A 461,373-nucleotide genomic window follows, 5' to 3' on the forward strand; every position below is an offset into this window, starting at 1 on the left:
AATCTAGTCCAAATCGACCAGATCCAAAGTATAGATTGTAAATAGCTACCCATAAAAAGCTAATAGCTGGTAACATATTCCAAAGTCCTTGATCAAATTTTTGAAGAAAAGCGGCTACAAGCATTGTACAGATTATTAAAAAGGAAGTTAGTCTAGTTTTTAAACCAAACGCAAATAAAATTCCGCCTACTGCTTCGCTAAACGCTCCCATCCAAGCAAAAAATATTGGAGCCATAGCAAAAATTCCACCATATTCTGTAACGTCATCAGGAAACCAAGCAGCTACTTCAAATAGGTTTAGATGTTGCTCTTTTGGTGTCCAAGGCATTCCGAATTTTCCAGCTCCAAAATATAAAGCTAAAGCCATACCAGAGAAAAAACGAATACACGCAAAAATTAAATCTGCAAACCAATGCTTTTGCAAAATAGGTGTGATTGTCTTTTTTAAAATTATTGTCATAATGCTGTTTATTTATTTCGGTTTGATGAAACAAATGTCTAGCATTATGTTTATATGGACGACTTATAACGTATTTCTGGGTCTTAAATACGATTTGAGACGTCTTAATCTATCTGAGATTGTAAGTATTGGGTAGGCGAGTGGTTAGTTAATTTTTTAAATACACGATTAAAAGTGGCTTTGCTATTAAAGCCACATTCTTGTGCTATACCAAGCAGTGAGAGTTGTTTTTGTTTACCTGCTTTTAGCATATCTTTAAATGCTTCGACACGATAATTATTAACAAAGTCATTAAAATTTTTATTAAAAGCAGAATTGATAATTTCTGATAACTGAGCTCGAGTTAAATCAACTTGTTTAGCCAAATCAGATAGATTTAAATCAGGATTCAGGTAAGGTTTTTCGGTCTCCATAAATTGTTTGATAGCAATTACTTGATCTTCAGAAAAACTCTTAATCGGGTTATTAGAGGTTTCTTCTGGTATACCTACAATTTTTGGCGAAAAGCTAAAGTCTAGTTTATTTAGCTTTGTAGTATCTGTAAAATAACCTTTAATACCAACATATAATGTTATAACCGCTACAAACAAGTTAAGCCACCAGCGTTGATTATAGTCAAGATCTATTACAAAAGACCCTATAGCATCTTGAATTGTTCCATATAAAAATGATAAGCTAAACAAGACTAAAAACGATAAAATCCAACTTAACTCTAACTTATAGGTATTAGAAAAATATTGGATAATGCGCTTACGATAGTTATAAAATAACTGAAAAGTAAATGCTAAATACAAGAGGATAAATGGAGCAGTAATAAAACTCATGGTTGGTAATACAATAGCTTCATCAAGATTAATTTTTAGGTAGCCATTTTGTGTCTCGTTAAATCCAGGTTGTAATGCGTCGTAAGTAAAAATTACAAAGCGATACATGACAAAAGCTAATGCAAATGCAAAATGCCACCAATACACTTTTTTAAATTTAAAATTTGAAGTAGTTATAGATTTTACATATAAGTAAATTAAAGGCGCTAAAGCAATACCAATATTAATTAAAAAGTAGTTGATTTTTGTCGTTCTAAAACTATCATACCAACCCATAAAACCTATAGTGTAGCACGTCTGACTGTAACTAGTTAGACATAAAATTAGTGCCAAAAACAAATCGGATAGATTACGCTTTTTTAAATACCTAGAAAATAAAAGTACTGCGAAAATTAATCCTTGGATAACCAAAATTAGTAATGGTAAACTGTATCTGTTAAAATCTGGAAACACTGGATATTTTTATATTATTACATCTAAGTTATGATAATTAAAGAAAACTACAATTTTTTAACAATTTAACTTTGTCTTAGTATTACTTTAAGTGTGATTTAACAGAGGGTTTACCTTTGAAATTGTAATTTACAGCATAACCAAAAACTAAATTTATGCCTTTTATTACAAACAAAAACAAAAAAGTATCTGTAGACATTTTTTATGAAGATTATGGACAAGGACAACCAGTAATTTTAATACACGGTTGGCCTTTAAGTAGAAAATCTTGGGAACACCAAGTTTGGAAAATAGTAGAATCTGGTTACAGATGTATCTCTTATGACAGACGCGGATTTGGAATTAGCTCATCACCATGGGATGGCTATGATTATTCCTCATTAGCAAGTGATTTAAATGAAATCATTAATCAATTACAACTCGAAAATGTAATTATTGTAGGCTTTTCTATGGGAGGAGGAGAAGTGGTACGATATTGTACCGATTACGGAACAGAAAACATTGCTAAAGCTGCATTAATAAGTAGTATTATTCCTTTAGTAAAACAAAAAGACGATAATCCCTCAGGCGTGCCAGAAAGTGCTTTAATGGATATTAAGAATGCACTAGAAAATGATCGTGTTGGTTTTTTAAAAGAATTTTCTAAAGGGTTTTATAATTTTGAAGACAATAAAGATAAAGTTAGTCAAGCACAATTAGATTACGATTTTATAGTAGCATCTCACGCGTCACCTAGAGGTACTATTGAAGCTGCTAAAGCTTGGATGCATACAGATTTTAGAGACGAATTAAAAAATGTTAATGTACCAACTTTAATTGTTCATGGTGATGCAGATGGAACAGTACCAATAGAAACTTCTGCTAATCAAGCAGCAAAAGGTATAGAAAATAATACTTTTAAGGTAATCAAAGATGGACCTCATGGATTAAACATCACACACAAAGACGAGTTTAATAAAATTTTGATAGATTTTTTAAATGAATAGTCTATTGCTCTAAATAACAAAGCGCATTTAAATTTGAGTTTGGATGCGCTTTTTTATTATATATAATATCTATCTAACGTAATTTTGGAAAATGAGTTGGGTTAGCCTCATGCATAACTGCATAAACAGCTTCAAAAACATCCTCTATAGATGGTTTTGAAAAATAATCACCATCTGTACCATAAGCTGGTCTATGTGGTTGCGCAGCTAACGTTTTAGGTTGACTATCTAAATATTGAAACGCGTTTTGCGTGTTTAAAATTTCATCTAAAATATAGGCTGAAGCACCTCCTGGTACATCTTCATCAATTACCATTAGACGATTTGTTTTGGTTACACTTTTTACGATGTCGTGGTTTAAATCAAAAGGTAGCAAGGATTGGACATCAATTACTTCAGCGTCAATACCAACTTCAGCTAATTCTTTAACAGCTTGTTGTACAATTCTTAATGTAGAACCATAAGACACTAACGTGATATCTGTACCTTCTTTAACGGTTTCTACCACACCAATAGGTGTTTTAAATTCTCCGATATTGGATGGTAAAGTTTCTTTTAGACGGTAACCGTTTAAACACTCGACAATTAGTGCAGGCTCATCACTTTCTAATAAAGTATTGTAAAATCCAGCAGCCTTAGTCATATTTCTTGGAACTAAGACATGAATACCTCTTACTAAATTTAACACACCACCCATTTGCGATCCAGAATGCCAAATGCCTTCTAATCTATGTCCTCGTGTACGTACTATTAAAGGTGCTTTTTGACGACCTTTAGTTCTGTAACGTAAAGTTGCCAAGTCATCGCTTATAATTTGAAGCGCGTACATAATGTAATCTAAGTATTGTATTTCAGCTATAGGACGTAAGCCTCTCATAGCCATGCCTATACCTTGACCTAAAATGGTAGCTTCCCTTATGCCTGCATCTGCCACTCGTAACTCGCCATACTTTTCTTGTAAGCCTTCTAACCCTTGGTTGACATCACCAATATTACCTGCATCTTCACCAAATACTAAAGCTTCAGGATACTTATTAAAAATATAATCGAAATTATCTCTTAATACCACGCGTCCATCAACCTGTTCTGCATTTGCATTATAAGTTGGTTTGACCTCTTTTATGTGTATGGCTGCATTGTCATTATCACTATATAAATCAGAACTATATAATGGTTGAACTTTTGCAAAAAAGGATTCAATCCAATTAAGAAGCTGTTGTTTAGCTGGCGACTGATCTGTAATAACATAACGCAGTACTTTTCTAGCATAAGAAATAGCATCTTTACGATTAGGTTCTTTAATTTCAGATAAGTCGTTAATAATTTTTTCAATAAAGACTTTATTTGGGCTTGATTGCGCAACACTTTTAAGAATAGAAATCAATTCTTCTTTTTCTAACAAAGACGGTTTTAAAAAGTTGTTCCAGGCTGTTTTTTTAGCTTCTCTAACTTGTTTTTTTATATCTTTCTCGATAGTTTGTAACTCTTCATCTGTAGCAATACCATTGTCTATTAACCAATGACGCATTTTTAAGTTACAATCATTTTCTGCTTCCCAATTTAAACGATCTTTGTCTTTGTAACGTTCATGCGATCCGGAAGTCGAGTGTCCTTGAGGTTGAGTTAATTCGTTAACATGAATCAAAACTGGTACATGCTCTTCTCTTGCTATTTTTGAAGCTTCTTCATAAGTCGCTATTAAGTTGGCATAATCCCAACCTTTTACGCGAAGAATCTCATAACCTTTGTTGTTTTTATCACGTTGAAATCCTTTAAGAATTTCAGAAATATTTTCTTTTGTGGTTTGGTGTCTTGCATGTACAGAAATACCATACTCGTCATCCCAAACACTTATTACCATAGGAACTTGTAATACTCCTGCAGCATTAATGGTTTCAAAAAATAATCCTTCGCTTGTACTAGCATTACCTATTGTTCCCCAAGCCACTTCATTTCCGTTTACGGAAAAATTTGTAGTGTCAATCCCTTTAACGTGTCTGTATATTTTAGAAGCTTGTGCTAAACCCAATAGTCTTGGCATTTGTCCAGCTGTAGGAGAGATGTCTGAGCTTGAGTTTTTCTGTTTAGTTAAATTTTTCCATTGACCATGTTCATCTAAACTATGTGTGGCAAAGTGACCACCCATTTGTCGACCAGCAGACATAGGCTCTTGTACTAAGTCTGTATTGGCATATAAACCAGCAAAAAACTGTTCAATGGTCAATTCGCCAATAGCCATCATAAAGGTTTGGTCTCTGTAATAACCAGATCTAAAATCACCATCTCTAAAAGCCTTAGCCATAGCTAATTGAGGGACTTCTTTACCGTCTCCAAAAATTCCAAATTTTGCTTTACCAGTTAACACCTCTCGACGACCTAGCAAGCTACATTCACGACTAGTTACTGCAGTTTTATAGTCGTTAAGTACCTCAGATTTAAAATCTTCAAAAGATAAGTCTTTTTTGGTGTTAGCTTTTGTTTGCATATTTAAGGAATTTATTGATGCAAATTTACACATAAATTGTCGATTCTACAAGATGAAAAAACCTTAAAAAATTAATAAAATCGTATTAAAACCTTGATTTAATTGTAAAAAAATCAAATAATAGTGTTTAAATTGATTTTTGTTAAGAATTTATTAATACCAACGTCTTGTAAACAAGCCTAATAATGTTTTAGGAGAAAGGGTTACAATAAACCTTATTTTTTCATCATAATTAGGTTGTCCAATTTCCCAACCTAAATTAGAATATAATGGGAAGTATAATTCAAAATAATCTTCTACTAAATTAAGTCGTATTCCAGTGTCGTAAACAAACTCTGGACTAAAGTTTTGATTTTTTATAATTCCAGCATCACCATAAAGCATGATATATCTCCATAAAGTTGCGCTGGTATTAACGGTTGTCATCCACTGATTAGCAAAGGGTTGCGTTAATTTTGATTTAAAACCTCCTTCTGCAATGATTATTTGTTGACTTAACAGTCCAGTTTGCTCACTACGTCCTAAGTAGTTGTAGTCAAACAAATAATCTGTTGGTCTATCTAGTGCAAAACTAAAAAAGTCAGAATCTTGATAAGTATCATTATAAAGAAATAACCCTGAAAATACTCTTAAATTGAATTGTTTATTTCGTTCGTTTAAATTCCTAAATTCAAGCGTAGCAGATACTTTTCCGAAATTTTGTGCTAGTTGTAAATCTGTAAATAAAGATGAAAACTCTTTTAAATTATTGTCTACAATACCAAACTTTGCATTAAATACCGAATATTTAGGTTCACCTTCAGTTTCAAACTCTCCTGTAGGATCAACCTCTCTGTTGATATTAACGTATCTAAATGATAGGTATTTACGTTTGTTGTCTCTTAAATCTTTATGATTTCTGAAATTAAAATCAATAAATGGTGTGAAAGACGAATACGTTAAATTTGGCGCATAGTTATAGTAGTTACCAGACAAACCGTATCGTGTTCTAAAATTATCAGAATTTTCGGGTCTTGCGTTGTAAACCAATGAAGCACTACCAACTATTTGCTTACTTTTAAATCCAAATTTTGGACTTACTTTATATAAAAAGCGTTTGCTTAATAAGGTTTTGTTATACAACTTTAATCCTGGTGATAGTCCATCGTAAAAGTTATACTCAAATTCTGGCATAAAAAAGACCTGATTATAATTTGGATCTTCTATATCTTTAAACAACCTAAATTGTAATGGTTTGTTGGTTAAGAAAAATCCATTTAATTTTTTGTAATTGTTTCTTTGGTTGAATTCTGGAACCACATAGTCATAATTCAATGCTAATTGGTCCACTTCCTTGTTTGCAATAGTGACTGTTTTAGTACCATCAAACCCTTCTATCCATTGTTTGGAGGTTATGCTATCATTCTCTAAAGTAAATAAAGAAATAGGCATTTTAGTATGTCTTAAGTTTTTTAGGGTTACAGTTATAGAATCTTCAGTTTTTTTGATATTTTTAATTTTAAAATCAATTTTTTTACTGGTATTCACATAATCATTAAAAAACCAAGACAAATCTTTATCGGTTTTTGATTGTACCAAATACTTAAAATCCTCTGGTGTGCTTCTTTTTAATTTGGATTGTTTAACATAATCGCCAATTGAATTGTATACAATAGAATCGCCTACATAATCATTCAAATAATTTAGGCCAACTGCAGCTTTATATTTGCTAGAGATATTTTTATTGAATTTTAATAGCGAATCTTTAGGCATTGCTAGTGGTTGATCAATATTAGTACGTGCCATATGCATGTATAAAAAAGGATACTGATCGTTAAAATTTAAATCTGCTGCATGAAACGCTCTAACTCCCCAAACATTGGCTAATTTTCCTAATATTTTTTGGTTAGGATAAAATTCGTCAACGTATTTCATTAGATAATAAATCTGGATACCATCCAATAACCATTGCTCTTCTCTAGGGTGTATTAAAAGGGTATTTTCTAAATAGACTTTTAATGTGGTTTTAAGTAGTTTTAATTCATATTGAAACGTGTCCTCGAATGGTCTGATAAAATCAGGTAATAGGTTTAAACCATAAATAGGATCTTTTCTGTAATCTATCCAGGTTAACAGCACTTTTTTATGAGGATAATCTCCTAAATTATTAGTTATAAATTGAGCGACTCTATCTGTAGAAATAGCAATTTCTGTAGGAGGTAAATCCTCTGTATCGATATTAGATTGTATGTTGAAAAAATCAGTTTCAACAGTATTATAATCATTGTTTTTAACTAATGAGAATTTAGTGTTTATTCTGTCTTTCCCACTAAATGTGGTAGTTGTATTGCTTTCTATGGTGTTATTTGAAACGACATCTAATTCAGAAATAGGTGTAAACCCATTAGGATATGTGACTTTTAAATTGATATCTGCTGGTTCTACAAATAAATCCTCCAAGTCTTTATTGCTATAATAATGCCAAGTTCCGTCAAACACAGCAGGAGTAATATACCAGAAACGTAAATTATAGTCTCCATCATCCGTAACACCATATCTAGTAAACTTATTATTTGGGATTTGAACTATATAATTTAATGTAATGTTGTAAAAACTATTAGGTGTTAAAGGTGTATTAAGTGCTATTTTAATTACGTCTGGATGGTATTCTAAACGTTCAAAAAACACCTTTTGATTGGATTGTGTTATACTAGTAATTGCTGTAAATCCTCTGTCTTCATTTTTAGCAAAATGAAATGTGGTTTTAAATTCGTCCGCAAAACGTTCTGCTAAGGGTGTTGTCTTAGAAGAATAGCTATGACTCCAATCATTTAAATAAATAGTATCTAACGTTTTGTTAGTCTTGTTTTGATACTGGATAGTTTGCGTAATATCTATAGTGTGTTTTTCAGTATTAAAAATAGCAGTAATATCTAAATCATTTTGGCTTAAAGCCGAAATACTAGAAAGCAAAACACATAATAAAATAGAATAATTTAATTTCAATTGACTTTTACAAACTTTAAAGGTTGAACGTTAACATTAGGAAGCGAAATGTAATATATTCCCTCAGATAAATACGAAATATCTACGGTTATAGTTTTATCGCTTACAGAAATAGAAGTCACCATTTGACCTAATGTGTTGTAAATGTTAATGTTGGTTGTAAAAGTTGGTTGTTTATTTAATGTTATGTCTAAGGTTGTACTTACCATATTTGTACCGACAATTTCAAAAGTAGGCTGAACGTATGACACTTCAGGTACGCTTAAAAAATTTTGGTTAGTCTCTATAGTTAATGTAACGGGAAGATGATCGCTAAAATTGTGTAGCGATTCTCTTATGGCTTGAGAAAATAAAGTTCCAGAGCAATCTATACTATTAATCGCGCTATTCCAACAATTAGGATTACTGTTATTTCCAAATACTTGGTAGCTATTTGGTACAAATTGAAGCTCTGCATTATTTTCAAGAGATGTGCTAGTCATTATAAAATCAAAACGGTCGTCAAAACCACCTGTTGTACCTCCTAAACCTGTCGATGTTCTGGTTGATTGAGTAAATACATCCACATAATTAGAATTATTATGCCAGCTTCCCATCCTGTTAGCAGGATCAATAAAAGTAATGTTGTTATTAGTGTCAATAAATTCCTGAAATGCAGGTTCTGAATTTGTATACACGTTAAAGTCACCAGCTAATAAAAAATATTCAGAATTAGAAAACCCATTTAAATAACTAGTTAAATCTTGAGCCATTTGTAACCGCAATTGTTGGTTATTTGTACCACTTGATGCTTTCAAGTGACATACTATGACGTTTAATAGTATTGGATTTGTTATTTGATTAACGGTATTTAATTTTAACACATAATGATTAAAATCTCTAAAAAGGGTACTAACTTCAGTTTGACTTTCTAGAGTAAATTTTGAGCTATCATAGTAAATAAGATTTTGTAAATCGTTTTGATTACCAATACTATCATCACTAGTATTTAAAACAAAATTTGCCATTTGATAGTTAGTGTTGATTGCTTGTTGCATCATACTTAAAATACCATTAGCACCAGAGCTATTATTAAGTTCGCAGACCATAAATAGATCTGGTTTAAAGTCTGTTAATATAGTTTCTAACTCGTTTAAACGAGCGCTAGCTGGTTCTTGAAGCGGAAAATTTAACAAATTGTAAAACATAGTTTTAAAGGTGTCTTGAGCTAAGACACCTGAAAAATTAAGTAATAGTACTATAAATAAAATTTTCTTTTTCATTTCTAATTTTTAGAAGTTTGGACTTAATCCATAGTCTTTGTAGAAACTGTCTAAAATATCTACGACTTCATCTGCTGTATCTACTAAATGAATAAGGTCTAAATCACCTGCACTAATATTTGCAAAACTATCTAAAAGTGTTGTTTTAACCCATTCCATTAAGCCTTCCCAGAAGTCCGTACCGACTAAAATAATTGGAAATTTTTCTATTTTATTAGTTTGAATTAATGTGATGGCTTCAAATAATTCATCTAGTGTTCCAAAACCTCCAGGCATTACAACAAATCCTTGTGAATATTTAACGAACATCACTTTTCTAACAAAAAAGTAGTCAAAATCTAAACTTTTATCAGAGTCTATATATGGATTGTCGTGTTGTTCAAAAGGTAAATCTATGTTTAATCCAACAGATGTTCCACCTGCTAAATGTGCACCTTTATTACCAGCTTCCATAATTCCTGGTCCACCACCTGTAATAACTCCGTAACCAGATTCTACAATTTTTTCTGCAACATCAACTGCAAGCTTATAGTATTTATGGTCAGGTTTTGTACGCGCAGATCCAAATATGGAAACTGAAGGTCCAATTGCACTCATTTTTTCAAAGCCATTCACAAACTCTCCCATGATTTTAAAAATCGCCCAAGAATCGTTTGTTTTTTTCTCATTCCAACCTTTTGGATGTTGTTCTTTTCTCATATAGTGTTTTTAATAATTTTTAAACGAACAAATTTAATGGTTTAAATAAGATTTTTTTGGTTTATTAATAAAATTTAAACAAAAAAAGACCAACATTTTGTTGGTCTTTTAATTTTTTTGGTAAGTTTTTAATGCTACGCTACACCTAGAGTGGTTTTCTACCAGATATAATATTGTATAAAATTACAATAACTGCAATTACCAATAGTACGTGAATAAGTTTACTAGTTCCGATACCTTCGATAATATTGAAGAACCCAAGAACCCATAAAACGATACAAATTACAGCGACTAGCCAAAGAATACCTTTCATAATATTTGTTTTAGTGGTTAGACACTAAAGTTAAACAATATATTTTAAATAGTAAGATATAGTCAATATTAATTACTTAACACTTACACTAAGTTCTTTGTTTAAAAACTTTGCAGTGTAACTTTTATTGTGTTTTGCGACCACTTCTGGAGTGCCTTCAACAACGACTTGTCCACCACCTTTACCGCCTTCATACCCAATGTCAATAATGTGGTCTACGGTTTTAATAACATCCAAATTGTGTTCTATAATCAACACTGTATTTCCTTTATCTGCTAGTTTGTTTAAGACTATCATTAACACTCTAATATCTTCAAAATGAAGTCCTGTTGTGGGTTCATCCAAAATATAAAACGTATTTCCAGTATCGCGTTTACTTAACTCGGTTGCTAATTTTATACGTTGAGCTTCTCCACCAGAAAGTGTAGTACTTTGTTGCCCCAAAGTAATATAACCTAAACCTACATCTTTAATAGTTTTAAGTTTTTTATGAATCTTTGGAATGTTTTCAAAAAATTCTACAGCATCATTAATAGTCATGTTTAACACGTCACTAATACTTTTTCCTTTGTAACGAATCTCTAAAGTTTCACGATTAAATCGTTTACCTTGACAGGTTTCACATTCAACGTAAACATCTGGTAAAAAATTCATTTCAATAACGCGTAATCCACCACCTTTACAGGTTTCGCATCGTCCTCCTGCTACATTAAAGCTGAATCGTCCTGGTTTATAACCACGTATCATGGCTTCTGGTATTTTTGCAAACAGGCTTCTAATTTCGTCAAATGTTTTAGTGTAAGTCGCAGGATTACTACGTGGTGTGCGACCTATTGGTGATTGGTTTATATCGATGACTTTATCAATATGTTCTAACCCTTTAATACTTTTATATGGCATTGGTCTTTTAACGCCATTAAAATAATGTGCGTTTAGAATAGGATAGAGGGTTTCGTTAATTAATGTTGATTTACCACTACCAGAAACGCCTGTAACACCAATCATTTTTCCTAAAGGAAATTTTACGGACACATTTTTTAAATTGTTTCCTGTGCAACCTTTTAGCTCTAAAAAATGCCCATTACCCTTACGACGTTGTTTTGGGATTTCAATTTCTTTCGTTCCGTTTAGGTATGCTGCAGTTAAAGTGTTTTCTTTTAATAATTGCTTTGGTGTACCTTGGCTTATTATTTCTCCACCATGTTTACCAGCGAAAGGACCAATATCAATAACATGGTCTGCACGCTCTATCATATCCTTATCATGCTCAACAACTATTACAGAGTTGCCAATGTCACGAAGTGAGATTAAACTATTAATTAGTTTTTCGTTATCACGTTGGTGTAAACCAATACTAGGCTCGTCTAAGATATACAGTACACCTACCAGTTGAGACCCAATTTGAGTGGCTAGTCTAATACGCTGTGCTTCACCACCAGACAACGATTTAGAACTACGATTAATAGATAAATAATCTAAACCAACATCTAATAAAAACTGAAGTCTAGCGTTGATTTCTTTAATAATTTCTTCAGCAATTTTTAACTGTGTATTGGATAATTGTTTTTGGGCTTTTTTAAACCAATCTGCTAAATCACTAATATCCATATTAGCTAATTCTGCAATATTTTTTTCGTTAACTTTAAAGTATAACGACTCTTTTCTTAATCTAGACCCTTCACAAACAGGACATTTAATTTTGTCCATATAGTCTTTTGCCCAACGCTTTAGTGAGGTCGAATCAGCAGCTTTGTATTGGTTATCTATAAAATTGGCAACACCTTCAAAGTCTATTTTGTAATCTCTGGTTATGCCTAAGGTTTTACTTTCAACTGAAAACTTCTCGTTTCCGCCATACAAAATAACTTGTTTTGCTTCTGCAGGAATAGATTTAAAAGGATCGCTAAGTTTAAATTTATAACGTTCTGCAATAGTTTCAAACTGTTTAAATATCCAACTCTTTTTTTCTGGACCATGAGGTGCCAATGCACCAGCTTTAATAGATAAAGAATCATCAGGTATAATTTTTTTCTCGTTAACCTGATATAAAGTACCAATCCCATTACAATTTGGACAAGCCCCTTTTGGCGAATTAAATGAAAAGTTATTAGGTTCTGGATTCGGGTAGGAAATTCCAGAACTTGGACACATTAAACTTCGACTAAAATAACGTGCCTCTTGTGTGTCTTGGTCTATAACCATTAACACATCATCACCATGATACATAGCTGTATTGATGGTTTCTGTAAGTCGCTTGTCATTATCTACACCATCATCTATTTTTAATCTGTCAATTACAATTTCTATATCGTGTGTTTTGTATCGATCTAGTTTCATGCCTTTCACTAAATCTTTGATTTCACCATCTGTGCGGACTTTAACAAAGCCTTGTTTAGCAATTTGCTCAAACAATTCTCTGTAATGACCTTTTCTAGAACGCACAACAGGTGCCAACACATTAATGCGTTTTCCTTTATAACTTTCTGTGATTAGCTGCTTGATTTGTTCGTCACTATAACTTACCATTTTCTCGCCAGTATTATAACTGTATGCATCACTAGCTCTAGCATATAATAGTCGCAAAAAGTCATAAATCTCGGTAATAGTCCCTACAGTAGATCGTGGTGATTTACTGGTTGTTTTTTGTTCGATAGCGATGACAGGAGATAATCCATCAATTTTATCCACATCAGGACGTTCTAAACCGCCTAAAAATTGCCTAGCATAAGCAGAAAACGTTTCTATGTAACGTCGTTGTCCCTCAGCATAAATGGTATCAAATGCTAAAGACGATTTTCCACTACCTGATAAACCAGTAATAACTACTAGTTTTTCACGTGGAATAGTGACATCAATATTTTTAAGGTTATGTGCTCTGGCACCTTTAACCTCTATGTTTTCTTCAAAATTAGTCATAGCATTTTTTCACTTTTATGTCCTAAAATAGGCAAAGTTGCAAAGATACGCATTTTGCTTTTTAAAATGGAAAAAGTATAGTTTAGAGTTTTGTTAATTCTTTGATTATATTTAAGTTTTAAAATATGATTTATGAATGAAAAAATTGACTTCGAAAAGGATATAAATAAAATAAAAATTAGAATTAAAATTTTTAATCTTTTTGCTTGGATTTTTGTTTTATTAGGATTTGTTGTTCTTTATTTAGGCTATAATTTTTGGGAAAGCGAAAGTGGTAAATTAAATGAAGTTGGAGATTTCGTTGGAGGGGTAGCAGGTTCATTTTGGGCTTTGTCAGGATTATTCTTTATTTATATTGCTTTTTTAGGTCAAAAAATTGAAATTAAATATCAACAAGAGGATTTAGCTCTAACAAGAGATGAATTAATGGAGTCAAGAAAAGTGTTTAAAACTCAAGCTGAGATTATGAGAAATCAGCAACTAGATGATACTTTTTTTAATTTATTAGATAATCATCGGAGAATTGTTGAAAGTTTAAGGACAAAAAAGACTAAACCTTTTAATTTAAATTTCAGGTATACTAGAAATAGTAGAGAAATAGTTTCTGGATATGAATTACTTGAACAAATATATTATGATTGGGATGAATTGTTTTTGATGCATTCTAAATATCATAAATCAAAAAAAATTTATGACCTTAGGGTTTCTGACATTGACCCAATTGAATTAGTCGCTCTTAATGACGATGTAAAATTAGTATTTAATGAATTAAACAATATAATTGATTTTATTAATATTCAAATCCCAGAGAATAAGAAGGAATTTTATTTTAATGTATTGTCTGGAAGTTTAAGTCATTATGAAAAATTTTTATTTGATGCAAGAGGTTTCATTAGTTCGAAAAACCATAATCTTATTTTTAAGAATTTTGACCCAAATTTATATTTTAACTTAAAAGTTAAAATACCTAAATTAAAATTTAATAAAGTTAATAAAGAAGTTAATGATGATTTATTTAGAGCTATCGGATGGGAAAGAATAAGTTATAGTAGTATTAAGTTAGAAATTAGGTTAGAATCAAAAGTTTTTTTGATTAAGAATAATAGTATATATAAAGAAAAAGTAAGCTTAGAAGGTTATAAATCAATAGATGTTGATATTGTTAAGGATTTTAATATACATAAATTCCCAAAGTTTTTCACTTCAAATACTGGAAGTCCAGACATCGGATTTATCGTATTAGTAATAACTTATCAAGAATTTAAATATAATTTTATTTATAAAGTCACAAAAAATGCAAGACCAAGTAACTATTTGCATTTTAGTATCCAAGATCTAAGATCGGATAATGGAAGGATAGATTTTATAGAAAACTTATTAGCAAATCACTAATTTAATTTCTTCCTTTAACATCACCCATATGTAACCCAAAAAACAGAAGTTTATGCTGGGTTGGGAGTTGTGCGCCACTTTTGGTAGTTTTCCAACTGTTCCAAGACGCTTCCAAGCCTCCTATAGGTAAAATATCTACCCACATTTTGAATTTTGTAGGTTTGTAATTCTCATCTAAAATCCAAAGATATGAGTCGCCTGGAGTAGTACCTCCTTTTGTATATGTGACTAATAAAGCATCTTTATTATCTTGTTTAACAATACGTCTTTTGGTGCCTTTATCAAACACTTTATAAGGGGCAACTAGCCAAAACGAGTCGTTATTAAAATATTTAGTTGCAGTATCAATCAACTCTATACTTTTTTCGTTATCAATTCTAAAATTATGGATGTAAGCTACACTTTTTGAAGGATTATTTAAGTCTAAATCAACTTTGTATTCTCTCCAATTAACTTCGCAAATGCTGTCTTTTTTATTCCATTTAAAATGGTGCTTTCGTCTAAACGTCCATTCTAAATAATTGGTAGCATCGTAGGCATCAGCATTCAAAGCTATAAGCATTTTATGGGCTAACATATCTGCTTTTTCAGGTTGACTGCCAACAGGTAAGTCTTCATTGTACTTTAAATACACAAAACCAAAAAACAATAGACTGGGTAGAGTCAAAAAAATAATGACACCAGCTATAATTTTTATGATTTTTTTAGATTTCATTGTATAAAGTTATAACATTTAAACGGATTTGTCACACCTAAATTGTTTGGTCTAAAAACCTATAGCAGTATCATCTCCTCTTGGATCTGCTCCACCTTCCAATTGTCCGTTTTCTAAAATTAAAATTCCGTCCACTTTACCTAAAACTGGAGCATTTTCTTGATTAATCTTGTAGCCTTTAGCTTCGAGCTTTTGTATTAAATCTGACGAGAACGAATTTGGTTCCATTCTAATTTCATCTGGTAACCACTGATGATGAAACCTAGGTGCGTTTACCGCTTCTTGTATACTCATATCATATTCATGTACATTGAGTATAGTTTGTAAAACAGAAGTGATAATGGTAGAACCACCTGGTGTTCCTAAAGTCATATATAATTCACCTTTTTTCTCTACAATAGTTGGTGTCATAGAGCTTAACATACGTTTTTCAGATAGAATCGCATTAGCTTCTGCTCCGATGAGTCCATACACATTAGGGACGCCAGGTTTACTTGAAAAATCGTCCATTTCGTTATTAAGGAAGAAACCTAATTCTTGACTATATAATTTTGAACCAAAACCTGAATTTAGTGTTGTAGTTACTGCAATAGCATTACCAAATTGGTCGACAATAGAGTAGTGTGTGGTCTCGTTACTTTCTAAAATTTCCACTTTTCCGTGTGATACTTCCGTAGATGGAGTAGCTTGATAAAAAGAAAAATTAGACATTCTATTACTTAAATAATCAATACTTATTAATTCTTCTTGCGGAATACTAACAAAATCAGGATCACCCAAATAGAAACTTCTATCTGCATAAGCACGACGTTCTGCTTCGGTTATAACTTGAACAGATTTTAACGAGTTGTGTCCAAATTCATCCAATTGAAACGGTTCTATTTGTTTCATAATTTGAGCTAAGCAAATGCCACCACTGGAAGGTGGAGACATGGATATAATATTTAAATCGTCATATTTAAATGTAATGGGTGTGCGCCAAACAGCTTTATAATTGGCTAAATCTTCAACCGTTATAATACCACCATTTGCTTGAATACATGTTACTAAAGTTTCAGCCATATTCCCTTTGTAAAAAGCATCACGACCACCTTTCATTATCGCTTTTAATGTATTGGCTAGGTTGGGTTGTTTAATGGTATCTTTTGCTTTCCACTCTTTGCTAAATAAAATTGGGCTTGTATTCACCTCTAAAAAATCTTGACGTTTTTCGTCTAATACGTCTTGGTCTTTTTTTGTGATCACATAACCACGATTGGCTAGGTCTATCACAGGTTCCATAATCATTTCTATGGGTAAGCTTCCAAATGTTTTGTGTACTTCAAACAAACCAGCAATAGTTCCAGGTACACCAACTGCTAATCCACCTTTAGTGCTTAAATCCGGAATAACATTACCTAAACTGTCTAAATACATGTCTTTGGTTGCTAGTTTTGGTGCTTTTTCGCGATAATCTAATGCGCCAATGCTTCCATCTTTTAAGCGGTATACCATAAAGCCACCACCACCAATATTACCTGCATAAGGGTAGCAGACTGCTAATGCTAAATCTGTTGCGATCATCGCATCAAAAACATTACCGCCTTGTTTTAAAATGTCTGTACCAATTTTGGAGGCTTCCTCACGTGCAGATACAACCATTGCATTGTCTGTGACTAAACCTACTACTTTTTCATTTTTACAGCTGTAAAAAAGCATACAGATTAAAAAAAAGAATATTATCTGTCTCATTGTTTTAATTGTATTTCGGCTAGTTTAGTTTTAGAAAACTCAATTAACTCTTTAAAAAAACTGGTGAATTCTGCTTCAAATTCTTTATAAAATGTTTCCAATTCGTTGACAGCTAAATTCATTTGAGAACGGTTTTTAGTGCGTCTATTCATGCCTTCCAACACTTTTGTTATGCCTTCTATTGTAGCATAACTTAACAACCAATTATCTGCTAACATATGTGGTAGCATTTTTTGAATGCGTGGTGGCAAAATTTCAAAATTATCTTGTAGAGTATCATAGAAGTCATCAACATATTCTGCAAAAGGAATATCTGAATATTGCTCCCAGTTTTTAGCTAAAAAATGGTCGTATAAAATATCTACAATCACTCCAGCGTAGTGTCCATAATTTTTGTGTAATCGTTTAGTGCTTTTTCTAACGGTTGGATGCGCATCTGTAAACGTATCTATCTGACGATGAAGTAAAATACCAGTCTGAATGTCTTTAGGGTATTCTTTATATTTTTTACCTCTAATACCATCTGCAATAAAGTTGCCTATAGTTACCATTTTATTATTGTTGGAAAGATAAATGTGCGCTAGAAAATTCATCTCATAAATATATGTATTTTTAACCTGTAAATTTTATAATTTGAACAGATTACCCAACTTAGATGTTTTACGTTTTATACTAGCCAGTTTAGTGGTGTTTTTTCACTTACCGCAATTGTGTCGCAATCAAGGACTTCCGTATTTTTTGGAGGCGCCAATTTTTAATCGTGGGATTGAAGCAGTGTATATGTTTTTTGTGTTAAGCGGATTTTTAATCATAAAAATCATTTATAATGCCAAGCAAAGGGATGCTTTTTCTATTAAAAAGTTTTATATCAGACGTGTGTTACGAATTTTCCCTTTGTATTATTTAATTGTCATTTTTGGTTTTCTGTTTTATTGGGTATTTCTTCCAGAACTGGAAATTCCTTTTGAAAACAACTATGCTTTAAGCGAAGGTATTTTGCTTTCAATATTTTTTTTACCTAATATTTTTGCACAACTCTACATGCCAGGAGGAATCCTAGAAGTACTATGGTCTATTGGTATTGAAGAACAATTTTATATTGTGGTTGCTCCTTTACTTTTTATACTACCTAAGTATCGCTTATTACAGTATTTAATGCTTTTAACTACAGCTTATTTTATAATTTATCACCTAGAACCCTTTGACAATTTAAGGCGATTTATTATGGTGTTTTTCTTTTTGTTTTTTGGCGGAATTATAGCTGTGTTAGAAGAAAAAAAGCAATTAGAATTTTTAAAACGGTCAAAACTAGTACCATTAGTAATAGTCCTGTCAACAGTGCTATACTTTACAACCTCGATTTTTGAGTTTGAAACTTTAGCCTTTTTTAATTTGTTTACCATGGTTTTGTTTGGGTTGTTTATTCATACCATAGCACACAATAATTTTGGGGTAGAAATTAGAAGCAAAGCATTAAATTATTTAGGACAAATTTCCTATGGCATTTATATGTTTCATGTAATCGCATTAAACGCTGTAGTTTTCTTATTTTTGAAACTTCAAAAGCACGAGTTATTTAGCGATACTATAACTATTATTTTAATTTACTTATTAACTTTTGCAATTACCATTATACTGGCACATGTGTCTTATAAATATTACGAAACCTATTTTTTAAAATTAAAAAACAAATTTAGAGAATGACATTAATAAAATCTATATCAGGAATTAGAGGAACTATTGGCGGAACAGTTGGCGATAATCTAACACCAATTGACGCAGTTAAATTTGCATCTGCTTATGGTACCTGGCTAAAGCAACAACGTGACAAAACAGATTATAAAGTTGTTGTTGGTCGTGATGCACGTTTGTCTGGAGATATGATACAAAACTTAGTAATGAATACGTTGGTAGGCTTAGGTATTCATGTTGTAGATTTAGGATTGTCAACAACGCCAACAGTAGAAATTGCTGTGCCAATGGAGCACGCAGATGGAGGTATTATACTTACTGCTAGTCATAATCCAAAACAATGGAACGCTTTAAAGTTACTTAACGCGAAAGGTGAGTTTTTAGATGGAGCAGAAGGACAAAAAATTTTAGAAATAGCAGAATCTGATGCAATGACTTTTGCTGAAGTCGATAATTTAGGAAAAATCACTAAAAACGAAGCCTATATCGATTTACATATCGATGAAGTTTTAGAATTAGAATATGTTAATCAAAAAGCAATTGAAGCTGCAAATTTTAAAGTGGTGGTTGATGGTGTTAATAGTACTGGTGGAATAGCAATTCCGTTATTACTTGAACGCTTAGGTGTTGAAGCTGTAAAATTGTATTGTGACCCAACAGGTCATTTTCCGCATAATCCCGAGCCTTTAAAAGAGCATTTAGGAGATTTATCTAACGAAGTAAAAAAACACAATGCAGACTTTGGAATTGTTGTCGATCCAGACGTAGATAGACTTGCATTTATGGACGAAAATGGAGAGATGTTTGGAGAAGAATACACATTAGTTGCTTGTGCAGATTGGGTATTGAGTCAAAACCCAGGAAACACAGTTAGTAACATGAGCTCGACAAGAGCATTAAGAGATGTCACTGAAAAACATGGTGGAACTTATCAAGCATCAGCTGTAGGTGAAGTTAATGTGGTGACTTTAATGAAAAAAAATAATGCAGTGATTGGTGGTGAAGGTAATGGTGGAATTATTTATCCAGCTTCTCATTACGGTCGTGATGCTTTAGTTGGTGTGGCTTTATTTTTAAGCTTATTAGCAGATAAAAAAATGAGTGTAAGTGAGCTACGTAAAACCTACACAAGCTATTTTATGAGCAAAAAGAAAATCCAATTAACTCCAACTTTAGATGTAGATGCTATTTTAAAAGCAATGGAAGCAAAATATAGTAATGAAAATTTAACAACCATCGATGGTGTAAAAATAGATTTTGCAGAAAGTTGGGTGCACTTACGTAAAAGTAATACAGAACCAATTATTAGAATTTATACCGAAGCTAAAAGCCAAAACGAAGCAGATGCTTTAGCAGATAAAATTATTTCAGAAATCAAATACATTGCGAAAATTTAGTATTTTTAATCTGTAAATCAATGAGTTATGTACGTCACTAAAGCACAACGAACCAATAAATCTGAATTAGAAACTTATTTTTCTAAGTTTAGACAGCATATTGTGGGTATAGACCAAGAATTTGAATCACCTTACGGTATCAAGAAAATGGTATATACAGATTGGACAGCTTCTGGACGATTGTATAGACCTATAGAGGATAAATTGTTGAATCAATTTGGACCTTTTGTAGCTAATACACATACCGAAACTACTGTGTCTGGTACAGCAATGACAAATGCCTATCATAATGCAAGGCGTATTATTAAAGGACATGTTAATAGTAATGCAGATGATGTATTAATTGTTGCAGGAAACGGAATGACAAGTGTGGTCAATAAGTTTCAGCGAATTTTAGGATTAAAAGTACCTGAAAACTTACGAAAATTCACGAAAATCCCAGACGAAGTCCGTCCAGTGGTTTTTGTCACACATATGGAGCACCATTCTAATCACACCTCTTGGTTAGAAACTATGGCAAAAGTAGAAGTGATACCAGCTGGAGAGGATGGTTTGTTTAGTCTTGAAAATTTAAAAATTCTTTTAGAAAAACATAAAGATTGCCCTTTAAAAATTGCTTCTGTTATTGGTGGTAGTAATGTTACTGGTATCCAAACACCTTATCATCAAATTGCTAAAATAATGCATCAACATGGAGGAGTTTGCTTTGTAGATTTTGCTTGTTCTGCACCTTATGTAGACATTAATATGCATCCAGAAAATGAAGACGAAGCTTTAGATGCTATATTCTTTTCACCACACAAATTTTTAGGTGGACCAGGAACTTCTGGTGTTTTGGTGTTTAATAAAAAATTATATAAAAACATGATTCCAGATTGTCCAGGTGGTGGTACTGTAAGTTGGACAAATCCTTGGGGAGAACATAAGTACATCGATAATATTGAAGATAGAGAAGATGGTGGTACGCCTGGTTTTTTGCAAACCATTAAAACTGCTTTGGCTATTAAGCTGAAAGACCAAATGGGAGTAAAAAACATTTTAGATAGAGAACATGAATTAATCCACCAGATATTTGCAAATCTTGAAGATGTAGAAGGGATAAATATTTTAGCACCTACGCATAAAGACCGATTAGGAGTCGTATCTTTTTATATAGATGACTTACACTTTAATTTAGGTGTTAAGTTATTGAATGATAAATTTGGTGTCCAAACACGTGGTGGTTGTAGCTGTGCTGGTACTTATGGGCATTATTTGTTGCATGTAGATTATGAAAAATCACACTCGTTAACTTGCGAGATTTCAGCAGGAGATTTATCGCATAAACCAGGTTGGATTCGCATGTCCATTCATCCTACAACGACTTGTAACGAGATTGATTATGTCTGTGAGAGTATTCAGGCTTTAGCAAAACATCATAAAGAATGGGCTAAAGATTATGAATATAATAAAGCTAATAACGAGTTTATCCACAAAACCTTTGTACCTACTCAAGACGTAAGGGTTACTGATTGGTTTGAGTTATAAACGCAGCATTTATTTAAAATCCTCTGCAGTTTTACCACGATGCTTCCAACGTTTATGTGTCCATAAGTAATATTCTGGCGCTTCATAGATTTGTTGTTCAACTAACTTAAAAAAGGCATCAGTAATCTCGTAGTCTTTAAAATCATTTGGATTTTTAGCTAGAGTTGTAAAAGTCGTCTGGTAGTAGCCTCTTTTAATGCGTTTAACAGCAAAAAACACAACAGCCATATCTAATTGTTTCGCTAACAATTCGGCTCCTGTATGCACAGGTACATGTATTCCCATAAAATCTAACCAATGGTGTGCTTTCCAAGGTTTTGGGCTTTGATCTGATACAAATCCATTGATAGTTATATCACCTTTATCTTTTGCGTTTTTTAATGTTTCAAACGTATCTTTAGTAGTAATGAGAAAGGAGTTGTATTTGGCTCTAATCCGTTTTACTAATTTGTCAAAATATTTATTTCCAAGTTGCTTATACACAGCATACCCTTTGCTTTTTACGTGGTTTTGAAGAATAAAAATCCATTCCCAACTTCCATAATGTGCGCACATTAAAACAATACTTTTGTTATTATTTTCATGTTGGTGTATTTCATCAATATTAGAAAACGTCATTCGTTTCATCATTTGCGATTCAGATATGGTTAAAGATTTTATAGCTTCAACAACCATATCACATAAATGATGATAAAAACGTTTGGTTATGTGCTTGATTTCAGCTTCAGATTTTTCTGGAAACACTAAGTATAGATTCTCAACAACGGTTTTCTTTCTATAACCAATAACATAATAGATTAATACATATAATCCGTCCGAGAATGCATATAAAAGCCTAAATGGAAGGATAGAGACCAACCATAAAAAAGGATAAATTAAAATATAGGCTAAAAATTGCATGAATACTTATTAATTTTGCGAGAACAAATATATGTTATATTTGATTGAAACTTAAACTTGAAAATGGGTAATTTAGATATCATCACCATAATAATTATAGCAGCCAATGTTATTATTTCCTACAAAGGATTTGAAGATTTTGAATTTTTTGATAAATACAAATTTAATGTTGGTGCTATTAAAAGAGGAGAGCAAATTAGGATTTTTAGTTCTGGATTTTTGCATGTAAATCCGCAACATTTGTTATTTAACATGATTACACTATACTTTTTTGCGTGGATGGTTATTAGACAAGTGGGTGAAACTAAATTTGTAATTATTTATGTAGTTAGCTTATTATCAGGTAGTTTGCTATCCTTGGTATTTAATAAAGACAATTACCATTATAGTGCAGTAGGAGCAAGTGGAGCAGTAATGGGTATTATTTATTCTGCAATTTTATTTGATCCATGGATGGAAATAAATTTTATTATTCCTGGTTGGTTATTTGGTATAGGTTATTTATTGTATTCTATTTACGGAATGAAAAAACAAATAGGCAATATTGGTCACGATGCCCATTTTGGAGGTGCTGTAGGTGGTTATGCGACCACTTTAATACTCGCACCAATATTATTAGAACGCGATTTAAAAATGGTATTAATATTAGCTATACCAATAGTGGTACTATTTGTAATGCAAAAATTAGGTAAAATCTAATTCTCTAAGATTTCAGCCACTTTATTTTCTAGTGCTTGACCACGTAGGTTTTTAGCTATAATTTTTCCGTCTCCATCTAAAATATATGTAGCAGGAATGGAGCGTACACCATAAGTTTGTGCAATAGGTTCTTGCCATCCTTGAAGATTAGAGAGGTGTTTCCATGTTAACTTATCTTGTTTGATAGCATTTAACCAACGATTTTTTTGACCTGCTTTGTCTAGTGATATTCCAACAATTTCTAAACCTTTATCATGGTACTTATCATACATCTTAACCACATTAGGGTTTTCTCTTCGACAAGGTCCACACCAACTAGCCCAAAAGTCTAGAATAATAATTTTAGCGTTTATATCTCCTAAGGATAAGTCTGTGCCTTCTGGTGTTTTAGCTGTAAAGGTGGGCGCATAGTCGCCAATATTTGTTCCAAAAACTAATGGTTTTTGAGGTTCTTGTTTACAAGAACTACTAAAAATAGCTATACATAAAAGTAAGATAAATGGTCTCATGGTTGTAATTATTTATCACAAATATAAAATATAAAAAATGAATAATTTATGACTATTTTTGCATCATGATTTATAACGATACTATTGTAGCATTAGCAACCGCTTCCGGAGCAGGTGCTGTAGCCATTATTAGATTATCTGGTAAAGATGCTATAGCAATTGCTGATGGATGTTTTGAATCTGTTAAAAATAATAAATCGCTTGTAAAACAAAACACGCATACCATTCATTTGGGTCATATTGTTGAAGATAAAAGGACTTTAGATCAAGTATTGGTGTCTGTATTTAAAAACCCCAATTCTTATACTGGTGAAGATGTTGTTGAAGTATCTTGTCATGGGTCAATTTATATACAGCAAGAAATTATACAGTTATTTCTTCGTAAAGGTTGCCGAATGGCTAATCCAGGTGAATTTACCCTTCGTGCGTTTTTAAATGGAAAGCTAGACTTAAGTCAAGCTGAAGCTGTAGCAGATGTCATAGCTAGTGATAATGAAGCGTCACATCAAATTGCCATGCAGCAAATGCGTGGTGGTTTTTCTAGTGAAATCGCAAAACTACGTGAGGAATTGATGAATTTTGCCTCATTAATCGAGCTAGAATTGGATTTTGCAGAAGAAGATGTCGAGTTTGCGGATAGAAGTCAGTTTAAAGCATTGGTTACACGTATTTCATTTGTATTAAAACGTTTAATAGACAGTTTTGCAGTAGGTAATGTTATTAAAAACGGAATTCCAGTAGCGATAGTTGGAGAGCCTAATGTTGGAAAATCTACGTTACTGAATGCCCTGTTAAATGAAGAACGCGCTATTGTTAGTGATATTGCAGGAACCACTAGAGATACCATAGAAGACGAATTAGTCATTGAAGGTATTGGTTTTAGATTTATTGATACAGCAGGAATTAGAGATACCAAAGATGTTGTTGAAAGTATCGGGATAAAAAAGACATTTGAAAAAATTGAACAAGCACAAGTCGTCGTTTTACTTTTCTCTGCAGAAGAATTTAAAGAAGAAAGTCAGCGATTAAAAGTAGAAATAGAGAAAATAAAAAATCGTTTTCCGCTCAAGCCAATGCTTATCATTGCTAATAAAATTGATAAGTTAAATGATGCTGAAAAGCTAGTGCTTACCTCTCAATTTGAAAGTATTCACATGTTATCTGCTAAGACAGGAATAGGCGTTGACACCTTAAAAGAAAAATTAATTGGTTTTGTTAACACAGGTGCATTGCGTAATAATGAAACTATTGTTACTAATACGCGTCATTACGATTCGCTTCTAAAAGCTTCAGAAGAGATTGAAAAAGTCAAACATGGTTTAGAAACCGGTTTGTCGGGAGATTTATTAGCAATAGACATCAGACAAGCCTTGTATCATTTTGGAGAAATAACTGGAGAGATTACTAGTGATGACTTATTAGGTAATATTTTTGCTAATTTTTGTATCGGGAAGTAATTTTACTTCTGTATAGTTTAAAATCTTAATTTAAATAAACCATACAAAGTTGTATATTGCTACATGCTTAATACTAAACTTACTTATTGGTTAAAACTAAGTAAAACCTTATTTATTATAGGGTTTTGTATGAATATCCAAGCTCTATTAGCACAAGATTTACCACCAATACAATACTATTCCCCCAAACAATATAATGCAGAGAACCAAAATTGGGCAATTTCTCAGAGTAATAATAAGTATATTTATGTAGCCAACTCTAAAGGACTTTTAGAGTTTAATGGTGCAGGTTGGACGTTGTATCCTTCTCCCAATCAAACTATAGTAAGATCAGTTAAAGTTGTAGATGATAAAATTTACACAGGTAGCTATATGGAATTTGGATACTGGTCAAAAACTAATATAGGAGATCTTAAATACACGTCGCTCTCAGAAAAAATTAGAGAGTCATTATTAGAAGATGAACAATTTTGGAACATCACTAGCTTGGATGATTGGTTACTATTTCAGTCCTTAAACCGTATTTACATCTACAATTTTAAAACCGATTCCTTCAAGATTATTGATTCTGAAAGAGGTATTACTAAAATGTTTAAAGTTGATAATACAATTTATTATCAGGACATTAATAAGGGATTATTAAAACTAGAAAATGGTGAATCTAAAACCATAATTGATGCATCCGTTGTATCTGACAAAATTATTGTAGGTGTATATCTATTAAATTATAAGCTTCAAATTGTTACCCAAGAGCATGGTATATTTAGTTTAGATAATAATGGATTGCAAGAATGGTCAAAAAAAATAAATACCAAGCTTGTTAATTATTCTGTTTATAGTAGTCGTCAGTTAAAAGATGGAAGCTTACTCTTAGGGACTATTTCTAATGGCATGCTTCAAATATCCACTAATGCTGAAATTATTCAAAAAATTAGCCAAGCTGATGGTCTAGGAAATAACACTGTACTCTCCGTATTTGAGGACATTGAGAATAATATATGGCTAGCTTTAGACAATGGTATTAATTGTATTAATATAAACTCGCCTTTTAAAATATTTAATGACGATAATGGAATGTTAGGTACGGTTTATACCTCTGTTATTTTTGATAATATACTGTATTTAGGGACAAATCAAGGATTATTTTATAAGCACGAAAACGAATCTACTTTTAAAGCTGTTAATGGCATTAAAGGTCAAGTTTGGAAATTAAAAATTATTAATGATATATTATTTTGTGGTCATAACTCAGGAACTTTTACAATAAAAGACAACATTGCTACTCAAATAGCTAATATTGACGGAACTTGGGATTTACTTCCCATTAAAAATAATCCAAACTTATTGTTACAAGGGAATTATAACGGATTAAATGTTTTAGAAAACAGTAATGGCTCATGGAAATTTAGAAATAAAATTGAAGGATTTGATAACTCGTCTAGGTTTTTTGTATTCTCGTCAGACAATGAGATTTTAGTCAATCACGAGTATAAAGGCGTGTTTAAAATACAGGTGGATACAGATTTAAGACGTGCTTTGAAAGTGTCTAAAATTGAAGGTTTAGAAAAAGGGCTTTTTTCATCTTTGACAGAGTATAATGATGAGATTTATTATGCTACAGAACAGGGTATATTTAAAAAACTTAAGCAAGAACAAACATTTGTTAAAGATTCAATTTTAAGTGAGTTGTTTGTGTCACAAGGCTATTCCTCTGGCAAACTAATAACAAATAAAAGTACCAATACATTATGGATTGTTACCCAAAAGGGAATTAACTACATTAGTCCTGGAAAGCTAAGTAAAATACCAAATATCACGTTTATAGCTTTACCAAATTCTTTAAGAGAGGGATTGTCAGGATATGAAAGTGTTTTTAACCTTAAGCCTAATGTCTATTTATTCGGTACATCAAAAGGGTACATCGTATTAGATGTTTCAAAGATTATACCCAAATCGTATGACGTTTACATAAATTCATTGAATAAATCTCCATTACAGACTAAAACTTCATTGGTAAACTTACAAGAGGTACAAACTTTAACTAATAAAGAAAATAATTTGGCGTTTACTTATAGTGTTGCGGAATATGATAAATATTTAGAAGCAGAATATTCTCATAAATTAGAGGGGTTATATAATAATTGGAGTTCGTGGAGTACAGAAGCAAATGTGCTTTACAAAAATCTTCCTCATGGTGATTATACCTTTAGAGTTAAAGCTAGAGTGGGAGGTGAAAATCTTAAAGATGAGGCAATTTATTCATTTTCAATTGCCAAACCATGGTATCTGTCCAATATAATGGTTGCTATCTACTTCTTAGCAGCATGTATCGCATTGTTACTCATCAATTATTTTTACAAGCTATATTATAGAAAGCAAAAAGAAAAGCTAGTGCAAAAATCCAATCGAGAATTAGAAATGAAGGATTTAGAAACTAAACAGCAGTTAATGGCTTTAAACAACGATAAATTAAGGCAAGAAATAGAAAGTAAAAACAGAGAGTTAGCTATTTCTACCATGAGTTTAATAAAAAAGAACGAGTTTTTAAATACCATTAAAAGCGAGTTAAATGATAAAGTAAAAGACACAAATTTGAAGTCAGTTATTAAAATTATAGATAAGAATATTAACAACAAAGACGATTGGAATCTATTTGAAGAAGCCTTCAATAATGCAGATAAAGATTTTCTAAAGAAGGTAAAATCTAAACACCCTTCTCTGACATCTAACGATTTAAGATTATGTGCTTATCTAAGGCTTAACTTGTCTTCCAAAGAAATTGCTCCATTACTAAATATATCTCCAAGAAGTGTAGAAGTTAAACGATATCGATTGCGTAAAAAGATGGAGTTAGCACATGATGTAAATTTAACTGATTATATATTAAGTATTTAAAAACAATACAATTGTTAATTTAACCCATACATTACCACAACAATTTAAAACATTCATTTTTTCTTAGTGTTTTTAAATAGTGTCTTATGCTAGTTAAATATGGATTTCATCACTATTTCACTCTTTTTTTTGTAATGTATATTATTTGTAGCGGTTGTTTTTATCAAATTAACAGAATAACTTAATAAATTTGACAAAAGCATAAAAACAGCCAAACATGAAAAAAACTTTTTTCTCTTTTTTGTTATTAATTTTTACTCTATCTGCTTTTGCACAAGAGTATACAATAACAGGAAATGTAACTAGTGAACAAGACGGTTTACCTATACCTACGGTTAACATTATAGTCAAAAACACATCCAATGGAGTTACTACAGATTTTGATGGAAATTACTCTATTAATAATGTACCTCAAAACGCAACTTTAGTTTTTTCTTACGTAGGTTATACTACAAAAGAGGTTGTCGTAACTAACGGTAACCCAATTAACGTTGCATTATCTGAAGATGTAGAAGCTCTAGAGGAGGTTATTGTAATAGGATATGGATCCCAGAAAAGAAAAGAGGTTACAGGTGCAGTATCTGTTGTAAGTTCTCAAACTTTAGACGAAATTAAACCAATTAAAGTAGAGCAGGCTCTTCAAGGAACTGTGTCTGGAGTTAATGTAACAACCCAAGGTGGTGCGCCAGGAGCTGGATTAGATATTCGTATTAGAGGTATTTCTACTAATGGAGCAAATGGACCATTAGTGATTATAGATGGATACCAAGGTAGTTTAGATATATTAAACCCAAACGACATTGATACTATTACAGTATTAAAAGATGCGCAAGCTGCAATTTATGGTACTGTTGGTGCCAATGGTGTAGTTTTAATTACTACTAAAAGTGGTAGAAAAAATCAAGCACCAAAAGTGTCATTTAACTCGTATACTGGATTTCAAGAAACCACAAGAGAATTACCATTACTTAATGCAACAGAATATGCTTTATTATTAAATGAAGCTTATGCAGCTGGTGGACAAAACTTACCTTATCCTAATGTTTCAGGATTAGGTGAAGGAACAGACTGGCAAGGTGAAGTATTCAATAACAATGTACCAATTATTAATCATGATTTTAGCGTTTCTGGAGGATCAGAAAAAATTACATATGCTATAAGTGGATCACATTTATACCAACAAGGTATTATTGCACCAAAAAAGACAGATTTTAGACGTAATACCGCACGTTTAGCATTAGGAGCTGACATCAGCGATAAAATTAATGTTAAAGCTAATGTGATATATACATATTTAGATAGAGATGCTATTAATGATAGTGGTTTAGGATCAGTTTTATTTAACGCCATTAATACACCTGCTACATTGTCTGCGTTTGATGATAACGGTAATTTTACTTTAGTACCAAGTACACCAGGATTAGGTATCGAAATTATAAATCCATTAGCGCAAATTGATAATACATTTAATGATTACGATTTAAGAAAATTAAATGGTACAGTTGCATTAGAGTATGATGTACTTAAAAATGTAAAATTGACTAGTAGAATAGGTTTTAACACAAGTAATAGCGAAGGTAAAAGCTTTGCAAAACAAGTAGATTACGGTGGAAAAGTGTTTGATGTACCAAGAAGTAGTGTATCACAAAATGCTATCAATGATAATAATTACTCATTAGATATATTCGGAACTTATAATAACACATTTGCTGATGCACATAAAATTGATTTTACGGTTGGTACAACTGTATTTAAAGAATTTGGTAACGGGTTATTTGCAACAGGTTATGATGTTCCAAACAACTCATGGGAGTTTGCAGATATTGCTTTAGCTGAAGGGATTAGTGAAGCAAGAGATGTTGGATCCTATGCTTATGACGAAAGACGATTATCGTTTTTCTCTCGTTTACAATATGATTATAAAGGTAAATATTTATTTTCTGCAATGTTAAGACGCGATTTATCTACTAAATTTGGACCAAACAATCGTGTGGCTTATTTCCCATCGGTTACAGCTGGTTGGGTTGTGTCAGACGAAACTTTCCTAGAAAACTCAAATACTTTAAGCTTTTTAAAATTAAGAGCTAGTTATGGTATTTTAGGTAATGACCAAATACCAAGTAACGGTTTTGCAAGTTTATTAAGTGGTGAAGCAACTTATGTGTTTGATGGTGCTTTAGTCAATGGACAAGCATTAGGTGTTTTAGCAAATCCAGATTTACAATGGGAGGAAGCTAAAAAGTTTGACGTTGGTTTAGACTTAAGACTGTTAAACGATAAATTAGATATTACCGCAGATTATTTTGTTAATACGCGTGACAATTTATTAATTTCAAATATTTCTACTTCAGGTATTACTGGTACATCTGCTCCAGGTAGTGGATCACCAACGGTAAATGCTGGTAAAGTAGAAAATAAAGGGATTGAATTAGCAATAAACTATAAAGATCAATTATCAGACAATTTAAACTTTAGCATTAATTATAATGTAACTTCACTACAAAACGAAGTTTTAGAAGTTAATAACAGTACTGGATTTTTAGAAGGTGGCGGATTTGGTGTCGGTCAACCTGCTCCATCAAGAATGGAAGTAGGACAGCCAATTGGTTATTTTTACGGATTACAAACAGATGGAATTTTCCAAAACCAAGCAGAGGTAGACGCTCATCCATCTCAATCCGCTTTGGGTGCAACTGCTGCTCCTGGAGACATCAGATATGTAGATGCTAATGGTGATGGAGTTATTAATTTTGACGACAGAACTAATATTGGAGATCCTATTCCAGATGTAACAATGGGACTTAACTTAAGTTTAAACTATAAAAACTTTGATTTTGTGTTATACACGTTTGCTTCTTTAGGAAACGATATGGTGCGTAATTACGAACGTACGTTATCCGATGCTAACAAATTAAATTATGTATTGGATAGATGGACAGGAGAAGGAACTAGTAATACTGTACCAAGAGTAACTACTGGTGCAACTAGTAATAACGTATTCTCTGAGTTTTTTGTTGAGGATGCATCATTTGTTAGAATTCAAAATCTACAATTAGGATATAGCTTACCTGACGAATTTATTAATAAATTAGGGATATCTAAACTAAGAATTTACACTGCAGTTAATAACTTATATACATTTACTAAATATAAAGGTTATGATCCTGGCGCTTCAAGTGGAGCACCAATTGGTGGTGGTATAGACGCTGGTTTTTATCCAATACCTAGAACATATATCTTAGGACTTAATCTTAACTTTTAATTATAAAGACTATGAAAAATATAAAATACATAATAGCGTCATTAGCTCTTTTAATTACTATTGCTTGTACAGATGATTTTATTGATCGTGATACTGTATATTCAATTGATTCTGAAAATTATTTCAATTCAGAAAGTGATTATTATAATGCATTAATTGGTGCTTACGATTTATTGCAATCAAGTTACGTTAATGTACTTCTTGGAGAAATTGCGTCAAACAACACATTATGTGGAGGTGAAAGTGCAACAGATGTTATTGGTTTTCAACAAATCGATGATATGATTCACACACCAGTAAACAGTAATTTAAAAGACGTTTGGAATTGGATGTTTGCTGGTGTAAACAGAGCAAACTATATCATGGAGTTTCAGGACAAAACAAACTTTCCTGGAAAAGAAATCATAATTGCAGAAACACGCTTTTTAAGAGCTTACTATTATTTTGAACTTGTTAAATGGTTTGGACCAGTGCCACTTAAAGAGACACGTTTTGAATTAGGAGATGAAACCTCTATCCCAAGAGCTCCTGTGTCACAAGTTTATGCATTAATTGAAGCAGATTTACAATATGCAGTAGATAATTTAGATTATACAGCTCCTCAAGTTGGTCGTGTAACAAAAGGAGCAGCTCAAGCTTTGCTTGGTAAAGCTTATTTATATCAAGATAAATTTTCTCCAGCAGCTTCAATTTTAGAAACTTTAATATTAGAAGGACCTTACGATTTAGTAACAGATTACGATACCATTTTTGAAAATGAAGGAGAAAACGGAATTGAATCTGTTTTTGAAGTTCAATACACAGATGTAGAAGGTGCTGGATTTGGATGTTTACAATGTAGCGAAGGTAATGTCGCAGTTGGGTTTAGTGGTGTTAGAAATTACAATGGACCATTATTCACCTCTGGATTCAGTTTTAATGTGCCTACACAAGACGTAGTGGACGAATTTGAGCCAGGAGATAACAGAAAAGACGTTGCAATTTTAGATATCGAAGCATGGGCAACATCAACAGGTGCTAGTTTTGGAACAGGATATGAACATACAGGATATTTTAACAGAAAATATCTTCCACGTGTAAGAAGTTCACAAGCACAAGGTGATTTGAATCTTACAAATCCTAACAATTATAGAGCTATTCGTTTTGCAGATGTTTTATTAATGGCAGCAGAAGCCTTTAATAGAGGAGATATAGACGACACTAAAGCACAAAACTTTTTAAACAGAGTTAGAGAGCGTGCTTTTGGAAACACATCAAATAATATATCCTTAACAGGAACAGCACTTACTAACGCCATCTATCATGAGCGTCGTGTAGAGCTAGTTGGAGAAGGACATCACTTTTTTGATTTAGTTAGAACAGGTAGAGGTACTCAAATACCAGGATTTACGCCTAATAAAAATGAATTATTCCCAATTCCAATTGAAGAAATTCAATTCTCTAACGGAAATTGGCAACAAAACCCAGGATATTAATTAAAAAAAAGAAAAATGAAAAATTTAAAGTACATTGTATCTACTCTTTTTGCTGCACTAGTGATTTTTGCTTGTGTGCAAGATGATGACAATACACCAGACACAAATGCTATCACTTCACCAGTGAATGTATCTGCTTTAGTAACTGTAACTCAAGACAACACAGGATTGGTTACAATTACTCCTTTAGGAGAAGGTGTGGTAAGCTTTCAAGTTAATTATGGAGATGGTTCAGATTTATCTGAAGTGTTAAACCCAGGAGAAAGTACCCAGCACATTTATGAAGAAGGAACTTACAATGCTATTATTGTTGCTACTGGACTAAACGGTAAAACAACAACAGCTACACAAGAAGTGGTTGTATCTTTTCAAGCACCACAAAATCTAGTGGTAACTATTGAAAACGATGATACGATTTCTAAACAAGTCAATATTGATGCAGATGCAGAGTTTGCTTTGTATTACGAAATCAATTTTGGAGATGGAAGCGAAGTAGTGATGACAAATTTTGACGAGCCTTACAGCTATCAATATACAGATGCTGGTATTTATACAATTACAGTAACTGCTTTTAGTGCAGGAACAGAAACGACAGTTTATACAGAAGATTTTGAAGTTACAGCAATTTTACAACCTATAGCTGCAGCAACAGTACCTCCAGCAAGAGCTCCTAGTGATGTAGTTTCAATTTATTCTAATGCATACACTAATATTGCAAACTCAGATTTTTATCCAAATTGGGGACAAACTACAACATTTGTAGAGTTTGATTTAGCAGGAGACACTTCATTACAATACAGTAATTTAAATTATCAAGGTATTCAGTATGGAGAAGCAGTAGATGTTTCAGCTATGGAATTTTTACACATTGATGTTTGGACAGCAGAAGATGCAGACTTACAAGTATTTCCTATTAGTTTATCTTCAGGAGAGCAACAAGTAACAGTATCTTTAATTGCTAATCAATGGAATAGTTTTGATATTCCAATTTCAGATTATACAGACCAAGGATTATCAATGAATGATATTCACCAATTCAAATTTGTTGGTTCAGGAACTGTTTTTATTGATAATTTATATTATTATAAAGAAGCAACAGCACCATCTAATTTAACTGGAACATGGAGATTGGCTTCAGAAGCAGGAGCTCTAGGTGTAGGTCCTGCAGTAGGAGATACGTCTTGGTGGAACTGTGATGATGTTTGTGTAGCTGACAGAGCATGTTACTATGATGATACTTATGTTTTTAATGCAGACGGAACATTTAGTAATGTTTTAGGAGCAGATAGCTGGATTGAAGGTTGGCAAGGTGGAAGTGATTCATGTGGTGCACCAGTTGCTCCTCATGATGGATCTAACCCAGCAACTTATACTTTTAATCAAACAGCAGGAACAGTTACACTAAACGGAACTGGTGCTTATTTAGGTTTAGCTAAAGCTAATAACCAAGGTGAATTACCAAATGTATCAGTACCAAGTTCAATTACTTACAATGTATCATTCGTTGATGCTAATACTATGAATGTTAACATTGAATCTGGAGCAGGAGTATTTTGGCAATATAAATTAGTTAGAGATGGAGCAGCTCCTTCACCATTAGCTGGTACTTGGCAAATGGCTAACGAAGCTGGTGCTTTAGGCGTTGGTCCTGCAGCAGGAGACACATCATGGTGGAATTGTGATGATGTTTGTGTAGCAGATAGAGCATGTTATTATGACGATACTTTTGTTTTCGGAACAGATGGTTCTTTTACTAATGTTTTAGGAGCTGATTCTTGGATCGAAGGATGGCAAGGTGGTTCTGACGCATGTGGTACTCCAGTTGCACCTTACGATGGTTCAGCATCTGCAACATATACTTATGATTCAGGCGCAAATACAGTTACCATCAATGGTACAGGAGCTTACATAGGAATACCTAAGGCTAACAATCAAGGTGAGTTACCTAACGTATCAGTACCTTCTTCAATAACTTACAATGTAACCTTTATAGATAGTAATACTATAAACGTAAGTATTGAAGCTGGCGCAGGAGTATTCTGGCAATATAAGCTTGTTAAGCTTTAATCTATAAAATGAAAAAGATGAAAAATATATTAAAAATAGTTAGCATATTGGTTTTGACAGTTCTATTTGTAAACTGTCAAGATGACGAAGCTAATTTTGGAGACATTGTAGCTCCAAATGATTTAACCATCACTGCAGAAATAGTTGGTGTAGATGCTACTAATCCTAATGGAGATGGTAGCGGATTAGTAGTTTTAAAAGCTACAGCTAATAACGCTATTTCTTATGATTTTGATTTTGGAGATGGTTTAAGTGAAGTAGTTCCTTCTGGTGAAGTAACACACAGATTTAGTTTAGTTGGTCTTAATACCTACAATGTTGTTGTTAATGCAATAGGCTCTGGTGGTAATAAAACTAGCGGATCAATTACAATAGACGTCTTTAGTTCTTTTGATGATTTGGATGCTAAACAATTACTAACAGGAGGAGCAGGAAGCTCTAAAACATGGTATTGGGCAGCAGAAGAAATAGGACACCTAGGTGTTGGACCTGCAAATGGTAGTATTGGAGACGGGTTTTGGTATCCACAATGGTATGCAGCACAACCTTTTGAAAAAGCAGGTTCTGCAGAAAGTGAATGTATATATACTGATCAATTGATTTTTTCTTTGGATGCTAATAACCAATTAAGCTATCAATTAGATAACAATGGGCAAACCTATTTTAATGGTGCTTACGAGTCTGTTGTAGGCGGTTCAGCAGGATATGACTTCTGTTATGATTACGATACATCTGGTACAAGTTTAGTGTCTTTAGCACCTACATCTGTAGATTGGAGCGTTGTTCCTGATCCTGCATTTATGTCTAGAGGTACGGTTATGAACTTTTCTGATGGTAACTTTATGGGTTACTATGTAGGAACTTCTAGTTATGAAATAATAGAGCTCACAGAGTCTATTATGAGAGTTAGGTGTATTGATTTAAATAATACTGATTTAGCTTGGTACCACACATTTACAACTCAAGAGCCATCACAAGGACTTGAAACAATCTATACTAATTTAGTTTGGTCTGACGAGTTTGATACAGACGGAGCACCTAATCCAGCAAATTGGACCTATGATTTAGGTGCCAGTGGATGGGGAAATCAAGAAGTACAAAACTATACAAACAATTTAGAAAATGCAGAAGTAGCTAATGGTATGCTAAAAATTACAGCTAAAGCAGCTGGTAGCGGTTATACATCAGCACGTCTTAAATCTGAGGGATTATATGAATTTACGTATGGTCGTGTAGAAGTAAGAGCAAAACTTCCAACAGGAGGTGGAACTTGGCCTGCAATTTGGATGTTAGGAGCAGATTACCAAACTAACACTTGGCCAGCTTGTGGTGAAATCGATATTATGGAACATGTTGGTAACAATCAAAATACCATTTACGGTACCTTACATTATCCTGAAGCTTTTGGAGGTAATGCAGATGGAAGTGAAACAACAGTAGATACTGCTTCAACGGAGTTTCATAATTACACGGTTGAGTGGACACCTGATGTTATCAAGATAGTTGTTGATGATATGGTTTATCACACATTTGCCAACACTGCAGCAACTCCATTTAATAGTGACTTTTTCTTAATCCTTAACATAGCAATGGGTGGAACATTTGGAGGTAATATAGATCCTGCATTCACTGAGTCATCTATGGAAATTGACTATGTTAGAGTATACCAATAAATGAAATTAAATAAGTATTGTATATTAGTCTTAGCAGGTCTTCTCATTATTTCATGCAAAACAAATAATGAGAACGACTTAGCTTTAAACGACATTAAAACGTCTAAAACCTTATCTATAGAAGATAAAGTCGATGCTTTATTAGCAAAAATGACCTTAGAAGAAAAAATAGGTCAGATGAATCAATATAATGGTTTCTGGGATGTTACAGGACCAGTGCCAAAAGATGGTGATCAAGCTAAAAAGTATGATCATCTACGTAAAGGTTATGTTGGCTCAATGCTAAATGTTAGAGGTGTAAAAGATGTTAGAGCTGTCCAGAAAATAGCTGTAGAAGAAACACGTCTTGGTATTCCTTTAATTATTGGTTTTGATGTCATTCATGGTTATGAAACTTTAAGCCCTATTCCACTTGCCGAATCTGCAAGTTGGGATTTGGAAGCTATTAAAACTTCTGCTCAAATTGCTGCAAAAGAGTCTTCTGCTGCAGGAATTAACTGGACTTTTGCACCAATGGTTGATATCTCAAGGGACGCACGTTGGGGACGCGTAATGGAAGGTGCAGGAGAAGATACTTACTTAGGTTCAAAAATAGCAGTTGCAAGAGTTAATGGATTTCAAAGTGACGATTTATCCTCTCATAATTCAATTGCTGCTTGTGCAAAGCATTTTGCAGCTTACGGATTTGCAGAGTCAGGTCGCGATTATAATACTGCAGATGTTGGTACTTCAACATTAAATAATATTATTTTACCTCCTTTTAAAGCAGCAAAAGACGCTGGTGTTAGAACATTCATGAACTCTTTCAACGAATTAAACGGAATTCCTGCAACAGGAGATAAATATTTACAACGTGACATCTTAAAAGAACAATGGGGTTTTGACGGATTTGTGGTGTCAGATTGGGGATCTATAACAGAAATGATTGTTCATGGTCATGCAAAAAACGGTAAACACGCAGCAGAAATAGCAGCAAACGCTGGTTCTGACATGGACATGGAGTCTTATTTATATGTCGAAGAATTAGCAGGTTTAGTTAAAGAAGGCAAAGTAGATGAAAAACTTATTGATGATGCTGCTAGACGTATATTAAGAGTCAAGTTTGAATTGGGATTATTTGATGATCCTTACAAATACTTAGATGAAGCTCGTGAAAAAGAAGTCATTGGAAGTCAAGAAATTCACGACGCTGCATTAGATATGGCTAAAAAATCTATTGTACTTCTTAAAAATGAAAACAATTTATTACCTCTAAAAAAAGAAGGACAAAAAATTGCTTTAATCGGTGCTTTAGCTGCAGATAAAACAAGTCCTTTAGGAAGTTGGCGTATTGCTGCAAAAGATAATACAGCAGTTTCTGTTTTAGAAGGTTTAAACCAATATACTGGTAATACAGTGACTTACGCAAAAGGTGCTGATGTATCTATAGGTAAAGAAGAATTTGCTTTCGAAATAAAGGTAAACACGTCAGATAGAAGTGGATTTAATAAGGCTATACAAACAGCTAAACAAGCGGATGTTGTTGTTATGGTTTTAGGCGAACATGGTTTTATGAGTGGAGAAGGAAGAAGTAGAACAGAGTTAGGTTTACCAGGAGTACAGCAAGAGTTATTAGAAGCAGTGTATAAAGTTAATAAAAACATAGTTTTAGTATTAAATAATGGACGACCACTAACTATTACTTGGGCTGATGAAAATATACCTGCAATTGTAGAAGCTTGGCAATTAGGTACCCAAAGTGGTAACGCAATTGCTCAAGTTTTGTACGGAGATTATAATCCAAGTGGAAAACTTCCAATGACGTTTCCTAGACGCGTTGGTCAAGTTCCTATTTACTACAATTACAAAAACACTGGAAGACCTGTTTTACCTGGTAAAGATGTCGTATTCTGGTCGCATTTTCAAGATGAAAAAAATGATCCTCTTTACGTATTTGGTCATGGACTAAGCTATACAAGTTTCAATTATTCAAATTTAAAAGTTGATAATACTTACTCTAATAACGGAAAAGTCATAGTTTCAGTAGACCTTACCAATTCTGGTAAAGTAAAAGGTAAAGAAGTGGTTCAATTGTATATCAGAGATTTATATGCTAGTATCACTAGACCTATAAAAGAATTAAAAGGTTTTGAATTAGTAGAATTGGAGCCAGGAGAAACTAAAACTATCCAGTTAACTCTGTCTAAAGAAGAACTAGGTTTTTTCAATAATCAAGGCGAATTTATTGTTGAAAACGGAAGTTTTGAAGTCTATGTAGGTGGAAGTTCTAAAACATCATTAAAAGCTGAATTTACCCTATAATGAAACAACTAATCTACATTTTTTTAGTTTTTACTCTTATATCATGTGATACAAAAACTGATAAAAAAGAGATTTATTTTGAAGATAACTTTGAAGGTGTAGAATTAAATCAAGAGAATTGGAATTACGAACTAGGTGATGGTTGTCCAAACTTATGTGGTTGGGGAAATAACGAAAGACAAATTTATACTAAAGAAAATGTTAGCTTAATGCATGGAAATTTAGTAATCAAAGCCACCAAAGACAGCACTAATTATTATTCAGGTAGAATTACTACTAAAGATAAAATAGAGTTTCAATACGGAACTGTAGAAGTTAAAGCAAAATTACCACAAGGAGCAGGTTTATGGCCAGCAATATGGATGTTGGGTAATGATATTGACACCAATACTTGGCCTGCATGTGGAGAAATTGATATAATGGAATACGTTGGTAAAGCACCACATCAAATTCACACAACATTACACACTCCTGATAGCTATGGACAATCAAAAAACACAAAAATATCTATAATAGATACCATTGAAGATGGGTTTCATGTATATAAAACTAAATGGACTAAAGACACCATTACATTTTATATCGATGATAATTTAGTTTACACATTTTCACCAGAAATAAAAAATGATAAAACTTGGCCTTTTGATAAGCCTTTTTATATCATTTTAAACCTAGCAATAGGTGGGAACTTTGGAGGTCCAGAAGTGGATGATTCCATATTTCCTCAAGAGTTTATCATTGATTACGTAAAAGTATCAAGCTCTGATTAATTAATTCATTTAAAACAATTATTATGAAAAAAATTACTTTTTTATTATTCATGTTAACAGCAAGCTTTGGGTTTTCTCAAGCTCCAACTGTTGATCCAACTACACCTCCTGCAAGAGATGCTGCAGATGTAGTATCCATATTTAGTGGAGAATACTCTAATATTGCAGGTGCTGATTATAATCCTAATTGGGGACAATCTGGATTTGGTTCTGCAGACACTGCTTACCAACCTACAGGAGCAGGTGGATCCGGAAATGTTGTGTTAGCTTATCCAAATTTAAATTATCAAGGAATTGATTATAATGGAGCGCAAAATGTTTCAGCAATGGAATTTTTACATGTCGATATTTGGACAGATGGTGTTGCTCCAAATATTTATATTATTAGTCCTGGTCCTGTTGAAACAGCTTATGCAATTCCAAATGTTTCTGGTTCTTGGCAAAGCATAGATATACCATTATCTAGTTTTAGTCCTGTAGATTTAACCAACGTTATACAATTTAAGTTTGATGGTGGTACTGGTACAGAAGCTATTTATGTAGATAATTTATATTTCTGGAAAAACCCTACTGCAGCAGGAACAGACGCAACGTTAAGCGATTTACAAGTAGATAATGCTACTGTTTCAGGATTTATTCCAAGTGTAACCGATTATACAGTAGGATTGCCAGGAGGAACTACAGTAATTCCTCAAATAACTATGGCTACTACTAACGACACTAACGCAACAGTAACAAGTATTACTCAAGCAACTTCTATTCCAGGAGATGCGACAGTATTAGTAACTGCTCAAGATGGAACAACAACTAACACTTATACAGTGTCTTTTGCTTTAACTTCACCAGGTGCACCAGCACCAACTCCACCAGCAAGAGATCCATTAGATGTTATATCTATTTTTGCTGATCCAGCTTATGCTAATGTACCGAATGTAAATTATAATCCTAATTGGGGTCAGTCAGGATTTGGGACTGCTAATCCATCTTACGATGTAGCAAACTCTGGAGATTTAGCAATCCATTATCCAAATTTTAACTATCAAGGAATTGATTTTAATGGCGCTCAAGATATTTCTGCAATGGAATTTTTACACTTAGATATCTGGATTGCTGGAAGTTTTTCTCCAAATGTTTATGTAATTAGTTCTGGTGCTGAGATTGCTCATCCAATTACAAATTCTGGGTCAGGAGACTGGCACAGTGTTGATATTCCTGTAGCTGGAATAACAGGTGATTTAACTAATGCTATACAATTTAAGTTTGATGGCGGAAGTGGAACAGACGAAATATTTGTTGATAATTTATATTTCTGGAAAAATCCAACTGTATCTGGTTCTGATGCTACTTTATCCGATTTACAAGTAGATGGAGCAACCGTTACTGGTTTTAATCCAAATACTGTTAGTTATACTTTAGGTTACCCAGAAGGAACAACTACAGTACCGCAAATTACTATGGCTACTACAACAGATACTAATGCTACCATTACAAGCATTACGCAAGCAACTGCTATACCAGGTAGTGCAACTGTTTTAGTAACTGCTCAAGATGGTACAACAACTAGTACATATACAGTTAATTACGCAATTACTTCACCTTCAAGTGCAGCACCAACACCTCCATCTAGAAATGCTTCGGATGTTGTGTCAATATTTAGTGATGCTTATGCCAATGTTGGTTTAGATGAGTTACCAACAACATGGTCTCAAACAGGATTTGAAGCCATTACTTTAGAAGGTACTAATAATGCTTGGAAATTAACAGGATGTGAGTTTTTAGGTATAGTAACTAATTATGCAAATGGTGTAGATTTATCTCAAATGGAAATGATGCATATAGACTATTGGACACCAGATTCAAACGAAATATTTGTTAAATTAGTAAATACTATAGCTAACCCAGTAGAAGAGGATATTGAATCTCTTGGTGCTACTATAACAGGTTCATGGCAAAGTGTAGAAGTTGATATGACAGGATTTGCTGCAAGATCATCTCAAGCTGTAACTTTAGATCAAATTACACAAATTTTGATTGATCCTACAGCACCTTCACTAGTATATATAGATAACTTTTATTTTTATAAAGGAACTGCTTTAAGTACTGATGAATTTAATACAACTGACTTTAAAGTTTATCCAAACCCTACTTCTAGTGAATGGAATATTAGCAGTGATCAAAACATTAATTCTATTGTATTATTTGATGTATTAGGAAAACAAGTCTTAACATTAACTCCAAATGCTAGCAAAGTAACAATAAATAGTTCTGCATTGAATACAGGATTATATTTTGCTAAGCTTAGTTCTGATAACGGATCAAAAACCGTTAAGTTAATTAAAGAATAAATCTTAATAATTACTAACTAAATTGTAAAAGCCACATATGCCTATGCAATGTGGCTTTTTTTAATTTTTTAAAATTTAGAAATTATGAAAAATAAATTACTACTAATTGTTATGTTGTTTTCGAGTTTGACTTATGCACAAACGTTTCCAATAGATTTTTCAGACCCATTAGATGATATGTTCCCAGATGATTGCACATTTACTTTAACAACAGATGCTGGAGATGATGTAGGATCTGTAACTGGTAGTGGTGCTTTATTTGACAATGTACAATTAACGTTAGCAGAAAATGTAGATTTGTCAGACGATTTTAATAACACTATTACATTTAGAATAAAACCTGATGCAGATTACGGAACACGTACACACTTATTAAAGTTTGAAAATGGAACAGGACCAGATACGGAATTAGGATTTACAACTTCAGGTACTGCGTGGATAGATGTTAGTTTAGATTTTCCTTCAGGTTTAGGTGACTATGGACTATTAGTATTATTTACAGATTTTAATAATACAGATGTTGGAACATACTTAATCGACGATTTTGCTGGAGGAACAAATGTGGCGCCTCCACCACCACCTACTGCAATTTTTCCAATAGATTTTGAAACAGCAGATGACACATTTAATTGTTTTGATTGCGGTTTTACATTTACTACAGATGCTGGTGATAATGTAGGTCAAATAGCAGGAGGAGGACTACCTTTTGACACTGCTCAATTAACTTTAGCTCAAAACCTCGATCTTTCCGACGATACTAATAATACTATAACTTTTAGAATTAAACCAGTTGCAGATTATGGTACACGTACCCATTTATTAAAATTTGAAGGAGGATCTGGTGCTAATCCAACTACAGAATTATCATTTACAACAACAGGAACTGCTTGGCAAGATATTAGTTTAGATTATCCAGCTGGCTTAAGTAACTATGATTTAATGGTGTTTTTTCCAGATTTTAATAATGCAGATGTCGGTACGTATTTAGTCGATGATTTTGCTGGAGGAACCAATATTGTTCCAGTTGCAGATCCAGAGCCTGCTCCTATACCAGATTCTCCTGACAATGAAACTTATAGTATATATAACGATACTAATAATTATACGACCAATTTTCCGTTTGTATATGATTTTGGAACCATAGGAGGTGAGCCAGACTTAGATACAAGTACTAACACTAATTTAGCATTAAAATTTGACTTTTCTTTTGCAGGTTATGGTCAAGGAGAAGGTGGTCCTGATGATGTCTCAATTTATGATTACGTTCATTTTATGTATTGGGCAGCTCCTGGTGTTCCTGGTTTTCAATTTAGAATGATAAGTAACGATGGTGCTGTTTTAGAATATACTTATGAGATTGGTACAGATGAGCCAATTGTAACAGGAGCTTGGACTTTAGTAACCATACCAATGTCGTACTTTACTAATTTAGGATTTTCAAGTACACATTTTTTTCAATGGAAATTTGAAACTTTTATGCAAGTTGTTACTCCTCAAGGGACTGTCTATGTAGATAATATTTTACTAACTCAAAATCCTTTATCTGTAGCAGAATATGAGGTTAATTCAATTAAAGTGTATCCTAACCCAACAACTAGTCATTGGACTGTTAAAGCTAAACAGCTTATAAAAATAGTAGAAGTGTTTGATATATTAGGAAAGTCTGTGTTTGTTAAAGATGTTAATAGTAAAGAATTTATTATAGAAACTATAAACTTAAATTCTGGATTGTATTTTGCTAAACTTAGTGCTAATAACTCTACAAGTACTATTAAGCTTATAAAAGATTAGATTTATATTTATAAACTAAAAAAGGATGCAAATTTTGCATCCTTTTTTTTATTTTAAAAGCTTATTCTATTTTTAGCAAACTAGCTTCATCTTCAATTTTAATTTTTTTTCCAGAAGTACTAATTAAGCCTTCTTTTTTAAACAAAGATAATATTCTAATAGCACTTTCTGTAGCAGTACCTACAATACTAGCATAATCTTCCCTTGATAAGGTTAAATTTAAAAAACCGTTAGCATCTTGACCAAACTTTTTGGAGATATAAATTAAGGTTTCAGCCATACGTTGTTTTACAGTTTTTTGTGCCATATCAACAACCGTATCATCTGCATCTCTTAAATCTTGAGCCATTTTTTTTAATACGTCCATAGAAAAATTAGAATTTTTCTGTAAATCGTTTAAAATTTCTTGTTTGGGTATAAAGCATATCTGCATATCATTTATGGCAACAGCACTAAGATTTGCTGTTTCTCCACTAACTAGTGAGCGTTGTCCCATCATACCACCTTTTACAACTAATTTTACGACTTGATCTTTACCATTTTCACTAAGTTTACTCATTTTACAAACTCCGTCTCTAACACAGTAAATACCATTAAGTGTATCACCTTCCTCAAAAATAATGTCACCTTTTTTGACAACTTTTCCTGTTTTGCAGGCAGAGACACGCATTAATTCTTCTCTTGTTAAAGTTTTCAAACTATTGAATTGCCTGACAATACATTGTTCACATTTACTCATACCTAAATTTATAAAATGGTGTTACATCAAATGTATACATTATATGACAAATATCATAAAATAGAATTAGCTTAATTGTAACCTTTGTTACAGGTAAATGAGCAAATTTTATATGGACATAAATGTATGTTATCATTGTGGCGATACTTGCACAGATGCAACACTAGTTTTAGAAGATAAATCCTTTTGTTGTAATGGATGCAAAACAGTTTTTGAGATATTGTCTGAAAACGATTTAACGTGTTATTATGATTTACAAGCTTCCCCTGGTGCAATCCCAAAAGAGATAGAAGGTAAGTACGATTTTTTATCACAACAAAAAATAATTGATAAGTTAGTCGAGTTTGATGATGGCGACACTCAAATAGTGACACTTTATATTCCTCATATTCATTGTAGTTCTTGTATTTGGATACTAGAAAACCTTAATAAACTACATCCAGCAATTTCTCTATCTCAAGTCAATTTTGGAAAAAAAACTATTCGTGTTTCATATAATTTAGAGTCTTATTCACTTAAAGCTTTGGTTTTGCTTTTAAGCTCTGTTGGATATGAGCCTTACATCAGTTTGGAAGATTACAAAACTGGTCAAAAAAATGTCAACCGAAGCTTAATATACAAGCTTGGTGTCGCAGGTTTTGCATTTGGTAATGTCATGTTTTTATCGTTTCCGGAGTATTTTGAGGTAAACGAATTTTGGTTAGATCAGTACAAACATACATTTAGATGGATTATGTTTACGTTCTCTTTGCCAGTAGTGTTTTATGCAGCTCAAGATTATTTTATTTCGGCTTATAAAGCTATAAATACAAAGGTTTTAAATATAGATATTCCTATAGCTTTAGGAGTTGTTGTTTTGTTTTTAAGAAGTACAGCCGAAATTATCTTTGATATTGGTTCAGGTTTTTTTGACAGTTTAACTGGCTTAGTATTCTTTTTATTATTAGGTAAGTTTTTTCAGCAAAAAACCTATTCATTCTTATCTTTTGAGCGTGATTACAAATCGTATTTTCCTATTGCAGTCACTAAGATTTTTAATAACCAAGAAGTACCAGTCCAGGTATATGATATTAAAAAAGGAGACAGACTTTTAATTAGAAATCAAGAGTTAATTCCTGTTGACGGAATCTTGATTAATGGAAGAGCAAAAATTGATTATAGCTTTGTAACTGGCGAGTCTGAAACTGTTACGAAACAATCGGGAGACAAATTATTTGCAGGAGGTAAACAAACTTCTGGTGTGATAGAGATGGAAGCTATTAAATCTGTAGAGCAAAGCTATTTAACCCAATTATGGAGCAATGATGTGTTTAGTAAAAATAAGGAGGATGGTTTTACAACACTAACTAATGCTATCAGTAAACGGTTTACCATTGCAGTATTAACTATAGCGTTAGTGGCTACTGTATATTGGTTATTTGTTGATTCCAGTAAAGCTTTAAACGTGTTTACAGCTGTACTCATTATTGCTTGTCCATGTGCAATTGCATTAGCAGCGCCTTTTACCTTCGGAAACTTGTTACGCATCTTTGGAAAGCATAAATTCTATCTAAAAAACGCTTCAGTATTAGAACAATTAGCACACATCAATACCATTATTTTTGACAAAACCGGAACTATAACATCAAATAAAAAAAACGATGTAAAATATGATGGTTTACCGTTAAGTACAAGTGAAGAAATGTTGCTTAAAAATACGCTTAGAGGCTCTAATCACCCATTAAGTAGGAGTTTGTACGATATTCTAGAAGCGAATAATATTATTCCATTAGATCATTTTGAAGAATATTTAGGACAAGGAATTGAAGCTTCTCACAACACCCAAAACATCAAAATTGGTTCAGCACAATTTGTAGGACATCAAACTGATACAGAAGTGTTAAATACGTCTGTTTTTATTAGTTCCAATAATATGTATAAAGGAAAATATACTTTTTATAATAGTTACAGAAAAGGATTGTCTAAACTATTTAATAGTCTAAAAAAGAAGTATGATTTAGTCATCCTATCTGGAGATAATGAAGGCGAATTGGAAAATCTTAAAAAATTACTACCTGCAAAAACAAAACTACTGTTTAATCAAAAACCAGACGATAAGTTAGAGTATATTAAATATCATCAATCTGAAGGTGCAAAAGTACTTATGGTTGGTGATGGACTAAATGATGCAGGCGCTTTGGCACAAAGTCAAGTTGGTATAGCAATTTCAGAAAATGTTAATGTGTTTTCTCCTGCTTGTGATGCTATTTTGGATGCTACAAAATTCAATCAATTATATCATTATATAAAAGTATCTAAAAGCGGAATTAAGATTGTGAAATGGAGTTTTTTACTCTCATTATTTTATAACATTATCGGGCTGTATTTTGCTGTTACTGGTCAGTTGGCACCAGTTATTGCAGCTATTTTGATGCCTTTAAGTTCTATTAGTATTGTAGTATTTACTACAGTTGCTACAAATATTGTAGGTAGAAAATTAAAATAATGACTTAAACATGATAATTATCATCTTTTAAAAGATGCATCTAAACTAATTTTGAAACATAACTTCTAATAGGTATGAGTGTTATATATATTTTACTAACAGTAAGCATTATTGTTGCAATAGTCTTTTTTGTAGCCTTTATTTTGGCACTTAAAAGCGGACAATTTGATGATGGTTATACACCTTCAGTAAGAATGCTTTTTGAAGACGAGTTGGTGAAAACTACAAAAACGATAACTAAAACAAACAATAAGACTAATCACAATTAATTATGGAAATGCAGCAATTTTATTACGATAACAAGATTGTTAAAAAGTTTCTTTACGCAACTATGCTCTGGGGAGTTGTTGGTATGCTTGTAGGACTCATTTTAGCTTTCATGTTTTTATTCCCAAACATGACCGATGGGATTTCATGGCTTAGTTTTGGTCGTTTAAGACCCTTACATACCAATGCAGTCATTTTTGCATTTGTAGGTAATGCTATTTTTGCTGGAGTTTATTATTCTACTCAACGTCTGTTAAAAGCTAGAATGTTTAGTGATTTTTTAAGTAAGATAAACTTTTGGGGTTGGCAGTTAATAATTGTTGGTGCAGCCATCACATTACCATTAGGTTACACAACATCTAAAGAATATGCGGAGTTAGAATGGCCTTTTGATATTGCAATAGCTTTAATTTGGGTTGCTTTTGGTACAAACTTAATTGGTACGATGTTAAAACGTCGTCAGCGTCACTTATATGTTGCCATATGGTTTTATATTGCAACTTTTGTAACAGTAGCTGTGTTGCATATATTTAATAGTTTAGAGTTACCTGTAAGTGCATTAAAAAGTTATTCGGTTTATGCAGGAGTACAAGATGCTTTAGTACAATGGTGGTATGGACACAACGCAGTAGCTTTTTTCTTAACCACACCTTTCTTAGGATTAATGTATTATTTTGTTCCTAAAGCGGCTAACAGACCAGTCTATTCTTATAGACTTTCAATAGTACACTTTTGGTCTTTAATCTTTATCTATATTTGGGCTGGACCACACCATTTGTTATATACTGCATTACCAGAATGGGCTCAGAATTTAGGAGTCGCTTTTTCAGTTATGTTGCTAATGCCTTCTTGGGGAGGAATGATAAATGGATTATTAACACTTCGTGGTGCTTGGGATAAGGTACGTGTTGATCCAGTCTTAAAATTTATGGTAGTTGCTATTACTGGATATGGTATGGCAACGTTTGAAGGTCCAATGTTATCCCTTAAAAACGTAAATGCAATTGCACACTTTACAGATTGGATTATAGCACACGTACATGTTGGCGCATTAGCTTGGAACGGGTTTTTAACTTTTGGTATGATTTACTATTTAGTGCCAAAATTATTTAATACCAAATTACACTCTTTAAAACTAGCCAATTTTCACTTTTGGATTGGGACTTTAGGGATAATTCTATATGCTTTACCAATGTATGTTGCTGGTTTTACACAAGCAAGTATGTGGAAACAATTTAATCCTGAAGGCAGTATTAAATATGGAAACTTTCTTGAAACAGTTACCGAAATTATGCCAATGTATTGGATGCGTGCAATAGGTGGAACTTTATACTTGGTGGGTATGTTGGTATTAGTTTACAACATTATAGTAACTATCAGGCAAGGAAGTGTAGTTAAAGATGAGCTTGCTGAAGCTGCAGCACTACAACGTGTGTCTAAAAGACGTGTTGCAGGAGAAGGATGGCATACTTGGTTGGAGCGTAAGCCTATTAAATTAACCATTTTTGCAACTGTAGCTATTTTAATTGGTGGTATTATACAGATAGTTCCTACTATAATGGTTAAATCCAATATACCGACTATAAGTAGCGTAGAGCCATATTCACCTTTAGAGTTAGAAGGTCGTGATATCTATATTCGTGAAGGTTGCGTTGGATGTCACTCACAAATGGTAAGACCGTTTAGAAGTGAAGTAGAACGTTACGGAGAGTATAGTAAAGCAGGAGAATACGTATATGATCATCCATTTCTTTGGGGAAGTAAACGTACAGGACCAGATTTACATAGAATTGGACAAAGGTATAACGATAATTGGCACTTTAACCATATGTATGATCCACAAGCCATGAATAAAAAGTCGATTATGCCAAGATATCAATGGTTAATTGAAGATGAACTTGATAAATCTCAAACTGAAGCTAAAATGCGTGCAATGGTAACTTTAGGAGTCCCTTATACAGAGGAAGATATTACTAATGCTCAAGCTGCAATGTTAGCACAAGGTACGCAAATAGAAAAAAACTTGTACTCTGATCCTGATTTTGTAGAAGCTTACGAAGCAAGTAAGAAAAAAGGAGATGCTGATTTTGTAGAAATGAAAAACAGAGAAATCGTCGCTTTGATTGCTTATCTGCAACGTTTAGGAACAGATATTAAAGTAGATGATATTCAACAAACAACCGCTAAAACTAATTAGTCATGTTAAAATTTGTAAAAAAACATTTAGAAAGTATAACAGATATAGAAATATATCCAATACTATCATTACTTATATTCTTTGGCTTTTTTGTGATTCTTTTTTGGTGGGTATTTACCGCTAAAAAAGAATACATCACCAAAGTGAGTAATTTACCATTAGAATTAGACAACCAAAACGAAACAACATTATGAGACATTTAATTCCATCATACGTTAGAGTTCCAGCTATATTTTTCATCATATTTGGGTTAGTAGAATTTTTTGTGGACTCTGGAGATAAGCCAGCATTTATAGAATACCCAATTATCATGTTATTTTTAGCATTAGTATTGTTTATTCTAATAGCTATAGAAGGTATTGTAGGTTCTATAGAAAATGTGTTGTTTCAAAGTTTAGACAAAGAAGCAAAAGAACGTTATCTAGCTAGTCAAAAATCAAAAGCACCAGAATTCACAAAACTTAAATCGTTATATGCTAAACTTAAAGGAGATGATAAACCTATTGAGGAAGAGCACGAAATTATTCTAGACCATAATTACGATGGTATAAAAGAGTTAGATAATAATTTACCACCATGGTGGGTGTATTCATTTTATATTTCAATAGTATTTGCATTTGTGTATTTAGCAAAGTATCACATTTTTGATGGTGCGACTCAGCAAGACGAAATTGAACAAGAGTATGCACAAGCAGAAATAGAAATTGAAGAATATAAAAAAACAGCAAAGAACTTAGTTGACTATAATACAGTAACATTATTGACAGATGCTGCAGATTTAAAAGCTGGTGAAGCTATATATAATAAGCATTGTGTAGCTTGTCATGTTGCAGATGGAGGAGGAGGTATTGGACCTAACCTTACCGATAAATATTGGATTTTAGGAGGAGATATAAAGAGTGTTTTTAAAACGATTTCTCAAGGAGGACGTTCTGGAAAAGGGATGGTGTCTTGGAAAAAAGAAGGTTTAAAACCTGTTGAAATAGCTCAAGCAGCAAGTTATGTCTTGTCACTACAAGGTACAACTCCAGCAAAACCTAAAGATCCAGAAGGCGAAATATGGCAACCTGAAAGTGAAGAAGATTTAGAAATCCCTGAAGAAGCAAAAGATACAGATGTATTAGAAGTAGAGAAATCTGTTTCTATGAATGACTAACGCTACATAGAAAAATGGAAGCTCCAAAAAACGAATCTTTTAGAGACTCGATAGCAACAATAAATGAAGAAGGTAAACGTGCTTGGGTTTTTCCAAAAAAACCGAGTGGTAAGTTTTACGATTACAGAAAGTACGTAAGCTACTTTTTACTTGTCTTTTTATTTGCTGCTCCTTTTGTTAAAATAAATGGCAATCAGTTTTTATTATTCAACATTTTGGAGCGTCGTTTTAATATTTTTGGTTTTCCCTTCTGGCCTCAAGATTTTCACTTATTTGTCATTTCAATGATTATTGGTGTTATCTTCATCACTTTATTTACAGTTGCTTTTGGACGTATATTTTGTGGTTGGATTTGTCCGCAAACCATTTTTATGGAAATGGTTTTTAGACGTATCGAATTTTGGATTGATGGTGATAGAGGGAAACAATTGCGTTTAAAAAAATCGAAATGGACCTCAGAAAAAATAAAAAAACGTGTATTAAAGCATATCCTATTTTTTGTCATTTCATTTTTAATCGCTAACATTTTTTTAGCCTACTTAATAGGTAGTGACAAACTATTAGAATATGTAAAGGAAGGACCCTTTAAACATGTAGGAACGTTAATCCCGTTATTAATATTTACTGGTTTATTCTACTTTGTGTTTTCATGGTTTAGAGAGCAGGTATGTATCATTGCGTGTCCTTATGGTCGATTACAAGGGGTTCTTTTAGATAATAAATCTATAGTTGTTGCCTATGACCATAAGCGTGGAGAAGGAGAAAACGGACGTAAAAAATGGCGTAAGGATGAAGATAGAACAGCTTTAGGTCATGGTGATTGTATTGATTGTTTTCAATGTGTACATGTGTGCCCAACAGGTATTGATATTAGAAATGGTACACAATTAGAATGTGTTAATTGTACAGCTTGTATTGACGAGTGTGATACCATTATGGACAAAGTAGGTTTGCCTACTGGATTAATACGTTATGCTAGTGAAGTTAATATTGAAGATAAAGAACCTTTTAAATGGACAGCACGTCTTAAAGGTTACATAATAGTATTAATTGTGCTTATTGGCGCTTTATTTACCATGTTACAATTGCGTAACGACATAGAAGCTAATATTTTAAGATTACCAGGACAGCGTTATGAGCATAAAGGCGAAACCATTATTAGTAATGTGTTTACCTATAAATTAGTTAATAAAACTATAGAAGATATTACTAATGTCAGTTTTAAATTAAAAGAAGTTGAAGGTACTATTAAATTGGTATCCGCAGATAAAAGTTTTATTGTACCTGCTCAAGGATTGGCAGAGGGGACTATGTTTATTGAACTTGACGAAAGTCTTCTTAGTGGAGACCGAACCAAAGTAACAGTTGAGGTGTACAGTAGTGATAAGTTAATTGAAACAACAACTATAAACTTCTTAGGACCAAGAAGTTTTTAATACAATACATTATGAAATTAAATTGGGGAACGTCTATAGTCATAGCATTTATAGCATTTATAAGCTTTATTATGTACTTCGTAATTAATATGAACATTAATAAAGACCTTGATCATGACTTGGTTAGTGAAGACTATTATAAACAAGAATTAGAGTACCAAAATGATATCAATAAAGAAGAAAATTCAAAAGAATTGGCTTCCAAATTAATGTGGAAAAAAATACCTGAAGGTTTGCAGATAATTTTCCCTAAGGAACTAGATTATAATGCCATTTCAGGAAAAGTGTTCCTATATAGACCATCTAACAAACAACTAGACTTCGAAACCACAATTTTGTTGTCTAATCACAATTTGCTCATACCTGACAAGCGTTTGTTGGATGGTCGTTGGAACATTAAAATAGATTGGAAGCATAAAGATAATAACTATATGTTTAAAGAAGATATTACTTATTAAATGCTACTATCCGCTATTATATTTGGTCTTTTAGGAAGCTTCCACTGTGTTGGGATGTGTGGTCCTATTGCTTTTATGCTACCTGTGGATAGAACTAATTCTTTTAAAAAAATTAGTCAGATTACCGCTTACCACATTGGTCGTTTATTGGCTTACAGTATTATTGGGTTAGTATTTGGTGTAATAGGTAAAAGCCTCTATATTTTTGGACTGCAACAAAAGCTATCTATTATAATTGGAGTATTAATGATAGTTGTTATTCTATTTCCTTATAAAAAAATAGGTCAAAACTTAATAGTTAAACCAATTTATAAAGCGGTAGGATTTGTTAAAAAACAAATGGGTCAAGCTTTAAAAAAGAAAACTGCAGACACTTTTTTAACCATAGGATTTTTAAATGGTTTTTTACCTTGTGGATTGGTATATATGGCAGTTTTTGGCGCAATTGCAACAGGAACAGCTTTACAAGGAAGTTTGTACATGGCATTTTTTGGTTTAGGGACTATTCCGTTAATGACTACTGCTATTTACTTAGGTAAATTTCTAAATACAACCGTTAAACAACGTATCCAAAAAGCTATACCTGTTTTAGTCGTAGCTATTGGTGTACTTTTTATATTAAGAGGTTTGGGTCTAGGTATTCCTTTTATTTCTCCAAGTCCTGTGGTAGAGATGGTACAAAGCAGTATTGATTGTCATTAATAGTTTTTTTAATTGTTCGCCATCTAATTTCGACTTAAAGTCGTAAATTAGAGAAAGCTATTGATATAAAATTTTATTCTTATTTAAATGAAAAACATATTATTACTTACCGATTTTTCAGATAGCTCTAAAAACGCAATACACTATGTTTTACAGCTTTTAGAGGCTCAAACGTTAAATTGTCATTTGGTGTATGTACACAAAGCTTCAACATTTACTTCTGCAGATTTAATGACTACTGGTAATGATAATTTGTATGCGTCTATTGTAAAATCGCCTAAAGAAGATTTAGAAGATTTAATGGCAACGCTTCAAAACATTTATAAAAATAGCAGTCACACATTTTCCATTCACATAGATTACGATGTGTTTACAGACGCTATTAATCAGCTAGTAGAGCTTCAAACAATAGATTTAATAGTTATGGGTACCAATGGTGTCACAGGAGCAGATGAAGTTGTTTTTGGTAGCAATACTTTAAATGTGATTAGAAAAGTAGATTGTCCAACGCTAATAATCCCAAAAGATTTTGAGTTTAAAAAACCTAAAGAAGTTCTAATTCCTTTAGACGAAAAAGACGAATTAAATAGTAATAGATTACAGACCATTTTAGAATTAATTGATAAAAAAGACTCCAAATATCATATTTTGAGAATCACAGAGTCTGCTGAAAATGATTCGTTTGCAATAAATGATACTAAAACTTTAAAGCAATTATTTGATACTTCGCATTATGATTATCATAACATTTCAAACGTGCCTATGCATCATGTTGTTGATACCTATGTACAAACCCATACAATAGATTTTGAAGTATTTATCATCCAAAAAACAAGTTTTTTTGAGCGATTGTTTTCTGGGTCACCAATTACAAAGCATAGTAAAATTGCAACTATACCTTTATTTATTTTACATGATTAGTCTAATAACGGAATTACTCCATCTTCTTCTAATACTAGAATAAGTAATTTTAAATAATCATTAACCGTTTCGTTTACATTATCTGGATCAATAATATCTATATAACCTTTCCAGATTAAAGTACGATCTTTGGTTGGACAAATACAATATATAGAGGTTTCTGCATTGTAAACCTGATATTCTTCGTAAGCATCAGGATTAAAAAATTGATCTTGATACATTAAATAATCATCATTAAACCGTTTGTGATTGTTATTAAAATCTGAATAATCTTCTTTATATTTAATTTTATTTTTTATTCCTACGACTTTGCTAAATACAATAGCATCATAGCCTTCTTTAAGAAGTCGTTCTTCTAATGTATTTAAATCTTCTTCTGTTCTTTTTTTTGACAAAAAATCTTCATTCATTGTATTCAAGCTAATCGAAGCTTCAATACCTCTAGAAGCAAGTTGGCTTTGTAGTTTTTTTTCAAATTTTTCTCTTGCTTCTAAATGGTCTGTTAAACCAATAACATATACCTTTTCAAGCGTGTAATTATCGGCTTCTGGACTTATCCAACGGTCTTTTAATTGTGTGCTATCGCAACTAAAGAATAGTAGGATTAAGAAAGGATAGATTATTTTTTTCATATTATTTATTTTAATAAATGTTCTTGTTTATCTGTTTTCATTAATTGTTTAACTAACTCGAAAATCTCAAATTTTACCGCTTTATAATCAAAATAAAATGAGCTTATGGTTTTAGTAAATTCTTGATGGTCTGATTTGTATTTGTTTTCTTTTTCAAGCTCATCTTTACCATCTACCATAATCTGTAATTCGTTTTCATGTTTTTTTAAAGCAGTCAATAGTTTTTGATTGCCTCGCTTTGTTCTTTGTAAGGCAGTAGCCACATTTTGGGCTCTGTCTAAAGCATCACTATCAATAATTTTTTGTGTATAATTGGTTATTAAATCTTCTAAAAAAAGTTGTTCATCTTTAATAAAACTTAAGTCAGATAGCCAATTTTTTGACATGTCATGCATACGATCTGCACTGTACCACTCTGTTATTTTTTCTTGTTTATAAGTTTTCATATTGTTGTGTTTTTATCATTATCAGGAATTACTAAAAATGGTACGTGTGGTTCAAATCCTATTTTTTTAATAATAGGTTCGTTAAAATAGCGTTCAAAAATGCTATGCTTATAATTAACCATAACTAATAAATCAATTTCTAAATCGTCAATAAATGTATTAATGATTTCAGCTTTTTTTGCATAGTTTGGTACCGAGTGATAATGTGTTTCAAAGCCTTCAAAACTCTTTTTTAAAACCGTTAAATTATATTGTTGAAGGTCTGTTAATGGTTTGTCTGTTTGAATATTTATAACTCTTAAAACTGCATTATTATCAAACGCAAAATCGTTTATAGTTTTAAGTTCTTTATCATTATAAAATCTGTTTAAATCTGTTGAAAACACAATTTGTTTTATGGGTTTATAATCATACTCATCTGGAACAATTAATACTGGACAGTTTTTAATCTTGTCAATCAAACTAATGGTATTACTACCAAAAAAGAATGACTTGTTTTTAGAAGCACCTTTGGTACCCATGATGATTACATCTATTGGGTAGTCATCAATACAATTTATAACCGCTTGATTAAGAGTTAAAAATTTAATATCTGTCTGAAACGTGTGATTAGCATTAGCATCACTATCTATAATTTGCTGTTTTAACTCTTCTAACTGCGCATTACTTTGTTGCATGATGCTTTTTATGTAGACATCTGATAAAGCGGACAAAGAGGAAGGTGCTAGAGGCTCGGCATGAAGTAAATAAAATTTACAAACATCATCTTTGTAAAGCTTTACAGCATACACTAATGCACTCCATGCATTATCTGAAAAATCTGTTGGGATTAAAATATGTTTCATAGCTATTAAGTTTAAGGTCTACTTAAAGTTAATAGTAAACTAGTAGAAAAAATATGATAATTATTAGCTTTTATAAGAAAAGCCTACCACAATGATTGCTCATTATGATAGGCTTTATCAACTAACTAAAATTTAAGATTTATTTTATTCTAAATGTTACAACTGGTAAGGACGCGTGATTGGCTATGTCTTCTGATATACTTCCGGATAAAAAGTGTGCAAATCCTGTACGTCCATGAGTAGCAACTGCTATTGCGTCTGCACCTGATACATTTGCATAGTTTAATACCCCTTTTTCTACAGTATAGTCAGAGATAAACTTAACTTCTGATAACTTATCTAAGTTTCCATCTGCTTTTTGTAAAAAGTTAACAACTGTTTTTTCCATTTCAGAAGTACTACTAAAATTATCACCAGGTGTATTTATGTAAATTAAGTGCAAGTTAGAACCTAATTTTTCAAATAATTTACTAGCGTTTAAATAGGGTGTAACTGCGTTTTCTGAAAAATCTGAAGCAAATACTACATTATCAAAACTTAATTTTGAAGGTTTATTTTTAACGACTAATACTGGTATTTCTGCATGTCTCACTACTTTTTCTGTATTAGAGCCCACAAAAATTTCTTTTAAACCACTACTACCATGTGATCCCATGATTATTAAGTCTGCATTATGCTCTTTTGCCACATCATTAACTTCGCTAAACACTTTAAAATGTTTTACAATGGGTGTTACATTAACACCTTCTAAATAGTCTTGTTGTAAGAACTCACTAAAACGCTTTTCTGCTAATTTCATAAAGAAAATAGTTTCGGCTTGTAAATCTGTTTCACCTTTTGTTAATATAGTTTCAGAGATTTCTAACATGTGTAATGCTAATATGTCTGCGTTATATTTTTTTGCTAGAATAGCTGCAGATTCTAGCGCATAATTTGAATGTTCTGAGAAATCTACTGGTACGATTATTTTTTTCATCTTTAGTGTTTTAAGGGTTATGTTTTAGTATAAAAATAACAATCATTTAGTAGAATGATTTGTCATTTATAGATTAATTAACAATTTAAATAGTCATAGAAAATAGTTGTATTTCTGGCTTGTTACGTTGTAATAATAAGTCAAAAGCCATACATATATTTCTAACAAATGGTTTGCCTTTTTCTGTGATAAATATTTGATTTAATTCTATTTTTAGTAATCCGTCTTCTTGCATTTCTTTAAGTTTCATGACTACTTCTGGTACGTCTTCAAAATACAACCCATTAGCCATCCAGCTGGTTTTAAAATGGCACATAAGGTTTAGAATATGTTGTCTAATAATTAAATCTTCTTTTGACAATATATGTCCTCTAAAAACAGGAATAGTATTATTGTCTAATAGTAGATAGTAATCTTCCAATGTTTTAACATTTTGTGCAAACGCATACCAACTATCACTAATTGAAGACACGCCTAAGCCAATCATTGCTTTAGTTTTAGAGGCTGTGTAACCCATAAAGTTGCGATGCATAGTTTCAGTTTTACTTGCTATATAAAGTGCATCTGTTTTTAATGCAAAATGGTCCATACCAATATCATAATAACCTGCTTCTGCTAATAATCTTTTACCTAATTGATATTGGTTTTGTTTCATACTTGGTGTAGGTAGATCACTATCTTCAAATCCGCGTTGTCCATTACCTTTTATCCATGGGACATGTGCATAACTATAAAATGCAATACGATCTGGTAAAAGCTGTTTAGTTTTTTTTATAGTCTCTATTACATGCACTTCAGTCTGAAATGGTAAACCAAAAATAATATCATGACCAATTGATGTGTAACCAATAGTTCTGGCTTGTTCTGTAACACGCTTGACGTTTTCAAAAGGTTGTAATCTATGGATGGCTTTCTGCACAATAGGATTGTAATCTTGCACTCCAAAACTGACACGTTTAAAGCCTAGATCAAAAAGAGTTTGTAGATGTATTTTAGTAGTGTTGTTTGGGTGCCCTTCAAAACTAAACTCGTAATGTTTTGCTAAAGTGGCTTTGTGTTTGATTCCATTAATTAAAAGAGTCAAATTTTCAGGAGAAAAAAACGTGGGTGTTCCACCTCCTAAATGCAGCTCTTTAATCATTGGTTTTTGGTCAAACAATTTACAATACAAAGACCATTCTTTTAAAACCGCTTGTATATATGGGATTTCTACCTCATGACGTTTAGTGATACGCTTGTTACACCCACAAAAAGTGCATAGACTTTCGCAAAATGGTAGATGAATGTAAAGGCTAATACCTTCGGTATTATTACTTTCATTAAATGCTTGGATTAACGTTTGTTTCCATTGTTTTACAGAAAACAGAGCTTTATTCCAATACGGAACAGTTGGATAACTGGTGTATCTTGGTCCAGCAACGTTATATTTATTAACTAATGAAAAGCACATACTTCAACTTTTTGATAAGTCAAAGTTAGCTGAGTAATTAGATATAAAATATGATAGATGTCATAAAAGCAGCAATAATAGTGCTTTAGCCCAAAATTGTTTTGATGTTTTCAAAATTAATAGCCTTGAAATCTGAGATAACTAAATCTGCTTTAGAATAATCTTGATTTTTAGAATGTAAGCTGTCATAACCAATGCAAAAACTTCCTGCTGCTTTAGCAGCTTGTATTCCGTTTGTAGAATCTTCAATAACAATACAATGGTGTTGAGGGAAACCTGCCAATTGAGCTGCTTTCTCAAAGATTTCGGGATGTGGTTTTGAGGCTTTTAAATCTGCACCACTAATTTTTGCTTTAAAATATTGGTTTAAATCAAAACGTGTAAAGACCTTGTTTATGGTTCCCATAGATGCAGAAGAGGCTAGCACTAAAGTCAGTCCATTGTTATAATAGTCTTGTATAATATCTAATACACCATCTATTAATGTTAGGCTTTCATCATAATCAAATAATCCATTAAAATGGTTACGTTTACATAGTTCTAACTCTAAAGCGGTATTGTCAAGTTTAAAGTGGTGGACTAGCTTTTTACAAATGTTTTTAGTGGATTGACCAGTAAAACTCTGGTATAAATCTTCATTAACAACGATATTAAAATCACTAAACATATTATAGTATGCTTTATGATGTAATGGTTCTGTATCCACTATCACACCATCCATATCAAATAATATTGCTTTAACCATATATTTAATTAATAATTATGCTGGAATTGTAAAGTAAAACGTACTTCCTTTATTAACAACAGATTCTAACCAAATTCTTCCACCATGTGCTTCGACAATTTTTTTACAATGTGCTAAGCCAATACCTGTCCCTTCGTATTCTTCTCTGGAGTGTAATCTTTGAAAAATAGAGAAGATTCGTTCTTTATGTTTTTCTGGAATACCAATACCGTTATCTTTTATAGAAAACTCCCAAAAATCGTTTAGTGCATTATCAGTTTTTCTTATACAGTCTATTGTTATTATTGGTGTTGTCTCTTTTTTTGTAAATTTTATCCCATTACTAATTAGATTTTGAAAAAGTAATCTTAGCTCTAATTCTGCACCTTTAACAGTTGGTAAATTTGATGTAATAATTTTAGTGTTAGTTCGATCAATTACATTTTTTAAATCGTCTTTTAAAATGGTTACAATAGTGTTACAGTCAACATCTGTTATAGTTTTACTTTTACCTAGTCTAGAATATTGTAAGATAGCATCGATTAGTTTTTGCATCCTATTACTGGATTCTGTGATGTAGTCAAGAGTCATTTTACCTTCATCATCAAATTTATCATGATTTTCTTCAACTAGCATATTAATTAAACTAGAAATGGTAATTAAAGGTTCTTTTAAATCATGACTAGCTATGTATGCAAATTGTTCTAGTTCATCGTTTTTTGACTCTAATTCTAATGATTGCTTTTGTATTGCTGCATTTTTAACCTCTAAAGCTTTACTTAATTTTTTCTTTGAGAGATAACTACGATAAATTAATAAAGCAGCAAACAAGGCTAAGCCTACAAGTGCTATTAATAGGGTGTTTGTCGTTTTTTGATTAACGATTGTAGAGTCTTTTTGTTTAAGTATTAGTTCTCTTTTTTCAATCTCGGCATTTTGATTTTTTATTAAAGCATCTTGTTTTTGTATCTCAAGGTTGCTAGAGGTTATTTTTTCTTCTTGGGATTTTATAAATTCAACTTGTTGCCTAATGTTATCTTCAAGAAGTTGTTCTATTTTAACTTTATCTTCAAATTTTTGTTTTTGTAATTCGGATTGATTAGACAACGTTTTAATCCATTGGTCTTTGGTTAAAACAGAATTCAATATTGTATCAATAACGATGTCTTGTGTACTAATTTGCTGTTTTTGAGATTGAATTTGCGCCTCCTTGTTTTTAATAATGCTTTCTTGTTGTGCTTCTTTTTGTTTTGCGTCTTTTAAGGACGCTTCAGTGTTTTGATAAAGGTCTTTCCATTTTTGGGATGAGCTAACAGCATACTGTTTTAAAGAACTAGCAGTAGCAAAACCTTCTTTGTTAATTAATTGAGAGTTAATTTCATATTCAAAAGAGTCTCCAACATTTACAATATTAATCATTGAAGTGTTGTAATTGTAATCCTCGGTTACTAAAAGAATATTTTTTCCTGATATTTTATTTAATATGTAGTTAATATCAAAGTTATAAGCTTTGTTAACATATAATAACTGTATGTCTTTGACATCTTTAACAGCGTTAAAGCTAACCACAGTTACTGGTTTATTATTTATTTTACGCTTTTGTGCTAAGGATTTAAAGTCAATTATAGCACGATCTGGACCTAAAACTCCAATTTTAAAGCTTGTACTATCTTGTTGATTTTGCCAACCGACTTGTTGTGCAAAATTATATACAAAAATGGCACGTTGTAATCGCTTTACTTGCTCATTGTTATAATCTTGTGCATGTGTAGAAACACCTAAAAAAAATGATAGAGTACATAAAACTAAAGCTTTATAATAGTTTTTTAGTACAGATGATCTATTGTTAAACGTCATTATAGTTTTAAAAAGGCTCTGATGTAAAAATTTGATCCGTTAACGCCAAATTGTTGGACACGTCTACTGTAAACGAAATTTCCATTATTAATATTGGCAGAATGTGTATGTTTATCTGGATAAACATTAAAAATATTGTTTCCGCCTAGAACGAATTCTAAACTTTTATTTAGCTTGTAAGATACAGATAAATCTGTAAGTAATTTAGGCGTAAATTTTTGGTCTCTAGTTTCTATTTCTCCAGATAATTCATTTAAAACCCAATTATTTGGGTTTCCATCTTCAGGATGAATAAAACTAACATCACCAAAATATGTGTTTCCTAAATTTATTTTAAAACCTCTAATCTCGTAAGATAACAGATTGTTTATTTTGTAATTGGGTTGAGCCGATTCTACTCTCGCAATTTCCTCTCTGTTAAATAAAAGATCTTCTTGACCAATCAAAGACTCGGATACTTTAATGTCTCCAACAACCCTAGTTTTATTAAAATTGGCAGCAATGGAAGCATTTAATATTCCGTTTCCTAATTCTGTTTTGTATTGTAAAGCTGCGTCAATACCAGAGGTTTCAGAATCTATTGCGTTGGTAAAAAATTGTGCAGCACCAGCGTTAAAAGGTTCTAAGATACTTTCATAACCTTCTGCAAAACGACCAGATAATACAATTCTATCTTTTATTTTTATATAGTAATAATCTACTGTAAATGATAAATTATCTTGTAGTTTTCCATTTACTCCTAAACTAAAATGTCTTGATAATTCTGGTTTTAAAGACTTAATTTTAAAGGCTTCTTGTGCTATTGCACTTTCGTTATTGAATGTTCCGACTTGAATAATTTCACCATTAATAAATTGAGAACTTATATTTTGAAAATAGACTTGGTGTAGTGAAGGTGCCCTAAATCCGCTCGAAAATCCACTTCTAACACTAATATCATTGTTGACTCTGTAACGACCTGAAAATTTCCAAATAAGTTGTCCGCCAAAATCGTTATAATACTCATACCTAGCTGCAGTTTTTAGTAATAATTTTTCTGAAATGTTAGTTTCAATATCTAAATAACCTGCACTATTTGTTCTAAATCGACTCAATTCATTTTCTGGCTGAAAACCAGGAAATACTTGTGCACCAGGAATACGTGGTTGTTCATCTCCAAATTCATCTGTGTAAGTACTTCCTCCATTGATGTAAGATGCTTCTTCTCCTGCAATAATTTGATAGTTTTCAACTCTTAGTTCTGCTCCAAACGCAATGTTTACTCCACTTAACCAATCATATGTTCTTGAAATGTCTAAATTAGAAGTATTTTGTTGATATCTAAATCCACCCGAATAAAATGTTTTAGGAGATGCAATACCTAATGATGCATTGTTGGAATTATTAACCGTATAATCTAAAGCGTTTTTACCAATAGAATAGCTAAAATCTATGTTCCAATTATTTTTTACACCTCTAATACCTGCAGTAATGGCATCATCTTGAATGTCTGTTAATATTTGTGGAGAAAACCCATTAGGGAATAACTCTAAGACAACACGATCTTCGTCCTTAGGTAATCTAAAAAATCCTTTTGCTTTTCCTTCTCTATAATTTCTACCACCATTGAAATAGAATGATGAGTTATTTGAAAATGGTAACTCTCCATTAAACGACACTGCTAAATTCTGAGTTTGCGCGCTTCCTATTTCCATAATTCTTTGATCAGAATAACCAGTAGTATTAAAAAAGTAATTTTCGTTGATTAAATCAGCATCTTCAGTTGCATTATTAGAATAGACAGGTCCTGTATAGTTTCCAGCTCTATTTGTGGCGTCTCTGCTTCTGTATTCTCCCGTAAGATTTATAAATCCTTCTTTACCTAGATTAAATCCAAAATTAGAACTGAAATAGTTAGTTTGTCCATCTCCTTCTTTATTAATTCCAATACGTCCATCAATGTCGATAACTTCTACTTGTCTTTTAAGTATAATGTTAACAACTCCAGCAATAGCATCCGATCCATATTGAGAGGTTGCACCATCACGAAGAATTTCAATACGCTCAATAGAAGCAATAGGTATAGCATTAAAATCTGTACCAACAGTACCTCGTCCTACAGTACCATTTACATTAAGTAAAGAGCTGTTGTGTCTTCGTTTTCCATTAACCAACACTAACACTTGATCTGGACCCAATCCTCTTAAAGTTGCTGGGTCTATATGGTCTGTTCCGTCTGAAATAGTTTGATTAGTGGAATGAAAAGATGGTACTAAGTAATGTAATATGTGACTCAATTCTATTTGCGTTGAGTTGGTTAATTCTTGAGGAGAAATAATATCTACAGGAGCAGTAGTTTTTAATGAAGACTTTGGTTCTGCTCGAGAACCTAACGAGACAGGTTGGTCTATTGTAAATCCAGTTTTAAGTATAAAATCTAAAGTAGCAGTTTCACCAACTTTTACCGTCACACTTTTAGATTCTGAATTATACATTACAAATCCTGCAGTTACAATGTATTCTCCTTCTTCTAATTTAAAGGTATAACTACCATTAATATCTGTTAAAGTATTAAAATTTGTTCCTTCAATAGTTACTTTTGCTCCAGGTAAAGCACCAAATTGATCAGAAACAACACCAGTAATAGTTGCTCTTTCTTGAGCGATAGTGTTAAAGTAAAATAAGAATATAAATAGAAAATAAGTATAGTGTTTCATTGGTGTTACCATAGTGTATATAACTTTTTACAGATACATGTTACCTGTTTAAAAATTAAAAAAATGAAAGCTTAGAGTAGCAAAAGTAAGTTAAATTAAGTTTAATAAGTTTTTACTTTGTAGTAATTTTCTAACAAATTAGTAAGTAGGTTTACAGATAGCGGTTTATTAATAAAGTCATCAATAGATACAATCTGCTTAGAGCGTTCAAAATCATCAGGATTATTAGATGTTGTAAGCATAACTAGCTTTATATCTTTGGTAAAGTTTTGATCTAATTTATTATATTCTACTACAAACTCCCAACCATTCATTGCAGGCATGTTTATATCTAGAAAAATAAGATTTGGTTTAAGACACAATCCAGATATTGCTTCTTTAAGATACTCTAAAGCCTTTTCACCACTGGTAACAGCAACGACTTCTTTAATTTTTTCGTGCTTATTGACTATTTTGGTATTATAAAAATTGGTGACTTTATCATCATCAATTAATAGTACACATTTAATTTCTTGTTTCATAGTTGTGCAAAATATGTTTTTAATAACATAACCAAATGTAGCGACTCAATAGATTATTAAAAATCGATTAAATGCAAATTTCATAGATTAAGTGTTTATTTGTATTGATTGCCTGTATTAAAAAAACACTTATTAAATCTGGAGATAAATTACTATTAGATAATATTTTTTAAGGCTAATACTAAATGATAATTTTTCTGTAACACAAGTTACATTTAAGTTAAATACATAACTTTACCTTAGCAAAAAATGAAAAATGTATCAAGAATTACAACAACATTATGGTTATTTATTTGAAGATGAGTTACTTCAAGAAATTAATAATGTAGGAACTTATAGAGATATTCCTGAAGGATTTAAATTGATAGAAATAGGTGATTATATCAAATCTATGCCACTTTTGGTTAGTGGTGCTATTAAAATATTAAGAGAAGATGATGAAGGTGATGAGTTAATCTTATACTTTATCGAACAAGGCGACACTTGTGCTATGACTTTATCTTGTTGTTTAGGTAATTCTAAAAGTGAAATTAGAGCAATAGCCGAAACAGATACTAAATTAATAATGATACCAGTGTCTAAAATGGAAGAGTGGTTAGGAAAATATAAATCTTGGCAACAATTTGTATTACAAAGTTATCACAACCGTATGACAGAACTTTTGGAAGCTGTAGACACTATTGCATTTTTAAAAATGGACGAGCGATTGTTTAAATACCTTAAAGACAAAGCAATGGTTAATCATAACGACATCATATACGTCACCCATCAAGAAATTGCAAGAGATTTACATACTTCAAGAGTGGTGATATCTAGACTATTAAAGACCTTGGAGATTAATGGTAAGATAAAATTACACCGTAACAATATCAAGGTAGTAGATTTGTAACAATGTAACTTTTGTTACTAATTGAAATCCTAGTATATACTAGTTTTGTAACTGAATTTATTTTTATGGATATACAACAAGTATTTGGATATTTTGGAGCACTTTTTATAGGTGTAGTTTTAGGACTTATTGGAGGTGGTGGTTCTATTTTAACAGTACCAATTTTAGTGTATCTATTATTTATTAATCCAGTTACTGCAACTGCCTATTCTTTATTTGTTGTTGGTGTGTCTGCGTTAGTTGGAGCTATTCGTAATATCCAAAAAGGATTAGTCGATTTCAAAACCGCTATTGTGTTTGCTATTCCAGCATTTATTGCGGTGTATTCAACTAGAAAATATATAGTGCCTGCAATACCAGAAAAGCTATTTAATTTGGGTGATTTTTTAGTAACAAAAAATATAGCAATTATGCTGTTTTTTGCTCTAGTTATGTTGGTTGCTTCTATTTTTATGATTAGAAACACCACCAATAATAGTAATGCAGAATCTGAAGTCAAATACAACTATCCATTAATAATTATTGAAGGTATAGTTGTTGGTGTATTAACAGGAATAGTTGGAGCAGGTGGTGGTTTTTTAATCATTCCAGCATTGGTTTTGTTGGCAAAATTACCAATGAAAAAAGCAGTTGCTACCTCATTATTAATAATAGCTATTAAGTCGTTAATAGGATTTATAGGTGATGTCGAAAATTTAGAAATAGATTGGTTATTTTTGTCAAGTTTTACAGCAATATCTGTATTAGGTATATTTTTAGGGATTTATCTATCCAATTTTATTGAAGGTAAAAAGCTAAAAAAAGGATTTGGTTGGTTTGTATTAATTATGGGTGTTTACATTGTAATTAAAGAGCTAACTAATACTGTAATGTAACTTTTGTTACTGCATAAAAACAATTTTCGTTCTATTTTTGAATAGAAAATAACACAAGTATTTGTCTAGCCTAAAGACGAATACATTTTAAAACAATTAAAATTTGTTAACAATGAATATACAACAAATATACACAGGATGCTTAGCTCAAGCTGCTTACTATATAGAAAGTAATGGTGAAGCTGTCATTATAGATCCATTAAGAGAAGTACTACCATATATTGATAAAGCAACGTCTGATAACGCAAAAATTAAATACATTTTTGAAACACATTTTCATGCCGATTTTGTGTCTGGACATTTAGATTTAAAAGCAAAAACTGGTGCACAAATTGTTTTTGGACCTACTGCAAAACCAAATTACGATGCAATTATAGCAGAAGACAATCAAATCTTTGAAGTTGGAGATTATAAAATAAAAGTTATCCATACACCAGGACACACCATGGAAAGCACCACCTATCTTTTAATAGACGAACATGGTAAGCAACATGGTATTGTAACTGGTGATACGTTATTTATTGGTGATGTTGGTCGTCCAGACTTGGCTCAAAAAGTATCTTCAGATTTAACACAAGAAAAATTAGCAGGTTATTTATATGATTCACTACGCAATAAAATAATGACGCTTCCGGATGATATCATTGTGTATCCTGCACATGGAGCAGGATCTGCTTGTGGAAAAAACATGAGTAAGGAAACCACTGACACATTAGGTAACCAGAAAAAAACCAACTATGCATTACGTGCTGATATGACTAAAGAAGAATTTACAGCAGAATTATTGGATGGTTTATCAGAACCACCAGCTTATTTTCCTCAAAATGTTATGATGAATATCGAAGGTTATGAAAGCTTAGATAAGGTTATGAAAGTATCACAAAACCCATTATCACCAAAAGCTTTTGAAGCTGCAGCAAATGAGACTGAAGCAATTATATTAGATGTACGTCATCAAACAGAATTTATTAAAGGTCATATTCCTCGTTCTATATTTATAGGTATTGATGGTGGATTTGCACCTTGGGTTGGCTCATTAATTGCAGATGTTAGTCAGCCAATACTTTTAGTCGCTCCAGAAGGTAGAGAAGAAGAAGTCATCACACGTTTGTCTCGTGTTGGTTTTGATAATGTTATTGGATATTTAGAAGGTAGTTTCGAGGCTTGGAAACATGCAGGAATGGAATACGATACTTTAACTTCAATTTCTGCTGAAGAATTTGCAAATCGCTATCCAGAAAATAAAGATGTTGTTTTTGATGTTAGAAAAGATGGCGAGTTTACCGCAGAGCACGTCGATGGAGCTAAACACACTGCTTTAGACAACATTAACAGTCATTTAAGCGAATTTCCAGAAGATAAACCATTCTATATACATTGTGCTGGTGGTTATAGATCTGTAATTGCAGCCTCCATTTTAAAAAGTAGAGGGATTCATAATTTAATAGATGTAGCAGGTGGATATGGAGCTATTAAAAAAACAGACATACCAAGAACAGACTATGTCTGTCCTTCGACCTTAAAATAATTTTTAGTTTTAATTTGTTAAAGCACTTATTGTTATCATATAATAAGTGCTTTTTTTGTTATTGATTTCGACCAATTCTTTTAATAATTAACTAATTATAAAATTTGTAAATTTAACTATGAGTAAATTTTCAGACATAATACATCAAGATAAACCCGTTTTAGTCGATTTTTTTGCGACTTGGTGTGGACCATGCCAAACGCTAGGACCAATATTAAAAGACGTAAAAGATACATTAGGTGATGGAGTATCTATCATAAAAATTGATGTTGATAAAAATCAAGCCTTAGCTGCAAAATATCAAGTTAGAGGTGTGCCCACAATGATTTTGTTTAAAAACGGGAAACAAGTGTGGAGACAATCTGGTGTGCTTCAAAAAAACGATATTATTAACCTTATCAATACATCAAATTGATGGATTTTAACGAAAAGTATTGGGATAATAGATACAAAACCAGTGATATTGGATGGGATTTAGGCGAAATTTCTCCACCATTAAAAGCATATTTTGACCAATTGTCTAACCAGAATCTTAAAATTTTAATTCCAGGTGGTGGCAATAGTTATGAAGCCGAATATTTACACAGTAATGGTTTTAAAAACATATATGTTGTAGATGTATCAAAAACAGCATTAAAAAATCTAAAGGCTAGAGTACCATCCTTTCCATCGTCTCATCTTATTCAGGATAATTTTTTTGATTTAGACATGAGTTTCGATTTAATCATTGAACAAACTTTTTTCTGTGCAATAAATCCTAATTTACGTTCTGCTTACGCTGCAAAAACTTTTGAAATATTAAATACCAATGGAAAAGTTGCTGGCTTATTGTTTGATGCACCTTTAAACGATACGCATCCACCTTTTGGTGGTAGTAAGGCAGAATATATTGAATATTTTAAACCTTATTTTGAAATTAACATCATGGAAGAAGCTTATAATTCTATTAAGCCAAGACTAGGTAAAGAGTTGTTTTTTATCGTTCAGAAAATAAAAAATATCTAAACTATTATTTAAATTAATGTGTTTTTAGGTGACAAATGTCATATTTATTAGGGTGATACTACTTTAATTTTGATGCATATAATTACTGATAAATTCTAAAATTATGATATCTCAAAACATCGCATTATATAATTGGAATAACGGAGTAGTAATGATTGCTATTTTTGGACTAGTTTGTTTAACACTTGTAGCAATTTTGATTAATTTTATGTCAAGCAGTGATAAAAAGAAATCGAAAAAATAATTAATCCTCTGGCTTCCAGTACTTAATTTCTAATAGTACCATTATGTAACAAAAGTTACTGTCTAATAGGGTTTTTAGTCATTTATTTGTCAAAAAAATAAAATGATTAATCCCTTACCTTGGTTTATAGCTGGACCATTAATAGCAGTAATAATGTTTGTGCTTTTGCGATTAGGCAAAACATTTGGTATGTCCTCAAATCTTAGAACAATATGTTCTATATCTGGCGCTGGAAGATTCTCCTCTTTTTTTAGTATTAATTGGAGAGATAACATTTGGAGTTTAGTAGTACTTATAGGTGTGATATTTGGAGGTGTGTTTGCCTTTCAAGTGTTAGAAGTAGCACCACCACAAATTCACGAAAATGTTGTTGACCAATTAAATGCTTATGGGTTTGATAGCGTAAATTCATCTTATTTGCCAACAGAACTTTTTGGTATCAATCAATTATTATCCGTAAAAGGTTTTGCCATTATTTTAATTGCAGGATTTTTAGTGGGTTTTGGAGCACGTTATGCTGGTGGTTGTACCTCTGGGCATGCTATAATGGGACTAAGTAATCTACAAAGACCATCACTAATAGCAGTAATTGGATTTTTTATAGGCGGATTAGTTATGGTTCATTTAATATTTCCTTTAATTTTTTAAGATGAAAAAATATATTGCTTTTTTTAGTGTAGGTTTTGTTTTTGGGATTATTCTAATTCTCTCAGAGGTTGCCTCTTGGTTCCGTATTTTTGAAATGTTTCAGTTTAAAAGCTTTCATATGTATGGTGTAATAGGTTCTGCTGTTATTGTTGGAATTGCTTTAGTGCAATTGATAAAACAGAAAGACGTTAAGACTTTTGAAGGTAAATCAATACAAGTAAAAGATAAAGATAAAGGCTTTACTAATTACTTGTTTGGAGGTGTTATTTTTGGATTTGGATGGGCTTTAGCTGGTGCATGTCCTGGACCAATGTATGCGTTGTTAGGATCTGGATTTATGAGTATTCTTGTATTATTATTTGGTGCTATTTTGGGTACATTTGTCTATGGTGTTTTAAAAAGCAAACTACCTCATTAAAAGTTTGTTACTGGTTTTTTTGTAACATTTTTATATCTATTGCGTCTTATGTATAGAAGCCAATTAGTTGGTTTTTATCAATCATCAACTCAAATCAAATCGTTATGAAAGAAGACAGGCAATTATTAGTATTAACACATTTAAGTCAATTAGTGACTTTAATATTAGGATTTGGAAGCTTAATTCTTCCTTTAATATTGTGGATAACCCAAAAAGACAAAGTGTACCAAATGGATGCACATGGAAAAACCATTGTTAATTTTCAACTCAGTTTAGTTGTATTATACATTATATGTGTACCATTAATTTTATTATTTGGGTTAGGACTTTTAGGATGGTTAGTCTTAGGTCTAGTTTCAATAATATATCCTATTATTAACGCTATTAAAGTTAGTAATGGCGAAAACCCAGAATACCCTTTATCTTTTAATTTTATTAGTTAGTTATATTAAGTTGATAAAGACAAAAACGCAACCCAATGGGTTGCGTTTTTATTTGGTATAAACACGTAAAATTTAATTCAGGTAGTTTTACTATGATTTATGATACATTATGTGATTAGTTTTAACAACTAAAATGCAAATTATGGCAGACTCTAAACCATCCAGTAGCAACGGAATATCTAGTGAAGTTGTAGATAAACTATCAAAAGAGATTAATAATATGTTATCTTTTGCAGTGTATAATGGTATTATTATCAATACCGAAATTAATAAACTTATACAAAATAGTACTGTTGATGATTTAATAAATGCACATAATCTATTGTGTAAAAATGTAGCTCCTGCAACACCAAAATCTATTGAGTTTACTAAAAAACTACATCAAGAAGGTGCAAATAAATCATTATTAAATAAATTACCATTAGTAAGAAACTTAATTATATTAGGTCTACTTTTTTTATCAATTTTTATACTAACTGGCTTGTCTACGCAAGTCAATAATGACTCTTTAGATAAGGGAATTATGGATAATAATGGTTTATCATTATTATATAATCTTGGGTATTTAGCATCAATATCTGGGTTAGGCGTGTTATTTTTTTTACTTAAAAATGTCAGTCAATCTGTTAAAAAAGGGAATTTACTACCAGAGGAATCTATTGAATATGCAGCTCAAATTATTTTAGGAATCATATCTGGTTTAATATTATCAGAAATATTATCTGTTTATATTACGAATCCAGATCAAGTAAATTTATTTAATAAAAGTGTATTAGCATTAATCGGTGGATTTTCTTCAGATGCTATATTTAGTGTATTACAAGGAGTAATAGATCGTATTAAATCTATTTTTATTCCATCTTCTAATTAAAAAATTATTGTCTAATAAATTCTAGGTCAGAATAATCAGGAAGTAATAAATTACCGGAAGCTGTAAATTCAAATGACGTTACAATAGTTTCATTTTCAATGTCAGAAATTGTTAGGATGTCATTGCTTATACTCCAGTTAAAATCTGTTGTAGTGCCTATATCACCATTTAAAGTTGTTGTCAAAAAAATTCGGAAACCTTCATTGTTATCTTGAAAAATAAGTCTAAACTCGTTAAGTGGCTCTTCAGTAAAGTCACTTCGTAACCAGTCTCCAACTATTGGGTGTGTATCCATTGATACATTAGAATCATCATCATTATCACAAGACAATAGAGTAAAACAGAATAGACAAACTAAAAATAGTCTGATGCTATTAATCATATTTTTGGATTAATTTTTAAGACTCTTAATAATTAGAATTTTAGGGAATTACTAAGAGTAATTATTTGTGCAAATGTAGTAAAAGTCTGTAAGATATTTTCAGAAACAAAAAAAGCAATTCTTTAAAATTGCTTTTTGTAAAAAATATATTTAATATTAGCTGTTTAGCATGACTGGCATCACTAACATGGTTACAGTTTCGCCTTCATCTAAATCGTCTATTGGTGTTAAAATACCTGCTCTGTTGGGCATACTTAACTCTAATTGTACATCGTTAGAATTTAAATTGTTTAACATCTCTATTAAGAAACGCGAGTTGAAGCCTATTTGCATGTCGTCTCCTTGATAATCACAAGTTAAACGCTCTTCTGCTTTGTTAGAGTAGTCGATATCTTCAGCAGAAATATTTAATTCTGCACCAGCTATTTTTAATCTAATTTGATGGGTTGTTTTATTAGAGAAAATACTAACACGACGTACAGAGTTTAAAAACTGAGTTCTATCTATAGTCAATTTATTAGGATTTTCTTTTGGTATTACTGCTTCGTAATTTGGATATTTTCCATCAATTAAACGACAGATTAACACCGTATTTTCAAAAGTAAATTTTGCGTTGGAGTCGTTATATTCAATAGTCACTTCTTCTTCGCTTGCTGCTAAAATTCCTTTTAAAAGATTTAAAGGTTTTTTAGGCATAATAAACTCAGCTACCTGAGACGCTTTCACATCTTCACGACCGTATTTTACTAGCTTATGGGCATCTGTAGCTACAAAAGTTAACCCTTCTGTAGAAAACTGAAAAAATACACCACTCATAACAGGTCTTAAATCATCATTACCTGCAGCAAAGATGGTTTTGTTTATTGCAGTTGCTAAGATATGTCCAGGCATTTTTGTACTGCTAGGATCTTCTAAGCTTACTGCTTTAGGAAACTCGTTTCCGTCTGCATACGCTAAAGCGTATTTACCATGGTTAGAGCTTATTTCTACTGTATTATTGTCTTCAATAACAAACGTTAAGGGTTGCTCTGGAAAGGTTTTTAAAGTATCTAACAATAAACGTGCAGGAATAGCAACACTACCTTCGTTATCACTTTCTACATCTAAAACTGCAGACATCGTTGTTTCTAAATCGCTTGCAGAAACGGTTAATTTATTTTGATTGATGTCGAATAAAAAATTATCTAAAATGGGTAGTGTATTCGAGCTGTTTATAACACCTCCTAAAACTTGTAATTGTTTTAGTAAATAGGTACTTGATACAATAAATTTCATTATTTATTTGCGTTATGTTCTGTTAATATTCGTATTACAAATATATTGTTAATGTCTCTAAATTGGAAACAAACTTATTAACACTTACTTGGCGTATTTTTTCTTTCTAAAGTAGTTAAAAGAAAAACCAAAAACACCCAGTAAAAGCAATGGTAGTAAGATATTTATGAGTTGCCACTTTGTTTTTTCCTCAGTTATTTTTTCTGGATTTAAAAAGGCAACTGCTATTTCTTTAGATCTAATGTTTATAAGTCCAGTATCATCTAAAAGGTAATTGGCTACGTTTACTAAAAATTCTTTGTTACCAAATGTTTGTCCTGTGTATTTATCAAACCCTAACTCTTCTACACCTTGTCTTCCCACTTCATTTTTAATAACGTCTCCATCAGATATAACGACCATTTTAGTAGGCACACTTTCATCTTTATTGTCTGAGAGGGTAACAGGTTTAACCCTATTTTTATAGACAGAAGTAAATGTATTTTCTAATAATACAGCAAGTATTTGCGGACCTTTATTAAATGTTTTTGGGTCTAGTTGGTCATTAACCATATCCAAGCTAATCTCTCTTGGTGTGCCTTCTAATTTGGTTAAAGGCGCACTTTGTAGTAAGATGGTTTTAGTCGTTCTATTTTTTAGTGTATCCATTGGATTAGCAAAGTCAAACTTTAAAAAGTCTAAATTATTAACTATGGGATGATTAGAGTTTCCTTTTGCTAATGGCGAATACGTCCAAGGATAACTTTGGAATTGGCTATTACTACCTTCTCCAGACGCTAAGGTAATAGGTGCAGAGTACATAGAACTAACTATTAACGGATTAATACGTACACCATATTTAAAGAAAAAATCGGTTAAATTTAAATCCATTGGTACAGCTACGTTTTTACCTAGATCGTTATACAAACTATCTTTGCTCATAGCAACCTTTTCAAGTAACCATAAGCTTTTTCCACCATTCATGGTGTATTGGTCTAAAATGTATTTTTCTTCTTCTGTAAAGGCTTCTGTTGGTTTTGCGTTGATAATTAAATCGTAGCCTTTAAGTTTTTGCAAGGTGTTTTCGGCATCTTTAGACACACTATCTAAAGTAAAAGGTGCAATAAAATAGTAATCTCTAAGGGTTTTTATGTAATCTGCTATATATCTATTGTCTAGTTGTCCATTGCCTTTTAATACTGCTATTTTACGTCGTTTGGGGTTGACTAATTTGCTCAATCCATCTGCAAATGCATATTCTAGATGTTGTACAGAATTAGTAACTAATTGTTGTTGTGTAGCTCCAATTGTATTTTTTACTAAAGGAATTTTAACAGTTGCATTATTATAACTTGCTAAAGCCCAAGGAAAAATAACTGCTTGACTAGATTTACCATTTTCTTTAACAGTTAGTTGCATAGGTGTTAATCCACGCGCATTTAATTGCTGAATATTTTGATCTCGTGTCGCATCATCTTCAATAGGATTTATAAAGTTGAAACTTATGTTGCTATTGTAAGCCGAAAATTCTTCAAGTAATTGTTTCGTTTCGGTTTTTAATTTTCTGAATTCAGACGGAAAATCTTCACCTTCTAAAAACACATCTATGACTACTGGAGAATCGGCTTTTTTAATAATATCTAAAGCAGATGGATTAAGTGTAAAGCGTTGGTCTGAGGTCAAATCAAAACGCTTATATACCTTGTTTGCAAGTATATTTATTAGGAGTAACCCAATAAGTAATAAGCCTATATGTTTGATGGTTTTATTCAAATTCTTTTTCAAGTTGATAGGTTTTTAATGCTGCTACTGTATCGTTTTTAAATTGTAATTCTAAACACTCTTGTTGGTTATTAAATGCACCAGGTTTAAAGCCTAAATTATAGTTCCATAGGTCATTAGAATTGGCTTTAATTGTTTCATCCCAACCAAACCATTCTGGTTCTCCAAGCTCTGCTTCAACCTCTTGTTTGGTTTTACCAATAAGTTGATTTTGTTGTTTTATTTGGTCTACCATTTCATAACGTAACTCCGGAAACTCCTGCCAATCTTCTGCATTAAAATACTTTTGATGATGGTAGCTTGTAAAAATATTTAGCAATGGATAAAACATCCAAAAATAGAGTAGAGGCGTAGCAATAATACTAATCAGTAAGCTTATCCATTTGTTATTACCTATGGTTTTTATAAACAACCAAGCTAATATAAAAACAACAATAAACGATATAACTAAACCAGCTGTAATTATCATGTTACTGTGTTTTAATATTGAATTTAGTTAACGCTATAAACAGAATAGTCACACTTAAAAAATAGATAATATCTCTGGTGTCTAACACACCACGACTCATGCTTTTGTAATGAGCATTCATTCCTAAATTATCGATAAAATTACTAGATGTTACGTCTGCAATGCCTTCAAAACCAATGAAAAAGAATAGACATAAAAATACAGCTATTATAAAAGCCACTATTTGGTTATCTGAAATTGTTGACGCAAATACACCAATTGCAGTGTAAGCTGCTACTAAAAATAACAGACCAAAATACGATCCTAAAGTACTTCCAAAATCTAAATTACCTACAGGATCACCTAATTGATAAACGGTATAAACATAGAGTAGTGTTGGTATTAAAGCTATAATGATTAATACCAATGCTCCAAAATATTTACCTAAAACTAGCTGTAAGGTGCTAATGGGTTTGGTAAGTAACAGTTCTAAGGTACCTTGTTTTTTCTCGTCACTAAAACTTCGCATAGTTACCGCAGGAATCAAGAATATTAATATCCAAGGTGCTAATAAAAAAAACGTCGATACATCTGCAAAACCATTATCTAAAATATTGAATTCGCCTTTAAACACCCACAAAAACAGTCCATTTAATAGCAAGAATATGGCAATCACTAAATAACCTATTGGCGAAGCGAAGAAGGAGTTGATTTCTTTTTTAAGTATGGCGAGCATGTACTTTATTTATTATATGATTTTTTAAACTTATATAATTTGATGGCATAAAAAAACGCAAAAACAAGACCATAGATAGAAGCAAAAAAGCTAACAGTTTGTGGTGTAGGTTTTTTGCTACCAAATCTATTGAAACATACTCCAACTATAAAAATAATAACATAAATTATAAAAGGTGTTTTCAGTTTATTTAAATTATAATTTTGCTCTTTGAGTTCTAAAATTGATGAAATATCATTTAATTTTTTTAATTCATCCTCTTTAAGTTTTATTTCTGTTTCAGAAATCATATACTCAACGTGTTCAAAAGCTAAATATATCTCGTTCTGCTCAACAAATTCATTTACTATTTCTTTACCATTTTCAATTCCTGTTGAATCAATTTTTAAATGCAATTTTTCTTTAATTATAGTAGTATATATTGCTTCACTTAGTTCTACTATTAAATCTTTTATTTTATTACTATTCAATTTTCAAATGTTATTTCTAATTTATTGCCAACTGCTACTGGTTTACTGCAAACTAACCATCTTATCCACACTCCAAGCTTCAGGTTTAGCATTAAACAAAGGTTTGGTTTTAGCCCAAATACTTTTAAATAAGTCAGAGTTTCTGTAATTTTCTAAATCGCTTTCATCGTTCCAATAGCTATACGTAAAAAACACATTGCTATTGTGTTTGTCTCTGTACAATTCTAGTAATTGATTGCCTTCAAACCCTCTAATTTTATGTTTTACCGTTTCAAAATTAGCCAAAAAGGTGTCAATATGTGCGTCTTCAAAACTTAATTTTACAATTCTTACCAACATAAATACTCCCTTTTGTAATTTCCGCTAAAGCGCAAATCTTATTACTTTAAAAAATTAATTGTCACTGTATCACGTAACGCTAATCCCATCAAGCTACTTGCGCTTCCTACAGTTTGATTATTACTTTTATAAATGGCAATCTCTAAACAGTTAGAGCTATTAAACACCACTAATCCTCGTCCTTCATCATTACGCTTGTCTTCTGGGATGTCAAAATTTATAATATCACTGTACTTACTGTGTATTTTTTTAAACTTGTAATTTCGTGCAGACACCTCGTAATTGCGACCTTTTTGCAACTTTTCAAAAAAGTTTTTTCTAATGTTGGTTACGACATTTCCGTAATTATCAATATAAATGATACTGCCTATAATTTGGGTTTGTTCTTCATTGACGTAAGGCACTAAATTTTTTATGGGTTTAATCTTATCAATAGCTTTACCAATAACTTCTAAGGTACCACCACGTGCAATGTGACAAGCTACTTTTACAAACACATCCAACACAGGGAAGCTCGTTTCTATTTTATCATGGATGTTAATCTCAACTAGTTTAGAAGGTGCAATTTCATTAGCAATCATGCTTATAATTCCATTATTGGCACACACAAAATAGTGATCGTCCAACTGTACAGCAATATGTTTGTTTTCTGGGTTAATTTCAGAGTCTATGCCAATAACATGAATAGTTCCTTTTGGAAAACTACTGTAAGCATTTTGAATAATATAAGCAGCCTCAGCAATATTAAAAGGCGAAATAGAATGTGAGATATCAACAATTTTAACATCAGGCAATTCACTATAAATAGCACCTTTTATTGCGCCAGCAAAGTGATCTTTCTCTCCAAAGTCTGTCGTTAATGTTATTATTGGCATCTATTATTGTTGATATTTTTTTAACCGCAAACACATAAAAATTGTGTAAGTTTGTTAGGTTAGCATCACGAAAACAAAACTAATAAAATTGTACAGATTAATTTAATAAATGCAACGCTTTTGAACGAAATAATTATTGAACTTGAAGAGATTTCTCCAAAAGAATTTTTTGGAACTGGAAACGAAAACATTACACTACTAAAAAAATACTTCCCTAAACTTAAAATAGTTGCCAGAGGAAACAAAGTTAAAGCCTATGGTGACGAAGAGCTTCTTGAAGAGTTTGATAGACGAATGACCATGTTGCTTAAGCATTTTTCTAAGTACAATACATTAGACGAAAACGTCATAGAGCGTGTGTTGACCAGTCAAAGTAGTGACGATTATTCAACTTCTGAAAAAAGTGGAGAAGTTTTAGTCCATGGTGCAAATGGTAAACCAATTAAAGCCATAACAGCCAACCAACGCAAGATGGTCGAGCTGATGCGTAAAAACGATATGGTGTTTGCTATTGGTCCTGCAGGAACAGGTAAAACCTATACAGGAGTCGCATTAGCGGTTCAAGCTTTAAAAAATAAAGAAGTAAAACGAATTATTTTAACACGTCCAGCTGTAGAAGCAGGCGAAAATTTAGGATTTCTTCCTGGCGATTTAAAAGAAAAACTAGACCCTTACATGCAACCGTTATATGATGCCTTGCGCGATATGATTCCTGCGGAAAAATTAGCACAATACATCGAAAATGGAACCATACAAATTGCACCTTTAGCCTTTATGCGTGGACGTACGTTGGATCATGCGTTTGTGATTTTGGACGAAGGTCAAAATACGACACATGCGCAAATGAAGATGTTTTTAACCAGAATGGGTAAAAGCGCTAAATTTTTGCTTACTGGTGATCCTGGTCAAATCGATCTGCCACGTCGTACTATTTCTGGACTTAAAGAAGCCTTACTTATTTTAAAAGGTGTTGAAGGAGTAGGTATGATTTTCTTAGATGACAAAGATGTAATCCGTCATAAACTAGTTAAAAAGATTATTGCTGCTTATAAGAATATTGAGAACAGAGAGTAGTCTAGTAATCAGTAAGCAGTCACAGTAGACAGTATAAATAACAACTAAATGTCACACTGAGTTTGTCGAAGTGTAAACAAAACAACAAAACAGCTCATCAACAAATCAACTAATGAGTAACACAATAATAGCATCCAATTTCAACTTCCCAAACCAAAAAAGTGTTTACAAAGGAAAAGTTAGAGAGGTTTATAATATAAATGATGAAGAACTAGTCATGATTGCAACAGATCGACTTAGTGCGTTTGATGTGGTAATGCCAAAAGGAATCCCTTACAAAGGACAAATCCTTAATCAAATTGCCACCAGCATGATGAAAGCTACCGAAGATTTGGTACCAAATTGGTTAACAGCCACTCCAGATCCAAATGTTGCAGTTGGACATTTGTGTACACCTTTTAAAGTTGAAATGGTGATTCGTGGGTATTTGTCAGGTCATGCTGCACGCGAGTATAAAGCAGGTAAACGCACACTTTGTGGAGTTGAGATGCCAAACGGTATGAAGGAAAATGATAAGTTTCCTGAGCCCATTATCACACCAGCTACAAAAGCTGAAATGGGAGATCATGACGAGGATATTTCACGAGAAGACATCCTGAAAAAAAGAATAGTTAGTGAAGAAGACTACTTGGTTTTAGAGGATTATACTCGTAAATTGTTTCAACGCGGAACAGAAATCGCAGCTTCAAGAGGATTAATTTTAGTAGACACTAAATATGAATTTGGAAAAACTAAAGACGGAAACATCGTATTGATTGACGAAATTCATACGCCAGATTCTTCACGTTATTTTTATGCAGACGGTTACCAAGAGCGTCAAGATAATAACGAAGCTCAAAAACAATTGTCTAAAGAGTTTGTACGTCAATGGTTAATTGCTAATAATTTTCAAGGGTTAGAAGGGCAAACCGTACCAGAAATGAGTGATGATTATATCGAAACCGTATCTGAGCGCTACATTGAACTCTATGAAAATATTATGGGAGAACCATTTGTAAAAGCTGATGTTAGTAACATCCAAAGTAGGATAGAGGCTAATGTGTTGAAGTATTTAAAAAGATAATTTGATGAAGTTTACAGTCATGTTAGTTATATGAATAAAAGTTTGAGTCTCATAATTATTTCAATTCTGATCCTAGGTTGTAAAGACAATTCTTTTGATGGTTGGGAAAAAACTGATGATGGATATTATCAAAAAACTATTGAACCATATAAAAACTATGGAAAAAGAATTAATAAAACTTTATATGATACTTTAAATGGAACTTTTGAAGTTTTCAATAAAAATGGTACTATTAACCATAGAGGGGAATTTAAAGATGGAAAGATTTATGGTAATTTATACGAATACGATTCTAATCAAAAATTGAAAGAATATAGTTTTATCTGGGAAGATTGTGGGACCTGTAAGGATCTTCCAGCTGCACATTACATAATGAAATATGATTCTTTAGGTATGCAAGTTGATTATTCTGGTAAAGCTTTAATTTATTGGAATTTTGATAACTATAAACTTAATAAAAACGATTCATTAGAAATAAATGTCGTTCTTGCTAAGCCTCCTTTTTTTGAAACTGAATTAAGCGTATTTGAGAAAAATTCAAATAAAGAACTTTTTGTTCTTCCTAATCCAAAAAATCATAATAAAATAAAAATTGGGTTTAACTCTCTAGGGAATAAAAATTTAAGAATTCAATACAGATTAGCACAAGAAAGTAGCCCTTATGGAATGATTTCTACTGCTGACATCGATAATATTTTAGTATATGAATAACTTATACTAGTATTTTATTTATTACTTCGCAATCGCTCATATAACTGTCTAATCTTATTGTAAATAAAGGTGTTAGTTTTCACATAATAAAACGAAATCAAGCAGACAACTACCATAAAAATGATAGCACCAATAATAGCTTGAGCTGGCTCTAAAGATTTTGAAAAAAAACGGTTGAGACCAATGCTAGTAAAACTACCGTAGATTATAATAAAATGTATGACATATATAGATAGTGTTTTTTGCCCTATTTTAGTTATAACAGCTTGTTTCAAATAACGTTCAAAAGTATAGAATAGTCCAAAAATAATAAGGACGTTCCCTAATCTACTAAATAGGTAATTATAATACGCACTATCTTTAAACAAAGGGATGTCAAACCAATTGTCAAGGCGTATTAAAATACTTGATGAAAATTTTAGCATAATAACACCAACAACAAAAAAACCAATAATTTTAATACGTTTATAGTAGTTTTTCATTCCGAACTTAGAAAATAGTACTGCAATAAAACCACCAAAACACACATAACCAAACCAAGGGATAATAGTAAATACAGAACCATTCTGTTTGCTTAAATAATTAGCAAATAGTATAGGTGTATGTTCTAGTTTCAAATCTCGATATAAAGGTTCTGATACAAAAATGGTAAAACCAAGTACTAAAAATAATAGGGCTAATAGCCATTCATTTTTAAAGGAAATGGTGTAAATAGTAATTAATAGCAACAGTGACAAACCTATGCATTGCAACACATCAACTTCTAAAAAGTAAAGGTTTAACTCACCAAACATCAAGCTAATAAAAGAAAACCTTAGTGCGTATCCTATTAGTATTAAGGACAATCCACGTTCTACGCCTTTTTTTATTCTTGTGCTATCCGTTCCTTTTTCTTTAGCTTTTAATAACAAGTACATAAACACTAAACCTGTAATAGTAAAAAATACTGGAGCAGTAATGCCTCTCATGTAGGACCAAACCATATACGCTGTATTTGATTTGTCCCTAAACATAGGATGTAACAGTGTATCAATAAAATGACCTTGCAACATCATTAATATTGCAAAAGCACGTACAGCATCTAGAAAATAAAGACGGGTTGGTTTCAAATAATTAATTAGTTAAGGGTTACAAATATAGTCTTATATTTAACAGCATATATTATTAACAATGTACAAAGAAATTAACGAATTTGTTGAAGCCTTCTCTTCATTAGTTTGGGGATTACCGCTTTTAATTTTATTAATTGGAGGTGGTACCTACTTGTTAATACGCTCTAAATTTTTACCTTTTAGATATTTAGGACATGCCATACAAGTATTAAGAGGCAAATATGATAATGCGTCAGACTTAGGCGAAATCAGTCATTTTAAAGCCTTAACTACAGCATTATCCTCTACCATTGGTATGGGTAATATTGCTGGTGTCGCGTTAGCAATTTCGGTTGGTGGTCCTGGAGCCATGTTTTGGATGTGGATAAGCGCAATTGTTGGTATGGCTACTAAATTTTTTACTTCAACTTTAGCTATCATGTATCGTGGTAAAGATTCCGCAGGACAAGTCCAAGGTGGACCTATGTATTTTATTACTGAAGGTTTAGGAAAACAGTGGAAATTTTTAGCAGTTATGTTTAGCTTTTTTGGGATGTTAGGCGCACTTCCAGTGGTTAACGTCAACCAATTAAAACAAGCTATAAATGATATTATTTTAATTCCGAATGGAGTGGAAGTGAGTTTTACCTCAAATCTTATTATAGCAGTTATTTTAGTTGTATTTACGTCCATAGTCATTTTAGGTGGTTTAAAGCGAATAAGCAATATTGCATCCAAAATGGTACCTTCAATGGTGATACTATACTTTGTTTTGGTATTGATTATTTTAGGAATTAATTATACCGAAATCCCAAAATACTTCACCTTAATTTTTACAGATGCGTTTGAAGCTAATTATATAAAAGGCGATGCTGTTTTTGGAGGCATGCTTGGCACATTAATTATCTTGGGAATTAGGCGTGGTGCCTTTTCTAACGAAGCAGGTATTGGTACAGCACCTTTAGCGCATGGTGCAGCAAAAACTAACGAGCCTGTTAGAGAAGGTTTAGTCGCCATGTTAGGACCAGTAATCGACACATTAATTGTGTGTACCTTAACTGCATTGGCTATTTTGGTTACTGGTGTTTGGGAAACCACATTTGACAATGGTGTTACGCTAACTGCTTCAGCTTTTCAGCAAGCTATTCCTGGTTATGGTCAGTATGTATTAATGCTTTGCGTTTTTATTTTTAGTGTGTCTTCACTATTTTCTTATGCGTATTATGGTACTAAATGCATGTCGTTTTTGGTAGGTGTTAACAATCAACATTATTACAAATACATTTACATTACAAGTATTGTTTTAGCAGCAACCACACCTTTTGAAATGATGATTAATCTTATTGATGGTGTTTTCGCATTAATGGCTATACCAACAATGACTGCAACCATAATTTTAGCACCAAAAGTGGTTAAAGAAGCTAAAGCCTATTTTAATAGAATGAAACAAAAACAACAGCTAAAATAACAATTAATGTATGTTTTTAAATGATGAATACTAATGCGACTTGAAATTCCGACACCGTCGGAAAACATCAAGGCGCAGAATAAATGAAGAAAAGTTCCGAGTACAGGAGAACTGCGTTCGACGGGGAATTTTCGAATTGGTTTTCAGTTTTAAAAACTGAAAAATTCCTTGGCTTGATTATGATTTTTTGGTTCGTTTTTCATCAAGGAAAAATGAACAGAAGCTAAATAAGATGGATTGCTAACTTTAGGATTGTTTAATATTCGATTCATATTTTATTTAACTCATCATTGCTGAGCAGTTATCATGAAAACAAATACCAAGTATTCATGTATAGAAAAACCAATTAGTGACAGTAAGTAAAATAAACAGAAATATTAATAATATTTATTACTTTTAATTGATTATTAATATATAAACTCATGCAAAGATTTCAAATTAATTCTTATAAAGAATATGAAAAAGCCTATCAAGCTAGTATAGACAACCCAGAAGCCTTTTGGGAAGAAATCGCAGAATCCTTTGTATGGAAAAAAAAGTGGTCTAAAGTCTTAGAGTGGGATTTTACTAAGCCTGAAGTCACTTGGTTTAAAAACGGAAAGCTTAATATTACAGAAAACTGTTTAGACCGTCATTTAAAAGATAGAGGTCATGAAACTGCACTTATTTTTGAACCTAACGATCCCAATGAAGGTGCGCAATACTTCACTTATAAAGCATTACACAGCAAAGTCTGTAAGTTTGCAAATGTTTTAAAAGCCAATAACGTAAAAAAAGGCGATCGTGTGTGTATTTACATGCCAATGGTACCAGAATTAACCGTTGCAGTTTTGGCGTGTGCCAGAATTGGAGCAGTACACTCGGTTGTATTTGCTGGGTTTTCTGCATCTGCATTATCTGCAAGAATAAATGATGCAGCATGTAAAGTATTATTAACAGCAGATGGTGGTTTTAGAGGTACTAAAATTACACCTTTAAAAGATATAGCAGACCAAGCGTTAGAATCCTGTCCAACCATAAAAACAACCATTGTTTTAAAACGTGTTAATAATGAGGTGACTTTATTAAAAAATCAAGTATGGTGGCATGATCAACTCAAATTAGTAGATGATAACTGTCCAGCAGAAATTATGGATGCAGAAGATATGTTATTCATTTTGTACACTTCTGGCTCCACAGGACAACCTAAAGGTATGGTGCATACGTGTGGTGGTTATATGGTATATACAGCGTATACGTTTAGAAATGTATTTCAATATAGATGCAGTAAAACCACTGATTTTGGTAGAGATTACACACGATCTAGCCCTCAAGATGTCTATTGGTGTACAGCAGATATTGGATGGATTACAGGTCACAGTTATATTGTGTATGGTCCATTAACCAATGGAGCAACAACTTTAATATTTGAAGGTGTGCCTAGTTATCCAGATTATGGACGTTTTTGGGACATATGCGAAAAACATAAAGTCAATCAGTTTTACACTGCTCCAACAGCTATTAGAGCTTTAGCAAAACACGATACTAATTTTGCAGATGACTATAAGCTCAAACATTTAAAAACATTAGGTACCGTTGGAGAACCTATTAATCTTGAAGCTTGGAATTGGTATAACGACTACGTCGGAAAAGGAAAATGTCCTATAGTGGACACGTGGTGGCAAACCGAAACTGGAGGTATCATGATTTCGTCTTTAGCTGGTGTTACTAAAGATAAGCCTACTTTTGCAACCTTACCGTTACCAGGTGTTCAGCCAGTATTGTTAGATACTGATGGAAACGAAATTGAAGGCAATCCTGCTGAGGGTATATTAGCAATTAAATTCCCTTGGCCATCTATAGCAAGAACCATTTATGGCAATCATCAACGGTATAAAAATGTTTATTTTTCAGCCTATAAAAACAAATATTTTCCTGGTGATGGTGCATTGCGTGATGCGTCTGGTAACTACCGTATTACTGGTCGCGTAGATGATGTTATCATCGTATCTGGTCATAACTTGGGGACTGCACCAATTGAAAATGCTATTAATGAGCATCCAATCGTTGCCGAAAGTGCTATAGTTGGCTTTCCGCATGACATTAAAGGGAATGCATTGTATGGATTTGTCACACTAAAAGATTCAGGACAAACTAGTAATCACGATGACTTACGTCTGCAGATTAATCAAATTATTACAGAGCACATTGGTCCTATTGCTAAGTTGGATAAGATTCAGTTTACTAACGGATTACCAAAAACAAGAAGCGGAAAAATTATGCGTCGTATTTTACGTAAAATTGCAGCACAGGACACAGATAATCTTGGTGATACAAGTACATTGTTAAATCCAGACTGTGTGCAAGAGATTATGGATAATGCAATATCATAATTCTTTTATTTCAGTAAAGTCTTAATCTTAACATCCTATTAATAATTACTAGCTGTTATAGTTTGTATCTTTAGTACATTCAACCAAAAAAAAATAAAAACTATGACAGTAAACGCATACGCAGCTAAAGAGGCTGGAGGACAATTAGAATCATTTAATTATGATTTAGGTGAGATTGGTAATGAGCAAGTCGATATTAAAGTCCATTATTGTGGCTTATGTCACAGCGATTTAAGCATGATTAATAACGATTGGGGACAATCACAATATCCATTAGTACCAGGACATGAAATTGTGGGCGAAGTCTTAAAAGTAGGTAGCGAAGTCAAAGGACTTAAAACAGGCGATAAAGTAGGTATGGGTTGGTATAGTGCCTCTTGTATGCATTGTAACCAATGTATGGATGGTAAGCAACATTTGTGTAGCACAGCAGAAGCGACCATAGTAGGGCGTCATGGTGGCTTTGCAGATACAGTACGTGGACATTGGTCTTGGGCAACACTATTACCAAAAGGTATTGACATGGCAAAAGCAGGACCATTATTTTGTGGCGGAATTACTGTATTTAATCCAATAGTATTATCTGGCGTGCAACCAACAGATAAAGTTGGTGTTATTGGTATTGGCGGACTAGGTCATATGGCACTTAAGTTTTTAAAAGCTTGGGGTTGCGAGGTGACAGCGTTTACCTCTAATAAAGATAAAGCAGATGCCCTAAAAAAAATGGGAGCACACCACGTAGTAGATTCTACAGATAGTGACGAGTTAGAAAATATTGCAGGCACTTTAGACTTTATATTAAATACCACTAACGTCAAGTTAAATTGGGATGCCTTTTTAAACACCTTAGCACCACAAGGTAAGTTACATACTGTTGGTGCAGTATTAGAACCAATGGAAATCCCAGCATTTAGCATGATTGCAGGCGAAAAATCTGTAGGAGGTAGTCCATTAGGTAGTATCGCACTAACCAGAAAAATGTTAGAGTTTTGTGTACGTCATGATATTTATCCAACAGTGGAAGAATTTAAGATGGAGGACGTCAACAAAGCTATAACGCATTTGCATGATGGAAACGCTAGATTTAGAGTGGTGTTGAAAGCTTAATAATTATAACGCTTAAAATTGTAATACATAATTATATTAATAAAAAACTTTAGTAATCAATCTTACTCCTCACTAAAACTAATCCGATCACGAATCGTTCCATCTTGTCTGTGGATTATAACATCGGCTTTACGTTGTTTAGCAATCCTTTTGGCTTTGTTAATAGCTGTACTCTGTTTTCTGTGTTTAGAGGTAATGCGTTTGTTGCCTTCTCTGCGTACTGCCCAATTACCTTTATAAGGCACAACGTGTTGATGCCAAGTCCGTTTGGTTGATTTCGAGCTTTTAAAAAACGCTTCAAGCAAATCAATAATGACTTGCAACCACGATTTTAGTTTAGAAGTATTGGACATAGTATATTAAGTTATACTGTGGTAAGATACTATTTTTTGCTCGTTCTAGATTGTGTCTAAAACTAGATAGCGTGACACATTTTATAGGATGATACTTTTAAACTATTGACAGTGATGTTGTTAAATATAAAAACACGTATAAATACGCATAGCTAGCCTATTATTTTTGACGATCTTGTGACTATTAAAACAGCTATTATGACCACCTATGATTTTTCAGAACAAGATTTGAAACAATTAGATCAAATCAATACACTTTATACTAGTCAAACCGCTAAACCAGATATTGTAGCATCAAAATTAAATATGCAACCCTTTTGGGAATATTTAAAGACTTGCGAAGATTATCACACTAGCAAAACATTTTTAACCACAGGTTACACCCATGATATGGAAAACATGTTAGCCTTATATGTTATTAATGACCTTATCGATAAAAAATATCTAACTACAGTCATACGCGATTATGGTTTGCCACCAACTTCGATTACAGAAAACCCATTTGCAGAAGATGGTATACTTAACCATTTTGTTGCAGAAGATGGAACGCTTTATTTTATCTCTAAATATTGCCAATTAGATGTTATGTGGACAGCGGTTTTGGTTTATTATGCTTGGTACAAACACATCCATCCACGTGGTGTACATCCTTTTATTGCACAAACTAAAATGCCACCACAGTTGGATTATCCTAAACAGGCTAGAGTCGCTATTTTAGGAGATTGGGGAACTGGAGATTGGGATGATAAAGGTCAAGACTGTTGTCCAGCTCAATTGGTTATTGATGGTATAAATAGTTTAAAACCAGATTATATTGTTCATCTTGGAGACGTATATTATGCTGGAACCAGTAATGAAGAACGTGAGCATTTATTAGGCTTATTAAAAAACACCAAAAAAGCTAAACTGTACACCATGAATAGTAATCATGAAATGTACGATGGTGCTAATGGCTTATTTAAAGTAGCATTGAATAATCCTAAATTTGTAGAACAAAAAGGAAGTAGTTATTTTGCTTTTGAGATTGGTAATTGGGTGTTAGTAGGTTTAGATAGTGCATATTATGACGATAGTGAATTGTATATGTCAGGCTCGTTATATAACGATAGAGGTGGACAGCAACAAATTACATTTTTAAAAACAATAAAAGCATTAAACAAACCCATACTGTTAATGACGCATCATAATGGTATTGGGATTAAAGACCATAAATTTAATATCAATACAAAGCTATTTAACCAAGTGGTTAAAGCTTTAGATGGTCAACTTCCAGATATGTGGTATTGGGGACATGTACACAATGGTTTGGTTTATAATACCGATGCTTTAAAAGACGTATCTAAATTAGAAATTCCACAATCTACAACTCAGCAAACACCACGTTTACGTTGTTGTGGTCACGCCTCTATGCCTTTTGGTAATGGTTCTGGTTTTTATACAGAAGAAGGCGATAAACAAGTGATGCGAGAAGAATTATTATATTATTCTCACACACCTTTAGAGGCTAAGCATCCTACATTGTCTCAAAAAGAACGCGTGCTAAATGGATTTGCTATACTAGACATTAATGGGTCAGAGGTTGTTGAAACATTTTATGAAGTGTCCAATACTTATAACGGACAGCCTAAAGCAGTTTGGACCAGTAGTAGCAGCCAATAAACAAAGGTTGCAATTAGATTGATTGCTAGGATTTAGTGTTTAAAGCGATTTAAATGATTCGGTTTTAAGAACGTGACAAGCGTTTTAAAAATACAAAGACTAATAAGGCTAAACAACCAAAGACACTAAAACCAATAAATAGCGGTAATACAGAATCAGTTACAAAACTACCAATATAATTAGCTATTGGTACAGCCATAACTGTAGAGACAAATCCATTAATAGCAGCACCAATGCCTGCAATATGTCCTAAAGGCTGCATAGCTAAACTACGATAGTTTCCAAATAAAAACCCTACAGCAAAAAATTGTGTTAAAAAGAATAACATCAGTACAATTAAACTTGGATTAGTACCAGAATTAAACAATAAGACATATAATAATGACACTGCAAAGTAGGCTATAGTGGCATAATACGCCATATTGTAAGCTCCAAAACGCATGACAAACCGACTATTAGTAAATGTTGAAAAACCAACAGCTACAGCAGTACTAGCAAAAATATACGGAAACAAATCGCCTAACTGATATTGCTCTTGAAAAATCTGTTGCGATGTACTTAAATACACCATAAACGATCCTGTAATAAATCCTGAAGCTAACGTAAAAGCAACTGCATCTTTATAGCGAATAAATTCTTTTGCGCCAGTAATAAAAATACTAGGCGAAAACGCTAGACGCTTAGATTTTGGTAAGGTTTCTGGTTGTCGTCTCCAAAACCAAATAATAATACCTAAACCAATAATAACATTAAAGGTAAAAATAGCTTGCCAATTAAACAGTTGTAATAATGTCTGACCAACGGTAGGAGCAACAATAGGAACCAAAATAAAAAACATGACTACAATGCTAATCACTTTTGCCATAAAGTCACCACTATAGCTGTCTCTAATCATAGCAAGCGATATAGTACGTGGAGAGGATAAACCTACACCTTGAAGAATACGTCCAATAACCATAACCTCAAAGCTTTTGGTAGTAATGCAAATGTAACTAGCAATAATAAATATTGAAAACCCAATGTATACCATAGATTTTCGTCCAAAACTATCCGATAAGGGTCCAAAAATAAGTTGTCCAAACCCTAAGCCTAGAAAAATCATGGTGATTAGCTTTTGATTTTCGGCTGGATCACTAACGTTTAACGCAGTCCCAATATCTGGAAGAGCAGGTAATAAAGCATCAATGGATAGTGCCACTATCGACATTAGTGATGCCATTAAAGCAACAAATTCTTTTTTAAACGTGGGTTGGTTTTGCATGGTGCAAAAATAGGTTAAAATTAAGTGCGCCTTTAGCTTATAGTTATGGTTTATTGTTAAGCTTTTGTTATATAATTAAACCTAAAAGAGCACATATTAATAACGGGTGAGATACAAGCAAGCATATTATTTTTGGTATCTTTACCATAATACTAAACTATCCCTTATACATGAATAAATTTTATTTTGTAATTACGTTAATAAGTTGCTGCTTTTTAACACCAATACATGCTCAGGAAAAATCTACAGCAGGCATCCAATCGTTAATTGAAACCTATAAAAATGATATTAGAGGTCCTTACCATCGTATAAAATGGTTTTGTGAAGATGGAACAATCAGAGATCCAAAAGACCCTTGTCCAGATAATGTAGAAGGAATCCAGCACGCAACTTTTAAAGAGTCCGCTTTAAATTTAAGGCAAACTAATCATTTGTTTTTTGGTGAAATTTTAGCAAGTAACACTATTCCAGATTTTTTGGATAGAGTCAATGACTACAGCAGATTAAAGCAATATCAAGTTAATAAATATCTAGCTAGTATTGATGATGGTTGGGTATTACAAAAAGGACAATACTATAGAGGTGCTTTACAAAGTGAAGATGAAGAAGCTTGGGGAAAGACATTTTTTGAAACTATATTAAGAGACGACCAATTAGTACAATCTAAATACTATTTAATACGTCAAGCGCTAAAAGATCTTCCGCATAATGGAGATGATAATTTAGCGCAAACTATACGTAGTCAGTCCAAACTATTATCGGAAGCCATTCCAAAGTTTATGGATGCCAGAATAAAAATACATGGTCAACCAGAAGCGTCAGATATTATAATGATTAAAGACTTTTTAAAAACAACTAATTCCAAAATTTCTGAATCTCAACAAAAAGATTTTAATGAGTTGTTAAAAAATATGGAGCAATTTTATGCACCATTAGATATTGTGTCTTTAGAAAAAGAGATACAATCATTAAAACTAACATCAGATATTAATGCGAGTTTTAAGGTTTTGATTGAAACAGCAAAACAGGAGCCTAACTCAGAACAAATAATAACGGATATTGCTAATGTTTTATATAATATAAGACAGGATATTTTGATGGTAAAAGGTGGAAGCACACGCTTAAAGTTACTGGATGTGTCTAACAAATTAGAAAATAAATTATTGATAGAAACACAGAATTGGAAAACCAATACGTTATCAGAAAACCTATATAAAATTAATGCATTAGCATGTGTGTCTTTAGGTACTGGTCTGATTGAAACTTGGGAATATACTGCAATAGAAAAACAACTCAACCAACACTTGCTAGCTGACCAATTAACTATAAATCAGTTAAATGATATTTTAGTAAACGCTAGAAGTATTGTAGAATGGAGTGCATCAACCACAAAAGCAAATTATCAAGATGTAGTAGATACTTATACAGCTTTTGAACCTCTTGCGTATGGATTTATTGATGATAGAGTACGTAGCAGTATAGCTTTGTCAATGGGTAATACGGTTAGTGATTTAGGTGTTTTAGTGGCTAAATTGTCCAACATAGAAAACAAAGTTATGTCTATTGATAATCAGTCATCAATTAGAGGGCTTAATCCAGGCTACGCTTTTGGTAAATTGGTGATCATAGACGGTAATCCAGACCAAGTCGAAGTTAATACTAATAACATCTATATTTTTGAAAAGCCACCATCAGACTTAAAACCTGTAGCAGGAATTATGACTGTTTCGGAAGGTAATTTGGTATCACACGTCCAGTTATTGGCTAGAAATCTAGGGATTCCTAATGCTGCATTATCATATGATAATTTAAAAGATTTAAAATCTTTTGATGGGCAAGAGGTATTTTATGCAGTTTCTAACAAAGGTAACGTCATTCTAAAAGCAAAAAATGATATGTCAGCTTCAGAGCAAGCATTGTTTAGCAAAAAAGAGCGTACCAAAAATGTTATTGAAGTCCCAACCAAAGGTATTAGGTTAGACGTTAATACTGTAGTAAATATGCGCGATGTTGATGCTTCAGATTCTGGTAAATTATGTGGTCCTAAAGCTGCCAATTTAGGCGAGTTAAAAAAACAATTTCCAGAGCAGGTTGTAGAAGGATTAATTATTCCGTTTGGGATTTTTAGATCACACATGAATCAAACTATGCCTAATCAAAATAAAAGCTATTGGACATATTTAAACGACACCTTTAAAGAGGCAAATGCCATGACATCTCAAGGTCAGTCTGAAGCAGACATTGAAGCGTTTCAACTTAAAGCTTTAGAGAAATTGCACAAAGCCATCTTAGAGATTCCGTTAGACGATAGTTTTTTAACAGATTTAAGACAACAATTTAAATTGGTATTTAAAAACTCCATTGGTAATGTTCCGGTATTTTTAAGAAGTGATACCAATATGGAAGATTTAAAAGAATTTACAGGAGCAGGTCTAAACTTAACGCTATTTAATATTAAAGATGAAGATAAAATTATTGAAGGCGTTAAGCGCGTTTGGGCATCTGCATATACTGAACGTAGTTTTAAATGGAGACAAAAATACCTGTCCAATCCAGAGAATGTGTTTCCTTCTATTTTGATTATTCCAAGTGTAGATGTTGATTATTCTGGTGTGATGATTACAAAAGGTATCAATTCTGGTAACGATAATGACTTAACAGTCGCTTTTAGCCGAGGTGCTGGAGGTGCAGTAGATGGTCAAATGGCAGAAACTAGGTTAATAACTAGTAATGATAACCAATTATTAGCTCCAGCTAGACAGTCTGACTATATACGTCTGCCTGTTTCAGGAGGTACTAAACAATACCATACCTCTTTTGAAAGTCCAATTTTAAACCATAATAATATACAGGACATTAGGCAGTTAGCAACTACAATAAGGCAACTAATGTCTGGACATTCAGATAACAACAATCAAGCGTATGATGTAGAGTTTGGTTTTAAAGATGATAAATTGTGGTTGTTTCAAATACGACCGTTTGTAGAAAATAAGCAAGCTAAAAGCTCGGAGTATTTAGCATCTATTTCTACTAAAACCGATACCAACCAATTAATAAGTTTAAATACCAAATTATAATACGATGAAGCAGTTATTTTACATAGGAATTCTAGTAGTTATTACTCTATCATTTAGTTTTACAACTAAACCATATCCTATAGACGGTTATGAGTCAACTGGAATTAAGCGTTTATATCAAATACGAAAAATGCAATTAGATAGTGTAAAGTATAACCGTATACCTTATGGTGCGTATTTGGGACTTAAAGACATAAAATTAAATCTTACTAGTGTTAATGATAGTATTAATCAATTATTAGTTGAGGATAAGGATTTTGCAAAAGACATGAATAGATTATTTCCAGGATCTGGATATTCTGCTAGTATTATGGATATGTCCAATCCAGATAAATTACGGTATGCAGCTTATAATGAAAATGCAGGTTACCAACCAGGTAGTGTAGGTAAATTAGCAGTATTATTAGCAGTTATGGATCAAATGGCAAAAATATGTCCAGACTCTTGGGAAGATCGTACGATGTATCTAAGAGACATCCGTGTATCTGCTAGATATTGGGGAACTGGAGATCATCACACTATACCAATTTATGATATTGAAAAAGATAAACTTACCAAACGTCAAGTTGTAGCTAGTGACGAGTTTTCGTTGTACGAATGGTTAGATCATATGGTTTCAGTAAGTAACAATGGTGCAGCAAGTGTTATGTACAGAGAAGCAATGCTAATGGCTGCATTTGGTCAAGATTACATTAATTTAACCGAAACAGCAGCAGAACAATATTTTAAAGACACACCAAGAGACTCGTTAACCAATTTAGCCCACAGTGTTGTTAATGATCCCTTACGTCAATTAGGGATTTCTGAAGACGACTGGAGGTTAGGAGGTATGTTTACTAGAGAACCTGGTAAATATGTAGGCAGAAAAGGAGGAAGTATAGGTACACCTAAAGGCCTAATGAAGTTTTTAGTACAATTAGAACAAGGTAAAGTTGTTGACGAAAAATCAAGTTTGGAAATGAAACGTTTAATGTATTCTACAGACCGTAGAATCCGTTATGCAAGATCGTCTAGATTAGATAGTGCTGCTGTATATTTTAAATCGGGTAGTTTTTATAAATGTGATAGAAATAAAGATCCTAATTGTAGAGCGTACGCTGGTAATGTATTTAATTATATGAATTCTGTTATTATTGTAGAACATCCTAATAACGTTAAATATATTGTGTGTTTGATGACAAATGTGTTAAATAAAAATTCTGCAGGAGCACATATGTATTTAGCTAGTAAAATAGATGATATTATTAATAAAGATAACAATAGATTTAAAGAAGAAGTCAAAGAGACGGAATATAAAAGCGACTCCGATGAAACAGACGACTAGCTTATAGTTTAAGTTTATCTAATGCTTCTAAAGCAAAGAATTTAATATCTGGATTTTTATGTTTTTTCAGTCTATTAAGTAGTGGTTTGTACTTAGTATCATTTAATAAAATAATTAAGTGAAGGACTTCTAATTTGATTTTCTTGGCTCTATTTTTTGCTAACATTGTTAGACATGCACGCTCTTTCATGAGTTTTAATTTTAGTAACTGAGAAACATCAGCATCGTTATTACTAAGCACATAATATTCAATTAACGGTAAAATGGTTTGTTTTAGTTGGCTTTGTAATAAGTTATCTAAAAATTCTAATGCATTTACTCTTGCTTCTTTAACATCACTTAATAGTGCTGCATACGAGATTTCAATATCAGAGTCTTCATACACTATACTTAGCAAATTAAATAAACATGCCATACTAGTTTCAGCCTGCTGTTCTAGTATTTCTATAATGCCTTGCCTTGCAATTAGTAATTCAATATCGTTATCATCGTGCACAGTATCTAACATTGTATTATTAATAATATGCTGTATGGATGCTATTGCACCAACGCTACGTTTATAATAGTTGCTTTCTTTTATAATTCTATTTTTTATATAACGCTTATTAAAATTAAGTCTAGCACCACTTTTTTCTAATTTAGCTAAAGATTTTGAAGCAGCTAAACGTATTATAATATCTTTACTATTTAATAATCGCATTAAAATAGTAACGGCTTTTTGTGTCTTAAAAGCTTCAATAATTTTAGGTAGATGTTTCGCCATCTTGTTATTTATAGCTTCATCTTTTTCTAATGAAATAATATGATCAATAATTTTTACCCCATAATTTTTAAGGGCTTTTACTACAGGTTTTCTATAAGATTTATCAGAGAGCAATTCTAATAATGTTGGAATAAACATTTGGTTAGAGGTTATCCCAGCAGCTTTTATAGCTTGTTTAACAATCTTAGGGTCTTTTGTATTTAAATGTACATTAATAAACGAAAAATATTTAGTCATATTAGCTTCAGCAATGGTAATTAACAAGGTTCTAATGGCAGCTATTTGATTTTGATTTTCCGACAGAGAGAATGTCTTTACGCGTGCTTCAATTCTATTATATAACCCAAATTGTAATGCTATTTTTTGATTGGCTGATGCTTCTTTAGATAAGCATAATAAAGCTGCATTAGAGATGCTTTCATTATCATGATCTAGATATTGATTAAAAAATTGATGGTTTTGAATAGACGAATGGTTTAATATATATTCTAAAGCTGTAAATACTAAAGTGTCATCGTCAGAATGCACTAATGGCTCTACTTTTTGCAATGCTGTACCTTTATCATAAAGATAAAATTGTTTGATAGCAGCTGTCTTTACTTCATTAGACGGATGATTAATCAAACCAATAATACTAGATTTTAAAATGTGTAAATTACTATTACCCAAATGGTCTAAAAGGGATAATATGTCATTAGCATTACCTTCGTTTAAAATTCTTAAAGCAGATTTGACTGTGGTTTCGCGTTTATTTCTGGTATTGGTATCTTTATCCTTGTTATTAATTAATGTACGTTGAATATTCGTTCTAAAAGATTCAAAATAAGCTTCTCTTAATCTAAAAATTAAAATAATCCAAATTAAGACAAACAGCAATATAATAATGGTTATATAAGATGTGCTTAAGTCTAATTTTCGTATTAAAAAAATCAGCATAAAACCAGCTATACCAGTTGCTATACTATCGACTGCAACATCAATGTATGACTTGGCTTGGTTTTTAATTAGCAATGGAATGGGCATAATAGATAACTCTGTTGCCGATTTATTTAAAGATTGTTTAAAGCTTCCATCAACACCTTTAATAATAATTAAAACCCAAAGCTCTGGAAAGGTTAAAAATAGCAAGCAACCTAATGCTATAACTAACGGTAAGATTAATAGGGTAGACGCTACACCAATCTGACTTAGCACACGATTAGTAATAAATAGTTGGATAGTTAGCGCTAGTACATTAAATGTAGAAAACCAAAAGCCAAAAAATGAAGCAAGCTCATCCGGATCTGAAATGGCTCTGTTTGCAAAATCACTAAATTGAAAATCTACTAACTTAGCTACAATAACGCTTATGCCAGTAATTAATGCCAAATAGGTAAGGTGTTTTGATTTAGTAATTAAACTAAACGAACTCTCTTGAAACGTACTGTCATCGTGCTTACGTTGCATTCTTATGTACACGTTAAGCTTATGGATTCTAAGTGTCCAAATTTTTCTAATTATAGGAATACAGGTTATGGTTAAGATTGCTGCAATTATAATGACAATTTTGTTGTTAAAACTAGATACGACAATGCTGGTTAAGTATCCGCCAAAAATTCCTCCAGCAATTGCACCTGCACCTATAAATCCAAATAACCGTTTGGCTTCTCTTGCATTAAAAACCATGTTGGCTAAGACCCAAAATTGAGACGTAGCCATAACCGCAAATAACGATACACCTAGATAGTATAAAAAAAGTACCCAATCGCTTAATAAACTATATTCTAAAATAGCACTTAGTGCTAAAAAGCATAGACTAAAAAAAATCAGAGAAATGGTGGTTACCTTTAAAATAGAATACCGTCTGATGGCTTTGTTGTAAAAGTAGGAAGTGATTACTGCAACTACAGCAACCAATAAGTAACCATAAGGGAGGTTATCTGCACCTAATTGGGATAAAAAAATTGCATTAATTGTTGGTTTAACAATTAACAGCACAGTTATGATAATAAATATGTATAACTGCATTAAAAAAGAGATGTATATTTCGCCATCTCTTAGTCCAAATGTTTTATTTAATAATTTGCTTAACACAAAAGCAAGTTACTCTTCTTTTGATAATTTTTTTGATTTTTTTAAAACTTTTTCAATAGGTTTTATCAAATTTCTAATGATTTGCTCTCCAAACGCATCATCGATTAAAGCAACAATAATATATTTTCTATTTGGACCCCAAACTAATGCAGAATCTGAGTGATAATTTTTCCAAGATCCAGATTTTCTATAAATCTCTGCTTTTGGAGCAATTCTAATAAGTGTATTTACAAACTTATGATGTAGACCAGGCTTTCTCATTATTTTAAGCATTTCTCTAGACGCATCTGTACTTATTAAATTACCTAAAGCAAGTTGATAATAGAAACTACACACTTGCATAGTTGTAGCAGCATGACTTAACCCTTTTAAAGGTTCTGGGTGTCTCTTACCACCTGCTGCATAACGTTTTCCAACCCATAATCCTCCACCAACTTCTTCGTCATAAAATTTATGTTGTGGAGCACGTAAAACAGCTTCAATTTTATCATAACCTAAACGGTCAATCATTCTGGTAGACGCTTGATTATTAGATTTACTAATCATTAAACGTAAGTCTTTTTTAACTTCTTTTGTATATTCCAATTCCTTATTTTCTATTGCATCCATAGCTGCTAACAAAATGGCAATTTTAGGCAGACTGGCAGCATACATCATATGTGTATCATTAATACCAGCATATTTAAAATTACTGACATCACTTAAATCGACAATAGCAACAGACATTAGTTTTTTAGCTACCAGTCCCTTCCAAACTGGATTAGCATTAATTTCAGCATGTAAAAGTGAATCTAATTGCTTATTTTGAATATCTGAAATAGGTTTTATTTCATCGGTAATTAACAGTGGTAATTTTTTTATGGAATCATTAGCTTTGGTAGGAATAGTTTTGAGTAAAACATCTGCAAGGTTTTCGGATTTCACAGAAGTTTGCATGTTGGACGTACCAGATGTGTTAAGTCCAAAAAATACTAATCCTACTATTACGGTAATAAGAATTAAACTGAATTTTAAAAGTTTCAATAGTTTTGATTTAAAGTTGCATATATAAAGTACAAAAAGTATACCAATAATAAAAATTATAGAGGGATATTTCCATGTTTTCTATTTGGTAATATATCTTCTTTGTATTCTAGCATTGTAAATGCTTTAATTAGTTTACGTCTTGTGGTTTCGGGTAATATAACTTCATCAATAAATCCTCGTTCTGCAGCTTTGTATGGATTAGCAAATAGGTCTGCATATTCAGCTTCTTTTTCTAGTAATTTTTCTTCAGGATTATCTGCTGCTTTAATTTCTTTTCTAAAAATAATTTCGCTTGCACCTTTGGCACCCATTACTGCGATTTCTGCACTAGGCCAAGCATAATTTAAGTCGGCTCCAATGTGCTTGGAGTTCATCACATCATACGCTCCACCATAGGCTTTACGAGTAATAACGGTTACTTTAGGGACTGTCGCTTCACTTAAGGCGTATAATAATTTGGCACCATGTACAATAATTCCGTTCCATTCTTGATCAGTTCCTGGTAAAAATCCTGGAACATCCACCAATACTAATAACGGAATATTAAACGCATCACAAAAACGAGTAAATCGTGCAGCTTTACGCGAACTATTTACATCCAAAACTCCAGCTAGGAATAAGGGTTGATTAGCAACTATACCAATACTTTTCCCTCCAATTCTGGCAAAACCTACAATAATGTTTTCTGCATAGTTTTTATGAATTTCAAAAAAGCTGTCCTTATCAATTACGCCTTTAATAACGTTATGCATATCATAAGGCTTGTTGGCATTATCTGGAATTATGGACGTTAACTCGTCTCTTATCTCTGTGTCAAGCTTATATGGTAAATCGGCAGGTTTTTCTAAGTTACTTTGCGGTAAATAACCTAATAAACGTTTAACGTCTTCCAAACACTCTATATCATTAGATGAGGTGACATGTGCTACACCAGATTTAGTTGAATGTGTACTTGCTCCACCTAATTCCTCGCTAGTTACTTCCTCATTAGTCACAGTTTTTACAACGTTTGGCCCAGTGACAAACATGTAACTGGTGTCTTCTACCATCATGGTAAAATCAGTCATTGCTGGACTATACACAGCTCCTCCAGCACATGGTCCCATAATAGCAGATAATTGCGGTATCACACCTGATGCTTTGACATTTCTATGAAAAATATCTGCATAACCACCCAACGATCTGACTCCTTCTTGAATACGAGCTCCTCCAGAGTCGTTAAGACCAATTAATGGTGCGCCAACTTTAAGTGCTAAATCCATGATTTTACAAATTTTTTCGGCATGTGTTTCTGACAATGCACCACCAAAAACAGTAAAATCTTGTGCAAAAACATATACTAATCTACCATTGATAGTACCATAACCAGTAATAACACCATCACCATAAAACTTTTGGTCTTGCATCCCAAAATCTACAGTTCTGTGGGTGACTAAAGCACCAATTTCTTCAAAAGAGCCTTCATCCATCAAATAATTAACACGCTCTCTAGCAGTTAATTTCTTTTTAGCGTGTTGTTTATCTATCCTAGCTTGTCCACCACCTAATTTGGCTTGTTCTAGTTTATCGTTTAGTGTTTGTATTTTGGATTCCATTACTGGTTTTTTTATTTTTTTGTTTTGCAAAATCACAATTAACTGCGATGCCTACTATATACTAATTTGGTATTCTAAGTAGTTTTTGGTCTTTAAGGTACTGTTTTACAGCAACTAAAGCAGCAATTTTTGCTTCGTGATCTGAAGCGTCTTTTAAAGCTTCTGGTGAATAATGTTTTTTGACAAAGTGTGTGTCAAAATCTCCTGAGGTAAAAGCTTCGTGTTGACAGACAAAAGTCCCAAATGGCAAAGTGGTTTGTATGCCTTCCACTTGATAGTCACTTATTGCTTTAATCATTAGTTGAATGGCTTCTTCACGTGTTTTACCATAGGTAATTAATTTAGCCAGCATAGGATCATAGTATATTGGAACGTCCATACCTTGTTCAAAACCATTATCTACTCTAATTCCTTTGCCTTCAGGTATTTTATAGACTTCTAAATGACCTACGCTTGGTAAAAAATCGTTTAAAGGGTCTTCTGCATACACACGTAATTCTAATGCGTGACCATTAATTTTTAAATCAGACTGTGTAATATCCAAAGCTTCACCACGAGCGACTTGAATTTGTAATTCTACTAAGTCAACTCCCGCAATAATTTCTGATACAGGATGCTCAACTTGTAGTCTGGTATTCATTTCTAAGAAATAGAAATTTTTATTTTCATCTAATAAAAACTCCACGGTTCCAGCACCAACATAATCACAAGCTTTAGCAACTTTAATGGCAGCTTCTCCCATTTGGTCTCTTAATTTTGGAGTTAAAACTACACTTGGTGCTTCTTCAACCACCTTTTGATGTCGACGTTGTATGCTACATTCACGTTCAAATAAATGAATGATATTACCATGTGTATCTGCCATAACCTGTATTTCGATATGTCTAGGAGAGCCGACGTATTTTTCTATAAAGACAGAGCCATCACCAAACGCATTCACAGCTTCACTAATGGCACGATTCATTTGCGACTCGAATTCAGCTTCGGTCTCTACAATACGCATTCCTTTTCCGCCACCACCTGCTGAGGCTTTTATTAAAATAGGGAACCCAATATCTTTGGCTATCATTTTGGCTTCAGAAATATCTGTAATGGCTTCATCTGTACCAGGAACCATAGGTATATCGTAATCCTTAACTGCATCTTTTGCTGCTAATTTGCTTCCCATGACTCTAATAGCATGTGATTTTGGGCCAATAAAAATGATATTATTTTTTTCGCAAAGCTCTGCAAAGTCTGCATTTTCGCTTAAGAATCCATAACCAGGATGTATACCATCTACATTTAGACTTTTAGCAACATTAATAATTTTATCACCTAATAAATACGATTGATTGGATGGTGCTTCGCCTATTAATACAGCCTCATCTGCAAACTTTACATGAGGCGCGTTTCTATCTACAGTCGAGTATACTGCTACGGTTTTGATACCCATTTTTTGAGCTGTACGCATCACCCGTATTGCTATTTCACCACGATTGGCAACTAATATCTTTTTCATCTTATTCAAATTCTATTAATAATTCGCCTTTATCGACTGTATGTCCTTTTATACCAGTCACAGATTTGATAACGCCATCTCTAGGTGATACAATACTATTTTCCATTTTCATGGCTTCTAAGATTAATAATGGTGTATCTGTTTGCACCTCGTCACCAGATTTCACCATAATATCTAAGATTAATCCAGGCATTGGTGCTTTAATACTGTCCACTTTCTTAGAAGCGCCAACTTCAAATCCCATAGATTTGATTAACGCATCAAGCGCATCTTCAATTTTAATAGCATAAATGTTGTTATTGACTGTAACGCTGTAGTTTTTAGAATTAAAATCACGTTTTGTAATTTCTATAGTATATGGTTTATTGTCTTTTAAAAGATGAAAGGAATTATTTTTTGTTTCAACTATATCAAGACTTTTAATAGCATCTGAGTCAATTTCAAAACTATTAGAATCGTTGACTATTATGTTAAATTTTTGGCTCATAAGGTTATTATCTTTTGAAGTATAAAGATAAACAACTATAACGTTGTAGAAAATATTTAGATTTTTTTTAAGAAGAATTTAATCAGCTTTAAAAACGGAAGCTTGTTGATGGTATTTAATTGCTTTTTTAGATAGAAATATTCCAATACCTAAAGAAATAAAAGCACCAACCCAAATACCAGGTACAAAGTCTATAAACAAGAAAAAGTCATAAGCACCATGGAACAGTATAGCAAAGAATAATCCTAACAAATTAAGATATAGTTTATTAGGTGCAAATTTGGCTTTTCCCATATAATAACCCATTAAAATACCAAAGGTAGCATGAGCAGGAATGGCTGTAAAAGCCCTAACTAAAGCAGTAGCTGGACCGCTTTGCAGAACATACATGATATTTTCTGTAGCTGCAAAACCCATAGACACCATAACTGCGTAGACAATACCATCAAAGGGTTCGTTAAATTCTTTGTGTTGTTGTGCAAAGAGTAAGACGATGAGGTATTTACTTAATTCTTCAGAAAAACCAACCACAAAAAAGGCTTGCTTAAACTGTTCCCAGACACTTAGTTTATCCACTAAAGGGACATATACATTGAAAACAGAGTAGAGTAGTGTGGTTATAATAATACTAACTATAGCACCTAGTAGAAAAGAAATCACCAATAACCGTTTGGGTTCTTTTTCGTATTTATCTTTCATGTAAATATAAAAGATGATAATAAAAACTGGCGCCAAAGCCATTAGTATTAATTGCATACTACTAAGTTATAGTTTTTTAGTGATAGATTGTAAAACAGCTTGATAATAGTTATAATTACTGGCTACAAAATGTCCATTAGTTTTGCTGTTCTCTAACAATTTTTTAAATATAGAAATAGAAACTAGTTTCAAGTCTTCAACTTCATCTTTTTGAGGAGTTAATTTAGACAGTGGAACAGGTAATAGAGCGATGAACGTATGATGAAACTCGTTATCAATAATCCCATTAGGATAGCTTTGAAAGCAGTCAAAAACACCAATGTTTTCTAAGTCAGATTCTTGAATAGTTAATCCAATTTCTTCTTCAATTTCTCTAACAGCACCAGATGTTATGGTTTCTCCAGCATCAATATGACCTGCAACACTAACGTCCCAAAGCAATGGACAAATAATTTTTGACGCTGCACGTTGTTGTAATAAAATCTCACCTTTATCAGTATAAAACCAGATATGAGCAGTATTGTGGTAATACCCTTTTTTATGGATTACAGATTTTAAAGCAGATTGTCCAGTTGGCTTGCCAGTTTTGGTGACTATGTCAATATATTCCTCTTTCACTACATCTAAATTACTGCTTTTTTAAATAATTTAAAGATAAACTGTTAACCTTTTTTGAAACCAAACATTAAAAGGAAATAACTATTAATCTATAAATTAATTAATCATGAAAAAACAACTATTTTTTACAACAGTCGCACTACTATTTAGTGTATTTAGTTTTGGTCAAACCAATAATGAAACTTTAGGTACTGGAGCTGGATCTAGTATTACTTCTGGCGATAATAATGTCATTTTAGGCGATAATGCTGGTACAACTTTAACTTCGGGCTCTAACAATGTCTTTGTAGGGAGAGAAGCAGGTTTTAGTCAAACTAGTGCATTTGATAATATTTTTATAGGAAAAGATGCTGGTCGTAGTAATGTAACAGGCACTGATAATATTTTTATTGGTGTTGAGGCAGGTTTAAATAACACTGCAACCGATAATATTTTTATTGGTACAGAAGCAGGTGAACTAAACACTTCTGGAGCTGATAATGTATTTATTGGTGAAGAATCTGGAACTAATAATACCACTGGAAATGATAATGTATTTATTGGTGAAGATGCTGGTTTTAATAATACGACTGCAAATGATAACACCTTTGTAGGTAACACAGCAGGACGACTTAACACAGAAGGTTTTAGAAACACATATGTTGGTAACGAAGCTGGATACGACTCAAGTACTGGTTATAGAAACACATATGTTGGTGACTCTACAGGAATTGATAATAGTATTGGAAGACTAAATACATTTATTGGTCAAGCAGCTGGATCTGCAAACGAATATTCTAATTACAATACATTTGTTGGTGCACAGTCTGGAGGTGATAATAACAGAACAAACTCGACAACTAATGCTAATAGAAATACTTATGTTGGTGTTTTTTCTGGATTTTCAAATCGAGAGGGAGAGGATAATGTAGGTATGGGTGCTTTTGCTAACTATAATCAAGGTTTTGATATTTTAAATATTACCGGTAAAGATGGAGCTACAACTTCTAGTACTCCCAGATTTAGAAACACATTTATTGGTGCACAATCACATCCTAATAATAATGATGTCATTGCAATAGGATATAGAAGTAGAGTGGACGGTCAGTTTGGTATTACAATTGGAAACGAATCTACTGCACAAGGAAATTATTCAGTTGCTATTGGACAAAACGTTACAGTTGCTCAACCTAATAGTATGGCTCTTGGTGGTGATACAGTATCCAATAGATTAAGTGTTGGTATAGGAACGGTTTCGGCTAACGGTAACGCTTCACTAACTTTGGCAGATACAGATAAAGGGTTTTTAGTTAATAGATTGACTACTGCACAAAGAACTGCTATGGTAACTGCTGGTGCAGATGGTACACCTTTAGATGTAGATGAAGCAGGATTGTTAGTTTACGATACTGATGTAGAAAGTCTGTTTATTTGGAATGGTACAGCTTGGACAGCTTTTGGAAGTAATACAGATGCACAAGAACTAAGTTTAGCCTCAAACACTTTGAGTATTACAGGAAGTGCAGCTACTGTAGACTTATCACCTTACGTAAATACAGATAATCAAGAGCTATCGTTATCTTCTAATACATTATCTATAACAGGAAGTGCATCAACAATAGATTTATCTGGATACGTTAGTTCGGACGATCAAAACTTAACTGCTGCAACCTTATCTGGTGGTAATGTGTTAACTATTGAAATAGAAGGCGGAAGCTCAGTATTTGTAGATTTAAATCCTATTATTGAAGACTTAGAAATGGAGAATGATAACCAACAACTCCAGATTAACGATTTACTGACACGTGTAACAACATTAGAGGGTTGTGCTTGTACTACATTATCTGTTGATGATTATACAGATGATTTAGATGAACAAAATAATAGAGCTAGTGGTCCTATTTTGTATCAAAATATTCCTAATCCGTTTAACGGAACAACATCTATAAAATATTTTGTACCTAATAGTTATAATAAAGCAGCAATAGTCTTTAGTAATACGTCTGGACAAGTTATAGACAATGTGCCTTTAGAAAATTTGGGTGATCAAGAAATTTTCTTTAATAGTGATTCATTAGCATCAGGTATGTATTATTATACATTGTTTGTAGATGGTAGAAAAATAGATACAAAAAAAATGGTTATAGAATAATTATCTCTTAACTCCATTTTAAAAAAAAGCCTGAAACTATATAGTTTCAGGCTTTTTAAATACATCGTGTTTACTAAGATGTTTTTAGTGATTTATTTAAAGTAGCTAAATGTATCACCATCTTTAATTTTTAATAAGGTTTCGTAAATTAATTTAATCACATTTTCTACATCGTCTCTATGTACAGTTTCTACAGTGGTATGCATGTAACGTAATGGTAACGATATTAATGCTGACGCCACACCACCATTGCTATACGCAAATGCATCTGTGTCTGTTCCAGTTGCTCTAGAACAAGCTGCACGTTGGAACGGGATTTTATTTTCGTCTGCTGTGTCTGTAATTAAATCGCGTAATTTTTGTTGTACTGCTGGTGCATAAGCTATTACAGGACCTTTACCGTTTTCTACTTGACCTTGTACTTTCTGGTCAATCATTGGTGTGGTAGTGTCATGTGTGACATCTGTAACAATTGCAACGTTGGGTTTAATGGTATCGGTAATCATTTGTGCGCCACGTAAACCAATTTCTTCTTGTACAGCATTAACTATGTACAATCCAAAAGGCAATTTTTTCTTGTTATCTTTAAGTAAACGTGCCACTTCAGCAATCATAAATCCACCCATTCGGTTATCTAAAGCACGACACACAAAGTTATCTTTGTTAAGGATGTGGAATTCGTCTGGATACGTAATCACACAACCAATATGCACACCTAATTTTTCGACTTCTGCTTTGGTTTTGCAACCACAGTCTATAAAAATGTTGTTTGGTTTCGGTGGTTCTTCTTTAGATTTATTTCTGGTATGTATAGCTGGCCAACCAAAAACACCTTTAACAATGCCTTTTTTGGTGTGGATATTTACAATTTTACTAGGTGCAATTTGGTGGTCACTTCCTCCATTACGGATCACGTAAATTAATCCGTTGTCCGAAATATAGTTGACGTACCAAGAGATTTCGTCAGCATGACCTTCAATAACCACTTTGTATTTTGCTTTTGGGTTAATTACACCAACTGCTGTTCCATAGGTATCTGTAAAAAATTCATCCACATACGGTTTAAGATAATCCATCCATAGTTTTTGACCATCCCATTCGTAACCTGTTGGCGCTGCATTATTTAAATATTTTTCTAAAAAGTCCATCGACTTTTTGTTAAGTATACGTTTTGTTGCCATTTAAAATAATTTTTGTCTAAAATAAGAATATTCACACTTATTTAATAGTAAGCTACGCGTTAATTATTAATTTTGCGTTATTAAAGTCTGCTTTGGAATAGTTTTAGCAGATATGTAGCTATGAAGTATATTATTTTTTTGTTTTTATGTGTACCAGTGTTGTTGTTTTCGCAAGAAGATAACGAGGTTATGCAAGACTCGACTGAAGTCGAATACATTATTATTGAAGGCGACTCCATACCACACAAGTCTATTTATTTGGATGAGGTCATGCTATTAGATAAACTGACGTTTAAAAGTAAAGAAGACCGTAGACGCTATTATATTTTAAGACGAAAAACCATAAAGGTGTATCCTTATGCTAAGTTAGCTGCAGACCGTTTGAATGCCTTAAACACACGTCTAGCCACTTTAAAAAATAGACGTCAAAAGAAAAAATACGCTAAGAAAGTCCAAAAGTATATAGAAGAACAGTTTTCTGAAGAGTTAAAAAAACTCACAAAGACGGAAGGTCAGATTTTAGTGAAACTCATTCACAGACAAACCGGAACCACTGCGTTTGATTTGATTAAAGAATTGCGTAATGGTTGGCGAGCCTTTTGGTATAATAGTACTGCCAAACTGTTTAATATCTCTTTAAAGCGTGAGTATGATCCAGAACAGGTTGAAGAGGACTACTTAATTGAAGATATTCTAATTAGAGCGTGGCAAAACGGACAACTAAAATTAGTCAAATCGCCTTTAAATTTTGAATATTTTAAGTTAACCAATAAGTGGGACACTTCTGAAACTACTACTAACAACTAATGCGCAAACAAACCCCTTTTGAAGAACAACTAAACGCATTAAGTCATGGTTTAGGAGCCTTGTTTGGAATAGTCGCTTTGGTATTGCTTATTGTTTTTGAAACCAAAAAAACAGATTTTAGCCTATTTAGTGTCATTGTTTATGGAATCTCTATTATTATCTTATTTACAGCATCAACGCTATACCATATCATCTCTGACGAAAAAAAGAAGCACTATTTTAGAATCGTCGACCACGTTAGTATTTACTTACTTATTGCAGGAACGTACACACCAGTATTACTCATTACCTTAGAGCAAAGCTTGGGTTGGACCTTATTTTATGTGGTTTGGGCAATTGCTTCGTTTGGTGTGGTGTTAAAACTGTTTTTTACTGGACGTTTTAATATCTTTTCTACGTTGTTGTATTTGGTCATGGGTTGGTTAATTGTATTTGATTTTACCACCTTATCTAACCTTATGGCACCCAACGGAATCCTACTACTCGTGGCTGGTGGTTTAGCCTATACGGTTGGTATTGTGTTTTATGCCATAGAGAAAATACCTTACAACCACGTCATTTGGCACTTGTTTGTCTTAGCTGGTGCGATTTGCCACTTTTTTATGGTGTTGTTTTTTGTGGTTTAGAATTAATTTTCTGTAAACTTATCAGTTTCACTAATACCGTAAGCTTTATTATACGCTTTACTATCTATGGTATTATTTTCAGTTGAGTCATAATCCATAACAATTTTCCACTCGCCATTTTCTTTTTTTAGTATGACATGAAATTGTCCATAGTATATTTGAGGATCTGCAGAATTAGGATTAATCATGAGTTTGTAAATTCCACGTTCTGAAGCTACAGAGTCATTGTTAATACGCTCAAAAAAGCGTAGAGAGATATTGTAAGAAATATTATTTTCTTTATCTGAATTAAATCTAGCTTTATAATTATTGATGTACGACTCGAAATCACTTATATTTTTTCCTCCAGAAATCCTTACTAAGTCTTTAGAATGAATTTGTTCCATGAGTGTATAATCTAAAGTTTTAAACGCTTTATAAAATTTAAGCCAAACCGTATAATTTATAGCTTTTAAATTATCTAAAGATTGCGCGTGACTTTGACAAGTAAATGCAATAAATAATACTACAGTAAATATTAATTTTTTAAACATAACAGGAATGTATTAAAAGTTAGTAAGCCCAAATGGTTATTAGGCTTACTAATTTAGTGAATAAAAAATAGATAAAAGATTAGTGAGGTTTATTTGTAATTAGAAGAGAACAAGCAATTACTTTTAGCCATTGTTGGCAACAGTTTTATTTTAATATTAATTCTTCTTTCAGTGTAAAATGTTGAGCAGTTTCATCATATCTTGATAATACAAGTTTTGCATTTTCTGGTATGTATGCTTGCTCATAGTTTTCGCCAGCAAACATTTTTACAGAATTCAATGAGTCAAATTGAAGCACCAGAAAAAACTCCATTTCATCATTCCTTTCCATTGTTGAAATACTGACTTTTTCCAAGCCTTCAACACCTTTCCTTTTTACTTCAGGAAACACCTCATTGATAAGCATAGCCTCATAAATTGGGGCATTATCTATGGTTGTCCATCCTTTCCAAGTTCGGATAATTTTATGATTCACTAGAGGTCGTTTTTTATTTTAACATTAAAGGATTTTCCAAAGAAAATATTCTTTATAATGGAATGCTGTTCCAAATTTCTAAATAAACTTTCCACTCACCGTTCTCTTTTCTCCATACATTAACGTATTTACCCTTCCAAGATATTTTTTCGCCTTCAGGTGTGAGTGTTGTTCCTTCGTAAGTTCCATAGGCATATGCATTTTCATTAACTACTTTTATTTCACTAGGAAATATTTTGTGACTAACAATCTTGACATTTTCAGGCATCGTAAAATGCTTTGAGATGTCATAGAACCCTTCAATAATTTCGCTGTCATTTGGAAACAGTTTTGCATCTGTAGTATAGCGCTCTACAATTCTGGTGATATTTCCATTGATAAAGTTCATTGAGAACTCTTCTTTGCTTTTGAGAATGACGTTAATGTCTTCTTCACTACCGATAAAGGTTTGAGCAAAAGCTGTACTTGAAAAAGTCAGTAAAATAGCTATCAATATATTTTTCATAAGGTTAGTTTTTAATTGTTGCCAACGTCTCCGTATATGAAACGTAGCGTGTTAAAAGACGCTATAGTTTCGGGTTAAACACGAGCCGAATTTTTAAATTTTACTATTTATTTTATTTTTGGGAAATTGTCAAATTTAAAAATTTGATGACCTTATGTATGTCTTAATTTTGTTAAATCAACTAGTAGGCTATGAGATAAATAAGTTTTTAGTATTTAGTTTTTTCTAATTCAAATTCACAAATTGAATACTCTTATTTTTATTTCGATCTCTTTTTGTCATTATATTATTTCTAATCTTGATAAATTATTTTAATTTTTACATCCGCTATTCCAGATTCTATATTAACTTTCGATCTTCTGTAGCCAATATATACGTCTTCATTGATGGATAAAGAAGTCTTTCCTTCATATTTAGAATGTGTGCTGCTGTTTAAATTGATATCATCTAAAATGTTAGTATCGATAGAAATTTTATTATCATTCTCATCATAAAAAGAGTATTCAAGTGATTTAACTTGAAGAACTCTACCTAAAACTAAATTTTCATCACCTTCAATTGCATCTAAACAATTGCCTGTTAGCTCTTCCAATTTATTTTCTATTGAAATTTCCGATATAGCCCATTCTTTAGCCTGATTAAATGAAATTTTTACTTTTTGAACCCTATTATTATTTAAAGCACCTACAATATTTACATTTCCACCAAAAATTTTTGCAAGGTTTACTTCTAAAGCATTTTTTTTGTTAATCGAATAAGATGTGTTTTGTAAAAAAGAATTAGTTTCTCTAGCTGATATATTTAAGCATTCGTCTTGGAAAGCCTTTATCAATTCTTGGTCATCATTATAAGTAATTATAGTCCCAGCTCCCCAATCAGTTCTTGGAATGATAAAAGGTGTGTATTTATATTCTTTTATAATTTTAACCAAAGGAGATTTATTTCCCAATAATGCTTTAGTGGGAGAACAACCTGTAAAAAAGAATATTAATAAAGAAATAGTAAATCCGATAAATTTAATTTTTTTCATGATTTTTATTTTAAAAAGTTATTTAATTATAACACTACTCGCTAAGCATTTCTTTAAATTTTTTGAATTCTTGAAAAGTATTTTCGTTTTCAATGCTTTCATTAATCCTTTTATTCATTTCAGCTACTCTGATGGGAACATCAGGATAACATCTTCTATTTTCGTAATATGTTGATTCAAAAAAATAATTATCAAAAATTTGGTTAATGGGCTTGCCAATAAAATCATTGATTGCAGTAGACAAGCCATAATCAATTTTTCCGGCAATTCTAGAGGTATACTCTCCTTGTAAAAACTTAAGATATACTTCAAGAGCAAATATATCTGCAAGATACTCTTCTTCCTCACATTTAGGATTTGAATTAGGTGTGATTTTTTTTCTTTCAGCATGATATATTTCATGGGAAATTAAAAAAACCATCATTTTAGTTAACTCACTTTCCATGTAACTTTGCAACATTAGATTATATAAAAAAAGTGAACTTGAAGCTTGTATACATGAAACTTGTATTTCTTCATTATCTAAACTATCAACTAAAATTTGAAAGTCAGGTGGTAATTTTGTCTTATTTACAGCATATAATAGTAGATCAACAATTGGATCTTCCATTCCTAACTCGTTGGATAAATAAAACCCATTTGAAAAGGGTATATTGTAATCTTGGTATTTATTAATTACATTGAGATTATTGTCAATTTTATTTTTTAATAAATTCACAATTTGTGAATCATAATCATCAAAATCTTCAGACCAAATATCAGTTTTATCTAATAATTTTTTTGTCTCCAAGTTATTTAAATAATAAAACTTTGGCAGACTTTCTTTTTCAATCAAGTACAAATAATCAGTTATAGTATTTCTTAGTCCAGTTTCATAATAAGTATCATTCAGATCATCAAAAAGATTGTAGGCTATGATGGGAGTTAAAAAGTCGTCATAATCATTAACTATATATTTAATTTCTTGCTCTTTTAAAAAACTGACTAATGATTTTTTTATAATATTTCTGAGAATTCCAGTATAGATTGTTAATTTACCATCTTTAGGTTCGTGCAAATCAACTCTTTCACTTTCAATTAGATTAATTTTCAGATTTAATTCTGTATTATATTTTTTATTGATAAAATATTGTACTGAATCCAAAATCTTATCAAGTTTTATTGAAATATATTTTAATGATTTTTTTTTTGCTTTTTTCGCTTTAAGAACTGAAATATATTTAGTAAAATCATAGAGAACTCCTTGCGAGTTTCTTAATGAATCTATTACTAGATTTATATTTGAGGAATCAAATTCTGTAGTTTCAAACATAAATTTTGAAAAATAATTTTGATAATCTAAATCAAAATTCCTTATAGAAGATTTTTTATCATATTCTAAAGCCTCTAATTTTCTTTTTTTTTCTAAGTTTTTAAAACTAAAAAGGTTTTTTATTAGATAATAGGAAAAAAAATTTGAATTCATATCCTTTATATCTTTACTATAAGATCTTGTGTAAGAGCCTTTATAAGAAATTGGATAGCATTCTGGCTGGAACGATTGTGCAAATAGTACACCAGTATTTAAAATAAGTATTATTAAGATTTTAGTTGACTTCATATAAATTATGCTTCCTAAATTTAGTTGTTTTTTAGAGTATATAAAAATCACTTTTAAATATCATTTTTTACGTTCTGTCACAATGAATACAACTCCATAAATCACAACAAAAGTTATCCATGTCCCATCGTAATAACCAGTGATAACAACACGAAGTTTTTTGTTATACATTAAACCTACAAAATAAAAACACCAAATAAAATACGTAGAACTACGTATTTTTTAAACGGTTTTACTGGTCTTAACGATTAAAAACCAATAATATATGAGTTGTAAAACGCTATATAAGGAAGTAGATGTATAAATAAGTTATCCCTCAATCACCTCCTTATATTCCTCAAAAAAAGCCTCAAACAAACTCATGTGTGTGTTAAAAAACACCATAACCTCTTGCCAGGTATTTTTGTTGTGTATGGAGACTTTTTGTGGTAAGGTGACGTAAATTCTAGAAATTTCTTTTCCGTTATCTAAAAGGTAGTCTTCGTCATAAATAGCTTCAGGAAGGTAATCGTCCAACAAAATAGATTTTAAAGCAGTTAACTTCTCCCAGTACTTGATGCGATATTCTAAGTCGTCTTCTACATCTAAAGTCACCATTGCTTTTTTGTTATCGAAGTAAAACTTAAAACTCACGCCTTTTAGTTTTGTGTTGTACAAGATCCACTTTCTAGGAAAAGATTTCCCAAAACTGGTCCAAAATAGTTGCTTGAGTTGTTTAGATTCTTCCTTAGAAAACATGGTTGTTAGTAGTTAGTGTTTAGTAGGTAGTAATTAGTTTCAAAGATTTATTTTTATTTATTCATAACGTCACTTCGAGTGAAATTTTGCAAAAATTTTGTATCGAGAAGCTTTACAACATTCGCTTGTTCTCGATACTTCGCTTCGTTGTCGCTCAACTCGAACTGACGCTTAAATTAAATACGCAATTACAATTCCTAAAACGATAGTGGTTAGTTTGGCTAGGTTAAACTTATGACCTTCGCTACTTTCAAACAAAATAGTGGTACTAATATGTAAAAAGATACCAATTACCAACGCAGAGACCTCGTAATAATAGTATTCAAAAAACTGAAATTGAGTCGATAAAAAGACACCTAAAGGCGTCATTAACGCAAACAACAGTAAAAATAATATGCTTTTGGTTTTACTTAATTTTGAGGCTAAGAAAAACGTAGATAATATAATCGCAACAGGTAGTTTGTGGATGATAATTCCATAAATTAAATGCTCATGTGCTTCCATTGGGATACCTTCCAAAATACTATGGATACTCAAACTAATAAATAGTAACCACGGAAAATCTACACTACTCTTATCCAAATGTACATGACCATGTTCTGCTCCTTTAGAGAAAAACTCTAAAATAATTTGTAGTAAAATACCCATCATGATAAACAAACCAATAGGTTTGTCTTGACTGTTATACACTTCAGGTAAAAAGTCGAAAACCGTTATAGACAGTAAAAACGCACCACTAAAAGCGAGTAATAATTTAAGATTGCGGTTGTGTTTAGGCTTAAACACTAAGACTAACAAAAATCCTAAAACAACAGCTATAATGGGTAAAATAAAGTTTTGCATGTGTTGTATTACTTAAAAATCATGATTAATCGTTCTGAGGTTTTATTATGGAATTTGCTTAATTTATAATCACCAAAAACATCCAACAAATACACATCAGCTTGCTTAAATAAACCTTCAAAGTCTTTTAAACTAAAGGCTCTAACACGCTCTTGAAACTGGTAGTTTTCGCCTTCAAAAGTAAAACTAATATCTTTAATAATATAACCGTTTTCCACACGTCGTTGTTGCAAAAAGTCGATACCATTTACGCTTTTAATGTCTTCTGGTACTAGGTTTTCAATGACGTATTCGGTATTCATAAAATCAATCACACCAAACCCAGTGTTGTTTAAATTAGCTTTTATGGCTTTAATGGTGGCTAAATTATTGGCTTCATCATCAAAGTACCCAAAACTAGTAAATAAATTAAACACCGCATCAAAGGTTTCACCAAATGGCTTGCACATATTATGCACTTTAAAATGCAAGGTGTCGTTTTCAAATTGCTTAGCGTGTTGGATACTATTTTCAGACAAATCTGCACCAATCACATCGTAACCTATAGAGTTTAAATAGATCGCATGACGACCTTTACCACAAGCCAAATCCAATATTTTTCCCTGTTCTGGAATATTTAAATACTCGGTCAAACTGAACATAAACCGTTCCGCCTCAGCATGATCTCTGTCTTTATAAAGTATGTGGTAAAATGGCGTGTCAAACCAAGACGCGTACCATTGTTTAGTCTGTTTAGTCATAGTCTAATTTTGGGGTTTGCTACTTCGCTTAAGCTACGTAGCACCAGGCTTTACGCTATATCTTTTTTTGCCATATATGGCAGCAAAAAAAGGATGTCGCTGCAATCCTTAACCCAATTATTTGCAAAGGTTATGTTTCCGACAAAAATAGAGTATTTTTGCAAGGTATTAGACGAAAATAATGGAAGAAAATTTCAAAATGGTAGCCAAAACTTTATTTGGTTTTGAAGAATTATTAGCAAAAGAGCTCACACAATTAGGTGCACAAGAGGTTAAAATTGGTGTGCGTAACGTGACTTTTGTTGGTGACAAAGGGTTTATGTACAAAGCTAATTTGGGTTTGCGTACAGCAATAAAAATATTAAAACCTATTAAAACCTTTAGAGTGTCTACCGAAGACGATTTGTATAAGCAAGTCTACCAAATGAAATGGGACAAATACCTCAAGTCCGATGGGTCTTTAGCAGTAGATGCGACCTTACATTCTAACCACTTTACACACTCTAAATACATTGCCTTAAAAACTAAAGATGCTATTGTCGACAAGTTTAGAGACACCACTGGAGAGCGTCCAAATGTAGATTTGCGTTTTCCGGATTTAAAAATTAATGTGCACATCGATCGCTCTGTGTGTACTATATCATTGGATGCTTCAGGAGAATCTTTACACAGACGTGGTTATAAAATTGCTACTAATATTGCACCCATTAACGAGGTGTTAGCAGCAGGATTAATCATGCTATCAGGTTGGGATGGACAGTCCGATTTTATGGATCCAATGTGCGGTAGTGGAACCATGTTAGCAGAAGCAGCAATGATAGCTTGTAACATTCCACCAAACCTTATGCGTAAAGAGTTTGGTTTTGAACGTTGGAACGATTGGGATGTGGATTTATTTGAAAAAATTGAAGAATCCTTATTAAAAAAGACACGCGATTTTCATCATAAAATTTATGGTTTTGATAAGTCGCCAAGTGCAGTAGCTAAAGCTAAAGAGAATATTAAAAATGCGCATTTAGACGAGTTTATCTCAGTTAAACACGAAGACTTTTTTAAAACGCAACGTCAGGACAATGACCATAAATTGCACATGGTGTTTAATCCACCTTATGGCGAGCGTCTAGATATAGAGATGGAAACTTTTTACAAGCAAATAGGAGATACACTTAAGCAGAATTACCCAAATACAGATGCTTGGTTTATTACGTCTAATTTAGAAGCTTTAAAACACGTTGGGTTACGTCCTTCAAGAAAAATTAAATTATTTAATGCTAAATTAGAATCGCGTTTAGTTAAATACGAGATTTACGCTGGAAGCAAAAAAGGAAAGTACATGGACAACTAATGAAACAAGGACTAGCCAAAAATATAATTTCGCTTGTAAAATTAGCAGGTATTGTTGGTATTCCGTTGTTATTATTGGTGTGTATTGGTTTTTTTAAAATCCCTGACACTTTAGATTATATAAAAGAAGTTCTAGGTTTTGGATTTTTTACGGTGTTCTTTTTTTGCATGGTAGTACTGTTTACCAAAACAAAACACAAACAAATTTCAGCATTTACTTCTGTTATATTGCTTTCTGTTTTAGTGTTTATAAAACTCAGTTTTTACCATAATTATCAGGTTAAACTTAGTGCTTCCGCCTTGTTTGTTATTTTTGAAACCGATACAACAGAAAGCGCTGACTTTTTATCTAATTATTTTGATGGATTTGTTATTACATCAGCTTTTTTATTTATAATTATTGTTCCTGTTGTTGCCTTTTATTTACTTAAAAAAGTGGATGTGCCTGGTCATTTTAAGTGGTTTAAAGGGATTGCTATTTTATCTATAATTACTTCATTATTTATTATTCATAAGCGTTTTGAGCCTGAAAATATAATACTAACTAGTGTTAAAAGTTATTCAGATTATAGTAGACTTATCAAAGACTTAAAAACCGATTTAGCCAAAACCTTATCAAATTATGTAACTGTAGAAAAAAAGGATGATACACCAGAAACTCATGTGGTTATTATTGGTGAATCTACGTCTAATTGGCATATGCAATTGTATGGTTATAACAGACCAACAAACCCAAGACTTTCAGAAATTAAGGATGAACTAATGATTTTTGATAGTGTGATTGCTCCGCATGTGCATACCATTGTGTCTTTGGATAAAATATTAACGTTTTCTGATATTAATTCACCTAACAAAAAAAATAATACATCAATAGTTCAATTGGCTAATGCAGCAGGTTTTGATACCTATTGGATATCTAATCAACGTCCAGTTGGTATGCACGAGCGTATTTCGTCTATAATTGCCAACGCTGCAACCGAAAAACATTTTGTATCTACAGATAATTCTGACGACATTATTTATGACGAAGCCCTGTTGCCTGTATTAGATACTGTACTTAAAAAGCCAACTAAAAAGAAAATGATTTTTCTGCATTTAATTGGTACACATGGTCGATTTGCAAATCGTTTTCCAGAACAATTCAACTATTTTAAAGACCATAAAGTTGATGCAAAATTTAAGCATGACAAAGCGTTTACTTTGATTAACGATTATGATAACGCCATACGCTATAACGACTCAATTATAAGAGAAGTGATAGAACGTATAAGACATGAGCAAACTAATAGTTTTGTAGTATATTTTTCAGATCATGGAGACGAGTTATTTGACACTTTAGATATGGTTGGACATAACGAGTATTGGGCAACTCGACCAATGTACGAGGTTCCTTTTATAGCTTGGTTTTCAGAAGACTATAAAGCAAAAAACAACACAGTGTTATTTGAAAACTACACTAGCAGAGCCTATATTTTAGAGGATTTTATTTATTCTTTTTCGGATCTAGCCAACATCAGATTTAAACAAATGGATAGTACTAAAAGTATTTTTAGTTCACAATTTATCAGAAAACCTAGATTGATTAAAAACAGAGAGGATTATGACAAAAGGTAAACAACGGTTACTATATCTTTTTCTCTTTTTAGGAGTGTTATCTATTATTTACAGATACTTACCATTTAATATTGAATATATTGGTTTTGAGGATAAAATTTATGCCCATAGAGTAAATTCTATTGAAAAACTAGAATCTGCATTGCACTATTTTAAAGGTATTGAATTGGATTTGGTATATGATGAAGTTAATAATGTCTTGGATGTTAATCATCCACCAGCGCAATCCATAGGGCTTGATTTTGAAACGTATTTATCAAAAATTAAAAACGATAACCAACCAAAATTATGGTTAGATATAAAAAATTTGGATACGACTAATAACCAAAAGATTCATTTAAAACTAATGACGTTATTACAACCCAAAGATTATAATTTAAGTGATGTGTTAGTAGAATCAGTACATCCTGAAGCATTAACAGTATTTTCAAAAGATTTCAAAATAAGCTATTATTTACCTATAAAACTACATGCTAAATCACCTGACAAACAAGACTCTATTATAAAGTTAATTAAGTCTAAACTTAATAAACTACCCAATTTAGGTTTGTCGTTGCAGTATGATGATTATACATTTATAACCCAACATTTTCCGTTAGCCACTAAAAATATATATGCTGTACCAAGTAGCCTTAAATTTAAACAAATTGAGATTAGAGAGCGACTAAAAGATACAACGGTTGCTATCTTAATTACTAGGTTTAGAGCCTTAAAGGGTAATCGATAGTATTACTCGTCTTCCTCTTCTTCAGTGTTGGAATTAGTTTTTTTAAAAATGGGAATTAGATACGAGATATTATAACCATATCCAACACCAATACGACCAGAATCAAATGTTTTGTAAAAACCAGGTACATATAGATTTTCGTAATTTACAGGTTGATCTTGAGTAATCATTCCTTTTAATTGCGCATTGACACCTATATATACATTGTGTATAACTTCTGCTTTAATCCCTAACATAAGTTCAAACCAAATAGCTGATAACCCGCTAGTTTTTGTACTTTCTGTTGAAGTAAATTGTGGTTGCCAATATTGATTAGTATTGTACACCGTATAATTATTTCTGGTTTGACTAAATGTGCTAGCACCTAATCTAAACCCAGCAAAAATCATATTATCCATGCCATTCCAATTGTCGTACATGTTGTAATCAAAACCTGCTTTAAAATAACTTCCACTAGCAGTCACACTTAAAAACTCGTTAGTTGTAGTTTTTTCTTCGGTACCAATTTCTCCTGCAATAAACCAGTTTCTGGTTAATCTGTAATCTGCATTTAATTCAAATCCAGAATACTCATCATCAAAAGCAGTTCTAATCAATTTACTAGCGTCTGCACCTAAACGTAATCCGTAACGAAGCTTAATGGTGTCGTTAGTAATCTCAGTATCTTGTGCTTGTAAGTTATAACTACAGCACCAAAAAAGACTAATGATAAAAGAAATAGTGCGTAATTGTTTCATCTTCAATTGTTAAATTATCGAATGCAGCTTCTGTAAATATAATCCAGTTTCCGTCTGTTCCTCCATCTACAGAAACAACAACGTTATTAAAAATAGTTTTATATCCACAAGCTCTAGACACATAGACATCTTCACGTTGATAGCTTATGGTTACAATATCTTCATTACCATCATCAGTAAGATTTCCATCACTATCTAAAACCGCATTACTAATTATTTTAAAAGTGGTACTATCTTGATCGGTTCTCAGTGGTAAAATTAACTCGTTAGTATCTACAAGACTGTAACCAGGTAATACGATGTTATTATCTTCACCTATGACATATAAGTCAAAAACATTTTTTGGGCTGTCTTGTGTGGCGTTATCAAAAAACTCAATGATTAAACTAGGTGTCGTTGGTGTGGTTTCTGGACATAAATCGTCACGTTCACAAGTAAAAACACTTGCCAACATCACGAATAATAAAACTAATTTTATGTGTTTCATGTAAAGTGACTATCGTTTTTCTAAAAGTACAATATTTTCAACATGATGGGTTTGCGGAAACATATCTACTGGTTGTACTTTAGTAATTTTGTATTGCTCTTTCATTAACGCTAAATCTCTAGCTTGTGTTGCACTATTGCAACTTACATAAACTACTTTTTCTGGCGCAATGTTTAATATTTGTTTAACAACGTCTTTATGCATGCCATCTCTTGGAGGATCGGTAATAATAACATCTGGTTGACCATGAGTGTTGATAAACTCTTGGTTAAATACGTTTTTCATGTCACCAACAAAAAATTCGCAATTTGTTATGTTATTACGCTCTGCATTTTCTTTAGCAGCACTAATAGCATCAGGAACTGCTTCCACACCAACAACTTTTTTTGCTTTTTTAGAGACAAATTGTGCAATGGTTCCGGTTCCAGTATACAAATCGTAAACCAATTCGTTACCTTTTAAATCGGCGAATTCACGTGTTAGTTTATACAACTCGTAGGCTTGAGCAGAATTAGTTTGATAGAAAGACTTAGCGTTAATTTTAAATTTTAAGCCTTCCATCTCTTCAAAAATATGATCTTGACCTTTATAGCAAATGACGTCTTGATCGTAAATAGTATCATTAGCTTTTTGGTTGATAATGTATTGTAACGAGGTTATTTCTGGAAAGGTTTCTGCAAGATAGTCAAGTAGTAATTCGCGTTGCTCTTTATTCTCTTTAAAAAACTGAATGACTACCATAATATCTCCAGTTGAGGAAGTACGAATCATCATAGTGCGCAATAAACCAGTTTGATGTCTTGTATTAAAAAATTCTAAGTTATGTTTTACAGCAAAATCTTTTACTGCATTTCTAATGGCATTAGATGGATCTTCTTGTAAATGACATTTTTTGATATCTAGAATTTTATCCCACATACCAGGAATATGAAATCCTAACGCATTTTTATCGCCTAAATCTTTATCGGATTGGATTTCTTCTAATGTTAACCAACGTGCATCGCTAAACGAAAATTCCATTTTATTTCTGTAAAAATACTGTTCTGCAGAGCCTAAAATGGGTGTTATTTCAGGTAATTCTAAGTGTCCAATTCTAGATAAGTTATTAACCACCTCTTTTTGTTTGTAATACAATTGGTGCTCGTAACCCATATCTTGCCATTTACAACCACCACAAACACCAAAATGCTGACAAGCAGGTTGTGTACGTTTATCTGACAGTTTATGAAACACAGTTGCTTTACCTTCAAAATATGCTTTACGCTTTTTAAAAGTTTGTACATCTACTACATCACCAGGCACTGCGTTTGGTAAAAATATGACGCGTCCATCAGGTGCTTTAGCAACCGTTTTACCCTTAGCTGCAGCATCTATAACCTCAACATTTGTAAACACTTGTTTTCTTGTATTCTTTCTTGCCATGTGGCAAAAGTAAGGAAAGGATTTACGATTTGCGAGTTCTTAATTATGATTTTTAGTTTTTTTGAAACTATTTTTTTATTTCAACATTAATATTTAGTAATTTGCAAGTTCTTAGGGATGATTTCTTTCCCACGCTGAATTTTCGATTCTCGCCTTCACTAAAGTTTAGCGAGATTAGACTTCGAAAGGATAAAGGTAGATAAGGAATGGCTTTTTTATTCACATTTAAAATTATTTAAAATGGCTGTTTTAGACCAATTAACATCGCAACAAGCGATGGATTTAGAAAACAAGTATGGTGCACATAATTACCATCCACTACCAGTAGTATTGAGTAGAGGAGAAGGTGTGCATGTTTGGGATGTAGAGGGAAAACAATACTACGATTTCCTATCTGCTTACTCTGCAGTAAACCAAGGACATTGTCACCCAAAAATTGTGGGAGCAATGGTTAATCAAGCGCAAACATTAACTTTAACATCTCGAGCATTTTACAACGATATGTTAGGGAAGTTTGAAAAGTATGCGACAGAAACGTTTAATTTTGATAAACTGTTACCAATGAATACTGGTGCAGAAGCTGTAGAAACTGCCTTAAAACTATGTAGAAAATGGGCTTATGAAGTTAAAGGTATCGACGAAAATGAAGCAGAGATCATTGTTTGTGAAAACAACTTTCATGGACGTACAACAACGATAATTTCATTTTCAAACGATCCAGTAGCACGTAAAAACTTTGGTCCTTATACTAAAGGATTTATTAAAATTGAATATGATAACTTAAGCGCATTAGAAGATGCTTTAAATAGTAATAAAAATGTTGCAGGTTTCTTGGTAGAACCTATTCAGGGTGAAGCAGGTGTTTATGTTCCAAGTGATGATTATTTGTCTAAAGCAAAAGCACTTTGTGAGAAGCACAATGTTTTATTTATTGCAGACGAAGTGCAAACTGGAATTGCTAGAACAGGACGTTTATTAGCGACTTGTGGTAATTGTAGCTGTGCTGACAAACATTGTTCTGGTACGCCAGAAGTTAAACCTGATATTTTAATTTTGGGTAAAGCGTTATCTGGTGGTGCTTATCCTGTTAGTGCTGTGTTGGCAAATGATAATATTATGAATGTGATTAAACCAGGAAATCACGGAAGTACCTTTGGAGGTAATCCTGTTGCTGCAGCAATTGGAATAGCTGCTTTAGAAGTAATTAAAGATGAAAATTTAGCACAAAACGCATCGGATTTGGGTGAATTATTTAGAGATGAATTATCTAAATACATAGAACACTCAACTATAGTAAATGCGGTTAGAGGAAAAGGGTTGCTAAACGCTATTTTGATTAACGATACTGAAGATAGTGATACTGCTTGGAACATTTGTTTAGCATTACGCGATAATGGATTATTAGCTAAGCCTACACATGGTAACATCATTCGTTTTGCACCACCTTTAGTAATGACTAAAGATCAATTATTAGATTGTATTTCAATAATTACGAAAACGTTACAACAATTTGAAAAATAAAAGACAATTGTCTTAAAAAATTAAAAGGATGAAACTTAATGTTTCATCCTTTTTTATTAGAATAGTATTAAAGAAGTTAATTTTTAACTACTATTTTTTTGCTTAAAATTTGACCATCTTCAGTTTTTATTTTTGCAATATAAACGCCATCACTAAAAGATGTGGTAGAAACAGTTATTCGTGTATCATTTTTATCAAGCCCTATATTTAGTACTTGTTTGCCTATTACATCGTAAAGTTTAATTGTTTGTATTGTTATAGCATTTGGGTTTTTAATAACTAATTCTTGATTTAAATTGTCTTGTGAAACAGTTACAAATTCTTCTATAAAATCTTGATTACTTAATGTATTAGACTCTTGGAAAGTAATTTCAAAACGATTAGTGTATTGTCCATTAGGTAAGTTAATTTCAAAATGTTGTTGTCTTAAATCAACGTATGTTTCATTATCCAAATCATGAATATAAATAGGCTGATTGCTATCAAAATTTTGAATATCAAAAATTCTGAATCTTACCAATTGCTGTTCGTCTAATTTTAAAACTAAAGGAATGGTTAAATTAATATCAAACGCATTGGCTTGAGTCACTAATGCTTCATTATTTTGTATCCAATTAGCATCAGAAAATAATGGTCCAAACACCTTGCTTTCTAAACCATAATCTTCACCAGAAGAAGCTGTATTGTGAAAATTGTGTAATAACTGACGTGTATACAGATTATTAAAATCTACATTTAATCTAAAGCGTTTAAAATCTGATGGTACAATTACTAACCCATCAGAGTTATATTGTGTTGTGTTGGTTATATTTTCTTGGTTTTGTGAAGATCTAAAAAACTCACTATCCGTACCAGATTCTCTGTAAAATGCTCGATGACTGTCTGATGTCAATACTGTACCAGACGCTGCGCCAGTAACCATAAACCCTTGACCAATTGGAATATATCGTCTAACTTGTTTACCTGAAGTAGAGCTAGAACCAGTAGTGTTTAGAGTTCCATCCGTATTATAGGAGTCAAAAGTAGCAGGTACAAAAGAGGGTACAGTACCTGCAGCATTTATTGTAAAAGCAGCATAACCACCTCTGTAATCGACTAACAAATGAGAACTTATAGATTGGTCTTGTTCCCAAAAATATAAACTAGCAGTATCTAATAACGGAATATTATTAGCATCATGAATAAATAATGCTGAATCCAATGCAGATGGATAAGGGTTACCAATTAATGTGTCTTCACCCAAGACAATAGATGTATTAATGTTGCCCTCATTAGGCTTTCCTCTAAAATCATATTGTTGTCCAGAAGCAGGTGTAGAGCCAACAGTCCCTTTCATGGTAAAGCCATAACCAGCATCTACTGTTCCAGATTCTCCTACATAATCCCATTCGCTGTAAGCAATGCCTGGATCATATTTCCAGATCCAATAGCTTTCAATATTTAGTGGACTACTTGTTCCGTTATATGCTGTTGTACTATATCCTGCTAAATTACTGTTAGTTAAATCTACCACATCATATAGGTTTAGATTGGGTGTAAACGTCCGATTCCCAACAGAATTAGCGGTAACATTTCCAATAGGAGAACACCAATAATTATAAGCATAATTATGTACTGTTCCTTCTTGATATACACTTAAAAGACCTTGTCCTGAATTACCAGTATTTCCAATACCTTGAACAAGCTGAGCTTCATCTCTTAAATAAAAACGAGTGGTGGCTTCAGTTAGATTGACATCATCTTCAACAAAAACAACTTCATCAGTTACAAATACGTAAGCACTATTTCTCACGGTGAGTTGAGCAAAACTAAAGTAGAATGCTAATAAGAAAAACCAAAAGGTAATTTTTGTTTTCATTGTATTAAACAAATTATTTAATCTTGATTAGTTTCAATAAGGGTATTGACTTTATGTTCTAACGACTCTAATTTTGTTTCAAGAGTTTCAATTTTGGAGTTTTGAGTTTCAATTATGGTTTGTTGCTCTTGAATGGCTCTAGTCAAAATAGGTATTAGTCTAGTATAGTCCATAACCAAAAATTCCTGAATATTTGATCTATTTACTTCATTAGGAATAATTTCTTTTGACGCATTTAAGTTCAATTTTTTATTTCTAACAATTTCTGGTAAAATATCTTTTATTTCTTGGGCTATAAAACCATACTCCATTTCTGTATTCAATCCCATATTTGGGTACTTATCTAAGTTAAAGTTATACGTTACAGGATTTAACTGATTAATTATACTTAAACTATTCTGAAGTGTATTAATATTTGTTTTTAGTTTTCTATCAGACGCTGCTCCAAAAAAACCAGTGTAGCCTAAATCATTAATAAATAATCCTCCCCAACCAGTAACACCAGTTCCATTAAGTCTGCCACCAAATACTCCAATACCATCTCTACCATTAGAAAACCCATACACTCCATTTGCTAAAGAAGTTAATGATGCATTTATTGCCAAACCAAAAACACCTGCTGGTATAAAAGCGGTTCCACTATAATTTGTAATACCTTCTATTGAGTTATAGCCATTAGTAGTACTAGAATTGAAACCAGATAATGCTACACCATCTATACCAGAATTGGAGCTATCTGCAAGTGCATTGGCACCAATATTACCGTTGTTGACAATTTGAAATTGAGACGCTGGTGTGTTGGTGTTTACACCAATACTATTGGTACTTGCATCTACAAAAAACATATTAGCTTGTGTGTCGCTTTCAATTCTGAAGTCATTATCTCCTCCAGATTCATTAAAAATAGCGTCTTCATTAACCGTTAATTGTGCAGTAGGATTAGTTAAACCTATACCAACTTGAGATTTTGAGATTTGAGGGATATTTAAAATGATAATTAATATCAACCCTCTTGTAAAAAGATTAAATTTGTACATAGCAATACATTTTAGGTTATTATTAAATTACATATTATTTGATGACTTTTAAATTTAATTGGACAAAATGCTGAAAAATCCTACTAAGTACTATTTTTTAATCCTAATTGGCGCAGTAATAGCTATTTACGCCAATGCTAACGAAGAGCAGAACCTTTTGGTTCTAATTTTGGGTATCATAACATTAATGTTTGGTGTTTTTAAATTACAAGCTACCATACCAAGTAAAAAAGAAAAAGATAGCTTTGTAGAATCTGAACCTTTAGACGAAGAAGAATGACGTTAAAAATTGGAGATACCGTAGATGTTTTGGATGATGTTTTGTCAGGTACAATCATTTCAATAATTGGTAATACTATTACTATTGAAACCGATGAGGGGTTTGAATTAGAGTTTAAGGCATCAGAACTTATAAAAACAAAATCTGCAACTCTAATCGATAAGACTTTTGATTCTGCATCCATTCAACAGGTATTATCCGAGAAAACAGAAAAAAAGCGACACTCGACTACCAAAGTCAAGCCTAAAGAACGTTATCTGCCAACTATGGAAGTAGATTTACACTTGCACCATTTGGTAGATAATGAAAGAGGTATGACTAATTACGATAAATTAACCATTCAATTAGACACTGCACGACAACAGTTAGAATTTGCCATACGCAAGCGTATCCAGAAAATAGTTTTTATTCACGGAGTAGGAGAAGGTGTTTTAAAAATGGAATTAGAAACACTTTTTAGCAGATATGACAATGTCAAATTTTATGAAGCCGATTATAAAAAATATGGATTTGGAGCAACAGAAGTCTATATTATGCAAAACCCAAAAACTAATTAAATAAAAGGAGGTGTTACTGTCCTTTCATCATTTAAAATATCAACACCATCTACTGTGGTTAATGTTCCAAAATCTGTTTCGTCGTATATAATCTCAGGAAACTGGATGTTTTCTAATAATAAATTTACAGTAAATTTTTGCTGGATGGTATGTTCTCTAAACGACGTTGGTGCAAAATCAAAAGTAAAAACAGGATTTAGATAATCGGGACCAAAATCGTTATCTGAAATATCATTAGTTGGATTGTTATCTTGAGAATTACCTTCTTCATTTCTAGTTGGTACGCTATCATTATCATCGTCATCATCTAGATAGTTTGGTATTCCGTCACCATCAGTGTCTTCAGGATTAGTTAATGGATTATCGTCATCATCGTTACCATCAAAATCGGTTAATTCGGTTACGGTTAATACATTATCACCATCATCATCCACATCCAAAAAATTAGGTATTAAGTCTCCATCTGTATCATCATCATACAAATCCCCATTTCCGTTTATGTCTTCCATTTCAGCAGGAACTCCGTCATTATCATCTTCAACTAATTCCATAGTAAATTTTCCTGTTCCGCTAGTAGAGGTAAACTCTTGGGTTATTTGTATTCCGTTTGGTGGTACATCATTACAAAAAAAGTTTGAAGGATCACTAGTATAACTTCTATATTTCAATGCGCCAGCAACAGAAAACTCTGTAGTCTCATTAGCTTGTAATTGTTCGACTAAACTTCCATTAGAGATTGGTTCAGTTAAAATTAGATCAGCCATAGTAAAATTAGCGTTACTTAATTGCAACGATAAAGTTTCATTAGGATCTGTTTTCACTTTATATAAAACTAAATCACCACAAGCCTGAAAGGTGTCGTCAAACGTCAATTCAGTAGTAATAATATCACCATCATCACAAGATGTTAAGCTAAACACAAAGAGAAATAAAACAGAAAGTTTACGCATTATTTTAAAGTTTAAAAGACAAAAATAATAGAATTGTCAAACTTATAACGCTGCTTATGGCAATTAATTTTATTTAAACTATTTTTGTGCCCATTAATAGCAAAACACAATGAAATCTGTTTATTTTGATAGTGCTGCAACCACGCAGTTAAGACCAGAAGTTATAGAAAAAATGACACGAGTGATGCACGACTGTTACGGTAACGCATCATCTACCCATAGTTTTGGTCGTAATGCCAAAGCAATGGTTGAACAAGCTAGAAAAACGGTTGCAAGTTATTTAAATGTCTCCGCATCAGAAATTATTTTTACCTCAGGTGGGACGGAAGCCGATAATTTAGCGCTATTAAGTGCTGTAAGAGACTTGGGTGTCAAAAAAATTATCACTTCTAGAATAGAGCATCATGCAGTATTATATACTGTGCAGCAATTAGAGCGAGAGTACGGAATAGTTGTAAAGTATGTTGATTTAGATGACAATGGTCATGTCGATTATAACCATTTGGAGGAACTACTACAATCTTCTAAAAAAACTTTAGTTAGTTTAATGCATGTTAATAACGAAATTGGAAACGTATTGGACATTAAACGTGTTGGCGAGTTATGTAAAGCAAATGATGCTATGTTCCATAGCGATACTGTACAATCTGTTGGTCATTATAAATTAGACTTACAAGAAATATCAATAGATTTTATGGCAGTAAGTGCACATAAATTTCATGGACCAAAAGGGGTTGGTTTTGCTTTTGTTAGAAAAAATTCCGGATTAAAACCTTTAATTTTTGGAGGAGAGCAGGAACGTGGTTACAGAGCTGGTACAGAAGCAGTACATAATATAGTAGGATTAGAAGAAGCTTTAAAATTAGCTTATGATAATTTAGAAGAAGAAAAGGCATATATCATTGACCTAAAAAAATATTTTATACAACAATTACAAGCTAACTTCCCAGAAGTAACATTTAATGGTAGTTGTGCTAATTTTGAAAAAAGTAGTTATACCGTTTTAAATGTGTGTTTACCCATTGCACCAGAGAAAGCACCAATATTATTGTTTCAATTAGATTTAAAGGGTATAGCATGTTCTAAGGGTAGTGCTTGCCAGAGTGGTAGTGCTAAAGGTAGTCATGTGTTATCTCAGATTTTATGTTATGAGGATATGCAAAAACCATCTTTGCGTTTTTCATTTAGCAAATTCAACACTAAAGATGAAGTTGATTATGTTATCGAGGTGTTAAAAGAATTTGTTTAGGGTTTTTATGTCGTATTTTTATACTTCATAAAAAAACTATTGCTCAACTATTCTACATACTTGCATCCTAAGTCCATCGAATGGGTCACTTTTGTTCATGGAGCAGGAGGAAGCAGCTCTATTTGGTATAAACAGATTAGAGATTTTAAATCTCAATTTAACGTGCTTATATTGGATTTGCGTGGTCACGGAAACAGTAAGCCTAAACTAAAAGACACCTTTAATTCCAAATACACTTTTGATTCGATAACTAATGATATTTTAGAAGTCATTGATTATTTAAAAATTGAAACCTCTCACTTTGTAGGTATTTCGTTAGGTACTATTTTAATACGAAACTTAGCCGAAAAGCATCCCAAACGTGTAAAAAGCATGATACTTGGTGGTGCTATTATGAAATTAGATATGCGCTCTCAAATACTCATGAAGCTTGGTGTTGTTTTTAAAAGTGTTGTGCCTTATATGTATCTATATAAGTTTTTTGCATTTATTATTATGCCAAGAAAAAACCATAAATCGTCTAGATTACTTTTTGTAAACGAAGCTAAAAAACTGTATCAAAAGGAGTTTATAAGATGGTTTAAGTTGACTTCAGAAATTAATCCCTTACTTCGTTTTTTTAGAGCAAAGGACATTAAAATTCCAACCTTATACGTCATGGGAGCAGAAGATCATTTGTTTTTACCATCTATCAAAGCTATAGTTAAATCGCACACGACAGCTATTTTGTATGTTGTAGAACAATGTGGTCATGTGGTTAATGTAGAGCAACCTAAATTATTTAATACCACTACCATACAATTTATAAATACAAAACGATAATTATTGTTTTAAGATTTCTATTTGTTGAAGTATTGACTGTGCTTCAGCTTGTTTTTTATCACTTTCACTTCTGTTAGTAGTTGATAATTTATAAGATTCTTCTAATAGTTTTCTATATTGCTCTTGAAGCTTATCTAGCTGACTTTTCTTTTTAAATATTCCAAACATAATCTTTTTTATTTTCAAAGATAACGCTTGTTATAACTAAGTTTTATAAGGATTTGTTAATTAACTAGACATTAACCAAATTTTGTGTTTATTATAAAAATTTAAGATTCTTTTAAATTAAAAACGCATTGTAGTCCTTACATTAAATACACGAGGTGTTAAGTAATTTGGTATAGCATATTGACGTTTACTATACACGTCTCTAACCCAAGTATTTGTTATAGAGTTTTGTACATTAAACACATTAAAAATCTCGAAACCAAAGGATAAATCTTTAAATGGTTTTTTCCATCCACTATCAAATTGCTTGTCTTTGTCTACTAACACAAACTGAAAACCAATATCTGCACGTTTATAATCCGGAAGCCTACTTTGAAACACATAAGGGTCTGCATAACTTGGTGATCCACCAGGTAACCCTGTATTATACACTAAGTTTAAATACATTTTCATGCTTGGTATGTTTGGTACATAATCCTGAAACAACGCAGCAAATTTTAAACGTTGGTCTGTTGGACGTGCGATGTAACCTCTGTTATTAATATTTTCTTCAGTTTTTAAATACCCAAAACTAAACCAACTTTCTGTTCCAGGAACAAACTCTCCGTTTAACCTTAAATCCAATCCATAAGCAAATGCTTCTGCATTGTTATTGGCACGATATCTAATTCGTACGTTTTCTAGGGTGTAAGGATTTACGTCTGTTAATTTTTTATAATACGCTTCACTAGTTAATTTAAAAGGTCTGTCCCACATTTTAAAACTATAATCGTTACCTAATACTAGATGCACAGATTTTTGTGCTTTTACACTAGGTTGCACGACTCCATTTTGGTCACGCAATTCTCTGTAAAAAGGTGGTTGATAGTATAATCCACCACTAATTCTAAATAGCATGTCTAAATCCCAATTGGGTTTGATGGCAAATTGTGCACGTGGACTAAATACAGATTGTGTCACTTCTTGATTAGTAGCTTCATCGTTAACCGTCCAACTATGGTTTCTTACACCTGCATTATACCAAACATCATGATCACCAATAGTACTTCGTTTACTCCATTGCAGATAGGCTTGTAATCTTGTAATGGTAGTATTATTTCTAGCTCTTACATTTTGGAAGGCTTCTAATGGTCCTTCATATGGTGTGTAAGGTTGATCATTAAACGCATCCGAACTAGGTGGATTTATTGAAAATCCAGCAGAGTCAATAACTTCCCATTCTACTAATCGGTCACGAATATCCTCGTTAGTATATTTTACAGAAAACTTAAATTCGTTTTCATTTTTTGTATATGTTCCTTTGGCTTCAATATTGGTTATTAAGGCATCTAAGTCGTTACGACCATGATTTAATTGGCTACCAATACCTTCTGCAAATTCTACTTCTCCTAAATTTTCATCTCCAATATTACTATTAACTTCTCCTAAAGCATATTGAGCTAAAATATCGAAATACTCTTCTTCAGTAGTGTGATAGGTCGATGTGACTAATGCAACAGATAAATCATCATTAACATCATAATTTGCACTTAAAGCTCCAAATAAGGTCTGGTAACGGTCTTTTTCTTGACCTTGGTATTGAACAACCAAAGCTAGTGGATTGTCTAAAGTTCCAAAGTTGGTTTGACGCGTTAGTGGTATATAATTGTATTTATTTAGAGACGCATTTCCTAAAAAGCTTATCTCTAACTTATCTGTAAACTGATAGGTTAAATAACTTTGTGCATCTACAAAAGTAGGGTTGAAGTTAGTTTCTGTTTCTTTAGCATTAACTAATAAACTATTATCTCTGTAACGTAAGCCAACAATACCAGTAAATTTAGAATCTTGGCTTGCAGTTTCTATCGCTACACTTGCGCCTAACAGACTAGCATCTACAGCAACTCCATTTTCAAAAGGTTTACGATAAGTAATATCTAAAACAGAAGATAATTTATCACCATATTTAGCTTGAAATCCTCCAGCAGAAAAATCGACATTTTGTACTAAATCTGAATTAACAAAGCTTAAGCCTTCTTGTTGTCCAGATCGGATTAGAAAAGGTCTGTAGACTTCAATACCATTGACATAAATTAAATTTTCGTCATAATTTCCTCCCCTTACAGAATATTGTGTACTTAGTTCATTATTACTACTAACACCAGGCAATGTTTTTAATAAATTTTCAACACCAGCTTGCGCTCCAGGAATTTTAATTAATGTAGCAGGATCAATATTAACAATCCCTTCTACATCTTTTCTTTTTTTACCGTTAATAATGATGGTTTCAATTTGTTCCACATTTTCTTTCATTATTGGATTAAACGTTAAGCTTTCACCATTTTTCAAGTTGAACGTTGCAATAATATTTTTATGCGAAACATGAGAAAACACGACTTTTATATCTGTGTTTGCTGGTATTTTTAATTCGTAGTAACCGTTTTGGTTGGTTTGTGTTCCAAGGTCATCACTTTTAATATTGACAGCGTCTAAAGGTTGGTTAAATTCATTTAATATAACTCCTTTTAAAGTTCCTGTTTGGGCTAAACAAAATAAAGGGAATAAAAAAGCGAGTAGTTTAAAGGTATAGTTAGATTGTTTCAAAGTGATAATTTATTTTCTAAAAAAGCTTGCTTCAAATGTACTGCTATTTCCTACATTATCTGTCACAATGACTTTTAAATTATTCTTAGTATCAGTAACGACTTTATCATTAAAATCGTATGTTAAGGTCATTGTTTTATAATCGTATTCCATTAATATCCACTGGTCATTTATTGTGGCTCTATAATTAGAAATACCAGACTCTTTATCTTCTATTTTAATTTTTAAAAAGCGGTATTTACTTAACCATTGTCCATCTTTAAAACTAACAGGTGTAATCGTTGGTTTTGCGGTATCTCTTGCTAGACAATACGTTCCAAGATTTTTAGTTCTTGTGTATAATGTGTTTTTTTCGTGTTTAGTGGAAGAGTAACTTAAAAAATTATTCCAACCGACTAAACGAGCAATGTATAGTTGTTTTAAATCTTCAGTTGAATAGCTGCTTACATCATAAGATATTTTAAAGTACTTTTTGACCGCTTTATTATTTTCGTCTAATTTTAAGGTATCACCATTAACTTTAAAATCTATAAAAAAATCGTCATAAAACGTTTGCTTAGGAAACTCTACTTTTATATTTTGATCCTCTAGCACATTTACTTCACTAGTTTTGACGTAATATGGTGATGTAAATGTTTCGGCAATATCATTGGGTTGTTTGTCAACACCTTTGATATTAATGTCAATATTGGTCTGATTGCCTTCAAAATCTGTTATTTTAACTTTATAGACATTAGATAAAGTGTCATAAATAATTAAATAGCCATCATCAATGATATTATCATAAATACTTAATGGATTATTACTATCTAAAAATAGTTTTTGCAAACGTTCTTTTTCGTCTTTAAAATGTTTATAATCAATTAATCGGTTGAGATGCTTAGTTTCGTTAAACGAAAACTTTCTAAAATCTATAGTAAAGTTTTGCATCCCATTGTAAAAGGTTTCAATTTTAAAAACGCCATTTTTATTGGCAGCCAAATCTTGTCTATCTATTGTATTAATTGCAAATCCTATTTTACCGTAAGCTGTTAAATCTTCAGTTTTATAATTCCCATTTTTAAGAGGAATGAGACGTAGTTTTTGCTTAAGATTAGATCCATTGACGTGCGATAAATCATTAATTGGATACGCGTAAACGCTACTAACTAAAGGTTTTTTAGAGTCCTTAACTTTTAAACCAAATAACAAGGGATTAATGGGTCTTTCTTGATTGTCTCTGATTTCAAAATGGAGGTGAGGACCACCAGAACCACCAGTATTTCCAGAATAAGCAATGACTTCGCCTTTTGTAACAATTAGATCATTTAAATCAGGAAATAATTCAATTTCAAAACTTTCTTTTTCATATTGATGCTTTTTAACATAGGCTTCAATCTTATCAGAAAATTTTTGTAGATGACCATGAACAGTTACATAACCATTTGGATGCGTTATATAAACCGCTTTTCCGTAACCGTAATGTGACACCTTGATTCTACTAACATAACCACTAGCAGTCGCATAGACATTTAATCCTACGCGTTGTTTTGTTTTAATATCTAATCCAGAGTGGAAGTGATTACTTCTAAGCTCAGCAAAAGTACCAGATAATACTAGCTCTATATCTAAAGGAGATCTAAAATAATCTTGAGGATAAATGTCTTGGGCTTGACTAAAAAAAGTAAATAAAAAGAAAAAAATAAGTGTATATCGCATAAATCAATGGTTACTGCTAAAATAGAAATAAGCTTTTAAATACCAAAGTAAAATCAAAGACTAAGCCATACTGTTGAAAATGAGATATATTAAAATGTATTTAAAATTTTATGAAAAATTAATTGTAAAGTATTATGGTTTGATTAACTTTGTAAGATAAGTATTAGTATTAGTTCATGAGTAAGATTGAAACCATTGTTGATGCTCTAGAAAATAAAATTAGTAAAGTCTTACATAGACAACAAGTTTTAAAACTAGAAAACGCAAAGCTTAAAGAAGCTCTAGAACAATCTCAATCTAAAATCGTTGCAAAGGATTTAGAATTAGAGACTTGGCACGAAAAGTATAACACTTTAAAAATGGCTAATACCATACTAGGCAGTGACAACGATAAACGAGAAACAAAGCTCAAAATAAATACATTAATTAGAGACATAGACCATTGCATAAGTCAGTTGTCAAGTTAATGTTACATAGTTTTTATGGCAGACACGCTTAAAATAAAATTATCTATAGCAAATAGAGTCTACCCATTAACTATTGCACCTAGTCAAGAAGAAGGATTGCGTTTAGCAGCTAAGAAGATTGAGGCTATGATTACACAATTTGAGCAAAGCTATTCTGTTAGAGATAAGCAAGATGTATTAGCTATGTGTGCTTTACAATTTGCAAGTCAAGTAGAGCAGAAAGCGATAGATAATAACCAAGTGACAGAGCATGTTCAGGATAAGCTAGAAGCTTTGAATGATATGTTACAATCACATCTTAGTTTATAATACGTTCTTATAACATAACAATATTAGGTTACTGCCTACATTAATTATTTTTTTGATAAACTCAACGTTAATTCTTTAAAAAGGGTGAGTTTTAAGCTGTAAAAGCGTGCTGCTAATAGTAATTTATTGCTATTTAGGCAGATTATTGATCAGCTTGTTAGCCCTAAACTTGTTTTTAAGGAGTTTATACAAAACCAAAATTAGTGTAGGCTTTTTTTATATATATAAACAATCAAAAATGGATAATACAATTTTAATAATTGCAGGTATTGCAATAGGAGCCATAATTGGATTTATAATAGCTAAAGTGTTAGAGCGCAATAACGCATCAAAGCTTATTAAAAGTGCAAAAAAATCTGCAGCTGGTATCATCAAAGAGGCTAATGTAGAAGGAGAGGGTATCAAAAAAGACAAAATACTTCAAGCAAAAGAAAAGTTTTTAGAGCTTAAAGCAGAGCATGAAAAGGTCATTTTATCTCGTGATAAAAAAATGGCAGATGCCGAAAAAAGAATAAGAGATAAAGAATCTCAAATATCTAGTGAGTTATCTAAAAACAAAAAGCTAAACGTCGATATTGAAGACAAAGTAAAAGACTACAATCATAGATTAGATGTTTTAGAAAAAAAGCAAGAAGAGCTAGATAGATTACATAAAAGTCAAGTAGAACAATTAGAAGTTATTTCTAGTTTATCTGCTGAAGAAGCAAAAACACAATTAGTTGAATCTTTAAAAGGAGAAGCTAAAAGTGATGCTATGGCTTACATCCAAGACAAAATGGAAGAAGCTAAATTAACTGCTCAACAAGATGCTAAAAAGATTATTATAAATACCATCCAACGTATTGGTACTGAAGAAGCAGTAGATAACTGTGTGTCTGTATTTAATATTGAAAGCGATGATGTAAAAGGACGTATAATTGGTCGTGAAGGACGTAATATTAGAGCAATTGAAGCAGCAACAGGAGTAGAGATTATCGTAGACGATACACCTGAAGCTATTATATTATCTTGTTTTGATTCGGTTAGAAGAGAGGTTGCACGTTTATCGCTTCATAAATTAGTCACAGATGGTCGTATCCATCCAGCACGTATTGAAGAAGTAGTTAAAAAGACGCAAAAACAAATAGAACAAGAAATAATCGAAGTTGGTAAACGTACAGTTATCGATTTAGGAATTCATGGATTACATCCAGAATTGATAAAAATGGTAGGTCGTATGAAATATCGCTCTTCTTATGGACAAAATTTATTGCAGCACTCACGTGAAGTAGCAAAACTTTGTGGCGTTATGGCTGCAGAGTTAGGCTTAAATCCTAAATTAGCTAAGCGTGCAGGACTATTGCATGATATAGGAAAAGTACCAGATGCTGAAGCTGATATGGAAACACCTCACGCTATTTTAGGTATGCAATGGGCAGAAAAATTTGGCGAAAAGCCAGATGTTTGTAACGCGATTGGAGCACACCACGATGAGATTGAAATGAAATCTTTATTATCACCAATTATACAAGTATGTGATGCGATTTCTGGAGCACGTCCTGGAGCTAGACGACAAGTTTTAGATAGTTACATACAACGTTTAAAAGATCTAGAAGACATTGCATTTGGGTTTAATGGAGTTAAAAAAGCGTATGCTATACAAGCAGGTAGAGAATTACGTGTGATTGTAGAAAGTGAAAAAGTTAGTGACCAAAATGCTGCGGATTTATCATTTAGTATTTCACAAAAAATCCAGACAGATATGACGTATCCTGGACAAGTTAAAGTAACAGTAATTAGAGAAACTAGAGCAGTTAATATTGCAAAATAATTTCTAAAAAGTATATATTAAAAAATCCAGCTTACTGCTGGATTTTTTTGTTAGGTATCGTGATAATAAATGTCGTGCCTTTATTGACTTTACTGTCAATATCAATGTGACCATTAAAGGCTTCAATTTGACTTTTGACTAAATATAATCCCACACCTTCCGCTTCTGGATTATTATGAAAGGTTTTATAAAGCTCAAAAATAGAATTACCATATTTTTCTAAATCAATACCAATACCATTATCTTCTACTGTAATAATTAGCTCATTATTAGCTTGTTCTAAATTAACATTGATAATGGGATCACGATTTGGATGCTTGTACTTTATGGCATTAGACAGTAAGTTTTGAAAAATACTCTCAAAATAAGAATGGTTATAATAAATATAATACTTTGGGTCTATATTGTTATTTATTGTTGCGTTGTTTTTAGTAATAACAAAGTTTAAGCTTTGTATAATACTATTTAATTCTTTGGCGAGATAAAGTTTAGAAATTTCGGTGTTTTTGTTATATTGAACTGAAACAATTTCTTTTAAGCTATTAATCGTTTTTGTTAAAGAATCTGATAACGTATTTAGATAATCTATAACTTCTTCTTTATCATTTATTGATTCAGCATCTTTATAAAAGCCTAACAAACTTTCAAAATTACCTGCATGTTGTTTTAGATTATGGGTAACTATATGTGCAAAATTTTGTAGCTTATTATTTTGTCTAACCACTAAATCTAGTGTTTGTTGGACTTTTTGTTCATTCTCTGCATATTCAGTAATGTCTACATGCGTTCCAATAATTCTAGTTGCTTCACCAGATGTGTCCTTTTCTATAATTTGACCTCTATCTAGAATCCATCGGTAAGATCCATTTTTATGTTGCACTCTATGCTTATTTTCATAAATAGGATTTAAACCATTTAAATGATCTTTAAAGTCTTGAAAATATTTATCTCTGTCTTCAGGATGTACACGATCATTCCAATCGTTTGGGTTTTTTCCAAAATCAGCATCATCTTCAAAGCCAATAATAGCTTTGGAGGGTTTAGAAAAGAAAACTTGATTATTAGTAGCACTATAGTCCCAAATACCAACTTTAGATATTTCTAAAGCCAATTGCCATTTTACATTTTCAAAATGTGGTGCATTTGGGTTGAAGTGAAAACCATCAAATAACTCTGACATAAGTAAGTTTTTAATCAAGTTAGTTTAGGGATTCAGTCTAATAGACAAAGCAAATATAGTTAAATATGCCGATTAAAAACAAATAAATCCGATAAAAAGAGCTACTTTCTAGGATGAAAATGGTTAATAACTGTTGTTAAATGACTTCTATCTAGATGCGTATATATTTCTGTAGTTGTTATACTTTCATGACCTAACATAAGCTGTATGGCTCTTAAATCGGCACCATTTTCTAGCAAATGTGTAGCAAATGAATGTCTAAACGTATGAGGAGAAATAGTCTTATTTAAATTAATTTTTATTGCTAAATTCTTAATTATTGTAAAGATCATCGCTCTTGTTAATTGTTTTCCTCTTCTGTTTAAAAACAAAATATCTTGATGATCTGGATAAATATTTAGATGTACTCTAACTTGATTTTTATAAATACTTATATATTTTTGAGTGTCATCTATAATGGGTACAAAGCGCTGTTTATGTCCTTTTCCAGTTACTTTTATAAACCCTTCATCAAAATATAAATCTGAAATTTTGAGATTAATTAGTTCGCTAACACGTAATCCGCAACTATATAATACTTCCAATATAGCTCTATTACGTTCGCCTTGCGGATGGCTTAAATCTATAGCGTTTATAAGTTGGTTTATTTCTACTTCACTTAAAGTATCAGGTAATTTTCTACCAATTTTTGGCGAATCTATTGTGTCCAAAGGGTTGTCATTTCTGTAATCCTCAAAAACTAAATAACTAAAAAATCCTTTAAGTCCAGATATTAAACGCGATTGCGACCTAGCACTTAAAGTTTTTGCAACATGATAAACAAATTGTTTAATATTGTTGCTGTTTACCGTAATTGGTGTAGCAATTATGTTGTTAGCATCTATATATTCAATAAGCTTATTAACATCTAACACATAGCTTTTAATAGTATTGTCCGATAAACCTCTTTCAATTTTAAGATATAAAGTGTAATCTGTTATTGCCTGTTTCCACGTCATATAAGTATAAAGATAATATTTTAAGAGCAGAAAAAATAAATGATTTTATAATATATTGAAAACCAAACATTAAGAAAATTTATGTTGATAAAATTGTTAATAACTTGTTAACAACCTTAAATTAATATTAAATTATTGCTTAGCTTCGTTCTATTAATCAAATAAACTTAATTTAATTATGAAAAAATTATTAATGATTGCTGCAGTAGCAGTATTTGGATTGACTTCTGTCAATGCTCAAGATTCAGACTCAGGACAAACTGCTGAAGGTAAGTGGTTAATTGAAGCTAACACTGGTAATGCAATGTTAGGTAACACGGGGTTTTATTTATCTACTTCAGACGGAGTTACCTCTTACAACATCGGTTTAGATGGAGGTTATTTTGTTATTGATGATTTAGCTATTAAAGCTGGTTTAGGTTATGGTGGTGTGTCTACAGATTTAGGTGATACTTCTACTTTTTCTTACAGAATTGGAGGTAAGTATTATGTAAATAGCATGATTCCTGTAACACTAGATTTAACTGGTGCTTCAATAAAAGATGCTACAGAAAACCCAATGTGGTTAGGAATCGGAGCAGGTTATGCTTGGTTTATTGGAAATAATGTTTCTATAGAGCCTGGATTACGTTATAACCACTCTTTAAATGAAGATTTTACAGATGAAGGTATTTTTCAATTTAATGTAGGATTTGCACTATATTTCTAGTATTTAAATATTTTATTAAAAAAACCGAAGCTTAATAGCTTCGGTTTTTTTTATGACATAACTTTAAAATGGATGTTTTAAACAGGTTAAGTATTTGATTTTTAGATTATTACTAGTGTTTGGTTTTGTTTTATTAAATTTTACTTGTTTAAACTCTTTATTGGTGCTAATTTTACTATCATATATAAACTTAACTTATTTAAATTATGAAAAAATTATTAATGATTGCTGCAGTTGCAGTATTTGGATTAACTAGTGCTAATGCACAAGATGTAAATTTTGGTGCTAAAGCTGGTGTCAATTTTGCAACTATTACTGGAGATGATACTGATGGTATAGAATCGAAAATTGGTATTCATATTGGACTTGTTGCCGAAATAGAAATTTCAGAGAATTTTTCATTTCAACCTGAATTATTATATTCTGCACAAGGAGCTCAGGATGACTATTCTGAATCAGAAAACATTAACGGTTTCACATATTCTTACACGGAAGAAGCAAAAGCAAAATTAGACTACATTATCTTACCTCTAATGGCTAAATATTATGTTGCAGACGGTTTTAGTATAGAAGCTGGTCCACAAATAGGTTTCTTAGTTAAATCTGAAGAAGAGGTTAGTTTTAGTGAAACTATAAATGGTCAAACGGAATCTGGAACAGAATCAGCAGATACTGATGATTTTACAAGTGGTGTTGATTTTGGTTTAAATTTTGGACTAGGATACAAATTAGATAGTGGACTTAACTTTAGCGCTAGATACAACTTAGGATTATCTAACATTAATGATGGAGAAGGTTCAGATGAATTTGAAAATCAAAATGCAGTATTTCAGGTTTCTGTAGGCTTTTTCTTTTAATATATAATATTCTTAAAGAATCTAACCGAAGCTTTTTGCTTCGGTTTTTTTATACCATAACTTTTGTATTTTTACACTATGAAAAAATTAATCATCATAAACGGACCTAATCTCAATTTATTAGGAAAACGAGAACCTAATATTTATGGAAGTTTAAGTTTTACTGAATTTTTAGATACAATAAAAGAAAAATATAAGACAGTTAGTATCGAGCATTTTCAATCTAATATTGAAGGCGAATTGATAGATAAAATACAAGAAGTTGGATTTTGCTATGATGGTATTATTTTAAACGCTGCTGCATATACACATACTTCAGTTGGTATAGGAGATACAGTTAAAGCTATTGAAACTCCTGTAGTAGAAGTACATATATCTAATACCTTTGGTAGAGAAGAGTATAGACATCATTCTTTTATTGCGCCTAATGCCAAAGGGATTATTCTTGGTTTCGGTTTGCAAAGTTATGAATTGGCAATTCAAAGCTTTTTGTAATAACTTTTAATTTTTTATGAAATATTACTTATTTATTATAACTGTATTTGTTTCTTCAATATCAATAGCTCAAAATCAAGTTGATTTTGGAGTTAAAGGAGGAGTAAATGCTACTTTTTTTAAAGTAACAGAAGCTAATTTTGGTGAGGACCCAGAAACAGATTTTGGATTTTTTGGAGGTGTTTTTGTTGATTTTAAAATAGATAAAGGTTTTCACTTTCAACCAGAAATATTATATAAAGGAATTAATGACTTTAAGTTTTTGAATGCACCTATGTATTTAAAGTATGATGTAGACAATAACTTTCATCTTCTTTTGGGACCAAGTTTAAATTATTTTTTTGATTTTTTCACTAATAAATTTAAGGTCAGAGCAGATGTAAGTTTAGAGTATGATTTATTTTCTCGATTAAATATAAATATTAAATATGCCTTAGGTTTTGAAGAACTCTCTCCAAACATATTATTTTTTGGTGTTGGTTATAAACTATAAAAAAAAGACGACTCAGTTAAGAATCGTCTTTTTTAATGTTCTTTATATTATTTCCTATAAATGTATCACTTCATCGTAAGCAGCTGCTACCGCTTCCATAACTGCTTCACTCATTGTAGGATGAGGATGTACTGCTTTTAATACTTCATGTCCAGTAGTTTCTAGTTTACGACCTAAAACCGCTTCGGCAATCATGTCTGTTACTCCTGCACCAATCATATGGCACCCTAACCATTCGCCATATTTAGCATCAAAAATAACTTTTACAAATCCATCTTTAGTTCCAGAAGCACTTGCTTTTCCTGAAGCCGAGAACGGAAATTTTCCGACTTTAATCTCATAACCTTGATCTTTTGCTTGTTGTTCAGTTAAACCAACAGATGCAATTTCTGGTGCACAATAGGTACAACCAGGAATGTTTCCATAATCTAAAGCTTCAACATGGTGTCCTGCAATTTTCTCGACACATAATATACCTTCTGCAGAAGCAACGTGTGCTAATGCTTGACCAGGTGTTACATCTCCAATTGCATAGTAACCAGGTATATTAGTTTGGTAATAGTCATTGACCAAGATTTTGTCTCTATCTACAGCAATACCAACGTCTTCCAAGCCTATGTTTTCGATATTAGTTTTAATACCAACAGCGCTTAAAATAATATCAGCTTCTAAAACTTCTTCACCATTACTGGTTTTTACAGTTGCTTTTACACCTTTTCCAGAAGTATCTACTTTAGTAACCTCAGATGATGTCATGATTTTGATACCAGATTTTTTAAACGATTTTTCTAATTGCTTAGACACGTCAATATCTTCAACAGGTACTATATTTGGTAAATACTCTACAACAGTAACTTCCGTTCCCATAGAGTTATAAACATAAGCAAACTCAACACCAATAGCTCCAGAACCTACAACAATCATCTTTTTTGGCTGATCTTTTAAAGTCATAGCTTCACGATAGCCAATTACTTTTTTACCATCCTGTGGTAAACTTGGTAACTCTCTAGATCTTGCGCCAGTTGCAACTATTATATGGTCAGCACTGTATTCTTTTCCTTCAACCTCTACCTTTTTACCAGGTTTAAGTTTTCCAAAACCTTCGATAATGTCAATTTTGTTCTTTTTCATTAAAAACTGAACCCCTTTACTCATCCCATCAGCTACATTTCTGCTTCGTTGGATAACAGCATCAAAATCATGAGTGGCTTCTTTGACCTTTAACCCGTAGTCTTCAGCATGTTTTAAATAATCAAAAACCTGAGCACTTTTAATTAAGGCTTTAGTTGGGATGCAACCCCAATTTAAACAAACACCACCTAGGCTTTCTTTTTCTACTACAGCTGTTTTAAATCCTAATTGCGAAGCTCTAATAGCAGTAACATAACCACCAGGTCCACTTCCAAGAACAATAATATCGTATTTACTCATCGTTAAATGTTTAGTCGTTTTTAAGAGGTTACGAATTTACAAAACAAAGCCGAAATAATAAATCGAAGTTTCATTTTTATTTAGCATACCTTAAAGATCAAGATATCAATACTTACTCTGTTTGAGGAACTCTAACAGACAGTTCAAATATGTGGTAACGATTAATTGACTATAAACAAATGTTTAATCCTTTTTGTGTAAATAGTACGGAAATAGATGATAAGAAATTATTTATCGTCTTTAGACGAAAAATCTACACTTGCAGAGTTTACACAATAGCGCGTACCTGTTTCAGTTGGTCCATCATTAAAAACATGACCTAAATGACCACCACAGTTGGAACAAACAATTTCTGTTCTAATCATACCGTGTGACTTATCTAGTACATTGTTTACTGTACCTTTAATAGCATCATCAAAACTTGGCCAACCGCAACCGGATTCAAATTTGCTGTTACTTTCAAAAAGTTGTTGATTACAACCAGCACAATGGTAAGTTCCATCTTCAAAATGAAGATTGTACTTTCCTGTGTGTGGCATTTCTGTGCCTTTTTTTCGAAGAATTCTATATTGCTCGTCAGTTAACTCTTGACGCCACTCATCTTCAGTTTTGTAGATTTTATAATTACTCATTTCTAGGTTTAAAATTTAAAGCAACTCCGTTAATACAATGTCTTTTTCCAGTAGTAGCACTTGGACCATCGTTAAAGACATGTCCTAAATGTCCACCACAAGTAGCGCAATGTTCTTCGGTTCTGGTATATCCTAAATCGTTATCAGTAGAATAAGCAACATTGTTATCAATACATCTATCAAAACTTGGCCATCCAGTACCAGAATCAAATTTATTTTCACTTTTAAATAATGGTGTATCACATCCAGCGCAATGGTAAGTTCCAGGTCTGTATTCTTTATTTAAAGGACTTGAAAACGCACGCTCTGTGCCTGCTTCACGCAAAACATAATACTCCTTTTTACTTAATATTTTTTTCCACTCTGCTTCTGTTTTTGAAACTTCGTAGGTTGTATTTTCTGTTTTTTCTGGAGTGTCTTGAGCATTAGATTTACAATTAAAAAATGCTAAAACCAGTAATAATAATGCTAAGTTTTTCATAATTTTCTTTTTCTTAAAGATAATTTAAAATGTTTACACTGTTAATTTTTAGTCGTATTTTTAAGTTAATAATAACATTTTAGTATTCGGTAATTATAATGTAACTTTTCAACTTGAAAGAATTATTCGTTTTATGAGAATTATACATATTAGTGCAGAATGTTATCCTATTGCTAAAGTTGGAGGATTAGCAGATGTTGTTGGAGCTTTACCCAAATACCAAAATAAATTAGGGCATCCAACGTCTGTGGTAATGCCTTTTTATAATAACGAATTTACACAATCATATGCATTTTATAAGATTTACGAAGCACCTTTGCTTTTAGGTGATTCTGAAATAACTTTTAAAGTTTTAAAAACAAAAGATCCAGTTTTAGATGTTGACGTCTATTTTATTGACATTCCGGAGCTTTTACACAAAGATTATGTTTACTCTTCAGACGATACAGTAAGGTTTTTAGCATTCCAAATTGCAGTTTTAGATTGGGTTTTAGAGCTTAAAGATAAACCAGATATTATCCATTGTCATGATCATCACACAGGATTGATACCCTTTATGCTTCAAGAAAGCTATAAGTATGAATCATTAAACAAGATTCCAGTAATTACCACTATACATAATGCGCAATACCAAGGTTGGTTTGGGTATGATAAATTACATTTAATACCAGAATTTGATAGCTCAAATACAGGACTGTTAGACTGGAACAATACTATCAATCCTCTAGCTGCTGCAATTAAGTGTGCTTGGCGAGTAACGACAGTATCACCAAGTTATATGGAAGAACTTAAAGAACACGCAAACGGATTAGAAGCTTTATTAGGACATGAAAGCAACAAATGTATTGGTATTTTAAACGGAATTGATACTAATGTATGGAATCCAGAAACGGATAGCTATATAATAAAAAATTATAGCAGTAAAACTGTTCAATCTGGACGGAAAGCTAATAAAAAATGGTTATGCGACCAATTTAATCTGGATGTAACCAAGCCATTATTTGCATTTATTGGTAGATTAGTAGGTGAGAAAGGTGTAGATGTATTTCCTGAAGTGTTTAAAAATAGCCTACAAAATAAGGCTATATCAATTTTAGTTTTAGGATCTGGACAATCCGATACCGAAGACGCTTTAAATAATTTAAAACCGCTTTTTCAAGGACAATATAATGCGTATATTGGTTATGACGAAAAACTCTCGCACATCATTTACGCTGGAGCGGATTTTTTATTAATGCCATCAAGAGTAGAGCCTTGTGGATTAAACCAGATGTACGCCTTACGATACGGAACCATACCAATAGTAAGACGAATAGGAGGATTAAAAGATACTGTTATCGATATAACTAATAATGGTTTTGGACTATGTCACGATAATGTTAGTGCAGCAGAAGTAGAACATGCTATAGACAGAGCAACTTTACTTTATAACAATCAAGCAAAATTTAAAACTATTAGACAACATATAATGACTATTGACCATTCTTGGGATATGTCAGCTCAAGCATATATAAATTTATACCAATCCATAAACTAAAAAAATATGATTAATAACGATGTATTATCCATTATACTAGGCGGAGGACAAGGTTCTAGACTATACCCTTTAACAGCAGATAGATCTAAACCTGCAGTACCAATAGCAGGTAAATACAGGCTAGTTGATATACCAATTTCTAATTGTATAAATTCGGATATCAAACGCATGTATGTTTTAACCCAGTTTAATTCTGCATCATTAAATAAACATATTAAAAATACTTATCATTTCAGTTTTTTTAGTTCTGCTTTTGTAGACGTTCTAGCAGCAGAACAAACAATGCAAAGTGACAAATGGTTTCAAGGAACAGCAGACGCAGTTAGACAGAGCATGCATCATTTTTTGAGTCATGATTTTAAATATGCGTTAATACTTTCTGGAGATCAGCTTTATAACATGGATTTCCAAGACATGATTAATAACCATGTAAAAAGTAATGCAGAAATATCTATAGCAACGTATCCAGTTACTGCTAAAGAAGCAACTGGTTTTGGATTATTAAAAACTGATAACAACAATACTATAACTTCGTTTATAGAAAAACCAGCAGCTGATTTGTTACCAGACTGGACATCGGATGTTAGTGACGATATGAAAAAACAAGGTAGGCACTATCTAGCATCTATGGGTATATATATATTTAATAGAGAACTTTTAATGCAATTAATGGATAATCCAGATACAATAGATTTTGGAAAAGAAATCATACCTCAATCCATTCATAAACACAAAACTACTAGCTATCAATATGAAGGGTATTGGACAGATATTGGTACCATAGATTCTTTTTTTGAAGCTAATTTAGGTCTAACTGATGATATACCTAAATTTAATTTATATGATGAAGACAGAGTATTTACAAGAGCTAGAATATTACCAACATCAAAAATTTCTGGTACTTTATTAAATAAAACAGTCATTGCTGATGGTTGCATAATTCACGCTGCTAAAATTGAAAGAAGTGTCATTGGTATTAGATCTAGAATAGGTAAGGAGTCTGTGATATTAAATACATATATGATGGGAAGTGATTCTTACGAGTCTTTAAAGTTTATTGAAGAAAACAAGATAATTAATCTTTTGGGTATTGGTGATCGATGTTACATAAATAATTGTATTGTAGATAAAAATTGTAGAATTGGAGATGATGTTAAAATAGAAGGCGGTAAGCATCTTAAAGATACAGAAACTGAAACCTATCTTATAAAAGATGGTATAGTAGTTATTAAAAAAGGTGCTACAATACCAAAAGGAACTATAATTAAATAACCCAATTTATTTTATCCAAAAAAGCAATATATGTCCAAAGTAATAGCGCATAGCTTATTCACAGATTTTGATATCAATCTTTTTAAGGCAGGAAAACACTATAAGTTGTACGAGAAGTTTGGCTCGCATATCACTTCTGTAAATGGAGTAGAGGGTACTTATTTTGCAGTTTGGGCACCAAGTGCAAAACAAGTATCAGTAATTGGTGACTTTAATTTTTGGAACGAGGATGAGCACCTATTAAATGTACGTTGGGACGAAAGCGGTATTTGGGAAGGATTTATACCTCATGTTGGTAAAGGCACCATTTATAAATATAAAATTCAAAGTCATAATAATGGTATTGTTACAGAAAAAGCAGATCCTTACGCTAGACGTTATGAACATAATCCCAAAACAGCATCAATTGTATGGGAAGACGATTATAAGTGGAAAGATTCCAAATGGATGAAATCCAGAAAAAAGTACAATGCGTTAGATGCTCCATTTTCTGTATACGAAGTCCATTTAGGTTCTTGGAAAAAACAAATAGAAGAAAATCGTTTTTTGTCTTATGTCGAGTTAGCTGATGATTTAGCTAATTACGTCAAAGAGATGAATTTTACACATGTAGAGTTGATGCCAATAATGGAGTTTCCGTACGACCCAAGTTGGGGTTATCAGGTAACTGGTTATTTTGCGCCAACATCGCGATTTGGATATCCAGAAGAATTTAAACTTTTAGTCGACAAACTACATGAAAATAATATTGGAATTATCTTAGATTGGGTTCCATCACATTTCCCTGAAGATGCACATGGTTTAGGCTTTTTTGATGGTTCATGTTTGTATGAACATCCTGATAAACGTAAAGGATATCATCAAGATTGGAAAAGTTTAATTTTTAACTACGGTCGTAATGAAGTTAAATCTTTTTTAATTAGTAACGCTTTATTCTGGTTAGATCAATTTCATGCAGATGGATTACGTGTTGATGCTGTAGCCTCTATGTTGTTTTTAGACTATTCTAGAGAGGAAGGCGAGTGGGAACCTAATATTTATGGCGGAAGAGAAAATTTAGAAGCAATTGCTTTTATGAAAGAATTAAACGAAGCTATTTATGGAAGTTTTCCAGATGTGCAATCTATTGCTGAAGAATCTACAGCATTTCCAGGTGTATCAAAACCTGTGTTTTTAGGAGGATTAGGCTTTGGTATGAAATGGATGATGGGTTGGATGCATGATACATTACAATATTTTGGTAAAGAACCTATTTATAGAAAACACCATCAAAACGATATTACCTTTTCCTTGACGTATGCTTTTACTGAAAATTTTATGTTGCCTTTAAGTCACGACGAAGTTGTTTATGGTAAAAAATCTATTTTAAACAGGATGCCTGGAGACGAGTGGCAAAAATTTGCAAATTTACGCGTTTTATATGGTTATATGTTTACACATCCAGGCACAAAACTCTTATTTCAAGGTGCAGAATTTGGACAAAGTGAAGAGTGGGATTTTCAAACTAGTTTAGACTGGCATTTATTGCAATACAAGCCACATAAAGGTATCCAAGAGTATATTAAAGCTATCAATGCATTATACAAATCTGAGCCTGCATTACACGAAAAACAATTCTCTCATGACGGTTTTGAGTGGATAGATTATGGAGATGCTGAGCATTCAGTTTTAGTGTATATTAGAAAAGGAAACAAGCCAAAAGATAATGTTATTGTAGCTTGTAATATGACACCTGTTCCGTTAGTAAATTATAGAATAGGTTTGCCAAAAAAAGGAACACTTACCGAGATTTTTAATAGCGATAACGCTTCATTTTATGGTAGTAGTAATTTTGAAAACAAACCATTAACAAGTCAAACCAAATTGTGGCACGCTAGAAAAAATTCAACAGAAATTACTATTCCACCTCTTGGGATGGTAGTACTTAAATATGGTACTAAATAATACATATTAATCTTTAATTATTTGATTTTTTAAGGTCTAAAAATCAAGGATCTAATAATTTACAATCCCGAAAACGTTATAGTTAATAATTCGTGATAATATATAGTACCAATGCTTTCGTAACAGTTTTATTTTCCGTTTTTTTACTTTAAATTATTTATATACAATTATGATTGTAAATACAGAACTAGAACAAAAGGGAAACCTATTTCCTTCGCAAATAATACAATTTAAAAAGGACGTTGACACCTTATATTTCTATACAGAAAACAATGTTGTTCTTCAACTTACAGTGCTAAGAGATAGTGTGTTAAGGTTTAGATACACAACTACTGGCACATTTGATAACGATTTTTCTTATGCAATAACCAAATATGCAAGTACTGGTTATAACAAGCTAGAGATAAGTGAAAACAATGAAAATTTTATCATAACAACTTCAAAATTGAGATGTGAGGTGTCTAAGAAAGATGCAAGAGTTTCTCTTTATGATGTTAAAACAGACGAGCTAATCAATGAAGACGAAATTGGTTTTCATTGGGAAGAAAGCTACGAGTATGGTGGTAACATTGTAAAAATGAGTAAGGTTGTAAACGAGCGCGAAAGCTACTTTGGTTTAGGTGATAAACCAGAACATTTAAATTTAAAAGGAAAACGATTTCAAAATTGGGTAACAGATTCTTACGCCTACGGAAAAGAAACAGATCCAATCTATAAAGCTATACCATTTTTTACTGGATTACATCATGGTAAAGCTTATGGTATTTTCTTTGATAATACATTTCGATCGTATTTTGATTTTGGTCAAGAACGACGTAATGTCACAAGCTTTTGGGCTCAAGGAGGAGAAATGAATTACTATTTTATTTATGGGCCTCAAATGCAAGATGTCGTAGAAAGTTATACAGATTTAACAGGTAAACCACATCAACTTCCACCATTATGGGCTTTAGGATTTCATCAATGCAAATGGAGTTATTATCCAGAAGCAGAAGTTAAAGCTGTGACCTCTAAGTTTAGAGAATTACAAATACCATGTGATGCTATTTATTTAGACATTGATTATATGGATGGATTTAGATGTTTTACGTGGAATAAAGAGCATTTTCCAGACCCAAAACGCATGGTGCAAGAGTTATATGACGATGGGTTTAAAACCGTAGCTATTATAGATCCAGGGATTAAAATAGATAACGAATACGATGTTTTTAAAGAAGCTTTAGATAAAGATTATTTCTGTAAGCGTGCAGATGGACCTTACATGAAAGGTAAGGTATGGCCAGGAGAGTGTTATTTTCCAGATTTTACAAAACCAGAAGTTAGAGATTGGTGGTCTGGGTTATTTAAAGAATTAGTAGAAGAAATAGGTGTGCGAGGCGTTTGGAATGATATGAACGAGCCAGCAGTTATGGAAGTACCAAATAAAACGTTTCCAGACGATGTACGTCATGATTATGATGGTAATCCATGTAGCCACAGAAAAGCACACAATGTGTATGGTATGCAAATGGCTAGAGCGACCTACCATGGTATGAAAAAATTTAACTACCCTAAACGTCCATTTGTAATTACTCGTGCAGCTTATTCTGGTACGCAACGATACACATCTACTTGGACAGGAGACAATGTTGCTACTTGGGAGCATTTATGGATTGCTAATGTACAAGCGCAACGTATGGCAATGTCGGGATTTAGTTTTGCAGGAAGCGATATTGGTGGATTTGCTGAGCAACCACAAGGCGAATTGTTTACTCGATGGATTCAATTAGGAATTTTCCATCCATTTTGTCGTGTACATTCATCTGGTGACCATGGAGATCAAGAACCTTGGGCATTTGATGAAGATGTTACAGATGTAGTACGTAAGTTTATTGAAATTAGATATCAATTATTACCCTATTTATACACAGCATTTTGGAATTTGGTAGAGCATGGGACGCCAATTTTAAAATCGTTAGTGATGTTTGATCAAGAAGATAATCAAACGCACTACAGAACAGACGAGTTTGTTTTTGGTAACCAAATACTTGTGTGCCCAATCCAAGAACCCAATGCAAAAGGTCGAAGAATGTACATTCCTAGAGGAACCTGGTATAATTACTGGACAGATGAAGTAGTTGAAGGTGGAAAAGAAAAGTGGGTGGATGCAGAAATAGATAGTATGCCAATATTTATTAAAGAAGGAGCTGTAATCCCTAAATTTCCTATTCAACAATATGTAGGCGAAAAAAATATTGACGAGCTAGTTTTAGACGTGTATTTTAAACACGGTAAAGAATCGTCTCAACTTTTTGATGATGCTCATGATGGTTATGATTATACTAAGGGACGCTATAGCTTTAGAACTTTTAAATTAACAGGAAAGTCTAACGAGTTAATACTACAACAACATAAAGAAGGAAAGTACGAAGCCTCTTATCAAACCTTCAAATTAAATATTCATGGATTACCTTTTGAAATTAATGAAATTCAATTGGATAACGAAACCATCTCTATTGAGCAATTAAAAGTTAATGGCACAGTCGCTATGGTAGTAAATAAAAACTTTAGTGAAATTCATTTAATCGGAAAATAATGCTATTAGAAATACAGTTTAAAGACTTTTTTTGAATATTGTCGATAAATTACTACAAGGTAAATGATGTCAATTGTTAATTTTTGGCTAAGTTTTTGTAGATTTATAGATGAAAAAATTATAATAATTATGAAATTTAAAAACACAGTGGTTGTAACATTAACATTAATCATGTTTTTGTCTTGTGCAACCAATCCATTTACAGGAAAGAAAACCTTAGCGTTTATTCCAAACGCACAGCTGTTTCCTACTGCATTTGCACAATATAATCAAGTTCTTACAGAAAGTAATGTAGAAACGGGAACAACTAGAGCTAACATGATTCAACGTGTAGGGCAACGTATAGCTGTAGCTGCAGAACGTTGGTTAAATGCTAACGGACAACAGGGTTATTTAAGCGATTATAAATGGGAGTACAATTTAATTGCAGAGGATATCGTCAATGCTTGGTGTATGCCTGGAGGTAAAATTGTATTCTACACAGGTATTTTACCAGTTGCAGAAAATGAAACTGCTATTGCAGCCATTATGGGTCATGAAGTCGCACATGCTTTGGCTAACCATGGTCAACAACGTATGAGTGCTGGAATGTTACAGCAAGGATTAGCAATTGCTGGTAATATTGCCATTAAAGATGAACAAAGTAGAAATGCATTTAATCAATATTATGGTGTTGGTTCTAACGTTTTAGGAATGTTACCATTTAGTAGAAGTCATGAGAACGAAGCTGACCGTATTGGATTATATTTAACAGCAATAGCTGGTTACAATCCGGATGAAGCTGCAGAATTATGGAAGCGTATGGCAAAAGCAAGTGGAGGTCAAGCACCACCAGAATTTTTGAGTACACATCCTGCAAATCAGACAAGAATAGATAATTTAACAGCCTTAGCACCAGCTGCTAAAGCAGAAGCTAGAAAATTTGGAGTGTCTAGTTTTAGACCTTTAGGTAAATACTAAGTCTGTTTTAAAATTATTTAGTTATTTTCGAAGCTGCTCTTTATAAAGAGCAGCTTTTGTATTTTATACTCTAACTAACTATTAATACATGTCAAAACTAGAAAAAGGAAGTAAAAAGCTTCTTAACGCTTGGGCGTTTTACGATTGGGCTAATTCTGTATATACCTTAACTATAGCATCATCTATATTTCCAATATTTTACTCGGCACTTTTTATATCACAAGTAGAAAAAACAGTACCAGCTTTTGGGTTTGTTTTTAAAAGTACAGCATTAATTACTTATGTTACAGCTTTTACATTTTTAGTGGTTGCTTTTACATCGCCAATATTATCTGGTATTGCAGATTATGTTGGCAACAAGAAAAACTTTATGAAATTTTTCTGTTATGTTGGTGGACTTGGTTGTATTGGCTTGTATTGGTTTAGTTTAGAGAGTATTCATTTAAGCTTGCTATTTTACTTTATGGGATTAATAGGGTATTGGGGAAGTCTAGTATTTTACAACTCATATTTACCAGACATAGCGTATCCAGAGCAACAAGATAGTGTTAGTGCCAAAGGGTTTAGCTTAGGTTATGTTGGAAGTGTATTATTATTAGTAATTAATCTTTTTATGGTGTTGTATCCTGAACTATTATCCATTAAAGATAACATAGCAGAAAATGGAGAAGTTATAGAAACTGCAGCTCAAGTAGCTATGCGTTATTCTTTTGTAATGGTTGGTTTATGGTGGATTGGGTTTAGCCAATATTCATTTTATATATTACCAAAAGGAGTGTCTTCTGGTCATAAAGTCACTAAAGCAATTGTGTTTAATGGTTTAAAAGAACTAAAGTTAGTATGGATTCAATTAAAACAAAACTTAAGATTAAAACGCTATTTGGTTGCATTTTTTGTATTTAGTATGGCTGTACAAACCATAATGTTGGTTGCAGTGTATTTTGGGGAAGAAGAAATTGCTTGGGGAGGAGAAGATGCCAAAACAATGGGCTTAATAGGTAGTATTTTAATCATACAGTTAATAGCTATTTTAGGAGCTGTTTTGACCTCTAAAGCTTCAGCTAAATATGGAAATATTAAAACGCTTATCATTGTTAATATTATATGGATGCTGCTTTGTTTTTACGCCTATTTTATGGTAACACCAATACAATTTTATTTGGCAGCAGGATTTGTTGGATTTGTAATGGGAGGTGTACAGTCTTTAGCTAGATCGACGTATTCTAAGTTTTTGCCAGAAACAGAAGACACAACATCTTACTTCAGTTTTTATGATGTAGCAGAAAAAATAGGTATCGTCATAGGTATGGTGATTTTTGCCACTATAGACCAAATAACTGGTAGTATGCGCAATGCAATTTTGTTTTTATTCATCTTCTTTTTAATAGGAATAGTATTACTATTTAGAGTACCAAAACAAGATGAGTTAAATTAATTTGCTATGTTTGTTACTATCTAACTTGTTAAAAATGAAAAAATTGCACTTACCTTTTTTGTCATTATTTATTTTACTGACAGCTTTTACTTGCGAAAATGAGCCACTTGATGGTGAATTTGTTCCTGAAGATTCTGCTACTGATTGTTTGACTGCAACTCAAGCATATTTAGAAGCTGCAGAAAACTTTGTAGATGCAACAGATGCAAATTACACGGTTCTTTGTAACGCATATAAAACTGCATTGGAGAATCAAATTATTGCTTGTGGTGACCCAACAGGAGGCTTTCAGACTTTAATTTATAGTTTAGGAGATTGTACTTCAAATAATCCTGATACTTGCGCATCTGCTACTGCTGCAGCAAATGTGGCATTGTTTAATTTAAATAATGCGCCTGCAGATCAATATACTACTTTTTGTAATGTATATGTAATGGCTCTGGAAAATAAAATTGACTTATGTGGTGACGCTGATGGAAGCATTCAACAAGAGATTAATGATTTAGGAGATTGTAGCAATCAAAATTTAATTTTACTAAAAAAGACTATTTGGACCTACAGTGATGGATCTACTGTTACAACAGATTACGCTTACAACGGAAATCGATTGATAAGTATAGCTGATTCTGAAGGAGAAACTGAAACTTACACCTACGAAAATAATTTACTAACTAGAATAGACACGGTTATCAATGATCCAACAGGTAATCCAGATGCTGAATATACCTTACTTGAATATGATAGTCAAAATAGATTAATAAATGAAATATTATTTATAGACGACGGAGTACAAAGTCAAAGATGGGCATATACATATAATACAGATGGAACTATTACTGAAACAGCTTACTTTACTGATACAGTAACTGGAGTAGAATCCTTAGATTACACTGGTACTGTAGTAATTAGTAATGGCAATTATATAAGTTGGACAGATGGGAATTATTCTGATCAATATACTTACGATAACAGCAATGGAGCTTTAAAAAATGTTTATGCTTTTGATACTTTGTTACTTTTAAATGGCTTGTATATTTCTAATAATAATGAAATAGCTAATAACTCAACTATTGGAGGAGTTTCTAATCCTGATGATAGTTATTCTGTAACATATACTTATAATAATGATGATTATCCATTAACATCTAATTATGATTACGAAAGTGGTACAGTTGATGATTACTCTGTTGAATACTTTTATGACTAATTAATAATCTAGACTAAATTAAAAAATCCCTATTCAAAATAGGGACTTTTTAATTTATATAATTTTATTTTAATTACTTATATCTCCGGATCCTGTGACTTTAGTATCTACTTTCTCAGGATTTCCTTTATATTCAATATCTCCAGAACCTGTGACTCTTGCTTTCAAATTCTTTTTAGCATAAACCACAATATCTCCAGAACCTGTGACTTTTGCTTCTGTATTATCTGCTTGCAGACGCTCGCCATGAAAATCTCCAGAACCTGTTACATTAACTTGTAAATTAGTTGTATTACCAGTCAAGGTTAAATCTCCAGAACCTGTTACTTTAGCTTCTGTGTTTTTTGAATTTATATCTAATTCAATATCTCCTGATCCAGATATGCTTGCCCTAAAATTGTTAGAATTTATAGTTGTATTAGAAGTAACATCACCAGATCCAGCTAAAGACACTTTTTCAATATCTTCAAATGGAATGGTAATTTTGATTGTTTTATTACCACTTGGTTTAAGGTTGACGTTTTTTTCTGTTTTAATTACTAATCCTCCATATTCTATTTCTGTTATTATGTATTCTAAAAGATTTTCTTCACCTTCAATAGTTATTGTACCTTCTGTACCTTTTACCAATTCAAAGTCCATCCAACCAGAAAGTCTTAAAGCGTCATAATCTGCAGTAGTTCTGGTTATGGTAGTTACGTTTCCGTTTCCTTTTATGGTTTTTCCATTTCCCCATTGTGCATTACATGAAGTAAATGTTGTAAGTGCTAATACAAGTAAAAAGGTGCTTTTTACAATAGTAGTTACACTATTTTTAGCACTTAGTAATCTTTGATTTTTTGTTGAATGATTCATGATGATTGTTTTATTATTAATAGCTTATTTTTTGTCAAAAGTAACGCTTCCGTACTCCGAGTTTATTTTAATTAAATTTCCTGAATTGTTTTTATAATGGTAACCAGAATAGTACTTGTCTGAATGTTGCACTTTACGCGTTTCTATTTCAAAATCGTCTTCTCCATTAAGTCCACCATATTCTAAATCTATTTCAAAATCAAATGCATATTCTGGGTCTATTCCAATTTTTATGCCAACATAATCAGACTCAATGGTTACATCACCAGCATTTTTAGTCATTTTACCAATTTTAATAGATCCATAATCAGCATTAAGACTTACATTTTTGTAAACATCTCCAAGAACCACTGTTAGATAATCGCCATTACCATTAATATTATTTAATTGGTTAACTCGTAAACTACCATAGTCACAATTATATTCTATGTTTTCTGCAACTTCAATAAGTGATTTTGTATAGTCAGCAACAATACCTAGTGTTTTGGTCTTAGCAACTGTAAAACCACTGTAATCAGCGTTAATTTTTCCATTTTTAATGTATTCAAAATAACAGTTATTAGAGTAATCAAAATTAAGACTGTTATTATCACCTAATAATTCTTTAGTGGTAATTTTACCGTAGTCACAATAAATTTCGGCACGTCCTTCTAAAGTACCAAGTGTAATGTTACCATAGTCGTTATTCAATTTAACGTTATTAGTAATTGGCATCTTAACAATGTAATTTATTTTCATATTTACATTATCGTTATTAGACCAATTCCACCAAGAGTTCTTTTTCTTTTTACCAATTATGGTCTCTGCAGAAACAAAACTGCTGGTAGCAGAAAATTCTACGTCTATCTCATTCAATTTTTTTTCAACTTCATCTTCATCGTTTCCATTAGTCGTTATGGTAACTTCAATATTAATTGTGTTTCCTGTCCAAGTGACCACATCTAAGTTACCATATTTATTAGAAATTTTAAGCGTTGCATCTTTGTTAACTGTAAACTCTTTTTTAATCGTTTTCTTTTTGGTGTGTTTGCCATCCCAATTACCATTATTAGAAAAAGCAAATAGTGGGAGTAATATGCAAAGTGTTAGTTTATAAAGTAGTTTCATAATTGTTTTGTTTTAAGGTTTTTAACTCTTCTATTTGTAAAAGTGTACTTTGTAGTAGATCTATTCTGTTTTGAAAATTGGTAATCATTGCATAAATAACACGTTGATCTTCACCACTTTCTTTTAAATTGAGCTTAAGAGTTTGGTATTCATGTTCTAATTGTTCTAACCGTAATAAAGCATCATTAACTAATTTTTCGGTTTCTGGACTTTTTACGGTATTCAATTTTTTTAATTCATAATTAATAGTGTTTGAGAAAAAGTGTTGTGTTTCTGCCATTTCTGGTGATACACTTGCTAAATCTTTTTCAATAGTATCTGGCTTTAAATTAAAAGTGAGGGTTACTATTAAAGCTATAGATGCTGCTACTGCCAATAGTGGTTTCCAATAACTAGTGTTTATACTAGCTACATTGTTTTGGGTTTTGGAACTGTTTAGTTTATCCAAAAAACGTTGTTGATGTCCAATATTTGGCTCATTCACATCGAATTGATCTTGTAAATCACTAAATTTTTTTTCTATATTATCATTCATAACAATTAGTTTAATTGTTTTAATTTTTGTCTTAAACTGTCTTTTGCTCTAGAGATAGTTGTCCTACAATTAGCATGGCTAATCTTCATGATTTGACTAATTTCTTCATTATCATACCCTTCAATTAAATTTAGGGTTAATGCAATTCTGTAATTAGATTTTAAAGTATTTAAACCCTCTAAAATTTGTTTTGCTTTAACCGAAGTTAATTCGGTACATGTATCAATACCTTGTTGGTCTTCAATTTTATATAGTACATCGTCTAAAGCTACTTCGCCATTTTTTTTGTTTTTATTAAAAGCATGGATGCTATTATTAACTACAATACGCTTTAACCATGCACTAAAAGTACTTTTCTCTTTAAGCTTGTCTAGCTTAGTAAAAGCAGTCAAGAACGATTCTTGCATAATATCTTCTGCTTCAAAACTATTATTTACAATTCTAAACGAGGTATTGTACATAGCTTTGTAGTATCTATTATAGATTTCCAATTGCGCCAATTGGTTACCAGATAGACAAAGCGCAACAAGTTGCTCGATATTGTGATGGGTTAGTGTCAAAAAAATGGTTTGTTATTATAAAGAGGAAAGTTAAAACAGTTTGTTACACTTTAATGAAAAAAAATACCGATTTTTTAATGTATAAGAATAATTCATAATCAAAAAGTGGCACATTAATTGAATTTTTAATATTTAATTACAATAGCTATGTAGCGTTATTTGCAAGTATATCAGTGTAATAGCTAAGATTGAATATAAATATTAAAAAATAAAAGTCTTTAATGTCTCATTTAAAGTGACATTTTGGCTCATATAAACATATGAAAAAATCAAACTTTATATCATTTGACAGTTTGTCATTACAGGATTTTGATGAAAATTCTGAATTAATCCCATTAATGACACCTGAAGATGAAGAAAAAATAGAAAACGAAGCACTTCCTGAAACATTACCGATTTTATCTTTGAGAAATACCGTATTGTTTCCAGGAGTAGTTATTCCAATTACTGCAGGACGCGATAAGTCTATTAAATTAATAAATGACGCCAATAATGGTGTAAAGGTTATTGGTGTAGTCTCTCAAATAGATGAAGCTGTTGAAGATCCAAAAGCTGAAGATTTGCATCAAATAGGTACAGTTGCTAGAATACTAAAAGTATTAAAAATGCCAGATGGCAATACGACTGTGATTATACAAGGTAAAAAGCGTTTTGAAATAGACCAAGTCATCACAGAGGAACCATATATCAAAGCAACCGTTAAAGAAGTACCTCAAGCTAAGCCTGCAGCTAAAAACAAAGAATTTGGAGCTATAATTGAGTCTATTAAAGATTTAGCAGTACAAATTATAAAGGATAGTCCAAACATCCCAACAGAGGCTACATTTGCAATTAAAAATATTGAAAGCGATTCATTTTTAATCAACTTTGTATCGTCCAACATGAACTTAAATGTGGACGAAAAACAATCGCTTCTAGAAATGAATCATCTTAAGGATCGTGCTCTAGAGACATTACGTTACATGAATATCGAGTTTCAAAAATTAGAACTTAAAAACGATATTCAGTCTAAAGTTCAAAGTGATTTAAACCAGCAGCAACGTGAATATTTCTTAAACCAGCAATTAAAAACTATTCAAGAAGAACTTGGAGGTGGTAATGCTGAAGAAATTGACGAAATGAAACAACGTGCTAAGTCTAAACAATGGGATAAAAAAGTCGCTAAGCATTTTGAAAAAGAATTATCTAAAATGCAACGTATGAATCCTCAAGTTGCTGAATATTCTATACAACGTAACTACTTAGATTTATTTTTAGATTTACCTTGGAATAAGTTTAGCAAAGATAAATTTGATTTAAAACGTGCAGAAAAAATATTAGATCGTGACCATTACGGTTTAGATGATGTTAAAAAACGTATTATCGAGCATCTTGCAGTATTAAAACTACGTAACGATATGAAATCTCCAATTATATGTCTGTATGGTCCTCCAGGAGTTGGAAAAACCTCTTTGGGTAAATCCATAGCAGAAGCTTTAGGACGTGAATATGTGCGAATGAGTTTAGGTGGATTACGTGACGAAGCAGAGATACGTGGACATCGTAAAACCTATATAGGTGCAATGCCAGGACGTATTATTCAAAGCCTTAAAAAAGCAGGTACTTCAAATCCAGTATTTGTATTAGATGAGATTGATAAGTTGTCTAATTCGCATCAAGGTGACCCTTCGTCTGCGTTGTTAGAAGTCTTAGATCCAGAGCAGAATAGCGAGTTTCACGATAACTTCTTAGAAATGGGCTATGACTTATCAAAAGTCATGTTTATTGCTACTTCTAATAGTTTAAATACCATTCAGCCAGCTTTACGTGACCGAATGGAAATTATCAACGTAACTGGTTATACTATTGAGGAAAAAGTAGAGATTGCAAAGCGTCACTTATTGCCAAAGCAATTAAAAGAACATGGTTTAGAAGACAAGCACTTAAAAATTGGCAAACCGCAATTAGAAAAAATTGTCGAAGGTTATACACGCGAATCTGGTGTACGAGGTCTAGAAAAACAATTAGCAAAGATGGTGCGTTATGCTGCTAAAAACATAGCAATGGACGAGGCATATGATGTAAAAGTGACTAATGATATTATAGTTGAAGTGCTTGGCGGACCAAAACTAGAACGTGATAAATATGAAAACAATAATGTCGCAGGAGTGGTTACTGGATTGGCATGGACTAGAGTGGGTGGTGATATATTGTTTATAGAATCTATTTTATCTAAAGGTAAAGGCGCTTTAAATATTACAGGTAACTTAGGTAAAGTTATGAAAGAGTCGTCTACCATCGCAATGGAGTTTATTAAAGCTCATGCAGATCAACTTAATATTAATCCAGAAGTCTTTGAGAAATATAACGTCCATATTCATGTTCCTGAAGGTGCAACACCAAAGGATGGACCAAGTGCTGGTGTGACTATGTTAACTTCTTTAGTCTCTTTATTTACACAACGTAAAGTTAAGAAAAGCTTAGCAATGACAGGAGAGATTACCTTACGTGGTAAAGTATTACCAGTTGGTGGAATTAAAGAAAAAATTCTAGCTGCAAAACGTGCTAGAATAAAAGAAATCTTGCTATGTGAGGATAATAGACGCGATATAGAAGAGATTAAACCAGAGTATTTAAAAGGATTAACGTTTCATTACGTGTCAGATATGATGGATGTTGTTAACATTGCCATCACTAATCAAAAAGTTAAAAACCCCAAAAAATTATAATATTAAAATGAAAAAACTAATTGTCCTAATTATGGTGTTCAATTCTTTTGTAGCACTAGCTCAAGATCATATAGTAGAGATAATGTTAGACGGTAAACCAGCATTTTTAAACACTAAAACAGGTGAAACTAAATATACTAACGGAAAATCTACAGTTAGCTATTCGACTACGGTAAACAGTGGTGATATCATTGATAAACACACAGTAGAAAAAGGAGATACTTTATATTCCATATCTAAAAAGTATGGAATAAGTATGGCTCATATCAAGTCTATTAATAATCTAAAATCAAATGTGTTAAAAGTTAATCAAGTACTTAACATTGGCTATGCAGCTTCTGCTCAAACAAGAAACACTTCAACATGGACAGTGGTTAAAGGTGATACCTTGTATTCAATATCAAAAAAGACGGGAGTTTCAGTTTCAGAAATTAAAAAATTGAATAGTTTGGATAATAATATCATAGTTATTGGACAACAACTTACATTAAAATAGTTAAAATCAATAGTTTATATTTGTTAAAATTAATCCATTATTAAAATGAAAAATCTACTATTAATTTTGATGATTTTTTGTGCTAATCTTAGTTTCGCACAAGAGTTAGAAGAAGAGTTTTTACCAATAGTTGTAGAAGATAAAGAAGCTTTTATGTCTACTAAAACTGGAGAATATGTTTATCGCTCACATGCAGATACTAATCCGGAAGAACTACACACCACAGCAAGTGGAGTAGTGTATAATGACATTTCAATTCATAAAGTTGTTAAAGGGGAAACCTTATCTTCAATAGCTAAAAAACATAAATTGGATATTGGCCAGCTTAAAAAAGATAATACATTAAAATCTAATAATTTAAGTTTAGGGCAAGAATTAAAAATTATTAATCGTGTTTTGGTACCATCTAGTAGTCCAGTAATTAGTTATGCAGGAGAAGAACGAATTATAGCCAAATTACGACCAGGACAATCACCATCTACATTAGCTCCACCACCACCTGATGTTATGCCAACACCTATTGAAGCGCCTCAAAAAACGACAAGTCCTGATGCTAAAAAGCCAGTGTCTAGAAACAGTACCTACTATAAACCAATGATAGTTCCAAGCTCTAATGATGTTACTGAAGAGAAAGAAAAAGTTACGGAACTTGAAGAATCTGAAGAAGTACTAGCAGCAAGAAAACAACTAGAAGAAGCACAGCGACAACTTGAATTAGCAAAACTAAAAGCGACTAAAAAAGAAGAAGCTAAACAAGCTGAAGAAGAATACCCAGACGAAATAGAAGTTATTGAATCAGAGGAGCAAGTTCTTAAGGTTGAAGAAAAAAATGATGATGCTAAAGCAAAATATGATGCTATTCAGGAAAAACTTAAAAAAGTACAAGCATCTAATAATGAGGTTGTAAAAGAAGTGTCTAAAAGGGAAGCACAAGTTGAAATTTCTGAAGAAGTTATAGAAGAAACTGAAGTAAAAACAGAAACTAAAACAAAAAAGCCAGTCGAAGGAGTTGACTACCACGTCATTGTTAAAGGTGATAACCTATATAATTTATCAAAAAAGTATAATACTACAGTAGAAAAATTAACGAAGTTAAACGATGTTAAATTCAATAATTTAAAAATTGGACAAAAGCTTAAATTAAAGTAAAAAATAAATTTGCTTTATCTACGTTTTAAAGTAGATTTATTTACTTTGCAAACTATGTTTAAAAATAAAATTGTCCCATTTATTATGCTACTAGTTGGCACTACTTGCTTTGCGCAATTAGGTGGACAATCGACTTATCAATTTTTAAACTTAGTATCCTCTCCACGTCAAGCTGCTTTAGGTGGTAAAGTATTAACTAATATAGATTACGACGTAACTCAAGCAATATATAATCCATCTGCAATTAATCCAGAAATGGATAATCAATTTGCTCTAAATTTTAGTAACTACTTAGGTGGTATTACCTATGGTACAGCAGCATACGCCTATACATGGGATAGACGTACACAAACTATTCATGCAGGTATGACTTATATAAATTATGGCGATTTTGATGGTTATGACGAAAATGGAATCTCAACTGGTACATTTACTGGTACAGAAGCAGCATTATCGATTGGTTACGCATTGCAAATTGGGTATTCAGATTTTTATTTTGGATCTAATGTTAAGTTTATTACATCAAGTTTAGAGCAATACAGTTCTTTAGGGATTGCAACAGACTTAGGTTTAATGTACATAGATGAAAAATTAGAATTTCAAGCAGCATTAGTTGTTCGTAACTTGGGTACTCAAATAACAACTTACGCTGGACAGCGAGAAAGTTTACCTTTAGATATAACTTTAGGTTTATCACAGACTCTAGAGCATATACCATTACGTTGGCACCTAACCTTCGAAAATTTGCAACAGTGGCCAATAGGCGTGTCCAATCCAGCAAGAGCAACTACAGATTTAGAAGGTAACCAAACTCAAGAAAAAGTTGGTTTTTTAAGTAACGTCATACGTCATACAATTATAGGTGCAGAGTTATTTCCAGACAAAGGATTTAATATTAGATTAGGTTATAACTTTAGACGTGCAGAAGAACTGCGTATAGTAGACCAACGTAACTTTTCTGGGCTATCTGCAGGATTTGCTATCAAAATAAATAATCTTCGCTTTAGTTATACCCATGCTAAATATACTGCAGCTAGTAATGCTAACTTTTTTGGATTGCACATAAATTTGCAATAATTTTTTAATTGGTACAGCTTGTTTTAAAAGTGTTTTAAGATTAACAAGATAAAACTTTTGTAACTTGCAAGTAACTATCCAAAGCCACTTACATTGATTAAAAAACTAGTTTACTTTATCGTATTAGTACTCATTATTTTTACAGTGTTAATGTATTGGTCTGTATCTTCCACTAAAAAAACGTTTATAAAATCAGATTTAGTTAATTATGATAATGTTAATGCTGTAAATTTTAAGTCTTTAGATTCCGTAATGGTTACTGCTAGCTCTTTGTATAAGGCAGATGAGATTAAAACTTTAATACAAGGGGAACAATATAGACAAGCATGGTCAACACCTATTAAAGTTCCTGTTATGTTTTTAGATACATTGTTTGGAGGTGTAGTTATTTTAAAAGAAGGAGGTGGTAAACAAACTCATTCTTTAAAATTAATGACTAAAGATAGTATAGAGTTAACACTTAGAGGTGTTAATAAAGATCCTAAAAAACTTATTCCAGAAGTAGTTAAAACTTTAGGATTAGAAAATTTAATCGTTGATGGAATTTCTGCACAACATCCTTATGGTGCTATTTTAGCAGCAGAATTAGCTGATAAAGCAAACCTTTTAAATACGAAACCAAAAGTAGTGTTTGTTCCAAAGCAGGAATCCTTAGGACGGTATGCTGATAAATATAGTAATAGGTTGTATTTACTTGAATATGAAACAGAAAGTAAAACCAATTGGACCAATTTAGAAAATGTTGTTAACACAATTGATACAGAAGACTTACAAGAATTAAAATTAAAATATCCAGATAAAGTTTTTATCAATAAATCAGAATTAATTAGAGCAAGACTATTTGATTTATTGATAGGTGACTGGGATAGGCACACAAAACAATGGGGTTGGGCAGTTCAAAAAGTTAATGGTAAGTATATTGCTAATCCAATTGCTGGAGACAGAGATAATGCTTTTTTTAATCTTGAAGGACTTATTCCAACTTTACTATCTAATAAATATGTTGTTGAAGAATTGCGACCTTTTGAGAATGACATCGACTTTATGCCAGGTTTAGTTTATCCATTTGATAGATATTTTTTAATAAACACACCAAAAGCTTTATTTATAGAACAAGCAAAACAACTTCAAATTATGCTTAATGATTCTGTATTAGAAGATGCATTAAACGTTTGGCCTGATAGTATTTCAGAATTGGATGGTAAGGAGATTATTAATAAAATAAAATCCAGAAGAGATGATTTAGTGGACTATGCTATAGCATTTAAAATTTCAATTGATGAGAAAGGAAAACTAAAAGAACGCTTGAAAGGATCTGAAGATTTGGATATTGATTCAAAATTATTGGAGTGTTTTGAGTGTTTGGATAGTAATTAAAAGTTTTTAAATACACTGTCTTTAATATTATTCCATTCACGTTTCAATATTCCATAACAACACGTACTACGTCTAAAACCATCAAGCATTACAGTGTCTTCACGCAGAATACCTTCTAGGGTTGCACCTAATTTTTCTACCGCTTTTCTAGATTTTTGATTGCGCTTGTCAATCCTAAATTCAACTTTTTCAAAATTTAAGGTTTCAAATGCATATTGTAGCATTAAAAACTTCACATTTTTATTTAAACCAGTCCCTTGAAAATGGTGTCCTATCCATGTCCAACCAATATGTAATACTTTATTTTTAGGATTGATTAATCCAAAACGTGTACTTCCAGCATAAGCTTGTTTTAATTTATCGTAAATAATAAATGGTAGTGTAGTGTTGTGGTATAGACCATCTACAGCAATTTGTACATAGTCTTTTAATGCTTCTGGAGTAGAAATGTTACTTGGCGAATAATAAATTAAATCCTTTTCTTGAGCAATGTCTATTAAATGCTTGTAATTACTTAAATCTAAAGGTATTAGTTTTGCATGTTGGTTTTCAAGTGTAGGAGCAGTCATTGTAAGCAGTATGTTTTGTATTTTTGTAATCAAAATTAAAGATACATGAACTATTCTAAAGCTCAACTATTAGAAACAGCAAATAAAGCCAGTAAAAATACTTTAATGGAAACCTTAGAGATTGAAATGATTGATTACGGTCAAGATTTTTTAGTCGCTAAAATGCCTGTTACTCCTAGAGTGCATCAACCAGATGGTGTATTGCATGGTGGTGCGACTGCTGCTTTAGCAGAAAGTGTGGGTAGTTTTGCATCTCATATTTTTTTAGATGCCGATAAGCTAATGATAAGAGGTTTAGAAATAACTGCTAACCACTTAAAAAGTGTGTCTTCAGGGTTTATTTATGCTAAAGCAACCTTTATTCATAAAGGTCGTACAACACAATTATTGGATATTCGTGTTACAGATGAACAGGATAATCTAATTTCTGTGTGTAAGTTATCAACCATTTCTTTACCCAAAAAGAAATAAAACATGACAGCTTCAGATTTCTTTAATCAGCTTTCCACTCAACTATCAACTAAATTACCATTTGTAGCTTATAGAAAACCAAATAGTTTAGAGATTAAGGCATTGCTTCAGAAGGATGCAAATCTACATTATGCAAAGGATTTTGAAGAAAGTGGTTTTGTGTTTTCACCATTTGATAGTATTTCAAAAACAATTTTATTTCCTTTAAATCAATGTCATAGTATTTCTTTAGTCGAAAACATTGAAAACATAGATAATGGTAATATTACTGTCGATAATATTGAAATAAACGCAAAACAAAATCACATAGCATTAGTCCAAAACGCTATATATGAGATTGAAAGTGGTAGCTTCAAAAAAGTAGTATTGTCTAGAGTGCAAATTCAAAATTTTGATAATGAGATTATTGTTCTATTTAAAAAATTATTAGCTAACTATAAAACTGCAATGGTATATTGTTGGTATCATCCAAAAGTCGGATTATGGTTGGGTGCCACTCCAGAAACATTACTGCAAGTAGAAGGAAATAGGTTTAAAACAATGTCTTTAGCAGGTACGCAATCTTACACTAACACAACTGAGGTTGTTTGGAAACCTAAAGAATTAGAAGAACAACAATTAGTGACCGACTTTATAGTTAATAGTTTAAATTCTTCTGTTAGTAGCCTAAAAGTTGGTCAAACAGAAACGGTTAAAGCTGGTAAGTTACTACATCTAAAAACAAAAATATCTGCTGTTTTAAAACCTGAAAACGGTTTACTTTCAGTAATTAATATACTGCATCCAACACCTGCAGTTTGTGGATTACCAAAAGAAGCTGCAAAAGATTTTATACTAAAAAACGAAGGTTATAATCGTGAGTTTTACACTGGTTTTTTTGGTGAAATTAATGTTAAACAAACCAAATCCAGAAACACCAACCGAAGAAATGTAGAAAATAATGCTTATGCTTCTGTAAAATCAGTTTCACATCTGTTTGTAAACTTAAGATGCTTACAAATTAAAGATAATCAAGCGTATATTTATGTCGGTGGTGGCATAACTAAAGATTCTGTCCCAGAACAAGAATGGGAAGAAACTGTAGCAAAAACTAAAACTGTTAAAAACCTCTTATAATGGTTTAAAATAGGCTATAGGTTTTGTATTTTTACACTAATGATTAAGTACCCAAAAATTCCGTTAGCGCAAACCGTTATTCAGCTTTGTAAAGCTAAGAATGTTCAGCATATTATAATCTCTCCAGGAAGCAGAAATGCACCTTTAACCATTGGGTTTACTCATGATCCGTTTTTTAAATGCTATAGTATTGTGGACGAGCGTTGCGCTGCTTTTTTCGCTTTAGGAATTGCCCAACAAATCAAACATCCAGTAGCTGTAGTATGTACATCTGGTAGTGCGTTACTTAATTATTACCCAGCAGTTTCAGAAGCTTTTTATAGTCATATTCCACTAGTAGTTTTAAGTGCAGATAGACCTAAATATTTAGTCGGAATTGGTGATGGACAAACTATAAATCAAGACAATGTTTACCAGAATCACATTCATTATTCAGCAAATTTAAAGCAAGACTTGCATCCAGATAAGGATAACGCTTTCGCGGAAGACTTGCCGATTATGAAGAGTATTGAGAATAAAATTGAAAAATATTTAGGTTTACAAGAAAGTATCCAACAACAAAACGAAACAGAAATTAACAAAGCACTAAATATAGCTATTACAGTAGAAGGTCCTGTACATATCAATATACCGTTTGACGAACCGTTATATGACATGGTTGAAGAACTATCAGTCAATCCAAAGATAATTCCTATAACAACTAATGAAGTTAATGAAGAGTATAAAGAATATGTTGACATTTGGAACAACTCATCTAAAAAGCTAGTATTGGTTGGTGTTTTACCACCAAATAGTGTGGAGCAAAACTATTTAAACAGTCTTGCAAACGATGAAAGTGTACTAGTATTAACAGAAACCACATCCAATTTGCACCATGATAAATTTTGTTCAAGTATTGATAAATTAATTGGTGCTTTAACTGAGGAAGAATTTAAAACATTACAACCCGAAATACTTTTAACTTTTGGAGGTTTGGTTGTATCAAAAAAAATCAAAAAATTTTTAAGAACATACAAGCCTAAACACCATTGGCATATTGCGGAGCAAGGTGCTAATGATACGTTTTTTGTGTTAAATAAAGTCTTTAAACAGTCTGTAAATTCGTTTTTTAAGCAATTTTTACCACTAACACAACACGTAAAAAGTAATTATAATCCGTTTTGGAGTCATCAAATGGATACGCGAAATAAAAAGCATGATCAATACATGCAACGTATATCGTTTTCAGATTTTAAAGCTTTTGATATTATTTTAAATAGTATACCTAATTATAGTCAACTTCAGGTTGGTAATAGTTCTGCAATACGTTACACACAACTGTTTAATATTAATAAAACAGTTGAGGTTTTTTGTAATAGAGGAACAAGCGGAATTGATGGTAGTACAAGCACAGCAATTGGAGCTGCTTTGGCTAATCCTAAACCGACAGTTTTTATTACTGGAGATTTAAGTTTTTTCTATGATAGTAATGCATTATGGAATAATTATATACCTAAAACCTTCAGAATAATTCTTATTAACAATCAAGGTGGAGGTATTTTTAGAATTCTTCCAGGACATAAAAACACAGAAAATTTTGATCAATATTTTGAAACTAAACATCAACTTACAGCCCAACATTTATGTAGTATGTTTAATTTTGATTATGTAGTTGCTAGTAATGAAAATGAGTTAACAACTGCATTATCAACTTTTTATAATGACAATGATTCGCCCAAATTATTAGAAATTATGACACCATCAACTGATAATGATTCTATATTATTAGATTATTTTCAATTTGTGAAATAATTTTGTCGATAAAATCTGGCGTTAATCGGAAACTTAATATAATTAGATTAAGCCTAAACAAGCAATACAAAAAATTTGTACCTTTAAAAAGCTAAAAATTATTAATTTAAAATATTTAAAATTATGAGTAAACGTGATGAGTTAATCGCAAAGTACGCTTCAGATTTAAAAGACAAATGTGGCGTTAATGCAGACATGGATTTATTAACTAAAGTTACCATTGGGTGTGGTCCTTCAATATATAATAAAGATGCTGCAACAGTTTCTGGAAGTGACCAGTCGGAATTAGATACAGTGAAAAATAATTTTTTAATCAAAAAATTAGGATTAAAAAATAGTGCTGATTTAGATAAAGCAATTGATTCTGTTATGGATACTTATGGAAGATCTAACAAAAATAAATATAGAGCAGTAGTCTATTATTTGTTAACTAAGCACTTTAAAAAAGAGTCAGTTTACAAATAGAATAAAAAAAATATAAAAAAAGCGTTACACTTAAGTAACGCTTTTTTTATATGCTTACATTTGCAAAATGATACAAATAGGAGACTACAATACACTTGAAATATTAAGAGATACAGAGCCTGGTTTATTTTTAGGTGATGAAGATAATAACGAAGTATTATTGCCCAACAGATATGTTCCAGAACATTTTGAAATTGGCAATAAACTTAAAGTTTTTGTCTATTTAGATAATGAAGAGCGCATCATAGCAACAACTGACGAGCCTTATATTAAACGTGGAGAATTTGCTATGTTGCGATGTAATGAAGTTACTAAATTTGGTGCTTTTTTAGATTTTGGATTAGTTAAAGAATTATTCTGCCCATTTAAAGAGCAGGCTTTTCCAATGAAAAAAGGAGGTTGGTATTTAGTGCATTGTTATTTAGACGAAATAACTGAACGTCTCGTGGCTTCAAGTAAGACTAATAGGTTTTTAGACAATAAAGACTTAACAGTATCTCAATTTGATCAAGTAGAAATTATAGTATCGCACCCAAGTGATTTAGGAATGAATGTTATTGTTAATAATAAACATTCTGGATTAATCTATAAGGATAATATTTTTCAAGACATTAGTGTAGGTGATAAACTTAAAGGGATAGTTAAAAAAATAAGACCAGGAAATAAACTAGATATTAGCTTAGGTCAAATAGGTTACAGAAATATAGAGCCTAATGCTGATAAAATTTTGCAAGAGCTAGAAGATAATAATGGGTATTTATCTTTAACAGACAAGTCTAATCCAGATTTGATTAAAGACCAGTTGCAAATGAGTAAAAAAACGTTTAAAAAAGCAATTGGAACGCTCTATAAAAAGAAATTAATAGAAATTAAGGACGACGGAATATATCTTAAGAAGCAAGATTAGACGACCCTTTTTTAGAATTTGTATGTCTAGCCCATTTTATAGCTTCATATAAATCTTCAAAACGTTCAATCTCTACTTTAGAGAATAATTTTTCCATTAAAGCATTAAACCAACTATTTTCACTTTTAGTCACAACAGCATATCCATTAAGATTATTCTCATTTCTATAAAATTTTAACCAATCTGAAGGCTTAACAGAGTATTTATTAACTCGGTTTGAAATATAACAAACACTTATATTAGGACCATAAAACTCTTTAGCAGCTTCAATTGCTTTTTCTGCTTCTTCCCAAGTATATGTGACGCCTTCATTGATTTCTGAAATAACAATACCATCCATAAAGTAAAAATTACCAAAATCAGAAACATACACATCTTTGATTTCGTTTGCGAGAGTTGAATCAATTATTTTCATAGAATTAATAGCTTTACATCTAAAGTATACTAGAAACTATATTTAAAGTAAATTTAGTTAAACTTTAATTGCATTTTCGATAAAAATGAGTTTTTATCGTTAAAAAACAAAAAAAGCTACCTAAAAAAGAGGTTAGGGCTCTTTTAAGGTAGCTGTTTGCTAACTATTAACTAGTAGCTTAGGGAATATTAAATAATCATCACGCTATCGTTTGTGATTTACTTAATATGTATTTGTTGGTATAAGTATAAGCCTCATTAATATTTTCAAATTCTATAAATGGCATTTTACAAAATTGTCTTTCTATATCAATACTCATTTCTGTAAAGTGAGAGTATCCGATAACACCATACATTTTTAAATTAGGAAATAAGGTACTATGTTTTGGGTAATCTAACACCTCTATCGAGTACTTATTTATCCTATTAGAGATGTATCCAAAGGATTTGTCGTTACCAAAAAAATCATATATAGCTTTAAAACAATCTTGAGCAGTGTCAATTCCTACGTGCATTCCTTCATTAACTTGAGCAACAACTAAGTTTTCAAAAAAATATAATTCACCTAAAGAAAATGTTTGTCTTTTGATTACATAATTGAAAATGTCTGAATCTATAATATTCATTATCAAGGGATTAATTAAATTCTTTACAAAAGTATTATGCATGCATAGTTTATAGGTAATCTATTAATTATTAGATTTTAATATTCGTTTAAAAGCATATTTAATCGATTAAGTAAATTTTTTTAAAGTTTTTTCTTACATAAAAAATGCTGATTTTCAATGCGTTACTGTATATAATCTTTTGAATGCTCGTAGTTTGAATTAAAGAAGACTAAAATAGTAGTATAAATGAAAAGTGATTAGTAACCGCAAAATATAATTATTGTGTATTTTTATGAACTGAATTAATTAATAATATTATATGGATGTAATTAATTGGCAAAAAGCTAAAGATTATGAAGACATTACTTATAGCAAATGTAATGGTGTAGCAAGAATAGCGTTTAATAGGCCAAATGTTAGAAATGCTTTTAGACCAAAAACTACAAAAGAATTATATGATGCATTTTATGATGCTGGTGAAGATACTAGTATAGGTGTGGTATTACTTTCTGCAGAAGGTCCTTCAACCAAAGATGGTGTCTATAGTTTTTGTTCTGGAGGCGACCAAAAGGCTAGAGGACATCAAGGATATGTTGGAGAAGACGGTTACCATAGGCTAAATATATTAGAAGTACAACGCTTAATTCGTTTTATGCCAAAAGCTGTTATAGCAGTCGTACCTGGTTGGGCAGTAGGAGGAGGACACAGTTTACATGTGGTTTGCGATTTAACTTTAGCAAGTAAAGAACATGCTGTTTTTAAACAAACAGATGCAGATGTCACTAGTTTTGATGGTGGTTATGGATCTGCATACTTAGCCAAAATGGTAGGTCAAAAAAAAGCAAGAGAGATTTTTTTCTTAGGAAGAAATTATACAGCACAAGAAGCTTATGAGATGGGAATGGTAAATGCAGTAATCCCACACGCAGAGCTTGAATCAACCGCTTACCAATGGGCTCAAGAGATATTAGAAAAATCGCCAACCTCAATAAAGATGCTTAAATTTGCCATGAATCTAACAGATGATGGTATGGTTGGTCAACAAGTATTTGCTGGAGAAGCTACCAGATTAGCATATATGACAGATGAAGCTAAAGAAGGTCGTGATGCGTTTTTAGAAAAACGTAAGCCTAACTTTCCTAAAAAATGGATACCATAATTGTATGACAAATATAACCACTTGGGTGTCAGCAATGCGTTTAAGGACCTTGCCATTATCAATTTCAGGAATAATAATAGGTTCCTGCTTGGCAGAGTATAATGGTGTTTTTGATATCAGAATTTTTATTTTCGCCATATTAACAACGTTGAGTTATCAAATACTATCTAATCTAGCTAACGATTTTGGAGATGGTGTAAAAGGTACAGATAACGACCAACGCATTGGTCCAACCAGAGCCTTACAATCTGGTGCAATAACTAAAGAGGAATTATTTAAAGCTATTAGAATAAACATTTTAATTTGCATTGCATTAACCGTAGGACTAATTTATTTTTCATTTAAAGCCAAGCACTTTTTATTAGCCTTATTGTTTTTTATTCTTGCTGGAATTGCCATAAAATCTGCAATAAAGTATACTATTGGCGAATCTGCTTATGGTTATAAAGGTAAAGGAGATATTTATGTCTTTTTATTTTTTGGACTTGTTAGTGTTATAGGTAGTTATGTATTATATGCTAAACAATTGGATCATGTTACCATTTTGCCAGCAATCACGATTGGACTACTAAGTACTGCTGTGTTAAATTTAAACAATATGCGAGATATCCAATCGGATGTAAATGCAAACAAAATAACTTTAGCAGTAAAATTAGGTGCAGAAAAAGCTAAGAAGTATCACTTTATGCTTATAATTTCTGCTATAGTTTTATCTTTTTTATTTGGTATATTATACTATACCTCACCTTATAATTTTATCTTTTTTATAGCATATATACCTTTGTTATTGCATCTTAAAAAGGTCAAATCTATAACTAATCCCAAAGACTTTGATCCAGAATTGAAAAAGTTGGCTTTAACTACGGTCTTATTAAGTGTTTTATTAGGAATTGGACATTTGATTTAATTGAAATAGTATTTAATGTTAAAAATTGGTTAATTAAAAGTATTTTGTTTTTTATTAATAGTAATACTATTATTTTTGCGATATAAATTTTTATACTCATGAAAAAAACATTAATTATTTTAACATTATTTGTATCAACTCTATCTTTTAGTCAAGTAAATGAGTCACAAACTGGAGCTTGGTATATGTATTTTTTTAACCACCAGTTTAAAGATAGTCAATTTGGTGTTCAGGGAGATATTCAATATCGTAACTGGAATATCGCAGGAGATTTAGAGCAACTGTTGTTAAGATCTGGATTAACATATTCTCCAAAAGATAGTAATATTATGTTTACTTTAGGATATGCCAACATTACTACAGGAGCATTTGGAGACAATGATGACACAAGTGGAGAAAATAGAATTTATCAAGAAGCCTTGATTCCTCAAAAAATATTAAATCGTGTGTTTTTAACACATCGTTTTAGATATGAGCAACGATTTGTTGAAAATCAAGATTTTAGAACTAGATATCGTTACAATCTATTCATTAATATTCCTTTAAATAAGCCAACCTTAGAAAAAAATGCCATTTATACTGCCTTTTATAATGAGTTGTTTATAAACGGTCAGCAAGATATTGGTAATAATAATACTGTAGAGCTTTTTGACAGAAACAGAACCTATTTAGGTCTTGGTTATGTTTTAAAACCATCTATGCGATTTCAGTTTGGATGGATGAATCAAAAAACTAATACTTGGGGTAAAGGGCAATTACAATTTAGTTTCCACCACAACTTTTAAAATAAATATTAAACACAAACTATTAAATTTAACCAAAATGAAAAAGAATTTTAAAATTTTTGCAATTACAATTTTACTAATGGGATCTTTCTCTTGTAAAGAAGCTACTAAGGAAGCACCTCAGGAAAGCACTAATCAGACAGCAGATACTACATCTGTAGCTATTAAAAGTGTCTTAACAGCTGCTGAACAAGAAGATATGACACCAGACGAAATTATAGGTCGTTTAAAAAAAGGTAATGAAAACTTTGTAAATAATAATTTAACGCAACGTGATCATTCTGCACAACGTAGAAAAGCGACAATGGGACAATATCCAAAAGCAATTGTGTTATCATGTGTAGATAGTCGTGTACCAGTAGAAGATGTTTTTGATCTAGGAATTGGTGATATATTTGTAGCTCGAGTTGCTGGAAACATAGAAAATAAAGATATCGTTGGCTCTATGGAATTTGCTACAGCAGTAGCTGGATCTAAACTAGTTATAGTTATGGGTCATACTTCATGTGGAGCTGTTAAGCATGCTATAGATAATACAGATGCTGCTTCTATGAATATGAATGCTTTGTCTGACTTACTAGCAGAGATTAAGCCATCAGTAGAGATGACAGAAAAAAATGGAGAAGTATCGTCTAAAAATATTGAATTTACTAATAGCGTTATTAACAAAAATGCATTAGTAACTGTAGAAGACATCAAAAAACAATCACCAAAAATGGCTGAATTAGAAAAGGAAGGAAAAATAAAAATTGTGGCAGCTGTTTATGACATGGAGACTGGTAAAGTGAAGTTTTTAGATTAATAAACAAAAAGTTTTTAAATTTTAAGTAGGTGCTTGTTTCTAAAGCACCTACTTTTTTATTTAAATCATAATTACCTCACTTGACTTCTTAATACATATTTATGTAATAGTTTTGGAAAGAAACGCTTTAAATACACACCAAAAACTTCTTTTTTACCAATATAGGCTTCAAACTTTTCTTTTTTTATCGCTTTAATCATTTTCTCAGTAAAATCAGAAATTGATAACCCATTTTCAGTAGCAGCGTCCTGACTATTCTGTTTTGAGCCATCACCAACTAAAGCATTTTTAGCAACATTTGTATTAACAAAGCCAGGACAAATCATAGTTACTTTTATATTGTCTTTGTCGTGTTCCATACGTAACGCATCAAAAAATCCATGTAAGGCGTGTTTTGCGCCACAATATCCAGAGCGATAAGGCGAACTAAACTTACCCATCAAACTACTAACCACAACATAATGTCCAGTTTTATTTTTAATAAAATGTGGTAATAAGGCTTTACTTAAAGCAACTGTGCCTAAATAATCAATATCCATTAATTTTTTATCAACACTAATAGCTGTATCAACAATTAAAGCGCGTTGACTAACACCTCCATTATTAATTAATACATCTACCTTTCCAAAACAATTAATAGCTTGTTCTGCAATAGGTGACATAGCATCATAATTTACTAAATCAAAGGGTAAAACTGCAATGACTTCTGGATTGGGTAAACTGTATTTAATGTCATCTAAATCTGATTGATTTCTAGATGAAATTATTAACTGGCAATCCATTTTGGACAACGCTAGTACTAAACCTTTACCAATACCACTTGATGCTCCAGTAATCCATATTACTTTATTTTTGAAGGTCATGTAATCGTATATTTTAAAGTGAAATTACAAAATTAATTGAGTATTTTTGAAATCGTTAAAAATGAAAGCAACTTACCACAAACATATTTTAGAATTTAAAAGACCTAGCGGAACCTCTAGAGGTGTTTTAAAAACAAAAGAAACTTGGTTTATTACTATTGAGAATAATGGAAAACGTGGCATAGGCGAATGTGGTATCCTGAGAGGGTTGAGCATCGATGATAGGCCAGATTACGAGAATCAGCTAAAAAAAACTTGCGATAGTATAAATATGGGATTTGATTGGCTTTATATATTCAATATAAAGTTTCCGAGTATACAAATAGGACTAGAAATGGCTTTTAAAAGTTTTGAAAGCGATAACCAATTCATTTTATTCCCATCAAAATTTACAAAAGGAAAAGCTGCAATACCAATTAATGGATTAATCTGGATGGGAGATAAGGCTTTTATGAAACAACAAATTAAAGACAAGATATCATCTGGGTTTAATTGTATAAAATTGAAAATTGGAGCTTTAGATTTTCAAACTGAATTAGATATTTTAAAGGGAATCAGGCAAAATTTCAGCGAAAGCGATATAGAATTACGCGTCGATGCCAATGGTGCTTTTAAGCCAGAAGACGCTTTAGAAAAATTAAAACGATTGTCAGATTATCAACTGCACTCCATAGAACAGCCAATTAAAGCAGGACAATTTCAAGAAATGGCTAAACTTTGTGAGCTAACACCTTTACCAATTGCTTTGGATGAAGAGCTAATAGGTGTTTTTACTCAGCAGAAAAAAGAAGCTTTATTAAAAGGGATTAAACCACAATACATTATATTAAAACCTAGTTTTATAGGTGGATTTAAAGGAAGTAATGCATGGATTAATTTAGCTAAAAAACAGAATATTGGTTGGTGGATTACTAGTGCTTTAGAAAGTAATATTGGGCTTAATGCAATTGCACAATACACTTACTTAAAACAAAGTAAATTGCCTCAAGGACTAGGTACTGGTAGCTTGTTTACAAATAATATTAAGTCACCATTACAAGTAAAAAATGGTACATTGCAATACAATACTAATACTAATTGGGAATTTAATTTTTAGATTATGAATTTTATAAAACAAGCGTTTTATGTTAAACACGAATTTTGGCGCTATCTAGTAGGCTCACTAATAATTGCGGTTTTTGCCATTATTGGTCAATTTCCGTTTGCTATTGCTGCAATGGTAAAATATGTTCGTGAAGGCGGATCTATAGCTACTATGGAAGAACAAGATTTGATGACCGTTTTAGAACCAAATTTAAACTTGTTTTTAATGTTGCTGTCTTTTGCTATTGGCTTTATAGGGTTGATTATAGTAGTTAAATACTTGCATAACCAAACTATGAGGTCTGTAACTACTGCTAGACCAAAAATAGATTGGAACCGTATTTTATTTGCATTTGTATTTTGGGGAATTGTATCCTCTAGTATGATATTGATAGATTATTTTGCTAATCCAGAAGACTATGTTTTAAATTTTAAGCTCAATCGCTTTTTAATTTTAGCCTTAATTGCAGTGTTACTAATCCCAATACAAACCAGTTTAGAAGAATATATTTTTAGAGGCTATTTGATGCAAGGGTTTGGTGTGCTTGCTAAAAACAGATGGTTTCCACTAATCATGACGTCTGTAATCTTTGGTGGATTACACGTATTTAATCCAGAAGTTGGTAAACTAGGTTATGGTGTAATGGTGTATTACATTGGTACAGGATTGTTTTTAGGTATTATTACGCTTATGGACGAAGGTACAGAACTAGCGTTAGGGTTTCATGCTGCTAACAATTTATTTGGAGCCTTATTAGTATCTGCAGATTGGACGGTATTGCAAACACACTCTGTTTTAAAAGATATCTCTGAGCCAGGACAAGGATTTGGAGATATCGTAATTCCAGTGTTCATTGTATTTCCAATCTTATTATTCATTTTTGCAAAAAAATATAATTGGTCCAATTGGAAAGATAAATTGTTTGGTGATATAGAAGAACCCATAGTAGAAGATTTAGAAGCAATAGATTAACAATGACGCCAACTTTTGATAAAGTCCACAACAGATTTAAGTTAAATGGAAACTATTTTTCTTTTGAAGATTTAAAAGAAGTAGCTTATAGTTTAGTTAAAGAAGGAGAACCTTTTGAGAAAGACTTAGGTAACTTTTTACTAGATTGGTTGGATGACAAAGACTCTATTTTAGTCAAAACCTCAGGATCTACAGGTCAGCCTAAAACCATAGCTTTAAGTAAACAAGCAATGGTAAATTCTGCAATTGCTACTGGCGATTTTTTTAAATTACAACCAGGTGATTCTGCGTTGTTATGTTTGCCCGCAACCTACATAGCTGGAAAAATGATGCTAGTTCGTGCAATAGTACTAGGTTTAGAAATTGATAATGTAAAGCCTACAACCAATCCGATTTTTGATCCTGAAAAGCAGTATGATTTTTGTGCAATGATTCCTGCACAAGTTGAAAAAACATTACACAGAATTAATAATATAAAAATCCTTATTGTAGGAGGTGCTCCAGTATCTTATCAATTAAAAGTCAAGCTTCAAGATTTAAAAACTAAAGTTTTTGAAACCTATGGTATGACAGAAACCATTACACATATTGCTGTCAAACCATTAAATGCTTCTACTGTCTCCTCGAGCGCAGTCGAGAGGTCACACTTCCAAACCCTACCAAATATTACTATCTCACAAAATAAAAATGACTGTTTGGTTATTGAAGCACCACAATTAACAGCCTTTAAAATCGAAACTAATGATATTGTCAAGCTTCATTCCAAAACCAGTTTCCAGTGGTTGGGACGACTAGATAACGTTATCAATTCTGGAGGAGTCAAGTTGTTTCCGGAGCAAATAGAGGCAAAGCTTCAATCAACAATTAATTCGCGATTTTTTATTTCTTCAGAAAAAGATAACACCTTCGGGGAAGTTGCTATTTTAGTTATTGAAGCAGAAGGTAATACACTAAAACCAAACGTGTTTTCTAAGCTAACAGCTATAGAAACCCCTAAAAACGTGTATGCTATATCTCCATTTTCAGAAACATCTTCAGGAAAAATAGACAGAAATAAAACATTAGCACGACTTAAAAAGTAGAGTTTACTCATTCAAAAGTCTACTTCACTCAATATCAGTTTTATAATCTTTTATTTGGTTATAGGTTTGTTTTAAACTTTAAAACTAGCCATTATGAAACTTTTTAGATTATTCTTTTTCTTGATTTCAATTAACCTTATTGCACAAGAAGTACCAAGAATTAAATTGCAAGATTCCACATTTTTAGCATTAAAAGAATTAGACGTTAAAACAGAGGTTGTTGGTAATATTGCAACAACCACATATACTATGAAGTTTTTTAATGGAACAGATCGCGTATTGGAAGGCGAACTTGCTTTTCCGTTAGGACAAGGTCAATCTGTTACTAATTTTGCAATGGATGTTAATGGTAAAATGCGAGATGCTGTTATCGTAGAAAAAGAGCTAGGTCGAGTGGCTTACGAGTCTACAATACGTCAAACCATAGATCCAGGATTATTAGAAATTACAAAAGGTAATAATTATAAGGCTAGAGTATATCCAATTCCTGCTAATGATTATAAATTATTAAGCATAACTTTTGAGCAAGAAATGAATGCTAGCGATGGGAAACACGTCTATGAAATTCCGTTTAACTTTTCAGACCCACTAGATTTCAACTTAGATATTTTAGTATATAATACTAATCAGCAACCGGAAATTAAAAATAAGAATCCGTACAAATTAAAGTTTAAAAATAGTGACGGTGTTTTAAAGGCATCAGTAAATAAAAAAAATACTAAAGTCGACACATCGGTAGTTTTAGAGTTTCTAGTTGGTAATTCTGAAAGTGTAACCACCTACAACAACTATTTTAATGTGTATAAGTTATTTACTCCAAAAACAAGAATTAAGGAAAAGCCTAGTGACATCACTATATATTGGGATGCATCATACTCTATGAAGTTCAGAAATTTGGATGCAGAATTAAAACTTTTAGAATTGTATTTTGAATATTTAGATAATGTTAATGTCAATTTTGTAACCTTTAGTAACAAAATGTCTAAGTCTAAACAATTCAATATTAAAAATGGACATTGGAAAGCGCTTAAAAAGGATATTGAGTCAATAGTTTATGATGGAGGAACGTCTTATTTAGAATTAAAAAACGACACAAATAACGAAATCCTATTTTTTAGTGATGGTATGTTTAATTTAGGACAATTACAAGATACATTTAGAGGGCGATTATATGCTATTAACTCAGTTAAATCAGCTAATCATCAGTTTTTAGAATACACATCAAATCAAAATAATGGAAAATACATCAATTTAAATTTTACTAATCATGATCAGGCTTTACATGCATTAAAAACTGAAGCGTTTAAATTTTTAGGTATTAAAGATAACGACCTAATATCTGAGGTTTTCCCTTTGCCAAATACAACTATTACTAGTGATTTTTCAGTTTCAGGACAGTTTGAAAAAAACACAGATATACAATTAAATTTTGGATATGGAAATCAAGTCACAGAAAGTATTAAGATTACTTTAGAACAATCAAGTTTTAATAGCTTGGTTAAACGTTTGTGGGCAAAGAAAAAGCTTCAAGTATTAAATAATGATAAGGAGGTCAATAAAGATGAAATCATTAAACTTGCCAAAAAAAATCATCTTATTTCAGAGTTTACCTCACTAATCATTTTAGATAGGATTGAAGATTACGTGCGTTATAAAATAGAACCACCTGCAGAATTAAAAGCAGAATACAAACAACGTTTAGCAAATAGGGCATATGAAGACGAAGAGAGGTTTGAAAACATTCAAGATAGAAAAAATCAGCTTGTAGAAGATTATCAAGAATTAATAAAGTGGTATAACACTGTTTACCCAATAGTAACAGTTATTAGCGAACCAAAAAAAATAAACGATACTACAGTAACTGTAACAGAAACTAAAACTTGGGTTGTAGATACTTTACCAGAAATAACACCAACAGTTGCTCCAAATCTACCAACAGTTGCTCCAAGTCCACCAATAGTGAATACTCCAAAATCACAAACAAATTTAGATACTAACAAACGAATTGTATCTGGAGTCATTTCTGATGAAAACGGATTGCCACTTCCTGGTGCATATGTATTAATCAAAGGTACATCAAATGGTACTTCTACAGATTTTGACGGAAACTTTAGTATTAATGCTGAAGTAGGAGATGTTATTGAAGTAGGTTATATTGGGTATGGAACCAAAATAATAACTATTGGTGGCTCAAATAATATTAATTTTTCTCTAGAACCAGACAACAGTTTAGACGAAGTGGTAATTGTTGGTTACGGTACAACAACTACAAAAGCCTTTACAGGTGTAGCATCTACTGTTATTGCAGAAAATATTGAAGTAAAATCATTTACTAACGTAACTCAAGCATTAGCGGGTGAGGTTGCAGGTGTATCAGTTATTAATACTTCTGGACAACCAGGTTCTGTTAATACTGTACGTGTAAGAGGATATGGTTCCCCAATTGGTAATACCTCTCCTTTATATATTGTTGATGGAGTTCCAGTTAATGAATCAGAATTTAAAACTATAGCAACCGATGATATAAACAATATGACTATATTAAAAGATGCTTCCGCCACTTCTCTCTTTGGTAGTAGAGCTGCAAACGGAGTAATTGTTATCACTACTAAAGAAGGTTTAAATACTAATGCTGAGCAAATTCAAGAATTAGATAAAAAAATTAGAGAAGATATAAACTTTAAACCATGGTCGCCAGACAGCGATTACATTAAAATACTATTGGCACAGTCGACTATAAAAGATGCTTATAATAAATATTTAGAACTTAGAATTAAATATAGAAATACGCCATCTTTTTTTATAGATGTCGCAGAGTTTTTCGATTCTAAAAAGGATAAATCACTAGCTATTAAAGTGTTATCTAATTTAGCTGAAATAGATTTAGATAATCACGAAGTAATGCGAGCATTAGCTTATAAATTAGAATATTTTAAGCAATATGATTTAGCATTACACGTGTACAAAGAAGTATTAAAACTAAGACCAGAAGAACCACAATCTACTAGAGATTTAGCTTTGGCTTATGAAAACTTAGGTGACTACCAAAAGGCTTTTGATTTGCTTTATTCGATAGTTGAAGGACAATTAGTTGAAAAAGATTTAGATAAGCGTTTTTATGGCATCGAGCATCTAGCTTTTGTAGAAGCTGGACATCTATTGAATAAATATAGTAAAAGTTTAAATCTTACAGATGCCCAAAGACAACTCATTAAACCAATAGAAGTCGATTTACGTGTCGTTGCAGACTGGAATCATAATGATACAGATTTAGATTTGTGGGTAGACACTCCAGAAGAATATGCTATTAGCTATAAAAACAAAAGATCAGATTATGGAGATAGATTATCTGAAGACATGACTGAAGGGTATGGTCCAGAAGAGTTTATGATTAAAAAAGGACTAAAAGGTGACTACAATATTGAAGTCGATTATTTTGCTGACGAAGTCCAAAAAATATCAGGACCTACAACTTTAAAAATCACCATTTTTAAAAATTATGGTAGTAAAAACGAAACTAAAGAGGTGAGGATTTACAGATTAGACATTGAGAAAGATTTATTAGAAATAGGATCAATAAATTTTAAATAACAAGTTTTTGGTTGTTTACTAGTTATTTAAAATTAAAAAGGAACGTTTTATAACGTTCCTTTTTTTCCCTTTTAAATGTAATTTAGATTTTTAAAAATTCTACTCGTCTGTTATTAGCTTTCTCTTCTGGATTACTATTGGTGTTTAGTGGTTCACTTTCTCCTTTACCTAACGTGGATAACCGTGTTTCATTTATTCCTAGATTAATTAGTGCTTGTTTTACTGCTTCTGCACGTTGTTGCGAAAGACTTAAATTACTTTCTGTGGTCCCATCACTATCTGTATGACCAATAATTTGAAAACTCCAATCTGGATTCTCAGTCATTACTTCTGCTATTTTATTGATAACACCCATTGATTGTGGTTGCATGTCTGCTTTACCAGAATCAAATAATATACCATTGGTAACATATTTTCCTTCAGAAGAAATGCGTTTGTACATTTGTCCTCCTCCATGTGCAATACGTATATTTTTTATTGGAGCATTAAGTTTTTGTTTATTATTAGAGTACCCTCTAAACTGAATAGCTACAACATCAGGCACTACATAAAATTTTGGTAAATTGGATATACGCTTTTCATCATAATACAATTTAAATTTTCCTTTATTGTAAGACATTGCTATATGATGCCAAGCATTCATTTTTCCTAGAGACACCTTTTCTAATGCAAAGCTACTATTAGAGGCATGTCCAGTAGTATTTTTACCATTGCTAAGCATTAATCTAACATCATTGCTAGAAGAATATTTTAACTTTTTTGAGTCAAATATGATTTCTATTTCTGTCCAAAAGTTACTGGCATCAGCACTTTCGACATAAACATCAAATTCAATAGTAAATTCATCTCCTAAATAGTTTGGATTATTAAATAAAGGTGTAATCCTGTTATTATATTCTGCTGTACCTATTATTACTTTTTCACCATTAAATCGTGCAATTTCTGCACCACCTTTAACCAAATCCCATCGTGAAGGAAACTCGCCAACTTCTTCATATCTTAAATCATCATAAAAAATAACTTTTTCGCCAGGAATAAATTTGTAATTACGCCAAATCTCAGGAGTTTTTTGCTCTGAGGAATTATGATTTGGCGATTCTTTTTTATTTTCAGGTTCAGGAGCGTCTTCTTTTCTTTGTTGTTCCTCTTCTTGTTCTTCAGGTATTTTTTCGTCTTTTTTTTCTTCTAATATATCATCGATTTTTTCATCAGCTTTTTGCTCAATCTTTCTTTCAGCTTTTTTTTGAATTTTTTTCCAAATTTGAGCTTCGACAGATTGAAATGAAAAAACTAAAAAGCAAATCGATAAAATTGTAGTTAAGTATTTCATTTTTAACGGATTAATTGTATCTCTAAAATACAAAAAAACGTTTTAAAATTGTTTCAATACCTAAATAAAAGTTTAAACCTGTAAAACTCCCATGTTAAAAGATTTTTCAATAGGAGCGTGGTTTGCAGCTTCAATACCCATACTAATCCATGTTCTGGTGTCTAATGGGTCAATAACAGCATCTGTCCAAATACGGGAAGCCGCATAATAAGGTGATACTTGATTGTCATATCTAGCTTTAATTTTATTGAATAATTCGTCTTCCTTGTCCTTGGTAATGGTTTCGCCTTTCTTTTTTAAAGAAGCAGTTTCAATTTGTAATAGTACTTTTGCAGCACTATTACCACTCATTACAGCTAATTCTGCACTTGGCCAAGCAGCAATTAGTCTAGGATCATAAGCTTTCCCACACATTGCGTAATTACCAGCTCCATAACTATTACCTAAGATAATGGTGAATTTTGGTACCACACTATTACTCACAGCATTCACCATTTTTGCACCATCTTTAATAATTCCAGAATGTTCACTTTTACTACCTACCATAAAACCGGTAACGTCTTGTAAAAACACTAACGGAATCTTTTTCTGGTTACAATTAGCAATAAAGCGTGTGGCTTTATCTGCACTATCATTATAGATAACACCTCCAAATTGCATTTCACCTTTTTTGGTTTTCACTAATGTACGTTGGTTGGCAACAATACCTACAGCCCAACCATCTATTCTGGCATAAGCGGTAATAATGGTTTTTCCGTAACCTTCTTTATATTCATCAAATTCAGATCCATCAACTAAACGTTTGATAATCTCTTTCATGTCATACTGATCTGCTCTAGATTTAGGTAGTATTCCGTAGATATCTTCTGGATTATCTTTTGGTTTTTTACTGTCAGCTCGATTAAAACCGGCTTTGTCATAATCGCCAATTTTATCCACGATGCGCTTAATTTTATTTAGTGCATCTTTATCGTCTTTGGCTTTATAATCGGTTACTCCACTAATTTCGCAATGTGTTGTAGCACCACCCAAAGTTTCGTTATCTATCGTTTCTCCAATAGCAGCTTTAACTAAATAACTTCCAGCAAGGAAGATACTTCCGGTTTTATCAACTATTAATGCTTCGTCACTCATAATTGGTAAATAGGCTCCACCTGCAACACAACTACCCATAACTGCAGCAATTTGGGTAATTCCCATACTACTCATTACCGCATTGTTTCTAAAAATGCGACCAAAATGTTCTTTATCAGGAAATATTTCATCCTGCATTGGTAAATAGACTCCTGCAGAATCCACAAGATATATAATTGGTAATCTGTTCTCTATTGCAATTTCTTGAGCACGTAAATTCTTTTTTCCTGTAATTGGGAACCATGCTCCAGCTTTTACTGTTGCATCATTAGCTACGACAATACATTGTTTTCCTTTGATGTAACCCATTTTAACAACAACACCTCCAGAAGGACAACCACCATGCTCTTCATACATACCATCGCCTGCAAAAGCACCAATTTCTATACTTTTCTTTTTTGAATCTAGAAGATAGTTTATACGTTCTCTAGCAGTCATTTTTCCTTGTCCGTGTAACTTTTCAATACGTTTTTCTCCGCCACCAAGTTTTACTTTGGCTAATCTAGATTTAAGTTCAGAAAGGAGTAGTTTATTATGATCTTCGTTTTTATTGAAGTTAATATCCATTGTTAGAATTTTGTTTGACGTAAAAATACAAAAGATAATAGTCTAATGAAACATCTATTTAATTACTATTTTTTATTTTGAAAAAAAGACTTGTAAGTATCGATTTAATTGAAAATTATTATATTTAGATACATTAAATTTAAATTAACCTACTATGTATTCACTTAAACAGAAATTTACCCTATTGTTATTTCTGCTCTTTTCTGTTCAATTAACTATTGCACAAGAAGATCAATTACTACCCAAAGGATTATCAGCTAAAGAAAGATCCTTAGTTTCTCATTTTCAATTTAAAAGTTCAAGCTCTACTGCTGCACCTTCAGGACCTGTAAGGGCTGCTGCCGAATGGGAAGAAGTAGAATATTTAGTTATTAGATGGACTTCTAATTACCAAAACATATTACGTCAGATTGTTGAAGTAGGTGTAACAGAATGTAAGGTGATAATTGTAACTCAAAACCAGACTTTGGTATCTAATTATTTATCCTCAAACGGAATAGATTTAACTAACGTTTCTTTTTTAAATGCAGCTTCAAATAGCATTTGGATTCGGGATTATGCAGGTAACACCATTTACAGCAATGATGTTGGTCAGCGTGCTTTGGTAGATTGGATTTACAATCGTCCAAGACCAGATGATGATGTTGTTCCTTCAGGACATGCTAGCATGTTAAGTTTACCAATTTATATAACAGATTCTGGGACTAATGATTTAGTAAATACAGGAGGAAATTACATGTCTGATGGTTTAGGAAATGCATTTGCTTCTGAATTGATTTTAGAGGAAAATGAGTTAGGTAACCCATATAACGTTAGTGCTAAAACAGAAATAGATATTGATAATATCATGTTTAATTACATGGGCATTGATAATTATATTAAAATGCCAACATTGCCTTATGACGGTATACATCATATAGACATGCACATGAAACTACTGGATGAAGAGACTTTACTGGTTAGTAAATATCCTGCAGGAGTTGCAGATGGACCACAAATAGAGGCTAATATTCAATATGTTTTGAATAATTTTCAATCGCCTTTCGGGACACCTTATAAAGTAGAATGGATTGATGCACCACCAAGCACAAGTGGATTATATCCAGATAATGGAGGTTATTATCGTACCTATAGTAATTCATTAATATTAAATAAATCCATTCTTGTTCCAACATATAGACCATCTGTAGATGGACCAGCTCTAGCCAAGTATCAAGAGCTAATGCCAGGTTATAATGTTGTTGGGATTGATGTTGACAATTCTGGTGAAAACCTAATTGCTTCCAGTGGAGCAATCCATTGTATTACACATACTATTGGAGTTTCAGAACCTTTATGGATTGTACATCAACCAGTAAATTTAGTAAATGCTGGTACCAATATAACCATTGATGCAATGGTTAAACACGTTTCTGGAATCTCTAGTGCCAAAGTGTTTTGGAGAGAAGAAGGCACAACAACGTTTAATGAAACAAATATGTCATTAGTTAGTGGCGACAATTGGACTGCAAATTTACCATTAGCTGCAAGTGCAACTAATATAGATTATTATATTTCAGCCCAAGCAGTATCTGGAAAAGTGTTAACTAGACCTTTAGTAGCACCTTCTGGGTATTGGACTACAGAAGTCAATACGTTGTCTGCAGAAGAATGGGCAGAAAACAACATCTCTTTGCCTTATCCAAATCCTACAAGAAGTAATGTAACCTTTAATTTAAATAATATTAGTGGAGAAATTGATGTCACTATTTTTAACAGCTTAGGGCAAAGATTGTATTATAACACAATAGTATCTGGTAATGGTGTGATTAATCTAGAGTTGAATGATGATTGGCAAGGTATGCTTCATATTATTTTCGAAGGTGAATTTGGTACAATCAACCGTAAAATCATTAAAATTTAAATAACTTTTTTCAACCTAAAAAGCACCTTAAAATAAGGTGTTTTTTTGTTTCATATTTAATATAAAACAAGGAATTAGTTTCCTTGTAAAATAAATACATTTTTTGTATCTTTGTAAAAAGTAAATATTATGAAAAAAATTATCGCATTTGGAGCAAGTAATAGCTCATCATCTATAAACAAACAATTAGCAACTTACGCATCAACTTTAGTAGAGAATGTTGAAACAGAAGTATTAGATCTAAACGATTTTGATGTGCCAACGTATAGCATAGATATCGAAAAACAATCAGGTATACCAGATAAAGCCCAACAATTTTTTGATAGAATTGGTGCATCAGATGGTGTAATTATATCCTTAGCAGAACATAATGGCGCTTACACAGCAGCATTTAAAAGCTTGTTTGATTGGATGTCAAGAATTGATGTCAAATTATTTCAAGAAAAACCAATGTTATTAATGAGTACCGCTCCTGGACCTAGAGGTGGACTGTCGGTTTTTGAAATGGCAGAAGGTAGGTTTCCTAGGCATGATGCTACAATAGTAGCTAAGTTTAGATTGCCTTCTTTTAACGATAATTTTAAGGACGGAAAAATATCTAACCCAGAATTAAACGATATGCTAAAAGAAGCAATAACCATTTTTAACGACAGTATTAAATAATTAAAATTTATGGTCATGGGAAATTTTGCCAAAGACATTAATTCTAAATTTGAAAATAACAGAATAAAAGCTATGCTTAATATTTTGTACACAGCAAATTACATTTCTAGTTTTCAAAATGAGTTTTTTAAACAATTCGGGTTATCTCCTCAACAGTATAATATTCTCAGAATTTTAAGAGGTGCAAAAAAGCCTATTAAAGTACAGACCATTAAAGACAGAATGGTAGAACGCGCGCCAAATTTAACACGTTTAACAGATAAATTGTGTGATAAAAATTTGATTGTTCGTATTCCATTTCCAGAGGATAGACGCGTGGTGTTAATAGAAATAACAAAGACAGGATTAGAGTTGTTAGACAAGATAAAACCCACAAATCCTACACATAATCTGTTAGACAATTTAACGGAAGAAGAAGCAGGTCAATTAAGTGATTTGCTAGATAAAATGAGATGATTTAAAAAAAGAAAGAAAGGAAAAAAATAATGAAAACAATAGTACACAAAGCAACAGATCGTGGATATGCTAATCATGGTTGGTTACAAGCTAATCATAGTTTTAGCTTTGCACAGTTTTATAATCCAGATAAAATACAATTTGGAGCTTTACGAGTTTTAAACGATGACGTTATAGCGCCTAGTATGGGATTTAGCACACATCCTCATGATAATATGGAAATTATAACCATACCTTTAAAAGGGACGCTTAAGCACAAGGATTCTATGGGTAATAAATGGCAAACCATAGAAGCAGGTGAAGTACAAGTTATGAGTGCTGGTAGCGGTTTAATGCATTCAGAAATGAATGCAAAAACGGATGAGTATTTGAGCTTATTTCAAATTTGGATTTTACCAAATAAGCAAAATGTAGAACCACGATATGATCAACAGTTTTTTAAAGCTCAAGACCGTAAAGGACAATTACAAACCTTAGTGACATCAATAGACAATCAAGCGGAAGGTTTGAAAATTCACCAAGATGCTAAAATATCTAGAATAGATTTAGATGAAGGCACTTCATTTACTTATCAATCTTTAAGTAAAAAGCATGGGACTTATGTTATGAATATTACAGGTGAAGTTTCAGTTGAAAATAACGTATTAGAGTCTCGTGATGCTATAGGAGTTTCAAATACTACAGATTTTTCAATACAATCTAAAACTCCTTCACAGTTATTATTTATTGAAGTTCCGATGTAAACTTACAACTTGAATTATATTAAAAAAGCATCCTAATTAGGATGCTTTTTTTGTTAAAATACACGATATTTGTATTTCACATTTTATTAAAATAGGATTATGGCAATGAATAAAAACACAGTGTTAGCTTGGGCTACCACAATTATGGTAATAGTAGGATTAGGCTTAATAGCATTAGGTGCTTTTAGGTACGATGATGTTGCAGGATGGGGTTTTGCAGCTGTAGGTATTGGTTTTTTTGCTATTGCTTGGGTGTTTAATGCATTGAAAGGAAGGGTTTAAAAACCAAATAACAGGTGGCTTAAAACGTAAAGTTTTAAGCCATTTACATTTTAGACATAAAAACATTAAAAATTAAAAGTTAGAGTATAGTTATGAGCGATGATAAAAAAGTAATATTCTCAATGTCTGGGTTGACTAAAACGTTTCCTAGTGCACAAACTCCTGTACTTAAAAATATATATTTAAGTTTCTTTTATGGAGCTAAAATCGGAATCTTAGGTCTTAATGGTTCTGGTAAATCGACACTATTAAAAATAATAGCAGGTGTTGATAAAAACTATCAAGGTGATGTTGTGTTTTCTCCAGGATATACGGTCGGCTACTTAGAACAAGATCCACAATTGGATAATGATAAAACGGTTATGGAAATTGTACGTGAAGGTGCAGCAGAAACTGTTGCAATCCTTGACGAATATAATAGTATTAATGATCAATTTGGTTTAGAAGAAGTCTATAGCAATCCAGACAAAATGGAAAAGCTAATGAATCGTCAAGCTGAGCTACAAGATCAAATTGATGCTGCTAACGCATGGGAGTTAGATACCAAACTAGAAATAGCAATGGACGCCTTACGTACACCAGATGGCGACAAAAAAATAGGAGTATTATCTGGAGGAGAACGACGTCGTGTGGCTTTATGTCGCTTATTATTACAAGAACCAGATGTGTTATTGTTAGATGAGCCAACCAACCACTTAGATGCAGAGTCTGTACATTGGTTAGAGCATCATTTAGCTCAATATAAAGGAACGGTTATAGCTGTAACGCACGATAGATACTTTTTAGATAATGTCGCAGGTTGGATTTTAGAATTAGATAGAGGTGAAGGTATTCCATGGAAAGGGAATTACTCATCTTGGTTGGACCAAAAATCTAAACGATTAGCTCAAGAAAGTAAAACAGCTTCTAAACGTCAAAAAACATTAGAACGAGAATTGGAATGGGTGCGTCAAGGTGCGAAAGGACGACAAACAAAGCAGAAAGCACGTTTGAAGAACTATGACAAGTTAATGAGTCAAGATCAAAAGCAATTAGATGAAAAACTTGAAATATACATCCCAAATGGACCAAGATTAGGGACTAACGTTATTGAAGCTATTGGAGTTAGTAAAGCTTACGATGATAAATTATTATACGAAGATTTAAACTTCAACTTGCCACAAGCTGGAATTGTTGGTGTTATTGGTCCAAATGGAGCTGGTAAAACTACCATTTTCAGAATGATAATGGGAGAAGAAACACCTGATAAAGGCGAATTTAAGATTGGAGAAACCGCTAAAGTCGCTTATGTCGATCAAGCACACTCTAACATAGATCCTGAAAAATCGATTTGGCAAAACTTTAGTGACGAGCAAGAATTGGTATTAATGGGAGGAAAAGAAGTAAATTCTAGAGCCTATTTAAGTCGATTTAACTTTTCTGGTAGCGAACAAAATAAGAAAGTAAAATTACTATCTGGAGGAGAGCGTAACCGTTTACATCTAGCAATGACGCTTAAAGAAGAAGGTAATGTATTACTTTTAGATGAACCTACTAATGATTTAGATGTCAACACATTACGTGCATTAGAAGAAGGTCTAGAAAACTTTGCTGGATGTGCAGTAGTAATCTCTCACGACAGATGGTTTTTAGATAGAATTTGTACACATATTTTAGCGTTTGAAGGCGATTCTCAAGTGTATTTCTTTGAAGGTGGATTTAGTGAATACGAAGAAAATAAGAAGAAACGTTTAGGTGGAGATTTAATGCCAAAACGAATTAAGTATAAAAAGTTAGTAAGGTAAGTTAACTACATTATGACAATAAAAAAGACTGCAATTTACAGGCTTTTTTTTTAATCTATTTTAAAGATCTCACCTGTTATTTCATAAACATCATCATATCCTCTGTATTTATAGCTGTTTTTTGAAGTTGATATAATATCTACTGTAAATGATGTTCCTATTAGATATTGGCTTTTTGGATTATTCACTTCTTTAAAAGTCAATGTATATTGGCAGTCAGACAACCAATCTATATATGCAGTTGCTTTGTATCCACTTTTTGAGTTAGATTCAACTTGAATAGAGTCATTTCGTATAATAATAGAATCTTCATATTCTAGACCAACATATGCAAAAGTACCAGTTTTAAACTGTTTGCATTTATTATCTTGAGCATTACAACTCAAATTAAAAATTAGTAGAAAAAATAACAAATATTTCATTGACGTAAATTAATCATTAAAAACAAACATAAAAATAGTTAAAATGAATATTTAAGTTTTCAAAAAATCTATTTTTATTCACTATTCACTATTCACTATTCACTATTCACTATTCACTATTCACTATTCACTATTCACTATTCACTATCTCTTAGGATACCAATCTAACTGTACCACTTCAATATCTGGATTGCCTTTATTAACTAAGGTTTTAAATCTTGCAACATCACTTAAGCCACCTTTTCCTCTGTAGTGAAACGGATAGACTTGTTTAGGTTTAAAATCTAAAACAGCACTAGCAGCACTATCGACTGTCATGGTGTAAGGCAAGTTCATACATACAAATGCTTTGTCAATGTTTTTAAGGTTTCGCATTTCTGGGATGTCTTCTGTATCGCCAGAAATATAAACGCGTTCTTCTCCGAGAGTTACTATATAACCATTTCCACGTCCTTTAGGATGTCTTGAGGTGTCATCCTCTGGTAAATTATACATTGGTATAGCTTCAATTGGAATATCTTTAACCACAGCACTTTGACCATTATTTAGAGCTCTAAACATCGGTTTAAAGTCTTCAGGAAATTTATCAATAACCGCTTGTGGAGCAACAATCAAGCTGTTTTTTAAATCTAATTCTTTTAACGTATCGATATTTAAATGGTCTCCATGGATATCTGTAATTAATATAATTGTTGGTGTTTTTTGGCCTTCAAACGCTTTTCCTCCACCAGTTGGATCAGCATAAATGGTATGGTCTTCATAATTTAAAACCATTGTTGCATGAGATATTGGTATTATTTCTATATCATTTTGCGTGCTTAAGCTTTTGTTTTCTTCAAGTTTTGAGGTATCAGTTTTAGTTTCATTTTTACAACTATTTAATACTAAAGTCATTGTAAATAAGGCTAGTGCTAATTTTTTCATTTAAAATTAATTTTTTCATTTCCAAGAAGTTGGAAATCTAAGATTTGTTTTAAAGATAGTTACTTTTCAATTAAAAAATAAATTGTAACATTTTTATAAATAATAATACATATAATCACAGCATAAATATTTCGAGAACTACTATTTTTTTCCGAAATTGCTTTACTAAAATTAGTCCAACCTTAAAAACAAGAATACATATGTCTGATGATTTTGATTTATTAGAAACAAACTCTAACGAAAAAAATGCTAAAGTAGATGTCAATTGGGGAAAAGCAATTGATACCATGAAGTCTAAATTGGCGCAAGAAGACGATCCAGAAAGTCGTCAAAAAATACTTAATGCAACGTTAGACGATGTTGTTGGTATGGCAGAAAAAGACCGTACAACGCTTCTAGACGCGATTAAAGATTTAACGGATTATCAAGATGAAGTTGGTATTTTATTCGAGCGTTTTTCATCACTTAACGAAAAAGAACAAAAAGTTATTGACGATGCTCAAAAAGCATTAGAACGTGCTAAAATAGAATTGGAAGATGCTAAAAACAAACCAGATACTTGGTGGAATAACCTTTGGGGACGTAAAAGCAAAATCAAAAAAGCAGAGCAAGCTTTAGAAACAGCAGAAAAAACACGAGCTGCAGCAGATAACAAAGCCAAAGCCATGTTTCAAGAACGTATAGAAAGTGCAGATATTCAAACCCTTTTAGGCGAGCTGTCTTACAAATCTCAAGCAGCTATTACACGTCTTAAAAATCGTGAAGTAGAAATTAAAGAAGTAGAGGATAAACTGCAAGATGCTATTGTTGAAGCTTCTAAAAATCATACAAAAGCACTAGAAAAGAAAAAGGAAACAGAAGACAAACTAGAAGAACAGTATGCTTTACTTAAACAAGCAAGACAAGCCTTAGAAGAAGTAGCAGATAAACAATCTACAGAGTATTCTGACGCGTTAGCTAAAGTAACACAGTTAGAACAAAAAGTCGAAGAGTTAGAAGGACTTAAAAACGCCTACACAACTCTCGCAGCATCTAAAGATAGCTTTGTGCACAAGCACAACTTGACTATCAAAGTACTAACCTCTTTACGTAGTAATTTACAAACGCATCGTGCCAAATTAAAGTCAGATACAGAAGAACGTTTAAAGTATTATGATGGTTACGTGGTGGCTTTAAAAGCGCGTACAGACCAAGAGTTTGCAGCTATTTTAGAGCATTTAGGAGTTAAAACAGATGAGCATATTGGAGAGACTTTAGCAGCAATGCATACAGCAAGTGCTAAAGCACGTCAAGAAATGATGGACAACATTCCAGTACACGAAAAAGTTATGCAAGGTGTATATCGTAGCTATGCTGAGGCTTTACAGGAAATCAGAGCTAAAGATGTAGATATTCAAAAGAATTTTGCAGACCGTTATGGCATCGATATGAAAGAGATTTTTGAAGAGTATTATAATTCAGATGCCAATGCGCCTTCAGGAGAAGATGATTCAACAGGAGGAGGTAATGGTACGCCAAAACCAGAAGCAGGAAACGACGACTTATTGTCTTAACATAATTATAGCGTTACCACGCTTAAGGCGTGGTCAGGCTTTCACTACTCGCTCTCTGCGAGGAGCTCAGACAGACCGTTCAATCCTTAACGCGCTTACTCATGGACTTAATTATAATTAAATAATTCGTGAATTAGTGGTAACCTATAACTAATCACTAAAGATCATTTACTAGAAAATGTCAATAAACCACATCGTAACACCTTTAGATTCTGCTTATTTAGATAGCAAAGAACAATATGTGTTTTATCACAAGAAGGTGGACTTTGCTTTGAAAGAATTAATAGTTGGTGTCCAACAAAACGGATTGTGCACACCTCAGGAAGTTATATTCTTTAAGCAATACTGTGACTTGTTATTATACTCTATTGAAGCGATGCGTATTAAGTACATGTATGATGAAGAAGATAACATGAAAGTGGATGTCACAGATTCTGGTTTTCCTAATTATTTGGAGTTTAGATACCTGTATAACGATTTATCTTTACGTGATAATTACTTAAATAAACTAAAAGATGTATCTGTACTGCAAGACGAATTTTTAGATCAGTTACTACGAAAAAAGCAACCTGTTAGACGTGATAAGTTATTTCAAGCTGCATCCATAGTCTACTACACATCAGTAGAACAACAGTATATTTTTAATCGTTTTGTTCAAGGAAAAATTATTAAAGCACCAGAAGGAAGTCAAGCTAAATATATGACGAGTTGGAGTTTTTATGATGTGTCACTCAACAGGCCTTTTATATGCTTCATGTATTTTGACTATGATGGTAAAGATCCTTTAAAAGACAAAGATGATATTTACGACACTTTAAAAACGGTTGCAGATCGTAAAATGGATATGGATACTATGGCTTATGGTATTGATAGACGTTTAAAAAATGTATTTCCTAAATATGTTAAACGATTGGATATAGGAGCATTTCATAACGTTTTTGCAAAAGACGATAACGATTTAACACATACAATACTTGAAGCTATAAGTAAAAAAGAAGTGCCTTTAGAAGCTTACGCATTATCTTTTAAAATACATGAAGTATTTTCTGGAAGTACCTTTAAAGAAGGCGGCTATTTTAGTAAACAAACGCTTCAAAATTGGAGTTCACCAATTAAGCAAGGTTATGTGTTTGCACCACACAGAATCATACAATTGCTATATAATAAAAATCCTGATATCATGAATAAGTTGGCAAAGCCACCTTTTCAAGTCTCTGATTTAAAAATTGATAAAATATAAAATTAGTAGGTAGTCAATACAATAAAAAACTGAATACTGCCAACAGCATACTGAAGACTAAAAAACATGGAACATAACTCAACATTCCCAATAAAAAAATCAGAATTAGACGTTTTACGTGACGAAGCCTCATCATATTTAAAAAGTATTAGTTGGGAGCAAGGCGCACGTGCAAAAAATAAAGATAAAGACGCTAAAGACGAATCTATTTTATTATATCTGTCCAAAGCCAATAATGGATCATCGGTAGCAATTACTTCAGTATCAAAAACCATTTTAGCATTAAAAAAACGATTATTACCAGATTCTGTTGCTATTCCACTATTTTTAAATCAAACTTTATTTGCAGTACAAGAAGGACTAACTTTAGGGATTTGGATAAAAGATAGTTACTATGATGCGTCTGGTTTATCTAGTCTTAACGAGCGTAAATCCGCTTTAGATGCTAGTGGAAGACGCGAGTATGAAAGCAAAATGCAAACCGCAAGCGCCTTTATGCTATTTGCTTCAGCTTATAAAATTTTACATCTTTTAAAACCACATGCTTCAGATGATTTAAGTGTGATGAAGCAGAAATTTGCAGGTATTCCTGAAGTGTCTTTAATGACTCCTTTAAAAGGAGTGTCTTGTGCTTTATTTTACTATGACAAGTACTTAGCTCATCCAGAGATTATCAAAAGTGATAAAGACGTTGCCGATTTTACAGTTGTGTATTTTGAAGCGTTGATAGATGAAATTAATCTTCGTAGAAGTAGCCTAGAATATACAGAGACCATATTAGACAGAACCTATAAGCTTGAAAATAGTGATTTTGCTATTTCTGGTTGGGAAAACACCTTTCAGGGAACTGCTAAAAGTGTCGAGTTTAATAAAATACAATTCGACCAGATTGTTGGTAACAGAGATGCCAAGCATTTTGCACGTCGTTTAACTGAGCGTATGCTAAGCTACGACTTTGAAGCAAAGAAAAACCCATTTCAAGAATTAGGTGGTTTTATGCCAGTGTTTATGGGTTATGGTATTCCTGGAACAGGAAAAAGTATGCTGATTGCAGCAATAGCAACACGTTTAAAAGAGCATTGCGACCATTTAGATATTCCGTTTTTATTTCACCCAATGCCAGACACGTTGATTAGTACGTTTCAGGGTGGATCTGCGGAGAAAATGGTAGATTGGATGAAACCTTTACAAGATCCTAACAAGCTTATTTTTGCACCAATTGATGATGCAGAAAATAACTTACAAGAGCGTACCACACAAGGTGTTTCTGCTGGAGTAAAAGAGGTAATTGGTGTGTTTTTAAGATACACAGAAGGTGCTTATGCAGTAAACTATGGTAACAGTTCTATTGGGCTATTTACAAACTTACCTGAAATGTTAGACAAAGCAGTCATCTCTCGTGTACAAGGACGTTTTAAAATAGATGGTGCCAGAAACGAGCATGATTTTATAGATCAAGATCACTTATGGTGGCGAAAACTAGACAAGACTATGCCTAGTTTTGTGAACATGAGTAATCCAAACGATTATAACTATTTAGATGCACAACAAGTGGCAAAAAACTTGGGCGAAATATTAGATAAAGTCGATAAGCCTACAGAACAACGCGTGTTAGATACGTTTAACAAAGTAGAGAGTAAATATAAAGATACAGAGCATATGTTTTATGCACATTTGTATACAGAGATTCAAAAGATATTTCCATTTTTCTCGTCTCGTGACGTGCGTAATATTCAAAAAGCAGTGTCTTTACGTTTAACCGATTTTGATTTAGAACCAGATTGGTTTGACAATCCAGACATCTACTTCAAAAAAGATTATGATACTAAATTTGGTATGTTGCAAGAGTTAATGCGTGCTAATATGAAAGGTTTAGACTTTTCAGACATAAGACGTCAAGAGGTTGTACGTTATTTAGATAATGTGGCAACTATTGCAGATACCGACTTTAAACGAAAAGTAGATGCTAGAGTTAATCAATTAAACATTGAAACTGCTGCAAGAGAGCAGTTTGGTAAATAATAATAAAACACATGGAAGAACAATCAGACATCCCAATAGAAAAAAAAGAATCCAATCTTGGCATCCAAGATTATCTATCTTTAGGTTACGTATTCTTATTGGTTTTGGGTGTTTTCTATCAAACGATATATTTTAAATACTTAGGCGTTAATATTTTGGAATACTCTTCAATATTAGATGTATTAATTAGTCCAATTGCTGTATTAACAGGAGATTTAAAATTATTGTTAGGTGTTGTTATTTGTTGTGTTTTGGCATTAGTTTATGCAAAATACTTACCAAAATATTATGATTGGTTAAGTAAAAAGAAAAAGTATCAAACTGGAAAGAAAAAAGATAAGCTAGATAAAGTTAGACACTCACTTAAAAGTGGATCGAAAGTATTAGTTACTTTTCTGATTGCTTTATATATCATGGGTGGATTTATTGGGTTTGGAATTGGACGTGGTCAAAGAACTAAAGAAAAAATAGAAAACGATGAAATTAAATTATCACATCAAATAACTTTTGAAGATGGACAATCCCAAAACATTAAAATGTTGGGTAAAAACAGTTTATATGTATTTTACATTACTAAAGGAGATCAAGAAGTATCTATTGCGCCAATTGACAGTAATATTAAAGTGATTAAAAAGTTGAAAAAAGAAAAAGACGATTAGTTTACATGCAAAAACTAAAACAAGCCAATTTATACAGAAGCGAGCTCATTCCAGTTAGTGGAAAATTAGTGGAGCGTTACAACCTATGCTTAAAAAAGTTAGGTTTTGCGCCAACTAATCTTACCAAATTTTCAATAGATGGTATAGGTTATAGTCCAGAAATAGCAGAAGAGAAAGGCACCACCATGTATTTAAACAATGGTGAAGCTAATCCGCATGCTATCATAATTTCACCTTTACAAAAAGGTAAACCTGTATATTCTCCTTTTCATAGTTTTGATAGAGAGATGATGAAGCAAGTGTTTCAGGTTCATGGTACAAAAATAAATGATATTACCAGAGATTCTGCTATTTGCATCGATTTTGATCAAGATATTGATGCATTTTACGAGCCACTTGATGTACTAAAATATGATAAGGTTTATATCAAATTCCATTTAATAAACAATTTAGACCAAGTTCAAAAAGAACAACAAAAACTAATTGATACATTTAAACAAGGTAATAATTTTATAGATGAAGATTTGCACGCTCAACTTCTTGAATCTGCTAAAACATATGGCGATTTGCGAGGTAGAGATTTAAGTTTACATAGTTTACAATATCAAACAGATTCGTTTTATACCAAGTCTTTTGGAGGTGTTTATGTGCTACGCGATTTTATTTCGCCAATTGTGGTTTTTGAGGACTTAAAATGGTACAAAAAAGCGATAAAAGATACGACTCATGATGTCATAATTTTTCATATCGAACAACCTGAGTTAATGGTAAAATTACGCGATCATGTTATCATTGAGCATGATTTGGAGGAAGCGCTTAATACAGATAGATACCAACGTATTAAAAAAATGGAGTTTGCTATGGCTTTAAAAGATACGCAACATCCATTACGTGATATTTTAAGTGATCCTGTATTGTTTAAAAGTTATTTAAACAAATTAGATATAGATACCAGAAAGCGTGTGATGGGAGTGGAGTTATACTTAGACAAATTAGAAGTGAGTAACCAATATAAGATTGCAGATATTGTCGATAAAAATTTATTTAATGCATTGCATACACCTCATTCTTCTTTGCAAGCCAATCACCAAGACTTGATATGGAAGTTGTTGATTAATGTCTCGCCTAGAGACGTGCTGTTTTTGTATTGGTACGACAAAGAAGAGTTTTACAAACAATATGCTTCATGGGACGACTCCTTTAAAGATTGGGTTATTGAGACTATTAACAGTAATATATAAACAAAAAAACCAGATGATAACATCTGGTTTTTTTTATTCATCTATAATTTAAAATTTAACGTTTTATAAATTTCTTAACGTATTTGGAATTTTCAGATTCAATTTCAATAAAGTATAAACCTTGTGACAATGCAGTAACATCTAATTGATGTTTAAGTTGATTGCCTTGTAGTGATACACTATTAATTAATCGTCCATTGATATCGTAAATAGTCATGTTGTCAATAGTAAACTTAGCATCTATGGTAAGAATATTATTTACAGGATTTGGATATATTAAAAAGGCATCTACTTCAAAATTAGTAACAGATAATGTTTGTTCAGGAGCAAAACTAAACACTCCGTCAATACCAGTAAAATTACCTGTCATTTTAATATCTCCATTATAATCCGTAATGGTTGGCACAACGGTTTCAGAGGTTCCAGATGTAGATTCTCTGAATATTCTTAGGTCACTTCTAGAGTAAGACCCTCCAGCATTAGCAACAGCAGTTTCCCAACCTGATACTTCAGCTTCTGTTAAATAAAAGATAATTGTTGCATCGCTAGATTGTGAAGGTTGCGTCGTAGTTATTGTAAATTGTTTATCCATTGCTAATAACGCACCTGTACTACCTTGAAACGATTGTCCGCTAGTTCCTGATCTAGATACTGCAACATCAATACAATCGTAATCAGTGCCATCATTATTAACAATATCTGCCATTATACTTCCATCTCCAGTGTCGTAAGCATAAATCACACCTGTACTAGCTAATGGTAAAGTTGCATTAGTAGAACCATCATTAACATTAGTTCGGATAAGTGCATCACCATTACCATCTACAGAAAAATTATCTATTGCAAAACCATAAGCCCAATTACCTAAGTCGTTATACAAAAAGGAAATCATAACACTTGACTGTCCAGCATAAGCAGATAAATCTAAACTTAGATTGGTCCAAGTACTGTAAGTAATAAATTCGTTTCCTAAGTTGACCCAAGTAAGTCCATTATCTGTGGATACTTGCGCATAAGTGTCTGATGCATATTGGTTGTTACTATCTGTGTGAATAATGTCAAAAGATACACTTGAAGAACTTACATTTGATAGATCAAAAACAGTATTATACATTAAACGTTCATTATCCATTGTACAATTACAAGCATCATCGTTTATAAACACAAAATCTGTTGCATTACCAGCAGCACTCCAAGAAGTAGAACTAGCTGTGGTTTCATTTCCAATAGCAAAAGGAGTTGTTGCATTTCCGGTTACCGTCCAATTAGATAAGGTGTTTTCAAAATCATCAAACGCAAAATTAATTAGGTTTCCAACAGACGGATCATAATCATCATCTTTAATAGTTACTGTTAATGTATCTTGAAGGCCAAGCTCAGCGTCTCCACCATTCGCGTTTAGTGCTAATTCAACAACAATAGTTTCTTCACCTTCAACAAAAGCATCATTATATACTCTAATAGTACCCGTTTTATCTGTGTTATCACCTGCTAAAAAAGTAACAGTGCTTGGCGTAATTAATTCATAATCACTATTATTAGTAGCAGTACCTCCTTGAAATAAAAATGTGATATCAGCATCTTGAGTTGCAGGTAAAGCCATTCTTAAAGTAAAATCTATATCTTGATAATCACAACCTGTAGCTTCATTTACAGTCAAATTAGCGTTTCCAAATCCTATGGATGGTGATTCTGGGTTTGGATCATCGACACCTCCATTAGGCATATTAGCACCAATAGCAGCTATTAACTCGTCACTACGCCCAAACGATCCATTTGGACAACCACCTGTATTATGTATGGCTACTACTAAGTTATCAGAATAACGTAGTACAGGAGAACCTGAACTACCACCTTCTGTATCACAATGGTATTCTACTCGTGAAGGTAATCCACCAGCGTTTGTTATTTGAGCAAAACCATTTACATCTCCATTAGTATCAGTATTCACAGCAATTTCTTTTCTACGTCCTCCTGGGTGTTGAGGAATATAAATTCGCTCACCTACAGAAGGTGGATTAGACGCTAAACTTAAATAACCATACGTAGGAACAGGATTAACAGGTAACATTACTAATGTAAAATCTAAGTTTGCATCTGTTTGGATAAACGTAGATGTTGTTGCTACCATATCTGATACTGCATCAGTAATACCTGCACATTCAGCATATTGATAATTAAATAAAAATTCGGTATTCAATGCATCATTCGCATCACCAATACAGTGATTGTTTGTCATAATATTACCATCAGTACCTAAAAGCCATCCAGTACATAAACCACCACCACCAATCAAAAGTCTGCAAACAGCTTTGGCTTTTCTATACATTTCTGTTCCATTGTAACATTCTATAGCTTCTTTATCGTCCACACTACAAATAGATTCAAAATCAGATTGTACATATTGGAATGCATCATTAATTTTATCCATACTGTAACCATATGCTACCGTATCAATATCAAATCCGTAATGCGTATTATTACCTTGAGTACTGTATAGTTCTACAACAATATGGTCGCTCCAGATGGTTCTAGACCAAAAGCTACTAATCATTTCATTTTGAGAACCAATAACTTTTCCTTGGTTAGAATATGTAATTTCATCCAATGTTATTGGACTGTAAACCTTGACATAGTCACCAGGTTTTAAATCGAAATTATTAAAATAAACTTTTACATAACCTGAACCGTTAGATCTAAACTCTTTTTGATAGACCATTCCAGAATTGTTAGTGTTATAATCTAAGGTTGCTGACGCATTTACAGGAAATTCATCTGCAATTTTAAGCATACCACCATCATCTTGGGCATGTAATAAAGTAAAGTTAATAAATAAGGCTAGTGTTAGGAGTGTAATTTTCTTAATCATTTTTTTAGTATAATTTTAATAGCGCCTAAATATAAGGGGTATTATTTTGTTTCTAAAATATTTAACTAATTTAATATCTAAAAGTTATTTAGGTCATCAAGTAACAACACTCATTAATGTTTGTTTTCTTGTAACAATTCTTATAACTTTACTACATATAATAAAAAACTTATGGGCTTAGACATTATCATATTTATTGGAGCAATTCTTTTCGGAATTTTTGTGTATTGGACAGAGTCTAAAAGTAATGGCTTATACCGTTTTTTTAATAAGCTTTTTAATAGTAAAGACTTACAAATGAAACCTACGGACAAAAAAGGTTTTATTTTTAAACAAGAATTCTTGCCAAGACTAGTTTACCTAGCAGTTGCTTTTTTAGTTATAGGGTTAATTATTCAGTTTTTAACACCAATTGAAATTTTTTCAAATTATTACGGTGTATCTGCTTTTGCTTCAGCTATTTTTGGAACTCTTATTGGGACTTATATTGCTAATTTTGTTCTAAAATCAGGAGAAGTTATTGAAGAACAGTCAGACTCTATAGAAGATGTAGTTAAAGAAGGTATCAATAAGGGAAAAGAATTTATTGAGGATTTAAAAAATAAAGATTCTAAAGTTGTTCAGGAAGCCAAAAAGGAAATTAAAGAAGAGTCTAAAGCACCAGAGAAAAGTGCTAGAGAACGCTTAAAGGATAAAGGCTTAATGTAATTTATCAATATCTTTATAAACCTTTTTAAATCACCAAAATATAATTTAGCCAATACCATATAACCATGATAAAAAACTACTGGAATAGAGGAGGTAAACAAAAAATTATTGTCATAATACTATCCTTAATAGTCATAGGTTTATTATTTTTTCTAAGAGACGATTATCAACCTTTACTATTATTTATCCGCAAATACATCTTTATCATTTTGCTCAGTGGTTTAGTTTTATTTTTAGGATTACGAAGTTTTAGAAGTTCTGCATCAACTGGAAAACGATTAGGGATTTTAGGTTTGCTTTTAGCTTTTTTTGGGTTACTATACGTTGCTGGATGGCATTTTCAATTGTATGATTACATGAAAACTTATAATGTGTTTAACAATTTAAATAAAGTTGAGATAGACGAGCTACCCTTAACACAAAACGAACGTATTCAACCACTTCGAAACATTTTTTCTATGGCTAATGAAAGTGTAGGAGAAACTAAAGATGTGTCCTTGCCTCATTTAGTTAGAATTGGTGATGAGAATAAATGGACTATGGCAATTCAACCTACAGAAAAATATGTTTGGCAAGGTATAAGTGATAATACAGAAGAAGTGTTTGCTGTGTCAAGCACCACACCTTTCCCTCGGTTTTCTAACGAAAATAGAATTCCTGTTACGTTTTCAATTGGTGAATCTTTAAAATTTAGTCGAAATACTTACAACGCAGTCGTACAGCGTTTTAACCCATGGATGTTATTTAACTATGAACCAAGTGATACGTTTTACATGAAAGACGATAATGGTCAATGGGTGGAAGTAGTTAGTTTAATAAAATGGAAAGGTTTTTTCTTTCCTTATCCTACTTTTGGAGGTGTTATGGTTATTGATAACGGAGCACATGATTTTAATGATTATATCGAGCGTGTTACAATTGGAAAAGGGACCTTTATTGCTCCAGAGGAATTGAAAAACCATACGTACCTAACACGACAAAATACATTATCCGAAAAAGTATCACGGCTTCAAGCTGAATCTTTAAAGTTTTTAGGTGGATTTAGCGATCCATTACCATGGAATATGGAAACTGCAGTTAAAATTCCAGACTTACCAGACGACCAAAACCAGCAACCGTTTGTAACAGATTTCGATTTTTCAGATTCAAAATCTGATGCTTATAGTGGTTTGTATCACTGGTTTGGTTTAGAACCTGTCGGTGATGAGCGTACTAGTTTAACCTTTAGTGTATTTGTGCCAGCAGATGGTACTAACAAGTTATATTATTATGATCACGCGTCCAAAAAACAAGGATATGCAGGTGTATCAGCCATGCCTTTAAAGGTTATAGAATCTAGAAAAGAATACGATTGGTCAGTTAATAAACCAGTAGAGTTTAGACCTTACATCAAAAATATTGCTGGTCGAAAACGTATGTTCTTTCTAGGAACTATTTCATCAATTAAAGAAGAAGGATCTCAGTTTGATGGTTCTGCTACACCAGATTTAGCATTAATAGATAGCGAATATCGTGACGTGGTCTGGATTGATGCTAAACACCCAAGTCAGTGGGAAAAATCTGTTTATGACCAACTTAATGAAGCTTGGCGAGCAAGTGAAGGTATTGGAGAGTATTTTTTAGATGAGGATAGAGTAGTAGATTTTATTATCGAGGACCTTAACAATCAATACATGCAATTAGACAGCGTAAGCACGTCTAATAACACAAATAACGACAAAGCTTTAGAAGATTTGAAACGTAAATACGATTCTATTGTTAAGAAAAATCGTGATGATAAAATCAAGCGGTTACAACGTAAAATAGATTCTGCAAATGCAGTTAATAGCCAATAATATCGGTAATTAACATTACTTGTATAAATCAAATTCCATTTTAATATTACTTCTTTTGTAAGGCGAATTTTGTTCTAGTTCGATCTCCTTAAAACCAAATTTCCTATACAAGTAAATAGCGTTTTCTAATTTTTTACTAGAGTAGAGTAGTAGTCGTTTAAATTGATGTGATTTTGCATAATTTATGCAATGTTCTAATAGTTGTTGTCCTATTTTTTGTCCTCTTAAACTCGGTAAAACAGCCATTTTAGTTAGCTCAAAACCAACTTCATTTTTTAATGGCATAAACGCATAAGTCCCAACTATTTGATTATTTAATTTAGCAAAAAAAATGTGTCCACCTTTATCAATAATATAGTCATTGGGTTTGCTTAGGACCTCTTCATCAAAAGGTTCTACGTAAAAATAAGTTTGTAACCACTCTCTATTAAGAATATAGAAATCTTTAGAGTATTTTTTATCAAAGGGAATAATAACAACTTTATCAATCATACTTAATTTAAAAAACTTATAGCAAAAAGTATTAATAATATGGAGATGACACAGATAAAAAACGTCAAGTTAAATATAGATTTATCGGCTACTTTTTTTCTAATTAAATCTGTAATCATCCAAATAGGTATGATTATACTTAATATTAAAGCTGGAATTGTAAAAACTTCAGAAAATGTTTCAAACCAATGCAATTGTACCTGATTGATATGCAAAAAGAGTAGTGTTATGATAAACACAAATACAATAAAGGTAATAGTTAGCCTTATATATTCAATATTAATTTTTGTCATGTGTTTTAGAATTAGTACGGATAAAATCGGTTATTAAATAGCTAACTAACTTTCCAACTTGGTTCGCTTTTTTCTTTTTGGCTATTGCCTCACAAATATGCAAATAACTAGCCTGTTCTAATAATGCATAATAATGTAGAAATTGTCTTGCTTTTTCAGCAGAAAACCCACTTGGTGTTTGCGCACTACTTGGCGTATTGATAATAGCATCACAATCTATTTCTATACCAAATTTGGTGTTATTTATATGCTTTTCTGCACGTTGTAATTCTTTTTTAAACTTTTGTTGTTTTCTTATTGCAATTGCTTCATATGTATTGTAATCAAGATGTTTATTATTCTTAAATTGCTTAAAGAGATTTGTAGAGGTATAATTTTCGTGTAGACCAAAAGCAAAATATCGTTTTAAAAACTTTTCAGCGTAAGCGTAACTAAAACCATTTCCGCTATGTCTACCTTCTAAAGCTCTAAAATCTGTATGCGCATCGAAATTGATACTATTAATAGGATGTTTAAATGCTAAACTAGTTCCTTTAATCATTCCATAAGCGTTATTGTGTCCTCCTCCAATTGCTATTGGGATTTTTCCAGCACTTACAATGGTTGAAACTAAATCTACAACATGTTTGTCAATTTCTGCAACAAGCTTTCTAGCTTTATTAATATGTTTAGAATGGTCTTGTTTTAATTTAGATAGCTGCTCTTGTTCGATAGAAAAATCTAAATGACCAAGAACTAATACTTTTTTTGCATCGTTAAAACTATTGTTTTGTGTATTTAACAAAATTTTAATTGTGGCTTCCCAAGTAGTCGAAGCGCCTGATTTACCGTAGTTTGCAAACACACCAACAGATTCTGGAAGACCAAAAATTACATAAGTAACGTCCAAACTTTTAAGTGTGTCGTATATATTGGAAACACTGGTTAAAAACTGAACATGTTCACCAAATTTAGTTTCACCTGAACGTATATTGAGTAAATTGTTTACTATTGATTTATTGTATAAAACTAATTTATCCATTTACTTTACATATAGTTTTGAAAAATTAAAATTACGTTTTTATTATTAAAGTTTTAACTAGAAAACAGAATTAACGTTTCACAATTAAAAAACAAATTATTATGGCAAATAACACTGCAAATACAGGATTAAAAGTAGCATTAGGTATAGCTTTAGCATTATTTATTGGTACTGGTATTTACACTTCGTCTTTATACAAAGACAAACAACAAACAGAACAACAATTAACGACTGAAAAAAATGACGTTCTAAAGGATTTAAATGGCTTAAAAGCTAAGTATGATGTTGCTTTAGGCGAAAACCAAGTGGCTAATCAAAGTCTAATTGACGCTAGAGAGCGTATACAGGGATTAATAGATTCTTTACAATTATCTGAAACTAACGTTAAAAGTTTATGGAGATACAAAAAGAAGTATTTAGCATTACAAGATGAAATGGACGTATTATTGGCTGAAAACGATAGACTTAAAGTTGAAAACATGCAGTTAGCAACTAACTTAGATAGTACTAGAGTGCAATATGAGCAAAGCAAGATGTTTAACGATTCTTTATTAGTGCAAAATACAGCACTTGCTACAGTGGTTGAAAATGCTGCAGTATTAACAACTGCTAACTTGAAAGGGTTTGGAGTTATTGAGCGTAGTAATGGTAAACTTATACCAACAGAAAGAGCAAGACGAAGTGATAAAATTAGAGTATGCTACACGGTTGCAAAAAATAAGCTAGTACAAGCAGGAGACAAAGAGTTATTTGTCCAAGTTATAGATCCAAAAAATAATATTTTAGGAGCCAATGCGCAGGTCAAATTTGGTGAACAAACCCTTAATTATAGTATTATTAGTAAGTTTAATTATGAAAATGGAAACTTGGATATTTGCGAGTTTGTTACGAATACTACAGACGACGATTTTGAAAAAGGGCGTTATCAAGTGAATGTATTTAACGGAAAAGAATTGGTTTCAAGCTCTGAATTTACCCTCAAATAAAAGCTTGAGCTAGTATTAGTTAATTATTTCATTAAAAAACCTGAAAGTGAATAGCTTTCAGGTTTTTTGGTTTAAAGCGTTAATACAGGCTTCTCTAATGGTCCAAATTTCTTCTAGTGTATAGGTTATTTTTACCGACTTTAACCAATGTTTTAAATAATTTTGGTGGTAATTAATTTTATATTTTCCAATTTGATATGGTAAGATAACTTCTTCATGCAAAATGGAATCTGTAAATGAATGTGAGGATGAGTCCGTTCTGGTTACATCTACAATTCTATCTTCAATCTTAAGATAGGTATGTGCTTCTGGAATATAGTCTAAATTGTACTGTTGTAATACTGAAGCTATTCCACTTGTATTCAGACCATTCATTTTATAAATACTTAAATATAACTTAACGTTGTCTTGTTTATTATCTATGGCTAGTTGCTTTAATAATGCATGTTTGGTAGAACAGGTTCCTATTTGTTCTTTTAATACCAAATTATAATCGCTTCTATCTGTGTTTCTTCCGTAAGGTAATTGATGGATATAATGTAAAGCAGATTGAAACGTTGAGATTTCTAAATCTACAAAAGCTTTAGACGTTAAGTAGCTGGTATTCAGTTTAAAATCAAATAACTTCTCCATTAATAATTACAGATTCTATATGGTTATCTCCAAACGCATAAGGTAAATAATTGTAGCTTGACAATGGTTTGGTAATTATTAAATTAGCCTTTTTACCTTTTGTAATACTACCATATTGATTAGCTATTCCCATTGCATAAGCCCCATTAATAGTGGCAGCATTAATAGCTTCTTCTGGTGTTAATTTCATTTTAATACAAGCAGTACTGACTACAAAATTCATGTTTCCAGACGGTGTAGATCCTGGATTATAATCTGTTGCTAACGCTAAAGGTAGTCCTGCGTCAATTAATTGACGTCCAGGAGTGTATGGAATGCTTAAAAAATATGAACATGAAGGTAAAGCAACAGGCATAGTATTGCTATCTTTTAATACATCAATATCTTCTTGATTTAACTCTTCTAAATGATCTACACTTAAGGCTTTATGTTTAACTGCTAAAGCTACGCCTCCAAATGCATTAAATTGATTGACATGTATTTTTGGTGTTAAACTGTACTTTTTTCCAGCAGATAAAATTTGATTGACATCATCCAAATCAAAATACCCTTTTTCACAAAAAACATCTATGTAATGTGCTAAACCTTCTTTAGCTATTTGAGGTAGCATCTCATTGATGATTAGATCTAAGTATCCTTGTTTATTATCTTTAAATGCAAGCGGAAGTGCATGAGCACCTAAAAATGTTGCTTTTACTTTTATAGGAAAATCTTTTTTAATTCGCTTTATTACTCGTAACATCTTAAGTTCTGCTTCAGGTGTTAATCCATAGCCTGACTTAATTTCTATTGCTCCTGTACCAAGTTTCATTACGTTCTTTACTCGTGCAATAGATTGATTGTAAAGTTCGTCTTCACTGGTATTTTGTAATGTTTTTGCACTATTCAAAATACCACCACCACGATTTGCAATGTCTTCATAACTTAATCCATTAATTCGATCTACAAACTCTTGAGATCTATCTCCTGCATACACAATGTGCGTATGAGAGTCGCACCAAGCTGGTAGCACTAATTTACCAGTTGCATCTAATGTTTGGTCAGCTTCAATACCATTGCTGTTAACCATTAATCCATAGTCAACAATCGTATCGTTATCAATTAGCAAGTAAGCATTTTTAAGTGTTGGTAATTCACTCATTTTATTACCAGATACCTTGGTAATGTTCTTGTCTCTAACTTGTATTAATTCTTTGATATTTTTAATAAGTAATGACATATCAGTTTGGCTATAATTTTACTCAAATATAGATAAAATGATAGTATTGAATAATTCTTACTAGTTTACTTATCATTACTTTTTTATTGCGCTACATCGAAAAATTATTGAGACAATAAATTAAAACAATACATTTAGCCTGTGTGTAAATAAAAATTTATGATAGCTGTAAAGCCAAAGTATTATAACGAGATTTATTCTTATATATCTTCATTTTATCCTGTTTCAGAATCTTCTTTTGAATTGATGATTGGTGCAGCACAGTTAAAAGAGGTTAAAGCTGGGACAATTTTAGATAACATTGGTGATATACCAAATAAAATCTATTTACTAAATAGAGGTGTGATGCGCTCTTATGTTAGATTAGAAAATGGAAAAGAAGTAACTAAATCAATATTTGTTCCTATTATCATATTAGCTTCGTTTGATGCGTTAATAAACCAAACAACTTCGGAAAGTATTTATGAAACCTTAACAGACTGTGAGATATATGAAATTGATTATATTACTTATAAAAAGTTATGTGAAAATAACTTAGACATTTTATTTTTTCATACTAAGTTTTTAGAATTTTTGTTATGTCAAAACGATAAGAAGCATATCGAGCTATTGACCTTAAACGCTAAGGGTAGATACTTGAAGTTAAGAAAGATGATTCCCAATATTGACAACCTTATACCGCAGTATCAAATTGCAGCTTATTTAAGTATTACTCCTGTACAATTAAGTAGAATACGATCAAAGCTATAAGATTTATTAACATATGTTAATGTTAAAGCTTAATATTAGTTATAAACTTGTATTGGTTAAATAAGCCATCCCTATTATAATTAATAACTAACGAACAAAAAAACCGATAAGTTTACTTATCGGTTTTTTTATTTATAAATCATTGACTAGTTACTTTAAACTACCAACCATATCTTCTGGTTTTACCCATTGGTCATAGTCTTCTGCACTAACATAACCTAAATTTACTGCTTCTTCTTTTAACGTGGTACCATTTTTATGTGCAGTGTTTGCAATTTCTGCAGCTTTATAGTAACCAATTTTGGTGTTTAAAGCGGTTACAAGCATTAGGGAATTGTTTAGTAATTCTTTAATAACTTCATGATTAGGCTCTATGCCTTCTGCACAATTGAGGTCAAAGCTTACACAAGCATCTCCAATAAGTTGTGCAGATTGTAAAATATTAGCTGCCATCATTGGTTTAAATACGTTTAGCTCGTAGTGTCCTTGAGTGCCACCAACGGTAATAGCAACATCATTACCCATAACTTGAGCGCAAACCATAGTTAAGGCTTCGCATTGAGTAGGGTTTACTTTTCCTGGCATTATAGAACTTCCTGGTTCGTTTGCAGGAATTATAATCTCTCCAATTCCAGATCGTGGTCCTGATGCCATCATACGTATATCGTTAGCAATTTTATTTAACGATACCGCTAATTGTTTTAAAGCACCATGGCTCTCTACAATAGCATCATGTGCAGCTAACGCTTCAAATTTATTAGGTGCAGTTATGAATGGTAATCCAGTAAATTCTGCAATATATTCTGCAACACGTTTAGAATAGCCTTTAGGCGTGTTTAAACCAGTACCTACTGCTGTTCCACCTAAAGCTATTTCGCTTAAATGGGGTAAGGTATTTTCTAAAGCTTGTAATCCATGATCTAATTGTGATACGTATCCAGAAAACTCCTGTCCTAAGGTTAATGGTGTTGCATCCATTAAATGCGTACGACCAATTTTAACGACGTTTTTAAAGGCTTCAGATTTCTTTTTTAGGGTATCACGTAATTGCTTAACACCAGGAATTGTATTTTTTACAATTTTGGTGTAAGCTGCAATATGCATTCCAGTTGGAAACGTGTCGTTTGATGATTGTGATTTATTGACATCATCATTTGGCTGAATTGTTTTTTCACCTTCACCAATAGTTTTTCCTGCCAATTGATGTGCTCTATTTGCAATAACCTCATTAACATTCATATTGGATTGTGTACCAGAACCAGTTTGCCAAATCACTAATGGAAATTGATTATCGTGTTGACCATTTAAAATCTCATCACATACTTGCGCAATTAAATCTCGTTTTTCAATATTTAAAACTCCTAGCTCACAGTTAGTATACGCAGCAGCTTTTTTAAGATAAGCAAAACCATAGACTACTTCAAGAGGCATTGAGGCAGCATTACCAATTTTAAAGTTGTTTCTAGAACGTTCTGTTTGCGCACCCCAAAGCTTGTCTGTAGGCACTTTAACGTCTCCCATGGTATCTTTTTCTATTCTGTAGTCCATATGTAATGATGATTAATTTTAAGACTGTAAAATTACGAAAATTTGGCTTTAAATTTAAAGTAATACAGTAATAAAAAGTTTTAAAATATTACATTTGTAGCACCTTTTAATTAGACTTACCAAGTTTATACTTCCTACTTAAAAATGTTTATTTTAATAGTGTTAACCTAGTATAATTAATACCAAATTAGTCTATCTTTAAATTTAGAATTTTGTAAATGTTTCTCCTAAACTTAAAAAATAAACTAAAGTATTATGTAATTGCATTGACAATTATAATTATTGGTGCTTATTTTTTAAATAATATTATAGTCAGTAATACAGTTTTAGAAACTCAAAAAATTGAAGCGCAACTCAAAAAAACGCATAATGACGCATTGATAAACGCTAAAGCTGGTATTGAGGTGTATGCTACTATTGTCTCTTCACTAAAAAGTTTTACGATTAATTATAATGAGTTTCCTAGTGAGTTAAAACTCCAAAACTATCTTAATGATATTCTAAAAGACATACAATTTAACGATTCGATTTTGATAAATTATATTGATAAAAATCACGAATTTAAATATGTTATTACACCTAATAGTATTGATCCAAAAAATTTAAAAGGTATTAACGTTAAGTCATTTAGATCTGAAGAGCGAATAGAAGAATTGGATAGATTAATGCTGACTAACGATATTAAAATTTTCAGTCCAATAAACTTAAGAGAAGGATGGACAGGTTTTCCTTTTAATTTTTCTGCCAGAAATGCTAACAATGAAGTTATTGGATACTTTGCACCTATAATAAACGTCAAATACTTACTAGACTTTTTTTACGAAAATAATAAGGAAAAAAATTACATACATAAATTTGTTGTCAATGACTCTTTAGATTTAACACGTGAGGGTTTTTATAATGGATCTGAAATTTACAATAATAAAAAAGACGAAGAATATTATAAAAATTTTGACATCAAAGAGTCTGATTTTATTTACTCTACTATTGAATTATTTGGGTTAAAATTGAAAGTAGGTAGTGCTTACAAAGACAAACCAGTAATAGAGAAAAGCATTTATAATTTAGCGTATATTAGTTATGGCTTAGTTTCAGTATTATTATTTATAGCACTGTCGCAATATCTAAGGAATAGATACTTAAATAAAAGTCTAAAAATTGCTAATCAAGATTTAGAAAATAATTTGTTTAAAATTCAAACTTTAATTAAAGAAATACATCATAGAATTAAAAATAATATGCAAATGGTGTCCGGAATTTTACTAATGCAGGAAGCAGAGTATGAAGATGAAAATATAAAGAAGGCTTTACGAGATAGTCAAAGTAGAATACAATCTATGTCATTGGTTCATGAAAAACTATACGGAAATAGAACTTTAAAAGAAGTTAAAACCAAAGACTATATTGAGCAACTTATTAAGTTTGTTGAAGACACTGTAAAAAATAAATCTACAGAAATTTCAAAACGTATTAAAATAGATAAGCAATTAAGTTTTGATGCCGATACAACATCAAATTTAGGATTAATTGTAAATGAATTAATTACCAACTCTTTTAAATATGCATTTAACGATACAAAAGAAAATACTTTGAGTATCGAAATAATTAATGACTCTGAATATTATAAATTAATTTATAAAGACAGTGGTATTGGCTTGCCTGATGATTTTGATATTAAAACCTCTAAATCTTTAGGGATGCAATTAATTAATATCTTGACAGAACAGCTTGGAGGTTATTTAATATATAATAAAGCACCAGAAAGTACTTTTACTATCTATTTTAAACCATTAGAGAAAAGTTTTCATGGTTAATTATTAAGACGATTAATAACCTTGTTAATAAATTTTTACTTTGTATTGTATAAAAAACAAGTTTGCTTTATCTTTGCAATAATTAAAACCACGAAATTAAACGTATTATGTTCGAATTTGACCAATATTTAGGCTTTTTAGCATTTTTAACTATTTTAACCATAGGCTTTTGGTTAATGATTTTTTTAATCACTTTTGTTGTTCCTTATTGGATTGGTGGAAGTTTATTAGAGCGTTTAAATGAAATTAAAGAAGAGAAAAAAGCTAAAAAATAAATTTAGTCTTAATTCATTATACTAAAAAGGGAAACTCAATGAGTTTCCCTTTTTTATTTTACTAGTATGAGTAAAACTTCTTACTAAATACTATTTACTTTACACTAAACAATTATCCTTCAAAATCATCGTCTCCACCATAATCACCACGTTGCGTACGTTTCTTTTTCTGATTAAATCGGTAAGTAAATGATAGGTTAAAACTTCGTTCTCTCCATTGAAACTCGCTATAAGCGTTAAAAGTTGGAGTAGTAGTAGTTTGTCTTCGTTTACGACTATTAAATAAGTCATTAACGTTAAATGCTAATGAAGCACGCTCGTTAAACAAATCTTTACTAAATGCCATAGATGTTGTAAAGATTCCCTCTCTGTCATTTTGAGCATCTTGACCTGGTCCTCTATAATTTAAATTTGTTTGCCAATCAATTTGTCCTGGTAATGTGTATTTATTATTGATACGTGCAAACCAACTAGAATTGGTGTTGTCAAGAGCTAACCCGTTTGGAGTTGTCCCTTTTATTTCGTTTTGAAAAAAGTTGAAATTACCATTTACTCTCCATTTTCTAGATGGGTTATAGGTTAATGTAAATTCAAATCCATAACGGTCTTCTGTTGCCAGGTTTATTGGAGTACGAATAATAACGGGAAGTTCTTCACCGTTAACATTTGCAGTCTCACCAGAATCAAAACTAATAAAGCTAAATCCATCTGTTGCGTGAGAGTAATATGCAGAACCGTTTAAAGTGAATTTATTAAATCGTTTTAAATACCCTAAATCGAATTGTCCAGAATAACTTGGATTTAAGTTTGGATTACCTTGAAAAAAATTAGTAGCACTAGAGAAAGAACGAAACGGATTTAGAAAAAAGCCTCTTGGTCGTCTTAATCGCCTTGCATATCCTAAGGTAATGTTTTCATTATCGCTTATTTCATAGTTTAAATTAACTGTAGGAAATAGTCCTGTGAAGTTTTTTTTATTGATATCACCAGAAGTAGGCTGGTCTATGGTAATTTGAGTGTTTTCCATACGTAACCCTAATAAGTAAGAAAATTTACCAAATTTACTTCCAAATTGAGAATACACCGCATTTAGATATTGTCTAAAGTTTAAGGTATTAGTTAAACCTAAGTCAACTTCTAAAGTATTGGTGTTTTCATCTAAGCTTAACACATTTAAATCTGTTGATGTATTGTCAAAATTACCTCTATATCCAGCTTCAAATTGACTGTTTTCTCCAATAGGCAACACATAATCAGACTGTAATAGGATTTGTGTTTGGTCTTCTAAGGTTGTAATGTCATTGGTTAATAGATTATCAACTTGTATCATAGAGTTTTCGTCTTCAGAGCTTTCTTCGTACTGAAAATCGAATGTAAATACATGACCACTATCATTAAAATTCTTCTGAAAATTTAAGGCATACTGTATGTTTTTGTCATCTTCAAGCTCTGGATCTAGACGTACAGTTGAGGATATTAGATTTCTGTTAGCATCAAATTGATTTAATAGGTTTACGGTGTTTCTTTCATTATCACTATCTCTGTATAAAAAAGATCCAGTTAGCGAAGCAGAATCGTTGATATACCACTCTACACCAAAATTTGAAGTCAATCCTTTTCTAACACGATTAAACTCATTGCTTTCATCTAAAAACTCACCCGAAGAATTAAATAATGTTGAAGAATTTGAGTTACCAGGTGACTCTCTGTAACTATATCCAGAGGTGTTAAAAATATTTATGTCACCAGTTCTATAGTTTATATTTCCGTTAATACCTGCAGATGGATTATAACCAACATTAGTCGTTATTGCACCATTTAAACCTTGTAATTTGCTTCGTTTTAATATAATGTTTAATATACCAGCGGTACCTTCCGACTCATATCTAGCTGATGGTGACGTGATAACTTCTACTTTTTCTATAGATTCTGCTGGTAGCTGACGTAATGCATCTGTCGAATTTAAACCAACTAAGCCGGATGGTTTACCATTAATTAAAATACGTACGTTGTCATTACCACGTAAAGCGACATTACCTTCTACATCTACAGATACCGATGGTACATTGTCTAAGACATCACTTACGGTTCCTCCACGAACTGTTAAATCTTTACCAACGTTATAGATTTTTTTATCTAAACGAATTTCGACAGTTGTTTTTTCTGCAACTATTTCTACTTCGTCTAAAGCTTCAGCATCTATTGATAGATAAATAGTGTCAAAACTCTGGTCTTTTGTTATAGTTTTATTTGGAATAGTTTCAGTTTTAAAACCTATGTATTCAAAACTTACTACATAAGTCCCAGTTTTGACTTCTACAGAATAATTACCATTTGCATCTGTAATGCCTCCTGAAATTTCTGAAGGATTATTTGCGTTTTTTAATACAATGGTAGCGTATTCTAATGGTGCATTAGTATCTTTCTCTAATACCTTACCAGTAATAGTTACTAAATTTTCGGTAGTATTTTGAGAAAATGATACATTAAAAAATAACACTAAAAGGCAACAAGTGATAATATTCTTGGTCATAAGGTTTGGTTTTCCGTATATGACAGCAAAAATACCGATAGGTTTAAGCTTGTTTGGTTAAAGCTTTGTTAAATAAAATATAACTAATTAGCGTTGTGGAATAATATCAAAAATACGCTTGGCAGGTTTACCTATGACTGCTTTCTCACCATTTATTACTATTGGACGTTCAATAAGATCTTGATATTCAATCATGATATCTATTAAACTATCATCGTTAAATATGTGTCCATCATCTTCTAGATGTTTAAAATGTTCTATCCAAATTTTACTTTCTTTTCTAATTAAAGTTTTTGGCTTAACATTTAATACTTTAATTATTTTTATTAGTTTTTCTTTATCTAGTGGCTTTTCTTGGTATTTAATAACCTCATGGTCGTGTTTATGGGTTTCTAATATTTCTAGGCATGTGTTTGAGTCAGAAGACTCTGGATTGTGATAAATTACTATCATTTAGTTTAAGGGAAAATTAAGTGTTGCTATTAATTTGTTTGTTTTATAAAATAGTTTTAATTAATTCTGGAGGTCTACCAATAACTGCTTTATTGTTGTTAACTACAATAGGTCGTTCAATTAGCTTTGGATGGGTAGCTAAAGCTTCAATAATTTGTTTGTCTGTTAGTACTTTGTTTTTATAATTATCTTTCCAAATAGTTTCGTTTTTTCTTACTAAATCTATTGGTTTAATGTTTAAAAGTGAAATTATCTTTTCTAGTTCTTTTACAGTTAGGAGGTCTTCTAGATATTTAATTAGTTCAAATTCTTGATTAGCTTGTTCTAATATTTGTAAGCCTTCTCTAGATTTTCTACATCTTGGATTGTGATATATTGTAATCATGGATTATAAATTTTGTTCATCTTCAATATTTTGTTGCCCCATCATCATTAAATATGCTTTTAAAAAAGGTTCAATATGTCCATCTAATACTGCATCTACATTTCCGGTTTCATGACCACTTCTAACATCTTTAATTAATTTGTATGGATGCAATACATAGTTACGGATTTGACTTCCCCATTCTATTTTCATTTTGCTAGCTTCAATATCTTCACGCTGTGCTAATTGTTTTTGTAGCTCTATTTCATATAGCTGTGACTTTAGCATTTGTAAGGCTCTAGATCTATTATCGTGTTGTGATCGTGTTTCTGAGCATGATATTTGTATTCCGGTTGGTTTGTGTGTTAATTGGACTTTAGTTTCTACTTTATTAACATTTTGTCCTCCAGCACCACTAGAACGTGCAGTAGTTATTTCGATATCTGCAGGATTTATCTCTATTTCAATAGTATCATCCACTAAGGGATAAACATAAACAGATGCAAAGCTAGTATGACGTTTGGCATTACTGTCAAAAGGAGAGATGCGTACTAATCTATGTACACCATTTTCACCTTTAAGCCAACCAAACGCATAATCACCTTCTATCTCTAAAGTTACAGTTTTTATACCAGCAACATCTCCTTCTTGAAAATTAAGCTCTTTGACTTTAAAGTTGTTTTTTTCGGCATACATCAAATACATTCTCATAAGCATATTTGCCCAATCACAACTTTCTGTTCCACCTGCACCAGCAGTAATTTGGAGTACTGCACTAAGACTATCGCCTTCTTCAGACAACATATTTCTAAACTCTAGGTCTTCAATTTGAGACAGCGCTTTTTCATATCTAGTTTCAACATCAGATAGATTGGCTTCGTCTTCTTTATAAAATTCATAAATAACCTCTAAATCCTCAATAAGGGTTTTAGAAGTTTCATAGTCTGTAATCCATTTTTTCTTTTCTCGAATGGATTTCATGACTATCTCAGCTTGTTGAGAATCGTTCCAAAAGTTGGGATCAAAGGTTTGCTCTTCTTCATTTTGAAGCGCAATTAATTTGGCATCAATGTCAAAGATATTGCCTTAATTTATTAAGGCGTGTATTAAGGTTTTTTATATTATCTGATGTAATCATTATTTACTTTGGGTTTGAAACAAAAATAGAATTATTACTAAGATTTAAAAACTTTTACCAAGTATTTTTAATAGTTTTATATTGAAAAAAAATTAAAGATGATTATAGATTTAAGAAGTGACACTGTTACTCAGCCAACTACAGAAATGATGGAAGCAATTATGCAAGCAAAAGTTGGTGATGATGTGTACAAAGAAGACGAAACTATTAATGTATTAGAAGAAAAAATAGCTAAACAATTTGGAAAATCTCATGCGTTATTTTTTCCTAGCGGAACTATGGCTAATCAAACAGCAATTAAGTTGCATACAAATCCAGGTGATCAGGTAATTTGTGATAAATATGCACATATATATAATTATGAAGGTGGAGGTGCATCATTTAATAGTGGTGTCTCTTGTAAATTAATTGATGGTCACAGAGGGATGTTTACAGCACAACAAGTTATTGAAGCTATCAATCCACCAGATTTTTATCATAGTCCATTAACAAAATTAGTAGAAATTGAAAACACAACCAATAAAGGAGGAGGTGCCTGTTGGGATTTTGATGAAATACTAAAAATTAAACAAGTTTGTAAAGAAAATAATTTAGGTTTTCATTTAGATGGTGCAAGACTATGGAACGCTTTAGTTGCTAAAAACGAAACCACAATGCAATATGGAGAAGTATTTGATACTATTTCTGTATGTTTAAGTAAAGGTTTAGGTTGCCCAGTTGGGTCTGTTTTGGTTGGTGATGAAGCCATAATGCAACATGCCACAAGAATTAGAAAAATATTAGGAGGAGGTATGCGACAAGCAGGTTTTTTAGCAGCTGCAGGATTATATGCTTTAGAACATAATATTGACAGGTTAAAAGACGATCATAAAAAAGCTAAAGAATTAGGTGACACATTAGCAAAAGCTAGTTTTATTGAAAAGGTAGAACCTATTGAAACTAATATTGTCATTTTTGAGCTTAATAAAAAATATTCAGAAAATACTTTCTTAAAGTTACTTTCTGATAAAAATGTTAAGATTATTGGTATGGGAAGTAATAAATTACGACTTGTTACTCATATGGATTACGATGATAATCAACATAATAGAGTGTTGGATATTATTCAAGCATTATAAAATTAATATAAAGTGTTTTTAGTTGATAGTTGAGAATAATTAAAAGCAAAAGTAATTAATCCGAATTTTACTACACTTCATCGAATTGTTAACTCAAATTTAAGAATAAATAGGGTGAATTGTTTGATATGTATTTTTTTTGCTTGAAATTAGTAAACAGTCGTTTATTTTCGGCTTAATATTTAATCAAATAACCATTTAATTCAACAAAAATGAAAAAAGTATTACTAACAATCTTATCTTTTGTAGTCTGTTCTGCAGTATTTGCACAAGATTTACCGACAAATCCTGAACCTGGGAAATGTTACGTACGTTGTGTGACACCTGACGTTTGGGTAAACCAAGACATTACAGTACAAGTAGCACCAGCTTACAAAAAACTAAAAGTTGTTCCTGCACAGTACAGAACAGAAAATGAAGAAGTTGTTATCCAATCTGGAGGACAAGAGTTATCAGTTGTTCCTGCACAGTACGAAAATCAAACTTTTGAGGTTGTAACACAAGAAGCTTCACAACGTTTAGAAAAAGTAGCTGGATCTACAGATACAACTACTGAAGAAATCGTAACACAACCAGCTTACCAAGAGTTATCTGTTGTACCAGCAAAATATGCAACTGAAAATTTTGATGTTGTAACTGCTGAAGCTGGACAGACATTATCTGTTGTTCCTGCTAAATTAGGAACAGAAAGCTTTGAAGTTGTAGTACAAGAAGCAAGTCAACGTTTAGAAGTTGTACCTGCTCAATACGAAAACAGAACAGAAACTGTAGTAGTACAAGCTGCTTACACTAAATTACAAACTGTCCCTGCACAATATGAAACAAGAACTGAGACTGTAGTAGTACAATCTGCTGGTCAACGTTTAGAAGTTGTTCCTGCAAAATGGGCTACAGAAAGTGTACAGGTTGTTACTCAACCAGCTTCTTCAAGAGTAGAAATAGTTCCTGCTCAATACGAAACTCAAACTGTTGAAGTCGTTGTTCAAGAAGCTTCTCAACGTTTAGAAGTTATCCCAGCAAAATGGGGAACAGAGACAATGTCTTATAAAAAGCAAGAATATGGTTCTACATTAACTGTAGTACCAGCTAAGTTTACTTCTGGTTACCAAACTATCGAAGTTAAGCCAGCAACAGCTAAATGGGGAATGAGTGATACACCTGCTGCAGACTGCCAGTCAAGTGATCCTAATGACTGTAGATACTGGTGTTACAAAAATGTGCCAGCGCAGAATATTACAATAAACACTACTGAATTAGCATCTGATGCACAAGTAATTACTAAGCCAGGATGTGATCAAGGTGGAAACAATTCTGCAGATTGTGGTATGGGAACATATACAAGACGTGTTGTTCAAACTCCAGCAACAACTAGAGTAATTGATATTCCTGCTGTAACTAAAACAGTTAAGAAAACAGTAATGGTAACACCTCCTACAACTAGAGTAGTAGAAATTCCTGCTGTAACTAAAACTATTAAGAAAACAGTATTAGTTTCTCCTGCAACAACAAGAGTAGTAGATATTCCTGCAGTGACTAAAGAAGTTACTAGAAAAGTAATGGTAACACCTCCTACAACAAGAGTAGTAGATGTACCTGCTGTAACTAAAGAAGTAACAAGAACTGTAATGGTAACGCCTCCTACAACAAGAGTTATCGAAATTCCTGCTGTAACTAAAACTATGAAGCGCACTGTAGTACTAGAGCCAGCTACAACAAGAGTTTCTGAAATTCCTGCTGTAACTAAAACTATGAAGCGTACAGTAATGGCTACACCTCCTACGACAAGAGCTATAGACATTCCTGCTAAAACAACTACAGTTAGAAAAACTATTATTTCTCCAGAAACAACAAGAGTTGTAGAAATACCTGCTGTAACAACAACTATGAAGCGTACAGTAATGACTGCACCTCCAACAACAAGAGTTATTGATGTACCTCAAAAAACAACTACTTTAAAGCGTACAGTTTTGGCTAGTGATGCTAGAGTAGAAGAAGTAACTGTTCCTGCTGTTAACAAAACAGTAACTAAGGAAGTATTACAGAAAAAAGGTGGATTAACAACTTGGAAAGAAGTAGATTGTAAAATCGTTGAGTATAACGATCTTAACATAAACTGGAACTTAGGTTCTGCAACATTAACAAATGCTGCTAAAGCTGAAATTGATGCTAAATTATTACCAGTATTAGCTGATGGTGTATCTGTAGAGATTGCTTCTCATACTGATTCTAGAGGTTCTAAAGAATCTAACAGAGCATTATCTGAAAGAAGAGCTCAAGCTGTAACTAACTACCTAATTTCTAAAGGAATCAATTCTTCAAGAATTGTATCTAATGGATATGGTGAGTCAAGATTAACTAACAGATGTTCTGATGGTGTATCTTGTACAGAAAGAGAGCACTTAGCAAACAGACGTACTCAATTTAGAGTAATCAACGCTAACTAAACTTAGTAAATACTTTTCATATAAAAAAAGGAAGCCAATTTTGGCTTCCTTTTTTGTTTTAAATCAACTAATATTATTTAAATAAATCCAAACCAGGAATATTAGGTATTCCATCTTTTGCAACAGCAGCTACTTCTGTTTCATGAATGTTAGTAGCTTTTTCAATAGCTTTATTAAGTGTTAGGATTAAATAATCTTCTAATTGTTCTTTATCTTCTAATAAAGCGTCATTGATAGTTATTGATTTGATTGTTCTATTAGCCGTTAAAGTTACACTTAACAAACCGTCATTACTTTTTTCATCAACTAAAACAGTGTCTAATCGTTTTTTAGTCTCTTCTACTTTTTGTTGGGTTTCTTTAAGTTTACCCATCATTCCCATTAAGTCTCCAAACATTTTAATTTATTTTAAAGTTATATCTGCAAATTTATTAAATTCATTAATTAATATATAAAAACTAATAGTGCTAATACTATTAAATTTTACCTTTGCTGTGTCTTGAAAAACACAAAATAGTATGACTAAACCTAATATTAAACCTCCAATAGCTAAAAAAACTGAAAAAAAATTAATTATTCATAACGATACAAGAATTGATAACTACTATTGGTTAAATCAGCGAGAAAATCAAGACGTTTTAGATTACTTAAGTGCTGAAAATGATTATACTACATCAGTATTAAAACACACAGAACCTTTTCAACAGTCTTTATTTGAAGAGATGAAATCTCGAATCAAAGAAAATGACCAAAGCGTACCTTATAAGCAAAATGGCTATTGGTATATAACTAGATACGAAGAAGGTAAAGATTATCCAATTTACACTAGAAAAAAAGAGAGTTTAGAGGCTGAAGAAGAAATTATGTTTGATTGCAACAAAATGGCAGAAGGACATAGTTATTTTAAGTTAGGAGGCATTTCAATAAGTGCAGATAATACCTTAGCAGCTTTTTCTGTAGATACTGTCAGTAGAAGGCAATACACTATTTATATTAAAAATCTAAGAACAGGAGAAATCTATCAGGATAAAATAGAAAACACTTCTGGAAGTTCGACTTGGGCTAATGATAATAAAACCTTGTTTTATAGTAAAAAAGATAAGGTCACGCTTCGTTCCGATAAAATCTATAAGCATCAATTAAATACAAATGAAAAAGAAGATGTATTAGTTTTTCATGAAAAAGATGAAACTTTTAATACTTATGTATATAAGTCAAAGTCTAAAAAGTATTTAGTAATTGGAAGCTCTAGTACATTGACTACAGAATATAGAATATTAGAAGCGGATAAACCTGATGGTAATTTTAGAATATTTAATAAAAGAACTAGAGATCTTGAATACTCAATAGCACATTTTAATGATAGTTTTTATATAATAACCAATAAAGATGGTGCAACAAATTTTAAGCTTCAAAAAACGAGTGTAAATAATACTAGTGTTGAAAATTGGAAAGACGTCATATCTCACAGAGCTGATGTGTTATTGGAAGATATCGAAATTTTTGAAAACTATTTGGTTTTAAACGAACGCCAAAATGGACTTAACAAATTGCGTATTATAAGCTGGGATAAGACAGAAGATTATTATTTAGATTTTGAAAGCGAAACCTATACTGTTCAAATAGGAAATAACCCAGATTTTGAAAGTCATACGCTTCGTTATGTTTTTAATTCTCTGACAACTCCAAGTTCGGTCATTGATTACAATTTTAAAACCAAACAAAAAGATATTAAAAAACAGCAAGAGGTTTTAGATAAAAATTTCGACAAGGATAATTATACATCTAAACGTGTTTGGGCTACAGCTAGAGATGGAGCTAAAATACCAATGTCTATTGTGCATAGAAAAGACATTGTAATAAATGGTCAAAATCCTGTGCTTCAATATGCATATGGGTCTTATGGATCTACAATAGACCCCTATTTTTCATCTATTCGCTTAAGTCTTTTAGATAGAGGATTTATTTATGTCATTACTCACGTCAGAGGAAGTGAATATTTAGGAAGACCTTGGTATGAAAGTGGAAAGTTGTTAACCAAAATAAATACATTCACAGATTTTATAGATTGTTCAAAATATTTAATTGATAATAAATATACATCAAAAGCGCATTTGTACGCAATGGGTGGAAGTGCTGGTGGATTATTAATGGGAGTAATTATAAATATGAATCCAGAGCTATATAATGGTGTTATTGCTGCAGTTCCTTTTGTGGATGTAGTGACTACAATGCTAGACGATTCTATACCATTAACTACAGGAGAGTATGATGAATGGGGAAATCCTAATGATAAGGACTATTATTTTTATATGAAATCTTATTCGCCTTATGATAATGTTGAAGCAAAAGCCTATCCAAATTTGTTAGTCACCACTGGTTTGCATGATTCTCAAGTGCAATATTGGGAACCAGCAAAATGGGTTGCTAAACTTAGAAATTTAAAAACCGATAACAATTTATTGTTACTAAAAACCGATATGGATACTGGACATGGTGGCGCATCTGGACGTTTTGAAGCCTTAAAAGAAGTAGCATTAGAATATGCTTTTTTATTCAATTTGGAAGGGATAAATAAATAATCAAAAAAAATGCTTATTTTTGCGAGGTTTTGAGTTTTAAAGCCCAAAATAAGTAGCTTTTAAATAGCATTTATGAAAGACAACAAACAAGTTTTTGATAGCGTATTAGACCTTATTGGTCAAACACCAATGATAAAACTAAAAAAAATGACTTCAGGATTTAAAGGGAATTACCTAGCAAAGGTAGAAGCTTTTAATCCAGGACATTCTTCAAAAGATAGAATTGCATTATACATTATTGAACAAGCTGAAAAGCAAGGCATCATCAAACCAGGTGATACCATTATAGAAACCACTTCTGGAAACACAGGATTTAGCATAGCTATGGTTAGTGTAATTAAAGGATATGATTGTATTTTGGCTGTAAGTTCTAAATCATCTGGAGATAAAATTGACATGCTAAAAAATATGGGCGCAAAAGTCTATGTTTGTCCAGCTAATGTTACTGCAGACGACCCAAGGAGTTATTACCAAGTAGCAAAACGATTACATGATGAGATTAAAGGATCTGTTTATATTAATCAATACTTTAATCAGTTAAATATAGACGCACATTACCAATCTACAGGTCCAGAAATATGGAATCAAACCGATGGTAAAATTACGCATTTAGTAGCTTGTAGTGGTACAGGAGGAACAATTTCTGGAACTGCTAAATACTTAAAAGAACAAAATCCAAATATTAAGATTATTGGTGTAGATGCTTACGGTTCTGTACTAAAAAAGTACCACGAAACAAGAGAGTTTGATGATAAAGAAATTTATCCTTATAGAATTGAAGGTTTAGGTAAAAATTTAATTCCTACAGCTACAGATTTTGATACTATAGATGAGTTTGTTAAAGTAACAGATGAGGAAAGTGCACATACTGCAAGAGAAATATCTCAAACAGAAGGATTGTTTGTAGGTTACACCTCAGGAGCAGCAATGCAAGCTATCAAGCAATTAAATGAAAGTGGAGAATTTAAAGAAGATGATAATATTGTTGTGATTTTTCCAGATCATGGGTCAAGGTATATGAGTAAAATTTACAGTGATAAATGGATGAATGAGCAAGGATTTTTTGACAGTAAAAACGAAGCTGCTGCACAAAGTATCCAGTATATAAAATAATAATAACAATAAATATCATTAAAGTTAATCTTAATTTTAATTAAGATTAACTTTTTTGTTGATAATAGATGAACTATTTATTATGCACGTATAGTAAAAATGCCTAATTTTGTAGCATCTAACTAAATTTTAATAGCTTAAGCCAATTATTTTAAACTATAATAGCTTAATAATAGCGTTTTACAATGAAAGATTTATTTGAAAAAATATACAAAGACAAAGGACCATTAGGTAAATGGGCAGCACAAGCAGAAGGTTACTTTGTGTTTCCTAAATTAGAAGGAGAAATTTCTAATAGAATGAAATTTCAAGGAAAAGAGGTTATCACTTGGAGTATAAACGATTATTTAGGATTAGCAAATCACCCTGAAGTTAGAAAAGTTGATGCTGAAGCTGCTGCACAATACGGATCTGCCTACCCTATGGGTGCACGTATGATGTCTGGTCACACAGATTTACACGAGCAATTACAACAGGAACTAGCAGAATTTGTACACAAAGAAGCTGCTTATTTATTAAACTTTGGTTACCAAGGAATGGTATCTACAGTCGATGCATTAGTAGGTAAAGATGATATTATTGTATATGATGTTGATGCACACGCTTGTATTATAGATGGTGTAAGATTACACCATGGTAAACGTTTTACCTACAAGCATAATGATATTGAAAGTTTAGAAAAAAATCTAGAGCGTGCTACTAAAATGGCAGAGCAAACAGGTGGAGGAATACTTGTTATTTCTGAAGGTGTGTTTGGAATGCGAGGAGAACAAGGACGTTTAAAAGAGATTGTAGCATTAAAACAAAAATTTAACTTTAGATTGTTTGTAGATGATGCTCATGGTTTTGGAACTCTTGGTAAAACAGGAGCAGGAGCAGGAGAAGAGCAAGGTGTTCAAGATGATATCGACGTGTATTTTGCAACATTTGCTAAATCTTTAGCAAGTACAGGAGCCTTCATTGCAGCAGATCAAGAAATTATAGATTATTTAAAGTATAACCTACGTTCTCAAATGTTTGCTAAATCATTGCAAATGCAGTTGGTAGTTGGTGCTTTAAAGCGTTTAGATATGTTACGTACCATGCCTGAGTTGAAACAAAACTTATGGAAAATTGTTGATGCGTTACAGTCTGGATTAAAAGATAGAGGGTTTGATATTGGTACCACACAAAGTTGTGTAACTCCTGTATACTTAAATGGTAGTATTCCAGAAGCTATGGCTTTAGTACGTGATTTAAGAGAAAACTACGGGATTTTCTGCTCTATTGTAGTGTACCCTGTTATACCTAAAGGGCTTATTTTACTAAGAATGATTCCTACAGCAACTCACACTCTAGAAGATGTATCAGAAACTTTAGATGCTTTTGATGCTATTAGAGACCGACTAGAAAATGGAACTTACAAGCGTATGTCTGCTGCTTTAATAAAGGCAATGGGAGAATAACGCTTCCACATTACATTTTATAAAAAAATCTGATTCTAATGAATCGGATTTTTTTAGTTCCTATAAAATCGTCTATCCATAAAAAAACTACTTATCCAGTAGCCATTAATTTTAATGGACTTTCTTAACAATTTTTCTAATATTCTAGTATCACCATAAGCTGGATCACTTCTTCTAGTATTTGTTACTATAGAATGTCCATAATAAGTTCTGTGATACGTAAACTCGTCTATACGCATTAATCTACTTTTGTCATAAAACCTTTCGTCATTCCAAGTTCTATATTTAAATTCTAATAATAAATCATAATATCGTTTAACAGCGTAATCTGTGTCTATTGTTGAGAGTGGTTTATCATTAAAAATGTTTTTTGAAACATACCTTAGTAAGTGCTTAGATGGCGCTATTTTTTTAGCAAATAACTTTAAAGCGTCATCATTTTTATCATTTAAAGCATCTATCAATTCTAATTTGAGTGCTTCAAAAGTATCAAAACCATTATGTGGTTGCATAGCAATATTAGGCGTTAAAAACTTTCCATCTTTATTTATAACACGCATTTCTCCATTATAGAATGTTTGAGCTTCATTAGATTCAAAATTAGCTATTTGATCAAATGGTCCTGCGTTTAATGTTTTATCTTCTAAATTGATTAATTTATAATGTTCTCCAGCTTTTGCTTTAAATAAATTATCTAAGCTAATTTTAGTTAAAGCTTTGTACTTAAATGGTATTAATTGATTGCCTTTAAGATCTAAAAGACCAAATTTATTATTCTTTTTAGCAACAAAATTAATTGATTCAATGATATAAGAACTCATAAAGCCAAACTCTATAAACTGATAATCAAAAGGAATAATAGTTTTGTTTTGATGATTTATTACTCCAAATTTATGTCCTTTTTTTGCTATATAATACGTTGCATTATCTGTTTCAAATTTTTGTAAAATTTGGTCATATATTAATGGGATATTTATAGTCAAGTTTGTTTCGTCAATAACTCCAAATTTTTCTCTCATACTTTGGACTAATAAAAATGTTTTACCATTTTCATTAAACGGATTGATAAGTTTGTTTTGGTTATATATATATCCAAAACCTTTAAAACCTTGGTCAAATAATTGTGTTCCTGTCTTCTTATTTATGAATATTGTGGAATTAGTATTAGTCGCATACAAAAGATTACTTTGCTTAGTACTTGTTTCATTGATGGAGTTATACTCGACAGGTAGTATTTGTTTTCCTTGTTTATTGTAAAGTCCTCTTTTATCATCTTTCATCGCTATAAAAAAGTTTGATTTTGGAAATACATATTCAAACTCAACTGGTAAAATAGTTTCACCGTTTTTAGCTATAATACCTTTTTGTTTTCCTATTCTAACTTCATAAAAGTTACTAAATCCACTTTGATAAAAATCATCCATTTCATCATATAATGGAGGGATGATAACTTCCCCTTTGTTATTATACCAACCTACCTTTTTGTTTTTTGAGACCTTAAAACTAGTACTAAGACCATGAACGCTTATATTGTCAAATTCTATTGGCAAAATAATTTCTCCATTATAATTTATAGCTCCTTTTAATTTGTCTTTTGTAAGTATAACAAAGCGTCTTCCACTTGTATAAGTATTGTCATAAATAGTTGGTAACAGTGTTTTACTAGTTTTGAAATAAATACCTTTTTTGTCTTCTTTTGTCAAATTATACAAGTTTCTACCAGAATCAAAAGCTATTTTGTTATATATAGTTGGTAGGATCTCTTTACCTTCGGGAGTTATTAATCCATATTTATCTTCTTTGTAAACGGTTAATAAATTAATGTCATAATTACTTTTATTTAACATCAATTCTGTTTTATTTAACCTCAAGTTTTTCAAATTTTCTGCAATAGCATCAAATTCAAATGGGATAATAATTCCGGATTCACCTAAAACACCGAACTTATTATCTGTTCTAGCAATAATTGCATTTTTATAAACAGAAACTTTACTTAAAGGTGCTTTTAACTTTTTTTCATTTTTATAAATAAAAAAAATGTTTTCATCTTCATCTTTTATTAAGCCAATATTTAGTTCTGGATTACAATACACTATATTGTTGTATTTAACAGATAGGATTTTTTTTCCATCTATATCAAAAGTACCTTGCTTATTGTTTTTGGTGGCTAAAATATAATTGCCAAAATATTTTTTCTCTAATTTATCATATTTTATAGGTATTATTGGATGGAATGTTTTATCAATAACACCATAAAACTGTCCTTTTTTTACAATAAAGCTCTCTTTATTTAGATAATATACTTCATCATAAATGGGCTGTACAACCACTTGTTTATTAACCTTAAATCCAATTTTACCATTTTCTTTGAACTGCCAAATTGTATTTTCGTCCGTTTTGACTTCTTCTATTGGGACTTCCATAAGTTCTTCTTCCATCAATTCCTGATCGCTGCCAATGGTTTGAGCTGTCACTGAAATAATAAAATTGAAACACAATAGCAGCAGGAGATAAGCTCTCATAATTTTTAATTGATTAAAATTGAAGAAAAATGTTTTAAAGCGTCTTTTTGAAAGTACAACGTCTAATGTAAACTTCAGGGTTAAAATGTTTCCATATTTTATGTATGGCTTCATTATCTTCTAATTCTGGAGTACGATAGCACGTTTTGATGTCTTTTTTACGAAATGTATTGTAATATTCATTAAAAATAACAGCATGTACACCTTTATTTTGATATTCTGGATGTACACCTATTAAGTAAAACATAACGTCTTTACTTTCTTTTTTAGCTTTAAGTAACTTTAGAAACCCTAATGGGAAAAGTTTTCCATTAATTTGTTGTAATGCTTCTGCAAATCTTGGCATAACAATAGCAAATGCTACTAATTTATCTTCTTTGTCAACAACAAATTTGATATACTCTGGATTTATAAAACTGATAAATTTTTTCTTAAAATATTCCTTTTGTATATCAGTAATAGCAACAAATGAAGATAACGCAGAATAACTTTCATTAAATAAATCAAACATCATATCTGCATAAGGCATGACTTGTGCTGTTTTTGTAAAAGTTAAAGGTTTAAGTTGATAGCGTCTCTTAATTAATTCTTGTGCTTTAAGGAAAAATTCAGGTTTTACATTGGCAAAAGGAAACCTGCTTTCAGAATATTTTTTTTCAATATCAAAACCTAATGCCTCGTAATGATTGATATAATATGGATGATTGTACCAAGTTATCATATTACCAACTTGCTTATATCCTTCTGTCATTACACCAACTTTATCTAAATTAGAAAACCCAACAGGACCCTCTGTATACTCTAAATTATTGGCTTTTCCTATGTTGTAAACCTCAGTGATTAATGCTTTACTGACGTCTTTGTCATCTATAAAATCAAACCAACCAAAACGCATTTTTTTAATGTTTTGATCTTTAACTTCCAACCAATTAATTATTGCAGCTATTCGACCAACTAGCTTATTATTTTTATAAGCTAAAAATAATGTAGCTTCTGCATCATTAAATATTGGATTTTTACTTTTATTGAAAGTGGCTAATTCTTGACTAACAATAGGAGGTACCCAATATTTGGAATCCTTATAAATTTTAAAAGGGAAAGTAACAAATGCTTTATAATCTGCTTTTGAAACTACTTTTTTGGTTGTAATCATATAAAAAGAAAGGGTTAGTCTTCGTCATCAAAATCTATTACTTGCGATTCTTTTTTACGTTTACCTGAATCCTCAGGATTATCATCAGAATCTTCGTCTTTTTTCTTTTTCTTCTTTTTCTTGTTTGCTTTTCTTTCGTATTCTTCTAAAACGTCAGTGCCATTATCTTGATCTGCTTCGGGATCTTTATGAAAATCCAATCGGTATGACGCTCCAAAATTGACACTAAAAACAGAAGGTGTGTCTTTTGTGTTGAAGGTTAACGCAGTATCTAACTGAAAATTTTTACTCCATAGATAGGCACCTCCAAATCTAAATAGATTATCCGCATAATAATCACTTTTTATACCTTGAGTTTCTCCAAAAAGTACCCACTGTGTGTTTATTGCTTTGGTTAATGTTACTATATATTGAAAATCTGAATAATCAGAACCAATTCTGTCTTTAGCAAAATTCATAACCAAAACCCAACCGCTATTAAAATTATGTTGTGTCGCAACCATTACTTTAGGTGTAAAACCACCTTCATAACTTGGTCTGGTAAATGGATTGGTGTAAGGGATATAAGTGTTATTTTCTGCATCATAATGAGCACCAACATAAACTGCTACCGCAGGAATTAAATAGCTCCATTTAAACTTTCTGTTAGCGTGGTAGCTATATAAGTTTGGTTTTTCCTCACCACGATTCTTGTATGGATCGTATACTAAGTATTTTGCACCTAAAGTTAAATATCTAAAATTAGCACGATCAGTTTCAGAGGGGAAAGATGCAGAACGATTATCTGTAAATGTATCATTTTGATAAGTGCCTTCAACATTTAATTCTAATTGTTCCCAAACTAAACCATATCTAACAGCAAAATCAATTCCAAATCCTGAAGCTTCGTTTTTTAGTGGTGTATGCTCTTCTTTTACAATGTATGGACCAGCTTCAAACTGTACTACATTTTTTCCGACAGAAAAAGCACTTCTAGATACACCAGGTCTGTTAGAATTAATAACTTCTGTATATTGTGCTGTAGCTGTAAAACCAACTAAAAGTAGGAGGTAGTGTAATATTGTTTTTGGGTTAAGCATAATTTAATGTTTGAAGTCAAATATAAGATTTTATATTTTTTTTAAGTATTTAAAACTTAATTTAAAAATGAAGTATTGTATTTTTGTTATACAGTTAAATATATAATTAAATTAATATATGGGTTTATTAAGAACCATACTTATAATTGCCTTAATTTATTACGGTATAAAAATCTTATCACGATTATTTGCTCCAATGCTTTTTAAGTATGCAGCAAAAAAGGCTGAAGAACGTTTTGGTGGTGCCTTCAACCAACACAGACAAGAGCCTATCCAAAAAGAGGGTGAAATATCCATAGACAAAATGCCTGAAAATAAATCTTCAAATAAAAATGTTGGTGAGTATGTAGATTACGAAGAAATTGAGTAATTTTCAACCTCACAGTTTTTAAAGATATTTATGCAATTTTCGTTTAAAAAAATCATACCACATGTTATTATTTTGGTAGGATTTATTATCTGCTCTCTAGCTTATTTTAGCCCAGTTTTACAAGGTAAAGTTATTTTCCAGAGTGATATTGTTCACTACACTGGAATGGCTAAGCAACAAAAAGATTTTAGAGCTAATACAGGAGAAGAAACATATTGGACCAATAGTGCGTTTGGAGGTATGCCTACCTATCAATTAGGTGCTAAGTATCCACACAATTACATTAAAAAGTTAGATTTAACGCTTCGATTTTTACCTAGGCCTGCAGATTATCTGTTTCTCTATTTTTTAGGCTTTTATGTACTGTTATTAGTACTTAAAGTAGATTGGAAACTGGCTGGATTGGGTGCTTTGGCATTTGGATTTTCTACCTATCTCATAATAATTTTGGGCGTAGGACATAATAGCAAAGCGCATGCAATTGCTTATATGCCTTTAGTCTTAAGTGGTATTTTACTCACCTTTAGAGGTAAATACCTAGCTGGTTTTTTATTAACAGCAGTAGCTATGGGATTAGAGTTGGTAGCTAATCACTTTCAAATGACTTACTATCTAATGTTACTTGTTTTGGTGTTAGGTGCCTCTTATTTGATTGATGCTTATAGAAAGAAAATGTTACCACATTTTTTTAAATCGGTTGGAATTTTAAGTGCAGCAGTACTATTAGCTATTGGTTTAAATGCTACTAATATTTTAGCCACTCAAGACTACGTTAAAGAGAGTACACGAGGTAAAAGCGAGTTGACTATTAATGCAGATGGTAGTCCACGTGAAAATACAGATGGACTTAGCAAAGATTATATTACAGAATACAGTTACGGATTACTAGAAACTTTTAATTTATACATTCCAAGATTTTTAGGAGGTGGAAGTGGAGAAGATGTAGGAGAAAATTCTGCGATGTATGACTTTTTTGTAAAACAAGGTGTATCACCTGTAGAGGCTAGAGAGTATACAAAAGGATTACCAACCTATTGGGGAAATCAAACTATAGTTGAAGCACCAGCTTACATTGGTGCAGTGGTCATTTTCTTATTTGTTTTAGGGTTGTTTTTAGTTAGAGGACGTCTAAAATGGTGGTTAGTTGGTGGTACTATTCTGTCCTTATTACTTTCCTATGGAAAAAATTTAGAGTTTTTAACCGATTTCTTCATTAATTACATTCCGCTTTACAACAAGTTTAGAGCAGTAAGTTCTATACAAGTGATTTTAGAATTATGTATTCCTGTATTAGCTGTATTTGCTTTAGTTAGATTGTTTAATGATGTTGTTAAAACTGAAGAAAAAATAAATGCTTTAAAATATACAGTTGCCATTACATGTGGATTAGCAATTTTGTTTTTATTTGGGAGATTTACTGGAATTATTGATTTTGTAGGAGGTACAGATGGAAGAATTAGAGACAGTTATGGTCAGCCTTTTTTAGATGCCTTAAGAGACGATAGAGCAAGTTTATTTACTACTGATACTTTAAGAACATTGTTTTTTGTGCTTTTAGCTGCTGGAGTAATTTATTTCTTTTTGAAGGCAAAGTTGTCAGAAACTAAAGTCGTCATAATAATAGGATTACTTATAGTTGTCGATTTGGTTAGTGTTAACAAACGCTATGTTAATAATGATGATTTTGTGTCAAAACTAACGATGCAAAAACCGTATCAGCCTAATCAAGCCGATTTACAAATCTTAAAGGACAATTCTATTTTTAGAGTATACGACTTGACCTCTGGAGCTGCAAAAGCGAGCTATTATCATAATGCATTAGGTGGTTACCATGCAGCTAAACCTAAACGTTTCCAAGATTTATACGAGTTTTATATCTCTAGAAATAACATTAATGTACTAAATATGCTTAACGCAAAATACATTATTGGAGAAGGTGAAGATGGTCAACCCTTTCCATATGTTAATAACGATGCCAATGGAAATACTTGGTTTATAGAAAATTTATTAAGTTTTGATTCTGCTGACGAAGAAATTAAGTCATTAGATACACTATCTAATAAAAAAGTTGCGGTGTATTCAAAATCAGCAAAAACTAAGATCAATCTTCCTAATACTTTTAAAAAGGATTCACTTTCAACCATAAAAGTTGTTGATTACAAACCAAATTACATAAAATACGAATCTGAAAACACAAACGATGGATTTGCAGTGTTTTCTGAGATGTATTATGGTAGTGGATGGAATGCTTACATTGATGGTGATTTAAGACCTCATATAAAAGTTAATTACGCTTTAAGAGGAATGGAAGTCCCAAAAGGTAAGCATACCATAGAGTTTAAATTTGAGCCTGAAGTAGTCAAAACAGGAAGTACAATTGCTTTAGCAAGTTCTATTCTTCTTGGACTATTGGTGCTAAGTGGTTTGTTTTTTGGTTTCAAAAGTTTAAAACAAACTCAAAAAGATTAATATTTCATGGCTTAATTTCCGCGAAAGCGATATTGTAATGAATAAAAAAAAAGTACTCATTATTACATATTATTGGCCACCAGCTGGAGGTCCAGGAGTACAACGTTGGCTTAAATTTGTAAAATACCTTCCAGAGTTTGGTGTAGAGCCTATTGTGTATTGTCCCTCTAATGCTAATTACCCAATTATAGATCAATCTTTGCTAAACGAAGTACCTTCGGTTACTATAATTAAACAACCGATAACAGAACCTTATAAGTTAGCACAACTATTTTCTAAAAAAAGTAAAACGATTAGTAAAGGGATAATTGCGCAGAAAGAAAAACAAAATTTATTAGAGCGCTTAATGCTATATGTAAGAGGAAACTTTTTTATTCCAGACGCTAGAAAAAAATGGGTAAAACCATCTGTTAGATATTTGTCAACTTATATGTCTGATTTTAATATAGATACTGTTATTACTAGTGGTCCGCCACATAGCATACATTTAATTGGATTAAAATTACAAGAAAAATTAGGTGTGACTTGGCTTGCAGATTTTAGAGATCCTTGGACAAGTATTGGCTACCATAAACAATTAAAATTAAATAAAGCCTCTAAAGCAAAACACAAAAATTTAGAGAAGCAAGTGCTAAATAATGCAGATCAAATAATTGTTACTAGTCCTAGCACTAAGTCAGAATTTGAAGATATTACCAATAGACCTATCCACGTTATTACTAATGGTTATGATTCTGAATTAGTAAATGTAAAAGAATTAGATAGCAAATTTACATTGTCACATATTGGGTCTTTATTATCTAAAAGAAACCCAGAAGTACTTTGGAAAGTTTTACAAGATTTAGTTGAAAATGATAAAGATATTGCTGCTCAATTTCAATTAAATTTGGTGGGTGAAGTAGGAGAAGAAGTTATACAGTCTATTAAAAATAATAATTTAATTAATTATTTAAATAGAATAGGTTATGTTTCACACAATGAAGCAGTTAAATTTCAAAAAAAATCACAACTATTATTGTTAATTGAGATAGATTCTGAAGATACTAAAGCTATCATACCAGGAAAATTATTTGAATATATGGTGTCTAACAGGCCAATAATTGCAATTGGACCTAAAGGAGCAGATGTTGCTTCTATTATAAAAGAAACCAATACAGGACAGTATTTTAATTATGATAATTACGAGGGAATAAAACAGATTATTCTTCATCATTTTGAAAGTTATAAGCAAGGCAACTTGAAAACCAATCCTATTGGACTTCAACAATATTCTAGAAAGCAATTAACAAAATCTTTAGCAGAATTAATAAATCCTTCCTAAATTAGAATTTTAAATCCTTTTTAAATGTTATGGGAATAGTTATTAACCAATCTATCAAAAACACTGTAATAACTTACATTGGTTTTGCTATTGGAGCTATTAACGTCATTTTTTTATATACCAAATTTTTAAGTGAAGCTTATTTTGGATTAATCACATTTATCTTATCTACAGCAAATATATTAATGCCATTAATGGCATTTGGTACGCATAATACCATTGTTAAATTTTATTCTGCTTTTAAAACTAGACAGTCTCAAAATGGGTTTTTAACATTAATGTTAATATTACCGCTTGTAATAATTATACCTGCTGGTTTAATTACACATGTTGCCTATGATACTATTTCTAATTGGCTGGCAAAAGAAAATATCGTAATTAAAGATTACACTTGGTTAATCTACATTTGCGCTATAATGTTTGCTTACTTTGAGGTTTTTTATGCTTGGAGTAGAGTACAATTGCAAAGTGTGTTTGGTAATTTTATGAAAGAGGTATTTCATAGAGTTTGCATAACTATTTTACTACTATTACTTCATTTTGGATATTTAAATGTAGAGCAACTCATTTATGGAATTGTAATCGTGTATGTATTCAGAACATTTATAATGAAACTCTACGCATTTAGCTTGAGACTACCAGTTTTAAAATGGTCAAAAATCCCTAATCTACAATCAGTTTTAAAATATTCTGCATTAATTATTATTGCAGGTTCTATTGCTAATATCATATTAGAGATAGACAAATTTATGTTAGGTCAATTTAAAGCACTAAATAATGTTGCTTACTACGGTGTGGCAATATATATAGCGACCGTTATAGGTGTTCCTGCAAGGTCTATGCACTTAATAACGCATCCATTGACTGCTAAATTATTAAATGATAAAGATAAATTTGGTTTAAAATCACTATACCAAAAAAGCTCACTTAATTTATTTATCATCAGCGGTTTTATTTTTTTGTGTATCATTATTAACATCAACCAATTATACTTACTTATACCACAAAATTATAGTGATGGGTTTACGGTAGTATTAGTCATTGGTTTAGCCAAGTTATTTGATAACCTTTTAGGTAATAATAATGCCATTTTGTTTAACAGCGATTATTACAGAATTGTACTTGTATTTGGTGTGGTTTTAGCTGTTATGACTGTAGTTTTGAATTTTTTATTGATACCAAAATTTGGTATCAATGGTGCAGCCTATGCAAGTTGTATTACCATATTTGTTTACAATACTATTAAGCTGATGTTTGTCTACAATAAATTTAATATACAACCTTTTACTTTAAGTACAATTAAGACCATGTTGCTTATAACTTTTTGTGGCTTATTATTATTTTATTGGGAATTTCCTTTTCATCCTATTATAAATATTGGCTTAAAAAGTATGATTTTAATATTTATTTATGGATGGTCTGTTTATAAGTTTAATTTATCTGAAGATATTACTAGTATATTAAAACGTTTTATTCCATAAAAAAACCTACAGCAATTGTTTTAGGGCAAACAACCGTTGTAGGTTTTGACTAATCAACTAAAATAGTTGTTTATTGTCTTCTTGATCTTGTACTTCTTGAATTAGAAGATGATGACCTAGATTTGTTTACTTTGTCTGTGCTTCTAGATCTACTAGCCTGAGGCTTACTATTTGTTCTGTTAGATCTATTACTAACTGTACTTCTAGTTCTAGGCTTAGATGTCGTAGCTTGATTATTTCTACTGGTTCTAGGCGCACTGTTAACGGTTCTATTACTTCGTGTTTTAGGTTTAGTTACCGTATTGTTTCTAGAAGTTCTAGGTTTGGTATTAGCATTACTATTACCTCTAGATCTAGGTTTACTAGTAGTTGTACTGTTTCCTCTAGTTCTTGGTGTACTATTAATGGTACCGTTGTTTCTAGTTTTGGGTTTTACAGTATTATTACCTCTATTTCGCGGTGTGCTATTAACACCAGTATTGTTTCTAGATCTAGGTTTACTGTTTACAGTACTATTTCCTCTAGTTCTAGGCGTAGAGTTTGTTGCTGTTGTACCTCTTTTTCTAGGTTTTGCAGCAGTAGTACTATTTCCCCTTGTACGAGGTGTACTGTTAACTCTAGGTTTTCTACCTTCGGTTCTAGATGCTAAAGCTCTGTTTCTCTTTATAATGTTACCTCTTCTACTAGCTACTGCAGTTCTACGTCTAAAGTTATTTACGTAAGGTCTATCAAATCTATATCTAATAGGTGTATAGAATTGTCTATAAGGTGTAGAATATAATACACAGTAGTTTACAGGTGGAATAACGTAATATGAGTGCCAAGGTCTAAACACATAAGCTCTGTTATATATGTTTATAAATCCAGTACAGTGAGAAAAACGGTTGTAACGGTTGTAGTGTACATAAAGTCCACCAACACGACTAACATAACCTCGAGTGTTGTAGTTTATAAATACGTTACCTACTTGAGTTACACGACCATAATAATCATAATATACTGGAGTGTTTTCAACTTGAATAACAGCACCAAACTCATCATACTGCACGTAAGCACCATAATCGTAACCCGTGTTAAAGCTAATACTTGTGTTTCGGTTTCTTATTGATACGTTTACATTAGGTCCATAATTTGGCATGTAAAAATCAAATTGACCATCTGGAAAAACAGAAAACTCAATGCCATCTTCTACAAAAATAAAAGTATTGCCATACCCTCTAATGTAAGAGTTGTTAATGATACCATCGTCTAGAGTAGTATTTGTGTCTGCATTAACAGAAAACCCACTAAGGAGAATTGCTGATAATAAAAGGAATAAATGTTTCATAACTAAATGTTTTAAGATTGAACAATTACTTAATTACAAGCATCGTGCCAAACTACGAAAACGTTGTAGTGACAAGAGTTTTCGTAGTTTAATATTTCATAAAATAAAAAAGTCCAATAAACAATCTGCTTATTGGACTTTAATTTGAGGCAAAACTTATTTGTCTCTGCTGTAGTTTTTCAACTTAGGCTTCTTAATTTTCTTGCCTTTTCTATAATAGTAATAGTCATCATTATCATTGTAATCAAAATCAAAGTCGTCATCATAGTCATTATGGTTATGTCCACCTATATGATCGGCGTCACATACTGTATTTCCACAAAAACCACAATTAGCATTATATCTGTTAACATGACCTTTAACTTTAATTAATTTTCCACGCTTATTGTATTTTAAACGCATACCACCAATTTGATTGACTAGACCTCTTTTATTATAACCAATGTATACTGAACCAACACGTTTAATTTGATCAAATCGGTTATAATTTAAAAACACATTACCTATACGTCTAACTTTTCCACTTCTGTCGTGTAAAATAATCATACCTCTATCTCTTGGATTAGAAAAGGTAACTTGTGTTCCTGGTGCACCAAAGGTTGCATTTATGGATCTACGTCTTGTAGTATTACGTCTGTAATAATTATCACCTTGTGTATAATCTAGTTGTGTGTTAAAATCAAAGCTTCCGTCAGGAAAGATTAAAAATTCTACACCACGCTCTACAAACAAGATTGGTTGCACAAAATGATTTCTGTTTGATACTAAATCTTCACCTTGCGATGCAGATTTAACTTCTGCTGTTACGGTTGTTAATCCCATTAACAAACCTGTAAATAATAGTACTAATTTTTTCATAGTATTAAGGATTTAGATTTTGCCTACTAATTAAGCGTTTCGGCTATCGCTATTTTGATGAAATAGTTTCAATAGCTGTGCCAAACTTGTAAAGTGTTGATTTTGTTGGTGGTTTGAAGTGTGTAGAGAAGACTAATAATTTATACTTTCCAAATAGGAACATTTAAAAAAGTACTTAATGTATTAGTGTCTTTAGTTATGATATCTAATTTAGCATAATCAATTAAATTGATTCTAAATCCATTCTGTAAAACTAAATTGACTTCGTAACTTATATATTCATTTTCATTAGATTCTCCATTTGGGACTAATTCACCTAAAATTTGTAGGGCAACAATATCTTTAAAATGAGCACTCTTCTTTTTGTGATTAGTATTAAAACTTCTGTAAAATCTATTAATGGATGTATCAAATTTTATTGGAATACATAAAAAGTAAATAACATAGATGCCAACAATAAAAAATAGAGTAGCAATTCCGGTCATTATATAACTTTCTTTTAAAATTGAAAAGGAATTAGTAGTTACTATTTTAAAAATGGCATAACCAACTAATAATAAACCAATTAAAAACATTAATAAATAGGCTGAAACTAACAGAAGAGTAGGTTTATAGGCATAACCGTCTTTTACCTTTTGTAATCGATGCGTGACAATATTAGAGCCACTACTTCTTAAAGGTTTGGTTGACACATTGTTTTTTATATCTTCAATACTAAAGTCTTCCATTATAGATAATTAACAGTAATTAGTAGAAGATTAAATAAATATGTTACAACTTTTCTTTTAAATATTGACTAGTCACACTAGTTTTAACTTTAATAACTTCTTCTGGAGTACCAAAAGCTACAAGTTGCCCACCATTTTCACCTCCTTCTGGACCTAAATCTATAATGTGATCTGCACATTTAATGAGTTCTAAATTGTGCTCGACAACAATAATAGAATGGCCTTTAGCAATTAACGCATAAAAGGATTTTAATAATTTCTGGATGTCATGAAAATGTAATCCAGTTGTTGGTTCATCAAAAATGAATAATGTTTTGTCTTTTGTGTTTCCTTTACCTAAGAAAGTAGCCAGTTTTATACGCTGAGCTTCACCACCAGACAGGGTAGAAGAGCTTTGCCCTAATGTTACATAACCTAAACCTACATCTTGTAGCGGTTGTAGTTTGTTCTTAATTTTACTTGCACCATTATTATCAAAAAAAGTAATTGCATCATCAATAGTGAGGTTTAAAATATCATCAATATTTTTATCTGCAAATGTAACTTCTAGAACTTCTTTTTTAAATCGTTTGCCTTTACAAGTCTCACATTCTAAATGGACATCTGCCATAAATTGCATTTCTATAGTCACTTCACCTTCACCTTTACAGGTTTCGCAACGTCCACCATCCACATTAAAGCTAAAGTGTTTAGCAGCATAATTACGGATTGTGCTTAGCTTTTGCTTAGCATACAACGCTCTAATATCGTCATAAGCTTTAACGTAAGTTACTGGATTAGATCGTGATGAACGACCAATTGGATTTTGATCAATAAATTCAATATTTTGAATATTACTAAAGTTTCCTTTTAACTCGGTAAATTGCCCAGCTTTATCACTAAATCCAGTTAGTTGCTTTTGTATAGCAGGATATAATATTTTTTTAACTAAAGTACTTTTACCACTACCAGAAACACCTGTAATAACGGTCAACATTTCTAAAGGAAAGCTAACATCAATATTTTTTAAGTTATTTTCTCTAGCTCCAATAACATCAACACTATATTTACTAGTTCGACGTTTTTTAGGGACTTCTATTTTGAGAGTTTCATTTAAGTATTGCGCAGTTAAAGACTTTGATTTTAAAATATCTTTATATGTGCCTGTTGCAACGACTTCACCACCAAATGTTCCAGCTTCTGGACCAATATCTATAATTTGATCGGCTTCTTTCATGATGTCTTCATCATGCTCTACAACTATAACTGTATTACCTAAGTCGCGTAAGGACTGTAAGACTTTAATTAAACGCTCTGTGTCTTTAGGGTGTAATCCAATACTAGGTTCATCAAGAATATACATAGAACCTACTAAGCTACTTCCTAAAGATGTGGCTAAATTTATACGCTGACTCTCACCACCAGATAATGTGTTCGATTTTCTGTTTAGAGTTAAATAGTCCAACCCAACGTTATGTAAGAAGCTTAATCTGTTTTTGATTTCAACTAGTAAGCGCTCTGCAATTTTGGTGTCGTAATCATTTAATTCTAGTTGGTTAAAGAAGTTAGCTAACTTGTTTAATGGTAATTCTACTAAATCTGTTATAGTTGCATTTCCAATTTTCACGTAATTAGCTTCTTTGCGTAAGCGCTTACCATTACAGGTTTTGCATTTTGTTTTTCCTCTATAACGTGATAGCATCACACGGTTTTGAATCTTGTAGGCTTTACTTTCAAGCTCAGCGAAAAAGCTATTCAATCCTTCAAAATATTGGTTTCCATTCCAAATTAAGTTTTTGTGCTCATCACTCAACTCAAAATACGGTTTATGAATAGGAAAATCAAACTTATGAGAATTATTCACCAATTGATCTCTGTACCAACTCATGCTTTCTCCTCTCCAAGGGAATATAGCATTTTCATACACTGAAAGTGCTGTGTTTGGGATCACTAAATCATCATCAATACCAATAACATCACCATAACCTTCACATTTAGGACAAGCTCCATAAGGATTATTAAAACTAAATAAATGTACATTTGGCTCTAGAAAGTCGATACTATCCAGCTCAAATTTATTACTAAAATGTCTAATTGTGTTGTCCGCTAATGTTTCAATGAAACAATTTCCTTTACCTTCATAAAAAGCAGTTTGAACAGCATCTGCTAGTCTGTTGTAAAAATCTTCATCATTTTTAGTGACAATTCTATCCACAACTAAAAATAAATCTTTAGCATGTTTTAAACTGTTAGCTTCATCTAAGCGGATAACTTTGTTATTAGCTTTAACCCTTGCATAACCTTGTGCATTTAAGGCTTTAAGTTTGTCTTGCAATTCTCGACCTTCCTCTAAAATTATTGGTGATAACAGTAATAATTTTTCGCCTTCAGCTAAGGTTTTAATATAATTTAAAACATCAGTAACCGTATCTTTTCTAACCTCTTGGCCAGAAATAGGAGAGTAAGTATGTCCAATTCTTGCAAATAGTAGTTTTAAATAATCATAAATCTCTGTAGTGGTTCCAACCGTGGATCTTGGATTGGTGCTATTTACTTTCTGTTCAATAGCTATTGCTGGTGCAATTCCCTTAATATAATCTACCTTGGGTTTGTTTAATCGTCCTAGAAACTGTCTAGCATAACTGGATAAGCTTTCTACATAACGTCTTTGTCCTTCAGCATATAAGGTATCGAAAGCCAAACTTGATTTTCCAGAACCAGATAATCCTGTAATAACAACTAATTTTCTTCTAGGAATAACAACATCTATATTTTTAAGATTGTGCAATTTTGCACCTTTAATAATAATGTTCTCTTTTGGATTTACTTCGGAAAGCGTGGTACTCATAGTTGTTTTTAGAAATAAGAATGCAAAGATAACACAACTTGATCACCTTTTAAAACAGATTATTGTGCAATAAAATGTTAAAACTTCAGTTTTTTTTTGCTTTTTCGGAATGATTGTTGTTATATTTGGAACATATCAATAACCTAATTAAGCTTTTTGCCTATAGTAAAACATTACTTTTTAATTTATAAACCCCAAGCCAAAACCTGTTTTTGGTGCTTTAAAAGTAATGATTATGCAAAAAGAAACAATCACAGACGCTGTTCTAGTAAGTAACTATATCAAAGGTGATGAAACTGCTTTAGAAGTTTTAATTACTAGACACAAACAACGTATTTACAGTTTTATTTATTCAAAAGTTTACGACAGAGATGTCACTGAAGATGTTTTTCAGGACACTTTTATCAAGGTTATTCGTACCTTAAAACGAGGAAAATATAACGAAGAGGGTAAATTTTTACCTTGGGTTATGCGTATTGCACATAATTTAGTCATTGACTATTTTAGAAAGAATAAAAGAATGCCAAAATTTGATAATTCTGGCGAGTTTAACATCTTTTCGGTAATTAGTGATAGTTCATTAAATGCTGAAAAAACTATGGTAAAAGAACAAGTTGAAGCAGATGTACGTCGATTGATTGAAGAATTACCAGAAGACCAAAAAGAAGTTTTAATGATGCGTATGTACAATGATATGAGTTTTAAAGAAATCTCAGAGCGTACAGGTGTTAGTATCAATACTGCATTGGGACGTATGCGTTATGCTTTAATAAACATGAGAAAGGTGATTGAAAAACATAATATTGTATTAACTAATTAGTGATACAATAAAGTAAAAGTTAGCTCGTTATCTGTGTAAACCTTAAACACAAATAAATGGCAAAAATTTACTCTAAACATTCGAAAACCCCTAAAAAACAAGATTTTAAATTGAATCCCAAAGATGAAACAGTAAGTTTTATTCTTAATTACTCTAAGGCTTTAAGTGTTATAAATTATAAAAATTTGAAGTTTGAAGCACTTCAAAACTAAACTTTGAAACGTCCTAATGATAATTAGGACGTTTTTTATTTATAATACGCTTTTAAAACAGAAGCTCTACCAATGGTTTTAGTAATTATATCTTTTTCTAAATCCCAACCTCTAGCTGGAGAGTATTCACGACCATACCAAATAATTTGAAGATGAAGGTCATTCCATAAATCTTTTGGAAATAAGCGTTTAGCATCTTTTTCTGTTTGTTGTACGTTTTTTCCATTACTTAAATTCCAACGATACATCAATCTGTGTATATGTGTATCTACAGGAAATGCAGGTACACCAAAAGCTTGACTCATAACAACACTAGCAGTTTTGTGTCCAACAGCTGGTAAAGCTTCTAAAGCTTCAAACGATTGTGGGACTTTACCATCATGCTTATCAATTAAAATATGAGACAAGCCATAAATACCCTTACTTTTCATAGGTGACAAGCCACAAGGCCTTATAATGTCTTTGATTTCCTCTTGACTCATTTTAATCATGTCATGAGGATTGTCCGCTTTTGCAAATAATAATGGTGTGATTTGATTTACTCTAACGTCAGTACACTGCGCAGATAATAACACAGCAACTAATAAGGTGTAAGGATCTTTATGGTCTAACGGAATTGGGATTTCTGGGTATAAGCGATTTAACGTATTTATAACAAAATCTACCTTTTCTTGCTTAGTCATTAGTCGTATTTTTGAGAGGTAATCAATTAAAATCAAAATTACGACTATGAATACATTAAAGCAAGGTGATACAGTACCAAATTTTACAGTTAATGATCAAGACGGAAACCCAGTATCATTATCAGATTATAAAGGAAAAAAATTAGTAGTTTTTTTCTATCCTAAAGCAAGCACACCAGGTTGTACTGCTGAAGCTTGTAATTTAACAGACAATTACAAAGCATTACAAGATAAAGGCTATGAAATTTTAGGAGTAAGTGCAGATTCTGAAAAACGCCAAGCTAATTTTAAAGCTAAATACAATTTTCCGTTTCCACTTTTAGCAGATGAAAACAAAGAGGTTATCAATGCGTTTGGTGTTTGGGGTTTAAAAAAGTTTATGGGTAGAGAATATGATGGAATCCACCGTAAAACATTTTTAGTGGATGAAAAAGGTGTAGTAGCTCATGTTATAGATAAGGTAAAAACAAAAGACCATGCTGCACAAATTTTAGCACTTTAATAAGTAATTAAATTTTAATAGTAATTAAAAAAGTTTAAATTAGCATTAACTAAACTAAATTAACCCTTACATATGAAAAAAATGATTTCGCTAGTATTTATAGCTTTTTTATCTATAAATGCTTTTGCACAAGATGACATGATGGAAGAAGAGACACCAAAGACTGATGACGTAAGATTAGGTGTAAATATTGGTACTACGTCTGGAGATGAAATGTCTAGGGACCGATTTTCTACAAATTTTACTGTTGATTTTACTTATTTATTACCAGTAACTAGCAACTTAAAAGTTGGTGGTCATTTGGCTTATACTAGATTAGCAATAAATGATAACAAAACTATAAGTACTGAATTTGATGAAGGATTTTTATCTTTTAGTGGTACATTTAGATTATATAATGATTCTGGAAAATTTTTCATAGGAAGTGACTTTGGCTATGGTTATGGTTTGGAAGATGGTGGTTTTTTATATAGACCAAGAGTCGGTTTTCAAATTTCAGAATGCTCTGGATTAAACATATCGTACATAGACTTAAACGACACTGTTAAGTATAATGCTGTAACCATTGGTTATGAATTTATTTTCTAATAACCATTTGCATATAAATTAAAAAAGCGACCTAACGGGTCGCTTTTTTATATGATAAAATCGAGATTACTCGGTTTCTTCCATAGTATGATAAACGTTTTGCACATCATCATCTTCCTCTAATTTTTCTAAGAGTTTTTCTACATCTGCAGCTTGTTCTGGAGTTAGTGGTTTAGTGACTTGCGGAATACGCTCAAAACCAGAAGATAATATTTCAATCTCACGACGCTCTAATTCTGCTTGTATAGCACCGAAACTCTCAAAAGGCGCATAAATTAAAATACCATCATCATCAACAAATACTTCTTCAGCACCAAAATCTATAAATTCTAATTCTAATTCTTCTGCATCTAATCCTTCTGCATTAACTCTAAAATTACAGGTGTGATCAAACATAAATACTACAGATCCTGAAGTACCTAAACTACCATCACATTTATTAAAATAGCTTCTAACATTTGCAACAGTACGTGTGTTGTTATCTGTAGCAGTCTCTACTAATACCGCAATTCCATGTGGAGCATAGCCTTCAAAAATTACTTCTTTAAAATCGCCTTGACTTTTATCGCTTGCTTTTTTTATAGCACGCTCTACATTATCCTTAGGCATATTTACCGCTTTGGCATTTTGTATGACAGCTCTTAAACGCGAGTTACTAGCTGGATCTGGTCCACCTTCTTTAACTGCCATTACAATATCTTTTCCAATACGTGTAAATGCCTTGCTCATTGCAGACCAACGCTTCATTTTACGTGCTTTTCTAAACTCAAAAGCTCTTCCCATAATTAGTTTGTTATATTTTTATTTGTGTCACAAATTTAAAAAAATAAGTGAATTTAATATGCTATTCTTCGTCCTCTTCAACAATATGTTCTATTGCTAATGCTAGCTTGAAATCTTTCTCTGTAACACCACCTGCATCATGTGTGGTTATGGATATTTTAAGTACATTATACTCGTTAGTCCATTCTGGATGATGGTTTAGTGCTTCACACTCAAAAGCCATTCTGCTCATAGCGCTAAAGCAATCTTTAAAGTTTCCAAATTCAAACTCAGCGTGTATCGCGTTATCATAGTATTCCCATTCTGGTAATCTTAATAAGCGTTGTTCAATTTCTGTTTGTGTAAGTTTTGACATGTTTTTTTATTTAAAAATAAGGAATTTAAACTTCTAATTCATTTAAAATATCTTGACTTAATAATTGCAAATGTTTTGGAAGCTTATTTTCTTTTGGTAATACTGCTAGATATCTATCGTCGTTAGTAGTAAATACTTGCTTAAATAAAGGGTTTTTTATACCAAGTGATAAAATAATTTCTCTTATAAAATCGTCGTGATGTACCAAATCTTGACTCCCTAAATGATAAATACCAGTTTTATTTCTGTTTATCATATAATGAATTTGTTGCGTGACTTTAGAGTCTGTAGTCACATTCATTATTAAATTAGGAAACACCTCTATAGGTAGTTTTTCTCTTAAATGAAGCTTAATTTCTTGTAATCTTGGTGATTGTGCGCCAAAAACCATTGGTAGTCTAATAATGGCTACATGTGCTTTTGGCAAGCGTAACAGCATGTTTTCAATTTTGATTTTAAAATGCCCATACATACTGTGACTTAATGTTTTATCATCTTCATAACTCGGGAATTTACTATACGCATCAAACACATTAGCAGACGACAAGAAAAATAATTTACTATTGGTTGCTAAGATATATTCAGCAATATGATAATGCGCAATCACCTGTGCCGAAAAATTACCACGAATAGCAGAAATAATAATGGTAGGTTTGACAATATCTAAGATTTCAAAAATATCGTCTTCTTCAATGTTATATTGAAAATAATGTTGGTTCTTACTAAAGGCACGATTATCTCTACAATAGGTACCAAACGTTCTAAAATAACCACAGAGTTCTTTATAGATGGCTTGACCTAAAAACCCACTGGCTCCAAGAATAAGTATACGATGTTTGTTATCTTTTTTCTTCCTCATTAATCTTTACTTCTCAAAAAGAATACCATATTTACCCTTTATAAAATGGTAACTTAACAACCGTTGCTGGAACTGCGTTTTTACGAATCTGGATATTTATTTTACTGTTAACATCTGCAAAAACAGTTGGCACATACCCTAAGCCAATACCTTTATTCAACATTGGTGACATGGTGCCAGAAGTAACCTCTCCAATTTTTTTACCTTGTCCATCTACAATATCATACCCTTGTCTTGGGATGCCACGCTCATCCAGCTCGAAAGCGACTAACTTACGGTCAACACCACGACGTTTTTGGTCTTCTAATGCTTCACTATTGGTAAATGGTTTAGTAAACTTTGTAATCCAACCTAAACCAGCTTCAAGAGGTGAAGTAGTATCGTCAATATCATTACCATACAAGCAGTAACCCATTTCTAAACGTAAAGTATCACGTGCAGCCAAACCTATTGGTTTTGCTCCAGCGTCTACCACTTTATCCCAAATTTGTTTAACCTCATTGTTTTTACAATAGATTTCAAAACCACCACTACCTGTGTAACCTGTTGCTGAGATGATTACGTGTTCTATACCAGCAAAATCTCCAACTTCAAAATTATAAAACTTGATAGCAGACAAATCTAAACTGGATAAAGCTTGCATTTTTTGTACTGCATTAGGACCTTGTATAGCAAGTAAGGAGTAGTCTTCGGACAAATCGCGCATCTCTGCACCAACAGTGTTTTTAGAGCTAATCCAGTTCCAATCCTTTTCTATATTACTAGCATTAACCACTAAAAGGTATTGCTCTTCTTTAATTTTATAAATAATTAAGTCGTCCACAATTCCACCAGTATCATTAGGTAAACAACTATACTGTGCCTTACCAACGGTTAGTTTTGACGCATCGTTACTAGATATGCTTTGTATTAAGTCTAACGCATGTGGTCCAGAGATTAAAAATTCTCCCATATGACTAACATCAAAGACACCACAATCTGTTCTAACTGCTTCGTGTTCTATGTTAACACCATCATACTGTACAGGCATATTGTAACCTGCAAATGGGACCATTTTTGCACCAAGTGCTTCGTGAGTTGCTGTTAACGCTGTATTTTTCATTAAATATATTTTTGTTTTACCGTCAAGCGGAAATTTTGTAAAATTTAGTCAAACAAAAGTATTGAAAAATATTGAGTTGATTTAAGGAAAGAAAATAATAAAAGGTGAAAGTTATTTTTAGTCAATAAAACGAAAAATATCTAAAGTTTTATTGAATAAAAATTTTGATGTTTTGAATAAAAACTAACGTTGTTGTATATGGTTTGTTGCGTATTTAAACACCTAATTTAGCAAATAAAACCCAATAGAAAATCCGCAAGGATTTTCGTAAGTAGGCTAAAACTAGCAATAAATTATATACTTTGTTATAGCACGTTTTTTTAATCAAAGCACTATAGGGAAAAATTTATTTTAGTCTCAATTTTAAATTCAATCCCTTTTCCTCGATATTTTGCTGGTGTAATTTGAGGAAGAGAATTTAATAACCTTATAGCTTCATCTAGTAGATGTTCGTTTCCTGTAGCAGATATATGAGAAATATTTCCATTTGGATCAACTCTAAATTTAGCTTTTACAATTCCTTCAATTCTATTTTTTTGGGCAATTTTTGGATAAGAGATGTTTTTTTCAAAGTGTGATTTAATGGTTTCATTGAAACAATTTTCACGTTCGCTATTTTTACCTTCAGGACAATTTACAAAAGATAAACTTTTGCGAATTACGAACCATTCATTACCATCAGAATCTACAACCCTATTAGGGTATATTTGGATTTCAGGGAATTGTATATCAGACGGGTAGGTTTTTGTTTTTTCAATTCCAGTTAAAGGAATTTTTTTTAAAGTTGAACAGGAAGCGCAAACTAATAAGACAAAAATGTATTTAAAGTAAGATAGTTTCATATAAGGTTATAAATGTATGCCGACTTTATGATGATAAGGAATCGTTTCAATGTTCTTTATCAGAAGTTAGTTTTAATTCGAAGTTAATTGAAAAAAATGATAAAGTCAAATGGTCAAACTTGATTATTAACCTCTATCCAATAGCCATCTGGATCTTGAAAATACACTTGTAGTATACCATCTTTTCTAATGTAATCTTTGTTTGGTGTATTTTTCCAATCTGAATAGGCTATATCTAGGTTGTTAAGATGTGTAATGAATGCTTCAAAATGAGGCGTTGATAACGCAAAATGAACTGCTTTATTGGTTACGACTTTTAATTCTGGTCTTGGTATAAGGTGTAATTGTCTACCATCATCAAACGATAACCATCTTGTTTTTGAGTTTGAAGCTGTATTTTCAATCTCTTGTAGTTGAAACACTTTTTTATAAAAATCTATAGACTGATTGACATCTTGTACAGAAATGGCTATATGATTTAAGCTAAAAGTCATAGTATTTAATTACTTTAATAAAAATGCTTTTAAATGGTTGTAACTACTAATTTTAGTCGCCACTTTGTTTTTACCCATAACCGATTGTATTTGCTTTGGTAACGATTGTTTTTCTATAATAACGTCTTCAACCACATCTAAAAACTTGGTTGGATGTGCAGTTTCTAAAAACACACAATGTGCATTAGGATTAGATTTTAAATAGGCTTTACATCCTAAATATCCAACTGCTCCATGTGGATCTGCTACGTAGTTATAGTTGTCGTATATCTCTTTTAAAGCCACCTTAGTTTCGTCGTCTGTAAAACTATAAGAGGATAAATTGTCCTTTAAACTATTAAAGTTGTTGTTATAGATTTCTTGGATACGAATAAAATTACTCGGATTGCCAACATCCATAGCATTACTAATAGTTTGAACAGATGGTTTTGGATTATAAATTTCTGTTTTTAGATAATTAGTTACAACGTTATTTTGGTTATTTGACGCAATAAAATGTTTAATAGGTAAGCCTAATTGTTGTGCCATCATACCAGCACACACGTTTCCAAAGTTTCCACTTGGTACAGAAAATACAATCTCTTTATGTGTATTATGTAATTGTTTGTAGGCAAACATAAAGTAGAGTAGTTGTGGTAACCATCGTGCTACATTAATAGAGTTTGCAGAGGTCAATTGCATTTTGCTAGTTAATTCCTCATCTAAAAACGCACGTTTAACCATGTCTTGGCAATCGTCAAAAACACCATCGACTTCTAATGCTTTAATGTTTTGTCCTAACGTAGTCAGTTGTTTTTCTTGTATCTCACTTACCTTTCCAGAAGGATAAAGGATAACTACATTAACACCTTTAACGCCCAAAAACCCATTGGCAACTGCACCACCTGTATCACCAGAAGTGGCTACTAAAACCGTCACTTCGTTAGTATTATTTTGATTAAAATAACCTAAACATCTAGCCATAAATCGTGCGCCAACATCTTTAAAAGCCATAGTTGGTCCATGAAACAACTCTAAAGTAGATATATTGTCGTTTAATTTTACCACAGGAAAATCAAACGATAACGTTTCCTTAATAATTGTTTTTAAGACATCTTTTGGGATATCTGGAAAGACAAATTGTTGTAAGGCTTCAAAAGCAATCTCGTTATAACTTAAATCATAAATATTTTCAAAAAATGAAGCAGGTAAAGGTGTAATACGTTCAGGAAAATATAAACCTTTATCTGGTGCTAATCCTTTGATGACTGCATCTTTAAACGTGGTGTTTGGTGCTTTATGGTTGAGACTGTAGTAATTCATTACTGAATTTAGTTGATTTGTTTTTTTTGTTAATTCGTTGATTTGAGATTCTTCACTATGTTCAGAATGACAAATTCATCATTATAAATTATTCATTTTTCATTATTCTAATTCCTTCTGTATTAATTTTAGACACATAAGTATTAAAATTAATCTCTGTTTTAGAATAAACTTTTTGCATCGCTTTAGCAACAGCTTCAGCAGTTTTTTTACTTTTAGATAATGTGAATATAGAAGGTCCAGAACCTGAAATTCCTGCTCCTAAAGCACCTGCTTTTATAACTTCAGATTTAACCACATCAAAATTTGGAATCAGTTGACTTCTGTAAGGTTCAACCACAACATCTTTTAATGCATTGCTTAATAAATTATAATTATTGGTGTGTAATGCATGAACTAAACTTCCAACGTTAGACCATTGGGTTATGGCGTCTTGTAACGGAATGTTTTTTGGTAATATAGCACGTGCTTCAGACGTTTTAATTTCTATTTGAGGATGAATGATGGTTGCATATAAATCGTCAGGAGTTGGTAATTGTAACACTTGTAATGGTGTTGTGCTTTTAACTAAAGTGAAACCACCAAAAATACCTGGTGCAATATTATCTGCATGCTCACAACCACTAGCAATAGCTTCTCCTTTCATAGCAAACTGGGTGAGTTGTGTCTTATTATATGGTCGTCCTAATAACTCATTAATAGCAAAAACACTACCAGAAGCACTCGCAGAACTGCTACCAATACCACTTCCAGGTTTAATGTTTTTATAGATGTCTATCTCAAAACCACAATCTGGTTGTGCATCATTATATAAGGCTAATGCAGATACACTTGCAACATTCTTATCAGTTTCAAAAGGTAAATCAGCTCCAACAATTTTAGAGATTCTAATCCCTTTTTCAGTCGTTTTTCTAATCACCATGTCGTCACCAATAGTGTCTAAGCAAAAGCCCAAGACGTCAAATCCACAGGAAACATTAGCAACAGTTGCTGGTGAAAATATTTTGATTTCGTTCATGTTTTTTACCACGAATTCACGAATGTTAATTTCCGCGAAAGCATTATTTTTAATTTTAATGTCTACAAGGTATTTAAACCTCACAAGAGTATTTATTTGAGTGAGTCACTGACTACTGCAACTGAACACTGCAAACTTATTTTATTTATTTCCAATTCTGATAATATCTGCAAACAAACCAGACGCAGTAACATCTGCTCCAGCACCAGCACCTTTAACAATTAACGGTTGTTCTGGATAGCGTTGTGTGTAAAACATGACAATGTTATCCTTTCCCTTTAAATTGTAAAACGGATGACCTTCTGGCACTTCTTGTAAGCCTACTTTTGCTTTACCATTTTTATATTCAGCAACATATTTTAACTGATAATTATTTGCTTTTGCAGATGCGTAAAGCTTTTGAAAATGAGCCTCGTCTGTAATTAAAGTTTCATAAAAATCATCTACAGAATCACTTTCTAAATTAGCTTTAGTTAAAAACGACTCATTTACAATGTCATCTATTTCCATTGGTACTCCGTTTTCACGAGCTAATATTAATATTTTTCTAGCCACATCAATTCCGCTTAAATCAATGCGAGGATCTGGTTCTGTGTACCCTTCAAATTGTGCTTGCTTAACGGTATCATGAAAATTCTTTTTATCACTAAAATTATTAAAGACAAAATTTAAGCTTCCAGACAATACTGCTTGAATACTTATCACTTTGTCACCTGAAGCAACTAAGTTATTTAGTGTATTAATTATTGGTAATCCTGCACCAACATTAGTTTCGTATAAAAATGGCGCATTGTATTTAAGTGATAAATCTTGTAAGTTTTTATACTCGGCATAACTCCCAGAACAGGCTATTTTATTACACGCAACCACAGCTACACTTTGCTTTAAATAGTTTTCGTAAACTTTAGAAACGTCATGGTTTGCAGTTATGTCTACAAAAATGCTATTTCTTAAGTTTAACTCGATGACTTTTTGGTAGAAACCTTCAATACTTGATTTATCAGCATGATGAAATTGTGCTGCCCAATTGTTTAAATCGATTCCTTTTGGATTAAAAATCATTTTTCTAGAATTGGCCATACCCACAATTTTGACATCCAATTTTAAGTTTTTCTTTAAAAAAGAATGTTGCTGCTGGATTTGATCGATTAGTTTTTCACCAACATTACCAATTCCAGTAATAAAGACATTAAGTTGTTTGGTGTTAACTTCAAAAAAGCGTTCGTGAACACTATTTAAAGCTTTTTTTACATCACTTGCATTGATTACTGCAGAGATGTTTTTTTCTGAAGCACCTTGTGCTATCGCTCTGACATTAATATTGTTTTTACCAAGCGTGCTAAATAATTTACCACTAATACCTTGATGACTTTTCATATTGTCGCCAATTAAGGCTATAATGGATAAGCCTTTTTCAACAGTAATAGGATTGATTTTATGTAAAGAGATTTCGTTTTCAAAGGTAGAATTTATGGCTTGTTCTGCTTGTTCTGCATTGCTTTCATCAATACCAAAACAAATTGAGTGTTCTGAAGATGCTTGCGTAATAAAAATAATGTTGATTTTTTCGTTAGCTAAAGTTTCAAACAAACGTTTTGAAAACCCAGGTATACCAACCATTCCGCTACCTTCTAAAGTCAATAATGCAACATTGTCAATATGACTAATACCTTTTACAGTTAAATTGTTTCCATTATTTTGATTAGAAATAATTGTACCAGTAGCTTCTGGTTGTAACGTGTTTTTTATATGTATTGGGATTGCTAAATCTAAAACTGGTTGAACCGTTGGAGGGTATAGTACTTTAGCACCAAAATGTGACAATTCCATAGCCTCTTGATACGATAAATTAGAAATCGGATAGGCTTGTTTTACTAATTTTGGATTAGTTGTATACATACCACTAACGTCTGTCCAGATTTCTAGCTGTTCCACCTTTAGAGCTGCTGCAATAATAGCAGCAGTAAAGTCTGATCCACCACGTCCTAAAGTGGTCGTTTCACCCAATTGTGATTTTGATACAAAACCTGGAAGTATAGTAATTTGCTGATTTGCTTTATTAAAGTAATCGGTTATATTTTTGTTAGTCACTTTGTAATTAACTTCTGCTTTTGAGAAATTAGAATTAGTTATAATAAGCTCTTGACTATTTTTTAAAACTGTATTTAAACCCATATCTTCCATTGTTTTAGCAATGATAAACGAAGATAGTAGCTCACCAAAACTGACTAGCTTATCTGAGGTTTTTGGAGATAATTCGTTAATTAAATAGATGCCATTTAGCAGTTGCTTTAAGTCGTTAAATTTGTTTTCTACTTCAGATAAAATAGATTTAGAATTTGGTGCTAATTCTTCAATAGCTTTAAAATGAATGGATTTAATAGTATCAAATACTGTCAAATACGCTTCATCTTTTTGTTTTGCTAATTCTCCAGCCTGTAATAGCTTATCAGTTATTCCACCAATAGCAGAAACCACACAAACTATAGGACTAGTCAATGCTTCTTTTTGAAGAATATCGATGACTCTTTTTATGTTTTGAGCTGAACCTACAGAGGTTCCGCCAAATTTTAATACTTTCATTGTTTTAATATTTATTATGGGACTTGTAGCTTTTAAAACTACTCAAACAGGAGAAATATATAGCGATTAACCCAAAAGGGTAATGGTCATAATTGATGTAAAAATAGTATGTGTTTTTTTCATTTTATGCGTCTATACTTATCAAATGTATTACTTTTACTTTTATGAAAAAAACCAAAAGTCAATTTTTATGAGATTGACAATTAATAGCCAATATTTTATTAAAAATGAAAATATTTTCGAAAGAACAAATTTATGAAGGAGATGCATTAACCTCTAAAAAACAAGGGATTACTTCTACCGAGTTGATGGAGCGTGCAGGAACACAAATTTTTAATTGGTTGCATTTGCGTATGCAAGGTGCACAAGTACCCATTCATATTTTTTGTGGTATTGGTAATAATGGAGGTGATGGATTAGTAGTTGCTAGACATTTAATTACGCATGGTTATAATGTTAAAACCTATATAGTTAACTATAGTAAAACACGATCTAAAGACTTTTTAGTTAATTACGAGCGTATTAAAAGCACGACTAAAGATTGGCCTTTATTACTAAATGATGCTAAAGAATTACCAGAAATAGACGAAAAAGATATCATTGTTGATGCTATATTTGGTATTGGTTTAAATAGACCCATTGTGACATGGGTGAAGCAATTATTTAATCATTTTAGAGATACAAAAGCATTTGTCTTATCTATTGATGTACCCTCTGGATTAGAAACAGATGCAGTGCCAAAAGATGAAGAATGTGTTGTAAATGCTGGATATACATTAAGTTTTCAGACTCCAAAGCTAGTTTTTTTTCTACCAGAAACAGCCAAATATACTGTACAATGGGAAGTTTTAGATATTGGGATTGATCCAGAATACTTATTTACAACGCCAACAGAAGCTGATTTAATTGGTAAAAACGAAGTTTTACCAATTTACAAACCAAGAGAAAAGTACAGTCATAAAGGTCATTTTGGTCATGCGTTAGTTATAGGTGGAAGTTATGGTAAAATTGGTGCAGTCACACTTGCCAGTCGTGGAGTTTTAACCATTGGAGCTGGAAAAGTGACAGCTTACATGCCTAAATGTGGTTATATACCTTTACAATCGAGTTTTCCTGAAGCAATGGTTATTACTGATATTGATGATGAAAAACTAACAAAAATAGACTTTAAGATAGAGCCTGATGTTGTGGCATTTGGAGTAGGAGCTGGAACAGATACCAAAACAATGTCTGCTTTTGAAGCGTTTTTAAAAACAAACACCAAACCATTAGTAATTGATGCAGATGGAATAAATATATTGGCTAAAAAGAAAACACTATTAAAATTACTACCTGAAAACACAGTGTTAACACCACATCCAAAAGAGTTGGAAGGATTAATAGGAAAGTGGACAGACGATTTTGATAAACTTAAAAAAACTAAAGCCTTATCTAAAAAATACAAATGTATAGTCGTAATAAAAGGTGCAAATACCATAACGGTTTATGGTGATAAATTATATGTTAACGCTACAGGAAATCCAAGTTTAGCTACTGCAGGAACAGGAGATGTATTAACAGGAATGATAACAGGATTAATCGCTCAAGGTTATGATGCGTTAGCAGCAAGCATTTTTGGTGTGTATTTACATGGTAAATCTGCAGATTTGCTAGTAGAAGAGTTAGGTTATCAAAGCTTTATTGCTAGTCATGTTATTGAAGGTATTCCGTTAGCTTATTTAGATTTATTTAAACAACCAGAACCACCACAAGTGGAAGAGGCTAATGAAAAAGAAAAGAAATAGTTTTAGTGCTGTATAATAGAATTCAATAAAAAAAGCGAACTTAAAAGTTCGCTTTTTTTATTATGCAGTATTATTTTTTTAAATTCCGTAAGCCTCAAAATAGGCTTTTATATTTGGATAAGAAGGTCTTGGTGCATCAGCATCTGCAATATTACCATTTGGATCTATTAAAATAAATCTTGGAATCGAGTTAATTTTATAACCCGTTACGAAATCAGATTCAAACGCTTTATCAGAAAATAACTGAATTCCACTCATCTCTTTGTCTTCAATCATCTTTCTCCAACCTTCTTTTGCTAGTGCAAAAGATTCTTCTTTACTGTTAGCTCTATAACCTCTTCCGTTATCTGTAGATATACTTACAAAAGCAATATTTTTTCCTTCGTAATCTTTTTCTAAAGTTTGTAATGACGGTATTTCACCAATACAAGGTCCACACCAAGTAGCCCAAACATCAATATACACATATTTTCCTTTTAAGTCAGATAAAGATGTTGTTCCACCTTTAAAGTTTTCATAGTTTTCAAACGTAGGTGATGGTGACCCAACAGGAAATTGCTCTTTTAATTTAATACTTCCTAAAACATAACTTTTTAAACCATTTAAATTTGGTTCTACTTGTTTTATAGAATTAGCAATAATAGTAGAATCTACAGCTTTATTTTTATCATAAAATGCTAACATTTGTTTTTTAATGTCTTCTATTTTGCTCTCTAATCCAGTAGAATCTAAGCTTTTTAAAGCTTCAATATCTACTAGTTTATCTTCAAATTTATTTTTTTCGATTAAAAAGTTAGATTTTTCTGCACCTTTACCAGAAAATGAAGCAGATTCTTTAAAATCTTTTGCATCAATTGTCATTTTAACATCCATATCATTTTCTAAAAAGATATAAGTTTGACTTTTCCCATCATACACGCCATATAATCCTGGATTAACTTTTAAGGTATCACTAAAAGTACCATCTTCATTAACTTTAATAGTTTTATTAAATGTTCTTCCTTGATAAACAACTAAAGAATCACTGTTTTTATTTTCTATTTTACCAGAAAAGGTTGCATAATCTTTTGGTGCTTCTTTTTTGCAAGCAATTATAGATACTATTGCTAAACAAACTAATAGTTTTTTCATTGTTTTAGTTTTAATTTTTGCCAAAAATATAGAGAATAAAACTAGTTTTAAAGATTTTGTTTAATTATTAACAATTCCTTGCATATTATTAATGTAATGATGATTTTTGAAAAGAGATAAAAAACGACATGAATTCTGCACATATAATATCCACAAAGTCATTAGATTTGGAAGCTATCCAAACTATAATTTTAGAGCAAAAGCAATTAAAATTATCTGATGAATCTGTTGATAAAATTAAAAACTGTAGATTATATCTAGACAAAAAATTAAAAGCAGAAACAAGACCAATATATGGTATAAACACTGGCTTTGGGTCTTTATACAACGTTAAGATTTCTAAAGAAAACTTAACAAAACTTCAAGAAAATTTAATGATGTCTCATGCTTGTGGTACTGGAGATTTAGTGCCAAATGAGATAGTTAAACTCATGTTGTTGTTAAAAATTCAGTCAATAAGTTATGGACATTCTGGAGTGCAATTACAAACTGTACAAAGACTTATCGATTTTTACAATAATGATATCTTACCATTAGTTTACACACAAGGATCGCTTGGTGCATCTGGAGATTTAGCACCTTTAGCACATTTGTCTTTACCCATAATTGGAAAAGGTAAAGTGTATTATAAAGATGCTGTTTTAGAAGCAGAAGATGTATTAAAGCATTTTGGTTGGCAACCAATTACATTACAATCTAAAGAAGGATTAGCATTGTTAAATGGTACTCAGTTTATGAGTGCTTACGGTATTTTTTTGCTTATAAAATCTTATAAATTATCTTATTTAGCAGATCTTATTGGAAGTATATCTATTGATGCTTTTGATGGTAGAATAGAGCCATTCAATCAGTTAATTCATCTAGTTAGACCGCATAACGGACAATTAAAAACAGCAGCACGTGTAAGTGAGTTTTTGGAAGGAAGTGAAATTATAAACCAAGAAAAACAGCATGTACAAGATCCATATAGTTTTAGATGTATTCCGCAAGTTCATGGCGCAACTAAAGATACATTAGAATTTGTACGAAAGACTTTTGTTATAGAAATTAATTCGGTTACAGATAATCCAAATATTTTTGCAAATGAGGATGAAATTATTTCTGGAGGAAATTTTCATGGTCAACCTTTAGCTTTAGCATTAGACTATTTAAAAATAGCTATGGCAGAATTAGGTAACATTTCTGAACGTCGAGTGTTTCAATTAGTATCAGGATTAAGAGGATTACCAGCATTTTTAGTAAATAATCCAGGATTAAATTCTGGGTTTATGATTCCGCAATACACAGCTGCAAGTATAGTTAGTGCCAATAAGCAATTAGCTACTCCAGCCTCTATAGATAGTATTGTGTCTAGTAACGGACAGGAAGATCACGTTAGTATGGGAGCCAACGCTGCAACTCAAGCTTATAAGTTAGTAAATAATGTAGAGCGCGTGTTAGCTATTGAATTGTTTAATGCTTCACAAGCATTAGATTTTAGACTACCATTAAAATCTAGTCCTTTTATAGAACAATTTTTATCAAGCTATCGTCAAGTTGTACCGTTTATTAAAGAAGATGAAATATTACACGATGATATAGAAGCTTCAATAGACTTTATTACAACTATAATTATAGACTCAGATGAGTTGTTTAATTAAACAACTTTGCTTAGAATATTGTTTGCCCAAATCTTTGCATCTTCAAGATTAGAGAAGGATTCAAATGGTTTATTTAAAAATAAACGTTCTACCTCTACATTTCTATTTGAAAACTCACCAATGACAGCTGCAAATCCAGAAAGATTACATATCTGAGAAGATTCTATGTAAATAGTTGGATCAACAGAGTAAGAATTTATTCTATTTGATATATAAACAAAAGGTTTATCGTTAAAAACATCTAAAATTTCACTGGATTGTAATCTACTTTCGACTTTACCAAATATGACACCTTCATTTATAGTGGATATAACATAATTATCAGAAAATAGAAGTGTACAAAACTTTAATTCTTTTATCATAATAGCGATTATTAATTCTTTACAAAATTAATTGTTGCCTCTCTATTTCTTCGATTTGCGTATACCGTAGAACTAAATTTCGTCAAACGGTAAAATTAATCGACAAAAAATACTAAAACGTTGATTTTAAAGCAGTTGAACTAACTATAAATAGAGTAGTAATTAAAAAAAGCTTCACTTAGATTAGTGAAGCTTCTTGAAAATTATAAATAATAGGATTTCTAAGATTCTGCAGGCTTTTCAGATTTTTCAATTTTTATAGTTATTTCATTATTTTTTTTATCTAAATCCATAACAATTTTATCACCATCTTGTAATTTAGAGGTAATAATTTCTTCAGCTAAAGCATCTTCTATATATTTTTGAATCGCGCGTTTTAAAGGTCGCGCACCATATTGTTTATCAAATCCTTTTTCAGCAATAAAATTCTTAGCAGCCTTAGTTAATTTAAGCTTGTAGCCTAAGCCATCAATTCTATTTAACAATTTGTCTAATTCAATATCTATAATTTTATTGATATCTTCTTTTTCTAGCGCGTTAAATACTATCACATCATCAATTCTATTTAAAAACTCTGGTGCAAACGATTTTTTAAGTGCATTTTCAATAACACTTCTTGCATTGGCGTCTTCTTGCGATTTTTGAGATGCAGTCCCAAACCCAATTCCAGTACCAAAATCTTTAAGTTTTCTAGCTCCAATATTAGATGTCATTATAATAATGGTATTTCTAAAATCAATTTTACGACCTAAACTGTCTGTTAAAAAGCCATCATCTAAAACTTGTAATAACATATTAAACACATCAGGATGTGCTTTTTCTATTTCGTCAAGTAAGATAACTGCGTATGGTTTACGTCGTACTTTTTCTGTTAATTGACCACCTTCTTCATAGCCTACGTATCCTGGAGGTGCACCAACTAATCTAGAAATTGCAAACTTCTCCATATATTCACTCATGTCTATACGCACAAGTGAATCTTCGCTATCAAATAATTGTTTTGATAACACTTTGGCTAATTGTGTTTTACCAACTCCTGTTTGTCCTAAAAATATAAATGAACCAATTGGCTTATTAGGATCTTTGAGTCCAGCACGATTACGCTGTATAGCTTTTACCACTTTAGCAACAGCTTCGTCTTGTCCAATGACTTTACCTTTAATAAGCTCTGGTAATTGTGCTAATTTATTGCTTTCAGTTTGTGCAATTCTGTTAACAGGGACACCTGTCATCATGCTTACTACATCTGCAACATTATCTTCAGTTACTGTTTCTTTATGCTGTTTAGTGTCTTCTTCCCACTTTTCTTGAGCAATAGCTAATTCTTTTTCTAAACGTTTTTCATCATCGCGTAAACGCGCTGCTTCTTCATACTTTTGCTTTTTAACAACAGAGTTTTTAGTTTCTCTGACGTCTTCCAGCTTTTTTTCTAATTCTATAATTTGTTTAGGGACATCAATATTAGTAATGTGCACACGTGATCCTGCTTCATCTAAAGCATCAATTGCTTTGTCTGGAAGAAAACGCTCTGTCATGTAACGATTAGTTAACTTGACACAAGCTTCAATAGCTTCGTCTGTATACTCTACATTATGATGATCTTCGTATTTTGCTTTAATATTGTTTAATATCTCAATTGTTTCCTCCACAGTAGTAGGTTCAACTATAACTTTCTGGAAACGACGCTCTAATGCACCATCTTTTTCTATGTATTGTCTGTATTCATCTAAAGTGGTAGCACCAATACATTGTATTTCGCCTCTTGCTAGAGCAGGTTTAAACATATTGGATGCATCTAAACTACCAGTTGCTCCACCAGCACCAACAATAGTATGAATTTCGTCAATAAATAAAATAACGTCGTCATTTTTTTCTAGCTCGTTCATAACCGCTTTCATACGCTCTTCAAACTGGCCTCTATATTTTGTACCAGCTACTAAACTTGCTAAATCTAAAGTCACCACCCGTTTATTAAATAAAATACGTGATACTTTTTTACTAACAATACGATTAGCTAAACCTTCTGCAATTGCAGATTTACCAACACCAGGCTCTCCAATAAGTAATGGATTGTTTTTCTTACGACGAGATAAGACTTGTGAGACACGCTCAATTTCTTTTTCGCGTCCTACAACTGGATCTAATTTACCTTCTTCAGCCATAGCAGTTAAGTCGCGACCAAAATTATCTAAAACTGGTGTTTTAGATTTTTTGTTGCCTTTAGCTCCAGGTGTATTAAATATATCTTTAGAGCTAGAATCTTCAGCAGAAGGGTCATCTTGAAATGATTCTGCTTTTGGTGCTCCAGTAATATCTTCAAAATTATCGTCGTTTGTTATCATAGACTTGAATTGTTCTTTAACATTATCGTAATCTACTTTAAGCTTATTTAAAAGCTTAGTCGTAGGGTCGTTTTCGTTTCTTAAAATACATAATAATAAATGTGCTGTATTTATTGAAGTACTTTGAAACAGTTTAGCTTCTAAAAAAGTCGTTTTTAAAGCACGTTCTGCTTGTCGCGTTAAGTGCAAGTTTTTCTTTTCGTTAGAAGTTATAGTTGTGTTAGGATTAGCAGGACTTAATATCTCTACTTTACGTCTTAAATGATTTAAATCAATATCCAACGCATTTAAAATATTTATTGCTTTTCCGTTTCCGTCTCTTAATAAACCAAGCATCAAGTGTTCTGTACCTATAAAGTCGTGTCCTAAACGTAACGCTTCCTCTTTGCTATAAGCTATAACATCTTTTACTCTTGGTGAAAAATTATCATCCATAAATTTATTCCTTTCAGCTTTAAAAATAGTAAACATTATTAGTATTGGCAAAAACTATACCTTAAATAATATGTTAATTATTTACGGTTTGAATGTAATGATAAAATCAAAATAATTTGCAAGAGAGTTATTAACTAAAAAAGGGTGTTAAATTGTTAATAAAAAACATCAAAAAATAGACTTAAAAGGCTTACCGTTACTAATGAAAGTTTTATATTAGCGTGTTTTGAAATAATGAATAAAATTAATTAAATTTATATATGGCAGAAGGAGAAAAACTCATTCCAATTAACATTGAAGATGAAATGAAATCAGCTTACATAGATTATTCTATGTCAGTCATTGTGTCACGTGCTTTACCAGATGTAAGAGATGGCTTAAAACCAGTACATAGACGCGTACTTTATGGTATGCATGAACTGGGTGTAAGAGCTAACTCGGCACACAAAAAATCAGCAAGAATAGTTGGGGAAGTTTTAGGTAAGTATCACCCACATGGTGATACCTCAGTTTATGATACAATGGTTCGTATGGCTCAAGAATGGAGTTTACGTTACATGTTGGTAGATGGTCAAGGTAACTTCGGATCTGTAGATGGTGATAGCCCTGCAGCAATGCGTTATACAGAAGCGCGTATGCGTAAAATATCTGAAGACATGTTGGCAGATATCGATAAAGAGACCGTAGATCACAAATTAAATTTTGATGATACTTTAGAAGAACCTACAGTATTACCAACTCGTATTCCTGGATTGCTAATCAATGGTGCATCTGGTATTGCAGTAGGTATGGCAACTAATATGCCACCACATAACTTATCAGAAGTTGTTGATGGTACCATTGCATACATTGATAATCCAGATATTGAAATTGACGAAATTATTACACATATTAAAGCACCAGATTTTCCAACTGGAGGAACTATTTATGGTTATGATGGCGTAAAAGAAGCTTTTCATACAGGAAGAGGTCGTATTGTGATGCGTGCCAAAGCCAATATTGAAGAAGTTCAAGGACGTGAGTGTATTATAGTTGATGAAATACCATATCAAGTTAATAAAGCAGATATGATTAAAAAAACTGCTGACTTAATTAATGATAAAAAATTAGAAGGGATTTCAACTATTCGTGATGAATCTGACCGTAATGGTATGCGAATTGTATATGTTTTAAAACGTGATGCCATTCCAAACATCGTACTTAATAAGTTGTTCAAGTATACCGCATTACAATCCTCTTTTAGTGTTAACAATATAGCATTAGTAAATGGTCGTCCAGAATTATTAAATGTCAAACAATTAATACACTATTTTGTTGAACATAGACATGATGTTGTTGTTAGGCGTACGACTTATGAACTAAGAAAAGCTGAAGAGCGAGCGCATATCTTAGAAGGATTAATTATTGCTTCGGATAATATTGATGAAGTAATTAAGATTATTAGAGCCTCTTCCAATGCAGATGAAGCTCGTGCAAATTTAATAGAGCGATTTAAATTAAGCGAGATTCAAGCTAAGGCAATCGTAGAGATGCGATTAAGACAACTTACAGGATTAGAGCAAGATAAGCTAAGAAGTGAGTATGAAGACATCATGAAAACTATTGAAGATCTTAAAGATATCCTAGACAAGAAGGAGCGCAGAATGCAAATCATTAAGGACGAATTACAAGTAGTAAAAGACAAATATGGTGATGCGCGTCGTTCTCAAATAGAATATGCTGGAGGAGATTTAAGTATAGAAGATATGATTCCGGATGAACAAGTAGTCATTACTATTTCTCATGCTGGTTACATTAAACGTACCTCTTTAACAGAATACAAAACACAAAATAGAGGAGGAGTTGGTCAAAAAGCATCAACCACTAGAAATGAAGATTTCTTAGAACATTTATTTGTTGGTACAAATCACCAATACATGTTATTCTTTACCCAAAAAGGAAAATGTTTCTGGATGCGTGTTTACGAAATTCCAGAAGGTAGTAAAACTTCAAAAGGAAGAGCAATTCAAAACCTTATAAATATAGAGCAGGATGATAAAGTGATGGCGTTTATATGTACTCAAGATTTAAAAGATGAAGATTACATTAACAGTCACTATGTCATTATGGCAACTAAAAAAGGACAAGTTAAAAAGACGTCTTTAGAGCAATATTCTAGACCAAGGACTAATGGTATTAATGCCATAACAATTAAAGATGGTGATGAATTATTAGAAGCTAAATTAACTACAGGAAATAGTCAAGTGATGTTAGCGCTTAAATCTGGTAAAGCCATTAGATTTGAAGAAGCTAAAACTAGACCAATGGGTAGAAATGCATCAGGTGTAAGAGGTATTACTCTTGCTAGCGCTAAAGATGAAGTGATTGGTATGGTTACTATTGAAAGCCCACAAGAAGAAACTGTTCTTGTTGTTTCAGAGAATGGTTACGGAAAACGAACTTATATTGATGATCCAGAAGATGGTGAAGCAGTTTATAGAATAACCAATAGAGGAGGTAAAGGTGTAAAAACTATTTCAATATCAGAAAAAACAGGTAATTTAGTATCTATAAAATCTGTAACTGATACAGATGATTTAATGATTATCAATAAATCTGGAATTGCTATACGTATGGCAGTAGAAAGTTTACGTACCATGGGAAGAGCTACACAGGGTGTAAAATTAATTAATCTAAAAGGAGACGATTCTATAGCTGCAGTTGCTAAAGTGATGAAAGATGATGATGAAGACGATTTAGAAAATATTGTTGCAGACCTTGAAAACACTAACAATTCTGAAGCTGGCACAACTATTGATAATACAGATGAAGAAGAATAACATTAACTTAAAAAAAAACTTATAATGAAAAAACAATTAATACTTGCGATAGCATTACTTGTAACAGTATTTTCTTTTGCACAAAAAAAAGAAATTAAAGCATTAGAAAAAGCAGTAAAAAACAATAATTATGCTGAAGCTAAAGCTTTGGTAGGCCAACTTGAATCTATGGTAGGAACTATGGATGGCAAACTAAAAGACAAATATTACTTAGGTGCTGCAAATGCATATTTTGCAAACGGTACAGGAAGTTACGCTGACATTACTAAAGCTGTAGAATCGCTTGGTAAAATTTCAGGAAATTCTGGTGAAGCTAGTCAATTGAAGCGTGCAATAGAAAGTGATTTATTAACTAAAGCCAATAACTTTTACACATCGAAAGATTTTGAAAAGGCTGCAGTAGGTTTTGAAAATCTATATAACGTAAATAAGTCTGACCCTTCATACTTATATTATGCAGCAGTAAGTTCTATTAACGCTCAAGATATGGATGGTGCGTTAAAATATTACATAATGCTTGACGATTTAGATTATACAGGTGTAGAAAAAGAATATTATGCTACAAATGCTGCTGGTGAAGTAGAAGTTATGGATAAAGCTACCAGAGATAATTATGTAAGATTAAAAACTCACACAAATCCTGGTGAAAGAATGACAGAATCTAGAGAAGCAGAAATCACCAAGAATATTGTAATTATTTATGCTAATAAAGGAGAAACAGATAAAGCTCTTGCTTATATGAAAAAAGCAAGAGAAGCTAATCCTGAAGATTCTAATTTATTAGTAACAGAAGCAAACCTTCAATACAAATTAGGAAACACAGCTAAGTATGAAGAGTTAATTAGCGAAGCATTATCAAAAGATCCTAACAATCCAGATTTGTTATACAATTTAGCTGTATTAGCTGCTGAAGCTGGTAACGTTGTAAAAGCAAAAAAATATTATACTAAATCTTTAGATATTAATCCTAAGAACACCAATGCATTGACTAATTTAGCAGCATTAGTGCTTGCAGATGAGCAAAAAATAATTGATCAAATGAATGCATTAGGGACTTCTGCAGCAGATAACAGAAAGTATGATGAACTTAAGAATAAAAGATTAGATATATATAATGAAGCTATTCCTTATTTAGAAAGAGTTTTAGAAATTAATCCTAATAAAGAAATTGGTATCACACTTGCAAATATTTATGGTGCTATTGGTGAAGATGCTAAAGCTAAAGCATTAAGAGAAAAGTTTAATTAAACTTTAAATTCTATTAAAAAAAAGCCTTCAAATTTGAAGGCTTTTTTTATGCTAAATTATTTTTTTAATAACTCTAAGTTTATGGGTGTGTGTTCGCTTTTCGGCATTATAAATCCCTGTATGATCTAGTCTATCTATTCTTACTTTTCCGTGTGCATGAATAATATAGTTATCTTGCATGATAATACCTACGTGTATAATATTACCTTCATTATTATCAAAAAAAGCTAAATCACCTGGTTCACTTTCTTCTATAAAGCTCAGGGCTTCACCTTGAGTAGCTTGTTGCGAAGCATCTCTTAATAACTTATAACCACATAGTTTATAAACCATTTGTGTAAATCCACTACAATCTATACCTAAAGGTGTCTTACCTCCCCAAAGGTAGGGTGCATTTAAATATTTAAATGCTGTAGTAATGATTTCAGATTTTACATTTTTATAGTCAGACGATGCACCTTCAAAAGAGTGACCTAATACTCCCAAACTATTTAAGACTGAACCTAAAACAATAGTATGTAATTGATTATTTTTGTCTTGTACAAAATCTACTAGATCTGTTGATAGTTTTAAAGGTTGATTTTTTATTAACTTGTAGTGCTCTTCTGTAATTTCTAAGTATTGCTTGTTATCTATCCAACCTTCATAGCTATCATAAGCCAATCTTATTTTACTCCATTGTTTACGTTGTTCAAGGACTTTAAATATATCGCCATATAGAACTTGTGAGACTAACTCACTAGTATCAGAAGTCTCAAGCCTTAAAGGAACAATACTTAAATTACAAATTCCGAACTGCATTAGCTGTTTTTAGTATCGTTCAATAACCACAGCAGATGCGCCACCACCACCATTACAGATAGCTGCTGCACCAATTTTTGCATTATTTTGTTCTAGTACGTTAAGCAAGGTAATTAAAATCCTTACTCCAGAACACCCTAAAGGGTGACCCAATGAAACTGCTCCACCATTGACATTAACATTAGAATCGTTTAGTCCAAGTATTTTCATGTTGGCTAACCCTACTACCGAGAAGGCTTCGTTAAACTCGAAAAAATCAACATCGTTAATATTAATTCCAGCTTTATTTAAAGCTAAAGGCAAAGCTTTAGCAGGAGCAGTTGTAAACCATTCTGGTTCTTGCGCTGCGTCTGCATAACTTTTAATAGAAGCTAATGGTTTTAATCCTAATTCGTTTGCTTTGTCTTCACTCATTAAAACCATTGCACCAGCACCATCATTTATTGTTGATGCATTTGCAGCAGTTACCGTCCCTTCCTTTGTGAATGCAGGACGTAAATTTGGTATTTTATCAATTTTAACATTAGTAAACTCTTCATCTTTACTAACTATTACAGGTTCACCACGTCTTTGCGGTACTTCAACAGGTACAACTTCATTATTGAATTTACCAGAATCCCAAGCAGTAGCAGACCTTTTGTAAGATTGTATTGCAAATGCATCTTGATCTTCTCTTGAAAATTGATATTCTGTTGCACAAGCATCTGCACATACACCCATTGCATTCTGGTCATAAGCATCGACAAGTCCATCTTTTTGCATACCATCTACCAGAGTAGTTGGTCCAAATTTTGTACCAGTCCTGGCATATAAATAATGTGGAATCATACTCATATTTTCCATACCACCAGCAACAATAATATCTGTGTCACCTAATGCAATGCTTTGGGCTGCTTGCATAACAGTTTTCATACCAGATGCACAAACTTTGTTAATTGTAGTACAAGGTACTGTGTTTGGTATTCCTGCATATATAGCTGCTTGCCTTGCAGGAGCTTGTCCTGTTCCAGCTTGCACAACATTACCCATTAATACCTCCTGTACTTGCTCAGGTTTTAAATTTATTTTATCTAATGCTCCTTTAATAGCAATAGCACCAAGTTTTGGAGCAGGAACAGTACTTAACGCTCCTAAAAAGCTTCCAATTGGTGTCCTAGCTGCTGATACAATAACAACTTTTTTGCTCATAATAATAAGTCATTTAATTAAAGCACGAAATTACTAATTTTTTACCAAAATTTAGACTAAACTTAGTATTATAAGTAAATAGAAGTATTATAATTTATTACATTTGAAAAACACTAGTTTTAAGCATGAAAGACTTCATAAATTCTATATATAAAAATCACTCGCAATTTTATAAAATTCTGTTGTTTTTAGCGACAACGTTTCTAATAGTTTTTATCTTCCCAAAAAGTGGTCGTTTTAAATATAAAAATTTCGAAAAAGGAAAGCTTTGGCAATCCGAGAATTTATATGCCCCTTTTAATTTTGCTATAAAAAAATCGAATACTGAGCTTGACAAAGAAATAGCATTAATAGAATCTCAAACCACTCATTTTTTTAATAAAAATGAAAATATAGAAACAAAAGTAAAATTTGATTACGAGCAATCCTTCAGTTCAGTATTTAATGACACAATAAAAAACTACAATAAGTTAAAATTAAAGGGATCTAGTATTTTAAATGAATTATATCAATATGGTATTTTAAACGAAGATTTAAACTTAAATGAAGATAATAAAGTTGTAATTTTAGTTAATAATATCGAGAAAAAAGTAACTAAATTTTCTAATTTACAAAAGCTTGGAACCATAAAAAGCAAAATAGAAAAAGAGCTGCAAAGCACCTACTTAGAGCGCTATTCTAATAACCTAACTACGCTTTTTTTCGATATTATTAAGTCCGACTTGACATACAACAAACAGTTGTCTGATAATGTCCTTAAAGAATCTTTAGAAAAAATTTCTCAAAATAGGGGTGTCATAGATAAAGGAACTTTAATCATATCAAAAGGAGAAGTAGTTAATGATGAAAAACATCAAATTCTTACATCATTATCTAAAGAATATGAATCACAGGTTTGGAGTAAATCTAATTATAATTGGATTGTTTTAGCTTATACCTTGTTAGTAGCTTTAGCACTTTTGATGCTATTGTTATTTATTCGAAAATACAGGCTAGATGTTTATAAAAACAATACTAAAGTCACCTTTATATTTTTTAATATTCTTGTAATTGTTATGTTGACATCATTGGTAGTAAATTACAATTCAGAATATGTGTATCTGGTACCAATAGCTATTTTACCTCTAGTTTTAAAAGCCTTTTTTGATGCACGTTTAGGGTTATTTACTCATGTAATTACAGTTTTGTTGTTGGGATCTATAGTACCTAATAGTTATGAGTATATGTTTCTACAAATTATAGCAGGAATAGTTACAATTTTAACAGTATCAGAACTATATAAACGCGCAAATTTATTTATTTCAGTAGGGCAAATTACATTAGTCTACATTATAGCTTACTTTGCATTTTTTGTAATTCATGAAGCTAGTATAGATAACTTAAAATGGGAAACGTTTGGCTTGTTTATTTTATGTGGTTTAGCAACATTATTTGTGCAACCACTAATTTACATTTATGAAAAACTCTTTGGTTTAGTTTCTGATGTATCTCTTTTAGAACTTTCAGATACTAATTCTAAATTATTAAAAGAACTTTCAAATAAAGCACCAGGTACGTTTCACCATTCTTTAAACGTTGCTAATTTAGCAGAAGCATCCGCTAATGAAATTAATGCAAATGCAATGCTTGTTAGAGTAGGAGCATTGTACCATGACATTGGTAAAATGAAATCGCCAACTTACTTTACAGAAAACCAATCTTCGGGACTTAATAGCCATGATGAATTATCTCCTAAAGAAAGCGCTAAAATTATAATTAATCATGTCATAGATGGAATTGAAATAGCTAAGAAGAATAATTTACCAGATCGAGTTATAGATTTTATAAGGACACATCATGGAACAAGTCAGGTATATTATTTCTATATGAAAGAAAAAGCAAATAATAATGACGTAGACATCAATGACTTTACATACCCAGGACCTAAGCCCTTTAGTAAAGAAACTGCAATACTAATGATGTGTGACAGTGTTGAAGCAGCTTCTAAAAGTTTGAAAGAACCAACATCTAGTAAAATTGATAATTTTGTAGAAAATATCATAAATAAACAAAAGGATGACGGTCAATTCTTAAATGCAAATATTACATTTAAAGAAATTGAATCTATAAAAAAAGTGCTAAAGCGCAAGCTTGCAAATATTTACCACTTAAGAATAGAATATCCTGAATAAAAAATTAAAAAAGTAAATAAATTTGTTGTGTTATTTAGGATGATATGTTACATTTGCATCCGCAATTATTGCAATGTTCATTTTAATTGGAGAGGTGCCTGAGTGGCCGAAAGGAGCGGTTTGCTAAATCGTCGTAGGTGGAAACACTTACCCAGGGTTCGAATCCCTGTCTCTCCGCAATTCTTTTATCTATAATTGATAACCTTTTTCGGGGTGTAGCGTAGCCCGGTTATCGCGCCGCGTTTGGGACGCGGAGGTCGCAGGTTCGAATCCTGCCACCCCGACTTTTCAGAGTTAAGGGCTCTTAGCTCAGCTGGATAGAGCACCTCCCTTCTAAGGAGGCGGTCGAAGGTTCGAATCCTTCAGGGCTCACTTAAAGCTTCACTTTTTTAGTGAAGCTTTTTTGTTTTATGGAAAATAAATAATAATCTGATAATCAGTTATTTGATTAGAATGATTCCAATTAACTATGCATTTCATCGAAAAAATTAACTTTTAATAGATAATTATAATTTAAATATTATTTTTGCAGTCCCAAACAGCTTGACTTGTCAAGTTTTAAATTTTAAGACAATGAATAACCTACTTAAATTCTCGGCATTTTTATGCCTAATTTTTATTGCTTCTAGTTGTACTACAGAATCATTAGATGATTCTTTAAACGAAAGTATTGTAAGTCCTGAAGCTGCTCAAGCGAATCAGACTTGTAGTAATCAAAATCCCCAATCTAAGTTAGTTAACAATGGATCGGTAAACTTTACTTTTGTTATTGTAGATTCTAATGCAAATACCATTCAAGAACAAAATATAGTTCCAGGGGGAAGTTCTTCTTGGTTAACGTTTAATGATGGTGAAACAACCTTTAGTATACAAAGTTCTACATCTGGAATATCTGATAGTAAAGTGATTTTAGACATGGATACTTGTACTGAAGTAGAAATAATTATTAACTCTTCAAATTCTGTAGAGGTTCCAATTATTCAGACTTTAAATTAAATTTTAGTACAAAATATTATAATTTTTAAATTATCAAGATTGGTGGTAAAAAACAAATAGTTTTTACCACCTTCTTTTATTTTAAGTTTATTTCTAATTTGTGCAACTGTTTCTGGAAAATGTCTAGTGGTTACATTTGCTTGATTTAAGCCAATAATTTTGTGATAAGATTTTTTATTGTAAGGTAGAACAGTTTCAATTTTAAACCGTCTACCAGGAAATTTAACCAACTCTCTACTTGTATATAAATGTGAGTGTTTATGTATTTTTAATACATCTAACTGTTTTGATAATGTATTAAATGCACCTGATTTTAAAATAGCGCTATTAGGCTCATACAAATAAGTTAAGGGTAAACTATAGTCTACTTCAGTAGCTTTTTCTTTCTCATATATAAAATTAAATTCCTTGTATTCATCATTTTTAATATCTACTGTGTTGATACTAATTTGACCTTTATAATTAGCTTCTAATATCCAAAGTAATTCTTTTACCTCATTGTTTACTGCAATACATTGGATAGTCTTGACATTACTTAATTCATTTATACCAGAAGATATATCTAACAAAGGAGATGTTTTAATCATTATATTTTTTGAATAATTAAGTAACAAATCTATATGATTTGGTACATTTGGTAAACAGTCTTTTAAGAGAAAAACCTTTCCTTTAGAATCATTTCGTCTAGATGGGTCTATATAAATCCAATCGAAGGTTTGGTTTAATTTTTTTAAAACCTCTAACCCGTTTTCAGAATAAAAGGTCAGATTCTGTGTGTTTAAAACCAATGCATTATGCCTTACAATTTTTGATAAGTCTTGGTTTAATTCGCAATGAATAACTTGTTTAAAATGTTTAGAAAAATAATAAGTATCAACACCAAATCCACCAGTTAAGTCAATTAAAGATTGTCCAAAAATTAGATTAGATTTATATTCTGCTGTAGTTTCAGAAGAGGTTTGCTCGATATTAAGTTTTGGAGGATAGTATATGTTTTTAGTGCTGAACCATGTTGGTAGTTTTTTTCTTGATCTACTCTTAGATTCAATTTGATGTAAAATATCTTGTTGTATGTCTTTAGGAAATGGTATGCCTTTTAATACTAATTCTGAAATATTAGTATTTAAATTTTCGTCTATAAAGCGTTGTATATCTTTATGTAATATAGTTTTATTAAAACTAATCATCTAACCCTTCAGTCAATTTATTTACAACTCTATATTCAGATAAAAACTCTTTAGCAATAACTTTTAAAGCAGTGTAAGCAGGAATTGCTACAATCATACCTACAATTCCGAAAAGTAAACCAGCAATGATTATAATTAAAAAGATTTCTAAAGGGTTAGATTTTACACTTTTTGAAAATATTAATGGCTGACTGAAAAAGTTGTCTACTAATTGCGCAATAACAAAACCAAACATAACATAAAGCGTTTTAGGTAGTATTACATCACTAAAACTTTGTCCTAAATTACTAGACATACTTAATAATACCAGTACAAATGCACTAATTATTGGTCCTACGTATGGAATAATATTTAATAAGGCACATAGTGTAGCTATTATTACTGCATTTTCAATACCGAAAATTAATAATATTACTGTGTATATTACAAATAGGATAGTAAGTTGCAATAGTAAACCTCCAAAATATCTAGTTAATAAATCACGAATGGTAACAAAAGATTTACGTAGTCTTTTATCATGTTTTTTGGGTAGTATAGTCAATAAACCAGAGCTCATGATTTTGCTATCTTTTAAGAAGAAAAAAGAAATAAATAACACAGAAAACAACCCTATACTAAAGCTTCCAAATCCAGAAATTATTGCATTGACAAAATCTGGTATGATTCCAAAATTTATTTTAGACATATATTTAGAATCTTTTATGGATTGTTCAACCTCGTTAGTGTTTAATCCAAAGTGGCTAATACCTTCCTTGTATAAGTTTTCAATATTGGCTTGTAAAGTATCAATATCTAATAATGATAAATTCTGACCTTGCTCTATAATTAAAGGAATAAATAAACTAATAATTCCGAAAATAATTATTAAAAACACAAGCATTGTTGTCACTACAGCAAGTGTATCTGGGAATTTGAATCTACTTTTTAAAAACACAACTATTGGTCTACCTAATAGCGATATTATTCCTGCAATTACTAAATAAACTATAACAGATTGAATTTTATACAGAAACCACAGTAATATAACAATACCAACTATTATTGATACTGCGCGAAGAATTCCGTTAGTTATAGTTTTTGATGTCATGATGTAAATATAAAATTTTTGATTTTTAATTTATCAATAACTGCTTAGTAATTTCATAAAGTGCAATACTGGTTGCTTGTACGACATTCATACTGCTATTATTGCCAAACATATCTATATGTAGAATGTCATGGCTTATATTTAAGATGTCTTCTGTGACTCCGAAATTTTCATCGCCAATAATTAAAGCTATGGGTTGTTGATTTTTAATTTTGAAATTGTGTAAAGCTTTACTAGTAGTTGTAATTTCTAATGAAATAATTGTATAACCTTCTGACTTCAGCGTTTTGATTAACTCTAATGATGATTCTCTTACTTCATAGTTTACAACCTTTTCTGTAGCACGAGAGGTTTTGGTCATTTTTCTACCTAGAGGAATATCGTTTCCACAAAATACTAATTTTTCTACTCCAAATGCATCACAAGTTCTAAATAAACTACCAATATTAGGAGCATTAGTAACATGTTCTGCAATAACAGTAATAGGAAACTGTTGTTGTTTGAAGTTGGTTGTATAATGGGTTAATTGCAATATAGTATCAAATTTAAGTTCTTCTTAATTTTCAAAAGCATATTTTACAATATTAGCACCCATTTTTAAAGCTTTTAGGCGAACATCCTCTGGATCGTTGTGTACTTCTTGGTCTTCCCAACCATCTCCTAAATCAGACTCAAAAGTAAATAAAACTACTAATCGCTCTTTATGATATAACCCAAATGCTTGTGGACGTTTACCATCATGTTCATGAATTTTTGGCAAGCCATCTTTAAAGTCAAAAGCACTACTAAATATAGGATGTGTATTTGCTAGTTCTTGCAACTCTTGATTTGGAAATATTTTTTTCAGCTCTTTTGTAATGTAGGGTTGCATACCATAGTTATCGTCTATGTGCAAAAACCCACCAGATTCTAAGTAGTTTCTTAGATTTACCACCTCATCTTCATCAAAAACAACATTCCCATGACCAGTCATATGTAATAATGGAAATCTAAATATATCCACACTTCCCGCTTCAACCGTTTCTGGTTTTTTGTTCATTTGTGTATCTATATTGTCATTACAAAACTGTATTAAATTTGGTAAAGCTGTAGGATTACTGTACCAATCTCCACCACCATTATACTTTAAAATAGCCAGATCTTGTCCAATTAAAGAGACAGCGTAAAAGAGAAAAGTAACAAGTAAAACAGTTTTTTTCATTATTTATTCATTTACAAAAGCAACACTATGACAGGCTACAATTGCAGCAGTTTCGGTGCGTAGTCGTGTGTCACTCAAAGTTACAGGAATAAATTTATTTTGGATAGCTTTTTCTATTTCTTTAACAGAAAAATCGCCTTCTGGTCCAATTAAAATAGTGACTTCGTTATTGGTTGACAATTGAGATTTAAGTGATTTTTTATCTGTTTCTTCGCAATGTGCAATAAATAATTGACCTGAAAACACTTTAGTTATATAGTCTTTAAAAGCAATTGGTTGATTTAAAGTAGGGTAGTAGCAACTTAAAGATTGCTTCATTGCAGATTGTATGATTTTTTCAAAACGCTCTATCTTAACAGTTTTTCGCTCTGAATGGTCGCAAAAAATAGGTGTAATACTTGTCACACCAATTTCTGTTGCTTTTTCCAAAAACCATTCATATCGATCATTCATTTTTGTTGGTGCAACAGCAAGATGTAATTTGTAATTACTAGGTTTTTGTAAGGTAGCTTCAATTATATTAACCATACAGTTTTTTTGCTCTGCTACTGCTATTTCTGCTTTAAGCAGATAACCTTTACCATTAGTAATATGTAATATATCTCCAAGTTGCTTTCTTAGCACTTTTACAATGTGTCTACTGTCCTCTTTTGGAAATGCAAATTGCTTGGTAGTATTATCAATATTTGGATTGTAAAATAGCTGCATTACTTTTTATCAATAACTTTTAAAACTTTAATTTCTTTAATCTTTTTAATTCTTTCAGTTTTTAAAATAATATAAAAGCTATTGGTTTCAGGTACTCTGACTGTATAAATAGTGTTTAATTTATTATCTAAATTAAAGGCTTGCTCTTCAACTTCAACTGGCATCGAACCTTCTTTTAACCACCCAGAGTCACCACCACGTTTGGCATTTCTGTCCATAGAATACCGCTTAGCTAAATCGTCAAAACGAATTCCGTCTTCATAAGATTTTAAAATATCATTTTTGTAATCTACAATTTTTGAGGCTTCTAGTGTATTACCATCAAAGTATATATAGCTGATACGATAATGTCTTTCATCGGATTTTGAAATAACTTTGTAATGTGTAGTATTAAATTCTGTTTTAACCGTTTCTGTACTACCAACGCTTGTATTTAAAAGAGCTGTAGCTAATTTAGTTTTATGTTTCTCTTCGTTAAACACTAAAATTTTATTTTTTCTAGATTTTTTAGTTTCTAAAAATTTTTCGGCTTGTTCAACTGTTGTAATGGTATCTAATTCTTTTTTGACAGAGGTTTGGGCAATAGTAGATACAGTTAATAAGCAAATAGCGAGTTTAAGTAGGTTTTTCATTGTTTTAAATTAATTTGTTTCAGCAAAAAAACAAAAAAATACTATTTAAATAAATATAATTAATAAGGTTATTAACAAGGGTTTTAACAATGTTAAGATTTCTTGATTTTTAAGGAGCTCAACAGCGCTTTTGTAATTAAAATTAATAAGAAAATTATGTTAGCAATAATAAATATTAAACCTACAACAATTAAAGAATTATTTTGAAATAACAAATCATCAAATAACGAAAAATTCTTTTTTTCAGTGTTCCAAAAAGATATTATATAAATAAGTAGTACGCTAGATAGCAACTGAAATAAACCATGAAAATTTATTTGTTTTAATAAACTTATTTTCAGTAATGAATTAAAGACAATATAAAGGAAGACTATAAATGAACTTATTAAAAGTAGTGTTTCATAAACATGTTTATCAGCAACCACATAATAAGTATCATAAATATTAATAACTATTTCAGTATTTTTATTTGATATAAGATATGCCAATAACAATAGTATAATTGTTGAAAACCAAAACTTATATGATTTTAAAAATTTCATATAAAATTAAATCTTCAACCTAGAATTTGCCATTACATTTTGCTCTACAAAATCACCTTCTAAAAATTTTAAATATCCAACAATTGCAATCATAGCTGCATTGTCTGTAGTAAATTCAAATTTAGGAACATAGGTGGTCCAACCATGCTTAGCTTCTCCATCTTTTAAAGCTTGTCTAATTCCAGAATTTGCAGATACACCACCACCAATTGCAATATGTGTAATGCCTGTTTGTTTAGAGGCTTGTTTAAGCTTGTCGGTTAAAATCCCAATAATTGTATATTGAATTGAGGCACAAATATCGTTTAGATGTTCTTCTATAAAATTTGGATTTTCTTTGACTTGGTTTTGAATAAAATATAACACTGCAGTTTTAAACCCAGAAAAACTAAAATTTAAACCATCCACTTTAGGTTTAGTAAATGTAAAGGCTTTAGGATTGCCCAACTTTGCAAGTTTATCAATTTGCGGACCAGCAGGATACCCTAAACCTAATAGTTTTCCGCTTTTATCATATGCTTCTCCGACTGCATCATCAATAGTTTCGCCAATTACGTCCATATTAAAATAATGATTGACTTTTACTATTTGCGTATGTCCACCAGAAATAGTCATAGCCAAAAACGGAAAAGGTGGTTTATCAAAACCATCTTCATCTATAAAATGTGCTAAAATATGGGCTTGCATGTGATTAACATCAATCAAAGGGATATTTAATCCAAATGCTAAAGATTTTGCAAAAGACGTACCAACCAATAAACTTCCCATAAGTCCTGGACCTTTGGTAAAAGCTACTGCACTTAGTTGAGACTTTGTAATGCCTGCTTTTTTTAAAGCTTGATCTACCACTGGAACAATATTTTGTTGATGTGCTCTAGAGGCTAATTCCGGTACCACACCACCATAAGCTTCATGTATTTTTTGATTAGCTATAATGTTACTAAGTATTTTTCCGTTATGTATTACAGAAGCTGCTGTATCGTCACAAGAGCTTTCAATTCCTAAGATGTAAATATTTTGTGTTGACATTAGTTAATTTTGGGCATAATAATTGTTAATTTTGATGTGTAAATTAACAACTAAATTACATTTGTTAACGTATTTACAAAAGTAAGGTATTCTTAATAATTTTTTAAGCCATTAAATAGTATCAAAAAGTTTTTTAAAATAATAGCCAAATTAATAGCAATACTATTGTTGCTATTTATCATTTTGGTATTGGTACTATCTATTCCTGCAGTACAAACTAGTCTTGGTAAGTATGCTACTAAAAGATTAAATGAAGAATTTAAGACTAATATAAACATTGAAAAGGTAGGACTACAATTTAATGGTGATGTCGAATTAAAAGGTGTTTTAATAAAAGATTTTAAAAAAGACACACTTATAAGTGCTTCAGAATTAAACACATCAATTATTAGTTTTAAAAATTTATATGATGGTAAACTTAACTTAGGAGATATTAATCTTGATGATTTGGTATTTAATGTAGTTAAATATCAAGGTGAGACAGATACCAATCTTGATGTATTTGTTGCTAGGTTTAATGATGATAATCCTAGAAAAGATAAAAGCGAATTTTTATTATCCTCAAGCGATGTAACTATTAATAACGGAACCTTTAGATTAATAGATGAAAATAAGCAAACTCCTCAAATACTTAGATTTGATAAGATAAACCTTAACGGAACCAATTTTGTAATTGATGGAAGCGATGTTACATCTAGAATAAATACGTTGCAATTTGTTGATAGTCGTGGATTGAAATTAGAAAACCTTACTTCAGACTTTTCGTATACATTAACACAAATGCGATTTGATAATTTAAGCCTGAAAACTCCAGAATCATTTATAAAAGGTAACTTGGTTTTTGATTATACTAGAGAGGATTTTAAAGCATTCGAAGATAAAGTAAAAGTCTCTGCCAATTTTAATGAGGGTAGTGTTTTATTGGATGAATTAAACGTTTTTTATAATGAATTTGGTGTTAATCAGCGTGCTAACTTTAGCACAAAAATATCAGGGACATTAAATGACTTAACAACTCGTGATTTAGATCTTCAAACAAACAGAAACACGACCATTAAAGGGACAATAAATTTTAAAAACTTATTTAATAGCGAGGAAAATAATTTTGCTATGGTTGGTGACTTTAGAAATTTATCTTCTAATTACAAAGACTTAAAAGCATTGTTGCCAAATGTTTTGGGAGAGTCTATTCCATCTATTTTTGACAAACTAGGTAGTTTTAGTGCATCTGGTACATCAAACATTACTCCTAACAAAATTAAAGCAGATTTAGAAATAAATACTAAGTTGGGCTATATCGATTCTAATCTTGAAATGTCCAATATAGATAATATAGATTTTGCATCTTACAAGGGTAATCTTATACTAGACGAGTTTAATTTAGGCTTAATGCTTGACGATCCCAAATTAGGTGTAGCGTCTTTAAATGTAGACGTGGATGGTGTTGGTTTTAAAAAGGAAAATCTATCAACACAGTTAAAAGGTGATATTTACAACATAAAGTATAATAACTATAACTACCAAAACATAGTTGTTAATGGTCAATATAAACAAAGCAAGTTTAACGGAAAATTAGTATCAAACGATAAAAATCTTAAACTTGAGTTTAATGGTTTAGCAGATTTATCAAAGGACATTAGCACTTTTGACTTTGTAGCTAATGTTAATTATGCTAATCTTAAAGCACTTAATTTTTATAAAAGGGATGAGCAGTCAGAATTTACAGGTATAGTAGACATGAAAATGAAAGCTACTAACATTGACGACGCTGTTGGTAGTATTAATTTTAAAAATACAGTTTATAAAAACGAGAACGACACCTATATATTTAAAGACTTTGCAATCAGTTCAGAATTTTCAAAGAATGAGCGTTTTATCAAAATAAATTCTCCAGACATCATAGAGGGACAATTAAATGGTAACTTTAAGTTTAATGATTTAGATGTTCTTTTTGAAAACTCATTAAAAAGTATTTATGCTAATTACGTTCCTAATCAAATTATAGGTAATCAGTACATTGACTTTAATTTTAAAATTTACAATAAGATAGTCGAAGTCTTTTTACCAGAAGTTGAAGTTGGAGCCAATACCTTTATAAAAGGACGAGTAGAGAGCAATGAGAAAGCGTTTAAACTAACTTTTAAATCACCAAAAATTAAGCTATTAGATTATTTTGCTGAAACTATAGAAGTACAAGTAGACAATAACAATCCGTTATTTAATACTTACGTAGAAGTGGATAGCGTTTTTACCAAGCATTATAGTGTCTCTAAGTTTAATTTAATAAATGTAACACTTAATGATACATTATTTATGCGTTCTGAGTTTAAAGGAGGAAAGCGTAATGACGATAATTATAATTTAAGTTTTTACCATACCATCAATAAAGATAATTTATCTGTAGTTGGGTTTAAAAAGAGTGATGTTACTTTTAAAAACAATAAATGGTTTGTTAATGAGGATAAAAATAAATTCAACAAAATAATATTTGACAGAGATTTTAAAAACTTTAAAATTGAAGAGTTAGTAATGAATCATGAGAATGAAGAAATTAAACTTGCAGGAACAATAAGAGATTCTACTTACAAAGATTTAAAACTCAACTTTAAAGATGTAGATCTAAATAAAATAATTCCAGATGTCGAAAAATTAACAATTGCAGGAAATATTAATGGAAAATTAGATATTCTGCAGCAAAACGGAAACTACCTCCCAAATTCATCTATTACTATAGATAACTTAGAAGTTAACGAGACGTTTCTTGGGTCATTTGATGCAAAAATTACAGGTAATGCAACATTATCTAATTATATAGTTGATGCTAAAATTAAGGATGACAACACTAATTCTTTCACCGCAAAAGGTAATATTAATACAAATAATGGTGATGCAATTATTGATGTTAACTTAGCATTTAATAAATTTAGCTTGCAGATTTTAAATCCGTTTTTAGAGGGAGTTTTAAGTGACATTAGAGGTGATGTATACGGAACTGCTAAAGTGTTAGGTAATCTTAATAAGCCTAGTTTTAATGGACAATTAAATATAGATAATGGTGGCTTGGGTGTGCCTTATCTAAGCGTAGATTATGCTTTCCAAGACAATGCATCTGTATCACTTAAAAACCAATCATTTATTTTTAATACAATAAATATAACAGATACTAAAGAAAACTCTAAAGGTTTATTAGATGGTAGTATTAGCCATACTAATTTTTCTAAATGGAAATTAGATCTTAATTTAGAAACTCCACGATTATTAGTACTAGATACTCAAGAAACAGAAGAGTCTTTATATTACGGAACAGGATTTATTGGTGGATCAGCATCAATTTATGGACCGTCAGAAAATTTAAGCATCAATGTAATAGGAGAAACTAAAACAGGAACTGTCTTTAAAATTCCTTTAAATGATAATGAATCGTTTGGAGATAATTCAATCATTCACTTTTTAAGCCCAGAAGAAAAACAAGCTAAACAAGAAGGTGTAGAAATTGAGACTGAAGTTAATTCGGGATTAGATTTAAATTTTGAATTAGATGTAACCGAAGATGCAGAAATTGAAATATTAATAGACAAAACTTCAGGAAGTACAATTAAAGGTCGAGGAGTAGGTGGTTTATTAATAGAAATAAATACTAATAATAAATTTGATATGTATGGTGATTTCGTGGTGTACGAAGGTGTTTATAACTTTTTATATGGCGGAGTTATTCAAAAACAATTTATAGTTGAACCCTACGTAAGTAATCTTGCGTGGAATGGACCACCTTTAGATGCCATTATAGATATAAAAGCAAAGTACGTTACGCGTGCTAACCCTTCACCATTATTAGACAATTCTATAAATAGAAGTATTCCTGTAGAATTAACACTAGAATTATCAGACCGATTAGAAAGACCTGAAATTAATTACGAGTTTAACTTCCCAAATACTAGCTCAACCATTAGATCAGAAATAGATTATCGTTTAGATTCTAAAGAGGAAAAAGAAAGTCAAGCTCTATTTTTAATTGCAACTGGAGCGTTTAGTAGTGGACTTAACAATATTAACTTTACTGGTACTTTAACAGAGCGTTTAAATGGTTTAGTAAACAATCTATTATCCAGTGGTGATGGTAAATTTAACATAGGTGTCAATTTTGAAGCAGGTCAAAATCGTCCAGATTTTCAAACAGACAATCGTGTTGGTTTAACACTGCAAACAAAAATCTCAGATCGTGTATTAATTAATGGTAAACTAGGTGTGCCAGTTGGTGGACTAGGTGACTCTGTAATTGCAGGAGATGTTCAGGTTGACTTTTTATTAAATGAAGAAGGAACACTAACAGCAAAAGTATTTAATAGAGAAAATAGTATTAGAAACTTTGGAGAAGAGATAGGCTATACACAAGGTGTAGGTTTATCTTATAGCGTATCATTTGATACTTTTGGCGAATTATTACGAAAAATCTTTAGTCCAAAAAAGGAACAAGAAAATCAAGAGCTTCAAGAAGACAACAATCCAGATACGAGTACAGAAAACAACTCGCCATTTCCAGAGGATATGACTTTTAAAAAAGAGTAAAAACCTACAAGCTTATTTTACACTTTCACCCTTTTAACACCCTGTTTTTTATTAAGTTATTAACGAAAACGTTATAGTTTTTTACTTGTCGTTAAATTTTAGCAAAAGCCATGTTAAATCTAATTTTTCTTTAGTAGTTTTACTTTATTAAGTAAAAATACATGTCAAAAAACATAAAAAAAATTGCAGTTATGACTTCTGGAGGAGATGCTCCAGGAATGAATGCTGCTATTCGTTCTGTTGCCAGAACTTGTGCATACTACAATATAGAATGTGCTGGGATATATCGTGGATACGAAGGTATGATTGAAGGTGATTTTAAAGAGTTAACAGCACGTAACGTAAAAGGCATTATTAATAAAGGAGGAACAGTTTTAAAATCTGCTAGATCCAAAGAATTTCGTACTAAAGAAGGTCGCCAAAAAGCTTACGATGCACTTAAAGCAGCAGATATTGATGCTTTAGTTACTGTTGGTGGAGATGGAACGTTTACAGGTGCTCTAATTTTTAATCAAGAATTTAACTTTCCAGTAATGGGTATTCCTGGAACTATTGATAATGATATTTTTGGTACCTCACACACCTTAGGTTATGATACTGCATTAAATACAGTAGTTGAAGCTATAGATAAAATTAGAGATACAGCTAGTTCTCATAATCGTTTATTTTTTGTTGAAGTTATGGGACGTGATGTTGGTCATATCGCATTAAACGTTGGTGTTGGAGCAGGAGCTGAAGAAATTTTAATACCTGAAGAAGATTTAGGTTTAGATAGATTATTAGAGTCTTTAAGGCGTAGTAAATTATCTGGTAAATCCTCAAGTATTGTAGTAGTAGCTGAAGGTGATAAAATAGGTAAAAATGTCTTTGAACTAAAAGATTATGTTGAAGAAAACATGACCGAGTACGAAGTGCGAGTGTCTGTACTTGGTCACATGCAACGTGGTGGCTCACCATCTTGTTTTGATCGTGTACTAGCCAGTAGAATGGGTGTTAAAGCTGTAGAAAGTTTACTAGAAGGTAAATCTAACTATATGGTTGGTTTACTAAATGATAAAATAGAATTAACTCCATTAGAACAAGCAGTTAAAGGAAAATCAAAAATAAACGAAGAATTAATCCGTGTGTCAGATATCATGACCACATAATATAAATCGAATAAACTAAAACAAAAATATGTCAACATTAAAATTAGGAATTAACGGATTTGGTAGAATTGGTCGTATCGTATTTAGAGCGACTGTAAAACGTGACGATGTAGATGTTGTTGCAATTAATGATCTATTAGATGTCGATCATTTAGCTTACTTATTAGAATATGATTCCGTGCATGGAAGATTTGACGGAACCATAGAGGTAAAAGACGGTCATTTAGTAGTAGACGGAAAAACCATTAGGGTAACTGCAGAACGAGATCCTAAAAGTTTGAAATGGGATCAAGCAGGAGTTGACGTTGTAGCAGAGTGTACAGGTATTTTTACAACACTTGAAACAGCTAATTATCATATTGAAGGTGGTGCTAAAAAAGTAGTTATTTCTGCACCAAGTAAAGATGCACCTATGTTTGTAATGGGTGTTAATGACGATAAACTTAAAGCATCAGATACTATAGTGTCTAATGCCTCTTGTACAACTAACTGTTTAGCACCTTTGGCTAAAGTTATTGAAGATAATTTTGGAATTGAAGAAGCTTTAATGACAACTATTCATGCAGCAACATCTACACAGTTTACAGTAGATGCTCCTTCACGTAAAAATTATCGTTTAGGACGTAGTGCGTTAAACAATATTATTCCAACTTCTACAGGTGCTGCAAAAGCAGTAGGTAAAGTTATACCAGAATTAGACGGAAAATTAACAGGAATGGCATTTAGAGTACCAACTGTAGATGTATCTGTTGTAGATTTGACAGTTAAAACAAAAAAAGAAACCTCTTTAGAAGACATTAAAGCTGCAATGAAAAAGGCTGCTGATGGTAGCATGAAAGGTGTTTTAGGTTATACAGAGGATGCAGTAGTGTCTCAAGATTTTGTTAGTGAAGTTAGAACTAGCGTGTTTGATGCAGACTCTGCTATAGAATTAAACTCAACATTTTTTAAGTTAGTCTCTTGGTATGATAACGAATTTGGTTACTCTAATAAATTAGTAGATTTAGCTCAAAAAGTGAATGCTTTATAAGCTATATTTTATATTATAACAGTAAGCACAGTAAAATGGATATTTTAATTCATTTTACTGTGCTTTTTTTTATCTTTCCATAAATTTTTATAAAATGATTTTAGTTGTTGATAGTGGTTCTACAAAATGCGATTGGATTGCAGTAGATAAAAATGGTAACCAATTACTTGAAAAAATCCGTACCAAAGGTTTAAATCCTGCAATAATATCTGAAAAGAAAATTAAAAAGGTTTTAAAAAAAAGTAAGCCTTTAAAAGAAAATAAAGATAAAGTAACCCATGTTTTTTTCTATGGAGCAGGTTGTGGTACAGAAAACCCACGATTAATGCTTAAAGTTATTTTACAAGAGTTTTTTCCAAATGCAGATATACTGGTAGCAGAAGACACTATGGCTGCAGTCTATGCAACTATTAATACTCCAGATGAAGCTGCTGTAGTCTGCATTATGGGTACTGGATCAAATTGCAGTTATTATGATGGTAAACAATTGCACCAACGTGTTAAGTCTTTAGGATATACTATTATGGATGACGCTTCAGGTAATTATTATGGTAAAGAATTATTGCGTGATTATTATTTTAACCATATGCCAGAAGAAATTAAAATAGCTTTTGCCGATAAGTATAACCTCGAAGCAGACTATATAAAATATAACCTCTATAAGCAACCCAATCCTAATGCCTATTTAGCTCAGTTTGCTGAGTTCATGATTTTAAATAAAGATTCAGAATATATAGTTGAATTAATAAAATCTGGAATTAGACGCTTTGCAAAAAATATGATATTGCAATTTAAAGAAGAATTAAAAACCGTTCCAGTACATTTTGCAGGATCAATAGCTTTTTTCTGTCAAGATGAAATCAAAGTAGTAGCCAAAGAATTAGGATTTAAAGTTGGCAATTTTGAAAGACGACCAATTGAAGGATTAGTTGCGTTTCATACTAAAACTATAGACTAATTAATGGAAATAGCAATAATTGCACATGATGGTAAAAAAGCTGAAATGGTTCAGTTTTTAAATGAGCACAAGTCTACTTTACTTCAAAAAAACATTTCATTAATATCAACAGGTACAACAGGTAAAAAAGTAAAAAAAGCAGGATTTGAAGTCTTGAGAATGTTATCTGGACCTTTAGGTGGAGACGCACAAATTGCTGCACGCGTTGCAGAAGGAAAATGTAATATGGTTATCTTTTTTAGAGACCCTCTAGAAAAACATCCTCACGAACCAGACGTTTTGATGCTTATGCGTTTATGTGATGTACATGATGTGCCATTAGCAACAAATTTAGCAACTGCTGAACTATTAATAAAAGCTATTTAACAGCTATCATACTTATTTCAACATTGACAAATTTTGGCAAGTTAGCGACCTCTACAGTTTCTCTTGCTGGAGCAGTATCGTCATTAAAATATTGACTATACACTTCATTTATTAGACCAAAATTATTCATATCGCTAATAAATATAGATGTTTTAATTACATGCTCAAAAGTCATGCTTGCAGCTTCTAAAACTGCTTTCATATTTTCCATGACTTGCTTGGTTTCTATTTTAATATCATCTAAAACGAGTTCTCCTGTTTCAGGATGTAACGCAATTTGACCAGACGTATAAAGTGTATTACCACTTAATACTGCTTGATTATAAGGTCCAATTGGAGCTGGAGCTTTTGTAGTACTAATAATTTTTTTCATTATATAAAGGTAATTATTATAATCGTTCGTCAGGTCTTCGACGTTGTTCGTATTTTAAATCTTTTAATATGTTAGATTTTATTCCTATGAAAAAATTCCATCGATTATACGTACCAAAAGGAACCCAACTAAAATTCATCCTCCAGCTTAATAAATCACGCTGAAAACGTAATTGTGTTAATCCAAATCCTTTGTTTTTAAAATCATAACTCGAAGATCCACCTATAGACCATTTTGGAGAAATTTCTATATCTCCAGAAAACATTAGTGAGTGTGAGGATATTTCATTTTGACGTCTACTATTAGAATAATTTAATGCGTAAGCTATCCTAAAATTCCATGGTATTTTATAATTATACAGTTCTCCAGGTTCTTCTTCCTCTTCATCTTTATCCTTGTCCAAGAAACTAGAATCAGCAAAATCTTCTGACACACCAAATAAATCGTCATCACGACCTCCACTTAACAATCTCTCTTTTTTAGCATTTTCGTTTTCATCTTTTGCTCCAAGACCTTTACTATCAAAGCTATAACCTAATGTAAAATTAGCACTTGTCATCCTAAATAAACTACCACCATTATTGATGTTAAGCGTGTTTATTTTATTGTTATTTGTGTCTAAAGCATATGGATCTAAGGTTGCTCCAAAATTAATATTCATTTTATTATTAAATAGTTGTGTTCCACCTGTGACTCTTAAAGGACTCCAGTTTAACGAGTCTCCTGCAACATTGTAAGAGGTTGAAAAATTTAAATTATTTAATAATATTATTTTTTTTGGTTCTACTTTAGTCGAGTCCTTATCTCTAACTTTAGCTTCAAAATTATTAGAAACGCCAATACCTATAGAGCTAGAAAATGTATTGTTTGGTGTTCCAAATAGGTTGTTTTCAAAACGAGTATATTCAGATAGTGTTGTTCCATCTGCATCTATGACTTCTACTGTGTCATAATAATTATCAAAAGCAGGATTGATGTTATAACTTATGGTTGGTCTAATGACATGTCTAATAGCCTGAATTTTTTTATTTTCTTTGTTTTTATCCAAATTAAACATACCATAAATAGTAGTACCAATGCTGGTTGAAAAATTATAAGTCCTAAACGCATCAAATCCAGTCACGTTTTCAGAAACAATGGTTTCTGTTTCAGGATCAAAAAATTTATTTACTGTATTAAGTGTCCAAACTTCATTAAAATTAGCACTTGCACTCATACTAAAATGCTTAAACACTTTAAAATTAGTAGTTAAAGGGATAGTATGCTGTGCTCCAATTTTTGCGTCGTCAAACATTTCACTTTTAAAAAAAAACTCTTCTGTAGTAGCTATTCTGTTTTCTGCTCTAAGGTTATACTGAAAATTAATATTTTGAATAATTCCTTTTTTAGAACCACCTTCTGGAGCAAAAGGAAATATACGACTAACACTACCCTGAAGTGTTGGTAAAGTCATATTTACAGTACCTGTTTGTGTATTTTGAGAATGAGAGGCAGTTAGGTTAACATTAACTTGTGGTTCCCCTTGAAACGATTTTGCATAAGAGATGGAAGACGCCAAGGTGTTATTTTGTGTGCTAGGTAAATTTATTTGATTAATAGACTGTTGGTAATAATTACTACTTCCTAAGTTAACTGATGCAGAAAAACGAGACGTTGGATTTGCTTTTCCATCTTGAGCATGCGACCACCTGATGTTATAAATAGTGGTTTTTGCATAATCAGGAAAACCACGCTCGCTAGTGATTAAATTTTCATATCTAAAGCCAACATTACCATTAAATTTATATCGTGTCGCGTATTTACTTTCTAGTCGTAATCCATAACTACCATTAGTGTAGTAATCTCCAAGTACTGCTAAATCAACATAGTCACTAATAGGAAAATAATAACCTCCATTTTGTAAAAAATAGCCTCTAGTACCATCCTCACCAAAACTAGGAAAAATAACACCTGAAGTACGTTTTTTTGTTAATGGAAAAAAAGCAAAAGGCAGTCCAATTGGTGTTGGTACATCATAGATAAATAGATTAGTTAATCCTGTTATAACTTTGCTTCCTGGAACTAGTTTACCAGTTCTAATTAAGAAGTAATATTCAGGATCGTCTAAATCTTCAGCAGTAGTAGCTTTGGCATTTTTGAGATAGTATACAGAATCATTTACCTTTTTTGTTACCTCAGATTTAATATTCATTCCGCTTTGTTCTGTCACAGAATTATAAATTAAACCTTGTTTAGTTTGGGTATTAAATACAATAGAATCTGGTTCTACAACATTTTCACCTTGTTTAAAAACAGGACGTTGCGTGTACACTCCTGAAGTATCAACTATACCTTTAGCATACACCAAATCTTGGTTAAAATCTATAATGATGTGACCAGCAGTAATATCCATATCTTCATAAAGCACCTGTGCTTCATTATAGAGATACATTTTAGATTCTTTTTTCTTATAAGCCATATAATCTGCAGCTTTATAAGATACTGTGCTATTTAATAAAGGTTTAGGTTTTATAGAGTCTGTTTTGACGCTATCTATTTCTTTTTTAGTGTCAACCAATTCATTAATGCTTACTGTAGTAGAGTCTACCTCTTGGGTGACAGGTTCCTCTTTAACATCAACAGCTGGTAATTTTGTGCCCTCTTTGGGAATATCGCCTTGCGCAAAGCTAAAAGTGTTAATAAACACTGTAAAACTCAAGGTAAAAAGTATGTTAAGACTAGGTGTACGCAATGCTTTTAAATGTATTTTTGTAAAAGTATGGCTTGGTTTTTGAATTGACAAAACTACATATATTATTTTATGAATGTTTTAATATTCGTTAAAATTTATATATCATACTAAACGCAATTAAAATTGGTTATTATATCTATGCAAACGCACGTATTTAAACTTTTCGTATCCATTATAATAGTATTAACATTTAGCCTGACTAAAGTAGTAAATGCACAATCAAATGATGATAAATTTGTGGTTGTTTTAGATGCAGGACATGGTGGTAAGGATCCTGGTAATTTAGGAAGTGGATACAAAGAAAAACAGATAGCTTTAAATATTGTTTTAAAAGTGGGAAAGGCTTTAGAGAAAAATTCTGGCATCAAAGTCATTTATACACGTAAAACAGACGTGTTTGTTGAGTTAAGAGAAAGAGCAGCTATTGCTAATAGAGCTGATGCAGATTTATTTGTCTCTGTGCATTGTGATTCTCATAACTCTAGTGCACATGGAGCTGGTACTTTTGTTATGAGTTTAGCAAAATCGTCTCAAAATTTAAATACTGCTAAAAAAGAAAACGAGGTTATTTTTCTAGAGGATAATTACGAAGAAAACTATAATGGGTTTGATCCAAATAAACCAGAATCATTAATTGGTATATCAATTCTCCAAGAAGAGTATTTGGAGCAAAGTATTCAACTAGCCAATCTTATTCAGGATAATATGGTTAAACTGAAACGCAAGGACAGAAAAGTAAAACAGGATATTTTTTGGGTTTTGCACAATACTTATATGCCAAGTGTTTTAGTAGAAACTGGCTTTTTAACTTACAAGAAAGAAGGTGCTTATTTAAATTCTGCTAAGGGTCAAAAAGAAATGGCTAAATCTATTTCTGATGCGATTTTAACATTTAAAGACAAATTAGATGGAAATGTTGGTAAACAGATTATTAATGAAAACATCAAAGACACCATTCCAAACGAAGAAAAACCAATAAAAAATACCGTTTTTAAAATTCAGATTGCAGCTAGCTCAAAAGCACTGGAGCCTAAAGCTTATAATTTTAAAGGACTTAAAAATATATCTAGAATAAAAGCTGGTACTTTGTATAAGTACTATTTTGGATATACCTCAGATTATAATAAAGCACAAAAACTACAAATAGAAGCCAAAAATAAAGGTTATAAAGATGCATTTATTGTAGCTTATAAAGACGGAAAACTAATTAAACTATCAGAAGCTTTAAAAAGCGAAGTTAATTAGACTGATTCTTTTATAATTTATTTCTAATTTTGTTACGCAACCTAAATTTAGCATTTTGAAACTATCACTAGAAGTTAAAACAGCCATACTTGTCATACTTGGAATCATATTTTTCATTTTTGGATTTAGTTATTTAAAAGGAAATAACATTTTTGATTCCAACAATACATATTATACAGAGTTTGATTATAATGCATTATCTATTTCTGCTCCTGTTTCCATTAAAGGAAACACTGTAGGAAAAGTTAAGGAGATTAAATACGATTTTGAATCTGGAAAAACTAGAGTGGCTTTTTCTGTAGATAATAAATTAGAATTTTCAAAAAACAGTACCATTAGATTATTCCAAACAGGATTAATGGGTGGTAATGCTTTGGCTATCATTCCTGCAAACGATAACCAAATCGCTCAAGATGGCGATTTTATTCAATCTGAAATAAAACAAGGCTTGGTTAATAGTCTTACCAACGACTTTTCTCAATTAAGCACTAATTTAGATGGTACATTAAAAACTGTAGATACCTTAATGGGTAACTTAAATACATTAGTAGCCGATCAATCTGAAACGGGTTTAAAAAATACGTTAGCAGAGCTTAATTCCACCTTAAAATCGTATAAAGGTCTAGCATATTCAATCAATGATTTAGTGAAGAAAAATGATGATAACATTACCACTATGGTTGATAATTTTAACCAGACTAGTTCTAATTTAAATTCCATGACCGAAAAGTTAGATAAAGTTGATATTTACAAAACGGTAGCAAATTTGGAAGCCACATTAAATAATGTTAATAGTCTGCTTGCCAATGTTAAAAATGGCGAAGGCTCTTTAGGGAAGTTAATGACTGATGATCAGTTGTATTCCAATTTAGAAGGTGCAGCATTACAGATGGAGCAACTGTTAGAGGATATGAAGTTAAACCCAAAACGCTATGTACATTTTTCATTATTCGGAAAAAAAGCAAAGCGTTACGATGCTGACGGTAACGAAGTTAAAGAAGATTAAGACCAAAATACAACCACCAAATGGAATACTTACCAAATATACTGTTCGCCATTGCTCTTGCATTAGGGATTGGCTATTTTGCAAATAATGTTAGAAAACTAATTAGAAACATAAAACTGGGTAAATCAGTTGATGTGTCAGACAACAAACCACAACGTTGGAAAAACATGGCTTACATCGCTTTAGGTCAAAGCAAAATGGTTAAACGTCCTATAGCAGGAATTTTACATGTCATAGTCTATGTTGGTTTTGTAATAATAAATATCGAGGTTTTAGAAATAATTATAGATGGTCTTTTTGGGACTCACAGAATTGGTCATAAATTTTTACCAGAATCTGTCTACGGATTTTTAATAGGTAGTTTTGAGATTTTAGCAGTTTTGGTGTTGGTAGCTGTTATTATTTTTTGGTTAAGACGAAACGTAATTAAATTAAAACGTTTCATGAAAGATGAGATGAAGGGTTGGCCAAAATCTGATGGTAATATTATTTTATATTTTGAGGTTGTTTTGATGTGCTTGTTTTTAGTAATGAATGCAACAGACACTGTTTTTCAAGGCTATAATTCAGGTAATGTTATAAGTCAATTTATAGCGCCTTGGTTTGACGGATTTTCGGAAGCAACACTACACACTATAGAGCGTACTGCATGGTGGCTACATATATTAGGGATTTTAGTATTTTTAAATTATCTATACTTTTCTAAGCATTTACATATTTTATTAGCTTTCCCTAACACATATTATGGAAAACTAACTCCTCAAGGACAGTTTACTAATAATGATGCAGTAACAAAAGAGGTAAAACTTATGATGGATCCTAATGTCGATCCATTTGCAGCTCCTCCCGAAGGTGCAGAAGCTGCAATGCCAGAAAAGTTTGGTGCTAGTGATGTCCAAGATTTATCTTGGGTCAATTTACTAAACGCTTACACTTGTACGGAATGTGGACGTTGTACTAGCGAGTGTCCAGCAAACCAAACAGGTAAAAAATTATCACCTCGTAAAATTATGATGGATACTAGAGATCGTCTCGAAGAGGTTGGTAAAAACATAGATGCCAATAAAGGAACCTTTGTTGACGATGGAAAGCAATTATTAGGCGACTATATTACCAATGAAGAGCTTTGGGCTTGTACTAGTTGTAATGCTTGTGTAGAGGCTTGTCCAGTCAGTATCGATCCATTAAATATTATTATGGAAATGCGTCGTTACTTAGTTATGGAACAAAGTGCAGCGCCAACAGAATTAAATAATATGATGACCAATATAGAAAATAACGGTGCACCTTGGCCTTACAACCAAATGGACCGACTAAATTGGAAAAATGAATAGTTAAACAATTGAAATACTGTGTCTTAATATCGATAATGTCAATTTTTAGTTTTAATACACTAAAGGCGCAAGATTATAAAAAAGACTCATTACAATTTAAGATAATTACACAAATAAAATATAAGTCTAGTCAAGTAGAAAGCATCAGTCTTAAAAAAGTATTTTGTGATTATTGTACAGAAAAGCAAACGGAACAGTTAGGCTTACAAGCGCTAAAACTAGCAGCTTTAGAGCAAGAAAATCCTAAAAACATAAAAAACAACGGAATCAAATTATTATCCATTTATATTAGGCTTTCAAAAAAAGATTTTAAAGCTATAAATGATTAAACTCTAAATATATGAGCGAACAACTTACAGTGCCAACTATGGCAGAATTTATGGCTCAAGGCAAACAACCAGAAGTGTTATTTTGGGTTGGTTGCGCTGGAAGCTTTGATGATAGAGCAAAAAAAATAACTAAAGCATTTGTACGTATTCTTAACAAAGCAAATATTGATTTTGCAGTGTTAGGTGCAGAAGAAAGTTGTACTGGCGATCCTGCAAAACGATCTGGTAACGAGTTTTTATTCCAAATGCAAGCAGTAACTAATATAGAGGTTTTAAATGCTTACGAAGTTAAAAAAATAGTCACCGCTTGTCCACATTGTTTTAATACCTTAAAAAATGAATATCCAGGATTAGGTGGAAATTATGATGTAGTACATCACACACAGTTTTTAAAAGGCTTATTGGATGATGGTCGTATGACTATTGAAGGTGGACAATTTAAAGGTAAACGTATTACTTTTCATGATCCATGTTACCTAGGTCGTGCTAATAATGTCTACGAAGCGCCAAGAGATTTAATCAAGAAATTAGATGCTGAATTAGTGGAAATGAAATCCTGCAAATCTCGTGGTTTATGTTGTGGAGCAGGAGGAGCACAAATGTTTAAAGAACCTGAAAATGGTAATAAAGACATTAATATAGAACGTACTGAACAAGCTTTAGACACAAAACCTCAAATTATAGCTGCTGGTTGTCCATTTTGCAATACAATGATGACAGATGGTATTAAAGGAAAGGAAAAAGAAGGAGAGGTAGAAGTTATGGATATCGCAGAATTAATCGCTAATGCACAAGATTTATAAATTTAATTAAAATGAATAAAACCCTAATTACACTAATCGCTACTATAGGCTTTGTTACTACATTAAGCGCACAATCTAAAGAAGAAGTTGTTGACAAAATAGCTCAAGAAACTTGTCAGTGTATTGACGCTAAAGGCATAGATATGACTATGGAAAACAAAACCAAAATAGAAATGGAATTTGGTTTATGTTTAATAGAATCTTACAATAAAAATAAAAAAGAAGCAGATAAGTATTTTGAAGTTTCTTTGCTTGATGAAAGTTCTGTAGAAGGAATTGCAGAATTAGTTGGTATGCAAATGGTAAGCTATTGTCCTAACGTGTTTTCAGTTTTTATTGAAGAAGAACTTGAAAATGACAACACGTATTCTGTTGAAGAAGTGTCTGGTAAGTTTGTTAGCATGACAACCAACGAGTTTAATACTATAGTCATCAAAGATTCTGACAGTAATAGAGAAATAAAACTGATTTGGTTAACCTATTTTGATGGTTCAGATTTGTTAGACAATCCTAAGAAATTAAAAGGTAAAAAAGTTAAAGTAGAATATGAAGAGCTAGAGCTTTATGATCCTAAAATAGAAGAATACAGAAATTTTAAAGTAATTTCACGCTTACAAGAAATGTAATTTTCATTTGTAACTGTATACCATTAAAAAATGACCAACGAAATTTATCTTCTAAATATTTCTGGACCAGACAAGCCTGGATTAACGTCTACATTAACGGATGTTTTAGCTCACTATGGTGCCAAAGTATTAGACATTGGTCAGGCCAATATTCATGACACCTTATCTTTAGGTTTTTTATTTGAAATAGATTCTAGTAGTAGCTCTGCAGCAGTTCTAAAAGATTTATTATTTAAAGCTTACGAACTAGGCGTAAAAGCTAAATTCACACCCATTTCCTCAGAAGATTATGAGAAATGGGTAGGCTTACAAGGTAAAGATCGTTACATTGTTACTATTCTTGGCGAACGCTTAACTGCAGAACAAATTTCTAAAGTCACTAAAGTAATTTCAGATAAAAACTTAAATATTGACGCCATAAAACGTCTTACTGGGCGTACTTCACTAATAGAAAAAGAAGAATATCCTAGAGCATCCATACAATTATCCATTAGAGGAAAAATTGATAATAAAGCTGAATTTACAGAAAAATTCATGCAAATATCTCATAATTTAGATGTAGACATTGCGTTTCAAGAAGATAATATTTATAGAAGAAATAGACGTTTAGTCTGTTTTGATATGGACTCTACTTTAATACAAACGGAAGTTATTGACGAACTTGCAGAATTAGCTGGTGTTGGTAAAGAAGTAAAAGCTATTACAGAATCTGCAATGCAGGGAGAAATTGATTTTAATGAAAGTTTTAAAAGACGGATGAAGCTTTTAAAAGGCTTAAGTGAAGATGTGTTACATGAAGTGGCTATAAACTTACCAATTACTAAAGGTGCTAGACGATTAATAGATACCTTAAAAAGTTATGGCTTTAAAACTGCAATATTATCAGGTGGTTTTACATATTTTGGAGATTATCTTAAAAAAGAATTGGGTATGGATTACGTTTATGCTAATCAATTAGAAATTAAAGATGGAGCACTTACAGGTGGATATGTTGGAGATATTGTTGATGGTAACAAAAAAGCAGAATACTTAAAAGAAATTGCAAGAAAAGAAGGTATCAATATTAGTCAAACAATTGCAGTAGGAGATGGTGCAAACGACTTACCAATGCTTAATCTAGCAGGATTAGGTATTGCATTTCATGCCAAACCTAAAGTTAAGGATAATGCACAAAGCTCTATCTCAAGTATTGGGTTAGATGGTGTGTTATATTTATTGGGTTATCACGATAGGCATATAGATTTATTAGAATAAAACAAACCACATGTTAGTAGATTTTAACACTTTACCAGAAACTTCTAGAGTTTGGATATATCAAGCAAATCGCTCATTTTCTGATTCAGAATTAGAAGAGATTAAATCCAAGCTTGACAGCTTTATTGAAGGTTGGACAGCTCATGGAAGCGATTTAAAAGCAGGTTATGACATTAGATACAAACGCTTTATAATCATTGCATTAGACCAAGAACTTAATGTAGCAACTGGTTGTAGTATAGATGCTTCTGTAACATTTATTCAGCAATTAGAGAAAGATTATAATGTAGATTTATTAGATAAAATGAATGTGTCCTATAAGCAAGGCGAATTTGTAGCTCACAAAACCCTAACTGACTTCAGAAAAATGGCTAAAGACAAAGCGGTTTCTAAAAAAACCATTGTATTCAATAATTTAGTGACTAATATTGGAGAGCTAAATGAAAGTTGGGAAGTACCAGCTAGCCAGAGTTGGCACAATCGATTTTTAAAGTAAAATTGTTTACAACATACTTTATAATTCTATCCTAAAGTCCTTTAATAATACTTATAAATGTACTAATTTGGCATAGTTTTTAGTTGTATAGATAAGTACACCATAAAAAGCCTGTTTAGTATATGCGAAATTTATATTCCCTCATCTTACTTTTAATATCAGTTAGCTTTATTCAAGCACAAGATACTCCAAATCCTCTATTAGATAAAAATCCTGAAGCGCAAAAAAAATGGGTGGATAGCATATACAATGCTATGTCATTGGAAGAGAAGATAGGACAGTTGTATATGGTTCAAGTGTTTTCTAATCAAACACAAAAAGAGAAAAATGCAATTGTCAAATTAATTATAGATAACAAAATTGGAGGTTTAATCTATTCTAAGGGTGGACCTGTAAGACAAGCCAAATTAAATAACGAGCTTCAAGCTGCTGCAAAAACACCATTATTAATTGGTATGGATGCAGAATGGGGTTTAAGCATGCGATTAGATTCTACGTACGCGTTTCCATGGAATATGACTCTCGGAGCCATTAAAAACAATCAATTGATAGAGCAAACTGGTCGTCAATTAGGTGAGCATTGTAAGCGTATTGGTGTACATTTTAATTTTGCACCAGTTGTAGATATCAATACTAATCCAAATAACCCTATTATTGGGAATCGTTCTTTTGGAGAAGATAGGGATAATGTTACAGACAAAGCTTTAGCTTTTATGAAAGGGATGCAAAGTGCAGGTGTTTTAGCAAATGCAAAACATTTTCCAGGTCATGGTGATACAGATGCAGATTCTCATAAAACATTACCAACCGTCAATTTTGATGAAAAACGAATAGATTCAATAGAATTATATCCTTATAAAAAATTAATCAAAGAAGGTTTGTCTAGTGTAATGGTAGCCCATTTAAACATTCCTAGTTTAGCGTTAAGGGAAGGCTTTCCTTCGACATTATCTAAAAATATTGTAACAGATATCTTAAAAGAACGTTTGCAATTTAAAGGGTTGATTTTTACTGATGCACTTACCATGAAAGGCGCTGCAGATTTTGTAGAACCTAACTTAGATGGTAATAAGTCTAGCAATACAACTACTGGAGGAGACATAGATTTAGCAGCTTTTTTAGCTGGTAATGATGTGATGTTAATGTCTGAAGATGTTCCAGCTGCAATAGCAAAAATGGAAGTAGCTTTTGAAAACGGAATAATTACAGAACAACGATTAGCACATTCGGTTAAAAAGATTTTAATGGCTAAATACAAAGTTGGTTTGCATAATTATAAACCTATAGGAACATATAATTTAATTTCAGATTTAAACAGAATTAAAGATGATGCCTTGTATGAAATGTTAATAGAAAATGCTATTACCATTGCTAGGGACACTACAAACCAATTACCGTTTAGAAATTTGGAAACAAAAAAAATAGCCTATGTTAAATTGGGTGATGATGATGGCTCTTACTTTGTAGAAGAATTGAAAAAATATACTAAAGTCCATGAGATTTCTGCCTCAACATTAGATCAATTGATTACTAAATTACAAGCTTATAATACAGTTGTTGTTGGATTCCATAAATCTAATGATAGTCCTTGGAAAGGTTATAAATTTTCAAACCAAGAGCTAGTTTGGCTTCAAGAAATTGCTAGAAATAATAATGTTATTTTAAATGTATTTGCTAAGCCATATGCGCTATTAGATTTAAAAACAGTAACTAATATTGAAAGTGTTGTTGTAAGCTATCAAAATAGTAAAATAGCTCAAGAAAAATCAGCTCAATTATTATTTGGAGCTATTCCAGCTCGTGGAACGTTACCTGTCTCTGCTGGCGAATTCTTTAAAGTTGGAGATGGTAAACAAGCTAATAGTTTAGAGCGTTTAGGCTATACTATTCCAGAACGAGTAGGCATGTCTAGTTATGCGTTACAAAAAGTAGATTCTATTGCCAATCATGCTGTTAATGCTAAAATGACACCAGGTATTCAGCTAATAATTGCTAGAAAAGGAAAAGTAATTTATAATAAAAATTTTGGAAAACATACCTACGAAGGAAACCAATATGTCAAAGACGATGATGTCTATGATGTGGCTTCATTAACCAAAATAGTTGCTACTTTACCGTTGCTTATGGAATTAGAAGAACAAGGAATAGTGTCATTAGATACAAAGCTTTCAGAAATTATTCCACAGTATAAAAAGTCTAATAAAAAGAATGTTACACTAAAAAAAATGTTGTCACACTATGCGCAACTAAAACCTTGGATTCCTTTTTATTATAAGACTCTGGATACTACAACTAGCAGACCTTCAGCAAAATATTATAGAAAAAGTAAAACCAAAGGATTTTCTATCAAAGTCATGCCAGATTTATATTTAAGAGATGATTACAAGGACTCCATAAATACTATTATTAAAGATACAGATTTGCTATCAAGATTAAGGTATAGATACAGCGACTTGCCATATTATATCTTAAAGCAATACATAGAATCACACTACAATAAACCTTTAGACGAGTTAACTGCAGATCATTTTTATAAATCCTTAGGTGCTAATAATACGATGTATAATCCTGCAGAAAAAATTAGTAATACCAGAATAGTGCCTTCAGAGAACGATGACTATTATCGCTACCAAAAAGTACAAGGCTATGTCCACGATATGGGAGCAGCTATGCAAGGTGGTGTTGGTGGTCATGCAGGCGTATTTAGCAACGCAAATGATATAGCTAAAATTATGCAACTGTATCTACAAAAGGGGTTTTATGGAGGTAAACGCTATTTTAAAAATGAAACTTTAGACAAATTTAACACATGTTATTATTGCGAAAGTGATAACAGGAGAGGTATTGGTTTTGACAAACCACAATTGGGTGATGCAGGTCCAACCTGTGGCTGTGTTAGTATGACTAGCTTTGGACACTCAGGCTTTACAGGGACGTATGCTTGGGCAGATCCAGAACAAGAAATTGTTTATGTGTTTATGGCTAATAGAACATATCCAACGTCTAAAGGTCCTAACACCTTGCTAAGACAAGATATTAGGACTAATATCCAAGCTGCTATTTATGAAGCTATTATTGATTAATTACTAGATTTGAAAAAATGTAATGAATCAAGGTTTTGGAAGACTATTAAATTATAAATCATTAAGCTCTAAAATCTTAACTACTAAAAATTTAAAATGAAAATAGGTATAGTTTGTTATCCAACTTTTGGAGGAAGTGGAGTAGTAGCTACAGAATTAGGGCTGGAATTATCTAAACGTGGACACGAAATCCATTTTATAACCTACAATCAACCTGTCAGACTGGAACTATTAGGTAATAACGTGCATTTTCACGAGGTAAACGTACCAGAATACCCCTTATTCCATTATCAACCCTACGAGTTAGCTTTATCTAGTAAATTAGTTGATATGGTTAAACTTCATAATATTGAGGTGTTGCATGTGCATTATGCTATTCCTCATGCTTACGCAGCTTACATGGCTCAAAAAATGCTTAGAGAAGAAAATATTTATGTGCCTATAGTAACCACTTTACATGGTACAGACATTACTTTAGTTGGTAGTCACCCATTTTACAAACCAGCAGTTACCTTTAGTATTAATAAATCTGACGCTGTAACAGCTGTATCACAAAGTTTAAAGGATGATACGTTGCGTTTATTTGATATTAAAAATGACATTAACGTGGTCACTAACTTTATAGACATCAATAAATTTAGTCACGATTTTACAGATTGTCAACGTGCCATGATGGCTACAGATGAAGAAAAAATCATCACACACATTAGTAACATGAGAGAAGTAAAGCGTATTCCTGATGTAATTAACATTTTTAATAATATTCAAAAAGAAATTCCTGCAAAACTTATGATGGTAGGTGAAGGTCCAGAACGTGAGCCAGCTGAACGATTATGTCAAAAATTAGGCATTAGTGATAAGGTGGTGTTTTTTGGAAATAGTAACGAGATTGACCGTATTTTATGCTTTTCAGATTTATTTTTATTACCAAGTAAAACAGAAAGCTTTGGTTTATCTGCTTTAGAAGCTATGGCGTCTGGAGTACCAGTAATTTCAAGTAATACTGGCGGAATACCTGAAGTTAATAAAGAGGGCTTTTCAGGATTTTTAAGTAACGTTGGAGATGTTGAAGCAATGAGCAAAAATGCACTTCATATTTTAAAAAGTGAAACTGTTTTAAAACAATTTAAGGTAAATGCTAAACAGCAAGCTAAAAACTTTGATATTCATCAAATTGTACCTAAATACGAAGCGATTTATCAAGACACATTAAATAAATGTCAAGTATTAAATTAAACATAAAAAAAGCCACCTAATTAGGTGGCTTTTTCTTTATATAAATAATTATTAAAATCTAAATCTTACTCCTAATGCTATATCAAAATCTAAGTCGTCCCTAAAATCTCCAAATCCTAACTCAGGTCTAAAATCTAAAGACAACTGTAAAGGAATGTCAAAATTGTATTCAATACCAATGTCTCCAGCAGCAAATATAAATGTTTCATCATCAGCAAATTTGTTGTCAAAGCTATACGATCCAACTCCACCACCAACTCCAGCGTACCAATTAAAATCACCATCTAATACCCAAACCCACTGGTATAAACCTGTAAGTTTAAAACCATCGTAGCCTTTACCAGAACGCCAACCTAAATCCGCTTCTAATCTATTATTTGACCCTAAAGCACGTTGATAAGAAATTTCTGCTCCAAAACCATCACTATCTCCAAAACGCAATCCTATGGCGTTATCAGATATGTCTTGGGCATAAGTACATGTTGCAAATCCAAAAATTGCAATAGCAAACAAAAATAATTTTTTCATAATTTGTTATTTTAAGTTTAGTAAAATTAATATACGAAATATAACGCTAAATAGATGCAAAAATATATTTACTTATTATAAATTTGGTGGACTTAAGATTATATGAAAAGTATTTCTACATCATTACTTCAAAATTTAGAAACGTCACTGGATGGGACGTTACACTTTGATAATTTACTAAAAATCTTATATGCAACAGATGCTTCAGTTTACAGGATGTTACCACTTGCGGTTGCTTATCCCAAAAGTAAAGGCGATATAAAAAAGCTAATCACTTTTGCAAAAACTAATAATACCTCCTTGATTCCACGTACTGCAGGTACATCATTAGCAGGACAATGTGTTGGAGCCGGAATTGTTGTTGATGTATCAAAGTATTTTACCAAAATAACCGATTTAGATTTAGAAAATAAAACAGTTGTTGTAGAACCAGGAGTAATTAGGGATCAATTAAACAATTATTTAAAACCTCATGGTTTATTTTTTGGGCCAAATACCTCTACTTCTAATCGCTGTATGATAGGTGGAATGGTTGGTAATAACTCTTCAGGAACTACATCTATCAAATATGGCGTCACCAGAGATAAAGTCATCCAATTGGAGACTATTTTGAGTGACGGAACTAAAACTGTGTTTAAATCGTTAAACTCTGTAGAGTTAGAAGAAAAGCTAAATCAAGATAATTTAGAAGGACAAATTTACAAACAGTTACATACGGATTTATCTTCTGAAGAGATTAAAAATGAAATTAAAGCCCAATTTCCAAAACCAGAAATCCATAGAAGAAATACAGGTTACGCAGTTGATGATCTTTTAAAAGATGATGGGTTTAATGTGTCTAAATTATTAGCAGGAAGCGAAGGAACCTTAGCCTTTACAACACAAATCACCTTACAACTAGACGATTTACCTCCTGAAAATAGGGTAATGGTTGCAATGCATTTTAAATCTATTGAAGAGTGCTTAAAAGCAGTTATTCCTGCGATGAAACACGATTTATTTACTTGTGAGATGATGGATAAAACTATCCTAGATTGCACAAAACATAATAAAACACAACAAGAAAACCGCTATTTTATTAAAGGTGATCCGCAAGCCATTTTAATGTGTGAGGTACGTTCAAACTCAATAATAGAAGCTAAAAACAAAGCCAATACATTAATTGAAGCAATTGAAAACACAAGATTAAGCTACGCTAATCCAATTTTAATTGAAGAAGACATTGATAAAGCAAATAATCTTCGTAGTGCAGGACTAGGCTTGTTAGGTAATATTATTGGAGATAAAAAAGCGGTTGCTTGTATAGAAGATACTGCTGTGGCCTTACCAGATTTAGCAAACTATATTAACGAGTTTACTACTTTAATGACAAGCTATAACCAAAACGCAGTGTATTATGCACACGCTGGAGCTGGAGAGATTCATTTGCGTCCAATATTAGATTTAAAAAAAGAAGACGATGTTGTTCTATTCAGAAAAATAACAACAGATGTTGCACATTTAGTAAAGAAATATAAAGGATCATTTAGTGGCGAACATGGAGATGGAATTGTTAGAGCAGAGTTTATTCAATTTATGATTGGTGAACAAAATTATAAACTATTACAACGTATCAAATCTACTTTTGATCCTGATAACATTTTCAATCCTGGAAAGATTGTAAATGCCTTTCCAATGGATGAAAATCTACGCTATGAAACAAATAGAGTAGAACCAGAGATTAAAACACTACTAGATTTTTCTGCTTCTCAAGGTGTTTTACGCGAAGCCGAAAAATGTAATGGTTCAGGCGATTGTAGAAAGTTACCAGAATTTGGTGGTACCATGTGCCCAAGTTACAGAGCTACTAGAAACGAGAAAGACACTACTAGAGCACGTGCTAATGCGTTACGTGAATATTTAACACAATCTGATAAAGCTAATAAATTCAATCATAAAGAGCTTAAAGACGTTTTTGACTTGTGTTTAAGCTGTAAAGCGTGTGCAAGCGAGTGTCCAAGTAGTGTAGATGTTGCTAGTTTAAAAGCAGAATTTTTATACCAATATCAAAAAGAAAACGGAGTTTCGATACGCACAAAACTATTCGCTTACAACAATAAATTAAATGTCTTTGGAAGACGCTTTAAAGGCGTCACAAATTTTATGTTTTCTAATGGAGTAACATCTTCATTAATCAAAAAAAGTTTAAGTATAGCACCAAAAAGAAGCTTGCCTTTATTGTCAAGTAAAACTTTATATAAGTATTTTCAACTAAATAAAAATCAATTAGTTAATAAAAAAATTATTAAAACGATTTATTTGTTTAATGATGAATTTACTAATCAATTAGATTCGCAAATAGGTCAAGATGCTATTCAGTTATTAAACGCTTTAAATTATAGAGTAGAATTAATTAAAAGTGCAGAATCTGGACGCACATTTATTTCAAAAGGGCTGTTAGAACAAGCTAAAAAAGTAGCCAATCGTAATGTTGAAATTTATAAAGATTTAGTTTCTACTGAAACACCTTTAATTGGTATTGAACCTTCAGCAATATTAACTTTTAAAGATGAATATCCAAGACTGTGCGACGACAAAGTTTCCGCGAAAGCGATAGCCAATCACACCTTTTTAATTGAAGAGTTTTTATCAAACGAAATTGCGATAGGTAATATTAAAGCTGAACAATTCACTTTAGAAACTAAAACCATAAAATTTCATGGTCATTGTCATCAAAAGGCTCAGAGCAGCCAAATACATAGTTTTAATGTGTTGAACTTGCCAAAAAATTACAAAGTGACTTTAATACCAAGTGGTTGTTGTGGTATGGCTGGAAGTTTTGGTTATGAAAAAGAACACTACGACGTTAGTATGCAAGTCGGTGAACAAACACTGTTTCCTGCAGTTAGAAAAGCACCACCATCGACTGTAATTAGCGCAAACGGAACAAGTTGTAGGCATCAAATTAAAGATGGTACACAGCGTGAGGCTTTGCATCCTATTTCAATTTTAAAGCACGCTTTAAAAAAATAATTACGGATTAGAATACTTCAGCTTTGATAGGCTTTATTTTATGTTTACATTAGCGTAAACAATTTATTTTATGGCTGGAAATAGCTACGGAAACTTATTTAAATTAACCACTTTTGGTGAATCACACGGAGTCGCAATTGGTGGAATTATTGATGGATGTCCTCCAGGAATTATATTGGATTTTGATGCGATTCAAAATGAAATGAATCGTCGTAAACCAGGACAATCCAAGATAGTAACCCAACGTAAAGAACCAGACGAAGTTAAGTTTTTGTCAGGTATTTTTGAAGGTAAAACAACAGGAACTCCGATTGGTTTTGTTATTGAAAACGCTAACCAAAAATCTAAAGATTATTCGCATATAAAAGACAGTTATCGTCCAAGTCATGCCGATTTTGTCTATGATAAAAAATACGGTTTTAGAGATTATAGAGGAGGAGGACGCAGTTCTGCTCGTGAGACTGCAAGTCGTGTAGTTGCTGGTGCAATCGCAAAACAAGTTTTGAAAAATATTAAGATTAATGCATTTACCTCTTCGGTTGGCGATATTTTTATTGATAAACCGTATCAAGATTTAGATTTTTCTAAAATTGAAAGCAATGACATTCGTTGTCCAGATGAAGCTATTGCTGAAAAAATGATTGCCAAGGTTAAAGAAATTCGAAAAGAAGGAGATACCATTGGTGGTACTATTACTTGCGTGTTGCAGAACGTACCTGTTGGTTTAGGCGAACCTGTTTTTGATAAACTTCATGCCGAATTAGGTAAAGCCATGTTATCTATTAACGCTGTAAAAGGTTTTGAATATGGTAGTGGATTTTGTGGCGCTAGAATGAAAGGTAGTGATCACAACGATCATTTTAATAGTGATGGAACAACAAAAACGAATCTGTCTGGAGGTATTCAAGGCGGAATAAGTAACGGAATGGATATTTACTTTAGAGTCGCTTTTAAACCCGTTGCGACTCTTATTCAGAAATACGAAACCATAAATAAAGCAGGCGAAAAAGTAGAAATGCAAGGTAAAGGACGACATGATCCTTGCGTTGTACCAAGAGCTGTGCCAATTGTTGAAGCTATGGCTGCATTGGTTTTAGCCGATTTTTGGTTGTTGAATAAGATGTATAAATAATTTAAAACTACCGCTTTCGCGGAAATTAAAAACTAAACTAAATGAAACTAGCATTACACTGGAAGATAATTATCGGAATGGTTTTAGGAGTTGGCTTTGGCTTTATCATGAACTCTGTAGTAGGAGGAAAAGACATCGTAACCGACTGGATCGCACCTTTTGGCACCATTTTCATCAACCTTTTAAAGATGATTGCAGTGCCTTTAATTTTAGCTTCGCTCATTAAAGGAATTTCAGATTTAAAAGACATTTCAAAAATCAAATCAATGGGTTTACGTACCATCAGTATTTATATTGGTACGACGTTAGTTGCTATTATTATTGGATTAAGCATCGTCAACATTGTTAAGCCAGGTGAGGGAATGCCAACCGAAACCATTGAAAAAATTAAAACCACGTATCAAGGTAATGCAGATGTCATGATTGGTAAAGCAAAAGCCACTCAAGATGCTGGACCATTACAAGCATTAGTTGACATTTTTCCGAGTAATGTGTTTAAAGCATTTGTAGAAGCGTCAATGCTTCAAGTAATTTTCTTTGCTTTATTTGTAGGGATTTGTTTGTTGCTAATACCTGAGAAAAAAGCCAAGCCTCTAGTAGATTTCTTTGACTCGTTAAACGAAGTTGTCATGAAAATGGTTGATTTAATTATGCTTTTTGCACCTTATGCTGTGTTTGCATTAATGGCAAATGTTATTATTGCGTTTGATGACACGACTATCTTAATTAAGCTTTTAGGTTATGCGTTTTGTGTACTTGGTGGTTTAATTTTAATGATAGGTTTCTATATGTTGCTTATTAAGTTTGTGGCTAAAAAATCGCCTTCATGGTTTTTAAACAAACTAAGTCCAGCACAATTATTAGCATTTTCAACGTCTAGTAGTGCTGCAACGCTACCTGTTACTATGGAACGTGTAGAAGAGCACCTTGGTGTAGATAAAGAAGTGTCCGGATTTGTATTACCTGTAGGTGCAACTGTAAATATGGATGGTACAAGCTTGTATCAAGGTATTGCAGCAGTGTTTATCATGCAAGTCATTTGGCCAGAAGGTTTAACGTTTACAAATCAACTTGTGATTGTTGGAACTGCATTATTAGCGTCTATTGGTAGTGCTGCAGTGCCTAGTGCAGGTATGGTCATGTTGGTAATTGTATTAGAAGCAATAGGGTTTCCAGCAGAATTACTGCCAATTGGATTAGCACTAATTTTTGCTGTAGATAGACCATTAGATATGTGCAGAACGGTTGTAAATGTTACTGGTGATGCTACAGTATCTATGCTTGTAGCCAAGTCATTAGGTAAACTACATGACCCTAAACCTAAAGAATGGGATGATCATTATGATAAAGTGAAGTAAGCATGGAACCTATTTTTTTATAAGAAAATAGTGAATCGCTTATCCCAAATTTATTTTGGGATCTCATTTAATTTTTGTCAAAAATTAGCTAACTTTATTTTTATAACCACCAAAAACTAAAGATTATGAATATTTGCTTCATCATGTATCCATGGGAAGATATAGATCCAGAAAACGATACTAGTTTAGCGCTTATTAAAGAATGTGTTAAACGTAATCATGGTGTGGCGACTTGCACACCAGCAAATTTAACAATACGCGATAGTGTGACTAATGCATTTTGTACAGTTGTTAAACGTATGGATAAAACACCGTCTTCTTTAAAAGCATTTTATAAAAAAGCAGAATTAAGAGACGAGATGTTACCATTAGCAGGTTTTGATGCCATATTTTTTAGAGCGAATCCGCCTTTAGACCCAATTATGCTTAACTTTTTAGATTCGGTAAAGGATGATGTCTTTATAGTAAATTCACTACAAGGTATGCGTGAAGCTAACAATAAGCTATACACAGCAGCTTTTGGTGATGCACATAGTAACATCATACCTAATACACATGTATCAAAAAATAAAAAGTATTTAATTGAGCAAATAAAAGACAGTAAAGCAGATAAAATGATTTTAAAACCTTTGAATGGTTTTGGAGGTTCTGGTGTTATTTTAATTGAAAAATCTGCAATGAGTAATATTAACTCATTATTAGATTTCTACATCAATAGTTCTGGTGATGGAACCTCAAATTATGTCATTTTACAAGATTACATAGAAGGAGCAGATCAAGGTGATGTTAGAATATTATTGCTTAACGGAGAGCCAGTTGGTGCTATGAAGCGTGTTCCAGGATCTGACGATCATCGTTCTAATGTGTCTGCTGGTGGGAGTGTACAAAAACATTCCTTAACTAAAGAAGAAAAAGCGTTATGCAAACAAATTGGACCTAAATTAGTTAAAGACGGATTGTATTTTGTAGGTATTGATGTGATAGGTGGTAAACTTGTAGAAGTCAACGTGATGTCGCCTGGTGGCATAACTTACATTAATAAAGTCTATAAAAACAAATATAAAGTTGAGGAAAAAGTGATTGACTTTTTAGAAAGTAAAGTATTGGACAATTTAGAAGCTTTTAATAGACGTTCTCGTTTACGAAAAACAGTAGAAGATGCGTAATTCAGTAGTTTTAATTAATTAAAATGTCAAAAGCAATTGAAGGTTTTGGAGATTTAGTTTCAGTTAATTGGCTGAAACATCATTTAAATGATGACAACCTTATAGTTTTGGATGCTAGTATTCCAAAAGTTACTGATAAAACTTCCAAGTTGTCAGAGTTACAAATTCCAAATGCTAGATTTTTCGACATAAAAAATAAGTTTAGCGATACTAAAGCACGCTTTCCTAATACGATTCCTTCAGAAATTCAATTTGAAAAATCTGCTCAAGAGTTAGGTATAAATAATGATAGTATTATTGTTGTTTATGACCATTTAGGAATATACTCTAGTCCGCGTGCTTGGTGGTTATTTAAAACTTTTGGACATCAAAATATTGCAGTTTTAGATGGTGGTTTACCAGAATGGATAAATCATGGATTTTCTACAGTAAAAAAAGAATCTAAAAGTTTTGATTTAGGATATTTTAAAGCAAAATATAACCCAAACAACGTGGTCTATTTTGAGTCTATAGATATGATTGCTCAAGACCCAAATTTTAAAATTATTGATGCTCGCTCTAATGATAGATTTAAATGTTTAATACCAGAACCAAGAGAGGGTTTACGGTCAGGAACCATATCTAACTCCATAAACTTACCTTTTGAAACTATCTTAAATGATATTAAGCTAAAATCTACTCAAGAGTTAAAAATAATATTTAATGCATTAGCCAAACCTAATCAACACTTAGTATTTAGTTGTGGTTCTGGTATTACTGCTTCTATATTAAGTTTAGCAGCTACTATCGTAGGATATAATAACAGTGTTTACGATGGATCGTGGACAGAATACGGAATATTAACAACAGCAACTATGGACAAACCAAACACTTGGACTAAAGACGAATTATTAGCTTACATTTTGCTTTTTGTCGCACATTCAGATTTAGATGAAACTAGAAAAGAAAAAGACTATATTTTATCCAGAGTAGATAAAAAAGTATACCAACGTGTACATGAACAGTTTGATCAGGATAATGACTATCAAAGTATTCAAAATATTATTGAAGGTGTAAAAACTCACGATTATTACCGTAATGATTTAGCCGATTTGTTTGCAGATATTAAATTGATGGCATTTGCAGATGGCGAAATGGATATTATGGAAAATATGGCTTACAACTTATTAAAGAAGATCTTGAAATAGATGAGCATATTTGAAAAAAACTCAAAATGGGTCGTTAAAAATATTGCTTGGATTGCTATATTAATTGGAGGTTTTAAAATATTAAGTAATATAATTTATATTTTCTTTAATAGTAAATTAGGGTATTATTTAGATTTTATTCCAATAGATCTAGCATTAGGTAATTGGTTTTTTATGTATTTAAATATTAATAATGAATTTAGAGGGTTTGATTTATTAACCTTGTTTTTATCGTTTGCTTTAATTATTGGAGCAATTATTTATGAAAGAACAAATACAAGAGAAAATAAACTACTCAATTTTTCTTTTGCAGTTTTATTTATTGGCACAATTTTTAAAATATGTCAACAACCAATAGAAATTGTTTTTATTAATCAATTTGACAAAATGAATGAATCAATTTTTTATATAGAACAAAACATGCACTTTTGGTTTAATCAAATTTATCAGTTGATACTTAATCTTATTTTATTTTTTATCAGTTATTATGTTTTAAAACAATGGAATAATAAGAAGCAATTATTACAAACAGAGACCAATATTAATCAGGAAAGTGATTATATTATTTCAAAAAAATGGAAACGTGTAGTACATTTAATAATTGATTTAACTATTTATTTCTTCATATCCTTCATGTTTTTCAATAAGTTAATTCAATTAATATCAACTAAATTGCATTTTCATGAATCGTTAGGAAGATATTTCGGGATAGCCCTTATGTTAGTTTTTACTTTAGCTTATTATACTTTTTTTGAATATTTATTCAAAATAACTCCTGCTAAAATTATAACACACTCTAAAGTTATCAGTAAAACAAATGAAAATTTGAATATAAAGTCATTTTTAAAGAGGAGTTTAATAAGGCTTATTCCATTTAATCCGTTTTCTTATTTATTTATTGAAGGATGGCATGATGGTTTATCAAATACAACAGTTGTTGATGTTAAAGAAGAATCAAGTTATAAGATTGTTTATTGGTTATTATTTATTTTACTTATAGCATCTATAGTTTTTAATATATTATTTAATCCTTTTGTCTAGTCAATGCAAAAACTTAGTATTAATCAAATCATTTCTAAAATTGAAGCAGAAGAAGTGTTTCATGCAGTTTCAGAAGACTATTCATTCACTTTAAAGATTGACAGTTATGTGCATTATGTTTGTGGTGCAGTACATGATGGACATCAATTTAGAAAAGAGCTATGGGATAATTGTCTACATACTGAATATGAACGTTGGTACGAGGAAGATCCAGAAACCAAAAATATGGTGGCTTCACATCCTATTGTCATTGCTGGAATGGACTCACGTTTTGAATACGATTTAAATCGTGCTCCAGAGACTGCTATATATACTGATGCTTGGGGAAAACAACTTTGGAAAAACCCTTTACCTGAGAATCAAAAACAAAAGTCGCTAGATAAACACGCTAATTTTTATAAAGTCGTTAAAGCTTTAATACATAAAATTGAAACTAAGTTTGGATTATGTGTGGTTTACGATATGCATAGTTATAACTGGAAACGATGGGATAGAGAAGTACCAACTTGGAATTTAGGAACCTCGAATGTTGATAATGAAAGATTTGGACATGATATTGAAACTTGGCGACAAAGTTTAAGCGAGCTACAATTACCAAACGGAATACAAAGTACTTCAAAAATAAATGATACCTTTCAAGGTAATGGTTATTTTTTAAAATTTATTACCCAAAACTTTAAAAATACCTTAGTTTTGGCAACCGAAATTGCCAAAGTCTATTGTGATGAATATGACTACATTATGTATCCAGAAGTCGTCAAAGCAGTAGAGCAGCAATTAAGAGCAAGACTAGTAGCACATGCCAATGGGTTTTATAAAGCGCATAGATAATGACTGAAACGTTAGAAGAAAAATACCAAAACCTATTTGACATAGATTCTAATCTTAACCGCTTGGTTAAAAAGATAGAATTACTTAATTACATCAATCCATTAAACATTGAAAGCGAAAAGAAACAATTTTATGGCTCTAAATATAATTACGAGCCTAATTTTAAGTATCCAAAACAGCGCTTTAATGGGTATAAGTTACATAGGTTGTTTTTCTCGCAACGTTTAGAACGTATTAAAAACGAAGACATTAGAGCTTTATACAAAGATATTATATACGAATATTCTGGTTTAATTGAGTGTATAGAGACTATTGGTAAAGGACGCAAATTCTACTTTAACAGTTTAAAAAGTTTTGGTACACCAACTGAAAAAGATATAGAAAACGCAAAATTTATTCTACGTTTTGATGATAGCGATTTTGAAGAAGCGATGCTTCCACTATACAATGTAGACGATGCAATTGCTTATTTTGAAGAGTACTCTAAACGCTACGATTTTAAGTATGCTATTAAAAAGTCAACTAATATTTCTGCAGCAGCAATGGTGCAAAACAACACGCAAACTTTAGTATTACGTAAAAACCACAAGTTTAGTAAAAACCAATTAGCAGTATTGGCAAACCATGAGATAGGTGTGCATATGGTTACTACTTTTAATGGATTAGCTCAGCCTTTAAAAGTGTTTTCCAATGGTTTTCCAAATAATGTAGAAACCCAAGAAGGATTGGCTGTATATTCAGAATATATGTCTGGTAGTTTGACCATTACACGTTTAAAAGAGTTGGCCTATCGTGTTATAGCTTCAGACAGTTTAGCTAAAGGATATTCGTTTTCTGCAACTTTCGACTTACTTCATAATCAATATAAATTAAACCGAGACAAAGCATTTGTCATAACACTACGTGTGCATCGTGGTGGTGGTTTTACTAAAGATCATTTGTATTTAACTGGATTAAAAAAAGTGTATGATTATGCTAAATCTGGAGAAGATTTAAATGTCTTATTAACTGGTAAAGTCACCTTAGAGTATAAAGACACCATCTTAAAAATGCAAGAATTAGGATTAGCAATACCGTCTAAGTATTATACAGACTCTTATTTAAACAATGATAATGCAGATAGCAATTTCGATTTTATTTTAAAAAGTTTAAAATAAGAAAGCCTCAAAGTAATTATTTGGTCCATTAGCTAAATGCTACGTTAATATAAGGGTAGACAATGCCTTATAATAAAACTCAATCTGTTCCATGCTAACAGAAGCATGGCTTAAGCTAACCTAAATACTTTGAGGCTTATATCAACCTCATATTTAAAGTTACATTGATAATTGTCTTATAAAAAATTGAATTGAGTAAAAGAGCTTTTTTGATTAGTTAAGTGTTATTTTGAGTGAGTGAATATAATCTGTTGTCATTCCAGCGAAAGCAGGAATCTACTTATTTTAAAGCTGTTTATGGATTCCTGCTTTTGCAGGAATGACAGAAATAAAAATAAAACCAATTATTAATCTAGAAATTTGGCTTTTAAATCTGGAGTTGGAATCATACAAGCCTCTTGTTTTCCATACCATTTATATCTGTTTTTAGCAACAAAGTCGTACACCCAATCTCTTATAAACTTTGGTATGATTAAAAAGACCGCAATCACATTGCTAGGAAAACCTAAATGTTTTGCAATATGTAAAGCAGCTGTAGATTTAATTTTAAGACCTGTATCTTTAGAATACAATAAAATAGAATCCGTATTACTAGTATCTAAATTATAGTGATTTATAATTTGTTGACCCACTTCACCTTGCAAAGGTGCAAACATAAATACGTTTTTTTTATCATGTTTAATAACGAATTGCACAGAACTGTTACAGAGGTTACAGACACCATCAAAAAGTATTAATTGTTTATGTTTTGGGAGTTCTTTTATCACGTTACAAAAATACGATTTTGATTGCTAAATTAAAGTTAAAACATAAAGAGTACGCCAAAAATTAAAATGGTTTATGTTCATTTTGTCTTGATACTAAACGAACCAAAAAATCAAATCAAAATATAGGAAATCGCTGAAGCACCATTCACTATCGGAATTTCGTGCTTGAAGCTACGCTTCGCATCTACATTCCTTCGTTCATTATTTCTGAATTTTGATGAATCCGATTGTATCGGAATTCCAAGAAGCATAATGTTTTAAGCTATGATTTTTATTTATAAGTACGAGTGACTGATTACTAGGATTGCAAACTGAATACTGAACACTGCTTACTTCTTTACTGCCTCAACCAATTCCAACAAATCCACATTTACATTAGTCGTAAACATGCCATAATTTACAATTGCTTTTCCTTTTTCAAATTTATCAATGCTGCCAACAGAGCGTCCATCGTGCATACGTACGCGATCACCAACTTTTAGGATAGGTTTAGGTTTTTCAACAGGTTTTGCTTTTTCTTTGGCTGCTTTTTTCTTTTTACGAATGACTTCTACCTTTTTTTCAGCTTCTTTTTTGATTTGTTGTTCTTTGTTTTTCTCTGCTCTGGCTTGCTTTGCAGAAATCTTTTTACGTTTAGAATTTTCTATTTGTACCAAACGGAAAAGTTCTGCCATCAGCTCACGCTTTTTCTTGTCGTTAAAGTACTTTTCTGCAATATCATTAACCTTTTGTCCTAAGTAAATTAAGCGTTGATTACTGTCATACAACTCTTGGTAGCTTTCTAATTTTTTCTGAATTTTTAAATTGATTTCCTCTAATTTGTCTGCTTCAGATTGTTTTTTCTTTTCGTTAACTTTTAGAGACTCGCTTGTTTTTTCCAGCTTAGCACGTTGCTTCTGAAGCTTAGCAATGGTAGCATCAAAACGGACTTTGCTACGTTCAATCTTCTTTTTTGCTCTATTTATTAAGCTATATGGAATTCCGTTTTTTTGTGCGACTTCAAACGTAAAACTACTACCAGCTTGACCTAAAGCCAGTTTGTACATTGGTTCTAACGTACGCTCGTCAAACATCATGTTGGCATTAATCATATCATCCTTTTCATTAGCTAGCATTTTTAGGTTAGCATAATGCGTCGTAATAATACCGTAAGCATCTCGAGCATAAAATTCTTCTAAAAATGTTTCAGCTAAAGCACCACCTAATTCTGGATCAGAACCAGTACCAAATTCATCTATTAAAAATAGCGTGTTTTTATTACACTTCTTTAAAAAATAATTCATTTGCTTCAGTCGGTAACTATACGTACTCAAATGGTTTTCTATAGATTGGTTGTCTCCAATATCTGTTAATATTCGATCAAAAATACTGACTTCACTACGCTCATGCACAGGAATTAGCATCCCACTTTGCAGCATCAATTGTAGTAAGCCAACCGTTTTTAGGGTAATACTTTTTCCTCCTGCATTGGGTCCAGAAATAACTATAATTCTACTTCCTTTGTGCAACTCGATAGTTTGCGGGAAGGTTTTTTCCTTCTTTTCTAAATTGGTTAAATAGAGAAGTGGATGATAGGCATCACGTAAAAACACACGTTTATCGTCACTGATTTTTGGTAAAATCCCATTCATAGATTTGGCGTACTTCGCTTTTGCAGAAATCACATCTATTTCAGTTAAAAACAACTGATATTGCTCGATTAACGGTAGAAACTGTCGTAAAAAGTTAGTGACTTCTTTTAAAATACGCACGACTTCTTCACCTTCCTCGTATTGTAAATTATTAAGCTCGCGACTGTGTTGCAAAGTAGTTTCAGGCTCGATGTAAACGATACTTCCCGTTTTACTTCCACCCATAATGGCACCTTTAACCTTACGTCTGTACATGGCTTTGACAGCCAATACACGTTTGTTATCGACCACAGATTCTCTAATATCATCCAAATACTCTAGATTGTGGTACATGTTTAATGCAGAGGTAAAGCTAGAGTTAATCTTACCTTTAAGCTTATTGATTTGTTGTCTAAGACTTTGCAATAATGGAGAGGCATTATCTTTAACATCTCCAAAACGGTCCACTACTGCATCAATTTTTTCTATTATGGCAGTAGTGACTTCTACACGTTTAGAATACGAAGTCAGGTTTGGATAATACTCTTCAAACTTATTTAAAAACTTAACAATCTCGTTAGCAGTTAAGGATATGGATACAATTTTTTTAAGGCTGTGTGTGTCTAAATAAGTGTTTTCTATCTTTAGGAGTTGCAACTCTTTGGTAATGGTATCAAACCCATGATTTGGGATACGATTATCGTTATAAAACGAGGATACATACTCATTGGTTAATTGCAAAGCGTCTAGTAATTGGTCTTTATCGTTAAAGGGTGTAATCTCTTGTACTTTTAGATTACCCAAATGCGTAACACAATACTCGCTAACCTGCTGCAAAACTGTAGCAAACTCTAAATCTTGTAATGTTTTTTGATGGATGTTTATCATAGCGACTCCCTTAGAAAAAAGGGATCTAATTCTTGTTAACTTTTATTTTCTTTTCTTAGCAAAGCAAAGTTAATGAATAGTTGTGAGACTAGGAATTTTGGGAGGTTAGCTTAAGGGTTTTGTTTCTGATTTTGTTCCATGTATAAGCAACTAGTTTAGTAAACAAAAACGAATGCGATAAAATTCCGAAGGAATTTTTCAAATAGGCAACGAACAAGGCAATTAATTATACAAGTTGTTGTGGTTAGTTATTTTGTCCGAAACATAAACTTCCTTTTCAAAATATTTTTTGTGATTGCTTATAGTTCCGATTGCAGAATCATTTCCAATATTTTTGATTTCGTATAATTCCTCCACAATTTGTCCTTTAATCTTTTGATTACCTTTTTTAAATCCATAAATTCCAAATCTATAATCATCATCTTCAATTCCAAAAGTGTCTAATTTTATTTCATTTTCTGTGTACTGATTTTCAATTACTACGTACATTAATTTTTTGTAAACTTCGATATTCGAGTTATAATCAAAACTAGCTATGTTTTTTCCAACTTGAATTGTATCTGAAATCTTTATGTTGAAGAATGAACTATTTTTATGTTTAATCTTTCCATTTTGATCATAATATATTGATTGATTTTTGTAAGAACTATCTCTTAATATTAACCATTCCGATTTTTCAGTTAGTTTTCCTTTGTCATTGTAGTAAGTCCACCAACCAATCGGCAAACTATTTTTGATCAACCCTTTTTCTTTTATTTTTCCATTATAATAGTAGCAAAACAGTGTGTCTGTAAGTATTCCATTTTTTATGTATGATAGAGATTTCAAATTCCCATTCGGATAATGTTCTCCACCATAACCGGTAAATGTTGAATCTATTTTTGAATCATCAAATTCCACTTTTACTAATTGTCCATTGTATTCCTGAAAAATTTCCTTTTTTTCGGACTTGCAATTAAAAAGTAGTATTGAAATTAGTATGTAGATCAGTTTTTTCATAATTAACAACAACGTATAGTTATAGCGAGTTTTCAGTTATCTATAATCGAATGTTAAGCTAAGTTAATTTTTTTACATTTTATAGTCAAAGTACTGGATACAGATATTAAATATAGTTTTTAACATTTATTAATAACTAGACACAGTCATCACCACCAAAGTAAACACAATTAGAATAATAAATAATGGCATGACAAACTTTAACCACTTATTAAATCCAACTTTAACCACTGCTAAAGACGCTAAAATCAAGCCTGTTGGATTGATAAAGTAAAATAATCCCATACCATATTGGTAAGCATTAACCACAATCTCACGACCAACACCAACGCTATCTGCTAAAGGTGACATAATAGGCATGGTTAAAACAGCCATACCTGAACTACTAGGTATAAAAAAGGAGAGTCCAGCATAAAGCGTGGTCATAACCGTTGCAAATAGTCCTTTATTCATCCCTTCGGTTACAGAACTTGCGTAATAGAGTAGTGTGTCGCTAATTAATCCGTCTGCCATAATTACGGTCACACCTCGTGCAATTCCAATAATTAAAGCAACACCTAATAAGTCTCCTGCACCTTTAACAAAGGTGTCAATAAAATCGGTTTCTTTAATGTTTGCTATTATACCTATAAGAATGGCTCCAACCAAAAAGGTTGCAGTCATTTCTACAAACCACCATTCTAAAGACACTACACCATAAATCATAATTACAAAACATAGTGCAAATACAAATAGTGACAAGCGTAAACGCGTCGTGAATCTTACAATTTTAGTTGTGGATTGCGTGAATAAAGCAGCTATTTGCTGTTGCTGGTCATAAATTACAGATTTGGTTGGATCGTTTTGAACGCGTTTACCATATCTAATAATATATATAATAGCTATTGTTGTACAAGCTAACAACATAAACACACGTCCCCAAACACCAGTAGTCCAACTAATACCTGCAGCATCACTAGCAATTATAGTACTAAACGGATTAATCGTGGAGCACATCGTACCAATTGAACTGCCCAAAAAGATACACGCTATACCAACCATAGCATCATATTTTGCTGCTAAAAACACAGGAATTAGAATAGGGAAGAAGGCAATGGTTTCTTCTGCAAAACCAAAAGTAGTTCCACCTGCTGCGACTAAAGTGGTGACTAATATAATTAAGATGAATTCGCGACCTTTTAATACATCTGCTAACCAACCGATTCCAGCATCAAAAGCACCTGTACTGTTGATGATTCCTATTAATCCACCTATAATTAATACTAGGAAAATGATATCTGCTGCTTCAATAATTCCTTTTACTGGCGATTTTACAAAATCGAAAAACCCTTGTGGTTTAGCGTCCAGTTTTTGGTAAGTATTTGGAATATTTATAGGTTTATAAATATCTCCATTAGTAAATTTTTCTAACGGAATTTTAATAGCTAATGCCTCTAACGATTCTTGAGTTGCAGGAAGTGTTTCAGTGTTATTAATTCCAACTCTAGTAAATGCATTACTGTCTTTATCGTAGCCCAAGGTATCGTATTTACCAGCTGGTACTAACCAAGTTAGCAGCGTGACTAATCCAGCAATGATGAGTAGAATGGTTTGAGCTGAAGGGAATTTTAGGTTTTTCATTATTTAATTTTAACAGAACTAAAGATAGTATTATTTTAGACTGAAATTATTCACCTTTTGCCAAAAGATATGAACGTAGATATTCACGACAGCTGGAAAACACATTTAAATGAAGAGTTTGACAAACCTTATTTTGAAGCATTGGCTGAGTTTGTAAAATCTGAATACAAACAACACCAATGTTTTCCTCCAGGACAATTGATATTTAATGCGTTTGAAGCTTGTCCTTTAGACGATTTAAAAGTGGTTATAATTGGTCAAGATCCTTACCATAATTACAACCAAGCGAATGGATTATGTTTTAGTGTGAATGATAACGTTGCACATCCACCTTCATTAATTAATATTTTTAAAGAAATTGAAAGTGATGCAGGTAAACCTTATCCATCAAGCGGAAACCTAGAACGATGGGCAACACAAGGTGTATTTTTATTAAATGCAACACTAACAGTTAGAGCACATGAAGCAGGAAGTCATCAAGGGAAAGGTTGGGAAATATTTACAGATGCTGTAATTAAAACCATCAGCGATAAAAAAGAAAACGTCGTGTTTTTACTTTGGGGAGGATTTGCCAAAAAAAAAGCGAAACTAATTGATGGTTCAAAACATCATATTTTGCAATCTGGACATCCTTCGCCTTTAAGTGCTAATCGTGGGTATTGGTTTGGGAATGGGCATTTCAGCCAAACTAATAAATTATTGGAGGCAAATGGTTTAAAAGGGATTGATTGGTAGTTATAACTCTTCAACCAAATCTTTATAGTCCCATTTTTCTGGTATAATATTAAGTGCAAATAACTCGTCTTGTACTTTTTTTATGGTTTGTTTAGAGATATTGTCTTGTGACCATTCTGTTAAACTTAACCATTCTTGTACATCTTCTAGTTCTTGCTCATAACGATTTGCAATCATACGATCTATACTTGGGATGTCTTTAAACTCGGAAGTAGTACTATTTACTATATCTAGTATGGTTTTAACATCGTCTTTATTAGTTTTTAAAAACTCTTCTCTAACAGCAATCACAAAGCAAGGCCAAGCGGAAGGACAATTACCAACGCGTCTAAACGTGCCATTATCCACCAGTGGTTTGGTTGTAAATTTTTCCCACATGAAGTAATCTGCTTTACCTTCGGTTAAGCCTTCTACAGCACCTTCTAAATTTTTAATGACTTCAAAATTTAAATCTTTTTCTAGATCCCAACCATTATTTTCAGCATTGATATAGGCCATTAAATGTGATCCAGATCCATATCTACTAATAGCTGCTTTAGTTCCTTTTAATTCATTTATCGTGTTATAACTAGAATTTGCTGCAACATGGATTCCCCAAATCAAAGGGGTTTTAACAAAGATTTGAACAATTTTTGATTTATTTCCTGCAATAATATCTTTAACAATACCTTCTGTTAAAATAACAGCCATATCGATATCACCATCACGTAAGCCTTTACACATCGCACCTGTACCACCAAAATAATCTTTCCAACGCAAGTTGATACCTTCTGCTTTGTATTCACCATTTTTTAAACCTAAATACCAAGCTAAATTGAAATGTTCTGGTACACCACCAATATTAATTTGCTTCATGCTATTCAATTATTTTATTTAAGGTGTATTTAATTAAATCGTCAACAATTTGCTTTGGGTTACTACTAAATTCGCCTGTTGCTCTGTTTGCAATTATAGCATTCATAGATACTGCACGATGTCCTAACAATTTTGACAACCCATAAATACCAGCAGTTTCCATTTCTAGATTAGTAATAGGTTGACCAGAATGGTTAAATGAAGCTAGTTTATCATTTAATCCGTTATCTTGGATTGGCAATCGTAAAATACGACCCTGAGGTCCATAAAACCCTACATTTGTTGCAGTAAATCCAGAAACCGTTTTATCAGATTGCATCTTTTCAACTAAATATTTATCTGCTTTGACTACATATGGTTTTGATTTGGATTGAGACCAATTAGTATGTTGTACTAAAGCATTTGATGTTTCCTGATCTTGTATAGATTCGCTATTATAAAAATGAAGTAGACTATCAAATCCCACAGCTTTTTCACTAATTAAAAAAGAATCAATAGGTATGTGTCTTTGAATAGATCCTGAAGTACCAATTCTAATTATATCTAAGGATTTTAAAGTTTTGTTTACAGTTCTAGTGCTTAAATCTATATTAACTAATGCATCTAATTCATTAAACACAATATCGATATTATCAGTTCCGATTCCGGTTGAAATAACTGTGATTTTTTTGCCTTTATATGTTCCTGTTTGGGTATGAAATTCTCTTTTATGCGTTTTAAAATCTACTGAATCAAAATACTGAGTGATGTTAGATACACGATCTGGATCACCAACAGTAATAATGGTTTCAGCTATATGTTCTGGTTTTAAATTAAGATGATAGACACTACCGTCTGGATTTAATATAAGTTCTGATTCTTTTATAGCCATTTAAATGGTTTCTATTAATTTATTTTCTTTTTTATCGTACTGAAAATCTACTTTATTAACACCTCCAAATTGAAAGTTTGTATCGATTTGTTTAAAGAAGTTTTTTTGATGTTCTAGAGCTAAATGACCGTTTCTGTTTAGGGTCAAGGCATCTTTTGTTTCCTCATAAAACAACTCCAACCTATCAATCATACGCTGTAATTGCAAGTCACCAAAACCATAGTAGCCTTGATAGTGTAAGCAATAACCTAATAAATGATGTCGTGATTTTACATCATGCTCCTTTATTAATTTGAGCGTATTGTATTCTAAAGTATTTAAACCACTCCTCGTATCAGGAAAACGTCTTAAATGTGCTTTAAGACAGTTACTTAAATATTTAAAACTAGATGGTCTAGTGATTAATTCTTTAAATAAGTTATGGTCTGTTTCACAATAAATTCGCCAAGCTTTTTGGGCTGTTGCAATATCATCAATATTAAGTTTGACTTTATCTTTGTAATGTTGTTTTAGCTGTTTTTCAGTTAATTGTGGTAACCCTTTTAATTCTTTTTCACCTTCCACGCGTCCACTACAGACTAAGTATAAAGGAAGAGTAATCCCTTTTTGTTTAATTAAACTGATTGCTGCGACTAAATTTATATGACAAAACAAATCATATTCAAACCATAATACAATCTCGGTATAACTAGTAACGTCGTTTAGTTTATCAAACTCCTTTTTTATACTATCGACGTTATACTCAACATCGTATGCTTTTTCTAAAAAGGCCTTTCTAATTTTAAAAAACTCAGGATTATCAATGTCTTTGGTTGTTGGACCCTCACATAACATATCATGCCAAGTCAATAGAGTTCCATCAAAATCTAATTTTTTTAAGTAGTCTGTAAGACTAGATCCATTGGTGATATGAAGTATTTGATTACTCATACAATTATCCTCCAACACGCTTAACGTTAAATCCTTTTTCTTTTAGTATAGTCATGATTTTATCGCGATAATCACCTTGAATTATTATTTTATCATCTTTAAAACTGCCTCCAACACTTAATTGTTGTTTTAATTTTTTAGCCAGTTGTTTAAAATCTTCTGTAGCACCAGTGTAACCTTCTAAAATGGTAATGGGTTTGCCTTTACGTTTTTCGTATTTACAAATAATTGGGTCGTCTTGTAACCAAATGTCATTATCAATGTTATCAGAAGTTTCACCTGTCTCCTCAGGTATATGTTCTGGAAACAGATTTTTAAGTTGGTCTTGTAAATCCATTGTATTTAGTTTACAGTTACAGTTTTTAGTCTCAGTACACAACTAATAATAACTGTAACTGAGACTAAACGGTTAACTATTTTTTTAAGCCTAGCTCTCTTAAACGTTCGTCTAAAAACTCTCCTGCTGTAATATCTTCAAACTGCTTTGGATTATTGTCATCTATACAACTGTCTAATACATCTAGTTTCATTTCGCTGATTGGATGCATGAAAAATGGTATTGAGTAACGAGATGTTCCCCATAGTTCTCTTGGTGGATTTATCACTCTGTGGATAGTAGATTTTAATTTATTATTAGTGTGACGCGATAACATGTCACCAACATTAATCATTAATTCGTCAGGTTCTGCAATAGCATCAATCCATTCGCCTTTATGATTTTGTACTTGCAATCCACGTCCTTGAGCTCCCATTAATAAGGTGATTAAGTTAATATCACCATGTGCAGCAGCACGAACAGCATTATCTGGTTCTTGTGTAATTGGAGGATAGTGGATTGGTCGTAATATTGAGTTTCCGTTGTGGATATAGTGATCAAAATACGTTTCTTCTAATCCTAAATGCAAAGCCAATGCACGCAATACATATTTAGCTGTTTTTTCTAAGGTTTCATAGGCTTTTTTCCCAACTTCATTAAATGCTGGTAGTTCTTCAACTATTACATTTTTAGGGTATTCTTTTGCGCGTTCTGGATCATCATCGACATATTGACCAAAGTGCCAAAACTCTTTTAAATCGCCTTCTTTCTTACCTTTTGCACTTTCTTTTCCAAAAGACACATAACCACGCTGACCTGCTATTTCAGGAATTTCATATTTGTGTTTGGTTTCAAGTGGTAACGCAAAAAAGTTTTTAATTTCTTTATATAAATCGTCAACAAGGTTATCATCTAAAAAATGACCTTTTAAAGCCACAAATCCTATCTCTTCATAGGCTTTTCCTATTTCATCAACAAATTTTTGTTTTCTAACAGGATCTCCAGAGGTAAAATCCTTCAAATTAACGCTAGGTATGCTATTCATCTTTAAAATTTTATAATTCTTATATATACAAATGTAGCGAAAACATTGGAAAAATGATACTCATATTTTTAATAAAGCAATCATTTATGTTTCAGCAAAAATTCTATATTTGACAAACCTATTTTATAAAGACGTCCACTTATATGACTTTTGATAAAAAATCCCTAGACAATGATATCCTTTTAGAGTTGTACAAGCGCATGCTTAAACCTAGACTAATAGAGGAGAAGATGCTTATTTTATTACGTCAAGGTAAAGTAAGTAAATGGTTTTCTGGGATAGGACAAGAAGCGATTTCTGTAGGTGTAACTTCTGTCATGCAAAACGATGAGTACATCTTACCAATGCACAGAAATCTGGGTGTATTTACTACACGACAAATCCCATTACACCGTTTGTTTTCGCAGTGGCAAGGAAAAGCAAATGGGTTTACTAAAGGACGTGATAGAAGCTTCCATTTTGGGACACAAGAGTTTAAAATAGTAGGTATGATTAGCCATTTAGGACCGCAATTTGGTGTAGCAGATGGTATTGCACTTGCCTCTAAACTAAATAACAACAATCAAGTTACTGCAGTATTTACTGGTGAAGGTGGAACTAGTGAAGGTGATATACACGAAGCGTTAAACGTAGCGTCTGTCTGGCAATTACCTGTGTTATTTTGTATTGAGAATAATGGTTATGGTTTATCTACACCAACATCAGAGCAATATAATTGTAAAGATTTAGCAGATCGAGCTATAGGTTATGGTATGGAAAGTCACATAATAGATGGCAATAACGTACTAGAAGTCTACACCAAATTAACCGAAATAACTGACAGCATACGTCAAAATCCACGTCCTGTTTTAATTGAATTTAAAACCTTTAGAATGCGTGGTCACGAAGAGGCTAGTGGTACAAAGTATGTTCCGCAAGATTTAATGGATGAATGGGCTAAAAAAGATCCTATTGAAAATTATCAAGAATTTCTAAAAAACGAAGGGATTTTAACCGAAACTGAAGAAGTTAAAATAAAAGAAACTATTGTACACGAAATTAATGAACATTTAGATATCGCTTACGCGGAAAATGACATTACACCTTTTGAAACTAACGAGTTAAATGATGTGTATCAAGAATTTGTATATCAAGAAGTTAATCCAAGTAATAAAACAAAAGAGTTACGTTTGATAGATGCTATTTCTGAAGGCTTAAAACAATCTATGCAACACCATGATGATTTGGTAATTATGGGTCAAGATGTAGCAGAATATGGAGGTGTTTTTAAAATCACTGATGGTTTTGTTGATCTATTTGGAAAAGATAGAGTCCGCAATACACCTATTTGCGAATCTGCTATCATAGAAACTGCAATGGGATTAAGTATTGCTGGAATGAAAAGTGTAGTCGAATTACAGTTTAGTGACTTTGTAACCTCTGGATTTAATCCAGTGGTAAATTACTTGGCAAAATCACATTATAGATGGAACCAAAATGCTGATGTCGTACTTAGAATGCCTTGTGGAGCAGGTGTTGCAGCAGGACCTTTTCATAGCCAAACAAACGAAGCTTGGTTTACTAAAACACCAGGTTTAAAAGTTGTGTATCCAGCGTTTCCTTATGACGCTAAAGGCTTATTAGCCACAGCAATAAACGATCCTAATCCAGTACTGTTTTTTGAGCATAAAGCCTTGTATAGAAGTATTAGACAAGAGGTGCCAACAGATTATTTTACTATTCCATTTGGTCAAGCTGCTACATTAAAAACTGGTACAGACATAACTGTTATTGCGTATGGAGCAGCAGTACATTGGGCTTTGGATACTTTGGATAAACACCCTAATATTAATGCAGAAGTCATCGATTTAAGAACATTACAACCCTTGGATACTGATACCATATATACTTCTGTAAAAAAGACTGGAAAAGCTATTATATTGCAAGAAGATTCGCTGTTTGGTGGAATAGCTAGCGATATTTCTGCTTTAATCATGGAACACTGTTTTGAATATTTAGATGCTCCTGTAAAACGTGTGGCTAGTTTAGACACGCCAATTCCGTTTATAAATCAGTTAGAAGATCAATATTTATCACGTGATAAATTTGAAGGCGAATTACTTAAACTTATTGATTATTAGAACTATAAGTATGTAAAATTGTCATAATCACTGAAAAAAATTCAGTTTTTTTAAGTTGGTATTTAATTTGCAATATACTTGTTAAATAATGTTTAACTTAAAATTTAAAATTATGAGTAATTTAATTCCAACTAACTCTGGAGTAGATAACTCCAAAGATTCTAAATTAAATACATTTACAAGTTTGTCTTCCTGGATGGATGATTTATTCTCAAGAAATTTAGGGAACGAATTTATGTCAAATTTCAATACAGGTATGACATTACCAGCAGTAAATATAAAAAACTCTGACGACGAGTTTATAGTTGAAATGGCAGTACCAGGTTTAAAGAAATCTGACTTTGATATTAATTTAGACGATAAAATTTTAACTATTTCTGCGGAAACGCAAACAGAAAATGAAGAGGAAGCACAGCACTTTACAAGAAGAGAATTTGGTTATTCTTCATTTAAAAGAACGTTTACTTTACCAGAAACAGTTGAAACAGAAAAGATAAATGCCAAATACCACGATGGTATTTTAGAAGTGCATTTACCAAAACGTGAAGAGGCAAAGAAAAAGCCAGCTAAAACAATTAAGATTTCTTAAACTTATTTTAAAAAAACAAAAAAAGCCTGAAAACGTCTGTTTTCAGGCTTTTTTAATTACTATTATTTGCAATAATTAGTGTGCATAACGTGTCACACCTTTCCAAAGTCCATCTTTAGTATTACTGCATCTAAACATTTCTCTGTTAGCAAATATATGCTCGTTAGTAAAACGGTTAGATTTTTTTAAGGTATTAATTATTGCTTTCATGATTGTTGATTATTTTGATTGATTAAATGACTCATTCGCTAAGCTATTATCTGTAGCGTCTTTTAGAATTCCACGTTTGACTTTTTGTTCCTTCTAATGTTCCTGTTAATTGATTGTTGTCTAAAGTTCTCATAATTTTAAGTTTTAATTGATTGATAATTATTGGTTTATACTATATGACGACACTAAAACAAATTTGTTACAGTACTATGCATAACAAAGTACATATTTAATACATTTTTAACATAATTAAACACAAAGAAATAATGAAAAAGAGAGTAGTAGTACTACTTCACCAACAAAATTTGTAAATTTGAAGAGATTAATAAAATTTTAGCATTTGGGTATGGTTTTTGTTTTAAATTAAATCTATAAAAAATAACATATGAAATTTTATATTTCTTTTATATTACTTTTTGCTATTTCATTATCAACTTTTGCTCAAATTGATAGTGAGAATAGGTCTATAGCCATACCTGCAATAGAAAGCCAAGACCCAAAAGATGATCCCGAATTAATCACTGAACCATCCATTGAAGCTGAAGAGGTCAAACCAGATGACACAAAAGAAGATGAAGTTATAGCTCCTAAAGAAGTTAAAACAGCTGTTAAACCTAAAAAAGAGTTTTCTATGATTGAAGAAGACAATAATTTTAGGAATCCAGCTGAATTGTTTAATAAGCAATTAAAAAAACAATTGAAGTTTAGAGAAGATGACGAAAAATCTAATAATGGAAGTTTGGTCAATCAGTTTTTAGGAGAATATAAAACTAAAGCCAAAGCAGTTAATATTATTTACAGAGACCATCAATATCCAGATGGAGATGTTATTCGCGTGTTGTTAAATGAAGACATTATGGTGCCTAGTGTTACTCTTAGAAGCGGATTTGGTGGTATATTACTAAAATTGGATGATGGTATTAACAAAATAGATTTTCAGGCATTAAACCAAGGAACTTCTGGTCCTAATACTGCAGAATTCCAAATCTTAGATGAGGAAGGAAATGTCATTGCTTCAAATCAGTGGAATTTGGCAACAGGAGTAAAAGCTTCTATTGTTATTATAAAAGAAAAAGATACTGGTCTAAGACTTAAGTCTCAAGAAGAAGATAAATCTGAAGCAGATCCCAATCCTAAAAATGATGATTAGTTATAGTTTGGTACAATACCCAAACTATTAAATAACTTTGCTTTAGTAGTAAAAAACTTATTTTGTAACTGTAACGCTTTTACTTGAGACTCTATTAGTTTATTTTCTCTGTTATTAATTAAAAACACGGAGCTTTCTCCAAAACTAAACTTACGTTCTTCTGCTTTTAGTAAAGTGTCATAATCTTCAACTATATTTTCAATTAGTATATTCTGTAATTTATAAGAATTTATTTCTCTATTTATAGCATCAACCTTATTCTTTATTTGAAGTTGAGTGTCTGCAAACTCAAACTCAGCATCTTGAATTTTTAATTTTGAAAGTTTTAAATCACCACGTTCTTTCCTTAAAAATAAAGGAAAAGCAACTTTTACAGTAGCCTTATATGCTGAAGCATTAAAGGTATTAGCTAATTCGGGTGTTTCGGTTAAAAAATTATATTGCGCATCTACAACTGGTAATAGTTTATTAGCATTTAGTTGTCTATCTACGTCCAAACCATCAATTTTACTTCCTAAAGCTAATAACTTGGGATGACTGTCGATACTAAAATTTATAGCTTCATTTAGTGATAAAGCTATATCAATTTCATCCTCTAAAACTAATATTGGCTTAACAGTATCGCTAATATCAACAGGAGTTTTATCTAACCACACAAAATTTGAAGCTTCTAATCTGGCTTTAATTAATTTTACTTTAGCTTGCTCCAGCTCTAATGATCTGGTCTTGACAATTATACCAGCTTCTAAACTATCTATACCTGCTTTATCTCCTGCTAGCACACTAGAACGCACACCATTAAATCTAATTTTAGCATTCTGTAAAAAACGTTCGTAAATTTTGGTTTCGTTATAGGCTTGAAGCCAATCAAAATAAGCAATTGAAGCGTTAAAAAGAACATCGTTAATTAATAAATCTCGTTCTGCTTTAGTTTGTTCTCTAAAAAAATTAGCCTTTTTTAAAGCAGCCATTCTTTTATTGATTAATAAACCTTGTCCTAATGAAAAACCAACACCAGCACTAAACAGTCCATCTTGAGGCACATTATTTTCTGGATTAAGAAATAATCCATTATTTTCTTCAAAATTTGCCTTTAACTCAATACCATACCAAGTAGGAACTTCGAAGGTTGCGTTTAAGCGCTCATAATACTCTGTATTTTTATAATCTTTTTCGTTAAAATCTACATCAATTTTTGGATCAAAACCACCACGAGCTTTCATTAAATTTGCTTGTCCAGTTTCCAATCTTAGATCTGCTTGTTTTGCAATTGGATGAAACTGTTTAACATAGCCTAAATACTCAGTATAACTTAGACTATCCATGATTTGTGCAACAGTAATAGTTGGTAATGTAATAAGTAGAACTAATATTATTTTTTTCATCTTACTGCTTTTCAACTTTAGTTGTTTTTGTGCCATCAGGCTGATAATAGTTAGGAGGGAAGCCATTTAACTTTCTCCATAATTCAAACCAAATAGGAACATCTTCTAACAAGCCAATAGTTTTTGCACCAGATCCTACACGTACTGCTTCTGGCCACTCGTAATCGTTTTCCATTGGTGCTAATAATATTCTGAATTTTCCATTTGGACTAATAAATCGCTCAATAGCAACGACTTTTGCACCATAAGTACCGTAAGACAAGTTTGGCCATCCGCTAAAAATTATTGCTGGCCAACCATCAAACTGTACTCTAAATTCTTCACCAAGGTGTACCAGTGGTAAATCTATTGGATTTACAAAGGTTTCGATAGCAACATCGTATTTTGCTGGCATAATCCCAACTAGTTGTTCTCCTTCTTTAAATGTTTCTCCAATACCACCTTTTATAGCTTTGTTTATAAATCCATCTTGAGGTGCTTTAATGTAATACATATCATTACGCATAGAATAATTAGTAAAATCATTCTCCAGTTTTGTGACTTGTGCTTCTGCGTCAAAACCACTAGATTGAGCTGTAAACTTGTCGCTTTGTGCTTTAGATATTTTATCAGTGTATTCAGCACTAATTCGGTTTAATTCTACTCTAGCATTAATTACTTCATTTTGAGCTGCTAGATATTTATTTTCTTGTGAAATGAGTTTTGCTTGTGTTTCTTGAAGTTTTAAGCGTTTTTCTTCTACATCTGTAATAGCCTTTAAGCCTTCCGACTGCAATTGTTGTGTACGATTAAATTGTTTTTCGGCTATTCCTAAATTAGTTTTTGCTGCTTCAAAATCTATACTATCACTTTTTACTTTAAGTTTAGATTGTAGCAATTTATTTTCCGCTTGTTGTAGTTTTAATTTTCGTTCATTTATCAAAGCTAAAATTTGATTATCTAATGCTTTAACCTTACTAGCATATGATTGTACAGAAGATGATTTAGCTTTTATTTGATCTCCAGTTCTTTCTACTAAATTAGGGTCGAAATATTCATTCTTTATCTCTGAAATGAATAAAATAGTATCTCCTTTTTTAACAAAATCTCCTTCACGCACATACCATTTTTCTATACGTCCAGGAATTGGAGATTGTATAGTTTGAGGTCGCTGGTCTGGTGTTAATGTAGTAACTAATCCAGCAGAGGTTATATTTTGTGTCCATGGTAAAAATAAAATAATGATGCCAATAATACCAAAAGTAACTAACAGACGATTAAAATGCTTGTAATGCTTTTTGTTAAACGCTTTTTTTACTGAGCTAAAGTGGCTAATATCTACGTTTTTATTGACGCTATTTGTTGAAATATTTAACATACTATTTAGTGTTAATTATTTGACCGTTATCTAATGTTATGACGCGATTAAGCTTGGCTTTCCAAAGATTATTTTGGCTTACAACTACTAACGCCCAAGGATGTTCTGGTTGACTTAAAAAGTCAATAATCTGTTGGGCATCTTGTGGTTGAAATTGATCTAAAGGCTCTTTAAGCATTAATAGTTTTGGTTGCTTAATAATACTTCTAGCCAACATTATTTTTTTAGCAACTGTAAAAGATGTGCCTTTACCTTCTGGATACAACATAGTATCTAGACCTTTAGGTAATTGCTTGACAAAATCTTTTAGTCCAACATTTTTAATAGCCCAATCTATCTGTTGATTGGTTATAGACATATCTCCGAAAGTTAAATTTTGCAACAAAGTACCTTCAAAAGGACTTTCTTCAACCAACGTTTGTCCTATGTTAGCTCTGTAACTATTTATATTGATACTTGTAAGTGATTTATCATTGATATACACACTACCACCTGTAGGACTAATAACTCCTGCAATTAGCTTTAGCAAGCTTGATTTTCCAGAACCACTACGACCTTGTATTAAAATTCTATCTTTTGGATTAATTTTAAATGAAATATTATTTAAAATAGGCGTTTCTTTATCTTTTACTGATAGTGCAATATTTTCCAATTCTATTATAAAGTCGGTTGTATTTGCGTCTAACATTTCGCCACCTTGTGATTCTAACTCTTTGTCTACTACTACGCCAAGTTTTTCAATAGAAGTTAAGACATCATAAAAGGTTTCTAAACCTAGTATGAGCTTTTCAACAGAATTAATCACTAATAGAATAATAATCTCTGCAGCAACAAACTGACCTATATTCATTTGTTGATTTAAGACTAACGCACCACCAATAATTAATAATCCTGCTGTTACTAGTACTTTAAAACCAATTAACTGTATAAATTGTATAACTAATATCTTAAAGTGGTTTTCTCTAGCCTCAAGATAATCAGTCACTAGTTTGTCATTTTTATTTAGTGCCAAGCTTGTTTTTCCCGACAATTTGAAGCTAACAATAGATCGAGCAATTTCTTGTAACCAATGGGCTACTTTGTATTTGTGATTAGACTCTTCAATACTAGTACTTAAGCCTTTTTCTGCAGTGAACTTAAAAACTACGTAGATAAGAATTAATAGTAAAGCGCCATAAATGATAAAGAATGGATGATAAAACGATAGTAATATTAATCCAAATATAATTTGAAGTAAAGCAGCAGGAAAGTCTATTAAAACCTTTGCAATTCCTTTTTGTACATTAATAGTATCAAAAAAACGATTGGCTAATTCTGGTGGATAATAGCCTCGTAACGCATCCATTTTCATTTTAGGAAAACGATAGGCAAACTCAAAGGAAGCTCTTGTAAAAATTTTTTGTTGGATGTTCTCTATAATCCTAATTTGCATGAGTTGTAATATCCCAACAAAAATTACACCTATGGTAACTAACACAACCAAAACTATCCAAGACGTACTAATCTGTGCAGCTTGTAACAAATTAATTATAGCCTGAATACCTAATGGCAAAGATAAGTTAACGAAACCTGCAAAAATAGCATAGAAAAACACCTGTTTAACGTCTTTTTTGTCCAATCGTAATAATCCAACAAAACGTTGCCAAGCGGTTAGTATTTTTTTACTCATTGGTTGAAATATTTAGGGTTTTGAAAACTAAATCTTTAAAATAGTTAATTGGAGTGTCTGATGCTTTTAAATCAGAAATAGTCGTAAAATGGTCTTTTAAAAAATGCTGATGAAGTGCACCATCTATTACTGTGCTAGCCAAACTAAAAGGATATTTATATGAATTATCAATAGTTAAGATCATATCATGTAGGCGAGTTACTAAACGCTTATAAATCAAGAAGTAGCCATCCTTGTTTTCTTTGTCAACCTCTTTTGTCAAGTAAGATTTTGAATATTCGTTGATAACTATACGTTTTAAAATAACTTCATCAATATGCGAGAAATTAGAATCTAGCGTTGCAGTTTGTGATAAAATAGTTATTGCTTTTTCAATTTTTTCTTTTGGATCAGCTATACTATTTGTCGCAAAAACTAATTGGTATTCTAACCAACTCCAATACCAAGATGTTAAGTAGATTAGCAATTTATGTTTGCTTTCAAAATAACGATAAACACTACTCTCATTTGATCCAATTTTGGTGCCTAATTTCTTAAAGGTATAGGCATCAAAACCAATTTGATCAATTAGTAGAATACTATTTTCAACAATTCGTTTACCCAAATCTGATGACTCAGGATCTTTTAGGTAAATTTTATCGTTAATATTAATTTTTAAATTTGACAGTAAACTTTGCATACTATTTTATTTAATTGCAAATATAATAGTAATACTATTATAGTTGAAATCATCTTAACTATAAATTAACGTTTGTTTGATTAATTTTTATGATTGTTTAAAAACAGAATCTGAGGGCAACTCAAATAATTCTAAGTCAAAATATGGGACAGCAGCTAAAAAGTGATCAAATAAATCACTCATCACATACTCATAATTTTCCCAACGTTTATCTTTACTAAAGCAATAGACTTCTAATGGAATTCCTTGAGAGGTCGGTTGAAGTTGTCTAGCCATTAACAACATATCTTTATTTACTGCTGAATGCTGTTCTAAATAGGTTTGTATAAATTTTCTAAACACACCAATATTAGTCAAATTACGACCATTAATTAGTAACGATTTATCTACGTTATGCGACTCATTATATGTGTTAAGCTTACCTTGCATTGTGGTTAAATAAGATGAAATAATTTCAATTTTTTTTAAACGCTCAACATCGTCTTCCGTTAAGTACTTTATAGATGTTTGTTTAATAAGCATGTGTCGTTTAATACGTCGTCCGTCAGAATTTGTCATTCCTCTCCAGTTTTTAAACGAATCGGAAATCAAGCCATACGTAGGTATAGTAGTAATTGTATTATCCCAGTTTTGCACTTTTACAGTAGCTAGATTAATTTCAATAACATCACCATCTGCACCATATTTGTCAAAGGTAATCCAGTCACCAATACGAACCATATCGTTAATTGACACTTGGATACTTGCTACAAAGCCTAAAATAGTGTCTTTAAAAATTAGCAAGATAATGGCTGTAGCAGCACCAAAGCCTGTAATGAATTTCCATAAAGAATCACCACCAACAATAACACCTAACGCTAAAACAACACCAAATAGCCAAGCAAAAATCATAAATACTTGTATGTAACTATCTATAGGTTTATCTCTTAATCTTGGTAAGGTTTTAAAATAATTTTTAAGCGTATTTAATATACTTCTCACAATCCATAAGCCCAAAATAATACCAGCTATTTGGATGCTTTTTTCAAAAAATACATGTAGGTTTTTAAAATCTTTAAACACAATAGGAATACTAGCAAACGCTAAATATAACGCAGGTATATGCGCCACATTTCTTGGTACACGATTAGTGATTAATAAATCATCAAAATTTGACTTGGTTCTAGTTGCAATTTTTGCAGATATAATCCTTAAAACTTTTCTAATAAGTGTATCAATTATAAAAATAATAACTATCGCTATTATTAATAAAATCAGCATATTTAAATACTTTGATGTAACTCTAGAAAGTCCTAAATCTCTTAAATGATTATAAAAAAAGTGTGCGTATCTAATCATAAATTTTATAAAATTAGTGCAAAAGTAATATGATTCTAAATCAAAATATCACTAAAAAAACTAAAGATACGTTAAAGTATTTGTTTTAGATTTTCTATTGGTAAAACAGCACCTACAGATAAATCTTCTAAATAAATATTTCCAACTCTAATACGGACTAAGCGTAGCGTCGGAAAACCAACAGCACTAGTCATTTTACGGACTTGTCTAAACTTACCTTCAGTTAATGTTATAGATATCCAAGTAGTTGGTCCGTGTCTAGCATCTCTAATTTTTTTGGATCGTGTTGGTAAATTTGGTATGGTATCTAGTTTAAAAACTTTGCAAGGCTTAGTCATATACTTTTTACCGTTAAATCCTATTTCTACACCATTGCACAATTGCAGTATCGCTTTCGCGGAAATCTCACCATCTACTAACGCATAGTATTCCTTCTCAATTCCAGACTGGTTAACATGGTCACTTAATTTTCCGTCTGTAGTCAATAGGAGCAGACCTTCACTTTTCTCATCCAAACGACCAATTGGCATGGTCCCTTCAGGAAAATTCCCTAATTCTGCTAAAAAGCGTTTGTTTTGTTCTTTGGAAGCATTGCTTGAGAATTGACTGAGCATTCCGTAAGGTTTATAGATTTTAAAGTGATGATGATTATTTGTATCCATTTAAAATTGAATATACTAAGTCTTTAGTCAACTGTTGTCCATTAGCTTTTTCGCGAATCAAATTGAAATCAAATCTAAAATCACAACCATCTTTATAAGCTGAACAACCATATGCTGTCTTACCTTTAATGATGGTTCCTTTATGGCATTTCGGACACTTTTTTTCATTAGTATCAGTTTTCGCTTTAGCGGAAACCGTTTGTTTTGGCTCTAATTTTAATTTAAAATTATCATCAAAACGTAGCAAGCCCTCAACTTTAGCGTCATTTACTTTAAACCCTTTTAAATTAACGGTCGATCCTTTATCAAGTAATCGCTTATATTGATTTTCTGAAATATTCTTTTCAGCAAAAGCAAATGGCAACACAAAGTCACAAGATTTACTATATAAACTACAACCATAGGCTGTTTTTCCTTTTAATAATTGACCGTTTTTACATTTTGGACAAGCTTTTCCAACAATACCTTTTTTATTAGCTTTGGTTTTAGCTTTTGAGCCTTTTTCAGTTTTATTATTAGTGTAACTAATTTTAGCTTCTACTGTTTCACTACGTACTTCATACACCAATTGATCTACCATGTGCTTCATGTTTTTTATAAACGCTGATGCGGAATAGTCGCCTTTTTCAATATCTTTTAATTGCTTTTCCCAAAGTCCAGTTAACTCGGCAGATTTTAATAAATCATTTTTAATAATATCTATTAACTGAATACCTGTAACGGTTGGTAGTACCTGTTTTTTATTACGTATAATATACTTGCGTCTAAACAAGGTTTCAATAATATTTGCACGAGTAGATGGACGACCAATACCATTTTCTTTCATTAAATCTCGTAACTCATCATCGTCCACTTGCTTTCCTGCGGTTTCCATTGCGCGCAGGAGAGAAGCTTCTGTAAATTGATTTGGTGGTTTGGTCTGTTTCTCTAAAAATGATGGCTCATGTGGTCCTTTTTCGCCTTTAACAAAAGTGGGCAATAAACCTGCTTCTTTACTTTTAGTTGTAGTTGTCCCACTGAGCGCAGTCGAAGTGTCAAATACAACTCGCCAACCTTTATCTAATATTTCTTTTCCTGTGGTTTTAAAGTTAACACTTTCGGCTTTTCCAATAACAGTTGTGTTTGCCACTTTACAATCGTTATAAAATACTGCTATAAAACGTCTGGTTATTATGTCATAAACCTGTTGCTGATTATACTGCAAATTACTTTGCACTCCTGTTGGTATAATAGCATGATGATCTGTAACCTTAGCATCATCAAACACCTTTTTAGATTTTTTTATCTTCTTATTTAAAAGAGGTTGAATTAACGTACTGTAATTCGTCAAATTTTTAAGTATTCCAGGGACTTTAGGGTAAATATCGTTAGGTAAAAATGTGGTATCTACTCTAGGATAGGTGACCACTTTCATCTCATATAATTTCTGGACAATCTTTAAAGTGTCGTCTGCAGAAAATCCAAACTTGGTATTGCAATACACCTGTAAACCTGTTAAATCAAAGAGTTTTGGCGCATATTCGTTCCCTTTCTTTTTAGTGATAGACACGATTTTAAAATCATGCTCCTTTACTATGTTAGCTAGCTTTTCGCCATCTTCCATGTTTAAAAAGCGACCTTCTTGGTAGCTAAATAATGTATCACGATACATCGTTTGTAATTCCCAATAGGGTTGAGGCTTAAAGTTTTCAATCTCTTTCCAACGGTTAACGACCATTGCCAAAGTGGGAGTTTGTACGCGACCAACACTTAATACTTGTTTGTAACCACCATGTTTTACGGTGTATAATCGTGTGGCATTCATCCCAAGTAACCAATCTCCAATTGCTCTAGAAAATCCTGCGTAATATAAATTATCATATTTAGAACTAGATTCTAGTTTTTCAAAGCCTTCTTTAATCGCTTCTGTGGTTAAAGAGCTAATCCACAAACGTTGTACTTCGCCTTTATAATTGGCTTGGTCTAAGACCCAACGTTGTATCAATTCTCCTTCTGTACCAGCATCACCACAGTTTATAACCACTTCTGCTTGATCAAAAAGACTTTTTACAATTTTAAATTGCTTTTGGATCCCAGAATCTTTGGTGACTTTAGTCTCAAATTTTTCTGGCAACATGGGTAAGTTATTTAAATCCCAACTTTTCCAATGTGCTTTATAATCGTTTGGCTCTTTAAGCGTGCAAAGGTGACCAAAAGTGTAGGTTACTGCATAACCATTGCCTTCAAAGTAGCCATCACGTTTGGTTTTGGCTCCAAGGACTTGCGCGATTTCTCGAGCTACTGATGGTTTTTCGGCAATACAGACTTTCAACTTATCTATTATAATTTAGACTTGCAAAATAAGTGAATTTGTTAAGTTTTAGAAGTGGTTTTGTTAGGAGTTATTAACTAATCGTTTTCAATTATTTTATCACCAAGCCACTACAAAACACTTTGTCATTTCTCCGTTTTTAAATTTTAGCCATACTAACGGTGAATACGCTTCAGCTTGATAAGTAGTCATTTGAGGTTGTATCTGTTTATAGGTAGACCAGTTTACATTGGTATCCAAATCCAATAACCAATCTATTTTTTTAGGAATATAAAATTTACAGTCTTTAAATTGGTCTAATTGGTGATATTTAAAATAAAACCCATAAACACAGGAATTATTTAATGAATTAAACTCTATGGTTTCACCAAAAGGTATAAAGATTTGTGCTTTAAAGTAAAGTTGTTGTTTAAAGTCTTCTGCTTTTAGTTGAAAACGTTCTAATAGTGGTTGTGTAGCATCAGCATAGAGTAGTGGTAGCTGTTTTGTTTTTAGTTTATTTAATTTTTCTAATAACGAGTCTTTTCGCATGGGACCAATTAAACAGTCAATCTCAGAATTACCTAAAGATGCATCATATAAATAGTACTTAAACTGAATTTCTAAATGCGTTGGTTGTCCATCATCCAAGTACAAACAATCCAACTCTCCAATAGTATGATTAACTGTTTCTTGTATTTGAATGTTTTCTGCTAACAATTTTATAGTTTCAAAATGCTTTAACTCTTCAAATACATATTGCTCGACTCGTAAGCCTAATCTTGTGTTTGGCTTTATTTTAATGTTTAATACAAAGGGACAATCTAATGATTTTGTAAAGGGGTGCATCCCAAACACGTCAGATAAAAAAAGATGTGGTGTATTATAAAACCCTCTAAATTGGGCTTGAAAATCTTCGGTTTTTGTTGTCATATTTCAACGTAAAAATAAGGATTAAAATATTTTTTAAAGATTATTCGTCAAAACCCTTTAATTCGTTGTATTTTTGCACATCTTAAAATTTAAAAATTACAATTAGTTAATGTCTGTTAAAACCCTAGAATTACAAGAACGTACAGAAGGAAAAAGTCTTTATAGCTACCAAAAAGGCGCTATTAATAAGATTTTTACATGTTTTGAAGAAGCTCCAGAAGATTATCATTTGTTGTATCAATTACCAACTGGTGGAGGAAAAACAGTAATATTTTCTGAAATTGTTAGACAGTATTTAAAGCATCACAAGAAGCAAGTTCTAGTCATGACGCATCGTATAGAGTTGTGTAAACAAACCTCTAATATGTTGTCTGAGTTTGGTGTAACTAACAAGATTGTAGATAGCAAGGCTGACTTAAGTGATCAAGGTGATTATAATTGCTTTGTAGCTATGGTAGAAACGCTAAACAATCGTTTAAATGATGATAAGCTTGATATTTCTGATATTGGATTAGTCATTATTGATGAAGCCCATTATAACAGTTTTACCAAACTCTTTAAATTTTTTGAGAAGTCCTTTATTCTTGGTGTAACAGCAACACCGTTAAGTAGTAATATTAACCTTCCAATGAAGGATAATTATAACGAGTTGATTGTTGGAGAAACCATCCAATCGTTAATAGAGAATGAGTTCTTAGCTCGTGCAGAAATATACAGTTACAACGTAGGATTAACCTCTTTAGTTGTAGGTGCAAATGGTGATTATACTGTAAAGTCTTCTGAAGATTTATATACCAATACAGACATGTTAACGAAGCTTATACAAGCTTACGAAGAACGCTGTAAAGGTAAAAAAACGCTAATCTTTAATAATGGTATTAACACGTCATTACACGTGTATGACACCTTTAGACGTGCAGGTTACCCAGTAGCACATTTGGATAATAACAATACTAAAAAAGAGCGTAAAGCCATCTTAAAATGGTTTAAAGACACACCTGATGCTATTTTAACGTCAGTTAGTATCTTAACGACTGGTTTTGATGAGCCTACTGTAGATTGTATTATGTTAAACAGAGCCACAAAATCATTGACTTTATATTACCAGATGATTGGACGTGGATCGCGTATTTTAAAAAATAAAAACACGTTTACAGTTGTTGATTTAGGAAATAACCTTCACCGATTTGGACCTTGGGGAAGTGATTTGGATTGGCATAAAATTTTCCGTTCTCCAAACTACTATTTAGATGGTATTTTAAGTGACGAAGAACTTGAAAATAACTTTAGATATGAAATGCCAGACGATTTGCGTGAGCAATTCAAAAAGTCTGAACAGGTTTATTTTGATATCAAAAAATGTTATATAGATAGTATTAGAGCAGGTGAGAGCTCTAAAGTGGTTTTGGAACGTTCAATTAAGCATCACGCACATATCTGCACAGAAAACAGTGAAGACCTTTGGGATGCACTAGCTTTAGCAAAATTATTAGGTGATGACATAGATTACAGAATTAGTCGCTACACAAAGTGTATTAGTAAAAGTACGTTTAACTTTGTTGAATGGCTTAAGGACGATTACCGTAAAAAGTTAAATGCCTATTTACGTGCTAATTTTGATGAAATCTTTGAAGAGATTAATGGGTTTCCGCCAGAGGATTAGAAATTAGTTAACAGTATTCAGTCACAGTTTACAGTTGATTACTCATTGTGAGTCTTCAGCTGAATAACAACAACTTAACAATAAACACTTATGAGTACTTTTAGAGAATTAGGCTTAGATAAAAACTACGTAAAATCGCTCAAAGAAATAGGTATTAAAACACCTACAGAGATTCAAGCACAAGCTATACCTATGTTGTTAAATACCTCAACAGACTTTGTTGGGTTAGCACAAACAGGAACTGGTAAAACTGCTGCTTTTGGATTACCTTTATTACACAAAATTAATCCTAAAAATAATGCTGTTCAAGCATTGATTATTGCACCAACTCGCGAGTTGGTTCAGCAAATTAAAAAACAGCTTTTCAAATTTACTAAGTATAACGATTCTAAAATTTTTTTAGAAGGAGTTTATGGTGGTGAAAAGATAGATATCCAGCTTAAAAATGTTGCTAGAACAACACACATAATTATTGCTACTCCAGGTCGATTAGTTGATTTAATGAATCGTGGTGCTGTTAATTTATCTGACGTTAAAACTATTGTTTTAGATGAAGCAGACGAGATGCTCAGTATGGGCTTTAAAAACGATTTAACTACTATTTTAAAGGCTGTTACTGGTAAGAAAAATACCTGGTTGTTTAGCGCTACCATGTCTGACGATTTAAAAGAAATTGTTAAACGCTACATTTCTGATCAAGCCATTAGACTAGAAATTGATAGAAAAAGTATTGTTAACAGTAACATTTCTCACTATTACGTAGAAACTACTCTACACAATAAAGCGCATGCATTAATGCAGCTATTAGAAGCTAGAGAAGATGATAGAGGGATTATTTTTACACGTACTAAAGCTGGTGCTCAAGCTCTAAAACATCAATTAGAGCAAGAAGGATTTAATGTTGGTGCTTTAGAAGGTGATATGCAACAAAAAGAACGTGATAAGGTGATGCGTGCATTTAAAAACACTAGCCTTCAATTGCTAATTTCTACAGATGTCTCTGCAAGAGGTATTGATGTTAGTGACTTGGCATTTGTCATACATCATCAATTACCAGAACATATAGAATACTATACACATAGAAGCGGACGAACTGCAAGAGCTGGAAAAAAGGGAGAATCCATTGCTTTAATTTTGCCTAATGAATATAATGACCTTAAAAAAGTAGAAACTACTTTAGGTATTACAATGAAACAAATTACAGTTTAGTAAAATTTATTAAATCTAGACAATAAAAAAACGACTCATGTAAGTCGTTTTTTTATGATTATTTAATCCTAATTATATGAATAATTAGTGTGTTTTCATTTTACCTTTACGCTTTGATAATTGTCGCTCTAACTGATTGACAACCTCACTAACACTCTTATGTAGTGACTCATTATTATCTTCAGCAAACAATCTTGGTCCAGGTGCACTCAATCGGATACCTGCTATTTTACCAGTATTATTTCCAGTTTGCTCTACTTTAAAAAAAACATCTGCACGTACAATAAACTCATATTTATTGGCTAACTTCTGCACCTTTTCAGATGTATATTGCTCTAAATCTGCACTTGCTTTTACATTGTCGTATTCAAAATTTATATCCATAGTCATTTCATATTTATATTCTCTTAAAGATAACTAAAATGAACTGCATATCTATTCTTTTTTTGAAAATTTTAGGATGAATTTCACAAATAAAATTAATTATAGAATTTTTGCTATGAGTACAATTCTTAAATGGTCTAAATAATAATGATATTAACACTTTATAAACCAAATAGTTAATCGTTAATTTTCTCCTTTTATAGAAAAGATATCTAAAAAGTCACCATTATTCAATTCTTTTCCTTAAATTGAAATAACCATTCTATTATTTATTTAAAAAACATCTAATAACTATGTGCTATTAAGTAGTTATTTAATGCCTTCCTTCTGTTATAGTCAATAATTTTTATTAACCAAACCAACCAATTATGAAAAAATCAACCCTTTTTCAGGTGTTTGTCGTGGCCTTTTGTTGCCTAATGTTGACAAACATACACGCACAAAATTCAGGTATTTTTAGTAGTTATGTTATTCTAGATGAGAATAACACAGGTAATTCGTTTTACAAGCTATTTAATGCCTCAGATGGAACAACTCCAAATTTTCAAAACAAACTCTTTCTTATTTTTAGTAATTCAGAAAGTCTTGTTTTGAAAGGATTTGAAAACAAAACGTTTCAAATTAATGGAGACCAAGTACAAGATGTAAGATTACATTATCGAGTATATTTAGAGGGTGATCCTTCACCTCCTGCTTTTAGTGAAATTTCATTAAACGTAAACGGTCCAAATGATTCGTTTATAGGTGGAAATGATACACTATGGCTAATAAATAATCTTAACATTGATCTTATTCAAGGTCTAGCTAACGGATTTTATGTCTTTGAAGTCTACTCTTCTGCTTTCATTACATATCCTGGTGGTAGTTACACCTATTTTATAAGTGACTTTGGTAATAATTTTAAAGCAAACATTAGGATAGAAAGAGGAGTAACTTGGTATGCTGATACTGATGGAGATAGTTATGGTGATCCAAACAATACAATAGTTTCTGTGAGTCAACCAATTGGTTATGTCCAAGATAATACCGATTGCGACGATACAAATCCTAATGTTAATCCTGGAGCTATTGAAATTCCATGTGATAATATAGATAATAACTGTAACGGAGGAATTGATGAAAATAGAAAAGATGCTGATGGAGATGGTTATGATGAATGTGTGGATTGTGATGATTTTAATGCTGCAATAAATCCAGGTGCATTAGAATTACCATGTGATAACATAGACAACAACTGTGATGGAAATATTGATGAAACCAGAGTAGACGCTGATGGTGACGGATTTGATGAGTGTGTTGATTGTAATGATAATGACGCAACAATTTTTCCAGGAGCTGTAGAATTACCATGTGATAACATAGACAACAACTGTGATGGTAACATTGATGAAACTAGAGTAGACGCTGATGGCGATGGGTTTGATGAATGTGTTGATTGTAATGATAATGATGCATCAATTAATCCAGGAGCTGTAGATATAGCTTGTGACGGTATTGATAACAACTGTGATGGAAACATAGACGAAACTGTGGTAGATGCTGATGGAGATGGTGTCACTGAATGTTTTGACTGTGACGATAATAACGCAGCAATCAATCCTGGAGCTACAGAAATTTGTGATGGCATCGATAATAACTGTGATGGTAACATCGATGAAGGTTTGACTTTTGATGCAGATGGAGATGGCTACACTTCAGTAGGCTCTTGTTCTGGCTCTGCAAATGATTGCGATGATAATAACGCAGCAATCAATCCAGGAGCTACAGAAATTTGCGACGGAATCGATAATAACTGTGATGGTAACATCGATGAAGGTTTGACTTTTGATACAGATGGAGATGGCTACACTTCAGTAGGTTCTTGTTCTGGCTCTGCAGATGATTGTGATGATAATAACGCAGCAATCAATCCTGGAGCTACAGAAATTTGTGATGGTATCGATAACAACTGTGATGGTAACATCGACGAAGGATTGACTTTTGATGCAGATGGAGATGGCTACACTTCAGTAGGTTCATGTTCTGGCTCTGCAGATGATTGTGATGATAATAACGCAGCAATCAATCCTGGAGCTACAGAAATTTGCGACGGAATCGATAATAACTGTGATGGAAACATTGACGAAGGTTTCGACCAAGATGGAGACGGATTCACTACCTGTCAAGGTGATTGTGATGATTCAAATGCGTTAATTAGTCCTAACGCAACAGAAGTGTGCGACGGAATAGATAACAACTGTGATGGTAACATCGACGAAGGTTTCGACCAAGATGGAGACGGATTCACAACGTGTCAAGGCGATTGTGATGATAACAACGCAGCAATCAATCCTAACGCAACAGAAGTGTGCGACGGAATAGATAACAACTGTGATGGTAACATCGACGAAGGTTTCGACCAAGATGGTGACGGATTCACTACCTGTCAAGGTGATTGTGATGATTCAAATGCGTTAATTAGTCCTAACGCAACAGAAGTGTGCGACGGAATAGATAACAACTGTGATGGTAACATCGACGAAGGTTTCGACCAAGATGGAGACGGATTCACAACGTGTCAAGGCGATTGTGATGATAACAACGCAGCAATCAATCCTAACGCAACAGAAATGTGCGACGGAATAGATAACAACTGTGATGGTAACATCGACGAAGGTTTCGACCAAGATGGTGACGGATTCACTACCTGTCAAGGTGATTGTGATGATTCAAATGCGTTAATTAATCCAAACGCAACAGAAGTTTGCGACGGAATAGATAACAACTGTGACGGTAACATCGACGAAGGTTTCGACCAAGATGGAGACGGATTCACAACGTGTCAAGGCGATTGTGATGATAACAACGCAGCAATCAATCCTAATGCAACTGAAGTTTGCGACGGAATAGACAATAACTGTGATGGTAACATCGACGAAGGTTTTGATCAAGATGGTGACGGATTCACTACCTGTCAAGGTGATTGTGATGATTCTGACGCAAATTCATATCCTGGTGCTCCAGAAGTGTGTGATGGTATAGATAACAACTGTGATGGTAACATCGACGAAAGTTTCGACCAAGATGGTGACGGATTTACAACCTGTCAAGGCGATTGTGATGATAACAACGCAGCAATCAATCCTAATGCAACTGAAGTTTGCGACGGAATAGATAACAACTGTGATGGTAACATCGACGAAGGTTTCGACCAAGATGGTGACGGATTTACAACCTGTCAAGGGGATTGTGATGATTCAAATGCGTTAATTAATCCAAACGCAACAGAAGTTTGCGACGGAATAGATAACAACTGTGATGGATTAGTTGATGGAGATGATCCAAATGCAATAGGATTACCTGATATTGTTATTACTGAATCACCACTTGGAGATTTCTGTCAAGGTGTTGCAGAATTAACCGTTAATGTATTAAATGCATCAGACTTTAGTTCAATAAGTTATAGTTGGTCTAATGGTAGTACTGATAGTTCGATAATAGTGTATGATAATAACACGTATACTATTACAGTAACAGGTAATAGTGGTTGTACAACAACATCTAGTTATATGTCTAATGCAGTAGCATCAGATAATATATCTGGTTATGTTATGTTAGCTAAAAAAGAAGTTCATTTGAAAAAAACCACTGTAAATGGTGGAGGAGTAGGAGTTGTCAATAATGGTAAAAAAGCTAAAGTTAAAGACAATACTTCTGTCTTTAGTTTTGTTAAAGCCGATCAAATAGATACTGATAATTCAAGCTATATACAACAAAGTATATTTGACAATGCTTCGCTAACATTACCAACATTCTATTATAACACTGCAGATGATGATTGTGAAATTGATTTAACTGTTCCAGAAAATCAAACAATTACAATCAACTCAAATACGTATGATGATGTAAAAATTAAAAAGAATGGTACACTAATTATTGATATGACAGAGGTTTACATTCATAAATTAGACCTTGAGGATGGTGCTTCAATCATATTTAATCAATCCTGTTCAGTAATTATAGATCATGAGATGGATGTAAATGATAAATGTACAATCGATAGTAATGGATATGGTATTATATTCTATGTTGAGAAAAAAGTTAAAATTGATAGAGGAAGTACTATTGATGCTAATATTTATTCTCAAAAAGAAATTAAAGTCAAAGGAAACAACAATGACCACACGACAATGATGGGTATATTTATTTCTGAATATAAAATCAAATCAGAAAAATATGTAGATTGGTATCCTAGTTCTGTTTGCAATACTATTCCAGTTCCTAATAATCCTGTACCTTGTAATGATGACGATGATGACGATGATGACGATGATGATGATGACGATGATGATAAAGTAGCACAGATTAATAAAATTAAATTGTATCCTGTACCTGCTAAATCTACATTAAACATTAATCTAAATAGTTTTACTAAAGGAACAGCTAAATATTTCATTAGTAATATTAGAGGTAAAACAGTGTATTACAAAGAATTGATTGTAACAAAAGGTAATAATACTATTACGGTTGATATATCAAAACTACCTGAAGGTGAATATATTTTCACATTAGTATTAGACGGAAATAGACTTCAGAAAAAGTTTATCAAACAATCCAATTAATAATTAATTTAATTTTTTAAAATCAAAAACAGCTTTGAGTCTTTTAAAGCTGTTTTTTTATTGATTATCTTTAAACCGCAATCAAAAAAACTATAACAATGCGTACACTTAAATTATCAATTGTCATCACTACCTTAATATTATTCTCGTGTGGTACAAATAATTCGTCTACATTTAACAGCACAGACGATTTCAAAATCGATTACGAAAAATTCACATTGGATAATGGCTTAGAAGTAATTTTACATGAAGACCATTCAGATCCTATAGTAGCTGTCGCAACTTTAATGCATGTAGGATCTAACCGAGAAAAACCAGGAAAAACAGGATTTGCTCACTTTTTTGAACACATGTCCTTTAACGATTCAGAAAACGTGCCAGTTGGAGCTAACCGAAAAATGATTCCAGAATGGGGTGGAAGTCGTAATGGTGGAACATCAAACGACTACACAGTGTATTACGAGGTCGTACCAAAAGACGCTTTCGAAAAAATCATGTGGATAGATTCTGACCGTTTTGGCTATATGATTAATACAGTAACCGAAGCTGCTTTAGAACGCGAAAAACAAGTGGTTAAAAACGAAAAACGCCAACGTGTCAATAATGCACCTTATGGCTATACAGACGAAATTATTAGAAAAAACTTATATCCAGAAGGACATCCTTACAATTGGACAGTTATTGGTGCTTTACCAGACTTACAAGCAGCTACTATTGATGATGTTAAGGAGTTTTACAAGCAATATTATGGTGCGAAAAATGCATCATTAGTTATTGCAGGAGATATAGATGTAGCAGAAACCAAAAAGCTAGTAGAGCAGTGGTTTGGCGAAATCCCAAGTGGTCCAGATGTTGAAGAACTAAACATAGATCCTGTTGTTTTAGAAAATACTAAATCTCTTTATTTTGAAGATAATTTTGCTAAACTACCAGAACTTAGAATGGTCTACCCAACTGTTAAAAATTATCATGAAGATTCTTATGCATTAAATATTTTAGGCGAAATGCTTAGCGGAAGCAAAAAATCGCCTTTATATAACGTTATTGTTGAAGAACAAAAATTAGCGCCTCGTGTTGGCACTTATCAAAGAAGTAGTGAGTTAGCTGGAGAATTTGTGTTTAGAGTACGTGCCAATGCAGGAAAAGATTTAGATGATGTAAAAACAGCTATCGAAGAAGGTTTACAACGCTTTGAAACAGATGGTGTAAATACAGACGATCTAAAACGTATCAAAGCAGAGCTAGAAACTAATTTATATCAAGGCGTTAGTACAGTTTTAAATAAAGCCTTTCAATTAGTACAGGATAACGAATTTAAAGGTGATCCTGGTTTTATCACACAACGTGCTAAATTAACCAATGCTGTGACAGCAGAAGATATCATGCGTGTTTATAAGCAATACATTAAAGACAAAAACTATGTCATGACTAGTGTAGTCCCAAAAGGAAAATTAGATTTAGCGGTTACAGATAGCAAACAAGCTACGGTTTGGATTGAAGAAGTAAAGCAAGATGTAGCTAACGAAGAAGTAAGCCAAGGTGAAGAAGCTGTTTATGAGAAAACACCAAGTAAATATGATAGAAGCGAACCTCCTTTTGGCGAATTACCTGTCTTTAAATCTCCTGAAATTTGGAAAGGCGAATTAGATAATGGAATGGCTCTTTACGGAATAGAAAATAACGAAGTCCCATTAGTACAGTTTGATATTACGATTCCTGGTGGTCAATTATTAGATCCAAAAGATAAAGAAGGTGTGGCCAACTTATTTAGCGATTTAATGATGCAAGGAACAAAAACTAAGACTGCAGCAGACTTAGAAGAAGCTATAGGCTTATTGGGCGCACGAATTAACATGTATAGTGCTAGTGAAGACTTACATATTACTGGATCTTGTTTAACTAAAAATTTAAATGAAACCATTAAACTAGTCAAAGAAATTATACTAGAGCCACGTTGGGATCAAAAACAATTTGACCGATTAAAACAAGCATTAGAAACTAGCTTAAAAGGTAGCGAAGCTAATCCAAATGCAATCGCATCCAACGTGTATAACCAATTAATATACGGACAGGATAGTCGTTTTGGGATTAATGGTGCTGGTACTTTAGAAAGTACAAAGGATATAACAATGGATGATTTAAAAGCCTATTATAAAAACTTATCTCCAAAAGACGCAACGTTTCATATAGCTGGAGCCATTAATGAAGCACAAACTGTTGAGGCATTAAAACCATTAAAAGCTTGGAAAGGGGAGCGTATATCTGTTCCTAATGTAGATGTAAAACCAAAAAATACAGGTGGAACGTTATATTTTGTAGATGTACCAGATGCTAAACAATCGGTTTTATACATTGGTAAATTAGCACTTTCTGCTAAAGATGAAGAGGCTAATAATCTAGATTTTGGAAACGAAATTCTAGGAGGTGGTTCCAGTGGACGCTTATTTCAAACTTTAAGAATTGGAAAAGGTTATACTTACGGAGCGTATTCTAGTATTTCTGAACGTGAAGCTGTAAGTCCGTTTACTATCAGAACAAGTGTACGTGCAAACGCCACTTTAAAATCTTTAGAGATTATAAAAGATATGGTTAACGACTATAAGAACAGTTTTACAAACAATGAAGTTGAGCTAACTAAAAATAAAATCCTAAAAGGAAATACCAGAGCTTATGAGAGTCTTGGTGCACAACTAGGTATTTTAAGACGCATTAGTAAATACGATAGATCCGATAACTTTTTAGATCAAGATCAAGACGAATTAATGACTATGACTTTAGAAGATTATAAAGCCATTATTGATAAATATATCACAGAAGAAGATATGGTGTATTTGGTTGTTGGTGACAAAGCCACTCAATTTGAGCAGGTCAAACAATTAGGTAAACCTGTTGTAGAATTGGATATTTACGGTAATAAAATATAACCAAATAATTATAATATTTAAAAAAGCACAATGACATCATTGTGCTTTTTTTATTTAAATACTCTAAAATGAAAATCTTGTAAGCAACATTAAAAATTATATAATACCAGAAGTACCGTTTATAGTGATCTTTGTATCAACAAATTATTAACCAAAAAATATGATTATGAAAAAGATACTATTCATTTTAGCATTATTAACAACTTCTTTGAGTTTTGCTCAAGACACGTATACTCAAAAAAACACTGAAGTTTTTGATAAAGAAGCCCAACAAATTACCAATGCCTATAATAAGCAATTAGCATTAGATGCTAATCAGTTTCTATTATTCGAACAAAAAGTAGAAGAGTTTTTAATTACCAGACAGACAATAGAAAGCAACTTTAAAGGAAAAGAAAAACTGGTCAGATTATTTAATATGCAACAAAAAGAAACTGCAGAAATGGGAGACATCCTAACCAGACCACAATTGGAGTTGTATAAACAAATTAAAAGCGATATTCAACCTTTAGATAAGGTAGATACCGAGTAGGACTACAACTGCAAACCGATTAACATAATCGGTTTTTTTTATCTTAAAATTTTATTAATACATATTAAAGTTAGTTAAAAGAGTTGATAATATCTTCCATGGTAACTATCTTTAATCTAAAACAATACATTATGACATTATACGAACCTTACAAATTAAAAAATATCACTCTAAAAAATAGAATCGTCATGGCACCAATGACTCGCTCTCGTGCAATAGATAATATACCTAACGATTTAATGCGTGAGTACTACACTCAAAGAGCAGGAGCAGGATTAATTATTACTGAAGGAACTTCACCATCCGTAAATGGATTGGGATATCCAAGAATACCTGGTGCATTTAGTCCAGCACAAATTGAAGGCTGGAAATCCGTTGCAGAAGGTGTCCATAATAATAATGGAAAAATCTTTGTGCAATTAATGCATTGTGGACGTATTTCAGCATCAGAAAATATTCCAGAAGGCGGAGAAGTGATTGCGCCAAGTGCTGTTAAAGCAGATGGAGAAATGCATACAGACTCTAAAGGAAGTGTTCCTCACGATACACCTAGAGCCATGACATTAAAAGATATACAAATTACGCAAAATGAGTACGTAAATAGTGCAAAAAAACTAATAGACGCTGGTATTGATGGTGTAGAGCTTCATGCAGCAAATGGCTATTTATTAGATCAGTTTTTAAATCCAAAATCTAATGTAAGAGACGATGATTATGGTGGGAATTTTGAGAACAGAGCACGATTTGTGTTAGAAACTGCAGAACAAGTAGTAAACGCTATTGGTGCAGAAAAGGTTGGTATTAGAGTATCACCTTATGGAGCTATGAACGATTTACAACATGATTACGACGACTTAGTAGAACTCTACAATTATTTAGCGCTACAATTAAGAGCATTAGGCATAGCTTACATCCACATCGTAGACCACACAGGAAGTATGGGTGCACCAGATTTTAAAACAGATATAAAAGCGACAATAAAAGGAGCCTTTATCGGAACAGTTATCTCTGGTGGAGATGTCGATAGCGAAACAGATGCTCAAAAGGTAATAGATTCTGGAATGGACTTGGTGTATGTTGGAAGACCTTATATTTCTAACCCTAATTTAGTTGAAAAATTTAAGAATAATAAAAACTTAACCAATCCTAAACAAGATTTATTCTACACACCTGGAAAAGAAGGATATACGGATTACTAAGATATAACATCATATTAATACTAAAAGACTGTCCTAATAGACAGTCTTTTTTGCTTGTGACATAATAAGCTTTACACTCCAATTAAAGCGTATTTTGCATCAATCTGTAAATCTTATAATGATCTGCTAAAATTGTATAATGTAATTCACGTAAAGTAATCACATCTTTGTAGTAACCATTTACTAACCGTAAAAACTATAAATTATGAAAGTAACACACATTATATTCAGCTTACTATTTGTCTTAGTGACTACGCTAGCAATATCAAAAGAAGGACTTAATAAAACTAATATTAGTACAACAGTAACTAAAAACGTTGTATTTGATGGTTATGAAGGAAATATATTTTACTTCACAGATACTAATGATAATGTTGTTATTATTGAAGCACTAGAAGCTAGCAATATCCTAGATAATTTACAACAAAACAATCATGTTGGTGAAGCTTTTAATCTTCAGTTAAAAGATTTAAAAGATGACAATATGTACAGCGAAATACAAATAACAGCAATTAATCCACTAAAAAAATAATATGAGAACATTCCAATTTATCCTAATCGCACTGATAGTATTTAGCTGTCAAAATACCGTTAAAAGTCAAGTTCCTAAAGAGGTGCAAAGTAATTTTGAATCTAAATATCCAGGCGAAAATGATCCAGATTGGGAAACAGACTCAAATGGCAATTATGAAGCTCATTTTAAGAAAAAAGGAGTAAAATACAGAGCCGATTTTAGTCCAAATGGTCAATGGATAGAAACTGAAACCAATATTGATAAAGACGATTTGCCAAAAGCTATAAAACAAGTGATTAAAGAGCAATACGGAAGTGAAGACATCACAGAAGTTGAGCTTGTCGATAGTGCCACTAAAGGAACCTTTTACGACGTCGAGTTTAAACAAAAAGGAAAAAATATGGACGTTATGTTTAGGGCAAATGGCGAGATTATACAATAATTATATAACTAACCCGAAATGCTAACCCAGTATTAAAGCTACTTTTTAAGTAGCTTTTTTTTATAATTATCTTGTAAAAGTATACTGTTTTCTTAAAATTTTATTAATTATTGAACCAATAATTAATTACATTATTTTGTTTAACTATATTTATATAAAATTAAACAAAAATATTATGGAACTTTTAATTAATGAAGCATTAGAATTTGAAAAAGCTAAAATGAGTCATATGTCAACAAGTGACAGAGTAGTAGCTTCAAGAGAAGCTAAACGTCTAATTTTAGCAATAAACGAAATCTACAAGCAAAATAAAGACCATTCATTAATGGATATAATGAAGCGTTTAACTGCAAAGAAAAAGAAAATTGAAGTGCGTTTAAAAGGAAGACTAGTGTAATACAAAGCCTTTTTTAGAACTTTAAAACATAATGATAACCAACAAAAAAATCACCATTATTGGTGCTGGAATAAGTGGACTAATAGCTGCTTTAGAACTAGAAAAAGCAGGTGTTAGTCCTACTATTATTGAATCTACAGATAGAGTAGGTGGTCGAGTTAAAACAGATCGTATCGAAGGTTATCAACTAGATCATGGTTTTCAGGTGTTACTTGAAGCGTATCCTAAAGCTAAAAAGTATCTAAACTATAAACATTTAAATCTGCAAAAAATAAAGCCAGGAGCTGTTATTTTTAAAAACGGAACACAAACTACAATTGGTGATCCATTAAGAGATATGTCTCTTCTTATCCCAACACTATTAGCTAAGGTTGGTTCTATAAAAGACAAATTAGCCATTCTAAAGCTTAATATTGAGCTTAAAAACAAATCTATTGATGAGATTTTTGAAGCTGAACAAATCACAACCCTTCAGTATTTAAAGCACAAGGGATTTTCTGACCGAATCATTAAAAACTTTTTTAAACCGTTTTTTAGTGGAATTTTCCTTGAGACAGAGCTACGTACCTCAAGCGTCATGTTTCAATTTGTATATAAGATGTTTGGCGAAGGATTAGCAGTCATCCCTAAATCTGGTATTGAAGCAATTCCTTATCAGTTATTATCACAATTAAAAAACACTAACATTTTATACAATACCAAAGTAAAACGTGTAGAAGACAAACGTATTATTTTGGATGATGATTCAGTTATTAATACAGATTTGACCATTATAGCTACTGAAGCTTCAAAATTATTGAAAGAAGATAAAAATATAAGTTGGAAATCTTGTGACACGATTTATTTTGAGGTTGATAAAAACACTTTAAAAAAACCAATTATTGGACTAATTGCAGATGACAATGCACTTATCAATAATATATTTTTTACAACAAGTATTGCCACTAACACTACTAATACGTCACATCTATTATCGGTAACTGTTGTTAAATCTCACACACTTAACGAAACCGAATTAATTAATACAGTAAAAAGCGAATTAAAAACCCATTGCAATATTTCAACAAAACGATGTATTAAACGTTATCAAATAAAACAAGCGTTACCAGACTTGAAACAGGTTAGTCATTCAAATAAAAATTCACAATACACATATTCAGATTCTATTTATTTAGCAGGTGATACGCTACTAAATGGATCATTAAATGCTGCCATGAGTAGTGGAGAAGCAGTTGCAAAATTAATCATAAACAACTGACATTCAGCGTGCAAAAATTGTATGTCTTCTAATCAATGATGCATTTTTTTTATAAAGTATTAGCGACGATACTTTTATAGTATCTATTAATTATGTACTTTTAAAATTCCTTGAACTACGTAACCTAAAACTAATGTTGTGAAGACAGTCGCACTCTTCATTTATTTTTCGCTTTGTTGTACCTCAGTGTTTTGTCAAAAAAATATTGAAGAACAACGTGTTGTCAAGGATAGCATCCAAATGCTAATTGATCTTGCCAGTAAAGATATTCATGCCAATAATTTTGAATCCGCATTATATTTTGCCACTCAAGCTGTAGACTTATCCTATAATATCGAAGATAAAAGTCTAAAAAGTGATGCGTATGCCTGCTTAGGAAATAGTTACCAGATTGCAGAGGATTACATGAATTCTGAAAAATACTTCAAACAAACCTTAGAGTTAGCCCAAGCATCAAATAATACACATTCTGTTGTTGCAGCATTAAATGGTTTGGGTAATGTGCAATCGTCGTACTACAATAATATAGATAAAGCCATCCAATATTTTGAAGAAGCTGCAAGCTATGTTAAACTAATGGATAGTCCGTCTGGTGTTTTTGTTAACGCTATGAATATGGCATCCATGTACACAGAATATAACAAAAGCGCCAAAGCATTAGAGTATTTAAAACTAGGAGAGGAGCACTACAAAGACATCGAAGAGGTACCTTCTGTGTATACCTTAACGTTGTATATAAATTATGCCGACTATTATAAGCAAACCAACCAGTTAGATACCGCTTTAGAGTATTATGACAAAGCTTTAGTCATTGCAAAAAAAGACCGATTTTTTACTGATATTATTGACATTAGTCGTTCTAAAAGTGAAATTTATGAAGCTAGAGACGAACTTGAAAAAGTCATCGAACAACTGCGTTATATCGAAGACAACAAGTACATCTATATTGAAGCGGAGACCAAAAAGCAAATCAAAGAAATTAGTGCGCAGTTTAAGTTAAAAGAATATGAGCAGGAACTGGTGGTTTCCAAATACGAAGCCCAACTGTCCAAATCTAAATATAAAACCAGCTTACTAACAGGCTTATCTATATTAACTGGACTAATCATTCTGTTTTTCTTCTTTTACAGATTTAAAAGCAATAAAAAGAAACGAGAGCTTCAAGCCAAAAACCTTGCTCTAAAAGAAGCCAAAGACAATGCCGAAAAACTAACCCAATTAAAATCAGAATTACTGACCAATATTAGTCACGAGTTAAGAACACCTTTGTATGGTGTTATTGGCATCACCTCAATGTTAATGGAGGATGAGGCAGTTAATAAAAAACACTCGAAGTTACTACGATCGTTACAATTTTCTGGAGATCACCTTAAAAATTTAGTCAATAATATTTTAAGAATAAGTGATATCGAATCAGAGAAAATTGTCCTTCAAAAAACCAATGTTAATTTATATAAATTAGTAAATAATATTGTGGATTCGCTACAATTTCAAGCGGAAGAAAAGCATAATACTTTAGAGTTGACTATCCCAAAAAGCTTGAACAAACAATATTATATTGATGGCTTCAGGCTATCGGAAGTATTGATTAATATTATTAGTAATTCTATTAAATTTACTAATAATGGACATATACAAGTTGAGATCTCTAAAGATCAAGTGGATTTAACTAGTGAAACCTTAATATTTAAAATTTCTGATACAGGTATTGGGATTCCGTTAGAAAAACAGGACTTGATTTTCGAAAACTTTAAGCAAGCTGTACAAGACGAAAATACGTCTTATGGAGCAGGATTGGGCTTACCTATAGCCAAGTATTTACTAGAAAAAATGGATAGTAAAATCTATTTAAGTAGTCAAGAACATCAAGGAACCGTTATTAGTTTTAGAGTTACTGTTGAAGTCTCAAAACAGCAAGCAGATGATGTTGCACTACAACAAAGCTTTAAACCGTTAAAAGTACTAGTAGTAGAGGATAATAAAATTAACCAAATGGTAACCCAAAAGCTTATTTTATCTATTGGTCATGATTGTAAAATAGCCGAAAACGGACTAGAAGCAGTCAAAGCTTGCCAAAACGATAATTTTGACTTAATCCTTATGGATTTAAATATGCCACAAATGAATGGTTTTGAAGCGTCCGAAAAGATTAAAATACTAAAACCAAGTACTAAAATTGTCGCATTAACTGCATTAGAAATTAGCGAAGTCAAACAACGCTGTTTTGATTTAGGTATGGAAAGCATTATTAATAAACCGATTAGTAAAACTCAGTTAGCTGAGATTATAGATATTAATACTGTACAACAGGTTGGTTAAATCAAGTATCTTATTTTTTGTACTTTAACCTTATGAAAGCGTTTAATACAACAAGATTTAACCTTATTAAAATGAAAGGAGTAAAGAAGTATATTTTATATGCTATTGGCGAAATTATTTTAGTAGTTGTCGGAATTCTTATTGCTGTTACTATCAATAATGCTAACGAAAATAGAAAAGCAGACAACCAATTAAATAATATTTTAAGTACCTACAGACAAGATATTATTACAGATTCTACAATTGTCAATCAAAACCTAAAGCTTTTAAATACAAAAAAAGAGTTATATACATTATTTTTAAATGACACTGTAACTGTTGAAGACTACAATAAAAATCCAATGGGTTATGGGCTTATAACGACACATAATCCGTTTCAATTACAAAAAAGAGGCTATAAATTACTTTTAGATTACACAGATAACAATACTAGAGAAACGGATAGTTTAGTATTGCAAATTATTGGAACACATCAAGTATTTGATAACTTGTTGTCGCAATCGCAAGAACGAATTAATAAAGATATAGACGACAACTTATTCTATTTTAAAAATAATAAGTCTTGGCTAAGTGATTTGCTTACCGAAAATATAACATCAGAGATTAATGCGTATTATTTAAGTAAGGATTACAAAAATAGATTAGCCTTACATCAGACCTTTACTATTAATAATTGGATGACTTTCTTACAATATTATCAAACGTCTGCTAAAACAATTTTACAGCAGCTAAATACTAGATTAGAAGAATAGCTATACGCTTTTAATAATAAGATAGTTCATTAATTAGCTTGCCATTTTCAAAAAAATCAAAATCAATACCATAGTCTAAAACACTATTTGGATAGTATCGTTCAAAATCTAAACTATATTTTTTCCATCGACCATCTTTCAAATCATTTTTACAGGCTCCAAGCAGTAATATTTCATCTGTAAACGTTGACCTTAAAGTGGCCTCACCATTTTTAATATCAGACGTAAAAGTAGTTGTCCAATAATCGCCAACTGTTCCATTATATTGGTACAATCCATCTTTTAAACCATCGGTATAATTTTCTTTAAATTCAAGTTCTCCAAAAGTAGAGTAGGTTTTAAATTCTCCATCTTTATTTCCGTTAGCATACTGTCCTTCTAAGGTTACTTCTCCAGAAATTTCATGTATATCCTTATATAAACCATGTAGTTGACCAGATTGATAGGTCATCACTTGTAAAGGCGTTTTATTAAAACCATAATGGGTAATTGTCCCATTTTGTGTTTCAGAAAAATCATAAACTCTGGTAAATTTTGTAAGTTGATCTGCCATTACAATATAACGTCCTTGTTTAGGAATATAGTTTAAACGGTCTTGACTTGTCTCTGCATAAAATGCTTGGCAAGCCTTTTGTTTACTAGTAGATGTACATTTAGTAAAACCCTCTAAATTAGGACTATAATAACCATCTTTGGAATTTAATATAGTGCCATCTAATGTATAACGTTTTTCAAGATCCTCTTTTTTAAAAAAAGCGGTTTGACCATTAGGGTAAGAATATTTAAAAAAGGTAATAGCATTTTCTTTTTTATAAAAGTAATTATTAATCAAACTAGGAGATCGTAATAGATTAAGTAATTTAGATTTTTCTACATAATCATCATAGTTTCCTAAAAGGATGTAATAATCAAAAATAGCCTTTAAATAGGTTTTACCATTTGGATAAAACTGTTCAAAGGTCAAACGCCTTGTTTTATAGTTAAAGGATAAGGTTACTTTTTTTTGGCCAGTATTATAATAAGACGTCCCAGTGCTAAAACAGTCTACTTGTTTTAATTTAGGATTATAAGTAACCTCTTCTATAAGCTGTCCGTTACTATTGTAGCTGGTCCAAACACCAGTAGGTAAGTAGGTATGTACTAAGTTAGTATCTTTTATGTATGTTAGATGTTGTAAAGGCTTACCATTGGTATGAAACTTTTTAATACTATATAATTCTTCATCTAGCGTATTAGTCATCTGTATTGTTGCTAAAACCGTTCCGTCCTCATCAAATGCTTCAAATGAGGTATAAATATCATTTTTTATAATGCCTTTACTACGTATGGCACCATCAGGAAAATAATGTATTTGTTCTGTTTGTTTTTTATCTAACTGTTGTTTGGTTGTTTTAATAGCACCATTTTCAAAATAGAGCTCTGTATCAAACTCTTGAGCCATACTAGAAAAGGATATAAAGACAAAACCAATTAATTGTAATAGTAATTTCATGTAACACGCATATTTGGGATTTAAAAGTAATTATAAAAATTAAGGTCTCTATAATTTATTTATGATAAATACTTACTATTAAAATGAATTGATTAAATATCAATTGATATAGCACAAATTGAAAGTGAGAGGTTATTCAATAAATTCTATTTTACATACTATTAAAAATACAGATTAAGTATCTGTGTTTTTAATACAACTTGAAAGTAGGAAGTATAATGAATTTTCTATTTTACATAATATAAATTATAGTACATTTATATAACAAATTGGCGGATGCTTGCATTTTACATAATTGCAGATATAATAACACGCTAGTGTTTTATATCGTTAGCCATTATGTAAAAGCCAATTTGTGGCTTCGTTAGAATAATTTAGATGTGTAGCTATAATTCTATACTATATAAAATATCTCAAAGAATTTAGTACTAACAATCTACTTTAGGGCTTGGATTTTTAAACAGTATCGTTTTGTTTTTATATAAATTGAATATTCTGTACAATTGTGCAAGATTTTATAAATACGCGATTCTCGTGGATTAAAAATTTTAAACACTTATTCTAATCTGTTGAAAATTGTTGTTCCGACATATAAGCAAATTATGGTTTTATTAGAATAATATAAAAAGGTTTCTTACATAATTAACTTAAATCTGCTATAGATATATTACTCCCTTTTTGAACTAATCCATTTCTATTTGCAACTAACATAGCAGCTCCAAATATGTCATTCTCATAGTTATCAATATGCTCATTATATTTTGATTTCATCATTGGTATTATATCATCAGTTGACGTATTTGTAAAAAATAGTTTCATACCATAATTAGCACATTCAATGTAAGGACTCATATTAAAACCCCAAACTTCAAATTTATCTTTGTAACCTATATAGCTTAAAACTCCATTATTTATTAGTTCATCTCCGAGAACTTTTCCAGTGAGACAAGAACAAGTGTAAAAAAGTGTGTTTTTAAATTTATCTATATTAATTTTTGTTGATATGTATGGAATGTTTCCATTTTTCACTAACTCATTTTCTCCTCCGTGTGAATATGCTAATAAAATAAATTTTTCTAAAGGTTCTGTAATAATAGCAACTGCAACTTCATTTATTTTAGAGCTGCCATAATATGAAATATTTAATGATGAATCATTTAAAAATATGTTCAAATCCTCATAGCACATGTTAAAAAATAATCCCAAAGCTTCGTCTTGATTATCAAAAAGACCAATTATATCAACCATTATAAATTCTCTTTTTTACGCAATAATAAGTCGATAGTTAGTGAATTTAGCTTACTTGAAAATTCTTTACCAATTGGTGTTTGAAGTCTGATTTCTTTTAATATTTCGTTTAATGTATATGATTCTCCAGATGATGTGAAGTAAATAGGTTTGTCTTTATCGGATTCATTACTAATTATCCAATCTTCAATTATATTATCGAGACTATTTTTTAAGTTATTATATGCTTTATCAACTATTTGCATAGCTTCTTCTAAAGAACAATCTTTACTTAAGAAACCAAAAGCTCTATTATTAATAAAATCGCTAAATTCTTCATTAGTTTGATTTATACCGCTCCAAAGGATAACAGGAATCAAAGTCGAGCTGTTATGAATCTCTCTTAATAGGTCGTGACCATCCATATTATCATCTTTAGAAAACTCAATATCTAATAATACAATCAAATTTATTTCTAGATTATTTTTGATATAATCGAGTCCCTCTTGTGGGTTAGAATAAAACTTAACATTTTTAAATTTATCTTCTAATGTAAATAATAAGGGATGCTCTTCAATCTCTTTATTATCATCTATTATTACAAAGGTTACTTCCATTAAGAATTATTTTTTAAATGGTAATGTGATTTTAAATGTTGCACCTGTTGGACGAAACTCATTCTCTATTACTTCAATATTTCCCTGCATAGCTTCCACTCTAGTTTTAACCATATACAGTCCCATTCCTGCACCACCTTCCTCAGCTGTGTCAGTATAAAAAATATCAAAAATTCTATGTTTATCTTTCTCCTTAATTCCTATTCCATTATCTGAAAAAAGTATGGTCACTTTGTCGCTAGATGTTAAACTGCTACATTTTATTATTTTTTCATTATTATTTTTTAAAGCTTTAATTGAGTTAGAAATCAAGTTATCAAAAATATCTTCTATTGCTTTTCTATTGTAATTAAGAATTAGATTATCCTTAATTTCTACAATTGTTTTAATACCTTCTTCATTAAGCCTATCAACATAAATATTATCAAACAGATTAACTATTAATTCTTTTAGGTTAATTTCTTCTAGTTCAGTATCCGATTTAGCATATTTTAGCATAAAATCGACACCCTTTCTTAATTTCAGCATTTCTTTATAAATGCTTTTTGAAATACTAATAAATCTATCCTCTAAATTTGGATTAGGATAATTGTTATAAAAATATTCAGCTCCAGTCAGTATATGACCTAATGTATGCTTAGTCATATGTGAAAACATTGCTGCGTAGGTTTGTAATGAAACCAAACTCATAAATAAGTTTTCCTGTTGTTTACTTTCTTTTTCTAATTTTGAGTAATCTTTAATACTTTTTGTTACACTACCTTGAATCTTACCAAGATTTGCTTCTATACTTCTAAGTTTGGCTTGTACTTTTGGAGAAGCTTCTTTTTTGACTGATGCTATTTCTTTTTTTAGTGTTTTGAGGTCTTGATTTGCAACACCTAAACTTGACTTGGTGTTTTCTCTTTCAACTTTTTTTACATTCTTAAAATAAGATTCCAACTGAACAATTTGCTCAATGATAAACTTTCTTAATTCTTCCCAAGCTTCATTATCAACAAACCCTTGTCTATTAGTTGATTCTATTATCTGAGGATTATTTTCATCTGTTATTTCTACGTAACCAAGCAAATCTCTAGTGCCAAATCTATCAAAGAAACCAGACCACCTTCTTTTATCAATACCAAGTATATCCTTTTGTTTGTTTTGGTCAGCAACATATTCAGCAAAAGGTGTGGTAATAATACCGTCCCTATATATTTTAATGCCATCAATGTCGGAATTGAAGTATTTTTTATATTTACTTTTTGCAGCTTGGTCAAAATAGTAAAGTGTAAGTTTCAAAAAGCCACAAGGTCTTTCGGGAACTTTTATTTTATTAAGGCTTCCCTTCTTATATTGTAAAATTTCTTGAACTCCTTCCTTTTTATCAAATGTTAATTCAACCTTTTTTGTAGCAAAATCAATTAATTGTGTTTTTACTTTAACATTATTAAAATCCTTATATGGGGACTTTATAGTAATATTAAAGGGATATGCATTTGTTTTACTTGGATTTGGAGGAACTAATTTAGAAAGTTCTTTAAATGCTCTGTTAATGTCATTTTCAGTCCAAATTTCATTTACTTGAGAAATTTCTAATGTTGTTCCTTGGACTTCTTTATCTCCTTTATCATACCAATATTTATTTTCAACATCAGTAAAAAAAGGTTTTTCATCTTCAAAATTTAATTTTAATTGAGAATCCTCTAGTTTGGAATAATAAGACCAATCAGTCTCAAGACATAAAAGTTCGGCACTATTCTTTTTTTGTGTTCTAAGGACTAATTTATCTCCAAGTTTATCAACAGCAAATCTACCTATACCTTTTTTTCCTGCAACTTTTCTTTTGTGTGGTGCTGGAGATAATCGCTCTCGTCTTTTACTACTAGTTCCGATAACCATCCATTTGTTTTTAATATCGGAAAATTGCATTCCTATACCGTCATCCTTAATAATTATCTTTGAATTTGGAGTTAAGGGATTGATATCAATAAATTCTACAATAACATTTTCAGCATTTGCATCATACGCATTTTTGACTAGTTCAAACAATGCAGTTATTCTGTCAGTTATGAGTTCTCTTCCTATTAGTCGATAAGCACTAACATCAAAGTTAAATTTGATTGAATTTTCCTTTTTTAATGACATTAACTCATTTCATTAATTTGTTCAAATAATGCTTTTGCTAGCAACGGAGGAACAGCATTCCCGATTTGCTGTTGCATATACATCAAGGTTCCTTCAAAAATAAAATTATCAGGAAAGCTTTGTAACCTTGCTGCTTCTCTAACTGATAAACCTCTATTCTCAAAAGGATGTATTAGCATATTTTTTCTATAATTAGAAATCACTACTGATGGTTTTTTAGAGTCTAGTCGTTTATAAATACCTGAATGACAATTATTTTTATCAGAATAGTTTTTCATTAAATTATCAGGAATTGCTTTCCAATTTTGACCTTGTTTAATATACTTATATCTTTCTAAAACATAATCTCTATTTCTAGATACATAATTTTGAAAAGAGAAATCTGAATTTTCTCTCATTTTATCAGCAAATTCATTATTTGCTAATCCAGAATAAGGTAGCGAATCTATAAAATCTCCATTTTGCAAAATTGGTAAATCCAAAATGGCATCTGCGACAGTATATTTATTAATTGATGCTTCTGGAAATCTAAACTTTATTCCATTTTTATTTCCAACCATAAAAAATCGTTTCCTATCTTGAGGAACTCCATAATCTGAGGCAGTTAATACATCAAAATTTACAGTATATCCCAGATTTTCAAGTCGTTTTTTTAGCACTTTTACAACTTTCCCTTTTTGGAAACTTCTAAAACCTTCTACATTTTCAAAAACACACCATTCAGGTTCTAACTCTTCAATAAACCTTAAGAATTCTTCAAATAAGCTATTTTTTTCATTACGTGCATTTCTCGTAACTGTATTTGATAAAGAAAATCCTTGACAAGGTGGTCCGCCAAACAAAACAAATGGGTTTTTAGAAATTAGTTTAGTTGGGTTAACTTTTCTAATATCCTCTACAATTACTCTAGATGACTTATGGTTATTATTAAAAGTATCTGCTGCATACTTATCATTTTCAACAGCAAAGGAAATATTAATACCAGCCATTTCAGCACCAAGGCTCATACCTCCTGCTCCACTAAAAATATCACAACCAAGTGTGGAACTAATTATATCTTTATTAATATTTAATTCAACTGGTATTTCATTTTTAATTAATGTGCTCATTTACTTTTAAAGTTTTACATGCTTTAAATCTTTACATATTTCTTTTATTACTTCATTAGGGTCTAAGTCTAATGCTAAAGCAATAAGATAAAGCTCATCGACTTTCAACTTTGCTTTTATAATTTGATAACTCACTTAACTTAATTATACATAGTCCAGTTTTTTAGCAACATCAGAACGATTTAATGATTTCCTTGACAAATACAAACCTAATTGAGTCATTTTTTATTTTTTTAAAACTATAAATTTAAAAATAAGAAATATCTTTCTGACTTTCTAAACTTCAAATTTAAATATTGTCCGAATATAAGAACATTTGTTCTTACTATTGAATATTTTGTTTAGATTTTCCATTACACACAAATTCCACTACTCTCCTATCGTCACTAAGTAAAAAACGTATTTACTCGCTCTTTTCCTATTTGATAAATAGGTACTCGTAAACCGCAAGCGGTTTCATGAACATCGTAAAGAAAGTATTGAAAATATATTTCAACGCTTCTTAGTCTTACGCAAAATCTTCACCACACGACTATGTGTAATCTCTAACAAATTCCATTGGTAGCCTTCAAAATCAGTGGTATTCATAAATTGTACAACCACTGCATCAATATCTTTATGGTATTCTGCTAGACATTGGTAACCTGCTGCCAATCCACCATGATTAAACTGGTACAGTGAGCTGTACAATTTCATTTCGGCTTTATTAAGTAGTGTACCATCAATTAAAGCTCTTAAAAAACTACCAACATCTGCTGCAGTTGCTAGCATCATGCCTTCATTTTGGGTTTTAAAGTCCTTATCTACACCAACATAATAGCCACTCATGACATCGTCTAAATTAACGTCATCCATTGATGCGTAAGTATTTTTTAGTCCCAATGGATTTAAAATTTCGGTTTTAAAATAGTTAAATCGTGGACGTCCTGTCACGTGCTCAATAAGTCTTGACAATAATAAATAATTGGTGTTGGAATAGCCATAATCTGTATTAGGCTTAAAGTTGGCTGGTTTATCTAGCACGTATTGAAGCACGTCTATATTAGTATTGGGTTGGTTGCTCCAAAACTCTGGACTATCCGTAAAGTTTGGGATGCCACTTCGGTGTTGTACCAGCATGCGTATGGTAATGTCTTCTGCAAATTCTATTCGTCCCACCAGTTCTGGAAAATAATCAGCAACCGTTTTATCTAAGTCTATACGTTTTTGATGGGCTAATCTAGTAACAGCAACCGCAACATACAGCTTACTAATACTGGCTATTTTAAATAACGCATTGGGTTTAGCTGGTATTTTTTGTGTTGTATTATGGTAACCTGCTGTATAAGTTGCTGGTGGTTTTCCGGCTTCGTCCACATAAACAATAACACCATCAAAACCATAGCTTAACGTTTGGTCGACTTGCTCTTGTACTGTATCTGGTAAGGGTAAAATCCACGCTTTTACTAAAATCCATGGGACAAACCATAAGGACACAAACGTCCCAACAAATAATAGAATTCTGAAAATCTGTTTGCCTTTTGAGGGTTTTGGTTTGGTTTGTGTCATGATATCTTAAAATACTAATTTTTACGGTCTTTCTATTTATAGATCAAATATATTTAGGAGAACACGATCTAAAAATTGTAATTCACCCAACTGTAATATAGTATGGATGTATTGAAGTTTTGCTTCATTATCGAAAAATACATTCCTAACCTTAAATTTTAAGATTTATTTATGCTAATATATTATTAACGTCCATGGATTTACTTGATGCTATTAGTATCTTGTATAAAAATACATTCTATGAGTAAAATTATATTTGAATACCACGATGTTACCGCTAGCGATAGTCTAGAGGCTTACACCACAGACCGACTAAACAAACTATTTGAACGCAACGATTTTGTAATACGAGCAGACGTGTTTTTTAAAACAGAAAATACTGCAACAGCAAACATGGTAGCTAGCATCAGATTAAGTGCACCTGGTCCAAGACTATTTGCAGAAGCAGCACACGATAATTTTAGAAGTGCTGTTACAGAATGTGTGGACGAGCTACAACGTCAACTAGCCAAACGAAAAGAATCTTTAAAAACGTATTAAACCTATGAACTCTATAAGTACCAGTAACAACCAAATACAATGTTTTTATTCTAGCGGAACCCCTTTTAGCGATAAATTAGAGGCGTTTTTAAAGTCTACTAAAAAAGATACCTTAGCTATTGACATTACAAAAACAATGCCTTCTGACACCATGTGGCACGACATTGCAGATAAACTAAATACAAGTTTAAAAGACTTAATAGCATTGGATGACATCCAAGAGACGGACGATAGTACCTCGTTTTCTGAAGAAAGTTTAGTCAAAATATTAGCTAAAAATCCAAAAGCGTTAAAAGGTGCTATTATTATTGAAAACGACACTATTGCACACATCACTAACTATACAGAGGTTTTAAAATTTTATGATGTGGATTCAGCAGGTTTAGAAAAGACATTCCATACAGACCAACCTGTAAGTAAGTCTCAAACAGACGATGATACTTTCGTATAGTCTATTATACTACTATTTAATCTTTAAGAACATTTTGTAATGCACCAAAAACTTTGAATATACTGGTAGCTATAATATGGTTTACAGGTTTAGCATTTGTGTTTTTTGGTTTAAACTGCTTTTACTCGTCATTTATAATTAACGAGTTTAAGCGTTATGGTTTACCAAAATACCGCAGACTTACTGGTTGGCTTCAATTGTTGGGTGCATTTGGTTTGCTTGTAGGACAATACTATAGTAAACTACTCCTATTTGCAGCAGCAGTAGGCTTATTTGTATTGATGCTTTCTGGTTTTATTGTAAGATTGAAGATTAAGGATAATGTTATAAAATCGTCACCATCGTTTATTTTTGCTGTTCTAAATTTATTAATTGCAATTAAGGTATATACTAACTACCTTATCTAGTTAATGCAATTATAACTACGTTTAATACCACAAATAAAAAGGCTGGAAACGACATATATAAAGGGTCTTTTATTTTAATGTGCATAGCTATAGATCCTAAAAGTAACAACGCTAATCCAGAACTAGCAAGTAACGTGACACTATTAAATTTAATAGATACCAATAGTAGCAAGGCTAAACTAACTTTTAAAAATCCAATGCCATAACAAAACGATTTTGAGAGTCCATAAGCTTTAAACTCTTCTACAATGTTGTCAGCATTTCCGCCTCGCCATTTGGTTTTTTTATTTGGCTGAATAACCCAAACATTTATAATGCTTAATGCTACAATAATTTTTAAGGCAATTACTATATAGTCGGTTGTACTCATTTTAATTACGATTAGTTAATTAAATAAAATTAAGCCTTTTTTGTAATTTGTTTATGGTTATTAACAAAAAATTAAACATAATAACTATTTTAAGTTAAATAATTACAGATTTTATACTATAACGATAGTGCCATTACTGTAAGCTATCGTTAACATAAGCTCCGTTTTTGTAAATCAGTAATTCTGTTTCGACATCGTGTTTTGCTGGTTGCTCTTCTGCAAAAATATATTGTACCTCCTCTATTCTACTAGTCACTTCTAAATTGTAAAATTTAGAGGATGTTATGGTCGATGCGTCTGTAATTAAATTGCTAATAGTTTCATTATAAAAACCATTGCCTTCTTCATCATAGGCTTCGGTTTTGTTATAAACTTCAAAGTCTTTTAATAGAGGTCTTAGTTGGTCTCCTTCCCTATTAAATAGGGTTAATCTGTTAGAACTATAAGGGTTTAGAGGATTATCTACAAAACTATACACAGTTACACCAACTGTTTCTGATTGCTCAGAAATTTTATACGGTTGATAAGTGGCTTCAATACTAGAGAGTTTTTCAGCATCAGAAGTCCAGCAATTTTCCTCAATATATTTAGCTTCAATCGTTCCAGTCATAGCATTAACTAACAATATATAAGCATCCAAAACCAAGTAATTATAGGTTTGTCTAGCAATTTTTGGAATCACTACCAGTTGTTTGGTTTCTGATACGTTTTCGGAACTAAAAAAATCCTTGTAGATATCGTCTTGAGTTATATTAAGCTCTTGTAAAATACTGTCTAAATGGCTGGAAGGTTTTATTGTACCATCATTATCAATTATAAAGTCTTCAGTAACATCATTTTCTTCATCCAACCAATAATAGGTTTTTGATATCCTATTATCCTTAATAGTAGAACTTATTACTTGTTGGCCTTCTGCAATCTCGTCATAAGCAATAATGATATGGTCAATAAAATCACCATCTGCAGTATAATTAACAAGGATAGTTTCTAGTTCATGTTCGCCTTTAGCCACGTTATACACTATGGTTTTTAAATTATCAAATAGCTGAAGTCTATATGCTGGACTGACTTTAAAACTGTAACCAGCTGTAAAAAAATTAGGATAGATTTTACCCAATTGTAGTATGTTAGCGTCCTCTTTTGTTAATACCTCTGTAAGCGCTGTATTATTGAAATTAGTATCATCAGATAGTGGTATTTGTTTTAAAGGTATAGCGTCTGTTAATTGACTAAAACGGTTTAACAAAGTCACATCCTGTGCATCTTCTGCTTGGATGGTCCAATCTATTTTAACGGTTAGTCTTTGCAGTTCTACATTGTTTTTTAAATCAGAGTTTTTATCAATAACCACAAAAACCAGGTACAAAGGTTGGTTTATATCTTGAATTTGAATATTATAATTTTGGTCTAAATCGAAACTGTTTTCAACAAGTCGTGTTGCAGTATACGTCCCATTATTGAGTCGAAGTGAATTAAACATGTGTTTATCCATACTCTCTTGAAGCCAAGCGCTAGACGACACATCTGACGTATAGATACTTTTGTCTGCATTAAAGTAGGTTTCGGCAATTATATTGCCTAAGGTAAACTGAGGTTGTGAGACTAAATCTTCATTATTTAATGCTTTAAACATTAAGTCTTTACTATGGGACGCGTTAACTAGTATATAATTTGGTGTACTAAATTTAAACACTAAATTAAAAGGTGCTTTATCTAAAAATACCGTTCCGTTTTTAGGCTGAATATTAGTTCCGTTTTGCTCAATGGATAGCGCAACTAGATTTGGGTTAGTCGGTTTATTTTGTTGACAAGCACTAGTTAATAACCCAATAAAAAGAATATAAATGAAAGATTTCATTGATTTTAAGATTTAAATATTAAAATATCGTACCAAGTTAAAAAAAGACGTTCAGCAATAAACAGTAAAATAACTATCGAGACCATTAATAGACAACGTTGAAGCGTGATAGATATAGATGGTATTTTTTGTTGTTTTGTATTGATTCCATAATTTAAACTAAAAAATAAAAGTGCTGATAGTATAGCTCCGACAGATCCAGCGATCTCTAAATAAAAATACGCAAAAAAATAGATGGGTTCTTTAAAAATCACAACGTACAAATACCTGATTAATATGTTTAATATAAATAGTAATATCAACCAAAATAATACTAAAAGTAGGTGTTTCATAACTATGGACAGGTCGTTACAGGATTTCCGCACAACCATTCTAAAGCTACCCATCCTACTGCATCTTTATATTCAATTTGCACCCAATCTGCGCATATATTTTTAATTCTTACAGGACCGTTTTCACCTTCAATTGTAGCCACCTCCACTCCCATCTTTTGGTGCATCTAGAAGTGTAATGTTTTTTCTAGTCCAAAATCCAACCGTAGATTGATGTATCCAACCGTCTACATTTGAAATTTCATATCCATAATAAACGCTAGAAATCTGGTCAATTTTTAACCAACCGTTATTGTAATCTGTAACCTGTAGCACAAATAAATCATCTTTATTAAGTTGAAGTACCACCTCTCCATTTGGTTCATAACGTACGTTAGTATTACTATTAGAATCATCTGCTAGTGCAACTTCAAATGGTACAAAAGTGCAATTTTGAGCACCATAAAACGTAGTAAATAAATAGAAAGAGAAGTAGATAATTATATTCATGATTTTGAACAATTAGGATTAGAAAAAAATAGCCTTATTAAACAATAAGGCTATTTTTATATAAATTAAGCAGCTTTTTGAACAACTTGCGTTAATTCTTCAAACGCCTTTTTTTGTGGAGCAGCTAATAAAGCTTGCTTGATAACACCTGCAATAATTTCGATGATATTTTGACGTGCTTTAACACTTTTTCCAAAGTAAGCATGCATCATTTTATTTGGAATAATGTAATTCACTTTTACGGTATTCTCATTTGTAAAGTATAGTTTGACTGCATGCATCCCACTTTTTTTAAGTACTAAGCACTGCTCCATTTGCCCATTAGCATCTGTTCTAATCTCCCAAATGTCGTACTCTTTTGAGCACGTATAGTCTGAATATTTTGATAAAAAAATGAGTAATTTGTCTAATGAGTTATACTCGTTGTTGATTTGTATTGTTGTGTTCATTATTCTTATGTTTTATTATTTAAATATTAAAAAGATCTAATTGGAAGTATATTAAATACAGAAACTGTTTTATCCATAGCTATTGGATTTGAGCCACCAAAAAAAGCGATATAAGCGTTATTATTACTAACTTCGGTAGAAGTCCAAACAGTACCAAAAAAAGCACTTCCTCCATTTGCTTGTACTGTTGGCCATATATAACTCTGATAATTAATATCTATTTCATTAAACTCATCTAAACTCGGTAAGTACCAATCATTAAATCCATTTAAATTTAAATTTGAAACTAGTTCTGCTGCTGTTCCTGCTGCACAAGCAGAAGAAGTTATTGCAACTGTATTTGTTGCTCCGGTACCGATAGCTGTACCAGTTGCTCCAGTATTAACACCTGAACAACCCCAAGCATTACTCATTTGATTATCAAGTGCGCATACTAAGCCATGATCATTATCATTAGGATCTAACCAAAAGATTATCCCTCCATAATTTAGGTCTCCTAATTCATTAACGTTAATCAGATTAATTGTTGCGACAGCAGTTTCTGTACTTACCGAATTATTAACAGTAATGTTTGCTGAAATTGTAGGATTTACTTCAAAATCAAACAGTGTTTCATCTGCTATGGTCAATTCTCCTGTATTAGAATTTATAGTTACAGTTCCTGCAGGTGATTGGGATGTGATACTGTAGCTTAAAGTACCATCACCTGCTGCTTGAACTGTTCCCAAAGACGTTCCAGTAGGCGAGTTTTCATCTATATTAGACATAAAATCTTGTATACTTAACTCATTAACATTATTTAAGTTGATTGTAGCCACTATAGTGTCGATGTTCCCTGAATTATCAACTTCGATGTTTGCTGTAATTACTGGGTTTACTTCAAAATCAAAGACAGTACCATCTGCTACTGTTAAAGCACCTGTATTAGCATCTATATTAACAGCACCTGATGGTGTTTGAGATACTATACTATAACTTAATGTCGCATCTCCTGTAGCTTGTACAGTACCTAAAACATCTCCATTACTTGGATTCTCGTCAATGGTTGTTGTAAAGTCTTGAACATTTAATTCGTTAACATTAGTAAGATTAATAGTTACAGTAGAGGTGTTAACTGCTCCATTTGCTGCTACTGTTGCAGTGATTGTTGGATAAGTTTCAAAGTCGAATAACGATGCATCTGCTACTGTCAATTCTCCAGTAGTAGCGTCAACATCCAAAGCATTATTTGGAGCTTGTGTAGTTATACTAAAGCTTAAAGCGCTTGTTGCATTACTTTGTACAGTACCTAAAACTTGCCCATTAGTCGGATTTTCGTCAATGGCGAGCTCTAAATCTTGTAAGTTAATTGGAGCTGCTGTAGGTGCATCGTCATCGTTACTACAGCTAAACACTGTTATAAATAAAGCTATTGTTAATAGGTTAATTAATTTAATTGTTGTTTTCATGTTATTGGGTTTTAATATTAATTGATAAATAGCGATTTTAATAATCCATTTTAACTAATTCACCACTAAGTGTATAGTAAAAGCGAAAAGTGGTTCCACCATTTTCAGGTTTTAGGTTAATGGCGTATTCCATTTTTGAAGCATCACCATTTTTAGGAAATTTGACTAAAGCAGTATATAACTTAGGGTTTTCAATACTTTTTTCTTCCGTTAATTTTTTTGAAGACTGCTCAATTAATTGACCAACTGTAGTCAGATTTATATTATCGTCTAATTGAAACATAAAATCTTTAGCCTGTGTGCCATCAGGTACTTCTAGCATCACTTCTGAACTTTGCGTCCAATTGTTTTGTAGTAAATTCCATTGTCCCATTTTCATGGTTTCTGGTGCGTCAGTAACAGTTAAAGACACGATGTTACCCATACGGTCATCATGACTAATCATTATGTCTGTGTAATAGGCACTTTCTCCAAATTCACTTTTTAATTCGTTTTCAATGTTTGCAAATCCTTTGGCATTGGCTGGTTGATTGCTGGTTCCGCCTCCACATGATAAGATGGTCATGGTAATTACTGAGGCTAATAGTACTTTAAAGTGTTTCATAATATCTGTTTTATAGTATCGTGTTAGTGTGTAGGTGATACTAATTTGAGATAAAACTAAGGTGTACTATCCTATTAATAAATAGCAAACCAATTTATGAGTCACTTGAAGAAATAAGTGTTGTATTTACGTCTATAAACGTATTTAGTGTTAAAATTTGGTTGTAATTATTTTTTATTCCATGTAAAAAGACGCTTGACAAAACTTTCTTTTTTACGTGTAGATACTGGTATTTTAATACCATTTTTTAGATAAATAGTACCTGATTTATCGTACTTTTCAATATACTTTAGATTAACGATAAACGATTGATGCGGTCTTGTAAACGAGTGCTGATTGAGTTGCTCTTCAAATTCTTTTAAAGATTTTGATGCCAAATGCTTTTTTCCGTTACTTAAATAAAATGTTGTGTAACCTTTATCAGATTCGCAATACATTAAATCTTTTAAATCTATAATCTGAAACGCGTCATGGAGCGATAGTATTAAGGTATCGTTATCATTATTTAATACTTGCTTTACTGTTTTAATTTGTTGTTTTTGAGTGGCAATAGACAAGTTACCTATCTTCTCTAAAGCTATTGTAAGCTCGTCTACATCTACGGGTTTTAACAGATAATCTACAGCTCCGATTTTTAAAGCTTGTAATGCATATTCTTCATAAGCCGTAATAAATATAACCTTAAAATTAAGATGTTCTGTTTGGTCTAGAAAGTCGAAACCTGTACCATCAGTCAGATTAATATCTAAAAAAATCAAATCTGGTTTACAGGCATTAGCAACCACTACTGCATCTTTAACAGATTCGCATTCGCCAATAATTTCAATATCTTTATCTATTAACTCTAATAAATTAATTAGACCTTTTCTAATATATTCTTTATCCTCTACTATTAACGATTTCATTATACTAAAATATTTTATGTGGAATTACTATAGTTACTATGGTCCCTTGCTGGTTATATTTTTTTCTATCTTCTATTTTAATAGAACCTCTCATTTTAAAGTGTTTTGATAACAATTTTAATCGCTCTGAAGTTATCGTGGTTGCTAATGATTTTTTATCCTTCTCAGTAATATCATCTTGCTGATTAATACCAATACCATTATCCTCAATAGTACAAATTAGTTCTTTGTTTATATATGATAGTTTTACATCTATTCTTTTATCTGTTTTTGGGTTTTTAAAAGCATGTTCTAACGCATTTTCTACAAAAGGTTGAATAAGCATTGGAGGCATCATAATTCTAGAAACATCAATATTATCAGCTATAAACACATTAAAATTGTAGTTTTGATTCTCTAAATTTTGAAGCGACAAATAGTTTTTTACAGCTTCTAACTCTTGGGATAATGACACCATTTTATCTCTAGAGTTTTCTAAAGTAGTACGCAATAGTTTTGAAAATTTAGACAAGAAACTTACAGACTTTTTCGCTTCTTTATTTAAAATCATACCTTGTAGTACAGACAAAGAATTAAATATAAAATGTGGAGTCATTTGAGAAAGCAATAAACGCTGCTCTATGACTATGTTTTTATTTTTAGTTTGAATATTTTTAAATTTTTGATAGAAAATAATTGATCCCAATAAGATTGAAACTAAAAGAAAACCAATGATAGCCCATAAATAATTTTGTTTGGATTTTTCCAAATCTTTATTTGTGGCAGTTAAAGTTTTTGTCAATGATAATTCTTTAATATGTGCTGAATCTAAAGCTTGTTTGTATTTGTATTCATACTCTAATTGAGTGATTTTCTCGATGTTTTCTTTGTTGAAAAGGCTGTCACTAACACGCTTGTAAGCTTCATGACTAGCTAGTGCTTTTTTATAATTTCCAATATTTTTGTAAACATCAAAAAGTAGATATTCTGCATTTATTTGATGGCTAAGTGAATTTAGTTTATCTGCTATTACTTTAGATTTTAAAGCATAGGACAACGCTTCTTTGTATTTTTTTTTGCTTAAAAATATATTTCCTAAGCCTCTATAAGCCTTAGATAAAGTGGATTGATTACCAGTTTTCAAACTTATAGCTTCAGATTTGCTATAACAATCAAACGCTGAATTTAATTTTTCTTGAGACAAATAGATATACCCTATATAATTTAAGGTAACCGCAACCATTTCCAAATCATTGATTTCCTCGCTTACTTCCAATGCTCTATTTAGAAAAGTATATGCACGATCATACTCTTTTTTACTGATGTATAAGGTTCCAATTCCAATATTTGTTCTACAAATACCACTCTTATTTTTATTTTTAATATTAATCTTTAAGGCACGATTATAATATTCTAAAGATTTATCTGGAAAACCTTCTCTTTCATAAATTACGCCTATGGTATTGAGGATGCTATACAAATCACCTGCTGAATCCCCATATTTTTCTTTAATAAATAAGGCTTTATTTAGGTAGTCTAAGGCTAACGGATAATTTCCTTGTCGTTTATAAAGATCTCCAATGCTGGCATAACACGAAGATATCATGTCCTTGTTATCTTGTACTTCGTATAATTTTAGAGCGTCCTTATAATGTTGTAATGATCTTGAATAGTTACCAAGTTTTAAATTAAGAAACCCCAAATTGTTAAAATCATCTGGACGATCTTTTTGCACTCCAATCTCTTCTTTCAGTTTTATTGCTTTTTCTAAGTAATCAATTGATTTTGCATAATCTTTATTTTGACTTGACACTGTTACTAATAACGTGTAACAATCTAAAATACCTTCTTTGAAATTAGCAGATTTATATAGTTGAAGCGCGTCTTTAAAATAATCAATACCGGCTTGCAAGTCACCTTGTTCTAATAGCAAAGATCCTTTTATATATAACAACCTTGCTTCTCCTTTTTTGTAATCTATAGTTTTCAGAACAGTTTCTGCTTGATTCAGATATGTTTTTGCGACTTTAACGTCCTTTTTGTAGTACTTAAAAGCTAATTCATTTAAAAGATTTATTTGTAAAGTATCATTTTCTTTATGAATTTCTAATCTATTTTTAAGACTATCAATCTCTTTGTTTTGGGCTAAAGCTAAAACATAGAAAGACATGAAGCATATAAAAAAAAGAATGAATTTATTTATGGGTTTCATTAAAACTGAGTCATTTTTAGCTTTCTGTTAGATAAGGAATAACTAAAGTAACTATTGTACCTTGTTCGTTATATTTTTTTCTATTTTCTATTTTAATAGAGCCTTCAGTTTTAAAATCTTTAGCCAACAATGCAAGACGCTCCGAGGTTATTGTGGTCGCTAATGATTTTTTATTCTGGTTTATAGTATTGCTATCTGTATTTATACCAACACCATTATCTGTTATTTTGCAAATTAATTTTTTGTCATGACAGGATAAATAAACATCAATTTTTTTATTCTCTTTTTTATCTCTAAAGGCGTGCTCTATAGCATTTTCAATAAAGGGTTGAATCAACATAGGCGGAATTTTTATAACCGAAGCATCGATACTATCATCGACCAATACTGAATAATTATAAGTATTATCTTCTAAGTTTTGTAATGCCAAATAGTTATTTACTGCTTCTAACTCTTGAGATAATAAAACGGTTTTTTCTCTTGAATTTTCTAAAGTAATACGAAGTAATTTAGAAAATTTTGATAGATATCCTACGGATTTTTTTTCTTCTTTACTTAAAATCATCCCTTGTAAAACTGACAATGAGTTAAAAATAAAATGAGGTGTCATTTGTGAACGTAACAACTTTTGTTCGATAATTACATTTTGTGTTTTAGACTTAGCATGCTTTAGTTTTAAATAGAATATAATTGAACCTAAAAGTAAAGCAACAACTAAAAAAGTAATAACACCCAATAGTAAGCTACGTTGTGATTTTTCTAAATCTTGCGAGGTCGCTTTTACTGTTTTTGTAAGTTTTAATTCCCTTTGGTTTGCAGATTCTAATGCTTGTTTGTATTTGTAATCGTATTCTAGTTGTGTAATTTTTTCAATATTTTCTTTATTAAAAAGGCTATCACTTTGTGTTTTATAGTCTTTGAATCGTTCTAAAGCGTCTTTGTAATTGTTTGTTTTCTCATATACTTTAGACAAATACAAATTAGCTTCTTTTTGAGTTACAGTTAATGATAGTTCATTTGCAATTTCTTTTCCTTTAAGCAAATTGTCAATAGCCTTTTGATTGTCCCCTAAATGGTAATAGATTACTCCTAATTCGGTGTATGATCCAGCGATTCCGCTTTTACTTCCCAAAGCCAAACTTACCTCTAGTGCTTTTTTGTAATTTTCTAAAGCAAGTTGAAAGTCTTCTTTTTCTAAGTATAATGCGCCTATACTATTATAACAATTATGTAATCCTTCTTTACTGTTTATTGTATTGCATATTGATAATGCTTTATTGTAATAGTCTAGTGCTTTGTTGTACTGCTTTTTAGATCGATAAACATACCCAATACCTATAAGACTTTTAGATTCTGATAGTTGGTTTCCCATTTCTTTATTTAGCTCATAACATTCCAAAAGATAGGGTAAGGCTTTATCATTCTCGTCAATACTAGAATACACTAAGCTAATGTTTAATAAAATTGCAGCACCAAAAATCTTATTTCCATTGTCTCGGTACCCTTCTAAACATTTTTGGTAATAGGCTAAGGCTTCTGTATGTCTACCTTGTTGAGTATAGACAAGCGCAAGATTACTAATTGCGTTATAGATTTTGTCCTCTTCGTTTAAACTATTATATATATCAATAGATTCTTTTAAAACCGCTTCGGCTTCAACAAATTTTCCTTGTGTATTGTATACAGCTCCAATATTTGATAAAATTGCAGCAACTCTATCTTGATTATTTAAACTTTTTTCAAGTTGAATAGCTTTATTGTAATACAATATTGATTTTTTGTAATCCTCTAAGAAACGACTAATGTTTCCTATAAGATTGTAACATTTTGCAATACCATTGGTATTATTGGTTGTAATCTCTAGACTTAGTGATTGATTGGCACTATTGGATGCACTTTCTAAATCTCCTTTTATTAAATAGTAATATCCTTTTTGATATAAACTTGTTGCTTCCCCTTTAGTAAAGCCTATGTGTTTTGCTAAAACACCTGCTTCATTTGCATATTTAATTAGTGAATCTTGATTAATACCGTAATATGTTTGAGCAATTGTGTTTAAGATATTAACTCTAGTACTATCCATTGTTTTATGGATAGATAACTGATTTTTGAGACTATCAATTACTTTATTTTGTGCTATAGTTGTACTAGAAATAATAAAACAACTAATAATAAAAAAAGATATTTTGAAGATTTTCATAAAAAACTAAAGAATAATCTGCTAATTAACAATTTAATCAATAAAAAGAAGAAAAAATTAAAAAAAGAAATAAGTGATTTCATTTTTGAATACTTTCAGACTATAAGTGCCAGGATTAAATTCATATTCGTTTGATACAGTTATTACTCCAGTATGTATTTAACAACCGCCAATTTACAACCCTAATTTATTTGAGTTTATATAAAATACAAGTATAAACACGTAATCCTTTTACATATTTATTGATTTGAAAATCAAGTATTTACACCTAATTCAATCATTAAATATTACCATAATTTTACCATGTTGTTAGTCAAAAACTAATTAGACTGGTAACGTATTATTAATCTTTTTAAAATCTTTTTATTATGGAAAATTTAAGTACAGTATTTGCAAATCCAGCAGCTAAGAGCACTGGTGTAGCTACAGATGGCGTGTCAGTAAATGCTTATGGACAAGGACAATGCTCTGGTGTAACGTACACAGTACCTGCACATGGAGATATTAAGGTTGGGTTTACTTTAAAAATGCAATGTGTAACCCCTAAAAATGTAGATGCTTTAGATGCATTAATCAGAGGAATGCTTTCTGCTTCTAACCAGAAAAAGTACGATCAACTTACAGAAAAAAGTTCTAGTGGTGGTCGTGGTTTCTTTTTATGGTTTTCTGCAGGAGGAAGTAGAACTTCCTACAAACAAACCACACATATCATGGAATCTTATGGTTTAACAAGAGAACAACAAACCAAAATTATTGATGCTATGGTAAAAATGGCAAACGAAGTAAACACGTTTACTTACAAAGGAACGATTAACAATGACAAATATGATTATTCAGTATCTGGTAGCTTATTTGGTATTGTTATGGATGCTACAATCCAAAAAGGAGAAAATCATGCTCAGTTACGCTTTTTAGCACCAAATGTACATTTAGATGGTAATGATGGTGCTTCATCTTTACCTTCTGTTGGTAAGTTGTATTAAGCTTTGGTAGATTCTCTAAACTAACAATTAATGGCATAAGCGAAACATTTTATAATATGTTTCGCTTTTTTTTGTTAGAAGCTTACTGTAATGAAGATATCATTAGAAAATAATTTCCTGCTACTATTAGTTGTATTTAATATCAAGTTCTGGTCTTCAGCTCCTGCTATTGTGCTGGTAATAATGAATAAATTTTGATTTTTAATATCCCTTTTTAAAATAGTAAAATGTCCAAGTGAGGTAAATCTATAACCAATCTTTAAATCAAAAAAAGTGTTACACTCAATATTTAGTCCGACGTTAAATTGCCAATTAAAGGGTCTAAATCTGTTTGTCTCTTGGTGAAGGCGTCCTGGACCCAAAGTATTATCTTGACTTATAATGCTATTATTAGCTCTCATAATTAATAGTATATGGTTAATTTCTGACCTTAGTTTTATAAACGACAAACCTAACCCAATACCAGTATCAAACGTAACTCTAGACCGATTTAGGTTACATTCAAGTAATTTATAATTTGCAACCACTTGTAATGCAGTACTACTAATTTTTGACTGTTGATTAAACGTACCAAAGTTATACACTAAAACATCGTTTGCTGGCACGTACTTTTCTTGAACATATACCATAGATGATGCATAGTCAAATCCGTTTCTAAAATGAGAAGCAAAACCTATAGAAAATCTTGGTTTTAAACTATAGAATAACTCTACACCCAAATAATTAGATGTAGTGAGTGTTTCATTATACACGCTAGTTTGATTATAAATTGTTTCTGATTGAATGTGAGTTGGAAAACTTGAAATATTCAAGCTATTGTTACCAGATATAGTAGGAAATGAAAGACCGTATTCTACTTTAAAATTAAGATTAGAGATCCAATCGTTTTTAAAAGATTGAGCAGAAAGTGATAATACATAAAAATATAAAACACCAACTATAACAGTTTTACTGTACTTGTTAGTTGCATTTTGAAGACAAAGCATAAAGCGTTTTTTTGTAATGGTTATGACAGAAAATATATAACAATTACAGCTTTGATTTACAAGTGTTTACACCTGATTTTTAAACGTTTGTATTCAATAATGTATTAGCCATTTAAATATCCATCAGTAAAATACTTGCTTAAAAACACATCTAAATTATCCGAAAATACTTTGTCTGCAATCTCTTCTGGAGATAAACCAAGCATTAAATCTGTTAATTGATCTTCACTAAAAAAAGTACAAGAATTTTGATCTACAGATATTACTCTAAAGGTTTTCCAATAGGGTCTAAAATTTAAAGTAATGGCTTTTGCAACTCGATGTTTAAAGTCATCTAAGGTATTAGCAGTATTAAAATGATCAAAAGGATCGACAATACCATCGTTATCGGATCCTAAACAAATAGTTTTCCAGGCGTCAATTTCTGCAATTAAGTTGTTAGGGTTATTAGCATTATGGTTTCTAATATTCTCCAAATTTATTTTAACGATATGAAACACATTGGTTAAAAACATCTGTGCATGCAATCGTTTTACAGATTCGTCTGGTTTAAATTGTCGCGTTAGTCCTTTATATAATTTTTTAAACTTCCCTCCTGGCATTCTACCATCGTGCATACAAACACCTATAACACCATCGCTTTCAAAAATGTCAATGATATCTTGATCAGTAATATTAATATCCCATCGACTAACATAAGATTTTTTGTCTAAGGTGTTAGTATCCTCACGTTGCGCAGCTTCATCCCGTGTTTTTATTCCATTTATGGCTGTATGACTACAAACTATTGGCACATGGTCTCCTGAAGCTTTTAACGACTTAATAATAGTTGCATAATCATCTCTAGATTGTAATGACATGTGCTTAGTATCTATTAAAATACGACTACCATTGTCTCTTGCAAGTAAATGGTTTTTAATTATAGTTTTACCAAATGATGTAATTCCTAAATCTAATCCATTAGTCTGATTAAAAACATCTGCAAAACCTGGAATAGTTCGATTTTTAGAATCTGCAAAACTCTTAGCATGTCCAGAAATTAAATTATTAAAGTGATGTGAAAATGTGATAAAAAGTGGTGTGTAAGCAAACTGATTTTTATCTTTTAAATTAGCCACATTATTAATAAAACTGGCTTTAAGTGCTGCTTTATCTGTTGCGCTTAAACTATCTATTGTCTTGGCATTAAACAAATTTTCATTTTTATATTTTGCTAATGCGTGCATCCCTTCAATAGTAATTATTCCAGCTATATTATTAGCATTAACGGTCTCTACATATTCCTGATAATTACTAACTAATCTAAACGTTGGCTTTTGAAACTTTACTTGATTTGGAGAACTACTTAAATGACTGTCTTCTATGTATTTGTATTCTTTTACAAAGTCGTCATTAAAATAATCTATATACTCTGTATCGTAAATACTTTTTAAATATTCATTCACCCTTTCTCTAGAAAATCCAGTTAAAATTCGGATGATTTTATTATCAATATGACGCTTTAATTGGATACCAAACACACGACTTAATACAAAACGCTGTTTTACAGTAGCTTTATCAAAAGGTCTATCTGGCTTTAAAAATGGACGTTCTGGTGGATAAATAGCTAAAAACAATAACCGGTTGTCACCTTCAAAGCAATCTTCAAGATTACTTTGTGTATAGGTTGCCATATCACGTACAAACAGGTTTATTGCCCATTTACGTGGACTAATACCAAGCCCAAAAAGACCTTTAAATAAGGCTTTTGTCGTCAGATTTTTTTTATAAGTCCAGATGTCTTTTATAGACGAATTATTGACTGGTTTTAATGATGGATGGCAATGTAAATCGCCTATTGGTTTTTTCATCTTAATAGATATTTAATAGCAAAATTATAGACTATTATGATTTTTAGTTTTTGACAGGAAATGCATCTAAATAAAATAAGCGGTCTATATGAAACTTATAATACTCTGACGTATCAAAATTTTTAGATTCAAAATAGAAGGCTTTTTCAGAAAGTAGCAAGCTATTTACCGGACAGCCAATATTTTCGCCTCTTAGTGTTGGAATGATTATTTTTTCTTTACAATCTGTATAACAAGCTTTTTGAAATTCGGATAAATTTTTACCATAAATTAACGTTCTGTCCTCTTTATGAAACACAACATCTGTACTAAAGACAGATTCTATAGGTATTTGCGGTTTGGTATCAAAAATGGATTCGACCATTGTGGCATCTATAATTTTAATAGTAGCTACTCCATTATCTGTTTTATCTGTTTTAATATTCCAAGTACTTATATGCTGCTCTTTTCTTTTAGTAGAATTTTTGTAAAATGTAATGCTATTGTTTTCTAATTTACCTAAATAAATAATATCCACATCTTCTACAAAAATTTTGCTATTGAATAATTCGCAATTAAATACTCCACAGTCTTTTCGCAAGTTTTTATAGGAAAACGTCGTAATGTACAATACCGTGTTGTCTGCAATATGCTGTTTTGGTATTAGCAGATAAGTTTCTTCAACAACTTTATCTTTTGAAGTATCATCGCAATTAGTATAAAATGGAAATGCTAAGCTTTCTGAACTCAAATCTCCATCTACTTCTGCACTAGATTTTTCACACATTTTAAACACATATATATCAAAATCTTCGAAATTAAAAGTACGTGTAATGGTAGCATCAAGTTGATTTTGCTTAACTATTTTGTAAGTTTTACAGGACCATAAAACACTTAATATTACTAATAAGACAATTAGTTTTTTCATTTGCTATTCCAGTTTACATAGTTATAATCAAAACCAAAAGCCCAACGTGGTTTGTTAAACGTGTTAGGATGGTACGCATTATCTATTGTTAAATGAATATAATCTTGAATATCGAGTTTTGGGTTATCATAAATTGATACATGACCACTAAATCCACTATCATAATTCCCCACTGCAAATCGCCAACGACTTTGGTTATAATAAAAGGCTTGAACATCTTTATAAGGAATAAAATCTATTTGCAAATGATTAGCCATTTCAAATGCATTACGTTGGTAACCAGTAAATTTATGATAACTCAATTCTGCAAAGTTTACAGCATCGTTATAGTTTCCATAATATGAAATAATTCCGCCTCCTGTATAATATCTATCATAACCATCTCCTGTCCAATTTCTGAAGGGAGTACCATCGTTATAATATGTAAACTGAAACGTACGTTCTATATTAAAGTTGGCAATTCCAACTAACTGATTTTCTCTGTTAGTATCTGACGAGATTACATAATTAGAACCCAGTGACATCGAATTATAATAAGGGTTTTGCAAGGGTTTTGCAGATAAATCGCTAAAATAATTTAACGGATTATAACGTGTAGCATAGCCATAATTAGTTACTTCTCTAATACCACCTGTTACAGTAAAAGACATAATAAAATCTACAATAAGTTGTCGCTGTTTACTGTATAATAAAGAGCTACCAACACCTCCATTATATAACTGAATTTCAGTATTAATAGCTGGATAAATAAAATCTAAATCGTTGATTTTTTTACCAACTCCAGCTGCGATACTTAATCTAAAATTAGTGAATTTTTGAACTTCGAATGACAATTTTAAAGCACCTCCAAACTGAAAAGCTTCTGAGTCTGTTTGGTCAAAAGTAGTCTGCACTTGAGCTGTTACTACAATAGAAAACAGACAACAAAAAATGAATGGTTTTAAGGTCATTGATTATGATTAGTACCTTAAAGGTATTAAGAAATAATAGATGACAGGTAATTAACCTGATAAAATGATTAATACAAATTATAAAATATTGAATGTTTAGATCTAATCAATCTAATTTATTTACATAAATTTTAACTTAAAACCATTTCTTTATCACCAGACCTACCTCTACCTCTTAAAGCTTTTATAATTTCTTTAGGAATAGCAAATCTAACAACCACAGGTTTTCCATGTTTATTAATATATTCGTGTTCACCACTTTTAAGCAAGTTTAGTTCATTAGAGCCTATATTATTTAGACCTTCAGAATAAAATCTTCCACTTTTAATTTCGGGATATAATTCAGGGTCAATTTTATTCAAAAATAACTTAGCCATTATTATCGCAGAATTACCTGGTAAATCACTTGCTTTTAAACCAAAGTCTCTAGGGACACATTCTCCCATACATTTATTTCCTACTTTTCTACAAATAGCATAACTATTATCAGAACATTTTGTTCCACCAGTATTACCAGTACAATTACATGATGACATATTTACTTAGTTTTAATTATTAGAGTGTTTTTAACTTGGCTGACAGTATAATCAGGAAGTTGTGGGACTGATCTAAATCTTAATTTTTCAAGTGCCTCAATCGCTGTTTTAGAATGTATTAAACCACTTGTAATGGTACATTTAAGTTGAGCATTATCAAAGCCATGTAATTCTAGACTTAGTCCTTCTGTTTTTGCTATAATCATAGCAGCCTCGTTAAAGAATGATTGTTCAGGTATGTTTATGGACAAATAAATTTGACCATCCAAAACATTTTTTAGTTCCCTTTTAAGCCTTGTATAAACATATGACACTTGATTTTGAGGTATTCTGCATATACTGTAGTGCTCATCTTCTGTTCGTAACCAATTTTCTTCTTCTGCATTTGGTGGTATTGCAGCAGCTTCCGCCACTACTTTGTCTTGTCCACCATGTACATAAATGATTTTTGAAGGACTTCCAGCTCTGGTGTAATCATTACTTAAAGCTGTGGTATAATCGCCTAATAAACTAAGGTCCTTTAATTGGACATTGTCAAATAACCCATAGCCAACATTTGCCAAAGCAGATCCTTGATGTGGTACATTTAAAGATAAAAAAAATGGTATTTTATCTTCGATTTTAGATAAATAAATTAAAGCTTTTTTTATTACAATTCCTCCCATACTATGACCTATAAAAGATATAGTTTCATAATCTGGTTCTATAGTTCTTACTGCGGTATCTAAAACTTCAGATATTTTTCTTAAACCAACATTAAACTTATCTTTTTCTTTTTTACCTGGCAATACAGATTTTATTTTTCTTAAAAAATCTAAAAAATTTATAGTCTTTGTTGTATAATCAAATAAAAATATTTGAAAATTATCTTTAATAAATGGATCATTTAACATCACTGGAACAAATCGTTCGGGATCGTGTGGCTCACGATTATGACCCCAAGTTGCATTACTTCCGTTTAAACCATGGACAAGGATTATGGCATGTTTATAATTTGAATTATTTTGTTCTTCTAATGTAATTAATGGCATTTTGGTAGTTATGATTAGTTCCTTAAAGTTAATAATTAAATCTTTAAAAACTATGTGATTACAATAATTAACTTCCAATTTACAGCGTAAATCACTAACAACAGTATTTATAATAGAGTTGTCTTATTATAAAAAAGCTATTTAAGTTTTAAATCTCTTTAACGCGTACCTTCTTTTTCTTCAAACGCGTGTCATTAGTTTTTTTAATGACATCTTTACATTTAACTTTTGGTACAGCCACAAAAGCACAATCCTGTTTTAGTTCTATAACACCTAATTCGTTTTTTTCAAGATCTGCTTGCTTGAAAAATAAGCCTGCTATATCGCCTTTTGAAATTTTATCTTTTCGTCCTCCAGAAATAAATAAAGTAGTCCATGATGATTCTAAAGTTTTTACAGTTCCTTTAGGAGTTATTATTTTATCTGTTTTTATAAAATCGGGTAAGGTCTCTCCTTCCCATTGTAACACATAGGCTGTCCCTTGTGCATTCATACGCGCAGTTCGACCGTTTCTATGTGTAAACTCTTCAGCCTTTAAAGGCAATTGATAATGAATAATATAGTTAAGTTCTGGAATATCTAATCCACGTGCTGCCAAGTCTGTAGCGATAATAATTTGATGTGTTCCATTTCTAAATTTTATTAAAGCTCGTTCACGATCTATTTGCTCCATACCACCCTGAAAACATCCATGCGGAATGTTATTTTTATTTAAAAAATCGCTAACAAATTGAATCGTATCTTTAAAATTACAGAAGATGATACCTGGTTTGTTACCAATATCATGTAGTAAATCTACTAGCGTTTGCAACTTATTTTTATCTGGAGAGAGTACCGTTTTTATCTCTAAATTAGAGTCTTTAGTATCTAAGTAATCAATCACCAATTCGTTTTGTAATCCTACAAAACGAGGGATTTCTATGTCTTGAGTCGCAGAGGTCAAAATACGTTTTGAAATATTAGGAAGACAGGAGATTATCTCGCTCATTTCTTTTTCAAAACCAACTTCTAAAGATTTATCAAATTCGTCTAAAACTAAAGTATTGATGTCTTCCACTACAAAAGTTTGACGTCGCAAATGGTCTCCAACACGTCCAGGCGTACCAATAATAATTGCTGGTGTATGTGCCAAGTCTATTTTATCTTTACTAAATGGTCTGCCACCATACACAGCATTAGCCTTAAAACCAGAACCCATTGTACGAATCACTTGTTCTATCTGAATAGCTAACTCACGTGAAGGCACTAAAATTAACAACTGCACATTTGGGTTGTCTTTATCTAAAGCGGCTATAGTAGGCAATAAAAAAGCTACCGTTTTACCAGTTCCCGTTGGAGAGAGTAATACTGTATTTGCAGTACTTGTAATAGACAATAACGCTTCCTCCTGCATTGGGTTAAGCGAAGTAATGTTGAGTTTATCTAATATATCTTGCTGTGCTTTGATGTAATGACCCATTGCTTATTTTTTCTTTTTCCGTTTTACAACCTCTGGTTTTTCAGCTATAGTTTTAGTTTCTGCTATGTAATTTGCTAAAATTTTATCAACTAATTCTTCTTTTGTTAAGTGATGAAAAATGGTTTTAATTTTTGCTTTAAAATCTTCTGAAACGTCTCTGTTGGGCTTCGTTTTAAATATACGTCTTGCCCAAAGCAAGCCATTATTTTCTTCGAGACTTTGTGCATCTGCTTTTTGATATTCGTTAAAGGTAATGCCTAACTCGTCTTCAAATTCTGGGATATCTTGTACTTCATCTTCTTGTATCACACTTAAAGCTAACCCCTTTGCTCCTGCTCTAGCAGTACGACCACTTCTATGAACATAAGCATCATACGTATCTGGTAAATGATAATTTACAACAAATGCTAAATCTTTGACATCTATACCACGAGCTGCTAAATCTGTTGCCACAAGAATATTAATATGACCAGCTCTAAATTGGTCCATGATTCGATCACGAATCCCTTGAGATAAGCTACCATGTAAGGCTCCAGACGAAAATTTATTAATTGCTAAGTTTTTAGCCAATTTATTAACTGCAGCTTTGGTTTTACAAAAGATAATACCACGTTGTCCATGGTTAGTATTTAAAAAATGCATTAACACATTAAGCTTTTCTATAGGCTGCACAACCACATATTGATGGTCCACACCTTGATGTTCAACTGTGTCCATATCTGCCTCAATAGTGATAACCTTTTTGGACAACCTATTTTGTATGAGTTGTTTAATAGTTCCTGGTAATGTTGCAGTAAATAACAAGGTACGTATGGACTTGGGTAACACATTAATAATGGTGTCTACACCGTCTTTATGTGCGGTTACCATTTCATCTGCTTCGTCTAAGACAAAAAAACTAACATCTTTTAGGTTAATAGCGTTTTTGTCTATCAAATCTGCCAAACGACCTGGAGTGGCTACGACTATTTGTGTGGTATGTTTTAATCGCTCTATTTGTGGTTTTATTGGAATACCTCCGAATGCTCCAGCAATAGACACATTTAAAACGTCTGAATTAAACTCTTCTAAGTTTTTTAATATTTGCTGCCCTAACTCTCTTGTTGGTGCTAATATAACTGCTTGAACACTAGTGTTTTCAGGATTAACCAATTGCAACAATGGTAATCCAAAAGCTGCGGTTTTTCCAGTTCCTGTTTTTGCTATTGCAACAACATCTTCTGTTTTATTAAGGATTACAGGTATTACTTGCTTTTGAATAGTTGTAGGAACCGTTATTTGCAAGCCTGCCAATCGATTATTTAACGCTTCATTAATACCTAAACTAGAAAACTGTTGCGACATACATTTAAATTTTGCACAAAGATAGAAGAGTTTTGGTCGAAATAGCTAATTTATAGTTCAGGTTATCGCTTTAAAGTAAAATGTCCTTTTTGAGTACTTCCATCAAACAGCTCAATATAATACCAATAGTCATCTGTAGGTAGTTTACGTCCTTTAAAAGTACCATCCCAACCTTCATTTGAATTAGTTATAGTTTTAAGCAATTTTCCATAACGATCAAAGATTAAAATTTGCTTGATTTCATGTTCTGTATCTGTAACTTCCCAGTAATCATTATAAGTATCTCCATTTGCTGTAAAAAAAGATGGTGCATATATTGGATAGTCTATAATTGTAAAAGATTCTTGTTGGCAACTTAATGCTTCGCCAATATCATTGTATGGTGTAATCGATACGTAAATAGTTTCGCCTTCAGGCCACTCTAAATTAGGCGTATAACTTGTATCAAAAACATCTAGGTTGTTTACTAAGTCAGTTCCATTAGAAGTGGTTCCTAAACTAAGTGTGTATCCGTTTGCATTACCAACAGAATGCCATGTAATACTTGTACTTTCGAGTACATTTAACTCTCCATTATAAGGTGAAATTAAATAAGTACATTCCGGAACGACATCTTCTGTTGTAAAAAACACTTCTAAACAACCAGCTGCATTTCCAAAATCATTATAAGGTATTATGGTCACATAATAGTCTGTATTAGCTTCTAAAAGACCTGTTAAATCATACGTTGTAACGTCACCAACATCTAAATTATTAGTAATATTAGAACCATTTGAAAAAGTCCCTATAGTTAACAAATAACCTTCTACATTTACTATTGCTTGCCAAGATAAACTAGTAGATAATGGTACATCTGTAGCGCTATTTTGAGGAAATATTAAATCGCTACAATCTGGTTCTATAGGTAACGAGAATTTGGTAGTAAAACTTTGTTCTTGGCAACCTGAGGGAGTTCCAAAATTATTATAAGGTATGATAGTTACAAACACCTGTGTTAATGATGATAAATCATTTGGGAAATCATAAGTTGTAACATTACCAACATTAATATTATTTAATAATTCTGCTCCACCAGAAGTAAAACCTATTGTTAAATAGTACCCTTCTGCTAAATCTACTGCATTCCAAGAGATATCTGTAGATAAGGAAACATCTACAGCTCCATTAATTGGAGATGTAAGTGCAGTACATTCTGGTATTTGCGATCCTGTTACAAATGTTTCTTCTACACAACCAATTGCGCTTGAAGAAGTATTGTAAGGGGTTACAGTTACATAATATTGAGTATTTGTTAATAAAGGACTGGTGAACGTATAAAAAGGGATTGGACCTACATCAAAATTATCTAAAACGTCGTTTCCTCCAGGAGTTGAACCTACTGTAAGTAAATATCCGCTAGCTGCAGCAACTATAGTCCAACTTAAATCTGTCACTATCGACACATTAGTCTCTGTATTAAAAGGGCTAATTAAATTTGTACAATCTAAACTATTTGTTTGTGTTTTGAAACTGTTTTCAATGCTATAATTTGTAGTTTCTGATGAATTATAAGTTGAAATCGTTTCAAAAATTTCAGATTTTTCAGGTAAAGCAGAAGACAAAGCTAAAACAGTTGATCCACCAATACTAGGACTTATAAAATAAGCCATGTTTGATAGACAACAGAATAGTAATAAAATGTAATTATTTTTCATCCTCCTAAAATGAGTTTTAAAATACAAAAACATTCACATTAATCATTCCAATATCTATCATTAATTAAAAAACCTCTATTGAGAAAATAAATTTTTAATAATAGTTGTTCTAACTCTCATGTAGAGACTAAAATTATAGCATGAATATATTAAGTTTTGCACAAGTATAGTAGCATTTTGATGGTCATATCTTTAATGCTAGTGTTTTAAATCTAGAAATTACAAACACATAATGTTTACTAAACTATCGTTTTAAAGTAAAATGCCCTTTTTGTATTGTTCCGTCAAAAAGCTCTAAAAGATACCAATAATCATCTGTGGGGAGATTGTCTCCATTAAAAGTTCCATCCCAACCAACAGAGGTGTTTCCAAAGCTTTTAATTAGCTTGCCAAAACGATCAAAAATATAAATAGTTTTAATTTCGTTTTTAGGGTCTTGGACTTTCCAATATTGGTTATAGGCATCATCATTTGGTGTGAAAAATGAAGGAGTGATGATACTTCTGTTTTCAGTAGTAAATTGTTCGGACACACATCCTAGAGCATTTCCTGCAGTATTATATGGTATAATACTTACATAGATGTTTGTATTATCCACAAAGTCTGTAGTAGGTTGGTAAGTCGTAGAGTTTCCAACATCAATAGCATCTGCTATATCAGTTCCGTTTGGAGTTGTCCCAATAGATACAATATACCCAATAGCATTATCAATTGTTTCCCAAGTTAATAAGCTTCCTACTAGAACATCAATTTCTGTATTAAATGGTGATATTAGATATGTGCAGTCTGGTATTACTACTTCTGTTGTAAAACTAACTTCCGAGCAATTTGATGCACTTCCGACACTATTGTAAGGAATAATTGTCACATAAATAGTAGTATCGTCAGGCCAGTTTTCCGCGAAAGCGTAACTAGTCACATTACCAACATCTAATCCATTAATTAGGTCTGTTCCGCCAGAAGTCGTTCCGACTGAAAGTATATAACCATCTGTATACGCAATTGCTGCCCAATTTAAATCTGTTGTAATAGACACATTAGTTTCTCCGTTAAAAGGACTACTTAAACTAGTACAATCTGGGATTAGTAATTCTGTTGTAAAACTTTCCTCTATACAACCAGTAGCTTGACCTAAATAATTGTACGGAATGGCTGAAACAAATATTTGAGTATTTTGTGGTAATATATTTGGATAATTGTAAGTAGTAATATTACCAACATCTATTGCATTAACTAAGTCATTTCCGCCAGCTGTTGTTCCCATTGTCAAAATATAACCTTCCGCATTAATCTCCGGTTGCCATGAAATATTGGTGTTTATAGCCACATTAGTTTCTCCATTAAGTGGAGCTGTTAAACTAACGCACAATGGAGTTAAGTCTTCGGTTGTAAATTGGTCGTCTCCACAAACTGTTCCTCCTGTAGCATTATAAGACGTTACCGTAACATATACAGTTGTATTATTTGGCAAATCAAAAGGGATATCATAACTTAAAACATTTCCTACATCTACAGTTGCTAATATATCATCCAACCCAGTATTAGTACCTATAGTAATTAGATAGCCATCTGCATAGTCGCTTGCAGACCAGGCTAAATCCGTATCTAAAGCAACATCTGTTTCTTGAAAAAATGGCGAAATAAGATTACTGCAACTTGGTGGTGGTAATTCTGTGATAAAACTCTCTTCTGTACATCCTAATGCGTTTCCTGCTGAATTATATGGTGTGATTGACACAAATATTTGAGTGATTCCAGGTAAATCCATAGGTAGGTCAAAAGTGGTGACATTACCAACATCTTGATTATTTACAATATTTGTTGCTCCTGAAGTTGTCCCAACTGTCAAGAGGTAGCCTGTAGCATTACCAATTGAAGTCCATGATATATCTGTTGCAATCGATACATCTACTGCTCCATCTAAAGGAGATATCAAACTAGTACATAATGGTATGACAACCTCTGTTGTAAAACTTTCTTCTGTGCATCCAAATGCATTTCCTGCTGAATTGTAAGGAGTTATCGTAACAAAAATTTGAGTTTCGTCTGGTAAATCTGTTGGTAAGTCAAACGTTGTGACATTACCAACGTCTTGATTGTTTATAATATCTGTTCCGCCAGAAGTTGTCCCAACTGTCAGGAAATATCCTGTTGCATTACCAATTGCAGTCCAAGACACGTCTGTTGCAATCGACACATTAATTGCTCCTTGTAATGGTGACGCTAAACTAGTACACAACGGAATGACAACTTCTGTAGTGAAACTCTCTTCTATACATCCAATAGCGTTTCCTGCTGAATTATATGGTATTATTGTAACAAATATCTGCGTTTCGTCTGGCAAGTCTGTTGGTAGGTCAAAAGTAGTGACACTACCAACATCTTGATTGTTTACAATATTGGTTCCTCCTGAGGTCGTTCCAACTATCAACAAGTAACCTGTAGCGTTACCAATTGCAGTCCAAGATACATCTGTTGCAATAGATACATCTACTGCTCCACCTAAAGGCGATATCAAACTAGTACATAACGGAGTGACAACTTCTGTAGTAAAACTTTCTTCTGCACATCCTATTGCATTTCCAGCGGAATTATAAGGTGTTATCGTAACAAAAATTTGTGTTTCGTCTGGTAAATCTGTTGGTAAGTTAAACGTTGTGACATTGCCAAGATCTTGATTGTTAATAATATCTGTTCCTCCTGAAGTCGTTCCAACTGTTAACAAGTAACCTGTTGCGTTATTAATTACATTCCATGATAAGTCTGTAGCAATTGACACATCTATCACTCCATTTAATGGAGAAGAAAGATTTGTGCAAATTGGTGGTATTTGTTCTGTTATAAAGCTTTCTTCTGTACAACCAACAGCAGAACCGGAAGTATTATATGGAATAATAGAAACATATATTTGAGTACCAAAGGGTAAATCTGCTGGTAAGTCAAAATTGGTGACATTACCTACATCTTGATTATTTAAAATATCTGTTCCGCCTGAAGTTGTTCCAACCGACAGATTATATCCTGTAGCATCCATAACAGAATTCCATGATACATCTGTATTGACTAATACATTTATTGCATTATTTATTGGACTAGACAATGTGGTACAATTTGGTGTAAAACCTTCTGTTGTGAAAGATTCTTCAATACATCCTGTTGCATAACCCAAATTATTATAAGGAATGATAGTTACATATATTAAAGTAGATTCTGGTAGATTAATCGATGGATTATATGTTGTTACAGAATTTTCGACGTCTGTACTTACTATGTCATCTCCTCCAGGAGTTGTACCAATATTTAAAATGTAGCCTATTGCATATGGACTAGGATTCCATTCTAAATTTGTTGTTATTGGGACATCAATTGCACCATCAGTTGGTAGTATTAAAGTCGTACAAGATGTTGGACTTTCGGTTGTACCAGTTGTAAAACTCTCCTCAGGACAACTTAATGTATTACCACTATAGAAATAAGGCGTAATAGTCACATAGATTTGTGTATTAGACGGAAAATTACTTCCAATATTATAACTGGTGACATCACCAACATCAGCATTATTTAAAATGTCTGTTCCGCCTGGTGTTGTACCAATACTTAAAAAATAACCACATGCACCTAAATTAGCATTCCATTCTAAGGTTTCATTCAACGCAACGTTTGTAGCTCCTGATAAAGGATTAATTAATGTTACACAATCTTCAGATGGAGAAGTTACATTTAAAGTAATATCATTTCTTATCAATAATAAATTTTTACCTCCTGTTCCTGGTGGATTAGTATTTTCAAATAGGACTAGATCACTGGTAATTTCAGTATAGTAAATTCCGTCATCACAGCTATCTAATGAAGGTATTGTATAGTTGGGACTATCTGGCGCTCCAGGAATAGCCACACCATCTTTAAACCAAGTGTAATGGTTTTGCGTACCAGCGCAAACCGTTGTTAAGGTTACACTATCTCCAGCATTTGCATTTATAGTATCAATAGTATCGACTTTTGCTTGTGGTGCATAAAAATAATCTTCAATATTATCTAGCCATGTCCAACTTGGAGCTGGTCCTGGAGTGTTATCATGTATGACTAAATTGGCATGCTGATCTTCAAAATGTCCAAATTCAAAATAATTATTATCAAATGCTAAATCAAATCCAATAGGTGTTCCATTTTGCATTTCTACCAACGATGCAAAATCTGGTATTTGACCTGTAAGCAAATTATAACTAACAATCAGCGCACCACCACCTATGCCTCCTGCATTTAATCTGATGGTATAAAATTGATCTAAAATAGCAGTACCTGGAAACAAGTTGTGATCTATTATTAAGGTACTTAATACAATGTTTTGTGTTATATCTAAAGATTCTATTTGATTGTAAGATGCACGCAAAGTATATAGATTAACATTTTGAGTTAAATCTAATCCAGTGGTGGTAAACAGGTTTTGGCTAATGTCTAATGAATTTAATTCTAAGTTTTGAGTGACATCTAAGTTAGGTAATAAATTAATCGACAAATCAGCACTACGTAATTCTAGATTTTGAGTTAAATCTAACGTAGGTAATACATTATCTCTTAAAACCAAATACCTAAGAACAGCGTTCTGAGTTAAATCCATACTTGGTAATTGATTAGAATAGGCTTCAAAGCGATCTACTAATACATTTTGAGTAATATTAATTGTAGTAAAATTATTAACATTTAGTCTAATGGTTTCAAGTAGTGTATTTTGTGTTAAATCTATGGTATCCATATCATTACGTGACAAATCTAAGTCAACTAACTGATAATTTTGAGTTAAATCAACTACTAAAGGTGTTGTCTGATTGGATGTGATATCTAAATCTTCTAAGTTAGGTAACACAGAAAAATCTAAAGGATTTTGAATGTCATGTATAATGATAAAAATATCGGTAAGCGTTGTCGAGTTTGGAAGTAATAAATTCTCAACATAAGTTCCCCAAAGGTATAAGCTTTCTAAATTTATATAATTAGAGATATCAATAGTTGGAATATCAATACTACTAATTCTTAACGTTTTTAAAACAGTAAAAACATTAGGAAGTGTAATAACAACATTATTTACAGCAGATCCACCAATATTTAAATCTTCTAAGCCATCTAGTAGTGAAAAATCTAAACTAATGTCAGCTAAGTAGCGAACATAAATATCGGTTAATGTGGGTGTAATTGGTAAAATTAAATCTGTAACATTTCTAAGATTATCAATATCTATTTCTATTAAATTAATATTTTGTGATAAATCAATTACTGTTATTGGTGGATCACCAGGAGTAGTGAAATTACTTTCTAAAAAAATCATTTCTAATAAAATATTTTGAGTAAAATCAATACTATTTAAAGCATCATTATCATCCGTTGTAAATTCAGTTAGTAATACTAATGCAGATAAATCAACATCTATTACTGGATTAGTACCTAAATCTAAACTAGTCAAGTTAACAAATGCGCTTATACCTGTAATATCTGATATGGCATTGCCTGCTAAATTTAAAGTGTTAATGGCTTGAGCATCTGCATCAAGAATATTACCATTTAATCCATTGGTATCTATACCTTGATTGATTAACTCTTGTTCAAAGTTAGCATCAGGAATAACTGTGGTTTGCGCGTTAACTATTGATAAAGCAAATAGGAAAAAAATTGAAAAGTAAAGTGATTTCATAAAAATCCAGAGGTTGTTCTAGTTTTGGTTTATACAAAGTACGATAAAACTGACTTATTTAGATGTTAAAAACCGAACGATTTTCAATTATTTATTAAATAAAAAAAACCATTAAGTAAAAATTACCTAATGGCTTTAAAACTTTTATGTATTAAAAAATTATATCTTCTTAACTTTTACTGCATTCATACCTTTCATACCACGCTCTAACTCAAACGAGACTTTGTCGTTTTCTGCTATTTGATCAATTAAACCACTGACATGACAAAAATATTTCTCGTTATTCTCAGTATCAATAATAAATCCAAATCCTTTAGAGGTGTCAAAAAAGGACACTTTACCATTTCTTATTGGATCTTCCTCTTCGCCTTCCACTTTTTTAGGAACACCTAAAACAATTTCTTCTGCATCAATTTTCTCTTTCATCTCTGGATCTGGTGGAGTATCTACCAAGTTTCCATTGTAATCTACATAAGCAAATTGGATACCATCAGAGCCTCCGTTTGCTTCTTTTTCAGCTTTTCTAGCTTCCATTTTTTTGCGCTTATCTTCTCTTTTCTTTAAGCGTTTTTTTTCTTTTTCACTTTTATTAAATGTCTGTTGTGATTTTGCCATTAGCGTTATTAAATAGGTTTTAAAATGAATTCATTTAACAGAAAGTAATAAAAAGCTATGTTCTGCTTAACGATTCAATACTACTTGTGAAGTGTGGAAAAGGAAAGGTTTACTTACTTAAATGAGTTACAAAGATACTAACTTTTTAATTAATTATGTATTTAACTGATATTTAAATAATTGTGTTAAATATTTAATAATAGTATTCAAAATCGTATACGATATATTATATTTACATTATGATTATAAAAATCACCCTAAGAGATCAAATTAAAACACTACTTATCCAAAAAATGCGAGAAGGAAAACTTGTTGCAGGACAGTCTTTATCATTGGCTGGATTGGCAAGGGAATTAGACGTTAGTGTTACACCTATTAGAGAAGCTTTAACACAATTACAACAAGTAAATATTATTGAAGCTATTCCTAATAAAGGATTTATCATAAAAAATATAAGTAAAGAAGAAGCTATAAATTTATATCAATTAATTGCTACGATTGAGGCATTAGCTGTACAAAATTCTACATTTAAAACTTCTACTATAAAGGATTTAAAAAAACAAGAATCTAAGCTTAGATTATTAGAAGATGGTCTGGAGCGAATTAATGCTGATATAAAATTTCATGATATACTTATATCCGATTACGATAGTGAGATAGCTAAACAGATATTATCTGATTTAAAAACTAGAATATTTTTTTACGAGTTAGAATTTATGAAATCCAAGCACTTTTTTAGTGATTCCAACAATCATCATGAAATTATCATTAACCATATTGAGAACAATCAACTAATCGAAGCAGCAGAAATTGTTAAAGACAATTGGCTACAAATTTTAAAATTTATAAATAATGAAACTGAATCACATACTATATTTTAGTCTAGCCCTTATTATGTCTTGTCAGAACACCAACAAAGACATCATAACTTCTAATCATTTAACTAACAAAGACGTTTTAATTCCTGAATTATTTCTACCAGATATAGTAACTAATTTAAAAGATCAAGAATTTGGTTTGACTCTTTCACCAGATTGTAAAACAATTTTATTTACAAGAAGAATTGGAGACGAAAAGCAAAAAGTTTACGAAACCCGTTTTGCTAATAATATATGGTCAACTCCTGTAATTACAAGTTTTTCTACAGATAGAGACGAATCACCTCAATTTAGTAAAGATGGTAACACTGTATATTTTGGAAGTGCAAGACCTATACCTAATAGACCTAATAAGGGAAATTTTGATATGAATGTTTGGCAAACACAATGGGTTGATGGTAAATGGACCACTCCTATTCCACTACCTGAGATTATAAATAAAGTACAAGTTGAAAATGAGGAATGGCCTTCCAGTAATGTTAGCCATTTTGTGACAGCAAATGATACAACTTTTTACACAGGAACAATGAATAGAAATGACAAGGGACTTGACATCTATGAAACTTCAATTGTTAATGGAGAATTTAGTAATTTTAAAAAACTACCTAAAACCATTAATAAAGAGGATAAATGGGAGTATGCTCCTGTAATATCTGCAGATGGACAATATTTATTTTTTCAAGTTTACAATCGTGAGGATGGTTTTGGTGGCGACGATATTTTTATAAGTAAAAAAGATAAAAATAATCAATGGTTGCCATCAGTAAATCTTGGAAAACTTATTAATACAAACATGAATGAGTGTCCAGCAGCTATTTCTAGCGATGGTAAGTACTTTTTCTTTTCTAGAGATTACAAAAAAAATCCAGAAGAATATGATGGTATTTCAAGTTTGTATTTTGTAGAAACTAGAGCACTAAATTTAGATAATCTTTTTAAATAATAGTAACATGAAAAAAATATTAATACTCTCTATCTCATTGTTTATAACACTTAGTTGTCAGTCTCAAAATAATAAGGAGGACAAAAAACTTGTAGCCATGTCTGACACATATCAAAAAGCCTACAAAAAAGGGTCTATCTATTATAAAATAGGAAGCGACATTCCTTTTACTGGTACACTATATGGTAAATATGATAATGGAAATTACATGACGATGCAAGAATATGTTGATGGTATTGGTAACGGTAAATGGATTGATTTTGATCCAATGGGAAACAAAGTTTGTGAAGGTACCTATATAGATAACAAAGTTGAAGGACCAGTTACATTTTTTTACGAAAACGGAAGTGTTAAATCTAAAGGTCAATATTTAGACTGGAAACAACCTATTGGTTTGTGGACTTACTTTGATAAAGAAGGTAATGTTGTACATACTATGACATACACTCGTTAAATTACTTTCTTAATCTAGAAAATGGTATAAATTTCTTTTTAGAATTAATAAAATACACACCCAATAGTAAGATAAATGCTGCAACTAAAGATTGTGTGGTTAATTGTTCTTCTAAAACGTACCAACCTAAAAATAAAGCTATAACTGGATTAACGTAAGCGGAAGTAGCAACCTTCTCTGTAGAGACTTCTTTTAATAAATAATTAAAAGCTGTAAACGCTACAACACCTCCAAAAATTATAAGTAAAACCATTGACCATTGCGCATTGCTACTCCATGATAAAGGTGCTGTCCAAGTTTCATTAAAACTATAACTTAACACTATTAAAATCATACTAGCAATAATCATCTGGTAACCTGTAGCCACAAGATAGCTTTTAGGTAAATCAGCTTTAGACACAAAAATGCTTCCGTAACTCCAACTTAATATACAAGTAAACATTAAGGTAATGCCAATGTAGCTATCCTCATTTAATTGTAAACTATCTTGAGATACTAAAAGATACATTCCAATTAATCCCAAAACAACGCCAATTATGGCTTTAGTTTTGATTTCAAAACCATTTAAAACACGCATTAACAAAATTACAAACAACGGTTGTGTGGCAGCTATCAATGCTGCAAAACCACTATCAACATATTTTAAAGCCCAAACAAAAACACCATTGCCATACACTAAGAATAAAAAACCAATAATAACCGAGTTTTTAAATTGTTTAAATGTAATTTTTAAGGATACCTTCAGTAACAACGCGATGCACATAATTAATATGGCAGAACAAAAAAATCTAATAGATGCCAAGTAAAAAGGTGGTATTTCTTGGACTGCTATTTTATTAAGCAAATATGTAGATCCCCAAATAACATATATTGAGAAAAAAGAAAGTATAATTAATATTGATTTTCTAGTAGTGTCCATTGTAATTTATGTCAACGAAATTAACGATAAATCCAATGTAAAAATCATAATTAGCTAAACTATATTTATCTTTGTATTAAAGATATTGATTATGCTCAACACATTCCGTATTGTAGCCTTATTAGAAGGTGTCTCATACTTACTGTTAATGGCTGCAGCCATATACAAAAGACTACCTTCTGGAGACGATGTTTATGTCAAATTACTAGGTATGCCACATGGATTATTATTTGTAGCGTACATCGCTTTAGCATTTTTATTAAAACCAGAACAACAATGGTCAAGTAAAGACTTTAGTATTATTTTATTGGCATCTATACTACCTTTTGGAACATTCTATGTTGATAAAAAATATTTGAAGTCTTAAATTGTTGAATAAAAAATAGTAATATTGAATTGTTAATTCATTCACTATGAACATTTTTCCTCGACTCTCACTGCTTTTAGGATGCCTTTTACTATTAGGTTGTGATACCTTTACCTCAAAAAATCAATCGTCAATAACATCAGACACTATTAATAATACTAAAGAAGACTTAGTGCTATTAGATAATCAATATGTCATTAATGGACATAGTTTTAGCGATGCACTAACGACTGTTTACTTACACAAATTTGAAAATAGAATTCCTGTAATTATAGATTCGGTTACTGTTGTAGATAAAAAATTTCAGTTTAAAGGAGACATTGACACGCCAGATTATTACAGTCTATCTAGTAATTTAAGTAATAAACGGTTTAGGCTATTAATTGACGCTTCAAAAATTAATGTTTTTTTAAATGAAACTATAGAAAACTCGTCAAGCTACTCTTCTACACCTATTCAAAAAGATTATGCAGCTTACTCTAAAAAAATGTATAGTTTTAGAAATAAAGGGGTGGATTTGTACTATAATTTAAAAGGCGATTTTTCTAATAAAAGTATTTCTAAACTTAGGAAAGATCGATCAGCGTTGTTTAAGCAAACTGGAGAGTACACAAGACAATTTATCCAAGACAATCCAAACTCTTACTTTACTACTCTAGTTATAAAAGAGAATATTGATGCTTATGGACATCAAAAATTAAGGGAATTTTATAACAGTTTGTCTCCTGAAATTAAAAGTATGGCTTCGGTTAAAGCTATAGATTCTTTAATTATTGAAAAAGAAAATTACGTAGCAAAACCAATTCCTATTAAAGCTGAAACCGTAGCAAAAACTTATGAAGAATATAGACCAAAAGCATATAGTTTAAGCGGTAAAAACCAATATGGTGAGACCATGTCATTAAACTCAATTCCTCGTGGTAAAGTTGTGCTATTAGACTTTTGGGCAAGTTGGTGTGGTCCATGTCGTGCATCAAACCCAAATTTAGTTGCTTTGTATAATAAATACAACGCAGATGGTTTTGAAATTATGAGCATTAGTGAAGATAAAGGTCAAGCCGAATGGATAAGTGCAATACATGTGGATAACCTCAATTGGGATTATCATATTTTGGATAAAAATAAATCTATTGCCTTTAGATATGGTGTAGAGAGTATCCCATTTAAGCTATTAATAGACAAAAAAGGACGTATTGCTAGCGAGAAAATTTCTGGACGTAAGCTAGAGCAACGTATTATAGAGTTATTGGCTGAATAGTTAATTGTTCAATCTATCCTTTACAAACTCAATTTTTGTTTTTCCGTGTGGTTTTGGGTTTCCATGCTCATCTAAATTAACCATAATGATGTTGTCTACTGTTATTATGGTTTCGCGTGTACGCATGTTTCTAACCTCACAGTTTAAGGTAATAGAAGATCGTCCAAATTTTTGAACCTCCATCCCTATTTCAATAATATCTCCTTTAACAGCTTTACTCATAAAGTTAATTTCACTCATGTATTTTGTGACTACTTTATTGTTTTCTAACTGCACAACTGTGTATAAAGCAGCTTCTTCATCTATCCAAGCTAATAATTGACCTCCAAATAAGGTTCCGTTTGGGTTTAAATCTTCTGGTTTTACCCATTTTCTGGTATGAAATCTCATATATTTAAAATAAGTTTTGTTGAAAATTGTCGTTAGGAATTGTGAGATTACAACCCAACTCAGCATTTAATTGTTTAATAAAATAAGCAGATAGTAAAGGTGATTCTTTTTCAATATTTTGATGAATAAAAAAGTCTATTTCTTTTACACCTTGTTCTTTCCAAGTTTTTAGTCTTACAATCCAATCATCTAACCTTGAGTAATCACTCTCATGATTGGCTCCAACATAGCGCACAAAAGCGGTAGGATTGGTTAATCTCATGTGCATAATGTCTCGCCTTCCAGCAGAATCGACTATAATATTAGAGATGTTATTGGCTTCTAAAAGCTGATATAATTCTTCTGAAATTACTGGGTCATTATACCAATTAGTATGTCTAAATTCTACTGCTAGTGGGATTTCTTTTGGCCAACTTTCAACAAAACTAACTACTCTGTCAAAATCTTTTGGAGTAAAATTAGTATTCATCTGTAAAAAAATAGTGCCAAGTTTTTCTTTTAAATTTACAGCAGAATACAAATAATTATCCACGACTTCTTTAACATCCTGTAACCGTTTCCAATGACTAATTTCTTGATTTAACTTTGGGAAAAACTTAAAATTAGCAGGTGTTTTATCATACCATTTACTAAATTGTTCTGGTGGAAAAATACGGTAAAACGTTGCGTTTAATTCAATTGAGTTAAACTGAGATGAGTAATATCCTAATTCGTCCTTAGTACCTCTTGGGTAGAACCCTTTAAGATCTGCCCTATTCCATTTTGCACAACCAACATAGATACCTGGTACATTATCATCTTTGACAACATTTAAAACACGTTTAGTGTCTTTATGGTCTTTAGGTAATGTAAAGTCTATTGCTTCTGGGTTTTCGACACTGCCAAATTTCATGTTTAAAAGTTCTTTTGACAAAAATACAATATCCAAATTGTTAACAAAGCAGTTAAAAAGTAATTTTACCTATGTTTACATTGGTAGTTTTTATCGATATTTTTATTGAAAACAAATGATTATGACTACACGTGACAATCAACTTCTAGCTGTAAGACCTGTTATTTTATCAATTAAAATATCAGATAATATGAGTGATGACGAACGGTTTCAGAATATTACTTTACGACCAATAATTAAGTTACAAAACGATTTATTTGTAGCTGTCTTCAAAAACTACATTACAAAACATAAAAATGTATTTTATCAACTAACCATTGAAAAGCGTCTTAATTACATTGATAACGCTATACATAAAGACATAAAGTTTAGAAATAGTTTAAAGGGTATTGTCATTGGACAATTTACAACAGAAGAATATGAGCTTTATATAAAAAACTCGTCTGCCCTAAACAAACGTATGATGAATATTGTAAAGCAACGTTTACAACATAACATCCAATTGTTTGAAATGCCTGAAGTTTTAAAAGCGGTTTAGTTAATTTTTTACTACTTTATAAGTGACACTCCATTTAAATCTGTGGTTAATACCTCACTCATATAATCAAAAAATGGTCGTATAATTTTAAACGAGTTATTAACCTCCTCTAAAAAATTAGACGATAATACCTGTTTGTCTGTATATTTCTTGGTGAAAATAAATTGTTTTCTTCTAATTAAGTCAATAGCAGGATGCTCTTTATCAAAACCTTTTGGTGCTGTTTTAAGCTCGTCACCAACAAAACCTCCCCAAACAGAATTGAAGTTTTTACTATTTAGGATATCGCGCATCTCTTGATCATCCATTTCAAATTCTTTTCTAATTCTTAATAAATCTTCTTTAGAAGGATCCCAAAAACCTGTTGCAATAAAACTTTCATTATTAGGTTGAATATGCATATAGTAACCACCTCTTAATTTGGGTTTTACTCGATTAAAAGAACCACCAAAATGCGTTTTGTAAGGTAATTTATTTTTAGAGAATCTTACATCTCTATAAATTCTAAATAATTTAACTTTATCAATCTCATCGTGTTTATTTAGCATTTGAAACAACTGATTATATACTTGCTTAATCTCAGTCTCAATTTCTTTAAAAGCACTTTTATGCTCATTAAACCAGTCACGATTATTGTTTTTTTCTAAATCTTTTAAAAAAGTAAAGGTCTCTCTAGGAATAGTTTCTGTCATATCTAATATTTATTACTCTAAAATACAAAAAAGTCTCGACTGTAAGTCGAGACTCTGCTATTAATCAAATAGTATCTTAAAATGAATTATTTGATTAGGTATCTTATTTAAAGATATAATAATTATTGCGTACTAGTTTGTTAATTTTTGCTTCTAAACTAATTTTGGTTAACAAGTACGTTTAATTTATATATTTAATTTAACTTTTAACTCCACCTTTTATTAATGATAGTACAAATAATACTATAAAAATGAAGAATAAAATTTTTGCAATTCCTGCTGATGCTCCTGCTATACCTCCAAATCCTAAGATTCCAGCTATAACTGCGATAATAATAAATGTAATGGTCCAACGTAACATAATTTTTGTGTTTTAAGGGTTAGTAATAATTTTTGGTTTTTTTCTTTTTCTAGCAATTTTATTAATTAATCTACAGTGTCTTCAACATCATCTGCAACACTTTCTACAGCGTCTTCAACTTTTTCTCCTGTTGATTTTTCTTCTCTACATCCTGTAAGTACTATTGATAATGAAAACAGAATAAGAAATGTGTAAGCTAATTTTTTCATAATTTTGGTTTTAATTGGTTGTTTTGTTTGTTATTTCAAAGATGCAACAATTTAATAGTGTTCCTGTTACATCATTATGTGGTTATGTTATATAATTTGAATGTCTTTATATTAATATGATTATTCATCACTAGATTCTGACTTTTCAAGACTCAGTTTATTATCAAATTGCAACGTTCTAATTGGGAAAGGTATATTTATATTTTCTTTATCAAACGCCTTTTTAATTTCAATAATGGCTGTGCTTTTTGCTCTTATTTTTTCTAGCGAGTTTTCAGCATCAATCCAAAATCTACAAACAAAGTTTATAGAACTTCCTCCAAATTCTTCATAGAAAAATTCAACATCTTCTGGACTTTGTATTTGACTAAATGTTTTTTGTATTGTATCCTTTGTTAAAGTTCTTACCTTTTCTAAATCAGATTCATAGCCTACTCCACAATTAATCATTACTCTCATTTTTGTGGTCAGAGAGTAGTTTTTGATAGGGTTATCAAGGATAGATTTGTTAGGTATCATGACCATATTGTTATCTGCTTCCTTTATAACAAAATTCTTTAAACTAATTTCTACAACTTCACCTGCAAACCCATTGGTTTCAACCCAGTGTCCTAGTCGTATACTTTTTCTAATACTAAGTACAATTCCAGCAAATGTGTTACTTAATGTGCCTTGTAATGCTAAACCTATCACTAGACCAGAGATACCAGCTGCACCTATTAATGTTTCTAGGGTTTCACTTAAATTAAGTATTCCTAAAGCAAGGAAAAAACCTACACCTATGACTATTACTGCAGTAATCTTAGTAATCATTCCTACTAAAGAGTCTTGATGAACCTTTTTAGAAACTATTTTACCTACTAATCTTGAAACATATCTAGATATGTAATAAAAAGCTATAAGAACTAAAATTGCGATTATTAGATTTGGAATACTTTTGATAAAAGCATTAAACCATCCTTCTAATTTGTCTGATAATAATTCTAAAGCTTTATTGAATTTGTCTTGCATTATTTTTTATTTATGGTTAATTATTTGATTGGTGTACTTGTGTATTGTAATTTATTAATACAAAGATGCGTCATAAATCAAGTCAATCTGTTATAAGATTCTTTAAGATTGTTACACAATTTCAATAATAGCGTATAAACAAAGGGCTCTTAGATCTTAAATGGGAAAAGTTAATGGGTAAGTGATGTCTATAATTAATATAGACTATTCAAATTCGATTGAATTTAATATTAATCCTGAAGCAGGAGCAATATATTGCATATTGTATTTATAATCAGACTTTAGACTAGCTTCAATATCTTCTAAAGTGCGCTTGCCTTGACCCAATTCTATCAAAGTTCCCATCATCAATCTAATTTGATTACGCATAAAACCTTTACCTCTAACACGAAGGATGTAGCTTTTTTTAGGAAAGAAATTAGCTGTGTAAATAGTGTTTTCAACTAGTTCACACTGCATAATTTCTCTGTTGTAAATACCATTATCTGTTGGCTTGTAGCAATATGCTCTTAGGTAATGCTTACCCTCAAAAAGTTTTGCACCTTCTTTCATTAGATTAATATCTAAATCGTCTAATATAGTCGTTAATATTGGTGCGCAAAACGGATGAAATTTGTCGCCAAAAGCAAATAAATATAAGTATTCTTTGATTTTGGAATGCTGAATGATATTAAAGTCTTTATCGACTACTTTAATAGCTAAAGCACGAATATCTTGAGGTAAATTGTAATTAAATAATGTTAAAAACGCATCAAAATCTTCGATGGGTTCTTCTAAAAAAAGCTCGAAAGCTGCACTTTCTGCACTTACCATAGCATCTGTACGACCTGAGGTTAGAGTTTTAAATTTCTTTTTTTCTAAAATGAAATTTAATGTGCGATCTACCATTAAGTGCAACGTTTTTAGATTAGGTTGCTTCTGCCAACCATGAAATCGATAACCTAAATACTGAATAGTAATAACGTAGAAAAACTTTTTTTGCATAATACAAATTGAATGTCGAAAATACAGTTTTAGTGAGCATCTCGCAAAATTTTTATAAATTGAACGCTATTAACTAACTAAATATAAAATTATGACAACTACACAAAAACCACCAATTTGGTTTTGGATCGTCGCAGCTATTGGACTGATCTGGAACGGAATGGGTGTCAATGCCTATTTACAACAAGCTTACAACACAGAGAGTTTTAGAAACATGTATACTGAAGAACAGTTAAACATTGTAGCAAACACACCTGCTTGGGTTACTGCTGCATTTGCAATTGCAGTTTTTGCAGGATTTTTTGCTTTTGTTTTTATTCTATTACGAAAAAAACTAGGCTACACACTAATGATATTATCACTTTTAGCTGTGATTGTACAAATGAGCTATTTATTAATCAATGACTACGTCAGTAGTTTAGTAATGACTATTATGATTATAGTTTTTGCTATAGTATTTGTTATATTGGCTAGACTATTTGTTCAAAAAGGCTGGATTAGATAATAAACTTAACAGAAATAATAAAAAGGCATCATCATTTGATGCCTTTTTTATTATTCTCTTTCTTTTAATACAGTGACTACGTCATTAAACTTAAAACCCTTAGCTTGAAGCAACATTAGGTAGTGAAACAATAAATCGGCACTTTCATTTAAAAATAAATCGTCGTTATCGTCTTTTGCTTCAATAACCACTTCTACTGCTTCCTCTCCTACTTTTTGTGCAATTTTATTAATTCCTTTTTCAAATAGCGAAGCTACGTAAGATTTAGTCGTGTCTCCAGCTTTAACTCTAGATTCTATAGTATTTTCTAATTTTGAAATAAAACCGAAACTTTCAGAATTAGTGTCACTCCAACACGTATCGCTTCCTTTGTGGCATGTTGGTCCTTTTGGATTAACTTGTATTAATAATGTGTCATTATCGCAATCTAGTTTTATTTCTACTAAGTTTAAAACATTACCACTATCTTCACCTTTAGTCCATAAGCGGTTTTTGGTTCTGCTGAAAAAAGTAACCAATTTGGTGTCTTTGGTTTTATTAAACGCTTCTTCATTCATATAACCCAACATCAATACATTTTTTGTTATTGCATCTTGTATGATTGCTGGTACTAATCCATCTTTGTTTTTATTGAAATCTATGTTCATTTTTTTTGTTTTGTCTGGTCGAGCGCAGTCGAGACCTCTATATTTCAAATAACCTCTCGACTGCGCTCGAGAAGACATTAATTTTTATGAAATGCTGAAACGAATTCAACAAGACGGTTTATAGTCGTACTGCTATATTATTATCTCTTAATGCTTCTTTTAAATCTTTAATTTCTATTTCTCCAAAATGAAACACACTTGCAGCCAATGCTGCGTCTGCTTTCCCTTCTTTAAAGGTATCTACAAAATGTTGCACGTTTCCTGCTCCACCTGATGCTATTATTGGAATATTTAAAGTTTCAGAAAGCATAGCTAAAGCTTCGTTTGCAAAACCTGCTTTGGTACCATCGTTATTCATGGATGTGAATAATATTTCACCTGCTCCTCTACGTTCAACCTCTTTTGCCCAATCGAATAAATTTAATTTTGTTGGAATACTTCCACCTGCTAAATGCACCATCCATTCTCCATTAATTTGCTTAGCATCTATAGCAACGACAACACATTGGCTACCAAATTTATTAGCTAATTCATTAACCAATTCTGGACGTTTTACTGCTGAAGAGTTTATAGAAACCTTATCTGCTCCAGATTTTAAAAGCTTATATACATCTTCAATAGACGAAATTCCTCCACCAACTGTAAACGGAATATTAACGTGTTCTGCTACTTTTAAAACCATATCAATCATGGTTTTTCTACCTTCTAAAGTAGCCGAAATATCTAGAAATACCAGCTCGTCTGCACCTTTTACTGCGTATTGTTTTGCTAATTCTACTGGATCTCCAGCATCACGAAGGTTTACAAAATTAACACCTTTAACGGTTCTTCCGTTTTTAATGTCTAAACAGGGTATAATTCGTTTTGTAAGCATATTATAAAAATCGTTCTAGTTCTTTTAAAGTGATTCTGTTTTCATAAATCGCCTTACCAATGATGACACCTTCACAATTAATTTCTGAAAGCTTTTCTACATCTTCAATAGTTGTAACGCCTCCTGAAGCTATAAGTTTTATAGACTGACCAGAACTACCATTGGTACACTCTTCAATGATGGTTTTATACAGGTCTATTGATGGTCCTTCTAACATTCCGTCTTTTGAAATGTCTGTACAAACCACATATTGAATGCCTTGTTTTTGATACGCTTTTATAAACGGAATTACCTCTAAAGTACTTTCTTCTAACCAACCACTAATGGCTATCTTTTCGTTTTTACAATCTGCTCCTAAAATGATTTTTTGAGAGCCATATTTACTAATCCAACGCTCAAACGTATCTCTGTTTTTTACAGCAATACTTCCTCCTGTTATTTGTTTTGCTCCAGAGTTAAATGCTGTTATAATATCGTCATCAGACTTTAAACCACCTCCAAAATCTATTTTTAAATTAGTTTTAGAAGCCACTAGCTCTAAAACTCGGTAATTTACGACATGAGAAGCTTTCGCACCATCTAAATCGACCATATGTAAATACTCGATTCCTGCGCCTTCAAACTGTTTTGCAACCTCAAGTGGGTTTTCATTATAAATTTTAGTGGTATTGTAATCTCCTTTTGTTAAGCGTACACATTTACCGTCTATGATATCTATTGCTGGTATTATTCTCATGTTATAATTCTATAAAATTCTTTAAAATTTGTTCTCCTGCTACAGATGATTTTTCTGGATGAAACTGCACACCATAAAAATTATTTTTTTGTAAAGCTGAAGCAAATTCTACACTATAAGTAGTAGTGGCAATGCTTTCTTTACAAGCTTCTGCATAAAAACTATGTACAGAATACATAAAAGCGTCATCTTTAATATCTTTAAATAACGCTGATTTTAAATCTGTTATCGTATTCCAACCCATTTGTGGCACTTTAACACTATTGTTAAAACGCTTGACATCTACATTAAAAATACCTAATCCTTTGGTGCTACCTTCTTCTGAAGAGTTACACATCAATTGCATCCCTAAACAAATCCCTAAAACGGGTTGTTTTAAAGCTGGAATTAAAGTGTCTAAACCGCTTTCTTTTAGCATTTGCATTGCAGAACTTGCCTCACCAACTCCTGGAAAAATTACTTTGTCTGCTGCTTTAATTTCATCTGGATTGTTAGATAAAATGGCATCGTAACCTAAGCGTTTAAAGGCAAATTGAATACTTTTAATATTACCTGCTCCGTAATTTATTATTACTAACTTCATTACAACATACCTTTAGTTGATGGCAAAAACATTTTATTAGCATCACGTTTTACAGCCATTTTCATTGCTTTTGCAAATGCTTTAAAAATGCCTTCAATTTTATGGTGCTCATTAGTGCCTTCAGCTTTAATATTTAAGTTGCATTTTGCACCATCTGTAAACGATTTAAACAAATGGAAAAACATTTCGGTTGGCATATCACCTATTTTTTCGCGTTTAAAATCGGCTTGCCATTCTAACCAGTTTCTACCTCCAAAATCAACTGCTACTTGTGCTAAGCAGTCGTCCATTGGTAAACAAAAACCGTAACGCTCGATACCTAATTTATTACCTAAAGCTTTATTAAATAATTCGCCCAAAGCAATCATAGTATCTTCAATAGTGTGATGCTCATCAACTTCTAAATCGCCATCAACTTTTATGGTTAAATCCATTGCACCATGACGACCAATTTGGTCTAACATGTGGTCGAAAAACTTTAAACCAGTATCAATATTATTTTTACCAGAACCATCAAGGTTTAATTTAATGTAAATCTTGGTTTCGTTGGTATTACGCGTGATTTCTTCAACGCGATCATTTAATTTTAAAAACTCGTAGATGGCTTTCCAATCTGTACTTGTTAATGCGATAGAATCTAAAATGGCTTGTTTTGAACTTTCAATTTCATCTGCTCCTAATTCTGGATCTTCAGATAAAAATATACCTTTTGCTCCAAGATTTTTGGCTAATTCCATATCTGTAATTCGGTCACCTAAAACAAATGAGTTTTCTAAATCGTATTCAGTTGTATCAAAATATTTAGTAAGCAAGCCTGTTCGTGGCTTACGAGTTTCGGCATTTTCATGCGGAAACGTTTTGTCGATACACACTTCAGAAAAAACAACACCTTCTTTTTCGAATGCTGATATGACTTTATTTTGAGCAGGCCAAAAGGTATCTTCAGGAAAAGCATCTGTTCCTAAACCATCTTGATTGGTTACCATAACTAGCTCAAAATCTAGCTCTGAAGCTATCTTAGCCATGTATTGAAATACTTTTGGGTAGAACTCTAATTTTTCTAAACTATCTAGTTGATAATCTACAGGTGGTTCTAATACCAAAGTTCCGTCCCTGTCTATGAATAGTACTTTTTTCATGATTAACTTGTTAATCAATCCTGAACATGATTCAGGATCTTTTTATTTAATTTCTAATGTGTTTAAATTTGGATTAGAAACTTTAATAAGTTCCCATTTCCATTCTTTATGCCAATTTTTAAGTTATCTTTCTCTTGATTTCACATCTTTCTTTATTATAAATTCTTCATAATAAATCAATTCACAACAATTATATTTTTTAGTGAATACAGCTCCTCTTCCAGAATTATGTTGTTTTATTCTCTGTTTTAAATTTTCAGTATAACCAATATATAATACTGTTCTATTCTTATTACTTAAAATATAACAATAGTATTTTTGATTAACAGTCATAACAATATTTCAACTTTATTAGTTCCTGAATCAAGTTCAGGATTTCGAAATTAATTGAAGGTATTCAATTAATCTCTCATTTTCTTTCACAGTTCCAACAGTAATTCGAATACAATTCTTAACCTGAGTATTCCTGTTTCTAATAATTACTTTTTTATCGATTAAATATTGGTAGGTTTTATCTGCATTATCAACTTCAACTAATAAAAAGTTAGCATCTGTAGGATATATTTTTTTAACGATATCTAGCTGATTTAAAGCTTCTTTAAGCTTGTTTTTTTCTGAAAGAATTATCTCAATATTTTTAGACACTTCAGTTTGATTGTTTAAACTCTCTAAAACCGCTTTTTGGTTTAAAGTGCTTACGTTATATGGCGGTTTTACACGATTGTAAAGTGCAATAATAGCTTCGCTAGCATATGCAACGCCTACTCTAACTCCTGCTAATCCCCAAGCTTTACTAAAGGTTTGACTTACAATTAGATTGTTGTATTTATTTATGTTTTTAATGAATGATGCTTGCGAGCTAAAATCGATATAAGCTTCGTCTACAATCACGATACCATTAAAATTCTCAAGAATGTATTCAATATCTTCTGTATTTATAGTATTTCCTGTTGGATTGTTTGGTGAGCAAATAAAAATGATTTTTACATCTTCAACATCTAAATACGGTTGTAATTGATTTAAATTAATTTGAAAATCGTTAATCAAAGGTTGCTTAATCACCTCAATATTATTGATATTTGCTGACACATCGTACATTCCGTAGGTTGGTGTAAAGGTTAAAACCTTATCTTTTCCAGGTTCGCAAAAAATACGAAACGCTAAATCGATAACTTCATCACTTCCGTTACCAATGAAAATTTGATTAGTTTCAACAGATTTAATAACTGAAAGTTTTTCCTTAATTTTTGTTTGTTGTGGATCTGGATAACGGTTTAAATTTCCAAACGGATTTTCGTTAGCATCTAAAAACACATCTGCTGTACCTTTAAACTCATCTCTTGCAGAAGAATATGGTTTTAAAGCTTTAATGTTAGCTCTAACTAGGTCGTTTATGTTAAATGTTATGCTCATTTTTTGTTGTCTGGTCGAGCGCAGTCGAGACCTATTTATCTTAATTGCTTATTAAAAAACTCTCGACTGCGCTCGAGGTGACTTTTTATTTTAAATCCTTTAAACGTATTGAAACCGCATTTTTATGCGCTTGTAAACCTTCGGCTTCAGCCATTAACTCTATGGAATTACCAATATTTTGAATACCTTCTTTAGTGATTTTTTGAAACGTAATGGCTTTTGTAAAACTGTCTAAATTTACTCCAGAATACGCTTTACTAAAACCATTAGTAGGTAAGGTGTGATTAGTTCCAGATGCATAATCTCCTGCGCTTTCTGGTGTATAGTTTCCTATAAATACAGATCCTGCGTTAATTATATTATTGACAAAAAAATCATTGTCATTAGTACATAATATTAAGTGTTCAGGAGCATAGTCATTAATTATGTCTAATGCATCATTCGCGTCTTCCATAATAATAGCTTTAGAATTTTCAAGTGCTTGTTTAGCTATGTCTTTTCTTGGTAAAACCGCTAACTGTTTGTCTATTTCTTTTTGTACTTGCTCTATAAAACCTTGAGAATCTGACACCAAAATGACTTGACTATCTGCACCATGTTCTGCTTGGCTTAGCAAATCTGAAGCCACGTAACTTGCATTAGCACTATTATCTGCAGCTATTAGCAATTCGCTTGGTCCAGCTGGCATATCTATTGCTACTCCGTATTTAGTTGCTAATTGTTTCGCCACTGTCACAAACTGGTTTCCTGGACCAAAAATCTTGTAGACTTGTGGTATAGTGTCTGTTCCAAACGTTAATCCAGCTATTGCTTGAATACCTCCAACTTTAATTATTTTAGTGACTCCACAAAGCTCTGCTGCATATAAAATTTCGTTAGCTATGTTACCTTCTTTGTTGGGAGGCGAACATAATACAATCTCCTTACATCCTGCAATTTGAGCAGGAACAGCCAACATTAAAACGGTTGAAAATAATGGTGCGCTACCAGCAGGAATATAAATCCCGACTTTTTGAATGGCTCTTTTTTCTTGCCAGCAAGTGACACCAACTGTAGTTTCAATGCTGATTGTTTCCGTTTTTTGTGCGTTGTGAAATGTCTCAATATTACGCTTTGCTAGTTGAATTGCTTGTTTTAAATCAGATGAAATTTTAGAACTCGCTAGCTCAACTTCTTTAGCGGACACTGTATTTGAAGCTAATTCGACTCCATCAAACAGTTGCGTGTATTTTGTTATAGCTAGATCACCATTACGTTGCACATCCTCAAAGATTTGAGTTACTGTAGTTTCAATATCATCTACAGTCTGTGTTGGTCGTTTTAAAAGGGTTGACCAAGTGGATTGGTTTGGGTTTATAAATGTTTTCATAATTATTTTTTTTCACTTTGTCTATTCGCAGTGTAATATTTAGATTGTTAAATCACCATTTTTTCTATCGGACAAACTAAAATACCTTGTGCTCCATTAGCTTTTAATTCGTCAATAACTTCCCAAAATTGGTTTTTATTTATTACGGAGTGTACACTACTCCAACCTGCTTCTGCTAATGGTAAAACCGTTGGGCTTTTCATTCCTGGCAAAATATTGATGATATCTTTTAGCTTATCGTTTGGTGCATTTAGTAACACGTATTTTGAGTTTTGTCCTTTTAAAACAGATTGTATTCTAAATTGTATTTTTTCAAGCAATTTTTGATTTTCAGTAGAAATTTTAGGAGATACTGCTAATACTGCTTCCGATTTTAAAATAACTTCAACTTCTTTTAAACCGTTTTTAAATAATGTACTTCCGCTAGACACAATATCTACAATAGCATCTGCTAACCCAATATTTGGAGCAATTTCTACAGAACCATTAATGATGTGTAACTTGGCAGATACGTTGTTTTTACTTAAAAACTGATTAACTGTATTTGGGTACGATGTAGCAATACGTTTTCCTTCTAAATCTTTAACCGAATTGTATTTTGCTCCTTTAGGTACTGCAACAGACACTTTGCAACTAGAAAATCCTAATGTTTCTGCAATTGTAATGTCATTACCTTTTTCGATTAATACATTTTCTCCGATGATGGCAATGTCTACCACACCATCCTTTAGATATTGTGGAATATCTCCATTACGTAAATAGAAAATTTCTAAAGGAAAATTTCTGGCTGATGCTTTAAGTTGGTCTTTTCCATTGTCTATAGAAATACCAATGTCTTTAAGGATTTTCATGGAATCCTCATTTAATCGTCCTGATTTTTGAACTGCAATTTTTAATTTACTCATTTTAATTTTTTTTTAATTGGGTTTGAGTAAATCTTTAATTAGAAAGTTGTTAAAAACAAAAAACCGTTTGATTTACTCAAACGGTTTTTAAATATGTTGATTTTATACAATACATCTTCAGTTCGCTTGAGTGCAAATATGAAAATGATGATGATGTGATTGAATAAAATTCATTTCTGTTTTGTTGAATACAAATATTGTGAATTTAAAATGTAAAAAGCAAACCTATTCTTATTTAAATTTAAATTTTAAGAAAATCTTAGCTTTTTACTTTTAAATTATTGATTTCCTAAAATAATTGGCATTCCGCTATCACCTGAGCCTATAACAATAACTTTACTATTATTAGATTCTGATAATTTTACTGTTGCTTCGATACCTTTATCTTGTAAAATTTTATCTGTTAGTGAAGCACTTAAAATACGATTTGCATCTGCTTTACCTTGTGCTTCAATAATTACTTTTTCTGCTTCTTTTGCAGCTGTCACTAATCTAAACTCATACTCTAAAGACTCTTGTTCTTGACGTAATTTACGCTCGATAGCTTCTTTAATTGTATTAGGTAAAGTAACATCGCGTACTAACACCTCGTTTAATTGTACGTATTGCTTTTCTAAAATCTTTTTTGTTTCAGCAAAAATTTCATCTTGAATTGCGTCACGCTTACTAGAATATAGTTGTTCTGGTGTGTAACGACCAACTACACTACGTGCAGCACTACGTATGGCAGGCTGTATGACACGTTGCAAGTAGTTTTGACCTAGTGATTGGTGAAGATTTCCTAACTCGCTGTAAACAGGCTCGTACCAAGCAGAAGCATCAATTTGTATTTCTAGTCCGTTAGACGATAATACTTTCATTTTTTCAAATAATTCTTGTTGACGTACTTCATAAATATAGACTTTATTCCATGGTGCAACAATATGAAACCCTTCACCCATTGGAGGCTCATCGGTTACAACACCGTCTCCAAAGGTTTCAAAAAGCACTCCAGCTTCTCCAGAGTCAATTGTTACTGCTGATTTAGCAATTAAAATAATTCCGATAATAACCGCTATGATTATTGGGAATGCAATTTTTGGTAATTTTTCCATAACTAATTTTTAATTTTATATTAATCCTTTATATTTTCTTATAAACCATTCTAATGCCAAGGATAAAGCTATTATAAACAGTAAATATTGCCAATCTATCAAAGGTACAATACTTTTGTTACTTTTTTGGATGGGTTGATAATGATTATCTTTTAATAAACGTTCTGAGATTGCAGCGTAATTATCTATGAAGAAAGCTTCACCACTACTGTTAGTAGCTATTTGTTGCAACTTTGTTACATTGGCATTTAAAAATTGTTGCTCTATATTGTATTCCACAATTTTAAAATTTCCTGAAACTGTAATGTTTTCTGAGCTTGCACTAACTGTAAAGTTATAATCTCCTGCTGGTATATTACTTAAATTGACTTGATAATTGTTTCCTTTTAAAATTAAAGGTCTTTTAGAGGTTTTATTGGTGTCTTTATTTTTAAGTGAAATTGTTAATGCTTCACCACTATCAAATTCGTAATTCTTATTAAAAAATTGAGCACTTATTATAATACTTTCACTTCCGTTATAAAATGAATTATAGTCAACATTCAATCTGTTTTTTCGCTTGTTGGACGCTAAATACTGGACTAGCTTACCAATAAAATTATCGAATTCTAAAAAGCTTCCATTGTTTAAATAGCTTTGTGCACGCCATCTCCAAAGGTTTTCGCCAAATAAGATGGCTTCTCTTCTATTATTGGTTTCAAGAGTAGCTAGTAACGGTTCTTGGGTTTTGATACCAGAAACAGATTTGTATAAAATAGTCTCGAAAGGTGTTTTAAACTCTGAGTCTCCAAATGTAGATTTTAGAGGTGGAAAGCTCTCAAAATCTAAATCTTCAATGATGAAAGACGTGTAATTAGTGTTAAGATTGGCTTGGTAATCTTCGGTTTGTGACGAAGTATCAGTACTATATTCACTAGTAACTTTATTTAAAAAGCGCCAATCAGATTTAGTTCCAGTAATAACCCATTTGTTTTTATTTTGCTTTTGTAATACATCAAATAATGAATTAAATGAATTATTTGGTTGATACAATATAACTAATTGAAAATCATTTAATTGAGATTCTAATTGATTAGGTTTTAAAAATACAACTTCTCGTTGCTCGTTACTAGAAATACTCTTTTTTAAAGTACCTAAATCTGGATGCAAAATGGTACTAACAATGGCTACTTTAGTTTTTTGATCAATGACTTCTACTGCAAAATTTTTATAGTTATTTACTTTATTTTTTTCTGTAGCTAATGGTACCACTTGTGCTTTGTACTCCTGCACACCAACACCACTTGCTGGTAAAATAAAATTTAAAACCTCGCTATTTTTTGATTTGTTTAATGATAGTGGTTTAGAATACACCGTTGTATTGCCTTTAGTGATAACAAATTTACTGGCTACAGTCTTACTACCATTGTATACAACAATTGCTTCAACAGGAAATTTGTTTTTTAGGTAAGCATATTTGTTGACGTTAAGTTGGCTTATTTTTAAGTCTGCATACGTTATGGTATCACCTAATATTATAGGATAAATAGGTTGTTTATAGTTTTTAGCAGAAAACTGATAATCGTTTCCAACCGTTTGGTTACCATCTGTTAAAAGTATGGTTGGCGAAATAGTGTTTTTATATATCTGAGTTAACTCTTTAAACGTTTTATCTAAATTGGTTTGTTGATTGTTAAAAGACACACTATCACTTACTTCCAATGTGTTTCCGAAAGAAAACACCTCAACATTAAATTTATCTTTTAACTCTTGATTATTGACTAATTGTTGAAGCGCATTTTTAGCATTCTGATCTTGATTTAAGTATTGTAATGACGCTGAATTGTCTACTGCTACTACTAAATTAGGCTTTTCAGTGTAATATTTTACCTGTTCAAACTTAGGATTAATAAGTAATAATAAAATTGAAAATAAGGTAATAAAACGCAAAAATGTAAAAAGCGCAACAGATTGTGATGCGCTTTTAGATTTATATTTGTACTGGAATAAGGCTAGTAAAAGTGCTACTATACCTGCTAAAATAATGTATAAGAGGGTTTCTGTTGACACTAGTCTTCTTTAACTTTTAGTATATCAAACGAGTCCATAAATCGCTTTATATCCTTGTTTTCGTCTTTATCTGTTAAACAAATAACTTGTACAACAAACATGGTGTTATTAACTAAAAAGGCATTCATGTAAATAAATGCACCACTAATTTTAATTTTTATACTACGTCCAGGAAAACCGTTATGTGTTATTTTTTCATCAGAACTTAACTCGCCATTCACGTTAGTTGTAGCACCATTAACAGCGCCATCTAATACAGAATTGTTGTACTCGTCATCAGCGTCTTCAAATTCTTCCTCAGGATAATCAGATCTAATCACAGAATACACCATATTATCGTCACTAGAATCAGGACTAAGCATAATCATGTGCATATCGATGGTTCCAATAGCTGTTTCAACTTCTTGAACCGTGCGTTCTGGTTCTCCAGGAAACTTAGCTATAAATGCTAAATCCTCTGATTTATAGTCTATCCAATCTTGAGCGTTGACTATTGAAGTTGTAGTTAAAAAAAATGTAATAATGAATAATAGGTTTTTCATGGTAGTAATAGTATTTAATAAATGTATTTAGGTTAACATTCCACCATCAACATTTAATGTTTGACCTGTTACATAAGCTGACATGTCTGACGCTAAAAACACGCACGCATTAGCTATATCTTCTGGAGTACCTCCACGTTTTAAAGGTATAGCGTTACGCCATCCTTTAACGGTTTCTTCATCAAGTTTTGCTGTCATTTCTGTTTCGATAAAACCTGGTGCTATCACATTACTTCTAATGTTTCTAGAACCCAATTCTAATGCTACAGACTTAGAAAATCCAATAATACCTGCTTTAGACGCAGCATAATTGGTTTGACCTGCATTACCTTTAACACCAACTACAGAACTCATATTAATTATAGATCCTTTACGCTGCTTAAGCATAGTTCTCTGTACAGCTTTAGTCATATTAAAAACAGATTTTAAGTTAACTTCGATAACTTGATCAAAATCCTCCTCACCCATTCTCATTAACAAATTATCTTTTGTAATTCCAGCATTATTAACTAATACGTCAATACTACCAAATTCTGCTAAAACATCTTCTGCTAGTTGTTGCGCTTCGTCAAAACTTGCTGCGTTACTTTTGTATCCTTTAGCTTTAATTCCAAAAGTATTTAACTCTTTTTCTAGTGCGTTTGCAGCTTCTACTGAAGAACTGTAAGTGAATGCAACATTAGCACCTTGCTGAGCAAATACTTGAGCGATACCTTTACCTATACCTCTTGAAGCACCTGTGATTATAGCTGTTTTTCCTTCTAAAAGTTTCATTAAAATAATTTATTTTATTTTCGTGTAGACGAAAACATGTTGTTAATTTTCTATTTCAAATATAACAATAACTGTGTGTTCTAAATAAAAAAAGCCTTTTAATTTGTCATTAAATTAAAAGGCTTTTTTAATAACCTTTCTTTAAATTAGAAAGGGATTTTTATAATCTACATCTTCACTTCTTCAGGTTTTTCATAATTAAATATATAGTCTATATCCATTTCTTGCACTTTTCCTAATTTGCTCAAGGCTTTCATATCTACATCATTTTTATTCCCTATCACCATCACGTTATAATTTTCGCCTTTAATGTTATTATTAAAAAACTCTCGTAAATCTTCCATAGTCATATCTTTAATAGCATTGTACATGGCTTCTCTGTTATCTTCAGACATGCCTCTTTTTTGAAGTCTTTCATAACTCCAAAAGATATTAGATTTATTGATACGTTGAGCTGCTAATTTTTTAAGAGTAGACTCTTTTGCTGCTTGAAATTGTGCTTCGGATTCTGGCATGTTATTCATTAAATCCATCATAGCGTCAACTGCTTGAGGCATTTTATTAGCTTGCGTCCCAATATAAGCCATCACATAATTTGAATCGTCCTTATCTCTAGCAGTACTATAGCTTGACCAAGCAGAATAGGCCAAAGATTTAGATTCTCTAATCTCTTGGAATACTATTGATGATAATCCACCACCAAAATACGTATTAAACAAAGTTGATGCAGCCATATTTTCTGGCTTAAAAGGCTCTCCTTTGGCTAAAAACATCATTTCTGATTGTACCATGTCAAAATCCACAAAGTATACGTTTCCACCTGTCTCTAATTCGTTAAACGCTAGCGCTTGAGGGTAATCTTTCAGTTCTGTTGATACTTTATGAGACGTGTTTAATGCAGCGACTGCATTATCTATGTCTTTTCCATAGTAAAACACACGTTGCTTATAATTTTTTAAATCCTTAGTTAAATTAACTAATTCTTGAGGATTAATTTTATTTAGTTCGCTAACTGGAATGATGTTACGCAAGCTTGAGTTTTCTCCAAACTTAGCATAGTTCAATAAACCACGTCTTAGTATGCTTCCTTTATTGGTCTTATTATTTTGTCTTCCTTTTGCAATAGACTGTACATATTTATCATAAGCCTCTTGATTAGGTACTGCATTGTCCAAAAGATGTTCTAATAGCTCTAATCCTTTAGGCAAGTTTTCTTTTAGACCATTTAAACCAATATATGTTTTTTCGTTACCAGTATTTACATAGTAGTCAATTCCTAATTTATAAAATTCTTTTTTAAGCTCTTCATTGGTGTACTTGTCTGTCCCTAAGTATTCTAAATATCCAACTGCTAAATCTAACTTTTTGTCATTATCACTACCCATATCAAAAATGATATTCATATCAAACAAGTCGTTAGTTTCATTCTCAATATAAGATACTTTAATTCCGCTATCAGTTTCAGTCTTTTTAATAGCTGAAGCATAATCTACATACACAGGTTTTAATGGCTCTGATTCCATTTTATTAAACGCTTCAATATATTTAGAGTTAGCACCTCTGTTCAGGTTAACTGGAGTAATTCCTGGATTTTGTACTTTAACAATTTTATCGTCTGCGCCTTTACGTTTGTATGTTACCACGTAATTGTCATTATAAAACGTATTAGCAAAGTCTACCAAGCCTTGTTTAGTAATCTTTTTAAGATCATCCAAAAACTTGACTTTATCTTCCCATTTTTCATTATGTATAAAGGCATCTACATAAGCATTAGCTACAGCAGTACTGCTTTCATACTCTTGCAATTTGGATTTTTTAAGATCGTTAATTACTGCTTCTAACATCCAGTCTTCAAATTCTCCTTTTTTTAATTTTTCAACTTGTTCTAGTATTAAAGCTTTAACCTCATCTAAGGATTGTCCTTCTTTTGGAGAACCAGAAAAGACATGATATCCATAATCGTTTAAAAATGTTGGGGAACAGCCAGCATATTGCACTACTTGCTGCTGATTTAGGTTTAAATCTATTAAACCAGCGTTACCATTAGCTAATATCATATCTGCTAAGGTCACTAATTTTTCATCTTCAGTATTGACTCCACCAGAGCGATAAGCTATAGAAATACTTTCTGCAGTTGGTCCAAATACTTCTTTTTTTACGATAGAATTTAAAGGTTCTTCTTTAGGTAACTCAGGATGTTGAACGTCTTTGCGTTCAAATTTCCCAAACGTATCGTTAACCTTTTTAATTGTTGTATCGAAATCGATATCACCAACTAATATTACTGCCATGTTATTAGGTACATAATACTTATCAAAATAATTATGAATATCTACCATTGATGGATTTTTCAAATGCTCTGCAGTACCAATAGTCGTTTGTTGTCCATATGGATGATTAGGAAATAATCCTTCTAACATTGCTGCATAACGTTTACGTCCATCGCTATCTTGTCCTCGATTAAACTCTTCAAAAACAGCTTCTAGCTCTGTATGAAACAAACGCAATACCACTTGACTAAATCGTTCGCTTTCTAAAGCTAGAAATTTGTCTAATTCGTTTGCAGGTATTTTATTAGTGTACACGGTCTGCTCAAACCATGTGTAAGCATTCGTTCCTGTTGCACCTAATGAACTTGACATTTTATCATACTCGTTAGCAACAGAATAGTTTGAAGCAGCTAATGATACTCTATCAATTTCTTTATAAATCGCTTTTTTTAAATCTGAATCTTTTTCTGCTCTATGTTTTTCATATAAATTAGAAATGGTATCTAAGTACTTTTTTTCCGTCTCCCAATCGACTGTACCAACCTCATCAGTACCTTTAAACACCATATGTTCAAGGTAGTGTGCTAATCCTGTAGATTCTTTAGGGTCGTAATTAGAACCAGCTCTAACAGCTATGTAAGTTTGTATTTTTGGCTCGTCTGTATTTTTACTTAAATATACTTTTAACCCATTATCTAAAGTATATAAACGCAAACCTGTTGGGTCGTTGGTAATGCTTTCGTAACTAAATCCGTTAGCATCATTTTGTGTTTCGGTTTTTACAGCTAAGTCTCCAGAATTACTTTTTTTACAACTTGTAACAAAAGTAATTATAGCCATAGCTAGAAATAATTTTAAGTGTTTCATTTTTGGTTGGTTTATAAATTAAAAAAGTTCGTTAGCTAAAATAAGCTAACGAACTTTAAACGTTTATATATTTGGATTATTTTAACACATTAGTGTTAAATAATTTAACCAACAACTTCGGCTACTTTTTTACCAATTTCCGCTGGAGAATCTACAACATGAATACCACAATCTCTCATAATTGCTTTTTTAGCTTGAGCAGTATCGTCAGATCCACCCACAATTGCTCCTGCGTGTCCCATTGTACGACCTGCTGGTGCAGTTTCACCTGCTATAAATCCAACAATAGGTTTTTTACTTCCAGACGCTTTGTACCAATTAGCAGCATCAGCTTCTAACTGACCTCCAATTTCTCCAATCATAACCACACATTCTGTTTCAGGATCGTTAATTAATAATTCTACTGCTTCTTTAGTTGTGGTTCCAATAATTGGGTCACCACCAATACCAATAGCTGTAGTTATACCTAATCCTTGTTTTACAACTTGATCAGCAGCTTCATAAGTTAAGGTTCCTGATTTAGATACAATACCAACTTTTCCTGACTTAAATACAAATCCTGGCATTATACCAACTTTGGCTTCTCCTGGTGTAATAACTCCTGGACAGTTAGGTCCAATTAATCTACAGTCTTTTCCTTTAATATAATCTGAAGCTTTTATCATGTCTGCAACTGGTATACCTTCAGTAATACAAATAATTACTTTAATACCTGCGTTTGCAGCTTCCATAATAGCGTCTGCAGCAAATGCTGGTGGAACAAATATAATAGTTGTGTCTGCGCCTACTTTGTCTACAGCTTCTTGAACAGTATTAAAGACAGGTTTATCTAAATGCGTTTGACCTCCTTTACCAGGTGTTACACCACCAACTACATTAGTGCCATACTCAATCATTTGTCCTGCGTGAAATGTACCTTCACTTCCTGTAAATCCTTGAACTATTATTTTTGAATCTTTGTTTACTAAAACGCTCATGTTTTGTATTAATTAAGAAATTTTGTAATAAATTATTTTTTGCAATGCAAAAGTAAGTTTTTGATAGCTATTTTTTAAAACTATTTTAGATTTTTATTTCAGAAAATGAATTTGATTCTAAAGTATTATTATCTGCTAGTTGACTTATTTCGTGACAACGAAACAATTTACTGTCTTTAACTTCCCAAATTGAAGTAAAATGTGCTAAAGCGATTTCATTATCTGGATCTTCAATAGTATTACCAAACAAAGTATGTCTGGTTGTTACAAATTGATTGTCCTCCAATATATGACTGAATTGAAAACGTAAGGCATTATAAGATTGACGTGTGCCTTTAAAAAAGCCTTCTAAACCTTTATAATCTAGTATGGTAAAACCTTGACTACTGTTCCAATGCAGTTGACAATCTTTATGAAAAAATATTGAAACCACTGAAGCATCATTAGCTAAATCTGAGTTGTAAAATGCCTTAACTATTTCTTTTGGTGACATCTATTTATTTTTTAATTGATCTATTATTTCTGGAATTTTCTTAATGTAAGCCAGTTCTTTTAGTTTAACTCTAGATTCTTCGATTGGAGTCCCAAAGTACGACTTTCCGCCTTCAATAGATTTAGTAACACCTGTTTGACCTAACACATTGGCTTTTTTACCAATGGTTATTCCACTTGTAGTACCAACTTGTCCCCAAAGTGTAACTTCATCTTCAATAATACAGCAGCCAGCTATACCTGTTTGAGAGGCTATTAAACATTTTTTACCAATAACAGTGTCATGACCAACTTGAATTTGGTTATCCAATTTAGAACCTTCACCTATTATTGTATCTCCTGTAACACCTTTATCTATTGTGCATAACGCACCAATATCTACATTGTCTTTTATAACTACTCTACCTCCAGATTGTAATTGATCAAACCCTTCTGGTCTGTTTTTGTAGTAAAAAGCACTAGCACCAAGAACACATCCTGCATGTATAGTTACATTGTTACCTATAACCGTATCATCATATATGCTTACATTAGAATGTATGACACAGTTGTCTCCAATAGTCACATTATTACCTATAAAGCAGTTGGGTTGAATTATGGTGTTTTCTCCTATTATAGCAGAAGCAGAAATAGAAACACTAGAGCTTTTAAAAGGTTTAAAGTGATTGGTTAATTTATTAAAATCTCTAAACGGATCTTCACTTATTAAAAGTGCTTTACCTTCAGGACAATCCACTGCTTTGTTTATTAACACTATTGTTGCAGAGCTTTGTAATGCTTTATCATAGTATTTTGGATGATCCACAAATACAATATCTCCAGGTTCTACAACATGAATCTCATTCATTCCCAACACCATAATATCAGAATCACCAACAAATTGACAATCAATTAGTTTTGCGATTTGTTCTAAGGTATGTGGATTTGGGAATTTCATTTTAATTTATTCCTTTACACGTTCTTTATAAGTTCCTTTATCAGTCTCGACTTTTATTTTATCACCTTCGTTAATAAATAAAGGCACGTTAACCGTTGCACCAGTTTCTACTGTTGCAGGTTTTGTAGCGTTTGTCGCTGTGTTACCTTTCACTCCTGGCTCAGTCGCTGTTACTTCTAAAATGACACTTGCGGGCATTTCTACAGAAAGTGGCATATTGTCTTCTGTATTTATAATTACAGTCACAACTTCTCCTTCTTTCATTAATTCTGGAGTATCTAAAGCTGCTTCTAACAATCTTATTTGTGTATAGTCAGCTTCATTCATAAAATGATAGAACTCTCCATCATTGTACAAATACTGAAATTTATGAGTTTCTACTCTTACATCATCCAATTTATGTCCAGCAGAAAATGTATTATCAATCACTTTACCATTAGTCACGCTTTTTAGCTTTGTTCTAACAAATGCAGGACCTTTACCTGGTTTTACGTGTAAAAATTCGATAATTTTATAAATATCATTATTATATCGTATGCATAATCCATTTCTAATATCTGAAGTTGTAACCATTGTTATTTATTATTTTTAATTTTAATTTGATTTGAAATATCCTTTCATAATTCCACGATGCGAATTTTTTATAAATTGAAGAATTTCATCGCGTTCTGTTGTTGCTTCCATTTCTGCTTCAATAATAGCAGCTGCTTGAGAATTATTGTAATTTTTTTGGTACAGAATTCTAAAAATATCTTGAATTTCTCTTATTTTTTCTGTGGTGAATCCTCTACGTCTTAGTCCTACAGAATTGATACCAACGTAAGATAATGGTTCTCGACCAGCTTTAACAAATGGTGGGACATCTTTACGTACTAACGAACCTCCTGTTACAAACGCATGATTACCAACCGAGCAAAATTGATGCACTGCAGTCATACCAGCTAAAATCACATAATCACCTATAGTAATATGTCCTGCAAGTGTACTATTATTTGAAAAAATACAGTTGTTTCCAACGATACAATCGTGAGCAATATGACAATATGCCATAATTAAGCAATTATTGCCAACTACTGTTTTCATTCTGTCTGTTGTCCCTCTATTGATGGTCACACATTCTCTGATGGTTACATTATCTCCAATTATGGTTAATGTATCTTCATCGTCATATTTTAAATCCTGTGGTACCGCAGAAATTACCGATCCTGGAAAAATATTACAATTTTTTCCAATTCGTGCACCTTCCATAATTGTGACATTACTACCAATCCATGTGCCTTCACCTATTGTAACATTGTTGTATATAGTTGTAAATGGTTCAATAACAACATTCTTGGCGATTTTTGCGCCTGGATGTACGTATGCTAGAGGTTGGTTCATTTTTGTTTTTTTATTTAATTAAATATTAAAAAATGTGTTTACAATTTAAACTCAAAAATTACTTTAAGTTTAGGTGATTGCTCACTTCATTTTATATTATTTTACTTTAGTGATTTGCGCCATTAGTTCTGCTTCAGCACAAAGTTTTCCATTTGTATAAGCGTAACCTTGCATATGGCAAATACCACGTCTTATGGGTGTAATTAAAGAACATTTAAATATCAACGTATCACCAGGAACAACTTTTTGTTTAAACTTAACATTATCCATTTTCATAAAAAAGGTTAAGTAATTTTCTGGATCTGGCACTGTACTTAATACTAAAATACCACCTGTTTGCGCCATCGCTTCTACGATTAAAACTCCTGGCATAACTGGTGCTCCTGGGAAGTGTCCTTTAAAAAACTCCTCATTCATGGTCACGTTTTTTTGACCAATCACATGATTGTCTGATAATTCAAAAACTTTATCTAATAATAAAAATGGTTGCCTATGAGGTAGCATATCCATGATTTGATTTACATCCATGACTGGAGGTTGGTTCAAATCAATTTTTGGAACGTTATTACGTCTTTCATTTTTAATTAATTTGGACATTTTTTTGGCAAACTGTGTGTTTATATAATGTCCAGGTTTGTTAGCAATAACTTTTCCTCTAATTCTAGTTCCAATTAAAGCCAAATCACCAATAACATCTAATAATTTATGTCTTGCAGCTTCGTTGGGATAATGCAGTGTTAAATTATCTAATATGCCATTTGGTTTTACAGCAATAGAGTCTTTTTTAAAAGCGACTTTTAACTTTTCCATGGTCGATGGAGATAACTCTTTATCTACATAAACTATTGCATTATTTAAATCGCCACCTTTAATTAATCCATTTTCTAATAGCGATTCCAATTCATGTAAAAAACTAAATGTCCTTGAATCTGAAATATTAGTTTTAAAATCTGAAATATGATTTAAGGTCGCATTTTGAGTCCCTAAAACTTTAGTTCCAAAATCAACCATAGTTGTTACTTGGTATTCTTTGGCTGGCATCACCAATATTTCACTACCAGACTCTTCGTCTGTATAAGATATTACATCTGTAACCTCATACTCTTCTCTACAAGCCTCTTGTGTTTCAATTCCTGCTTCTTCTAAAGCTTCTACAAAAAACTTAGCAGAACCATCCATTATTGGTGGTTCTGTATCGTTCAATTCTATTATTGCATTATCAATATCTAAACCTACTAGTGCAGCTAAAACGTGCTCACAAGTTTGAATAGTAACGCCATTTTTCTCTAAACATGTTCCACGCTGTGTATTAGTTACGTAATTGGCATCTGCTTCAATAACAGGACTGCCTTCTAAATCTATTCTTTTAAACGCATATCCAGCATTTTCAGGAGCAGGTTTAAAGGTTAAGGTCACCTCTTTTCCTGTGTGTAAGCCAACGCCTTTTAGGGATACTTCCTTTTGGATTGTTTTTTGCTTTATGTCAGTACTAATTATTCCCATTGCCTTTTTTTTCTAATTCATTTATAGTTTTAACTAGTCTTGGAAGATTTTTAAAGTATACATAAGACTTATTATAATCTGCATATGACAATGCAGGTGAACCTTGTAAAACTTCGTTATCTTTTACATTACGACCTATTCCAGACTGTGCTTGGATCTTTACATTATTACCAATAGTTATATGTCCAACAATACCAACTTGCCCTCCAATTTGGCAGTTTTCACCAATTTTAGTTGATCCTGCTATACCTGTTTGAGCAGCAATAACAGTGTTTTTACCTATTTCAACATTATGTGCAATTTGTATTTGATTATCCAACTTCACACCTTGTCTTATAATTGTAGAACCCAACGTTGCACAATCAATGGTTGTTGCTGCACCAATATCTACAAAATCTTCTATAATAACATTTCCAATTTGTGGAACTTTACTGTATTCTCCATTTTCATTTGGTGCAAAACCAAAACCATCTGCACCAATAATTGCCCCAGAATTGATTACACAATGTTTACCAATATTACAGTCTGAATAAATTTTTGCGCCTGAATACAAAACTGTATTATCACCAATAACTACATTATCACCAATATAACTATTAGCAAAAATCTTGACATTGTCACCAATAGTCACATTATCTCCAATAACAGTAAACGCACCTACATAAATATCTTTACCAATTTTTGCAGATTGGGAAATTGAACTAGGTTGCTCGATTCCAAATTTATTTAATTTAACTTGATTGTAATATTCTAATAATTTTGAAAACGATTTATAAGCATCTTCAACCCTAATTAAAGTACAATTTACGCTTTGTTCTGGCACAAAATCTTTATCAACAATTGCAATAGTTGCTTTTGTTGTATATATATATGGTGTGTATTTTGGATTTGCCAAAAAGGTTAATGCACCTTTAACACCTTCTTCAATTTTGGATAGTTTAGAGACCTCTGCTTGAGGATTGCCTTCTACGACACCATCTAAAATACCAGCTATTTGTTCTGCTGTAAATTTCATTGTCAACAAAAATAGAAAAAATGTGCTAAAGTTGGTCTTTTGGATAACATATATAATATTTAGTCACAGGTTTTGACAACGCTTTAAGATTTAACTGGTCTGAAGCCTTAACAATATCTTCTACTTTTCCGTTTTTATATAAGATTTTTATATTTTGCTTTTTCTGAGAATACGCTTGATTACTAATTTGACCTGTAAACACAAAATAGCTTGCTTCTGCTTCGCTTATATTGTACTTGATTTGCAAGGCTTCAATATGACTTTTTAAACTCTCTTTTTTTAAAGGTTTCTTTTTAATTTTAATCTTTAAAAGGTTTCTATTAATAATCATTTCGCATAAATTACTCAATACAAAATCCTCATTATACTGCCAGCTTTTCATAGCAGAAACAATATCGTAATCGTCTAATTTTGAAAAGGTTTCAAGACAATCGTCATTAAAATTCTTTAATGCAATTTCGTTATTTAAAAAGAATGATAACGGTGGACTTGCGTTTAAAACAACGCCTTTTTTAGTCAATTCCTTGGCACGTTGCAATACACGAATTAGTAATTGCTCTGCCACCAAACTAGTTTTATGCAAATAGACTTGCCAATACATTAACCGTCTAGCGACTAAAAATTTTTCGACACTATAAATACCTTTATCTTCAATAACTAGCTCATCATTTGTAACATTAAGCATCGTTATTAAACGCTCGCTATTAATGTTTCCTTCTGCAACACCTGTATAAAAACTATCACGTTTTAAATAATCTGCACGATCCATATCTATTTGACTAGAAATAAGCTGTAACATAAATTTTCTATGATACTCTCCTTTAAATATTTGGATAGCAAGTGTTAAATCGTCGTTAAATTCTGTATTTAATTGTTGCATAAAAAGCAACGAAATTTCTTCATGAGAGACACCATTTACTATACTGTGTTCCATTGCATGGCTAAATGGTCCATGACCAATATCGTGTAATAAAATAGCAACACACAAGGCTTCTTCTTCTTTATCAGAAATCTCAACACCTTTAAAACGAAGGACTTGTATAGCTTTTTGCATTAAATGCATACAACCAATTGCATGATGAAAACGTGTATGATGTGCGCCTGGATAGACCAAATAAGACAATCCCATTTGAGAAATTCGTCTTAAGCGCTGGAAGTATTTATGCTCTATTAAATCAAAAATAGAAGAATTTGGTATTGTAATAAATCCGTAAATTGGATCGTTTAAGATTTTAAGTTTGTTACTTGGTTTCAAGCTAAAGCCTTTATTAATTAATACATACAAATATACATGAACAATATAAATATTCTTTGGGTTGACGACGAAATAGATTTACTGAAGCCACATATCCTGTTTTTAGAGAAAAAAAATTATCAGGTTACCACTTGTAATAGCGGAACTGAAGCTTTAGAAGTTTTAGATGAAAAGAAATTTGATATTGTTTTTTTAGACGAAAACATGCCTGGTTTGACTGGTTTGGAAACTTTAAATGAAATTAAAGAAAAACAAGACACGCTTCCTGTAGTGATGATTACTAAAAGTGAAGAGGAATATATCATGGAAGAAGCTATAGGTAATAAAATTGCCGACTACTTAATAAAACCTGTTAATCCTAATCAGATTTTACTCAGTTTAAAAAAGAATTTAGACCACTCTAGATTAGTGTCAGAAAAAACCACGTCTAATTACCAACAAGAATTTAGGAAAATTGCGATGGACATGGCTATGATAAATAGCTATGAAGAGTGGGTTGACTTGTATAAAAAATTAATTTATTGGGAAATTCAATTAGAAGATATTGAAGACCCAAGTATGTTTGAAATTTTAGAATCTCAGAAAAATGAAGCTAATATCCAATTTGGGAAATTTATTGATAAAGAATATCCAACTTGGTTTGAGCCCAATACAGATGCGCCAACGTTATCTCATACTTTATTTAGAGAAAAAATTGCTCCAGAATTAAGCAAAGAACAACCTACGTTATTAATTATTGTAGATAATTTACGCTACGACCAATGGAAAGCATTTGAACCATCAGTAATTAATCACTACAAAAAACAAAAAGAAGAAGCATTTTTTAGCATTTTACCTACTGCCACACAATACGCTAGAAATGCTATTTTCTCTGGTTTAATGCCAAGTGATATGGAAAAGTTACATCCAAATTATTGGAAAAACGATACTGATGAAGGTGGTAAAAATTTGCATGAAGCCGATTTTTTAGATGCGCAAATGAAACGCTTGGGATTAACAAATCTTAAACATGAATATTATAAAATCACTAACCTGTCGCAAGGTAAAAAGTTAGCAGATAATTTTAGAGGACTAAAAGACAATGACTTAACAGTAGTGGTTTATAATTTTGTAGATATGTTGTCGCACTCTAAAACAGAAATGGATGTTGTTAAAGAGTTAGCCTCTAATGACAAGGCCTACAGAAGCTTAACACAAAGTTGGTTTAAAAATTCGCCATTACTAGAAATGATACAACAAGCCCAACAGATGGGTTTTAAATTAATCATCACTACAGACCACGGAACTATTAATGTTAAGAACCCTTCAAAAGTTATTGGTGATAGAGATACCAGTTTAAATTTACGTTATAAAACAGGACGTAGTCTAAGTTATGAAGCTAAAGATGTATTAGCAGCTAAAGACCCTAAGACTATACACTTACCTTCTATCAATATGAATAGCTCGTTTATTTTTGCTAAAAGCGATTTGTTTTTTGCCTATCCTAATAACTACAACCATTATGTAAGTTACTACAGAAATACCTATCAACATGGTGGAGTATCCTTAGAAGAAATGATTATTCCGTTTGCTGTTTTAAGTCCTAAATAATTTATTTTTGCATAAAATGTTAAGCAGTGACCATTAATTATAATCTAGACGATGTAGAAGTAGTTGCCAAATCTATCTTAGAACAGGCAACTTCTAAAACTATTTTATTTGAAGGCGATATGGGTGTTGGTAAAACAACATTGATAAAAACTCTTGTAAAACTATTAGGTAGTAAAGATATTGTAAGTAGTCCAACGTTTTCTTTGGTTAATGAGTATGTAACTGACCATGATTCTATATATCATTTTGATTTATATCGCGTTGAAGAGGAAGACGAATTGTATGATTTTGGCATAGAAACTTACATATATGGCGACCATTATGCGTTTGTAGAATGGCCGAATATTTTAAAACCATTACTTCAAAATGCGTATTCTATCGTTGAAATAACTCTGTCAGAAAATACATCCAGAACACTAATTTTAAAGAATTTTGAATAAAAATTCTCTTTTTTCTTCCAATAAAAAGTGTATTTTTGACTAAATGCGGTTTTTACCACATTAAAAAATTAAAAAAATACGTTTTTTAACATAATTTTAACATTTAGCCACTCTTTGAATAGGGATTTTCTATACTTTAGAATCATTAATTAATTAAATCCCTAACATTATGAGAACTAAAAAGTATGTAATTGCATTAGCAATTTTTGGTGGTGTACTATTCACTGCACAAGCAACAAATCTGATTGATTTAAATGGACAACAAACAACTGAAGTCGACAAAAGAAAGGTCAAAGCACCAAGAACAAACTAAAAATAGTGATGTCGATTCAAAAAATAAGGAAATAGTTTTAGGTAGTGTAGTTGCTACTCTTATAGCTTTAACTCCTTTTCTATTTAATTTATACAAAAGTGTTCCAGATAGAAAAATCTGGAACACTTTTTTATTTACTTATGACAGTAAATATTATGAAAGCGCCTTAATAATGGTTTGGACTCTTTCAGGACAAGTTATACCTTTATTTTTGCTTTTAATTTGGTTCTTTACAAGTAGACATTGGTGGTATCACTCTCTTTTAATACCAATAGCAATGTATGTTTATCAAATAATAGAGACCTTAAATAGTGATTTATATTTCACAGATCGAAATTTAATTACCTATTTGCTTCCTATTATGATTATTGTTGTACCCTCTATTTACTTAGTTAGAGCGAGAATTTTTAATAGATTAAATACTATAGATAAGTCAACTCAAGAACTTGAAGACGAGTTAACATTCAAACCAAAAACACTTTGGGGAAAAATTAAGCAGTATTTTTAATAGTACATTTTTGCATTTTATTTTGTAATTTGTTTCTGTTTAAAAAACTAACTTAATTATGGCCAAATCGCTGACTCCTTTTTCTAAAGCACAATTATTACCTCAAGAAGAAACTTTAGAGATTTACAAACACAAAAGCGAGCTTTTTATAGGCATCCCAAAAGAGACAGCGTTTCAAGAAAAACGTGTGTGCTTAACACCAGATGCGGTTTCGGCTATTGTCAATAATGGTCATAAAGTATTAATAGAGTCAGAAGCTGGTAAAGGCGCTAACTTTAGTGACAGAGATTATAGCGAAGCTGGTGCAGAAGTCACCAAAGACACTGCAAAAGTCTACGCTTGTCCTATGATTTTAAAAGTAGAACCTCCTACTCTAGACGAATTACAATTAATAAATCCGCAGACCACACTTATTTCTGCGCTTCAAATAAAAACACAAACCAAAAAATACTTTGAAACTCTAGCGTCTAAACGCATCACAGCGTTAGCGTTTGAGTTTATTCGTGATGAAGATGGTGCGTATCCAGCTGTACGCGCATTAAGCGAAATTGCAGGAACTGCTTCTGTGTTAATTGCTTCAGAGTTATTAAGCAATTCTAGCAATGGTAATGGGTTGATGTTTGGTAATATTAGTGGTGTACCTCCTGTTGAGGTTGTTATACTTGGTGCTGGAACTGTTGGCGAATTTGCTGCTAGAAGTGCTGTAGGCTTAGGTGCTAATGTTAAAGTATTTGATAATTCTATTACTAAATTACGCTGTTTACAAGCTAATTTAGGTCGAACGTTATACACATCCACTATTCAACCCAAATACTTGAGTAAAGCCTTAAAACGATGTGATGTAGTTATTGGTGCAGTTAGAGGAAAAGATAGAGCTCCGATTATCGTATCAAAAACCATGGTGGAAAGCATGAAAAAAGGTGCAGTGATTATAGATGTTAGTATAGATATGGGAGGATGTTTTGAAACTAGTGATGTCACCTCACACAATAAACCAACTTATAATAAACACGGTGTGATCCATTATTGTGTACCTAACATTCCTGCACGCTATTCTAGGACTGCTTCCGCTTCTATTAGTAATATATTCACACCTTATTTACTTAAAATTGCAGATGATGGTGGTTTAGAACAATCCATTAGGTTTGATAAAGGGTTAAAAAATGGACTCTACTTTTATCATGGAATTTTAACTAGTCGAGCAGTTGGTGAATGGTTTGACCTAAAACATAGTGATATTAATCTTCTAATATTCTAAATTTGCAGTTCTAAAATTTACAAATGAAATTATTACACAGATTTGGATATTACTTAGGTGGATTTGCTATAGGACTTGTCATTTTAGCCTTATTTTTAAACGGAAGAGGTGTCTCTTGTGAATATAACTATGGTCCAGAAGGACGCGTGTTAAAAAGTATTAGAACCAAAACGCTTACATTTTCAGCAGAAAGTGAAGCATTAATCGCATCTAAAGCTATTGATACCGCTTCAATTAGCTATATACTTAAAGAAGGTGATGTTAATTTTTCTAAAAGCGAACCCAGAAAAGAACCGTGTGGAGTCTACTATATTACTGGAACAACAAAAGACCAACAAAATTTGTCTTTTTACGTCGAAAATTGTGACAGTATTGCCACTTTACAATCTATCCAAATTTTAAATTAAGCGTTTCTGCGCTTCATTTCTTTATTTAATAGGGTTAATTCTCTACCTGTTTGTCCTGCTACACTTGTGTTTTCTTCTGCACGTCGGATTAGATATGGAATCACCTCTTTAACAGGTCCAAACGGAATTAATTTTGCAGTATTATAACCATGTTGTGAGAGGTTAAAACTAATATGATCACTCATACCATATAACTGACCAAACCAAACTGTATTATCATTACTATCTATATTTTTATCACCCATAATGTCCATAGCTAAATACGAGCTAGCTTCGTTATGTGTTCCTACAAACACAGAAAAATCTTGTTTGTTATTTAAAATATATTTTAGGGCTTCGTTAAATGTATAATCGGTTTCTTCTTTTGTAGTACATATTGGAGACTTGTATCCTTTCTCTTCTGCTCGTTCTCTTTCCTTTTCCATATAAGCACCTCTTACTATTTTCATTCCACACATAAATCCTTTATCCTTAGCGCGTTGATGAATCCCTTTTAAATAATCTAATCGGTCCCATCTATAACACTGTAATGTGTTATAAACCGTCATACGGTTTGTATTGTAACGTTCCATCATGAGCTCAACCAGATTATCTGCTGCATCTTGCATCCAACTTTCTTCAGCATCAATAAGCACACGTAATTCTGCATCATAGGTTGCTTTACATATACTATCAAATCGATTAACAATACGTTGCCATTCTTGTTCTTCAGTTTGGGTTAGCGGTTTCTTTTCAGATACCTTTTGCCATAAAGCAAAACGCCCTAAAGCTGTAGGCTTCATAGCTACAATAGGGATTTCTTTATTAGCTTTTGCAAAAGCTACTAACTCTATTTTCTTTTTGGCTGCAGCATCAAAATCGACCTCACTCTCCTTGCCTTCAACAGAATAATCCATGATTGAGGATACACCCACTGCATTAAGTTTATGAATAACAGGAAGACACTCTTGCTCTGTTTCTCCGCCACAAAACTGATTAAATATGGTTTTTTTAATTAGGCCTTTTACAGGTAATCCTAAATTTAAAGATGTTCTAGTTAACCAAGATCCAATTTTTACTAACCATGGATTGGACATCATTTTAAAGAGGAAACGTGTTTTTTGAAGTTCTTTTTTAGATTTTAAAGCGAAAGCAATTTCGGTATTATCAAAAATTTTTTCTTGACTCATTTGATCACAAAATTATAATGACAAATATAAAGCTTCAATCGCATATTTATTTAAAAACTCCTTATTTTTACATTTCATTATGACTAAAAACATGACTTCAATTTCTACTCAGGATTATATCATTCATTTTAACCCAAATTGCTATTCTGCTTTAAATAATTACATTAAAAATAATACTATTTCTAATATTTTTATTTTGGTGGATTCCAATACGTCAACCCACTGTTTACCAGTATTGTTAAGTCAATTAGAAACTGAATTAACTATTGAAGTCATTGAGATTGAAGCAGGTGAGCAACATAAGACAATAGACACCTGTTTGGGTGTTTGGGAAACATTATCTGAGTTACGAGCAGACCGCAAAACATTATTGATTAATTTAGGCGGTGGAGTTGTAACGGATTTAGGCGGATTTGTGGCTTGTACCTACCAAAGAGGGATTCAATTTATAAACATTCCTACCACATTATTATCTATGGTGGACGCGTCTATTGGTGGTAAAAATGGTGTAGATTTAGGTTCTATAAAAAATCAAATTGGAATTATTAAAACTCCAAATATGGTGTTAGTGGATACCAACTACTTGTCGACATTGTCTGCAAGAGAAATGCGCTCTGGACTATCTGAAATGCTTAAACATGGGTTGATTTATGATGAGTCCTACTACAAAAAATTAACCGAATTATCTGATTTGACTATAGACGATTTAGATCAATTAATTTATGATTCTATACAAATTAAAAAAGCAATTGTAGAACAAGATCCAACAGAGCAAAATCTAAGAAAATCCTTAAATTTTGGTCACACGCTTGGTCACGCAATAGAGTCTTACTATTTAAATCATGACACTAAAGCCTTATTACATGGTGAAGCCATAGCGATTGGAATGATACTTGAAAGTTATTTATCTGCTGAACTTTTAGGTTTATCAATTGATACATTACAGCAAATCAAAACGAATACAATTAAAGTATTTGGTCAAACTAATATTCCTGAAACAGACTATGCAGCTATTATAGACTTAATGAAATTTGATAAGAAAAATGAAAAAGGAACCATTAATTTTGCACTAATAGAATCTATTGGAAAACCTAAGATAAATTGTGTTGCCTCCAATGCGTTGATAATCAATTCTTTTAAATTTTATAACGAATAACACTTTTGCTTTAAAAAAAATTGTAATTTTAGGTAATTGCTATGTTACAAGACTATTCTAACTAAATATTAATTTAAATAAATTGATATGAGAAGAGTAATTGTAGATTATAAAAAATTAACACCAGAGGTACTAAATTTACTTACCCAAAAGTATCCAGATGGTTATGGAGACAATGATATTATTGTTTTTGATAACCATAAAAATGAGACTATTGAAGCTGTAGAAATTAAAACTGACGATACTATTTATTTAGTAAAAGTTAGTAGTAAGCTACATTACACTATGACAAATTTTGATGCCAATGTAGAAGTAGAAACCAATAGTGAGGGTCACGTCGTTGTTGATTTTAACGACAAACCATTGAATGAGCAGTTAATTTTATCGGATGAGGAAGAATAATTACAAATAGCGTTGTTTGATAACATCTATATGATGTTTTTCATGACCTATTATTAAAAAGCCTAAAGCCCTAACAGAAACTTCTCCTGCACCAGCAATACCTTTATACATCAAACTTTGGTTAGTAAAACTTTTAAACATAGTTATGGTTGCTTGTCTTACTGCTTTATATTCATCCAATAAACTATCTATTGTTCTATCTTTTGCATTACTAAAATCTACAAAATCGTTTTCATTAAAGCCTGATAAAGCAGTTTTATCTTGCCTTGCAAAGCGTAATGCACGATAACAAAATATACGCTCAGTATCTATTAAATGATTAATAATTTCTTTTATGCTCCACTTACCCTCTGCATATCTAAAGTCTAATTTATCCTCTGGAATAGAATTAAAAAACTGGTAAGCCTTATTAAATTCAGAGTCTAAGCCTGGAAGTAACTCTATACCTTTTGCTTGATCTATGTAACTTTTAAAATACGGTAAAAATTCGCTTGGCTGTAAATCTGAAACTGTCATTTAAAAAAAAAAATTTAATTAAAGAAACAAAAAAAAACGCTTCAAATTTGAAGCGTTTTCATAATATTTAAATTTTTATTTGTCTATAAATCGTTGAAAATGCTATGCATCAAGCGTTTTTTATCATTAATACTTTCTTCTAGAGATATCATAGTTTCTGTTCTATACACACCTTCAATATCATCTAACATAAAAATTACATCCTTTGCATGCTCAGTATTTCTAGCTCGTATTTTACAAAACACATTAAATTTTCCAGTAGTTACATGTGCTACGGTAACGTAAGGAATTTCATTGATACGTTCTAGTACAAAAGCTGTTCTAGATGTATTTTGTAAAAAAACACCAACATAGGCTATAAAAGAATACCCTAGTTTTTTATAATCTAACGTTAAAGAAGACCCTTTAATAATGCCTGCATCTTCCATTTTCTTAACTCTAACGTGAACAGTACCAGCAGAAATTAATAATTTTTTTGCTATATCTGTAAACGGAACACGTGTGTTCTCAATTAACATATCCAGAATTTGGTGATCAATTTCGTCTAATTTAAACTTTGCCATTTTTATTATTTTATTATATAATAGACAAAATTAAAACATTTTTAATGAATATTATGCATTAATATTCGATATTTCTAAAGATTTAATGATAATTTCACATTATTTACAGTTACGAAATCGTTTGAGTAACCCACTTGAATTGGTTGATTTTTTGAAGTAAAAATCTCACTACCATTGGCATTTAACTCTTTATGCCCATAAAATTTAGACAAATCTTCAATAATCATAACTTCTGGTATAAATTTTACGTTTTTTTCAATTAGTTGTTCTTGATAATTGATGCCCACATCCAAAAATCTATCTCCAAATTGCCCATTTCTAATAATAACATCGTAAAATCGCTTACCATTTTCAGGTATTTTTAAATAATCTTGGTACTTTTCGCCTGTAATGTCATTTTTAGCTATGTACTGTATAGCTTCCAGCAATGCTTCAAACACAAACCCTCTAACCTGCTCTCTTATGTAGTCATTTTTATAATGTCCAGCTTCAAATAAAACAGTCGGTACTTGCAGAGCTTGAAATGTATCACCAACACAATTAGCATTAAAACTATCGTCATAACGTGCTGTTTGATTAGGTAAGCTATTTTGAAGCGCATTATTAATGTGCACTATAACTTCCATAGCTTTTTTTCTAGTTTCTGTAATATGTCTTTGCTTGTCTTCTGCAGGAGACAAAAAAGATAAAGTTGCAGTATGATTGGTATTACCAACACTGTACATAGTACGTTGGCCATGCAAATTAAAGCAAAAATCTGGTTTAAATTCTTCAAAATAAGATCGTAGCACCTTGCTTTCTGGCTGGCTTAAATCCTGAGCATCTCTATTTAAATCAACCAAATTAGCATTTAATCTAGTATAAACTTCTGCACCATCAGGATTAAGCATAGGAATAATTTTTATAGTACAAGCCTTTAAAATAGATTCAAATTGATTGTTTTTAAAGGTTTTTAATACATCAAAAATAGCTTTAGTGGTTGTAGACTCATTTCCATGCATTTGAGACCACATTAATATTTTTTTGTGTCCTAATCCAAATGTAATAGAATATATGTCTTGATTTAAAACAGATTGACCAATACAGTCAATATTAAATTTTGATGGCAAATTTTTAATTAAAGGATTGATATCTTCTAATCTAATATAACGACCAAAAAGAGCGTCTTCTTTATAGGTATTAAATAAGTATTTAATTGTTTTATGATTCATGGTGCCTCAATTCTGGTTTACAAATGTAACCAATTGATTATTTACAATTGTAAACTTAATAATTTACATTTGTAATTTACTTCTGTAAACATTCTAATCCATTTAGGCTATTATTACTGTAATCGTAATTAGTAAAAAGTAATAAATTATAAAATTAATATTTAATAATTTGTATTTCAGTGTTTTAAAAGTATTTATTTAAACTATTAATTTAATAAATAGCTTCTCATTATTTGTATAATAATTAATTTTTAACACAATATTTTACAAATGTAACATTATAAGTACGGCTTAATTGTTTACATTTGTACCACTATGATAAACAACGCAGATTTTTCTAAAAGACTTCAAAAAATCATTGATTATTACGGTGAAAGCGCGTCTTCTTTTGCCGAAAAAATTGGTGTACAGCGTTCTAGTATTTCTCATATTTTATCAGGACGAAACAAGCCCAGTTTAGAATTTGTTTTAAAAGTCCTCTCCTCTTTTCCCGAAGTAGAATTGTATTGGCTAATGAATGGAAAAGGTACATTTCCAAAATCTGAATCAAATTCTAAAACAGAAGACCAAGAATTAAAACAAGACGTTCAGAATCTGTTTTCTGATTCTGAAAAGAATAAAAATTCTAATATTAGTAGTTCTGACTTAAAAAAAAATATCTCAGATCCTGCAAATGGTAAAACAATTGATCGTATTGTTATTTTTTATACTGATGGAAGTTTTTCAAATTTTGAGAATTCGTAACTTACTACAGTAAAATTTTAAATACGAGAATTATAGAAAGGTCACCATTTTCAAAAATTTAAAATAACATTTCATTAATTTTGTATTAAATACACTTTAATGATGAAGCACTCTTTTTTATTTCTATCTTTTCTCATATTATTATCCAGTTGCTATAACGTAGAACGAGATTGTAGCGATTTTAAGACTGGATTGTTCTACAGTGAAGTAATTATTGACGAAAAGATATACACCTCAACTTTTGCCAGAACAGATAGTTTGCAAGTTGAGTTTTATGATGGAAAAGTAGATAGTACACACATAAGATGGATTAATGACTGTGAGGTTGTTTATAAAACTATCAACCCAAAAAATATGGCTGAGCGTAAAGATGTACACTTGAAAATATTGAAGACAACTGATTCCTCTTATACTTTTGAGTACTCATACGTTGGTGAAAATTTAAAGCAAAAAGGAATAGCTTACAAGAAAAAACAATAAACTATGATAGAATTTTTCACCTCAAGTGATGCCATTTTTGCATTATTAACTTTGACATTTCTTGAAATAATTTTAGGAATTGATAATATTGTTTTTATTTCTATAGCTGCTAACAAGCTGCCAGAGGAACAACGTGGAAAGGTGACTAATATAGGATTAATACTTGCAATGGTGCAACGTATAATTTTACTGTTTTTTGTGTCGTTTTTAGTTGGGTTATCAAAACCATTTCACATCATCGAGCTAGATTGGATGCACTTAGAATTAAGCTGGCAAGCTATAATACTGTTTTTTGGAGGCTTATTTTTAATTTATAAATCTACTTCAGAGATTAGAGAAAAAGTAGAAACTCCAAAACATGATGAAGATGAAGTTAAAGGAAAAGTTATTAAATCACTACAACAAGCCATTGTGCAAATTTTGATTATTGATTTTATATTTTCTATAGATTCTATTTTGACAGCAGTAGGAATGACAAATGGTCTATCAGACAATCATAATTACAATTTAGTATTAATGATTATAGCTGTAGTAATCTCTATTATAATCATGATTGTTTTTGCCAATAAAATTAGACGCTTTATAGATAACAATCCAAGTATTCAAATCTTAGGATTATCGTTTTTAATTTTGATAGGTTTTATGCTTATTACAGAAGCTGGTCACTTGTCACACACGACGTTCTTTGGTAAGACTGTAGGTGCTATTCCTAAAGGTTACTTATATTTTGCAATAGCATTCTCATTATTTGTAGAGTTTTTGAATCAGAAGGTTGCTAAAAAGAAATAAAAAAGTCTCAATTTATTGAGACTTTTATTAGTTAAAACATGGTAACTTGACCTTTATCGTCTAATCCAAAATCTGAATCGTCTTCATCTTTTTTCGGTAATGACTCATCACCATTTTTAACTTCTGTTGGATTATCAGAATCCTTAGTTACTGTGACTTCATCTACCACCTCAAGCTCTTCTGCAGGAGTTTCCTCTGGAGCTTCATAAGGAATTGGGTCTAAAAGATTAATCTGATTTACCTTATGCTTGGTTAATTGATTACCTAGAGCTGTTATCCCTTTAATAGCGATAAAGTCTTCTAAATTTATGGTTTCATTGTCACGTCTATCTTTTCCCCTTTCTTTAGTAAATTCGATATCTGCAACAGGCTTCCAGTCTGTAGAGACAATTTCTAATTGCGAATTTGGATGATCTGTAATAAAGGATTCTTCTTTATTTTCATTTTCAACGACAAAGCGCTTAACAAAATACTTTTCTTTTTCGCCATCAAAATAAATAGCAGAAATAGGTTTTTTTGGCACCCATTTTTCTAAAATAATCATATCATCATCAAAATGCAAAGTCACTTCTGGCGTGACTGTTTTGGCAACTCCTTTTTGATTGATTATCAACAGCTTATCTTCACCTCTAAATTCACCAATCAATTCTCCTCTACCATCAACATTAAGTCTCTGAACCGTATCATCAAACCATATTTTTCGAGGTTTTAAAGTTGAAATACCTTTTTCTTTTAATTCTACAGATTTAATAGCGTATTTAGTAACCACATTACCTTTGGACGCTCGACCTTTAATTAAGATATCTGCAAAATCTAAGTCCCATTTTAATTTTTTAATGCTTCCAACCTGACGCAAACTAATAGTCACAACTTCTGCTTCACCATTAGGATTTGCAGAGAAATACCATAGTTTAGACCCTTTATTTCCATTGGTCAAGTCGTATTCTTTATCTCTAGTAATAGAGGTTACAGCAAAACGCTTAACAAATGATGCACCTTTGGTTCCATCACGATAAATCATATTGTAGATGGTACGCTTGTCTTTCTTTTTAAAGACAGCAACATGAATAATATTTTTACCAATAAAGGTTTTGCTATCCACTTTAGTTACCATCATTTTACCGTCTGCAGTAAATGCAATAATATCATCTATATCACTACAATCGCATACATACTCGTCACGACGCAAGGATGTACCAATAAATCCTTCTTCTCTATTAACATATAATTTGGTATTGCGTATAACTACTTTGGTTGCATCAACGTCTCCAAATGTGCGAATTTCGGTTTTACGCTCTCTTCCTTTACCATACTCCTTTTTTAATCTAGTAAAGTAGGCTATGGCATAGTCTATTAGATTTGCTAAATGATGTTTTACTTCTGCTATTTGGTCTTCTAAAGCATCAATTTTTTGTTGTGCCTTATCGATATCAAACTTAGAAATACGCTTAATTCTAATTTCTGTTAAACGTGTAATATCTTCAACAGTAATAGCGCGTTTTAAATGTTTAATATGTGGTTGAAGTCCTTTGTCAATTGCATTAATGACACCTTCCCAAGTTTCTTCTTCCTCGATATCGCGATAGATTCTGTTTTCAATAAAAATACGTTCTAAACTTGCAAAATGCCACTGCTCTTCTAACTCGCCTAGCTTAATTTCTAACTCTTGTTTTAAAAGCTGGACCGTATTGTCTGTAGAGCGACGTAACATTTCTGTGACACCAATAAACAAGGGTTTATTATCTTCAATGACACAGCCTAATGGTGAAATAGAACTTTCACAACTTGTAAAAGCAAATAAGGCATCAATAGTTTTATCTGGAGATAAACCTGAAGGCAAATGAATTAGAATTTCTACCTCAGCAGCAGTATTATCTTCAATTTTTTTAATCTTTATTTTGCCTTTATCATTAGCTTTTAAAATTGAATCTATAAGCGAAGATGTAGTAGTCCCAAACGGAATTTCTGTAATGGCTAATGTATTTTTATCAACCTGAGAAATTTTAGCACGAACACGTACTTTTCCTCCGCGTAATCCATCATTATAATTAGAAAAATCTGCAACACCTCCTGTTGGAAAATCTGGTACAATCGTAAAACGTTTCCCTTGAAGATGCTTAATAGAAGCCTCAATTAATTCTATAAAGTTGTGTGGTAATATTTTAGTTGATAATCCTACAGCAATTCCTTCTCCTCCTTGTGCTAATAATAGTGGAAACATCACAGGAAGATTGACAGGCTCTTTGCGTCTACCATCATAAGAGGCTTGCCATTCTGTAATTTTAGGATTATAAACAACATCTAATCCAAATTTTGAAATCCTAGCTTCAATATAACGTGATGCAGCTGCACGATCTCCTGTTAGGATATTTCCCCAGTTTCCTTGGGTATCAATCAGTAAATCTTTCTGACCAATTTGTACCATTGCGTCTGCAATACTGGCATCACCATGCGGATGGTATTGCATTGTGTGACCTACAATATTGGCTACTTTATTGTACCGTCCATCATCCAAATCTTTCATGGAATGCATGATACGACGTTGTACAGGCTTAAAACCATCTTCTATTGCTGGTACAGCACGCTCTAAAATTACATAAGAAGCGTAATCTAAAAACCACTCTTTATACATACCAGTAATTCTGGTAATGGTTTCTTGTGGTTCTTGGTGTTCTATATTGTCGTTAGTTAGGTCGTCGTTGTCTTCTGTCATTTATTTTTCCTCCTCAATTAAATCTAATTCTACTTTTAGATTATCAATAATAAACTCTTGTCTGGTTGGTGTGTTTTTTCCCATGTAAAACGATAGTAATTCTTCAATGGACATATTATCGTCTAACATGACTGGATCCAATCTAATATCTTCACCTATAAAATGTACAAACTCGTCTGGACTAATTTCACCTAAACCCTTAAATCGTGTGATTTCTGGTTTTGGTTTTAATTTTTCTATTGCATTGATGCGCTCTTCTTCAGAATAGCAATAAATGGTTTCTTTTTTATTACGCACTCTAAACAATGGTGTTTGCAGTATATATAAATGTCCTTCTTTTATTACCTCAGGAAAAAACTGTAAAAAGAATGTGATTAATAATAACCGAATGTGCATCCCATCGACATCTGCATCTGTTGCTATAACTACGTTGTTGTAGCGTAAGTCCTCTAGAGATTCTTCTATGTTTAATGCAGCTTGTAGTAAATTGAATTCCTCATTCTCATACACTATCTTTTTAGTTAATCCATAACAGTTTAACGGTTTTCCTTTTAAACTGAAAACTGCTTGCGTATTGACATCTCTAGATTTGGTAATACTTCCGGAAGCCGAATCTCCCTCAGTAATAAATAATGTACTTTCTAAATTACGCTCGTTTTTAGTATCTCCAAAATGAATACGACAATCGCGTAGTTTTTTGTTGTGCAAACTTGCTTTTTTTGCTCTGTCCTTTGCCAGCTTACGGATTCCAGATAATTCTTTACGCTCACGTTCTGCTTGTAAAATTTTACGCTGAATTTTCTCTGCTGTATCTGGATTTTTATGAAGGTAATTATCTAAATGTGTTTTTAAAAAATCGGTGACATAAGTACGTACCGTTGGTAAGTCGCCACCCATGTCTGTAGATCCTAATTTGGTCTTTGTTTGACTTTCAAAAACAGGCTCCATTACTTTAATAGCTATAGCACTAACAACCGATTTACGTATATCTGATGCGTCATACTGCTTTCCAAAAAAGTCACGAATAGTTTTAACCAAACCTTCTCTAAACGCATTTAAGTGTGTACCACCTTGTGTGGTATTTTGACCGTTTACAAAACTGTTATATTCTTCGCTATACTGTGTTTTACTGTGTGTTATCGCGACTTCAATATCATCACCACGAAGGTGAATAATTGGATAGAGCAAATCGGATTCTGCAATCTTTTCTGCTAATAAATCTTTTAAACCATTTTCGCTATAGTACTTTTCTCCGTTAAAAACTATGGTTAAACCTGGATTTAAGTACACATAATTTTTAAGCATTTTAACCACATACTCGTTTCTGTACTTATAGTTTTTAAATATGACATCATCTGGAACAAAAGAGACTTTAGTTCCTTTACGTCTACTGGTTTCTTCTAAAAATTCTTGATCGACCAAGTTACCTTGCTCAAAATCTGCTGAAGCACTTTTACCATCTCTAGACGATTCAACTCTAAAATAAGAGGATAATGCATTTACTGCTTTGGTACCTACACCATTTAGACCTACAGACTTTTTGAAGGCTTTAGAGTCGTACTTACCACCAGTATTCATCTTGGACACGACATCTACAACTTTTCCTAACGGAATACCACGTCCATAATCACGTACAATCACCTTGCTACCTTGTATGGATATCTCAATGGTTTTACCTGCTCCCATGACATACTCGTCAATAGAGTTGTCTAGTACTTCTTTAAGTAGAATATATATACCGTCGTCTGGAGACGATCCATCTCCAAGCTTACCAATATACATTCCTGGACGCATTCTAATATGTTCTTTCCAGTCTAACGAGCGTATATTGTCTTCGGTATATTTTGTTTGTTCTGACATAAAATTTAGGTGCAATTTTGAGATAGGTTGCTAATATAATATAACGCTTTAAAAAATGAAACTGTGCGCTAATAAAGTAATTAACAATAAAAAGCCAATGTTGTTGAGAACATTGGCTTAAATCTATTTTTTAGTAAAATTTTAGTTTAGTAGTTACACATTAAATAAGAAATGCATAACATCTCCATCTTTAACTATGTAACCTTTACCTTCTACACGCATTTTTCCTGCTTCTTTTACTTTGGCTTCGCTTCCGTATTGTACATAGTCGTCGTAACTAATAACCTCTGCTCTAATAAATCCTTTTTCAAAATCCGTATGAATCACTCCTGCAGCTTGTGGACCTGTTGCGCCTATGTTAACTGTCCAAGCACGCACTTCTTTGACACCAGCAGTAAAATAGGTTTGCTGATTTAATAATTTATAAGCAGAGCGAATTAGTTTTGCAGAACCAGGCTCTTCTAATCCAATATCTTGTAAAAACATTTGACGCTCTTCGTAATCGTCTAATTCATTAATATCTGCTTCTGTACCTACTGCTAACACTAATACTTCAGCGTTTTCGTCTTTAACTTTGTCTTTAACTAAATCCACATATGCATTACCAGTTACAGCACTTCCTTCGTCTACATTACATACATACATGACAGGCTTGTCTGTGATAAATTGTAGTGGTTTAACGTAAGCTTTATAATCTTCTTCAGAAAATTCTAATGCTCTAATAGATAATCCAGCTTCTAAAGCGTCTTTTATTTTTAATAATACAGCCTCTTCTTTCTGTGCCTCTTTATCTCCAGTTTTGGCAGCTCTTTTTACTTTATCCAATTTTTTTTCGACTGTTTCAAGATCTTTAAGCTGCAATTCCATATCGATAGTTTCTTTATCTCTTATAGGATCTACATTACCATCAACGTGTACAATATTATCATTATCAAAACAACGTAAAACGTGAAGTATAGCATCTGTTTCTCTAATGTTTGCCAAAAACTGGTTACCTAAACCTTCTCCTTTACTGGCACCTTTTACTAATCCAGCAATATCAACAATCTCTACTGTAGCTGGTATTACACGCTCTGGATTAACTAAGCTTTCTAACTTTTCTAATCTTGGGTCTGGTACATTAACAACACCAATATTAGGCTCGATGGTACAAAATGGGAAGTTTGCACTTTGTGCTTTAGCGTTAGATAAACAATTGAATAAGGTTGATTTTCCTACGTTTGGTAATCCTACAATTCCTGCTTTCATAAATGTGTGTTATTTTGATTTCCGATATATCGAAATTCTAATCATTTTTTGCGATTGCAAATGTACATATTAATACAATAAAAAATCCCAAGTATAAACTTGAGATTTTAATTTAATTAGCGATTTTTATTATTTATCCATCAGGATGCATAAATTTTTGTTTCCCTAATAATGTTTCTTCACTTTCTACATAGTCTTCATCTGGCACACAACAATCTACAGGACATACTGCAGCACATTGTGGTTCTTCATGAAATCCAACACACTCCGTACATTTATCAGGAACAATGTAGTAAATTTCGTCACTTATTGGCTCTTGCGCTTCATCCGCATCAACTTCTTTACCGTTAGTCAAGACTAACTTTCCTTCTAGGCTTGTTCCATCCTTGTATCTCCAATCGTCAGCTCCTTCATAAATTGCTGTATTCGGACATTCAGGCTCACAAGCTCCACAGTTAATACATTCGTCTGTTATAATAATTGCCATAGCGTATTTTAAATCTTTTTGTTTACTTAACTTTGCTGTGCAAAAATAAAGCCAAAAAAGGTGTTATACAAATATTAATGAGCAACAAAGAGAACATAACAGAAGCTTTTATACAATTAGGTCGTTTTTTAAGTCAATTTTCCTCTCATGGCATAAAAAAAGATGAAACCATTCTGCACAACGACTTGTTTTTTGATGGCTTTAAGCATCAAATTAAAATTGCAAAAGAAAATAACGGTTGGTTTACCCAAGACAATATAATGTTTGCTTTGGAAGGTTGGAGCAACCAGTTAACAGAAGATAAGTTACACAATTGGCTCAAGCCTTACACATTAGAGCATGTTAAACCAAAAACAGTAGCTATTATAATGGCTGGGAATATTCCTTTAGTTGGATTTCATGATTTTTTGTGTGTATTAGTTTCTGGTCATAATGTACTTGTTAAACAATCCTCAAATGATAAGCATTTATTACCTTTTATTGCTAAATATTTAGAATATATAGCCCCAAGTATAAAGGGAAAAATAAAAATTACTGAAGATAAACTAGACAATTTTGATGCAGTTATTGCTACAGGAAGTAATAATACTGCACGATATTTTGAATATTATTTTAAAGACAAACCTTCAATAATTAGAAAAAACAGAAATTCGGTAGCCATTTTAAGAGGAAATGAAACCAAAGCAGAGTTAGATTTATTATCTGAAGACATTTTTAGATATTATGGATTGGGATGCAGAAACGTTAGTAAGTTGTTTGTTCCAAAAGATTATAATTTTGATGCTTTTTTCAAAGCAATGTACAAATGGAATGACATCATTCATGAAAACAAATACGCTAATAATTACGATTACAACAAAGCGGTGTATTTAATGAGTGAATTTGATATGCTAGAAAATGGCTTTTTAATGATTAAAGAAGATCAAAGTTACGCTTCACCAATTGCTACAGTATTTTACGAGTACTATCAGTCTAAAGAAGCATTAAAACAAAAAATTGAAACAGACCAAGACTTAATACAATGTGTAGTGGCAAATGGTTTTAGCGATTCAGAAATTGCTTTTGGAATGACACAAAAACCAGAGCTTGATGATTATGCAGATGGAATAGACACTATTAACTTTTTAATTAATTTAAAATAAAAAAAGAGCTTAAAATAATTTAAGCTCTTTTAATAACCGATATAATTAACTTACAGTTTGTTTAAAATATTTGTTGAAGTTATCGTACCAAATAATTTTGTGATATTAGAAATCATTAAATCATCAGATTGAATACTAGTTGAAGGTTTAATTCTTATTGCTTCCTTAAATGTAGCAGTATAAGATTTATCAATTTTTTTACCATCAATACTACCAGATATTTTAATTGGCAAATTACTACTAACACCTTTGTTTGCTATCTCTAATCCAGATATACCTTGCTGAAGGTTTAAAGAAACTGCCTTATTGGCTTTAACCAAAACATTATCAATTTCGACTTTTAAATAATCGTCTTTAACACCTAGTTTTCTGGTTATCTCTAAATTAAGTGTCTTATTAACAGGTGATTTAAAATCTATATGACAAGCATTAGTATTTAAATTATTGACCTTAAAAGTATTCTTCTCGTTATGTTTGATTGTTGAGTTGAACTTAATTTCTGTTAACCCACTTCTGACTAAATACTCAAGTTTTCCATTTTTACTTCCTTTTACCTCATGGATAAAGTTTCTGTTGTTATTTAGTTTAGTAATACTTTTTAAATGATCTTTTAAGCCTCTATTTAAAGTGCTACTTACAGAAGTATCATTTAAAATATGGTGCGCAGAACGATTACCCAATACTGATCTAGTATTAGTATTCATTGTCATTGTAGTGGTGTTTAAACCTCTAATAACTCTGCTACTTAATAACGTATTAATATCTAGTGCTGAAGGATTTACAACTTCAGAATTTACAGATGAAGAGACAAACTTTTCGTTTCTAATTAAGATTTGTCCTGGTTTAATATTAAGACCAGCATCAAATCCTGTAAATGATGCAAAAAACTCTTCAGGTTTTCTTCCAGACTTTAAAACTGCTTTAGCTCTGCTACCATTACCATCTAAATCTTTTCCGTTAGCATCTTTAATGGAAACAGTTTCAGCATCATCAGCCAGAATCAAAATTGTACCTGAAAGCAATAATAAAATAGCATCCCAAACAGGTGTACGCTGATCACCATCTAATATACAAAATGGCATATAATGTAAACGTCCACCAGACCAAGCTCCACCAGTATATCTACTACTACCATTATACACAAATGTGTTGTTGTCAGGATTAACATCTATGCATTTGGTATTATCACCAGGGAAGTTCGGATCCATCACTTTTATTTTCCATGGTTTACTACTTGTATCCCAAGCATAAGGCATAATACAGTGTGGTGCACCTGAAAAGTCATAATTCTGTGAGAGGCAAATTACAGGATTGTTTCCACCTCTAAACTTGTTTCTAGTTTCTGTAAATATATCTTTTGGATCGTGTGTGTTTCCTGTTACAAATTGTCCTAAAAACCACCAAATTGGTCCCGCTCCTACTTGAAACGTATGTTTTATATTAATCTCGTTTACAGATGTGTTATTCTTTTCTACTTGATTTAAAGGCTGATTAAGTAAGCTTCTGTTTTTTCTAGCATAAATAGCTTCTAGAGACATACCAAAACAGTTTCCACCACTAGCAATACCTTTAACTACCCATTTGTAAAATAGTGTACGTAAACCATCTAAAACATCCCACCACTCTGTCTCGCTATCAACATCTCTATAAGCAGCTGCATATTGATTTCTTGAGATTATAGCAGTTCTAAAGTTTCTGAATTTCCACCATTTTTCAATCTCTGTGAGGCTATTTATATTTACTTTAGGTCTAATAGACCATAGTAATGAGCTAATTCTTGAAAATGACTGATTAAACACCAAATTAGGCTGATTGTAACCCCAAGCATTTGCAGCATTAAGTATAGTTTGCTTATTCCCTAATTTGTCATCATCTCCTCCAAATGCACCATCTTTGTCTCTTATATCAATAAAAAAAGAATAGCTTTGATTGATTTTATTTGGGATAATTTCAACTGGAAATGTTAAATTAGGATTGATTATATTTCTTTCTGGATAATTTCCACTGTTTGGATGACGTTTATTATATAGTGTTGTGTTTCCTCTTTTTATTTTAACATAAAAGTATAAATCATTTTGTCCCATTCCAAATCCTTCATTTTCTCTAGAATGTATTCTTTGCACTCTAATTTTAAAAGGTAAAGCCACCTTGATTGTATTAAAACCACCAAACCATAAAATACTTCCTTTTTCAAAAGTGTTTATTTTACCTGAACGATGCGGAATATTAGATTCGTCAGAGGTTGGAAAACCAAGCTGACTACAAGGACCATTTAATTGATGATATTTTCTTCTAATATCTCCATGCACTTCAAAAGCACCTACACCACTTTTCCAGTAAATAGTACAATGCTCAAAAGATGAAGACTTACCAATTGTACGCCTTCCTTTTTTAACATCACTTTCGTTAGACGTAGGGAATCCAAACTTTCTGGGACCACCAAGTCTTAAGTATTTTGCCAATATAGCTCCATGGACTTCATGTGCTTTTCCTGCTCCATTTTTATAATACATTCTACATTTTTGAAACTCTTGCTCCTTACCTCCAGAAATAGCTTTAACTCTTTTTTTAGGAAATCCAAGTACTTTGGATCCTCCCAAATTTTCGTATTCAAGATAAATCTTATCTAAAACAGGGATTGCACCTGTCTGTCTTGACCAATAGATACCACCTTTACTAAAAATACTTTTTCTTCCACTGGTATTGGTTGCTTTAGATTCGTCAGTGACTAAAAAGCCTAAACTAGATTTATTGGTCATACTTTTAAACCTATTATAAATAGAGCCATGCATCTCAAATGCACTTCCTGCAGTTTCATGATACATGATAGCACATTTTTCATAAAAGGCAGTATAAGATCCTACAGCAGTATCGTACTTAATTTTTTTAAGCAATGCTCCAGTAGCTATCGTTTTTTTAATAATAGCATGCTTGTAGGTAATATACCATTCTGCATCTGCTCGTTTTTCGTCCAATAGACTTTCAAATTGAAGAGGTATTTTATTAAACCACTTTAAAGCTGCTAATGATCCATTTAATTGATTTCGATTACCGTCAACCCAAGTTCCTAAAAATAATTTTTTTGTTGCTTTAAGATCTATTTTTCCATTAGGCAAACCATGTACGCCAATCAAACTTTGATCTACAAATAACGCTAAAGTGTCAAAATCATAAGCTAAAGTTGCAGTATACCATTTATTAATAGATAACTCTTTTTTAAATTCCGAGCTAACTTGACACCAACCATGTTTAGTACTACCGATGCTTGCGTTTAAAATAAAGCGCCCAGATCTTGCAGCTTTATTTGCTGACATAGAAAATGGTAAGAAAGAAGACTCCATTATATTTTGTCTAGCTGTTACATTACCATTAATTTTAAATACTATTTGAATACAAAACTGTTTACTGTTTGGATTTAGTCCATTTAAATTGACAATTCCACCAGAGTTTTTAAGTTTTATAGCTTTAGGTAATTTACCAAATAAAGAGGTGCTAGGACCTTCTACTTCTTCGATATTTGTAAATGTTGCATTAAAGTTGCCAACATCACTTTGATTTACATTTGATGTAAATTTTAAGTCTAATAATAACTGTTCCATTGTTCTAGTTTTAAGATTAATAACTATTGTTTAATCTTAAAAAATCTAAAAGGTTAACATCTTTTAGATTATTGTTGGATTCCTTTTAACTTTTGTTAAAAACAAGGTGGATAAATTATCATATTATTAATCAATTTTAATACAATAATTAGCACCTTTGTATTTCTAAAAAATAATATCTGTGTAAACAGAGAACAAAATATGTAATCATGCAAAAACATAATTTTAGCGCAGGTCCTTGCGTTTTACCTCAAGAAGTTTTACAAAAAGCATCACAAGCCATACTTGATTTTGACAATGGATTATCTTTAATAGAAATCTCTCACAGAAGCAAGCCTTTTGTAGACGTCATGGAACAAGCCAGAGCTTTAGCATTAGAATTACTTGGTTTAGAAGGCAAAGGCTACAAAGCTTTATTTTTACAAGGTGGTGCTAGCACACAGTTTTTAATGGTTGCACAAAATCTATTAGAAAAAAGAGCAGCTTATTTAAATACTGGTACATGGAGTGACAAAGCTATTAAAGAAGCTAGAATTTTTGATGATATATTAGAAGTTGCCTCTTCAAAAGATGCAAATTTCAATTATATTCCAAAAGGCTACGAGATTCCTGAAGACCACGATTATTTTCACTGTACGTCAAACAATACCATTTTTGGAACACAAATGAAAAGTTTTCCAAATTCACCAATTCCAATGGTTTGTGATATGAGTAGTGATATTTTTTCTCGCACTTTAGATTTTACGAAATTTGATTTAATATACGCAGGAGCACAAAAAAATATGGGTCCAGCAGGTACTACTTTAGTAGTGGTTAAAGAGGATATTTTAGGTAAAGTATCACGAAAAATCCCTTCTATGTTAGACTATAAAGTGCATATTGATAAAAGTAGTATGTTTAATACACCTCCAGTTTTTGCAGTTTATACATCTATGTTAAACCTACAATGGCTAAAAGACTTAGGTGGAATTGCTGCAATCGAAAAAGAAAATGATAAAAAAGCACGATTAATGTATTCTGAAATTGATTTAAATCCTTTGTTTAAAGGTTTTGCCGCAAAAGAAGATAGATCAGATATGAATGCAACATTTACATTAGTAAACGAAGATTTAAAAGAAACTTTTGACACCATGTGGAAAGAAGCTGGAATTAATGGATTAAATGGACATAGAAGCGTTGGTGGTTACAGAGCTAGTATGTATAATGCATTATCATTAGATAGTGTTAAAGTACTTGTTGAAGTAATGAGTGAACTAGAAAGTAAAGCATAAATAGTATCAAGTGTATAGTAATAAGTAATTAGTCCCTTATTATTTAAAAAAATATAAATTAACTATAAGTTGAATTTAATTGTATTCAAAACTCTTAACTTTTAACTTTTAACTTTTAACAGTAATAATGAAAGTATTAGCAAACGATGGTGTATCACAAAGCGGAATAGACGCTTTAGAAGCTGCTGGCTTTGAAGTCAACACAACAACAGTTGCCCAAGAACAATTAATTAATTACATAAACGAAAAAAACATTACAGTTTTATTAGTAAGAAGCGCAACAACTGTAAGAAAAGATTTGATAGATGCTTGTCCAAGTTTAAAAATTATTGGACGTGGTGGTGTTGGTATGGATAATATAGATGTTGAATATGCAAGAGAAAAAGGCTTGCATGTTATTAATACTCCTGCAGCTTCATCACAATCTGTTGCAGAGCTTGTTTTTGCACACCTTTATGGTGGAGTAAGATTTTTACACGATGCCAACAGAGCTATGCCTTTAGATGGAGATACACAATTTAAAAAACTAAAGAAAAACTACGCTAAAGGTGTTGAATTAAGAGGAAAAACTCTTGGTATTATTGGCTTTGGACGTATTGGACAAGAAGTAGCTAAAATTGGTTTAGGCGTTGGTATGAAAGTGATAGCTGCTGATAAATTTATTGAAAAAGCAGATATTAGTGTGGACTTTTTTGATGGACAATCAGTAAAGTTTAACATAGCGACTCAGCCAATGGAAGATATCTTAAAACAATCAGATTTTGTCACTTTACACGTACCTGCTCAAAAAGATTATGTTATTGGTAAAGCAGAATTTGATTTAATGAAAAATGGTGCTGCCATTATTAACGCTGCAAGAGGTGGTGTTGTAAACGAAGTAGAACTAGTTAATGCACTAGAGAGCGGAAAATTAGCGTTTGCAGGCTTGGATACATTTCAGGATGAACCAACACCTGCTGTTCAATTATTAATGAATGGTAGAATATCATTAACACCACATATAGGTGCAGCTACAAATGAAGCACAAGACCGAATTGGGACAGAATTAGCAACTCAAATCAAAAAATTGCTTTTGGACGATAAAAACTAACCGTTTATAGATTAAATTAAGCAACTTAATTTTTTAAAAAGCTTCATCTAAGGATTGAAGCTTTTTTTTGTACCTTTCAAATCCATATAACTATAAATTTAAATTAACAAAAATGGCAGGAATATTAGATTTACTAAACTCTGATTTAGGAAAAACAATTATTAGTGGTGTTTCAGGATCTACTGGAACAGACCAAGACAGAACTGGAAGTGTATTAACTATGGCGTTACCAGTTTTAATGAAAGCTATGGAGCGTAACGCTTCAACACCAGAAGGTGCAGAAGGACTTTTAGGAGCTATTAAAGGTAAACACGATGGTAGTATTTTAGATAATTTAGGCGACCTATTTGGTGGAGGCGTAAATGAAGAAGTGGTTAATGATGGTGATAAAATCTTAGGACATGTCTTAGGCGGTAAAAGAGAAGGTGTACAACAAGTAATTGGTCAAAAATCTGGTTTAGATGCAGGATCTGTTGGAAACATTTTAAAAGTCGCTGCTCCTATTTTAATGGGTGTTTTAGGTAAACAAGCCAACCAAAACAATGTAAGCTCTACTAATGATTTAGGTGGATTACTTGGAGGTTTATTAGGTGGAAACCAAACTAAAAATGAACAAAGCTTCTTAGAAAAAATATTAGACGCAGATGGAGACGGAAGCGTTATTGATGATGTAGCTGGAATGGTACTTGGAGGATCAAAGAAAAAAGGAGGTCTAGCTGGATTATTAGGAGGTCTTTTTGGAAAGAGATAAACTCAATTTAACAATACCTTAAAAAGTCAAACTAACGTTTGGCTTTTTTTTATGACTATAAAATTAAATAATTTGTATTTTTATTTAAAAAGTAATGAGTATGAAAAATTTTATTTTAATAGCAATTATATTATTAATAGCATTAAGTTGTGGTACCAATAAAAATACTACAAATATGGAAAAACCACCTGTTCAAGTTGGTGATACCATAAGTATATCAAGCGATAAGACAGAATATGAAATACTTATCATAGAACCAGGTTTTAATGCTTGGTTAAATAGCATTGCACAGCCTAAGGGATATTATTCTCAAGAGTATTTAGAAAATAGAAATGTATTTTATGTCAACGAGTGGAACAGTCGTGTTAATCAAAGAAGACGCTACAACGCAGACTTATACGAATTACCTATTGATTATAGTCCAAATATAGATTATGGTTACGATGTTAATTATCAATTGTATAACTACTTTATTTACTTTCAAAATAGATATAAACAAAATCTTTTAGGTGGACGTGTACCTCCTAATTAAAGCCATTTCAATATCTTTGCAAAGTTAAAAATTGCAATGGAAAAATTTAAAAAGCGTTGGGATATCCAACACAATTGGCAACTTATATTCCCTGTTTTAGGAGTTATTGGTTTATTGTATTCTGGATTTAAATTAGCTAAGCTATTTACAACCAACAATCTAATTATTGTTTTATTAACAATTGCTATTGCATTTATACTATTAAAAGTCACTTTATTTTTATTTAAAAAATTAGAAACTAAATGGAAAGTGACTTATAAATGGGAAATGATTCGCATATTTATAGTCTTTGCGGTAACCGGAAGCTCTTCGCTATTTGTAGGAAGACCATTAATTAAATGGTTAGGAATTACTAAAGAAAACTTAAATATTACGCTTTATTGGATTTTATATGTTATTATTGGATTAGTTTTTTACCAGATACTATTAGTCTTTTTTGGTTGGCTTGCGGGACAACATAAATTCTTTTGGGAATTTGAAAAAAAAATGCTTCGTAGATTTGGTTTGGGAAAATTAGTAGATTAATTGAAAACACAACAAAACATAATCATTAAAATTCTTTCAGTAGTAGTCTTACTAGCTGTACTTTTTCCTTCTGCTGTAAAATTTGCTCATGTATTGGAACAGCACGAACATGAAGTGTGTATAGATAACTCTACCACACACATGCATGAAGTTGATTTTGATTGCGAATTTTATAAATTTAAACTTACTACACAATATTATTCTTTATTAGAGTCTGACGACTTAATTTTAGAAGACAATTACTCCAAAATTTGTAATACATCTTATAACTTTCGTTATAATCATCAGCAATTATCTTACTCACTTCGTGGTCCACCACAATTAGTTTAAAATAAGTCATTATTTAAACTAATTTTTTTACAATGAAATATTATATAATGGTCTTGTGCTGCTGTGTTTTCAGTTGGTCACAAGGTCAAGATTGCAATTCTACACTATCTGGAGAAGTGCTTGATTTTCATGATGGTACACCAATTATAAATGCTGTTATCTTCATAGAAAATCTTAATACATATACAACTACTGATGTTAATGGAACGTTTTCCATTAATGATCTATGCAATAATCAAATCGTGATTGAAGTGTCCCATTTGGCATGCGAAACCAAGAGTTTAGATGTTAATATTGATGGTGATACTTTTTTAAAAATTAATTTAGAACATCATATTGAAGAATTAAATGAAGTTAATGTCAAAGGTGCTTCTGGTGCTAAATTAACTAAAACATCTCAAGAAACGCTTCTAAAATCTGAAGCTATAGAACGCTACAGTTCACTTAGCTTAGGTGATGCTATTAAACAGATTAGTGGTGTGTCATCAATTAATACAGGTAATACCATAGTAAAACCTGTTATTAATGGCTTGCATAGTAGTAGGATTATTGTAATGACAAATGGTGTAAGACTTCAAGACCAAGAATGGGGAATTGAACATGCACCAAATGTAGATTTAAATACAGCAGGAAGTATTAGTGTTATTAAAGGCGCAAACGCTTTAGCTTATGGTGGAGATGCAATAGGTGGTGTTATTGTATTAAAACCATCTAAAATTAGTTTAAAAGATTCGCTTTACGGAAAAACTATAATTAGTGGTCAAACCAATGGTAGAGGTTATAATTTAAATACGTCACTAACCAAAACTTATAAAAAAGGTTGGTATATAGGTGCTCAAGCATCTACCAAACGTTTTGGAGATTTTGAAACACCAGATTATATATTAACCAATACAGGATTAGAGTCCAAAGGATTTTCAATTAATGGTGGTTTTAAAACCTTTGAAAAAGGATTTAATGTTTACTACAGTTATTTAGATAATAATATCGGCATTTTAAGAGCCTCTCATATTGGAAATATCGAAGATTTAGTGAATGCGATAAATAATCAACAACCATTGGTTATTGATGATTTTAGTTACGACATAAATGCACCAAAACAAGAAGTAACACATCAAGTTTTAAAAACAGAATTTTATAAACGCTTTAAAAGTTTTGGTCAATTAGACGTACAATACGATTATCAGAATAATCAACGTTTTGAGTATGATATACGTGTAGGAGACGATAGAGACAAGCCTGCTGTAGATTTAACCTTAAAAACACATACCTTAAAAACGAGTTTAAAATTAGATGCTAAAGACAATATTATATACAAATTTGGTGTCAATGCTGGTTATCAAAATAACTTTGCTAACCCAAGTACTGGTGTTAGACGTTTAATTCCAGATTATGATAGGTATGACTTAGGCGTATTTGCTATTTCTGATTTAAGAATAAACAACAATATCAATTTAGACTTTGGTATGCGTTATGATTTTGTGCAAATAGATGCCAAAAAATTCTACATAACTAGTCGTTGGAATGAACGTGGATATAATTCTGATTTTTCAGATATTATTATTGATGAAGTAGGCACACAATTACTTACAAATCCGGTTTTTAATTATCATAATCTATCTGCTTCTGTAGGTATATCTTATCAACTTAATGAGTTTAGCAGCTTTATGTTTAATTATGGTTTATCAAACAGAGCGCCTAACCCATCCGAATTATTTAGTGATGGTTTACATCACTCGGCAGCTAGGATAGAATTAGGTGATTTACGTTTAGAGCAAGAAACATCCAATCGTGTTTCTGGAACTTATAATTACAGCAACAAGGCAATTACATTAAATATTGAAGCCTTTTACAATCATATCAACGATTATATTTTTATAGAACCTACAGGAACAGAACAAACCATACGTGGTGCTTTTCCTGTATGGAGTTATAATCAAACCAATGCTGCACTATTTGGACTTGATATTTCTGCTAATTATAACTTTAATGACCAGTGGAATTTAAACAATAAGTCCGCTTTTATTAAAGGTAGAGATGTTAGTCAAAATCAAGCGTTAATAGATATGCCTTCATTTAAAACTGTAAATAGCATTGGGTACTCTAATAAAAAATGGTTAGACTTTAATGCAGAATTGCAAAGCGAGTTGGTTTTACGTCAAAACGATTATCCAAATAATAATTTTGAAGTCTTTATACCAACAACCCAAGAGATGGTATTGGTAGACGTTAGTACGCCTCCTCCAACCTATCACTTATTACATTTACAAGGTGATGTCACATTAGATTTATCTAAAAACACCAACTTAAATATTGGCCTGAATATGACTAATATTTTTAATACAAATTACCGAGAAAACCTGAATAGATTAAGATATTTTGCTGATGATCTAGGAAGAAATATCATGTTACAATTAAAATTAAATTATTAACAAAACACATTTATAATGAAAACTTTAAAACAATTATCACTTATACTTTTAACAGCAATCGTATTTACAGCATGCTCAAATGACGATGATGCAGTAAACCCAGAACCAGTTAACGAAGAAGAGGTTATTACAACACTAACAGCAACGTTAACACCTGTTGGTGGCGGAACCACTGTAACACTAAAAACACAAGATTTAGATGGTGATGGGCCAAATGCACCAGTTATTACTGTATCATCTCCATTAACCATTAGCACTGTTTATAATGCAAGCTTAGTATTAGAAAATGAAACAGAATCTCCTGCTGAGTTAATTAATGAAGAAATCGAAACAGAAGATGATGAACACCAATTTTTCTATCAAGCAACCAACGACATTGCGACGTTTACCTATCAAGATTTTGATGGTAACGGAAATCCATTAGGTTTAGAATTTACCTTAACCACTGCTGCTACAGCTGGTTCAGGGACTATTACAATTACCTTGCGTCATGAGCCAGTTAAGGATGCATCTGGTGTTAGCGATGGTGATATTACAAATGCAGGAGGAGAAACAGACATACAAGCTGTTTTCCCTGTAACATTACAGTAAACAAATACATATATTTTTTAAAATCCCTTTAATTGATTTTAAAGGGATTTTTTTTGTTACACAAGCAAATCTGAACTTGACTTTTCTATATTTTTAAGCTAACTTCGAACAAATACTAACTGCTGATAAAAACATTAAAAAGATGTCTTATCAGCTTTTAGTTATAGCGCATTTAGAACAAAATACATTTATGAAACAAATTTCATTATTATTTCTATTACCTATCCTTTTCATTTCCTGTAAGGATAAAAACAGACAAACAGCAGAAACCAAACTACAGCCAACTACTGAATTAAATAAGAAAATAGATGAATACTTTTCCGCTCTTTCAAATATTGGAAAATTCAATGGAGTTATTTATGCCTTAAAGGATGATATCGAAATCATTCATAAAGCTTACAACTTAAATACGAATGAAAGAAGTACAACTTATGTGAACATAGAAAGTCAATTTGATATTCATTCCGTTTCCAAATTAATGGCTCATTACTTGATTGAAAAATTTGAACTTGAAGGAAAACTTAAAAAAAGTGATTCAATCACGAAGTTCATTCCAGATTTTCCAAAGGGCGACAAAATAAACTTAGAAATGTTGCTCAACCACACATCAGGACTTCCAAGAGGGTTTGAAAATATAGAAGGAGATGCAATCAAATTAGCACCTGATGAAATAATTGAGTATGCAAAAAAACAAAATTTACTTTTCGAGCCTGGAACAGATAAACAATATTCAAATGTTGCGTACGAAATCATCTATTTGCTTATTGAAGACATTTCAAATAAGACATTTGCTCAATGTCTATCTGATGAAGTATTCCAACCATTAGGTATGAATAGATCAGGAGCACATTTTTATCTAAAAAATAAAAATCTAAAAAACTTAGCTAAAAATCACGAAAAAGACGATTCAGAAATTGTTAGAGTGGACAATATATTACCTGATGAACTAAAAACAGCAAGAATATTTTCAACTGCTTCAGACTTAAACAAGTTTTTGAATTATATAAAAACCGAACCCTATGCATCACTATTAAAAAATAAACAGAGTATAATAGAGAAAAGCGGAGGTTCTGACGGTATAAGAGTCGAAATCTACACTAACCTTGAGCATAATTACAATTTCATCTTTTTAGCAAACTATGAAGAAGTTCCATTTCAAAAAACGGTAGAAGACTTTGCAAATATTTTAGAGAACAAACCTTATGAACTACCTAAAGAACTGAATAGACAATCTATCGAATTATCTAATGAAATACTAAATGAATATGTTGGAGTTTATTCATTCGCTGATATGGGAAATTTAGAATTGACCTTTAAAATAGAAAACAATAATTTGGTTGTTTTTCAAGATGGAGAGCAAATAGCTACATTAAAAGCTGAATCAAAAAACACTTTTTTTGACGACCCGAAGGATCCAGAATCGTTTGAATTTATTGACAATATAGATGGTAGCTTCAGCGTGTTAATGGGTTGGAAAGGTGTAAAATTAAAAGGGATAAAGAAATAACGCACTACAACACGGTGTATAAGTAATAGCGATTTAAGAGATTAAAGGAAAGACAAGTATAAAACAAAGGTCAATGCAAAACCGAAAGGTTTGTGAGTAGAATTTCATTACTACTAATGCATTAGACCATAAGTATCTATTCGAAACCACTAAAAATTTAACTATTAAAATCAATCACCATTTAAAAGCATTATTGTGTTAATATTATGATAAACACTATTATTTTGTTTAACTTTTATTTATTTTTGATAAACAAAGTTTAAACAAATATAGTTATGAAATTCTCTTTTATTAAAATTAGTGCACTATTTCTATCGTTACTATTTACTATTTCAAATACTGAAACTATAAATTCAACCGAAGATTTTCAGGGTAAAGCCTATTATATATCTAAATCTTCCATGGACTTAGGACGTTGGGGAGCACGTATGAGCGAGGCTCAGAAAAAACAAATCAAAGCGCGTTTAAAAAACAGACTAGAAAAAACATATATACTTACTTTTAACAAAGAAGAAGCAACTTTTAAAGAAGAAGATAAAATTGACGCACTATCTGGTGCTACGGACTCTTGGGGAAAAGCATTTACTGCTGGTGAACAATACAGAAACATAAAAAACAAAACACTAATCCAACAACAAGATTTTTACGGGAAAGTCTTTTTAGTAAAAGACTCGTTAATGACTATACAATGGAAAATGAGTGGCGAAAGTAAAACAATAGGACAATATAATTGTTTTAAAGCGACTGCACTAATCCCAACATCAGACTTAAATTGGTATAATTTTTCGTGGAGCGAATTAAGAAACAATGAATCTAAAGAAGACGATGAAAATACTGAAACTAGTATAGAAATGACCCAAATTGAAGCATGGTACTCTCCACAAATACCTGTAAGCTTAGGACCTTTAGAATATTGGGGACTTCCAGGATTAATTTTAGAAGTTAGTGATGGTAAAACCACCATGTTGTGTTCTAAAATAATTATGAATCCAGGCGAAAAAGAAAAAATAGAAGCTCCTAAAAAAGGAAAAGAAGTTATAAAAACAGAATACAAAGAGATTATAACTAATAAGATGATTGAAATGAGAAACAATAGAGGTCGTCGTAGAGGTTAAAATGAAAAAAGAAAAATTTAGATTTTAAAAAGAGGACAACAGTCCTCTTTTTATTTATTTTTGCTCAAATAACACACACATTGTTTTTATTATAATCTGGTATATTCCGCAACACATTTTACGTATGACTATTCATGTCAAAATTACCCAAAGCGCATAAATTTATTGATCTTTCAGATTACGGAAGACCTATAGCAAAACTTATAGCCAACAGTTTAAAAAACACGCGCTTCACTCCTGTCCATGTAACTTTAGTCTTTATTTTATCTGGCTTAATAGCAGTATGGTGCATAATTACAGAACAATTTTGGGCTGCAGCACTATTTTTGATTTTAAAATCTGTTTTGGATGCTGCAGATGGCGAATTGGCAAGAGTAAAAAACACACCGTCTTATACTGGACGCTACTTAGACTCGGTTGCAGACATATTACTAAATGCTATAATTTTTACAGCACTTTGGCACATTAGTAACGCATCAATTTGGATGACCATTTTAGCTTTTTTAGGACTTCAGCTTCAAGGGACGTTATACAATTACTATTATGTAATTTTAAGAAATAAATTTGATGGTGATACCACTAGTCGCATTTTTGAAAACAAAATGCCAACAGCGCTTAAGGGAGAGAAACAAAAACACGTCAATATTCTGTTTAAATTATATAAACTACTTTATGGTATTTTTGATAAAGCTATATATGTCCTAGATCCACGTGCTGCTTATGGAAAAATTTTTCCTAATTGGTTTATGACAGCTGTATCTACTTTTGGCTTAGGGTTTCAATTACTACTAATTGCAGTATTGTTAGTCGTTGGACTTAAAGAATATATTATTCCGTTTTTTACAATATACTCTGTAATGATTTTCATCTTTATAGCCATTAGAAAAGGGTTATAAGTAAAAAGCATTTCTTTACAGAAATGCTTATAATCTATTGGGTATATAACGGTTTATTTAACTTCGATAGTTTTTTCTTTTGAAGTATTACTTAAAACATAGATGTAAAACCACATTACGGTAAAGGATGGTATCACATCTAAACCAGGCAATGCTTCTTCTATAAAAGTAAATATAGCTGCGATTTTTCCTGTACGTCCTTTATATAATTTGGTCATTAACCAAGCAGATGCTGGAGCCCATACTATATCAGCAAATTCTCCAATTCCTGGAATAATAAAAGAGACGTATCCTAGAGCGTCAAAAAGTAATCCTAAAAATAGCTTAGCGTATTTATTTGTATTGTTTAAATTCATTTAATTAATTTATAATCTATGAATGATAAAGCAAATAGCATTCCAAAAAACCTAACTTAATTTAGAGTTAATTAGATTTAAAAATTCGGTACGCGTTTCTATGTTTTCAAAAGCTCCTCTAAATCCAGAGGTCGTAGTTACCGAGTTTTGTTTTTGCACACCACGCATTTGCATACACATATGACTAGCCTCTAAAACGACAGCTACACCTTCTGGTTTTAAAGTATCATTAATACAATCTAATATTTGATGTGTTAAACGCTCCTGGACTTGTAAACGTCTAGAAAATACATCGACAATTCTAGGTAACTTACTTAAACCTACTATGTGTCCATTTGGAATATATGCAATATGGGCTTTACCAAAAAATGGTAAAATATGATGCTCACAAAGCGAATAAAACTCGATATCTTTTACAATTACCATATCGTTGTAATCTTCAGCAAACATGGCACCTTTAAGTATTTTGGCAGCATCTTGTGCATAGCCTTGTGTTAAAAATTGCATGGCTTTTGCAGCACGTTCTGGAGTTTTTAATAAACCTTCACGATTACTATCTTCGCCTAAATCTTCAATAATACTTTTATAACGGTCTGTAACATCATCTGTAACTTTAATGTTATACTCTTCAAACTTTTTATATGGCATCTTTTGATGTGTTTTCTTTTAATTTATTACCGTAATACGTCTTTATTTTATTGATTTTTGGATCAATAACAAATTGACAATAAGAGGCTTCTCTGTTTCTGTCATAATAAGACTGATGGTCATCCTCAGCTACGTAAAAAGGACCTAATTCTGTTACTTCTGTAACGATTGGACTATCAAAGACCTTTTCTTTTTCTAATAATCTAATAAACGCTTCAGCTTGTTGTTTTTGAGAT

403 protein-coding genes, 3 tRNA genes and 1 other RNA gene (2 of these 407 cut by a window edge) are annotated in these 461,373 nt (G+C 31.8%); 199 read left to right on the forward strand and 208 right to left on the reverse strand.

What is annotated here, in order from left to right; genetic code table 11:
- Both Ollyesu_RS10605 and Ollyesu_RS10610 read right to left on the reverse strand, forming a co-directional pair.
- Window positions 1-460, reverse strand: the 5' portion of a protein-coding gene (locus tag Ollyesu_RS10605) for a DoxX family protein (RefSeq protein ID WP_279301194.1). Its footprint begins 29 nt before the window's first position; only the first 460 of its 489 coding nucleotides appear in the window; its start codon is at window positions 458-460; the stop codon falls past the left edge of the window.
- Between the two features lie 104 nt (window positions 461-564).
- Window positions 565-1,737, reverse strand: coding sequence for a helix-turn-helix domain-containing protein (locus Ollyesu_RS10610; RefSeq protein ID WP_279301195.1), 1,173 nt, complete (start codon window positions 1,735-1,737; stop codon window positions 565-567).
- Between the two features lie 155 nt (window positions 1,738-1,892).
- Here Ollyesu_RS10610 and Ollyesu_RS10615 point away from each other — a divergent pair, with 155 nt between their 5' ends.
- Window positions 1,893-2,723 (forward strand): alpha/beta hydrolase, encoded by an 831-nt coding sequence (locus Ollyesu_RS10615; protein ID WP_279301196.1) that lies wholly within the window; start codon window positions 1,893-1,895, stop codon window positions 2,721-2,723.
- 73 nt (window positions 2,724-2,796) lie between these two features.
- Here the strand turns inward: Ollyesu_RS10615 and Ollyesu_RS10620 are convergent, their stop codons facing one another.
- From Ollyesu_RS10620 to uvrA (Ollyesu_RS10645), 6 genes are all read right to left on the reverse strand, one after another.
- Complete coding sequence (locus Ollyesu_RS10620; protein WP_279301197.1) at window positions 2,797-5,208, reverse strand: alpha-ketoacid dehydrogenase subunit alpha/beta; 2,412 nt, start codon at window positions 5,206-5,208, stop codon at window positions 2,797-2,799.
- Window positions 5,209-5,361: 153 nt separating this feature from the next.
- Window positions 5,362-8,193 carry a metalloprotease gene (locus Ollyesu_RS10625; RefSeq protein WP_279301198.1) on the reverse strand — a complete coding sequence of 944 codons (2,832 nt, stop codon included), beginning with the start codon at window positions 8,191-8,193 and terminating at the stop codon, window positions 5,362-5,364.
- Window positions 8,190-9,455 carry a T9SS type A sorting domain-containing protein gene (locus Ollyesu_RS10630; protein WP_279301199.1) on the reverse strand — a complete coding sequence of 422 codons (1,266 nt, stop codon included), beginning with the start codon at window positions 9,453-9,455 and terminating at the stop codon, window positions 8,190-8,192. Before Ollyesu_RS10630 ends, Ollyesu_RS10625 begins: the two co-directional genes overlap by 4 nt.
- Window positions 9,456-9,464: 9 nt before the next feature.
- Window positions 9,465-10,154, reverse strand: coding sequence for a TIGR00730 family Rossman fold protein (locus Ollyesu_RS10635; RefSeq protein WP_279301200.1), 690 nt, complete (start codon window positions 10,152-10,154; stop codon window positions 9,465-9,467).
- 145 nt (window positions 10,155-10,299) lie between these two features.
- On the reverse strand, window positions 10,300-10,467 hold the full coding sequence (locus Ollyesu_RS10640) for a lmo0937 family membrane protein (protein ID WP_279301201.1): 168 nt from the start codon (window positions 10,465-10,467) through the stop codon (window positions 10,300-10,302).
- A gap of 72 nt (window positions 10,468-10,539) precedes the next feature.
- Window positions 10,540-13,383: an excinuclease ABC subunit UvrA gene (gene uvrA, locus Ollyesu_RS10645; RefSeq protein WP_279301202.1), complete on the reverse strand. Its 2,844-nt coding sequence runs from the start codon at window positions 13,381-13,383 to the stop codon at window positions 10,540-10,542.
- 132 nt (window positions 13,384-13,515) lie between these two features.
- Here uvrA (Ollyesu_RS10645) and Ollyesu_RS10650 point away from each other — a divergent pair, with 132 nt between their 5' ends.
- Window positions 13,516-14,775, forward strand: a complete 1,260-nt coding sequence (locus tag Ollyesu_RS10650; RefSeq protein ID WP_279301203.1) for a hypothetical protein — start codon at window positions 13,516-13,518, stop codon at window positions 14,773-14,775.
- Window position 14,776: 1 nt separating this feature from the next.
- Here the strand turns inward: Ollyesu_RS10650 and Ollyesu_RS10655 are convergent, their stop codons facing one another.
- Genes Ollyesu_RS10655 through Ollyesu_RS10665 form a run of 3 tightly spaced genes read right to left on the reverse strand, consistent with a single transcriptional unit; the run spans window position 14,777 to window position 17,814 of the window.
- Complete coding sequence (locus tag Ollyesu_RS10655; protein ID WP_279301204.1) at window positions 14,777-15,490, reverse strand: hypothetical protein; 714 nt, start codon at window positions 15,488-15,490, stop codon at window positions 14,777-14,779.
- Between the two features lie 51 nt (window positions 15,491-15,541).
- Complete coding sequence (gene ggt / locus Ollyesu_RS10660; RefSeq protein ID WP_279301205.1) at window positions 15,542-17,221, reverse strand: gamma-glutamyltransferase; 1,680 nt, start codon at window positions 17,219-17,221, stop codon at window positions 15,542-15,544.
- Complete coding sequence (locus Ollyesu_RS10665; RefSeq protein WP_279301206.1) at window positions 17,218-17,814, reverse strand: acyl carrier protein phosphodiesterase; 597 nt, start codon at window positions 17,812-17,814, stop codon at window positions 17,218-17,220. The genes ggt and Ollyesu_RS10665 overlap by 4 nt, the downstream gene beginning before the upstream one ends.
- 40 nt (window positions 17,815-17,854) lie before the next feature.
- On the opposite strand from Ollyesu_RS10665, the gene Ollyesu_RS10670 reads away from it, so the two are divergent.
- The 3 genes from Ollyesu_RS10670 to Ollyesu_RS10680 are packed head-to-tail and all read left to right on the forward strand — an operon-like array spanning window position 17,855 to window position 21,837.
- Window positions 17,855-18,925 carry an acyltransferase gene (locus Ollyesu_RS10670; RefSeq protein WP_279301207.1) on the forward strand — a complete coding sequence of 357 codons (1,071 nt, stop codon included), beginning with the start codon at window positions 17,855-17,857 and terminating at the stop codon, window positions 18,923-18,925.
- Entirely contained in the window at window positions 18,922-20,310 is a 1,389-nt protein-coding gene (gene glmM / locus Ollyesu_RS10675; protein WP_279301208.1) for a phosphoglucosamine mutase, read from the forward strand. Before Ollyesu_RS10670 ends, glmM begins: the two co-directional genes overlap by 4 nt.
- A 27-nt stretch (window positions 20,311-20,337) precedes the next feature.
- Complete coding sequence (locus Ollyesu_RS10680) at window positions 20,338-21,837, forward strand: aminotransferase class V-fold PLP-dependent enzyme (protein WP_279301209.1); 1,500 nt, start codon at window positions 20,338-20,340, stop codon at window positions 21,835-21,837.
- 9 nt (window positions 21,838-21,846) lie between these two features.
- Here Ollyesu_RS10680 and Ollyesu_RS10685 read toward each other — a convergent pair whose 3' ends face one another.
- Entirely contained in the window at window positions 21,847-22,737 is an 891-nt protein-coding gene (locus tag Ollyesu_RS10685; RefSeq protein ID WP_279301210.1) for a lysophospholipid acyltransferase family protein, read from the reverse strand.
- 63 nt (window positions 22,738-22,800) lie between these two features.
- On the opposite strand from Ollyesu_RS10685, the gene Ollyesu_RS10690 reads away from it, so the two are divergent.
- Entirely contained in the window at window positions 22,801-23,436 is a 636-nt protein-coding gene (locus tag Ollyesu_RS10690; protein WP_279301211.1) for a rhomboid family intramembrane serine protease, read from the forward strand.
- Here Ollyesu_RS10690 and Ollyesu_RS10695 read toward each other — a convergent pair.
- Window positions 23,433-23,945 carry a TlpA disulfide reductase family protein gene (locus Ollyesu_RS10695; RefSeq protein WP_279301212.1) on the reverse strand — a complete coding sequence of 171 codons (513 nt, stop codon included), beginning with the start codon at window positions 23,943-23,945 and terminating at the stop codon, window positions 23,433-23,435. The genes Ollyesu_RS10690 and Ollyesu_RS10695 overlap by 4 nt on opposite strands.
- Window positions 23,946-24,010: 65 nt before the next feature.
- On the opposite strand from Ollyesu_RS10695, the gene mnmE reads away from it, so the two are divergent.
- The 10 genes from mnmE to Ollyesu_RS10745 all read left to right on the forward strand — a co-directional run bounded on the left by mnmE (window position 24,011) and on the right by Ollyesu_RS10745 (window position 43,981).
- A complete protein-coding gene (gene mnmE, locus Ollyesu_RS10700; protein ID WP_279301213.1) occupies window positions 24,011-25,402 on the forward strand; it encodes a tRNA uridine-5-carboxymethylaminomethyl(34) synthesis GTPase MnmE in 1,392 nt (463 codons plus the stop codon).
- Between the two features lie 63 nt (window positions 25,403-25,465).
- Window positions 25,466-28,297: a triple tyrosine motif-containing protein gene (locus tag Ollyesu_RS10705; RefSeq protein WP_279301214.1), complete on the forward strand. Its 2,832-nt coding sequence runs from the start codon at window positions 25,466-25,468 to the stop codon at window positions 28,295-28,297.
- A gap of 217 nt (window positions 28,298-28,514) precedes the next feature.
- A complete protein-coding gene (locus Ollyesu_RS10710) occupies window positions 28,515-31,559 on the forward strand; it encodes a TonB-dependent receptor (protein WP_279301215.1) in 3,045 nt (1,014 codons plus the stop codon).
- A gap of 2 nt (window positions 31,560-31,561) precedes the next feature.
- On the forward strand, window positions 31,562-33,034 hold the full coding sequence (locus tag Ollyesu_RS10715) for a RagB/SusD family nutrient uptake outer membrane protein (RefSeq protein ID WP_279303072.1): 1,473 nt from the start codon (window positions 31,562-31,564) through the stop codon (window positions 33,032-33,034).
- A gap of 15 nt (window positions 33,035-33,049) precedes the next feature.
- Window positions 33,050-35,101, forward strand: coding sequence for a hypothetical protein (locus tag Ollyesu_RS10720; RefSeq protein WP_279301216.1), 2,052 nt, complete (start codon window positions 33,050-33,052; stop codon window positions 35,099-35,101).
- A gap of 17 nt (window positions 35,102-35,118) precedes the next feature.
- Window positions 35,119-36,774, forward strand: a complete 1,656-nt coding sequence (locus tag Ollyesu_RS10725) for a family 16 glycosylhydrolase (RefSeq protein ID WP_347567253.1) — start codon at window positions 35,119-35,121, stop codon at window positions 36,772-36,774.
- Entirely contained in the window at window positions 36,775-39,075 is a 2,301-nt protein-coding gene (bglX, locus tag Ollyesu_RS10730; protein ID WP_279301218.1) for a beta-glucosidase BglX, read from the forward strand.
- Window positions 39,075-39,845, forward strand: coding sequence for a glycoside hydrolase family 16 protein (locus tag Ollyesu_RS10735; protein WP_279301219.1), 771 nt, complete (start codon window positions 39,075-39,077; stop codon window positions 39,843-39,845). Before bglX ends, Ollyesu_RS10735 begins: the two co-directional genes overlap by 1 nt.
- A gap of 23 nt (window positions 39,846-39,868) precedes the next feature.
- On the forward strand, window positions 39,869-42,190 hold the full coding sequence (locus tag Ollyesu_RS10740; RefSeq protein ID WP_279301220.1) for a T9SS type A sorting domain-containing protein: 2,322 nt from the start codon (window positions 39,869-39,871) through the stop codon (window positions 42,188-42,190).
- Between the two features lie 84 nt (window positions 42,191-42,274).
- Window positions 42,275-43,981, forward strand: a complete 1,707-nt coding sequence (locus Ollyesu_RS10745; protein WP_279301221.1) for a T9SS type A sorting domain-containing protein — start codon at window positions 42,275-42,277, stop codon at window positions 43,979-43,981.
- A gap of 61 nt (window positions 43,982-44,042) precedes the next feature.
- Here the strand turns inward: Ollyesu_RS10745 and Ollyesu_RS10750 are convergent, their stop codons facing one another.
- Window positions 44,043-44,678 (reverse strand): Crp/Fnr family transcriptional regulator, encoded by a 636-nt coding sequence (locus tag Ollyesu_RS10750; protein ID WP_347567254.1) that lies wholly within the window; start codon window positions 44,676-44,678, stop codon window positions 44,043-44,045.
- 154 nt (window positions 44,679-44,832) lie between these two features.
- On the opposite strand from Ollyesu_RS10750, the gene Ollyesu_RS10755 reads away from it, so the two are divergent.
- The 9 genes from Ollyesu_RS10755 (at window position 44,833) to Ollyesu_RS10795 (ending at window position 54,342) form a co-directional block, all read left to right on the forward strand.
- The gene (locus Ollyesu_RS10755) at window positions 44,833-47,205 is read left to right on the forward strand and encodes a heavy metal translocating P-type ATPase metal-binding domain-containing protein (protein WP_279303073.1); all 2,373 of its coding nucleotides are present in this window, start codon (window positions 44,833-44,835) and stop codon (window positions 47,203-47,205) included.
- Between the two features lie 74 nt (window positions 47,206-47,279).
- Window positions 47,280-47,474 (forward strand): cbb3-type cytochrome oxidase assembly protein CcoS, encoded by a 195-nt coding sequence (gene ccoS, locus Ollyesu_RS10760; protein WP_279301223.1) that lies wholly within the window; start codon window positions 47,280-47,282, stop codon window positions 47,472-47,474.
- Window positions 47,475-47,476: 2 nt separating this feature from the next.
- Window positions 47,477-49,669 carry a cytochrome-c oxidase, cbb3-type subunit I gene (gene ccoN / locus Ollyesu_RS10765; RefSeq protein WP_279301224.1) on the forward strand — a complete coding sequence of 731 codons (2,193 nt, stop codon included), beginning with the start codon at window positions 47,477-47,479 and terminating at the stop codon, window positions 49,667-49,669.
- Window positions 49,670-49,671: 2 nt separating this feature from the next.
- Complete coding sequence (locus Ollyesu_RS10770; RefSeq protein ID WP_279301225.1) at window positions 49,672-49,863, forward strand: CcoQ/FixQ family Cbb3-type cytochrome c oxidase assembly chaperone; 192 nt, start codon at window positions 49,672-49,674, stop codon at window positions 49,861-49,863.
- Window positions 49,860-50,825 (forward strand): cbb3-type cytochrome c oxidase N-terminal domain-containing protein, encoded by a 966-nt coding sequence (locus Ollyesu_RS10775; protein ID WP_279301226.1) that lies wholly within the window; start codon window positions 49,860-49,862, stop codon window positions 50,823-50,825. The genes Ollyesu_RS10770 and Ollyesu_RS10775 overlap by 4 nt, the downstream gene beginning before the upstream one ends.
- Window positions 50,826-50,839: 14 nt before the next feature.
- Window positions 50,840-52,261, forward strand: a complete 1,422-nt coding sequence (gene ccoG, locus Ollyesu_RS10780) for a cytochrome c oxidase accessory protein CcoG (protein WP_279301227.1) — start codon at window positions 50,840-50,842, stop codon at window positions 52,259-52,261.
- A gap of 11 nt (window positions 52,262-52,272) precedes the next feature.
- Window positions 52,273-52,719 carry a FixH family protein gene (locus tag Ollyesu_RS10785; RefSeq protein WP_279301228.1) on the forward strand — a complete coding sequence of 149 codons (447 nt, stop codon included), beginning with the start codon at window positions 52,273-52,275 and terminating at the stop codon, window positions 52,717-52,719.
- Window positions 52,720-53,421 (forward strand): sulfite exporter TauE/SafE family protein, encoded by a 702-nt coding sequence (locus tag Ollyesu_RS10790; protein ID WP_279301229.1) that lies wholly within the window; start codon window positions 52,720-52,722, stop codon window positions 53,419-53,421.
- Between the two features lie 87 nt (window positions 53,422-53,508).
- Window positions 53,509-54,342, forward strand: a complete 834-nt coding sequence (locus Ollyesu_RS10795) for a universal stress protein (RefSeq protein ID WP_279301230.1) — start codon at window positions 53,509-53,511, stop codon at window positions 54,340-54,342.
- Here the strand turns inward: Ollyesu_RS10795 and Ollyesu_RS10800 are convergent.
- The 9 genes from Ollyesu_RS10800 to Ollyesu_RS10840 all read right to left on the reverse strand — a co-directional run bounded on the left by Ollyesu_RS10800 (window position 54,339) and on the right by Ollyesu_RS10840 (window position 64,489).
- Complete coding sequence (locus Ollyesu_RS10800) at window positions 54,339-54,974, reverse strand: hypothetical protein (protein WP_279301231.1); 636 nt, start codon at window positions 54,972-54,974, stop codon at window positions 54,339-54,341. The two genes, Ollyesu_RS10795 and Ollyesu_RS10800, sit on opposite strands and share 4 nt — an antisense overlap.
- A 5-nt stretch (window positions 54,975-54,979) precedes the next feature.
- Window positions 54,980-55,420 carry a hypothetical protein gene (locus Ollyesu_RS10805; RefSeq protein ID WP_279301232.1) on the reverse strand — a complete coding sequence of 147 codons (441 nt, stop codon included), beginning with the start codon at window positions 55,418-55,420 and terminating at the stop codon, window positions 54,980-54,982.
- Entirely contained in the window at window positions 55,417-56,265 is an 849-nt protein-coding gene (locus Ollyesu_RS10810) for a universal stress protein (RefSeq protein WP_279301233.1), read from the reverse strand. Before Ollyesu_RS10810 ends, Ollyesu_RS10805 begins: the two co-directional genes overlap by 4 nt.
- Window positions 56,266-56,404: 139 nt before the next feature.
- Window positions 56,405-57,241, reverse strand: a complete 837-nt coding sequence (locus tag Ollyesu_RS10815) for a universal stress protein (protein ID WP_279301234.1) — start codon at window positions 57,239-57,241, stop codon at window positions 56,405-56,407.
- Between the two features lie 85 nt (window positions 57,242-57,326).
- Window positions 57,327-58,691 carry an oxygen-independent coproporphyrinogen III oxidase gene (gene hemN, locus Ollyesu_RS10820; protein WP_279301235.1) on the reverse strand — a complete coding sequence of 455 codons (1,365 nt, stop codon included), beginning with the start codon at window positions 58,689-58,691 and terminating at the stop codon, window positions 57,327-57,329.
- A gap of 85 nt (window positions 58,692-58,776) precedes the next feature.
- Complete coding sequence (locus tag Ollyesu_RS10825; RefSeq protein ID WP_279301236.1) at window positions 58,777-59,436, reverse strand: HAD family phosphatase; 660 nt, start codon at window positions 59,434-59,436, stop codon at window positions 58,777-58,779.
- A 15-nt stretch (window positions 59,437-59,451) separates the two neighbouring features.
- Entirely contained in the window at window positions 59,452-61,272 is a 1,821-nt protein-coding gene (locus tag Ollyesu_RS10830) for a YfiR/HmsC family protein (RefSeq protein ID WP_279301237.1), read from the reverse strand.
- Complete coding sequence (locus Ollyesu_RS10835) at window positions 61,272-63,968, reverse strand: TonB-dependent receptor (RefSeq protein WP_279301238.1); 2,697 nt, start codon at window positions 63,966-63,968, stop codon at window positions 61,272-61,274. The genes Ollyesu_RS10830 and Ollyesu_RS10835 overlap by 1 nt, the downstream gene beginning before the upstream one ends.
- A 101-nt stretch (window positions 63,969-64,069) precedes the next feature.
- Window positions 64,070-64,489: a response regulator gene (locus Ollyesu_RS10840; protein WP_279301239.1), complete on the reverse strand. Its 420-nt coding sequence runs from the start codon at window positions 64,487-64,489 to the stop codon at window positions 64,070-64,072.
- Window positions 64,490-64,745: 256 nt separating this feature from the next.
- Between Ollyesu_RS10840 and Ollyesu_RS10845 the strand changes: the two genes are divergently transcribed.
- From Ollyesu_RS10845 to Ollyesu_RS10885, 9 genes are all read left to right on the forward strand, one after another.
- The gene (locus Ollyesu_RS10845) at window positions 64,746-65,378 is read left to right on the forward strand and encodes a Crp/Fnr family transcriptional regulator (RefSeq protein ID WP_279301240.1); all 633 of its coding nucleotides are present in this window, start codon (window positions 64,746-64,748) and stop codon (window positions 65,376-65,378) included.
- A gap of 65 nt (window positions 65,379-65,443) precedes the next feature.
- Window positions 65,444-66,253, forward strand: coding sequence for a sulfite exporter TauE/SafE family protein (locus Ollyesu_RS10850; protein ID WP_279301241.1), 810 nt, complete (start codon window positions 65,444-65,446; stop codon window positions 66,251-66,253).
- A 112-nt stretch (window positions 66,254-66,365) separates the two neighbouring features.
- Window positions 66,366-67,781: an MBL fold metallo-hydrolase gene (locus Ollyesu_RS10855; RefSeq protein WP_279301242.1), complete on the forward strand. Its 1,416-nt coding sequence runs from the start codon at window positions 66,366-66,368 to the stop codon at window positions 67,779-67,781.
- A gap of 118 nt (window positions 67,782-67,899) precedes the next feature.
- On the forward strand, window positions 67,900-68,196 hold the full coding sequence (gene trxA, locus Ollyesu_RS10860) for a thioredoxin (RefSeq protein ID WP_279301243.1): 297 nt from the start codon (window positions 67,900-67,902) through the stop codon (window positions 68,194-68,196).
- Window positions 68,196-68,786: a methyltransferase domain-containing protein gene (locus Ollyesu_RS10865; RefSeq protein ID WP_279301244.1), complete on the forward strand. Its 591-nt coding sequence runs from the start codon at window positions 68,196-68,198 to the stop codon at window positions 68,784-68,786. Before trxA ends, Ollyesu_RS10865 begins: the two co-directional genes overlap by 1 nt.
- 346 nt (window positions 68,787-69,132) lie before the next feature.
- A complete protein-coding gene (locus Ollyesu_RS10870; RefSeq protein ID WP_279301245.1) occupies window positions 69,133-69,678 on the forward strand; it encodes a YeeE/YedE thiosulfate transporter family protein in 546 nt (181 codons plus the stop codon).
- Window position 69,679: 1 nt separating this feature from the next.
- Complete coding sequence (locus Ollyesu_RS10875) at window positions 69,680-70,096, forward strand: DUF6691 family protein (protein ID WP_279301246.1); 417 nt, start codon at window positions 69,680-69,682, stop codon at window positions 70,094-70,096.
- Window positions 70,097-70,200: 104 nt separating this feature from the next.
- The gene (locus Ollyesu_RS10880) at window positions 70,201-70,539 is read left to right on the forward strand and encodes a DUF4870 domain-containing protein (RefSeq protein WP_279301247.1); all 339 of its coding nucleotides are present in this window, start codon (window positions 70,201-70,203) and stop codon (window positions 70,537-70,539) included.
- 142 nt (window positions 70,540-70,681) lie between these two features.
- Complete coding sequence (locus Ollyesu_RS10885; RefSeq protein WP_279301248.1) at window positions 70,682-71,410, forward strand: hypothetical protein; 729 nt, start codon at window positions 70,682-70,684, stop codon at window positions 71,408-71,410.
- A gap of 4 nt (window positions 71,411-71,414) precedes the next feature.
- On the opposite strand, the gene Ollyesu_RS10890 is transcribed toward Ollyesu_RS10885, so the two are convergent.
- The 8 genes from Ollyesu_RS10890 to Ollyesu_RS10925 form a co-directional block, all read right to left on the reverse strand.
- Entirely contained in the window at window positions 71,415-71,792 is a 378-nt protein-coding gene (locus Ollyesu_RS10890) for a lipocalin family protein (RefSeq protein WP_279301249.1), read from the reverse strand.
- Window positions 71,793-71,948: 156 nt separating this feature from the next.
- Window positions 71,949-73,067 (reverse strand): DNA polymerase III subunit beta, encoded by a 1,119-nt coding sequence (dnaN, locus tag Ollyesu_RS10895; RefSeq protein ID WP_279301250.1) that lies wholly within the window; start codon window positions 73,065-73,067, stop codon window positions 71,949-71,951.
- A gap of 84 nt (window positions 73,068-73,151) precedes the next feature.
- Complete coding sequence (gldG, locus tag Ollyesu_RS10900) at window positions 73,152-74,831, reverse strand: gliding motility-associated ABC transporter substrate-binding protein GldG (RefSeq protein ID WP_279301251.1); 1,680 nt, start codon at window positions 74,829-74,831, stop codon at window positions 73,152-73,154.
- Window positions 74,812-75,297, reverse strand: a complete 486-nt coding sequence (locus tag Ollyesu_RS10905; protein WP_279301252.1) for a hypothetical protein — start codon at window positions 75,295-75,297, stop codon at window positions 74,812-74,814. Before Ollyesu_RS10905 ends, gldG begins: the two co-directional genes overlap by 20 nt.
- Window position 75,298: 1 nt before the next feature.
- Window positions 75,299-76,012, reverse strand: a complete 714-nt coding sequence (gene gldF / locus Ollyesu_RS10910) for a gliding motility-associated ABC transporter permease subunit GldF (RefSeq protein ID WP_279301253.1) — start codon at window positions 76,010-76,012, stop codon at window positions 75,299-75,301.
- Between the two features lie 5 nt (window positions 76,013-76,017).
- Complete coding sequence (locus tag Ollyesu_RS10915; protein WP_279301254.1) at window positions 76,018-76,482, reverse strand: hypothetical protein; 465 nt, start codon at window positions 76,480-76,482, stop codon at window positions 76,018-76,020.
- A 42-nt stretch (window positions 76,483-76,524) separates the two neighbouring features.
- A complete protein-coding gene (locus Ollyesu_RS10920; protein ID WP_279301255.1) occupies window positions 76,525-76,821 on the reverse strand; it encodes an antibiotic biosynthesis monooxygenase in 297 nt (98 codons plus the stop codon).
- A 41-nt stretch (window positions 76,822-76,862) separates the two neighbouring features.
- Window positions 76,863-77,696, reverse strand: coding sequence for an SAM-dependent chlorinase/fluorinase (locus Ollyesu_RS10925; protein WP_279301256.1), 834 nt, complete (start codon window positions 77,694-77,696; stop codon window positions 76,863-76,865).
- Between the two features lie 120 nt (window positions 77,697-77,816).
- Between Ollyesu_RS10925 and Ollyesu_RS10930 the strand changes: the two genes are divergently transcribed.
- The 3 genes from Ollyesu_RS10930 (at window position 77,817) to Ollyesu_RS10940 (ending at window position 80,544) form a co-directional block, all read left to right on the forward strand.
- Window positions 77,817-78,770, forward strand: a complete 954-nt coding sequence (locus Ollyesu_RS10930) for a PhoH family protein (RefSeq protein ID WP_279301257.1) — start codon at window positions 77,817-77,819, stop codon at window positions 78,768-78,770.
- Between the two features lie 112 nt (window positions 78,771-78,882).
- Window positions 78,883-79,833, forward strand: coding sequence for a phosphoribosylaminoimidazolesuccinocarboxamide synthase (locus Ollyesu_RS10935; protein ID WP_279301258.1), 951 nt, complete (start codon window positions 78,883-78,885; stop codon window positions 79,831-79,833).
- A 42-nt stretch (window positions 79,834-79,875) separates the two neighbouring features.
- Entirely contained in the window at window positions 79,876-80,544 is a 669-nt protein-coding gene (locus tag Ollyesu_RS10940) for a hypothetical protein (RefSeq protein ID WP_279301259.1), read from the forward strand.
- 14 nt (window positions 80,545-80,558) lie between these two features.
- Here the strand turns inward: Ollyesu_RS10940 and Ollyesu_RS10945 are convergent, their stop codons facing one another.
- On the reverse strand, window positions 80,559-81,653 hold the full coding sequence (locus tag Ollyesu_RS10945; protein ID WP_279301260.1) for a heparan-alpha-glucosaminide N-acetyltransferase domain-containing protein: 1,095 nt from the start codon (window positions 81,651-81,653) through the stop codon (window positions 80,559-80,561).
- A gap of 61 nt (window positions 81,654-81,714) precedes the next feature.
- On the opposite strand from Ollyesu_RS10945, the gene Ollyesu_RS10950 reads away from it, so the two are divergent.
- The 3 genes from Ollyesu_RS10950 to Ollyesu_RS10960 all read left to right on the forward strand — a co-directional run bounded on the left by Ollyesu_RS10950 (window position 81,715) and on the right by Ollyesu_RS10960 (window position 86,582).
- Window positions 81,715-83,103: an alanine/glycine:cation symporter family protein gene (locus tag Ollyesu_RS10950; protein ID WP_279301261.1), complete on the forward strand. Its 1,389-nt coding sequence runs from the start codon at window positions 81,715-81,717 to the stop codon at window positions 83,101-83,103.
- 422 nt (window positions 83,104-83,525) lie between these two features.
- Window positions 83,526-85,475: an acetate--CoA ligase gene (acs, locus tag Ollyesu_RS10955; RefSeq protein ID WP_279301262.1), complete on the forward strand. Its 1,950-nt coding sequence runs from the start codon at window positions 83,526-83,528 to the stop codon at window positions 85,473-85,475.
- Window positions 85,476-85,577: 102 nt separating this feature from the next.
- Window positions 85,578-86,582, forward strand: coding sequence for an NAD(P)-dependent alcohol dehydrogenase (locus Ollyesu_RS10960; RefSeq protein WP_279301263.1), 1,005 nt, complete (start codon window positions 85,578-85,580; stop codon window positions 86,580-86,582).
- A 62-nt stretch (window positions 86,583-86,644) separates the two neighbouring features.
- On the opposite strand, the gene Ollyesu_RS10965 is transcribed toward Ollyesu_RS10960, so the two are convergent.
- Window positions 86,645-86,935, reverse strand: a complete 291-nt coding sequence (locus tag Ollyesu_RS10965; protein WP_279301264.1) for a DUF2188 domain-containing protein — start codon at window positions 86,933-86,935, stop codon at window positions 86,645-86,647.
- A 198-nt stretch (window positions 86,936-87,133) separates the two neighbouring features.
- On the opposite strand from Ollyesu_RS10965, the gene Ollyesu_RS10970 reads away from it, so the two are divergent.
- On the forward strand, window positions 87,134-88,594 hold the full coding sequence (locus Ollyesu_RS10970; protein ID WP_279301265.1) for a metallophosphoesterase: 1,461 nt from the start codon (window positions 87,134-87,136) through the stop codon (window positions 88,592-88,594).
- A 64-nt stretch (window positions 88,595-88,658) separates the two neighbouring features.
- On the opposite strand, the gene Ollyesu_RS10975 is transcribed toward Ollyesu_RS10970, so the two are convergent.
- Complete coding sequence (locus Ollyesu_RS10975) at window positions 88,659-89,855, reverse strand: multidrug effflux MFS transporter (protein ID WP_279301266.1); 1,197 nt, start codon at window positions 89,853-89,855, stop codon at window positions 88,659-88,661.
- Window positions 89,856-90,025: 170 nt separating this feature from the next.
- Between Ollyesu_RS10975 and Ollyesu_RS10980 the strand changes: the two genes are divergently transcribed.
- Together Ollyesu_RS10980 and Ollyesu_RS10985 are read left to right on the forward strand one after the other, a co-directional pair.
- A complete protein-coding gene (locus Ollyesu_RS10980; protein WP_279301267.1) occupies window positions 90,026-92,932 on the forward strand; it encodes a PEP/pyruvate-binding domain-containing protein in 2,907 nt (968 codons plus the stop codon).
- Between the two features lie 4 nt (window positions 92,933-92,936).
- Entirely contained in the window at window positions 92,937-94,256 is a 1,320-nt protein-coding gene (locus Ollyesu_RS10985) for a serine hydrolase (protein ID WP_279301268.1), read from the forward strand.
- Between the two features lies 1 nt (window position 94,257).
- Here the strand turns inward: Ollyesu_RS10985 and Ollyesu_RS10990 are convergent, their stop codons facing one another.
- The 7 genes from Ollyesu_RS10990 to Ollyesu_RS11020 form a co-directional block, all read right to left on the reverse strand.
- Entirely contained in the window at window positions 94,258-97,092 is a 2,835-nt protein-coding gene (locus tag Ollyesu_RS10990) for an Npt1/Npt2 family nucleotide transporter (RefSeq protein ID WP_279301269.1), read from the reverse strand.
- Window positions 97,093-97,101: 9 nt separating this feature from the next.
- The gene (locus Ollyesu_RS10995) at window positions 97,102-98,115 is read right to left on the reverse strand and encodes a serine hydrolase (RefSeq protein ID WP_279301270.1); all 1,014 of its coding nucleotides are present in this window, start codon (window positions 98,113-98,115) and stop codon (window positions 97,102-97,104) included.
- A gap of 56 nt (window positions 98,116-98,171) precedes the next feature.
- Entirely contained in the window at window positions 98,172-99,713 is a 1,542-nt protein-coding gene (locus tag Ollyesu_RS11000; RefSeq protein WP_279301271.1) for an acyl-CoA carboxylase subunit beta, read from the reverse strand.
- A 61-nt stretch (window positions 99,714-99,774) separates the two neighbouring features.
- Window positions 99,775-101,214 carry an acetyl-CoA carboxylase biotin carboxylase subunit gene (gene accC, locus Ollyesu_RS11005; RefSeq protein WP_279301272.1) on the reverse strand — a complete coding sequence of 480 codons (1,440 nt, stop codon included), beginning with the start codon at window positions 101,212-101,214 and terminating at the stop codon, window positions 99,775-99,777.
- Between the two features lies 1 nt (window position 101,215).
- Window positions 101,216-101,701 (reverse strand): acetyl-CoA carboxylase biotin carboxyl carrier protein subunit, encoded by a 486-nt coding sequence (locus tag Ollyesu_RS11010; RefSeq protein ID WP_279301273.1) that lies wholly within the window; start codon window positions 101,699-101,701, stop codon window positions 101,216-101,218.
- Window positions 101,702-101,779: 78 nt separating this feature from the next.
- A complete protein-coding gene (locus tag Ollyesu_RS11015; protein ID WP_279301274.1) occupies window positions 101,780-102,457 on the reverse strand; it encodes a PrsW family glutamic-type intramembrane protease in 678 nt (225 codons plus the stop codon).
- 9 nt (window positions 102,458-102,466) lie between these two features.
- Window positions 102,467-103,018: an NUDIX domain-containing protein gene (locus Ollyesu_RS11020; RefSeq protein ID WP_279301275.1), complete on the reverse strand. Its 552-nt coding sequence runs from the start codon at window positions 103,016-103,018 to the stop codon at window positions 102,467-102,469.
- Window positions 103,019-103,124: 106 nt separating this feature from the next.
- On the opposite strand from Ollyesu_RS11020, the gene Ollyesu_RS11025 reads away from it, so the two are divergent.
- Complete coding sequence (locus tag Ollyesu_RS11025) at window positions 103,125-105,149, forward strand: T9SS type A sorting domain-containing protein (RefSeq protein WP_279301276.1); 2,025 nt, start codon at window positions 103,125-103,127, stop codon at window positions 105,147-105,149.
- Window positions 105,150-105,241: 92 nt separating this feature from the next.
- Here the strand turns inward: Ollyesu_RS11025 and Ollyesu_RS11030 are convergent, their stop codons facing one another.
- Window positions 105,242-106,330, reverse strand: coding sequence for a M42 family metallopeptidase (locus Ollyesu_RS11030; RefSeq protein WP_279301277.1), 1,089 nt, complete (start codon window positions 106,328-106,330; stop codon window positions 105,242-105,244).
- A gap of 120 nt (window positions 106,331-106,450) precedes the next feature.
- Between Ollyesu_RS11030 and Ollyesu_RS11035 the strand changes: the two genes are divergently transcribed.
- Both Ollyesu_RS11035 and Ollyesu_RS11040 read left to right on the forward strand, forming a co-directional pair.
- Window positions 106,451-107,137, forward strand: a complete 687-nt coding sequence (locus Ollyesu_RS11035; RefSeq protein WP_279301278.1) for a DUF4294 domain-containing protein — start codon at window positions 106,451-106,453, stop codon at window positions 107,135-107,137.
- Complete coding sequence (locus Ollyesu_RS11040; protein WP_279301279.1) at window positions 107,137-107,763, forward strand: hemolysin III family protein; 627 nt, start codon at window positions 107,137-107,139, stop codon at window positions 107,761-107,763. The genes Ollyesu_RS11035 and Ollyesu_RS11040 overlap by 1 nt, the downstream gene beginning before the upstream one ends.
- A 2-nt stretch (window positions 107,764-107,765) precedes the next feature.
- Here Ollyesu_RS11040 and Ollyesu_RS11045 read toward each other — a convergent pair whose 3' ends face one another.
- The 8 genes from Ollyesu_RS11045 to Ollyesu_RS11080 form a co-directional block, all read right to left on the reverse strand.
- Complete coding sequence (locus Ollyesu_RS11045) at window positions 107,766-108,296, reverse strand: nuclear transport factor 2 family protein (RefSeq protein WP_279301280.1); 531 nt, start codon at window positions 108,294-108,296, stop codon at window positions 107,766-107,768.
- A 145-nt stretch (window positions 108,297-108,441) separates the two neighbouring features.
- Window positions 108,442-108,771 (reverse strand): antibiotic biosynthesis monooxygenase, encoded by a 330-nt coding sequence (locus tag Ollyesu_RS11050; RefSeq protein ID WP_279301281.1) that lies wholly within the window; start codon window positions 108,769-108,771, stop codon window positions 108,442-108,444.
- Window positions 108,772-108,823: 52 nt separating this feature from the next.
- Entirely contained in the window at window positions 108,824-109,159 is a 336-nt protein-coding gene (locus Ollyesu_RS11055) for a DUF4440 domain-containing protein (protein ID WP_279301282.1), read from the reverse strand.
- 409 nt (window positions 109,160-109,568) lie between these two features.
- The gene (locus Ollyesu_RS11060; RefSeq protein WP_279301283.1) at window positions 109,569-110,306 is read right to left on the reverse strand and encodes a hypothetical protein; all 738 of its coding nucleotides are present in this window, start codon (window positions 110,304-110,306) and stop codon (window positions 109,569-109,571) included.
- 34 nt (window positions 110,307-110,340) lie between these two features.
- Window positions 110,341-111,906, reverse strand: a complete 1,566-nt coding sequence (locus Ollyesu_RS11065; RefSeq protein ID WP_279301284.1) for a hypothetical protein — start codon at window positions 111,904-111,906, stop codon at window positions 110,341-110,343.
- Between the two features lie 309 nt (window positions 111,907-112,215).
- Window positions 112,216-112,644: a DUF4268 domain-containing protein gene (locus Ollyesu_RS11070; RefSeq protein WP_279301285.1), complete on the reverse strand. Its 429-nt coding sequence runs from the start codon at window positions 112,642-112,644 to the stop codon at window positions 112,216-112,218.
- Between the two features lie 171 nt (window positions 112,645-112,815).
- Entirely contained in the window at window positions 112,816-113,487 is a 672-nt protein-coding gene (locus Ollyesu_RS11075) for a ZIP family metal transporter (protein WP_279301286.1), read from the reverse strand.
- Window positions 113,488-113,495: 8 nt separating this feature from the next.
- Window positions 113,496-114,227 (reverse strand): class I SAM-dependent methyltransferase, encoded by a 732-nt coding sequence (locus Ollyesu_RS11080; protein ID WP_279301287.1) that lies wholly within the window; start codon window positions 114,225-114,227, stop codon window positions 113,496-113,498.
- A 181-nt stretch (window positions 114,228-114,408) separates the two neighbouring features.
- Between Ollyesu_RS11080 and Ollyesu_RS11085 the strand changes: the two genes are divergently transcribed.
- From Ollyesu_RS11085 to Ollyesu_RS11095, 3 genes are read left to right on the forward strand one after another with little or no spacing between them, the layout of a single operon-like run.
- Complete coding sequence (locus tag Ollyesu_RS11085) at window positions 114,409-115,572, forward strand: THUMP domain-containing protein (RefSeq protein WP_279301288.1); 1,164 nt, start codon at window positions 114,409-114,411, stop codon at window positions 115,570-115,572.
- On the forward strand, window positions 115,572-117,185 hold the full coding sequence (locus Ollyesu_RS11090) for a sulfatase-like hydrolase/transferase (RefSeq protein WP_279301289.1): 1,614 nt from the start codon (window positions 115,572-115,574) through the stop codon (window positions 117,183-117,185). Before Ollyesu_RS11085 ends, Ollyesu_RS11090 begins: the two co-directional genes overlap by 1 nt.
- Window positions 117,172-117,912, forward strand: a complete 741-nt coding sequence (locus Ollyesu_RS11095) for a hypothetical protein (RefSeq protein ID WP_279301290.1) — start codon at window positions 117,172-117,174, stop codon at window positions 117,910-117,912. Before Ollyesu_RS11090 ends, Ollyesu_RS11095 begins: the two co-directional genes overlap by 14 nt.
- Window positions 117,913-117,914: 2 nt before the next feature.
- Here the strand turns inward: Ollyesu_RS11095 and Ollyesu_RS11100 are convergent, their stop codons facing one another.
- The 3 genes from Ollyesu_RS11100 to rlmD are packed head-to-tail and all read right to left on the reverse strand — an operon-like array spanning window position 117,915 to window position 120,558.
- Window positions 117,915-118,649, reverse strand: a complete 735-nt coding sequence (locus Ollyesu_RS11100; RefSeq protein ID WP_279301291.1) for a DUF6048 family protein — start codon at window positions 118,647-118,649, stop codon at window positions 117,915-117,917.
- Window positions 118,615-119,136: a DUF6452 family protein gene (locus Ollyesu_RS11105; protein ID WP_279301292.1), complete on the reverse strand. Its 522-nt coding sequence runs from the start codon at window positions 119,134-119,136 to the stop codon at window positions 118,615-118,617. Before Ollyesu_RS11105 ends, Ollyesu_RS11100 begins: the two co-directional genes overlap by 35 nt.
- A gap of 9 nt (window positions 119,137-119,145) precedes the next feature.
- A complete protein-coding gene (gene rlmD, locus Ollyesu_RS11110) occupies window positions 119,146-120,558 on the reverse strand; it encodes a 23S rRNA (uracil(1939)-C(5))-methyltransferase RlmD (protein ID WP_279301293.1) in 1,413 nt (470 codons plus the stop codon).
- A gap of 240 nt (window positions 120,559-120,798) precedes the next feature.
- Between rlmD and rocD the strand changes: the two genes are divergently transcribed.
- Window positions 120,799-122,079 carry an ornithine--oxo-acid transaminase gene (gene rocD / locus Ollyesu_RS11115; RefSeq protein ID WP_279301294.1) on the forward strand — a complete coding sequence of 427 codons (1,281 nt, stop codon included), beginning with the start codon at window positions 120,799-120,801 and terminating at the stop codon, window positions 122,077-122,079.
- A 76-nt stretch (window positions 122,080-122,155) separates the two neighbouring features.
- Here rocD and Ollyesu_RS11120 read toward each other — a convergent pair whose 3' ends face one another.
- Together Ollyesu_RS11120 and Ollyesu_RS11125 are read right to left on the reverse strand one after the other, a co-directional pair.
- Window positions 122,156-123,937: a T9SS type A sorting domain-containing protein gene (locus Ollyesu_RS11120; RefSeq protein ID WP_279301295.1), complete on the reverse strand. Its 1,782-nt coding sequence runs from the start codon at window positions 123,935-123,937 to the stop codon at window positions 122,156-122,158.
- Between the two features lie 17 nt (window positions 123,938-123,954).
- Window positions 123,955-124,974, reverse strand: coding sequence for a tail fiber domain-containing protein (locus tag Ollyesu_RS11125; protein ID WP_279301296.1), 1,020 nt, complete (start codon window positions 124,972-124,974; stop codon window positions 123,955-123,957).
- A 67-nt stretch (window positions 124,975-125,041) separates the two neighbouring features.
- Here Ollyesu_RS11125 and Ollyesu_RS11130 point away from each other — a divergent pair, with 67 nt between their 5' ends.
- Together Ollyesu_RS11130 and Ollyesu_RS11135 are read left to right on the forward strand one after the other, a co-directional pair.
- The gene (locus Ollyesu_RS11130; RefSeq protein WP_279301297.1) at window positions 125,042-125,254 is read left to right on the forward strand and encodes a hypothetical protein; all 213 of its coding nucleotides are present in this window, start codon (window positions 125,042-125,044) and stop codon (window positions 125,252-125,254) included.
- Window positions 125,251-125,811: a Smr/MutS family protein gene (locus Ollyesu_RS11135; protein WP_279301298.1), complete on the forward strand. Its 561-nt coding sequence runs from the start codon at window positions 125,251-125,253 to the stop codon at window positions 125,809-125,811. The genes Ollyesu_RS11130 and Ollyesu_RS11135 overlap by 4 nt, the downstream gene beginning before the upstream one ends.
- Here Ollyesu_RS11135 and Ollyesu_RS11140 read toward each other — a convergent pair.
- Window positions 125,808-126,761, reverse strand: a complete 954-nt coding sequence (locus Ollyesu_RS11140; RefSeq protein ID WP_279301299.1) for a hypothetical protein — start codon at window positions 126,759-126,761, stop codon at window positions 125,808-125,810. The two genes, Ollyesu_RS11135 and Ollyesu_RS11140, sit on opposite strands and share 4 nt — an antisense overlap.
- Before the next feature lie 109 nt (window positions 126,762-126,870).
- Here Ollyesu_RS11140 and Ollyesu_RS11145 point away from each other — a divergent pair, with 109 nt between their 5' ends.
- Both Ollyesu_RS11145 and Ollyesu_RS11150 read left to right on the forward strand, forming a co-directional pair.
- Window positions 126,871-128,010, forward strand: a complete 1,140-nt coding sequence (locus Ollyesu_RS11145; protein WP_279301300.1) for a cysteine desulfurase family protein — start codon at window positions 126,871-126,873, stop codon at window positions 128,008-128,010.
- A 39-nt stretch (window positions 128,011-128,049) separates the two neighbouring features.
- Window positions 128,050-128,832: an alpha/beta hydrolase gene (locus Ollyesu_RS11150; RefSeq protein ID WP_279301301.1), complete on the forward strand. Its 783-nt coding sequence runs from the start codon at window positions 128,050-128,052 to the stop codon at window positions 128,830-128,832.
- Here Ollyesu_RS11150 and Ollyesu_RS11155 read toward each other — a convergent pair whose 3' ends face one another.
- The 3 genes from Ollyesu_RS11155 to Ollyesu_RS11165 all read right to left on the reverse strand — a co-directional run bounded on the left by Ollyesu_RS11155 (window position 128,833) and on the right by Ollyesu_RS11165 (window position 133,281).
- The gene (locus Ollyesu_RS11155; RefSeq protein ID WP_279301302.1) at window positions 128,833-129,000 is read right to left on the reverse strand and encodes a Lacal_2735 family protein; all 168 of its coding nucleotides are present in this window, start codon (window positions 128,998-129,000) and stop codon (window positions 128,833-128,835) included.
- Window positions 129,001-129,117: 117 nt separating this feature from the next.
- Window positions 129,118-131,583, reverse strand: a complete 2,466-nt coding sequence (locus Ollyesu_RS11160; protein WP_279301303.1) for a carboxypeptidase-like regulatory domain-containing protein — start codon at window positions 131,581-131,583, stop codon at window positions 129,118-129,120.
- A 9-nt stretch (window positions 131,584-131,592) separates the two neighbouring features.
- Window positions 131,593-133,281: a M23 family metallopeptidase gene (locus Ollyesu_RS11165; RefSeq protein ID WP_279301304.1), complete on the reverse strand. Its 1,689-nt coding sequence runs from the start codon at window positions 133,279-133,281 to the stop codon at window positions 131,593-131,595.
- Window positions 133,282-133,457: 176 nt separating this feature from the next.
- Here Ollyesu_RS11165 and Ollyesu_RS11170 point away from each other — a divergent pair, with 176 nt between their 5' ends.
- From Ollyesu_RS11170 to rny, 4 genes are all read left to right on the forward strand, one after another.
- A complete protein-coding gene (locus Ollyesu_RS11170; protein WP_279301305.1) occupies window positions 133,458-133,748 on the forward strand; it encodes a hypothetical protein in 291 nt (96 codons plus the stop codon).
- Window positions 133,749-133,763: 15 nt separating this feature from the next.
- Window positions 133,764-134,057, forward strand: coding sequence for a cell division protein ZapA (locus Ollyesu_RS11175; protein ID WP_279301306.1), 294 nt, complete (start codon window positions 133,764-133,766; stop codon window positions 134,055-134,057).
- Window positions 134,058-134,116: 59 nt separating this feature from the next.
- A non-coding RNA gene (gene ssrS / locus Ollyesu_RS11180) (6S RNA) lies at window positions 134,117-134,243 on the forward strand.
- 52 nt (window positions 134,244-134,295) lie between these two features.
- The gene (gene rny, locus Ollyesu_RS11185; protein ID WP_279301307.1) at window positions 134,296-135,867 is read left to right on the forward strand and encodes a ribonuclease Y; all 1,572 of its coding nucleotides are present in this window, start codon (window positions 134,296-134,298) and stop codon (window positions 135,865-135,867) included.
- A 31-nt stretch (window positions 135,868-135,898) separates the two neighbouring features.
- On the opposite strand, the gene Ollyesu_RS11190 is transcribed toward rny, so the two are convergent.
- Together Ollyesu_RS11190 and xerD are read right to left on the reverse strand one after the other, a co-directional pair.
- On the reverse strand, window positions 135,899-137,047 hold the full coding sequence (locus Ollyesu_RS11190; protein ID WP_279301308.1) for a PAS domain-containing sensor histidine kinase: 1,149 nt from the start codon (window positions 137,045-137,047) through the stop codon (window positions 135,899-135,901).
- A gap of 101 nt (window positions 137,048-137,148) precedes the next feature.
- Entirely contained in the window at window positions 137,149-138,045 is an 897-nt protein-coding gene (xerD, locus tag Ollyesu_RS11195) for a site-specific tyrosine recombinase XerD (protein WP_279301309.1), read from the reverse strand.
- A 178-nt stretch (window positions 138,046-138,223) separates the two neighbouring features.
- Between xerD and Ollyesu_RS11200 the strand changes: the two genes are divergently transcribed.
- The 4 genes from Ollyesu_RS11200 (at window position 138,224) to Ollyesu_RS11215 (ending at window position 140,599) form a co-directional block, all read left to right on the forward strand.
- Entirely contained in the window at window positions 138,224-138,754 is a 531-nt protein-coding gene (locus Ollyesu_RS11200) for a hypothetical protein (protein ID WP_279301310.1), read from the forward strand.
- 206 nt (window positions 138,755-138,960) lie between these two features.
- Entirely contained in the window at window positions 138,961-139,611 is a 651-nt protein-coding gene (locus tag Ollyesu_RS11205) for a porin family protein (protein ID WP_279301311.1), read from the forward strand.
- A gap of 78 nt (window positions 139,612-139,689) precedes the next feature.
- Window positions 139,690-140,106, forward strand: a complete 417-nt coding sequence (gene aroQ / locus Ollyesu_RS11210) for a type II 3-dehydroquinate dehydratase (protein ID WP_279301312.1) — start codon at window positions 139,690-139,692, stop codon at window positions 140,104-140,106.
- 16 nt (window positions 140,107-140,122) lie between these two features.
- Complete coding sequence (locus Ollyesu_RS11215; protein ID WP_279301313.1) at window positions 140,123-140,599, forward strand: outer membrane beta-barrel protein; 477 nt, start codon at window positions 140,123-140,125, stop codon at window positions 140,597-140,599.
- A gap of 54 nt (window positions 140,600-140,653) precedes the next feature.
- On the opposite strand, the gene lpdA is transcribed toward Ollyesu_RS11215, so the two are convergent.
- From lpdA to msrB (Ollyesu_RS11230), 3 genes are all read right to left on the reverse strand, one after another.
- Complete coding sequence (gene lpdA, locus Ollyesu_RS11220; RefSeq protein ID WP_279301314.1) at window positions 140,654-142,030, reverse strand: dihydrolipoyl dehydrogenase; 1,377 nt, start codon at window positions 142,028-142,030, stop codon at window positions 140,654-140,656.
- Between the two features lie 227 nt (window positions 142,031-142,257).
- Window positions 142,258-142,662 carry a peptide-methionine (R)-S-oxide reductase MsrB gene (gene msrB / locus Ollyesu_RS11225; RefSeq protein ID WP_279301315.1) on the reverse strand — a complete coding sequence of 135 codons (405 nt, stop codon included), beginning with the start codon at window positions 142,660-142,662 and terminating at the stop codon, window positions 142,258-142,260.
- A complete protein-coding gene (msrB, locus tag Ollyesu_RS11230) occupies window positions 142,655-143,143 on the reverse strand; it encodes a peptide-methionine (R)-S-oxide reductase MsrB (protein ID WP_279301316.1) in 489 nt (162 codons plus the stop codon). The genes msrB (Ollyesu_RS11225) and msrB (Ollyesu_RS11230) overlap by 8 nt, the downstream gene beginning before the upstream one ends.
- Window positions 143,144-143,276: 133 nt before the next feature.
- On the opposite strand from msrB (Ollyesu_RS11230), the gene Ollyesu_RS11235 reads away from it, so the two are divergent.
- The 7 genes from Ollyesu_RS11235 to Ollyesu_RS11265 all read left to right on the forward strand — a co-directional run bounded on the left by Ollyesu_RS11235 (window position 143,277) and on the right by Ollyesu_RS11265 (window position 154,073).
- The gene (locus tag Ollyesu_RS11235; protein ID WP_279301317.1) at window positions 143,277-144,680 is read left to right on the forward strand and encodes a glycogen synthase; all 1,404 of its coding nucleotides are present in this window, start codon (window positions 143,277-143,279) and stop codon (window positions 144,678-144,680) included.
- Window positions 144,681-144,686: 6 nt separating this feature from the next.
- Window positions 144,687-145,952 carry a glucose-1-phosphate adenylyltransferase gene (locus tag Ollyesu_RS11240; RefSeq protein ID WP_279301318.1) on the forward strand — a complete coding sequence of 422 codons (1,266 nt, stop codon included), beginning with the start codon at window positions 144,687-144,689 and terminating at the stop codon, window positions 145,950-145,952.
- Window positions 145,953-145,982: 30 nt separating this feature from the next.
- Window positions 145,983-147,896 carry a 1,4-alpha-glucan branching protein GlgB gene (gene glgB, locus Ollyesu_RS11245; protein ID WP_279301319.1) on the forward strand — a complete coding sequence of 638 codons (1,914 nt, stop codon included), beginning with the start codon at window positions 145,983-145,985 and terminating at the stop codon, window positions 147,894-147,896.
- A gap of 169 nt (window positions 147,897-148,065) precedes the next feature.
- Window positions 148,066-150,471 (forward strand): glycoside hydrolase family 31 protein, encoded by a 2,406-nt coding sequence (locus Ollyesu_RS11250; RefSeq protein WP_279301320.1) that lies wholly within the window; start codon window positions 148,066-148,068, stop codon window positions 150,469-150,471.
- Window positions 150,472-150,600: 129 nt separating this feature from the next.
- Complete coding sequence (locus tag Ollyesu_RS11255) at window positions 150,601-151,431, forward strand: M48 family metallopeptidase (protein ID WP_279301321.1); 831 nt, start codon at window positions 150,601-150,603, stop codon at window positions 151,429-151,431.
- Between the two features lie 88 nt (window positions 151,432-151,519).
- Window positions 151,520-152,866, forward strand: coding sequence for an MFS transporter (locus Ollyesu_RS11260; RefSeq protein ID WP_279301322.1), 1,347 nt, complete (start codon window positions 151,520-151,522; stop codon window positions 152,864-152,866).
- Between the two features lie 34 nt (window positions 152,867-152,900).
- Window positions 152,901-154,073 (forward strand): hypothetical protein, encoded by a 1,173-nt coding sequence (locus Ollyesu_RS11265; protein ID WP_279301323.1) that lies wholly within the window; start codon window positions 152,901-152,903, stop codon window positions 154,071-154,073.
- Between the two features lie 69 nt (window positions 154,074-154,142).
- On the opposite strand, the gene Ollyesu_RS11270 is transcribed toward Ollyesu_RS11265, so the two are convergent.
- Genes Ollyesu_RS11270 through Ollyesu_RS11285 form a run of 4 tightly spaced genes read right to left on the reverse strand, consistent with a single transcriptional unit; the run spans window position 154,143 to window position 157,130 of the window.
- Window positions 154,143-154,928 carry a DUF2807 domain-containing protein gene (locus Ollyesu_RS11270; protein WP_279301324.1) on the reverse strand — a complete coding sequence of 262 codons (786 nt, stop codon included), beginning with the start codon at window positions 154,926-154,928 and terminating at the stop codon, window positions 154,143-154,145.
- Between the two features lie 24 nt (window positions 154,929-154,952).
- Window positions 154,953-156,035, reverse strand: a complete 1,083-nt coding sequence (locus Ollyesu_RS11275; RefSeq protein ID WP_279301325.1) for a hypothetical protein — start codon at window positions 156,033-156,035, stop codon at window positions 154,953-154,955.
- On the reverse strand, window positions 156,019-156,570 hold the full coding sequence (locus Ollyesu_RS11280; protein WP_279301326.1) for a hypothetical protein: 552 nt from the start codon (window positions 156,568-156,570) through the stop codon (window positions 156,019-156,021). Before Ollyesu_RS11280 ends, Ollyesu_RS11275 begins: the two co-directional genes overlap by 17 nt.
- 5 nt (window positions 156,571-156,575) lie before the next feature.
- Entirely contained in the window at window positions 156,576-157,130 is a 555-nt protein-coding gene (locus tag Ollyesu_RS11285) for an RNA polymerase sigma factor (protein ID WP_279301327.1), read from the reverse strand.
- Window positions 157,131-157,390: 260 nt separating this feature from the next.
- Here Ollyesu_RS11285 and lon point away from each other — a divergent pair, with 260 nt between their 5' ends.
- From lon to Ollyesu_RS11310, 5 genes are all read left to right on the forward strand, one after another.
- A complete protein-coding gene (gene lon / locus Ollyesu_RS11290) occupies window positions 157,391-159,838 on the forward strand; it encodes an endopeptidase La (RefSeq protein WP_279301328.1) in 2,448 nt (815 codons plus the stop codon).
- A gap of 7 nt (window positions 159,839-159,845) precedes the next feature.
- Complete coding sequence (locus Ollyesu_RS11295) at window positions 159,846-160,334, forward strand: LysM peptidoglycan-binding domain-containing protein (protein ID WP_279301329.1); 489 nt, start codon at window positions 159,846-159,848, stop codon at window positions 160,332-160,334.
- Between the two features lie 45 nt (window positions 160,335-160,379).
- The gene (locus tag Ollyesu_RS11300) at window positions 160,380-161,483 is read left to right on the forward strand and encodes a LysM peptidoglycan-binding domain-containing protein (protein WP_279301330.1); all 1,104 of its coding nucleotides are present in this window, start codon (window positions 160,380-160,382) and stop codon (window positions 161,481-161,483) included.
- A gap of 54 nt (window positions 161,484-161,537) precedes the next feature.
- Complete coding sequence (gene porQ, locus Ollyesu_RS11305; protein WP_279301331.1) at window positions 161,538-162,560, forward strand: type IX secretion system protein PorQ; 1,023 nt, start codon at window positions 161,538-161,540, stop codon at window positions 162,558-162,560.
- Between the two features lie 93 nt (window positions 162,561-162,653).
- On the forward strand, window positions 162,654-163,937 hold the full coding sequence (locus tag Ollyesu_RS11310) for a hypothetical protein (protein ID WP_279301332.1): 1,284 nt from the start codon (window positions 162,654-162,656) through the stop codon (window positions 163,935-163,937).
- On the opposite strand, the gene Ollyesu_RS11315 is transcribed toward Ollyesu_RS11310, so the two are convergent.
- Window positions 163,934-164,506: a GNAT family protein gene (locus tag Ollyesu_RS11315; protein ID WP_279301333.1), complete on the reverse strand. Its 573-nt coding sequence runs from the start codon at window positions 164,504-164,506 to the stop codon at window positions 163,934-163,936. The two genes, Ollyesu_RS11310 and Ollyesu_RS11315, sit on opposite strands and share 4 nt — an antisense overlap.
- A 45-nt stretch (window positions 164,507-164,551) precedes the next feature.
- Here Ollyesu_RS11315 and Ollyesu_RS11320 point away from each other — a divergent pair, with 45 nt between their 5' ends.
- The 5 genes from Ollyesu_RS11320 to Ollyesu_RS11340 all read left to right on the forward strand — a co-directional run bounded on the left by Ollyesu_RS11320 (window position 164,552) and on the right by Ollyesu_RS11340 (window position 169,256).
- Window positions 164,552-164,977: a hotdog fold thioesterase gene (locus Ollyesu_RS11320; RefSeq protein WP_279301334.1), complete on the forward strand. Its 426-nt coding sequence runs from the start codon at window positions 164,552-164,554 to the stop codon at window positions 164,975-164,977.
- Window positions 164,978-164,980: 3 nt separating this feature from the next.
- Window positions 164,981-166,093, forward strand: a complete 1,113-nt coding sequence (locus tag Ollyesu_RS11325; protein WP_279301335.1) for a chorismate-binding protein — start codon at window positions 164,981-164,983, stop codon at window positions 166,091-166,093.
- 42 nt (window positions 166,094-166,135) lie between these two features.
- A complete protein-coding gene (locus tag Ollyesu_RS11330; RefSeq protein WP_279303074.1) occupies window positions 166,136-167,884 on the forward strand; it encodes a 2-succinyl-5-enolpyruvyl-6-hydroxy-3-cyclohexene-1-carboxylate synthase in 1,749 nt (582 codons plus the stop codon).
- Between the two features lie 123 nt (window positions 167,885-168,007).
- A complete protein-coding gene (locus Ollyesu_RS11335) occupies window positions 168,008-168,349 on the forward strand; it encodes a DUF2853 family protein (protein ID WP_279301336.1) in 342 nt (113 codons plus the stop codon).
- A gap of 67 nt (window positions 168,350-168,416) precedes the next feature.
- Window positions 168,417-169,256: a S1-like domain-containing RNA-binding protein gene (locus Ollyesu_RS11340; RefSeq protein WP_279301337.1), complete on the forward strand. Its 840-nt coding sequence runs from the start codon at window positions 168,417-168,419 to the stop codon at window positions 169,254-169,256.
- On the opposite strand, the gene Ollyesu_RS11345 is transcribed toward Ollyesu_RS11340, so the two are convergent.
- Both Ollyesu_RS11345 and Ollyesu_RS11350 read right to left on the reverse strand, forming a co-directional pair.
- On the reverse strand, window positions 169,240-169,671 hold the full coding sequence (locus tag Ollyesu_RS11345; RefSeq protein WP_279301338.1) for a hypothetical protein: 432 nt from the start codon (window positions 169,669-169,671) through the stop codon (window positions 169,240-169,242). The two genes, Ollyesu_RS11340 and Ollyesu_RS11345, sit on opposite strands and share 17 nt — an antisense overlap.
- Window positions 169,672-169,870: 199 nt before the next feature.
- Window positions 169,871-170,296: a hypothetical protein gene (locus tag Ollyesu_RS11350; RefSeq protein ID WP_279301339.1), complete on the reverse strand. Its 426-nt coding sequence runs from the start codon at window positions 170,294-170,296 to the stop codon at window positions 169,871-169,873.
- Between the two features lie 301 nt (window positions 170,297-170,597).
- On the opposite strand from Ollyesu_RS11350, the gene Ollyesu_RS11355 reads away from it, so the two are divergent.
- The 4 genes from Ollyesu_RS11355 to Ollyesu_RS11370 all read left to right on the forward strand — a co-directional run bounded on the left by Ollyesu_RS11355 (window position 170,598) and on the right by Ollyesu_RS11370 (window position 173,931).
- Window positions 170,598-171,437, forward strand: a complete 840-nt coding sequence (locus Ollyesu_RS11355; RefSeq protein WP_279301340.1) for a 1,4-dihydroxy-2-naphthoyl-CoA synthase — start codon at window positions 170,598-170,600, stop codon at window positions 171,435-171,437.
- Window positions 171,438-171,441: 4 nt separating this feature from the next.
- Complete coding sequence (menA, locus tag Ollyesu_RS11360) at window positions 171,442-172,344, forward strand: 1,4-dihydroxy-2-naphthoate octaprenyltransferase (protein ID WP_279301341.1); 903 nt, start codon at window positions 171,442-171,444, stop codon at window positions 172,342-172,344.
- 98 nt (window positions 172,345-172,442) lie between these two features.
- Window positions 172,443-173,129, forward strand: coding sequence for a DUF2490 domain-containing protein (locus tag Ollyesu_RS11365; RefSeq protein WP_279301342.1), 687 nt, complete (start codon window positions 172,443-172,445; stop codon window positions 173,127-173,129).
- A 37-nt stretch (window positions 173,130-173,166) separates the two neighbouring features.
- A complete protein-coding gene (locus Ollyesu_RS11370) occupies window positions 173,167-173,931 on the forward strand; it encodes a carbonic anhydrase family protein (RefSeq protein ID WP_279301343.1) in 765 nt (254 codons plus the stop codon).
- A gap of 71 nt (window positions 173,932-174,002) precedes the next feature.
- Here the strand turns inward: Ollyesu_RS11370 and Ollyesu_RS11375 are convergent, their stop codons facing one another.
- Entirely contained in the window at window positions 174,003-174,794 is a 792-nt protein-coding gene (locus Ollyesu_RS11375; protein WP_279301344.1) for an SDR family oxidoreductase, read from the reverse strand.
- 61 nt (window positions 174,795-174,855) lie between these two features.
- Here Ollyesu_RS11375 and Ollyesu_RS11380 point away from each other — a divergent pair, with 61 nt between their 5' ends.
- The 4 genes from Ollyesu_RS11380 to Ollyesu_RS11395 all read left to right on the forward strand — a co-directional run bounded on the left by Ollyesu_RS11380 (window position 174,856) and on the right by Ollyesu_RS11395 (window position 181,523).
- A complete protein-coding gene (locus Ollyesu_RS11380) occupies window positions 174,856-175,890 on the forward strand; it encodes an o-succinylbenzoate synthase (RefSeq protein WP_279301345.1) in 1,035 nt (344 codons plus the stop codon).
- Window positions 175,891-175,893: 3 nt separating this feature from the next.
- Window positions 175,894-176,850: a type II CAAX endopeptidase family protein gene (locus tag Ollyesu_RS11385; RefSeq protein WP_279301346.1), complete on the forward strand. Its 957-nt coding sequence runs from the start codon at window positions 175,894-175,896 to the stop codon at window positions 176,848-176,850.
- A gap of 2 nt (window positions 176,851-176,852) precedes the next feature.
- Complete coding sequence (locus tag Ollyesu_RS11390) at window positions 176,853-177,932, forward strand: AMP-binding protein (protein ID WP_279301347.1); 1,080 nt, start codon at window positions 176,853-176,855, stop codon at window positions 177,930-177,932.
- 93 nt (window positions 177,933-178,025) lie between these two features.
- A complete protein-coding gene (locus Ollyesu_RS11395) occupies window positions 178,026-181,523 on the forward strand; it encodes a VIT domain-containing protein (protein WP_279301348.1) in 3,498 nt (1,165 codons plus the stop codon).
- 82 nt (window positions 181,524-181,605) lie between these two features.
- Here the strand turns inward: Ollyesu_RS11395 and Ollyesu_RS11400 are convergent, their stop codons facing one another.
- Both Ollyesu_RS11400 and Ollyesu_RS11405 read right to left on the reverse strand, forming a co-directional pair.
- Window positions 181,606-182,853, reverse strand: a complete 1,248-nt coding sequence (locus Ollyesu_RS11400; RefSeq protein ID WP_279301349.1) for an OmpA family protein — start codon at window positions 182,851-182,853, stop codon at window positions 181,606-181,608.
- A 72-nt stretch (window positions 182,854-182,925) separates the two neighbouring features.
- Window positions 182,926-184,554 (reverse strand): carboxyl transferase domain-containing protein, encoded by a 1,629-nt coding sequence (locus Ollyesu_RS11405; protein WP_279301350.1) that lies wholly within the window; start codon window positions 184,552-184,554, stop codon window positions 182,926-182,928.
- A 154-nt stretch (window positions 184,555-184,708) separates the two neighbouring features.
- Here Ollyesu_RS11405 and Ollyesu_RS11410 point away from each other — a divergent pair, with 154 nt between their 5' ends.
- The 6 genes from Ollyesu_RS11410 to ettA all read left to right on the forward strand — a co-directional run bounded on the left by Ollyesu_RS11410 (window position 184,709) and on the right by ettA (window position 190,385).
- On the forward strand, window positions 184,709-186,457 hold the full coding sequence (locus Ollyesu_RS11410; RefSeq protein WP_279301351.1) for an agmatine deiminase family protein: 1,749 nt from the start codon (window positions 184,709-184,711) through the stop codon (window positions 186,455-186,457).
- 129 nt (window positions 186,458-186,586) lie between these two features.
- Window positions 186,587-187,120: an NAD(P)H-dependent oxidoreductase gene (locus Ollyesu_RS11415; protein ID WP_279301352.1), complete on the forward strand. Its 534-nt coding sequence runs from the start codon at window positions 186,587-186,589 to the stop codon at window positions 187,118-187,120.
- A 15-nt stretch (window positions 187,121-187,135) separates the two neighbouring features.
- Window positions 187,136-187,576 carry a MarR family transcriptional regulator gene (locus Ollyesu_RS11420; protein ID WP_279301353.1) on the forward strand — a complete coding sequence of 147 codons (441 nt, stop codon included), beginning with the start codon at window positions 187,136-187,138 and terminating at the stop codon, window positions 187,574-187,576.
- Window positions 187,577-187,605: 29 nt separating this feature from the next.
- Window positions 187,606-188,319 carry a pirin family protein gene (locus Ollyesu_RS11425; RefSeq protein ID WP_279301354.1) on the forward strand — a complete coding sequence of 238 codons (714 nt, stop codon included), beginning with the start codon at window positions 187,606-187,608 and terminating at the stop codon, window positions 188,317-188,319.
- Between the two features lie 99 nt (window positions 188,320-188,418).
- Window positions 188,419-188,601, forward strand: coding sequence for a CAL67264 family membrane protein (locus Ollyesu_RS11430; RefSeq protein ID WP_045474501.1), 183 nt, complete (start codon window positions 188,419-188,421; stop codon window positions 188,599-188,601).
- Window positions 188,602-188,693: 92 nt separating this feature from the next.
- Complete coding sequence (ettA, locus tag Ollyesu_RS11435; RefSeq protein WP_279301355.1) at window positions 188,694-190,385, forward strand: energy-dependent translational throttle protein EttA; 1,692 nt, start codon at window positions 188,694-188,696, stop codon at window positions 190,383-190,385.
- A gap of 50 nt (window positions 190,386-190,435) precedes the next feature.
- Here ettA and Ollyesu_RS11440 read toward each other — a convergent pair whose 3' ends face one another.
- Entirely contained in the window at window positions 190,436-190,807 is a 372-nt protein-coding gene (locus tag Ollyesu_RS11440; protein ID WP_279301356.1) for a hypothetical protein, read from the reverse strand.
- Between the two features lie 144 nt (window positions 190,808-190,951).
- Window positions 190,952-191,731 carry an MBL fold metallo-hydrolase gene (locus Ollyesu_RS11445; RefSeq protein ID WP_279301357.1) on the reverse strand — a complete coding sequence of 260 codons (780 nt, stop codon included), beginning with the start codon at window positions 191,729-191,731 and terminating at the stop codon, window positions 190,952-190,954.
- 200 nt (window positions 191,732-191,931) lie between these two features.
- Between Ollyesu_RS11445 and Ollyesu_RS11450 the strand changes: the two genes are divergently transcribed.
- From Ollyesu_RS11450 to Ollyesu_RS11470, 5 genes are all read left to right on the forward strand, one after another.
- Window positions 191,932-193,284 (forward strand): microtubule-binding protein, encoded by a 1,353-nt coding sequence (locus tag Ollyesu_RS11450; protein ID WP_279301358.1) that lies wholly within the window; start codon window positions 191,932-191,934, stop codon window positions 193,282-193,284.
- Window positions 193,285-193,462: 178 nt separating this feature from the next.
- Complete coding sequence (locus Ollyesu_RS11455; protein WP_279301359.1) at window positions 193,463-194,524, forward strand: hypothetical protein; 1,062 nt, start codon at window positions 193,463-193,465, stop codon at window positions 194,522-194,524.
- Window positions 194,525-194,590: 66 nt separating this feature from the next.
- On the forward strand, window positions 194,591-196,546 hold the full coding sequence (locus tag Ollyesu_RS11460; RefSeq protein WP_279301360.1) for an AAA family ATPase: 1,956 nt from the start codon (window positions 194,591-194,593) through the stop codon (window positions 196,544-196,546).
- A gap of 11 nt (window positions 196,547-196,557) precedes the next feature.
- Window positions 196,558-197,205: a hypothetical protein gene (locus Ollyesu_RS11465; RefSeq protein ID WP_279301361.1), complete on the forward strand. Its 648-nt coding sequence runs from the start codon at window positions 196,558-196,560 to the stop codon at window positions 197,203-197,205.
- 5 nt (window positions 197,206-197,210) lie between these two features.
- The gene (locus Ollyesu_RS11470) at window positions 197,211-198,446 is read left to right on the forward strand and encodes a DUF6638 family protein (protein ID WP_279301362.1); all 1,236 of its coding nucleotides are present in this window, start codon (window positions 197,211-197,213) and stop codon (window positions 198,444-198,446) included.
- Window positions 198,447-198,501: 55 nt separating this feature from the next.
- On the opposite strand, the gene Ollyesu_RS11475 is transcribed toward Ollyesu_RS11470, so the two are convergent.
- Complete coding sequence (locus Ollyesu_RS11475; protein ID WP_279301363.1) at window positions 198,502-201,315, reverse strand: trypsin-like peptidase domain-containing protein; 2,814 nt, start codon at window positions 201,313-201,315, stop codon at window positions 198,502-198,504.
- 171 nt (window positions 201,316-201,486) lie between these two features.
- Here Ollyesu_RS11475 and Ollyesu_RS11480 point away from each other — a divergent pair, with 171 nt between their 5' ends.
- On the forward strand, window positions 201,487-202,023 hold the full coding sequence (locus tag Ollyesu_RS11480; protein WP_279301364.1) for a hypothetical protein: 537 nt from the start codon (window positions 201,487-201,489) through the stop codon (window positions 202,021-202,023).
- Window positions 202,024-202,088: 65 nt separating this feature from the next.
- Window positions 202,089-203,858, forward strand: a complete 1,770-nt coding sequence (locus tag Ollyesu_RS11485; protein ID WP_279301365.1) for a hypothetical protein — start codon at window positions 202,089-202,091, stop codon at window positions 203,856-203,858.
- Between the two features lie 15 nt (window positions 203,859-203,873).
- Here Ollyesu_RS11485 and Ollyesu_RS11490 read toward each other — a convergent pair whose 3' ends face one another.
- The 3 genes from Ollyesu_RS11490 to Ollyesu_RS11500 are packed head-to-tail and all read right to left on the reverse strand — an operon-like array spanning window position 203,874 to window position 205,664.
- On the reverse strand, window positions 203,874-204,350 hold the full coding sequence (locus Ollyesu_RS11490; RefSeq protein ID WP_279301366.1) for a GNAT family N-acetyltransferase: 477 nt from the start codon (window positions 204,348-204,350) through the stop codon (window positions 203,874-203,876).
- A 2-nt stretch (window positions 204,351-204,352) separates the two neighbouring features.
- Window positions 204,353-204,643: a hypothetical protein gene (locus Ollyesu_RS11495; protein ID WP_279301367.1), complete on the reverse strand. Its 291-nt coding sequence runs from the start codon at window positions 204,641-204,643 to the stop codon at window positions 204,353-204,355.
- On the reverse strand, window positions 204,630-205,664 hold the full coding sequence (locus tag Ollyesu_RS11500; RefSeq protein WP_279301368.1) for a formimidoylglutamase: 1,035 nt from the start codon (window positions 205,662-205,664) through the stop codon (window positions 204,630-204,632). The genes Ollyesu_RS11495 and Ollyesu_RS11500 overlap by 14 nt, the downstream gene beginning before the upstream one ends.
- A gap of 101 nt (window positions 205,665-205,765) precedes the next feature.
- Here Ollyesu_RS11500 and Ollyesu_RS11505 point away from each other — a divergent pair, with 101 nt between their 5' ends.
- Window positions 205,766-206,650, forward strand: coding sequence for a chromosome partitioning protein ParA (locus tag Ollyesu_RS11505; protein ID WP_279301369.1), 885 nt, complete (start codon window positions 205,766-205,768; stop codon window positions 206,648-206,650).
- A gap of 57 nt (window positions 206,651-206,707) precedes the next feature.
- On the opposite strand, the gene Ollyesu_RS11510 is transcribed toward Ollyesu_RS11505, so the two are convergent.
- Together Ollyesu_RS11510 and hutI are read right to left on the reverse strand one after the other, a co-directional pair.
- A complete protein-coding gene (locus Ollyesu_RS11510; RefSeq protein ID WP_279301370.1) occupies window positions 206,708-207,283 on the reverse strand; it encodes a hypothetical protein in 576 nt (191 codons plus the stop codon).
- Window positions 207,267-208,502, reverse strand: a complete 1,236-nt coding sequence (hutI, locus tag Ollyesu_RS11515; RefSeq protein ID WP_279301371.1) for an imidazolonepropionase — start codon at window positions 208,500-208,502, stop codon at window positions 207,267-207,269. Before hutI ends, Ollyesu_RS11510 begins: the two co-directional genes overlap by 17 nt.
- A gap of 159 nt (window positions 208,503-208,661) precedes the next feature.
- Between hutI and Ollyesu_RS11520 the strand changes: the two genes are divergently transcribed.
- Entirely contained in the window at window positions 208,662-209,252 is a 591-nt protein-coding gene (locus tag Ollyesu_RS11520) for a Crp/Fnr family transcriptional regulator (RefSeq protein WP_279301372.1), read from the forward strand.
- A gap of 150 nt (window positions 209,253-209,402) precedes the next feature.
- On the opposite strand, the gene fumC is transcribed toward Ollyesu_RS11520, so the two are convergent.
- Window positions 209,403-210,800 (reverse strand): class II fumarate hydratase, encoded by a 1,398-nt coding sequence (gene fumC, locus Ollyesu_RS11525; RefSeq protein ID WP_279301373.1) that lies wholly within the window; start codon window positions 210,798-210,800, stop codon window positions 209,403-209,405.
- A 266-nt stretch (window positions 210,801-211,066) separates the two neighbouring features.
- Between fumC and Ollyesu_RS11530 the strand changes: the two genes are divergently transcribed.
- Together Ollyesu_RS11530 and Ollyesu_RS11535 are read left to right on the forward strand one after the other, a co-directional pair.
- Window positions 211,067-212,614, forward strand: a complete 1,548-nt coding sequence (locus tag Ollyesu_RS11530; RefSeq protein WP_279301374.1) for a sensor histidine kinase — start codon at window positions 211,067-211,069, stop codon at window positions 212,612-212,614.
- Between the two features lie 107 nt (window positions 212,615-212,721).
- Window positions 212,722-212,889, forward strand: a complete 168-nt coding sequence (locus Ollyesu_RS11535; protein ID WP_279301375.1) for a hypothetical protein — start codon at window positions 212,722-212,724, stop codon at window positions 212,887-212,889.
- Window positions 212,890-213,001: 112 nt separating this feature from the next.
- Here the strand turns inward: Ollyesu_RS11535 and Ollyesu_RS11540 are convergent, their stop codons facing one another.
- The 4 genes from Ollyesu_RS11540 to prfB all read right to left on the reverse strand — a co-directional run bounded on the left by Ollyesu_RS11540 (window position 213,002) and on the right by prfB (window position 217,377).
- Window positions 213,002-215,422, reverse strand: coding sequence for a TonB-dependent receptor (locus tag Ollyesu_RS11540; protein ID WP_279301376.1), 2,421 nt, complete (start codon window positions 215,420-215,422; stop codon window positions 213,002-213,004).
- Between the two features lie 87 nt (window positions 215,423-215,509).
- Entirely contained in the window at window positions 215,510-215,875 is a 366-nt protein-coding gene (locus tag Ollyesu_RS11545; protein WP_279301377.1) for an ArsC/Spx/MgsR family protein, read from the reverse strand.
- Window positions 215,876-215,918: 43 nt separating this feature from the next.
- Window positions 215,919-216,260: an arsenate reductase (glutaredoxin) gene (arsC, locus tag Ollyesu_RS11550; protein ID WP_279301378.1), complete on the reverse strand. Its 342-nt coding sequence runs from the start codon at window positions 216,258-216,260 to the stop codon at window positions 215,919-215,921.
- 3 nt (window positions 216,261-216,263) lie between these two features.
- Window positions 216,264-217,377 (reverse strand): peptide chain release factor 2 gene (gene prfB, locus Ollyesu_RS11555; RefSeq protein WP_279301379.1). Its coding sequence is split into 2 segments (ribosomal slippage): window positions 216,264-217,313 and window positions 217,315-217,377, totalling 1,113 coding nucleotides; the frame shifts between segments, so codons are not numbered across the junction.
- Between the two features lie 98 nt (window positions 217,378-217,475).
- On the opposite strand from prfB, the gene Ollyesu_RS11560 reads away from it, so the two are divergent.
- Together Ollyesu_RS11560 and Ollyesu_RS11565 are read left to right on the forward strand one after the other, a co-directional pair.
- A complete protein-coding gene (locus tag Ollyesu_RS11560; RefSeq protein ID WP_279301380.1) occupies window positions 217,476-218,495 on the forward strand; it encodes a GntG family PLP-dependent aldolase in 1,020 nt (339 codons plus the stop codon).
- 212 nt (window positions 218,496-218,707) lie between these two features.
- Window positions 218,708-220,939, forward strand: coding sequence for an OmpA family protein (locus Ollyesu_RS11565; protein WP_279301381.1), 2,232 nt, complete (start codon window positions 218,708-218,710; stop codon window positions 220,937-220,939).
- A 73-nt stretch (window positions 220,940-221,012) separates the two neighbouring features.
- On the opposite strand, the gene Ollyesu_RS11570 is transcribed toward Ollyesu_RS11565, so the two are convergent.
- Window positions 221,013-221,336: a YbaB/EbfC family nucleoid-associated protein gene (locus tag Ollyesu_RS11570; protein ID WP_279301382.1), complete on the reverse strand. Its 324-nt coding sequence runs from the start codon at window positions 221,334-221,336 to the stop codon at window positions 221,013-221,015.
- A 121-nt stretch (window positions 221,337-221,457) separates the two neighbouring features.
- On the opposite strand from Ollyesu_RS11570, the gene Ollyesu_RS11575 reads away from it, so the two are divergent.
- The 3 genes from Ollyesu_RS11575 (at window position 221,458) to Ollyesu_RS11585 (ending at window position 226,079) form a co-directional block, all read left to right on the forward strand.
- The gene (locus tag Ollyesu_RS11575) at window positions 221,458-223,521 is read left to right on the forward strand and encodes a S9 family peptidase (protein ID WP_279301383.1); all 2,064 of its coding nucleotides are present in this window, start codon (window positions 221,458-221,460) and stop codon (window positions 223,519-223,521) included.
- A gap of 72 nt (window positions 223,522-223,593) precedes the next feature.
- Window positions 223,594-224,634, forward strand: a complete 1,041-nt coding sequence (locus Ollyesu_RS11580) for a cysteine synthase family protein (protein ID WP_279301384.1) — start codon at window positions 223,594-223,596, stop codon at window positions 224,632-224,634.
- Between the two features lie 185 nt (window positions 224,635-224,819).
- Window positions 224,820-226,079 carry an aminotransferase class I/II-fold pyridoxal phosphate-dependent enzyme gene (locus Ollyesu_RS11585; protein ID WP_279301385.1) on the forward strand — a complete coding sequence of 420 codons (1,260 nt, stop codon included), beginning with the start codon at window positions 224,820-224,822 and terminating at the stop codon, window positions 226,077-226,079.
- Between the two features lie 53 nt (window positions 226,080-226,132).
- Here Ollyesu_RS11585 and Ollyesu_RS11590 read toward each other — a convergent pair whose 3' ends face one another.
- From Ollyesu_RS11590 to Ollyesu_RS11600, 3 genes are read right to left on the reverse strand one after another with little or no spacing between them, the layout of a single operon-like run.
- A complete protein-coding gene (locus tag Ollyesu_RS11590) occupies window positions 226,133-228,715 on the reverse strand; it encodes a WG repeat-containing protein (protein ID WP_279301386.1) in 2,583 nt (860 codons plus the stop codon).
- Window positions 228,636-229,754: a GTP cyclohydrolase gene (locus Ollyesu_RS11595; RefSeq protein WP_279301387.1), complete on the reverse strand. Its 1,119-nt coding sequence runs from the start codon at window positions 229,752-229,754 to the stop codon at window positions 228,636-228,638. Before Ollyesu_RS11595 ends, Ollyesu_RS11590 begins: the two co-directional genes overlap by 80 nt.
- Window positions 229,755-229,768: 14 nt before the next feature.
- On the reverse strand, window positions 229,769-230,833 hold the full coding sequence (locus tag Ollyesu_RS11600) for a transporter (protein WP_279301388.1): 1,065 nt from the start codon (window positions 230,831-230,833) through the stop codon (window positions 229,769-229,771).
- Window positions 230,834-230,951: 118 nt separating this feature from the next.
- Here Ollyesu_RS11600 and Ollyesu_RS11605 point away from each other — a divergent pair, with 118 nt between their 5' ends.
- The 4 genes from Ollyesu_RS11605 to Ollyesu_RS11620 are packed head-to-tail and all read left to right on the forward strand — an operon-like array spanning window position 230,952 to window position 236,474.
- Window positions 230,952-231,203, forward strand: coding sequence for a DUF4834 family protein (locus Ollyesu_RS11605; RefSeq protein ID WP_111659438.1), 252 nt, complete (start codon window positions 230,952-230,954; stop codon window positions 231,201-231,203).
- A gap of 30 nt (window positions 231,204-231,233) precedes the next feature.
- Complete coding sequence (locus tag Ollyesu_RS11610) at window positions 231,234-233,672, forward strand: YfhO family protein (RefSeq protein WP_279301389.1); 2,439 nt, start codon at window positions 231,234-231,236, stop codon at window positions 233,670-233,672.
- Window positions 233,673-233,709: 37 nt separating this feature from the next.
- Entirely contained in the window at window positions 233,710-234,993 is a 1,284-nt protein-coding gene (locus Ollyesu_RS11615; protein WP_279301390.1) for a glycosyltransferase family 4 protein, read from the forward strand.
- Window positions 234,994-235,022: 29 nt separating this feature from the next.
- Window positions 235,023-236,474 carry a polysaccharide biosynthesis C-terminal domain-containing protein gene (locus Ollyesu_RS11620; protein WP_279301391.1) on the forward strand — a complete coding sequence of 484 codons (1,452 nt, stop codon included), beginning with the start codon at window positions 235,023-235,025 and terminating at the stop codon, window positions 236,472-236,474.
- A 70-nt stretch (window positions 236,475-236,544) separates the two neighbouring features.
- Here the strand turns inward: Ollyesu_RS11620 and Ollyesu_RS11625 are convergent, their stop codons facing one another.
- From Ollyesu_RS11625 to uvrA (Ollyesu_RS11640), 4 genes are all read right to left on the reverse strand, one after another.
- Entirely contained in the window at window positions 236,545-237,801 is a 1,257-nt protein-coding gene (locus Ollyesu_RS11625) for a hypothetical protein (RefSeq protein WP_279301392.1), read from the reverse strand.
- A gap of 156 nt (window positions 237,802-237,957) precedes the next feature.
- Window positions 237,958-238,659, reverse strand: coding sequence for a hypothetical protein (locus Ollyesu_RS11630; RefSeq protein WP_279301393.1), 702 nt, complete (start codon window positions 238,657-238,659; stop codon window positions 237,958-237,960).
- A gap of 140 nt (window positions 238,660-238,799) precedes the next feature.
- On the reverse strand, window positions 238,800-239,387 hold the full coding sequence (locus Ollyesu_RS11635; protein ID WP_279301394.1) for a hypothetical protein: 588 nt from the start codon (window positions 239,385-239,387) through the stop codon (window positions 238,800-238,802).
- Between the two features lie 43 nt (window positions 239,388-239,430).
- Complete coding sequence (uvrA, locus tag Ollyesu_RS11640) at window positions 239,431-242,214, reverse strand: excinuclease ABC subunit UvrA (protein WP_279301395.1); 2,784 nt, start codon at window positions 242,212-242,214, stop codon at window positions 239,431-239,433.
- A gap of 235 nt (window positions 242,215-242,449) precedes the next feature.
- Here uvrA (Ollyesu_RS11640) and Ollyesu_RS11645 point away from each other — a divergent pair, with 235 nt between their 5' ends.
- The gene (locus Ollyesu_RS11645) at window positions 242,450-243,034 is read left to right on the forward strand and encodes a sigma-70 family RNA polymerase sigma factor (RefSeq protein ID WP_279301396.1); all 585 of its coding nucleotides are present in this window, start codon (window positions 242,450-242,452) and stop codon (window positions 243,032-243,034) included.
- Between the two features lie 56 nt (window positions 243,035-243,090).
- A complete protein-coding gene (locus tag Ollyesu_RS11650) occupies window positions 243,091-243,246 on the forward strand; it encodes a hypothetical protein (protein ID WP_279301397.1) in 156 nt (51 codons plus the stop codon).
- Between the two features lie 35 nt (window positions 243,247-243,281).
- Here Ollyesu_RS11650 and nth read toward each other — a convergent pair whose 3' ends face one another.
- Window positions 243,282-243,929: an endonuclease III gene (nth, locus tag Ollyesu_RS11655; RefSeq protein ID WP_279301398.1), complete on the reverse strand. Its 648-nt coding sequence runs from the start codon at window positions 243,927-243,929 to the stop codon at window positions 243,282-243,284.
- Window positions 243,930-243,975: 46 nt separating this feature from the next.
- Between nth and bcp the strand changes: the two genes are divergently transcribed.
- Both bcp and Ollyesu_RS11665 read left to right on the forward strand, forming a co-directional pair.
- The gene (gene bcp / locus Ollyesu_RS11660) at window positions 243,976-244,431 is read left to right on the forward strand and encodes a thioredoxin-dependent thiol peroxidase (RefSeq protein ID WP_279301399.1); all 456 of its coding nucleotides are present in this window, start codon (window positions 243,976-243,978) and stop codon (window positions 244,429-244,431) included.
- A 72-nt stretch (window positions 244,432-244,503) separates the two neighbouring features.
- Window positions 244,504-245,019, forward strand: coding sequence for a hypothetical protein (locus tag Ollyesu_RS11665; RefSeq protein ID WP_279301400.1), 516 nt, complete (start codon window positions 244,504-244,506; stop codon window positions 245,017-245,019).
- Window positions 245,020-245,085: 66 nt separating this feature from the next.
- On the opposite strand, the gene Ollyesu_RS11670 is transcribed toward Ollyesu_RS11665, so the two are convergent.
- The 9 genes from Ollyesu_RS11670 to thrA all read right to left on the reverse strand — a co-directional run bounded on the left by Ollyesu_RS11670 (window position 245,086) and on the right by thrA (window position 254,357).
- Window positions 245,086-245,802 carry a YebC/PmpR family DNA-binding transcriptional regulator gene (locus Ollyesu_RS11670; protein ID WP_111659427.1) on the reverse strand — a complete coding sequence of 239 codons (717 nt, stop codon included), beginning with the start codon at window positions 245,800-245,802 and terminating at the stop codon, window positions 245,086-245,088.
- Between the two features lie 61 nt (window positions 245,803-245,863).
- Window positions 245,864-246,157, reverse strand: a complete 294-nt coding sequence (locus Ollyesu_RS11675) for a 4a-hydroxytetrahydrobiopterin dehydratase (RefSeq protein ID WP_279301401.1) — start codon at window positions 246,155-246,157, stop codon at window positions 245,864-245,866.
- A gap of 25 nt (window positions 246,158-246,182) precedes the next feature.
- Complete coding sequence (locus tag Ollyesu_RS11680) at window positions 246,183-247,016, reverse strand: sugar nucleotide-binding protein (RefSeq protein WP_279301402.1); 834 nt, start codon at window positions 247,014-247,016, stop codon at window positions 246,183-246,185.
- 31 nt (window positions 247,017-247,047) lie between these two features.
- Window positions 247,048-248,118, reverse strand: a complete 1,071-nt coding sequence (gcvT, locus tag Ollyesu_RS11685; RefSeq protein ID WP_279301403.1) for a glycine cleavage system aminomethyltransferase GcvT — start codon at window positions 248,116-248,118, stop codon at window positions 247,048-247,050.
- Between the two features lie 332 nt (window positions 248,119-248,450).
- Window positions 248,451-248,960 (reverse strand): energy transducer TonB, encoded by a 510-nt coding sequence (locus Ollyesu_RS11690; RefSeq protein ID WP_279301404.1) that lies wholly within the window; start codon window positions 248,958-248,960, stop codon window positions 248,451-248,453.
- 113 nt (window positions 248,961-249,073) lie between these two features.
- Window positions 249,074-249,454: a VOC family protein gene (locus Ollyesu_RS11695; protein ID WP_279301405.1), complete on the reverse strand. Its 381-nt coding sequence runs from the start codon at window positions 249,452-249,454 to the stop codon at window positions 249,074-249,076.
- Window positions 249,455-249,463: 9 nt separating this feature from the next.
- Complete coding sequence (gene thrC, locus Ollyesu_RS11700; RefSeq protein ID WP_279301406.1) at window positions 249,464-250,756, reverse strand: threonine synthase; 1,293 nt, start codon at window positions 250,754-250,756, stop codon at window positions 249,464-249,466.
- Window positions 250,757-250,844: 88 nt separating this feature from the next.
- Window positions 250,845-251,774 carry a homoserine kinase gene (locus tag Ollyesu_RS11705; RefSeq protein ID WP_279301407.1) on the reverse strand — a complete coding sequence of 310 codons (930 nt, stop codon included), beginning with the start codon at window positions 251,772-251,774 and terminating at the stop codon, window positions 250,845-250,847.
- A gap of 141 nt (window positions 251,775-251,915) precedes the next feature.
- On the reverse strand, window positions 251,916-254,357 hold the full coding sequence (thrA, locus tag Ollyesu_RS11710) for a bifunctional aspartate kinase/homoserine dehydrogenase I (RefSeq protein WP_279301408.1): 2,442 nt from the start codon (window positions 254,355-254,357) through the stop codon (window positions 251,916-251,918).
- A gap of 227 nt (window positions 254,358-254,584) precedes the next feature.
- Between thrA and Ollyesu_RS11715 the strand changes: the two genes are divergently transcribed.
- Window positions 254,585-256,141, forward strand: coding sequence for an NAD(P)H-hydrate dehydratase (locus Ollyesu_RS11715; RefSeq protein WP_279301409.1), 1,557 nt, complete (start codon window positions 254,585-254,587; stop codon window positions 256,139-256,141).
- Between the two features lie 78 nt (window positions 256,142-256,219).
- Here the strand turns inward: Ollyesu_RS11715 and Ollyesu_RS11720 are convergent, their stop codons facing one another.
- Window positions 256,220-257,272 (reverse strand): TlpA disulfide reductase family protein, encoded by a 1,053-nt coding sequence (locus Ollyesu_RS11720; protein WP_279301410.1) that lies wholly within the window; start codon window positions 257,270-257,272, stop codon window positions 256,220-256,222.
- 128 nt (window positions 257,273-257,400) lie between these two features.
- Here Ollyesu_RS11720 and hutH point away from each other — a divergent pair, with 128 nt between their 5' ends.
- On the forward strand, window positions 257,401-258,912 hold the full coding sequence (gene hutH / locus Ollyesu_RS11725; RefSeq protein WP_279301411.1) for a histidine ammonia-lyase: 1,512 nt from the start codon (window positions 257,401-257,403) through the stop codon (window positions 258,910-258,912).
- Here hutH and Ollyesu_RS11730 read toward each other — a convergent pair.
- Together Ollyesu_RS11730 and Ollyesu_RS11735 are read right to left on the reverse strand one after the other, a co-directional pair.
- The gene (locus Ollyesu_RS11730; protein WP_279301412.1) at window positions 258,909-259,274 is read right to left on the reverse strand and encodes a hypothetical protein; all 366 of its coding nucleotides are present in this window, start codon (window positions 259,272-259,274) and stop codon (window positions 258,909-258,911) included. The genes hutH and Ollyesu_RS11730 overlap by 4 nt on opposite strands.
- Window positions 259,275-259,495: 221 nt before the next feature.
- On the reverse strand, window positions 259,496-262,051 hold the full coding sequence (locus Ollyesu_RS11735; protein ID WP_279303075.1) for an ATP-dependent Clp protease ATP-binding subunit: 2,556 nt from the start codon (window positions 262,049-262,051) through the stop codon (window positions 259,496-259,498).
- A 260-nt stretch (window positions 262,052-262,311) separates the two neighbouring features.
- On the opposite strand from Ollyesu_RS11735, the gene gyrA reads away from it, so the two are divergent.
- Window positions 262,312-264,870, forward strand: coding sequence for a DNA gyrase subunit A (gene gyrA / locus Ollyesu_RS11740; RefSeq protein ID WP_279301413.1), 2,559 nt, complete (start codon window positions 262,312-262,314; stop codon window positions 264,868-264,870).
- Window positions 264,871-264,894: 24 nt separating this feature from the next.
- A complete protein-coding gene (locus Ollyesu_RS11745; protein WP_279301414.1) occupies window positions 264,895-266,118 on the forward strand; it encodes a tetratricopeptide repeat protein in 1,224 nt (407 codons plus the stop codon).
- Window positions 266,119-266,169: 51 nt separating this feature from the next.
- Here the strand turns inward: Ollyesu_RS11745 and Ollyesu_RS11750 are convergent, their stop codons facing one another.
- Both Ollyesu_RS11750 and Ollyesu_RS11755 read right to left on the reverse strand, forming a co-directional pair.
- Window positions 266,170-266,919: a C40 family peptidase gene (locus Ollyesu_RS11750; RefSeq protein ID WP_279301415.1), complete on the reverse strand. Its 750-nt coding sequence runs from the start codon at window positions 266,917-266,919 to the stop codon at window positions 266,170-266,172.
- Window positions 266,920-266,928: 9 nt separating this feature from the next.
- Window positions 266,929-268,107, reverse strand: a complete 1,179-nt coding sequence (locus Ollyesu_RS11755; protein WP_279301416.1) for an acetyl-CoA C-acyltransferase — start codon at window positions 268,105-268,107, stop codon at window positions 266,929-266,931.
- Between the two features lie 125 nt (window positions 268,108-268,232).
- Between Ollyesu_RS11755 and Ollyesu_RS11760 the strand changes: the two genes are divergently transcribed.
- The 5 genes from Ollyesu_RS11760 (at window position 268,233) to Ollyesu_RS11780 (ending at window position 271,274) form a co-directional block, all read left to right on the forward strand.
- Window positions 268,233-270,278, forward strand: a complete 2,046-nt coding sequence (locus tag Ollyesu_RS11760; RefSeq protein ID WP_279301417.1) for an HDIG domain-containing metalloprotein — start codon at window positions 268,233-268,235, stop codon at window positions 270,276-270,278.
- A gap of 88 nt (window positions 270,279-270,366) precedes the next feature.
- Window positions 270,367-270,455 (forward strand) — tRNA-Ser (locus tag Ollyesu_RS11765).
- 32 nt (window positions 270,456-270,487) lie between these two features.
- Window positions 270,488-270,562 (forward strand) — tRNA-Pro (locus tag Ollyesu_RS11770).
- 14 nt (window positions 270,563-270,576) lie between these two features.
- Window positions 270,577-270,650: transfer RNA gene (locus tag Ollyesu_RS11775), tRNA-Arg, on the forward strand.
- 201 nt (window positions 270,651-270,851) lie between these two features.
- On the forward strand, window positions 270,852-271,274 hold the full coding sequence (locus Ollyesu_RS11780; protein WP_279301418.1) for a hypothetical protein: 423 nt from the start codon (window positions 270,852-270,854) through the stop codon (window positions 271,272-271,274).
- On the opposite strand, the gene Ollyesu_RS11785 is transcribed toward Ollyesu_RS11780, so the two are convergent.
- The 7 genes from Ollyesu_RS11785 to tsaD all read right to left on the reverse strand — a co-directional run bounded on the left by Ollyesu_RS11785 (window position 271,271) and on the right by tsaD (window position 277,660).
- Window positions 271,271-272,461, reverse strand: a complete 1,191-nt coding sequence (locus Ollyesu_RS11785; protein ID WP_279301419.1) for a class I SAM-dependent methyltransferase — start codon at window positions 272,459-272,461, stop codon at window positions 271,271-271,273. The genes Ollyesu_RS11780 and Ollyesu_RS11785 overlap by 4 nt on opposite strands.
- Window positions 272,454-273,548 (reverse strand): AI-2E family transporter, encoded by a 1,095-nt coding sequence (locus Ollyesu_RS11790; protein WP_279301420.1) that lies wholly within the window; start codon window positions 273,546-273,548, stop codon window positions 272,454-272,456. Before Ollyesu_RS11790 ends, Ollyesu_RS11785 begins: the two co-directional genes overlap by 8 nt.
- Window positions 273,549-273,573: 25 nt before the next feature.
- A complete protein-coding gene (locus Ollyesu_RS11795) occupies window positions 273,574-274,080 on the reverse strand; it encodes a TrmH family RNA methyltransferase (protein WP_279301421.1) in 507 nt (168 codons plus the stop codon).
- 24 nt (window positions 274,081-274,104) lie between these two features.
- Complete coding sequence (locus Ollyesu_RS11800) at window positions 274,105-274,749, reverse strand: DUF4159 domain-containing protein (protein WP_279301422.1); 645 nt, start codon at window positions 274,747-274,749, stop codon at window positions 274,105-274,107.
- A 3-nt stretch (window positions 274,750-274,752) separates the two neighbouring features.
- Window positions 274,753-275,457, reverse strand: coding sequence for a 16S rRNA (uracil(1498)-N(3))-methyltransferase (locus Ollyesu_RS11805; RefSeq protein ID WP_279301423.1), 705 nt, complete (start codon window positions 275,455-275,457; stop codon window positions 274,753-274,755).
- On the reverse strand, window positions 275,457-276,089 hold the full coding sequence (locus Ollyesu_RS11810) for a peptidylprolyl isomerase (protein ID WP_279301424.1): 633 nt from the start codon (window positions 276,087-276,089) through the stop codon (window positions 275,457-275,459). Before Ollyesu_RS11810 ends, Ollyesu_RS11805 begins: the two co-directional genes overlap by 1 nt.
- A gap of 548 nt (window positions 276,090-276,637) precedes the next feature.
- Window positions 276,638-277,660, reverse strand: coding sequence for a tRNA (adenosine(37)-N6)-threonylcarbamoyltransferase complex transferase subunit TsaD (gene tsaD / locus Ollyesu_RS11815; protein ID WP_279301425.1), 1,023 nt, complete (start codon window positions 277,658-277,660; stop codon window positions 276,638-276,640).
- A 168-nt stretch (window positions 277,661-277,828) separates the two neighbouring features.
- Between tsaD and Ollyesu_RS11820 the strand changes: the two genes are divergently transcribed.
- The 5 genes from Ollyesu_RS11820 to Ollyesu_RS11840 all read left to right on the forward strand — a co-directional run bounded on the left by Ollyesu_RS11820 (window position 277,829) and on the right by Ollyesu_RS11840 (window position 285,728).
- Complete coding sequence (locus Ollyesu_RS11820) at window positions 277,829-282,226, forward strand: translocation/assembly module TamB domain-containing protein (RefSeq protein WP_279301426.1); 4,398 nt, start codon at window positions 277,829-277,831, stop codon at window positions 282,224-282,226.
- Between the two features lie 161 nt (window positions 282,227-282,387).
- On the forward strand, window positions 282,388-283,374 hold the full coding sequence (gene pfkA / locus Ollyesu_RS11825; RefSeq protein ID WP_279301427.1) for a 6-phosphofructokinase: 987 nt from the start codon (window positions 282,388-282,390) through the stop codon (window positions 283,372-283,374).
- A gap of 28 nt (window positions 283,375-283,402) precedes the next feature.
- Window positions 283,403-284,404: a type I glyceraldehyde-3-phosphate dehydrogenase gene (gene gap, locus Ollyesu_RS11830; protein ID WP_279301428.1), complete on the forward strand. Its 1,002-nt coding sequence runs from the start codon at window positions 283,403-283,405 to the stop codon at window positions 284,402-284,404.
- A 94-nt stretch (window positions 284,405-284,498) separates the two neighbouring features.
- The gene (locus Ollyesu_RS11835; RefSeq protein ID WP_279301429.1) at window positions 284,499-285,362 is read left to right on the forward strand and encodes a BadF/BadG/BcrA/BcrD ATPase family protein; all 864 of its coding nucleotides are present in this window, start codon (window positions 284,499-284,501) and stop codon (window positions 285,360-285,362) included.
- Window positions 285,363-285,365: 3 nt separating this feature from the next.
- Complete coding sequence (locus Ollyesu_RS11840) at window positions 285,366-285,728, forward strand: methylglyoxal synthase (RefSeq protein ID WP_279301430.1); 363 nt, start codon at window positions 285,366-285,368, stop codon at window positions 285,726-285,728.
- Here Ollyesu_RS11840 and Ollyesu_RS11845 read toward each other — a convergent pair.
- Window positions 285,721-286,101, reverse strand: coding sequence for a RidA family protein (locus Ollyesu_RS11845; protein ID WP_279301431.1), 381 nt, complete (start codon window positions 286,099-286,101; stop codon window positions 285,721-285,723). The genes Ollyesu_RS11840 and Ollyesu_RS11845 overlap by 8 nt on opposite strands.
- Before the next feature lie 16 nt (window positions 286,102-286,117).
- Window positions 286,118-288,883, reverse strand: a complete 2,766-nt coding sequence (locus Ollyesu_RS11850; RefSeq protein ID WP_279301432.1) for a putative LPS assembly protein LptD — start codon at window positions 288,881-288,883, stop codon at window positions 286,118-286,120.
- Window positions 288,884-288,970: 87 nt separating this feature from the next.
- Between Ollyesu_RS11850 and Ollyesu_RS11855 the strand changes: the two genes are divergently transcribed.
- The 10 genes from Ollyesu_RS11855 (at window position 288,971) to bshA (ending at window position 300,244) form a co-directional block, all read left to right on the forward strand.
- Window positions 288,971-290,077: an N-acetylmuramoyl-L-alanine amidase gene (locus Ollyesu_RS11855; protein ID WP_279301433.1), complete on the forward strand. Its 1,107-nt coding sequence runs from the start codon at window positions 288,971-288,973 to the stop codon at window positions 290,075-290,077.
- 55 nt (window positions 290,078-290,132) lie between these two features.
- Complete coding sequence (locus Ollyesu_RS11860; protein ID WP_279301434.1) at window positions 290,133-291,083, forward strand: MlaD family protein; 951 nt, start codon at window positions 290,133-290,135, stop codon at window positions 291,081-291,083.
- 20 nt (window positions 291,084-291,103) lie between these two features.
- Window positions 291,104-292,417 carry a (Fe-S)-binding protein gene (locus Ollyesu_RS11865; RefSeq protein ID WP_279301435.1) on the forward strand — a complete coding sequence of 438 codons (1,314 nt, stop codon included), beginning with the start codon at window positions 291,104-291,106 and terminating at the stop codon, window positions 292,415-292,417.
- 35 nt (window positions 292,418-292,452) lie between these two features.
- Window positions 292,453-292,746, forward strand: coding sequence for a hypothetical protein (locus Ollyesu_RS11870; RefSeq protein ID WP_279301436.1), 294 nt, complete (start codon window positions 292,453-292,455; stop codon window positions 292,744-292,746).
- Window positions 292,747-292,757: 11 nt separating this feature from the next.
- Window positions 292,758-293,549 (forward strand): (Fe-S)-binding protein, encoded by a 792-nt coding sequence (locus Ollyesu_RS11875; RefSeq protein ID WP_279301437.1) that lies wholly within the window; start codon window positions 292,758-292,760, stop codon window positions 293,547-293,549.
- Window positions 293,550-293,560: 11 nt separating this feature from the next.
- On the forward strand, window positions 293,561-294,175 hold the full coding sequence (locus Ollyesu_RS11880) for a hypothetical protein (protein WP_279301438.1): 615 nt from the start codon (window positions 293,561-293,563) through the stop codon (window positions 294,173-294,175).
- 30 nt (window positions 294,176-294,205) lie between these two features.
- Entirely contained in the window at window positions 294,206-295,429 is a 1,224-nt protein-coding gene (gene serB, locus Ollyesu_RS11885) for a phosphoserine phosphatase SerB (protein ID WP_279301439.1), read from the forward strand.
- A 10-nt stretch (window positions 295,430-295,439) separates the two neighbouring features.
- Window positions 295,440-295,925 (forward strand): ABC transporter ATPase, encoded by a 486-nt coding sequence (locus Ollyesu_RS11890; protein ID WP_279301440.1) that lies wholly within the window; start codon window positions 295,440-295,442, stop codon window positions 295,923-295,925.
- 122 nt (window positions 295,926-296,047) lie between these two features.
- Window positions 296,048-299,008 (forward strand): glycoside hydrolase family 3 N-terminal domain-containing protein, encoded by a 2,961-nt coding sequence (locus Ollyesu_RS11895; protein ID WP_279301441.1) that lies wholly within the window; start codon window positions 296,048-296,050, stop codon window positions 299,006-299,008.
- 96 nt (window positions 299,009-299,104) lie between these two features.
- Window positions 299,105-300,244, forward strand: coding sequence for an N-acetyl-alpha-D-glucosaminyl L-malate synthase BshA (gene bshA / locus Ollyesu_RS11900; RefSeq protein ID WP_279301442.1), 1,140 nt, complete (start codon window positions 299,105-299,107; stop codon window positions 300,242-300,244).
- Window positions 300,245-300,295: 51 nt separating this feature from the next.
- On the opposite strand, the gene Ollyesu_RS11905 is transcribed toward bshA, so the two are convergent.
- The gene (locus Ollyesu_RS11905; RefSeq protein ID WP_279301443.1) at window positions 300,296-300,772 is read right to left on the reverse strand and encodes a hypothetical protein; all 477 of its coding nucleotides are present in this window, start codon (window positions 300,770-300,772) and stop codon (window positions 300,296-300,298) included.
- Window positions 300,773-300,874: 102 nt separating this feature from the next.
- On the opposite strand from Ollyesu_RS11905, the gene Ollyesu_RS11910 reads away from it, so the two are divergent.
- From Ollyesu_RS11910 to Ollyesu_RS11945, 8 genes are all read left to right on the forward strand, one after another.
- The gene (locus Ollyesu_RS11910) at window positions 300,875-303,784 is read left to right on the forward strand and encodes an FAD-binding and (Fe-S)-binding domain-containing protein (RefSeq protein WP_279301444.1); all 2,910 of its coding nucleotides are present in this window, start codon (window positions 300,875-300,877) and stop codon (window positions 303,782-303,784) included.
- 70 nt (window positions 303,785-303,854) lie between these two features.
- Window positions 303,855-304,916 (forward strand): chorismate synthase, encoded by a 1,062-nt coding sequence (gene aroC / locus Ollyesu_RS11915; protein ID WP_279301445.1) that lies wholly within the window; start codon window positions 303,855-303,857, stop codon window positions 304,914-304,916.
- Window positions 304,917-304,957: 41 nt separating this feature from the next.
- Entirely contained in the window at window positions 304,958-306,274 is a 1,317-nt protein-coding gene (locus Ollyesu_RS11920; RefSeq protein WP_279301446.1) for a dicarboxylate/amino acid:cation symporter, read from the forward strand.
- Window positions 306,275-306,399: 125 nt separating this feature from the next.
- Complete coding sequence (gshB, locus tag Ollyesu_RS11925; protein ID WP_279301447.1) at window positions 306,400-307,440, forward strand: glutathione synthase; 1,041 nt, start codon at window positions 306,400-306,402, stop codon at window positions 307,438-307,440.
- A gap of 23 nt (window positions 307,441-307,463) precedes the next feature.
- A complete protein-coding gene (locus Ollyesu_RS11930) occupies window positions 307,464-308,627 on the forward strand; it encodes a sulfurtransferase (RefSeq protein WP_279301448.1) in 1,164 nt (387 codons plus the stop codon).
- Between the two features lie 174 nt (window positions 308,628-308,801).
- A complete protein-coding gene (locus Ollyesu_RS11935; protein ID WP_279301449.1) occupies window positions 308,802-309,668 on the forward strand; it encodes an RDD family protein in 867 nt (288 codons plus the stop codon).
- A 3-nt stretch (window positions 309,669-309,671) separates the two neighbouring features.
- The gene (locus tag Ollyesu_RS11940; protein WP_279301450.1) at window positions 309,672-310,499 is read left to right on the forward strand and encodes an N-formylglutamate amidohydrolase; all 828 of its coding nucleotides are present in this window, start codon (window positions 309,672-309,674) and stop codon (window positions 310,497-310,499) included.
- Window positions 310,499-311,656 carry a tyrosine/phenylalanine carboxypeptidase domain-containing protein gene (locus Ollyesu_RS11945; RefSeq protein ID WP_279301451.1) on the forward strand — a complete coding sequence of 386 codons (1,158 nt, stop codon included), beginning with the start codon at window positions 310,499-310,501 and terminating at the stop codon, window positions 311,654-311,656. Before Ollyesu_RS11940 ends, Ollyesu_RS11945 begins: the two co-directional genes overlap by 1 nt.
- 347 nt (window positions 311,657-312,003) lie before the next feature.
- Here the strand turns inward: Ollyesu_RS11945 and Ollyesu_RS11950 are convergent, their stop codons facing one another.
- The 4 genes from Ollyesu_RS11950 to Ollyesu_RS11965 all read right to left on the reverse strand — a co-directional run bounded on the left by Ollyesu_RS11950 (window position 312,004) and on the right by Ollyesu_RS11965 (window position 317,540).
- Window positions 312,004-312,423, reverse strand: a complete 420-nt coding sequence (locus tag Ollyesu_RS11950; RefSeq protein WP_279301452.1) for a thiol-disulfide oxidoreductase DCC family protein — start codon at window positions 312,421-312,423, stop codon at window positions 312,004-312,006.
- 329 nt (window positions 312,424-312,752) lie between these two features.
- Window positions 312,753-314,921, reverse strand: a complete 2,169-nt coding sequence (locus Ollyesu_RS11955; protein ID WP_279301453.1) for a DNA mismatch repair protein MutS — start codon at window positions 314,919-314,921, stop codon at window positions 312,753-312,755.
- A gap of 222 nt (window positions 314,922-315,143) precedes the next feature.
- Entirely contained in the window at window positions 315,144-315,920 is a 777-nt protein-coding gene (locus tag Ollyesu_RS11960) for a hypothetical protein (protein WP_279301454.1), read from the reverse strand.
- A gap of 129 nt (window positions 315,921-316,049) precedes the next feature.
- Window positions 316,050-317,540 carry a YfcC family protein gene (locus Ollyesu_RS11965; protein WP_279301455.1) on the reverse strand — a complete coding sequence of 497 codons (1,491 nt, stop codon included), beginning with the start codon at window positions 317,538-317,540 and terminating at the stop codon, window positions 316,050-316,052.
- Between the two features lie 69 nt (window positions 317,541-317,609).
- On the opposite strand from Ollyesu_RS11965, the gene ung reads away from it, so the two are divergent.
- Entirely contained in the window at window positions 317,610-318,275 is a 666-nt protein-coding gene (gene ung / locus Ollyesu_RS11970) for a uracil-DNA glycosylase (RefSeq protein ID WP_279301456.1), read from the forward strand.
- Here ung and Ollyesu_RS11975 read toward each other — a convergent pair whose 3' ends face one another.
- The 5 genes from Ollyesu_RS11975 to Ollyesu_RS11995 form a co-directional block, all read right to left on the reverse strand.
- The gene (locus tag Ollyesu_RS11975) at window positions 318,276-319,130 is read right to left on the reverse strand and encodes a substrate-binding domain-containing protein (protein ID WP_279301457.1); all 855 of its coding nucleotides are present in this window, start codon (window positions 319,128-319,130) and stop codon (window positions 318,276-318,278) included. It abuts the gene before it with no gap.
- 1 nt (window position 319,131) lies between these two features.
- Complete coding sequence (locus Ollyesu_RS11980) at window positions 319,132-320,001, reverse strand: nucleoside phosphorylase (RefSeq protein WP_279301458.1); 870 nt, start codon at window positions 319,999-320,001, stop codon at window positions 319,132-319,134.
- Window positions 320,002-320,931 carry a DUF1835 domain-containing protein gene (locus Ollyesu_RS11985; RefSeq protein WP_279301459.1) on the reverse strand — a complete coding sequence of 310 codons (930 nt, stop codon included), beginning with the start codon at window positions 320,929-320,931 and terminating at the stop codon, window positions 320,002-320,004. It lies immediately after the preceding gene.
- Between the two features lie 4 nt (window positions 320,932-320,935).
- Window positions 320,936-321,268, reverse strand: coding sequence for a translation initiation factor (locus tag Ollyesu_RS11990; RefSeq protein ID WP_279301460.1), 333 nt, complete (start codon window positions 321,266-321,268; stop codon window positions 320,936-320,938).
- A gap of 76 nt (window positions 321,269-321,344) precedes the next feature.
- A complete protein-coding gene (locus tag Ollyesu_RS11995) occupies window positions 321,345-322,292 on the reverse strand; it encodes a 2-oxoglutarate and iron-dependent oxygenase domain-containing protein (RefSeq protein ID WP_279301461.1) in 948 nt (315 codons plus the stop codon).
- Between the two features lie 143 nt (window positions 322,293-322,435).
- On the opposite strand from Ollyesu_RS11995, the gene Ollyesu_RS12000 reads away from it, so the two are divergent.
- Window positions 322,436-324,412 (forward strand): dehydrogenase E1 component subunit alpha/beta, encoded by a 1,977-nt coding sequence (locus Ollyesu_RS12000; RefSeq protein ID WP_279301462.1) that lies wholly within the window; start codon window positions 322,436-322,438, stop codon window positions 324,410-324,412.
- Between the two features lie 112 nt (window positions 324,413-324,524).
- Window positions 324,525-325,001 (forward strand): Hsp20/alpha crystallin family protein, encoded by a 477-nt coding sequence (locus tag Ollyesu_RS12005; RefSeq protein WP_279301463.1) that lies wholly within the window; start codon window positions 324,525-324,527, stop codon window positions 324,999-325,001.
- Between the two features lie 75 nt (window positions 325,002-325,076).
- Here the strand turns inward: Ollyesu_RS12005 and Ollyesu_RS12010 are convergent, their stop codons facing one another.
- Complete coding sequence (locus tag Ollyesu_RS12010; RefSeq protein ID WP_279301464.1) at window positions 325,077-325,211, reverse strand: hypothetical protein; 135 nt, start codon at window positions 325,209-325,211, stop codon at window positions 325,077-325,079.
- A 385-nt stretch (window positions 325,212-325,596) separates the two neighbouring features.
- On the opposite strand from Ollyesu_RS12010, the gene Ollyesu_RS12015 reads away from it, so the two are divergent.
- Window positions 325,597-326,361, forward strand: coding sequence for a hypothetical protein (locus Ollyesu_RS12015; RefSeq protein ID WP_279301465.1), 765 nt, complete (start codon window positions 325,597-325,599; stop codon window positions 326,359-326,361).
- On the opposite strand, the gene Ollyesu_RS12020 is transcribed toward Ollyesu_RS12015, so the two are convergent.
- The 8 genes from Ollyesu_RS12020 to Ollyesu_RS12055 all read right to left on the reverse strand — a co-directional run bounded on the left by Ollyesu_RS12020 (window position 326,358) and on the right by Ollyesu_RS12055 (window position 336,674).
- Window positions 326,358-327,746, reverse strand: a complete 1,389-nt coding sequence (locus Ollyesu_RS12020; RefSeq protein WP_279301466.1) for a TolC family protein — start codon at window positions 327,744-327,746, stop codon at window positions 326,358-326,360. The two genes, Ollyesu_RS12015 and Ollyesu_RS12020, sit on opposite strands and share 4 nt — an antisense overlap.
- Before the next feature lies 1 nt (window position 327,747).
- On the reverse strand, window positions 327,748-329,103 hold the full coding sequence (locus Ollyesu_RS12025) for a biotin/lipoyl-binding protein (RefSeq protein ID WP_279301467.1): 1,356 nt from the start codon (window positions 329,101-329,103) through the stop codon (window positions 327,748-327,750).
- A 1-nt stretch (window position 329,104) separates the two neighbouring features.
- Window positions 329,105-330,772: an ATP-binding cassette domain-containing protein gene (locus tag Ollyesu_RS12030; RefSeq protein WP_279301468.1), complete on the reverse strand. Its 1,668-nt coding sequence runs from the start codon at window positions 330,770-330,772 to the stop codon at window positions 329,105-329,107.
- Window positions 330,765-331,451: a TetR/AcrR family transcriptional regulator gene (locus Ollyesu_RS12035; RefSeq protein WP_279301469.1), complete on the reverse strand. Its 687-nt coding sequence runs from the start codon at window positions 331,449-331,451 to the stop codon at window positions 330,765-330,767. The genes Ollyesu_RS12030 and Ollyesu_RS12035 overlap by 8 nt, the downstream gene beginning before the upstream one ends.
- Window positions 331,452-331,538: 87 nt before the next feature.
- Entirely contained in the window at window positions 331,539-332,789 is a 1,251-nt protein-coding gene (locus Ollyesu_RS12040) for a mechanosensitive ion channel domain-containing protein (RefSeq protein WP_279301470.1), read from the reverse strand.
- Between the two features lie 71 nt (window positions 332,790-332,860).
- Complete coding sequence (locus Ollyesu_RS12045; protein WP_279301471.1) at window positions 332,861-333,451, reverse strand: pseudouridine synthase; 591 nt, start codon at window positions 333,449-333,451, stop codon at window positions 332,861-332,863.
- Window positions 333,438-335,762 (reverse strand): DNA topoisomerase 3, encoded by a 2,325-nt coding sequence (locus tag Ollyesu_RS12050; protein ID WP_279301472.1) that lies wholly within the window; start codon window positions 335,760-335,762, stop codon window positions 333,438-333,440. The genes Ollyesu_RS12045 and Ollyesu_RS12050 overlap by 14 nt, the downstream gene beginning before the upstream one ends.
- A gap of 99 nt (window positions 335,763-335,861) precedes the next feature.
- Window positions 335,862-336,674 (reverse strand): DUF1853 family protein, encoded by an 813-nt coding sequence (locus Ollyesu_RS12055; protein WP_279301473.1) that lies wholly within the window; start codon window positions 336,672-336,674, stop codon window positions 335,862-335,864.
- 109 nt (window positions 336,675-336,783) lie between these two features.
- Here Ollyesu_RS12055 and Ollyesu_RS12060 point away from each other — a divergent pair, with 109 nt between their 5' ends.
- Both Ollyesu_RS12060 and Ollyesu_RS12065 read left to right on the forward strand, forming a co-directional pair.
- Window positions 336,784-338,337, forward strand: coding sequence for a DEAD/DEAH box helicase (locus Ollyesu_RS12060; RefSeq protein WP_279301474.1), 1,554 nt, complete (start codon window positions 336,784-336,786; stop codon window positions 338,335-338,337).
- A 90-nt stretch (window positions 338,338-338,427) separates the two neighbouring features.
- A complete protein-coding gene (locus Ollyesu_RS12065; protein ID WP_279301475.1) occupies window positions 338,428-339,546 on the forward strand; it encodes a DEAD/DEAH box helicase in 1,119 nt (372 codons plus the stop codon).
- Window positions 339,547-339,630: 84 nt separating this feature from the next.
- On the opposite strand, the gene raiA (Ollyesu_RS12070) is transcribed toward Ollyesu_RS12065, so the two are convergent.
- Window positions 339,631-339,930 (reverse strand): ribosome-associated translation inhibitor RaiA, encoded by a 300-nt coding sequence (gene raiA / locus Ollyesu_RS12070; protein ID WP_279301476.1) that lies wholly within the window; start codon window positions 339,928-339,930, stop codon window positions 339,631-339,633.
- 368 nt (window positions 339,931-340,298) lie between these two features.
- On the opposite strand from raiA (Ollyesu_RS12070), the gene Ollyesu_RS12075 reads away from it, so the two are divergent.
- The 10 genes from Ollyesu_RS12075 to Ollyesu_RS12120 all read left to right on the forward strand — a co-directional run bounded on the left by Ollyesu_RS12075 (window position 340,299) and on the right by Ollyesu_RS12120 (window position 354,868).
- Window positions 340,299-344,531 (forward strand): MopE-related protein, encoded by a 4,233-nt coding sequence (locus tag Ollyesu_RS12075; protein ID WP_279301477.1) that lies wholly within the window; start codon window positions 340,299-340,301, stop codon window positions 344,529-344,531.
- Window positions 344,532-344,629: 98 nt separating this feature from the next.
- Window positions 344,630-347,455 carry a pitrilysin family protein gene (locus Ollyesu_RS12080; RefSeq protein WP_279301478.1) on the forward strand — a complete coding sequence of 942 codons (2,826 nt, stop codon included), beginning with the start codon at window positions 344,630-344,632 and terminating at the stop codon, window positions 347,453-347,455.
- A gap of 166 nt (window positions 347,456-347,621) precedes the next feature.
- On the forward strand, window positions 347,622-347,987 hold the full coding sequence (locus Ollyesu_RS12085) for a hypothetical protein (RefSeq protein ID WP_279301479.1): 366 nt from the start codon (window positions 347,622-347,624) through the stop codon (window positions 347,985-347,987).
- A 131-nt stretch (window positions 347,988-348,118) separates the two neighbouring features.
- The gene (locus tag Ollyesu_RS12090; protein WP_279301480.1) at window positions 348,119-349,186 is read left to right on the forward strand and encodes an alkene reductase; all 1,068 of its coding nucleotides are present in this window, start codon (window positions 348,119-348,121) and stop codon (window positions 349,184-349,186) included.
- Between the two features lie 205 nt (window positions 349,187-349,391).
- Window positions 349,392-349,718, forward strand: a complete 327-nt coding sequence (locus Ollyesu_RS12095; protein ID WP_279301481.1) for a hypothetical protein — start codon at window positions 349,392-349,394, stop codon at window positions 349,716-349,718.
- Window position 349,719: 1 nt separating this feature from the next.
- On the forward strand, window positions 349,720-350,142 hold the full coding sequence (locus tag Ollyesu_RS12100) for a PepSY-like domain-containing protein (RefSeq protein WP_279301482.1): 423 nt from the start codon (window positions 349,720-349,722) through the stop codon (window positions 350,140-350,142).
- A gap of 175 nt (window positions 350,143-350,317) precedes the next feature.
- Complete coding sequence (locus tag Ollyesu_RS12105; protein WP_279301483.1) at window positions 350,318-350,539, forward strand: hypothetical protein; 222 nt, start codon at window positions 350,318-350,320, stop codon at window positions 350,537-350,539.
- Between the two features lie 31 nt (window positions 350,540-350,570).
- Window positions 350,571-351,797 carry an NAD(P)/FAD-dependent oxidoreductase gene (locus Ollyesu_RS12110; protein ID WP_279301484.1) on the forward strand — a complete coding sequence of 409 codons (1,227 nt, stop codon included), beginning with the start codon at window positions 350,571-350,573 and terminating at the stop codon, window positions 351,795-351,797.
- Window positions 351,798-351,935: 138 nt separating this feature from the next.
- Window positions 351,936-354,116 carry a response regulator gene (locus Ollyesu_RS12115; RefSeq protein WP_279301485.1) on the forward strand — a complete coding sequence of 727 codons (2,181 nt, stop codon included), beginning with the start codon at window positions 351,936-351,938 and terminating at the stop codon, window positions 354,114-354,116.
- A gap of 71 nt (window positions 354,117-354,187) precedes the next feature.
- Window positions 354,188-354,868 (forward strand): DUF6090 family protein, encoded by a 681-nt coding sequence (locus Ollyesu_RS12120; RefSeq protein ID WP_279301486.1) that lies wholly within the window; start codon window positions 354,188-354,190, stop codon window positions 354,866-354,868.
- Window positions 354,869-354,878: 10 nt separating this feature from the next.
- On the opposite strand, the gene Ollyesu_RS12125 is transcribed toward Ollyesu_RS12120, so the two are convergent.
- The 6 genes from Ollyesu_RS12125 to Ollyesu_RS12150 form a co-directional block, all read right to left on the reverse strand.
- Window positions 354,879-356,360, reverse strand: coding sequence for a hypothetical protein (locus Ollyesu_RS12125; protein WP_279301487.1), 1,482 nt, complete (start codon window positions 356,358-356,360; stop codon window positions 354,879-354,881).
- Between the two features lie 642 nt (window positions 356,361-357,002).
- Window positions 357,003-357,608: a hypothetical protein gene (locus tag Ollyesu_RS12130; protein WP_279301488.1), complete on the reverse strand. Its 606-nt coding sequence runs from the start codon at window positions 357,606-357,608 to the stop codon at window positions 357,003-357,005.
- A complete protein-coding gene (locus tag Ollyesu_RS12135) occupies window positions 357,608-358,204 on the reverse strand; it encodes a response regulator (protein ID WP_279301489.1) in 597 nt (198 codons plus the stop codon). The genes Ollyesu_RS12130 and Ollyesu_RS12135 overlap by 1 nt, the downstream gene beginning before the upstream one ends.
- A 6-nt stretch (window positions 358,205-358,210) precedes the next feature.
- Entirely contained in the window at window positions 358,211-360,334 is a 2,124-nt protein-coding gene (locus tag Ollyesu_RS12140) for a sensor histidine kinase (protein WP_279301490.1), read from the reverse strand.
- Window positions 360,334-361,443: a DNA cytosine methyltransferase gene (locus tag Ollyesu_RS12145; RefSeq protein ID WP_279301491.1), complete on the reverse strand. Its 1,110-nt coding sequence runs from the start codon at window positions 361,441-361,443 to the stop codon at window positions 360,334-360,336. The genes Ollyesu_RS12140 and Ollyesu_RS12145 overlap by 1 nt, the downstream gene beginning before the upstream one ends.
- 492 nt (window positions 361,444-361,935) lie before the next feature.
- Window positions 361,936-362,991, reverse strand: a complete 1,056-nt coding sequence (locus Ollyesu_RS12150) for a serine hydrolase (protein WP_279301492.1) — start codon at window positions 362,989-362,991, stop codon at window positions 361,936-361,938.
- 240 nt (window positions 362,992-363,231) lie between these two features.
- Here Ollyesu_RS12150 and raiA (Ollyesu_RS12155) point away from each other — a divergent pair, with 240 nt between their 5' ends.
- The 3 genes from raiA (Ollyesu_RS12155) to Ollyesu_RS12165 are packed head-to-tail and all read left to right on the forward strand — an operon-like array spanning window position 363,232 to window position 364,389.
- Window positions 363,232-363,531, forward strand: coding sequence for a ribosome-associated translation inhibitor RaiA (raiA, locus tag Ollyesu_RS12155; protein ID WP_279301493.1), 300 nt, complete (start codon window positions 363,232-363,234; stop codon window positions 363,529-363,531).
- A gap of 4 nt (window positions 363,532-363,535) precedes the next feature.
- Window positions 363,536-363,982 (forward strand): hypothetical protein, encoded by a 447-nt coding sequence (locus Ollyesu_RS12160; protein ID WP_279301494.1) that lies wholly within the window; start codon window positions 363,536-363,538, stop codon window positions 363,980-363,982.
- A 53-nt stretch (window positions 363,983-364,035) separates the two neighbouring features.
- Window positions 364,036-364,389, forward strand: a complete 354-nt coding sequence (locus tag Ollyesu_RS12165) for a DoxX family protein (RefSeq protein WP_279301495.1) — start codon at window positions 364,036-364,038, stop codon at window positions 364,387-364,389.
- On the opposite strand, the gene Ollyesu_RS12170 is transcribed toward Ollyesu_RS12165, so the two are convergent.
- The 10 genes from Ollyesu_RS12170 to Ollyesu_RS12215 all read right to left on the reverse strand — a co-directional run bounded on the left by Ollyesu_RS12170 (window position 364,382) and on the right by Ollyesu_RS12215 (window position 375,118).
- Window positions 364,382-364,759 carry a DoxX family protein gene (locus Ollyesu_RS12170; protein WP_279301496.1) on the reverse strand — a complete coding sequence of 126 codons (378 nt, stop codon included), beginning with the start codon at window positions 364,757-364,759 and terminating at the stop codon, window positions 364,382-364,384. The two genes, Ollyesu_RS12165 and Ollyesu_RS12170, sit on opposite strands and share 8 nt — an antisense overlap.
- A gap of 133 nt (window positions 364,760-364,892) precedes the next feature.
- On the reverse strand, window positions 364,893-366,617 hold the full coding sequence (locus tag Ollyesu_RS12175) for a hypothetical protein (RefSeq protein WP_279301497.1): 1,725 nt from the start codon (window positions 366,615-366,617) through the stop codon (window positions 364,893-364,895).
- A 334-nt stretch (window positions 366,618-366,951) separates the two neighbouring features.
- A complete protein-coding gene (locus Ollyesu_RS12180) occupies window positions 366,952-367,092 on the reverse strand; it encodes a hypothetical protein (RefSeq protein WP_279301498.1) in 141 nt (46 codons plus the stop codon).
- Window positions 367,079-367,438, reverse strand: coding sequence for a hypothetical protein (locus tag Ollyesu_RS12185; protein ID WP_279301499.1), 360 nt, complete (start codon window positions 367,436-367,438; stop codon window positions 367,079-367,081). Before Ollyesu_RS12185 ends, Ollyesu_RS12180 begins: the two co-directional genes overlap by 14 nt.
- Window positions 367,439-367,503: 65 nt before the next feature.
- The gene (locus Ollyesu_RS12190; protein WP_279301500.1) at window positions 367,504-367,887 is read right to left on the reverse strand and encodes a hypothetical protein; all 384 of its coding nucleotides are present in this window, start codon (window positions 367,885-367,887) and stop codon (window positions 367,504-367,506) included.
- Window positions 367,888-367,913: 26 nt separating this feature from the next.
- Window positions 367,914-369,335, reverse strand: coding sequence for a hypothetical protein (locus tag Ollyesu_RS12195; RefSeq protein WP_279301501.1), 1,422 nt, complete (start codon window positions 369,333-369,335; stop codon window positions 367,914-367,916).
- 37 nt (window positions 369,336-369,372) lie between these two features.
- Window positions 369,373-369,939 (reverse strand): hypothetical protein, encoded by a 567-nt coding sequence (locus Ollyesu_RS12200; RefSeq protein ID WP_279301502.1) that lies wholly within the window; start codon window positions 369,937-369,939, stop codon window positions 369,373-369,375.
- 167 nt (window positions 369,940-370,106) lie between these two features.
- Complete coding sequence (locus Ollyesu_RS12205; protein WP_279301503.1) at window positions 370,107-370,844, reverse strand: LytTR family DNA-binding domain-containing protein; 738 nt, start codon at window positions 370,842-370,844, stop codon at window positions 370,107-370,109.
- A 4-nt stretch (window positions 370,845-370,848) separates the two neighbouring features.
- Window positions 370,849-373,035, reverse strand: coding sequence for a tetratricopeptide repeat protein (locus Ollyesu_RS12210; RefSeq protein ID WP_279301504.1), 2,187 nt, complete (start codon window positions 373,033-373,035; stop codon window positions 370,849-370,851).
- Between the two features lie 16 nt (window positions 373,036-373,051).
- Complete coding sequence (locus Ollyesu_RS12215; RefSeq protein WP_279301505.1) at window positions 373,052-375,118, reverse strand: tetratricopeptide repeat protein; 2,067 nt, start codon at window positions 375,116-375,118, stop codon at window positions 373,052-373,054.
- Window positions 375,119-375,603: 485 nt separating this feature from the next.
- On the opposite strand from Ollyesu_RS12215, the gene Ollyesu_RS12220 reads away from it, so the two are divergent.
- Window positions 375,604-376,218, forward strand: a complete 615-nt coding sequence (locus Ollyesu_RS12220; protein WP_279301506.1) for a hypothetical protein — start codon at window positions 375,604-375,606, stop codon at window positions 376,216-376,218.
- 74 nt (window positions 376,219-376,292) lie between these two features.
- Here the strand turns inward: Ollyesu_RS12220 and Ollyesu_RS12225 are convergent, their stop codons facing one another.
- The 11 genes from Ollyesu_RS12225 to Ollyesu_RS12275 all read right to left on the reverse strand — a co-directional run bounded on the left by Ollyesu_RS12225 (window position 376,293) and on the right by Ollyesu_RS12275 (window position 393,276).
- Window positions 376,293-377,204: a hypothetical protein gene (locus Ollyesu_RS12225; protein WP_279301507.1), complete on the reverse strand. Its 912-nt coding sequence runs from the start codon at window positions 377,202-377,204 to the stop codon at window positions 376,293-376,295.
- Window positions 377,205-377,308: 104 nt separating this feature from the next.
- Window positions 377,309-379,054: a hypothetical protein gene (locus tag Ollyesu_RS12230; RefSeq protein ID WP_279301508.1), complete on the reverse strand. Its 1,746-nt coding sequence runs from the start codon at window positions 379,052-379,054 to the stop codon at window positions 377,309-377,311.
- Window positions 379,055-379,097: 43 nt separating this feature from the next.
- On the reverse strand, window positions 379,098-379,961 hold the full coding sequence (locus Ollyesu_RS12235; protein WP_279301509.1) for a hypothetical protein: 864 nt from the start codon (window positions 379,959-379,961) through the stop codon (window positions 379,098-379,100).
- On the reverse strand, window positions 379,958-380,911 hold the full coding sequence (locus tag Ollyesu_RS12240) for a hypothetical protein (protein ID WP_279301510.1): 954 nt from the start codon (window positions 380,909-380,911) through the stop codon (window positions 379,958-379,960). The genes Ollyesu_RS12235 and Ollyesu_RS12240 overlap by 4 nt, the downstream gene beginning before the upstream one ends.
- Before the next feature lie 131 nt (window positions 380,912-381,042).
- Window positions 381,043-381,447, reverse strand: coding sequence for a hypothetical protein (locus tag Ollyesu_RS12245; protein WP_279301511.1), 405 nt, complete (start codon window positions 381,445-381,447; stop codon window positions 381,043-381,045).
- 2 nt (window positions 381,448-381,449) lie between these two features.
- On the reverse strand, window positions 381,450-382,478 hold the full coding sequence (locus Ollyesu_RS12250) for a hypothetical protein (protein WP_279301512.1): 1,029 nt from the start codon (window positions 382,476-382,478) through the stop codon (window positions 381,450-381,452).
- 148 nt (window positions 382,479-382,626) lie between these two features.
- Window positions 382,627-383,937, reverse strand: a complete 1,311-nt coding sequence (locus tag Ollyesu_RS12255) for a DEAD/DEAH box helicase (RefSeq protein ID WP_279301513.1) — start codon at window positions 383,935-383,937, stop codon at window positions 382,627-382,629.
- A 3-nt stretch (window positions 383,938-383,940) separates the two neighbouring features.
- On the reverse strand, window positions 383,941-385,281 hold the full coding sequence (locus tag Ollyesu_RS12260; RefSeq protein WP_279301514.1) for a DEAD/DEAH box helicase: 1,341 nt from the start codon (window positions 385,279-385,281) through the stop codon (window positions 383,941-383,943).
- 62 nt (window positions 385,282-385,343) lie between these two features.
- Window positions 385,344-386,930: a T9SS type B sorting domain-containing protein gene (locus tag Ollyesu_RS12265; RefSeq protein WP_279301515.1), complete on the reverse strand. Its 1,587-nt coding sequence runs from the start codon at window positions 386,928-386,930 to the stop codon at window positions 385,344-385,346.
- Between the two features lie 289 nt (window positions 386,931-387,219).
- On the reverse strand, window positions 387,220-392,661 hold the full coding sequence (locus Ollyesu_RS12270) for a T9SS type B sorting domain-containing protein (protein WP_279301516.1): 5,442 nt from the start codon (window positions 392,659-392,661) through the stop codon (window positions 387,220-387,222).
- Between the two features lie 159 nt (window positions 392,662-392,820).
- Window positions 392,821-393,276: a cold shock domain-containing protein gene (locus tag Ollyesu_RS12275; RefSeq protein WP_279301517.1), complete on the reverse strand. Its 456-nt coding sequence runs from the start codon at window positions 393,274-393,276 to the stop codon at window positions 392,821-392,823.
- 239 nt (window positions 393,277-393,515) lie between these two features.
- Between Ollyesu_RS12275 and Ollyesu_RS12280 the strand changes: the two genes are divergently transcribed.
- Genes Ollyesu_RS12280 through Ollyesu_RS12290 form a run of 3 tightly spaced genes read left to right on the forward strand, consistent with a single transcriptional unit; the run spans window position 393,516 to window position 395,551 of the window.
- Complete coding sequence (locus Ollyesu_RS12280) at window positions 393,516-394,157, forward strand: GntR family transcriptional regulator (RefSeq protein WP_279301518.1); 642 nt, start codon at window positions 393,516-393,518, stop codon at window positions 394,155-394,157.
- A 13-nt stretch (window positions 394,158-394,170) separates the two neighbouring features.
- Window positions 394,171-395,097, forward strand: a complete 927-nt coding sequence (locus Ollyesu_RS12285; RefSeq protein ID WP_279301519.1) for a hypothetical protein — start codon at window positions 394,171-394,173, stop codon at window positions 395,095-395,097.
- A gap of 7 nt (window positions 395,098-395,104) precedes the next feature.
- Window positions 395,105-395,551 carry a hypothetical protein gene (locus tag Ollyesu_RS12290; protein ID WP_279301520.1) on the forward strand — a complete coding sequence of 149 codons (447 nt, stop codon included), beginning with the start codon at window positions 395,105-395,107 and terminating at the stop codon, window positions 395,549-395,551.
- Window position 395,552: 1 nt separating this feature from the next.
- On the opposite strand, the gene Ollyesu_RS12295 is transcribed toward Ollyesu_RS12290, so the two are convergent.
- A complete protein-coding gene (locus tag Ollyesu_RS12295) occupies window positions 395,553-396,470 on the reverse strand; it encodes an EamA family transporter (protein ID WP_279301521.1) in 918 nt (305 codons plus the stop codon).
- 91 nt (window positions 396,471-396,561) lie between these two features.
- Between Ollyesu_RS12295 and Ollyesu_RS12300 the strand changes: the two genes are divergently transcribed.
- Both Ollyesu_RS12300 and Ollyesu_RS12305 read left to right on the forward strand, forming a co-directional pair.
- Window positions 396,562-396,837, forward strand: a complete 276-nt coding sequence (locus tag Ollyesu_RS12300) for a DUF3817 domain-containing protein (RefSeq protein WP_279301522.1) — start codon at window positions 396,562-396,564, stop codon at window positions 396,835-396,837.
- A 46-nt stretch (window positions 396,838-396,883) separates the two neighbouring features.
- A complete protein-coding gene (locus Ollyesu_RS12305; RefSeq protein WP_279301523.1) occupies window positions 396,884-398,095 on the forward strand; it encodes a TlpA disulfide reductase family protein in 1,212 nt (403 codons plus the stop codon).
- Here Ollyesu_RS12305 and Ollyesu_RS12310 read toward each other — a convergent pair whose 3' ends face one another.
- Window positions 398,096-398,485 (reverse strand): hotdog domain-containing protein, encoded by a 390-nt coding sequence (locus Ollyesu_RS12310; protein WP_111660717.1) that lies wholly within the window; start codon window positions 398,483-398,485, stop codon window positions 398,096-398,098.
- A 4-nt stretch (window positions 398,486-398,489) separates the two neighbouring features.
- Window positions 398,490-399,377, reverse strand: a complete 888-nt coding sequence (locus Ollyesu_RS12315; RefSeq protein WP_279301524.1) for a DUF72 domain-containing protein — start codon at window positions 399,375-399,377, stop codon at window positions 398,490-398,492.
- Between the two features lie 121 nt (window positions 399,378-399,498).
- Here Ollyesu_RS12315 and Ollyesu_RS12320 point away from each other — a divergent pair, with 121 nt between their 5' ends.
- Window positions 399,499-399,915 (forward strand): glyoxalase, encoded by a 417-nt coding sequence (locus Ollyesu_RS12320; protein WP_279301525.1) that lies wholly within the window; start codon window positions 399,499-399,501, stop codon window positions 399,913-399,915.
- Between the two features lie 11 nt (window positions 399,916-399,926).
- On the opposite strand, the gene Ollyesu_RS12325 is transcribed toward Ollyesu_RS12320, so the two are convergent.
- From Ollyesu_RS12325 to Ollyesu_RS12345, 5 genes are all read right to left on the reverse strand, one after another.
- Window positions 399,927-400,607 carry a DUF2461 domain-containing protein gene (locus Ollyesu_RS12325; protein ID WP_279301526.1) on the reverse strand — a complete coding sequence of 227 codons (681 nt, stop codon included), beginning with the start codon at window positions 400,605-400,607 and terminating at the stop codon, window positions 399,927-399,929.
- A gap of 199 nt (window positions 400,608-400,806) precedes the next feature.
- Window positions 400,807-400,968, reverse strand: a complete 162-nt coding sequence (locus tag Ollyesu_RS12330; RefSeq protein WP_279301527.1) for a DUF1328 domain-containing protein — start codon at window positions 400,966-400,968, stop codon at window positions 400,807-400,809.
- 65 nt (window positions 400,969-401,033) lie between these two features.
- Window positions 401,034-401,177, reverse strand: a complete 144-nt coding sequence (locus Ollyesu_RS12335; RefSeq protein WP_279301528.1) for a hypothetical protein — start codon at window positions 401,175-401,177, stop codon at window positions 401,034-401,036.
- Between the two features lie 120 nt (window positions 401,178-401,297).
- On the reverse strand, window positions 401,298-402,188 hold the full coding sequence (locus Ollyesu_RS12340) for a mechanosensitive ion channel (RefSeq protein ID WP_279301529.1): 891 nt from the start codon (window positions 402,186-402,188) through the stop codon (window positions 401,298-401,300).
- 204 nt (window positions 402,189-402,392) lie between these two features.
- A complete protein-coding gene (locus Ollyesu_RS12345; protein WP_279303076.1) occupies window positions 402,393-403,175 on the reverse strand; it encodes a tRNA pseudouridine(38-40) synthase TruA in 783 nt (260 codons plus the stop codon).
- 88 nt (window positions 403,176-403,263) lie between these two features.
- Between Ollyesu_RS12345 and Ollyesu_RS12350 the strand changes: the two genes are divergently transcribed.
- A complete protein-coding gene (locus Ollyesu_RS12350; RefSeq protein WP_279301530.1) occupies window positions 403,264-403,677 on the forward strand; it encodes a hypothetical protein in 414 nt (137 codons plus the stop codon).
- A 50-nt stretch (window positions 403,678-403,727) separates the two neighbouring features.
- Here Ollyesu_RS12350 and hisIE read toward each other — a convergent pair whose 3' ends face one another.
- The 22 genes from hisIE to Ollyesu_RS12460 form a co-directional block, all read right to left on the reverse strand.
- On the reverse strand, window positions 403,728-404,324 hold the full coding sequence (hisIE, locus tag Ollyesu_RS12355) for a bifunctional phosphoribosyl-AMP cyclohydrolase/phosphoribosyl-ATP diphosphatase HisIE (protein WP_279301531.1): 597 nt from the start codon (window positions 404,322-404,324) through the stop codon (window positions 403,728-403,730).
- A gap of 118 nt (window positions 404,325-404,442) precedes the next feature.
- Window positions 404,443-405,198, reverse strand: a complete 756-nt coding sequence (hisF, locus tag Ollyesu_RS12360) for an imidazole glycerol phosphate synthase subunit HisF (protein WP_279301532.1) — start codon at window positions 405,196-405,198, stop codon at window positions 404,443-404,445.
- 1 nt (window position 405,199) lies between these two features.
- Complete coding sequence (gene hisA / locus Ollyesu_RS12365; protein ID WP_279301533.1) at window positions 405,200-405,934, reverse strand: 1-(5-phosphoribosyl)-5-[(5-phosphoribosylamino)methylideneamino]imidazole-4-carboxamide isomerase; 735 nt, start codon at window positions 405,932-405,934, stop codon at window positions 405,200-405,202.
- 1 nt (window position 405,935) lies between these two features.
- Window positions 405,936-406,517: an imidazole glycerol phosphate synthase subunit HisH gene (gene hisH / locus Ollyesu_RS12370; protein WP_279301534.1), complete on the reverse strand. Its 582-nt coding sequence runs from the start codon at window positions 406,515-406,517 to the stop codon at window positions 405,936-405,938.
- Window positions 406,517-407,656 carry a bifunctional histidinol-phosphatase/imidazoleglycerol-phosphate dehydratase HisB gene (hisB, locus tag Ollyesu_RS12375; RefSeq protein WP_279301535.1) on the reverse strand — a complete coding sequence of 380 codons (1,140 nt, stop codon included), beginning with the start codon at window positions 407,654-407,656 and terminating at the stop codon, window positions 406,517-406,519. The genes hisH and hisB overlap by 1 nt, the downstream gene beginning before the upstream one ends.
- Before the next feature lie 123 nt (window positions 407,657-407,779).
- On the reverse strand, window positions 407,780-407,989 hold the full coding sequence (locus Ollyesu_RS12380) for a GIY-YIG nuclease family protein (RefSeq protein WP_279301536.1): 210 nt from the start codon (window positions 407,987-407,989) through the stop codon (window positions 407,780-407,782).
- Between the two features lie 36 nt (window positions 407,990-408,025).
- Window positions 408,026-409,069: a histidinol-phosphate transaminase gene (gene hisC, locus Ollyesu_RS12385; RefSeq protein ID WP_279301537.1), complete on the reverse strand. Its 1,044-nt coding sequence runs from the start codon at window positions 409,067-409,069 to the stop codon at window positions 408,026-408,028.
- Window positions 409,070-409,154: 85 nt separating this feature from the next.
- The gene (gene hisD, locus Ollyesu_RS12390; RefSeq protein ID WP_279301538.1) at window positions 409,155-410,438 is read right to left on the reverse strand and encodes a histidinol dehydrogenase; all 1,284 of its coding nucleotides are present in this window, start codon (window positions 410,436-410,438) and stop codon (window positions 409,155-409,157) included.
- Window positions 410,439-410,485: 47 nt separating this feature from the next.
- Window positions 410,486-411,343 carry an ATP phosphoribosyltransferase gene (gene hisG, locus Ollyesu_RS12395; RefSeq protein ID WP_279301539.1) on the reverse strand — a complete coding sequence of 286 codons (858 nt, stop codon included), beginning with the start codon at window positions 411,341-411,343 and terminating at the stop codon, window positions 410,486-410,488.
- 278 nt (window positions 411,344-411,621) lie between these two features.
- Window positions 411,622-412,437, reverse strand: a complete 816-nt coding sequence (locus Ollyesu_RS12400) for a prohibitin family protein (RefSeq protein ID WP_279301540.1) — start codon at window positions 412,435-412,437, stop codon at window positions 411,622-411,624.
- Between the two features lie 15 nt (window positions 412,438-412,452).
- Window positions 412,453-414,486, reverse strand: coding sequence for a VWA domain-containing protein (locus Ollyesu_RS12405; RefSeq protein ID WP_279301541.1), 2,034 nt, complete (start codon window positions 414,484-414,486; stop codon window positions 412,453-412,455).
- Window positions 414,486-415,028: a hypothetical protein gene (locus tag Ollyesu_RS12410; RefSeq protein ID WP_279301542.1), complete on the reverse strand. Its 543-nt coding sequence runs from the start codon at window positions 415,026-415,028 to the stop codon at window positions 414,486-414,488. The genes Ollyesu_RS12405 and Ollyesu_RS12410 overlap by 1 nt, the downstream gene beginning before the upstream one ends.
- Window positions 415,029-415,055: 27 nt before the next feature.
- Entirely contained in the window at window positions 415,056-415,802 is a 747-nt protein-coding gene (gene fabG / locus Ollyesu_RS12415) for a 3-oxoacyl-[acyl-carrier-protein] reductase (RefSeq protein ID WP_279301543.1), read from the reverse strand.
- A 167-nt stretch (window positions 415,803-415,969) separates the two neighbouring features.
- Entirely contained in the window at window positions 415,970-418,939 is a 2,970-nt protein-coding gene (locus tag Ollyesu_RS12420) for a M16 family metallopeptidase (RefSeq protein ID WP_279301544.1), read from the reverse strand.
- Between the two features lie 104 nt (window positions 418,940-419,043).
- Window positions 419,044-419,916 carry a succinate--CoA ligase subunit alpha gene (gene sucD, locus Ollyesu_RS12425; RefSeq protein ID WP_279301545.1) on the reverse strand — a complete coding sequence of 291 codons (873 nt, stop codon included), beginning with the start codon at window positions 419,914-419,916 and terminating at the stop codon, window positions 419,044-419,046.
- A gap of 85 nt (window positions 419,917-420,001) precedes the next feature.
- Complete coding sequence (locus Ollyesu_RS12430) at window positions 420,002-420,409, reverse strand: nuclear transport factor 2 family protein (protein WP_279301546.1); 408 nt, start codon at window positions 420,407-420,409, stop codon at window positions 420,002-420,004.
- Window positions 420,410-421,345: a UDP-3-O-(3-hydroxymyristoyl)glucosamine N-acyltransferase gene (locus tag Ollyesu_RS12435; RefSeq protein ID WP_279301547.1), complete on the reverse strand. Its 936-nt coding sequence runs from the start codon at window positions 421,343-421,345 to the stop codon at window positions 420,410-420,412.
- Between the two features lie 6 nt (window positions 421,346-421,351).
- Entirely contained in the window at window positions 421,352-421,918 is a 567-nt protein-coding gene (gene efp / locus Ollyesu_RS12440; protein WP_111660742.1) for an elongation factor P, read from the reverse strand.
- Between the two features lie 21 nt (window positions 421,919-421,939).
- On the reverse strand, window positions 421,940-422,725 hold the full coding sequence (lpxA, locus tag Ollyesu_RS12445; RefSeq protein WP_111660743.1) for an acyl-ACP--UDP-N-acetylglucosamine O-acyltransferase: 786 nt from the start codon (window positions 422,723-422,725) through the stop codon (window positions 421,940-421,942).
- Window positions 422,726-422,821: 96 nt separating this feature from the next.
- A complete protein-coding gene (locus tag Ollyesu_RS12450; RefSeq protein ID WP_279301548.1) occupies window positions 422,822-424,228 on the reverse strand; it encodes a bifunctional UDP-3-O-[3-hydroxymyristoyl] N-acetylglucosamine deacetylase/3-hydroxyacyl-ACP dehydratase in 1,407 nt (468 codons plus the stop codon).
- Window positions 424,215-425,243: a UDP-3-O-(3-hydroxymyristoyl)glucosamine N-acyltransferase gene (lpxD, locus tag Ollyesu_RS12455; RefSeq protein WP_279301549.1), complete on the reverse strand. Its 1,029-nt coding sequence runs from the start codon at window positions 425,241-425,243 to the stop codon at window positions 424,215-424,217. Before lpxD ends, Ollyesu_RS12450 begins: the two co-directional genes overlap by 14 nt.
- Window positions 425,244-425,268: 25 nt before the next feature.
- On the reverse strand, window positions 425,269-426,498 hold the full coding sequence (locus tag Ollyesu_RS12460; protein ID WP_279301550.1) for an HD domain-containing protein: 1,230 nt from the start codon (window positions 426,496-426,498) through the stop codon (window positions 425,269-425,271).
- A gap of 36 nt (window positions 426,499-426,534) precedes the next feature.
- Between Ollyesu_RS12460 and Ollyesu_RS12465 the strand changes: the two genes are divergently transcribed.
- The 6 genes from Ollyesu_RS12465 (at window position 426,535) to Ollyesu_RS12490 (ending at window position 431,014) form a co-directional block, all read left to right on the forward strand.
- The gene (locus Ollyesu_RS12465) at window positions 426,535-428,088 is read left to right on the forward strand and encodes a bifunctional response regulator/alkaline phosphatase family protein (protein ID WP_279301551.1); all 1,554 of its coding nucleotides are present in this window, start codon (window positions 426,535-426,537) and stop codon (window positions 428,086-428,088) included.
- A gap of 26 nt (window positions 428,089-428,114) precedes the next feature.
- Window positions 428,115-428,528 (forward strand): tRNA (adenosine(37)-N6)-threonylcarbamoyltransferase complex ATPase subunit type 1 TsaE, encoded by a 414-nt coding sequence (tsaE, locus tag Ollyesu_RS12470; RefSeq protein ID WP_279301552.1) that lies wholly within the window; start codon window positions 428,115-428,117, stop codon window positions 428,526-428,528.
- A gap of 169 nt (window positions 428,529-428,697) precedes the next feature.
- Window positions 428,698-428,841 carry a hypothetical protein gene (locus tag Ollyesu_RS12475; RefSeq protein WP_279301553.1) on the forward strand — a complete coding sequence of 48 codons (144 nt, stop codon included), beginning with the start codon at window positions 428,698-428,700 and terminating at the stop codon, window positions 428,839-428,841.
- On the forward strand, window positions 428,783-429,349 hold the full coding sequence (locus tag Ollyesu_RS12480) for a hypothetical protein (protein WP_279301554.1): 567 nt from the start codon (window positions 428,783-428,785) through the stop codon (window positions 429,347-429,349). Before Ollyesu_RS12475 ends, Ollyesu_RS12480 begins: the two co-directional genes overlap by 59 nt.
- Before the next feature lie 58 nt (window positions 429,350-429,407).
- Window positions 429,408-430,607 (forward strand): alanine dehydrogenase, encoded by a 1,200-nt coding sequence (locus tag Ollyesu_RS12485; protein ID WP_279301555.1) that lies wholly within the window; start codon window positions 429,408-429,410, stop codon window positions 430,605-430,607.
- 23 nt (window positions 430,608-430,630) lie between these two features.
- Window positions 430,631-431,014, forward strand: coding sequence for a hypothetical protein (locus tag Ollyesu_RS12490; protein WP_279301556.1), 384 nt, complete (start codon window positions 430,631-430,633; stop codon window positions 431,012-431,014).
- Here Ollyesu_RS12490 and Ollyesu_RS12495 read toward each other — a convergent pair.
- A complete protein-coding gene (locus tag Ollyesu_RS12495; protein ID WP_279301557.1) occupies window positions 431,011-432,183 on the reverse strand; it encodes a proline dehydrogenase family protein in 1,173 nt (390 codons plus the stop codon). The genes Ollyesu_RS12490 and Ollyesu_RS12495 overlap by 4 nt on opposite strands.
- Window positions 432,184-432,274: 91 nt before the next feature.
- On the opposite strand from Ollyesu_RS12495, the gene aroB reads away from it, so the two are divergent.
- Both aroB and Ollyesu_RS12505 read left to right on the forward strand, forming a co-directional pair.
- Window positions 432,275-433,339 (forward strand): 3-dehydroquinate synthase, encoded by a 1,065-nt coding sequence (gene aroB / locus Ollyesu_RS12500; protein WP_279301558.1) that lies wholly within the window; start codon window positions 432,275-432,277, stop codon window positions 433,337-433,339.
- Window positions 433,340-433,426: 87 nt separating this feature from the next.
- A complete protein-coding gene (locus Ollyesu_RS12505) occupies window positions 433,427-433,741 on the forward strand; it encodes a hypothetical protein (protein WP_279301559.1) in 315 nt (104 codons plus the stop codon).
- Here Ollyesu_RS12505 and Ollyesu_RS12510 read toward each other — a convergent pair whose 3' ends face one another.
- The 3 genes from Ollyesu_RS12510 to Ollyesu_RS12520 all read right to left on the reverse strand — a co-directional run bounded on the left by Ollyesu_RS12510 (window position 433,742) and on the right by Ollyesu_RS12520 (window position 436,031).
- Window positions 433,742-434,257, reverse strand: a complete 516-nt coding sequence (locus tag Ollyesu_RS12510) for a DinB family protein (protein ID WP_279301560.1) — start codon at window positions 434,255-434,257, stop codon at window positions 433,742-433,744. It abuts the gene before it with no gap.
- Window positions 434,258-434,340: 83 nt separating this feature from the next.
- The gene (locus Ollyesu_RS12515; RefSeq protein ID WP_279301561.1) at window positions 434,341-434,820 is read right to left on the reverse strand and encodes a winged helix-turn-helix transcriptional regulator; all 480 of its coding nucleotides are present in this window, start codon (window positions 434,818-434,820) and stop codon (window positions 434,341-434,343) included.
- Window positions 434,821-434,894: 74 nt separating this feature from the next.
- Window positions 434,895-436,031 carry a M14 family zinc carboxypeptidase gene (locus Ollyesu_RS12520; RefSeq protein WP_279301562.1) on the reverse strand — a complete coding sequence of 379 codons (1,137 nt, stop codon included), beginning with the start codon at window positions 436,029-436,031 and terminating at the stop codon, window positions 434,895-434,897.
- Window positions 436,032-436,346: 315 nt separating this feature from the next.
- On the opposite strand from Ollyesu_RS12520, the gene Ollyesu_RS12525 reads away from it, so the two are divergent.
- From Ollyesu_RS12525 to Ollyesu_RS12535, 3 genes are all read left to right on the forward strand, one after another.
- Window positions 436,347-436,775, forward strand: coding sequence for a helix-turn-helix transcriptional regulator (locus tag Ollyesu_RS12525; protein ID WP_279301563.1), 429 nt, complete (start codon window positions 436,347-436,349; stop codon window positions 436,773-436,775).
- 102 nt (window positions 436,776-436,877) lie between these two features.
- Window positions 436,878-437,255 carry a DNA topoisomerase IV gene (locus Ollyesu_RS12530; protein WP_279301564.1) on the forward strand — a complete coding sequence of 126 codons (378 nt, stop codon included), beginning with the start codon at window positions 436,878-436,880 and terminating at the stop codon, window positions 437,253-437,255.
- A 3-nt stretch (window positions 437,256-437,258) separates the two neighbouring features.
- The gene (locus Ollyesu_RS12535) at window positions 437,259-438,044 is read left to right on the forward strand and encodes a TerC family protein (protein WP_279301565.1); all 786 of its coding nucleotides are present in this window, start codon (window positions 437,259-437,261) and stop codon (window positions 438,042-438,044) included.
- A gap of 31 nt (window positions 438,045-438,075) precedes the next feature.
- Here Ollyesu_RS12535 and Ollyesu_RS12540 read toward each other — a convergent pair whose 3' ends face one another.
- The 4 genes from Ollyesu_RS12540 to Ollyesu_RS12555 all read right to left on the reverse strand — a co-directional run bounded on the left by Ollyesu_RS12540 (window position 438,076) and on the right by Ollyesu_RS12555 (window position 444,352).
- Window positions 438,076-440,757: a DNA gyrase/topoisomerase IV subunit A gene (locus tag Ollyesu_RS12540; protein WP_279301566.1), complete on the reverse strand. Its 2,682-nt coding sequence runs from the start codon at window positions 440,755-440,757 to the stop codon at window positions 438,076-438,078.
- A complete protein-coding gene (locus Ollyesu_RS12545; RefSeq protein WP_279301567.1) occupies window positions 440,758-442,617 on the reverse strand; it encodes a DNA topoisomerase IV subunit B in 1,860 nt (619 codons plus the stop codon).
- Between the two features lie 153 nt (window positions 442,618-442,770).
- A complete protein-coding gene (gene ychF, locus Ollyesu_RS12550) occupies window positions 442,771-443,865 on the reverse strand; it encodes a redox-regulated ATPase YchF (RefSeq protein WP_279301568.1) in 1,095 nt (364 codons plus the stop codon).
- Window positions 443,866-443,998: 133 nt separating this feature from the next.
- Window positions 443,999-444,352, reverse strand: a complete 354-nt coding sequence (locus Ollyesu_RS12555; RefSeq protein WP_279301569.1) for a 4Fe-4S dicluster domain-containing protein — start codon at window positions 444,350-444,352, stop codon at window positions 443,999-444,001.
- 77 nt (window positions 444,353-444,429) lie between these two features.
- On the opposite strand from Ollyesu_RS12555, the gene Ollyesu_RS12560 reads away from it, so the two are divergent.
- On the forward strand, window positions 444,430-445,494 hold the full coding sequence (locus Ollyesu_RS12560) for an acyl-CoA reductase (RefSeq protein WP_279301570.1): 1,065 nt from the start codon (window positions 444,430-444,432) through the stop codon (window positions 445,492-445,494).
- 50 nt (window positions 445,495-445,544) lie between these two features.
- Here Ollyesu_RS12560 and Ollyesu_RS12565 read toward each other — a convergent pair whose 3' ends face one another.
- Window positions 445,545-449,093 carry a hypothetical protein gene (locus Ollyesu_RS12565; RefSeq protein ID WP_279301571.1) on the reverse strand — a complete coding sequence of 1,183 codons (3,549 nt, stop codon included), beginning with the start codon at window positions 449,091-449,093 and terminating at the stop codon, window positions 445,545-445,547.
- Between the two features lie 209 nt (window positions 449,094-449,302).
- Here Ollyesu_RS12565 and serC point away from each other — a divergent pair, with 209 nt between their 5' ends.
- From serC to Ollyesu_RS12620, 11 genes are all read left to right on the forward strand, one after another.
- Window positions 449,303-450,364, forward strand: a complete 1,062-nt coding sequence (gene serC, locus Ollyesu_RS12570) for a 3-phosphoserine/phosphohydroxythreonine transaminase (protein ID WP_279301572.1) — start codon at window positions 449,303-449,305, stop codon at window positions 450,362-450,364.
- A 127-nt stretch (window positions 450,365-450,491) separates the two neighbouring features.
- Complete coding sequence (locus tag Ollyesu_RS12575) at window positions 450,492-451,454, forward strand: D-2-hydroxyacid dehydrogenase (RefSeq protein ID WP_279301573.1); 963 nt, start codon at window positions 450,492-450,494, stop codon at window positions 451,452-451,454.
- 112 nt (window positions 451,455-451,566) lie between these two features.
- On the forward strand, window positions 451,567-452,205 hold the full coding sequence (locus tag Ollyesu_RS12580) for a DUF937 domain-containing protein (RefSeq protein ID WP_279301574.1): 639 nt from the start codon (window positions 451,567-451,569) through the stop codon (window positions 452,203-452,205).
- 100 nt (window positions 452,206-452,305) lie between these two features.
- On the forward strand, window positions 452,306-452,737 hold the full coding sequence (locus tag Ollyesu_RS12585) for a DUF6146 family protein (protein WP_279301575.1): 432 nt from the start codon (window positions 452,306-452,308) through the stop codon (window positions 452,735-452,737).
- Window positions 452,738-452,773: 36 nt separating this feature from the next.
- Window positions 452,774-453,262 carry a DUF6787 family protein gene (locus tag Ollyesu_RS12590; protein WP_279301576.1) on the forward strand — a complete coding sequence of 163 codons (489 nt, stop codon included), beginning with the start codon at window positions 452,774-452,776 and terminating at the stop codon, window positions 453,260-453,262.
- Entirely contained in the window at window positions 453,263-453,592 is a 330-nt protein-coding gene (locus Ollyesu_RS12595) for a hypothetical protein (RefSeq protein WP_279301577.1), read from the forward strand.
- Between the two features lie 32 nt (window positions 453,593-453,624).
- Window positions 453,625-456,024 (forward strand): TonB-dependent receptor, encoded by a 2,400-nt coding sequence (locus Ollyesu_RS12600; protein WP_279301578.1) that lies wholly within the window; start codon window positions 453,625-453,627, stop codon window positions 456,022-456,024.
- 15 nt (window positions 456,025-456,039) lie between these two features.
- Window positions 456,040-456,615 (forward strand): type 1 periplasmic binding fold superfamily protein, encoded by a 576-nt coding sequence (locus Ollyesu_RS12605; protein WP_279301579.1) that lies wholly within the window; start codon window positions 456,040-456,042, stop codon window positions 456,613-456,615.
- A 190-nt stretch (window positions 456,616-456,805) separates the two neighbouring features.
- Window positions 456,806-458,122 (forward strand): serine hydrolase, encoded by a 1,317-nt coding sequence (locus Ollyesu_RS12610; protein ID WP_279301580.1) that lies wholly within the window; start codon window positions 456,806-456,808, stop codon window positions 458,120-458,122.
- A gap of 275 nt (window positions 458,123-458,397) precedes the next feature.
- Window positions 458,398-459,237 (forward strand): GLPGLI family protein, encoded by an 840-nt coding sequence (locus Ollyesu_RS12615; protein WP_279301581.1) that lies wholly within the window; start codon window positions 458,398-458,400, stop codon window positions 459,235-459,237.
- 134 nt (window positions 459,238-459,371) lie between these two features.
- On the forward strand, window positions 459,372-460,133 hold the full coding sequence (locus tag Ollyesu_RS12620) for a CDP-alcohol phosphatidyltransferase family protein (protein WP_279301582.1): 762 nt from the start codon (window positions 459,372-459,374) through the stop codon (window positions 460,131-460,133).
- A 53-nt stretch (window positions 460,134-460,186) separates the two neighbouring features.
- Here the strand turns inward: Ollyesu_RS12620 and Ollyesu_RS12625 are convergent, their stop codons facing one another.
- The 3 genes in view from Ollyesu_RS12625 to msrA are tightly spaced (at most 51 nt apart) and all read right to left on the reverse strand, a layout consistent with a single transcriptional unit that may run on beyond the window.
- Window positions 460,187-460,489 (reverse strand): hypothetical protein, encoded by a 303-nt coding sequence (locus tag Ollyesu_RS12625; RefSeq protein WP_279301583.1) that lies wholly within the window; start codon window positions 460,487-460,489, stop codon window positions 460,187-460,189.
- Between the two features lie 51 nt (window positions 460,490-460,540).
- Window positions 460,541-461,137, reverse strand: a complete 597-nt coding sequence (gene folE, locus Ollyesu_RS12630) for a GTP cyclohydrolase I FolE (RefSeq protein WP_279301584.1) — start codon at window positions 461,135-461,137, stop codon at window positions 460,541-460,543.
- Window positions 461,127-461,373 carry the 3' portion of a peptide-methionine (S)-S-oxide reductase MsrA gene (msrA, locus tag Ollyesu_RS12635; protein WP_279301585.1) on the reverse strand. The gene runs 320 nt beyond the window's last position, so the window shows 247 of its 567 coding nt (coding positions 321-567); the start codon falls outside the window, past its right edge; the stop codon is at window positions 461,127-461,129. Before msrA ends, folE begins: the two co-directional genes overlap by 11 nt.

This window comes from Olleya sp. YS (assembly GCF_029760915.1).
Classification (GTDB): domain Bacteria; phylum Bacteroidota; class Bacteroidia; order Flavobacteriales; family Flavobacteriaceae; genus Olleya.

Excerpts from the sequence above, each read along its gene's own strand:
- Ollyesu_RS10615 (WP_279301196.1), top strand. The coding sequence starts at position 1,893 with ATGCCTTTTATTACAAACAAAAACAAAAAAGTATCTGTAGACATTTTT.
- Ollyesu_RS10620 (WP_279301197.1), bottom strand. The coding sequence starts at position 5,208 with ATGCAAACAAAAGCTAACACCAAAAAAGACTTATCTTTTGAAGATTTT.
- Ollyesu_RS10630 (WP_279301199.1), bottom strand. The coding sequence starts at position 9,455 with ATGAAAAAGAAAATTTTATTTATAGTACTATTACTTAATTTTTCAGGT.
- Ollyesu_RS10635 (WP_279301200.1), bottom strand. The coding sequence starts at position 10,154 with ATGAGAAAAGAACAACATCCAAAAGGTTGGAATGAGAAAAAAACAAAC.
- Ollyesu_RS10640 (WP_279301201.1), bottom strand. The coding sequence starts at position 10,467 with ATGAAAGGTATTCTTTGGCTAGTCGCTGTAATTTGTATCGTTTTATGG.
- uvrA (WP_279301202.1), bottom strand. The coding sequence starts at position 13,383 with ATGACTAATTTTGAAGAAAACATAGAGGTTAAAGGTGCCAGAGCACAT.
- Ollyesu_RS10650 (WP_279301203.1), top strand. The coding sequence starts at position 13,516 with ATGAATGAAAAAATTGACTTCGAAAAGGATATAAATAAAATAAAAATT.
- Ollyesu_RS10655 (WP_279301204.1), bottom strand. The coding sequence starts at position 15,490 with ATGAAATCTAAAAAAATCATAAAAATTATAGCTGGTGTCATTATTTTT.
- ggt (WP_279301205.1), bottom strand. The coding sequence starts at position 17,221 with ATGAGACAGATAATATTCTTTTTTTTAATCTGTATGCTTTTTTACAGC.
- Ollyesu_RS10665 (WP_279301206.1), bottom strand. The coding sequence starts at position 17,814 with ATGAATTTTCTAGCGCACATTTATCTTTCCAACAATAATAAAATGGTA.
- glmM (WP_279301208.1), top strand. The coding sequence starts at position 18,922 with ATGACATTAATAAAATCTATATCAGGAATTAGAGGAACTATTGGCGGA.
- Ollyesu_RS10680 (WP_279301209.1), top strand. The coding sequence starts at position 20,338 with ATGTACGTCACTAAAGCACAACGAACCAATAAATCTGAATTAGAAACT.
- Ollyesu_RS10685 (WP_279301210.1), bottom strand. The coding sequence starts at position 22,737 with ATGCAATTTTTAGCCTATATTTTAATTTATCCTTTTTTATGGTTGGTC.
- Ollyesu_RS10690 (WP_279301211.1), top strand. The coding sequence starts at position 22,801 with ATGGGTAATTTAGATATCATCACCATAATAATTATAGCAGCCAATGTT.
- Ollyesu_RS10695 (WP_279301212.1), bottom strand. The coding sequence starts at position 23,945 with ATGAGACCATTTATCTTACTTTTATGTATAGCTATTTTTAGTAGTTCT.
- mnmE (WP_279301213.1), top strand. The coding sequence starts at position 24,011 with ATGATTTATAACGATACTATTGTAGCATTAGCAACCGCTTCCGGAGCA.
- Ollyesu_RS10705 (WP_279301214.1), top strand. The coding sequence starts at position 25,466 with ATGCTTAATACTAAACTTACTTATTGGTTAAAACTAAGTAAAACCTTA.
- Ollyesu_RS10710 (WP_279301215.1), top strand. The coding sequence starts at position 28,515 with ATGAAAAAAACTTTTTTCTCTTTTTTGTTATTAATTTTTACTCTATCT.
- Ollyesu_RS10720 (WP_279301216.1), top strand. The coding sequence starts at position 33,050 with ATGAAAAATTTAAAGTACATTGTATCTACTCTTTTTGCTGCACTAGTG.
- Ollyesu_RS10725 (WP_347567253.1), top strand. The coding sequence starts at position 35,119 with ATGAAAAATATATTAAAAATAGTTAGCATATTGGTTTTGACAGTTCTA.
- bglX (WP_279301218.1), top strand. The coding sequence starts at position 36,775 with ATGAAATTAAATAAGTATTGTATATTAGTCTTAGCAGGTCTTCTCATT.
- Ollyesu_RS10735 (WP_279301219.1), top strand. The coding sequence starts at position 39,075 with ATGAAACAACTAATCTACATTTTTTTAGTTTTTACTCTTATATCATGT.
- Ollyesu_RS10740 (WP_279301220.1), top strand. The coding sequence starts at position 39,869 with ATGAAAAAAATTACTTTTTTATTATTCATGTTAACAGCAAGCTTTGGG.
- Ollyesu_RS10745 (WP_279301221.1), top strand. The coding sequence starts at position 42,275 with ATGAAAAATAAATTACTACTAATTGTTATGTTGTTTTCGAGTTTGACT.
- Ollyesu_RS10755 (WP_279303073.1), top strand. The coding sequence starts at position 44,833 with ATGGACATAAATGTATGTTATCATTGTGGCGATACTTGCACAGATGCA.
- ccoS (WP_279301223.1), top strand. The coding sequence starts at position 47,280 with ATGAGTGTTATATATATTTTACTAACAGTAAGCATTATTGTTGCAATA.
- ccoN (WP_279301224.1), top strand. The coding sequence starts at position 47,477 with ATGGAAATGCAGCAATTTTATTACGATAACAAGATTGTTAAAAAGTTT.
- Ollyesu_RS10770 (WP_279301225.1), top strand. The coding sequence starts at position 49,672 with ATGTTAAAATTTGTAAAAAAACATTTAGAAAGTATAACAGATATAGAA.
- Ollyesu_RS10775 (WP_279301226.1), top strand. The coding sequence starts at position 49,860 with ATGAGACATTTAATTCCATCATACGTTAGAGTTCCAGCTATATTTTTC.
- ccoG (WP_279301227.1), top strand. The coding sequence starts at position 50,840 with ATGGAAGCTCCAAAAAACGAATCTTTTAGAGACTCGATAGCAACAATA.
- Ollyesu_RS10785 (WP_279301228.1), top strand. The coding sequence starts at position 52,273 with ATGAAATTAAATTGGGGAACGTCTATAGTCATAGCATTTATAGCATTT.
- Ollyesu_RS10790 (WP_279301229.1), top strand. The coding sequence starts at position 52,720 with ATGCTACTATCCGCTATTATATTTGGTCTTTTAGGAAGCTTCCACTGT.
- Ollyesu_RS10795 (WP_279301230.1), top strand. The coding sequence starts at position 53,509 with ATGAAAAACATATTATTACTTACCGATTTTTCAGATAGCTCTAAAAAC.
- Ollyesu_RS10800 (WP_279301231.1), bottom strand. The coding sequence starts at position 54,974 with ATGAAAAAAATAATCTATCCTTTCTTAATCCTACTATTCTTTAGTTGC.
- Ollyesu_RS10805 (WP_279301232.1), bottom strand. The coding sequence starts at position 55,420 with ATGAAAACTTATAAACAAGAAAAAATAACAGAGTGGTACAGTGCAGAT.
- Ollyesu_RS10810 (WP_279301233.1), bottom strand. The coding sequence starts at position 56,265 with ATGAAACATATTTTAATCCCAACAGATTTTTCAGATAATGCATGGAGT.
- Ollyesu_RS10815 (WP_279301234.1), bottom strand. The coding sequence starts at position 57,241 with ATGAAAAAAATAATCGTACCAGTAGATTTCTCAGAACATTCAAATTAT.
- hemN (WP_279301235.1), bottom strand. The coding sequence starts at position 58,691 with ATGTGCTTTTCATTAGTTAATAAATATAACGTTGCTGGACCAAGATAC.
- Ollyesu_RS10825 (WP_279301236.1), bottom strand. The coding sequence starts at position 59,436 with ATGGTTAAAGCAATATTATTTGATATGGATGGTGTGATAGTGGATACA.
- Ollyesu_RS10830 (WP_279301237.1), bottom strand. The coding sequence starts at position 61,272 with ATGACGTTTAACAATAGATCATCTGTACTAAAAAACTATTATAAAGCT.
- Ollyesu_RS10835 (WP_279301238.1), bottom strand. The coding sequence starts at position 63,968 with ATGAAACACTATACTTATTTTCTATTTATATTCTTATTTTACTTTAAC.
- Ollyesu_RS10840 (WP_279301239.1), bottom strand. The coding sequence starts at position 64,489 with ATGAAACAAGAAATTAAATGTGTACTATTAATTGATGATGATAAAGTC.
- Ollyesu_RS10845 (WP_279301240.1), top strand. The coding sequence starts at position 64,746 with ATGTATCAAGAATTACAACAACATTATGGTTATTTATTTGAAGATGAG.
- Ollyesu_RS10850 (WP_279301241.1), top strand. The coding sequence starts at position 65,444 with ATGGATATACAACAAGTATTTGGATATTTTGGAGCACTTTTTATAGGT.
- Ollyesu_RS10855 (WP_279301242.1), top strand. The coding sequence starts at position 66,366 with ATGAATATACAACAAATATACACAGGATGCTTAGCTCAAGCTGCTTAC.
- trxA (WP_279301243.1), top strand. The coding sequence starts at position 67,900 with ATGAGTAAATTTTCAGACATAATACATCAAGATAAACCCGTTTTAGTC.
- Ollyesu_RS10865 (WP_279301244.1), top strand. The coding sequence starts at position 68,196 with ATGGATTTTAACGAAAAGTATTGGGATAATAGATACAAAACCAGTGAT.
- Ollyesu_RS10870 (WP_279301245.1), top strand. The coding sequence starts at position 69,133 with ATGATTAATCCCTTACCTTGGTTTATAGCTGGACCATTAATAGCAGTA.
- Ollyesu_RS10875 (WP_279301246.1), top strand. The coding sequence starts at position 69,680 with ATGAAAAAATATATTGCTTTTTTTAGTGTAGGTTTTGTTTTTGGGATT.
- Ollyesu_RS10880 (WP_279301247.1), top strand. The coding sequence starts at position 70,201 with ATGAAAGAAGACAGGCAATTATTAGTATTAACACATTTAAGTCAATTA.
- Ollyesu_RS10885 (WP_279301248.1), top strand. The coding sequence starts at position 70,682 with ATGGCAGACTCTAAACCATCCAGTAGCAACGGAATATCTAGTGAAGTT.
- Ollyesu_RS10890 (WP_279301249.1), bottom strand. The coding sequence starts at position 71,792 with ATGATTAATAGCATCAGACTATTTTTAGTTTGTCTATTCTGTTTTACT.
- dnaN (WP_279301250.1), bottom strand. The coding sequence starts at position 73,067 with ATGAAATTTATTGTATCAAGTACCTATTTACTAAAACAATTACAAGTT.
- Ollyesu_RS10905 (WP_279301252.1), bottom strand. The coding sequence starts at position 75,297 with ATGATAATTACAGCTGGTTTAGTTATATCGTTTATTGTTGTTTTTATA.
- gldF (WP_279301253.1), bottom strand. The coding sequence starts at position 76,012 with ATGCTCGCCATACTTAAAAAAGAAATCAACTCCTTCTTCGCTTCGCCA.
- Ollyesu_RS10920 (WP_279301255.1), bottom strand. The coding sequence starts at position 76,821 with ATGTTGGTAAGAATTGTAAAATTAAGTTTTGAAGACGCACATATTGAC.
- Ollyesu_RS10925 (WP_279301256.1), bottom strand. The coding sequence starts at position 77,696 with ATGCCAATAATAACATTAACGACAGACTTTGGAGAGAAAGATCACTTT.
- Ollyesu_RS10935 (WP_279301258.1), top strand. The coding sequence starts at position 78,883 with ATGAGTAACACAATAATAGCATCCAATTTCAACTTCCCAAACCAAAAA.
- Ollyesu_RS10950 (WP_279301261.1), top strand. The coding sequence starts at position 81,715 with ATGTACAAAGAAATTAACGAATTTGTTGAAGCCTTCTCTTCATTAGTT.
- acs (WP_279301262.1), top strand. The coding sequence starts at position 83,526 with ATGCAAAGATTTCAAATTAATTCTTATAAAGAATATGAAAAAGCCTAT.
- Ollyesu_RS10960 (WP_279301263.1), top strand. The coding sequence starts at position 85,578 with ATGACAGTAAACGCATACGCAGCTAAAGAGGCTGGAGGACAATTAGAA.
- Ollyesu_RS10965 (WP_279301264.1), bottom strand. The coding sequence starts at position 86,935 with ATGTCCAATACTTCTAAACTAAAATCGTGGTTGCAAGTCATTATTGAT.
- Ollyesu_RS10970 (WP_279301265.1), top strand. The coding sequence starts at position 87,134 with ATGACCACCTATGATTTTTCAGAACAAGATTTGAAACAATTAGATCAA.
- Ollyesu_RS10975 (WP_279301266.1), bottom strand. The coding sequence starts at position 89,855 with ATGCAAAACCAACCCACGTTTAAAAAAGAATTTGTTGCTTTAATGGCA.
- Ollyesu_RS10980 (WP_279301267.1), top strand. The coding sequence starts at position 90,026 with ATGAATAAATTTTATTTTGTAATTACGTTAATAAGTTGCTGCTTTTTA.
- Ollyesu_RS10985 (WP_279301268.1), top strand. The coding sequence starts at position 92,937 with ATGAAGCAGTTATTTTACATAGGAATTCTAGTAGTTATTACTCTATCA.
- Ollyesu_RS11000 (WP_279301271.1), bottom strand. The coding sequence starts at position 99,713 with ATGGAATCCAAAATACAAACACTAAACGATAAACTAGAACAAGCCAAA.
- accC (WP_279301272.1), bottom strand. The coding sequence starts at position 101,214 with ATGAAAAAGATATTAGTTGCCAATCGTGGTGAAATAGCAATACGGGTG.
- Ollyesu_RS11010 (WP_279301273.1), bottom strand. The coding sequence starts at position 101,701 with ATGAGCCAAAAATTTAACATAATAGTCAACGATTCTAATAGTTTTGAA.
- Ollyesu_RS11015 (WP_279301274.1), bottom strand. The coding sequence starts at position 102,457 with ATGCAATTAATACTAATGGCTTTGGCGCCAGTTTTTATTATCATCTTT.
- Ollyesu_RS11025 (WP_279301276.1), top strand. The coding sequence starts at position 103,125 with ATGAAAAAACAACTATTTTTTACAACAGTCGCACTACTATTTAGTGTA.
- Ollyesu_RS11030 (WP_279301277.1), bottom strand. The coding sequence starts at position 106,330 with ATGGCAACAAAACGTATACTTAACAAAAAGTCGATGGACTTTTTAGAA.
- Ollyesu_RS11035 (WP_279301278.1), top strand. The coding sequence starts at position 106,451 with ATGAAGTATATTATTTTTTTGTTTTTATGTGTACCAGTGTTGTTGTTT.
- Ollyesu_RS11040 (WP_279301279.1), top strand. The coding sequence starts at position 107,137 with ATGCGCAAACAAACCCCTTTTGAAGAACAACTAAACGCATTAAGTCAT.
- Ollyesu_RS11045 (WP_279301280.1), bottom strand. The coding sequence starts at position 108,296 with ATGTTTAAAAAATTAATATTTACTGTAGTATTATTTATTGCATTTACT.
- Ollyesu_RS11055 (WP_279301282.1), bottom strand. The coding sequence starts at position 109,159 with ATGAACTTTATCAATGGAAATATCACCAGAATTGTAGAGCGCTATACT.
- Ollyesu_RS11060 (WP_279301283.1), bottom strand. The coding sequence starts at position 110,306 with ATGAAAAAAATTAAATTTATCGGATTTACTATTTCTTTATTAATATTC.
- Ollyesu_RS11065 (WP_279301284.1), bottom strand. The coding sequence starts at position 111,906 with ATGAAGTCAACTAAAATCTTAATAATACTTATTTTAAATACTGGTGTA.
- Ollyesu_RS11070 (WP_279301285.1), bottom strand. The coding sequence starts at position 112,644 with ATGTTTTCTAAGGAAGAATCTAAACAACTCAAGCAACTATTTTGGACC.
- Ollyesu_RS11075 (WP_279301286.1), bottom strand. The coding sequence starts at position 113,487 with ATGCAAAACTTTATTTTACCCATTATAGCTGTTGTTTTAGGATTTTTG.
- Ollyesu_RS11080 (WP_279301287.1), bottom strand. The coding sequence starts at position 114,227 with ATGACTAAACAGACTAAACAATGGTACGCGTCTTGGTTTGACACGCCA.
- Ollyesu_RS11085 (WP_279301288.1), top strand. The coding sequence starts at position 114,409 with ATGGAAGAAAATTTCAAAATGGTAGCCAAAACTTTATTTGGTTTTGAA.
- Ollyesu_RS11090 (WP_279301289.1), top strand. The coding sequence starts at position 115,572 with ATGAAACAAGGACTAGCCAAAAATATAATTTCGCTTGTAAAATTAGCA.
- Ollyesu_RS11095 (WP_279301290.1), top strand. The coding sequence starts at position 117,172 with ATGACAAAAGGTAAACAACGGTTACTATATCTTTTTCTCTTTTTAGGA.
- Ollyesu_RS11100 (WP_279301291.1), bottom strand. The coding sequence starts at position 118,649 with ATGAAACAATTACGCACTATTTCTTTTATCATTAGTCTTTTTTGGTGC.
- Ollyesu_RS11105 (WP_279301292.1), bottom strand. The coding sequence starts at position 119,136 with ATGAAACACATAAAATTAGTTTTATTATTCGTGATGTTGGCAAGTGTT.
- rlmD (WP_279301293.1), bottom strand. The coding sequence starts at position 120,558 with ATGGCAAGAAAGAATACAAGAAAACAAGTGTTTACAAATGTTGAGGTT.
- rocD (WP_279301294.1), top strand. The coding sequence starts at position 120,799 with ATGGCTGTTTTAGACCAATTAACATCGCAACAAGCGATGGATTTAGAA.
- Ollyesu_RS11120 (WP_279301295.1), bottom strand. The coding sequence starts at position 123,937 with ATGAAAACAAAAATTACCTTTTGGTTTTTCTTATTAGCATTCTACTTT.
- Ollyesu_RS11125 (WP_279301296.1), bottom strand. The coding sequence starts at position 124,974 with ATGTACAAATTTAATCTTTTTACAAGAGGGTTGATATTAATTATCATT.
- Ollyesu_RS11130 (WP_279301297.1), top strand. The coding sequence starts at position 125,042 with ATGCTGAAAAATCCTACTAAGTACTATTTTTTAATCCTAATTGGCGCA.
- Ollyesu_RS11135 (WP_279301298.1), top strand. The coding sequence starts at position 125,251 with ATGACGTTAAAAATTGGAGATACCGTAGATGTTTTGGATGATGTTTTG.
- Ollyesu_RS11140 (WP_279301299.1), bottom strand. The coding sequence starts at position 126,761 with ATGCGTAAACTTTCTGTTTTATTTCTCTTTGTGTTTAGCTTAACATCT.
- Ollyesu_RS11145 (WP_279301300.1), top strand. The coding sequence starts at position 126,871 with ATGAAATCTGTTTATTTTGATAGTGCTGCAACCACGCAGTTAAGACCA.
- Ollyesu_RS11155 (WP_279301302.1), bottom strand. The coding sequence starts at position 129,000 with ATGTTTGGAATATTTAAAAAGAAAAGTCAGCTAGATAAGCTTCAAGAG.
- Ollyesu_RS11165 (WP_279301304.1), bottom strand. The coding sequence starts at position 133,281 with ATGCGATATACACTTATTTTTTTCTTTTTATTTACTTTTTTTAGTCAA.
- Ollyesu_RS11170 (WP_279301305.1), top strand. The coding sequence starts at position 133,458 with ATGAGTAAGATTGAAACCATTGTTGATGCTCTAGAAAATAAAATTAGT.
- Ollyesu_RS11175 (WP_279301306.1), top strand. The coding sequence starts at position 133,764 with ATGGCAGACACGCTTAAAATAAAATTATCTATAGCAAATAGAGTCTAC.
- rny (WP_279301307.1), top strand. The coding sequence starts at position 134,296 with ATGGATAATACAATTTTAATAATTGCAGGTATTGCAATAGGAGCCATA.
- Ollyesu_RS11190 (WP_279301308.1), bottom strand. The coding sequence starts at position 137,047 with ATGTCAGAGTTATTTGATGGTTTTCACTTCAACCCAAATGCACCACAT.
- xerD (WP_279301309.1), bottom strand. The coding sequence starts at position 138,045 with ATGACGTGGAAACAGGCAATAACAGATTACACTTTATATCTTAAAATT.
- Ollyesu_RS11200 (WP_279301310.1), top strand. The coding sequence starts at position 138,224 with ATGAAAAAATTATTAATGATTGCTGCAGTAGCAGTATTTGGATTGACT.
- Ollyesu_RS11205 (WP_279301311.1), top strand. The coding sequence starts at position 138,961 with ATGAAAAAATTATTAATGATTGCTGCAGTTGCAGTATTTGGATTAACT.
- aroQ (WP_279301312.1), top strand. The coding sequence starts at position 139,690 with ATGAAAAAATTAATCATCATAAACGGACCTAATCTCAATTTATTAGGA.
- Ollyesu_RS11215 (WP_279301313.1), top strand. The coding sequence starts at position 140,123 with ATGAAATATTACTTATTTATTATAACTGTATTTGTTTCTTCAATATCA.
- lpdA (WP_279301314.1), bottom strand. The coding sequence starts at position 142,030 with ATGAGTAAATACGATATTATTGTTCTTGGAAGTGGACCTGGTGGTTAT.
- msrB (WP_279301315.1), bottom strand. The coding sequence starts at position 142,662 with ATGAGTAATTATAAAATCTACAAAACTGAAGATGAGTGGCGTCAAGAG.
- msrB (WP_279301316.1), bottom strand. The coding sequence starts at position 143,143 with ATGAAAAACTTAGCATTATTATTACTGGTTTTAGCATTTTTTAATTGT.
- Ollyesu_RS11235 (WP_279301317.1), top strand. The coding sequence starts at position 143,277 with ATGAGAATTATACATATTAGTGCAGAATGTTATCCTATTGCTAAAGTT.
- Ollyesu_RS11240 (WP_279301318.1), top strand. The coding sequence starts at position 144,687 with ATGATTAATAACGATGTATTATCCATTATACTAGGCGGAGGACAAGGT.
- glgB (WP_279301319.1), top strand. The coding sequence starts at position 145,983 with ATGTCCAAAGTAATAGCGCATAGCTTATTCACAGATTTTGATATCAAT.
- Ollyesu_RS11250 (WP_279301320.1), top strand. The coding sequence starts at position 148,066 with ATGATTGTAAATACAGAACTAGAACAAAAGGGAAACCTATTTCCTTCG.
- Ollyesu_RS11255 (WP_279301321.1), top strand. The coding sequence starts at position 150,601 with ATGAAATTTAAAAACACAGTGGTTGTAACATTAACATTAATCATGTTT.
- Ollyesu_RS11260 (WP_279301322.1), top strand. The coding sequence starts at position 151,520 with ATGTCAAAACTAGAAAAAGGAAGTAAAAAGCTTCTTAACGCTTGGGCG.
- Ollyesu_RS11265 (WP_279301323.1), top strand. The coding sequence starts at position 152,901 with ATGAAAAAATTGCACTTACCTTTTTTGTCATTATTTATTTTACTGACA.
- Ollyesu_RS11270 (WP_279301324.1), bottom strand. The coding sequence starts at position 154,928 with ATGAATCATTCAACAAAAAATCAAAGATTACTAAGTGCTAAAAATAGT.
- Ollyesu_RS11275 (WP_279301325.1), bottom strand. The coding sequence starts at position 156,035 with ATGAAACTACTTTATAAACTAACACTTTGCATATTACTCCCACTATTT.
- Ollyesu_RS11280 (WP_279301326.1), bottom strand. The coding sequence starts at position 156,570 with ATGAATGATAATATAGAAAAAAAATTTAGTGATTTACAAGATCAATTC.
- lon (WP_279301328.1), top strand. The coding sequence starts at position 157,391 with ATGAAAAAATCAAACTTTATATCATTTGACAGTTTGTCATTACAGGAT.
- Ollyesu_RS11295 (WP_279301329.1), top strand. The coding sequence starts at position 159,846 with ATGAAAAAACTAATTGTCCTAATTATGGTGTTCAATTCTTTTGTAGCA.
- Ollyesu_RS11300 (WP_279301330.1), top strand. The coding sequence starts at position 160,380 with ATGAAAAATCTACTATTAATTTTGATGATTTTTTGTGCTAATCTTAGT.
- porQ (WP_279301331.1), top strand. The coding sequence starts at position 161,538 with ATGTTTAAAAATAAAATTGTCCCATTTATTATGCTACTAGTTGGCACT.
- Ollyesu_RS11315 (WP_279301333.1), bottom strand. The coding sequence starts at position 164,506 with ATGACTGCTCCTACACTTGAAAACCAACATGCAAAACTAATACCTTTA.
- Ollyesu_RS11320 (WP_279301334.1), top strand. The coding sequence starts at position 164,552 with ATGAACTATTCTAAAGCTCAACTATTAGAAACAGCAAATAAAGCCAGT.
- Ollyesu_RS11325 (WP_279301335.1), top strand. The coding sequence starts at position 164,981 with ATGACAGCTTCAGATTTCTTTAATCAGCTTTCCACTCAACTATCAACT.
- Ollyesu_RS11335 (WP_279301336.1), top strand. The coding sequence starts at position 168,008 with ATGAGTAAACGTGATGAGTTAATCGCAAAGTACGCTTCAGATTTAAAA.
- Ollyesu_RS11340 (WP_279301337.1), top strand. The coding sequence starts at position 168,417 with ATGATACAAATAGGAGACTACAATACACTTGAAATATTAAGAGATACA.
- Ollyesu_RS11345 (WP_279301338.1), bottom strand. The coding sequence starts at position 169,671 with ATGAAAATAATTGATTCAACTCTCGCAAACGAAATCAAAGATGTGTAT.
- Ollyesu_RS11350 (WP_279301339.1), bottom strand. The coding sequence starts at position 170,296 with ATGAATATTATAGATTCAGACATTTTCAATTATGTAATCAAAAGACAA.
- Ollyesu_RS11355 (WP_279301340.1), top strand. The coding sequence starts at position 170,598 with ATGGATGTAATTAATTGGCAAAAAGCTAAAGATTATGAAGACATTACT.
- menA (WP_279301341.1), top strand. The coding sequence starts at position 171,442 with ATGACAAATATAACCACTTGGGTGTCAGCAATGCGTTTAAGGACCTTG.
- Ollyesu_RS11365 (WP_279301342.1), top strand. The coding sequence starts at position 172,443 with ATGAAAAAAACATTAATTATTTTAACATTATTTGTATCAACTCTATCT.
- Ollyesu_RS11370 (WP_279301343.1), top strand. The coding sequence starts at position 173,167 with ATGAAAAAGAATTTTAAAATTTTTGCAATTACAATTTTACTAATGGGA.
- Ollyesu_RS11375 (WP_279301344.1), bottom strand. The coding sequence starts at position 174,794 with ATGACCTTCAAAAATAAAGTAATATGGATTACTGGAGCATCAAGTGGT.
- Ollyesu_RS11380 (WP_279301345.1), top strand. The coding sequence starts at position 174,856 with ATGAAAGCAACTTACCACAAACATATTTTAGAATTTAAAAGACCTAGC.
- Ollyesu_RS11385 (WP_279301346.1), top strand. The coding sequence starts at position 175,894 with ATGAATTTTATAAAACAAGCGTTTTATGTTAAACACGAATTTTGGCGC.
- Ollyesu_RS11390 (WP_279301347.1), top strand. The coding sequence starts at position 176,853 with ATGACGCCAACTTTTGATAAAGTCCACAACAGATTTAAGTTAAATGGA.
- Ollyesu_RS11395 (WP_279301348.1), top strand. The coding sequence starts at position 178,026 with ATGAAACTTTTTAGATTATTCTTTTTCTTGATTTCAATTAACCTTATT.
- Ollyesu_RS11400 (WP_279301349.1), bottom strand. The coding sequence starts at position 182,853 with ATGAAATACTTAACTACAATTTTATCGATTTGCTTTTTAGTTTTTTCA.
- Ollyesu_RS11405 (WP_279301350.1), bottom strand. The coding sequence starts at position 184,554 with ATGGATATTAACTTCAATAAAAACGAAGATCATAATAAACTACTCCTT.
- Ollyesu_RS11410 (WP_279301351.1), top strand. The coding sequence starts at position 184,709 with ATGTATTCACTTAAACAGAAATTTACCCTATTGTTATTTCTGCTCTTT.
- Ollyesu_RS11415 (WP_279301352.1), top strand. The coding sequence starts at position 186,587 with ATGAAAAAAATTATCGCATTTGGAGCAAGTAATAGCTCATCATCTATA.
- Ollyesu_RS11420 (WP_279301353.1), top strand. The coding sequence starts at position 187,136 with ATGGGAAATTTTGCCAAAGACATTAATTCTAAATTTGAAAATAACAGA.
- Ollyesu_RS11425 (WP_279301354.1), top strand. The coding sequence starts at position 187,606 with ATGAAAACAATAGTACACAAAGCAACAGATCGTGGATATGCTAATCAT.
- Ollyesu_RS11430 (WP_045474501.1), top strand. The coding sequence starts at position 188,419 with ATGGCAATGAATAAAAACACAGTGTTAGCTTGGGCTACCACAATTATG.
- ettA (WP_279301355.1), top strand. The coding sequence starts at position 188,694 with ATGAGCGATGATAAAAAAGTAATATTCTCAATGTCTGGGTTGACTAAA.
- Ollyesu_RS11440 (WP_279301356.1), bottom strand. The coding sequence starts at position 190,807 with ATGAAATATTTGTTATTTTTTCTACTAATTTTTAATTTGAGTTGTAAT.
- Ollyesu_RS11445 (WP_279301357.1), bottom strand. The coding sequence starts at position 191,731 with ATGAAAAAATTAGCACTAGCCTTATTTACAATGACTTTAGTATTAAAT.
- Ollyesu_RS11450 (WP_279301358.1), top strand. The coding sequence starts at position 191,932 with ATGTCTGATGATTTTGATTTATTAGAAACAAACTCTAACGAAAAAAAT.
- Ollyesu_RS11455 (WP_279301359.1), top strand. The coding sequence starts at position 193,463 with ATGTCAATAAACCACATCGTAACACCTTTAGATTCTGCTTATTTAGAT.
- Ollyesu_RS11460 (WP_279301360.1), top strand. The coding sequence starts at position 194,591 with ATGGAACATAACTCAACATTCCCAATAAAAAAATCAGAATTAGACGTT.
- Ollyesu_RS11465 (WP_279301361.1), top strand. The coding sequence starts at position 196,558 with ATGGAAGAACAATCAGACATCCCAATAGAAAAAAAAGAATCCAATCTT.
- Ollyesu_RS11470 (WP_279301362.1), top strand. The coding sequence starts at position 197,211 with ATGCAAAAACTAAAACAAGCCAATTTATACAGAAGCGAGCTCATTCCA.
- Ollyesu_RS11475 (WP_279301363.1), bottom strand. The coding sequence starts at position 201,315 with ATGATTAAGAAAATTACACTCCTAACACTAGCCTTATTTATTAACTTT.
- Ollyesu_RS11480 (WP_279301364.1), top strand. The coding sequence starts at position 201,487 with ATGGGCTTAGACATTATCATATTTATTGGAGCAATTCTTTTCGGAATT.
- Ollyesu_RS11485 (WP_279301365.1), top strand. The coding sequence starts at position 202,089 with ATGATAAAAAACTACTGGAATAGAGGAGGTAAACAAAAAATTATTGTC.
- Ollyesu_RS11490 (WP_279301366.1), bottom strand. The coding sequence starts at position 204,350 with ATGATTGATAAAGTTGTTATTATTCCCTTTGATAAAAAATACTCTAAA.
- Ollyesu_RS11495 (WP_279301367.1), bottom strand. The coding sequence starts at position 204,643 with ATGACAAAAATTAATATTGAATATATAAGGCTAACTATTACCTTTATT.
- Ollyesu_RS11500 (WP_279301368.1), bottom strand. The coding sequence starts at position 205,664 with ATGGATAAATTAGTTTTATACAATAAATCAATAGTAAACAATTTACTC.
- Ollyesu_RS11505 (WP_279301369.1), top strand. The coding sequence starts at position 205,766 with ATGGCAAATAACACTGCAAATACAGGATTAAAAGTAGCATTAGGTATA.
- Ollyesu_RS11510 (WP_279301370.1), bottom strand. The coding sequence starts at position 207,283 with ATGGAGAAGTTATTTGATTTTAAACTGAATACCAGCTACTTAACGTCT.
- hutI (WP_279301371.1), bottom strand. The coding sequence starts at position 208,502 with ATGTCATTACTTATTAAAAATATCAAAGAATTAATACAAGTTAGAGAC.
- Ollyesu_RS11520 (WP_279301372.1), top strand. The coding sequence starts at position 208,662 with ATGATAGCTGTAAAGCCAAAGTATTATAACGAGATTTATTCTTATATA.
- fumC (WP_279301373.1), bottom strand. The coding sequence starts at position 210,800 with ATGGACTACAGAATAGAAAAAGATACCATGGGAGACGTTAAAGTGCCT.
- Ollyesu_RS11535 (WP_279301375.1), top strand. The coding sequence starts at position 212,722 with ATGTTCGAATTTGACCAATATTTAGGCTTTTTAGCATTTTTAACTATT.
- Ollyesu_RS11540 (WP_279301376.1), bottom strand. The coding sequence starts at position 215,422 with ATGACCAAGAATATTATCACTTGTTGCCTTTTAGTGTTATTTTTTAAT.
- Ollyesu_RS11545 (WP_279301377.1), bottom strand. The coding sequence starts at position 215,875 with ATGATAGTAATTTATCACAATCCAGAGTCTTCTGACTCAAACACATGC.
- arsC (WP_279301378.1), bottom strand. The coding sequence starts at position 216,260 with ATGATTACAATATATCACAATCCAAGATGTAGAAAATCTAGAGAAGGC.
- Ollyesu_RS11560 (WP_279301380.1), top strand. The coding sequence starts at position 217,476 with ATGATTATAGATTTAAGAAGTGACACTGTTACTCAGCCAACTACAGAA.
- Ollyesu_RS11565 (WP_279301381.1), top strand. The coding sequence starts at position 218,708 with ATGAAAAAAGTATTACTAACAATCTTATCTTTTGTAGTCTGTTCTGCA.
- Ollyesu_RS11570 (WP_279301382.1), bottom strand. The coding sequence starts at position 221,336 with ATGTTTGGAGACTTAATGGGAATGATGGGTAAACTTAAAGAAACCCAA.
- Ollyesu_RS11575 (WP_279301383.1), top strand. The coding sequence starts at position 221,458 with ATGACTAAACCTAATATTAAACCTCCAATAGCTAAAAAAACTGAAAAA.
- Ollyesu_RS11580 (WP_279301384.1), top strand. The coding sequence starts at position 223,594 with ATGAAAGACAACAAACAAGTTTTTGATAGCGTATTAGACCTTATTGGT.
- Ollyesu_RS11585 (WP_279301385.1), top strand. The coding sequence starts at position 224,820 with ATGAAAGATTTATTTGAAAAAATATACAAAGACAAAGGACCATTAGGT.
- Ollyesu_RS11590 (WP_279301386.1), bottom strand. The coding sequence starts at position 228,715 with ATGAAGCCATACATAAAATATGGAAACATTTTAACCCTGAAGTTTACA.
- Ollyesu_RS11595 (WP_279301387.1), bottom strand. The coding sequence starts at position 229,754 with ATGATTACAACCAAAAAAGTAGTTTCAAAAGCAGATTATAAAGCATTT.
- Ollyesu_RS11600 (WP_279301388.1), bottom strand. The coding sequence starts at position 230,833 with ATGCTTAACCCAAAAACAATATTACACTACCTCCTACTTTTAGTTGGT.
- Ollyesu_RS11605 (WP_111659438.1), top strand. The coding sequence starts at position 230,952 with ATGGGTTTATTAAGAACCATACTTATAATTGCCTTAATTTATTACGGT.
- Ollyesu_RS11610 (WP_279301389.1), top strand. The coding sequence starts at position 231,234 with ATGCAATTTTCGTTTAAAAAAATCATACCACATGTTATTATTTTGGTA.
- Ollyesu_RS11615 (WP_279301390.1), top strand. The coding sequence starts at position 233,710 with ATGAATAAAAAAAAAGTACTCATTATTACATATTATTGGCCACCAGCT.
- Ollyesu_RS11620 (WP_279301391.1), top strand. The coding sequence starts at position 235,023 with ATGGGAATAGTTATTAACCAATCTATCAAAAACACTGTAATAACTTAC.
- Ollyesu_RS11625 (WP_279301392.1), bottom strand. The coding sequence starts at position 237,801 with ATGAAACATTTATTCCTTTTATTATCAGCAATTCTCCTTAGTGGGTTT.
- Ollyesu_RS11630 (WP_279301393.1), bottom strand. The coding sequence starts at position 238,659 with ATGAAAAAATTAGTACTATTATTTACAGGTTTGTTAATGGGATTAACA.
- Ollyesu_RS11635 (WP_279301394.1), bottom strand. The coding sequence starts at position 239,387 with ATGGAAGACTTTAGTATTGAAGATATAAAAAACAATGTGTCAACCAAA.
- uvrA (WP_279301395.1), bottom strand. The coding sequence starts at position 242,214 with ATGAGTACCACGCTTTCCGAAGTAAATCCAAAAGAGAACATTATTATT.
- Ollyesu_RS11645 (WP_279301396.1), top strand. The coding sequence starts at position 242,450 with ATGCAAAAAGAAACAATCACAGACGCTGTTCTAGTAAGTAACTATATC.
- Ollyesu_RS11650 (WP_279301397.1), top strand. The coding sequence starts at position 243,091 with ATGGCAAAAATTTACTCTAAACATTCGAAAACCCCTAAAAAACAAGAT.
- nth (WP_279301398.1), bottom strand. The coding sequence starts at position 243,929 with ATGACTAAGCAAGAAAAGGTAGATTTTGTTATAAATACGTTAAATCGC.
- bcp (WP_279301399.1), top strand. The coding sequence starts at position 243,976 with ATGAATACATTAAAGCAAGGTGATACAGTACCAAATTTTACAGTTAAT.
- Ollyesu_RS11665 (WP_279301400.1), top strand. The coding sequence starts at position 244,504 with ATGAAAAAAATGATTTCGCTAGTATTTATAGCTTTTTTATCTATAAAT.
- Ollyesu_RS11670 (WP_111659427.1), bottom strand. The coding sequence starts at position 245,802 with ATGGGAAGAGCTTTTGAGTTTAGAAAAGCACGTAAAATGAAGCGTTGG.
- Ollyesu_RS11675 (WP_279301401.1), bottom strand. The coding sequence starts at position 246,157 with ATGTCAAAACTTACACAAACAGAAATTGAACAACGCTTATTAAGATTA.
- Ollyesu_RS11680 (WP_279301402.1), bottom strand. The coding sequence starts at position 247,016 with ATGAGGAAGAAAAAAGATAACAAACATCGTATACTTATTCTTGGAGCC.
- gcvT (WP_279301403.1), bottom strand. The coding sequence starts at position 248,118 with ATGAAAAATACAGCGTTAACAGCAACTCACGAAGCACTTGGTGCAAAA.
- Ollyesu_RS11690 (WP_279301404.1), bottom strand. The coding sequence starts at position 248,960 with ATGAAACTATCTTACTTTAAATACATTTTTGTCTTATTAGTTTGCGCT.
- Ollyesu_RS11695 (WP_279301405.1), bottom strand. The coding sequence starts at position 249,454 with ATGACTTTTAGCTTAAATCATATAGCCATTTCTGTACAAGATGTCAAT.
- thrC (WP_279301406.1), bottom strand. The coding sequence starts at position 250,756 with ATGAATTACTACAGTCTCAACCATAAAGCACCAAACACCACGTTTAAA.
- Ollyesu_RS11705 (WP_279301407.1), bottom strand. The coding sequence starts at position 251,774 with ATGAACGAAATCAAAATATTTTCACCAGCAACTGTTGCTAATGTTTCC.
- thrA (WP_279301408.1), bottom strand. The coding sequence starts at position 254,357 with ATGAAAGTATTAAAATTTGGCGGAACCTCTGTAGGTTCAGCTCAAAAC.
- Ollyesu_RS11715 (WP_279301409.1), top strand. The coding sequence starts at position 254,585 with ATGAAAATATTTTCGAAAGAACAAATTTATGAAGGAGATGCATTAACC.
- Ollyesu_RS11720 (WP_279301410.1), bottom strand. The coding sequence starts at position 257,272 with ATGAAAAAACTATTAGTTTGTTTAGCAATAGTATCTATAATTGCTTGC.
- hutH (WP_279301411.1), top strand. The coding sequence starts at position 257,401 with ATGAATTCTGCACATATAATATCCACAAAGTCATTAGATTTGGAAGCT.
- Ollyesu_RS11730 (WP_279301412.1), bottom strand. The coding sequence starts at position 259,274 with ATGATAAAAGAATTAAAGTTTTGTACACTTCTATTTTCTGATAATTAT.
- Ollyesu_RS11735 (WP_279303075.1), bottom strand. The coding sequence starts at position 262,051 with ATGGATGATAATTTTTCACCAAGAGTAAAAGATGTTATAGCTTATAGC.
- gyrA (WP_279301413.1), top strand. The coding sequence starts at position 262,312 with ATGGCAGAAGGAGAAAAACTCATTCCAATTAACATTGAAGATGAAATG.
- Ollyesu_RS11745 (WP_279301414.1), top strand. The coding sequence starts at position 264,895 with ATGAAAAAACAATTAATACTTGCGATAGCATTACTTGTAACAGTATTT.
- Ollyesu_RS11750 (WP_279301415.1), bottom strand. The coding sequence starts at position 266,919 with ATGCAGTTCGGAATTTGTAATTTAAGTATTGTTCCTTTAAGGCTTGAG.
- Ollyesu_RS11755 (WP_279301416.1), bottom strand. The coding sequence starts at position 268,107 with ATGAGCAAAAAAGTTGTTATTGTATCAGCAGCTAGGACACCAATTGGA.
- Ollyesu_RS11760 (WP_279301417.1), top strand. The coding sequence starts at position 268,233 with ATGAAAGACTTCATAAATTCTATATATAAAAATCACTCGCAATTTTAT.
- Ollyesu_RS11780 (WP_279301418.1), top strand. The coding sequence starts at position 270,852 with ATGAATAACCTACTTAAATTCTCGGCATTTTTATGCCTAATTTTTATT.
- Ollyesu_RS11785 (WP_279301419.1), bottom strand. The coding sequence starts at position 272,461 with ATGATTAGTTTTAATAAAACTATATTACATAAAGATATACAACGCTTT.
- Ollyesu_RS11790 (WP_279301420.1), bottom strand. The coding sequence starts at position 273,548 with ATGACATCAAAAACTATAACTAACGGAATTCTTCGCGCAGTATCAATA.
- Ollyesu_RS11800 (WP_279301422.1), bottom strand. The coding sequence starts at position 274,749 with ATGAAAAAAACTGTTTTACTTGTTACTTTTCTCTTTTACGCTGTCTCT.
- Ollyesu_RS11805 (WP_279301423.1), bottom strand. The coding sequence starts at position 275,457 with ATGCAGCTATTTTACAATCCAAATATTGATAATACTACCAAGCAATTT.
- Ollyesu_RS11810 (WP_279301424.1), bottom strand. The coding sequence starts at position 276,089 with ATGAAAAACCTACTTAAACTCGCTATTTGCTTATTAACTGTATCTACT.
- tsaD (WP_279301425.1), bottom strand. The coding sequence starts at position 277,660 with ATGTCAACACAAAATATTTACATCTTAGGAATTGAAAGCTCTTGTGAC.
- pfkA (WP_279301427.1), top strand. The coding sequence starts at position 282,388 with ATGTCAAAAAACATAAAAAAAATTGCAGTTATGACTTCTGGAGGAGAT.
- gap (WP_279301428.1), top strand. The coding sequence starts at position 283,403 with ATGTCAACATTAAAATTAGGAATTAACGGATTTGGTAGAATTGGTCGT.
- Ollyesu_RS11835 (WP_279301429.1), top strand. The coding sequence starts at position 284,499 with ATGATTTTAGTTGTTGATAGTGGTTCTACAAAATGCGATTGGATTGCA.
- Ollyesu_RS11840 (WP_279301430.1), top strand. The coding sequence starts at position 285,366 with ATGGAAATAGCAATAATTGCACATGATGGTAAAAAAGCTGAAATGGTT.
- Ollyesu_RS11845 (WP_279301431.1), bottom strand. The coding sequence starts at position 286,101 with ATGAAAAAAATTATTAGTACTACAAAAGCTCCAGCTCCAATTGGACCT.
- Ollyesu_RS11855 (WP_279301433.1), top strand. The coding sequence starts at position 288,971 with ATGCAAACGCACGTATTTAAACTTTTCGTATCCATTATAATAGTATTA.
- Ollyesu_RS11865 (WP_279301435.1), top strand. The coding sequence starts at position 291,104 with ATGGAATACTTACCAAATATACTGTTCGCCATTGCTCTTGCATTAGGG.
- Ollyesu_RS11870 (WP_279301436.1), top strand. The coding sequence starts at position 292,453 with ATGTCAATTTTTAGTTTTAATACACTAAAGGCGCAAGATTATAAAAAA.
- Ollyesu_RS11875 (WP_279301437.1), top strand. The coding sequence starts at position 292,758 with ATGAGCGAACAACTTACAGTGCCAACTATGGCAGAATTTATGGCTCAA.
- Ollyesu_RS11880 (WP_279301438.1), top strand. The coding sequence starts at position 293,561 with ATGAATAAAACCCTAATTACACTAATCGCTACTATAGGCTTTGTTACT.
- serB (WP_279301439.1), top strand. The coding sequence starts at position 294,206 with ATGACCAACGAAATTTATCTTCTAAATATTTCTGGACCAGACAAGCCT.
- Ollyesu_RS11890 (WP_279301440.1), top strand. The coding sequence starts at position 295,440 with ATGTTAGTAGATTTTAACACTTTACCAGAAACTTCTAGAGTTTGGATA.
- Ollyesu_RS11895 (WP_279301441.1), top strand. The coding sequence starts at position 296,048 with ATGCGAAATTTATATTCCCTCATCTTACTTTTAATATCAGTTAGCTTT.
- bshA (WP_279301442.1), top strand. The coding sequence starts at position 299,105 with ATGAAAATAGGTATAGTTTGTTATCCAACTTTTGGAGGAAGTGGAGTA.
- Ollyesu_RS11905 (WP_279301443.1), bottom strand. The coding sequence starts at position 300,772 with ATGAAAAAATTATTTTTGTTTGCTATTGCAATTTTTGGATTTGCAACA.
- Ollyesu_RS11910 (WP_279301444.1), top strand. The coding sequence starts at position 300,875 with ATGAAAAGTATTTCTACATCATTACTTCAAAATTTAGAAACGTCACTG.
- aroC (WP_279301445.1), top strand. The coding sequence starts at position 303,855 with ATGGCTGGAAATAGCTACGGAAACTTATTTAAATTAACCACTTTTGGT.
- Ollyesu_RS11920 (WP_279301446.1), top strand. The coding sequence starts at position 304,958 with ATGAAACTAGCATTACACTGGAAGATAATTATCGGAATGGTTTTAGGA.
- gshB (WP_279301447.1), top strand. The coding sequence starts at position 306,400 with ATGAATATTTGCTTCATCATGTATCCATGGGAAGATATAGATCCAGAA.
- Ollyesu_RS11930 (WP_279301448.1), top strand. The coding sequence starts at position 307,464 with ATGTCAAAAGCAATTGAAGGTTTTGGAGATTTAGTTTCAGTTAATTGG.
- Ollyesu_RS11935 (WP_279301449.1), top strand. The coding sequence starts at position 308,802 with ATGTATTTAAATATTAATAATGAATTTAGAGGGTTTGATTTATTAACC.
- Ollyesu_RS11940 (WP_279301450.1), top strand. The coding sequence starts at position 309,672 with ATGCAAAAACTTAGTATTAATCAAATCATTTCTAAAATTGAAGCAGAA.
- Ollyesu_RS11945 (WP_279301451.1), top strand. The coding sequence starts at position 310,499 with ATGACTGAAACGTTAGAAGAAAAATACCAAAACCTATTTGACATAGAT.
- Ollyesu_RS11955 (WP_279301453.1), bottom strand. The coding sequence starts at position 314,921 with ATGATAAACATCCATCAAAAAACATTACAAGATTTAGAGTTTGCTACA.
- Ollyesu_RS11960 (WP_279301454.1), bottom strand. The coding sequence starts at position 315,920 with ATGAAAAAACTGATCTACATACTAATTTCAATACTACTTTTTAATTGC.
- Ollyesu_RS11965 (WP_279301455.1), bottom strand. The coding sequence starts at position 317,540 with ATGAAAAACCTAAAATTCCCTTCAGCTCAAACCATTCTACTCATCATT.
- ung (WP_279301456.1), top strand. The coding sequence starts at position 317,610 with ATGAACGTAGATATTCACGACAGCTGGAAAACACATTTAAATGAAGAG.
- Ollyesu_RS11975 (WP_279301457.1), bottom strand. The coding sequence starts at position 319,130 with ATGAAGCAAATTAATATTGGTGGTGTACCAGAACATTTCAATTTAGCT.
- Ollyesu_RS11980 (WP_279301458.1), bottom strand. The coding sequence starts at position 320,001 with ATGGCTATAAAAGAATCAGAACTTATATTAAATCCAGACGGTAGTGTC.
- Ollyesu_RS11985 (WP_279301459.1), bottom strand. The coding sequence starts at position 320,931 with ATGAGTAATCAAATACTTCATATCACCAATGGATCTAGTCTTACAGAC.
- Ollyesu_RS11990 (WP_279301460.1), bottom strand. The coding sequence starts at position 321,268 with ATGGATTTACAAGACCAACTTAAAAATCTGTTTCCAGAACATATACCT.
- Ollyesu_RS11995 (WP_279301461.1), bottom strand. The coding sequence starts at position 322,292 with ATGAATAGCATACCTAGCGTTAATTTGAAGGATTTTACCTCTGGAGAT.
- Ollyesu_RS12000 (WP_279301462.1), top strand. The coding sequence starts at position 322,436 with ATGACTTTTGATAAAAAATCCCTAGACAATGATATCCTTTTAGAGTTG.
- Ollyesu_RS12005 (WP_279301463.1), top strand. The coding sequence starts at position 324,525 with ATGAGTAATTTAATTCCAACTAACTCTGGAGTAGATAACTCCAAAGAT.
- Ollyesu_RS12010 (WP_279301464.1), bottom strand. The coding sequence starts at position 325,211 with ATGAAAGCAATAATTAATACCTTAAAAAAATCTAACCGTTTTACTAAC.
- Ollyesu_RS12015 (WP_279301465.1), top strand. The coding sequence starts at position 325,597 with ATGAAATTTTATATTTCTTTTATATTACTTTTTGCTATTTCATTATCA.
- Ollyesu_RS12020 (WP_279301466.1), bottom strand. The coding sequence starts at position 327,746 with ATGAAAAAAATAATATTAGTTCTACTTATTACATTACCAACTATTACT.
- Ollyesu_RS12025 (WP_279301467.1), bottom strand. The coding sequence starts at position 329,103 with ATGTTAAATATTTCAACAAATAGCGTCAATAAAAACGTAGATATTAGC.
- Ollyesu_RS12030 (WP_279301468.1), bottom strand. The coding sequence starts at position 330,772 with ATGAGTAAAAAAATACTAACCGCTTGGCAACGTTTTGTTGGATTATTA.
- Ollyesu_RS12035 (WP_279301469.1), bottom strand. The coding sequence starts at position 331,451 with ATGCAAAGTTTACTGTCAAATTTAAAAATTAATATTAACGATAAAATT.
- Ollyesu_RS12040 (WP_279301470.1), bottom strand. The coding sequence starts at position 332,789 with ATGATTAGATACGCACACTTTTTTTATAATCATTTAAGAGATTTAGGA.
- Ollyesu_RS12045 (WP_279301471.1), bottom strand. The coding sequence starts at position 333,451 with ATGGATACAAATAATCATCATCACTTTAAAATCTATAAACCTTACGGA.
- Ollyesu_RS12055 (WP_279301473.1), bottom strand. The coding sequence starts at position 336,674 with ATGACAACAAAAACCGAAGATTTTCAAGCCCAATTTAGAGGGTTTTAT.
- Ollyesu_RS12060 (WP_279301474.1), top strand. The coding sequence starts at position 336,784 with ATGTCTGTTAAAACCCTAGAATTACAAGAACGTACAGAAGGAAAAAGT.
- Ollyesu_RS12065 (WP_279301475.1), top strand. The coding sequence starts at position 338,428 with ATGAGTACTTTTAGAGAATTAGGCTTAGATAAAAACTACGTAAAATCG.
- raiA (WP_279301476.1), bottom strand. The coding sequence starts at position 339,930 with ATGGATATAAATTTTGAATACGACAATGTAAAAGCAAGTGCAGATTTA.
- Ollyesu_RS12075 (WP_279301477.1), top strand. The coding sequence starts at position 340,299 with ATGAAAAAATCAACCCTTTTTCAGGTGTTTGTCGTGGCCTTTTGTTGC.
- Ollyesu_RS12080 (WP_279301478.1), top strand. The coding sequence starts at position 344,630 with ATGCGTACACTTAAATTATCAATTGTCATCACTACCTTAATATTATTC.
- Ollyesu_RS12085 (WP_279301479.1), top strand. The coding sequence starts at position 347,622 with ATGAAAAAGATACTATTCATTTTAGCATTATTAACAACTTCTTTGAGT.
- Ollyesu_RS12090 (WP_279301480.1), top strand. The coding sequence starts at position 348,119 with ATGACATTATACGAACCTTACAAATTAAAAAATATCACTCTAAAAAAT.
- Ollyesu_RS12095 (WP_279301481.1), top strand. The coding sequence starts at position 349,392 with ATGAAAGTAACACACATTATATTCAGCTTACTATTTGTCTTAGTGACT.
- Ollyesu_RS12100 (WP_279301482.1), top strand. The coding sequence starts at position 349,720 with ATGAGAACATTCCAATTTATCCTAATCGCACTGATAGTATTTAGCTGT.
- Ollyesu_RS12105 (WP_279301483.1), top strand. The coding sequence starts at position 350,318 with ATGGAACTTTTAATTAATGAAGCATTAGAATTTGAAAAAGCTAAAATG.
- Ollyesu_RS12110 (WP_279301484.1), top strand. The coding sequence starts at position 350,571 with ATGATAACCAACAAAAAAATCACCATTATTGGTGCTGGAATAAGTGGA.
- Ollyesu_RS12120 (WP_279301486.1), top strand. The coding sequence starts at position 354,188 with ATGAAAGGAGTAAAGAAGTATATTTTATATGCTATTGGCGAAATTATT.
- Ollyesu_RS12125 (WP_279301487.1), bottom strand. The coding sequence starts at position 356,360 with ATGAAATTACTATTACAATTAATTGGTTTTGTCTTTATATCCTTTTCT.
- Ollyesu_RS12130 (WP_279301488.1), bottom strand. The coding sequence starts at position 357,608 with ATGGTTGATATAATTGGTCTTTTTGATAATCAAGACGAAGCTTTGGGA.
- Ollyesu_RS12135 (WP_279301489.1), bottom strand. The coding sequence starts at position 358,204 with ATGGAAGTAACCTTTGTAATAATAGATGATAATAAAGAGATTGAAGAG.
- Ollyesu_RS12140 (WP_279301490.1), bottom strand. The coding sequence starts at position 360,334 with ATGTCATTAAAAAAGGAAAATTCAATCAAATTTAACTTTGATGTTAGT.
- Ollyesu_RS12145 (WP_279301491.1), bottom strand. The coding sequence starts at position 361,443 with ATGAGCACATTAATTAAAAATGAAATACCAGTTGAATTAAATATTAAT.
- Ollyesu_RS12150 (WP_279301492.1), bottom strand. The coding sequence starts at position 362,991 with ATGACACAAACCAAACCAAAACCCTCAAAAGGCAAACAGATTTTCAGA.
- raiA (WP_279301493.1), top strand. The coding sequence starts at position 363,232 with ATGAGTAAAATTATATTTGAATACCACGATGTTACCGCTAGCGATAGT.
- Ollyesu_RS12160 (WP_279301494.1), top strand. The coding sequence starts at position 363,536 with ATGAACTCTATAAGTACCAGTAACAACCAAATACAATGTTTTTATTCT.
- Ollyesu_RS12170 (WP_279301496.1), bottom strand. The coding sequence starts at position 364,759 with ATGAGTACAACCGACTATATAGTAATTGCCTTAAAAATTATTGTAGCA.
- Ollyesu_RS12175 (WP_279301497.1), bottom strand. The coding sequence starts at position 366,617 with ATGAAATCTTTCATTTATATTCTTTTTATTGGGTTATTAACTAGTGCT.
- Ollyesu_RS12185 (WP_279301499.1), bottom strand. The coding sequence starts at position 367,438 with ATGAATATAATTATCTACTTCTCTTTCTATTTATTTACTACGTTTTAT.
- Ollyesu_RS12190 (WP_279301500.1), bottom strand. The coding sequence starts at position 367,887 with ATGAACACAACAATACAAATCAACAACGAGTATAACTCATTAGACAAA.
- Ollyesu_RS12195 (WP_279301501.1), bottom strand. The coding sequence starts at position 369,335 with ATGAAAACAACAATTAAATTAATTAACCTATTAACAATAGCTTTATTT.
- Ollyesu_RS12200 (WP_279301502.1), bottom strand. The coding sequence starts at position 369,939 with ATGAAACACTTTAAAGTACTATTAGCCTCAGTAATTACCATGACCATC.
- Ollyesu_RS12205 (WP_279301503.1), bottom strand. The coding sequence starts at position 370,844 with ATGAAATCGTTAATAGTAGAGGATAAAGAATATATTAGAAAAGGTCTA.
- Ollyesu_RS12210 (WP_279301504.1), bottom strand. The coding sequence starts at position 373,035 with ATGAAACCCATAAATAAATTCATTCTTTTTTTTATATGCTTCATGTCT.
- Ollyesu_RS12215 (WP_279301505.1), bottom strand. The coding sequence starts at position 375,118 with ATGGATAGTACTAGAGTTAATATCTTAAACACAATTGCTCAAACATAT.
- Ollyesu_RS12220 (WP_279301506.1), top strand. The coding sequence starts at position 375,604 with ATGGAAAATTTAAGTACAGTATTTGCAAATCCAGCAGCTAAGAGCACT.
- Ollyesu_RS12225 (WP_279301507.1), bottom strand. The coding sequence starts at position 377,204 with ATGCTTTGTCTTCAAAATGCAACTAACAAGTACAGTAAAACTGTTATA.
- Ollyesu_RS12230 (WP_279301508.1), bottom strand. The coding sequence starts at position 379,054 with ATGAAAAAACCAATAGGCGATTTACATTGCCATCCATCATTAAAACCA.
- Ollyesu_RS12235 (WP_279301509.1), bottom strand. The coding sequence starts at position 379,961 with ATGAAAAAACTAATTGTCTTATTAGTAATATTAAGTGTTTTATGGTCC.
- Ollyesu_RS12240 (WP_279301510.1), bottom strand. The coding sequence starts at position 380,911 with ATGACCTTAAAACCATTCATTTTTTGTTGTCTGTTTTCTATTGTAGTA.
- Ollyesu_RS12245 (WP_279301511.1), bottom strand. The coding sequence starts at position 381,447 with ATGTCATCATGTAATTGTACTGGTAATACTGGTGGAACAAAATGTTCT.
- Ollyesu_RS12250 (WP_279301512.1), bottom strand. The coding sequence starts at position 382,478 with ATGCCATTAATTACATTAGAAGAACAAAATAATTCAAATTATAAACAT.
- Ollyesu_RS12255 (WP_279301513.1), bottom strand. The coding sequence starts at position 383,937 with ATGGGTCATTACATCAAAGCACAGCAAGATATATTAGATAAACTCAAC.
- Ollyesu_RS12260 (WP_279301514.1), bottom strand. The coding sequence starts at position 385,281 with ATGTCGCAACAGTTTTCTAGTTTAGGTATTAATGAAGCGTTAAATAAT.
- Ollyesu_RS12265 (WP_279301515.1), bottom strand. The coding sequence starts at position 386,930 with ATGGCTTATTTTATAAGTCCTAGTATTGGTGGATCAACTGTTTTAGCT.
- Ollyesu_RS12270 (WP_279301516.1), bottom strand. The coding sequence starts at position 392,661 with ATGAAATCACTTTACTTTTCAATTTTTTTCCTATTTGCTTTATCAATA.
- Ollyesu_RS12275 (WP_279301517.1), bottom strand. The coding sequence starts at position 393,276 with ATGGCAAAATCACAACAGACATTTAATAAAAGTGAAAAAGAAAAAAAA.
- Ollyesu_RS12280 (WP_279301518.1), top strand. The coding sequence starts at position 393,516 with ATGATTATAAAAATCACCCTAAGAGATCAAATTAAAACACTACTTATC.
- Ollyesu_RS12285 (WP_279301519.1), top strand. The coding sequence starts at position 394,171 with ATGTCTTGTCAGAACACCAACAAAGACATCATAACTTCTAATCATTTA.
- Ollyesu_RS12290 (WP_279301520.1), top strand. The coding sequence starts at position 395,105 with ATGAAAAAAATATTAATACTCTCTATCTCATTGTTTATAACACTTAGT.
- Ollyesu_RS12295 (WP_279301521.1), bottom strand. The coding sequence starts at position 396,470 with ATGGACACTACTAGAAAATCAATATTAATTATACTTTCTTTTTTCTCA.
- Ollyesu_RS12300 (WP_279301522.1), top strand. The coding sequence starts at position 396,562 with ATGCTCAACACATTCCGTATTGTAGCCTTATTAGAAGGTGTCTCATAC.
- Ollyesu_RS12305 (WP_279301523.1), top strand. The coding sequence starts at position 396,884 with ATGAACATTTTTCCTCGACTCTCACTGCTTTTAGGATGCCTTTTACTA.
- Ollyesu_RS12310 (WP_111660717.1), bottom strand. The coding sequence starts at position 398,485 with ATGAGATTTCATACCAGAAAATGGGTAAAACCAGAAGATTTAAACCCA.
- Ollyesu_RS12315 (WP_279301524.1), bottom strand. The coding sequence starts at position 399,377 with ATGAAATTTGGCAGTGTCGAAAACCCAGAAGCAATAGACTTTACATTA.
- Ollyesu_RS12320 (WP_279301525.1), top strand. The coding sequence starts at position 399,499 with ATGACTACACGTGACAATCAACTTCTAGCTGTAAGACCTGTTATTTTA.
- Ollyesu_RS12325 (WP_279301526.1), bottom strand. The coding sequence starts at position 400,607 with ATGACAGAAACTATTCCTAGAGAGACCTTTACTTTTTTAAAAGATTTA.
- Ollyesu_RS12330 (WP_279301527.1), bottom strand. The coding sequence starts at position 400,968 with ATGTTACGTTGGACCATTACATTTATTATTATCGCAGTTATAGCTGGA.
- Ollyesu_RS12335 (WP_279301528.1), bottom strand. The coding sequence starts at position 401,177 with ATGAAAAAATTAGCTTACACATTTCTTATTCTGTTTTCATTATCAATA.
- Ollyesu_RS12340 (WP_279301529.1), bottom strand. The coding sequence starts at position 402,188 with ATGCAAGACAAATTCAATAAAGCTTTAGAATTATTATCAGACAAATTA.
- Ollyesu_RS12350 (WP_279301530.1), top strand. The coding sequence starts at position 403,264 with ATGACAACTACACAAAAACCACCAATTTGGTTTTGGATCGTCGCAGCT.
- hisIE (WP_279301531.1), bottom strand. The coding sequence starts at position 404,324 with ATGAACATAGATTTCAATAAAAACAAAGATGGATTAGTACCAGCAATC.
- hisF (WP_279301532.1), bottom strand. The coding sequence starts at position 405,198 with ATGCTTACAAAACGAATTATACCCTGTTTAGACATTAAAAACGGAAGA.
- hisA (WP_279301533.1), bottom strand. The coding sequence starts at position 405,934 with ATGAGAATAATACCAGCAATAGATATCATAGACGGTAAATGTGTACGC.
- hisH (WP_279301534.1), bottom strand. The coding sequence starts at position 406,517 with ATGAAGTTAGTAATAATAAATTACGGAGCAGGTAATATTAAAAGTATT.
- hisB (WP_279301535.1), bottom strand. The coding sequence starts at position 407,656 with ATGAAAAAAGTACTATTCATAGACAGGGACGGAACTTTGGTATTAGAA.
- Ollyesu_RS12380 (WP_279301536.1), bottom strand. The coding sequence starts at position 407,989 with ATGACTGTTAATCAAAAATACTATTGTTATATTTTAAGTAATAAGAAT.
- hisC (WP_279301537.1), bottom strand. The coding sequence starts at position 409,069 with ATGAGCATAACATTTAACATAAACGACCTAGTTAGAGCTAACATTAAA.
- hisD (WP_279301538.1), bottom strand. The coding sequence starts at position 410,438 with ATGAAAACATTTATAAACCCAAACCAATCCACTTGGTCAACCCTTTTA.
- hisG (WP_279301539.1), bottom strand. The coding sequence starts at position 411,343 with ATGAGTAAATTAAAAATTGCAGTTCAAAAATCAGGACGATTAAATGAG.
- Ollyesu_RS12400 (WP_279301540.1), bottom strand. The coding sequence starts at position 412,437 with ATGGAAAAATTACCAAAAATTGCATTCCCAATAATCATAGCGGTTATT.
- Ollyesu_RS12410 (WP_279301542.1), bottom strand. The coding sequence starts at position 415,028 with ATGAAAAACCTATTATTCATTATTACATTTTTTTTAACTACAACTTCA.
- fabG (WP_279301543.1), bottom strand. The coding sequence starts at position 415,802 with ATGAAACTTTTAGAAGGAAAAACAGCTATAATCACAGGTGCTTCAAGA.
- Ollyesu_RS12420 (WP_279301544.1), bottom strand. The coding sequence starts at position 418,939 with ATGAAACACTTAAAATTATTTCTAGCTATGGCTATAATTACTTTTGTT.
- sucD (WP_279301545.1), bottom strand. The coding sequence starts at position 419,916 with ATGAGCGTTTTAGTAAACAAAGATTCAAAAATAATAGTTCAAGGATTT.
- Ollyesu_RS12430 (WP_279301546.1), bottom strand. The coding sequence starts at position 420,409 with ATGTCACCAAAAGAAATAGTTAAGGCATTTTACAACTCAGATTTAGCT.
- Ollyesu_RS12435 (WP_279301547.1), bottom strand. The coding sequence starts at position 421,345 with ATGAAATTCCCAAATCCACATACCTTAGAACAAATCGCAAAACTAATT.
- efp (WP_111660742.1), bottom strand. The coding sequence starts at position 421,918 with ATGGTTACAACTTCAGATATTAGAAATGGATTATGCATACGATATAAT.
- lpxA (WP_111660743.1), bottom strand. The coding sequence starts at position 422,725 with ATGAACCAACCTCTAGCATACGTACATCCAGGCGCAAAAATCGCCAAG.
- Ollyesu_RS12450 (WP_279301548.1), bottom strand. The coding sequence starts at position 424,228 with ATGGGAATAATTAGTACTGACATAAAGCAAAAAACAATCCAAAAGGAA.
- lpxD (WP_279301549.1), bottom strand. The coding sequence starts at position 425,243 with ATGAAATTTACAGCAGAACAAATAGCTGGTATTTTAGATGGTGTCGTA.
- Ollyesu_RS12465 (WP_279301551.1), top strand. The coding sequence starts at position 426,535 with ATGAACAATATAAATATTCTTTGGGTTGACGACGAAATAGATTTACTG.
- Ollyesu_RS12475 (WP_279301553.1), top strand. The coding sequence starts at position 428,698 with ATGAGAACTAAAAAGTATGTAATTGCATTAGCAATTTTTGGTGGTGTA.
- Ollyesu_RS12480 (WP_279301554.1), top strand. The coding sequence starts at position 428,783 with ATGGACAACAAACAACTGAAGTCGACAAAAGAAAGGTCAAAGCACCAA.
- Ollyesu_RS12485 (WP_279301555.1), top strand. The coding sequence starts at position 429,408 with ATGGCCAAATCGCTGACTCCTTTTTCTAAAGCACAATTATTACCTCAA.
- Ollyesu_RS12490 (WP_279301556.1), top strand. The coding sequence starts at position 430,631 with ATGAAATTATTACACAGATTTGGATATTACTTAGGTGGATTTGCTATA.
- Ollyesu_RS12495 (WP_279301557.1), bottom strand. The coding sequence starts at position 432,183 with ATGAGTCAAGAAAAAATTTTTGATAATACCGAAATTGCTTTCGCTTTA.
- aroB (WP_279301558.1), top strand. The coding sequence starts at position 432,275 with ATGACTTCAATTTCTACTCAGGATTATATCATTCATTTTAACCCAAAT.
- Ollyesu_RS12505 (WP_279301559.1), top strand. The coding sequence starts at position 433,427 with ATGAGAAGAGTAATTGTAGATTATAAAAAATTAACACCAGAGGTACTA.
- Ollyesu_RS12510 (WP_279301560.1), bottom strand. The coding sequence starts at position 434,257 with ATGACAGTTTCAGATTTACAGCCAAGCGAATTTTTACCGTATTTTAAA.
- Ollyesu_RS12515 (WP_279301561.1), bottom strand. The coding sequence starts at position 434,820 with ATGGCAAAGTTTAAATTAGACGAAATTGATCACCAAATTCTGGATATG.
- Ollyesu_RS12520 (WP_279301562.1), bottom strand. The coding sequence starts at position 436,031 with ATGAATCATAAAACAATTAAATACTTATTTAATACCTATAAAGAAGAC.
- Ollyesu_RS12525 (WP_279301563.1), top strand. The coding sequence starts at position 436,347 with ATGATAAACAACGCAGATTTTTCTAAAAGACTTCAAAAAATCATTGAT.
- Ollyesu_RS12530 (WP_279301564.1), top strand. The coding sequence starts at position 436,878 with ATGAAGCACTCTTTTTTATTTCTATCTTTTCTCATATTATTATCCAGT.
- Ollyesu_RS12535 (WP_279301565.1), top strand. The coding sequence starts at position 437,259 with ATGATAGAATTTTTCACCTCAAGTGATGCCATTTTTGCATTATTAACT.
- Ollyesu_RS12540 (WP_279301566.1), bottom strand. The coding sequence starts at position 440,757 with ATGACAGAAGACAACGACGACCTAACTAACGACAATATAGAACACCAA.
- Ollyesu_RS12545 (WP_279301567.1), bottom strand. The coding sequence starts at position 442,617 with ATGTCAGAACAAACAAAATATACCGAAGACAATATACGCTCGTTAGAC.
- ychF (WP_279301568.1), bottom strand. The coding sequence starts at position 443,865 with ATGAAAGCAGGAATTGTAGGATTACCAAACGTAGGAAAATCAACCTTA.
- Ollyesu_RS12555 (WP_279301569.1), bottom strand. The coding sequence starts at position 444,352 with ATGGCAATTATTATAACAGACGAATGTATTAACTGTGGAGCTTGTGAG.
- Ollyesu_RS12560 (WP_279301570.1), top strand. The coding sequence starts at position 444,430 with ATGAGCAACAAAGAGAACATAACAGAAGCTTTTATACAATTAGGTCGT.
- Ollyesu_RS12565 (WP_279301571.1), bottom strand. The coding sequence starts at position 449,093 with ATGGAACAGTTATTATTAGACTTAAAATTTACATCAAATGTAAATCAA.
- serC (WP_279301572.1), top strand. The coding sequence starts at position 449,303 with ATGCAAAAACATAATTTTAGCGCAGGTCCTTGCGTTTTACCTCAAGAA.
- Ollyesu_RS12575 (WP_279301573.1), top strand. The coding sequence starts at position 450,492 with ATGAAAGTATTAGCAAACGATGGTGTATCACAAAGCGGAATAGACGCT.
- Ollyesu_RS12580 (WP_279301574.1), top strand. The coding sequence starts at position 451,567 with ATGGCAGGAATATTAGATTTACTAAACTCTGATTTAGGAAAAACAATT.
- Ollyesu_RS12585 (WP_279301575.1), top strand. The coding sequence starts at position 452,306 with ATGAAAAATTTTATTTTAATAGCAATTATATTATTAATAGCATTAAGT.
- Ollyesu_RS12590 (WP_279301576.1), top strand. The coding sequence starts at position 452,774 with ATGGAAAAATTTAAAAAGCGTTGGGATATCCAACACAATTGGCAACTT.
- Ollyesu_RS12600 (WP_279301578.1), top strand. The coding sequence starts at position 453,625 with ATGAAATATTATATAATGGTCTTGTGCTGCTGTGTTTTCAGTTGGTCA.
- Ollyesu_RS12605 (WP_279301579.1), top strand. The coding sequence starts at position 456,040 with ATGAAAACTTTAAAACAATTATCACTTATACTTTTAACAGCAATCGTA.
- Ollyesu_RS12610 (WP_279301580.1), top strand. The coding sequence starts at position 456,806 with ATGAAACAAATTTCATTATTATTTCTATTACCTATCCTTTTCATTTCC.
- Ollyesu_RS12615 (WP_279301581.1), top strand. The coding sequence starts at position 458,398 with ATGAAATTCTCTTTTATTAAAATTAGTGCACTATTTCTATCGTTACTA.
- Ollyesu_RS12620 (WP_279301582.1), top strand. The coding sequence starts at position 459,372 with ATGTCAAAATTACCCAAAGCGCATAAATTTATTGATCTTTCAGATTAC.
- Ollyesu_RS12625 (WP_279301583.1), bottom strand. The coding sequence starts at position 460,489 with ATGAATTTAAACAATACAAATAAATACGCTAAGCTATTTTTAGGATTA.
- folE (WP_279301584.1), bottom strand. The coding sequence starts at position 461,137 with ATGCCATATAAAAAGTTTGAAGAGTATAACATTAAAGTTACAGATGAT.